The organism is Nocardioides zeae (assembly GCF_030818655.1).
GTDB classification, from domain to species: domain Bacteria; phylum Actinomycetota; class Actinomycetes; order Propionibacteriales; family Nocardioidaceae; genus Nocardioides; species Nocardioides zeae_A.
In genome coordinates this window covers 795,166-1,250,975 of sequence record NZ_JAUTAN010000001.1, presented here as the reverse complement: position 1 = coordinate 1,250,975, position 455,810 = coordinate 795,166, and the positions used below count along the sequence as shown (strand labels likewise).

Sequence of the window (455,810 nt, the reverse complement as noted above, 5' to 3'; positions counted from 1 at the left end):
GAGGGGCACCGCCCACACGTCCCCGAGCACCTGCTGCTCGACCGCGACCGCTGCGGCAGCGCGCTCGTCCGGGTCGGCCACCAGCTGCGCGTCGGCGAGCTCCGCGTCGAGCGCCGCGTCGCAGGACCGGCTGATGTTGTAGGTGCCGTCGCAGCCGAAGTCGGTCTGCAGGTAGCCCACCGGGTCGGCGGTGTCCTGACCGTAGGACCGGCTCATGATCACCAGGTCATAGGTGCCGTCGAGGTAGTCGGTCTCCATCTCGTCGTAGGGCCGCGCCACGACCTCCACCTCGAACCCGACCGCCCGCAGCGCGTCCGCGATCGCCGTCGCCATCTCCGGCAGCTCGGGCCGGTCGGTGAACGTCGCCAGGGTGATCGGCGTCGTGGACGCCGCGGCGGCCGCCGCCGGGTGTGTCGCCGCCTCGCGGTCGGCCGCCCACGCCGACACCGCGGCGTTGAACAGACCGCCCGCGGGCTCGGCACGTCCCGCGTAGATCGTGCCGGCCAGGTCGAGCTCCGCCACCGCCGCCCGCACCAGCTCGCGCTGCCCGGGGTCCGCGAGCACGTCCGACGTCTGGGTGAGGTGCAGGCTCACGGTCCGGGGCAGCGGTACGGCGAGGAGCTCGTCCTCGTCGATCTGGTCCAGCTGCGCGGCGGGGAGGGCCTGGGCGAGGTCGACCTGGTCGGACCGGAACGCCTGGAGCCGCGCGCCGGCATCCCCGACGAACGTGACGTCGACGCCGTCCATCGCGGGCGCACCGGCCCAGTAGTCGGGGTTCGCCTCGAGCGTCATCTGCGTCGTCAGGTCGGTGTCGGTGATCTCGTAGGGGCCGGTGCCGGTCCCGACAGGCGTCGGCCGGGCGGGGTCGGCGTAGGCGGAGGGGGCGAGCACCACGAGCTCCGGCGACGTCAGCCGCTGCACCAGCACCGGGTCGGGCTCGGCGGTGGTGACCACGACGACGTCACCGTTCGGACCCTCCTCCGCCGTGGCGTCGATGCTGCCGCCGGAGAGTGCACGGGGGGCGGGCTCGGCGGCCGCGGCGGCGTCGAGCGCGGCCGCGACGGTCTCGCCCGTCACGGGTGTGCCGTCGTGGAAGACGACGTCGGGACGGATCTCGAAGCGCCACGTCGTCAGGTCGACCTGCTCCCACGCGGTCGCCAGCGCGGGCTCGGGCAGTCCAGCCGGATCGAGGCGCACCAGCGTCTCGGTCGCGCCCGCGGCGTACGCCGTGGTGGCGTCGTCGGAGTACGGCGACAGCGCCGTGGTCGGGGTGAAGGCGTAGGCGAAGCGGAGACGGTCGTCGCCGCCGGGACCGGCGTCGGACGAGCCGCCCGGCGAGCAGGCGGTGAGGAGCGCGGCAGTGGCGACGAGCGCCGCTGCGGGCGCGGAGGAGTGACGGTTCACGATGGACCTTCGGCTCGGGTGCGGGTTGACCGCGGGCGCGCACCGGAGCGGACGGGACCGACGGGGCGCACGCACCCGGGCTCGCGGCCCACCCGGCCGCCAGCCACCGAACGTGTCGTGGAGCCCGCCCTCGAGGCATCCGACCACCGCGGACGTCGCACCCACGGGAGCTGGCAGGTCTTCGGACTCGCGGGCGACCGGCCGCTCCCGTCCGAGGACGGGACGCCGGACCTACTGGCCGTCGCTTCCCAGGCCCGCACGGACCCAGTGCTTCGTGACGGCGGTCGTTCCCGCTCACCGCTGCGGGGCAGTCCCGGACTCGCACCGGGTTCCCTCTTGCCTCGCCACCGACCGGCTGCCGGGGCGAACCAGCGGGACCAGCCTAAACGGGTCGGGCGCCGGCGCTGACGACGGCCACCCGTGACACGGATCCCACCGACGAAGGCGGCGGGGACGCATCGCGGCACCCCCGCCGTTCCCCCTCAGCCGTGCGTGAAGTCCGGGCGCCGCTTCTCGACGAACGCGGCCATGCCCTCGGCCCGGTCGGCGAGCGCGAAGGTCGCGTGGAACGTGCGGCGCTCGAACCGCACGCCGGCCGCCAGCGTCGTCTCGAAGGCCTCCGCGACGGCCTCCTTCGCCGCGTACGCCGCGGGGAGCGACATCGAGGCGATCTTCGCGGCGGTCTCCATCGCGACGTCGAGCAGCTCCGCGGTCGGCACGACCCGGGACACCAGGCCCGACCGCTCGGCCTCGGTCACGTCCATCATGCGGCCGGTGAGGACGAGGTCCATCGCCTTGGCCTTGCCGATGGCCCGCGTCAGGCGCTGGGAGCCACCGATGCCGGGGATGGTGCCGAGCGTGATCTCGGGTTGCCCGAACTTCGCGGACTCGGCGGCGATGAGGAGGTCGCACATCATGGCGACCTCGCAGCCGCCGCCCAGCGCGTAGCCGGACACGGCGGCGATCGTCGGGGTGCGCAGCGCGGCGAACCGGTCCCAGGTGGAGAAGAAGTCCTCCAGCGCGACGTCGGCGTAGCCACGGGACGCCATCTCCTTGATGTCGGCGCCGGCGGCGAACGCGCGCTCCGAGCCGGTCAGGACGATCGCGCCGATCCCGCGGTCGGCGTCCATCTCCTCGGCGGCCGCGACGACCTCCGCGCCGAGCGCGAGGTTGAGGGCGTTGAGCGCCTCGGGCCGGTCGAGGGTGATGACGCCGACGCGGCCCTCCCGGCGGACGGTGATGTTCTCGTACGTCGCGCTCACGATGCTGCTCCCTCGTTCTGGTCGTCCCGGACGGCGCCGATGATGGCGGAGAAGTCGAGTGCCGCTCCGTCGCCGGAGGCGAACTCACGGTAGATCTCCGCGGCGAGCTGGCCCATCCGCGTGCCGGTGTGGGTGGTGTCCGCGGCCGTCATCGCCAGGCCCAGGTCCTTCGCCATCAGCGGCGAGGCGAAGCCCGGTGCGTAGTCGCGGTTCGCCGGGCTCGTCGGCACCGGCCCCGGCACGGGACAGTTGGTGGTGAGCGACCAGCACTGGCCCGACGCGGTGGACGCGACGTCGAACAGGGCCTGGTGGGTCAGGCCCAGTCGCTCGCCGAGCACGAAGGCCTCCGAGACGGCGATCATGGAGATGCCGAGGATCATGTTGTTGCAGATCTTGGCGGCCTGGCCGGCTCCGCTGTCACCGCAGTGGACGACGCGGCCGGCCATCGGCTCGAGGACCGCGTTGACGGCCTCGAGGTCGTCGTCGGCGGCGCCGACCATGAACGTCAGCGTGCCGGCCGTCGCTCCGCCGACACCGCCGGAGACGGGGGCGTCCACGGCGCGGTGCCCCGCCGCGCGGGCGGCGTCGGCGGCGGCACGGGCGTCGTCCACGGCGATCGTCGAGCAGTCGACGAGCAGCGCACCCGGGGCCGCCGCGGCGAGCACCCCGTCACCGTTCGTGCCCTGGTAGACGTCGAGGACGTGCTTGCCGCTCGGGAGCATCGTGATGACGACCTGCGCGTCCCGCGCTGCCGCGGCGGCCGAGTCGGCGGGCGTGACCCCGGCCTCGCTCGCGGCGCTCGCGGCCGCCGGCGACGGGTCGAAGCCGGTCACGACGTACCCGGCCTCGACCAGGTTGGCGGCCATCGGGCCGCCCATGTTGCCGAGGCCGATGAAGGCGACCCGGGGCTTGTCGGTGCTGGACATGCGGTTCCTTTCCTCAGCCCTCGGCGCCCGCGGACGCGGGCGAGGGCGGGCGGGTGAGGCCGAGCTCGGCGTCGCCGAGCGGAGCGAAGTACGACGCGACGTCCGCGTCCTGCAGCAGCTCGAGCGAGGCGGGATCCCAGCGCGGGTTCCGGTCCTTGTCGATGACCTGGGCCCGGACGCCCTCGGGGAAGTCGTGGCCGCGCAGCATCCGCAGCGCGATGCGGTACTCCTGCGCCAGCGCCTCCTCCAGGCTGCCCAGGTCGCGGGCCGCGCGCAGGGCCCGCAGCGTCACGGCCACCGAGGTCGGCGACTTCGCCTCGACGGCGTCGGCCGCCGCGCGGGCCTCGGGCTCCGGCCGGGCCCGCAGTGCGGCCACGACGTCGCGGGCGTCGTCGTCGGCGAAGCCCGCGTCGATCCACTCCCGGGCCGCGGTCAGCGTGCTCGCGGGGGCGGGCACCGCGACGGCGTCCAGCACGGCGTCGACGTCCCCCGCCGACGGGTCGGCCAGCTGCTCCACCAGGCGGTCGAGGTCGCTCGAGGCGACCATGCGGTCCGCCAGGCCCAGCACCAGCGCGTCGGCCCCGTCGGCGTGACCGGCCGTCAGCGCGACGTACGTGCCCAGCTCGCCGGGCGAGCGCGACAGCAGCCACGTCCCGCCCACGTCGGGGACGAAGCCGATGCCGGTCTCCGGCATGCCGATCCGGGTGCGCTCGGTGACCACGCGGTGCGAGGCGTGCGCCGAGACGCCCACCCCACCGCCCAGCACGATGCCGTCCATGAAGGCGACGTACGGCTTGGGGTAGCGCGCGATGAGCGCGTTGAGGTGGTACTCGTCGCGCCAGAAGTCCTCCGACCCCGTGCCGCCCGTGGTGGCGTCGCGGTGGATGGCCACGATGTCGCCGCCCGCGCACAGGCCGCGCTCACCGGCGCCGCGCAGCACGACGACCTCGACGTCGGGGGCCTCCGCCCAGGCCTGCAGCGCCTCGTCGAGGAGCCCGACCATCTCGTGCGTCAGCGCATTGAGGGCGCGGGGGCGGTTGAGCGTCAGCACGCCGGCCCGACCGCGTCGCTCGACGAGGACGGGGGGCTCGGCCGGCTGCTCGACCGCCGGCGTCCCGGGGGCGGTCACGCCGCACCCTCCAGCGCCGCCCGGCTCACGATGAGTCGCATGATCTCGTTGGTCCCTTCCAGGATCTGGTGGACGCGCAGGTCCCGCACCACGCGCTCCACGCCGTACTCGGCAAGGTAGCCGTAGCCGCCGTGGAGCTGCAGTGCCGCGTTCGCGGCCTCGAAGCACTGGTCGGTGACGAACTGCTTCGCCATCGCGCACAGCTGCACCGCGTCGGGGCTGCCCTCGTCGAGCGCCGTCGCCGCCCGCTCGAGCAGGCAGCGGGAGGCCTCGATGCTCGTCGTCATGTCGGCGAGCCGGAACTGCAGCGCCTGCTGCGCGCTCAGCGGCTTGCCGAAGGCGATCCGCTCGCGCAGGTGCACCGCCGCTCGCTCCACCGCCCACGAGGCACCGCCCAGCGAGCACGCCGCGATGTTGATGCGGCCGCCGTTGAGGCCCCGCATGGCGATGGAGAAGCCCTCGCCCTCCTCTCCGAGCCGGTGGGAGGCCGGGACGCGGACGTCCTCGAGCACCACCTGACGGGTCGGCTGCGCGTTCCAGCCCATCTTGCGCTCGTTGGCCCCGAACGACAGGCCCTCGCTGTCGGCCGGGACCAGGAAGGCGGAGATGCCCCGCGCGTCCGGTCCGCCGGTGCGGGCCATCACCAGGTACGCGTCGGTCGAGCCCGCGCCGGAGATGAACTGCTTCACGCCGCGGAGCACGTACTCGTCACCGTCACGCCGCGCCGTCGTGCGGATGGCGGCGGCGTCGGACCCGGCGTCGGGCTCGGTCAGGCAGTAGGACGCGAGCTTCTGCATCGCGCTCAGCTCGGGCAGCCACGCCGCCCGTACCTCGTCGGTCGCGAAGGTGTCGACCATCCACGCCACCATGTTGTGGATGCTGATGTAGGCCGCGATCGCGGTGTCGCCGCGCGCCAGCTCGACGAACACCGCCGCGGCGGCGCGGCGCGGCAGGCCGATGCCCCCGTGCTCCTCGCCGGCGTAGAGGCCGCCGAGCCCCAGCTCGCCCGCCCGCTGCAGGACGTCGACGGGGAAGATCTTCTTCTCGTCGCGCTCCTGGGCGTGCGGCGCCAGCTCGGCCTCGGCGAACTTCCGCACGGCCGCGACCATCGCAGCGAGATCGTCCTCGTCGAGGTTCACACCATCTCCATTCACGTCGGGTCGGTCAGCAGTAGGACGTCCAAAAGTATGACGTCCTACTAATCAAGGCGACCGTCGCAGCCGCGAGCAGTGCGGGGCAATGGCCAGCCGCGCACGTCGGCTGTGCAGGAACGCACGGCCGAGCCGAGCGGTCGGACGAGGCCAGGAACGACAGAACCGCCCCCGACCTGCCTGCTGGCTGGTCGGGGGCGGTCCTCGTGCGGTGGGCGATACTGGGTTCGAACCAGTGACCTCTTCGGTGTGAACGAAGCGCGCTACCACTGCGCCAATCGCCCGCGTGGTGCGGTCGCATACGTTAGCGCACCTCCCCCACGAACTCACATCGGGGTCGTTCGGCCCTCACGGGTCGATGTCGGCGGCCTCCCGCTCACGCCAGACCCGCTGCGCCTCGGCCGTCACCGGACCGGGCGCCGGCAGCTCGCGGCCGTTCCAGCGCCGTACGGCCTGGACGTCCCGGGTCGTGCTCACCAGGAACACCTCGTCGGCCGCCTCGGCCACCTCGATCGGCTCGTCGACCTCCGCCCCCCCGCACCAGTCGAGGACGAGCGCCCGCGTCACGCCGGCGAGGCAGCCGCTGGCCAGCGTGGGCGTGCGCATCTCGCCGTCGACGACGTAGAAGACGTTCGACCCCGTGCCCTCGCAGAGGTGCCCCTGCGTGTTGGCGAAGACCGCCTCGCTCGCGCCCTGCTCGGTCGCGCGGGCGAGCGCGACGACGTTCTCGGCGTACGACGTCGTCTTCAGCCCCGCGACCGCACTGCGCTCGTTGCGGGTCCACGGCACGGTCACGACATCGGTGACGGTCGGCAGCGGCTGCATGGGGACGGCGGAGACGAGGAGCGAGTACGGCGCGTCCCCGCGCCCGGAGCCCAGCGGACCGGGGCCGCCCGTGACGGTGACCCGGAGCCGCCCGAACGCGAGGTGCTCCGCGGCGAGGGCGGCATCGATGCCCGCCCGCACGGCGCCGACGTCGACCCGGTCGAGGCCGATGCCCCGCGCGGACGAGACGAGCCGGTCGAGGTGGCGGGTCAGGGCGAACGCCCGGCCGTCCACGACCTTGATCGACTCGAAGACACCGTCCCCGACGGTCACCCCGTGGTCGGTCGCCGTCAGCACCGGCTGGTCGGGATCGTCGAGCATCCGGCCGTTCACCCAGGTCTTCATGGAGCGATCGTAGGGGGTCTGACCTGGCAGTTCAGGGGGTCACGGGCCCGTGATTCCACCTCCCCGACACACCACCGTGACCCGGATTTTGCACGCCCCCCGGCATCCGCTAATGTTCTCGACGCACGCCGAACCGGGCGAAAAACCCGGAGCGGAGCGCAAGCGGACGTAGCTCAGTTGGTAGAGCGCAACCTTGCCAAGGTTGAGGTCGCGAGTTCGAGCCTCGTCGTCCGCTCGGAGAGAAGTAGGTACCAGCCTCCACGGTGGAGTGGCCGAGAGGCGAGGCAACGGACTGCAAATCCGTCTACACGGGTTCAAATCCCGTCTCCACCTCGATTGCCTCCGGTCCCGCAAGGGATCGTTGGTCGTCTAGGGCGATTGGCGCAGTGGTAGCGCGCTTCCTTGACACGGAAGAGGTCACTGGTTCAAACCCAGTATCGCCCACCAGCATCACCGTAGGTCAGGCCCCGTTTCGACTCAGTCGAGACGGGGTCTTTTTCTATGCCCCACGCCGTCGTGCGGTTGTGGTGCGGTTGGCCTGGTGACCGTGGGCCCACGCGGGTCGAGCGGCGCATCGCCCCAGGCATCGAGGACCGACCCGAACTCCCCCGGCTTCAGGTGGGCGTACCGCAGGGTCGTCGCGTACTTCTCGTGCCCGAGAAGCTGCTGCACGTCGAGCAGCGGCACGCCGCGCTGCACCAGCCACGACGCCGCGGCGTGCCGCATGTCGTACGGCGTGCCCGCCGAGACGCCGGCGCGCTCGATCGCGGGCGTGAAGACGCGCCGTGCGAAGTTGCGGTCGTTCCACAGCCCGCCGCGCGGCGCAGGGAAGACGGTGTCGTCCGGGTCGAGGTAGGCGACGTGCGCCGCGAGCCGGGGACGTAGGTGCCGCGGGATCGGCACCGCCCGGTGCGACATCGTCGTCTTGGCGCAGGGGCGCCAGCCGTCGCGGGTGGCAACGCCGTGCACGTGCAGGAGCCCCATGCTCAGGTCGACGTACCGGCGTCGGAGCCCGAAAAACTCGCCCGAGCGTAGCCCGACGTAGAGGTCCAGCTCGACCGCGAGCGCGTCCGCGCCGCCCAGCTCGAGGAGCGACGCAGCCGCCTCGTCCTGCGTCCAGTAGAAGATCGGCTTCGGCGCTGCAGTGGGCAGGTTCAGGCCCGCCGCCGGGTTGGCCGGCAGCCGCCCGTCCTCGACTGCCGCGGAGAGCAGTCCCGAGAGGTGCGCGTGCCCGACCAACATCGGACGGTTGGCAGGGAGCGCGGGAGGGAACGCGGAGGCGTGCATCGGTCGACCGCTGAACGCCAACTCGCGGCGGTTCGGGTTGATGGCCCGCTGGTCGACGAGACGTGTCCCGTCGACCAGCAGCTTGCGGAGCAACGCCGCCGCCCCCATCGCTTCCTAGGCGTCATGCTGATCTCGCCGGCAGCGACGGGCCAAGTCGTCGACCGTGGACACGAAGAGGTCCCGGGCATGAGCTGCCCAACGCTCCTCAATGGTCGAGCCGCCACCACCCACCGGACCCTCGGACATGCTCGCTGAATCCGCCTCAGTAGTAGGCCGGCCCGCTGCCCAGCTCGCTGACGGAGAGACGCAACGACTTGCGGGCTTCCTCCTCGAGGGCGGTCAGCTCTTCGCCATCCACCCCCTGGTCGCTGGCGGTCTTCAGGGCGGACAGGGCGATGGCAAGGTCAGTCAAATTTCCCATGACCGCACCCTCTCAGCGCTGTCAACCCAGCCCGGCGCTTAGCGAACCGAACGAGCGGGCCTTCACGCCTACGCGGCCGCGAGCACGGCGCACACCGACCCCACGAGCAGCGCCGCCCACCCCATGGGGACGAACCAATCCAGGACGGACAGCACCACACGGCTCTCAACATCTCGCCCGCTTCGGTCCACCACCGAGACCGTCAGGTGCAGCGCAGTTCCCACGGTGAAGCAGACCGCTGAGGCCATTGCAACAGACATGGCCCGCAACCTAGCCCGCCCCGCGTCGGCGTGGCGGGCTTTCGCGTACCCCGGCACCAACCCACCCCGAGGAGGACCCCGTGTCCGAGCACGCCACCGAGAACACCGAGCCGGGCGGGGTCGACGTCGACCCGCTCGAGCTCGCGCATCAGGCCGACGAGCACGACCTGGCTGTCGCGCTCCCGTGCCCCTACACCGGCGACAGCGTGCAGGAGGACGGCTCGGACACCACCGACGCCGCCCCCGGCACCGACGCGCCCGACGACGACAGCGAGGAGGCGTGATGGCCCGCTCCACAGGCGACGCGATCGAGTGGGGCCGCAGCTGGGTCGACTCGACCCGCCGCGCCCCGACGAAGGACGGCACCTGGCTCGCCTGGTGCCTCGTCTTCGTCCGCTCCTGCTTCGGCATCGACGCGGCCTACACGTCGGCCATCAAGGCGTGGGCAGGCGCCGAGCGCCGGCACGTCACGTCCCGGGCCGAGAGCATCCCCGCGGGCGTACCCGTCTTCTGGCGGACGCCCGGGCCCCACGGCCACGTGGCGCTGTCGCTCGGCAACGGCTACGTGCTCTCCAACGACATCCTTCGCCGCGGCAAGATCGACGTCGTCCACAGCGACGTCATCACGAAGCGCTGGGGTGCGACGCTCCTCGGCTGGACCGAGGACCTCAACGGCAGGACGGTCTGGTCCCCGCCGAAGCCCACGCCGCCGGCCGTGCGCGTGAAGCCGACCTTCCGCCGGCTGCACGACAAGGAGCTCGACCTCATCGAGAAGCTCCAGCACCTCCAACCCGGCACCCCGCAGCACGCCCGCCGCGAGCGCGAGCTCGCCGAGGTCTACAAGTACCTGCGGACCTACCCGGCGTCGCAGTACGCCGCACGCCGGCGCGAGTGCTACGCCGCGAAGGACCAGGCGTACCGCGCGCGCCCGAAGAAGCCGAAGACCGTCGAGCGGTACGAGCGGCTCATCACTCGCATCGACTTCCTCGTGCGCCGCGGGATCCCGGCATGACCCGCCGGCTGCTCGACCTCATCGTCCACCTCGCGATCCGTCGCGCCGTCCGCCGGAGGTACGCATGAACCTGAAGACCACCGCCCGCACCGAACCAGTCGCCACCGCGGCCGGCACCGCGGTCTCCGCCACCGTCGTCGTCGCCGCCGGGCTTGCCCTGCTGCGCGCGTTCGGCGTGCCGATCGACGACACCCAGCACACCGCGATCGTCGGGTTTGTCGGCGTCGTCGCCCCGCTGGCCGCCGCGCTGTGGGCCCGTGCCCGCGTCACCCCGGTCCCGCCTCAGCACCGCCGCGAGTAGCCGCCCCAGCGCGCCACCCTCGCCGAAGCGCCCCCGTCACCCCACGTGGGTGGCGGGGGCGCTTTCGCTGCGTTCGGGGGTACCTCATCAGCACGGCGCCCTCGGTTCAGACCGCGAGCCGAGGGCGTCTTCGCCCATTCGGGGGACGCACATCGGCTCGGCGTGCCACGCTGCGCCCATGTATTCCACACCCCGGCGCCGTACCGTAATTCGTGCAGCCGCCTGGACGGCCCCCGCCGTCGCTGCGGTCACAGCCGCCCCTGCGTTCGCGGCGAGCAATCCGTCCGAGTCGGTCCGCTACACCTTGAACGTGCGCCGACTAGGCAACGGCCGGGCCGCATTCACCGTCACGAACACCTCGCTGACCGACACGCTGATCGTCGAGGTCAGGATGCCCCTCAGCACCACTGAGGCAACGAGGAACAGCGGCGGCTACCAACCCCCCGTCTGGACGTACTCGCCCGCGGGTACCGACTGGGTCTTCTCGGCCACGGTGCTGCCGCAGACCACGACTGATGCGATCCTGGATGTGGCGTGGAGCCTGATCAGCGGCGCCGGCACGTACATCGTGACCACCACCGCGGGGGGCCAGGCGCGACAGACCCCGATCCCTTGGGCCACCGGCTCCGCACAGCGCTCCGCCCGGCCTTCGGCGAGCCCGCGGCAGGCTGCGACAACACCGACTCCCATCACCCTCGACTGAGTCAGCTCGGGGCTGCCGGCGGCGCGTTCACCTCGCGGAACACGCCACGGTCCGTCTCCGGCGGCGGCGCGACCGCCTGGCGCACCCACCGCTCCTCAAGCAGCTCCGTCCGAAGCCGCACGTTCTGCCCGTGGGCCACGGCTCCGATCTCGAGGTACGACACCCACACCTGCAAGCCGTCCGGGCCGGGGTGCCAGTCGATGAGCAGCCCGGGCCGGTGCGCCACCAGGAAGCGTTCGGTTCGGTCGACCCACAGGCCGAAGGGTCGGTCGTGCCGCCACGACCGACCGTCCGCCATTCCCGGGACAGCGTCGAAAATCGATGGGATGGTGCTGACGTGCATTCGAAACCCCGCCGCCGTACCGTAATTTCCGCCGCAGCCTGGACCGCACCCGCGGTCGCCGTGGTCGCCGGCGCGCCTGCTTACGCGGCAAGCAACCCCGCCACCCCGATCCAGATCGGTGTCGTGCACCTCCGGAACGGCGCCGCGCTGTTCACCGTGACCGTCGATGCGCAGGCCACCAGCACCGTGGTGACGGCCCTGACCCTTGCCTTCAGGACGGCGTACGCAGAGTGGACATCCATCGGCACCTATGGCTGGGATTTCACCTCGACCGCCCACACCGACACCCTCACCCAGACCCTTGCCCCGGGCCAGACCGACCACATCGAGGTCACCTGGGACCTCCTCTCCGGCGACGGGCGCCTCGAGGTGTTCCCGACAGTCGACGGCACGCCCGTCACCCCGCTCGTCGTCCCCTGGGCGTCGACGGCGCCGGCAGGCCGTGCAGCGCGGCTCGCCCCGTACACGGGACCCGTGGTGCGGAGCACCGACAGGCCGAGCTGACCCCGGGTCACTGCGCCGGTGCTCGCTGCGGACGTGGCCGCGTCGCGGAGCGGCTCACCATCGACCTCGGCCGAGCGGCGTGAGCGTGCCCTCCGGGCACTGGCCCGTGACCCGAGAGGCAAGAAGGGTCACGGACGACAGCCAGATCTCACCGGTGCCTGTCGTCCGTGACCCTTTCTGCTGCGCCGTCCGTCGGTCCGCTGGCTCACATGGGACGCGACGGTCACCAACCCGACGCCTCATCACGACGAGCGCGGTCTACCGCGGGACCATCGAGGCTCCCGCCGTCAGCAGCTGATCGTGACGGTCTCGCTGACCGCGACGTACCGGTCCCCGGCGAACGCCTGCAGCTGCACGGTGTAGGTCCCGGACTGGTAGTACCGGTACTGCGTCTCGCCGAGGGCGTTCCGTCCCAGCACCTCGAACCCGCTCTCGTCGCGCACGACCCACGTCAGGTTGTCGTAGTCGTAGGGCTCGGTCTCGCCGCGCACCACCCCGCACCCGTCGTCGGCCACCTCGAGGCTGACCTGCTCCAGCCCGGCTCCCGGCGCGTCCGGTGCGGTCGCCGACGACTCCGGGGCGGCGGTCGCCGTGACCGTCACCGTGGCCGTCGCGGTGGCGGTCGCCGTCACCGTGACCTCGGCCGCGGGAGCCGACTCCGGGTCGGCTCCACACCCGACGCACGTCATCGCCACCAGGGAGAACCCCGCCCACACACCCGTCCTCACCGGGTCATCGTCCACCGCCCGTCGCGAACGTGCAGGCGTTTCCGTGTTCCCGAGGGCAGCTCCTGCCCTAGTCTCGAGCCCATCGATCTTCGAGCCGCAGGGGGACACGTGCATCCATGGTCGATCAGGGCGACAGCCGTGGTCGCGACGGTGGTCGGGACGGCGTTCACGGGCACGGCCCACGCCGCTGCCGAGCCGCTCCCGTCCGGTCTCTACCCCGAGCCCGCCGGCGACGTCCACATGGTCTACGTCGACAGCGCCGGCCCGGCGTTCACGCCGCCACCCCTGCCCGACAGCCGCGCGTTGCCGCGCAGTGTCGACATCCTCAGCGTCGGGGTGCAGCGCACGGAGGCGATCACCTACGTGCGTGTCAACATCGCGGACCTCTTCGGGTTCAGCAAGGCGAGCGACCGCCGGGCCTACCAGGACATGGACATCTCGGCCTACCCGCACTCGGCGTTCATCACCTGGGACACGCGGACGGGCAAGCCCGCCATGGGCTCGCGCTGCAACAGCTGGAACGGGAACACGGCCCGGTCGCTGCCGATCACCTGGTCGACGACGCAGGAGTACGTCCTCTTCCGCTTCGACAACAGCTGCGAGGGCGCCGAGCCCGACGTCCTCACGGGCATCGGGGTGGAAGCAGCCTGGTATGCGCAGAAGCTCGTGAACAACCGACCCTCGCTCGACGTCCGTCGGCAGTGGGAGGACACCGCTCAGATCACGGCGCCCGAGCGTGGCGACGCCCCCTGACCCGGGAACGCACCACGGCGACGGCGATCGCTGGGCGGTCGCGGTAGCCTCGATCCCGTAGCCAACCCCGCAAGGTCGGCGCACCCGGCCCCCGTCACCCTCGTGGTGGCGGGGGCCTCGCCGTCCTCCGGACGACGAGGCCCCCGCCCCGTCAGGACGCCGTCGACCGTGACCGGTCCGCGGGTGCGGCCGGGCGGCGTGCCGGTGCCGCAGGAGCGCCCGTCGGCATCCAGCAGCGCTGCCAGGACAGCTGCCGGTCCAGCTCGAGGAACCCTCCGTCGGCATCCATGACGACGAGCTGTGCCCAGCCGTTGCCCACCATCTCCCAGAGCTGGCGGTGCCGGGTGACGATGGAGCGCACGTGCGCAGGATCGGCGGCCAGCACGACCAGGTGCCGGGCCGGCACGTGGCGCAGGTCGGTGGCCGCGCCGTCCGGACCGGGATCACGCCCGGCGACCGCCTGCCACGGCAGACCGACCCGCAGGTCGCCGTGGGCCCCGGTCAGGACACCGACGTCGCCGACGACGTTGTGCGTCGTCTTGTCCCCCGCACCGAGCAGGTCGGGAGCCGCGGCGGAGAAGTAGTACTGCGCGCTGATCCAGTGCGTCACGACCAGCGGGCCGGTCATGATCTGCTCGAGGACCCGACCGTCGGGGTCGAGGCCCGCGTCGTACGAGTGCAGGAAGGTCGCACCCCCCAGGTCCCGTCCCGCGGTGAGGCGACGCGGACCGACCACCAGCGCCCGGGCTCCGGCGAGGCCCCACTCCGGCATCGACTCGGCCCAGTCGGCACCGCGGTCGACGATCCCGGACCGCCGCCGGCGCCGTCCCGCCGTCGGAAGTGCGGCGGCACGCTCGGTGCTCGTCGCGCCGCCTGCCCGAGCGAGGTCGTCGACGAGGGCGTCCAGCACCGCCGCGAGCTCGGGCGGCTCCTCCGCGCTGCGGCGCAGCAGGACGACGCGGTCGGTCGTGGTGTCGTGCACCGCCGCCACGGCGACCACCGAGTCCGGGACGACGAGCCCGCGCTCGGCCAGCGCGACCCGCACCAGCGGGTCGTTCAGCGCGGTCGCCGCCAGGACGGCGTTGACCCGTCCGCTGTTGCCGCCGCACGCCCCGCAGTCGTACGCCGAGGCGAACGCGTTGTTCTCCGTGCTCGACCCGTGGCCGACGACGACGAGGGGCTCGGGGCCCGAGGAACCGTCGCCGAGCCGCGCGACGAGACCCGTGGCGACGAGCAGCTGCGCGGCCGTCTCCACCGCGACCTCGTGCGGCAGCGGCCCGAGCTCCGGCGGCACGGCCGGACGGGCGGGCTCGGTGAGCGCACGCCACCGACCGGGAGCCAGCGTGGCGCCCACCGTGCCGAGGAGGGCCGGCACCCCGCTCATCTCGGCCCAGCCGAACGCGGCCGCGGGGTGCTGCCCGATGCGCCCGGCCAGCTGCCGGACCGCCGTCGACGTGCCCAGCAGGCTGGGGCGCTCCTCGGTCGTGACCGCAGGGCGCAGGATGCCGGGGCACAGGTCGACGACCGCGCCGGAGGCGTCGCGGTGCCGCGCGGCGACGCCGAAGAAGCCCGCGTAGCCGTAGGTCTCGTGCCCACCCCGGGCCTCGAGGTGCCGGCGGATCCGCTCGGAGCGCGCGTCGATGCACCAGACGGAGTGCACGCGCCCCGCCGTCGCGGCGGCCTCGGGCGCCGCCCCGCCCTGCGGGGCGGAGGACGGCGCCGCGGCCAGGTCGCGCAGGACCCCGTCACGGGTCGTGAGGTCGAGGGCACGCTGCCAGACACCGACGAGGTACGCCGTCGTGGCTGCGTCCTCGTCGCGGGCGCCGTCGCTCGGGACGGGCGCCGCCACGCGGCCACCGCGACCGTCGAGCGCGGCGCGGGCGATGACGACGTCGAGCGCCAGGGCCAGGGCGACGAGCTGCAGCAGCGCCCCCGCGTCCTCCGACGCCCGGTCCCGCCAGCACGCGTGGGCGGCCCAACCGCGACCGGCGGCGAAGGTGGCGGCGAGGTAGGTGTAGAGGTCGGTCTCCCCCACCAGCGTGCCGACCTGGGGCCACAGCGCGGCGATCGCCGCGGCAGGGTCGTCCGGCAGCGAGCGGGTCAGCACCGAGGTCCCGGGCATCCGCCACGCGACGTCGTAGGTGCGGTGCCGGGCCGACGCGAGCCACAACGACCAGGGGTCCTGCGGCGACGAACCGTCCACGCTCGCGGAGCCCCAGGCGCGCGCAGCCCAGGCGGCCACGTGCAGGTCGAGCACCTCCCCCGGACGGCGACCCCGGCGCACCGTGATCCGGTCGCAGGCCCGGACGGGCACCGGCGCGACCGCCGGACCCCCCGCCGGAACCCGGGCGGCGCAGGCCCGGGTGAAGGTGACGAGGTCGGTCGGGCTGGCGCCGGACAGCGACCCGCCGCCGGCCGGCTCCTGCTCGGCGAGCGAGCGCCGCACGGCCGAGTCGCTGACGAGGCCCTGCGCGTGCAGGTCGAGGAAGGTCGACAGCGCGGGTCGCGGGTCGCGTCCGTGCAGGATCCTCACCGTGGCGGCCGCGTCCTCCACCGCCAGCTTCTCGAGCGGGGCCAGCGGGTTGGCCGCGACGAGGGAGCGCAGCGGCCACGCCGGACCGACCGTCGTGGCCGCGATGGCGACGACCGTCCCGAGCTGGTGCGGCGGGAGGCCGCCCGGCAGCACCGACGGCTCCGTCGCGGCGGGGCGCACCCTGCCCGGCATCGACGCACCCGGGGGCAGCAGGGTCGCGGCCGCGGCCGTCGCGACGGGTCCGCTGCTCCCCGGGGTCAGCCGGGAGGCGGCGAGCCCGATGCCGACGACCAGGGCGGCCGCGGCCGCCGCGAGCACCGGGTGCGCTGCGGAGGCGGGGCCCCGGTCGAACGCGCCGTGCACGACGGGGTCGACGAGGGCGACCAGGCCGACGTACGCCGCCGGGACGCCCACAGCGAGGACACCCGCGAGCACGCGGGCGCCACGGCCGGTGCGACGGAGCCGCCGGACCTCGGCCAGCGCAACGACCGCCACTGCCGTCGTCAGCGCGGCGGGCAGTGCGAGCCCCGGTGCCGCCGTGCCGACCGCGAGACCGACGCCGACCACGGCACCGACCACCAGCGCCGGGTGGACGCGCGCCGGACCGTCCGAGCCGCCCGTCGCGGTGCGCGCACGATCGACCGCTCCGCCGGCGCGGAGGAACAGCCACGCCTTCCAGCATCCGTGCCCCAGCACGTGCAGGAGCGCCGCCGCCGGCAACCCCAGCCCGAGCTGGACGGCGACCAGCCCCATCTGGGCCGTCGTCGATCCCGCCAGCCGACCCTTCACGTCGGGCCGGAGGCGCAGGGCCGTGAGCCCGGCGGCGACGGACACGACCCCGGCGGCCACCAGCACGACCAGCGCCCCGGGGGACGCCGCCAGCACCGACCAGTGCACCAGGGCGAACATCGCACCGCCGTTGACGACACCGGCGTGCAGCAGCGCGGACACCGGGGACGGCGCCTCCGCCGTCTCGGGCAGCCACCGCTGGACGGGCACCGACGCCGACCGCACGAGCACCGCGATCGCCAGCAGGACGCTCGCCAGCGCCGTACCCACCTGCGACCCACCTCCGGCGAGCACGACGGCGACCGCGAGCCACAGGGCCGCGTCACCCCACGCCAACCGGCTGGCGACGACCCGGGCGGCGCGGCGGGCCGCCGCGTCGCCGCGGTGCGCCACGAGCGCCGCAGTCGCAGCGCCGCTCACGGTCCATCCGATCGCCGACAGGACCAGGTCGTCGGCCGACACCATCGTGAGCAGCCCACCCACGGCGACGACGAGCAGCACCGCGAAGCGGGTCGCACGCGCCTGGCCGCGGAGGTTCGTCGCGGCGTAACCGGCCACCAGCCAGCCGAGCACCCCGACGTACGCCGCGAGCGCGAGCCGCAGCCAGGTCGACGGTTCGTCGGGAGGCCGCACCACTCCCCCCACGACGAGGACGGCCAGAGCTCCGAGCATGACGGTGCAGAGGACCCGACGGGTCACGACGAGAGGGTTCATGTGAACCATGAAACCGGAATCTGAATACGTGTGTCCAGGTTCCTCTATCCGTGGTTTGCGTCACGTCCCCACTACAGTGCGGCCATGTCGTCGAGCGATGCGCCGGGGTGGACGTTCCTCAGCAACCACGGTCACGTCCTGGTCGCCCTGAGCAGGGATCCCGCGGCGCGCATCCGGGAGATCGCCGCCGTCGTGGGCATCACCGAGCGCGCGGCCCAGGCGATCCTCAAGGACCTCGAGGTCGCGGGCTACGTCACGAAGGAGAAGGTCGGGCGGCGCAACGCCTACAGCCTCAACACCGACCTCCGCCTGCGCCACCCCGCCGAGACCGAGACCTCCGTCCGGGACCTGCTCGACATCTTCGCCTGACCTGTCGGACCGGGTAGGGGCACGAGCCCCGCCGTGTGCGAGGCTTGTTGCATGTTGTTCGCGATAACCAGCCGCGGGCAGTCGTGAGCATCCTCGACCACGCCCCCACTCCGTCGGCCGCCGCGGCGGCACCGCTCGACGACCACGACGCCGACCTGCTGGGCCTGGGCGCCCAACGCCGCCGGACGGCCCTGTGGGTGCTCGGACTGACCGCCGCGCTCGTCGGGACGCTCGTGGTCGGCGTGGGCGCCGGGCCGGTCGCGGTCTCCCCCGGCGACTCGTTCCGCATCGTCCTGCACCACCTCACGGGGCTCGGCGACGTCACGTGGGAGTCCCGCCACGACGCGATCGTCTGGCAGATCCGCGCGCCGCGGGTCGTCCTCGGCGCGGCCGTCGGGGCCGGGCTCGCGATGGCGGGCGTCGTGCTCCAGGCGATGGTGCGCAACATCCTGGCCGACCCCTACGTGCTCGGCATCAACTCGGGCGCGAGCTGCGGGGCGGCGGGCGCCATCCTCTTCGGTGCGGGTGCCGCCTTCGGCGACTACGCCCTCCAGGGCAGCGCGTTCCTCGGGGCGCTGGTCGCCTCGGCCCTCGTGTTCCTCGTCGCCCGCTCCGCGGGGCGGATCACCTCGGTCCGGCTCCTCATGGCGGGGGTGGCCATCGGCTACGCGCTGTCCGCGGCCACCAGCTTCCTCATCTTCGCCTCCGACTCCGCCGAGGGCGCGCGGTCGGTGATGTTCTGGCTGCTCGGGTCGCTGGGCCTGGCCGGCTGGAACGGACCGCTGGCCGTGGTCGTCGCGGTGGTCGCGGCCGCCGCCGCCCTGCTCGTGCTCACCGGCCGCCGTCTCGACGCACTCGTCGTCGGCGACGAGACCGCCCTCACCCTCGGCATCCACCCCGAGCGGTTCCGGAGCCTCCTCCTCATCGGCGTCTCGCTGCTCGTGGGCGTGCTCGTCGCGATGGCCGGCAGCATCGGGTTCGTCGGTCTCGTCATCCCCCACCTCGCACGCCGCCTCGTCGGCGGCGCCCACCGCGCCGTCGTGCCCGTGGCCGCGCTCCTCGGCGCGATCCTCCTGGTCTGGGCGGACGTGCTGGCCCGCACGCTCCTGGCACCCCAGGAGATCCCGATCGGCATCATCACCGCGCTCGTCGGCGCCCCCTTCCTGCTGTTCCTCGTCCGCCGCTTCCAGGCCGTGCCCTCGTGAGCCGACCCCACCGCACCCCCAGGAGAACCGTGAGCCACCCGCCCAGCGCGACCGTCCGCCGTACCGCCACGACCGCCGCGGCGGTGCTCCTGCTCGCGCCGCTCGCCGCGTGCGGCACGGAGGGCGACGACGTCGCCATCTCCGTCGAGAACTGCGGCGACACGGTCGAGCTCGACGGCGCGCCCGAGCGGGTCGTGATGCTGAAGAGCGCCGCCGCCGTGACGCTCCACCGGCTCGACGTGCTCGACCGCGTGGTGGCGCGGGCGGGGGTCTACCCGGCGGACTACTACGACGCGGACACCCTCGCCGCCATCGAGGACGTCCCGCTGCTGACCGACCGCACCGACACCAGCGGTCACCTCCAGATCTCGCGGGAGGAGGTCGTCGCCCAGACGCCCGACCTCGTGCTGGGCCAGACGGACACCGTCACGCGGGACACGCTGGCCGCCAACGACGTCGCACTGGTCGAGGAGCCCGCGTTCTGCGGGTCGCTCGACGGCGACGCGACCTTCGACGACGTCTACGACCAGGTGCGGCTGTACGGCGAGGTGTTCGAGCGTGCCGACGAGGCGGACGCCTACGTGGCGGAGCTCGAGGAGCGGGTCGCGGCCATCGAGGCCCGCGTGCCGGCCGACGAGGACCGCAGCGTCGCCGTGCTCTACCCGACCGTCGGCGGCGGCGTGACCTACGCCTACGGACGCGGCTCGATGTCCGCCCCGCTCGTGGAGGCCGCTGGCCTCGAGAACGTCTTCGGCGACGTCGGCGACCGGGTGTTCGAGGTCAGCGCCGAGGAGATCGTCGCGCGCGACCCCGACGTCGTCATCCTGCTCCGCAGCGACGGCGACCCGGCCGAGGTCACCGAGGCCCTCACCTCCCTCCCGGGTGCGGACACCCTGCGGGCCGTGCAGACCGACGCCGTCCTGCCGCTGCTGCTCAACCACGCCGAGCCGCCGACCCCGCTGGCCGTCGACGGCCTCGAGCTGGTCGTCGACTTCCTGGAGCAGACCCGGTGATCGAGGCGCGGGGCGTCACCCACCGCTACGGCGACGTCGTCGTCGTGGACGGCGTCGACCTCCGGGTGCCGGCGGGCGCGACCGTGGGGCTCGTCGGCCCCAACGGCAGCGGCAAGACGACGCTGCTGCGGACGCTGTACGGCTCGCTCCAGCCCGCCGACGGGCGGGTCGAGCTCGACGGGGCCGACATCGGGGCCGTCTCCCGCACCGCCCTGGCCCGCCAGGTCGCGGTCGTCGTCCAGGAGCACAGCGGCGACCTGCCGATGCGGGTCGCCGACCTCGTGCTCCTCGGCCGGCTGCCCCACCAGGGCCTCTCGTCCCGGCCCACGGCGCACGACCGGGACGTCGCCGCGGCAGCGCTCCGCCGGGTGGGGGCGCTCCACCTCGCGACCCGGGAGTACGCCGGGCTGTCGGGCGGCGAGAAGCAGCGCGTGCTCATCGCGCGGGCCCTCACCCAGGAGGCCGAGCACCTCCTGCTCGACGAGCCCACCAACCACCTCGACATCCGCTACCAGCACGAGGTGCTCGACCTGGTCGCGACGCTGCCGGCCAGCGTGGTGGTCGTGCTCCACGACCTCAACCTCGCGGCGCGCTACTGCGACCACCTCGTGCTGCTCGAGGCGGGACGCGTCGTCGCCCAGGGCACCCCGGACGAGGTGCTGGTGCCCGAGGTCCTCGAACCCGTCTACGGGGTCGAGGTGCGCCGCGTCGACCTCGACGGCGAGCTCCACCTGCTGTTCCGCAAGGCCACCACCGGGATCGACGTGAGGAAGTCCGCATGAACCAGACGACGACCGCCCCGCACGGGGGCGCCCTCCAGCAGCGCCTCGACGACTACTGGACGAGCCGCGCCGCGGCGTACCACCGCCGCCAGGTCGAGGGCGACCGGGCGGCGCTCGACCGCGAGCTCTGGACGCGGGTGTGGCGCGACGCGCTCGGTCCGCGGCCGCTGCGGGTGCTCGACGTCGGCACCGGGTCGGGCTACGTCGCCCACGTGCTCGCCGAGCTCGGCCACGACGTCCTCGGCCTCGACAGCGCGGACGGCATGCTCGCCGAGGCCCGCCGCGATGCCGAGGGACGACGCCGCGAGGGCCGGCCGGCCGCGCGGTTCGTGCGCGGTGACGCCGTGCGCCCCGGGGACACCGACGAGGTCCGGGACGCGCCGTACGACGCGGTCACCAGCCGCTACCTGCTCTGGACGCTGCGGGAGCCGGTGGACGCGCTCCGCGCCTGGAGCGCCCTGGTGCGACCCGGCGGCACGATCGCCTGCGTCGACGCGAACTGGTACCCCGGCGGCATCGACCGCGGCGTCGCGGTCGAGTCGGCCGCCGGGCCGGACGCCTTCGGCCGCACCTACGACCTCGGCGCGGAGGCGGCGCTCCCCCTGGCGACCGCCGCCGACGTGGACGCCTTCGTCGCGACGTTCGAGGCCGCCGGCCTCGTCGACGTGCGCACCGAGCGGCTCGACGAGGTCGCCGAGCTCGACCGGCGCTTCGGCGTGTCCCCCGGCCACGAGTCGCGACCGCAGCACCTCGTGACGGGGCGGGTCCCCCTCACCCTCGCCTGACGGGTCGTGGCCTCAGCGCGCCGCTTTCCGCAGCGCTGGGGCCACGACTCCGGCGGCCAGCGTGTCGCCCGCGACCTCACCGTCCGCCAGCGTCACGACGCGGTCCGCCGCCGCGAGCACCGCGGGATCGTGGGAGACGCACACGACCGCGGCCCCTCGCGCCGCCTCCTCGGCCATCACGGCCCGGATGCGTCCGCCGCTGGTCGCGTCGAGTCCCGTGGTGGGCTCGTCGAGCAGCAGCAGGTCGGCCCGGGCCACGACCCCCTGGGCCAGCAGGGCCCGTTGGCGCTGCCCGCCGGACAGCGCGACGTACGGGCGACGCCGCAGGTCCGCGATCCCCAGCCGGTGCAGGGCCTCGTCCACGGCGGCCCGCGCCGCGGCGTCGGCGCGACGCCACGCCCCCAGCCGACCCCACGTGCCGACCGCCACGACGTCGTGGACGGTGATCGGGAGCAGGTCCGAGACGCCGGCTCGTTGCGGCACGAAGGCCGTCGTCCCCCGCGTCGAGCACGAGCCGCGCGTCGGCACCCGCGTGCCCGCGACGACCTCCAGGAGCGTCGACTTTCCGGCGCCGTTGGGACCCGCGACGACGGTGACCGCGCCGGCGTGGAGGTCGAGCGTCACGTCCCGGAGCGCGGCCCGGGCACCGAAGTCGACGCGGATGTCGCGCAGCTGGACGGCAGGAGGGGAAGCAGGCACGGCCCCACCCTAGCGCTTTTGATAATCATTCCCACTTGTGACTAGGGTCCCGGCCCGTGACCTTCCTCGTCGACGGGCTCCTCGAGCCGTTCACCCTCGCGTTCCTCCAGCGCGCGCTGCTGGGCGGCACCCTCGTCGCCGTGCTGTGCGGCGTGGTGGGCACGTGGGTGGTCGTGCGCGGGATGGCCTTCCTCGGCGAGGCGCTGGCCCACGGCATGCTGCCCGGCGTCGCGCTCGCGACCGTGCTGGGGGCCCCGGCGCTGGTCGGCGGCGCGCTCAGCGCCGTCGTGATGAGCCTGGGCATCGGCGTCCTGCAGCGGCGCGGCTCGCTGTCCTACGACACGAGCATCGGCCTGCTCTTCGTCTCGATGCTCGCGCTGGGCGTCATCGTGATCTCCCACTCGGGGAGCTTCGCCACCGATGCCACCGCGATCCTCTTCGGCGACATCCTCGCGATCGCCCCGGTCGACGTCGTGCTGCTCGCCGGCGCGGCCGCCGTCGGCCTGGCGGTCGCGATCCTCGCTCACCGCCCGCTCGTGGCGCTGGCCGTCGACCCGCGCATCGCCGCCGTCCTCGGCCTCCGGCCCCGTCTCGCCCAGGCCGCGCTCGTCGGACTGGTCACGCTCGCGGTGGTCGCGTCCTACCAGGCCGTCGGCTCGCTCCTCGTCGTCGGCCTGCTGCTCGCGCCCGCCGTCGCCGCGGGCCACTGGACGGTGCGTCTCCCCACCCGCATGGCGCTCGCCGCTGCGCTCGGGACCGTGGCCGTCGCGACGGGCCTCCTCGTGTCGTGGCACGCCGCCACCGCCGCGGGCGCGTCCGTCGCCGCCTCCGCGATCGCGATCGCCTGCCTGTCGTGGCTGCTGCGCCGCGGCGTCGCGGCGCTCCGACCTGCGCCGGTCCCGGCGCGCGCCGAGCGGTCTCCCGCAGCCGCCTGACCCGTCCACCCCGCCCCTCCCCACCGAGAGGAACCCGTGCTCCCCCGCTTCTCCCGCCTCACCCTCACCGCCGCGCTGGCGCTGACCGCGGCCGGCTGTGCCGCCGGCGACAGCGACGGGCCCGACACGGCCGACGGAGCCGCGCCGACCTCCGGCGACGGCCACGGCGCGGTCGCCGGTGCCGCCGAGGTCGCCGAGCCGCCGGTCGGCCTCACGACCGTCGACCCGACCGGGACCGTGACGCACCTCGACCTCCTCGACGAGAGCACCACCGAGATCGGCACCGTCGGCGCCCCGAGCGCGATGGTCAGCGACGGCCGCTACCTCTTCGTGCAGACCGACGCCGGGGTCGAGGTGGTCGACAGCGGGCGCTGGACCTGGGACCACGTCGACCACTTCCACTACTACCGCGCGGAGCCCCGCCTCGTCGGCGCCGTGAGCGGCGACGGCACGGCGACGGTCGCCACCACCAACTCCTCGACGACGTCGGGCACCGGCCTCTACTTCGCGGACTCCGGCGAGGCCGTCCTGCTCGACACCGAGGCGCTCTCCAAGGGCGACCTGGTCGAGCGGTTCCGTCTCGACACCGAGCCGCACGCCGGTCTGGTGGTGCCGGTCGGGTCGTTCGCGCTCGTGACCGCCCCCGGCGAGGGCGGCACGGCGGGCTCCGTGCGCGGCTACACCGCCGACGGCGAGCCGACCGGGCTGGAGGAGACCTGCGCCGGCGCCTCCGGCACCCTCACGACCCGCGTCGGCGCCGTCGTCGGCTGTGCGGACGGGGCGCTCCTCGCGACCGTCGTCGACGACGAGCTGACGGTGGAGCGGATCCCCTACCCGGCCGGTACGACGGCGGCCCCCGCCACCTCGTTCGCGAACCGCGAGGGTCGACCCACCGTCGCCGCGCTCGCCGGACCCGAGGGCGCCGACGGCGTGTGGCTCCTCGACACCCGCCAGCGCTCCTGGACCCTGCTCCCCGCTCCGGCTCCCCTCGCGCACGTCACCGCCGTGGACGACGAGGACGAGCACGTCGTGGCCCTCGCGTCCGACGGCCGCGTGCTCGTGCTCGACGGCGCCGACGGGACGCTCCTGGCGGAGACCGAGCCGCTCGTCGCGGCCTCGCTCGCGGCCGGCCGCACCCCGGCCCTCGTCGCCGACCAGCAGCGCACCTACCTGTCCGGCCCCGTCGAGCAGCAGCTGCACGAGATCGACGTCGCCGACGACGCCCGCGTCGCACGGTCCTTCACCACCGACACCGAGCCCCGCTTCACCGCCGAGACAGGACGCTGACGTGCGCCGTACCCGCCCCCTCGCCGCCCTCGCCGGCACCCTCCTGGCCGCCGGCGCCCTCATCGCCTGCGACGTCGGCTCCGGCGACGGGCCGCTCGTCGTCGTCTCCACCAACATCCTCGGCGACGTCGTCGAGAACGTCGTCGGCGACCAGGCCGAGGTGCTGACCCTGATGAAGCCCGACGCCGATCCGCACTCCTTCGAGATCTCCGCCCAGGAGGCCGCCCGCGTGCGGTCCGCCGACCTGGTCGTCTCCAACGGCCTCGGACTCGAGGAGGGGCTCCAGCAGCACCTCGACGCCGCGGCCGACGACGGGGTCGCCACGTTCGTGGCCGGCGACGCGATCGAGGTGCTGGAGTACGCCGAGGGCGACGCCGCCGGCACCCCCGATCCGCACTTCTGGACCGACCCCGCCCGCGTCCTCGACGTGCTCGACGCCCTCGAGCCCGTGCTCGCCGACATCGACGGTATCGACGCCGGTCGCCTCGCGGACGACGTCGCGGCGTACCGGGACTCGGTGGTCGGGATCGAGACGGAGATGACCGACGCCTTCGCGGCCGTCCCCGCCGATCGGCGCGCCCTGGTGACCAACCACCACGTGTTCGGGTACCTCGCCCAGCGCTTCGACTTCGACGTCGTCGGCGCGGTGATCCCGGGCGGGACGACGCTGGCCGCGCCCTCCGCCTCCGACCTGTCCGACCTCGTCGAGGCGATCGAGGAGACCGGCGTGCCGGCGATCTTCGCCGAGTCCTCCTCCCCCGATCGGCTCGTGCAGGCCCTCGCGAGCGAGGCGGACGTGCAGGTCGAGGTCGTCGAGCTCTACACCGAGTCGCTGACCGCCGCCGACGGCGGCGCCCCCGACTACCTGACGATGATGCGCGTCAACACGCAGCGCATCGGCGCGGCGCTCTCCTGAGCGCTGCTCCACCCGACCCACCACCAGATGAAGAGGAACCCGATGCGCACCTTCCACCCACCCCGCGCGGCGTCCGTCGCCCTCAGCGCCGCCAGCGCCCTGGCCCTGTCCACGCTGGCCGCCTGCTCGTCCGGCTCCGACGACGCCTCGCCGTCCGACGACGGGACGACCGCGTCGGCCGCGACCAGCTGGAGCGCCGGACCCCGCCTGGCCGTCGCCCACGAGGGCGGCATCCTCGTGCTCGACGGCACCACGCTGGAGACCGTGGCCGAGCTCGACTCCGAGGAGTTCACCCGCCTCAACCCGGCCGGCGACGGCCGGAACGTCATGGTCACCGTGGCCGACGGCTTCCAGGTGCTCGACACGGGCGCGGGCACGTCCGAGGGCGCGACCCTCACCGACCTCGTGTTCCCGGCCGACACGCCGGGCCACGTCGTGCGGCACGCGGACAAGACGGTGCTCTACGCCGACGGCACGAGCGACACGACGATCGTCGAGACCGCCGCCCTCGCGGACGCCGTCGCGGCCGGGGAGCTGCCGGAGGCGGAGACCGTGCCGGGTGTCGAGGCCCACCACGGCGTCTCGATCGTGCTCGAGGACGGCACGTTCCTCACGACGGTCGGCAACGCCGACGGCCGCACCGGCATCGAGGTCCGCGACGCCTCCGGCGAGGTCGTCGCCCGCAACGACGAGTGCCCGGGCGTGCACGGCGAGGGCACGGCCCAGGACGAGGCCGTCGTCTTCGGCTGCGAGGACGGGGCGCTGGTCTACCAGGACGGCGCCATCACCAAGCTCGACGCGCCCGACCAGCCCTACGGCCGCATGGGCAACGCCTTCACCACCGACTCGAGCCCGATCGTGCTCGGCGACTACAAGACCGACCCCGACGCGGAGGGCTACCTCCTCGACGCCGTCACGCTCGTCGACACCGCGGCCGGCACGCTCGACGTCGTCGCGCTGCCCGAGGGCGCGTCGTACACCTTCCGCGACCTCGCGCGCGGCCCCGGCGACCTCGGGTACGTCCTCGCCACCGACGGCGCGATCCACGTGATCGACCCGACCACCGGCGAGCTCACCGACACCTTCGACGTCATCGCCCCGTGGGAGGGCCCGGTCGAGTGGCAGGACCCGCACCCGGCCATCCAGGTCTCCGGCGACATCGCCTACGTGACCGAGCCCGCCGCCAACAGCGTCCACGCGGTCGACCTCACCACCGGCGAGGTCGTCGCGAGCACGGAGCTCGACGTCACGCCGAACGAGATCGCGCCCGCGGCCGGCTGAGCACCGCACCGGGCACCCGCAGCGGTCCCCGGCGTCACCGACGCCGGGGACCGCTGCCGCTAGGGTCGCGTGCCATGAAGCGGATCGCTCTCGGGACCCTCGCGCTCACCCTCGCCCTCTCCGCCTGCTCGGGATCGGACGACGCGGGCGGCGACGCCGCGGAGACCGCCACCTCCGACCCCGTCGCCGAGAACGCCGCCGAGGTGGGCGTGGGCGACGAGGTCGTGCTGCCGGACGGCCTCTCCGTCACCGTCACCGCGATGGAGGTCGGCGGCGACACCGGCGGTCCGTGGGTGTCCGCCGAGGTCGTGGTCGAGAACCCGACGGACGTGGAGGGCGCGGTGCCGACCTTCGGCCTCGTCTGTGCCGAGGGCCCCGCGATCGGCGACTACGCCGCGGGATCGACCATCGTCATCGGCGACCCCCTGCCGGCCGGCGAGACCGTCACCGGGACGCTGAACCTGCTCCTGCCGGGTGACACACGGTCCGGCACCCAGGTGCCGACGTGCACCGCCCCGGCCTACGTGCAGGCGGCCTCCGTGACCACGGCCGACCTCGAGGCGACGACCGGTCGCGTCGACGTACCGGCCGAGGTGCTCGCCCAGCTCGGCTGAACCGCGGCCGTCAGCCCTCGACGGCGTCGCGCGCGCCCGGCAGCACGACCTCGATCCGCGTGCCGCGGCCCGCGGGGTTGTCGCGCACGGCGATGGCCCCCTGGTGGCGGTCGACGATCCGCCGGCAGATGGCGAGGCCGAGCCCCGTGCCGGAGTACGCCGAGGCGTGGGCCCGGTAGAACTGCTGGAAGACGAGGTCCTTGCTGTCGTCCGGAATGCCGACCCCGTTGTCGGTGACCGCCAGGAGCACGGCGCCGTCCTCGGTGGCGTGCCCGTCGACGACGACCCGGGCGGGCTCCCCGGGCACCACGTACTTCAGGGCGTTGCCGACGAGGTTCTCGAACAGCTGGCGCAGCATGTTCTCGTCGCCGTGCACGACCGGCAGGGCCTCGACCCGGACCGCGCCGCCCGCCTCTCGGCCGGCCACGATGTCCTGCACCAGCGCCGTCATGTCGATGTCGACCGCGTGCAGCTCGGCGTCACGGCTGGTGGCGTGCTGGAGCAGGTGGCGGATCAGGCTCTGCATCCGCCCCGAGGCCGACTGCACCTTGTCCACGACCTGCCGCACGAGGGCGCCGTCGGCCGGGTCCCCGTCCTCGATCTCGTCGGCGAGCAGGGCGACCCAGCCGTCGATCGTGGCCAGGGGGTTCTTGAGGTCGTGGGCGACCACGCCGGCGAAGGCGGCGAGCTCGCGGCGCTGCAGCTCCTCCGCGGTGACGTCGCGGGCGACGACGACGGCGCGGGGCGGGAGGTCCTCGTCGCGGGGCAGCGGCGTGGCCGTCACCTCGACGAGCAGCTCCGTCGAGCCGTCCGCCATGCGCACGAGGATCCGCTCCACCACGTCCTCCCCCCGCAGGGCACGCGTCGAGGGCATCCGGTCGGGCGGCAAGGGCCGGCCCGCCAGGTCGTGGAGGGTGAAGGACCCCTCCTCGCCGATCACGGACGCCCCGGGGTTGCGCAGCAGCACCCGGTCCTCGCCCTCGAGGACGAGGACACCCTCCGGCATCGTGTCGACCATCGTGCGCATCAGGGAGAACTGGCGCTGCGCGTCGGCCTGGGCGTGGCGCACCTCCCGCAGCAGCTGGCGCCGCTCGTCACGACCGACCCCGAGCGTCAGGGCGGCGACGATGACGACGCACACGTAGAGCTGGGCGAGGACGGCCCCCATGCGCGGGTCGTCCGTGACGGCGAACGGGCCGCTGCCCTGGAGGGTGCACACGACGACCGTGATGCCGGCGAGCACGCCGTGCACCGCCGCGGTCGCGGTGGAGAAGCGGAGGGCGACCCACCCCGTCACGATGAGGAGGGGGAACGCGAGCGGGAGCGAGTCGGGGACGAAGGCGAGGCCGTAGAGCGCCACCGAGGCCACGACGAGGGCGGCCAGCTCCCAGGGACCGCCCTGGTCGGCGGGCTGGTCGGCGGCCCGGCCGTCGGCGCGGTCCCCGCGCCGGACGGCCCAGGCACGACCGACGACGAGCGCGGGCGGCACCACGAAGACGCCGCCGGCCACGGCGCGGCCCACCAGGAGCGCGCCGTCGAGCGGTCCCGGGGCGGCACCCTCGACCAGCAGCCCGAGCACGGCGACGAGCCCACCGGCGAGGCCGCCGGCCGCGACTGCACCGACCAGGTGGAGCAGGTCGCGCGAGCTGTCGACCGCCTCCCCGCCGCGGCCGACCCCCCAGACCTCCGGGCACCAGCGACGGAGCAGCGCCGCGGTGAGGGCGACCTGGGCGACGACGCCGAGCAGCAGCGCGACGCCCACGACGACCGACAGGCCGGAGAGCAGGACGACGGCCAGCAGGAGCGCGGTGAGGGCCAGCCCGTCGAGGCTGATGATCGAGACCCGGCGTGACAGGAGCCACAGCACGGCGACGCCCGCCGACGGCACCACGAGGGACGGGGCACCCGGCTCCGTCGCCGTGAGCCGGCCGAGCACCGTCAGGCCCGCCACCAGGACGGCCCACAGCGGCAGCCACCGCAGGCCCCGGCGATCGGCCGGGCGCACGAGCGGGCGAGCGACCTGCTCGCTGGTCACCACGGGCTCAGTCCTCCGCCGACGCGGACGCCTCGCCGTGGGTGCCGGGTCGCGGTGCCCACGCCAGCTCCTGGGCCGGGCGCACGACGATGAGGTGGTCGCCGCGCGCGAGCTGCGTGACGACGGGGTCGAAGTAGCGGTAGACGCGCTCGTCGCGGACGACCGCGATCACCTGGTCGGGCAGCGACTGGGGCGCCTTGCCGACCTCCGTCACGAGCAGGTCGCGCTCCGCGACCTCCAGCCCCTCGCCGTACGTGAGCAGGTCCTCCATGACGGAGCCCAGCGCCGGCGACAGCGACGACAGGCCGAGGAGGCGACCGACGGCGTCGGACGAGGTGATGACGGAGTCGGCGCCGCTCTGGCGCATCAGGGGCACGTTCTCCTGCTCGCGGACGGCCGTGACGATGGAGGCCTCCGGGTTGAGCTGGCGGACCGTGAGCGTGGCGAGCACGTTGGTGTCGTCGCGGTCGGTGGTGATGACGACCTGGGTGGCCTCCGCCACCCGGGCGCGGCGGAGCACGTCGCGGCGGGTGGCGTCGCCGATCACGATCGCCAGCCCGTCGGCGTGGGCGTCGTCCATCGCGGTCTGCCGGGGGTCGACGACCACCACGGCGTCGCGGTCCCAGCCGTTCTGCACCAGGGTGTCGACGGCGCGTCGGCCCTTCGTGCCGTAGCCGATGACGACGACGTGCTCGGCCATGCGCTTCCTCCACCTGTTGACCCGGAACATCTCGCGACCCTGCGAGGCGAGGACCTCCAGGGTGGTGCCGATGAGCAGCACCAGGAACCCGACGCGCGCGGGCGTGATGACGAACGCGTTGACGAGCCGCGCCTGCGTGCTGACCGGGGCTATGTCCCCGTACCCAGTCGTGCTCAGCGTGACCGTCGTGTAGTAGAGCGCGTCGACCAGGTCGACGGCCCGGGTGGGGTCGTTGTTGTCGGTGTAGCCCTCGCGGTCGACGTACACCAGCAGCACGGTGCCGACGAGGATGCCGATGGCGGCGCCCAGGCGCTTGAGGAGCTCGAACCACGGCGAGCGCTGCCGGTCGGGGAGGGCGACCCGACCGGCGGCCGCGGAGTCGTGGGAGGGGCGGTCGGGCACGGTGGAAATCTAGTCGACGAGGTCGCCGTAGATGAGGACGTTCGCCGAACCACGGTCCCCGCTCGGCGGGTCGTCGGTCAGCCGGACCGTCACCTCGAAGGCGTCGCCGGCGCGCGGGGTCGCCGCGTCCTCGGGGCGCATCCAGTAGCCGCACAGCTCGGCGTCGTCGCCCTCGCCCCGCACGTCCTCGCCCGCGGCGCCGGGGAGGTCGGCGAGGTCGCCGCCCCGCAGGCAGAGCTCGTTGGTGCCGGCGTCGAACGACGCCACCTCGGCACGGACGAGGTCGGTGGGCCCGGAGGTCACGACGACGCCCAGGAGGTAGCCGCCACCCACGCACACGAGCGCTCCGACGGCGACCACGGAACGGGGCAGGTGCACGTTCGACACGCGCGTCAGTCTCCCACGACGGCGTCCGCGCCGGCCCGGCGGGAGCGCAGCAGGCGGGCGAGCTCGCGGCGCGCCGTCGCCGTCACCGTCTGGGGGAAGACCTCGTCGAACGCGGCGTTCACCGCGGCGCCGATGAGCACGGCGATGGCCAGCAGGTAGAGCCAGATCAGCACGTAGATCGGCGCGGCCAGCGGACCGAAGATCGAGCTCGACTCGGCCGACGTCACCGTGAGCCCCCACCGCAGCGCGGCGGAGCCCAGGACCCAGCAGGCGAGCGCGAAGACGGCACCGGGCAGGTTGAAGGTCCACTTCGTCCGCACCGGTACGGCGACGTGGTAGAGCGTCGCGAGGAAGCAGATGCCGAGCAGCAGGACCGTCGGCCAGTAGAACTCCAGGAGGAAGGCCAGGCGCGGTGGGGCCAGTCGGGCGAGGAGGGTCGGGCCGGCCACCACGAGGGGCAGCGTCACCGCCCCGATGACCAGCCCGAGCAGGTAGAGCCCGAAGGAGAGGGCGCGGGTGGCCACGATCCCCCGCTTGCCGCCGAGACCGTGCATGATCGTGATGGTGTCGACGAAGACGTTGAGCGCCCGCGACCCCGACCACAGGGCCAGCACGAAGCCGATGGAGATCACGTCGAAGCGCCCGCCCTCCAGCACCTCGTCGATCGTCGGCACGACGATCCGGTCCACGGCCGCGTCCGTCAGCGCCCGTGACGAGAGCTCGACGACGAAGGAGCGCACCTCCTCGACCTCCGCCTGGGAGAAGTGCTCCGAGACGTAGCCGATCGCACCGGCCAGCGCGAAGACGAGGGGCGGCACCGACAGGATCGCGAAGAACGCCGCCTCCGCCGCCAGGCCGGTCACCCGGTTCCGCAGGCAGGCGCCCACCGTCGTCACGACGAGGCGCCACAGCAGGTGCCGCGCACGGGCGAGCCGCGCACGGCGGGTCGGGCCCGGTCGGCCCGGTCGGCCCGACCGGCCCGAGCCGTCCGCGGCGGGAGCGGTGGGCGCGGTCATGCAGGAAACCGTAAGGGGCCCGGGACCGATCGTGTCGGTCCCGGGCCCCGTGGGCCTGTCCCCGTGGGGTGGGGGGAGATCAGGCGCGGCTGAGCACCTTCTCCTGGGCGACGCGGGCGGCCTCGTCGTCCGGCGAGTCGGCCGGCTCGGTGGCGCCGTGGTCGTCGACCATCGTCGACTCGTCGAACGGGATGGCGCCCGAGATCGCGCCCTTGTACTGCTCGCGGTCGAGACCGCCGGTCCAGTGGCCGATGAGCACCGTGGCGACGGCGTTGCCGGCGAAGTTCGTGACCGCGCGGGCCTCCGACATGAAGCGGTCGATGCCGACGATGAGGCCGACGCCGTCGACCAGCTCGGGGCGGTGCGAGCTGAGGCCGCCGGCCAGCGTCGCCATGCCGGCGCCGGTGACGCCCGCGGCACCCTTCGAGGCGATCATCATGAAGACGAGGAGCGAGACCTGCTCGCCGATGCTCAGCGGGTCACCCATCGCGGAGGCGATGAACAGCGAGGCCATCGTGAGGTAGATGGCGGTGCCGTCGAGGTTGAAGGAGTAGCCCGTCGGGACGACCACGCCGACCGTGGACTTGTCGACGCCCGCGTGCTCCATCTTGGCGATGAGGCGGGGCAGGGCCGACTCGGACGACGACGTCGAGACGATGAGCAGGAACTCGCGGCCGAGGTACTTGAGCAGGGCGAAGATGTTGATGCCCGCGGCGACCTTGAGGAGCGTGCCGAGGACGACGAAGACGAAGAGCGCGCAGGTGATGTAGAAGCCGATCATCAGCACCGCGAGCGACTTGAGCGCACCGAGGCCGGTCGCGCCGACGACCGCCGCGATCGCGGCGAACGCGCCGACCGGCGCGGCCCACATGATCATCGCGAGGATGCGGAAGACCAGGCGCTGGATGTGGCCGACGCCCTTGATGATGGGCTCGCCCGCCTTGCCCATGGCCTGCAGGGCGAAGCCCACGAGCAGCGCCACGAACAGCGTCTGCAGCACCTCGCCGGAGGTCAGCGCCGAGACGAGCGACGTCGGGATGATGCCGACGAGGAACTCCATCGTGCTGCCGTGGGAGGCGTTGCTGGCGATCTCCGCGCCGGACGCCGCGACCTGGTCGTTGACGACGAGGCCCTCACCCGGGTGCAGGAAGTTGCCGACCGCCATGCCGATGGCCAGCGCGAAGGTGCTCATGCCGATGAAGTAGCCCAGGGCCAGGCCGCCGACCTTGCCCACCTTGGCGGCGCTGCGGATGGAGCCGACACCGAGGACGATCGTGCAGAAGATGATCGGCTGGATCATCATCTTGATGAGGGCGACGAACGCCTTGCCGATGGGCTCGAGCTCGACGGCGAAGTCGGGCACCACGGCGCCGACCAGGATGCCGAGCGCCACGGCCACGATGACCGCGATGTAGAGGTAGTGGGTGCGGGCGTTGCTCTTGCGCTTCTGCGCCGGCGCTGCCGAGGTGCTGCTGCTCATGGTGGAACTCCTGTCTGGGCCCGCTGCGTGAGGGGGACGTGGGTCACACCTTCGTTGCGTTCGTGACCGCGGTCACCGTTGTGGTCGTTGTGTTCGCGACCACATCCGGACGTCCCCGGACACGCACCCGTGCGGCACAATGCGCCGCATGACGCGGCGACGGGACCCAGGCTCGGGACGGGAGCTCTCGGTCGCCGGTCAGGTGCTGGCGCTGCAGGTCGTCGCCATGCTCGTGCTCGTGGCGGTCGCGGTGGGGCTCGCCGTCGTGGACGCCCGCTCCGACAACCGGGAGAACGCGGAGAACCGTGCCGTCGCGGTGGCGGAGTCGCTCGCCGACTCCCCCGCGGTCGCCGCTGCGGTGGTGGGCGACGACCCCAACGCGGCCCTCCAGCCCTGGACGTCCGAGGTGCAGGACGACGCGGCCGTCGACTTCGTGACGATCATGGGCCTCGACCGCATCCGCTTCACGCACCCCAACCCCGCCGAGGTGGGCCGCCGCTTCGTGGGCGACGTCGGGGACGCGCCCGAGGGCCGGGTCTTCGTGCAGGAGTACGTCGGCACGTTGGGCCCGTCCGTCCGCGCCGTCGTGCCCGTGTTCGCCGGGGGCGCGACGGGCGACGGCACCGAGGTGGTCGCCCTGGTCGCCGTGGGCGTGAGCATCGACCGGATCTCCCAGTCGGTCCAGGGGGACCTCCTGTGGATCGGGCTGGCCGCCGCCGCGGTGCTCGGTGTCGGCCTGGCCGGGGCCGGCCTGGTGGCCCGACGGCTGCGCCGCCAGACCCACGGCATGGGCGAGCGTGAGATGACGCGCATGTACGAGTACTACGCCGCGGTCCTCGGCGCCGTGCGCGAGGGCCTGCTCCTCGTCGACGGACAGGGCAGGGTCTCCCTCGTCAACGACGAGGCCCGCCGGTTGCTCGACCTCCCCCGCGACGGCGTCGTCGGTACGCCGCTGCGCGAGCTCGGCCTGCCGCCGGGCCTGGTCGCGGCCGTGTCCGAGGGGCGCGTCGCGAGTGACGACCTCTACGTCACGGGCGACAAGGTGCTGGTCGTCAGCTCCTCATCCGCGCGCTGGCGCGATGCGACGGTGGGCTCCGTGGTCACCCTCCGCGACCGGACCGACCTGCAGACCGTCACGGGCGAGCTCGACGTCGTGCGCGCGCTGTCGGAGTCGCTCCGGGCGCAGAACCACGAGGCGGCCAACCGGCTCCACACCGTGGTCTCCCTCGTCGAGATGGGGCGCCACGAGGAGGCCGTCGACTTCGCCACCGAGGAGCTGCAGGTGGCCCAGCTGCTCACGGACCGGGTCGTGGCCGCGACCGGCGACCCCGTGCTCGCCGCGCTGCTGCTCGGCAAGACCGCCGAGGCCGCCGAGCGCGGCGTCGACCTGCGCCTGGGGGGCGCCGTGCCGGCCGACCTCCCGGTGCCGCCCCGCGACATCGTCACAGTCGTGGGCAACCTCGTCGACAACGCCCTCGACGCGCTGGCCGAGGTGCCGCCGAGCGCGGACCGCGTCGTACGCGTCGTGTTCCACCCCGGCACCGCCGGCCCCGGCACCCTGCAGGTGGTCGTCGACGACTCGGGCCCCGGCCTCAGCGAGGAGGAGGCGGCGCACGCCTTCGAGCGGGGGTGGTCGACGAAGGCCTCGGCCGACGCGCAGGGTCCGGGACGCGGGCTCGGCCTCGCCCTGGTCGCGCAGGTGGCCCGGCGGCACGGCGGCGACGTGGCGGTCGGCGCCTCGCCGCTCGGCGGCGCCTCCTTCACGGTGGACCTGGCCCCGGCCGGCTCCCGCGTGACGGCGGTGACGGGGCCGTGACCGTCCGGGTGCTGGTCGTCGAGGACGAGGCGACGGCGGCGCAGGCGCACGCGGCGTACGTCGCCCGCGTCGACGGCTTCGAGGTGGCCGCCGTCGCCCGCTCCGCCGCGGAGGCGGCCCGGGCGTTGTCCCGCGAGCAGGTGGACCTCGTGCTCCTCGACATGCACCTGCCGGACGGGCACGGCCTGGGCCTGGTGCGGGGCATGCGCGCCGCAGGCCACCTGTGCGACGTCATCGCCGTGACCTCGGCGCGGGACGCCGACGTGGTGCGGCAGGCCGTCGCCCACGGGGTGGTGCTCTACCTGCTGAAGCCGTTCACGTTCCCGACGTTCCGGGCGAAGCTCGAGCAGTACGCCGCGTACCGCGCCTCGCTGGCCTCCGGGGGCGAGGTGGCGCAGGAGGAGGTGGACGGGCTGCTCGGCTCGTTGCGCTCGCCGAGCGCCGGCACCGTCCCGAAGGGGATGAGCGCGGAGACGCTGCGCGACGTCACGCAGGCGGTGCGCGCAGCGGACGCCGGGGTCTCGGCGACCGAGGTCGCCGAGCGGGTCGGCGCCTCCCGCGTCACGGTACGGCGCTACCTCGAGCACCTCGCCGACACGGGCCGGCTGGAGCGGGCGCCGCGGTACGGCGGGACCGGACGCCCGGAGGTCGAGTACCGCTGGCGGGGCTGAGCGACCGCCCCGCCAGCGGCACCGGTGGACCGGCTCAGGCGAGCTCGAGGCCCGGGTAGAGCGGGTGCTTGCCGAGCAGCTCGGCGGACGCGGCGTGGGTCCGCTCGGCGACGCCGTCGGCGAGGACGTAGGACGCCTTGGACGGGGCGCCGGCCTTCGTGGTGCCGGGCTCGGTGCTGCGCAGGACGTCGACGACGAGGTCCGCGACCCGGTCGAACTCGTCCTTGCCGAAGCCGCGCGTGGTGAGCGCCGGCGTGCCGAGGCGGATGCCGGAGGTGTACCAGGCACCGTTCGGGTCCGCCGGCACCGAGTTGCGGTTGGTGACGATGCCCGCGTCGAGCAGCGCCGACTCGGCCTGGCGGCCGGTCAGGCCGAAGGACGAGACGTCGACCAGCACGAGGTGGTTGTCGGTGCCGCCGGTGACGAGCGTGGCACCGCGGCTGAGGAAGCCCTCGGCGAGCGCCTGGGCGTTGTCGGCCACCTGCTGGGCGTAGGTCTTGAACTCCGGCCGGCGGGCCTCGGCCAGCGCCACGGCCTTCGCGGCCATCACGTGCGGCAGCGGGCCGCCGAGCACCATGGGGCAGCCGCGGTCGACGCTCGGGGCGTACTCCTCCGTGGCGAGGACCATGCCGCCGCGCGGGCCGCGCAGCGACTTGTGGGTGGTCGTGGTGACGACGTGGGCGTAGGGCACCGGGTTCTCCTCGCCGGTGAACACGCCACCGGCGACGAGGCCGGCGAAGTGCGCCATGTCGACCATGAGCGTGGCGCCGACCTCGTCGGCGATCTCGCGCATCTTCGCGAAGTTCACGCGGCGGGGGTACGCCGAGTAGCCGGCCACGAGGATGAGGGGCCGAAACTCCTTGGCCTTGGCACGCACGGCGTCGTAGTCGAGCAGGCCGGTCTCGGGGTCGGTGCCGTACTGCTGCTGGTGGAACATCTTGCCGCTGATGTTCGGGCGGAAGCCGTGGGTGAGGTGGCCGCCGGCATCGAGGTTCATGCCGAGGAGCCGCTGGTTGCCGAGCTCGTTGCGGAGCTCCTCCCAGTCGGCCTCGGTGAGGTCGTTGACGTTCTTGGCCCCGGCCTTCTCGAGCCACGGGCCCTCGACGCGGTGGGCGAGGATCGACCAGAAGGCGACGAGGTTGGCGTCGATGCCGGAGTGCGGCTGCGCGTAGGCGTACTCGGCACCGAACAGCTCGCGCGCGTGCTCGGCCGCGAGGGACTCGACGGTGTCGACGTTCTGGCAGCCCGCGTAGAAGCGGTGACCGACCGTGCCCTCGGCGTACTTGTCGCTGAGCCACGTTCCCATCGTCAGCAGCACGGCCGGCGAGGCGTAGTTCTCCGAGGCGATGAGCTTGAGCGACGCGCGCTGGTCCGCCAGCTCGGCGCGGGTGGCGTCGGCGACGCGCGGCTCCACCGAGGCGATGACCTCGAGAGCCTGGGAGTAGGTGCTGCTGATCAGGTCGGTCATGGGCGTCAGCGTAATGAGCCCGTGACCTACCGTCGATTCGTCGGACAAGGCGGGCCTCGGAGGTCACGGAGCTGTGACCTGGGCCTCAGGACGTCCGTGAAATCCCTGCTGGCGGCGCCTGTTGTCCGAATTGTGGACGCCGTTCTCACATCATGAGATCTGCGGTTGTGGGGAGGCCGTCCGCAGGATGAGACTCCTGCCCATGATCTCTGCTGCGACGCACGCGTACCTCGTGGTTCGACGCCACGTGGACCTCATGCGCACGCGCAGCTCCATGTGTTGGCCTTCCTGACTCTCCTCGTCCGCGCTGCTCCCGCCCCGTCGCCCGAGCGCGCACCGACCCCGAACCCGTTCGGGTCGTAGGCAGGCCACCATCCCCCGCGCCGTACCGGCGTGAGCGCTGCCCGCGGTCCGGCAACCCCCGCGAAGGACAGACTGCAGTGAACTCCCCGGCAACTCCCGCCCCCCGCGCCACCACCCGCCGCAAGCGCGGCGAGGGCCAGTGGGCGCTCGGCTACACGGAGCCGCTGAACAAGAACGAGCAGTCCAAGAAGGACGACAACCCGCTCAACGTGCGGGCGCGGATCATCAACATCTACTCCAAGCGCGGCTTCGACTCGATCGACCCGGCCGACCTGCGCGGCCGCTTCCGCTGGATGGGTCTCTACACGCAGCGCGCCCCCGGCTTCGACGGCGGCAAGACGGCCACCCTCGAGGAGGAGGAGCTCGACGACCGCTTCTTCATGATGCGGGTCCGCTCCGACGGCGCGCTGCTCTCGGCCGACGCGCTCCGCGCCCTGGGTCGGGTCGGCACCGAGTTCGCCCGCGACACCGCGGACGTCACGGACCGCGAGAACATCCAGTACCACTGGATCCGCGTCGAGGACGTCCCGACCATCTGGGAGATCCTCGACGAGGCGGGGCTCGACACGCTCGAGGCCTGCGGCGACTCGCCCCGCCCGTTCCTCGGCTCGCCGGTCGCCGGCGTCGCCGAGGAGGAGATCATCGACGGCACGAGCGCGCTCGAGGAGATCAAGCGGCGCTACCTCGGCGACCCGGCGTTCTCGAACTTCCCCCGCAAGTTCAAGACCGCGCTCACCGGCCACCCGGGCCACGACGTCTCCCCCGAGACCAACGACGTGTCCTTCGTCGGCACCGTGCACCCGGAGCACGGCCCCGGGTTCGACCTGTGGGTCGGCGGCGGCCTGTCGACCAACCCGATGCTCGCCCACAAGCTGGGTGTCTGGATCCCGCTCGACGAGGTGCCGGACGTCTGGGAGGGCGTCGCCAGCATCTTCCGTGACTACGGCTACCGCCGCCTGCGCTCCAAGGCCCGGCTGAAGTTCCTGCTGGCCGACTGGGGGAAGGAGAAGTTTCGCGAGGTGCTCGAGACCGAGTACCTGAAGCGCGAGCTGGTCTCCACGCCCTCCCCCGAGGTCCCGGTGCGGCCCGCCGACCACATCGGCGTGCACCGCCAGAAGGACGGCAAGTTCTACATCGGGCTCGCCCCGACGGTCGGTCGGGTCTCCGGCACCATCCTCACCGCCCTCGGCGACCTCGTCGAGGAGTACGGCGCGGCCGGAGCCCGGCTGACGGCGTACCAGAAGATCGTCGTGCTGGGTGTCGACGCCGACCAGGTCGAGGCGTTCCTGGACGCCGCCGCCGCGATCGGGCTCGACGGACGCCCGTCGAACTGGCGCCAGAACACGATGGCCTGCACCGGCATCGAGTTCTGCAAGCTGGCCATCGTCGACACGAAGGACCGCGGTCGCGACCTCATCGCCTCGCTCGAGCAGCGGGTCCCGGACCTCGACGTGCCGATCACCGTCAACATCAACGGCTGCCCGAACGCCTGCGCGCGCACCCAGGTCGCGGACTTCGGGCTCAAGGGCCAGCTGGTGCTCGACGAGCACGGCGAGCAGGTCGAGGGCTTCCAGGTGCACCTCGGCGGCGCGACCGGCCTCCACGCCAACTTCGGCCGCAAGCTGCGCGCCCACAAGGTGACCAGCGCGGGGCTCGACGACTACATCACGGCCGTCGTCACGGCGTACCTGGACGAGCGGGAGCCCGACGAGAGCTTCGCGACGTGGGTCGTGCGCGCCGACGAGGCCCGCCTGCGCGGCGAGGTGGCCGGTGCGGAGAAGGAGGTGGCCCGTGTCTGAGCGCGCCGCTCCCTACCACTGCCCCTACTGCGCCGACGAGGACCTGCGGCCGCACGAGGTGACCGACCCCGAGACGCGCCAGGTGTCCTCGCCCGCCGGAGCGTGGGAATGCCGCGCGTGCCTCCGCGCTTTCACCCTGCGCTACGTCGGCCAGCTCGCCCGCCCCGCGGGCGTCGGCTCGACCTCGTCGAAGGGAGCCTCCGCATGATCGCCACCAGCGCCGCTCGCGCCAACCGCGGCAGCGAGACCGCCGGCCGCACGTCCGAGGAGCTGCGCGAGATCGTGCAGAACGTCGGTGCCGAGCTCGAGCTGGCCCCCGCCGAGAACATCCTCGAGTGGGCGTTCGCGACCTTCGGGGAGCGGTTCTGCATCACGTCCTCGATGGGCGACGCGGTGGTCGCGCACCTGGCGGCCAAGGTCGCCCCCGGCGTCGACGTCGTCTTCCTCGACACGGGCTACCACTTCGCGGAGACCATCGGCACGCGCGACGCCGTCGCGGCGACGATGAACGTCAACGTCATCACGATCGAGCCGAAGCAGACCGTGGCCGAGCAGGACGCGGAGCATGGTCCCGAGCTGTTCAAGCGCGACCCCGACCTGTGCTGCGCGCTCCGCAAGGTGGAGCCGCTGCGCACGTCCCTGGACGGGTACGACGCGTGGGCCACCGGCCTGCGCCGTGCCGAGACGAAGAACCGTGTCATCGCCCCGGTCGTCGGCTGGGATGCGAAGAAGAAGAAGGTCAAGGTCTCCCCGATCGCACGGTGGAGCGACGAGGACGTCGACACCTACATCGCGGAGAACGGCGTGCTGGTGAACCCGCTCGTCTACGACAACTACCCGTCGATCGGCTGTTGGCCGTGTACGCGTCGTGTCGCACCCGGCGACGACCCCCGGAGCGGTCGCTGGGCCGGCACGAACAAGACGGAGTGCGGCATCCACATGTGATGCCGGCTCCGGCCGTCCCGCAGCACCTGCACGGCGCGCTCACCCGGATCGAGCGCGCCCCTCGACCTCAGCACCACCTCCACCGGGCCGTGTCGGCCCGGAGCCCCAGGAAGGAGGCCGTCATGGCCGCCCCTGCACTCATCGCTCTCGCCCACGGCAGCCGGGACCCCCGCTCGGCCGCCACCATCAACGCCCTCGTCGCCGAGGTGCGCGCCCAGCGTCCCGACCTGCGCATCGAGTCCGCGTTCCTCGAGCTCGCCAAGCCGGACTTCCACACCGTCGTGGACCGTCTGGTCCGCGCCGGCCACGAGGAGATCGTGGTCGTCCCGCTGCTGCTCTCGGACGCCTACCACGCCAAGGTCGACGTCCCGGCGGCGATCGCCGAGGCGACCGCCCGGCACGAGGGCCTCCGGATCCGCGCCGCCGGGATCCTCGGCCTCGAGACCGCGTTCCTGCAGATCCTCGACGAGCGCCTGCGCTCGGCGCTGCGCTCCGCCCGGGTGCGGGAGCTCGACGCCCTGGTGCTCGCCGCCGCGGGCTCGAGCGACGCGCTCGCCAACCAGGCCGTGGCCCGTCTGGCCCGCGTCTGGGGAGCCCGCCACAAGCTGCCGGTGACCGCCGCGTTCGCGTCCACCGCTCCCCCGGCCACGGGCGAGGCCGTGCGGGCGTTCCGCGCCGAGGGTCGCCGGCACATCGCCGTCGCCTCGCTGTTCCTCGCACCCGGCTTCCTCGCCGACCGGTCCGCGGAGCTCGCGCTCGAGGCCGGCGCCGTCGCGGTGTCCGACCCGCTCGGCGCCCACCCCGAGGTCGCCCGCACGATCCTCGCCCGGTACGCCGTCGGCGCCGTCGAGCTCGTCCCCGTCTGAGCCCTCGGCCCCTCCCGCGTCCACAACGACGAAGCGGCACTTTCCCCGGTCGACCGGGGAAAGTGCCGCTTCGCGTATCAATGTTGATGGTCTAAGTGGCGTGTTCCCCGGTCGACCGGGGAAAGTGACGTCGCCTCGTCCTCGGGCTGAGGTGGAGGGTCAGACGGCGTGGGCCAGCAGGCGGCGGAGGTCGGAGGCGGGGTCGGTCGTCGTACCGCCGTGCACCGGGCCCGGCTGCACGACCGTGCTCCGCGGGGCCTTGAGGAAGCCGAAGCGGGTGCCGATCGGATGGGCACCCGCGGAGCCGCCGCGGTCGTCGCCCGCGCACACGCCCGCCACGAACTCGAGCGAGCGGCACAGCGCCGCGAGGTCGAGCGACGGGAAGGCGGCGCCGAGCCGCGCCTCGTCCACCGCCCACGCGACGTCGAGGAACCGCGCCTCCTCGCAGTAGAGCACCACGCCGACGTTGAGGAACTCCTCGCGGTCGACCCGCGGGACGCAGCGCAGCACCACGTACTGGTAAGGCATCGCCGCGCTCATGCCGCTGCCCCCGGGAGCCAGGAGCGGGAGCCGAGCCGGGCGCCGAGGAAGCGCACGTACGCCGCACGCACCGCCTCCGCGTCGTCCGCACCGGGCACCGGCTCGAGCCACTCGTCGGGCACCTCGGCGGCGATCGCCGCGAGGGCGTCCTCGTCCAGTACGGCGCGGGCCGCGTCATCGACGGCCGGCAGGTCCCCGACGTGGTCGGCGAAGACGTGGTCGGCGATGCTCCACGGCTGGGCGGCGAACCGCGCCGGGTCGGTGATGCCGCCCGCCCAGGCGTGGTGGAAGTAGAGCGAGGCGCCGTGGTCGATGGCCCAGACGTCGCCGTGCCAGCGCAGCAGGTTGGGGTTGCGCCACGAGCGGTCCACGTTGGCCGTGAACGCGTCGAGCCACAGGATGCGCGCCGCGGCGGTCGCGTCCTGCGGCTCCGCGTGGTCGAACCCGAAGGCCCCTGGCAGGAAGTCCACCCCCAGGTTGAGCCCGACGCTCGCGCGCAGGAGGTCCTGCACCTCCTCGTCGGCCTCGTAGCGTGCGAGGTCGAGCGCGAGGTCGAGCGCCACGAGCCGCGGGGTGCGGATGTCGAGCCGGCGGGCCAGGCCGCTGACGAGGACCTCGGCGACGAGCACCCGCAGCCCCTGTCCCGCGCCGCGGAACTTGCACACGTAGGTGCCGAGGTCGTCGGCCTCGACGACGCCCGGGAGGCTGCCGCCCTCGCCGGAGGGGCGTGACGTAGCGCGTGACGTGCTGGACCGGGATCATGCCAGCGGGTCCTGCTCCGTGAGGCGGCGACGCTGCTCGTCGGGGTCGAACGACGCGGACGGCCAGTGCAGGTCGAGCGCGCGGAGCTCGTCACGGAGCAGCTGGGCGACGACGAGGTTGCGGTACCACTTCGAGCCGGCGGGCACGACGTACCACGGCGCGTCCTCGCTGTGGGTGCGCTCCAGGGCGATCTCGTAGGCCCGCTGGTAGTCCGCCCAGAGCGCGCGGTCGTCGATGTCGGCGGGCGAGAACTTCCAGTGCTTCGTCGGGTCGTCGAGGCGCGCCAGCAGACGCTCCTTCTGCTCGTCGGGCGAGATGTGGAGCAGCACCTTCACGATGCGCGTGCCACCGGCCCGCAGACCTGCCTCGAAGTCGTTGATCGCGCCGTACCGCCGCTCGACCTCCTCCGGCGACGCGAGCGACCGGACCCGCGCGACCAGCACGTCCTCGTAGTGCGACCGGTCGAAGACGCCCACCTGGCCCGGGCCGGGCACCTTCCGGGCCACGCGCCACAGGAAGTCCTGGGCGAGCTCCTCGGGCGTGGGGGCTCCGAAGGACGCCACCCGCACGCCCTGCGGGTCGAGCAGCCCGAACACCTTGCGCACCGTGCCGCCCTTGCCCGACGTGTCCATGCCCTGGAGGACGAGCAGCACGCTCGGCGCGTCGTCGCCCGCCGAGCGGCCGGTCGCGACGAGGCGCTCCTGGAGGTCGGCCAGCTCCTCGGCCACCGCGGCCAGGGCGTCCTTGCCCGCGGCCTTGCCGCCGTCGAACCCCGGCGATCCGGACGTGGGGTGGGACGTGAGGTCCACCGGACCCGGCTGCACGCGGAAGGAGGAGAGGTCCACCCGGCCACTATCCCATCCGCCACCCGGCGGCCGGGCAGCGCTCAGTCGGTCTCGCCGGCGCCGTCGAGCGCATCGACGTCGTCGCCGCGCGCGGCCAGCTCCTCGCGCACCACGCTGTAGGCCGTGCCCGGCGCGTATCCCTTGCGCGCGAGCATGCCGACCAGGCGACGCGTGGCCACGGGTGCCTCGAGGCCGCTCATCGAGCGCAGCTTCTTGCGCACCAGCACGCGCGCGGTCTCCGTCTCGTCGTCGGGCTCGACCTCGGCCAGGGCCTCCCGTGCCACCTCGTCGTCCACGCCCTTGCGGCGCAGCTCCTGTGCGAGCGCCCGTCGCGCCAGGCCCTTGGCGGAGCGACGGCCCTCGACCCAGGTGCGGGCGAAGGCCGCGTCGTCGACGAGCCCGACCTCCTCGAAGCGGTCGAGCAAGCGGTGGGCGACCTCCGCGGGGACGTTGCGTGACGCGAGCTTCGTCGCCAGCTCCTGCCGGCTCCGCGCACGACCCGTCAGCTGGTCGAGCAGGATGGTGCGCGCCACCTGCTCGACATCGGCGTCGGGGACCGCGGCCGCCTCGTCCTCCGGCGGCGGCGCCCAGGGGTCATCCCCCGGGGCGCCGGTGCCGGGTTCGTGCGATCCGGCCGCTCGGGCCGTCATCTCAGAAGTCGTCGACGCCGAGCGGCTCGGCCGGCTGGTCGACCTGCGGGCCGACGCCGAGCTTCTCGAGGATCTTCTTCTCGAGCTCGTCGGCCAGGTCGGGGTTGTCGCGCAGGAAGTTGCGCGCGTTCTCCTTGCCCTGGCCGAGCTGGTCGCCGTCGTAGGTGTACCACGCACCCGCCTTGCGGACGAGGCCTGCCTCGACACCGACGTCGATCAGGCCGCCCTCACGGCTGATGCCCTTGCCGTACATGATGTCGAACTCGGCCTGCTTGAACGGCGGGGCCACCTTGTTCTTCACGACCTTGACGCGGGTGCGGTTGCCGACCATGTCGGTGCCGTCCTTCAGCGTCTCGATGCGACGGACGTCGAGGCGGACCGACGAGTAGAACTTCAGCGCGCGACCACCGGTCGTGGTCTCGGGCGAGCCGAACATGACGCCGATCTTCTCGCGCAGCTGGTTGATGAAGATCGCGGTGGTGTTGGCGCCGTTGAGGGCACCGGTCATCTTGCGGAGCGCCTGGCTCATCAGGCGGGCCTGGAGACCGACGTGGCTGTCACCCATCTCGCCCTCGATCTCGGCCTTCGGCACGAGCGCCGCGACGGAGTCGATGACGATGAGGGACAGGGCACCGGAGCGCACCAGCATGTCGGCGATCTCGAGCGCCTGCTCACCCGAGTCGGGCTGGGAGACCAGCAGGGCGTCGGTGTCGACGCCGAGGTTCTTCGCGTATTCCGGGTCGAGCGCGTGCTCGGCGTCGATGAACGCCACGATGCCGCCGGCGCGCTGGGCGCTCGCGACCGCGTGGAGCGCCACCGTCGTCTTTCCGGACGACTCCGGACCGTAGATCTCCACGACGCGGCCGCGCGGGAGGCCGCCCAGACCGAGCGCGACGTCGAGCGCGATGGATCCCGTGGGGATGACCTCGAGCGGCGCGCGGGTGTCGTCGCCCAGCCGCATGATCGAGCCCTTGCCGAACTGCTTCTCGATGCTCGCGAGCGCCGTGTCGAGCGCCTTGCCGCGGTCTGCACCAGCCATGGTGTGTCCTTCCCTCCGGGCTCCGCCCGAGTCGTTCGATGGCCGGCGGCCACCACGTGAGTTCATGGGCACGACGTTAGGCCGAGCCACTGACAACCCTGAGCGCCGCGCGACGCCTGGGGAGAACTCGACCCGATCGTGTGCCTGTGGACAGCAAGCGTAGACGAACACGTGTTCGACGGACGACTCCGCCGCTCGGCGTGTCGCGACGCGCCTCAGGTCGGATCGTGCCCCTCGTCGGACCGCGCCGCTCCCGCCCGTACCGTCACCGCGGCCGCACCGAACAGCGCGAGCACCAGCACCGCGGCGCCCGCCGCCAGCCAGCCGAAGCCCCACGCCCCGACCACGACGCCCGCGAGCGCGCCGCCGACGGCGGCGGTCAGGCCCATGACCATGTCGGAGGCGCCCTGCACGTCCGTGCGCGCCTCGAGCGGCGTGCCGTCGGCGATCGCGGTCGACGCCGCCACCGTCGCGAACGACCAGCCGAGGCCGAGGAGGAACAGGCCGGTCGCGATGTGCCAGGAGTGACCCTCGGGCGACGTCCCGGCCAGGCCCAGCGCGACGAGCAGCACCGCCGCACCGATCCCCAGGGCGGGACCTCGTCCTCCGCGGTCGGCCACGAGGCCGACGAGCGGCGAGAAGGCGAACATGCCGAGCACGTGGATGCTGATGACCAGGCCGATCACGTCGAGCTCCGCGCCGCCGTGCTCCATGTGCAGCGGCGTCATCACCATCACGGCGACCATCACCGCGTGGGCGCACGCGAGGGCCACCACCGCGGCGGTCACCGCGGGCCGGGTCGCGAGCACCTCCCGCACGACCGCCCAGTCGATGCCACGGCGGCGGACCGGCGCGCTCCCCGCGGTGCCGGCCGCGAGCCGCCGCGCCGTCAGCAGCGGGTCGGGGCGGAGGCCCACCCCCACGACGAGCGCCGCCAGCAGCATCGCGACCGCGCCGATGACGAAGGGGCCGGTCAGCTCGGGCACACCGATGCGGCGGGCGATCCATCCCGAGACGCCCGTCAGGTTGGGGCCGGCGACCGCGCCGACGGTCGTCGCCCACACCACCAGCGACAGGGCCCGCCCGCGCCGCAGGGGCGCGGCCAGGTCGACCGCGGCGTACCGCGACCCGCTGTTCGCCGCCGTCATCGCGCCCAGGAGCGCCGAGCCCACGAGCAGGAGCGCCATCGACCCGATGACCCCCGCGACGACGGCGAGCGCCGCGCCCGCGGCCCCCGTCAGCATCCCCGCGAGCAGCCCCACGCGGCGTCCGCGGGAGGCCATGAGACCGGCGAGCACGTACGCCGCGGCCGCGGCCCCGACGACCTGGGCGGTCTGCGCGAGACCGGCCTGGGCGTCCGAGCCGGACAGGTCGCGGGCCAGCAGGCTCGCCGTCGCGATGCCGATGGTGATGCCCACGGCGCCGACGGCCTGGGCCAGCACCAGGACGACGACCGTGCGTCGCTGGATCCGCGCGGCGTCGTCAGGCCGGTCGGGGAACGGCGTGGTCGGGGCGACGGCGTCCGAGCCCGCGGTCACCGCTCGGACTCGGGCAGCTCGAGCGTGCGGTGCACGACGGCCCACACGGTCTTGGGGTCCTCGCCCGCCTCGAGCGCCTCGACCGCGGTGCGGTTGCCGAGCGCCGGCATCACGTGGCTGTTCGCCCAGGCCCGGGTCCGCCCGGGACCGATGGCGGACTCGAGGCGCGTCCAGAACTCGGTGTGCCTCACGCCGCGCCACCGCCCGGCACGGGCGCGCCGACGTCGTGGAGGTGGTGGAGCACGTCGTGCAGGTGGTAGCGCGCCAGCGTCGTCACCGTGAAGGCGGACCCGTTGCTGCGCAGCCCGCGACGTCCGGCGTCCTCGGGACGGACGCCGGCGTAGCGCTCCGCCACCCGCGCCGACGCGGCCGCGAGCTCCTGCGCCACGTCGCGGGGGTCCTCGAGGTCGTAGCGCCCCGACTCCGCGGCCGCGTCCTGGTCCCAGCTGGCGAAGGTCGCGCCCTCGTCGCCGGGCGCGGCCAGCACCAGGGCCAGGCGGTCGTCGAAGACCCGGTGCACGTCGCGGACGTGCGCGGCGTACTCCGTCGTGGACCACACCCCCGGCCGCGGGCGTCGCCGGAGCCGATCCGGGTCGGTCCCCGGCCCGTCGAGCACCGTGGTCCACGTCGCGGCCGCCGCGGCGAGCAGGTCGGGGACGGCAGTCAGGGGAACGGCTCCGGCGGCGACGCCGCAGTCGGGGCACGCGCGGTCCAGCACCCAGGTCCAGTCCTTGGTGTCGGCGTCGGCTGCGACGAAGGGCTCGTCGGTGGTCACCTCACTCACGCGGGCCATGATCGCAGGGGCGGACCACGCCGGGGAGCGCGGAGGCTGCCAACGAGCAGCGGGACACTGCCGACGCAGCCCCCTTGCGGGCCGCCGCGTCGGCTCGGGGGCAGAATGCCCGGATGGACGACTACGCGACGCGGTCCGCCCACGAGCACGACCTCCCCCGGATCTCGGCGATCTACAACCACGCCGTCGAGCACTCCCTCGCGACGTTCGACCTGGAGCCCCCCGACCGGGAGTACTGGCGGCAGCGCCTCGACGGCCAGCACCCGGGCGACCACCTCATCGTCGCCGTGGACGGCGCCGACGACGTCGTCGGCTACGCCTACTCGTGGTCGTTCCGACCGCGTCCCGCCTACGACCTGACCCGCGAGACGTCGATCTACCTCGACCACTCCGTCCGCGGGCGCGGCATCGGGCGGCTCCTCTACCCCGCCCTGCTGCAGACCATGGCCGTCTCGGGTGTGCACACCGCGATCGCGGCCGTCGCCCTGCCGAACCCCGCGAGCGAGCGGCTGCACGTCGCGTGCGGTTTCACCAAGGTCGGGGAGTTCAAGGAGGTCGGCAACAAGTTCGACCAGTGGATCGACATGGCGTTCTACCAGCGGATGCTCGTCAACATGCCCACCGGGGACGCGATCCTGGACTGATCCGCGCGGCCCTCCGGCCGGCCCCTCAGGGCTGTCGGTGCACGCTGCAAGGATGAACGGCATGTCGGCATCCGCGCTCGCTCGCTTCTCGGAGGTGACCCAGGCGTGGTTCACGGCTGCCTTCGCGACGCCGACCCCGGCGCAGGAGGGGGCCTGGGAGGCCATCGGCTCCGGCAGCCACGCGCTCGTGGTCGCGCCGACCGGGTCGGGCAAGACGCTCGCGGCGTTCCTGTCCGCGATCGACCGGCTCACCACGACGCCCCCGCCGGAGGAGGCGGCGCACCGCTGCCGGGTGCTCTACGTGTCGCCGCTGAAGGCCCTCGCGGTCGACGTCGAGCGCAACCTGCGCACCCCGCTGGTCGGGCTGCGCGCCACCGGTGAACGCCTCGGCGTCGAGGTGCCCCAGGTGCAGGTCGGCGTGCGCTCCGGGGACACCTCGGCGGCGGATCGCCGCCGTCTCGGCACCCGTCCGCCCGACATCCTCATCACGACGCCCGAGTCGCTCTTCCTCATGCTCACCTCGCAGGCGCGGGAGGCGCTGCGCGGGGTCGAGACGGTGATCATCGACGAGGTCCACGCCGTCGCGGGCAGCAAGCGGGGCGCTCACCTCGCCCTCACCCTCGAGCGCCTCGACGCCCTGCTCCCCCAGCCGGCGCAGCGGGTCGGGCTGTCGGCGACCGTGCGACCCATCGAGGAGGTGGCGCGGTTCCTCGCCGGCGGCCGTCCCGTCGAGATCGTCGCCCCGCCGTCTCAGAAGCAGTGGGACCTCGGGGTCGTCGTGCCGGTCGAGGACATGACCGCCCCGGGCGAGTACGACGAGGACGACCCCGACTCGGGGCGGGCGGCGACCTCGATCTGGCCGCACGTGGAGGAGCGCGTGCTCGACCTCGTGGAGTCCCACCGGTCGACGATCGTCTTCACCAACTCGCGTCGCGTCTCCGAGCGCCTCACGGCACGCCTCAACACGCTCGCCCAGGAGCGTGCGGAGGCGCGGGAGGGCGAGGGCGAGGAGGGGCCCGGCCCCGCGCTGCCCACCCGTCCCCCGGCCGAGCTGGCCGGCCAGTCCGGTTCCACGAGCGGCGCCGCGGCCCTCGTCGCCCGCGCCCACCACGGGTCGGTCTCCAAGGAGCAGCGGGAGATCATCGAGGACGACCTGAAGAGCGGGCGGCTCCCCTGCGTCGTCGCGACGAGCAGCCTCGAGCTCGGCATCGACATGGGCGCCGTGGACCTGGTGGTGCAGATCGGCTCGCCGCCCAGCGTCGCGAGCGCCCTCCAGCGCGTCGGCCGGGCCGGCCACCAGGTCGGCGAGGTGTCCCACGGCGTGCTGTTCCCCCAGTTCCGGGCCGACCTGGCGCCGACGGTCGTGGCCGTCGACTCCATGCGCACGGGAGCGATCGAGTCGCTCCGCGTGCCGTCCAACCCGCTCGACGTGCTGGCGCAGCAGGTGGTCGCGGCCGTCGCGCTCGAGCCCGCCCACGTCGACGAGCTCTTCGCCCTCGTGCGTCGCGCGGCGCCGTACGCGACGCTGCCGCGCAGCGCCTACGACGCGACCCTCGACCTGCTCAGCGGGCGCTACCCCTCCGACGAGTTCGCCGAGCTGCGCCCCCGCCTCGTCTGGGACCGCGTGACCGGCAACCTCACCGCCCGCCCGGGCGCGCAGCGCCTGGCCGTCACGAGCGGCGGCACCATCCCCGATCGCGGCTTGTTCGGCGTCTTCATCGTCGGTGGCGACGAGCGGGGCCGAGGGCCGGGCCGTCGCGTCGGCGAGCTCGACGAGGAGATGGTCTACGAGTCGCGGGTGGGCGACGTGTTCGCCCTCGGCGCGACGAGCTGGCGGATCGAGGACATCACCCACGACCAGGTGCTCGTCACCCCGGCGCCGGGCGTGCCGGGGCGGCTCCCGTTCTGGCACGGCGACTCCCCCGGTCGTCCCGCCGAGCTGGGAGCCGCCGTCGGCGCGCTGCACCGGGAGCTCGGCGCCCTGCCCGAGCCCCAGGCGGTCGCCCGCGCGATCGAGAGCGGGCTCGACGAGTGGGCCGCGGGCAACCTGGTGGCGTACGTCGCGGAGCAGCGCGAGACGACCTCGGTGCTGCCCAGCGACCGCACGCTCGTGCTGGAGCGCTTCCGCGACGAGCTCGGCGACTGGCGGTTGGTGCTGCACTCGCCGTACGGGATCCCCGTTCACGCGCCCTGGGCGCTGGCGATCAACGCCCGGGTGCGGGAGCGGTACGGCGTCGACGGCCAGGCGCACGCCTTCGACGACGGCATCGTGGTGCGGCTGCCCGACACGGGCGAGGACCCGCCCGGCGGCGACGTGCTCGTCTTCGAGCCCGAGGAGCTGGAGGCGATCGTCACCACCGAGGTGGGCGGGTCGTCGCTCTTCGCCCAGCGTTTCCGCGAGTGCGCGGCGCGCGCCCTGCTGCTCCCCCGGCGACAGCCGGGCCGCCGGTCGCCCCTGTGGCAGCAGCGGCAGCGCGCCTCGCAGCTGCTCGAGGTGGCGGCGAAGTACCCGTCGTTCCCCGTCGTGCTCGAGACCGTGCGGGAGTGCCTCCAGGACGTCTACGACCTGCCAGCGCTCCTCGACCTGCACCGTCGGGTCGACCGACGGGAGGTGCAGGTGGTCGACGTCGACACGGCCTCCCCCTCGCCGTTCGCCCGCTCGCTCCTCTTCGGGTACGTCGCGCAGTTCCTCTACGAGGGCGACTCGCCCCTGGCGGAACGGCGCGCAGCAGCGCTCTCCCTCGACCCGGCGCTGCTCGCCGAGCTGCTCGGGCGCACCGAGCTGCGGGACCTGCTCGACCCCGAGGTGATCGCCGAGGTCGAGCAGGAGCTGCAGCGCACGACGACCGATCGTGGCGCACGCGACGCCGAGGGCGTGGCCGACCTCCTGCGCGTGGTCGGCCCGTTGAGTGCGGCCGAGGTGGCCGCGCGCGTCACCGAGCCCGCGGCGGCCACGGACTGGCTGCGCAGCCTCGCCGACGCCCGCCGCGCGGTCGAGGTGCGGATGGCCGGCGACGAGCGGTGGGCGGTGGTCGAGGACGTGGGCCGCCTGCGGGACGCCCTCGGCGTCGCGGTGCCGCCCGGCGTCGCGCAGGTCTTCGCCGAGCCGGTGGCCGATCCGCTGGGCGACCTGGTGGCGCGGTACGCCCGCACGCACGGGCCCTTCACGACCGCCGACGTCGCCACGCGGCTGGGGCTGGGAACGGCGGTCGTGGACACGACCCTGCAGCGCCTCCGCACGGAGGGGCGCGTCACCGACGGCGAGTTCCGTCCGGGCGGCAGCGGGGCCGAGTGGTGCGACAACGAGGTGCTCCGGCGGATCCGGCGCCGTTCCCTGGCCCGGCTCCGCCAGGAGGTCGAGCCGGTCGAACCGGCCGCCCTCGCGCGGTTCCTGCCGGCCTGGCAGCAGGTCGCCGCGGCTCCGCCGCCCGAGCCGGACGACGCCCGCTCGCGCCCGGGTGCTCCCCGTCCGCGCGGTGCCGGCCGACGCGGCGGGCTGCACGGCGTCGACGGCGTGCTCACGGTCGTCGACCAGCTGGCCGGGTGTGCGCTCCCGGCCAGCGCGTGGGAGTCGCTCGTGCTGCCCGCCCGGGTGCGCGACTACGCCCCGGCGATGCTCGACGAGCTCACCGCCGGCGGTGAGGTCGTCTGGGCCGGCCAGGGTGCGCTGCCGGGGTCGGACGGGTGGGTGACCCTCCACCCGGTCGACGCGGCCGACCTGACCCTCCCGCTGCCCGCCCCCCACGACGCCTCGGAGCTGCACGACGCGGTGCTCGCCGCGCTCGCCCCGGGCGGCGCGTGGTTCTTCCGCCAGCTGGGCGACGCCGTGGGCACGACGGACGACGGCGCCCTCGCCGGTGCGCTGTGGGACCTCGTCTGGGCCGGACGCGTCACCAACGACACCTTCGCGCCCCTGCGCGGCCGGCTGGGCGGCACGGGAGCCCACCGGTCGGCGCGCCGCGCTCCCCGCGCCCGCGGTGGATCGGGCCGGTCCTTCCCGCCGCGCCCCGGCCGAGCGGGGGCAGGCTCGCGTGCGGCGGGCGTCGCCGGCCCCGCGACGAGCGGGCGGTGGGCGGCCCTGCCGCCCGTCGACGAGGACGCGACACGGCGGGGCCACGCGGCGGCGGAGGCCCTCCTCGCCCGCCACGGTGTCGTCACCCGCGGCGCGGTCGTCGCGGAGCGGCTGCCGGGCGGGTTCGCGGGGGCCTACCGCGTGCTCTCGGCGTTCGAGGAGTCGGGCCGCACCCGCCGGGGCTACTTCGTCGCCGGTCTCGGCGCGGCCCAGTTCGGCACCACCGGCGCGGTCGACCGGCTGCGCACCTTCGCCGAGCCCGCCGCGGGCGTGGACGGCGCGGCGGGCGAGCCGTCGACGTACGTGCTCGCCGCGACGGACCCCGCGAACCCGTACGGCGCGGCGCTGCCCTGGCCCGAGCGGCCCGGCTCGGTCGGCCGCGGCGGGGAGGAGGCCGGCGAGGCCGAGGCTCCGACCAGCACCCACCGGCCCGGGCGCAAGGCCGGGGCCCTGGTGGTGACGGTGGACGGCGAGCTGGTGCTCTACGTGGAGCGCGGGGGGCGCACCCTGCTGACGTTCACCGGGGAGGCCGACCCGCTCGGTCGTGCCGCGCACGCGCTGGCGGGCGCCGTCCAGCGGGGCGCCCTCGGCCGGCTGACCGTCGAGCAGGCCGACGGCGCCCAGCTCCTCGGCGGCGCCCGGGACACCCCGGTGCGGGCCGCCCTCGACGCCGCGGGCTTCGTGGCGACCCCGAAGGGGCTGCGGCTCCGTGCCTGAGGGCGACACCGTCTTCCAGGCCGCGCGACGTCTCGACCGCGCGTTGGCGGGGCGGGTGCTGGACCGCGTGGACCTGCGGGTGCCGCGCTACGCGACCGTCGACCTCGACGGTGCGCGCTACGCGGGCACGATCCCGCGCGGCAAGCACCTCCTCACACGTCTGGAGCACACGAGCGGCGCGTGGACGCTGCACACGCACCTCAAGATGGAGGGCATCTGGCAGACCACGACCGCCCGGGACGGCCGGTGGCGGCGCCCCGCCCACCAGGCGCGCGTCGTGCTCACCGCCGGCCCCGTGCAGGCGATCGGCTTCGCGCTGGGGGTGGTCGACCTCATGCCCACCAGCGACGAGCACGACGCGGTGGGCCACCTCGGGCCCGACCTCCTCGGCCCGGACTGGGACCCGGTCGAGGCCGAGCGTCGGCTCCGCGAGCGCCCGGACCGCCCTCTCGTCGAGGCGCTGCTCGACCAGCGCAACCTGGCCGGGATCGGCAACGTCTACGTCAACGAGATCTGCTTCGTCATGGGGCTGCACCCGAGCCGGCCGGTGGACGCCGTGCCGGACCTGCCGCGTCTGCTCACCCGCTCCCAGGCCATGCTCGATGCCAACCGGGAGCGGACGTCGCGCTGCACGACGGGCGTGCTGCGCCGCGGGCAGCAGCTGTGGGTCTACGGACGGGCCGGTGATCCGTGCCGGCGCTGCGGCACGACGGTGCAGGTGGTGATGCGCGCGGAGACGGACGCGCCCGAGCGGGGCGAGCGGTCGACGTACTGGTGCCCCCACTGCCAGCCCGAGGGCTGAGCGGGAGCGGGGACGGGAGCGTCAGGCCGCCGAGGCGACGACCGCGTCGGGCTCCGGACGCGGACGGGCGGGACGGGCCGACGCGGTGATCGGCACGGGCGCGGCGAGCGACTCCTCGCGCGCGACCTCGCTGCTCACCTCGAGCAGCACCGTCGAGAGAGGGACGTCGAGGGCGGCGCACAGCGACGCCAGCAGCTCGCTCGACGCCTCCTTCTGGCCGCGCTCGACCTCGGAGATGTAGCCGAGGCTGACCCGGGCCCCCGCCGAGACCTCGCGCAGGGTCATGCCCTGCTGCACGCGACGACGACGCAGGACGTCGCCCAGTGAGTGCCGGTAGAGCACCATGCGGCTGTCCTTTCTGATCGGGACCCTCAGGTGGTGTGCAACGCTACCCGATCCCTGTTTCATCCCGTCGGCACCATCCGCGAGTCAGTGCCGCGGGTCCTCCCGCGCGGCGGCGAGCAGCAGGCGCAGCGCGGCCTCCACGGTGGCCTCCTGGATGCCCGCCCGGTCGCCGGCGGCGGCGAGGTCCAGCCGCTCGCTGCGCACACCGGCGGGGGTCAGGAGACCGACGAACACGGTGCCCACGGGCTTGCCCTCCTGGCGGTCCGGACCCGCGACCCCCGTCGTGGCCACCGCGTGGGTGGCCCCGAGGAGGCGGGCCGCGCCGCGTGCCATCGCCTCGGCACAGGCCGCGGAGACGACGCCGTCGTGCTCGACCACCTCCGCCGGCACGCCGAGCACGTCGACCTTCACCTCGGTCGCATAGGACACGACGGCGCCCCGGACCACCCGGGAGGCGCCCGGCACGGCCGTGAGCGCCGCGGCGACCCGACCGCCGGTGAGGGACTCCGCGACAGCGAGCGAGGCCCCCGACGCGACGAGCGCGTCGAGGGCCTCGACGGCGGCGGGGTGCGGACCAGGGCTCATGGCCCCATCCTCCCCCGCCGCCGGTGGAACGCCGGGCGCGGCCGGGTCAGCCGACCCGGATGGAGAGCACGCCGAAGGCGGGCGACACCGTGCCGCTGCCCTCGTAGTAGACGCTCGCCCGGTGCGTGCCGGTGCGGCCCGGCTGCAGGGTGATCGTCGCGAGGCCCCGGACGGCGAAGACGCGGAACGCCTTGCCGCCGTAGACCACGTTGACCCACCCGGTCGCCGGGAAGCCCGACGAGTTGCCGATGCGGATCGTCAGCGTGCCGCTGCGCCCCGCCGGGAGGGGCTGGGTGGCGCTCAGCAGGAGGTTGGTGCGGGCCCGACCGACCGCGATGGTCACGCCACCGTCCGCCGCCTGCGTGGTCGCGTCGCCGCTGTAGCGCACGAGCACGCGGTAGGACTTCGGCAGGAGCGTGCGACGCGGCACCTCGACGACGGCCTGGCCGTCGACGACGTCGGCCGAGCCGATGATGCCGCCGTTCCAGTGGAGGTCGACCCGGCCACCGGCCGCGCCCTCGGTCTCGATCTCGACCGGGACGCGCACGACGTCGCCGTACGCGTTCTGCACGGTGCCGGGGGTGACGACCGTGGCCGGTGCCGGCTCGGCCTCGCCGACGGCGATGCCCACGACGTGCGGCTCGTGGTCGGAGGAGCGGTAGGCGTCCGGGGCGTAGAAGTCGGTCGCGTTGTAGTTCGACCGGCTGTACTCGTAGGCCACCGACTCGACCGCGTTGATCTCCCAGATGTCCGAGCCGGTCACCATCGCGGCGGCCGCCTCGTTGGCCAGCACGTGGTCGAGGGAGCCGGACATGCCGCTGAAGCTGTAGCTCCACTCGCCCTCGGACGCGATGTCGGTGAAGCCCTCGTCGTAGAGCACGTGCAGCGGGTCCTCCTGGGTGTAGGAGTTGAAGTCACCCGTGAGGAACACCGCCTCGGTGCCCGCCTCGGCCGCGAACTCCGCGGTGAAGTCGGCCAGCGACTCCGCCTGGCGGACCCGGTCGCCGTTCCACGCACCCTGCTCGCCGTTGGCGTTGTCGCCGCTGGACGGCGCCCCCGAGGTGCTCTTCGACTTGAAGTGGTTGACGATGACGGAGAACGCGTCGTCGTCGGCGCTGCCGGCCGGCTTGAACGCCTGGGCGAGCGGCTCACGGGCGTTGAAGAAGACCGCCTCGTCGTCGTGGATGACCGACGCGCCCACCGTCTCGACCGTGGCCGGCTGGTAGATGAACGCCGTGCGGATGACGTCCTCCGCCGCGGGGACCGCGGTGGGCGACGGCACGTAGGCCCAGTGCCCGGCACCGGCCTGCTCGTTGAGCGCGGTGACGAGGCTCGCGAGGGCGGCGTCGCGGTCGAGGCCGAAGACGGCCGAGTTCTCGATCTCCTCCAGCGAGATGACGTCGGCGTCGATCGCGTTGATGGCCGCGACGATCTTGGCCTCCTGGCGCTCCAGGTTGACCTGGTTCGCCGCACCGCGCGGACCGTTCGGCTCGCAGCGGTCGTTGGTGATGTTCGCACCCGCGCGGTCGGTGAAGTAGCTGCACGACCGCCCGCTCGCGGCGGCCGCCCACTCCTCACCGGTCGTCGAGAAGTAGTTGAGCACGTTGAAGGTCGCGAGCTCGAGGTCGCCGCCGACCGCCTCCGGAGCCGCGGTGCGCGTGTCCTCGAAGGTCGCCGGGGCGACGCCCTCGGCGGTGAGCTGCTGGGTCGGCTGGTACTTCCACGTGCTGTTGCGCCAGTCGATGACCACCGGCTCCGTGATCGTCGCCGACGCGTTGACGCGCACGACGTCGCCGCCGCTGATCCACGGCAGCGGGATCGCCTTGTTGGTGGCGTTGCCCAGGTAGTTCGTGCTCGAGCCGTCGTCGATGGCGATCGCCCGCGCGGCGTTGTCGGCCTTGACGTCGTCGAGCTCCGGCGAGTCCGGCGTCACCAGCTCGGTCGGCGCGATGAGCGGGGTGTCGCCCACCGCGAGGCCGATCTCGCCGAAGTTGTTGAGGTTGAAGTTGTTGGAGACCGTGTAGTCCTCCGACGGCAGGACCAGCTCGCCCTCGTACTGCTCGCGCAGGGCCGGCGCCGGGAGCACGAATGCGCGGGGCTTGACCATCTCGGCCGGCTCCGTGAGCACGGTCGTGCTGCCGTCCGAGGCGGCACGTGCGTCGAGCTGGGTCAATCCGTTGAACTCCGTCGGCAGGCCGACGACCTCGACGTGGTCACCGACCTCGGGGTAGGTCGCGCTCGGCGAGCCCAGCCACACGAAGACGGCGTCGGAGGCGCCGCCCTCGGCCGGCTTCGGGTCGCCGCCCGTGCCGGCGGTCTGCAGGTAGAACCCGTTGAACCCACCGGTCGGGTACGACGCGGTGACGATGCCCCGCGTGCGCACGAGCGCGGTGCGGTCGAGCGGCGTCTCGGCACCCGTGCCCTGGATCTCGGCGATCGTCACGTCGGTCGGCTCGACCGGCTCGGGCTCCGGCTCCGGCCCGGGCGTCGTGGAGCCCGAGTTCTGCGGGGTCGGCGCGACCACCGTGAAGTCGGCCGCATTGCTGTCCGTGTCCTTGCCGTTCGCCGCACGCTGCAGCGAGGTGGCGTTCGCCGGCGCCCTCGTGACGGCCGCACCCTCGAAGGACGGCGCGGTCGGCGAGGCTCCGAGGAAGTCGACGATCGGGGCGCCGGTGACGTTGCCGGTGGGCGGGTTGAGCGCCGTGGTCGTCGAGGCCAGCCAGACCTGTCCGCCGGTGGCCGACGCGGAGACGGTGCCGGTCGCGTCGGGGGTGGGCAGGGACGTGGTGCCGCCGGCACCCTGCGCCCACTGCACCAGGTAGTGGCCGCCGGCCGGGACCGAGCCCGTCAGCGGCGTGACCTGAACTGGGCTGGTGCCCGCGTTGTTCCGGTACTGCACCGACCAGCCCTCCAGCGAGATCGCGGCGGACGTCGGGTTGTAGAGCTCCACGAAGTCGTGGGTGTACTCGGCACCGCTGTTGCCGCCGCCCCCGTAGAACTCGGAGATGACGACACCGCTGCCGTCGACGGCGGCGGTGGCGGAACCGGGCAGTGCGGCCAGCGCGGAGACAGCGAGGCCGAGCCCGAGACCGGCGGCGAGGGCGCGGCGGGGCCGGGCCCCACCGGGTTGGCGGGACGGGGAGGGGCGGGGAGAAGGTTCGAGCACGAGCGACCTTTCACGGGAACCGTGCCGCCACGACGTCGGGGGTCGCGCGGCTGGACGACAACCGGTCCAGTCCACCCCGTGGCCGTGGATGAAAGCAACGATTCGCAGTGAACGATCGGTAACGGTTCGGTCGAGACGACCGTTGCAACGGACGACGTCCGGTCGTCGCCCGCTCTCTCAGCCGACGTCCAGCCTCGGCTCAGGAACGACCGCTCAGGCGTCCGCGGTCGCCCGCAGCGTGTGCCGCTGCTGGTAGAGGTCGCGGTAGAACTCGTAGCCCGACCAGAGCGTCATGGCGACGGCGGCGGCGAGCCCGACCTGCGCGACGTAGAACACGACGAGGCCCGGGACCTCGAGCCACCCGACGACGTCGCCGACCTGCAGCAGGGGCAGGCTCAGCGTGCCGAGCGCGACGCCCTGGAGCGCGGTCTTGATCTTGCCACTCTGCTTGGCGGCGATCACGACCTGCTTGGCCACGGAGAGACGCAGGAGCGTCACGCTCCACTCGCGCACGAGCACGACGATCGCGACCCACCACCACACGTCGCCCACGATGGCGAGACCGATGAAGGCCATCCCGGTGATCGCCTTGTCCGCGATCGGGTCCGCGATCTTGCCGAAGTCGGTGACGAGGTTGCGCGCCCGGGCGATGTCGCCGTCGACCTTGTCGGTGATCATCGCGACCGCGAAGATCACCCAGGCCACCGTGCGCCACAGCACCGAGTCGCCGCCGTCGACCAGCAGCGCCCAGCCGAAGAACGGCACGAGCACGATGCGCAGCGTCGTCAACGCGTTGGGCAGGTTCCAGTTGCTGGGCCGGGTCGGCTGGGCCGCACCCGTCGGCTCGTGGGTCATCGGTGCTCTCCTGCGATCTCGGCCACCAGGTCGACGCCCTCGCTCGCCACGACGACGGCCGGCACGAGGTCGCCGACGCGCACCCCCACCGGCAGGTCGCCGTCAGCGGTGACGAGGGTCGTCGTGCCGTCCACCTCGGGGCCCTGGTGGGCGGCGCGGCCCTCGGGACCCTCCTCGTCGTCGAGACGCTCCACGAGCACCTCCACGTGCTCGCCGATCCGTTCCTCGGCGCGCTGCGACGTGAGCTGCTCGACCAGGTCGGTGACGTGCTCCGTGCGGGCCCGCACCTCGTCCTCGCTGTGCTTGCCGTCGAACCCCGCGGCCTCCGTGCCGTCCTCGTCGGAGTAGCCGAACACGCCGGTCACGTCGAGGCGGGCGGCCTCGAGGAACGCGCAGAGGGTCTCCACGTCCTCCTCGGTCTCGCCCGGGAAGCCGACGATGACGTTGGAGCGGATGCCCGCCTCCGGGGCGAGCGCGCGGATGCGCTCGAGCAGCGACAGGAAGCTGTCGGGGTCGCCGAAGCGTCGCATGCGCCGGAGCACGGCGTTGCTGGCGTGCTGGAACGACAGGTCGAAGTACGGCGTGACGCCCGGCGTGGACGCGATCGCCCGGATGAGGCCGGGGCGGGTCTCCGCGGGCTGCAGGTAGGACACCCGCACGCGGGCAACGCCCTCGACGGCGGCGAGCTCGGGCAGGAGGGTCTCCAGCAGCTTCACGTCGCCCAGGTCCTTGCCGTACGACGTCGAGTTCTCGCTGACGAGGAACAGCTCGCGCACGCCCTGCTCACCGAGCCAGCGCGCCTCGCCCAGGACGTCGGCGGGGCGACGGCTCACGAAGGAGCCGCGGAAGCTGGGGATCGCGCAGAAGGTGCACCGCCGGTCGCAGCCGCTGGCCAGCTTCAGGGGCGCCGTCGGACCACCGTCGAGACGGCGGCGCACGGCCCGCGGGCCGCTGGCCGGCGCGGCGCCGAACGGCAGGTCGGGCGCGTGCCCCGGCACGCTCAGGCCGCTGGTGACCATCGCCTCCGCGCGCTCCACGGGGCTGATCGGGAGCAGCTTGCGGCGGTCGGTCGGCGTGTGGGGGTGGTGGGCCTCGCCCGCGACGATGGCGCGCAGGCGCGCGGCGATGTCCGGGTAGTCGTCGAAGCCCAGCACCGCGTCGGCCTCGGGGAGGGAGTCGGCGAGCTCCGCGCCGTACCGCTCCGCGAGGCAACCGACGGCCACGACGGCACGGGTCGTGCCGCCGTCCTTGAGGTCGGCGGCGGCCAGCAGCGTGTCGACGGAGTCCTTCTTCGCCGACTCGACGAAGCCGCAGGTGTTGACGACCACCGTGTCGGCCGCGTCCGGGTCGTCGACGAGGCGGAAGCCCCCGGCCTCGAGGCGTCCGGCCAGCTCCTCGGAGTCGACCTCGTTGCGGGCACAGCCGAGGGTCACCATCGCGACCGACAGCGGCTCGGCGCCGTCGACGGCGGTGGGGCGGGAGGGCGCGGTGGAGGCAGTCATGATCTCGTCGAGTATGCCCGCACCCGCGGGGCGGCGTCGAAACGGCGCGACGCCGACCGCGCGATGGTGGCGGGTGCGGAGGCCGTCAGGACAGCGACCGCTGGACGGGCTCCCCGGCCTCGCCCAGCGGGCTCGCGTCGCGCCCGTCGACGGACGCCGAGACCGCACCGTCGGAGCTGGAGATGCGCACGGGCGGCGTCGCCCGGACGGCCTGGGTGGCCCCGGGCTCGAGCCGGCCCTGCCAGACGACCTCGCCGGCCGCGTCCCGCACCGTGACGTCGGCCGCCTGCTCGCCGGCCACCAGCTCGACGTCGAGCGGCGTCGCCGCGCTGCCGGAGGTGAGACCGGCCTGCTCGGCGCCCGACCCCTCGTTGCCCGCCGGCCGCTCGAAGAGGAACTGCGCGACGGCCCAGAGCAGCACGACCGACATGACGGCCGCGACCAGCACGGACCAGTTCGGTCCGCCGCGCGTCGCCCGCAGCGACCCGCCCGGCACCGTCGCGAGCTCCGCCTCGAACACGCGGCGCGCGTCGACGGGAGCGGTCGCGTAGCGCTCGTCGTACTGCTCCACCAGCGGCTGCGGCTCCACGCCGAGCACGCGGCCGAGGGTGCGCAGGTGGCCCCGCGCGTAGAAGTCGCCGCCGCACGGGCCGAAGTCGTCGACCTCGATGGCCTCGATGACGTGCGGTCGGATCCGCGTGCGCTCCGCGACCTGGTCGACGCTGAGGCCGAGCCGTCGGCGCGCCTCGGTCAGCGCGGGGCCGACGACGGGCTCGACGACCGGCTCCGGCTCGGCCGCGACGACACCGAGGGGGCCGGTGGCCTCCTCGCGGGTCTCGTACGCCGCGAGCCCGGGCTCGTCGGGACGACGGAGGTACGCCGCGGCCTCGGGCAGCCCGGACGGCCCGGACGACTCCGGCTCCGGGTCCGTGACGCGGGCCGAGGCGGGCAGGTCGAGCACGGCCTCCTCGCGGCGCAGGACCTCGGCCCGGACGGCGGCACGCGGCTCGCGCAGCGGGGCCGGGGTGGGCGAGGCGGGTGCGGCAGCTGGATCGCCGGCGCGGTCGTCGTGGAGGTCGTGGAGATCGTCCTGCAGCTCGCTCGGCAGGTCGTCGGGCTCAGCGACCCTCTCGCGGCGGACCTCCCGGCGCTCGGCCAGGCGCGCCAGCACCGTCGCGGCCCAGGGCCGCACGCGCTGCGCCGCCGCCACGAGGGGCGAGGGTGCGTCGACCTCCTCGTGGTCGCGCGGCTCGTCGACCGCGGTCGGCGCGACCTCGTCGACGGGGGCGACCGGCTCCACCGCCGCCACCTCGGCGGCTGCCACGGCAGGCATCTCGTCCGGCGTCTCGTCCGACGTCTCACCCGACGCGTCGCCGGGTGCCTCCACGGGCGCCGCGAGGACCCTGCACGGGGACCTCGGGGTCGGCCAGCGTGCGGACGGCCTCGGCGAGGTCGTCCGCGCCGGTCACCGTGGTGGACAGGCCGACGGGGAGGGCGAACGAGCCGCCGTACCACTGCCGGGCGAGGAACGCGTGCCAGCGCGCGCTGCCGTCGAGCGCGCCGACGACCTCGTCGGCGTCGAACGGCACCACGACGAGGCGGCCGTCGCGCAGCAGGCCCTGGCGGGGGGCGAGCTCGACGCGGTCGACGCTCTCCCACGGCAGGCCCTGCCACGTGCGCCCGAGGCGCATGCGCACGCCCTGGGCGTCGACGACCGCGAGCGGGACGCGCGCGTCGACGAACGCGGTGAGGTAGGCGAGGGCGACGACCGCGAGGAACGCCGTGAGCGACCAGGCCAGCACCCCGCCGTCGGCCGCGGCGCGGCTGAGCCACGCGACGGCCAGGCCGGCCGAGGCGAGGCCGACGACACCGGCGACGAGGCCGCTGCGGCGGAGCTCGACGGCGGCGCCGGCCGCCACGTCCCGCTCGAGGTCGAGGTCGTCGGCCACGACCCCGAACAGCTCCCAGTCGGGCCGCCGCGGCAGGTTGAGCCCGAACGGGTCGCGCCGGGTGCCCTGGGCAGCGCCCTCGGCACCGCGCTGCGGGTTCTCGATCGTCTCGTGCTGGCTCACTGCTCCCCCTGCAACGTCAGGATCACGCCGTCGATCTCGTCGGGCTTGACGAGCACGTCCCGAGCCTTGGAGCCCTCGCTGGGTCCGACGACCCCGCGGCTCTCCAGGATGTCCATGAGGCGTCCGGCCTTCGCGAAGCCGACGCGCAGCTTGCGCTGCAGCATCGACGTCGAGCCGAACTGGGTCGACACGACGAGCTCGATGGCCTGGATCACCAGGTCCATGTCGTCGCCGATGTCGTCGTCGAGCTCCCGCTTGCTCTGCGCGGGCGCCGTGACGTCCTCGCGGTAGGTCGGCTCGAGCTGCGCGCGGCAGTGCTTGACGACCTGGGCGATCTCGCCCTCGCCCACCCACGAGCCCTGCACGCGGATCGGCTTGGACATGCCCATCGGCAGGAACAGGCCGTCACCCTGGCCGACCAGCTTCTCGGCGCCGGGCTGGTCGAGGATGACGCGGCTGTCGCCGAGCGACGATGTGGCGAACGCCAGGCGCGAGGGCACGTTGGCCTTGATGAGGCCCGTCACGACGTCCACCGACGGGCGCTGCGTCGCCAGCACCAGGTGGATGCCCGCGGCTCGGGCGAGCTGGGTGATGCGCACGACCGCGTCCTCGACGTCCCGCGGGGCCACCATCATCAGGTCGGCGAGCTCGTCGACGATGACGAGGAGGTAGGGGTACGGCGTGAGCACGCGCTCGCTGCCCGGGGGCACCTCGATCTTGCCCGCCCGCACGGCCTTGTTGAAGTCGTCGACGTGGCGGAAGCCGAAGTTCGCGAGGTCGTCGTAGCGCAGGTCCATCTCGCGCACGACCCACGCGAGGGCCTCGGCGGCCTTCTTCGGGTCCGTGATGATCGGCGTGATGAGGTGCGGGATGCCCTCGTAGGCGTTCAGCTCCACGCGCTTCGGGTCGACCATGATCATGCGCACCTCGTCGGGCGTGGAGCGCATGAGGATGGACGTGATCATCGAGTTGATGAAGCTCGACTTTCCGGAGCCGGTGGCGCCGGCGACGAGCAGGTGGGGCATCTTCGCCAGGTTGGCGACGACGAAGCCACCCTCGACGTCCTTGCCGAGGCCCGCGATCATCGGGTGCGGCTCGGAGCGCGCCGTGCTCGAGCGGAGGACGTCGCCGAGCGAGACGATCTCCTTGTCGAGGTTCGGGATCTCGACGCCGACCGCGGACTTGCCCGGGATGGGGCTGAGGATGCGCACGTCGGCCGAGGCGACGGCGTACGCGATGTTCTTCTGGACGTTGAGGATCTTCTCGACCTTCACGCCCGGGCCGAGCTCGACCTCGTAGCGCGTGACCGTCGGCCCCCGGGTGTAGCCCGTCACCTGCGCGTCGATGTTGAACTCGTCCATCACCTGCGTGAGCCGCTCGACGACCGCGTCGGACGCCTTGGACCGCGCCTTGTGGGGCGAGCCCTCCTTGAGCATCTCGCTGGCGGGCAGCGAGTACGCGATGTCGCCGGAGATCGAGAGCTGCTCGACCCGCGGCGGCAGCTCGGCGTGGGGCGGCGGCTCGAGGGCACCCTCCTCGTCGCGCGAGGAGGAGCGGGCCGCGCCGGCCGGGACGGCCGCGGCAGCAGCGCCGACGACCGTCGCAGCGGCCGGGGTCGGCGCGCCGTCGCCGGCACCCGTCGCCGGGGCCTCCGGGGTGTCCGGGGTGTCGCTGAAGACGCCCTGGGCGAAGTCGAGCGCGTCGGGACCCACGTCGGCGGTGAGGGCCGCCTCGGCCTCCTCCGCCGCGGCTCGCTCCTCGCGCTCCGCCTTGAGCCGGGCCCGCCGCTCCTTGCGGGTCTCCGCGTCGGTGACGAGCGGGGTGTCGTACGCCGGGTCGCCGGCGTCGAGGTCGATGTCCTCGTCGGCGGCGGTGCGCTCGGCGCGACCGTCGTGGCCCGGCGCACCGAGCAGGCGGTCGCGGGCCTCCCGCAGCCGGGCGGGGATCTGGTAGACGGGCGTCGCGGTGATGATGAGGACGCCGAAGAAGCCCAGCAGGGCGAGCAGCGGGACGACCACCCAGGCGCTGCGGAGCAGGTCGAGCAGCAGGCTCGAGACGACGAAGCCGACCGCGCCGCCGGCCTGCTGGAGGTCGTCGGTGTCGCCGAGGACCGGCTCGGGGTTGCCGTTGGCGATGTGCACGATGCCGAGCAGGCCGAACGACAGCGCCGTCCAGCCGATGACCTGGCGGCCCACGGGACCGTTGCGCTCGGGGTCGCGCATGTTGCGCCACCCGACGTAGACCAGCGCCAGCGGCACGAAGCCCGCCAGCTTGCCGACCGAGCCGGCGACCATGGTGCGCACCGTGTCGAGCGCCGCCCCGGAGAACTGCCACCAGACGGCGCCGGCGACGACGACCGCGAGGCCGAAGAAGGCGAGCCCGACGCCGTCACGGCGGTGCTCCGGCTCGACCTCCCGCGCCGCGTGTCCCACGCTCCGTGCAGCGCCGCCGACGGCGCCGGCGAGGCCGAGCCAGGCGGCGACGATCCCGCGACCGATCAGCGCGAAGAAGCGCAGGACCGGACCGGGACCGCTGCGCACGGCCCGGGGAGCGGGGCGCGCCGGGGCACGCTTCGCGCTGCCACCTCGGGCGTTGCCGGATCGGGTGGACTTGCCGGTACTCCGGGCGCGAGACCCCGAGCCGCCCTTGGACGCACCCGTGCGGGATGCGCCGTTGCGGGACGTGCTCGAGCTTCGCGACCCCGGCGGGGAAGACGTACGGGTCGCCATGCTCGTGACCCTAGGCGATCGTCACACCTGCACCACGCTTCACTCGAGGCGTGTCGCGCCCCGGTCCTGTGGAGCACCCCACGGCGTGGTACGGCAGCGACGGGACGGCGGCTCAGAGGCCGGCGTCGGCGACGGCTGCCAACCAGGGCGCGACGACCAGCCACGTCGGGAGCACGAGCACCGCGAGCGCGAGCACCACGAGGGCCGGTCCCTGCGTCCGCGGCGGGGCCGGGTCGCCGAGCACCTCGATGCGGGCGACCAGGTCGGAGGTCGGCCCGGACCCGGCGCCCATCGCGGCCGCCGGCGCCCGCGACTCGGCGAGCTGCACGAGCGCCTGGGCCAACGGGCGACGTCCGGCGGCGCGCGCCGCGGCCCGGTCCGCGCACATCTCGACGAGGAGCCGCACCTCCGCCAGCGCCCGCGCGCTCGAGACCCAGCGCGGGAACGCGCGGTGCAGCACGTCGAAGAACTCGACGACGAGATCGTGGCGGAACCGCAGGTGCGCCCACTCGTGCGCCAGCACCGCGCCCACCTCGTCGACGTCGAGCCGCTCGATGAACCCGGCCGACACGACGACGCGCGAGCGGTGGATGCCGGGCAGGCAGTAGGCCACCGGGGCGTCGTCGTCGAGCACGCGCACGCCGTCCGCCTGCACCCGCCCGAGGAGGTCGACCTGGTCGGCGTGCCGGCGGCGGATGCGCCGCAGGCTGGCCCCGACCCGGTGGGCGCTCAGCAGGAGCCGCCCGGCGACGAGGCCGGTGACGCCGAGCGCGACCGCGGCCACGGCGTACTCCGCCGCCCCGGGCATGCGCCCGCTGCCGTCCTCCACGAGGACGTGCTCGGTGACGAGGGCCAGCGTCGACCCGAAGGCCGCGAGCACCGCGGCGAGCGCGACGGCCTGCCAGGCCAGGAGCGCGGCGTACGGCGTGCGGCGCAGCACGTGGGCGCGCGCCAGCAGCGCCGGCACGGGGCCGGCGAGCACCACGGCGAGGACGCCGAGCACGAGCGGGGTCACGGGTCCAGCCTGCCTCAGGCTCCCGAGGAACCCGACGAGCCCGAGGAGCGGTCGTCGGGGATGCGCGCGAGGGCGTCGCGCAGCGCCTGGAGCTCCTCGGCGCTCGCGTCGCCGACGAAGGCGACGAGCGCGCCGGTCCGGTCGCCGGAACCGATGTCGTCGAGGGTGGTGCGCATGAGGGAGGCGGTCATCTCGCCGCGGGAGGCGCTGGCGCGGTAGCGGTAGGCACGCCCGTCGCGCTCCTGCACGACGAGCTCCTTGCGCGCGAGGCGGTCCATCACCGTCATGACGGTCGTGTAGGCGACCTCGCGCTGGGCGGACACCTCCTCGTGCACGTCGCGGACGGTGACGGTCTCGTCGGCGGAGCGGGACCAGAGGACGTCCATCACGGCGCGCTCGAGATCACCGAGCGCCGACCGTGAGGAGTTCTTGCGAGACGAGGGCACGGGAGGAGTGTACCGACGATCTCGGGTGGTACTACGATGTGTAGTAACTACTACGCAACGTCGTAGAAGTCGGACGGGGACAGGCCCCGCCCGTGCCCTGGCCCCCAGGAGGACCGAGCAATGGAGCTCGTCGACATCGCACGGTGGCAGTTCGGCATCGTCACCGTGTACCACTTCCTCTTCGTCCCGCTCACGATCGGCCTCACGCTGGTGGTCGCGATCTTCGAGACGTCCTGGTTGCGCACCAAGAACCCCGACTACCTGCGCCTCACGAAGTTCTTCGGGAAGCTCTTCCTCATCAACTTCGCGCTCGGCCTCGTGACCGGCATCGTGCAGGAGTTCCAGTTCGGCATGAACTGGTCGGACTACTCGCGCTTCGTCGGCGACGTCTTCGGGGCGCCGCTCGCGATCGAGGGCCTGCTGGCCTTCTTCCTCGAGTCCACGTTCCTGGGCCTGTGGATCTTCGGGTGGGACAAGCTCCCCCGCCTCGTGCACGCCGCCTGCATGTGGATCGTCCACCTCGGCGTGCTCGCCTCCTCGTGGTTCATCCTGGCGGCCAACTCCTGGATGCAGCACCCGGTCGGCTACGACTACAACCCCGAGACGGGGCGCGCCGAGCTGACGGACTTCGCCGCCGTGATGTTCAACGAGGTCCAGCTCGTCACGTTCCCGCACGTTGTGCTCGCGGCGTACATGACCGCCGCCGCCTTCGTGATCGGCGTGAGCGCGTGGCTCTACGTCTCGAAGCGCCACGGTGGCCGGGTGGCCACCGAGGAGGAGGTCGGGGCCGGCGAGGCGGAGGCGATCACGGCGACCGCGCGCTCCGAGCGTGAGATGTACCGCAAGGGCATGCGCATCGCCGCCGTCCTCATGGCCGTCGCCGGCATCGGCGTCGTCGTCTCCGGCGACGTGCAGGGCAAGGTGATGACCGAGGTGCAGCCGATGAAGATGGCGGCCGCCGAGGCGCTCTACGAGACCGAGGACTCCTGCGCCCCCTTCTCCGTCTTCACCATCGGCACCCCCGACGGCCAGCACGAGAAGTTCGCCGTGACCGTGCCCTGCCTCCTCTCCTTCCTCGGCACGGGCTCGTTCGACGGCGAGGTCAAGGGCATCAACGACCTCCGTGAGACCTACGCCCAGCAGTACGGCGAGGACCCGGGCGCGACGTACTACACGCCCGGCGACTACGTGCCCAACATCCCCGTCACGTACTGGACCTTCCGCTGGATGATGGGCTTCGGGGCGCTCGGTGCGGCCGGCTCGGTGCTGGTGCTCTGGCTGACCCGTCGCCGGCGCGACGAGGTCGTGAACGCCGCGTGGGTCGGCCGGGTCGGGATCGCGCTCCCCGTCGTCATGGTCGCCGCCAACTCGATGGGCTGGATCTTCACCGAGATGGGCCGGCAGCCGTGGGTCGTCTTCGGCCTCATGACGACCGAGCAGGGCGTCTCCCCCGGCGTGAGCGTCACCGAGGCCCTCATCTCGGTGGTCACGCTGACGAGCCTCTACGCGGTCCTCGCCGTCGTCGAGCTGAGGCTGCTCGCGACGACCGTCCGCAAGGGACCAGAGCCGTTCGTCGAGCCGCCGGACCCCGGTAGCGACGACCACGACGCCGACGCGCCCCTCACGTTCGCCTACTGAGCAGGATCGAGGAGACCCCCATGTTCGGACTCGAGCTCACCACCGTCTGGTTCGTGCTCATCGCCGTCCTCTGGATCGGCTACTTCGCCCTCGAGGGCTTCGACTTCGGCGTCGGCATGCTCGTGCCCGTGCTCGCCCGGGACGAGACCGAGCGGCGCGTCATGATCAACACCGTCGGCCCGGTCTGGGACGGCAACGAGGTGTGGCTGCTCGTCGCCGGCGGTGCGACGTTCGCGGCGTTCCCGGAGTGGTACGCCACGCTCTTCAGCGGCTTCTACCTGCCACTGCTGCTCATCATCGTGGCACTGATCCTGCGCAACCTGTCCTTCGAGTTCCGCCACAAGGGGGACACGGCCGCGTGGCGGGCCCGGTGGGACGCCGCGCTCATCGGCGGGTCCTTCGTCACCGCGTTCCTGTGGGGCGTGGCGTTCGCCAACATCGTGGCCGGCGTGCCGATCGACGCCGAGAAGGAGTTCACCGGCAACCTCGCCACGCTGCTCAACCCCTTCGGGCTGCTCGGCGGCGTCGTGCTCGTCCTGCTGTTCCTCACCCACGGGGCGATGTTCGTGGCGCTGAAGACCGACGGCGACATCCGGCACCGGGCCCGCGCCCTCGCCGTCCGGATCGGCCTGGCCGCCGCGGTCGCGGCCGTCGTCTTCCTCGTCTGGACGCAGGTGCAGACCGGGTCGGTCGCCTCGGCCGCCGCGTTCGTGCTCGCCGCCGCGTGCCTGCTCGCCGGCATCGGCGCCGCCGCCACCGGACGGGAGGGCTGGGCGTTCCTCGGCACCTTCGTCACGATCGCGCTGGCGGTGGGCGGGCTCTTCCTCGCGCTGTTCCCCGACGTCATGCCGTCCAGCACGAGCGCGGCCTTCTCGCTGACGACGACCAACGCGGCGGCGACGCCGTACACCCTGGAGATCATGACCTGGGTCGCGGTCGTCTTCACCCCGATCGTCATCGGCTACCAGACGTGGACCTACTGGGTGTTCCGCAAGCGCATCTCCACCCACCACATCCCGACCGCCGACCTCGCCGCCGCGCGCGGCTGACCCGGCAGCGGAGCAGGAGGCACCGATGAAGCCCCTCGACCCGCGGGTGCTCCCCCACCTCGCACCGGCACGCGCCCCCCTCGCGGTGGTGGTCGCCGGCAGCGTGCTCGGCGCGGCGCTGCTCGTCGGCCAGGCGCTGGCCCTGGCGACCACCGTGGCGCGGCTGGTGGCCGACCCGCTGGGCGCCGGCTGGCACCTCCCGGCGGCCCTGTTCGTGGCGGCGCTGCTCGGGCGCGCGGCGCTGGCGACGGTGACGGACGTCGCCGCCGCCCGCGCCGCCGCGCTCGTGGGGGTGCGTCTGCGCGACGTGGTGCTCGCCGCCGTGCTCGCGCGGCGCCCCGAGGACGGCGCGGCGCGCCGCGAGCTCGGCGCCGACGGCCTCCTCGCGACCCGCGGCGTGGCGGCGGTCGAGCCGTACCTGACGCGCTACCTCCCCGCGCTCGTGCTCGCCGTGGTGCTGCCCGTCATCACCCTCCTGGCGATCGCCTCGCTCGACTGGCTGTCGGGGCTGGTCGTGGCGCTCACCCTCCCCCTGCTGCCGGTCTTCGCGATCCTCATCGGGATGAGCACCCGCGAGCGGGCGGACCGGCAGTGGCGGGTGCTCGCCCAGCTCGCCGGCCACTTCGTCGACGTCGTGCGCGGCCTGCCGACGCTCGTCGTGCACCGCCGCGCCCGCGCCCAGGCGCCCCGGATCCGCGAGGCCACGGACCGCTACCGCCGCGCGAACACCGACGTGCTGAAGCTGGCGTTCGCCTCGTCGGCCGCGCTCGAGCTGATCGCCACCATCTCCGTCGCGCTCGTCGCCGTGGCGGTGGGGCTCCGGCTCGCGGGTGGCGGCCTCGAGCTGCAGACGGCGCTGGCCGTGCTGCTGCTGGCGCCCGAGGCCTACTGGCCCCTGCGCCGCGTCGGCGCCGAGTTCCACGCCGCGGCCGAGGGCACGGCCACCTTCGAGGCCATCCACGACCTCACCTCCGGCGGCCCGACCCCGGGCGGCCGCGCCGTGGACGTGGCCCTCAGCGGGGACCTCCGCATCGAGAGGCTGGGGGTACGCCGGGGCGAGCGCGCGGAGCCCGTGCTCGACGACCTGTCCGTCACGATCCCTCGCCGGGGCCTCACCGTGGTGACCGGCCCCTCGGGCTGCGGCAAGTCCACCCTGCTGGAGGCCCTGCGCGGTGAGCTCGACCACGACGGCACCGTGCTCGTCGGCGGCACCGACCTCGCCGGGGTCGACCCGGACGCGTGGCGACGGCACGTCGCCCTCGTCGGTCAGCGTCCGTGGCTGCTCGACGCCTCGGTCGGCGCCAACGTGCGCGTCGGGCGCCCCGGGGCCGACGACGCCGCGGTCTGGGACGCCCTGCGCCGGGTGCGGCTCGACGCCGTGGTGCGCGCGATGCCCGGCGGCCTCGACGCGCCGCTGGGCGAGGACGGCGATGGACTCTCCGCCGGCCAGCGCGCGCGGCTCGCCCTCGCCCGGGTCGTCCTGGCGGACCGTCCCTACGTGTTCCTCGACGAACCGACCGCCCACCTCGACGCGACGACCGAGGCGGTGCTCGTCGAGGTGGTGCGCGACCTGGCCAGGACCCGCTGCGTCGTCGCCGTCGCCCACCGGCCGGCGCTCGTGGCCGCGGCCGACCACCGCATCGCGCTCCCCGGCCGGCCGGGGGCGGGTGCGCCGCGGCGTACGGCCCCCGTCCCCGCCGCCCCCGCCGTCCCCGCTGCCCTCGCCGCCCCCGACGCACCGAAGACCCCGGAGGCCCCGGCGCCCGCGGCCGACCGGGTGGGTCTGCGCTGGGCCGGCGCCGTCGCCCTCGGTGTGCTCTCGTCGCTCTGCGGCGTCGCGCTCACGGCGACCGCTGGCTGGCTCATCGTGCGCGCCTCGGAGCATCCCCCGGTGCTCATGCTGATGGTGGCCATCGTGGGCGTGCGGGCGTTCGGGCTGGGCCGGCCGGCGTTCCGGTACGCCGAGCGTCTCGTGTCCCACGACGTCGGGCTCCGCGAGCTGGCCGAGCGCCGGGCGCGCGTCTACGACGTAGTGGTCCCGCTCGTGCCGGGGCGGCTCGGCGGACGGCGACGCGGCGACCTCCTGACGAGCGTCGTCGACGACGTCGACAGCCTGCTCGACGACCGGCTGCGGGTGCGGATGCCGGTGGTCACGGCCGTGGGCGTGCTCGCCGTGACGGTCCTCCTCGCCGCGCCCGTCCTCCCCACCGTCGCCCTCGTCACCGTCGGCGTCGCCGCGGTCGCCGGACTGGCGACCTGGGCGACCGCGCGGTGGGGCGTCGCCGCCGGCGCGGACCGGGTCGTCGCCGCCCGGGCCGCGGTGGCCCGGCACGCGCTCACCACGCTGGACGACGCACGCTCGCTCGTCGCCTGGCAGGCCGACGGCGACGCCCGTCGCGTCGTCCGCTCCGCCGGCGCGGAGCTGGGTCGCGCCACGACGCGAGCGGCGGCGTGGGCCGCGGTCGCCCGGGCGTGGCCCTTCGTCGGCGCGGCCGTCTCCGTCGTGCTCGTCGCCCGGCTCGGGGCCGACGCCCTCGCGACCGGTGCGGTCGGTGCGCCGGTGCTGGCGCTCTTCCTGCTCCTGCCGCTCGCGCTCGTCGACGTCGTGTCGCCGCTGGCCGACGCCGGGACGCTCGGCGTCACGACGCGGGCGGCCCGGCGGCGGCTCGACGCCCTCGAGGAGCTCGAGCCGCCGGTCGCCGTGCCCGCGGCACCCGCGCCGCTGCCCGTCGGGCCGGGGGCGACCGACGTCGTGCTCGACGGCGTCGCCGCCGCGTGGGAGCCGGGTCGCACCGCCGTCGCCGACCTCGACCTCGCCGTCCCGGCGGGCACCCACGTCGGCCTGGTCGGACCGTCGGGCTGCGGCAAGTCGACCGTCGCCGCCCTGCTCGTCCGCTTCCTCTCCCCCACCGCCGGCACCCACCGCCTCGGCGGCGTGGACGCCGTGGCGCTCGACCCCGACGACGTACGCCGCCGCGTCGGGCTCGTCGACGACGACCCCTACCTGTTCGCCTCCACCGTGGCCGAGAACGTGCGTCTCGCGCGTCCCTCGGCGACCGACGCCGAGGTGCGGGAGGCGCTCGTGGCGGCGCGGCTCGACCTGTGGCTCGCCGGGCTGCCCGAGGGCCTGGCGACCCGGATCGGCGACGGCGGGGCCGGCGTCTCCGGCGGCGAGCGGGCTCGGATCGGCCTCGCCCGCGCGCTGCTGGCGGACGCCGCCGTGCTCGTCCTCGACGAGCCGACGGCCCACCTCGACACCGCCACGGCGCGAGCGGTCACCGACGACCTCCTCACCGCGTGCGCGGGTCGCTCGGTCGTGTGGATCACGCACGACGAGATCGGGCTGGACCGCATGGACCGGGTCGTCACCCTGGGCGGCGCACCGGCACCGGCACCGGCCCGGGTCGGGTAGCGCGCGGGGCGCGGTCACCCGGGCCGACTGCCACTGGCATGCTGCGGCCGTGCCGCCGCTGCTCGTGCTCGTGACCGCCGCCCTGTTCGTCGTCATCGCCGTCACGAACTGGGTGGCCGTCGCCCAGGAGGACCGCCGCACCGAGGGCGTCGTCAAGCCCGCGGCCCTGCTGGCGCTCGCGACCGCGGCACTGGCGGGAGGCGCGCTCGACAGCACGGTGGGCGTGTGGCTGGTGGTCGCGCTCCTGCTCGGCACCGCGGGCGACGTGCTCCTCCTCGGTGACTCCGAGCGGCGCTTCCTCGGCGGACTGGGGGCCTTCCTCGTCGGCCACCTGGCGTACGTCGCGTGCTTCGCCACCCTGGGGATCTCGGTCTCGTGGTGGCTGGCGGGCGGGGCCGTGGCCCTCGCCGGGGCGCTGGTGGCCGGACGCGCCGTGCTCCCGGCGACGTTCCGGTCGGGCGGGATCGGCCTCGCGGCGCCGGTCGCGGCGTACATGCTCGTCATCGGCGCGATGCTGGTGACGGCATGGGGCACCGGACTGGCGCTGGTCGCCGCGGGGGCCGCGGTCTTCGTGGCCAGCGACACGGTGCTCGCGCTCGACCGCTTCGCCCGCCCGCGGGACTGGGTGGCGCCGTGGCCGCACGTGGCCGTGATGGTGACCTACCACCTGGGCCAGGCGCTCATCGTGGTCGGCGTCCTCGGGGCCGCGTGAACCGCGGGGTCCGCCCTCGGGGTGCTCGGGGAGCTCGGAGAGCTCGGACAGATCCGGCACGGGGACCGCACCTGTGCGGCGCAGGATCGCGGTGCTTCCGACTGCTCCTGGGCCGGGACGAGCACCTGAGGCCGTCGATCGCGGCGCACGCCCCCTGCAGCGGCCGCTGCGGACCCGGCGCGGGTGCCGGATGTGTCCACGCCCATTCTGGGCCTGCCGCACCGTCGGCACCGCGCTCTACCGTGAGCCCATGAGCATCGTCGTCGACCTCGCGGACCTCCCCGACGTGCTGGCGTCGTTCGGCACGGGCTACCTGCTGACGACCGACGGCACGGGCGTGAAGGCGGTGCACGTCGCGCCGGACCCGGCGGCCGGTCGGCTGCGGCTGCAGACCCCGGGGCGCGGCTCGCTCGCGAACGTCGCCGCGAACCCCCGGGTGACGCTGGTGTGGCCGCCCCGCTCCACGCCCGGCTTCTCGCTGATCGTCGACGCCGAGGCCGTCCTCGATCCGGCGGCACCGTCCGACCTCGTCGCGGTGCCGGTCTCCGCCGTGCTCCACCGTCCGGTGGCGGAGTCGGACGACACGGCCGGCCGGCCGTTCTGGGTGAGTGCCTTCCTCGACGTCGACGCGGCGCACCGCGAGACCGTGCCCGCGTTCTGGGCCGCCGTGTCGGGACACCGCCTGTCGCCGCCGCGGGGCGACGCCGACGAGTTCGCGACCCTCGTCCCGCCCACCGGCCACGACCACCTGCGCGTCCAGCGGGTCGACGACCCGGGGACGGGCGCGCCCACGCGGATCCACCTCGACCTGCACGTCCCCGACCCGGCGCGGGCAGCCGACCGGGCCGTGGCCCTCGGGGCGGAGGTGGTGCACCGGAGCCCGCACGGGTACGTCGTGCTCCGCTCCCCCGGCGGACTCGTCTTCTGCTGCGTCGCGCACGCCGCCTGCCTCCGCGCGCCGGCTGCCACCTGGTCGGACGGATCGAGCTCCGCCGTCGACCAGGTGTGCATCGACGCGCCGGCGCACCTCGTCGACGCGGAGCGCAGGTTCTGGGCCGACCTGACCGGCTGGGCACCGCAGGCCTCGAGCGTCAGCACGGCGTTCTCGTCGCTGCGCCGTCCGGAGGGCCAGCCGATCCGTCTGCTCCTCCAGCGCGTCGAGGACGACCGGCCGGCCGTCACCGCCCACCTCGACGTGGCCTGCAGCGACCGCGCGGCCGAGACCGCGCGCCACCGGGCGCTGGGCGCCGAGCTGGTCGCCGAGCGCGAGCGGTGGACCGTGCTCCGCGACCCCTCGGGCGCGGCGTACTGCCTCACGGACCGCGATCCCGTCACCGGCGTGCTCTGACGAGGCCTCCGATGCACGTCCACCGCGTGGGCGTCGCCCTGCTCAAGGGCGCCACCCATCCCTCCGTGCGCACGCTGCGGCTCGACGCCGACGGTCCGGTCGGCGACCGCCTGCTGTGCGCCCTCGACGCCGACCGGCGCACCGTGCTGCGCACGGTCGCGCACCCCCGCCTGCTCACCGTGCACGCCGACCTGCTCGACCAGCGCCTCGGGCTCGCCGGCGGGTGGACCCTGCGCACCGCCGCCGGAACGGCCACGGGCGCGGCCGAGCTCGACGGTACGACGCTGGACGTCGACTACTGGGGCCGGCGCGTGACGGTGCGGCCCCTCCGCGCGTCGGCGCACGCCGCCCTGCTGTCCGCGCACCTGGGCCGGGACGTCGTGCTGGCCGCGGCCCCGCCGGGCGGGATCGTCTACGGCGCGGCGGTCAGCGTCGTCACCCGTGCGACCGTGCGCGCGCTCGCCGACGCTGCGGGGCTGGCCGAGCCGGAGGAGACGACGGCGGCCCGGCTGCGGGCGACGGTCGTGCTCGACGACGGACCCGACGCCGCTCCCTTCACCGAGGAGTCGTGGGCCGGTCGAGAGCTCGTCGTCGGCGGAGCGAGGATCCGCCCGCTCGCGCCGATCGTCCGGTGCCGCGTCATCGACCACCACCCGGTGACCGGGGGTGCGGCGCCGACCGGGCGCGGGCTCCTCCGAGCGCTGGGCGCGCTCCGCGACCGCCCCGTGGCCGGCACGGACGCCGTCGTGACGCAGCCGGGCGCCGTCACCGTGGGTGACGACGCCCGGCTGGCGTGAGCTGTGCCGCTCCGACCGGGGCGGGCTGGGGCCGATCAGGCCTGGATGACGACCGGCACGATCATCGGGCGCCGGCGGAGCTTGCCGCCGACCCAGCGGCCGACGACGCGCCGCACGGTCTGCTGGAGCTGGTGGTTGTCCGTCGTGCCGTCCGCGATCGCCGCCTCGACGGCCTTGAGGATCGGGCCCCGCACCGTGTCGAAGGCCGAGTCGTCCTCGGCGAAGCCGCGGGCGTGGATGTCGGGACCGCTGAGCACCTTCCCGGTCACGGAGTCGACGACCACGATCACCGAGATGAAGCCCTCCTCGCCGAGGATCCGGCGGTCCTTGAGCGAGGACTCGGAGAGGCCGCCGATGCTGGAGCCGTCGACGAACACGTAGCCGCACTCGACCTTGCCGGTGATCGACGCGACGCCGTCGACGAGGTCGACCACCACACCGTCCTCGGCCAGGAGCACCCGGTCGGCGGGCACGCCGGTCGCCCGGGCGAGGTCGCCGTTGGCCCGCAGGTGCCGCACCTCGCCGTGCACGGGGAGCACGTTGCGGGGCTTGACGATGTTGTAGCAGTAGAGCAGCTCGCCGGCGCTGGCGTGACCGGAGACGTGCACCATCGCGTTGCCCTTGTGCACGACGTTCGCACCGAGCTTCGAGAGCCCGTTGATGACGCGGTAGACCGCGTTCTCGTTGCCCGGGATGAGCGAGCTGGCGAGGATGACGGTGTCGTTCTCCTCGAGGTGCACGAAGTTGTGGCTGCGCTGCGCGATGCGGCTCAGCGCGGAGAGCGGCTCGCCCTGCGAGCCCGTCGAGATGAGCACCTGCTGGTGGGGCGGCAGCTCGGTGAGCTGCTTGGCGTCGACGATGAGCCCCGGCGGCACGTTGAGGTAGCCCAGCTCGCGCGCGATGCCCATGTTGCGGACCATGGACCGGCCGACCCAGGCCACCTTGCGCCCGTGCTTGACCGCCATGTCGAGCACCTGCTGCACGCGGTGCACGTGGGAGGCGAAGCAGGCGACGATGATGCGCTGGTCGCTCGCGTAGAAGGTGCGGTCGAGAGCGGGCGTGATGTCCTTCTCGTGGGTGGTGAACCCGGGCACCTCGGCGTTGGTGGAGTCGGTGAGGAACAGGTCCACGCCCTCCTCGCCGAGCCGCGCGAACGAGACGAGGTCGGTGATGCGACCGTCCAGCGGCAGCTGGTCCATCTTGAAGTCGCCGGTGTGCAGCACGAGCCCGGCGCTGGTGCGGATGGCCACCGCGAGCGCGTCGGGGATCGAGTGGTTGACCGCCACCATCTCGAGCTCGAACGGGCCGAAGGTGATGACGTCGCCGGCCTTGACGACGTGCTGCACGGGGTTGCGCAGCCGGTGCTCGCGCAGCTTGCCCTCGAGCAGGGCGAGCGTCAGCTGCGAGCCGACGAGCGGGATGTCGTTGCGCTCGCGGAGCAGGTACGGCGTCGCGCCGATGTGGTCCTCGTGGCCGTGGGTCAGCACCAGCGCCTCGACGGCGTCGAGGCGGTCCCGGATGGCGGCGAAGTCGGGCAGGATCAGGTCGACGCCGGGGTGGTCGTCCTCGGGGAAGAGGACGCCGCAGTCGACGACGAGCAGCCGGCCCTCGTGCTCGAAGACGGTCATGTTGCGGCCGACCTCGCCGAGACCTCCGAGCGGGATGACCCTCAGGCCGCCCTTCGGCAGCTCCGGGGGGGCGGACAGCTCGGGGTGGGTGTGCGACAAGCGGACTCCTAGTGGATGAGCCCCGACTTCACGAGGCCGGCGCGCAGGGCGGCGACCTCCTCGTCGTCGAGGGGAACGAGCGGGCTGCGCACGTTCCGGTTATCGAGGACGCCGAGGAGCTGGAGTGCTGCCTTGGCGGTGGTGGCTCCGTAGTTGGGGACGCCCATCACGGCGTCGAACGCGGGGAGCAGCCGCGTGAAGATCTCGCGGGCACCGGCGGGGTCGCCGGCGAAGAAGGTGTCGAGCACGGAGCGGAGCTCGTTGCCCGCGACGTGGCCGCAGACCGAGACGAACCCGCTCGCGCCGTGGGCGAGCCAGCCGAGGTTGAGGGCGTCGTCGCCGGAGTAGACCGCGAAGCCGAGCTGGGTGATCCGCAGGCCCCGGACGAAGTCACCGACCGCGTCCTTCACGGCCACGACCGGCTCCCACGCGACCATCTCCTCGTAGGACTCGAGCGCGATCTGCGAGCCCGTCCGCCCCGGGATGTCGTAGAGCATCACCGGGAGCTCGGCCGCCTCGACGACCTGCCGGAAGTGGTTCAGGATGCCCTTCTGACCCGGCTTGTTGTAGTACGGCGTCACCAGCAGCACGCCGTCCGCGCCGTTCTTGTTCGCCTGGCGGGCCAGCTCGGTCGAGGTGCGCGTGTCGTTGGTGCCGACGCCGGCCACGAGGGTGACGTCCGGGCCGACCGCGTCGCGGACCGCGGCGAGGATCTCGCCGTCCTCGGCCTGCGTCGTGGTGGGCGACTCCCCCGTCGTACCGGACACCACGAGGCCGTCGTGGCCGTTCGCGACGAGGTGACGAGCGATCTTCTGCGTGCTCTCGAGGTCGAGCGAGCCGTCCGCGGTGAACGCGGTCGCCATGGCGGTCAGGACGCGGCCGAACGGCGCGGCGGGAGCAGCAGTGGTCACGAGGGACAGGCTATCCCTGCCGCGGCGCCCGGCTGCAGGCGGCGCACCGCAGGAGGCCGGCAGCCGGCGGGGTTTCACCAGCGTCGCGGGGCGGCACGGTGGTGCGCATGGCGGAGATCCCCGGATTCGGCACCTTCACGTTGGACGAACGGCTCGGCTGGCTGGTCGGCGACACCCGGCTCGAGGTGCCCGGCCTCGGCGTGCTGGGCACCGTCGTCGTCGACGACCCCGAGGCCGACCTCGCCGAGGTCGCGGCCGTGCTGCGTCGGCTCACCGGGCTGCCGCCGGAGTTCCGGGCGACGCTGACGCCGTTCCTGTGGGCCTACTACTCCGACGTGGCGGCCGAGTGGCGCTTCTCGGACCCGCTGAGCCGCCCCGAGGACGTGTGGTCGCAGGTGGAGATCGGCGACGAGCTGCACGTCGTGCGTCACGGCGACGATTGGTACGTCGACATCGAGTCGAGCTGCGACTGGGAGCCGGAGCACGGGCTGCAGGTGGTGCTGCGCGACGGGGACACCCTGACGAAGATCGGGCCCTACGACGGCCACCCACCGCCACCTCGGCACGGACGAGGTCTACCCCGACGCCGGGCGCGCGGACGGTCCGTCCGCGCGCCCGGGCTGGTGGCGTCGGCTCAGACGTGCGGGAGCACCTCGGCGGCGATGAGCCGCAGGTGGTCGAGGTCGCCCAGGTCCAGCATCTGCAGGTAGGCGCGCTGCGACCCGGCCTCCGCGAACTGGCCGAGCCGGTCCACGACCTCGCTCGGCGTGCCGGCCAGACCGTTGGCCCGCAGCTCGTCGACCTCGCGCCCGATCGCGGCGGCACGGCGCGCGATCTCCGCCTCGTCCACACCGACGCAGACGACGAGCGCGTTGGACCACGTCAGCGTGGCGGGGTCCCGGTCGATGGCCCCGCACGCCTCGCGCACCCGGGCGAACTGGGCCCGCGTCGTGTCGAGGTCGACGAAGGGGAGGTTGAACTCGTCGGCGTAGCGCGCGGCGAGCTCCGGCGTACGGCGCTTGCCCAGCCCCCCGACGAGCACCGGCGGCTTGGCCTGGGCCGGCTTCGGCAGGGCGGGCGAGTCCGTCAGCGTGTAGTGCTCGCCCGCGAACGAGTAGCGCTCCCCCTCCGGCGTCGCCCACAGGCCGGTGACGATCTCGAGCTGCTCGGCGTACCGGTCGAAGCGCTCGCGCGTGTCGAGGAAGGGGATGCCGTACGCCGCGTGCTCGCCCTCGAACCACCCGGCGCCCAGCCCGAGCTCGACCCGGCCGCCCGACATCTGGTCGACCTGCGCCACCTGGATCGCCAGCACGCCGGGGTGCCGGAAGGTCGCCGAGGTCATGAGGGTGCCGAGCCGGATGGTGCTGGTCTCACGGGCGAGACCCGCCAGCGTGGTCCACGCGTCGCTCGGACCAGGCAGGCCGTCGCCGCTCATGTGGAGGTAGTGGTCGGAGCGGAAGAACGCGTCGAACCCGAGGCGCTCGGTCTCCTGGGCGACGGCGAGGAGGTCGTCGTACGTCGCGCCCTGCTGGGGCTCGGTGAAGATGCGGAGGTCCATGACCGCCAGCCTGTCAGACGCCGCCCACGGCTCTCCGGGCCGCGCGGATGAGACCGGTCGAGCGGTCGAGGTGCTCCCGCACGGCGGCGCCGGCCCGCTCGGGCAACGCGTCGAGGTAGCAGCGGTGCTCCTCCGCCAGGGACCCTGCCGGGTAGTCGGGCCGGAGGTGGGCGAGCACGAGCAGGATCTCGGACTCCAGCTGTGCGTGGGCCGCGGCGATCCGCGGGCTGTCGGCCGCCTCGACCACCGCGCGGTGGACGGCGGCGTGGGCGTGGAGCGTGGCGCGCCAGTCGTCGGCCGCCTCCGCCGTGGCGAGCGCGTCGACGGCCGCGTCCATCGGCATCCGCACCTCTGCCGGCCACGGGCTGCCGTGCCGCTCGGTGACCAGGCGCACCGCCTCCGTCTCGAGCGCGGCCCGGAGCTCCTGCAGCGCGCCGAGCGCGGCGTCGTCGAGGGTCGCGACGCGGGCACCCGCGTAGGGCACCGCCACGACCAGGCGCTCGGCGCGCAGGAGCGCCAGCGCCGCGCGGGCGGTGTGGCGCGAGACGTCGTGGTCGCGGGCGAGGTCCTCCTCGCGCAGCGGGTCGCCCGGCGCGAGCGCGCCGCGCTCGAGGATCGCGTCCCGGAGGGTCGCCGCCAGGCGCTCGACCGCGGTCGGGCCGGGCGCGGCCTCACGCCGCCGGGGCGACATCGAGCCTCCTCCCCCGCCGCTGCGGCAAGCTGAGGATCGCGAGGCCGACGACGAGCACGACGAGGCCGAGCGACGCGAGCCCGGTGAGGCGTTCCTGCAGCACGAGCAGGCCCAGCAGCGTAGCCCCAAGGGGCTCGGCGAGCGTCAGGGTCGCCACGGTCGTGGGCTCGAGGCGGCGCAGGCCCCAGCCGAACAGGAGGTACGCCACCGCGGTCGTGACGACGCCGAGCCACAGCACCAGCGCGAGGCCCCGGGGCGTGGTCAGCCACGCGGTCGAGGTCAGCAGGAGCAGCGGGACGCTCGCGACCGCCGCCGTCCCGAACGTCGCCCCCATCGACGCGCTCGCGCTCCACCCGCGATCGAGGAGCAGCTTCCCGGCGAGGGCGTAGAGGGCGTACGACGCGCCCGCCGCCACCGAGGACGCGACGCCCGCGACGTGCAGCGCCCCGGGTCCCGCTCCGACGAGGCCCGACACGAGGACCACGCCGACGAGCGCCACGGCCGTCGCAGCGCACCACCGCAGCGAGGGCAGCTGCCGGCGGACGAGGGCGTCGAGCACGCCTGTCGCCACGGGCGCCGAACCGAGGGCCACGACGGTGCCGACGGCGACGCCGTTCTGCGCCGTACCGGCGAAGAAGAAGGGTTGGTAGGCCACGACGCCGGCAGCACCGACCGCGACGACGAGCCAGGTCGGGAGGCGGCTCGTGCTCGACGGGACGACCGGTCCGCTCGACCGCGCCGCGAGCAGGGCGACGAGGCCCAGGATCCCGCCACCGACGACGATCCGGGCCGCTCCGACCGACGTGGCGCTCGCGCCGACGTCGGCGAGCTCCTGCGCCGTGCCGGTCGTGGCGAAGCACGCCGCCGCCAGCAGCACGGCGAACACAGCGGGGGCGCGGGACACAGGGGCGATTGTTACACAATGCGCCGAGTTGTCACGTACGCCGCGGCAGCAGCGTCGAGATGGGAGGAACGCGCACGGCAGGAGTGCCGAGATGGGAGAAACGCGCACGGCAGCAGCGCCGAGATGACAGAAATGCGCGCTGGAAGACAGCGACGCCCGTCAGCCCAGCGCGGCGGCGAACCGCTCGAGCCGCTCGACGAGCACCCCGCCGACGAGGTCCGGCCGCCCGATCCCCGCGTAGTTCGCCGCCCACCCGGCGACCTGCGGGGCGGCGCGCTCCGCGGCCCACCGGTCCCAGGCGGCCACGTCGCCGAGCCGGGACCCGCTGGCCCGCTCGTAGGCCTCGAGGAAGATCCGGGCCGCCTCGACCGACCCGAGGAGCACCAGGTCCTGGCGCGCCCAGGCCACGTCGAGCTCGGCCGGGCCCCGGCACGCGCCGGTCCAGTCGACGACGCCGACCACGCGCGGACCGTCCTCCAGCCCGTCCCCCGGCCCGTCCCACAGCAGGTTGCCGCTCCAGAAGTCGCCGTGGACCAGGACGGTGCGCCCCGAGGTCGGCGTTGCGGTCGCCGTCGAGGCGCGCAGCCCGGCCGCGTCGTGCGCGTGCACCGCCGCCAGCGTCTCCGCCATCGCGGGGGCGAGGTCCTCCGGCGCGGCACCGGCCGGTGGCGGCCCGCCCGCGAGCCGGGTCGTGACGAGCACGGGCCCCCAGGGCGTGGCCCCGTCCGCGACGTGACCGGGCGCCAGGGGCGGAGCCGACGCCAGCACCGCCCGCTCCCGCTCGACCGCCGGGTCGCCCGGCGGGAACCACCGCGCCACGAGGTCGCGGTCCCCCTGCCGGACGGCGAGGGTCGTCGCATGGGTGCCGCCGTGCAGGAGCACCGGGCCGGCGACCGGGCCGCCCAGGAGCGCCGCCAGGGCCTCGAGCCGTTCCCCGCGCCAGCGCACCACCACGGTGAACCCCTCGCGCTCGTCGCGATCGACCACCGGCCAACCGGCCGCGTCGACCGCCGGGTAGCGCACGTCGCCCTCCACCTCGAGCGGGATCTCGGTCAGCACCTGCGCGTCGACCAGACCGGGGGCGGCCAGCGCCGCGGCGTACACCTGCGCCCCGCCCGCCACGCTGACCGGCCGACCCAGCTCGTCGGCGATCGCCACGGCCGCGTCGAGGTCACGGGCGACGTGGACCCCGTCGTGCCCCGGGCTCCACGAGGCGTCCCGCGTCAGCACGACCGTCGTGCGCCCGGGCAGCGGTCGGCCGATCGACGCGTAGGTCGCGCGGCCCATCAGCAGCGTCGTACCGAGGGTGCGGCGCTTGAACTCCGTCTGCTCCCCCGGGACCTTCCACGGGATGTCCGGCCCGTCCCCGATGACGCCGTTGCGCGCGACGGCGGCGACGCAGGTGACGGTGAGGCCGCCGGGGGTGGTCATACGGCGATCGGCGCCTTGATGACCGGGTGCGGGTCGTAGCCCCGCACCTCCACGTGCTCCAGGTCGAACCCGTCGATCTCCCGCACGGCCGGGTCCAGCCACAGCGTCGGCAGCGGACGCGGCTCCCGCGTGAGCTGCAGGCGCGCCTGGTCGAGGTGGTTGAGGTAGAGGTGCGCGTCGCCGAGCGTGTGCACGAAGTCCCCGACCTCGAGGTCGAGCACGTGAGCGACCATGTGGGTGAGCAGCGCGTAGGACGCGATGTTGAACGGCACGCCGAGGAAGACGTCGGCCGAGCGCTGGTAGAGCTGGCACGACAGCCGCGGCCGCCCGCCGTCCCGCGCCGGCGCGACGTAGAACTGGAACACCGTGTGGCACGGCATCAGCGCCATGTCGTCGACCTGCGCCACGTTCCAGGCGCTGACGACGTGCCGTCGCGAGTCGGGGTCGGTGCGGATCTGCTCGATGATCTTGGCGATCTGGTCGATGGAGCCGCCGTCGGGCGTGGGCCAGGAGCGCCACTGCGCGCCGTAGACGGGGCCGAGCTCGCCGTCCTCGTCCGCCCACTCGTCCCAGATCGTCACGCCGCGCTCCTGCAACCAGCGCACGTTGGTGTCGCCGCGCAGGAACCACAGCAGCTCGGCGAAGACCGAGCGCGTGTGCACCTTCTTCGTCGTGACGAGGGGGAAGCCGGCGGTCAGGTCGAAGCGCATCTGGTGGCCGAACACGCTGAGCGTGCCGGTGCCCGTGCGGTCGGGCTTCTCCACTCCCTCGTCGAGGATGTGGCGGACGAGGTCGAGGTAGGCCTGCACGGCCGTGAGACTACCGCCGCGGCCGGGCGCCCGACGGTAGTGTTCCGAGCCGTGTCCGGCACCCTCCCCCCGCTCCCCGACCTCCCCGACCTCCCCGACCTCGCCACGCCCGACGCCGAGGTGGCGGTGCCCGCCCCCGCGCCGGGCGCGGGCAACTGGGCCGGCGCGGCGACCGCGACGTGGGCCGACGGGGCCGTCCACCTGACCTACCGCGTACGACGCCCGCTCACCGAGGGCCGTGGCGTCACCACCGTGGTGGCCCGGTCGAGGGACGGGGTGCGGTTCGAGACGGTCGCCGAGGTGCACCGCGACGCGTTCGGGGCGGAGTCGTTCGAGCGCCCCGTGCTGCTGCAGCGCCCGGACGGCGGCTGGCGTCTCTACCTGTCGTGCGCCACCCCGGGCAGCAAGCACTGGTGGATCGAGGCGCTCGACGCCGACACCCTCGAGGGCCTGCCCGACGGGACGCGCACGGTCGTGCTGGACGGCGACGCCGCGACCGCGGTCAAGGACCCGGTCGTCGTGCTGGACACCGAGGGCCGCTGGCACGCCTGGATCTGCGAGCACCCCCTCGACGTGCCCGGCCACGAGGACCGGATGTCGACGAGCTACGCCACCAGTGCGGACGGCCTCGCCTGGGAGCGTCAGGGCACCGTCCTCGCGCCGGAGCCCGGGGGCTGGGACTCCCGCGGGACGCGGGTGACGGCGGTGCTGTCGCTCGACCCGCTGGTGGCGCTCTACGACGGCCGCGCCCGCGCCGAGGACAACTGGCACGAGACGACGGGGCTGGCCCGCGGCACCGACCCCGCGGCGGGCCCGGCCAGCCCGTTGGCGGCGGACCGCGACGTACCGGTGCAGCGGTCGGCGCACTCCGACGGCGCCCTGCGCTACGTCACGGCCGTGCCGCTGCCGGACGGGTCGACGCGGTTCTACGTCGAGCGCGCCCGTCCCGACGGCGCGCACGACCTCGTCACGGTGCTGCAGCCGGCCGGCTGAGCGGGGACCCGCTCAGCTCCCGCGCCGGCCGGCGAACGTGCTCCCGGCGCGCTGGGGGTCGAGCCAGTCGGCGAAGGACTCGCCGGTGACCTCCTCGAGCAGCGCGATGTCGTCGCGCAGCGGCTCCAGCAGGGTCGCGCGCTGCTCCGGCGTCAGCCGCGGCCGGTCGGCGCTGCCGCCGCGGTGCAGCTGGCCGACGAGGGGCGCGCTCAGCCGACGCCAGTGCTCGGGAGGCGCGAACTGCCCGGCCCAGGCCCCCGCCCGGATCACCCGCCCGAGCACGGCGTTGCGCACACCGGGCCCGACGTACCCCCGCGAGTTGTCCGGCGGGATCTCCGCCACCTCGATCGACGGCACCCCCAGGAACGCGAAGACCCGCGCGAGCGTCGCGGTCGGGGCGTCGACGATCTCGCGGTAGCGCAGCACGAGCACCTGCTCCCGCGGGACGTGGCGGTAGAGGTCCTGCAGCTGCTCGCCGTACCGCCCCAGGCCCCGGTAGTGCCAGAACGGCGCCCAGCCGTCGGCGATGCGCTGCTCCTCGAGCGCGGCCGCGGCGACGAGGTCCGGCACGGGCTCCAGGCCGTCCATCCACAGGTGCATCCAGTTGGAGTACGCCCGGTCGACCGGGTCGCGGAGCACCACGACGAGCTTCGCGGCGGGCGCGTCCTCGGCGATCCGACGACGGGCGTCGCGGTGGTAGAGGTAGAACGGCGTGCTCTCGCCGCGCAGCGCGCCCTCCGGCGCTCCGTCGAACAGCGCGAGGTAGTCGTCGCGGCGCCACACCCACTCCTGCTGGCTGTGGGCGTCGCCGGGGCCGCGGTACGCCGCCGGCGGCGCGTCGCCGCAGAGGTAGTACTTCGGCTCCTTCACGGGACTGAGGTAGAGGCCCGGGTGCTGCGTCAGCGCGGCGTGCAGCGCGGTCGTGCCGGCCTTGGGCACGCCGAGGAGGAAGAAGTCAGGCGGGCGGCGATCCGTCATGGCCGGAACTGTAGAGAACCGATCGACTTTGACGGCGGGATCAGGGCCGCGTCCGCATGCTGGGAAGGAGCCCGACCGTCAGGGGTGCAGCGACATCGGGCCGTAGACCCGGCGCTCCCCCTCGAACAGCACCACCGCGTCGACGCCCTGCTCGACCAGGTCGCCGAAGACCTCGCCCACCCACGACTCGGCGTCGGACTGGCTGGGGAACCGCTCGTCGGCGTGCTCGCCGGTCACGGTCACCTCGTTGCCGTCCCGGTCCTCCGCGCGCCACCACCAGAGCTGCTCCGGGGGCGTCGGGGAGCGGAAGGCGGACGGCGCGTCGGGGAGGTTCACGCCCCCGAGACTAGGGGCGGGTGCCCGCCCCCGACAACGGACCCGACAATGACCCGGTGAGCGTGCGACTCCTCGGCACCGGTGCCGCCGACGGCTGGCCCCAGGCGTTCTGCCGCTGCGCCTCCTGCGGTGCGGAGCGCGCGGCCGGCCGGGTGCGCGGCCAGACCGCCGCGCTCCTCGACGGCACCGTGCTCCTCGACTGCGGACCCAGCACGCCCGAGGCGGCCACCCGCGCGGGCGTCGACCTCGCCGGCGTCCGCCTCCTGCTCGTGACCCACCAGCACTCCGACCACCTCAGCCCCGCGGCCCTGATGCACCGGGGCTGGGTCACCGCCGCGCCGCTCACGGTCGCCGGTCCGCCCGACGCGATCGCCGCCGCGCGCGCGTGGCTGCCGGAGGACGCCCCGGTGACGTGGCTGCCGGTCGCGCCCGGCGAGCGCCACCACCTGGTGGGCTACGACGTGCGGGTGCTGGCCGCCGCGCACACCACCGGCCTCGGCGCGGCCGACGCCGCCGAGGCCGTCCTCTGGGACGTGACGACCCCCGACGGCACGCGCGTCCTGCACGCCACCGACACCGGTCCCCTGCCCGCGGCGACGGTGGCGGCGGCGGAGGGCGCGGCGTACGACGTCGTGCTCCTCGAGGAGACCTTCGGCGACCGCGGCGACCTCGCCGGGGAGCAGCACCTCGCCCTCGCCACGTTCGCCGAGCAGGTCCGGCGGCTCCGCGAGATCGGGGCCGTCACGGACGGCACGGACGTCGTCGCCGTCCACCTCTCCCACCACAACCCGCCGACACCGGAGCTCGCGCGCCGTCTCGCCGCCGTCGGCGCCCGCGTGGTCGACGACGGCACCGAGCTCGTGCCGGGCACCGTCACGCCGCGCCCCGGCGGCCGCACGCTGGTCCTCGGCGGCGCCCGCTCCGGCAAGTCCGTCGAGGCCGAGCGGCTGGTGGCGGGCGAGCCGCGGGTGGCGTACGTCGCGACCAGCGGCCGCCGCGACGGCGACGCCGAGTGGGCCGAGCGCGTGGCGCTCCACGTGGAGCGCCGCCCGGCGCACTGGCGCACGGTCGAGACCCTCGACCTCGTCGCGCTCCTCGCCGCCGACGTGCCCGACGAGGCGCTGCTCGTCGACTGCCTCACGCTGTGGCTCACGGGCGTCATCGACCGGTACGGCGCGTGGGAGCCCTCCGCCCCCGACCACGCCGCCGCCTGGTCCGCGGTCGAGACCGAGGTGGCCGCGCTGCTCGACGCCTGGCGGGGCACCTCCCGCCGGGTCGTCGCCGTCAGCAACGAGGTCGGCCAGGGCATCGTGCCGGCCACGGCCTCGGGACGCCTGTTCCGCGACGCGATGGGACGCCTCAACGCCGCCGTGGCGGCCGCGACGGAGGACGTGCGCTGGTGCGTCGCCGGCCGGGTGGTGACGCTGTGACCGGGACCGGCAGCCCGTTCGGCGACGGCGTGCGGCTCGCCGTGGGCACGCTCTCCGTGCTGCGCGTGCCGCCCCCGCGGCGCGTGGACCGCGACGTGGCCGGCGTCGCCATGGCGGTCGCGCCCGGTGTCGGCCTCGTGCTGGCGCTGCTGCTCGCCGTGCCTGCCGGCGTGCTGGCCCACCTCGGCTCCGCGCCGCTCCTGCTCGCGACGGTTGCCGTCGCCGGGGCCGCCGGGCTGACGCGGGCGCTGCACCTCGACGGTCTCGCCGACGTGGCCGACGGCCTCGGGTCGGGTCGCTCCGGCGAACCCGCGCTGGCCATCATGAAGAAGTCGGACATCGGGCCGTTCGGCGTCGCGACCCTCGTGCTCGCGCTGCTGGCCCAGGTCGCCGCGGCCGGCACGCTCCTCGGCCGGGACCCGGTGCTCGGCGCCGTCGCCGTCGGGCTGGCCCTCGTGGCCGGTCGCGTCACCCTGCCCTGGCTCTGCACCCCGTCCTGGCCGGCCGCACGCGGCGACGGCCTGGGAGCGACGGTGGCCGGTGCGGTGTCCCGCTCCCGGGCGGCCGTGGCGGTCGCGCTCGCGCTCGGGGCGCTGGCCGTGGCCACCGGCGTCGGGACCGCCGTGGCCGCCCCGTCCGATCCCGCCCGGTGGCTCCTCGCGCTCGGCCTCGGGGTCGTCGCGGGCCAGGGCGCGGCGTACCTGCTCGTCCGGCGCTGCCGCCGCCGCTTCGGCGGCGTCACGGGGGACGTGTACGGCGCGTGCGTCGAGTCCGCCGTCACCGTGACGCTCGTCGTGAGCGCGCTGGCGCTCGGCTGAGCGAGGCCCGGCGGCTCAGCGGGCCGAGGCCTCCACGAACGGCGGCCGCACGACGGTGAACGCCTCGGAGCGGCCCCGCACGTCGACGACGACCTCGTCGCCCTCGGCGACCGCCCGGTCGAGCAGGGCCAGCGCGATCCCGGTGCGCAAGGTCGGCGAGAAGGTCCCCGAGGTGACGAGGCCGAGCTCGCCGCCCTCCGCGTCGAGCACCCGCATCCCGGGCCGCGGGATCCCGCGGCGGACCGCCCTCAGCCCCCGCAGCACCCGCTGCGGACCGGCCGCGCGCTCGGCGAGCAGGGCGTCGCGGCCGGCGAAGGCGGGCTTGTCCCAGCCGACCGCCCAACCCAGCCGTGCCTGCACGGGCGTGATGGTCGGCGCGATGTCCTGGCCGTGGAGCGGGTAGCCCATCTCCGTCCGCAACGTGTCGCGCGCCCCGAGGCCCGCGGGCAGCAGGCCGTGCGGCTCCCCCGCGGCGACCAGCGCGTCCCAGAGGGGCTCGGCGAGCGCGACGGGGGCGACGACCTCGTAGCCGCGCTCCCCCGTGTAGCCGGTGCGGCACACGACGACGGACCCGCCGTCGAGCGCGGCGTCGCGGAACGACATGTAGGGGTGACCGGCCGGCAGCCCGACCGCCTCGAGGACCGCGTCGGAGGACGGCCCCTGGACGGCGAGCACGACGTGGTCGCGGTGCTCGTCGCGCACCTCGACGCCCGCCGGGGCGCCGTCGCGCAGGATCGCGACCACCGCGGCCGTGTTGGCGGCGTTGGGCACGAGGAACACGTCGTCGTCGGCGCGGAGGTAGGCGATGAGGTCGTCGACGACGCCGCCGTCCGCGGCGCAGCAGAGCGTGTACTGCGCCTGACCTGGCGCGATCCGCCCGAGGCTGTTGGTGAGGACGGAGTCGACGTACGCCGCCGCCCCCGGCCCCCGCACGCTCGCCTTGCCGAGGTGGCTGACGTCGAAGAGGCCCACCCGCTCGCGGACCGCGGTGTGCTCGGCGGCGGTGCCCGCGGCGTACTCCACCGGCATCGCCCACCCCCCGAACGGCGCCAGCTTCGCCCCGAGCGCGACGTGGCGCTCGTGCAACGGGGAGCGGAGGAGGTCGGTGGGCGCGGGGGTGACGGCCATGGGGGCGAAACTACGTCACCCCCGCGTCACCTAGCATCAGGGAGCGTGACGTCCTACACCCTCAGCAAGGCCAGCCCCGCCAAGACGCGTGCCGACGCCGTGGTCGTCGGCGTGGTGCGCACGGAGCAGGGGCCTCGCCTCGCGGCGGGCGCGGAGGACGTGGCGGCGGCCTACGGTCGCCGGCTCCACCCGCTCCTCACCACGCTCGGCGTGACCGGGGACGAGGGCGAGACGCGGCTGCTGCCCTCCGCGGACGGGATCACGTCGCCGCTGCTCGTGCTCGTGGGCCTCGGGGCAGAGGGCGCGGAGCGCGACCCCGCCGCCGTACGGCGTGCCGCCGGCGCCGCTGCCCGCGCGGCCACGAACGCCGCGACCGTGGCCCTGGCGCTGCCCGCCGACGACGCCGCCCTGGTGACGGCGGTCGTCGAGGGCTGGGCGCTCGGCGGCTACCGCTTCACCGCCTACCGGGAGGAGACCCGGAGCGAGGACACGCGCGCCCCCGAGGTGGTCGTGCTGTCCGCCGCCGCGCGCCGCGCCGACGTGCAGCAGGGCGCGACCGACGCGGAGGTCGTCGCCCGCGCGGTCGCCGCCACCCGCGACTGGGTGAACACGCCCCCGGTCGACCTCACCCCGCCCGCCTTCGCCGACGCCGTCGTCGCCGCCCACAAGGCGGCCACCAAGGGCCGTGGCGCCCCGAAGGTCGAGATCACCGTCCACGACGAGACGTCCCTGGCCGAGCTGGGCTGCGGCGGCATCCTCGGCGTCGGCGCCGGATCGAGCGCGCCCCCGCGGCTCGTCGAGCTGTCCTACGCGCCCGCCGACGCGGTCGCGCACCTCGCGCTCGTCGGCAAGGGCATCACCTTCGACTCCGGCGGTCTCTCCATCAAGCCCGGCGGCTCGATGACCACGATGAAGTGCGACATGGCCGGCGCGGCCGCCGTCGTGCAGGCCACCCTGGCGATCGCCGAGCTCGGGCTGCCCGTCGCGGTCTCGGCCTTCGCGCCGATGGCCGAGAACATGGTCTCCGGCAGCGCGACGCGCCCCGGCGACGTGCTGCGGATCTACGGCGGCACCACCGTCGAGGTGTCCAACACCGACGCCGAGGGCCGGCTCGTGCTGGCCGACGCCCTCGTACGCGCCACCGAGCGCGAGCCCGACGTCATCCTCGACGTCGCCACCCTCACCGGGGCGATGGTCGTCGCGCTGGGCGACCGGATCAGCGGGGTCATGGGCTCCGACGAGGTCGTCGCCGACGTCGTCGCCGCCGCGGCCGGCGCGGGCGAGGCCATGTGGCCGATGCCGCTGCCGCCCGAGATGAAGGAGCGCGTGCGCAGCAGCAAGGTCGCCGACCTCGCCCAGCACGACTGGGTGCGCTGGGGCGGCGGTCTGTTCGCCGGCGCGTTCCTCCGCGAGTTCACCGACGGCCGGCCCTGGGCCCACCTCGACATCGCCGGCCCGGCGTTCCACTCCGGCGGCGCGACCGGGCACCTGACGCCGGGCGGCACCGGCGCCGCGGTGCCGACGCTCGTGGCGTACGCGCGGCGCTTGGCTGCGGCGCGCGCTGCTGGCTGACCTCCGCCGTGTAACGCGGTGTCCGGGCAACTGTGGCAGTGGTCGACCACGGGTCAGGTAGCACTAACACCGCGTTACAAGTCGTCAGGCGTCGTGGGAGCGGTGGGATCTCCGCCCCACCCGCCCGCGGGGGACCGTCGTGTCGACGGGGGCGGCGTCCGTCCCCACCAGCCGACCCCTCGTCGTGTAACGCGGTGTCCAGGCCACTTCTGCGGTGGTCTACCCCTTCCACAGTTGCCCGGACACCGCGTTACACGACGTGAGCCCGACTGAGAGCCCGCGCGCCGTACCGCTCAGATGCCCTCGGCCTTCTTGCGCCGGTTGTACTCCCGCATCCGCTGCGGCACGCCCACGACGGCGGCGTCGTACGACGGGATCTGGTGCTTGTTGGCGAAGGCGTGCGCCCACGCGACGGACGGGACGCGACGCCGGGTCCACTCCCCGTCGTGCGCGACGAGCAGCAAAGTGACGTCGTTGACCGCGGTGCGCGGCTCGACGAAGCCCTCGATGCCGCGACGGGTCTGGATCCACTGCAGGAGGTGCTGCGCGTCGGCGGAGTCGGAGGCCCGCACGCGGGTCGAGCCCGTGCGCAGTCCGTCGCGGAGCGGAGCGCTGGTCCGGGGGCCCCGGCGGAAGCGGTCGAACAGTGCCATGCGCCCCATTCTGCCGCGCCCCACCCGTTCGTGGAGGCAGGACTCCGCGAACCGCACGACCGACCGAGCGTTCGCCTCCCGACCCCTACCCGGTGGTAGGGGAATCGCCGGGCCATCCGGGTGGGCCCGGCTGCGGTGGTAGTGCAAGGATGGTCGTCCGACAGCACAGCTCCGGATGCGTGGAGGCGCCTCGTGACGGACCCTCGATCGACCGGCCCCCACCGGGGCCGTGCCGATGCAGACCGTGCTCTCGCCCTGCGCTCGACGCCACCACCACACCCCGTCGACGTGCATCCCTGACGCGGAGCGCCCCCGCGGCGCCCCGGAACGAACCGGCACACCCCTCCGACAGACGTTCAGAACGAGACGAATAGGAAGCACATGGCGACCGAAGTAACCCTGCCGGCCCTCGGCGAGTCCGTCACCGAAGGCACCGTGACCCGCTGGCTGAAGCAGGTGGGAGACACGATCGCCGTCGACGAGCCGCTGCTCGAGGTCTCGACCGACAAGGTCGACACCGAGATCCCGTCCCCGGTCGCCGGCACGCTGCTGGAGATCAAGGCCGACGAGGACGACACGGTCGAGGTCGGCGCGGTGCTGGCCGTTGTGGGCGACGAGGACGAGGGCAGCGGCGACGCCGGCACGCCCGACGAGACCGTCGCTCCCGAGGCGCAGCCCGCCGACGAGGAGCAGGCCGCGAAGAAGGCCGAGCAGGAGCAGGAGATCGTCGAGGAGAAGGGCGAGCTGCCCCCCGGCGACGAGACCCCCGAGGCGGAGAAGACCGAGTCCAAGCCCGCCGCCTCCGGTGGCTCCGGCGGCGGTTCCGGCACCGCCGTGACGCTCCCCGCGCTGGGCGAGTCCGTCACCGAGGGCACCGTGACGCGCTGGCTCAAGCAGGTCGGCGACGAGGTCGCCGTCGACGAGCCGCTGCTCGAGGTCTCCACCGACAAGGTCGACACCGAGATCCCCTCGCCCGTCGCGGGCACGCTGCTGGAGATCAAGGCCGACGAGGACGAGACCGTCGAGGTCGGCGCCGAGCTCGCCATCATCGGTGACGGCTCCGCCGCCCCGGCGGCCGCCGAGCCCGAGCCCGAGCCGGAGCCGGAGCCCGAGCCGGAGCCCGAGCCGGAGCCCGAGCCGGAGCCGGCACCCGCCGCGGAGAGCAAGCCCGAGCCCACGCCGGCGCCGAAGGCCGACCCGGCCCCCGGCAAGTCGGCCGAGCCCGGCTCGGCTCCCGCCGGTGCCGCGCGCAGCCGTCGCAGACCGCCTCGTCGGAGCAGGACTCCTCCGCCGACGCGGGCACCTACGTCACGCCGCTGGTGCGCAAGCTCGCCGCGCAGCACGACGTGGACCTCGCCACCGTGACCGGCAGCGGTGTCGGCGGGCGCATCCGCAAGCAGGACGTGCTCGACGCCGCCGCCAAGGCCAAGGAGGCCGCCGCGGCTCCCGCCCCGGCCGCTCCGGCCGCCGCCGCTCCCGCGGCCGCCTCGTCCGCCGGCGCGCCGGCCACGCCGTCGCCGCTGCGGGGCACGACGGAGAAGCTGTCGCGCCTGCGCAAGATCATCGCCTCGCGCATGGTCGAGTCGCTCCACGGTGCCGCGCAGCTGACGCAGGTCGTCGAGGTCGACGTCACCAACATCGCGCGCCTCCGCGACGCGAAGAAGGCCGAGTTCCTCGCCCGCGAGGGCGTCAAGCTGTCCTACCTGCCCTTCTTCGCGAAGGCGGCCACGGACACGCTCAAGGAGCACCCCGTCCTCAACGCCTCGCTCGACACCGAGGCCGAGACGGTGACCTACCACGACGTGGAGCACGTCGCGTTCGCCGTCGACACCCCGAAGGGCCTCATCACGCCCGTCGTGAAGGACGCCGGCGACCTGTCGATCTCGGGCCTGGCCAAGAAGATCGCGGACGTCGCGGAGCGCACCCGCACCAACAAGATCGGGCCGGACGAGCTCTCGGGCGGCACGTTCACGATCACCAACCTGGGCAGCTTCGGCGCGCTGTTCGACACGCCGATCATCAACAGCCCGCAGGTCGCGATCCTCGGCCCCGGTGCCGTGGTGAAGCGTCCGGTCGTGATCGACGACCCCAACCTGGGCGAGACGATCGCGGTGCGCCACATGGTCTACCTGTCGCTGACCTACGACCACCGCATCGTCGACGGCGCCGACGCCGGTCGCTTCCTCCGCGACCTGAAGGCACGCCTCGAGGCGGGTCACTTCGAGGTCTGATCGACTCCTGATCAGCCGCTGATCCACACCGGCAGACGGCCCCGTCCTACTCTGGGCGGGGCCGTCCGTCATCTCCGCAGGAGGACCCCATGCACGTCGTCGTCGCCGGTTCGTCCGGTTTCCTCGGTCAGGCGCTCGTGCGCGCGCTGCGCGACCGCGACCACCGGGTGACCCGGCTCGTACGGCGCGACTCGGCCGCCGAGGACACCTCGCGCTGGGATCCCTACGCGGGCGAGGTCGACGTCGACCTCGTGGGCTCCGCGGACGTCGTGGTCAACCTGGCCGGGTCGCCCACCATGGGCAACCCGCACTCGACGAAGTGGTCCACCGAGCTGCGACGCAGCCGCATCGCGACGACGAGCCTGCTCGCGCGCACGATCGCGGACGCGCCGACGCCGCCCGCGTTCCTCGCCGGCAACGGCATTTCCTTCTACGGCGACCACAGCGACGTCGGCGACCCGGTGCTCACCGAGGACGCCGACTCCCGCGGCGACGCGCTCCTCACCGACGTGACCCGCGAGTGGCAGGCCGCGACCGCCCCGGCCGGCGAGGCCGGCGCGCGCGTCTGCATCCTCCGGACCGCTCCGGTGCTCGACCGCAGCAGTGCACCGCTCAACCTGATGCTGCCGCTGTTCCGGCTCGGTGGCGCCGCCCGCCTCGGGGACGGCAGCCAGCACTTCCCCGTCATCTCGCTGCGCGACTGGGTCGGTGGCGTCGTCCACGCGGCCGAGCACGACAGCCTCAGCGGCCCCGTCAACCTGTGCTGCCCCGAGGTGCCGACCAACGCCGAGTTCACCCGGACCCTGGCGGAGCTCGTGCACCGGCCGGCGTTCCTGCGGGTGCCGTCCGCGATCATCAAGCTGGGCGCCGGACGCATGGCCCCGGAGGTGCTGGGCTCGCTCCGCACGGTGCCCGCCGCCCTCCAGGACTCCGGCTACGCCTTCCACGACCACGACGTGCGGGACGTGCTCACGGCGGCGCTGGCTCCGACGGCGTGACGCCCGGGCCGCGGGGCCCGGACGACACCAGCGACCACGCGCCGTCCCGGCGCTCGAGCACCAGCCGACGCTGCGCCTCCCCGCGAGCGGGCAGCAGGGCCACCGGGGTGCCGTCACCGCGGCGTACCTCAGCCCGGGTCATCCGGTCCGTCACCACCACGACGACGCGGTCGGGCTCCGCCACCTCGACCGTCAGGTCGAGCACCGCGAACCGCAGGCCGTGGACGGTGAGCCCGCGCGCGACGTACGCCGCCAGCACGCCCACGTCCTCCTCCCCCAGCGCCGAGCCGGCCGGGTAGAGCCGACCGAGCGCCGCGACGTCACCTGCCGCGTACGCCGCCGCGCGACGCGCGTCCCAGCCCTCCACCACCGTTCGAGCCGCGGCCTGAGCTGCGGTCTGAGCCGCGGCCTCGGGACCGGCGGGGCGCACCCCCACCGTCGCCCCGCCCGTGCTCGCGAGGGCGAGCGCCACGCCCGCCACCACCGGCCCCACGACGAGCGCGAGCGCGGCGACCAGCAGACCGCGCGGGACCCCCGCACCCGCCCGACGGGTCGCCCGGTGGCACCCGCTCGCCGATGGTCGCCGCACTCGCACGACCCCCACGGTGCCGGAGATCGGCGACGGGCGTCGGCCGTCATCCACAGGCCCTGCTCAGGCCCTGCTCCGCGCGGAGGTGCGGAGCCGCGCGGGAGTAGGCTCGCCGGCATGGCGCTGGAGATGCGGACGCACGGTCTCGACGAGGGTGCGGCGGGGGTGGAGTACCGGGCGGCCTGGGACCTGCAGCGCGAGGTGCACGCCGCCGTGGTCGACGCCCCGGCGCCGGCCGACGGCACGCCGCACGGCACCGTCCTCCTGCTCCAGCACCCGCCGGTGTTCACCTGCGGCAAGCGCACGGACGACCACGAGAAGCCCCTCGACCCGGGTGGGGCCGACGTCATCGACGTCGACCGCGGCGGCAAGATCACCTTCCACGGTCCGGGCCAGCTGGTGGGATACCCGATCGTGCGCCTGCCCGACCACGTGCTGGTCGTCGACTACGTGCGGCGGGTCGAGGAGGCGCTCATCCGCGTCTGCCGCGACCTGGGCGTCACCACCGCCCGTGTGCCGGGACGCAGCGGCGTCTGGCTCCGGGCCGACGACCGCGGGCCCGAGCGCAAGATCGCGGCCATCGGCATCCGCGTCTCGCGCGGCGTGACGATGCACGGCTTCTCGCTCAACTGCGACGTGGACCTGGGGTGGTACGCCCGGTTCACCCCCTGCGGCATCGCCGACGCCGGCGTGACGTCGCTGTCCGCCGAGCTGGGCCGCGACGTCACCATCGCCGACGTGCTCCCCCTCGTCGAGCACCACCTCCGCGACCTGCTCGCCTGGGCGCCGTACGACGCGACCCCGGACTACGAGGCGCGTCCCGAGCCGCCGCGCATCGCCCTGGTCACGCCCGGCCGCTGACCCGTCTGGACCGCCTCACCCGTTCGGCGCGTCGCGCGCGTCGTACCGGCGGCCGTGCTCCATGCTGCGCGCATGGGGGACGACGATGAGTGACCTGGTGGTGGAGGCGCGCGGGCTGCGCAAGGACTTCGGCAGCCACGGCCGCACGGCGGTGGACGGGCTGGACCTGTCGGTGCCGCGGGGCGGCGTGCACGGGTTCCTGGGGCCCAACGGCTCGGGCAAGACGACGACGATCCGCATGCTCCTCGGGCTGGCCCGGGCGACCGGCGGCACGATGCGGCTGCTCGGTGAGCCGGTGCCCGAGCGGCTCCCGGAGGTGATGGGTCGCGTCGGCGCGGTGGTCGAGTCGCCGAAGTTCACCCCGACCTTCTCGGCCCGCACCAACCTCGAGCTGCTCGCCCGTGCCGGGGGCATCGACCGGAAGCGGGTCGACGCGGCGCTGCACCAGGTGGGGCTGTCGGGCCGCGAGGACGACCGCTACCGCACCTACTCGCTCGGCATGAAGCAGCGCCTGGCCATCGCGGCGACCCTGCTCAAGGACCCCGAGCTGCTCATCCTCGACGAGCCGACGAACGGCCTCGACCCGGCGGGCATCCGGGACATCCGCGAGATGATCCGCGCGCTCGGCGCCCAGGGCGTCACCGTGCTGGTCAGCTCCCACATCCTGGCCGAGGTGCAGCAGGTCTGCGACTCGGTGAGCATCATCGGCCGCGGCCGCCTGCTGGCCGAGGGCCGGGTGGACGAGCTGGTGGCCGGCGGCACGACGTACCGGCTCGTCGTCGCCCAGCCCGAGCGCGCCGCGGGCGTGCTCGAGGACGCCGGGATCGTCGTGCACCGCGAGGCCGACCACCTGACGCTCGACCTCGGCGACCGCGAGCCGGAGGAGGTGGCCCGTGCGCTCGCGGGCCACGACCTGTGGCCCCGGGAGCTGACGCCGGTACGCCGCGACCTCGAGTCCGTCTTCCTCCAGCTCACGTCGGCGGAGCCCACGGTGCCGGGCGGTGCGGCGTGATGCGGCTGGTGGGGGTCGAGCTGACCCGGCTGCGCAAGCGGCGTGCCGTGCTGGTGCTCGTGCTCGTCGGCCTCGTCGTGCCGGTGCTCGTCGCGGCGAGCCAGCTCTGGAGCACCCGGCCGGTCTCCGACAGCGAGCGGGCGTGGGCCGAGCAGCAGGCGGAGCGGGACTACGAGGCCGCGCTCGCATCGGTCGACGACTGCGCGGAGGCCCCGCAGGAGTACGGCTACGGCGGGGAGCCGGGCAGCGACGAGGCGCGGCAGCTCTGCGCCGAGGGCATGGCGGACCCGGAGTGGTACACGGCCGACAGCTACCTCTACCGCAGCGCCCTCGACGTCGAGACCACCCGCACCGACGCGGCGGTGGCCGTCGCGGTCGTCCTGCTGCTGGTCGTGGTGCTGCTCGGCACGACCTTCGTGGGCGCCGACTGGGCGTCGGGCTCGCTGTCGGTGCAGCTGCTGGTGGAGCCGCGGCGCACGCGCGTGTGGGTCGCCAAGGCGGTCGCCGGCGGCATCGTGGCCGCGGGGCTGGCGACGGTGGCGCTCGCGCTGTTCTGGACGATGGTCGCGGTGACCGCCGCGAGCCGGGACATCGCCACGTCGTCGGAGACGTGGGGCCGCGTGCTCGTCTCGTCGGTCTGGACCGTCGTGCTGCTCGTCGCGGCCACGCTGGCCGCGCACGCGCTGACGATGCTGCTCCGCTCCACGGTCGTCACGCTGGGCATCGTGTTCGCGGTGAGCGTGGGCTCGACGATCCTCCTCGCCGTGTTCGGGGCGTCGGCGATCCGTTGGACGCTGCCGACGAACGCGGTGGCGGTGGTCGCGGGCGAGATCGAGTACTACGTCGACGACTGCTCCTCCGACGGCGGTGCGGGCGAGCTGGTGTTCTCGGGCGACCCCTGTGCGCGGACCCTGGAGCGCCCCGAGGCGGTCCTCTACGTCGCGGTCCTCGTCGCCCTCCTCGTGGCCCTCTCGATCGCCTCGTTCCGCCGTCGTGACGTCCCGTGAGCAGGCTGGCCGCACGGGCGTAGAGTGGATCCGTGACCCAGATGCCAACAGCTGACGGCCGCAAGCTCCTCCGCCTGGAGATCCGCAACTCGGAGACCCCGATCGAGCGGAAGCCCGAGTGGATCAAGACCCGCGCGAAGATGGGCCCGGAGTACAAGGCGCTCCAGCACCTCGTGAAGTCCGAAGGTCTCCACACGGTCTGCCAGGAGGCGGGCTGTCCCAACATCTTCGAGTGCTGGGAGGACCGCGAGGCCACGTTCCTCATCGGCGGCGACCAGTGCACCCGCCGCTGCGACTTCTGCCAGATCGACACCGGCAAGCCCCAGCCGCTCGACCGTGACGAGCCCCGCCGGGTCGCCGAGTCCGTCGAGAAGATGCAGCTGCGCTACGCCACCATCACCGGCGTGGCCCGCGACGACCTCACCGACGGCGGTGCCTGGCTCTACGCCGAGACGGTCCGCGCCATCCACGAGCTCAACCCGGGCACCGGCGTGGAGAACCTCATCCCCGACTTCAACGGCAAGCCCGACCTGCTGGCCGAGGTCTTCGACTCCCGCCCCGAGGTGCTCGCCCACAACCTGGAGACGGTCCCGCGCATCTTCAAGCGCATACGCCCCGCGTTCCGCTACGAGCGCTCCCTCGACGTCCTCACCCAGGCCCGCGCGGCCGGGCTGGTCACCAAGTCCAACCTCATCCTCGGCATGGGCGAGACGCGCGAGGAGATCTCGGAGGCGCTGCGCGACCTCCACGAGGCCGGCTGCGACCTCATCACCATCACGCAGTACCTGCGTCCCTCCCTGCGCCACCACCCCGTCGAGCGCTGGGTCAAGCCGCAGGAGTTCGTCGAGCTGCAGGAGGAGGCCATGGAGATCGGTTTCGCCGGCGCCCTGTCCGGCCCCCTGGTCCGTTCGTCCTACCGCGCCGGTCGGCTGTACCGTCAGGCCGTCGAGGCCCGGGCCGCCCAGCCGGTCGGACCGGCCATCGCGACGGTCTGACCCGCTCCACGGACCAGTCCGTCACCCCCCGTCCTCAGCACCGGACCCCGGTCCGGCGAACGTGAAGAAGGCACCTGAGCGCATGTCGAGCAAGCAGCCCGCCCCGGCCCCGAAGAAGCGTCGGCAGCAGATCGCCGAGACCTACCGGATGGCCAAGAAGGGCGACCCGCGGATCGGCCTGATCCTCGTGGGCGTCTTCGTCGTCTTCGCGGCGCTCGGCTTCCTGGTCTTCACGCTCCTGCCGGGCGACGGCATCCTCTCGACCATCCTCAGCGTCGTCACCGCGCTGCTGGTCGGCACCCTGGCGACGCTCATCGTGTTCGGGCGCCGCGCCCAGACGTCGATGTACAACCAGCTCGAGGGCCAGCAGGGCGCCGCCGCGGCCGCGCTCCAGATGCTGCGCCGCGGCTGGGAGACGTCGCCCGTCGTCGCCTTCAACAAGCAGCAGGACGTCGTCCACCGCGCCGTGGGCAAGCCGGGCATCGTGCTCATCGGCGAGGGCAACGCCAACCGCCTCAAGCCGCTGCTGGCCGGCGAGCGCCGCAAGCACGAGCGCGTCGTCACCGACGTGCCCGTCACGGAGATCGTCGTCGGTCGCGGCGACGACCAGGTCCCGCTCCCGAAGCTGGTCCGCAAGGTCCAGAAGCTGCCCAAGAAGATCAAGGGCCCCGAGATCACCGACACCATCAACCGCCTCAAGGCGCTCGACGCGCAGCGCGGCAAGGTGCCGCTCCCCAAGGGCCCGCTGCCGACGAACATGAAGGGCATGCGCCAGAACATGCGCGGCCGCTGAGCCCCGCCCTCCCCCACGACCCCCGCGTACGACGACGCCCCCGGTTCCAGCGGAACCGGGGGCGTCGTCGTGGTGCAGGTCGTGGATCAGCTGTCCGTGGCGGCGCCGCCCATGGAGCTGACGAACTCCTCGTAGGGGATGGCGTCGGTGGGCGCCTCGATGGTGACGTCGCGGCCAAAGTCGGACCACGACTGCACCGTCTCCGTCTCGGGCGCCACCTCGGTGGCGGGGCTGAGCTGCGCGAGCTCGACGACCCGACCCTCGGCGTCGATGGCGACGGACTGGGTGATCTCCTCGGGCACCGCACCGGTGGCGCTGAGGTCGCCGTAGCCCAGGATGTCGAACATCACGGCCGGGTCGAGCACGACGTCGTACGTCTCCGTCGAGACACCGTCGACCTCCTCGACGCCGGTGTAGGTGACCGACGTCGACGCCTCGGCGAGGATCTGCTCGTTCTTGTCGGGCGAGCCGAGCAGCGCGAAGGCCTGGGCGAGCGGGTTGCTCGGGTCGTCGATGGGCAGGGAGACCTGCTGGCCGCCCTCGGCGATCGGCAGGTACATCGTGCCGTCGATGATGACGAGCTCGCCCTCCCCGGCGCCGAAGTCACCGGTGAGACGGAGCTCGGGGTTCTCGAGGTCGAGCACCTGCTCGCCGCTCATCGTCGTCGTCGCGCCGTCGATGGTGGTCGACTGCTCGATCGCCGCGGTCTCGCCGGCGGTGGAGGCGTCGAGGTAGAACGACGCGAACTCGGCCGGGTCGACCTCCTCGCCCTCCTCGACGTCGAACGACGAGCCCTCGACGGTGCCGTCGTCGGAGCCCTCGTCACCCGACCCCCCGTCGTCGGAGCTGTTCGAGCTCGACGAGCTGTCGTCGTTGCTGCTCGAGTCGTCGTCGGAGCCGCAGGCGGCGAGGCCGGTCACGGCCAGGACGCTCAGGGAGGTGGCGGCGATGGCGCGGCGTACGTTGAGGCGCGTCATGGTTCCTTCCGGGGTCGCTTCTCGGGGTGCTGCTCGGGGTGGGTGGCTCCGCGGAGCCGCCGGCACCCTGCCCCCGCGGCGACGCCTCAAACGGAGTGGTTCACGAAGTCGTGAATCCCGGGATGCCGTCGAGGAGCGTGACGTCCGCGGCGGGCGGCGCCTCGACGGTGGCGTCGGTGCCGTAGTCCCACAACCGCAGCGTGAGCGAGGCCGTCTCCCCCGTCGGGAGCGGGAGGTCCGTCGTGAGCTGGCGGAGGCGGTCGGCGTCGTCGAGCAGTGCCGTCAGCTCGACGGGCTCCGTCGGCAGCGCTGCGCCCGCGTCGGGCACGAGCTCTGCGAGCGCGCTGGGGTCGACCGTGACGGTGTAGCGCTCCAGGGTCTCGCCGTCGACCGTCTCCTCGCCGTCCCGCTCGACGTCGGCGGCGGAGCCGAGGGCCGCCACGAGCTGCTGCGGGTCGAACGCGCCCGCCAGCTGGCCGGGGTCGACGCCGAGGCTCGACAGGTCGACGGTGCTGAGGTCGAGACCGACCCAGGGACTGCCGCCACCGAGCATCGCCGCGAGCGGACCGCCGAGGTAGACGACGCCGTCCACGACCCGGAGCTCGATGCTCTGGCCCATCGCGTCGATGGTCAGGCCGACGGCCGGGCCGGTCCCGGCCTCGGCGTCGTAGGACACGACGCCCTCCCCGCCGACCTCGCCGCCGGCGACGCCCTCGACGTCGAAGGCGACCCGGGCGGAGGTGACGTCCGCGTACGCCGCCGTCATCGCCGACGCCAGCTCGGCCGCGTCGACGGGGCCGGTGGTGGCCGTCGGGCTCCCGCCAGGCGCTGCGGCCGGCTTCGGTGCGTCGTCGTTGCCGCACGCGACCAGGCCGGTCACCGCGGTGGCGGACAGGGCGAGGGCCGCGACGGTGCGGCGGAGGGTGGCGCTGCGACGGGTCATGACGTCGATGGTGGCACAACCTGCCGCCGTACGGCGCGGGTCAGGTGCCGCTCAGCCGCGCGGCTGGGGTGCGCCGCCGCCGCGGCGCGGGGCGAGCGGGACCGTCATGGTGCCGGCGACGATGTCGTGGAGGCCGCGGCCGTCGGGGCGGAACACCAGCGGCGGGATCACTAGGGCGACGAGGAACGACCGGCCGAAGGCACGGATGGGGTCGATGGGGCCGGGGTGGCCGTCGTACCGCACGACCCGCAGACGCGTGACCAGCTTGCCGAACGAGCCGCCCGCCAGGCAGGTCAGCACCGTCGACTCCAGCACGAGCAGGCCCAGGGTGAGCAGGGACGGGTTGACGCCGGCGGCGTCCTCGGCCGTGGCCGGGAAGTAGCGGGCCGGGCCCACGAAGGCGATGACGACGAGCATGCAGGCGAACCAGTCGACGAGCAGCGCGCCCATGCGGCGCGCCCAGGAGGCGGTCTGACGGTCGGTGCTGGCCACGGGCGCAGGCTATCGAGGCCGTGTCACCGGAGCGTCATCCGGGCGACCCACCGGCGTACGCCGCGTGCGGCACGCGCGCGATCGGCGGGGCTCTTCACCCCGCCCACCCCAACCTGTAACACGGCTGAAACAATCGGGATATCGGAGCGAAACTGCCCGTGCATACGTTGCGTCGCAATCGCCGGGTGCAAGGCTGCGCCTGTCGACTCACCCGTACCACGAGCGCCACGCCCACCGGCGTGCCGCGTAGGAGGACGAATGTTCGCCAACAGCGAAGAGCTGCTGAAGTACATCAAGGACGAGGGCGTCGAGATGGTCGACGTCCGCTTCTGTGACCTGCCCGGCATCATGCAGCACTTCACGGTTCCCGTGTCGTCGTTCGACCAGTCGGTCTTCGACGACGGCCTGGGCTTCGACGGCTCGTCGATCCGTGGCTTCCAGGCCATCAACGAGTCGGACATGTCCCTCTTCCCGGACCCGACGACGGCGTACATCGACCCGTTCCGCAAGGCCAAGACGCTCAACATCAACTTCTTCATCCACGACCCGATCACGGGCGAGGCCTACTCGCGCGACCCGCGCAACATCGCCAAGAAGGCGCTGGCCTACCTCGAGACCACGGGCATCGCCGACACGGCGTTCTTCGCCCCCGAGGCCGAGTTCTACATCTTCGACAACGTCCGCTACTCGACGGGCGTCAACGAGGGCTACTACCACATCGACTCCGTCGAGGGCTGGTGGAACTCCGGCAAGGACGGCGAGGACAACCTCGGCTACAAGACCCGCCTCAAGGGCGGCTACTTCCCCGTCGAGCCCTACGACCACTACAGCGACCTGCGCGCCGACATGGTCAAGAACCTCGAGGCCTGCGGCCTCCAGGTCGAGCGGGCCCACCACGAGGTCGGCACCGCCGGCCAGGCGGAGATCAACTACCGCTTCGACACGCTGCTCAAGGCCGCGGACGACGTGATGAAGTTCAAGTACCTCATCAAGAACACCGCGTGGCAGCAGGGCAAGTCCGTCACCTTCATGCCGAAGCCCATCTTCGGAGACAACGGCTCGGGCATGCACGTGCACCAGTCGCTGTGGAAGGACGGCTCGCCGCTGTTCTACGACGAGGCCGGGTACGGCGGCCTCTCGGACATGGCGCGCTGGTACATCGGCGGCATCCTGAAGCACGCCCCCTCGCTGCTGGCCTTCACGAACCCGACGGTGAACTCCTACCACCGCCTGGTCCCGGGCTACGAGGCGCCGATCTCGCTCGTCTACTCCTCGCGCAACCGCTCCGCCTCGGTCCGCATCCCGATCACGGGCTCGAACCCCAAGGCGAAGCGCATCGAGACCCGCTTCCCCGACCCGTCGGCGAACCCCTACCTGGCGTTCTCCGCGCTCATGCTCGCGGGCCTCGACGGCGTCAAGAACAAGATCGAGCCGGCTGCGCCGATCGACAAGGACATCTACGAGCTGCCGCCGGACGAGATGGCCGAGATCGACCAGGTCCCCACGTCCCTCGGTGCCGTGCTCGACGCGCTCGAGGCCGACAACGAGTACCTGACGCAGGGCGGCGTGTTCACCCCCGACCTCATCGAGACGTGGGTGTCCTACAAGCGCGAGAACGAGATCGCGCCCGTGCAGCTGCGGCCGCACCCGCACGAGTTCGAGCTGTACTACGACATCTGATCTATCTGCGCAGGTCAGCGGCGGATTTCGGTTCCGACTGAACCGTTACTGACCCACGCGGTTCGGACAGAACCACGAAGCGCCCCGATCGGGACCTCTGCGGAGGCTCCGGTCGGGGCGCTTCTGTCGTCGCTCAGGTGGCCTCGGCGGCCAGGCGCGCGGCACGCTCGCGAAGCACCCGTCCCCCCGCCGCGCGGATGGTGTCGTCGGCGTCCGGCCACAGGTGGCTGTAGGTGTCGAGCGTCGACTTGGCGCTTGCGTGCCGGAGCGCCGCCTGCACCTTCTTCACGTCGGACCCGTCGGCGATCAGCATGGACGCGAAGAAGTGCCGCAGGTAGCTGAACGCCTCGGGGAGCCCCGGCACCTTGGCCCGAGCCGCCCGGATAGCGCGCTGGATTGTCCAGGGCGCGAGTTGGCTCCCCCACTGGTCGCACAGCAGCCACTCCCCCTTGCGCTGGTCGGCGGTCGCCGCGATGTGCGCCGACAGCTCGAGCGCGAGCTCCTGTGAGAACGGGACCGGCGTTCGCGACGTCGCGGTCTTCAGCTCGTCGTCCGGGTACTGAGCGGACGGCGACCAGACGCCGCGCATGAGGTCGAGGTCCGCGATCATCAGACCACCAGCCTCGGCCAGTCGGGTGCCTAGGAAGGCGCCCGTCAGCACGGCGGTTCGGACAGGGGCCGGCACCGCCTCGTAGAGCGCCCAGACCTGGTCGGTGGTCGCGACGTAGGCCTTCTGCTTACCAGCCGGCGGAGCCGTCTTGCGCGAGCACGGCGACTTCGCCACCAGCCCGTCGTCGATGGCGTCGAAGTACAGCTGGGCGAGCCGGGCGTGCAGGGCGTAGACGTAGGAGTCCTCGCGGCCTTCCGTCTTGAGCCGAGCGCAGCGCCGAGGGCGTCGTGCGGGCCGCGATCTACGCCGCCGACGCCCAGGGCCGACCCCTCACGCTCGTGGCGGACCTCGGGACCAAGACGCCGGTGTACGGCGTCCTCAACTTCGACCCGGCGAACCCCATCACGCTGCCGCCCGGCCGCTACCACATGGCCGTCATCAGCCAGGGCGCACCGGCCACGCCGCCGTCGTTCCTCACCGCGACCGGCGCGGACCCGCTGGTCACGGGCGACAACTCCTGGACGGTGCCCGCGTCGAACGCCTACATCATCAACGGCATCGCCGACGGCGCAGCGCCCGCGACGATCGGGAACACGATCTACAACACCGCCGCGCCGTACATGCAGCTCCGCGCGGTCTGACGCCTCAGCGGCCGGCGGCCTGCCGCCACGGGCCGCCTCCCGAGCGCTGCCACCGCATGACGATGGTGCCGCGGCCGCCTTGCTGACGGTACAAGTCGACGCGCTCCACGGACGGCGACTCGTGCTGAAGGTGCCCCTCAACCCACGCGATGGCGTTGGCATCCGTCTCGAACGAGCCGTACCCCGTACCGAGTGTGGTCTCTGATCGGTAGTTGCCCATGCCGTGCTCGCTCTTCATCATGCGCTCGAACCTAGCCCCTGCCCCGGACACCCCTCCCGGGGCAACCGCCAGCGTGCGGCAGAAGCCTTGATCAGCAGTTCGGGCCCAGTAGCCTTCGCTCATGGGACGCCGACCGCTCAGCTCACACGAGCTGCGGGCGCACCTGCAGCGTCAGGTGAGGTTCATGCAGGCATCCGCGGTCGCTGTCGACCGCGGGAACGATGACGAGGCCATCCGCCTGGCGCAAGTGCTGCGTGTGTTGCTCCACCACCAGGGAAACTCGAGGGCGTTGCTCTCCCAGCTGGGTCTTCTTGAGACCCTCCCGTTCGTCGACACTTGCCGGTACCGCGACGCTATCAACGCCCGCGCTGAGGAGGCGGCCCGCTCGATGGAACCCAAGGGGATGACCGTCGTCTCGCAGACCCCCAGCGACGCGGGCCTCGTCTTGCCCGGCCTGCACCCGGTCACCGATGAGCCGGCCTGGATTGCACCGCTGGCCGCTGTCCAAGACGTCCCGCGGCCATTCCCCGAGTGGTGGACTGCGCCGGGCATCGAAACGTCAGCAGGGAGCACGTTCTCGCGCTTCGACCTCGTCCGGATCGCGGCCAACCAGGACGGCGGCAGCCACGTGGATCCCGCCATCGACGAGGACTACGACGCGTTCGGCCGCGACTTCCTCGGCATTGAGCACAGCGTCGTCGACGACAACGGCATGGAGTCATTCGTTCCCATGCGCGGCAACGTTGTTGCTGGCTGCATTCGGCAGATTGCGTACGAGGTACTCGAGACTCTGCGACGCGCCGAGCTCGATTACCTGGCCCCGATCGCGCCGATCGTAGTGGCGCCCAGGCTGCTCCCCTACGGCTTGATCTCGCCCACCGTATTCGGTATCCCTTTGCAGCCCGACGAACAACGGCCGCCGCCACCCGAAGACTGAGTAGCCCCCGATCACAAAGCGGCTCACTGAGATAGGCGCCGCGCTCGCCTGAGTCTCCACCGGCCGACTCACTCCGGGCCAGAATCGCGCAAGTTGATGACTCCGCTCGTGCTCGCGGGCCCCCGCCACGCCGGCCCGTTTGCCGCGGTATTGATCACGAGCTGAGGATCGACACCTCCGAGCGAGTGCCGCATCCGGGCGGTACGCGACACTTCACCGTGAACGGCAGCAAGCTGCTTCCTCAAATCAGCGATGTCCTTCGCAACGGCAGCGTCAGGGGACCCGCTCTCGATTGTGTTGAGGCGTTCCTCGATCGTTGCCACCGTCGCCGCAACCGCCTCTACGGAACGGTGTTCGGTAACGAGCCTCACCTCATCCGGCAGGAGCTCGCCCCAGTCGAGCACAGCGTCATCGAGGACCCGAGCGTGCTGAACGATGATCTCGCGGAGGCCCAGCAGCCTTTCGTCATCCGCCCCGCCCTCTTGGTCCGCCCGCCTGCGGTCGACAGCGGCGAGAATCTGGTCCACGGAGTCGCGCGCTGCGACGACGCGGCGGAGGGCAGGCCGAGCGAGCTGAGCGGACTGCTGATGGGCATCTCGACGCGAATAGAAGTGCGTGACGAGCCACGACAACCCGCCTCCAAGGACCACTGAGTACAAGCCGAAGAAGGTCTGCTCGAGCGTGGTCAACGGCTCTTCGCTGGCCGCCTTACCGATGAAGGTATCCATCACTCGGACACCGATGTAGGCGCCGGCGACGAGCAGCACGACCGGCCCCCACTTCGCGAACGTCCGCGCCGCTGCAGCGGTCTTTCCAGGACCACCCTCCCCAGACCCGGACTTGCCCTTGCCCGCGTTCTTGTCGGGCTGACCTGCTGGCTGACCTGCTGGCTGTTGCTCGCTCACGCTGCGAAACCTAGCCCGCCCCGCACCCCGCGCGGCGGGCTTTCACGTATCCCGGCACCAACCCACCCGAGGAGGACCCCGTGTCCGAGCACGCCACCGAGAACACCGAGCCGCGCGGGGTCGACGTCGACCCGCTCGGGCTCGCCCACCAGACCGACGAGCGCGACCTCGCCCTCGCGCTCCCGTGCCCCTACGACGACGAGACGGAGCAGGAGGACGGCTCGGACACCGCCGACGCCGCCCCCGGCACCGACGAGCCCGGCGACGTGGTCGAGGGAGGGGAGGCGTGATGTCCCGCTCCGCAGCCGACGCGATCGACTGGGGCCGCAGCTGGGTCGACTCGGACCGCCGCGCGCCCACCCTGTCCGGGGACTGGCTCGCCTGGTGCCTCGTCTTCGTCCGCTCCTGCTTCGGCGTCGACGCGCGCTTCCTGTCGGCGATCAAGGCGTGGAACGGTGCCGACCGCCGCCACGTCACGTCCCGGTCCGAGACCATCCCCGAGGGCGTGCCCGTCTTCTGGCGCACGCGCGGCCCGCACGGCCACGTCGCCCTGTCGCTCGGCAACGGGTACGTGCTCTCGAACGACATCCTCCGCAGGGGCCGCATCGACGTCGTGCACATCGACGTCATCACGAAGCGCTGGAACGCGACGCTCCTCGGCTGGACCGAGGACCTCAACGGCACGACGGTGTGGGAGCCGCCGAAGCCCGCGCCGCCGGCCGTGCGCGTGAAGCCGACCTTCCGCCGGCTGCACGACAAGGAGCTCGACCTCATCGAGAAGCTGCAGCACCTCAAGCCGGGCACCGCGCAGCACACCCGCCGCGAGCGTGAGCTGGCCGAGGTCTACAAGTACCTGCGGACCTACCCCGCGTCGCAGTACGCCGCGCGCCGGCGCGAGTGCTTCATCCGGAAGGACCAGGCGCACCGCGCCCGGCCGCGGAAGCCGAAGACCGTCGAGCGGTACCAGCGGCTCATCACCCGTCTCGACCTCCTCGTGCGCCGCGGGATCCCGGCGTGATCCGCCGGCTGCTCGACCTCGTCATCCACCTCGCGATCCGTCGCGCCGTCCGCCGGAGGTACACATGACCACGCCCACCCAGGTCCGCCGCCCCTGGCGGTCGACCGTCCGCACCGTCGTGCAGCTCGTGCTCGCCGTGGCCACCCTCGTTCCGCTCGTCGCGGCCGGCGTCTACGTCGACCTCGAGCAGGCGCCGGCCATCGTCGGCCAGGTGCTCGCCGCGGCCGCCGTCATCACCCGCGTGATGGCGCTCCCGGCCGTCGAGGCGTTCCTGAAGCAGTGGGCGCCGTGGCTCGCCGCCGAGCCGTCGCCGAAGGTCTACATCGACCGGAGCGACGAGCAGGAGCCGCCCGGCCAGCACCGCCTCGAGTAGCCGCCCCGTCGCGCTACCCTCGCTGCAGCGTCCCCGTCACCCCGCGTGGGTGGCGGGGGCGCTTCGCTGCGTCCGGGGTACCTCATCAGCACAGCGCCCCCGGTTCAGGCCGCGAGACGGGGGCGCCATGTCAGCATTCGGGAGACGCGCACCCGCTTGACGTGCCACGCTGCACCCATGCTTTCGACACCCCGGCGCCGTACCGTAATCCGCGCAACCGTTTGGACGGCGCCCGCCATCGTGGTTGTCGCTGCCGCGCCCGCCTACGCAGCATCTGCCGCAACGGTCGTGACCGGCACGCTCGCATCAACACGGAACTCGGGTAACGCGACAGCGACAGGGACGGTGACCAACAACGGGACCACGCCGGTCATGGTCACCCTGATCCTGACCGTCGAAGCTGACCCCACCACCTCGGAGAGGGCGATGGGCGGGTACGGCACCTCAAACGGGTGGGCGTACGTCGCCTTCCAATACACCGCCGGGACCAGCGGCCTTCGATACACCGGAACGAGAGAGATCGCAGGCGGGCAAACGGTTCCCGCTCCGACGATCACGGTGGGCTTCGCGCAGACAGCCTTCGGCGCCAGCACGATGACCCTCACGGTGCCATCTCCCGCGACGGCGACCAACCCCGCCCCCGCGCCGTTCACGGCCTATACCGGTCCGGCGCTGCGGTCAGCCAGGACGACCGGCCCGACATCACCCGACTTCACGATCGAGCCCTGAACCAGCCCGCCATGGAACTAGAACCTGGCTTCAGACTGGCGAAGTTCAGCCCTGCGCTTCACCCGGCGGCGGCGTGTTGGCCGGGTGAAAGACACCATGTCCGTGTCGGGCGCCGGCGCCACGGCCTGACGCACCCACCGCTCCTCGAGCAGCTCGGTCCGCAGCCGAACGTTCTGCCCGTGCGCCACGGCACCGATCTCGAGGTACGACACCCACGCCTGCCAACCCTCGGGCCCCGGCTGCCACTCGACCCCGTGCCCGTCACCCTCACCATCGCCCACGCCACCCCAGCCGGCGTCCCCCGCGGCCAGGAAACCGACCGCATCACGAAGACCGCCGACACCTACGACGAGGCGCTCGAGCAGGCCAAGGCCGAGATGCCCGAGGGGCACATCGTCTACTCCGTCGACCGCTACGCCGACCCCAGCTGGCCGGATTCCCTGCCGAGGCGCTGACGGCGCCGTACCGTGGTGCTCGTGAAGCGCACCCTCGTCGCCCTGGCCGTCGCGGTCGTCGCGCTCGGCGGCTGCTCGTCGAGCGACGAAGACGCCCCGGCGGCCGCCGAGCCCGCTGCGGAGACGAGCAGCAGCGCGCCGGCAGCCGAAGAGTCCGAAGAGCCCGAGTGCTCCGTGCCGGACCCGAGCGAGCAGGTCGTGTCGCTGCGTCTGTTGGCGTACGAATTCGCCTTCGCCAGGGGGCTCAGCATGGGGTCCGGCTCCGCCGCTGAGCAATACAACGTCGCGACCGAGGCTCTCGTCGACGCGGTACGCGGGCTCGACACCCCGTGCACGACGAGCGACGAATTCGAGCTATTCATGGCCAACTTCGAGAGCCTGGGCTACCGCGTGCACCTCGGCGAGCCGAACCTCGAGGGCGACTTCGCCCAGGTGAGCGAACGCATGGACACGTGGTTCGAGTCCATGGGCGTGGAACCGGCCGCCAACTCCTGACCCAGAACCGCCAGTCCTCGGCGGCAGCCTGCCGTCCATGAGCACGACGACCGAGACTCTCATCGAGCGGCACCGCGACATGCTCGAGTTCGAGCGCTCGTGGTGGAAGTATCAGGGCGTGAAGGATTAGGCCGTGCGTGACTGCGGCGTCTCTAGCACGCGCTACTACCAAGAGCTCAACGCCCTGATCGACGAGCCCGCCGCGCTCGCGGCCTACCCCTGACCGTGCGACGCCTCCGTCGTCTTCGAGCGGCCCGTCAGCGCCAGCGCTCGGCGCGACGTCTCGGCTTCGATGACTGACCCACTACTGACCCACCCAGGGCCACAAAGGCAACCAACGGCCACCCACAACGAACGGCGTCGTTGCAGGTCAGACGGCGGTTTCATCAACAGCCACCAATAGCCGTCACCCGTCAGATAGTTCGAGCTGCACTACGACATCTGAGCCCAGCTGGGTCGTCTGTCGCGACACCCCCGGTCACCGTTGGTGGCCGGGGTGTTTCGTCGTGCGGGGCTATTCGGATCGGATGTTGGCACGAGCGCACAAGCCGGGCAGGGGTCAACGAGCCCGTACGGCGCTGTGCGGTCCCCAGCGGGCAGCGGCACGTCGCCTACGCGGCCATCGCTCCATGCGCCCCGGTTGTCCCGCGCCGCTCGCCCAGGACGCTTCGCCGAGCCAGTCCTTGAACATCCGCTCGCCGATCTGCCAGATGATGCGGTGGCACGCGCCGGGCGAAGCCAGCTAGGCGTCGACGTGGTCATGGAGCGACGACGTGTGGCCACGTAGCGGACCGGTTAAATTCAGCTCTCCGCAGCACGTCGCCCCTCCGAGGCGAGCTGTCTGAACCGGTCCCTGCACCAGCGCCGTGGCGCCCCGGTCGCGGGCCGACCGGCACCAGGAGAGGCCGACCGCACCGCCCGCTCACCGACGCCTCGCTCACGCGCCATCCTGCTCCGAGGTCCACGCCAGCACGTCCCCTCGCGGTGGCGCAGGTGCTTGCCGACCTTGATCGCGGCGGACCAGTGCCCGGTCTGCCGCCACGTGCACCGTCTGCTTCGGCACCCCAAGAAACTCCGCGATCTCCTCGATCGACCAGAGCCGCTGGGTACGCCGACGCCTCGTACCAACCCCACCTCCAGCGACCACCTGCGCCGGGTCCTCACGATCCACAAGTGCAGGGGCTCGAGTTCGAGAAGGTCATCGTGCTCGAAGTTGAGCATGAGTTCTTCCGGAGCGAGGAGGAGGACAGCCGCGCTGAGTAATTTGTCTGCGTGTCCAGAGCAGAGAACGAGTTGCTCCTCATGACTGCGGGCCGATCGGGCGCCCGCCAGACGCCGCTCGTCGGTGGGACGAGATCAGGCACGTTTAGCGCGACTTCGTGGGCTTCGCATCTGAGCAGAGCCATAGCGTTCGAGTCATCGGCATCAACTGGTTGTCCGGCGGCCCAGAGACTTGTCTCCGAGACACCGACTGCATCGTCTCGAACTGCGATAGAACGGCGGCCATGAGCAGAAGCCTTCGTTGGGACATGGACGGGTTGGCGGTTGACACCTGGAATCGCGTTGCGAGAGGGGACGCTCGAGGCATCCGGCTCCGGGAGGACACCATCACTGAGTTGAACCTCCTCGAGCTTGACTTACGGCACCCCAAACTGTGGGTTCACCGGTTCAACCAAAATGCCGAGAAGGCGGTCGGGGGCGACTGGGAGTGGTACGTCGGGTTTGGCCAGCTTTGGTTTGCGCTGCGGATCCAGGCCAAGCGAATGGATAACGACGAGTACCGTCAACTGCAGCATGAGGGAGCAGCTGGTGACAACTACCAGTACGACACGCTAATCCGGGCAAGCCAGGACGAACCCATCCTCACGTTTCCACACTACGTTTTCTTCAACGGCTGGCGAACCTGGCCGTCAGGCGTTCAGTGGTACGGGTGCCCTAGCGGCGTCCCGCTCGGTCGGTGCGGGCACGCGAGTGAGCAAGAGATGGGCTGCTCCGCGATGCCTGCGAGGCTGGTTCGCGCCATTCATGCGGGTCGCGGCGTAGCGGGCCGCCGGGTCTCTGAGTACCTACCCCGGAGCGTCCCTTGGTCCTGGCTTTTCGGTCCACATTCGGTGAGATCGCTCACCGGTGCTGGGCGCACCGGCGTCCGAACTAACACTTCCAGGATCCGAAGCACCGCAGACTGGGGCACTCACCCAGAAGCCCCGAACAATCCGACGGTGCTCGACGTTCTGCGATGGCATCGCGCCATCGACGCTGTGGCGCGACGAGCCGAGTCCGACAAGGCCACCCTGAGCGATGAAGGCGGCTTCTGGGACGAGGTCCGTGCGGAGTTCAGTCAACTCGTTTCTGGCCGGTCGCAGGACGTCGCGGCGCAGACCGAGGGACTCGGACCGCTCCCACCCCACGCTGCACTTCTCATGCGCGCCGGGGCCGAACCGATCAGTGAGGGGCTCGTGGCCGAGCTTTTCAACCGGATCGGTCAACGTCGGCGCACGGTGATCGTGACAGAGCTTGACCCCGGCGAAGCCCTTGAACAGTTGAGGGGCGAGGATCCTGCGTTGTCGTGACCCAGCGGCCCGACGGTTGGAGATCACCGCTGGCCGCGCCTTTCCGCCGCGTAGGTAGCAGCTCGAGCGGTTCGGGTTCTTGGTTCTTCGTCGAGAAGCTTGAGTCGTTGGGCGTGTCATGCGGCACACTCTCAAGCACCGAGCGCACCATGGATGCTCCGTCAATGGAAGGAGGGCACGGTGTCCAATGACGATCAAAGTCAAGCTCAATCGCGAGGCTGTGTCTGTCGAGCGCGAGGTATTCGACGCGCTCTTTGAGCAGTCGGTCGTGAGCGATCGCGCCGGTGTTACCAATGCGCTCCGGGACGGCCACATCACCTACAGCAACCTGGTGAGCCTCTCCCGCATTGCGGAGATCCCTTATCCCCTGTTCTTCGCTCCTGTGGACGTGGTGCATGCACACCTCGAAGCCAAGAGGGATAAACTGATGGCAGGCTTCAATAGGAAGCATGAGTTTTCCATGAACTCCCGCAACCGCGTGCACCTGCCGGACGTCGAGCTCATCGTCAAGGATCTGCTCCGGAAGCAGCACTACATCAAGACGGACAAGACGCTTCCGAAGAACAGAATCGCGGGCCTGCTGCGAAAGCCGGGGGCATCAGTCGCTGAGGACGCCACCAAGCTTATGGATACCCTAGGGCTGTTGCCGACCGATCTCCGTGCAGTGACGAACAAGACGAAGGCCCTCGACCTGCTCGTGGCGAAGCTCGAGGCCCAGCATGTGCTCGTGGCGCAGAGTTCAAAGGGGTACATGCCGCAGCAGATGCCCAAGCGAGCCAAGTTCAGTGGCATGACGGTGAAGGACTCCAAGGTGCCCTACATCTTCATCGCGAGCGGCGAGGAGGGCGAGAAGATGGAGCCCGCGGGTCGCAAGGTATTCACCCTCATGCTCCTCGCAGTGCTCATTGCTCGTGGCCGCTTCGCCACGGTGACCTACAGCGGACACACGAGCGAAGAGGCAGCTCCCCGAGAGTACGAACTCACCGCCCAGATCCTCATGCCCAAGGCGGACTTTCACAGTGCTGACCTGACAACGCTGAATGCCGTGCGGGAACTCGCCGACAGCTTCAAGGTGACCCCAAGCGCCGTAGTCATGCGAGCGCGACGCCTCGGCCTGCTCGATCCGGACGAAGCTGACGCGTACCTGGAGGACCTTCGCCTCGCCTACGAGCAGGCAGACCACTACTTCAACCCCATCCTGCCCATCAATGCGCTCAAGCGGTACAACGGGCTGGAATGCTCACGGCGGATGCTGGCCATCCTGGATAGCGGAGGCATCTCCCGCGGTGACTTCTGCCGCATCATGTTCTCCAACACGCTGCGCACCAAGGCCCAGATCAATGACTATCGGGCGGCGGTCGGATGAACGAGACCAAGTACCTCATAGACAATAACGCGTGGGGATTCATCGGGGCTAAGCGCCGGTCCTCTGACTTCGTTCAGACCCAGTGCCGCGTTACCGAGGACGTGGTCTACGAGGCGCGCTACACCCCGGGCTCGCGCTCGCTGGCGAGCATCACGGAACCAGTAAGTCCCGCCATCCTTCGCAAGCTCGGCGAGGTGATGAGAACGGTTCCGGTGGGCGACTCCTCGCTGGTTGACCTCTATGCCAATAAGGGTGCGGCCGACCCAGTACTCGTTGCGACAGCACTTGTCCTCCAGGAGCAGCAGGAACCGTTTCTGTTCCCGGACGCGTGGGTCATCGTCACCCGCGACAAGGCGGTCCGTGCCAAGGCTCGGGAGTTCCGCATTGCAGTAATTTCGCCGGAGGAGTTCGCGCAGATCATCGACCAGTCGGAGTCCTAGGGCGGTGCGGGCAGGGTGCCATCATCGCGATCACGGCCACAGCCACGCGGGTGGAGAAGTGGTTTAGCGGTAGCCGTCGGATCACGGCGTAGCGGGTGGAGCGTTCGACCAGGTTGATCAACGCCGAACGGCCTGCGGCGGATGATCAGGTCGCCTTACCACTGCCCGGGTGTCAACGGCAGTCGATCTCGGTCGGGTGCGGCTTGCTCGTGGATCGCTCATCGCGCTCAAGTCTTCTTACCAATGGCACGACCGGACTCTAGTTGTGGTCGACGCCCTCGTCAGAAGAAGCCGCGCAACCTCTCCCGAAGCGCCTCGTCGCAGACATACACGTACGTCCCGCGCATGCCCCGGGTCAGCAGCACGGCGTATATGTTCCGGACGAAGCGCAGCACGTCCTCATCGGTGTAGGTGATGCCCAACAGCTTGTTGTTCGTCGTCCCGCGCGGATCGAAGTAGTGCTGCCGGTCGAAGACGATGCGGCCTGACTCACGGTCGTATCGAAGGTCCCGGCCGATGACGACCCCGGCGTAGTTGAGGTCGTATCCCTGGATCGTGTGGATGGACCCGACCTGCTCGAGCGAGCCGGGCGAGCTCACCCAGTCGACATCGGTGCCGTTCCACTGCAGGTCCAACCCTCCCAGGCGGATGTCGACGGCAGACCGGTCCTTCTTCGACGCGTACTTCCACGCGAACCCGGCCAGCACTCGAGCGAGCCCCACCTCGGCGTCCCGCTCGAAGATCTCCTCCCGCATCGCGGCGAAGTCGTCGTAAAAGCGCAGGTCGTAGCCGGGGAAGGAGCGGCGTTCCCTTACCGATTCATCGAGCACTCCCCTGACGTAGCCCACGTAGTCATCGCCAGCTCCAACGCGCATCTGGGAGGTCAGCGGGTAGAGCCGGCGTTCCCGACGGGCCGCGCCAACGAGCTGCTCCGTGGCCTCGGCAGGCAGGTCCGCCGGCCGGACCGACTGCGCCCCGTCGACGAGGTAGACCTGGTGCTGGCTTTGCGCCTCGATCCAGTCCACTTGGGTCCACCGCGGGTCGTCCGACCCGAACAAGCGGCGGTTGATGTCGGCGAACATCGAGTTCAGCGGACCCGCTGCTTGCGCCGCGCGCTGGTTCAACCGGTGCGTCTCGTCGACGATAAGGAGGTCGAAACGCTCAGTGGCGTTCCCGACCTCGAACGGGCTCAGCACCTGAGCTGGACGGAGCCCGGGCGTCTTGCGGAAGACCCCCCGGATGGACGACCGCAGCGACTGCTGGGGAACCACCAAGCCGACACGGAAGTCGCGCAGGAGCTCGGGATAGCCGGGCACGAAGAACTCGGACAGCAACGCGTCGCTCTCGGGCGGGGCGGTGGTGTCTGCGTTCCGGATGTCAGTCAGCAGCTTCATGAGAAAGACGCCGACGACCGTCTTGCCCGTGCCCGGGCCGCCCTGGATGACGATGCGACTCGATGCTCCGCTCTCGAGGTCCTCGAACAACCCCGACAGGATGTCCTCGACCGCGATCGCCTGCTCCTGCGTGAGCGCCTTGAACGGCGACAGCTTGAAGAGGTCCGAGTTCTCGATCTCGTGGATCGGGCGCGTGAAGGCGCCCTTCGCCCGGAGGGCCTCGAAGACCTCGCGGAAGGTCTCGCGATACTGCTCGCGGCCGTAGTAGTCGGCGTTCGTGATGCCGTGGTTGCCGTTTAGCACCTGGAACCGGCCGTCTCCTGCGAACAGGCGGATGAGGTAGGACTCGAGATCCAGGCAGACCGACTTGTTGAAGGTCCCGTCCAGCACCACCCGCGCGCCCCTCAGGTGCTGGCGACCGGGCGAGTCCAGGTGCTGCTTGAACCGACCTGCAACGTTGAGTGACTCGCCGACGTAGATGTCCCTGTCGTCGGAGAGCGTGTACACCACGGGCCAGTTGCGGAACCTGGGTTCGAGCTGGGCCCAGGCGGCGACGTCGGGCGCCCGGAAGGCGACCTCCTCAATCCGGAAGCTGGTCATGCTTCTCGCTCCGACCACGCGACCGGTCCACCGGGTACTTCCTGCCCGTCACCTCGAGCTTGTCCAGCACGATCTGCTCCGGATCGAGGCCGAGCTTGGACGCCAAGAGGTGGCAGTACGTCAGCACGTCGGCCAGCTCCCCGGCCACGCGATCCCGGTCAGCGTCCTCGCTCCACTGGAAGCACTCGAGCAGCTCGGCCGCCTCGATCACGATGCTCTTGGCCAGGTTGGCCGGGGAGTGGAACTGGTCCCACTCACGCTGCTCGACGAAGACGCGAAGTGTCTCCTCCACCCGACCCCCGCTCATGCGACCAACCTAGGCCACGCTGGCTGTCGGCTCGCGGCAAACGGCACGACACCGCAGCGCGCCTGACCGAGCCGCACGTCGTTCCGACAGGGCCGCACCCGGGACCACACCCCGACGTACGGTGTCCCACATCACAGTGGCACCTAGAGTGCTCCCGGGCGCCGCGCACACGCGGCCACCGCCCCCAAGCCGAGGAGGACGTCGTGCCGGACCGGGAAGTCTTCACCCACGTGGTGGTCGGAGCCGGCAGTGCCGGCGCCGCGCTCGCCGCCCGCCTCACCGAGGACCCGAAGGTCTCGGTCCTCCTCCTCGAAGCGGGTGGACCAGCCGACGCCGACGAGATCAACATCCCCGCCGCGTTCCCCAACCTCTTCAAGACGCGGTGGGACTGGAACTACCAGACCACCGAGCAGAAGCAGCTCGAGGGCCGCCGGGCGTACTGGCCCCGCATGAAGGCCCTCGGCGGCTGCTCGTCGATGAACGCGATGATCTACATCCGCGGCAACCGGGCGGACTTCGACACCTGGCGCGACGCCTACGGCGCGACCGGGTGGGGCTACGACGACGTGCTCCCCTACTTCGTCCGCTCCGAGGGCAACACCCGGCTCGGCGGGCCGTACCACGGCCAGGACGGACCGCTCCACGTCGAGGACCGGCGCTACACCCACCCGCTGACCACCGCCTGGGTCGAGTCGGCGGTCGCCGCCGGCTTCAAGCCGACCGACGACTTCAACGGTGCCGAGCAGGAGGGCGCGGGGCTCTACCAGGTCACCTGCCGCAAGGGGCGTCGTTGGTCGACCGCGAAGGCCTACCTCGAGCCCGCCGCCGGTCGACCCAACCTCACGATCCGCACCGGCGCGCTGGTCGAGCGCGTGGTCGTCGAGGGCGGTCGCGCGGTGGGCGTGGCGTACCAGCACGGCGCGGGGTCCCGCACGGCGTACGTCGACGGGGAGGTCGTGCTCGCCGGCGGTGCGATCAACTCGCCCCAGCTCCTCCTGCTCTCGGGCATCGGGCCGGGCACCCACCTCCGCGAGGTCGGGGTGGACGTCGTCGTCGACCTGCCCGGCGTCGGGCAGAACCTGCACGACCACCCGGCTGTGCCGCTCGTCTTCCGCACCCGTGACACCACCGACCTGCTCGACCACAACAACCTCGTGCAGTTCGCGCGCGCCAAGGCCACCGGCACCGGACCGCTCACCTCCAACGTCGGCGAGGGCGGCGGCTTCTGGCGCACCCGCGACAGCCTCGCCGCGCCCGACCTGCAGGTCCACGTCGCGCCGACCGGGTTCTACGACAACGGCTTCCACGAGGCCACTGCCCGCAGCGTCACCGTCGCGCCCACCCTGGTCTCGGTCGAGAGCCGCGGTGCGCTCCGGCTCCGCTCCACCGACCCGCGCTGGCACCCCGAGATCGACCCGGGCTACTTCGACGACCAGGCGGACATCGACGCGATGACCGCCGGCGTACGCCGCATGCTCGAGACCGTCGCCACCGGGCCCCTCGCCGAGCACATCACCGGGCCCGGTCTGCCCACGATGAAGTCGTGGGGAGCCGACCCCACCGATGCGCAGATCGTGGAGCACCTGCGCGCCTACACCCAGACCCTGTACCACCCCGTCGGTACCTGCGCGATGGGCGGCGACGAGCGCGCCGTCGTCGACCCGTCGCTGCGCGTGCGCGGCGTCGACGGCCTGCGCGTCGCCGACGCCAGCGTCATGCCGATGGTGACCCGCGGCAACACCAACGCCGCCTCGATCATGATCGGCGAGCGAGCCGCCGACCTCCTGCGCGGAAAGGCCTGAGCCATGACCACCACGAGCACGCCCCCGAGCGCGACCGAGCCCAGCGGGGCCGGCGACGAGCGGCGTACCTTCGCGTCCGTCAACCCCGCCACCGGCGACGTCGTCGGTGTCCACCCCGTCCACGACGAGGACGACGTGCGGGCCGCCGTCGCGCGAGCCCGCGCGTCCGCCAGCTGGTGGGCCGACCTCGGCTTCGCCGGCCGCCGCGAGGTGCTCACGCAGTGGCGCGGCGTGCTCACCCGGCGGCTCGCGCAGCTCTGCGACGTCGTGCACCAGGAGACCGGCAAGCCGCACGGCGACGCGCAGCTCGAGTGCACGCTCACCATCGACCACCTCGCCTGGGCCGGGTCGCACGCCGAGAAGGTCCTCGGCCGCAAGCGGGTCTCCCCCGGCCTGCTGCTGGCCAACCAGGCCGCGTCGGTCGAGTACCTGCCGCTCGGCGTCGTCGGCGTCATCGGCCCCTGGAACTACCCCGTCTTCACGCCGATGGGCTCCATCGGCTACGCGCTCGCGGCCGGCAACACGGTCGTGTTCAAGCCGAGCGAGCTGACCCCCGGGGTCGCGCACTGGCTGGCCGACAGCCTGCGCGAGGTCGTGCCCGACCACGACCTGCTGCAGGTCGTCACCGGGTTCGGCGACACCGGTGCCGCGCTGTGCCGGGCCGGTGTCGACAAGGTCGCCTTCACCGGCTCGACCGCGACCGGCAAGCGGGTGATGGCCGCCTGCGCCGAGACCCTGACCCCGGTGATCGTCGAGGCAGGCGGCAAGGACGCGCTGCTCGTCGACGAGGACGCCGACCTCGACGCCGCGGCCGACGCCGCCGCCTGGGGCGCCTTCGCCAACGCCGGGCAGACCTGCGCCGGCGTCGAGCGGATCTACGTGCACGAGCGGGTGCACGACCGGTTCGTCGAGCTGCTCGCCGAGCGCGCCCGGACCGTGCACGCCGGCGTGGACGTCGACGCCAAGATCGGGCCGATGACAATGCCCGGCCAGCTCGAGATCGTGCGCCGCCACGTCGACGACGCGCTCTCCCGCGGAGGCCGCGCCGTGGTCGGCGGGGCCGAGGCGGTCGGCGACCGGTTCGTGCAGCCGACGGTGCTCGTCGACGTGCCCGAGGACAGCGCGGCCGTCACCGAGGAGACCTTCGGCCCGACCGTGACGGTGCGCAAGGTGCGCGACATGGACGAGGCGGTCGAGCTGACCAACGCCGGCAAGTACGGACTGGGCTCCGCGATCTTCACCGGGAAGAGCGGCGAGGACCTCGCCCGGCGGCTGCGCACCGGCATGACGTCGATCAACTCGGTCATCTCGTTCGCGGGCGTGCCGTCGCTGCCGTTCGGCGGCGTCGGCGACTCCGGCTTCGGGCGCATCCACGGGCCCGACGGTCTCCGCGAGTTCACCTACGCCAAGTCCGTGACGCGCACGCGCTTCAAGGCGCCGATCAACCTCACCACCTTCGAGCGGACCCCCGAGCAGGAGACGACCGTTGCCACCCTGCTGCTCGCCCTGCACGGGCGGGCCTCGCAGCTGCCCAAGCTGCCGCGGCGCCCGCTCGAGACGATCCGCGGGCGCCGTCGGAACTGAGGGGCGCCGCCCGGCGACGTACCGGAACCGTTGCGTCCGGCGGTAGACAGGAACGATGCGAGCCATCGGAGTGAGCGAGTACGGCGGGCCGGAGGCCCTGCACGAGATCGACCTCCCGGCGGAGCCCCTGGGCCCGGGGCAGGTCCGTGTGCGCGTGCGGGCCGCTGCGGTGAACCCGACCGACACCTACGTCGTCAACGGGGCGCGCAACCGCTCGGGGGCACCGCACGACACGGCCGACGTGCCGGGGATGGACGTCGCCGGGGAGCTGCTCGAGGTCGGCCCCGAGGTCGCGACCGACCTGTCCCCCGGCGACGCCGTCATGGGCGTCGTCGTGCCGCGCGACCAGCACGGGGCGTACCGCGAGGACCTCGTGCTGCCCGCCGGCTCCGTCACGCGGGCGCCGGCGGGCACCTCGTACGCCGAGGCCGCGACCCTGCCGATGAACGGCCTCACCGCGATCCGCGCCCTGGACCAGCTGGCGCTCGCCCCCGGGCAGGTCCTCGCCGTGACGGGGGCCGCCGGTGCCCTCGGCGGCTACGTCATCCCCCTGGCCAAGCGTGCCGGGCTCGTCGTCGTCGCGGACGCCGCCGAGAAGGACGTCGAGCTCGTCCGCTCGTTCGGCGCCGACCACGTCGTCGCCCGCGGCGAGGACGTGGCCGACCGGATCCGCGAGGCCTTCCCCGACGGGGTCGACGGCCTCGTCGACGGCGCCGTGCAGGACGAGCAGGTGCTCCCCGCCGTCAAGGACGGCGGCGGGGTGGCGACCGTGCGGTTCTGGAAGGGCGACGGCAACGACCGGCTGCGCTTCCACCCCGTCGTCGTGGCCGAGGTCGCCGAGCGGCACGACTGGCTGGAGCAGCTGCGCGAGCTCGCCGAGGCCGGCGTGCTCGCGCTGCGCGTCGCCGACGTCGTACCGGCGGAGCGGGCGAGCGAGGCGCACGAGCGGCTGGCGGCCGGCGGGGTGCGCGGGCGGCTGGTGCTCGACCTCGGGTGAGCCGTCGGGCCGCCGTCACCCGCCGGGATGCGTCACGATGCACCCCATGGAGACCCTCCCCCTGACCGGGCTGTACCTCCTCGCGCTCGGCACCCTCCTCGGCTGGCCCGTCGCCCTGCAGCACGTCGCGCCGACGGCGCTGACCCGCGTCGGCGTCCGGCACCCGCGGCGGCTGCTGCAGATGCATCTCGACTACGTGCTGATGGGGATCCTCCTCGTCGCGGTGGGCGTCGCCCTCCCCGGTGCGCCCGTCTGGGTGGTGGTGCCGCTCGTCGCCGGAGCCGTCGTGAACCCCCTCCTCTTCCTCCCCCTCGCGTTCCGCGAGGACGCGGGCGCATCGCTCGCCTACCGCGTCGCCAGCACCGCGTCGTTCCTTGCGATGTCGATCGGCGCGGTCGGGGCCGCCGTGCACGCCACGGTGGGCTGAGCCCGGCGGCGTCAGTCCCGCTCCGCCAACCGCTCGCGGCGCAGCTCCTCCCGCTTCGAGTACGCCGCGGCGCGCACCGCCTCCTCCGACTCGAGCCCGCTGCCCAACGCCCCGCCGACGGTGGCCGCCGAGGCGACGAACCAGGCGAGCAGGAAGAAGTCGGCGTGGCTGATCGAGATCCGCAGGAAGCCGCCCATGACCGCCGGGTCGAGGACGAAGAAGGCCCAGACGAGGTTCACCAGGTAGAGCACGACGTAGCAGACGACGGCACCCGCGGTGAGGGTGAGCACTGTCGAGGTGTTGTAGAGCCGGGAGCGTTCCCGCGCCTCCCGGGAGTCGTCCTCGGGGCGGTCCCAGAGGTGGGCGTCGATGATGAGCCACCCGACCACGAGGGCGATCGCCGCGACGGTCGCGACGACGAGCCGCCAGGGGTGCAGGGAGTCGGCCAGGAGCCACACCGTCGAGTTGATCGTCGCGATCGCGCCGGTCGTCAGGGCCGCGACGAGCGCGGAGGACAGCCCGGGCACGAGCCGCCAGGGACGGTTGGCGATGACCATGCCGCGCAGGAGGCGGGCCCGGCCGCCCCGGGGCGGGAGCGGGACCCGCGCCTCGGCCGAGGGGTCGGGGTCCGTCAGGTCCGTGATCAGGTCGAGGAGCGCCGTACGCGCCCGCGCCTGGGGGCGGACGCCGCCCAGCGCCGGCAGGGAGAGCACCCCCACCCCGCGACGACGGTCCGCCTCGGCGAGCAGGTAGTGACCGTCGTCGTCGCGCAGCGGCAGCTCGGTCAGGCCCACGACGACCTCCCACCGGCGTTCGCCGGCGAAGTCCGCCAGGCGGTCGAGCGCGTCGTCGGGCCACTCGGAGGCCGAGGTGAACGGCTCGCTGACCAGCTCGACGTCCCACGCGGGGCCACCCTCCCGGTCCGCGGGCTGGAGGTCGTCCAGGCGGCGCGCGACCTGGGTCGGGTAGGCGGGGTCGGCCACGAGGCCGACGCGAAGGGGGTCCATGCGGGGTCGGTACCCGCGGGACCTCGACCGTCGGGCGGGGCGGACGGAAATGGGCAGGTCTGCCGATGGGCAGGACCGGGCCGCCACCGCCTCAATGGAGGGGCCGTCCCGACCGGGGCCGGCGTCCCGCCACCCAGGAGGAACCATGAAGGCAGTCGTGTACGAAGGTCCCCGCCAGGTCAGCGTCAAGGAGGTCCCCGACGCCCGCATCGAGCGGGCCACCGACATGCTGGTGCGCGTCACCTCCGCCAACATCTGCGGCTCCGACCTGCACATGTACGAGGGGCGCACCGACTTCGAGACAGGGCGCTGGTTCGGGCACGAGAACCTCGGCGAGGTGATCGAGGTCGGCGACGGCGTCGACAAGATCCAGGTCGGCGACTACGTCGTGCTGCCGTTCAACATCGCCTGCGGGCACTGCAAGAACTGCGAGCGCCAGCTCACCAACTACTGCCTCACCGCGCAGCCCGAGCCGTCGATGGCGGGCGCCGCCTACGGCTTCGCCGACATGGGTCCGTACGGCGGCGGGCAGGCCGAGCTGCTGCGCGTGCCGTGGGGCGACTTCAACTGCCTGCGCCTGGGCGAGGACGCGCAGGAGCGCCAGACCGACTACGTGATGCTCGCCGACATCTTCCCCACGGGCTACCACGCCACCGAGATGGCCGGGGTGAAGCCGGGTGACCAGACGGTGATCTACGGAGCCGGGCCCGTCGGGCTCATGGCGGCCCTGTCCGCCACCATCCGCGGCGCCAGCAAGGTGATGGTCGTCGACCGGAACCCCGACCGGCTGCGGCTCGCCGAGTCCATCGGCGCCATCGCCATCGACGACTCCGCCGTCGACCCGGTGCAGGCCGTGCTCGACCAGACGATGGGGCTCGGCGCCGACAACGGCTGCGAGTGCGTGGGCTACCAGGCGCACGAGCCGGACGGGCAGGAGTACGCCAACCTGACGATGAACCGGCTCGTCGCCTCCGTGCGCTTCACCGGCACCATCGGGTGCGTCGGCGTCTTCGTGCCCGAGGACCCGGGGGCCAGCGACGAGCTGGCGAAGCAGGGCAAGCTGGCCTTCGACTACGGCATGTTCTGGTTCAAGGGCCAGCACCTCGGCAGCGGCCAGGCGCCCGTCAAAAAGTACAACCGCGCGCTGCGGGACCTCATCGCCGCCGGGAAGGCCGAGCCGTCGTTCATCGTCAGCCACGAGCTGCCGCTCGACCAGGCGCCGGAGGCCTACGAGCACTTCGACCGCCGCGACGAGGGCTGGACGAAGGTCGTGCTCCACCCGAACGGGGTCGGCGCCTGAGGCGGGCTCCCCCACCCTCCGGACGTCATGCGTCGCGGTCGCCGGGGCCGCCGCCTCGCATGACGTCCCGGGAGGGGGATCGGCGTGGGAGGGGCTGGGTCAGCGGCGTACCGGTGTCGCGGGCGGGGCAGGGCGGGGCGGGGCGGCCGGGACGTAGCACCCCTCCCGCTCCGCCCGGAGCGCGGCCAGCGTCCGGGTCGGCACGTCCAGCTTGTGCAGCACGTGCTCGACGTGGGCGGCGACGGTGCGCTGCGCCACCACGAGGCGGTCGGCGATCTCGTGGTTGGACAGCCCCTCGACCAGCAGGCCGAGCACCTCGAGCTCGCGCGCGGTCAGGCCCTGGCAGTCGGCCTCGAGCGTCACGAGCACGGTCCCGACCACGAACGGCGGGGCGTCCGTGGCGGCCAGCACCGTCAGGCGCACGTACGACGAGGCACCGCCCCTGCTGCCGTCGGACGGCCAGAGGAACGACCGGAACACGTCGCCCCGCCCGAGGGCACGCCGCGCGAGCTGCACGACGGACGAGACGGGCTCCAGCAGCAGGTGGCCACCGAGCCCCGGCAACGCACAGACGGAGCCGTCGCGGAGCAGCACGACCCCCGCGGCCGCGCCGTGCGCGATGCGGGCCCCGACGGCGAGCGACAGCACGGGCGACAGGCCGCGGGCGATCGCCGGGGCGAGCGTCCCGAGCCGCTCCCGCGCCACCTCGGGGGGCGGCTCCCCGCTGCGGTAGAGCAGGGTCAGGTGCCCCACGTGGAGCCGGCCCGGCGCGAAGAGCGGGACGCCGAGGCACTCGTGGAAGCCCGCGGGCCCGAGGCACCGGTCCCAGGTCGGGAGGTCCCGTGGCGCCACCGGCAGCTCCGCGAGGCTCTGCGGGGGCCGGTCCCGGTCGAACCCCGCCACAGCCATGTCCCGCGTCGTCGCCGGGTCGTCGAGGAACGCGACGGCCTCGTCGTCGAGTCCCACGCTGGCCACGCCGGCGTACTCACGCGAGCGGGGGTCGCAGAGCGCGAGCCAGGCGGCGTCGAACGGCACCTCGCGCCCCAGCAGGTCGAGGAGCCCGCCGGCACGCCGGGCCAGGGGTGCCGCCGAGGCGAGCACCCCGAGCAGGTCCTCCTCCGGTGACGTCCGGTTGATCGGGTCGTTCGACATGAGGGTCTCCTCCGACCTGCCCGAACGGGCGAGCGTCCTCTGGTACCCATCCCCCCGGGCCGCACCACCGAGACCCGCGCCCTCAGCCGCGCCGCAGCTCCACCGGGATGTTGCCGGTCACCGCGCGCGAGTAGGGGCACTTCGCGTGAGCCGCGGCGAGCAGCTGCTCGGCCGCCTCGTCGCTCACGCCCGGCAGCGTCGCCACCAGCTCGACGGAGAGCCCGAAGCCGGCCTCCCCCGCCGCGATGGTGACGAGGGCCTCGACGTCCGCGCCGGGGATCTTGACCCGTTGGGCCCGCGCCACCGAGTGGAGCGCGGAGAGGAAGCACCCGGCGTAGCCCGCGGCGAAGAGCATCTCGGGGTTGCTGACCGCTCCCCCGGCGCCGCCGATCTCGCTGGGGATCCCCAGGTCGAGGTCCACCAGTCCGTCCGCGGTGCGGACGTGGCCGTTCCGACCGTCGCCCTCGGCGCGCGCCGTGGCGGTGTAGCTCATCGTGCTCATCGTCGGTCTCCCATCAGCTCCATCAGTTCCTGCACGGCACGGGGGGTCGCGCGGGCGAAGGGTCCGCCCCGCGACACGGGGGTCCCGAGCGCGCGGGCCAGCGACACGGCCACCTCGGCCTGTCGCACCGCCAGCAGCGTCGGGTTCGCGACCAGGGCGCCCGGCACCTCGATCACGTCGTGCGCGCTCAGCAGCGCGAAGAGGCCGCCGGCGGCCATGACGACATCGACCTCGCTCTCGGCGACCATCGCCTCGGCGAGCGCCACGAAGGTCCTCCGGATCGACGCGTACGCCGCGGGGTCGTCGTTGGCGGCCACCGCCGCGTCCGGGCTGAGCTGCAACGCGCGCACGTCGACCACCCGGTCCTGCAGCCCGTAGCGACGGACCTGCTCGCGGTGCCACGACAGGTAGACGGTGTCGAGCGTGATGATGCCGACCCGTCCGCCGAGCATGCAGGCCTGCATCATGCTCGCCTCGCCGTGGCCCACGACGGGGATGTCGACCGCGGTGCGCGCCTCGTAGAGGCAGGCGTCCTGGAAGTGGCCGACGAGGACGCCGTCGAAGCCCTCCCGCTCGGCCTGGACGATCCCCGCCACCGACTGCACGCCGCAGCGGAGCTCGCTGAGGCGGCCCAGCTGGGTGTCGGCCGGCGAGATGCCGCGCACCTCGTAGGTGACCCCGGGGCCGGCGATCTCGGCGAGGTGGTCCGCGAGGCGGCTCAGGTAGGGCTGGTGGTGGGCGGGGTCGGTGAAGCTCTGGTACATGATCCGGACGGGCCGGCTGTCGTTCATGCGGTTGCCTCTCGGAGGAGTGAGCAGGTCGGGTCGATCGGAGCGGTCGGCGTCACGGCACCAGCAGCACCTTGCCGAGGTGCTGTCCCCGCGCGACCAGGTCGAGCGCGCGGTCGGCGTCGTCGAGGGCGATCCGGGCGTGGGTGACCGGGCGGACCAGCCGCTGCTCCAGCAGCGGCCACACGTGCTCCCGCAGCTGGGCGAGGATGCGGGCCTTCTCCCCCTCGGACCGTGCGCGCAGACCGCTGCCCTCGACCGTCACGTCACCGCGGAGCAGGGTCCGCAGGTCGAGGTCGACCACGGGTCCGCTCTGGTGGGCGACGACGGCGAGCCGTCCGCCCCGCGCCAGCACGTCGAGGTTCCGCGCGAGGTAGGCGGCCCCGACGACGTCGAGGATCCGCACCGGCCGGATCCCGTGGGCGGCGAGCACCTCCCGGAAGTCCTCCCGGGTGTGGTCGACGACCAGCTCGGCCCCGAGCGCGAGGGCGAAGTCCGCCTTCACCGCCGACCCGACCGTCGTGACCACGCGCATCCCCAGGGCCGCAGCGAGCTGGACGGCCATGGAGCCCACGCCGCCGCTGCCGCCGTGCACGAGCACCCAGCTGCCGGTGGGCGGTACGTCGGGGACCAGCCCGGCCGCGGTGCGCGCCGTCAGCAGGTTCGACCAGACGGTCGCCGCCACCTCGACGAGGCCGGCCGCGTCCTCCAGCCCGACCCCGTCGGGCACGGGCAGCGTGTGGTCGGCGCGGACGGCGACCACCTCGGCGTACCCGCCCCCCGGCAGCAGCGCGCACACCTGCGCCCCGACGGCCGGGGCGTCGATGCCCGGGCCGGTCGCGACGACGGTGCCGGAGGCCTCGAGGCCCGGGACGTCGGTCGATCCCGGGGGCAGCGGGTAGGTGCCGGCCCGCTGCATCACGTCGGCCCGGTTGACGCCGATCGCCGCGGTGCGCACGAGCACCTGGCCGTGGCCCGGCACCGGCACGGACGCCGGCTCGCACCGCAGCGGTGCGTCCGTCCCCCCGGCAGGCACCCGTACGACGCGCATCGTCGTCGCCACGGAACCACGGCGCACGTCGGCCGTCACCGCGGGGCGTCCGTCCGCGCGCGGGGGCCGAGCCAGGCGAGCGCGTTCTCGCGCAGGAGCAGGCAGCGCGACGCGTCGTCGAGGAACGGCGCGCGCCGTACGACGGCCCCGGCGGGGCGCTCCCCCAGCGGGTAGGGGTAGTCGCTGCCCACCATGACCCGGTCCGCACCCAGCGTGTCGACGAGCAGCCGCAGCGGGGCCTCCTCGAACACGACGGAGTCGACCGAGAACCGGTCGACGTAGTGCGACGGGGGGTGCTCGCTGGTGCCGATGACGTCGTGGCGCTGGTGCCAGGCGTTGTCCATGCGGCCGAGCCAGTGCGCGAACGACCCCCCGCCGTGCGCGAAGCAGATGCGCAGGTCGGGCGACACCCGGTCGAAGACGCCGCCGAGCACCAGGGCCAGGATCGAGAGGTGGGTCTCGGCCGGCATGCCGGCGAGCCACTGTGCCATCCAGCGCTCCAGGCGCGGTCCTCCCGGCAGGTCCCACGGGTGCACGAAGACGGGCACGTCGAGCGCGGCGCAGTGCTCCAGGAAGGTGACGACCCCCGCGTCGTCGAGGTCGCGGTCCCCCACGTGGTTGCCGATCTCGACACCGACGTGGCCGGCCGCCAGGCTCCGCTCGAGCTCGGCGCACGCGGCGTCCGGGTCCTGCAGCGGCACCTGGCAGAACGGGACCAGCCGCGGCGAGGCCGCGGTGATCTCGAGGGCCAGGTCGTTGAAGACCCGGGCGATGGCGGCGGCCTCGTCGGGCGCCCGGTCGTAGGAGAAGAAGACCGGCGTCGGCGACACCACCTGGAGGTCGACGCCGTCGGCGTCCATGTCGGCGAGGCGCCGCTCGGCCGACCACGCGGTGGAGTCGACCTTCCGGAACTCGCGCGACCCGATCATCATCGTGGCCTCGTCGGCGGTCCGGACGTCCAGCCAGAGCCGGGGCTCCGGACCGGGCAGCGTCGGCCACCCGCGCGGCACGTAGTGGGAGTGGACGTCGACGGCGGGGAGCGTCGCAGCGTCAGCGGTCACGTCTCTCAGCCCTTGCCGGGGTGCAGGGTCCCGCAGGCGTCGCAGGTGCGGGCGGCCTCGTCCTCGTAGAAGGCCACGAAGACGGGCGGGAGGTCCTCGACGATGTCCCGCACCTGCAGCTCGACCTCGTGGACGAGGGCGGAGCATCCGGGGCAGTACCACTGGAACTTCTCGAGGGTGCCCTCCTCGCGGATCCGCTCGATGACGACGCCGATGGAGCCGGCCTCGGGGCGCTGCGGCGAGTGCGGCAGGAACCCGGGCAGCAGCCAGGTCTCGCCCTCGCGGATGTGCACGGTGACCTCGCCGTCGGGCGTCATCACGTTGACGTGCATGTCGCCCTTCACCTGGTGGAACCACTCCTCGTAGGGGTCGACGTGGAAGTCGGTGCGCTGGTTGGGGCCGCCCACGACCTGCACGATGAAGTCGTCGCCGGTGAAGATCGCCTGGTTGTTCACCGGCGGCTGGAGCAGGTGCTCGTGCTCGGCGATCCAGGCCTGGAAGTTCAGCGGCTGGGTCACTCCGGCGGGCAGGGTCGGGCTCATGCGTGCTCCTTCGTCGTGGGGGGCTCGGGCAGGTACGCCACGGCCTGGATCTCGATCAGCAGGTGGGGGTGCGGCAGCTGGTGCACCGCGACCGTCGTGCGGGTGGGGCCGGACTCGTCGAAGTAGCCGGCGTAGACCTCGTTGTAGCCACCGAAGTCGTTCATGTTGACCAGGTAGGCGGTCACCTGGACGAGGTCGGCGAGGCTGCCGCCGACGTCGGCGAGGATGTCGCCGATGTTGTCGAGCACGGCCGCGGTCTGGGCGCGGATGTCGAGCGCGGTGGTGCCGAGCTCGTCGACCTCGACGCCCACGAAGGTGTTGTCGGGCCGGCGGCTGCTCGTGCCCGAGACGTAGACGAGGTCACCGGCGCGCTTGGCGTGCGGGAACCGCCCGCGGGGGCGGGCCTTGCCGCTGACCATGAAGGACCGGGTCACGGGGCCACCTCCCCGCCGGCGATGCCGGTGAGGTGCGCCTCGCCGAGCCCGGCCACGCGGACGACGACGTCGCCGGTGAGCAGCGGCACCGCGGCCGTGGCGGCGCCCGCGAGCACCACCGAGCCCGCCGGGAGGGACAGCCCGAGCCGCCGGCCGAGCGCGAGCAGGTGCGGCAGCGTGGAGAGCGGGTGGCCGAGGATGGCCGCCGTGGTGCCCGCGGCCGCCACCTCGCCGGCGATGGTGAGGGTGACGGGCAGGTCGCCGAGCTCCACGCCGGCGGGGTCGACCCACGGACCGATGGTGAACGCGGCGGCGGAGGTGTTGTCGGCCACCACGCGCGGCAGGTCGAAGCTGAAGCCCTCGTAGCGGGAATCGATCAGCTCGATGCCGGCGGCCACGCCGGTCAGCGCGGCCCGCAGGTCGGCGACCTGCAGGGCGGGGTCGGCCAGGTCGAGGTCACGTCCGAACCGGAACGCCACCTCGGGCTCGACCCGGGGGTGGACGAACGCGGCGAGGTCGACCGATCCGCCGTCCGGCACCTGCATGCCGTCCGTGAGGACGCCGATGATGAGCTCGTCGATGCCCATCTGGCGCATCTTGGCCTCGCTGGTGAAGCCCAGCTTCAGCCCGACCTCCTGCTCCCCCCGCTCCCGCCGGCGCTCGACGAGGCGGGCCTGGGCGGCGTACGCCTGGTCGAGGGACAGGTGTGGCCAGTCCTCCTGCGGTCGCACGGGGGTCGCGCTGCGCTGGGCCTCGTCGAGGCGGGAGGCGACGAGCTCGACGGCCGTGTCGTGGGCGCTCACAGCGTCACGCACACGTTCGTGGTCTCGGTGTAGAAGTCGAGGGAGTGCCGTCCACCCTCGCGCCCGATGCCGGACAGGCCGGTGCCGCCGAAGGGCGACCGCAGCTCGCGCAGGAACCAGTTGTTGACCCAGGAGATGCCCACGTCCATCCGCCCCGCCACGCGGTGGGCGCGGCGCAGGTCGGTCGTCCACACCGCGGCGGCCAGGCCGTAGCTGGTGTCGTTGGCCAGCGCCACCGCCTCCTGCTCGGTGTCGAACGGGATGAGCGCGGCCGCGGGACCGAAGATCTCCTCCCGCACGACGCGGTCCTCGTTGGTGAGGCCGGTCCACAGCGTGGGCTCGACCCAGAAGCCGCCGGCGAGGTCGCCGGTCATGGTGGGCACGCCCCCGCCGGTGATGGCCTTCGCGCCGGCCTGCTCCGCCGCCGCGAAGTAGCGGAGGATCTTCTCCTGGTGTGCCCGCGAGATGACGGGCCCGGTCGTCGTGGCGGCGTCGGACGGTGCTCCCAGGCGCAGGGCCCTGGCGGACGCCGTGAGGCGCTCGGCGACCTCGTCGAAGATGCTGCGCTCGACGTACACGCGCTCGGTGCACAGGCACACCTGGCCGGTGTTGGCGAAGACGGACCGCGTCAGGCCGGCGACCGTCGCGTCGAGGTCGGCGTCGGCGAAGACCAGCGCCGCGTTCTTGCCGCCCAGCTCGAAGCTGACCGGGCGCACCCGCGGGGCGACCGCCTTCATGATGCCGGTGCCGGTGGCCGTCGAGCCGGTGAAGGTCACGCCGTCCACGTCGGGGTGGGTCACGAGGTGCTCCCCCGCCGAGCCCGAGCCGAAGCCGTGCACGACGTTGTAGACCCCCGGTGGCACGCCGACGGCGTCGAGGATCTCGGCGAGGACGGTGGCCGAGCCGGGCGTCTCCTCGGACGGCTTCACGACGACCGCGTTGCCGCAGGCGAGCGCCGGCGCGAGCTTCCACGTCAGGAGCAGCAGGGGCAGGTTCCACGGCACGATGGCCGCGACCACCCCGAGGGGCTTCCGCAGCGCGTAGTTGAGCGCCTGCCCGCCGTCGGGCAGCTCCTGCAGGAAGGACTCGGTGCCCTCGGCCGCCACCACATCGGCGAAGCAGCGGAAGTTCGCCGCCGCGCGGGCGACGTCGAGGGCGCGCGCCACGCTCGCGGGCTTGCCGGTGTCGGCGACCTCGGCGGCGAGCAGGTCGTCCGCACGGCGATCGATCTCGTCGGCGATCCGGCGCAGCAGCACGGCGCGCGACGCGACGGAGGTGCGGCCCCAGGGGCCCTCCACGGCGCGGCGGGCCGCCCGGACGGCCCGGTCGACGAGGGCGGCGTCGGCCTCGTGGACCCAGGCCACCTGCCGGCCGGTCGTGGGGTCGACGTCCGCGAACGCCTCGGGTCCGGCGACGAACGCGCCGTCGATGTAGTTCTGGTAGTCACGCATGGGAGCTCCCGGTTCGCTGGGGATCGGTGGTCACGAGGGGACGCCCTGGCCGCGGGCGGAGGCGACGCGCGCGTCGCGGTCGGCCTCCCGGTCCCACGCCCCGTCGGTCCCGAGCGCGCGGAGGGCCGGCTTGCGGACCTTCCCGTTCTCGGTCAAGGGCAGGTCGTCGACGACGCGGATGAAGCGGGGAATGGCGTAGCCCGCGAGGCGGGGGCGGCAGAACGCGACGAGGTCGTCGACGTCGAGGACGCGGCCGGGCTCGGTCACGAGCGCCGCCATCACCTCGTCCTCGCCGAGCTCGGAGTCGACCGCGTAGACGGCCGCGGCGGCGATGTCGGGGTGCTGCCCGAGCACGGACTCGACCTCCGAGGCGGAGATGTTCTCCCCGCGCCGGCGGATCACGTCCTTGATGCGGTCGACGAACCGCACCCACCCGTCGGCCTCCAGGACGACGCGGTCACCGGTGTGGAACCACAGGTCCTGCCAGGAGGCCGCCGTCGCCTCGGGCATGTGGAAGTACCCCGACGCGAAGGCGAAGGGCTGGTCGCTGCGCACGAGCAGCTCCCCCGGCTCGCCGGGCGGGACCGGTGCTCCGTCCTCGTCGACCACCCGGGCGGTGAACCCGGGCTGGACGGTCCCGACGTACCCGGGCCGCTGGGAGCCCGGCCGCGTGGCGAGGACCGCGTTCGTCTCCGTGGAGCCGTAGCCGTCGAGCAGCTCGACGCCGAACCGCTCCTGGAACGGGGTCACCAGCGCCGCCGGCGTCGCCGGCGACAGGGCCAGGCGCACCCGGTGGGCACGGTCGAGCGGGGAGGGCGGACGGCGGTCGAGGATGCTCACCATCGCGCCGAGCAGGTAGGTGACGGTCGCGCCGCTCTCGACCATCTGCGACCAGAACCGGGACGCCGAGAAGCGTCCGCCCAGCACGTACGTCGACCCGGCGACGACCGCCTGGCTGAAGGCGTTGAGCGCGTTGGTGTGGAAGAGCGGCAGGCATGTGTGGAGCACGTCGTCGCTCCGCAGGCCGAGCTGCGCGCTGACGTTGCGTCCCCACCACGAGAACTGGCCGTGGGGGCACACGACGCCCTTGGAGACGCCCGTGGTCCCCGAGGTGTAGAGGATCGCGGCCGGGTCGCCCGCCCGCACGTCGGCGGCGTCGACCGGCGCCCCCAGCACGGAGGTCTCGTCGTCGAGCACCCACCGCTCGCGCAGCGCGGGCAGCGGCGGGAGGTCGTCGACCGCCGCGAGGAGCTCCGGCTCGACGACGAGCAGCCGGGCCTCCGAGTTCGTCAGCACGTGGTGCAGCTGCTCCCCACGCGCCGCGGTGTTGATCGGCACGGCGACGGCGCCGATCCAGGCGGCGCCGAGCACCAGGTCGAGCAGCTCCACCCGGTTCGCCGCCATCAGCGCGACCCGGTCGCCACGGCCGATGCCCCGCTCGACGAGCGCACCGCCGGCCCGGGACACCGCGTCGAGCATCTCCCGCGCCGTACGGCGCAGGGGTCCGCAGCGCAGGAGCGGCGCGTCCGGCGTGAGGTCCGCCCGGGCGCGCAGCAGGCCGGGCACCGTCGCGGCGCGCAGCGACGGGTCCTCGGGCAGGCGGTGGTCGTCGGCCGGGGCCGCCGACCCGCTCGGCGCGGGGTCGCCGTCGGGCCGCGGCACGTACGCCGCGGGGCCCGGGTGGTCGTCGTGGGCGACGAGGGGCAGCACGTCGCCGCTCGCGACGGTGCCGGCGCCGAGGAGCCGGCCGATCACGCGGAGCCCGGTGTCGACCTCCAGCGTCAGCAGCACGAGTCCGTCGGAGGTGCGGGTGTGGTCGGTGACGGTGCCGACGTCGACGGTCTCGTGCGCCAGCTGGGCGCTGCCGCACTCCGGGCAGAGCACCCGGTCGGGGAAGAGGGTCCGGCCGCAGGTCGTGCAGCGCTGGATCACGAGGCTCATGCCGCCTCCAGCACCGCGACGTTGCCGCACGCACCGTGGCGGTAGAGCACCATGCCGTAGCCCGTCACCACGCCGATGCGACCACCGACCTGCCGGCCGTCGGCCTGGCCCCGGAGCTGGCGCACCACCTCGACGAGACCGTGCATGCCCCCGCCGGCGCCGGGCTGCCCGGCGGACAGCTGCCCGCCGGACGTGTTGACGGGCAGGTTCCGCTCGCCCACGAGCGCCAGCAGGCGCGGCAGGTCGTCCGCCCCGGGGAGCCCGAGGTCGGCGAGCTGGGCGACGACCATCGCCGGGTAGTCGTCGTAGACGCTCACGACGTCGACGTCCGCGGGCTCGACGCCGGCGCGCTCGAACGCGCGGGGCGCGCAGGACGCGACCCCCGTGGTGAGCCCGTCACCGGCCTGGTCGTCGGTGTTGTACGTCGTGGCGACCGCGAGCACGCGCGCGCAGCGGCCGCTCGCCCGGGTCTCGGCGGCCACCACCACGGCGTCCGCGCCCGTCACGGGCGGCACGCAGTCGTAGCGCCCCAGGGGCTCGGAAACGGTCGGCGCCGCGAGGTACTCCTCGAGGGCGAGGGGCGTGCGGTAGACCGCTCCCGGGTTGGCCACCGCCCACGCGCGCTGGGCCACGACGAGGCGGCCGTAGTCCTCCCGCGCCAGGCCGAACCGGTCCATCTGGCGACGGGTGAGCATCGCGAAGAGCGCGTTCGGACCCGTCATGGGCAGCGGGGCGAGGTGCTCCGCCGTCGCGCGGTTGTAGCGCCGCACCATCTCGACGTGCACCTCGCGGTCCATGAGGTCACCGGCCACGAGCACGACGACCGACGCGTCGCCGGCCTCGACGGCCCGGACCGCGTGCTGGAGCATCCCGCCCGCGCTCGCCCCGCCGTTCGTGTCCTGCATCAGCCAGTCGACCCGCAGGCCCAGCCGCCAGGCCAGGTCGACGGCGTGGTCGGGCTGCAGGGTGAAGCTGGACACCCCGAAGCCGTCGACGTCGGCGGTGGTCAACCCGGCGTCGGCCAGCGCGCGGCGGACCGCGTCGCCGAGCACGCCTGCCGTCGTCGTACCGGCCGCCGGGTGGCGGGTGTACGGCGACTCGCCGGCGCCGACGACGGCGACGCCTCCTGACGTGGTGCTGCTCATGGTTCCTCCTGTGGGAGCCGCCCCGAGGGCGGCCCCCGACGTGTCGCGGTGGGGTGCGGGACGTGGCTGTCCCGCGCGGGACGGGCGGTCGGTCAGCCGAGGTCCCGCCAGAGGTCGGAGGCGTCGAAGGCCTCCTCGATGAGGCCGACCTCGGCCATGAGGTCGATGACGTCCTGGACGCCGGCGGCGTCGTACTCCGTCTCGTAGGCCGGGAGCCCCATCGTCTCGGCGGTCGCGGCCGACATCTCCGTGTTGGCGGGCATCTGCGCGACGGCGACCGCCCGGGGGTCCTCCTCGAGGTCCTCGACGGCCCGCGCCATCGCCGCGCGGAAGCCCTCGACGACCTCCGGGTCGTCCTCGAGCGTCGACGTCGAGGTGGCGAAGAGCCCCTGCGGTCCCTCCTGGAAGCCGATGGCACGCACGTCGAGCTCGGCCTTCGTGGCGCTCAGCGTGGGCTCGGTCTGGAAGATGCCGTCGACGTCCCCCGCCTCCAGCGCGGCCGCCATGTTGGCCTGCGGGAGCTCGACGAACTCGACGTCGTCGTAGTCCAGGCCCTCGTCGAGCAGCACCCCGCGGAACCAGATGTCGCCGACCGAGCCGAGGCTGGGCGTGGCGAACTTCTTGCCCAGCATGTCGGCGGGCTCCTCGATGGAGGAGTCGGCGAGCACGTAGAGCCCGGCCTGGTAGTCCGCGGTGCCGGCGATCGCCGGGGCGGCGATGGTGACCGGGAGGTCGGAGGCGTAGGCCGTGATCAGCGACGGGTACGAGACCAGCGCGAGGTCGGTGCTCCCCGAGACGAGGGCGTTGATGGTGGTGGCGCCGTTCGCCGCCGGCGTCAGCTCGACGGACAGGCCCTCGTCCTCGAAGTAGCCCTCGCTGATCGCCTGGTAGACGGGCAGCGAGTCGCCGACGGGCGGGATCGACAGCGTCACGCGGGTCAGGCCGTCGGCCGTCTTGTCGTCGCCGTCACCGCCGCAGGCGGCGAGCGTGACCGTCGCGAGGACGACCGCGGCGCTCGACGCGGTCACGCGGCGCAGGATGGTGGAGGTGGTGGTCATGGGGTCTCTCCTGTGGGTTCTCCGAGACTCGGGGTCGGCACCTCGTCGGGCCGGGGGTGCGTCGGGGGACGCGGTTCAGGCAGCCAGGCCGCCGGGACCGGCCTGGCGGATCAGGCGGGCGACCTCGCCACGGGTGGTGACGAAGGCCCCCTCCTCGCGGGTGGTGATCTGGTCGCGCGGGAAGGCGAGCGGCACGGTGACGTCGGCCGTCTGGACGGTCGGCGCCTTGCTCAGGGAGAGCACCCGCGTGCTCAGGTAGACGCTCTCGTCGACGTCGTGGGTGACGAAGAGGATCGTCATGTCGAACTGCTCGCGCACCCGGAGCAGCAGGTCCTCGAGGTCGGAGCGCGTCTGCGCGTCGACCGACGCGAACGGCTCGTCCATGAGCAGGAGCTGCGGGCGCATCGCCAGGGCACGGGCGATCGCGACGCGCTGCTGCATGCCGCCCGAGAGCTGCCAGGGGTAGCGGTCGGCGGCGGCCGCGAGGCCGACCGCCTCGAGGGACTCGGCGGTGCGCTGGCGCCGCTCGGCCTTCGGCACGCTGCCCAGGAGCGGGAACTCGACGTTCTCCCCCACGCGTCGCCAGGGGAAGAGCGAGCCCCGGTAGTCCTGGAACACCATGGCCAGTCCCTGCGGCACGCCGTCGATCACGGTGCCGCCGAGGGCGACGGTGCCCCCGCTGGGGCGGAGCAGGCCGGAGAGCGAGCGGAGCAGCGTGGTCTTGCCGCAGCCCGACGGACCCACGATGGAGACGAACTCGCCGCGCTCCACGGAGAAGGTCAGGCCGTCGAGGACCGTGTGCTCGCCCTGGCGGGTCTGGTAGCTGTGCCGGAGGTCGGTGACCTCGAGGAGGGCAGGGCTCATGGAGATTCCGTCCTTCGGTTCGGTGGGTGCGAGGGGGGCGGGCCGCGGCGGGCGCCGCGGCGGGGTCGGTCAGTCCTGGACGGCGGCCATCAGGCGGTGCCAGCGCAGGAGCCGGGTCTCGACGCCCGAGAGGAGCAGGTTGGCGACGTAGCCCAGGAGCGAGAGCGCGACGATGAACGACCACATCGCGACGAACTGGAACGACCGCTGGGACTGCGTGAGGCCGAAGCCGATGCCGTCGGTGGCGGCCACCAGCTCCGAGGCGATGAGCAGGATGATCCCGAGCGACGTGGAGACGCGGAGCCCGGCGAAGATGCCGGTGCTCGCCGCCGGGAGGATGACGCGGAAGAGCAGGGCGGGCCGGGAGACCCGCGCCACCTTCGCGTTGTCGATGAAGCACTCGGGTACCTGGCGCACGGCGCTGTAGGTGTTGAACAGGATGGGCCAGACCGCGCCGAAGGCGATGAGCGAGACCCGCATGCTCGTGCCCGTGCCGACGAGCACGAGGGCCAGCGGCAGCAGCACGGGACCGGGCAGGGCACGCATGAAGTGGAGGAGCGGCTCGAGGTACTCCGCCACCGTGCGCACCCGGCCGAGGACGACGCCGAGGGAGATGCCGACGGCCCAGGCGAGCAGCAGCCCGAGGGCCAGGCGCTGGAGGCTCGGCGTGACGTCCTGGAAGAACGCGTCGGTGAGCACCCCGCCCGACAGACCGGCGGAGAACCAGCGCTCCCGGATGTCGTCGAGGATCTCGAGCGGCGTGGGGAAGAAGGCCGAGTCCGAGCGGACCGTGGCCAGCTGCCAGGCGGCCAGGAGCACGACGGCCCCGATCCAGCCGATGGCGAAGCGGGTGACGCGCACCCGGAGCCCGGAGGCGACGGCGGTGCTCATGCCTCCTCCCGTCGGGCCCAGGCCGCGAACCGCGTCTCGAGGGCGCTCACGGCGCCGTTGATGAGCAGTCCGAGGCTGCCGGCGATGAGCACGCCCGCACAGACGCTGTCGATGCCGCCGGGGAGCATGCTCTGCTGCAGCAGCCAGCTGCCGAGGCCGGCGGTGCTGCCGCCGATGAACTCGGCGCCGACGCAGAGGATGAGCGCCACCGACACGGTGATGCGCACGCCGGTGAGCACCGACGGGATCGCCGAGGGCCACACCACGCGCACCGCCACCTGGGTGGGCGACCACCCGAAGGAGCGCGCCGTGGCGCGGGCGGTGGAGTCGGTGGCGTGCACCCCGTGGATGGTGTTGATGAGCAGCGGCCACACGCAGCCGAGCGCCACCACGGCCGCCTTCATCTCCAGTCCCTGCCCGGCGACGAGCACCAGCAGGGGCACGAGGCCCACGGGGGGCAGGGGGCGGAGCAGCTCGATCACCGTCGAGCTCACCAGGTAGAGCCGGTCCGAGAGCCCCAGCAGCATGCCCAGGGGCAGGGCGATGACGAGCGCGAGGAGGTAGCCGACCAGGGAGGCCCAGAGGGTGGCGCCCACGTTCCCGAGGAAGGTGGGGTCGACGACGAGCTCGGCGGCCCGCGCGATGGTGGTCGACGCGGGGGGCAGCGCGTCCCGGGGCAGCAGGTCGAAGCGCGCGACGACCTCCCACAGCAGCAGCGTGCCGAGCACGCCCGTGGCGCCGCGGCGCAGCACCCGGCCACGGCCGGCCGTCGTACGGCGCGGTCGGCGCGCCGCGCGTCGCTCCGGTGGTCCGGCAGCGGCCGGATCGGTGGTCACGGGCGGTGGTGCCGCCGTGACGCTCGTCGTCGTCTCCACGTCGTCCTCCATCAGGGATCGGGCAGACCGGTCGGGCACGTCAGTGACCGAAGGCCTCGTGCAGCCACCAGGAGCCCTCGCGGGAGAGCACCTTGGCGTCGATGACCATGGGTCGGGTCGGTCCCGACGAGACCCAGTCCTTGACCGCGGCCAGGTCGGCGGTGTCGCGCACCGTGACCGCGTCGCAGCCGTGACCCCGGGCGATGGCGGCGAGGTCGCCGTCGGGGAAGGTCACGTGGTCCAGCGGCTCCCCCGCACCGAAGTGGTGCACCTCCGCGCCGTACATGGCGTCGTCGTAGACCACGACGAGCAGGGGCAGGCCCAGCCGCACCGCCGTCTCGAGCTCGGAGATGCCCATGAGGAACCCGCCGTCGCCGACCCCGACCACCGGGAGGCGGTCCGGCCGGGCGAGGGCCGCGCCGATGCCGGTCGCCAGGCCGAGGCCCACCGACTGGAACGCCTGGGTGAAGCAGAAGCCGTACTCGTCGGGGACGTCGAGGTACATGCTGGGGAACCCGAGGAAGTTGCCGGAGTCGACCGAGACGATGCGCTCGGTCGGCAGCAGGTTGTTCAGCTCCGTGGTCAGCGCGCGGGGGTCGACCAGGCCGTCGGCGGACTCGTCGACGATGTCCAGCTGGTTCCACCGCAGCCCGGAGCGGATCCGCTCGCCGATCTCGGGAGTGCGGTAGCCGGTGCGCACCGGCTCGTCGCGGTCCGCGAGGAGCCGCGTCGTGGCGGCGGCCGTGGGCGCGACGCCGCCCCAGAGGCCGAGGTCGACGTCGCGGTTGCGACCGATGGCCGACGGGTCGATGTCGACCTGCACGACGGTGGCGTCGGGGGCGATCAGCCGGCCGTGCCGCATCGTCCACATGTTCAGCGCGCAACCGAAGCCGACGACGAGGTCGGCGCCGGCCACCAGCTCCGCGGTGAGCGGCGAGCTGAAGCCGCCGGAGACGTCGATCCCCCAGCGGTCGTCGTTGAACATGCCGCGGGCCACCGCCGACGTCGCGAGCAGCGCCCCGGTGCGGGCGGCGAGCTCACGCAGCGCCTCCTTCGCGCCGGGCGAGCGGCTGCCGCGCCCCGCGACGAAGACCGGACGCTCGGCGGCGAGGAGCAGGTCCGCGAACCGCTCGAGCTCCTCGAGCGCCGGCTGCGGCGGGGCGACGGGCACGAACTGCCGCGTCGCGGCGTCGTCGGGGAGGAGCCGGTCCTGGACGTCGATGGGGACGTTGAGCACGACCGTGCGGCTCTGGTCCTGGCAGGCGGCGAACGCCCGGGCGACGTCGACGAGCGCGGTCTCGGGGGAACGCACCCGCATCGCGAGGGCGCCGGCACCGACGGCCATGGCGGCCTGGTCGATCGAGAAGTTCGACGTCGGCTCCGTCGCCTCCGCCGTCAGCACGAGCAGGCGCGTCGAGCTCTTGGCCGCCTCCGCGATGCCGGTGAGGGCGTTGGTGTAGCCGCAGCCCTGGTGCAGCGAGAGCACCGTGACCTCGTCGGACATGCGGGCGTGGGCGTCGGCCATGGTGGCCGCACCGCCCTCGTGCCGCGCCGCGACGAAGCGGGCGCCGCGGGCGGTCATCGCGTTGGTGTAGTGGAAGTTGCCGCTGCCCACCACGCCGAACACGGTGCGCACGCCGAGGTCGACCAGCAGGTTTCCGATGGCATCCCTGACCAGGGTCACAGGACTGCTCCGTTCGTTCGAGGGACGAGGGCCACGACCCGGGCGGGGCTGCCGGACCCGCCGACGATGGGCAGCGGGGCGACGATCACCGCCGCTCCGGTCGTGGGCAGCTGCGACATCTGCTGCAGCTGGGTGAGGCCGTACTTGCCGGCCCCGAGGAGGTGGTGGTGCACCGGGAAGGCCGGCTCGAAGCCGAACGCCTGGCCGGCATCGGTGCCGACCGTCTCGACACCGAGACCGAGCACCCCGCGTCTCCTCCGCGAGCCAGCGGGCGCACTCGGCGGTGAGGCCCGGCGTGTGGGGACCCTGCTCGTCGGCGTTGAGGAACAGGTCCTGGTCGTGCGACCGGGCGGCCCAGCCCGTGCGGTAGAAGAGCCAGCCGCGGGGCAGCGGGCCGTGCTCGGCCTGCCACTCCTCGAGGTCCTCGACCGTCAGGAGGTGGTCGGGGTCGGCGGCGACCTGCGCGGTCCGGTCGACGACCGCCACCGGCGCCACCAGGCGGGCCGGCGGCACCTGGGAGACGTCGCCGTGCTCGACGCCGGTCACCCAGTGGCACGGGGCGTCGAAGTGGGTGCCGACGTGCTCGCCCGTGTGAATGCCGTTCTGGTAGGAGGTCTCGCCGCGCTCGTCGTACCGGGCCAGCTCCTCGAGCGTGAACCGCGGGATCGGCGCCATGCCCTCGGGGAGGGGCAGGACGGGCGTCGCGGAGGACAGCGGCGCGGTCATGTCGACGACGTCGACGGCGCCGGAGGCCAGCGCCGAGAGGAGGTCGGCCACCGGCTCGGGGGTGGAGGAGGGGCGGTGCATGGCCACCATCCTTGGCGTGGCCCACGCCACGGCGCCAATACCGAAGGAGGGTTTGACATAACCTGCCGGGTATATCCAGACGCCGTGCTACAACCAGATTGCAACCGTCGCTCAGGGAGGTTTCGTGCAGGTCACAGAAGTGTTCGGCGGGAGGCTCAAGCTCCGCCAGCTCGTGCTGCTCGTCACGATCGCCGACGAGGGTTCGTTCGTCGGCGCCGCGACGGCGCTCTACATCTCGCAGCCGGCAGTGACGCGGGCGGTGCGCGAGCTGGAGGAGATCGTCGGCGTGGACCTCTTCGTGCGGCGACCGCGCGGGGTCTCCCCCACGGTCTACGGCGAGATCCTCATCGACCAGGCGCGCGCCGCCCTCGGCAACCTCCGGCGGGCCGCGCAGCAGATCGACGAGGTGAAGCAGGCCGGCACGCGCCCGCTCCGGGTCGGCACCAACCTGGCGGGCGCCTACTCGCTGCTCCCCCGGGCCCTGGTGGCGCTCAAGCGCCACGAGCCCGGGGTGCCCGTGAGCGTGCGGGAGGGGACGGCCGAGGAGCTCTCGACGGCGCTCGTGCGGAGCGAGATCGACCTCATGGTGGGGCGCCTGGACCCGAGCACCTACCGCGGGGCGCTGCACCACCTGCGGTTGTACGACGAGGCCGTGCGCATCGTCGTGCGCCGGGACCACCCGGCCCTCGCGGAGGAGGAGCCGACGCTGGAGGGGCTGCGGGCGTACCCGTGGATCCTGCCGCTGCGCCCCAGCCAGCTGCGCCGCGAGCTGGAGGAGGTCTTCGAGCGGCAGGGACTGCCGCTGCCAGCCGACGTCATCGAGTGCTCGACCATGCTGACGATGCGGTCGATCCTGGTCGAGACGGACTCGCTGGCGCCGCTGCCGACCTACGTGGGGCTGCGCGACGAGGAGCTCGACCTGCTGACGACGGAGCTCGACACGGTGCCGCGCGCGATCGGGGTGACGCTGCCGGCCGACCGCTCCGTCAGTGCCCACGCACGGCTGCTCGTCGACGCGCTCGCCGACGTGGCGCGGTCCATCGGGACCGAGCTGCAGGCCGAGGAGCGGCGCCTCCGGGGGCGGGGCTCGGGATCGGGGCCCGGGTCGGGGTCGGGGTCGGTCGAGCAGCCGTGAGGGGGGCGCGCGGCCTCAGGCGGCGTCGCGCGCCGCGACGAGGGTGAGCGCGACGTCGGTGATCATGTCCTCCTGGCCGCCGACGAGGCGACGGCGGCCGCACTCCATGAGGATGTCGCGGACGTCGAGGCCGAAGCGCTCCGCGGCCGCCTCGGCGTGCCGGAGGAAGCTGGAGTAGACGCCGGCGTAGCCGAGCGTGAGGGTCTCGCGGTCGACGCGGACCGGGCGGTCCTGGAGGGGACGCACGAGGTCGTCGGCGGCGTCCTGGAGCGCGAAGAGGTCGCACCCGTGCTCGAAGCCGGACAGGTCGGCGACCGCGACGAACGCCTCGATCGGGCAGTTGCCCGCCCCGGCCCCGTGGCCGGCGAGGGACGCGTCGACGCGGCGTACGCCGTTCTCGACCGCGACGACGGAGTTCGCGACGGACAGCGAGAGGTTCTCGTGGGCGTGGATGCCGATCTCGGTGTCCGCGTCGAGGACGTCGCGGTAGGCGCGCACCCGGGCGGCGACGTCGCTCATGGTGAGCCGGCCCCCGGAGTCCGTGACGTAGACGCAGTGCGCGCCGTACGACTCCATGAGGCGGGCCTGCTGCGCCAGCTCCTCGGGAGGTGCCATGTGGGACAGCATGAGGAAGCCGGAGACGTCCATCCCGAGCTCGCGGGCCGCGGCGATGTGCTGGGCGGAGACGTCGGCCTCGGTGCAGTGGGTCGCGACCCGCACGGACCGCACGCCGAGCTCGTAGGCCCGCTTCAGCTCGTGCAGGGTGCCGACGCCCGGCAGCAGCAGGGTGGTGAGCCGGGCCCGCTCCAGCACGGAGGCGGCGGCCTCGATCCACTCCCAGTCGGTGTGCGACCCGGGGCCGTAGTTGAGCGAGGAGCCCGCGAGGCCGTCGCCGTGGGCGACCTCGATGGCGTCGACCCCGGCCGCGTCGAGCGCGGCCACGATCGTGCGGACGTCGTCGGGGCTGATGCGGTGGCGCACGGCGTGCATGCCGTCGCGCAGCGTCACGTCCTGGACGAAGATCGAGGTGGCCATGTCAGATCCCTGCCGTCGAGGCCGCGATGCGCTCGGCCATGCGGAGCGCCGCGGACGTCATGATGTCGAGGTTGCCGGCGTACGCCGGGAGGTAGTGCGCGGCGCCCTCGACCTCGAGGAACACCGACACCTGGTGGGTCGGGCGGTCCGCCGTCGCGTCGACGAGGGTGTGGACCGGCTGGTCGGCGGGCAGCTCGGTGATCTGCACCTGCTGCTTGAGGCGGTAACCGGGCACGTACGCCGCCACGTCCGCCACCATCTTCTCGATGGACGCGCGGATCTCGTCCTGCACCCCCGGGTCGGGCGCGTGGACGAGCGCGAAGACGGTGTCGCGCATGATGAGTGGCGGCTCGGCGGGGTTGAGGACGATGATCGCCTTGCCGGCCGCGGCACCGCCGACCTCGACGATGGCAGCCGAGGTGGTCTCGGTGAACTCGTCGATGTTCGCCCGGGTGCCGGGCCCCGCGGAGCGGGACGCGATCGAGGCGACGATCTCGGCGTACGCCACGGGGACGATGCGCGAGACGGCCGCCACGATCGGGATCGTGGCCTGTCCCCCGCAGGTCACCATGTTCACGTTGGGCGCCGCGAGGTGGTCGTCGATGTTGACGGCCGGGATGACGTAGGGACCGACGGCGGCCGGGGTCAGGTCGATGAGCCGCTTGCCCAGCGGCTCCAGCAGCGCGGCGTTGTGGCGGTGGGCGCCGGCGGAGGTCGCGTCGAAGACGATCTCGATCTCGTCGAACCCGGGGAGCGCCAGCAGCCCCTCGACGCCCTCGTGGGTCGTGGGGACACCCATCCTCTGCGCACGCGCCAGCCCGTCGGAGTCGGGGTCGATGCCGACCATGGCGCCCATCTCGAGCAGGGAGCTGGTGCGCATCACCTTGATCATGAGGTCGGTCCCGATGTTGCCCGACCCGATGACGGCGACCTTGGTGGTGGGGGTGGTCATGGCTGTCTCCTCACTGCTCGCCGATGGTGACGCTGACAGCGCCGAGGTCCGAGAACGACGCGGTGACGCGGTCACCCGGCTGCACCGGTCGCATCGGGCCGAGCGCCCCGGAGAGGACGACCTGGCCGGCGCGCAGGGGCTCGCCGAGCTCCCGCGCCTGCCGGGCCAGCCAGAGGAGCGCGGCGACCGGGTCACCGAGGCACGCCTCGCCCGTCCCCGTCGCGACCACCTCGTCGTTGATGGTCATGCTCATGGCGACCCCGCGCGGCTCGACGTCGGCCAGCGTCAGGCGCTGCCGGCCGAGCACGAAGGCGCCCGCGGAGGCGTTGTCGGCGACGGTGTCGCCGAAGCTGATGTCCCAGTCGGCAATGCGGCTCCCGCAGATCTCCAGCGCGGGGACGACCTCCGCGACGGCGGCGCGGACCTCGTCGATGCCGAGGGGGCCGTCGGCGAGGTCGGACCCGAGCACGAAGGCGACCTCGGCCTCGACCCGGGGCTGCAGCACGCTGGTGGCGGGCAGGGTGCCGCCGTCGTCGTACGCCATGTCGTCGAGCAGCACGCCGAAGTCCGGCTGGTCGACGCCGAGCTGGGCCTGCACCGCCTCCGACGTCAGGCCGATCTTGCGGCCAACGACGCGGGCACCGGCCGCGGTCCGCTCGGCGACGAGGAGCTGCTGGACGGCGTACGCGGCGGGGACGTCGTCCCGCCCGATGAGGTCGCGCACCGGTCGGCCGGGCACGCCCGTGCGCTCGGCGTCGCGGAGGCGTCCCGCAGCAGCGGCCAGGGCGTCGGCGTCGACGCCGGTCGTGGTCTCGGTCATGGCGCCACCCTCCCGTGCGTCGCGGCACGACGCCCAGGCGGGCGTTCCACTCACCGGTACGCTGTCGCGGGTGACCGCCCCCGACCCCGCCCCGGACCTCGACACGGTGCTGGGGAAGGCCGTCGCCCTGCTCCGCGCGTTCCGCGTCGACGACACGGTGCTGCCGCTCGCGGAGCTGGTGCGCCGCACAGGACTGTCGAAGGGGACGGCGCACCGCGTCGCCGGTGACCTCGTCGCGCACCGGTTGCTCGACAAGACGCCGCACGGCTACCGCCTCTCCGGCGGGCTCTTCGAGCTCGGGATGCGGGCGGCCCCGGAACGCACCCTGCTGGAGCTGGCCATGCCGTTCCTCCAGGACCTCTACGAGCGCACCCACGAGACCGTGCACCTGGGGGTGCGGGACGGCACGGAGGTCGTGTACGTCGCGAAGATCGGCGGCCACCGCCAGGCCCGGTCGCCCTCGCGCACGGGCGGGCGGATGCCCATGCACTGCACGGCCATCGGGAAGGTGCTGCTGGCGCACGCCGACGACGAGGTGCGGGCCGGCGTGCTCGGCGCGGTTCTCGAGCGGCGGACGCCGCACACCGTGGTCGCCCCGGGGCTGCTGCGGGGACAGCTCGCCCGGGTGCTGGAGACGGGGGTGGGGTTCGAGCGTGAGGAGTCGACGCCCGGTCTCCTCTGCGTGGCGGCGCCCGTCCTCGAGCCGGACGGGCACGGGGCCGTGGCCGCGATCAGCGTGACCGGCCCGGTCGGCCGCTTCCGGCCGGAGTCGCACCAGACGGCGGTGCGTGCCGCGGCGACCGCGCTGGCGAGCACGCTCGCCCGCCGTGGCGGGGCCGACCGGCAGCGCTAGCGGCGGCGGTCGCCCGCGTGGCCGGGACCTACGATGGTCCTCCGATGACCCCGCCCGACGAGACCCCGCGCAAGCTGCTGCTCGTCGTCGACGCCCCCTCGCTGCTGCACCGCAACCACCACGCCCGCGCCCACACCCGGGCGCTCGACCGGGCGGGCCGGCCCGTCTGGGCGCTGCACGGGATGCTCCGCCAGATCATCGAGTCGATCGACCGCTTCGCGCCCGACGCCGTGCTGTTCGGGCTCGACGACCGCACGGGCTCCGTACGGCGCGACCGCTACCCCGACTACAAGGCGGGCCGCGCGGAGAAGCACCCCGAGCTCATCGACCAGCTGGAACGGGCCGGCGCGCTGCTCGACGCGCTCGGGCTGGCGACCCTGACGCCGCCGGGACTCGAGGCGGACGACGTCAGCGCCTCCGGTGCGGCCTGGGCACGGCGGCACGGCTGGGACTGCATCATCGTGACGTCCGACCGGGACACGTTCGCCCACATCAGCGACAGCACGAAGGTGCTGCGCCTCATCGACGGCGGCATCCACGGCTCGCCGCTGCTCGACCCCCGCCGCCTCCACACCATGTACGGCGTCGCCGCCGCCAACTACCTGGCCTACGCCGCCCTGCGCGGCGACGCGAGCGACAACCTGCCGGGCGTACCCGGCCTCGGCGAGAAGACCGCCGCCGCCCTCCTCGACGCCGCCGGATCCATGCAGGCCGTGTGGGCCGACATCGAGCACGACGAGGGGCGCAACGTCGCCGCGGCCCTCGACTCGTGGTCGCTCGACCAGGGCGGCCGCCGCCTCGGTGCACGCGTCGTCAAGCACCTGGCCGCGCCGGGCGCCCGCGAGCGCTACGACTTCAACGTCGCGATGATGCGCGGCCACGACGACCTCGACCTGGGGCTCACCCCCGACGTACCGGGCACCCCCGGGCTCCTCCCCCTCGACATCGACCGCGTGAGCCGGGTCGTGGGGTTCCTCAACGTCCAGGCGACGACCGACCTCGCCGTACGGGTGCTCACCGGCACGCCCGCGTCCGCGGCGGCGCGGTGGGCGTGATCAGCCGGCTCGTTCCTTCATCTCCTGCCCCTCCCTGCGAGCCTCCCGGGCGAGCAGGAACGGAGTCGCGACGAACGTGCTCACCAGGAGGATGGCGATCGCGGTGGCGATCACGTGGGCGGGGCGAGCGTGCTCCAGCGCCTGTCCGGCAATCAGGAATCCGACGGGCATCGTGCCGATCGTGACGAGCATGTTCACCGAGAGAACGCGCGAGACCAGGTCGCTCGGGGCTCGCTCCGCGATGTAGGAATGCGTCCACAGGGACGTGGTCTCCGTGGTGACGCCGGCCAACGCTGCGGCGACGATCAGCCCGGGCAACGGCAGATCCAGCAACACTCCCGCCAGCGGAAGCCCGATCCCGCAACCGCTCCACGCCGCGGCGGTGAGCAGGCGTCGCGGGCCCCACGCCCGCGCGAGGACCACGCCGAGGAAGGCGCCAGCGCCGAACGACGCGATGATCCAGCCTTGTTGTGCCTCGTCGATCCCCAGGATGTGCGGCGACTGCACGAGGATCAACCACACCGACACGGGAACAAGCACGTGCACGACGTCGACGACGAAGAGCGCGAGGAGGGCTCGGTCTCGCCGAACGAAGGAGAGCCCAGCAGTTGCCTCTCGCCACAGCTGTTCCCGTGACGCGCGACGGTCGACCGTGGCGTAGGCGTCCACACCGGCGGCCGAAGCGCATACCCCGGCCAGCAGAGCGAGGATCCAGCCGCCACCCAGCACTGGGACGAGGAGCGCTGCAGCGGCGGGCCCAGCGACGCGCGCACAGGTAGCCACCACCCGCCACGATGCGAGCGTGCTCTTCGGGGGCTGGTCGCTGGGTGCATGCGCAAGCAGCTGCGCCGGGACGACGCTCATGGGGGTCGTCGAACCGACGGCCACCAGCACGCAGAGAGCAGCCACGGTCGTCACGTTGCCGTCAGTAGCGCCCTGCGTGAACGCCACGGCTGCGAGGCCTGCGAAACCAACTGCCCTGAGCAGATCCGAGACCACCAAGACCCGGCGCTCGGAGAACTGCGCGAGTATGAAGCCCGACGCCAGCAGCACCGCGGTCCTGCTGGCCGTGTCGAGCGCGTAAATAAGCCCGAAGGCACCGACGCCCCAGGTCGGCACAACGAGAGTCGCGAGCACGATGAGGTAGCTCTGGCTTGCGACGGCAGCAACGCCTTGCACGACGAGCAGCGCGCGGCCGCGCGGGATGAGCGCGTTAGATGCTGCCGACACGGAACTTCAAGCCCACAGGGACAAGCGTTGCGCGGTCATCGATCGAGCCGTACACCGCAGCGCCCGCCGGAAAGATGCGCTTGTCACGCAGAACGCCGAGGAACGCGTCGATCTGTCCGTTTGCGAAATTGGCCCCCATGCAGAACCGCTTTCCTGCTCCGTAGGGAATGTAGGCGTTCGGCGGTGGCATTTCGGCCCACCGTTCGGGCGCGAACGCCATTGCGTCATCCCAAGCGGTCGTACGGTGAAGCACCCAACTGCTGATGAGAATGTGGGATCCACGCGGCAGCCTGTGTCCAGCGACGTCGATTTGAACGAGAGCGTCGCGGGCGAAGAGCCAGCTCGGCGGCCACAGGCGAAGAATTTCCTTCCGCACCTCGGAGACCTCGATGGAAGCGTTCTGAAGATTGCGTTGGATGTCCGGTCGGTTCGCGAGTTCCACCAACCCCCACGCCATGGCGGCTGCAGGGACTCCGCCTCCCTTCGTCGTCAATACGTGGATTGATCACCGAGTAGCGATCGATAGGAGTTCTAACACGCTTTCGCCAAATTGTTAACCATCCAGAAGCACCGCTGCGGAGAACGCGCCGAGACTGGCCGTGCGCACGGCGTGGACCGACCGCCGCCCGGTCGACCCAGCCACACCCGGCTGGGAATGCTTGTGACCGCAGCGACCGCCCCGCCGACTTGAGCGAGAGCGCGCCGCCTCCACACCATGTACGGCGTCGCCGCCGCCAACTACCTGGCCTACGCCGCCCTGCGCGGCGACGCGATCGACAACCTCCCGGGCGTGCCCGGCCTCGGCGAAAAGACCGCCGCCGCCCTCCTCGATGCCGCCGGATCCATGCAGGCCGTGTGGGCCGACATCGAGCACGACGAGGGGCGCAACGTCGCCGAGGCCCTCGACTCGTGGTCGCTCGACCAGGGCGGACGCCGCCTCGGTGCACGCGTCGTCAAGCACCTGGCCGCGCCGGGCGCCCGCGAGCGCTACGACTTCAACGTCGCGATGATGCGCGGCCACGACGACCTCGACCTCGGGCTCACCCCCGACGTACCAGGCACCCCCGGGCTCCTCCCCCTCGACATCGACCGCGTGAGCCGCGTCGTGGGGTTCCTCAACGTCCAGGCGACGACCGACCTCGCCGTACGGGTGCTCACCGGCACGCCCGCGTCAGCGGCGACGCGGTGGGCGTGACCCCTTGGCAATCGGTCGACACCGCTCTACGATTGTCCGTACATATGCCGTACGCGTAGGGAGCGACGTGGTGACAGCGACCAGGACGAAGCGATTCGAGACCCGTCTCGACGAGGCAACGGACCAGTTGATCACGCGCGCGGCCGAGCTCACCCAGATGAGCAAGTCTGCTTTCGTCACCGGTGCGGCGCGGGCCGAGGCAGAGAAGATCGTCGCTCGCGCCGAGATCACCCTGCTGGATCCGCAGGTCTTCGACGCGCTCGTCATGTCTCTCGACATCGCTGACGACGCGCCCGCGTTGCGGGACAAGCTGGCCTCGCTCCCCCGGATCTCGTAGGTGCCGCAGCCCCACCACCGTTTCGAGCCAGCGGGTCCCCACCACGACCTGACCACGTTCGATTGCGGCGACGAGCGCTACGACCGCTGGCTCCGGGCCTCCGCCCTGTCGGCAGTCCGAAGCGGCACGGCCGCCGTCACCGTGCTGGTCCGCGATGCGCCATCCGGGGCGCGAGTGGTGGGCTACTTCGCGCTTGCTCCGACAGGCGTGGTGCGCGGTGCCGTACCGGGCAGCGCACGGTCGGGCGGGCTCGATCCGATCCCCGGATACCTCCTGGCCAAGCTCGCGCTCGATCACACCTACCGGGGCGACCAGGTGAACCTGTGGGGCACCCAGCTGGTGCTGGGCGCCTTCCGCCAAGTCCTGGCGGCCAGTGCCACCGGGGGCGGTCGACTGCTCGTGGTCGACGCGGACAACGAAGGTCTCGTGCCGTGGTACCGGGGCCACGGGTTCCTCCCCACCGGCGTCGACCCGCTACGGCTCTACCTGAAGATCGCGACGATCCGTCGGTACGTCGACGACTACGACTCCCGTGGCACGGCGGCCTCTGAGTGACGCCACGCGCTCGGCGATGAAAGTCCGCAGAGCGGCGATGGTCGCTTGCACGGCCATGACCCGCACCCTGGCTCCGCGCATCAGCGGCGCGCTGCCGAGCCTGGGCCGTCACTCACTGAATCTGCCCACGTGCTGACCTCCGATCCGAAACAATCCGGATGACCGAGCACGACGACGGGGGTAGCGGCTGATGCAGATGTTCGACCTGTGGGGCCAAGTGGGCGCGTACGTCCCGCTGGAACCACCCGCCGACAAGACCGCGGTCCGGGCACTCGTCGGCTCCACGAGCGCGGGCCGTGACGAGCTGCGCAGCACTGCCACCCTGTCCGTCGACGGTTCGAAGCTCCGCGCCGAGGTGAGCGGAGTCGCCGTGGGATGGGTCCCGGTCGAGGTGGCGTCTTCGTACCTGCCCGTTCTCGCTGCCTTGACCGCGCAGGGACGCCTCCCGCGCGTGACGGCCCGCGTCAACGTCTACGACAGCTACCAGCCGGAGGACGCGGGCGACGGCGTGTGGGTGAGCTCGTACATCGCCCTTGCCGAGCCCCACCTGCTGCAGCCCCTCAACGCGCCACCCACCGCGGCGCACGTCGAGCTCCCGGAGGGGCGCAAGCAGAAGGTCGCCGTGACGGTTGACCCCAGCAGCGTTGAGGCACGTCCGTGGATCCAGCCAGAGGGAGCAGGTTGGGTCTACTGCAGCCTGCACGCCCATGAGGAGCAGCTCGCTCGGACCACTCGTGAGGTCGTGCAGGTCGAGGTCGATTCCGTGGTGGTGGGCACGCTGACGCCAGCGATGAGCAAGAACTTCTTGCCACTCGTCAACCTGGTCGCCGCAACGGACCGGGTGCCTGTCGCCAGAGGCCTCATCAAGGGCAACCACCTGCAGCTCGAGATGACGGTCGCCGCGTTGAAGTCATCGGAAGTGACCCAGGCGTGGCTGCGCGACCACGGCTTGACCGGTGACAACGGAGCCGGGCGATTGCCGGCACCCGATGCCACGGAGGACCCGATCGAAGCCGCCACCGACCCGGCGGGCGACGATCTCGGACCCGACGGCTCAGGGCCGGATGCCCGGGAGCCGGGCTTCTACGCCGACCCCCAGGGCATGGCCGACGAGCGGTTCTGGGACGGCTTCGACTGGACCTCGCGCATCCGCATGCGTCCGAAGCCGGCCCGCTGAAGGCTAGGCGATGCTGACCTCCACCTCGTTCGGGTAGAACGCGACGTGGCCGGCGATGGGCGCGACGGCGTCGTACGGCGCGTCGTAGGTCCACACCGCGTTCTCGGCGCGCGCGTCGCCGTCGACGAGGGAGTAGTAGCCGGCGTCGCCCTTGTAGGGGCAGTACGTCGCGTGGTCGGTCCGCTCCAGCACGGCGGCGTCGACGTCGGCGAGGGGGACGTACTGCACCGGCGGGTAGGACGCCTCCTGCAGCGTCAGCGCGCGGTCGGTCTCCGCGATGACGCGGCCGTTGCGGGCGACGACGACGTGGCCGTCCGTCGGGGTGACGGTGATGGGGTGGGTCTCGTCCGGGATGAGGTGCGGTCGGTTGCTCATGACGGGAGCAACACCCTCGAGACGCCGACGCATCCCGGGACCGGCGATCACAGGTTGATCATGTGGCCCTCGAGCCCGTGGAAGGCCTCCTGCAGCGCCTCCCCGAGGGTGGGGTGCACGTGCACGTTGCGGGACAGCTCGAACGACCCGAGGTCCCACTTCTGCGCCAGCGTCAGCTCGGGCAGCAGCTCGGCGACGTCCGGGCCGACGAGGTGCCCGCCGAGGAGCGCGCCGTTCGCGTCGGCGAGCACCTTGACGAAGCCGACGGGCTCGCCGAGACCGTGCGCCTTGCCGTTCGCCGTGAAGGGGAACTTGGCCACGCGGATCTCGCCGTGCTCGGCGCGCGCCTGGGCCTCGGTGAGGCCGAAGCTCGCCACCTGGGGCTGGCAGAAGGTGGCGCGCGGCATCATCCGCAGGTCGCCCAGCTCCATCGTGACCGCCCCGGCCAGCGTCTCCGCCGCCACGACCGCCATGGCCTCCGCAACGTGAGCGAGCTGCAGCTGCAGCGTCACGTCGCCGATGGCGTAGATGCCGGGCACATTCGTCCGCATCCGCGCGTCGACGGTGATGGCGCCGCGGTCGTCGACGGCCACGCCGGCAACGTCGAGGCCGAGGTCCTCGGAGTTGGGGACGAACCCGGTGGCGACGAGCACGCGGTCGAAGGGCTCCCGGGCCGGTACGTCGTCCGCGCCGGTCCACGCGACCTCCACCTCGTCGCCGCGGTCCGTCACCGATCCCACGCGCACACCGGTGCGCACGGTGACCCCGAGCCCGCGGTAGGCCTTGGCCATCGCGCTCGAGACGTCGGCGTCCTCGGCGGGCAGCACGCGGTCGGCGTACTCCAGGAGGGTCACCTCGACGCCGTACGCCTGCAGCACGTAGGCCATCTCCATCCCGATCGCGCCGGCGCCCACGATGCCGATGCTGCGCGGGAGGGTCGCGTCGAGCACGACCTCCTCGTAGGTGACCACGTTGGCCGAGGCGGTGACGCCGGGGAGCATCCGCGGGCGCGCGCCGGTCGCGACGATGGCGTCGGTGAAGGAGACCGTGCGCGTGCTCCCGTCGGCGGCCGTGACCTCGATGGAGCGGGGGCCCGTGAACCGCCCACGCCCGTCGATCTCGACGACCTTGTTCTTGCGCATCAGGTAGTGGATCCCGGCCGCCCGACCGTCCGCGACCTCGCGGCTGCGGGCGTGCGCCCGTCCGTAGTCGAACCGCGCCTCGCCGACGATCCCGAAGTCCTCGGCGCGGTCGCGCCACAGGCTGGCGAGCTCCGCGTTGCGCAGGAGCGCCTTCGACGGGATGCAGCCGACGTTGAGGCAGACGCCGCCCCAGAACCGCTCCTCGACGACCGCGACGCTGCGGCCGAGCTGGGCGGCACGGACCGCGGCGACGTAGCCGCCCGGCCCGGCACCGATGACGACGACGTCGTAGTGCTCGCTCACAGGAACGCCTCCGTGGGGTCGCGCAGGATCGCCGCGGTGTCGGCGAGCACGCGGGATCCCTCGGCGCCGTCGAGCACCCGGTGGTCGAACGACAGCGCGAGCTGCAGCACCGAGCGGGGCTCGATGCGCTCGTCGGCGCCCTCACCGACGACCCACGGGGTACGGCGGATGGCACCGACCGCGAGGATCGCCGTCTCCCCCGGGTTGAGGATGGGCGTGCCGGTGTCGACGCCGAAGACGCCGACGTTGGTGATGGTGGTCGTGCCGTGGGCCATCGACTCGGGCGTCGTCCGCCCGGCGCGCGCCGTCTGCGCGAGGTCGTCGATGGCGACCGCCAGGTCGCGGAGATCCATGCGGTCGGCGGCCTTCACGTTGGGCACGACGAGCCCCCGCGGGGTGGCCGCGGCGATGCCGAGGTTGACCTGCCCGGGCACCACGATCTCCTGCGCGGCCTCGTCCCAGCGGGCGGTCGCCATCGGCGTACGCCGCAGCGCGTGCAGGTAGGCCCGCGCCACGAACGCCAGCGGCGTCGCGCGCACGTCGCGGAACTCGCGCCGGGCGAGCACCCGATCGCGCAGCTCGAGCGTGGCCGTGACGTCGACCGTCACGAACTCGGTCACGTGCGGCGCGGTGAACGCCGAGGACACCATCGCCGCCGCCGTCTGCTTCCGCACGCCCTTGACGGGGATGCGGGTCTCGAGGCCGTACGGCGCGGGCTCGGCCGGCGTCGGCTCCGGAACCGAGGTCGGTGCGGGAACGGGCGGCGGCTCCTGAGCGGGGGACGGGCGGCGGCCCGGCCTGCTGGGCAGCAGCCAGCACGTCGGTGCGCACGACGATCCCGTCGGGACCACTCGGCGTGAGGGACGCCAGGTCCACGCCCAGCACCTGGGCGAGCTTGCGGACGGGCGGCTTGGCGCGGGGCTTGTCGGCCACCGCCGTCGCTCCGGCCCCGGCCGGGCGCGCTCCCCCGCGGCGGCGACGGCTCGTGGTGGCCTCGCGCGCGCCGTACCCGACGAGGAGCTGGGGCTCGTCCTCCGTCGGCTCGGGCTCTGGGCTGGGCGCTGCCTGCGGCGTACCGATCTCGATGATCGGCGTGCCGACGTCGACGGTCTGCCCCTCGGGCACGAGGAGGGCGAGCACCTGGCCGGCGAAGGGCGACGGCAGCTCGACGACGGACTTCGCGGTCTCGATGTCGACGAGCGTCTGGTTGACCTCGACGGTGTCGCCGACGGCGACGTGCCAGGTCACGATCTCGGCCTCGGTGAGGCCCTCGCCGACGTCGGGGAGGAGGAACTGCTGGGGGGTGCTCACGGGGGTCGTCACTCCGGTCAGTAGGCGAGGCTGGCGTCGCAGGCGTCGAGCAGGCGGTCGAGGCCCGGGAGCCACTCCTCCTCGAGGCGGCTGGCGGGGTACGGCGTGTCGTAGCCCGTGACGCGGAGCACCGGCGCCTCGAGCTCGAAGAAGGCGTCGCGCTGGACGCGGGCGGCGAGCTCGCCGCCGATGCCGCCGGACTGGGAGGCCTCGTGGGCGATGACGAGGCGGCCGGTACGGCGCACGGAGGCCACGACCGTCTCGTGGTCGAGCGGTGCGATGGTGCGGAGGTCGATGACCTCCACCTCGGTGCCCTCGGCGGCGAGCTCGTCGGCGGCCTTCAGCGCGGTGGCCGTGAGGGCGCCGTACGTCGCGATCGTCAGCGCGTCGCCCTCGCGGGCCACACGGGCGCGGTCGAGGGCCTCGCGGGGAGCGGCGCCCGCGGCGTGGTCGACGGGACCCTTGCTCCAGTACGCCTTCTTGGGCTCGAGAAAGATGACGGGGTCCTCGCAGCGGATGGCCGCGCGCATGAGGGCGTACGCCTCCTGCGGCGTCGACGGGCACACGACGCGAAGCCCGGGCGTGTGCGCGAAGTAGGCCTCGGGTGACTCGCTGTGGTGCTCGATGGCGCCGATGCCGCCACCGACGGGGATGCGGACGACGACGGGGAGGCTGACACGGCCCTCGGAGCGGTGGCGGTACTTGGCGAGCTGCGTGACGATCTGGTTCATCGCCGGGAAGACGAAGCCGTCGAACTGGATCTCGACGACGGGGCGGTAGCCGGCCATCGCGAGACCGATCGCGCTGCCGACGATGCCCGCCTCGCCCAGGGGTGAGGTCACGACGCGGGTGCCGCCGAAGTCCTTGGCGAGCCCGTCGGTGACGCGGAAGACGCCGCCGAGCTCACCGATGTCCTCGCCGACGAGGAGCACCTTCGGGTCGGTGTCGAGCTCGTCGCGCAGGGCCTGGTTGAGGGCGTGGGCCATGGCCTGGTTCTTCGTCTCGGTGCTCATGCCGGGCCCTCCTCACCGGCCGCCACGAACGCGAGGTGCTCGTCGCGCTGCCGGGCGAGCTCGGGCGTCATCGTGTGGAGCGTGTGGAGGAACGGGTCGTCGTGGGACGGGACCGGGAGCGCGCGGCAGCCCGTGCGCAGGCGCTCGGCGAGCTCTTGCTCCTCGGCGGCGACGGCCGCGAGGAAGGCGTCGTCGATCGCGCCGCTCTCGAGGAGCGTGGTGCGCAGCCGGTCGACGGGGTCGAGGTCGCGCCAGTGGTCGTTCTCGGCGGCGTCGCGGTAGCGCAGGTCGTCGTCCGACGTGGTGTGCGGGTTGCGCCGGTAGGTGACGGCCTCGATGAGGGTCGGTCCCCCGCCCGCGCGGGCCTGGGCGAGGGCCTGCTCGGTGGCGGCGTGGCAGGCGGCGACGTCGTTGCCGTCCACCTGCACGCCGGGGAAGCCGAAGCCGGAGGCGCGCTGGGCGGCCGGTACGCGGCTCTGCACGCTGAACGGCGCCGAGATGGCCCACTGGTTGTTCTGGCAGAAGAAGACGACCGGCAGGTTCTGGGCGGCGGCCCACACGAACGCCTCGTTCGTCTCCCCCTCGCTGAGGGCGCCGTCGCCGAGGAACACCAGTACGGCGCGGTCCCGGTCCGGGTCGCCCGTGCCGACGTCCCCGTCGCGCACGATGCCCATGGCGTAGCCGACCGCGTGCAACGTCTGCGCGCCGATGACGAGCGTGTAGAGCTGGAAGCCGCGCTCGGCCGGGTCCCACCCGCCCATCGTCGTGCCGCGGAAGAGGCCGAGCAGCTGCACCGGGTCCACGCCGAAGCACCAGGCGACGGCGTGCTCGCGGTACGTCGGGAAGACGACGTCCCGCGGCCGGAGCGCCGAGCCGGCACCGACCTGGGCGCCCTCCTGTCCGAGCATCGACGGCCACAGGCCGAGCTCCCCCTGCCGCTGCAGGGCGATCGCCTCGGTGTCGACGCGTCGCGCCAGGATCATGTCGCGCAGTGCGGCGCGCAGGTCCAGGGTCGGCTCCACGGGGTCTCCTTCATCTCCGGGTGTGCGCAGGAGCCTGGCGGGTGACGTGAACCACGCGCAACGAAAGCGCTCTAGTCGTGCGAGGATCGCTTTTGTTCTTTGCTTATGCGTCCTTTTTGCGCCTGTTCCGCGCGCTCGACGCAACTACTGGGAAGCGAGCTGCTGCCATGGACGACCTCGACCGCCAGATCCTCGACCTGCTCCGCGCCAATGCGCGGATGCCCACCAGCGAGATCGCGCAGCGGGTGGGACTGTCCGCTGCCCCGGTCGCGCGGCGGATCGCACGGATGGAGGCGAGCGGCGTCATCAAGGGCTACACGGCGATCGTGGCCGACGGCGCGGTCGGCGAGATCGACGCCTTCACCGAGATCCGGCTGACGGGTCAGACCGACACGCGGGAGATCGAGGAGATCGCGCGGCAGGTGCCCGAGGTGCAGCAGTTCTTCACGATCTCCGGTGATCCCGATGGGTTGCTGCGGTTCCGGGTGAGGAGCGTGGAGCATCTGCAAAGCGTCGTGAATGCCATCCGGAGGACGGGGTTGGTGGCGGGGACGAAGACCTTGATCGTGATGTCGACGTGGGATCGGGCGACGGACGCACAGAAAGCAGGGACGTCGCGCAGCGAGCCCGCCGGCAGTCTCGCTCGTCCCCCAGGGACCGGGGTTCGCGACTGAGCAGAGCACCGCGTCGCGCGGACTGCAGACAACACGGGCCCGAGGCCGCCTGTCCGGCAAGTGGCCGGTCGGGCTCGTTCCTGCGGCATCCACCTGGCGCCCGACCTCCTCCGCGTCTGCACCGGGAAGCGTCCACTTACCTCAAATTCGTGCTGGAGACCGAGTGTGCCGCTCCGCCAGAAAGACGTGGCCGCTACTCACTCTTCAAGGTCGTACCTGGCGACATCCGGAAGCGCTTCAGACCAGCAACTCGTCCCCCGACGCCTCCGCTCTAAAGAGGACAAGCGGCTCCAGCGGGGAATACTCAACTCTGAGGGCTCTGCCGGCCCCCGACAGACGTGAGGGGTCGCAGCTAAGGGCTGCCGAGCCTTGTCATGTCGCTGCGGCAGAACTGTCGGGAGCGGTCGCTAAGGTGCAATCCCAGCCCCAGAACCCCCAGGACTCATCCATGGCGAAGACCGTCTTCTACAGCTTCCATTACACCCGCGACGTTCATCGAGTGCAGCTCGTGAAGCACATCAACGCCCTCGAAGGGCAGCCGATCCTGAACTCCCAGCAGTGGGAGACGGTCCAGCGGGGAGGAACACCCGCGATCCAGAAGTGGATCGACGGAGAGATGGCATACAAGCGTGCAGTCGTGGTTCTCATTGGCAAGGAGACGGCCGGCCGCCCCTGGGTCAAGTACGAGATCCAGAAGGCGTGGTCGATCAAGAAGCCTCTCGTTGGGATCAGGATTCATGGCCTGTCATCGATGGGGACGGTCGACACCATCGGCGGAGACCCATTCGCCAACGCCGGGGTGCGCGGCGTGCCTATCTACGATCCCACCGTCAAGAACTGGCAAGGGAGCATCGACTCCCAGGCCACCTACCGAGCCCTCGCCGCCAACATCGAGCAGTGGGTTTCGCAGGGTGTGGCTCAACGATGAGCAACGATCCGTGCCCCTTCTGCATCATCGTAAAGGGCGAAGATTCAAGCGCCCGCGTCCTGTACCGAGACCAGGATGTCACCGCGTTCTTCCCGCTCATGCCGGCGACACGGGGCCACACCTTGGTCATCCCGAATCGGCATGTCGCCGAACACGTTGACCTCACTGACGCAGAGAGCCGGCAGCTCGGATCTGCCGTCAGGCGTACGGCCATAGGCGTACGGTCGGCTGTTTCTCCTGACGGAATCAACATCATCCAGTCGACGGGCTCGGCCGCGACGCAAACCATCCCGCATGTGCACTTCCACGTTGTGCCTCGGTGGAGCGACGACGACGTCTCGCTCGTCTGGCCCGACAGGGCGGCGGAGGACCCCGACGCGCAGGATCAGACTCTTGCTCTCGTCCGCTCGGTTCTTCCTTTCGGAAGCTCCGACGTCTCACCGGAGGATAGGCGACAGCACCTCTCCTTCATCCAGGCTGTAGTCACCCGCATGTCCCAGGCCTCTTCCTCTGCGAAAACCTGGCTGCTGCCGATCGTCACGCTCACCTACGGGTACGCAGTAACGAAGCAACAGTGGGTGGTAGCCGTCATGGGCCTCATCGCTGTAATCATCTTCGGCGTCTTGGACGCCAACTACCTCAAGCAAGAGCGCGCCTTCCGCAAGCTCTACGACAGGGTGGCCGTCGGGAGTGCCATCCCAGCTTTCTCCATGAATCCGGCTCTCGCCGGGCCCGCAGGAGCGAAGGTCAACTACTGGCCCGACTGGGAAGATCTTCGGTCATGGGCGGTGGCCCCCGTCTACGGTCCGCTGCTGCTTGGGGGGATTGCGATAGCCGTGTGGGCGCACTGCCAATGAGCCCTGAAGTCTGCGGAACAATTCAGCACGGCCTCGTCTACGACAGCCCGACGAACAAGCCTTTACCCGCCGCGAAGGACCCCAGGCGCTCTGCCTGCCGACGTGACGGACGAACGACGAACGGGCGAAACACGCCAGCGTCGCGGACTTTCTCCAGTGTCTTGTAGAGGCCCAGGTACTCCTCGCCGGTGTAGCGGCCTGTCCCTGTGGCGATTGGGCAGATGGCCACCCGGTCGGGACCGTTGACTCCGTCGAAGAATCCAAGTTCCCATGGCATCCACCGGGACGTGGATGCGTTCTGAGAGGTGGCGTAGACAAGCGACCGGCACCTTTTCATCCGCTCGCGAAGGTGGGCGGCGGTGGTCGCATTGACCTTGGTCCTGTCCAGTTGAGGGTCCTCGATCCAGTCCACGTAGACGCTGAGGCCATCGGCTTCAAGTACCCGCTTCAGGCCGACGATCAGCATCGCGTCGCGGAAGCTGTGGCTCAGGAAGACGTCGAAGTTGCCCGCGGCGGCCTTCGAGAGCCGGGAAAGTTCCCACTGTGCCGCGCTCGCCGTCAGTCCACCGGCGCGTTGCCGGAGCTCACTTGCGGAAAAATAGGTCATTGGTTGCCTCCTGGTTGCGGCGACGAAGATGATCGGTGAGCCAAGTGCCAGTCGCACCGAGGCATGAAGTGATCACCGACTGTTGAGCTGGGACCAAGCCGACCATCGTCCCGGCGAAGACGGACCGGCTGGCGTCAGGACTCGAGCGAGCGCTAGGGCCTCGACTCGAACCCTAGGCCGCAAGCCCTCCCCGACGGGTTGAGACCGGCGAAACTAGGGGGCGGGTAGCCCGTGACTGGCGAGAGGATGAGCCATGACGACGCGAACATTGAATCACCACTGTCACCGCATACACCGAACAACGAGCGCGTACCTGCGGTGTAGATTCGGCAGAGACCTGACCGACTTCCGTGGTACCGGTCCGTACGTCGTATTGCACCTGTTCCGCATCGGCTACGAGCGTTCCGACCGTGTCCACGCGGAGGCGTTCACCAACGGAGACGAAGCTGTAGAGCGCTTGGCGGGGATTGCGGCACTGCACAACGCGCAGGGGAAGTGTTCGGGCACCTGCACCGGCAAGGCGTATCTGGTGACGACGCGGAACACTGCGTGAAGTGTTTGGTTGGCCGACTCAGGGCGTTGTTCCGACGAATTGTCGTTAGTTGTTGGAACAATCTGGATATGAGTCGTAACCGTGACGCGTGCGGCCAGGACGTGCCCGCGAAGGGCGGTGAAGGCTGTTCCTCCCTCCACACCCGCAGCGGCAACGCCGAGGTACCTTTCGGTCAGCGCCGCATCCCGGATGCGGTGCTCTGCTGCATGCCGCTTGACCATCAGTCGGGTCAGTCCAATTCACAAGACCTCCAGCGGGCTCCCGGACTCGGCGAGCGCCGATGACGTTAAGCTGCGCGATTGCCCGCAGACCGTGAAAGACCGGTACCTGCTCTCGGCGGACGTGTACAAGTACTGGCAGATCGACTTCCAGAATGGGACGATACGGATCGTTACGCAGGATGGTCGGGACGTCGAAGAGGAACTAGAAGCGAAGTACCGACCGCAGCAATCCCCGATTGCGCGCACCATCTTCGACTGGGAGCAGTGGTGGATTTGGTCGATCACCACACGGGACGACGTGATCATCACGGAGGGGTTCAACCCGAACTCTTCGCCACCGTTCAGCGGGCGACCGTCTGTCTACCTTAACCGAAATCACTGGCGAACCGTCTCGGACGCTTTGCACGACCCGACCCGGGTGGAGAATGCTGACGAGCGCCGTGCCGCACTCGACCTGATCCGGCTGGCCCGGGACGCTGGCGTCGTCATGCCGTTGTCGATGGGACACCTGCTAGAGACGGCCGGCCTGCACGGCGACCGCCGTTATGAGGTCGGGGTGACGATGGCCCGTCTCTCGGCTGGGTGGCAGATCCGGAACCCGGTCGACCTTCGGAAACAAGAGGCAGAGTTGACGATCCGGGCTCACCTCGGACTGACGGCGGGTGCCCCCGTTGTCCACCCGATCGTGACCGAACCGGGGGCCTTGTACGGGAGCGACACGACGTTGGGCATCTCCGACGAAACCTCCGACGCGGACAAGTTTCTGGCGATGTTGACGATGCCGAACGTCCTCTTGTCGATGCTGCTAGATCCCGAGCAGACGCCGAAACATCCGCTGACCGCATGGGTTGATCACCACGCCCGGATCACGTCCCAAATTCGCCAGGAGAACTTGCCGAAGGAGAAACGTAGGGCAACGGCTCGACGCCGCTACTGGAACGAGAACATCGGCTTCTACGCGGCTGCTTACCGACGGTTAACGAATAGCGCAGACTTCCCGTCGTTCAGCGATCGCGAGTTGGCCACATTGCTATCGGGTTCACCGATGGCGGGGCTGGTGTCGGAACTCTTCGTGCGACGGTTCGTCGATCACATGAGCAAGTGGCGTCGAAACGACCTGATCGACATGTTCCACCTGTCCAGCGCTGCCGCATACGCCGACTACGTGTGCGCCGAGGCGCACACCGGGCGTCAACTCCGCGACGCCCAGAATGCGCTGCGCCGACCGGCCACCGTGTTCACTTCCTTGAACGATCTGGTGACGGCTGTTCGTGGGGGTGGGGCGCGTGCGGAGGCCGAGTGCCAGCCGGATGGGTCGGGTTCCTAGTGATTCTGCTGCGGACTCGCATCGTGCCGCCGCCTATGACGCCCCCACCTTCGCGACCCACGGCCGCAAGTGCTGCACCACATCGGCGTAGAACGTCGTCGTCGCGCCCTTCACGCTCCCGATCAAGGTCCCGGTCCCGGCCGCCCGCTTGCTCCCCAGCGGCACCTCGAGCGAGATGGTGAACGCCTTGATCTCGCGCTGCTCCTCCGGCACGAGGCACGACGGGTCCTGCCGTGCCTTCCCCAGCAACGCTGCGGTCGAGACCGCTCGCGGTCCTGCCATGTGCGCCTCGATCCGGATGGAGTCCTTGGCCTCCTCCGGCAGCTGACGCAGCAGCCAGTTCACCCGCGTCAGCGGCCGGGTGTCGCCCCGTGGCGCCCCGATCGTGATGGCCGCACTCGCCTTGTCCGCGCGTAAGTCAGCACCGACCACCAGTACGTCCACCGCCCCCGGCACCTTCAGCCGACCGAACATCAGTCCCGAGTCGGCAAGCTGCTGCCGGCGGCTCGCGTGATCCGGCGCCTCGCGAGGCGCCAGCGACTGCACCTCGACCCCGAGCAGCCCCGTCATGTGGTGGCCCAGGTGCTGGATCAGCTCGTCGAACCGAGCGCTGATCTCCCCCGTCGCCTTGTCCGAGGCGCGCGCCGTCTTCGACTTCACGGCGTCCCGCAGCTTCACCCAGCTCGGCCCCATGTCCCCCAGACCGCCCATCCCGGACCGCGCGTGGGACATGTACCGGACGAACTCCTCCAGCACCTTCCCCTGAGTGGCATCGGCGACGCCGCGGTGCCGCGCGGCGAGGACGGCCTCGGCACGGATCTGGTCCCACGACAGGTGGTGCAGCGACACCTTCCGCAGCTTGCGTCGGTCGACCGCCACCGGGTGGTCGGCATCGCCGCCGGCCAGCTCGTTGCTGATGGTGATCACGGCGTCGTACCCGCGCGCCCGCGCGATCTCGACGTACTTCTCGATCTGCTCCGCGTTGAGACGCCCCGTGGAGGTCTTCACCTCGACCAGCGCGGTCCACTCGCGGGCGCCGCGGCGTACCTGGATGACGCCGTCGGGGCGGTACGCCTCCTCGTCCTGGCCGAACGGCACCTCGATGTACGTCGTGATGGTGCCGCGCGGCGCACCGCAGCGGCCGGTGAGCGCGGCACCGAACTCCCGCACCATGCTCATGACAGCGAGCAACGCCGACGTGGCGCGACGCTCCTGCTCCTCCCCGCTGCCGATCCCCGCCACGGGGAAGAGACGCGCGGCCTGCCAGTCGTTGCCGTCGTCGGCCGGGATCGACGCGTTCCAGTCGGCCGGGAGGCGCGGCGCCCGCGTCGGACGGCGTACCGAGACCGAGCGCTTGGCAGGCGTGGCGGGTGTCGCCGCACCCGGGTCCTCCTCGACGACCTCCGGCATCGGCGGCGCCGGAGGGGCGACCACGTCCGCGGCCGGCGCCGGTTTGGCACCCGCCTCCTCGACGACGGCGGGGGCCTCGCTCTCCTCCGACTCCTCGGCCTCCTCCGAGACGTCGACGCCGTGCTCGGTGACGAGCGCGGCGAGGCCCTCCTGGTAGCCACGCCCCACCGCGCGGATCTTCCAGTCCTCGTCGCGGCGGTAGAACTCGCCGAACACGAGCGCACTCTCGGTCGTGACGTCCTCGATGACGAAGACGAGGAGATCGGCAGCATCCGAGCTGCGCTGCAGCCGCAGGCGCACGCCGGCGGCGTCGCCGAAGGTACGGCCGGTCGACGCGTCCAGGCTCGCGGCGACGACGATGCGCTCGATCTCCTGGGGTACGTCGTCGAGCTCGAGCGTCACGACGTCGGACGACCATCCGACCGCGGCTTCGTCCGAGTCGGGCTCCGACACGAGCTTGTCCCGCAGGTGCACGGCGCCGTTCAGCGCGATCGGCTGGTTGTAGAAGACGAAGTCGGCACTCGACCGCACCTTGCCGGACGCGTCGAGCAGCAGGACGCTCACGTCGGCGTCGATCGTCTCGCCATCGTGCCCGCGGCTGTCGAGGAACACGGTGAGACCGCCCAGCTCGCCGCCGAGGTCCCTGATGGCGACGTTGGCGCCCTTGCGCAGCTCGCGCGGTTGGGGTGTGACGTCGGTCATGGGGCGACGATCGCACGCGGCGCTGCTGCTGCGGAGTCGTTTCCGAAATTCGACGAGACCACGACACACCCGTATCTCGCGGGGGCTGTCGACCCCTCGCAAGCAGTTGCGGCAAGCGACAACCAAGCCGTCCAGCACGTCCCTAGAGTTCAGCGCGACAAGCTTGCGACGCCTGGGGGCACGATGAACAACAACCTGCGCTACGAGTCAAAGACGGTGCAGGCGATTCGCGGCACCGAGTCGAAGGTCGCGGCGAAGTGGGCAGGCGATGGCTGGGAGCTCATCGCCGAGGATCGCGGCGTCGTTCGCACCTCCCTGACTTTTAGACGCGCCCGGCCGCCGGTGCCATGGCGACTCGTGGCGACCGGCGGCGCGGGCTTGGTTGCGCTGGCACTGGTCATCGGAGTCATCGTCGCGTTCACAGCCGGCGGTGGAACGACCAACCCGTCGTCGTCGGCATCGCCTGCCTCCACTACTGACAACGGCCAGGACAATCAGAGCGGGACGACCTCGCCTCCCAGCACGCCGACCTCCCTACCCAGCGCAGCTGGTCCGCTCACAGCCGCCACCAGCCCCGAGTTCGCGGCACTGCTGGTGGTGAATGACTATTGCGATCCCAGCATCGGCGCGTTCGCCGCTCAAAATGCCGGCGCCATTCTCGAGTTTGACGCCTCGATCAACTCCATGACGAAACACGGTTCGTACGACACCCGCTACGACATCCTGGTCGCGGCCGGTGATGCTGGGACCAGCGCCAGTGCCGGCCCGGCGTTCAAGTTCGAGGACGTCGGGTTGGCGGACCTGAACCTCGCCGGTGACTACCCCGAGGCCATCGGGGAGGGAGACCTTCTCCGAGTCACCGCCACCGTTGGGCCGTTGGACCAGGCCCAGTGCCTCTTCTACCTCGACCCCGTCGAGACGCTGGTGCGTTGAGCCCCCTCGGAGATCCCCTCGGCACCCCCGTGAATCCATGCACTGCACGAGGGGCCGCAGGCGCTACTGAGTTCGAAGCAGTATCGCCACCCCTCAAGCATCATCAGACCGACCCGGGACGTCTCCTGCGGACTCCGGTTCGATGGGTGGGGGCTCCCTCAGAGAGCGCGTGAGATCACTGAGCACACGTCGGCTCAGCGATCCACCGCGCTAATTTCCGGCCGCGAAACGCGACATCACGAGCCCGCGACACTCTTCTCACCCAGCAGCGCCAGGTCGCGCCGTACGTAGCGCAGGTGCGCCCACTCCTCCTCCAGGATCACGCGCACGCAGTCCCCCACCGTCGGCTTCCAGTCGTCGCCGCCCCACGGGTTCCGGCGCTCCTCGGCCAGCAGCTCCGGCGTCGCGGTCGCCAGGAGCTCCGTCACCATCGCCTGGCGCTCGGCGCGCACGGCAACGACCTCCTCAAAACCAGGCGTGTCCGTCCGGAAGATCGACATGTCGAAGCCCATTTCCCCCGCGCCGGTGAAGATCAGCCCGAGCTCGTGGAACGGCTGCTCGACCCCGAGCACCCCGCCCCGCAGCCACGCGTCGGTGGCCAGCACGAGGTGGCGCAGGGTCTCGACCAGCGACCACTCGTCCTCGACGTGCGCATCCAGCAACGAGGGAGGCGTCGACGCCACCGTCTCCGCCCACGCCGCCTGCACCGCCTCCCACCCGCGGTGCGCAGCCCCTCGGGGTCCTTCGCGTTCTGCAGCTCCCGCCCCGGGAACCGGCAGTTGAGCTCGGCCTCCACGAGCGGTACGACGTCCACCCCGTTCACGAGCAGCCTGCCGAACATCAGGTCGTGGCTGTCGATGTCGAGCCCGTCCAGGTCGACCCCGCGCATGGTCATGCCGCTGACGTCCGAGAAGCGGATGGTCGCCCCCTTGAGGCTCGACCGCACGAACCGCGCGCCCTCGAACTCCTTCGTGCCGGAATAGGTCGTCATCGCACCCCACCGCCTCGAGACTGTGCCGACGGCCAGCATCCGAGCCACCTCGACCACCGTCAAGGGCCCCCACCCCCGGCGTACTGTCGCCCCATGGTCACCGCCGCTGAGCTCGCAGCCGAGGTACGTCGCGCAACGGCGAACACGCCGTACATGGTCGCCGACGAGACCCCCACCGGATTCACGGTGCAGATCGACATCGTCGACCAGCAGTGGTCGACGCTGATGAAGCGGAAGTCGCTCGAGTCGTCCTTCCAGCACCTCGTGACGGTGGACGCCGCGTCCGACACCTACACCGTGACCGACCGCCAGACCACGGTCACGTGGGAGGCCGGGCTCGATGCCGGCGGCGTGCCCCGCCCCGTGCTGCGCGCCTCGAAGTCCGTCCAGCAGGGCATGGTCGTGTCGAAGTCCTTCCGCAAGGAGGTCGGCATGGACGACGACGGCAACGTCGGCGCCGTCGTCGGCTACTCCTTCGACTCCAGCGAGGGCAAGCGGCTCATCGACGGCCCGGCCCAGCACCTCGGGCTCACCAAGAAGATGAACAGCACGGCGAAGGTCGGCCTGACCGTCGCGGCGGTCGCCGTCGGCGGCCTTCTCATCGGCCTGGTCGTGCTGCTGATCGTGCTCGCGGTCGTCCTCTAGACCGGTACGAGGCCGCCCGCCAGCACGCCACTCCGCCGTAGCTCGGTGGGCGCCACGCCGAACCGTTGGCGCACCAGCCGGCTGAAGTGCGCGGGATCGTCGAAGCCGCAGGCGCGGCCGATCGCCGCGATCGACTCGCCCCGGTTCCCCGGGTCGACGAGACGCTCGTGGGCCAGGAGCAGCCGCTCCTCCCGGATGAAGGCGGCCACCGTCGCCGGCTCCGGCTCGAACAGGCGGTGGAGGTAGCTCACCGAGATCCCGCAGGCGGCGGCGACCGACGCCGGCGAGAGCCGAGGATCCGTGAGGTGGTGGAGCACGAGTGCTCGGGCGACGTCGACGAGGACCTCCCGCGGGCTGGGGGGCTCGCCCAACGGGGCCAGCGCCGAGACCAGCGCGACCAGCGCCCGCTCGAGACCGGCGGCTCGACGGTCGCCCACCGACGTCGTGTCCCACGACGACAGCGAGGTCACGAGCCGCCACACCAGGGCCTCCACCCCGCGGCCGCCCGGCCGCGGTCGCACGGTGAGGTCGCGGTAGTCGTCGGCGCCGAACGCCAGCAGGTCCTTGGGCAGCATCGCGATCGAGTAGTCGAACGGGCCGTGGCTGCAGAAGTCGAACGGCCGCTCGCTGTCGTAGAGCAGGAAGTCCCCCGGCAGGAGGGTCGCCACGCGGCCGTCCTGCTCGACGGTCGTCGCACCCCGGTGGAGGAACACGATGCTGAGCACGTCGCGGTCACCGCTCCGGCTGATGTCGCACTCCCGCCGCTCGAAGCGGTGCTCGGTGCCGGCGATCCGTCGGACGCCGACGTCGGCGACCTGCGCGCTTCGGATCCGCCCCTGCAGGCCCTCGCGGGACGGCACGGTCGTGCGCAGCGGCACGAAGCGGTCGGAGACGCTCGCGACCCAGTAGTCGTAGCGCTCCCGTGCCGGAACGGTTCGGGTGTCGACGTCCACCCGAGGAGTGAAGCACAGCGGCGGCGTCGCGTGGTTACCGTCACATGACAGGACTTGTCGATCCGTCGACAGTTGTTGACGCATTTGTTCCGTCACTTTCATCGTCGGACCCATGACCGACACCACCGCCACCCCCGAAGCCACCACGCCGGCCGACGACGCCAGCCTGTACGACCGCCTCGGCGGCCTCCCGACCGTGAAGTTCCTCGCCGCGATCCTCGTCCAGCGCGCGATGCTCAACCCGACCATCGGCCACATCTGGAACCACAAGACCCAGGCCGAGGTGCAGGAGGAGATCAGCGGGTTCGTCGAGTTCCTCGGGGAGCACTGGGGCGGGCCGCACACCTACACCGGCCCCGACATGGCCACCGCGCACCGCGGCATGGGCATCACCGAGGAGTACTGGGACGCGCTGTTCAACGACATCGTTACCCCGGCCTACGAGGAGTTCGGGCTGCCCGAGCGCGAGGCGAAGGAGATCGACGACTTCCTGCGCTCCTTCAAGCCCGTCGTCGTCGGCAGCCCCACCTTCAAGGAGGTGCTGCAGGCCAACCCGGGCATGGACATCATGGCGGGGATGGAGAGCGTCGGCGTGCAGTGGCCCGCCCCCCGCTCTGCCGCGAGCTGACCCGCGCGGCCGCGCCCGGCGCCCTCAGGGAGCGTCGGGCGCGGCCGGCAGCACCAGGATGGCCTCCACCGGGCAGGCCTCGACGGCCTCCTGCAGTGCCGATCGCGCCTCGGGCGAGTCCGCCAGCGGGAGGCGCGGCCTGGCCCGCACGCCCACGAGCTCGAACGACTCCGGCGCGATCTCGACGCAGATGCCCGACGAGATGCAGCCCCGTTCGACCCGCACCTCCACCGCCGACCCTTGCTCGTTCGCCATGTCCTGACCTCCGTCCACGCTGCGGCCCCCGTCGGCCCCACCCTCGGAGGGGGTCAGGGACGCGTCAACGACCGTGGACGGATCGTCAAGCGCGACCCCGGGCCCACCGGACCGGCGAGCCGCAGGGCCACCACCCCCAGCGCCGCACCGAGGGCGACCCCGATGGTGTTGGAGAGCCAGTCGTTCGTCGAGCAGGACCGCCCGAGGGCCGGCGCCAGGGCCTGCACGGTCTCGATCAGTGCACTCAGCGCGCTACCGGCGACCGCCACCAGCAGCGGGCGCCGGGTCGCCACCGCGGCGAGGAGCACGGGCGCCACGAACAGCACGACGTTGGCCGCGAGCTCGACGCGTCCCGGGGTCGGCATGGTCCACGCGACCTCGCACCGCTCGAAGGCTCTCCGGTCGGTCGGGAGCATCGTGAGGACCACGACCGGCACCGTCGCGAGGCCGGTCAGCACCCAGGCGGCACCCGGCCGGTGCGCCACCAGCCGTCCCACGAGCGGGCCGACGACGAGGAGGAGGGCGAGCGCCGTCGGCGACAGCCAGGGATGCTCGATGAGGAAGGTCGTGATCACGCGAGGACGCTACGGCCGATCGACGGGGCAACGGCTCCACCTCAGGTGCCGATCGAGCGTCCGGGAGTACCACATCCCGCCCGCCCACAGCGCTCCCCCACCCGCGCGAACGCCTCGCGCAGCGCGTCGGGCCCGACGACCTCGATCTCCGCGTCGTACCGCAGCACCGCGGCGACGACCCCCACCCACGACCACGACCCGACCGTCAGCCGCGTGCGCCCCTCGTCGAGCGCGACGGCGACGCCGTCCCCGACGTACGGCAGCACCTCGGCCAGCGGCAGCCCCACCACCACCTCGCCCGTGCACGGCCAGCCGACCCCGTCGGCGCTGCCCCGGAACACCCCGGTCAGGTACGTCGCGACGTCGCCGCCCGGCAGCTCCCGCGGCGTGAAGCGCGGGCCGTTCGGGGTGCGCGGCGCGATCCGGTCGACGCGGAAGGTGCGCCAGTCGTCGCGGTCGAGGTCGAAGGCGACGAGGTACCAGCGCCCCCGCCACGTCACCACGTGGTGCGGCTCGGCCCGACGGCGCTCGGCGTCGGCACCGTAGTCGAAGCGCAGCACCTCCCGCGCCCGCACGGCAGCCCCGACGGCGACGAGCACCGCCGGGTCCGCGTCGTCGGACGACCCCGGCGGCCGCACCGCCTCGACGCTCAGCGCGTCGATCCGGTGACGCAGCCGCGTCGGCATCACCTGGCGCAGGGTCCCGAGCGCGCGTAGCGCGTCGTCCCCGATCCCGGCCCCCGCCGTCGTCGCCACCTGCAGGGCCACGGTGAGCGCGACGGCCTGGTCGTCGTCGAACAGCAGCGGAGGCAGGTCGGCGCCCGCGTCGAGCCGGTAGCCGCCGTCCGGCCCCTTCACCGTGGCGATCCGGTAGCCGAGGTCCCGGAGGCGGTCGACGTCGCGCCGCACGGTCCGCGTGCTCACGTCGAGACGCTCCGCCAGCACCCCGCCCGGCCAGTCGCGCCGCGACTGCAGGAGGGAGAGCAGCGTCAGCATCCGGGACGACGTCGTGGGCATGCCCCGATGATCGCAGGAGAAGAGGACACAACCTGTCCTCATGGCGGTGGAGTGTGGTCCTCGTCCCCCGCACCACCACCGAGGAGAGACCCATGTCCGTCACCACCGTCACCCACGTCAACCTCCGCGGCACCGCCCGCGCCGCCCTCGAGCACTACCGCTCCGTCTTCGGCGGGGAGCTCGCCATCGCGACGTACGCCGACGCCCACGCCGTCGGCGACCCCGCCGAGGCCGACCACGTCATGTGGGGCCAGGTCGTCTCCCCGGCCGGCTTCCACGTCATGGCCTTCGACGTGCCGTCGGACCGCCCGTACGACGCCGGCACCGCGTCGTACTTCGTCTCCGTGCGCGGCGACGACACCGACGAGCTCACGCGCTACTGGGAGGGGCTGGCCGGCGAGGGCGCGACGGTGATCGTGCCCCTCGCACCGTCGGGCTGGTCGCCGCTCTACGGGATGGTCACCGACCCGTACGGCGTGACCTGGGTCCTCGACATCGCCGCGGCTCCCGCGGGGTGAGGGGCGGGGCCTCCGGCCCCTGTGGATGACGCCCGCCGGCGTCGGCCGATCCGGTGCACGCTTGCTGCTCCCGATCCGGGCCCGTCACGGCCCGCCCGAAGGAGGAGCGATGGCACCACGGGACACCCCACCGCGGGGACCCCGATCAGCCGGCGCCCGGCGGTGCGACTGCCACGCCTGTCGCCCGGCGGAGCACTACGACGAGCTCGACCGCCACGTCCTGGCCGGCGTGCGCGAGCACGGCTGGTCGGTGATGAGCGTCGGGGGCGGCGGGCCGTGCGACTGTGGGGACGGCGACTGCGGCCAGGACGACGAACCCGGCCCGGCGTTCGCCTACACGATCGGGCTGGGCCACAGCGCCGACCACCCCGAGCTGCTGATGTCGGGATTGGACCACGGGCTGATGAAGCGCTCCCTCGATCGCATCGCCTCCCGCGTCGTCGCGGGACACCGGCTCGCTCCCGGCGACCTGCTCGAGGACGTGCTCGCGGGGGTCCCCGTGGTCGTCGAGCAGGTCGCCGCGCACGCCCTCGGCGACACGGTGAGCTGGTCGGGGTGGTTCCACCGCCGCGCGCCCGCCGCCCTCGCCGTGGTGTGGCCCGACCGGCGCGGGGTGTTCGCCTGGCAGCCCGGCGCGCCCGCCGTCCTCGACGAGGAGCAACCGCCGACCTGGCGGGTCCCGTCGCCCCGCACGGGCGCCACGGCCGCCGAGCCGCCGTGGCCGTTCGACCTCCCGCCCGAGCACGAGGTCGTCACCTGCACCCACGTCGCCGAGCGCGGCGATGCCGTGCTCCGGGTGTGGCGCGGCACCATGGTCGGCTCCGGCGACCACTGGATCTTCGACTGCGGCGACCCCGACCACCAGCTCGACGAGATGGCGCTCGTGCACCTCGCCCACCTCGTGCGGGGCGCCCCGGGCATCCGCCAGCTGGGCGACCTGGCGACGGGGACGGAGGCGCGGCGTACCGATGCGGCCAGCCGGTGGGTGCGACGGCGCCACCGACGGTGACCTAGCGCCGGCGACGCACCTCGAACGCCCCCTTCGCCGTCGACGGGTCGACGACCTTCCCGCGCTGCACGATCTCGGCCTCTCCCCGTGCGACCAGGCGGCGGGCCGCGCGGCGAGCGGGCTCGGCGAGCTCCGCCGCTGCCGCCTCGTCGCCGTCGGCCACGGCGAGCGCGACGTCGGCGGGGTCGGCCGTGGACCCACCCCGCGAGATCCGCTGGAGCATCAGCGCCTCGAGCCGCTCGTCGACCGCGGTGATGCCGCGACGTCGGCATGCGGTGGAGCAGTACTGCACCTGGTCCCAGTCGCGCTCCCACTTCTTGCGCCACTCGATGCGGCGTCCGCAGGAGCGGCAGGTCTTGGGCTCCGGCGGCATGACGTCAGTGTCGCGCCCGCCCCCAACCGCCGGGTCGTGGTGCCAGGCCTGCGGAAAGTGGTGGGCTCACACCACGACCGGAGAAAGGCGGCGCTCAGCCCACCAGCAGCGGCACGAGCGTGCGCACCTCGGCGCGCAGGGCCTCGAGCGCCGCGTCGGGAGCGTCCGAGCCCAGGTAGGCCAGCAGTGCCTGCTGGAACACGCCGTCGAGGATCCCGTACGCCGCGTGCTGCGGCACCGTCACGGACCGTCCGCCGAGCTCGGCGTAGCGGGTCACGACCCGCCAGATCATGTCCTCGAGCGTGCGGTCGATCTGCGTGACGGCCTCGCGCAGGCTCTCCTCGAACATGCTCTGGGCGCGCAGGTCGTACCAGAGCCGGTGCATCGGCGCCTCGTCGACGATCGTCTCGCAGAGCTTCGCGGCGAAGGCGTCGAGCAGCTCGTCGGCCGACTGCGACGTGCTGACGACCCCGTCGTACCGGGTCACGCACGTCTCCTTGTAGTAGCGCACGCAGTAGACGATCAGCTCGAGCTTGTCGGCGAAGTAGTAGTGCACCATCCCGTGGCTGAACGCGGAGTTGGTGGCGATCTCGCGGAGCGACGCCTTGGCGTAGCCGAGCTCGCCGAGGGTGCGCAGCGCCGACTCGGCGAGGGCGCGCCGACGCACGTCGTGCTTGTCGACGGGGTTCACGCGGGTCGTGGCCATGGGTCCCTCCTGGTGCTCGACGGCCCAGCCTAGACCACTCCGGACAGACGTCCAGGATTCCTTGGACAGTCGTCAAGAAAAATCTTGACAACTGTCCAGAAGTGCCGTCAGTGTGATCGCCATCACCCCATCGACGAAGGAGTCGCACCCATGACCAACCAGGACCTCATCGGGCGCGTGGCGCTCGTGACCGGCGGCGCGCAGGGACTCGGCGAGGGCATGGCCCGTGCGCTGGCCGCGGCGGGCGCGACGGTCGTCGTCGCCGACCTGCAGGACGAGGCCGGCCAGGCGGTCGCGGCGAGCATCGGCGGGGTGTTCGTGCACGTCGACGTCACCGACGACGCCTCGTGGGAGGCCGGCATCGCCACCGCCGTCGAGCAGGCCGGCGGCCTCGACATCGTCGTCAACAACGCGGGCGTCGAGATCACCAGCCTCCTGGTCGACCTCGACCCCGCGCAGGCCCGCACCATGCTCGACGTCAACGTGCTCGGCACGGCCCTCGGCCTCAAGCACGCCTTCCGCGCCATGCGTCCCGAGGGCGTGGCGGGCAAGGGCGGCGTGGTCGTCAACATCGCCTCGGTCGCCGCGACCATCGCGTTCCCCGCGATCGCGGTCTACTCCGCGACCAAGTCCGCCGTGGACCGCCTCACCCGCGTCGCTGCGATGGAGAGCGGCGCCCTGGGCTACGGGGTGCGGGTCAACACCGTCTACCCGGGCCTCGTGCCGAACCAGATGGGCGCGAACCTCGCTGCCGACGTCGCCCGGATCGGGCTCTTCGGCTCCACCGACGAGGCCGTCGGCGCCGTCGTCGCGCAGACCCCCTCGGGCCGGCTCGCGAGCACCGAGGACATCGCCGCCGCCGTCGTCTTCCTCGCCTCCGACCAGGCGTCCTTCGTCAACGGTGCCGGGCTGCCCGTCGACGGCGGCATGGGCATGTGACCCGCGCCGTACCCGTCCCCCCTCGTCCTTCCACGCTTCCCTCCGACCACAGGAGCACCCCATGAGCAGCAAGCCCGTCGTCGTCTACGGCGCCTCCGGCTACACCGGTCGTCTCGTCTGCGAGTACCTGCGCGAGTACGGCATCCCCTTCACCGCCGCCGGCCGCGACGCCGACAAGATCCAGGCCTCCATGGACGCCAACGTCGCCGGCATCGAGACCGCCGACTACGAGGTCGTCGAGGTGACCCACGACGTCGAGTCCCTCACCGAGCTGTTCCGCGGCTCCAGCGTCGTGTGCAACATGGTCGGCCCCTTCAGCAAGTACGGCCCCGAGGTCGTCGAGGCCAGCCTCGCCGCCGGCGTGCACTACCTCGACACCACCGGCGAGCAGGACTGGCTCATCACCTGCGACGAGACGTACGGCGCGGACTTCGCCGCCGCCGGCCTGCTGCTGTCCCCCGGCGTGGCGCACATGTACACGACCGGCGAGATCGCCGCCGAGCTCTGCCTCGAGCAGCCCGGCCTCGACACGCTCGACATCGCCGTCTTCTGGGGCGGCTCGCCGACCATCGCCTCGACCCTCACCATCCTCATCAACGCGGCGACGTCGAAGGCGTTCCACCTGCAGCAGAACTCCTACGTCGAGTTCGAGCCCGGCCAGGGCCTCATGCCGCTCGTCGTGCCCGGTCAGCACGAGCTCGCGCAGTCGCTCCCGTGGGGCGGCACGTCGCACCCGGTCTGGTACAAGCGCGACCCCCGCGTCGCGAGCTGCAAGGCACAGGGCGGCGTCTTCAACCCGGCCCTCATGACGGGCGTCCCGCAGATCGTCGCCCAGGCGCTCGAGGCCACGAAGGACATGTCGCCCGCCGACCGCGACGCCGCCCTGACGGAGGTGGCCGCCCAGGTCATGAACGTGATGCCGCCCCGCGAGAACCCGCGCCTCAACAAGTCGCTCGACTCGGTGCACGCCTCCGGCCCGCTCGGGCGCGCGCACTGCGTCATCCACGGCAACCAGAACTACAAGCAGACCGGGCTCCTGCAGGCGTTCGTCGCGTCGTCGCTGCTGCAGCAGGCACCGAAGCGGGTCGGCTTCGCGTCGGCCTCCAAGGCCATCGGCCACCGGGAGCTGCTCGGCCAGCTGCGGGCGTTCGGCCTCGTCGCCGAGCCGGTCATCACCCGCCAGGGCCACTGATGCGGCTGGTCGACTTCCTCGACAAGGGGGCGTCGCTCGACCGCGACGCCCCCTGCCTCGAGTGCGACGGCGTCACCGCGACGTACGCCGACGTGCAGGCCCTCACCGGCCGCATCGCCGCCGCGCTGGTGGCGGGCGGCGTCGCGCCGGGCGACCGCGTCGCGGTGCTGTCGGCCAACGACCCGACGGCCTTCACCTGCGTCTTCGGCATCAGCCGGGCCGGCGCCGTCTGGTGCCCGGTCAACCCGCGCAACGAGGCGGCGGAGAACCGGGAGCTGCTGGCGCTCTACGGCTGCTCCGTGCTCGTGTTCCAGGCGGCGTTCGCACCGCTCGTCGACGCGATCCGCGGCGACCTGCCCGACCTGCGGACCCTCGTGTGCCTCGACGACGACCTCGCCTGGGCCCTGGGATGGGACGCGTTCCTGGCGTCCGGGGACGCGGTCACCGAGGCCGTCGACCGGGCGGCGCGCGACGACCTGGCGATGATCGTCGGCACGGGCGGCACGACGGGACGTCCCAAGGGCGTCGAGCTGACCGGCACCAACCTGGAGACGATGACGGCCATCACCCTGATGAGCTATCCGTGGCCCGAGGACCGACCGCCGACGTACCTCGCCCTGGCTCCGCTCACCCACGCCGCCGGGGTGCTCTGCTTCCCCGTGCTGTGCCGCGGCGGGTCGATCGTCGTCATGCGCTCCCCCGACGTCGGTGGGTTCCTCGACCGCGTCGAGCAGCACGCGGTGACCCACACCTTCCTGCCGCCGACGCTGATCTACATGGTGCTCGACCACCCGAGCCTCGACGCGCGGGACCTCTCCAGCCTTCGGTGCTTCTGGTACGGCGCGGCACCCATGTCGACCAGCCGGCTGGAGGAGGCGCTGAGGCGGATCGGGCCCGTGATGGCCCAGCTCTTCGGGCAGACCGAGGCGCCGATGATGGTCTCGACGATGGCACCGGCCGACCACTTCCTCCCGTCCGGCGAGGTCGCCCGGGAGCGGCTCGGCTCGGCGGGACGAGCCTCGGCACTGACGACCGTGGCGATCATGGGCGAGGACGGCACGCTGCTGCCGCGGGGCGAGCGCGGCGAGATCGTCGTGCGGGGCTCGCTGGTGATGCGGGGCTACCACCGGAATCCCGAAGCGACGGCCGAGGCGTCCGCGCACGGCTGGCACCACACGGGCGACGTCGGCTACCTCGACGACGACGGCTTCCTCTTCATCGTCGACCGGGCGAAGGACATGGTGATCACGGGCGGGTTCAACGTGTACTCGACCGAGGTCGAGCAGGCGGTCATGACCCACCCCGCCGTGGCGGACTGTGCGGTGGTCGGCCTGCCGGACGAGAAGTGGGGCGAGCGGGTGACCGCGGTGGTGCAGCTGCGGCCCGGCGCCTCGCTCGAGGCGGGCGAGCTCCAGCGGCTCGTGAAGGAGCGCCTGGGCAGCGTGAAGGCGCCGAAGCAGGTCGAGGTCTGGGCCGACCTGCCGCGGTCGAAGGTCGGGAAGGTGCTCAAGGCGGACATCAAGGCGCGGCTCGTGTCGTAGCCCGCCCGCCGCCCACCCCGGTGCCACGATGACCGGGTGCACCGACTCGTGGGCCTGCTCCTGACCGTGACCGTCGGTCTCGTGCTGGCCGACTCGGCCATTGTCACGCTGGCCCTGCCCGAGATGCTCCAGGAGCTCGACGCGTCCGTGGCCCAGGTCGCGTGGGTGCTGATCTCCTACAACCTCGTGCTCGGCGCCCTCGCCGTACCGGCCGCGCTGCGGCGCGTCCGCGCCCACCCCCGGGCCCTGGCGGCCGTCGGCATCGCCGTCTTCGCCGGCGCGTCGGCGTGGTGCGCAGCGGCGCCCACGATCGAGGTGCTCATCGCGGCGCGCTGCGTCCAGGCCCTGGGCGGGGCGTTCGCGCTCGTCGGCGCGCTCGAGCTGCTCGTGGCGCGGATGGGCGAGCAGCGCGGCGTGGCGGCGTGGGTGACGGCGGGCGTCGTGGGTACGGCGGCCGGCCCGGTCGCGGGCGGGCTCCTCACCGAGGCGATCTCGTGGCAGGCGATCTTCATCGCGCAGGTGCCGTTCGCGGCGTTGGCCGTCCCGGCCGCGCTCGCGGTGCGGGAGCCGGTGCCGGCGGACGGGCCCGCGGAGGATCCGGACACAGCGCACCGACCGGTGGTCGGGCACAACGTGACGCTCGGGCTGCTCTCGGCTGCCCTGACGGCGGCGCTGTTCCTGCTCGTGCTCCTCCTGGTGGAGGGGTGGCGGCACTCCCCGGCCATGGCCGCGCTGACCGTCTCGGTGATCCCCGTGGCGGCGCTGGTCGCGCAGCCGTTGGCGCGGTGGCTGCAGCCGCCCCCCGACGTGGAGGTGGCGGTCGGGTGCCTGCTGGTGGCCGGTGGGCTGGTCGGGCTCGCCCTGCCGCCCTCGGCGGACCTGATCTGGACCGTGGCGCCGCAGGCGCTCGTCGGCCTCGGTCTGGGGCTGAGCGTCGACCAGCTGACCTACCGGGCCATGGAGGGCCGGCGACCCCGCGCGCGGCACGCCGCCTGGACGATCAGCTCGCGCCACCTCGGCGTCGTGGTCGGCCTCGCCATCCTCACCCCGGTGTTCACCGCCGACCTGCTGGACGCCGAGGAGCCCGCCACCGAGGCGATCGCCTCCCTCGTGCTCGACGCGCCGCTGCAGCCGCAGGACAAGATCGAGCTCGCCCAGGCGCTCGGCGCCGAGCTCACCGGGCAGCGCGGGCAGGTACCGGAGCTGAGCGGCGCGTTCGCGTCGCTCGAGGTCGCTCCCGAGGACCGGGCAGCGGTGGACGACCTCGAGCGCGACCTCGACGACCAGCTCGACCGGGCCGTGTCGCTCGCCTTCCGCGACTCCTACCTCGTGGGCGCCGGCCTGGCGCTGGCGGCGATGCTGACGGTGGGTGCGGGTGCGGTGGTGCGGACGGTCCGGGACCGGCCGCGGACGGGAGTCGCGCGATGAACGCCGCGCTGCGGCTGACGGCGCTGCCCGCGGTCGCGTTCGCCCTCGTGGTGGGCGTGGCCGGCGTGCAGGTCGCCGCCGGGGGCGGGGACTTCCGGCCGCTGCAACCGGCGGACGCCTGCGACGAGCGGCCGGGGACCACCTCGCAGGCCGAGGGGATCGAGGGGCTGACGGAGCAGCTGGTGCTGCGCGGCGTCGACGCCGCGGCCTGCACGCTGGGGGTCAGCCGCGAGGCGCTCACCCTGGAGCTGGCGCAGCAGGACGAGCCCACCGACGCCCAGGTCGACGCGCTCCGCGACGGCCTCCGCACGGCGGTCGGCGAGATGGCCGACGACGGCGTCCTGCCGCCCTCGTCGTCGTTGGTGGACGAGGTCCTCGACGGTGCCGCCATCAACCGGTTCCTCGCGGCGGGCATCCGGGCGCTGCCGGACTCGGTGGTCGACGACGCGCTGCCGACGGAGGACGTGCTGCTGCGGGCGATCGACGAGCTCGACGTGCGCGCGGTGCTGTCGGACCTCGACGACGCGGACGCGCTCCGCGAGGAGGTCGAGCCCGCCGTCAAGCAGGCCGTCCGCGACGAGCTCCTCGACCGCCTGCGCAACCTGGTCTGACCGCGCGTCGAGTTGGGTTGTACGGCGCGGCGTGCGCGTCGAGTTGGGTCGTACGGCGCGGCGTAGGCGTCGAGTTGTCACGTACGCCGCGGCGTAGGCGTCGAGTTGGGTCGAACGGCGCGGCGTAGGCGTCGAGTTGTCACGTACGCCGCGGCATACGCGTCGAGCTGGGTGAACCGCGCAGAAAAGGCGCTGCGCCGCGGACCCGCGGAACCTAGCCTGCAGTGGTGATCGAGCTCGCGCACCGGGCCAAGAGGCTGCCATCGCCACCCCACGTCGTCTTCGAGTCGCTGACCGAACCGCGCCGTACCGGTGCTCGGCCGTGGTTGTTCCTCGAGCCCGACGAGGTGGACCCCCGTGTGCTCGTCGCCGACGCCCCCGAGCGCGTCGTGTGGTCATCGCTGTGGCCGAGTCGGCCCGACGACGAGATCCGCTTCTCCGTGCTCCCGCACGAGAACGAGACCCGCCTCGTCTTCACCCACCTGAGCCCGCTGCCGATACCCGACGAGCCCGAGCTGCGCCGGCTGCGCCGTCGGATCAACGTGCTGCTGTGGGCCGACCTGCGGGAGTCGTACGACGCGTGAGGGGCGTCCGCGGCGTACGTGACAGCTCGGCGAGCAGAACTCCGCGCGTTCGAGCCAACTCGACGCTAACGCCGCGGCGTACGTGACAACTCGACGCCCACGCCGCGCTCTACAACCCAACTCGACGCCTGCGCCGCGCTCTACAACCCAACTCGACGCACTCAGCGCACCGAACAGCCCAGCTCGTCGCCCTCGCGGCGGCGGGCGCGGGCGGTGAGGGTGCGGTCGAGGACGACGCCGACAGTCAGGCCGATCCCCATGCCCAGCAGCATCGCCAGCAGGGGCTGGTCGCTGAGGCCGAAGCCCGCGACGCCGCCGATCACGACGGTGAACGACGCCCACAGCAGGCAGGCGAGCGCGGCGAGCGGGACCCAGTCCCGGTAGCGCAGCGTCCCGCCCGCGACGAGGTTGACGCCGATCCGCACGACGGGGACGAAGCGCGCCGTCACGATGATGCGTGCGCCGCGGCGCTCGAGCTGGCGGTCCGCGGCGTCGAGGAACCGCACGAGCCACCGGCGCCGTCGTAGTCGCTCCCGCGGGAGGCGGCTGCCGATGAGGAAGCCGGCGCTGTCGCCGGCCAGGGCGCCGGCGGTCGCCGCCGCGAACAGCCCGAGCAGCACCCCGGGATGGTCCGCGGTCACGGCCAGGGCACCGACGGCGATGATCACCTCGTCGCTCGGCACCGCCGGCACGAAGCAGTCGACGACGACCAGCGCGAGCACCGCGGCGTACAGCCACGGCGAGCCGAGCAGGGACCGGGCGAGGTCGAGGAAGCTGTCCACGGATCCGCCCTCCCGGGCGTCCAGTGGCCCTCCCCCACGGTAGGTCGCGTGCGCAAGGACGCGCAGCGAGTTGGCCGCGTGGCGACACTGGAGGGATGACCGCCGACGACCTCCGCACGACCGTCGACTGGCGGGGCACCTCCGTGCTCACGCTCGCCGACCTGTGGCCCGAGCGTCCGCGGGCGATGGTCGTGGGGCTGCACCCCGTGCCGTGCAGCGTCGAGGCGGGCCACTACTTCCAGGGCCAGGTCGGGCAGCGCCAGCTGCGCCGTCTCGCGTCGACCGGTCTCCTCCCGGCGCCCGACGACGGGACGTTCTTCGAGCCCGGCGCCCTCGCCGCCGGGGTCGGGTTCGCCAACGTCGTGCGCCGACCCGCGAGCGGAGCGGCCGTCTCGCCCGACGAGGTCGCGCACGGCCGCGAGGTGCTGCTGGCGCGGCTCGCCGAACGTGCTGTGCCCCTCGTCGTCTGCCTGACCCGGCTCCCCGTCAAGGCGTTGCTCGGTCGCGAGGGTCGGCCGGGCTACCAGGCCGAGGAGCTGCCCGGCGGCACCCGCGTCTTCCGCATGCCCGGACCGTTCGCCCCGCAGGTCGAGGTCGCGGACGTGCTGGCCGGGCTCGAGGTGCCCGACTGAGCCTCAGGCCGCCGCCACCAGCTCGTCCGGCGGCACGATCCCGACGCCGGCGTCGGTTGCGAAGAACAGCGGGTACGACGCGAACGGAGCGTCGAGCAGGGCCCGCTGCAGCCCTCGGCACCACGCCCGGTCCGCCGGCGTGAACGAGGGCCCTCCCGGGCGCGCCTTGAGCACCGCCAACGAGCCTCCCGGGAAGGCGGTCGCGAGCACCTCGGCGTGGAGCTGCACGAACCCGTCGAGCAGCTCGGGCGGCGGCGCGGCGGCATGGTCCTCGTCGTACACCTGCAGGAGCGCCGGGCTCACCGAGCCGTCGACGGCGATGTGGGCCGCCCACAGCTGGGGCGCGCTCCAGCCGAGGCCGCCCTCGATGTCGCGCCAGAAGGCCGCGAGGTCGTCGGTGCTGCGGATGAAGGTCTCGTCGATGCTGCGCATGCGCGCCAGTCTGGACCGAGCGCGCCGGTCCCCGCTGGCGTCATCCACAGCCCCGACGGGCCACGGCGGAGGGACCGACGAGCGTCAGCCCGCCGCCTCCGCCACGGTGCGCAGCCGCGCGACGTACCGCTCCCACCACTCCTCGTCCTCGTCGGGCAGGTTGGGGTTCCCGTCGACGAGACCCCGACCCCCGTCGAGGGTCTCGCGCACGATGTCGGCGTGGCCGGCGTGCCGGGCGACCTCGGCGATCAGGTGGACGAGCACCCGCTGCAGGGTCGTGTCCCCGGACGGTCCCCACCAGGGCACGTGCCCGACCGTCTCCAGGTCGAGCGCCGCGATGGTCGCGTCGGCGTGCGCGTTGACCCGCTCGTAGAGCGCGACGATCTCCTCGGGCGACTCCTCGGACGAGGCCCACATGTCGAGGTTGGCCTCGGAGTCGTCCGCGTCCGCCTCGATCATCCAGCCCGGCTTGTCCGGCAGCGGCCGCCCGAACACGTCGCCCAGGTAGCCCGCCTGCGTGAACGCGACGTGCTTCACCAGCCCGAGCAGGTTGGTGCCGGTGCTCGTGGCCGGCCAGCGTTGGTCGCGCTCGCTCAGCCCGTCGAGCTTCCACAGCAGTGCGCGACGCTCACGGTCGAGGTAGCGCTTCAGCACGTCCTTGAGGTCTTCCACTCCTCGAACCTAGACCGGAGGAGGGGTGCGCGAACACCCCCGCACGACCCTCAGGCACGCCACCAGAGCCGCCGGGCGTTCTCGGACTCCACGCGGTTCCGCGCCGACTCCGGCAGGCGCTCGGTCAGCCGCCGCCACCGACCGAGGGCGTCGGCGTGACCGTCCAGCGCACCGAACACGTCGCTGCCCAGCACGAAGCGGTCGGGCCGCCGTGTCACCAGGTCGATCCAGGCGCCCTCGGGTCCGTCGTCGCCGACGACCGCGTCGTACAGCTCCCACGACAGGTCGACGTGCAGCCGCGGGTGCTCGCCGAGGAGGTCGTCGAGCAGGTCGGGGAGGCCCGCGGGCCGCACGCGGCGGCCGACGCCGGCATGCGCCCAGACGAGGTCGACGTCGGGGTGGCGGTCGAGCATGGTCCGCACCTCGCCGAGGTACTCGTAGCGGCCGCTGCGCCCCGCCGAGCTGGCGTCCTGGTGGAAGGTCAGCGGCCAGTCGCGGTCCCGACACAGCTCGAGCACGGGGTCCAGGGCGGGGTGGCCCGCGCGGGCGTTCTCGCCGTACGTCAGCTCCGTCAGGTCGTCGTGCCGCAGGAGCACCTCACCGATCCCCCGCCAGACGTCGTGCCGCTCGCTCATCGTGACGACGTGCTCCACCCCGAGCCGGTCCGTCGGGTCGAAGCCGCAGACGAGCGGTGCGACGTGCGGACGCACCGATGCGGGGAGGCTCGCGACGACGGTGGCGACGAGCTCGTCGGTGAGGCTGTGGGTGGCGCACGGGGCGTTGTCGTCGAGGTAGTAGGTCGGTCGCTCCGGCTCGGAGAGCGCCCACTTCTTCTTGACCGGCAGGCCGAACACGACGGCGCCGTCGGCGAGCGCCGCCGCGTTGGCCGGGTCGACGGCCGCCGCCAGCTCGCCCGCGTCGACCGGGTGCTGCAGGAAGTCGACCACGTGCAGATGGGCGTCGATCACGCGCGTCAGCGTAGGCAGTCAGCCCAACCCGCGCGGGTGCGCGCCCGCCGCAGGGCACCGGCTGAACGCCTCGGCCAGCATCCGGTTGAGCCGGGCGAACGACGCCGCCTCGTCGGGCGCGTGGTCGGGGTTCACCTCGCAGACCGTGAGCGCCCGCCAGGCGGGCGCGGCCACGAGCCGCCCCAGCACCGCGCCGAGCTCCTCGACCGTGAGCCCGTCCGCACGGCGACTGTTCTCGGCGATCGGGAAGTCGACCCACCGGAGCACGTCGACGTCGACGTGGACGAGCAAGCGGTCGTGGCGCGAGGCCCACGCGGCGGCGCGGTCCGCCGCGGCCTCGGGGTCGGCGTGCACCTCCGCGAGCGGGACCACCTCGATGCCGCGCTCCCGCACGATCTCCGCCTCGGAGTCGGTGATGTTGCCCTGCGCGAGCAGCAGCACGTCGCTGCCCGCCAGGAGGGGCCGCCGCGGCCCCAGCCCGGCCACGGCGGGATCCGCGCCCGGCACGTCGAGGAGGTGCGCCACGCCCATCCAGTCCAGCGCCCCCTCGCCCGTTGCGGGCACCTTGAGGTCGGCGTCGAGGTCGATGTAGACGACCCCGACCGACGCGCCCGACGCCAGCGCACCGGCCACCACCCCGACCTCGATCGAGCAGTCGCCGCCCAGCACCAGCACGTGCTCCCCCGCGTCGAGCAGCTGGCCGACCCGCCGCGCGGCGGACCGGGCGACCTCGACGACGTCCGGCACGTTCATGGCGTCCGGACGATCCGGGTCCGGCCGCCACCGCACCCCGTGGACGTCGCCGCGGTCCCGCACCCACCACCCCGTGGAGGCCAGGGCCTCGACGAGCCCGTGGGTGCGGAACGCGCTGGGCGCCCGCTCCTGGCCCGGGGCGTAGGCGCCCGCGCTCGTCGGCACCCCGAGGACGTTCAACACCTCGACCATGTCTGCATCCTCCGCTCTCGCGCCCCGTTCGACGACCTACCTCCGGGTGACGTCCGGCCGGCCCCGCCCTCAGGGCGCGAAGACCGCCCGTACGCAGCCGTCCGTCTTCTCCTTGAACATCGCGTAGCCCTCCGGCCCCTTCTCGAGCGGCATCACGTGCGTCGCCAGGAGGTCGGTGCGCAGGTCACCAGACGCCACGTGCTCGAGCAGCGTCGGCACGTAGGCCTGCCCGTGCTGCTGCGCCGACCGCACCGTCAGTCCCTTGTTCATGACCGCGCCCATCGGGAACTTGTCGAGCAGTCCCCAGACGCCGATGACCGCCACCGTGCCGCCCTTGCGGCAGGCCAGCACCGCCTCGCGCAACGGTGTCGCGCGGTCGGTCTCGAGCCGCACCGCCTGCTTCACCTTGTCGTAGGCGCCCTGGAGCCCGCGACCCTGCGCCTCCATGCCGACGGCCTCGATGCAGGAGTCCGGCCCGCGGCCACCGGTGAGGTCGCGCAGCGTCTCCTGCAGCGAATCCATCGCGCGCAGGTCGACCGTCTCGGACCCGATCTCACGGGCCAGGGCGAGCCGCTCCGGCAGCAGGTCGATGCCGATCACCCGCCCGGCCCCCATGAGGCGGGCGGCGTTCTGGGCCATCAGGCCGACCCCTCCGCATCCCCACACCGCCACGGTGTCGCCGGGTTGGATGTCCGCGAAGTCGGCGCCCATCCACCCCGTCGGCGCGGCGTCGGAGACGAACACGGCCTGGTCGTCCGTGATGCCCTCGGGAACGACGAAGCAGTTGGTCGCGCCGTACGGGACCCGCACGTACTCCGCGCTGGAGCCGGCGTACCCGCCGAACGCGTGCGTGTAGCCGTAGATCCCGCCCGTCGGGTAGCCCAGCGCCACCTCCGACAGCTCGGGCTTCGGGTGCGAGTTGTCGCAGAGCGACCACTGGTCGTGGGTGCAGTGCCAGCAGGCGCCGCAGCCGATGAACGACGGTACGACGACGCGGTCGCCCACCCCGACGCCGGTGACCTCCGGTCCGACCTCGACGACGTCGCCCACGAACTCGTGCCCGATGACGTCGCCCGCCCGCATGGTCGGGATGTAGCCGCCGAGGAAGTGGAGGTCGGAGCCGCAGACCGCGCTGCGCCGGACGCGCAGGACCACGTCGTGCGGGTTGACGATCCGCGGGTCGGGGACCGTCTCGACGCTCAGCTGGTTGACGCCCTGCCAGGTCAGCGCGCGCATCAGCCCTCCCCTCCCTCGGGATGCTGCCGCGCGGACGGGTTGTGCGCGAGGGTCGGCACCTCGCCGGTCTCCGCCAACGCCTTCGCGCGCCGGAGCGCCTTGTGCGCCGCCGCGCCGGCCGCCAGGTCGGGACCGTCGAGCCGAAGCGCCAGCGTCACCTCGGTGCCGAGGTCCTGCGGCGCGGGTCGGAAGGTCACCTCGCCGCTCGCCTCGAGCGGGGGCTCCTGCCCCGAGTGCGCCCGGAAGCGCACCACGCCGTCGATGACCGTCACCTCGTCGACCGTCCAGGTCGACGGGTCGCCGGTGTAGGGCTCCGCGAGCACCCGCGCGAGACGCACCGGGTCGCCCCACAGGTCGCGCAGCGTGTCGGCGTCGCGCCCGACGGTGAGCACACGGCGGGCGTCGGCGTCTCCCCCGGCGTGGTCCCCCGGCCGCACCTTGTCGACGAGCGCCTGTCCCGTCCGTAGCGCCGCATCCACGGCGCGGCGTGCTGGTGATCCGTCTCCACCCAGTGGTGATGCCATGACCCCTCCTCGGTTGCCGTGGAGGGCCGGTACCCCACTGCTCGTCACCGCGCACGGGGGGCTGCCACCTCAGCCGGCCAGTACCTCCAGCACGGGCCACGCGCCCTCCGCCGTCGTCGCCACGACCGTCACGACCACGTCACCGTCGGGGTCGTGGCTGGTGCGGGCGGAGACACCCGCGTCGTACCCCTCCAGCACCGCGGTGCCGGAGTCCGCGGCGAGCCAGAAGCCCCGTCCGTAGCGCATCTGCTCGTCGGGCACGTCCGCCGTCGGCTCGAGGAGGTGTCGCACCGACGGCTCGGTGACGATGCGGTGGGCGCGCAGGGCGCGCCAGAAACGGGTGAGGTCGGCCGTGGTCGTGACGAGCCCGCCGTCGCCGCTCCCCCGCACCGGCAGGTGGAGCACGTTGGTGCGGAGGCCGTCGGCGGCGAGGTAGCCGCGGGCGACGTCGCCCGGCAGCTCGTCGCTGCGCGGGTAACCGCTCCGGCGCATGCCGGCGGGCTCGAGCACGCGCTCGCGCACCAGGTCCGTGAACGCCGTGCCGGCGACGCGCTGGGCCACGAGGGCGAGGAGGACAAAGCCGGAGTTGTTGTAGACGAACGTCGCCCCCGGGGTCGACACCTGCGGCCGCCCGTCGAGCTCCGGCAGGAACGCCTCGGTGTCGTCCAGCTCGTGCACGGGGCGGGTGAGCACGTGGTCGGTGACGTCGCCGCCGGCCGCCTCGTCGAGGTAGTCGCCGATCCCCGACCGGTGGCTCAGCAGGTCGTCGACGGTGACGGCGTCGTCGACGAGCGGCAGGTCGTCCCCCAGCACCGGCCGCACCGGGTCGTCCCACCCGAGCCGGCCCTCCTCGACGAGACTGGCCACCGCGAGGGCCGTCATCCCCTTCGCCACGCTCGCCACGCCGTACCGGTGCTCCGTCGTCGCCGGCACCCCGTGCGCCCGGTCGGCGAGGCCGTAGGCCCGGTCGAGGAGCACCTCGTCACCGCGGTCCACGCGGACGGCGCCGGTGAACCCGGAGTCCAGCGCGGCGGCGTGCAGGGCGGCGGTGTCGAGGGCCATGCCCGGACCGTACGGCGCGGTGACCGGCCCGTCACCTGATTTGCGAGACGGTCGAACCAGCCATTCGGCTCGGGTCAGCCGTAGTGGCAGACGTACCCGAGCGTCTCGAGCACCTCGATCGAGAACGACGCGTCGCCGGGCACCGCGAACGAGTCGCCTGCCCCGTGCTCGACCCACTCCTCGGCGCCCGGCAGGAGCACCCGGCAGCGTCCCGCGTTGAGGTCCATGACCTCCGGCTCGCCCGTCCCGAACTCGAACGAGCCCGGGAAGACGACGCCGGCGGACTTCCGCGTCCCGTCGGCCAGGTGGAAGGTGTGGCTCACGCAGCCGCCGTCGAAGTAGACGTTGGCGCGCGGGTCGAGGGTCACGTTCGCGTAGGTCGCGTCGTAGCTGGTCACGGGCCGTGAGCCTAGAGGGGCCCCGCTCACCACATCAGGTCGCCCCACAGCACCTCCCCGTGGACGTAGACGACCTGCGCTCCCGGGTCGTCGACCGGGCTCCAGAGGTCGATCCAGCCCGGGTGGGTCTTGGCGCGGACCCGCGGCACGACCTCCGCGGCGCGACGGCGCTCGTCCGCGTAGTACCAGGTCGGGGCGCAGCCCGGTCCCCCACCGCAGCCGCAGCCCTCGAACGCGAGGAGCGCGCCGGCGGCGACGAGCTCACGTGCCTCCGCGGGGTCGATCGCCGCGTGCAGCGCGACGAGCCGGCGCCCGTCCGGCATCCGCGGCGCCGCCGGGTCCTCGACCTCGGGCGCCGGCGGTTCGGCCAGCGTGCGCGCGAGGATCTGCGCGAACGTCTCCCCGCGGTCTCGTCCCATGTCCGGGCCAGCCTGCACCGAACGTGTCGCTTCGACCATCAAATTTGATGGTCGAAGTGACACGTTCCCCGGTCGACCGGGGAAAGTGTCAGCTGTCCAGCTCCTCCTCCGCCGCGAGCAGCGCGCCCTCGACGAGCTCGGTGGGCGCGGGGTGGATCCAGTACTGCCCCCGCGCCAGCCCCCGCACCGGTACGTCGCTGCTGATGGCCTGGATGAGCGGCTGGATCAGCGACGCGGCCATGGGGCCCACGACGTGCGCGCCGACGAGCAGCCCGGTCGCGCGGTCGACGAGCACCTTCGCGAAGCCGCCGGGGCCGGCCGGGTCGTCGTCGTCCGGGCCGCTCTGGAGCGCCCAGCCGTAGGCGGTGTCCGCCACGTCCTTCCGCCCTACCGCGAGGTCGATCCCCTGCTCGCGGGCGGCTGCCTCGGTGAGCCCGACCGAGGCGACCTGCGGCTCGGTGAACACGGCCTGGGGCACGTGCCGGTGGTCGCTGACGGCCAGGTCGTCGGGGTGGAGCAGGTTGTGCTGCACGACCCGCGCGTCCTGGTTGGCGACGTGCTTGAGCGGCACCGGGCTGCTGGCGTCGCCGAGCGCCCAGACGCCGTCGGCAGCACGCTGGTGCTCGTCGACGACGACGCGGCCCTCGTCGTCGACCGGCACCCCCGCGCGGTCGAGGTCGAGCAGGTCGGCGTTGGTGCGGCGTCCGACGGCGACGAGCACCAGGTCGGTCTCCAGCCTCGAGCCGTCGTCGAGCACGAGAGCGGCCGACCCGTCGTCCAGCAGCTCCGCGCGCTCGAGCCGCACCCCGGTGCGCACGTCCCACCGGTCGCGGGCCGCGCGCGTCACCAGCTCGGCGACGTCGGCGTCCTGGCTGGAGAGCAGGAGGTCCTCGCTCTCGACCTGCACGACCTCCACCCCGAGCGCGGCGAAGACGTGGGCGAGCTCGCAGCCGACGTACCCGCCCCCCAGCACCACCATCCGCCGCGGCAGCTCCTCGATCCGCATCACGGAGTCGCTCGTGACGTGGGGGACGTCGTGCAGGCCCGGCAGGTCGGGCACCACGGGGCGGCTCCCCGTGGCGATCACGACCTGGTCGGCCGTGATGGCGGTGACGCCGCCCTCGGCGTCCTCGACCTCCAGCGCGCCCGGCCCCGTGAACCGTCCCGTCCCGCGGAGCACGTCGACGAAGTCGAGACCCCGCCGGTAGTCCTCCCCGCTCTCCGCCACCGCGTCGATCCGGGAGGTGATGCGGTCGCGCAGCCGCTCCCAGGAGGCCTGGTCGGCGGCCTCCGCCGCGGTGCGTACGCCGAGGGCGGGCCCCCGCACGGCGCCGGTCAGCAGGTCGGCGGCGTGCACGTACATCTTCGACGGGATGCAGCCCCGGTTGACGCAGGTGCCGCCGAAGGGCCCGCGCTCGACGATGGCGACGCGCAGGTGCGCGAAGCGGTCGTCGACGACGGTGTTGCCGGAGCCGGCGCCGAGGACGACGACGTCGTAGTGCCGGGTCACTCGGGCAGGGCCTGCGTCGGCAGCGGGCCGAGCCCCGCGAAGTCGTCGAGGAAGGGGGCCACGTCGCCGACACTGACGTAGGAGCGCAGCTGCTCCTCGGTGCGGCGCGAGGTGAGCGCCCGGGCGAGGTCGTAGCCCGGCGCCTGCAGCACGACGGCGGGGTCGCCGTCCGCCGACTGCCACGTCCAGTCGCCGTCGGTCGCCTCGAGACGCACCGGGCCCCGCTCCTCCAGGCCCTCGGCGAAGGTGTCGGCCATCTGCTCACGCACCATCGCCAGACCGCCCGACTCGCGTCCGCCCGGCGCGCCCAGCGCACCGCGCAGGTCCTGCTCGTGGATGACGATGTCGCCGAGCGGGCCCGGGTCGGTGGTCGCGACGTGCTCCTCGAGGCGCGGGGCGAGGTCGCTCCACTCCTCGAGCAGCTCCGGCACGGTGCGGTCGCGGCGCGCCTCGACGTGCCGCTGCGTCCAGTCCTCGCCCTGCTCCTCGTCGACGGCGTCCCCGAGGGTGTCGCTGCCGACGCCGATCATGTGCGCCACGAGGTCCCGTGCCCGCCAGTCGGGCGTCGCCGGCACCGCCTGCTCCAGCGCTCCGGGATCGCGCAGCTGGGTCGTGGCGACCAGCCCGCTCACCCGCTCGTAGGCCTCGCGCCACTCCCGTGCCGCGTCCGCGTCTCCTGCCATGTCGCACCGTCCTGCCTGGTCGTGGGCCGTCTGCTCGACCCGTCCCGACATTGGAGCAGGGGCACCGAAACGCGCCCCCGACCCGGACCCGAACGGGTGAGGCCACCGACATCGGCCGCATCTTCCGGGTGTAGTCCCGAGGCCGCCGGGTAGAGACCCGCGATTCGCCGGCACGGCTCTCGTGCCGGGTCGTAGCAGGACGGCCGGAAGGAACGCTGCGTGGACGACTTCATCGCGGAGCGGCGACGACAGATCGCCTTCGACATGCTCCAACACGCCAACCTGGTCTTCCAGTGCGTGCTCGTCGCGACCATCGTCGCGATCGCGCTGGCGGTCCTCATCAACCGGGTCAAGGCGCTGGAGCCCGTCGCCAACGCCGTCTCGGCGGTCGGCCTGACGCTGCCGTCGTTCGCCCTGGTGGGGCTGTTGCTGCCGCTGTCGGGACTGGGCACCACGACGGCCTTCCTCTGCGTCGTGTTCTACGCCGTGCTCCCGGTCCTGCGGAACGCGGTGGTCGGGCTGGCGGGCGTCGACCAGACCCTGCTGGAGTCGGCGCGCGGCATGGGCATGGGCCCCGTCGGCGTGCTGCTGAAGGTGCAGATCCCGCTCGCGTGGCCGGTGATCCTGGCCGGGGTCCGCACCTCGATGCAGATGTCGATGGGCATCGCCGCCATCGCGGCCTACGTGCTCGGCCCCGGCCTCGGCGCCTACATCTGGACCGGGCTCGTGCAGACCGGCGGCGCCAACGCCCTCAACTACGCCGTCGTCGGCACGGTCGGCATCGTCATCGTCGCCCTCGTCGCCGACCTCCTGCTCCTCGCGCTCGGGCGCCTCACCATCTCGAAGGGAGTCCGCGTCGCATGACGACCCAGGACACGACCACCGGCCACCAGCCCCACGACGGGCACCGCGAGCACCGCGAGCACGGGGACGACCGCTCGGGGCGTCGCATCAGCGGCGTCGAGATCGAGCTGAGGGACGTCGTCAAGAAGTACCCCGGCCAGAAGGCCCCCGCCGTCCAGAGCCTGTCGCTGACGGTGCCCGCGGGCGAGGTCGTCATGTTCATCGGCCCCTCGGGCTGCGGCAAGACGACGTCGCTCAAGATGATCAACCGGCTCATCGAGCCGACCTCCGGGACGATCACGATCGGCGGCGAGGACGTCCGCGGCCGCGACGCCGACGAGCTGCGCCGCACGATCGGCTACGTCATCCAGGGCGGCAGCCTCTTCCCCCACATGACGGTCGCGGACAACATCGCGGTCGTCCCCAAGCTGCTGAAGTGGTCGAAGCAGCAGATCGCCGACCGCACCGAGGAGCTGCTCGACCTCGTCGGGCTCGACCCGGCCAAGTACCGCGACCGCTACCCCCGCGAGCTCTCCGGCGGCCAGCAGCAGCGCGTCGGCGTGGCCCGCGGTCTCGCCGCCGACCCGCCGGTCGTGCTCATGGACGAGCCCTTCGGCGCCGTCGACCCGATCACGCGCCAGCGCCTCCAGGACGAGATGCTCAGCATCCAGCGCGAGCTCGGCAAGACGATCGTCTGCGTCACCCACGACATCGACGAGGCCATCAAGCTCGGCGACCGCATCCTGATCTTCTCCGAGGGCGCGCACATCGAGCAGTACGACACCCCCGAGAACATCCTCGCCGCCCCCGCCAACGACTTCGTGGCCGACTTCGTCGGTGCCGGCTCGACGTTGAAGCAGCTCAGCCTGTCCCGCGTCAACGAGCTGCGGCTCGGCGAGTGGACGACAGCCCGGCAGGGCGAGGACGCCGCCGACGCCGTACGGCGCGCCGAGGCCGCCCGCCACGACTGCGTGGTCGTGCTGGACGAGCGCGGCCGGCCGGTCGCGTGGCCGTGGCTACGCACCCTGCGGCGCCAGACCCGCATCGACGTGCCACGTCGCGACGAGTTCGTCACGCTGGACCGCCGCGCGACCCTCAACGACGCGCTCGACACGATGCTGAGCTCCTCCCACGCGGCCGCGATCGTGACGGGCGACAAGGACGAGTACCTCGGCGTCGTCGACTTCGAGTCGGTCACGCAGCACATCCGGGCCCAGGAGGCGTCCGCGGTCGAGGCCGCGGAGGCGGCCGGGGCCACGGGAACCACCGGAACCACCGGAACCACCGAGGCGCAGGAGCCGCGTCCGTGAGCGCCGAGACGCTCGAGACGACGGCGGGGCCGCCGGACGAGGAGCAGCGGCGCGCGCCCGACCCGGAGGGCCCGGCGCCCGACCGCGGCGCGCGCGGCTGGCTGGCGCGCAAGAGCGTCGGCCGCGAGACGGTGGCCATGCTCGTCGTGCCGCCCCTGCTCGTCGTGCTCGCCTTCGTGGGCTTCCTCATCTGGCGGCAGACCGCCGACCTCGACTCGGTCGAGGCGAACCAGCTGAAGTGGAGCACGCTGTCGCGGCTGCTCGTCGACCACCTGCAGCTCACGGTCGCCGCCGCTGTCATCGTCGTCGCGGTGTCCCTCCCCCTCGGCATCGCCCTCACCCGCGGCCGGGTCAAGCGCGCCGCGCCGCTGGTCGTCGGCATCGCCAACGCCGGTCAGGCCGCACCCTCGGTCGGCCTCATCGTGCTGCTGTTCCTGTGGCTCGGCGGAGGGTTCTGGACGGCGATCATCGGCCTGAGCCTCTACGGGATCCTCCCGGTGCTGCGCAACACCATCACGGGCATCCAGGCCGTCGACCCCACGCTGGTCGAGGCCGCGCGGGGCGTCGGGATGACCTCGACGGAGACCCTCCGCAAGATTGAGCTGCCCCTCGCCGTACCGGTGATCATGGCCGGCATCCGCACGTCCCTCGTGCTCATCGCGGGCACCGCGTCACTGGCCTGCTTCATCGACGCCGGCGGCCTCGGCGAGGTGCTCCAGACCGGCATCTCGCTGTTCCGGTTCTCGCTGATGATCACCGGTGCGCTGCTCATCGCGCTGCTCGCGCTGCTCATCGAGTGGATCGGGCGCCTGCTCGAGCTCGCCTACCGACCGAAGGGGGTCTGACGTGGCCCGCACGCGCACCCGCACCTCCCGCCGGCTCGCCGCCGGCACCGCTGCGCTCGTGGCCACCGGAGCGCTGCTCTCCGGCTGCGCCCTCGGCACGGCAGGCGGCTACGTGCCGACCGGCGACCTCGCCGGCGACCTCGCCGACTTCGACGGCGCGCTGGACGGCGCCGAGCTCACGGTGGGGTCGAAGAACTTCAACGAGAACGTGATCCTCGGGAAGATGGCCATCATCCTCCTGCGCTCGGCCGGGGCGGAGGTCACCGACCTCACCAACATCCCGGGCAGCGCCGCCGCCCGGCAGGCCCAGACCGACGGCCAGATCGACGCGATGTGGGAGTACACCGGCACGGGCTGGATCACCTACCTCGGCGAGGCGGAGCCGATCCCGGACGAGCAGGAGCAGTACGAGGCGGTGCGGGACGCCGACCTCGAGCAGAACGGGCTCGTGTGGCTGCCGCCCGCGCCCATGAACAACACCTACGCGTTCGCGATGAACCCCGAGGTGACGGACCGGCTCGGCATCGAGTCGATGTCGCAGATCGCCGACCTCCCGGTCGAGGAGCGCACGTTCTGCGTCGAGTCGGAGTTCACCAACCGCCCCGACGGCCTCCCGGGGATGCTGGAGACCTACGGCATCCCGCTCGGCCAGGCCGACGGCACGCCCGAGTCGAACCTGCGCACCTACCAGACGGGGGCGATCTACGACGCGACCGCGCGCGGGGAGTGCAACTTCGGCGAGGTCTTCACGACGGACGGCCGCATCCTGGCGCTCGACCTCACCGTGCTGGAGGACGACGAGGAGTACTTCCCGAAGTACAACGTCTCCCTCGTGCTGCGGGAGGAGACCGCCGAGGAGCACCCCGAGATCGAGGACCTGATGGCCCCCGTGACGGAGGAGCTCACCGACGAGGTGCTGCTCGAGCTCAACGCGCGGGTCGACGTCGACGGCGAGGAGCCCGCCGAGGTCGCCTACGACTGGCTCGAGGAGCAGGGGTTCGTCGAGAGCCCGTGACGCCGAGCGCCCCCGACGCGGTGGGGGCACGGCGCATGACCGCCCCCGCCGCGGGTACCAGCACCCCTCCCGAGCGAAGGGCTCTCCCGCTGTGCAACCCCGTCTGATCAGCGTCCGCGAGCCGGACCGTCCGACCGCCGCCGTGCTCGTGCTGCACGGCGGCGGCTCCCGTCCCGGCAGCCCCATGGTCAGCCCCACCCAGCTGTCGGTGCTGCGCATGAAGCCCGTGGCCCGACGGGTGGCCCGACGGGTGCCGGCGGCCGCGACGTACCGGCTCCTCAACACCCACCGTGGCTGGGACCCCAGCCGTACGCCGGTCGAGGACGTCCGGTGGGCACTGGGCCAGCTGCGGGAGCGGTGGGGCGACCTCCCGGTCGCACTGGTCGGGCACTCGCTGGGCGGGCGCGCCGCCCTGCTCGCCGGCTCCGCGCCCGAGGTGCGCTGCGTGGTCGCGCTCAACCCGTGGGTGCTGGCGGAGGACCGGACCGACCTGCGCGGACGGCGGGTGCTCGTGGTGCACGGCGACGAGGACCGCATCGCCCCGCTCGCTCGCGCGCGGGCCCTGGCGGACCGGATCGCACGGACGACCGACGTCTCGTTCGAGGTGGTGGAGGGCGGCAAGCACGCGATGCTGCGGCACGGGCGCCGGTTCGAGCAGCGTGCGGCGGAGTTCGTGGCCGACTGCCTGTCGGGACGTCACGGCTAGCCGCGACCACTGCAGGGGAGAGGGAGCGGCCGAAAGCGACGCCGCCCCGTCTCCCCCGCAGTCGGGGACCTCCACGAGCTCGCTGCGTGAGGAGCACCAGGACCGACGGCCCCGACGGAGACCTCAACAAACATAGCCGCCGCGTGTGCAGGTTCTCAACAGGACTCGCCCGTGGAGGTGACGTTCTCAGACGGATGCGGCCTCGTGGGCCGGGTAGGTGACGTAGCCCTGGTCCCCACCGGTGTAGTACGTCGCCGGGTCGTCAGCCGCCAGCGGCAGGTCGTGGCGCAGCCGCTCGACGAGGTCGGGGTTGGCGATGTAGGCGCGGCCGAAGCTGACGAGGTCCGCCCCCAGCCCCAGCCAGCGGTCGGCCGCGGCCCGCTCGGCGCGCTGCGGGCTGGCCGGCGACACCGGGTTGACGACGAGCGAGTCCGGCCAGGCCCGCCGCAGCCCGAGGAGCACGTCGTCGTCGGCGGTCGCCTCGAGGTGGAGGTAGGCGAGACCGAGCGGTGCGAGCGCGGCGAGCAGCGCGCCGTACAGCTCCTCGACCTCGGTCTCCCGCACGTTCCAGATGCCCGCGTCGGGCGAGATCCGGATACCGACGCGGTCGGCCCCGACGGCGTCCACCGTGGCCTCGACGGCCTCCACGGCGAAGCGGATCCGGTTCGCGACCGAGCCGCCGTAGGCGTCCGTGCGCACGTTGGCGTTGGAGGACAGGAACTGGGCGATGAGGTAGCCGTTGGCGCCGTGCAGCTCGACCCCGTCGAACCCCGCGTCGACGGCACGGGACGCCGCCTCGGCGTACGAGCGTGCCTGCTCGGGCACCTCGGCCGTGGTGAGCGCTCGCGGCACCGGGGCCGGCGCCGGGCCGTTCGGGGTGAACACGTCGGCGCCGAGCGCGACCGCCGAGGGACCGACGGGCTGCAGGCCGGTGGTGGCGTGGTGGGAGACCCGGCCGCCGTGCATGATCTGCGCGAAGATGCGGCCGCCCGCGGCGTGCACGGCCGCGGTGACGGGGCGCCAGGAGGCGACCTGCTCGTCGGTGTGGAGCCCCGGGGTGCCGGGGTTGGACTGGCCCACGACGTTGGGCTGCACGCCCTCGCTCACGATGAGGCCGGCGCTGGCGCGCTGCGCGTAGTACGTCGCCATGGAGGGCGTCGCCAGGCCACCGGCGGCGGCACGGACACGGGTCATGGGCGCCATCACGACGCGGTTGGGCAGGGTGAGGCCACCGATCCGGTGGCTGTCGAACAAGGAGGTCATGCGACTACGCTAGAACCTGACACTGACGTCAGGGGCAAGGGTCCAGGGGCGGTCGAGAGGGAGGTCACACCGGTGCGGATCGGGGAGCTGGCGGCGCAGGCGGACGTGAGCGTGCGCTCCCTGCGCTACTACGAGGAGCAGGGGCTGCTGACCAGCAGCCGGAGCGCGAGCGGGCAGCGGCACTACACCGAGGACGACGTGGAGCGGGTGCGCTTCCTCCAGCGCATGTACGCCGCGGGCCTGTCCAGCCGCGCGATCGCCGAGGTGCTCCCCTGCGTGGAGACGCCGACGACGCAGACCGCGGCGACGGCCTTCGAGCGCCTCGTGGCGGAACGCGACCGGATCGACGCCCACATCGCCGAGCTGGCCGCCACCCGCGACGCGCTCGAGCGGCTGATCGCCGCCAACCTCGAGCACCGCGCGACGCTCGACGCCGGGGCCGGGTCCGTCGCTGCACCCTGACGGGCGATCAGCGCGAGGCCCGGAGTCGACGAGGGTCACGGGACGGGATCCTTCGACCTGAACTAAGGTTCAGGTCACATGAGTGCCGCACCCCTGACGCCCGGCGAGGTGGCGACCCGCTCGGGGGTCGCCGTCTCCGCCCTGCACTTCTACGAGCGCAACGGGCTCATCACGAGCGAGCGCACCTCCGGCGGCCAGCGCCGCTACGCCCGCGACGTGCTGCGGCGGCTCGCGTTCATCCGGGTGTCGCAGCGGGTGGGCATCCCCCTCGCCGACATCGGGCGCGCCCTGGCGACGCTGCCCGAGGGCCGCACCCCGACACGGCGCGACTGGACACGCCTGTCCCGCACGTGGCGGGGCGAGCTGGAGGCCCGCATCGCGCAGCTGGAGGCGCTGCGCGACACCCTCGACGAGTGCATCGGCTGCGGCTGCCTGTCGCTGCGGTCCTGCGCGCTGGCCAACCCCGGCGACGAGCTCGCCGACCGTGGCCCCGGGGCGCCGCGGCTGGAGCGCTGACCTCCCCGCCGCCCCTGCGCGTCAGCGCGAGCGGAAGGTGACGCCCGGGCCCTCGTACGTCGTGAGCGCGGCCCGCACGTCGTCGGAGATCGGCCACGCCGTGCCGGCCTCGTGGTCCCACAGGACCAGCGACAGCTCCGCCACGAGGGCCGGCGGGTGGTCCGCCGCGACGCGCAGCTCGACGCCGAGGCCGAACGAGGTGCGGCCGATGCGGTGCACCCAGAGGCGCACCAGGAACGGCTGGAACGCGACGAAGCGCATCTCGGCGTGGTACTCGATGCGCTGGGCGCCCATGAGCTCCGTGACGTGCTCCGGCGCCGTGCCGAGCAGGCCCGGCCGCTCCGCCCCCGACAGCACGTCGGGGGCGAAGTGGAGGAACAGCAGCCGTGCCTCGTCGACGATCCGCAGCGCCTCGACGTTGTCGACGTGGCCCGCGAGGTTGATGTCGCGCAGCCGCGCCTGGATCTGGCAGTCGAAGACCGTGCCGGTCACGTCGTCGGACATCGCAGGGACCGCGCTCAGCGGGCCCGCGAGCTGAACGACGCCGCGCTGTGCGAGCTCGAGCCCGCACCGCTGGACGCCGCGCCCGAGCGCTGCCCACCGGAACGCTGGCCGCCGGAACGACCGCCGCCGGAGCGCGCACCGCCCGAGCGGGTCCCCCCGGAGCGACCGCCACCCGACCGCTGACCACTCGTGGCGGAGCCACCGGCACCCGGACCGCCACCCGAGGCGGGGCCGGAGCCGGAGCCGGAGCCGCCGCCCCGGCGGCGGTTGCGCCGACGGCCGCCGCCGGAGCCCGGCTCGTCCGAGGAGCGGGTCGAGGTGCGCGCCGGAGCGGGCGCCGCGACGACCGGCTCGAACGCGCCGGGGAGGCTGCGCTCGCCGGGGGCGAGCTCGACCAGCACGGGGTGGTCGGTCCCGGTGACCCGCGTCGTCGTCGGGTTGATGCCCGCGGCGCGCGTGAGGTCGCGGACGTCCCGCTTCTGCTCGGTGGTCATCAGCGTCACGACCGTGCCCGCGTTGCCGGCCCGGGCGGTGCGGCCAGAGCGGTGCAGGTAGGCCTTGTGCTCGGTCGGCGGGTCCGCGTGGACGACGAGGGCCACGTCGTCGACGTGGATGCCGCGCGCGGCGATGTCGGTCGCCACGAGCGCCGTGGCGCGGCCGTCGTGGAAGGCCTCCATGTTGCGCGTGCGCGCGTTCTGGCCGAGGTTGCCGTGGAGCTCGACGGCCGGGACGCCGCTGCGGTTGAGCTGGCGGGCGAGGGCCTTGGCGCCGTGCTTCGTGCGCGTGAAGACCACCGTGCGCCCGGGGGCGCTGGTGAGGTCGACGAGCACCGGCAGGCGGTGGTCGCGCTCGACGTGCAGCACGTGGTGGGTCATGGCCGCGACGGGCGACTGCGCCGAGTCGGCCTCGTGGGTGACGGGCTTCGTGAGGAACTGCTTGACCAGCGCGTCGATCGCCTTGTCGAGCGTGGCGGAGAACAGCAGGCGCTGGCTCTGCTTCGGGGTCTGCCCCAGGAGGCGTCGGACGGCGGGCAGGAAGCCGAGGTCGGCCATGTGGTCGGCCTCGTCCAGCACCGTCACCTCGACGGAACCGAGCGAGCAGTGGCCCTGACCGATGAGGTCCTCGAGCCGGCCGGGGCAGGCGACGACGATGTCGACGCCACGGCGCAGCGCGGTGACCTGGGGGTTCTGGCCGACGCCACCGAAGACGGTGCGCGTCGTGAGGCCGGCGGCCTCGGCGAGCGGGGCGAGGGAGGCCTCGATCTGGCCGACCAGCTCACGGGTGGGCGCCAGGACCAGGGCCCGCGGCGCGCCGGGACGGGCGCTCGCGCCGCCGGACAGCCGGGCCACGAGCGGGAGGAGGAACGCGTAGGTCTTGCCGGAGCCGGTGCGGCCGCGGCCCAGCACGTCGCGACCCGCGAGGGAGTCGCCCAGGGTCGCCGCCTGGATCGGGGTGGGGGTGTCGATGCCGAGACCGGAGAGGACGTCGGCCAGGCGTGCGGGGACGCCGAGATCGATGAAGGAAGACAAGGAGGAACCACTATCTGTGCAACGTGTCCCGCCGACAGCCGGGGCTCCGAGGTCTCGGGCCGGCCACGCACGGAGTCACCGACAGGTGCTCGACGTGCAGACAGCCCGCGGCGGGAGCCGGACGAGCTGGCAGGTACGAGCGTAACCGCCGGACCCGCACGTCACCGCTTCGACGCGGGTACGACGCGTGTGGGACACGCCACGCGTCGTACCGCCGCCGGGTCCGGGAGCGCGTGGTGGGATCGGTCGCGCCGCGGTGGACCGCCACCGCGCGTCGCGTCGTCGGGAGGCGTCATGTGGGGCTGGTTGCTGGCCGCGGTGCTGAGCGAGGTCGTCGCGACCACGTCGTTGCGCGCCTCCGAGGGCTTCACCCGGCTGGGGTGGTCCGCGCTGGTGGTCGTGGGCTACTGCTCGGCGTTCTACGCCCTGTCGCAGGCGCTGGTGCGCGGGATGCCGCTGGGGCAGGCGTACGCGGTGTGGTGCGCCCTGGGGATCGCCGCGATCGCCGTCCTCGGGATCGTGCTGTTCGGCGAGTCGCTCTCCCCCGTCCAGGTCGGCGGCCTGCTCCTCGTCGTGGTCGGGGTCGTGATGATCGAGCTCGGCGCGACGCACCCCTGAGTGCCCGCGGGGTGAGACGGGCCCGACCGGACGCTCTCGGTCGATAATCTTGATCGGTCTTGTCGACTAACCGAGGAGGACCCGTGACGCTCACCGCCGACCGCCCCGCCGCCGCCGGGGCTCCCGGGGTTGCCGCCCCCGCGGTCCACCAGCTCGGCGGGCAGCTGGGCGCCCGCATCGACGGGGTCCACCTCGGCGACGACCTCACCGCGGAGCAGGTCGCGACGATCCGGGCCGCCCTGCTCACGCACAAGGTGGTCTTCCTCCGCGACCAGCACGACCTCGACGACGACGCCCACGCGCGGTTCGCCGAGCGCCTCGGCCCCCTCACGACGGCCCACCCGACGGTCAACACCGGCAGCGCCCGCGTGCTGCGCGTGACCGCGAACCGCGGCATGGCCGCGAACAGCTGGCACACCGACGTCACGTTCGTCGACCGCGTGCCCGCCATCAGCGTGCTGCGGGCGGTCACGCTCCCGCCCTACGGCGGCACCACCGTCTGGGCCAACACCGCGGCGGCCTACGCGTCCCTCCCCGCGCCGCTGCGGGCCCTCGCGGACGGGCTGTGGGCGGTCCACACCAACTCCTACGACTACGCGCAGCTGGACGAGGAGCACGACCAGCCCGACGCGAACTACAGCCGCGACGACTTCACCTCGACGGTCTTCGAGACGCGCCACCCCGTCGTGCGGGTGCACCCGGAGACCGGCGAGCGGTCGCTGGTGCTCGGCAACTTCGTCAAGCGGATCGAGGGCCTGACCTCCGCCGAGTCCCACCAGGTCTTCCACCTGTTCCAGAACCGCATCACGCGGCTCGAGAACACGCTCCGCTGGTCGTGGCAGCCCGGTGACGTCGCCATCTGGGACAACCGCGCGACGCAGCACTACGCCGTCGCCGACTTCGACGAGCACCCCCGCGAGATGCGGCGCATCACGGTCGCCGGCGACGTACCGGTCTCCGTCGACGGCGAGCGCTCCGTGGTGCTCCAGGGCGACGCGCGGGCCTACGCGCGGCTGGACGAGCTGATCTCCTGACGGGGGAACGAGAAAGCCGGGATCGGATCGATGGAGGTCACGGCGGCGACGCCGGGCGCTGTCAGTCCAGCGTGACGCGGAGGGTGCGCATCTTCGCGTAGAGCGTCGTGCGCGAGATGCCCAGCGCCCGCGCCGCCTGCACCTTGTTGCCGGCGGCCTCGCGCAGCGCGGCGACGACGGCGTCGCGCTCCGCCCGCTCCATGGGCGAGAGCGTGCGGCTCGCTCCCGGCACCCGGTGGCTCTCGGGCAGGTCGTCCACGGTGATCGCCCCGCGGCGACGTCGGCGCACCGCGTGCTCCACCACCGCGCGCAGCTCGCGCAGGTTGCCGGGCCAGTCGTGGGCCGAGAGCACCCGCAGCACGCCCGGACCGAGGTGCACCGACTCCCCCGGCTCCCGCCCGGCGCCGGCCCCGAGGTCGTCGATCATCGCGGCCACCAGCTCGGGCAGCTCGGCGGTCCGCGCCGCCAGCGGGGCGAGCTCGCGGCGGTCGATGCAGGTCGCGGCCAGTGCGGCCACCGGGCCGTCGAGGGTCTCGGCCGGACCGCTCGTCAGCACGAGCTGCGGAGCGTGGCCGGACGCGGCGTGCGCCGCCACGAGGGCGACGAGGTCGGCCGCGAGGAGGTCGACGCCCTCGACGCACACCACGCCCTGGCGGGCCCGCACGAGCGCGTCGAGGCGGCGCGCCCACTCCGCGGGCCCGTCGAGGAGGGCGGAGGTCGCCGTGAGGACGGTGATCGGGGTCGAGCGGGCCGCCGCGCGGGCCTGCGTCGTGCGACCGCTGCCGGGCGGACCGGAGACCAGCACCGGCGCCACGCTCGGCGGGGCGTCGAGACGCGCGCCGCCCGTCGCGGACCCGGCCGCGCCGTCGGCACGCCCCCCGCCGCGTACCCGCTCGATCTGGAGCACCACCCCGTCGCGCACCGCGTCCACGGGGAGCCCGTGCACCTCGACACGCTCCCCCGACTCCAGCGTCAGCGGGAGCCGCGGCGTGCCCGTGGAGGGCAGGTCCGCCGCGAGGATGCGGAGCAGCGCGATGTCGGTCGCGCTCAGCAGGTCGGTCGCGGCCTGGTTGCAGATCAGCGTGTCGCCGTGCAGGGCCACGACCGCACGACGCCGGTGGGCCGCGGCCTGGAAGGCCCCGAGGAGCCGGCGCTCGGAGACGCGGCTGCCGTCGAGCAGCCGTTGCTCGATCTCGGTGACGACGCCCGCCACCAGCGGCGGCACGAGGGGGTTGACCGCGCTCATCAGCGCGGAGACGTCGAGCACGCCCTCGATGCGGCGGGTCACGGGATGGACGATCGGGTGCCCGTAGCAGCTCACCGCCCGCAACGGCTCCGCGAAGTGCTCGTCGCTGTTCACCAGCACGCTGCCCCGGGTCTCGAGCACGGTCCCCGGGGCGTTCGTGCCGATGCGGTCCTCGAGCAGGCTGGCGCCGGTGTGCACGCCGAGCGCGTCGAACGCGCGGCCCGCCTGGTCGTCGCTGCTCCAGCGTCGCGCGACCCGACCGTCGCGGTCGACCAGCAGCGTGGTGAACCCGGTGCCGGTCAGCCGCTCGTTGAGGTTGTCGAGCACGGGCGCCGCGGCCACCACGAGGGCGCTGGCGGAGTCGACCGCGTCGTACCGGAGACCGTCGAAGGCCGTCGCCGGCGTGAGACCGGCGAGCTCGGCGCGGCGCCACGAGTCCGCGATCGTCCGCCGCATGGACGGGTCGTCCCGCCGCTCGGCGAGTCCGCTCGGGCGCATCCGTTGCCTCCGTTCCCCTGTGAGGAGGACCACAGGGTACGCCGCGGGGAGCGGCGCCCCCTGTCCAGTTTCTGCACAGCGGGGACAGCGAGGCATGCTGGACTGTGACCTGGCACACGCCCGTCTGATCCGATCTCGAGGAGCCGTGCACGTGAGCGAGTCCTACGCCCGGGGAGAGACCACCCCGGGCCTGCTGGAGGAGACCATCGGCGCCGCCCTGGCGCGCACCGTGGCGGAGCGCGGCGACCGCGAGGCCCTCGTCGAGGTGGCCAGCGGACGCCGCTGGACCTGGCGGGAGCTCGACGCCGAGGTCGACCGCACCGCGCGGGCGCTGCTCGCGATCGGCATCGCGGCCGGCGACCGCGTCGGCATCTGGTCGCCCAACTGCGCCGAGTGGACGATCGTCCAGCTCGCCACCGCGCGGGTCGGTGCGGTGCTCGTGACGATCAACCCGGCGTACCGGAGCCACGAGTTCGCCTACGCCGTGAACCAGTCCGGGCTGCGGCTGCTGTTCGCGGCGTCGCGGTTCAAGACCAGCGACTACGCGGCGATCGTGGCCTCCACGGCGGCCGAGTGCCCGGGGCTCGAGCGCACCGTCCTCCTCGACACCGACGACCTCGAGGAGCTGCGCGGGGAGGGCGACGCCCGTGCGGACGAGCTCGCGGGGGCCGTCGCCGAGCGGGCCGCGACGCTGCGGCCCGAGGACCCGATCAACATCCAGTACACGTCCGGCACGACGGGGCGTCCCAAGGGCGCCACGCTCAGCCACCGCAACATCCTCAACAACGGGTTCTTCACGACCGAGCTGATCAACCTCACGGCGGAGGACCGGCTCTGCATCCCGGTGCCCTTCTACCACTGCTTCGGGATGGTGATGGCCAACCTCGGCTGCGTCACCCACGGCGCGACCATGGTCATCCCGGGGCCCGCGTTCGACCCCGTGACGACGCTGGAGGCGGTCGCGAGCGAGCGCTGCACTGCGCTCTACGGGGTGCCCACCATGTTCATCGCGATGCAGAACCACCCCGACTTCGCCTCCCACGACCTCAGCAGCCTGCGCACCGGCGTCATGGCCGGCTCCGTGTGCCCCATCGAGGTGATGAAGCGGTGCGTCGAGGAGATGCACATGGCCGAGGTGGCGATCGCCTACGGGATGACCGAGACCTCGCCCGTCTCCTGCCAGACGCGGGTGGACGACGACCTGGAGCGCCGCACCGCCACCATCGGCCGCGTCCACCCCCACGTGGAGGTCAAGATCGTCGACCCCGTCACCGGGGAGACGCTGCCGCGTGGCGAGGCCGGCGAGTTCTGCACGCGGGGCTACTCGGTGATGCTCGGCTACCACGAGGACCCGGAGAAGACCGCCGAGGCGATCGACGCCGACGGCTGGATGCACACCGGCGACCTCGCCGTCATGCGGGAGGACGGCTACTGCGTCGTCGTCGGCCGCATCAAGGACATGGTCATCCGGGGCGGCGAGAACATCTACCCGCGCGAGGTGGAGGACTTCCTCTACACCCACCCCGACGTCGAGGACGTCCAGGTGGTGGGGGTCCCCGACGAGAAGTACGGCGAGGAGCTGTGCGCCTGGATCCGCGTGCGACCCGGACGACCGCCCCTCGACGCGGCCGCCGTGAAGGCCTTCTGCGACGGACGGCTCGCGCACTACAAGGTGCCGCGCTACGTGCTCGTCGTGGACGAGTTCCCCATGACCGTGACCGGCAAGGTCCGCAAGGTCGAGATGCGCGAGCGGTCGACGGCGGAGCTCGGGCTGGGCTGAGACAGGCCCGATCCCGTCGGGACGGCCTAGGATGGGCCGCATGTCCACCGCGCGCAGCCCCCGGCAGGGCACCGTCCTGCCCGCGCTGCTCGCGCTCCTGCTGCCGGTCGTGCTGCTGGCGGGCCTGGTCGCCGGTTCCAGCCCCGGCGACTCGGGGTCGTCGCTCGTCGCCCCGCTCGCGGCGGCACTCCTCACGGCGACGCTCTCCCTGCTCGCGCACGCCCGGGCCGCCGCCGTACCGCGGGCCCGTGCATCCGCGCTCAGCCCCACCACGGCGGGTCCCCCGGCCCCGTCGCGCCGTGGCGACGCCACCGACACCCCGCACCACCCGCTCCAGCCGCGTGCACCGGAAGCGGTCTGACGCGCGCACCCGCGCGCTCCGACCGCCTGTCCGTCACGTCCCCAGGAGCTCTCCGTGTCCGTGCTCGACCCCATCACCCATGCCCTCGCGGCCGTCGTCGCCACCGCCCACTCCGCCGCCACCGATCTCGGCGCCGCGCCTGACGGCGTCGGCGCCTGGCTCGTCGCCCTCGTCTCCGTCGTCGTCACCGTGCGCCTCCTGCTGCTGCCCCTCGTGGTCCGCGGCGTCAAGCAGGCCCACGCCGGCGCCCGCGCCCGGCCCCACCTCGCCGAGGTGCAGAAGAAGTTCCGCGAGGCCCAGGAGAAGGCGCGGAAGAAGGGGGGCGCCGGCGCGCGCCCCGACCCGGAGGCGATGCGCGAGCTGATGGAGGAGCGCCGCCGCATCTCCGCCGAGCACGGCGTCTCCCGCCTCGGCTGCCTGCCGATGCTGCTCCAGATGCCGATCTGGATCGGCCTCTACCACCTCATCGGCGGCGCGGCCCGCGGCCGGGCCATCGGCGCGCTCGACGCCGGACTGGTGGCCTCGCTGGGCGCTGCCACCCTCGCCGGCGTACCGCTCGCGGACCACGGCTACCTCGGCGCCGGCGCCGGACACCTCGCCGTCGTCGCGCTGCTGGCCGGCGTGGCCGCCCTGCTGTCGTTCGTCACGCAGCACTTCCTGGTGCTGCCGAACATGGCGCTCGCCGACGCGCCCGAGGCCGTCGTCAGCGCCCAGCGGATGATGCCGCTGCTCTCGGCCGGCGGGATGCTCGTCGCGGCGTCCGTCGTCCCCGTCGCCCTGCTCGTCTACTGGGTCGTCAACGCCGCCTGGACCTGCGCCCAGTCGGCCGTCGTGTGGCGCTGGTTCCCGACGCCGGGGTCGCCGGCCGCGCTGCGGCACGAGTCCCGGGCCACGGCCCTGCCCGACGCGGCCTGACCGGCGGGCGCAGGCCACCCCGGGACGTCATGCGTCGTGGTGCTCGGGGCGACCGGGATGCATGACGTCCCGGGGAGGGTGAGCAGCGCAGGGCGTCCCACCTCAGGAAAGGGTCACGTACGACGGCGGATGGCGACACTCGACTGTCGTTCGTGACCCTTCGCGGGCCGTTGGTCGCGACGCGTGAGCCGCGCCGTACGACCCACCTCGACGCGTGAGCCGCGCCGTACGACCCACCTCGACGCGTGAGCCGCGCCGTACGACCCACCTCGACGCGTGAGCCGCGCCGTACGTGACAACTCGGCGCGCGACTACGCCAGCGGGCCACCGACGCCGAAGGCGGCCGCGGCGAAGCGCTCGCCGATGAGGCGGTGGGTCGCGGCGTCGGGGTGCAGGCCGTCGGGCAGGGGCAGGGCCTCGGCGTCGGCGGCGCCGTAGAGGACCGTCCCGTCGAGGTACGCCAGGTGCGGGTCGTCGACCGACCGCTGCGCCACGACTGCGGCGAGCTGCTCGCGGACGACCTCGAGCGTGAGCCGCCCCTGCGCCACCTCGGCCGGGTCGCCCGCCGCGACGAACCGCAGCCGGCCCTCCCGTGCCGCCTCGACGTCCGGCACCGACGGTCCGGGCGTCTCCTCGTGGATCCCGCAGTAGATCGACGAGACCACGAGCAGCGGCGTCGTGGGATGACCGTCGCGCAGCACGTCGAGGAACCCGTGGACCGCCGGACCGAGCGCGCGCAGCCGCATGAGGTCGAGGTTGACCAGGTTGATGCCGAGCTTGACGCTGATGACGTCGGCGGGGAGGTCCCGCATGGTCCGCGCCGTCGACGGGTCGAGCAGCGCGCTGCCGCCGAACCCCAGGTTGAGCAGGTCGACGTCGGCGAGCGCCGCGGCCACCGCCGGCCACGTGCCCGTCGGGGTCGCCGCGTTGGACCCGTGGCTGATCGAGCTGCCGTGGTGCAGCCACCGGCGCCGCCCGTCCGGCGGGGCAGCCTCCACCGGCGCGTCCGCCCGCAGCGCCACCAGCTCGGTCTGCTCGTCGTGCGGCAGCCAGACCTCGAGGTCCCGCACCCCACCGGTCCCGCCCGGACCACCCGGCAGCCCCGCGAACCGCACGAGCCCGGTGCCGCCGTCGCTCGGGGTCATCGTGCCGGCGCCCAGGTCGACGGTGAGCACGTCGCCGCCGCCGACCGAGCCCGACGCGACGACCTCGCCCCCGACCGCGACCTCGTAGACACCGTCGGGCCGCGGGGGCATCCCCACGTAGACCCGCTTCGTCGCCCGCGTCTCCAGCTCGAGCACGGTGGCCGCCGTGCGCAGCGCGAGCCGCACCCCCGACGGCTGTGCCTCGACCATGAGCAGCTGGGGGTCGGGCAGGCGGGTCCGCGCCCACGCGGGCAGGCGGTGCGGCAGCAGGCCGCCCCGCGGGGTGCGCTCCACCTCGACCGCTCCGCGCAGGTGCGCAGGCGTCAGGGGTACGTCGAGCAAGCCGGTCATGCGTCCTCCGGGGCGTTCCACGTCGTGAGGAGGGTGTCGAGCGCGGCCACGGCACGGTGCCAGGACTGCTCCGCCGGCGGCTCGCTGTGGTCGAACGACCCGCCCAGCTCGAGGCTGACGAACCCGTGGAGCAACGCCCCGACCAGCCGTACGGCGTGGTTCGCGTCCTCCTCGGGCACCGCGTACCCGCGGAGCAGCGCCCGCGTGGTCGCGGCGTACCGCGGCCCCGCACTGCTCGCGGCCTCGGTCGGCTCGAGCGGCATCCGCATCGCGGCGTACCGCCCCGGGTGTGCACGCACATAGGCGCGGAACGCGGCGGCGTACGCCGTCAGCGCCGCACCGGCGGACCGCCCGGCCACGGCCTCGGCCGTCGCGTCGGCCAGCTCGGCCAGCGCGAGGTGCGCGATGCGCACCTGCAGGTCCCGCACGCCGCCGACGTGCGCGTAGACGCTCGCCTGCTGGACACCGAGGCGCTGGGCGACCGCCGTGACGGTCAGCGACGCGAAGCCCACCTCGTCGGCGAGCTCGGCACCGGCGACGGTGACACGGTCAGGGGTCAGTCCGACCCGGGGCACGACGCACTCCTCCCCGCCCGGCACGGTGCCGGACGGGGAGGATCATGCAATTTCCTATGAGGCATAGGCAAGTTCCTATGCCGCGTGAAACCAGCGGTCAGGGGCCGAGGACCTCCGCGGCCTTCACCTCGCCGTGGGCGTCCTGGATGGCGTCGGCCAGGCGGGCCTGGTCGTCGGCGGGCACCCCGATGCCGGCCTCGTTGAAGCCCTTGGCCAGCTCGTCCGCCACGGTGCCCTCGGTCGCTCCGTCCTGCCAGGAGCTCACGCGGTCCACGACGGCCTGGATGGTCTCGATCTGCTCGTCCGTGTAGTCGCTCATGCCGCGACGGTACCCACGCCCCGTTCACGCACCGGGCGGCTTGTGGCCCCGTGGGTACCGTCGCCGCATGGACGCCGACATCGCCCTCACCGTGGACGGGGAGCGGTGCGCCGTCACCGTCGACACCCGCACGACCCTGCTCGACGCGCTGCGTGAGCGGCTCGGCGTGACGCAGCCGAAGAAGGGTTGCGACCACGGCCAGTGCGGGTCCTGCACCGTGCTCCTCGACGGTCGCCGCCACCTCACGTGCCTCGCCCTCGCCGTGGCCCACGACGGCGCCGAGATCGTCACCGCGGGCGGCCTCGCCTCCCCGGACGGCGACCTCCACCCGGTGCAGCAGGCGTTCCTCGACCACGACGGCTACCAGTGCGGCTACTGCACCCCGGGGCAGGTGTGCTCCGCCGTCGGCGTGCTCGACGAGCTGCGCGCCGGGCACCCGAGCCTGGTGACGGACGACCTCGCGGCCGAGGACCCCGACGGCGACGACGAGATCCGCGAGCGCATGAGCGGCAACCTCTGCCGCTGCGGTGCCTACGCCGGCATCCTCGCGGCGGTCCGCCAGGCGGGCCAGCAGACGACCGACCGGGAGGTGCGGGCATGAAGGAGCTGACCTACCACCGCGCGACCGACGCGGCCGCGGCCGTCGCGCTCGTCGCGGACGACCCCGACGCCCGCTTCCTCGGGGGCGGGACCAACCTGGTCGACCACCTCAAGCTCGGCGTCGCACGCCCGGGCACGCTCGTCGACGTCTCCCGCCTCCCCCTCGACACCGTCGAGGAGCTCCCGGGCGGCGGGCTCCGCGTCGGCGCCGCCGTCCGCAACAGCGACCTGGCCGCCCACCCCGCGGTCCGTCGCGGGTTCCCCGCCGTCGCGCGGGCCCTGCTGGCGGGAGCGTCGGGCCAGATCCGCCACCAGGCGACCACCGCCGGCAACCTGCTCCAGCGCACGCGCTGCGTCTACTTCCAGGACGTCACCACGGCCTGCAACAAGCGCGAGCCGGGCACCGGGTGCTCGGCCCTCGAGGGCTACGGCCGCTACAACGCGATCCTCGGCGCGAGCGAGGCGTGCGTGACCACCCACCCGTCCGACCTCGCCGTCGCGCTGACCGCGCTCGACGCGGCCGTCGTGGTGCTCGGTCCCGACGGCGAGCGCCGTGTGCCGATGACGGAGCTGCACCGCCTGCCGGGCCACCATCCCGAGCACGACACGGTCCTCCGGCACGGCGACCTCATCACGGCCGTCGAGCTGCCCGGCAGCGCGGTGGCCCCGGCCTCGACGTACGCCAAGGCGCGGGACCGCGCGTCCTACGCCTTCGCGCTCGTCTCCGTCGCCGCAGCCCTCGACCTCGACGGCGACGTGGTGCGGGACGTCCGGCTCGCGTGGGGCGGCGTGGCCCACCGCCCCTGGCGGGCGTACGTCGCGGAGGAGGCCCTCCGCGGCGCCGTGCTCACCGAGGACAGCGCCCGGGCGGCGGCCTCCGCGGAGCTGGCGGCGGCCGTGACGACCGACCAGACCGCCTACAAGGTGGCGATGGTGCGCAACCTGACGGCCCACACGCTCCTCCGGCTCGCGGGCGGTGCGCGATGAGCAGCCCTGACAGCACGGCAGCCGTCACGCAGATCGTCCCCGAGCAGGTGCCGGCCCGGGCGATGGGACGGCACCTCGACCGGCAGGACGGCGTCGCGAAGGTGACCGGCGCGGCGACGTACGCGGTCGAGCACCCGGTGGACGGCGACGTGCTGCACGCCTGGCTCGTCACCTCGACCACCGCCCGCGGACGGGTGCTGCGGGTGGACGCGAGCGACGCGCTCGCGCACCGGGGCGTGCGGCGCGTGCTCGACCACACCAGCGCCCCCCGGCTCGCCGACACCGAGGACCGCGAGCTCGCCGTGCTCCAGGACGAGCACATCGGTTTCCGCGGGCAGATCGTCGCGCTCGTCGTCGCGACCTCGTCGGAGGCCGCCCGCGAGGGCGCCCTCCTCGTGCGGGTGCACCAGGACGAGGAGGCGGCCGAGGTCGTCTTCGACGAGCACAGCGCGACCTACGCCCCCGAGGAGGTCAACGCGGGCGCGGAGACGGACACCGTCGACGGTGACCCCGACGCGGCGCTCGCCGCCGCCCCCGTGAACGTCGACGCGACCTACACCACGCCCCACGAGTTCAACAGCCCGATGGAGCCGCACGCCGCCACTGCCACCTGGGACGGCGCGCTGCTCACCCTCCACGACTCCACCCAGGCCGTGCACGCGGTGCGCGCCACGCTCGCGCCGGTGCTGGGCCTCGAGCCGGAGCAGGTGCGCGTGCTCGCGCCGTACGTCGGTGGCGGCTTCGGCAGCAAGGGCCTCCCCCACGCCCCCGAGGTCGCGGCGGCCCTCGCCGCCCTGGCGTTCCCCGGCCACCCGGTGCGCCTCGCCGTGACGCGGCAGCAGATGTTCGCGCTCACCGGCTACCGCACCGCCACCCGCTCGCGCGTGCGCCTCGGCGCCGAGCCCGACGGCACCCTCGTCGTGCTCCGCCACGACACGACGTCGCAGACGTCGCGCATCAAGGAGTTCGCCGAGCAGTCCGCCACCGCGGCCCGCATGATGTACGCCGCGCCCCACCGCGCCACGACCCACCGCGTGGCCGCGCTCGACGTGCCCGTGCCGTCCTGGATGCGCGCGCCCGGGGAGATGCCGGGCATGCACGCCCACGAGGTGGCACTGGACGAGCTCGCCGTGGCCACGGACGTCGACCCGATCGACCTGCGGGAGCGGAACGAGCCGGAGGTCGACCCCGAGAGCGGCAAGCCGTTCAACGGGCGCCGTCTCGTCGAGTGCCTGCGTCTCGGCGCCGAGCGGTTCGGCTGGTCGGAGCGACCGGCCCGGCCCCGCTCCCGGGCCGAGGGCGACTGGTGGGTCGGCACGGGGGTCTCGTCGGCGACGTACCCCATGCTGTTCTCGCCGGGCAACACCGCGCGGATCCGGTCGCTCGGCGAGGGTCGGTACGGGGTCGACGTCGGCGCGGTCGACCTCGGCACCGGCGCCCGCACCGTCCTGGTGCAGATCGCCGCCGACGCGCTGCGGGTCGCGCCGGACTGCATTGACCTCGCGATCGGCGACACCGACCTCCCGTTCGCGACGGTGGCCGGCGGCTCGTCCGGCACCTCGTCGTGGGGCAGCGCCATCGCCGCGGCCGCGCAGCAGTTCCGCCACGACCACGGCGCCACCCCCGACCCCGGGCTCCACACCACCGCCGCGAGCGGCGCCTACACCGACACCGACGGCCACGCGATGCACTCCTTCGGCGCGGTGTTCGCCGAGGCCCGCGTGCACCGCTGGACCGGCGAGGTGCGGGTCTCCCGGTTGCACGGCGTCTACTCGGTCGGCCGCGTCATCAACCCCATGACCGCGCGGTCCCAGCTGCTGGGGGCCCTGACGATGGGCCTGTCCGCCGCGCTGCACGAGGAGGGCTGGCGCGACCCGCGCACCGGTCACGTCGTCACCCAGGACCTCGCGACCTACCACGTCGCGGCCCACGCCGACGTGCTCGACCTGCAGGCGGAGTGGCTGGAGGAGGAGGACCACCTCGCCACCCCGATGGGCTCGCGCGGCATCGGGGAGATCGGGATCGTCGGCACCTCGGCCGCGGTCGCCAACGCTACGTTCCACGCCACCGGGGGTGCGGGTGCGGTCGCTGCCGATCACGGCAGACCACTTCCTCGACATCTGAGCCGACACCCGCCCGACGCCCGACCCCGCTACCCTGCGGGCCATGTCCCCGACCCGCGACCTGGTGCTCCTGCGCCACGGGAAGTCGGACTGGTCCACGGGGACGACCGACCGGGAACGGCCCATCGGAGGCCGTGGACGACGGCAGGCGGCCGAGGCGGGCGCCTGGCTCGCCGCCCACGGCCCGCGACTCGACCTCGCGCTGGTCTCGCCCGCCGTGCGGGCGAGCACGACGTGGGACCTGGCGGCGGCACATCTCGCCGCGCCCCCGCCGCCGGTGCCGCACGAGCGCGTCTACACGTTCGACGCGGGCCACCTGGCCGCGCTGGTGGCGGACCTGGCCGACGAGCACCACGCCGTGGTCGTCGTCGGCCACGACCCGGGTCTCACCGACCTGGCCTCCACCCTCGCGGGGACCGACGTCGAGATGCCCACGTCGGCGCTGGCCTGGCTGAGCTGGGAGGGCGGGTGGGACGACGTGCACGTCCACGCCCGCTTCGGCTCGGCGACCCTCCGCGCGGCCGGGCGACCGCCCGGGGCGCCCGACCTCAGGGCCTGAGCACCCGCTCCCGTCCGGGCTCGGCCCGCGCGACGCCGCGCAGGTGCACCTCGTCGGGACCGTCGAAGATCCGCATGGCGCGGTGCCAGCCATACATCATCGCGAGCGGCACGTCGTCGCTGATCCCCGCGCCGCCGTGCACCTGGATGGCGCGGTCGATGACCTCGAGCGCCGCCCGCGGCACGGCCACCTTCGCCATCGAGACCAGCGAGGCGGCGGCCTTGTTGCCGTGGGCGTCGATCACCGCCGCCGCATGCTGGCACAGCAGCCGGGCCTGGTCGATGGCGATCCGCGACTCGGCGATGTCGCGCTGCACCATGCCCTGCTCGGCGAGGGGCTTGCCGAAGGCGACACGGTCGTGGGCGCGCCGTACCAGCAGGTCGAGCGCCCGCTCCGCCGCGCCCAGGGCGCGCATGCAGTGGTGGATGCGGCCCGGACCGAGGCGGGCCTGCGCCAGCGCGAACCCCGCCCCCTCCTCCCCCAGCACGGACGTCACCGGCACCCGTACGTCGCGGAGCAGCACCTCGCAGTGGCCGTGCTGATCGTGACGACCGAACACGGGGAGGTCCCGCACGATCTCGACGCCGGGGGTGTCGGTCGGCACGAGCACCATCGACTGCTGACGGTGCTTCGGCGCCTCGGGGTCGGTCTTGCCCATCACGATGAGCAGGGCGCAGCGCGGGTCGGCCGCGCCGGAGGTCCACCACTTGCGGCCGTTGATGACGTACTCGTCGCCGTCGCGCTCGATGCGCGTCTCGATGTTGGTCGCGTCGCTGCTCGCGACCGCCTTCTCCGTCATCGCGAAGCCGGAGCGGATGGTGCCCTCGAGCAGCGGCCGGAGCCACCGCGCCTGCTGCTCGGGCGTGCCGAACATGTGGAGCAGCTCCATGTTGCCGGTGTCGGGTGCCGCGCCGTTCGTGGCCTCCGGGGCCAGCTCGAGGCTCCAGCCGGTGATCTCCGCGAGGCCCGCGTAGTCGAGCTGGCTGATCCCCGCGACGTCGGGCAGGAACAGGTTCCACAGGCCGCGGCGGCGCGCCTCCGACTTGAGGGTCTCCAGCACGGGCGCCGGGGTGTGGTCCTGGGGCCCGACCGAGTGGCGGAACGCGTGGTAGTCCGCCTCCGCGGGGAACACGTGCTCGTTCATGAACTCGACGAGCGACGCGCGCAGCTCCTGCGCCCGCGGCGAGGGGGTCAGGTCGAGACCGGCGACGTCGAACGGGTCGTCGCCCGGTGCGAACGTGGTCATGCCGCCCCCTCCTCGCGGTCGGCGGGCCGCCGGTCCACGACGGTGACCGCCTCCGCCACCGCTGCCCGTTCGGTGCGGAACCCGTTGGCCGGGTGGTCGAGGTCGGCGCGGCCGAGGGAGACGCCGCAGACGATCACGCGGTCCTCCGGGAGGCCGAGGAACGACCGCACGGCGTCGGAGTACATCGCCAGCGCCGCCTGGGCGCACGTGGCGAGGCCCAGCGCGGTGGCCGCGTGGGTCAGGGTCGCGACGTACCCCCCACAGTCGATCGCGCCGTAGGTGCCCTGCAGGCGGTCGCTCGTCACGATCGCGACGTGGGGGGCGCCGAAGAACTCGAAGTTGCGGAGCATCTGCGCGCCGCGGGCCGCCGTGTCCTCCCGCGCGATGCCGAGGCTCTCGTAGAGCGCGAAGCCGGACGCGCGGCGCCGCTCCCGGTAGACGCCCTCGTAGCGCTCCGGGGTCGGCAGGTCCGAGGATCCGGGGGCGCTCGTGACGGCGGCAGCCAGGTGGGCCGCGAAGTCGTCGCGCGCCGCGCCCGTGACGAGGTGGACCTGCCAGGGCTGCGTGTTGCACCAGGACGGCGTGCGCTGCGCCAGGCGGAACAGCTGGTCGAGCAGCTCCGGCTCGACCGGCTCGGGCAGGAACGCGCGGCAGCTGAAGCGCTCGTCGAGCACCCGCGCGAAGGTGGGATCGGTGGCGTGGGTCACGAGGACACCTTGCCCCACCGGGGCCCGCCGCGACAGCACCCCTCCCGGATCGCGCCGGTTCAGCCCGCGGCGCTGGGCAGGTGGTCGGCGCGCAGCTCGGCCGGCACCAGGCGCTCGAGACCCCAGAGGTCCTCGAGGTCGGGCCGCTCGTCGGGCGTGGCCACCATCGCCGCGAGCTCGTCGTAGGCCGACCCGCCCAGCTCCGGACCGATGAGCACCAGCTCGGTGCCCGCGCGGCGCCCCGGGGCGCCCGGCGCCCCGGGGGTGACGCGGACGTGTCGACCGACGCGGTGCACCGTCCAGCGCGACGTCGCCCCGGGCACGTCGATGGTCACGAACCCCTTGATGCGGAACGCCTCGGGCACCCCCTCGCCCAGGAACGCCGCGAGACGGCGCGGGTGGAGGGGCGCGGCGCTGGTCCAGCTCACGGACCGGTACGCCGCGTGCAGGTGCTCGTTCTCCCCGGCGCGGATGTCGCCCAGCGTGAGCTGCCGGGCGGGGTCGTGCCGGAGGTCGAAGAGCAGGGTCGGGTCGAGCGCCCCCTGCACGGCGGTCGTCACCGGGCGCCCGGGCAGGAGCACGCGCAGACGGGCCCGCAGGCGGGCGAGGTGCCCGGCGTCGACGCGGTCGGTCTTGGTGAGGACGACGAGGTCGGCGTGGGCCAGCTGGGCGTGGCGCTCGCCGCCCGCGGCGAGGTCGGCGAGGTCGGGGGCGACGTGCTCGGCGTCGAGCAGCACGACGAGGCCGCCGAAGCGTGCGCGGCGGGACAGGCTGGTGGTCACCCGGTGCACGAGGGCGACGGGGTCGGCGACGCCGCTGGCCTCGACGACCACGACGTCGATCCCGGCCCGCGGAGCGGTCAACCGGGCCACGAAGTCCGCGACGGCTCCGTCGTCGGTGGCGCAGCAGAGACACCCGCCGCTCGCCGAGAAGAGCATGTCGGCCTGGCCGGCCACGAGGAGACCGTCGACGTCGATGTCACCGAAGTCGTTGACGATGACACCCACGCGCGTGTCGGCGCTGTGGCTGAGCAGGTGGTTGACCAGGGTCGTCTTGCCCGCACCCAACGGGCCGGCGACGACCAGGACGGGGACGAGGTCGGTCACGGCCGACCCCCTTCCCCGTTCAGACGACGGCGCGCTTCTTCAGCTTGCGCCGCTCGCGCTCGGACAAACCGCCCCAGATCCCGAAGCGCTCGTCGTTCATCAGCGCGTACTCCAGGCACTCGTCCCGCACCTCACACGTGAGACAGACCTTCTTGGCCTCGCGCGTGGACCCGCCCTTCTCCGGGAAGAACGCCTCCGGGTCGGTCTGCGCGCAGAGCGCACGCTCCTGCCAGCCCGGTTCCCCGGCGTCCCCGTCAACGAGATTGAGCTCGATCAACGCCACCCGCCCCTTCCCCGGTTCCTCGACCCATTCGGCACACCTCGGCGACGTCCACACGCCACCGTCCGCCGCACCCCGGCTCCTGCTCGCCCTCCCCTTCGGCCGACGCCGTCGCGTCTGAAGGGGAAGACACTGTGGGAATTACATGCCTGTCGTACCCGTAAGTCAAGCCCACCGTGTGTTACAAGCAGTCTGCTAGAGAGCCCGATGGACGGGCCTGCCGACCCGTCCGGCAGGGTGGTCCCATGAGCACGACGCCCCCCACCCTGCAGCGCATCACCGTCCTCTCCGGAGGCATGGGCGGCGCCCGCTTCCTCCAGGGTCTGCTGCACGGCCTCGCCACCGGCCAGGTGCCCGGCGGGTCCGCCGCCACGGAGGTGACCGTGGTGGCCAACACTGCGGACGACATCTGGGTCCACGGCCTCAAGGTCTGCCCCGACCTCGACACCGTCATGTACACCCTCGGCGACGGCATCGACCCCGACCGCGGGTGGGGTCGGCGCGACGAGACGTGGAGCGTCAAGACCGAGCTCGCGGCGTACGGCGTCGAGCCGACCTGGTTCGGCCTCGGCGACCGCGACGTCGCCACCCACCTGGTGCGCACGCAGATGCTGGCCGCCGGCTACCCGCTCTCCGACGTGACGCGGGCCCTGTGCCGTCGCTGGCTCGAGCCCCTCGGCGCCCGGCTGCGCCTGCTGCCCATGACGGACGACCGGGTCGAGACCCACGTGGCGATCGCCGACGAGGACGCGCCCAGCGGCCGCCGCGTCGTCCACTTCCAGGAGTACTGGGTGCGCCTGCGCGCCGAGGTGCCGGCCGAGACGGTCGTCGTCGTGGGCCTCGAGGGGTCCACGCCGGCCCCGGGCGTCCTCGAGGCCATCGCGGACGCCGACCTCGTCGTGCTGCCCCCGTCGAACCCCGTCGTCTCGGTCGGCACGATCCTCGGCGTACCGGGGGTGCGCGACGCGGTCGCCACCACCGACGCGCGCGTCGTGGGCCTCTCCCCCATCGTCGGCGACGGGCCGGTGCGCGGGATGGCGCGGCAGGTGCTCGAGGCGATCGGCGTCGAGGTGTCGGCGGGGGCGGTCGGTCGGCACTACGGCGCCCGCGGCCCCGGGAGCACCGGCGTGCTGGACGCGTGGCTCGTCGACGAGCGCGACGCCGCGCAGCTGCCGGAGCTGGAGTCCGCCGGGCTCACCAGCCGCGCGGTGCCGCTCATGATGACCGACCACGACGCGACCGCCCGGATGGCGGCCGCCGCGGTCGAGGCGGCGTTCGCCGGGCGCCCGTCGTGAGCGGGCTCGAGGTCCACGCCCCGGACGGCATCGGCGAGGTCGCGGCCGGCACCGACCTGGCCGCGCTCGTCGTCACCCACCTCGCCCCCCGCGACGGGGACGTCGTCGTCGTCACCAGCAAGGCGGTCGCGAAGGCCGAGGGACGGGTCGTCGCCTCCGACCGCGAGTCGGTCATCGACGAGGAGACCGTGCGGGTGGTGGCCCGCCGCGGCCCGACCCGCATCGCGCGCACGCGCCACGGCCTCACCCTCGCCGCCGCCGGCGTCGACAACTCCAACGTGGTCGCGGGCAGTGTCGTGCCGCTCCCCCTCGACCCGGACGCCTCGGCCCGGGCGCTGCGCGCCGAGGTACGCCGCCGCACCGGCGCCGTCGTCGGCGTGGTGGTCACGGACACGGCCGGGCGCGCGTGGCGCGAGGGCCAGACGGACATCGCCGTGGGGGCCGCCGGCCTCCGGGTGCTCGACGACCACGCCGGCCGCGTCGACTCCTACGGCAACCCCCTCGCCGTGACGGCACCGGCCGTCGCGGACGAGATCGCGTCCGCCGCCGAGCTCGCCCAGGGCAAGCTCGGCGGGCGCCCCCTCGCGCTCCTGCGCGGACGCGCCGACCTCGTGCTGCCCGCCGACGAGGACGGGCCCGGCGCCGCCGGGCTGGTGCGGGCGCCCGAGCGCGACATGTTCGGGTACGGCGCGCGCGAGGCCGTCGTCGCCGCCCTCGCCGCCCGCGTCAACGAGGCCGAGCTGCGGGACGGGTTCGGCGGACCCGCCGCGGCCGCCGACGTCGCCGACGCGCTCACCCGCGTGTTCGCCGTACCGGTGCTCGTGGACGACGCGGGGGTCACCACGCCCGTCGCCGACCTCCACGCGGCGCGGGTCTCGCTCGACGCGCTGACCCGGGTGCTGGGGTGGTCCTGGGAACCCGCGGGGACCTCGGAGGTCCGCTTCGTCCCGGGTAGTCCGTAAACTCCCCTCTCGTGCGCCCAGCGCGGCGCACGTCGACCTGCCCTCGTCCCGACCCCGTGAGGATTGCCAGACCGTGGCGAAGACCCCGAGCAACGACCGTGCTGCCAAGGCCAAGAAGCAGCTCAAGGCGCACCAGCGCGCCGAGCGGCGCGGCAGCTTCATGATCGTCGGCGTGTGCGCCGTGGTCGCCCTGCTCATCGTCGGCGCCGCGGCCTACCGGCCCGTCGCGAACTGGTGGGACCTGCGCAAGTTCGACGACATCGACCTCGCCAGCATCGGTGCGCCGGCCACGGTGTGCGGCCCCGAGATGGTCATCCCGGCGACGGGCGAGCAGGACCACCGCGACTCCGGCTCGATCGAGTACACGACGTCGCCCCCGATCTTCGGTCCCCACCGGTCGGTCCCCGCGGCGATGGAGCGCAAGTTCTACGGCTGGGACGACCGCTCGGAGCTCGAGCAGCTCGTGCACAACTCCGAGCACGGCTACACGTTCCTCTGGTACGACCAGACCGTCGAGGACAACAGCGACGAGGTCGACGAGATCGAGGGCATCGGCAAGAAGCTCCAGGGCACCGACAACTTCCGCCTCAAGTTCAAGGCCGTGCCGTGGTACGGCGCGGAGGAGGCCGAGGGCGACCAGACCGAGTGGGCGACCGACATGCAGGCCGGCATGGAGCAGATCGCCGAGCTGACCGGCAACGAGGCGCCCGAGCTCGAGGGCGGCGTGCACGTGGCCCTCACCCACTGGGCGATCGACCCCGAGCCCGCGGTCGGCGACGCGCCGGAGCTCGTCGCGCCGACGGCCGAGGGCGAGGAGGAGCCCACGAGCTACGGCGTCATCCAGTACTGCAGCGCCCCCAGCGGCGAGGCGCTCAAGGAGTTCATGCTCCGCTGGCCCTACACCAACTCGACCGAGCCCAACGCCATGTGATCCCCCCGGTCACCGCGTGACCCGAGAGCCCCGGCCCCACGGCCGGGGCTCTCGGCGTTCCGGACCGGCTGCGAGGATGACGGGGTGACCGCCTCCCCGCGCCGCCCCGCCGTCTTCCCCGACCTGCTGGCCGGCCTCGTCGCCGCCGACGCCGGTCGCCCCCTCGTGACGTGGTACGCCCACGACGCCTCCGGTGCCGTCACCGAGCGCGTCGAGCTCTCCGTCGTGACCTACGCCAACTGGGTCGCCAAGACCGCCGGCCTGCTCACGGACGCGCTCGACCTCGAGCGGGGCGACACCCTGCTCGTGGACCTGCCGACGCACTGGCTGACGCCGGTGGCCTGGGGGGCGGCCTGGTCCGCCGGCCTCGTGGTCGTCCAGCCGGGCGACCCGGCGGCCGCGGCACCCGACGCGGTGCTGTGCGGCCCCGCCACCCTGGACCGCTGGGCGCCCGAGGCCGACGACCGGGTCGTCGTCGCCGCCGCCCTGACGCCCCTTGCCCGACCGTTCGCGGACGGCGTGCCCGGGGGCGTCCACGACCTCGGCGTCGAGGTGTGGGGGCAGCCGGACGGGTACGTCGCGCTCGACCCCCCGACCGCCGACGACGCCGCCCTGCCGGACGTGAGCCAGGCCGAGCTCCTCGGCGACGCGCCCGCTCCCGCCGCCGCGCCCGGTGGCCGGGTGCTGCTCGCCGGGCTGGCGGAGCGGGCCGCGTTGCGGCGTACCGTCGCGGTCCTGGCGGCCGGCGGGTCCGTCGTGCTCGCGGACGACGACGCGCCGCCCGCCCCGTGGTGGGACGAGCGGCGCGCGGTCATCGAGCGTGACGAGCGGATCAGCCCAGCGACGTGATGCCCTTCGACGGCTCGGCGATGGTGCGGTTGGTGATGACGCGTCCGGAGGCGTCGTACTGCAGCAGCCGCAGGATGCCCGTCGCCTTGTGCCGCAGCACGATGTCGGTCGTTGTCTTGCCGGTCAGCGACGCCGTGGCGGTCACCAGGTCGTAGGCGCTCAGGTCGGTCCCGCGGAAGTACCAGAACTCGTCCATCGCCTTGCTGGCCGTCAGCGACGTCTTGAAGCCCGTCGCCCCGTTGCCCGGGAAGATGGTCGGCTTCCCGGCCGCGTTCCGCCCGTAGAAGTCCGGCAGGCCGTCACCGGTGACGTCGCCGACGAAGCGGAGCTTGGTCACCGAGCCGAAGCCGGACCCGAGCGCGACGCCCGCGGCGAACTGGCCCTGGCCGTCGCCCCGCCACAGCGTGAGGGCGCCGTCGGAGGCCCGGGTGACGATGTCGCCCTTGCCGTCCTTGTTCCAGTCGCCGACGTTGAAGACCGCGGTGCCGCTGGGCACGACGATGTTGGTGGCCTTCGCGGCGTAGTGGTCGACCGTGCCGGCGTGGGGGACGATGTAGACGGTGTCGCCGATCCGGCCCAGGAGGTCGCTCGCGCTGCTCCCCTTGAGGTTGCCCGCGCTGGTGATCTCGCGGAACTTGCCCCCACCGGAGAGTGGACCGCGGGTGGGCCCGAACCGGGCGTTGCCGCCGTTGTAGGGCATCAGGTAGAGCGAGCCGCTGGTCAGGCGGAGCAGCAGGTCGGGCTTGCCGTCGGCGTTGACGTCACCCCAGCCGCCCATGGCGGCGACCGCGGAGAAGTCACCGGGGATCGACTTGCGGGTGCCGACCACGAACTGGCGCTCGGTGCCGTTGCGGCGCACCCCGGTGGGGAGCACCCACATCTTGCCCGAGGTGTCCTTCGCGATGAGGTCGCGCACGCCGTCGCCGGTGACGTCGCCGATGACCGTGAAGAGCGCGTAGGCCCTCCAGTCGCGGGCGATGGAGACGGCGGAGAACTTTCCCTTGCCGTCACCCCGGTAGAGGAGCGTCTGGCCGGTCGCGGACTTCCGGGCGATGAGGTCGTTCTTGCCGTCGCCGTCGAGGTCGCCGACCCCGATGAGGTTCTCGGTGTCCTTGAACATGCTGGCGCTGATGCTGCGCGGCGAGCCGAACTTCCCCGCCTGCGCCGTGCCCGGGTAGAGCAGGGCGTGGCCGCGGCTGTCCACCACCACGAGGTCCTGCCGACCGTCGCCGGTGAGGTCCGGGGAGATCGTCACGCCCTGCGCACCGGGGAAGGTGCCGACCGCGATGCGGCTGCCGTAGGCGTTGAGGCCGCCCGTGGGCAGGATCCAGACCCGGCCGTCGGACTGGCGGAACACCAGGTCGGGGCGGTCGTTACCGATGAGGTTGGCCTTGGCGATCGCCGGGCGGGACGCGTTGCTGCCCGGGGTGGGCGCCGGCGTCGGGCTGGTGGAGCCGCCCGAGCTCTGGATGCTCTTGGCCTCCGTGCGGATCCAGCCGAGCTTGGCGTAGAGGTACTTGCCGGGGCACGCCGTCTGGCCGCCGTCGCGGTGGCCGATGATCGCCGGGTAGCGGTCGCCGCCGAAGCTCTGCGTCGAGGTCGCGTCGATGCCGTGGATCTTCAGCTTCCACGCGATCAGGTGCGCGATCGAGTTCAGCATCGCCTGCGTCGGCTGGGCGGTCTCGTAGTTGCCGATCGCGCTGATGCCGAAGGTGTAGTCGTTGTAGGCCGAGATGTGCGCCCCGCGGACGGCCTTCGTGATCCCGCCGTAGCGGCCCTCCCACAGGCGGCCGAACTTGTCGACGAGGAAGTTGTAGCCGATGTCGGACCAGCCCTGGGACTTCACGTGGTAGGCGTAGATGCCCCGGATGATCCCCGGCACCTGGTCGGCCGTGTAGTTGTTCGCGTTCACCGTGTGGTGGATGACGGCGCCCTTGACGGCGGCGTAGCGGGGCGACCCGTCACGCATGCCCTCGTCGGCCCCCCACTGGGCGCGGGAGTAGATCGACGGCTGCGACACGCCGCTCGCGGCGGCCTGCAACGCGATGGCGTCGTCGGCGGGCGCGCTCGTGTCGGCACTGTCGCCGGTGGTCGCGTCGGCCGGGTCGGTGGTGGCGGCCGGGTCGGCGGTAGCAGCCGGGTCGGCGGCGGGCGCGGCGTACTCCGGCGCCTCCTCGACGACCTGCGACGTGCCGGGGTCGATCACGGCGACCGTGAGGTCGGCCGGCAGCCCCTCCGGGGCCGTCACCTGCACCTGGGCCTCGTCGACCTCGCCCACGAAGACGAGCTCCGTCCCGGGCCGCGCGTCGGCCTCCTCGCCGCTGCCGGCGTCCGCGTTCTCCGCGGCGGTCGTGGCCTCCTCCTGCTCGGCCTCGTAGGGCATCGTCTCCCAGTCGCTCCACACGCCGTCGGTGGCCGTGCGCACCAGGAACGTGATCGCGTCGCCCGCGACGGGGGTCGCGGGGTCCCACGTCACGCCCACGGCGCCGAAGCCGGTGACGGGCTGGGGGTCGCTGAGCAGCTCGGTCGTGACGCCCGGGAGGGCCAGGCCGTCGGCGTCGGTGGTGGCCGGCGCGGCGGGCTCCTCGCTCGGCGTCCCCGTCGGCTCCTCGGTCGGCGTCTCCGTCGGCTCCTCGGTCGGCTCCGCGCTCGGCTCTTCGGTCGGCTCCTCGGTCGGCTCCTCCGTCGGCTCCTCGCTCGGCTCCTCGGTCACGCCGTCGGTCGCGTCCTCCGGCGCCGGGGCCCGCTGCGCCTCGGGAGCCGTCGGCTCGGCGGGCACGGCGTCCTCGGTCGCCGTCAGCGCCACCTCCTCGACGGTCGACTCGACCGGGGCCGACTCGACGGGGGCCTCGTCGCCGGGTCCGGCAGCGATGGGCACCGTCGGCGCGACCTCGGGCGAGTGCGAGATGTCGAGGGAGACGACGTTGGCCGCGGGAGCGAGCACGGCGGCCACCGCGAGGAGCGTCAGCGCCTGTTGGCAGACGCTGACGTATCGAGACTTGCTGGCTGACATCGAGAGGGCTCCTGCGCGCGACGGGGGAAGTTGTTCACACGAGACGTCGGACATCACACACGTCACATGAGTAACAGGCAAGCCGAACGCGAGAACTACAACGGTGTGATTATCAAGCCGCCACGCCGTGCACTTCCGAGATGATTCGTCAAACCGAGCCGTTTCGGAGCATGACACGCCGACGGGGCCCGGTTTTCCGTACCTCTCCCCCGTCGGCAGGCCTCGCCGCGATCCGAGGCGAACGTGTCACGCGCCACCCGTCGAGGTGGCTGCTGGGCGCAGGTCCTGGCGGGGCCGCGGCCGCCGGGGCAGGAACAGTGCGGCTGGGGCAGGACCGTCACGCTCGGGACCGCACCAGCCGCACACTTCCGCGACAGGCCCAGGCGCCCCCCGGCACGGCCGATCCCGCGCCGTACGGGCGATCCCGCGCCGTACGGGCGTAGTCCCTGACGTTCCGCAGCGTGCCGTGCCCGGAGGACGGCGTGTCGCGTGCAGAACGTCAGGGACTACGCCCCTCGGGGGTCGGGGGGCCGGTCGACCGGTCGAGCTCGTCGGATCAGCAGGCCGAGCCGAGGTCGCTGGTCTCGTTGGCGGAGTAGCCCTCGTCGCGGGAGCCGATCGAGCCGCCGGTCACGGTGTCGGGAGCAGCGGCCTCGCCGCCGCCCGAGCCACTCGCGCCGGAGCCCGACCCCGCCGCAGCCTCCGTCGAGGGTGCCTCGGTCGCCGGGGCCTCGTCGGCCTCGCCCGTGTCGCCGGCGATCCCGGCGGCGATCATCTGGTGCACGACGTCCATGTCCGGGTCGGCCGTGTTCACGGCGGGCGGCACGATCGACACGGTCGAGATGGGCTCGTTGCGCGCCTTGAGCGCCAGGTCGACGAACCGGTCGACCTCGCCGGGCGGGATGCTCGTCTCCAGCATGTTCGCGCCGGCGTCGGCGATCTGGCCGAAGCTGGTGAGCACCGTCGTGGGGTCCATCTGCTGGAGCATGGCGCTCATGACGCACTTCTGCCGCGCCATCCGCGAATAGTCGTCGGAGTCCGCGCGGGACCGTGCGAACCACAGGGCCCGGTAGCCGTCGAGCTGCTGCACGCCGGGCTCGATGTAGCCCGAGATGGGGGCGCCGACCCCGCCGATCGGGATGCGCCCGCGGACGTTCAGCTCGACGCCGCCGACGGCGTCGACCAGGTCCTCGAAGCCCCGCATGTCCACCATGGCCCAGTAGTTCACGTCGAGGTCGGTGACGCCCTCGATCGCGGAGATGGTCGCGTCCATGCCGGCGTCGAAGAGCTGGTCGTGGCTGGCGTCCGCCGGGAGGCCGAAGAGGTCGGGGTGGTCGGTCGCCCACGTGGTGACACCGTTGAGGTAGCACCCCTCGCAGTCGAACCCGTCGGGGAACTGCTCGTCCATGACGGAGCCCTCGCGGAACGGGAAGCGCTGCATGTTGCGCGGCAGCGAGATGAGCACGGTGCGGCCCGACTCCTGGTCGATGCTCGCCACGGTCATGGAGTCCGCGCGCAGCCCGATGCGGCCCTCGCCCGCGTCCGCGCCGATGAGGAGCACGTTGTAGCGGCCGGCGGTCGGCTCCGTGACCTCCTCGCCGGTGAAGACGCTGGTGACGAAGCCACGGCCGACCTCGATCGCGTGGGCGGAGAAGAGGAGGCCGCCCACCACGGAGAAGCAGAGGACGCCGTTGAGCGTGACCAGGGCGACCCGCTGCCGACGCTGCAGGGCACCCGGGGCCGCGATCCGCCACGCGTCCACGAACAGCGCAGCCCAGGCGACGGCCAGCACGACGAGCGCCAACCGGATGACGCCGAGGAGGGCCATGTTGGCGCCGAGCTTGAGCAGCAGGCCGTTCCAGACGGACGCCACGAGCGCGACGAGGACCACGAGGGCCAGCAGGCCGAGCCAGATCCGCAGGGCCACGCGCCCGACGCTCTTGTTGCCGGCGACCAGCTGGGCCGATCCCGGCAGGACGAGCGTCATCAGCAGCAGCGTCAGCGCCCGTCGGAGGTGCACGCCCTGGGCGCGCTCGCGCGTGGTCCTGCCGGCCCGTACGGCGCGGGGAGCGCGCGCACCGCGGGACCGCGCGTCGTCGGCCGGGGTCGCCGCTGCGCGCGCGGGGTGCGAACGCGACGGTGCCGAGGGGTCCGTGGGGGACATGGCAGACCTTTCTCGCCGGGGAAGAGACGTTGGCTGCGTGCTGCATCCCACCAGCCACACCGGTCCCAGCGGTGACGCCACGCCGGACGACGGCGCGGTAGCGTCCCCCTCATGGCAGACGGTCAGTCCGGCGGCCGCCCTCGCGAGGGCACGCCCGAGTACGAGTGGCTCTACGGCTCCGGCGGCAACCGCGGTCCGCAGCCGACGGAGCCGCGGCGCCGGGCTTCCGGGCACGAGGACGAGGCCACCCGGCTCATGGCCACGGGAGGCGACGACGCGGGGCTCTACCCCGCTCCCCCGCCCCAGCAGCCCCCGCAGGGTCGCCGCCGCGCCGCACCCCCGCCCCGTACGCCGCAGGGCCCGCCCGTCCCGCCCCCGGGGCCTCCGCCGGGTCGCGCCCCCGGGCGACCGGCGGCCGGTGCTCCCCGCCGGCGGCGTCGGTTCCCCGTCCTGCGGGTGCTCCTGCTGCTGCTCGTGCTGTGGCTGGTCTTCCTCGTCGCCGTGCCGATCTGGGCGTGGAACAACGTGGAGCGGATCGACGCGATGCCGACGGGCGACCGCCCGGGTGACCAGCCCGGCACCACCTACCTCGTCGTCGGCAGCGACTCGCGCGCCGGCCTCAGCGAGGAGGAGCGCCGCACGCTCGGCACGGGCGACGTCGGGGGCGACCGCACCGACACGATCATCATGATCCACACCGGCGGCGGCCAGCCGGTCGTCGTGTCGTTCCCCCGCGACACCGTCGTCGACCTCCCCGACGGCGGCTCCAGCAAGATCAACGCGGTCTTCGCCGAGGGCGGCGGGGGTGACGCGGGCGCGCAGTACCTCGTGCAGACGATCGAGCAGAACACCGGCATCCGCATCGACCACTACGCCGAGATCGGCATGGGCGGCGTCGCGCAGGTCGTCGACGCCATCGGTGGCATCGAGATCTGCCCGGAGGACGCGATCAAGGACGACGGGGCGCACCTCGACATCCCGGCGGGCTGCCAGGAGGTCGACGGCACCACGGCCCTCAACTACTCCCGCGCCCGCTGCTCCAAGAACGGTCCGCCGGAGTGCCCCCTGGTGCGATCCGACCTCGACCGCGTGCAGAACCAGCGCGAGGTCGTATCGGCGGTCGGCAGCACGGCCGCGGACCCGCTCAACGTGCTGCTGCCGTGGCGCTACGTGGCGCTCAACAAGGCCGCGACCTCCTTCATCGCCGTCGACGAGCAGACGAACGTCGTCGAGGCGGCCCGCATGGGGCTCGCGCTGCGGGCCATCGGGGGCGGCGCGCGCAACTGCACGGTGCCGCTCGCCGACTCGTCCGCCGAGTCGTGGGACGAGACCCGCTCCACCGCCCTCTTCGAGGCCATCGCCTCCGACGAGACCGACAGCATCACCGACGACCTCTGCACCGCGACCGGACTGGAGCCCTGATCCCGTGACCACCCCCGACGCCCCCCGCTACGAGACCCTCGCCTGGTCCGTCGACGAGGACGGCATCCTCACGCTGACGCTCGACCGACCCGACGCGCTGAACTCGTTCACCGTGACGATGGCGGACGAGCTGGAGGACGCGTTCCGCCGCGTCAACGACCACGACGAGGTGCGTGCCGTCGTCGTGACGGGCGCGGGCCGCGCCTTCTGCGCCGGCATGGACCTGACCCGCGAGGGCAACGTCTTCGGCCTCGACGAGTCCCTCGCGCCGACGCCGCAGGACCTCGTCGACCGCTTCGACGCCCCCGAGATCAAGGACGGCGTCCGCGACACCGGCGGCCGGGTCTCGCTCGCGATCTTCGACTGCCGCAAGCCGGTGATCGCGGCCATCAACGGCGCGGCCGTGGGCATCGGCGCCACGATGACGCTGCCGATGGACGTGCGGCTGGTCTCCACGAAGGCCCGGGTCGGCTTCGTCTTCGGCCGCATCGGCATCGTGCCCGAGGCCTGCTCGTCGTGGTTCCTCCCCCGCCTCGTCGGCCTGCCCCGCGCGCTGGAGTGGGTCTACACCGCCGACATCCTCGAGCCCGCCGAGCTCCTCGAGGGCGGTCTCGTGCGGTCGGTGCACGAGCCGGAGGACCTGCTCCCCGCGGCGTACGAGCTGGCGCGGCGCTTCACCCGCCACCGCTCCCCGTACGGCGTGGCGCTCGCCCGGCAGCTGCTCTACCGCGGCGCCGGGGCCCCGCACCCGGTGGACGCCCACCGGGCCGACTCGCTGGCGATGTTCTACGCCTCCGTCGCGGACGGCAAGGAAGGCGTGGCCGCCTTCCTCGAGAAGCGCGACCCGGCGTTCGAGGCCCCCGCCTCGCGCATCCCCGACGTCTTCGGGGACGCCCGATGAGCGACCCCGGCAAGGACCCCGGCCCCCAGGACCCCGCCGCCGTCGCGCTGATGCTCGACGAGCTCGAGACGTGGGCGGTCGTGGGACTCTCCGACGACCCGAGCCGCACGGCGTGGCGCATCGCGCAGCTGCTCCAGCAGCGCGGCAAGCGGATCGTGCCCGTGCACCCGAAGGCGCCCACGGTGCACGGCGAGCAGGGCTACGCGAGCCTCGCCGACGTGCCGTTCCCGATCGACGTGGTCGACGTGTTCCGGCGCTCGGAGTTCGCCGGCGCCGTCGTCGACGAGGCGATCGCCGTGGGCGCGAAGGGCGTGTGGCTGCAGCTCGGCGTCGTCGACCAGGAGGCGATCGACCGGGCCCGGGCCGCAGGGTTGGTGGCCGTCATGGACACCTGCCCCGCGATCGAGTGGAACCGCCGGGGCTGACGCCCCGGTCGGGGACCCGGCTCCGTCAGAAGCCGGCGCGCGGCGCGCCGGCGGCGGACGCCGAGCGCACGACCTCGCCCTTCGCGTGGGCGGCGTCGCGCAGGGAGGCCTGGAAGGCGACCATCCGCTCGGCGAGCGCCGGGTCGGTCGCCGCCAGGATCCGCACGGCCAACAGGCCCGCGTTGCGGGCGTTGCCGACCGCCACCGTCGCCACGGGCACACCCGCGGGCATCTGCACGATGGACAGCAGCGAGTCCATGCCGTCGAGGTAGCGCAGCGGCACCGGCACGCCGATCACCGGCAGCGGCGTCACGGCCGCGAGCATGCCCGGGAGGTGGGCGGCCCCGCCGGCGCCGGCGATGATCGCCGCCAGCCCGCGGCCGTGCGCCTCGCGGCCGTAGGCCAGCATCTCGTCGGGCATCCGGTGCGCCGAGACGACGTCGGCCTCGAAGGGCACGTCGAACTCGGCCAGCGCGGTGGCCGCGGCCTCCATGACGGGCCAGTCGGAGTCCGACCCCATCACGATGCCGACGCGGGGGGCCGGACGCCCGGTGGACTCGCTCATCTCACTCGCTCTCGTTGCCGAGGTCGCCGGCGAACCAGGCCGCCGCGTGGCGGGCCCGCTCGCGGCACTCCTCGAGGTCGTCGCCGTAGACGTTGACGTGGCCGACCTTGCGGCCGGGCCGCAGGTCCTTGCCGTACAGGTGCACCCGCAGCCCCGGGTCGCGCGCCAACGCGTGGGGGTAGCCGTCGTAGAGCCGGCCCGCGGTCGCCGGTTCGACGCTCGCCGAGCCGAGGATGTTGACCATGACGCTCCACCGCGCGCGGGTCGCGGGCGAGCCCAGGGGCAGGTCGAGCACGGCGCGCAGGTGGTTCTCGAACTGCGACGTCACCGCCCCGTCCTGCGTCCAGTGGCCCGTGTTGTGGGGCCGCATCGCCAGCTCGTTGACCAGCACGCGCCCGTCGGCGGTCTCGAACAGCTCGACCGCGAGGATGCCGACGACGCCGAGCTCGCCGGCCACCCGCAGCGCGATCTCCTGCGCGTGCGTGGCCAGTCCCTCGGCGAGGTCAGGAGCGGGGGCGGTCACCTCGTGGCAGATCCCGTCGCGCTGGACGGTCTCGACGACGGGGTACGCCGCGGCCTGGCCGCTCGGCGACCGCGCCACCAGCGCGGAGAGCTCGCGCACGAAGTCGACGAGCTCCTCGGCGAGCACCTCGACGCCCGCCTCGTCGGCCGCCGCGAAGGCGGCGTCGGCGTCCGCCAGCGCGCGGACCACCCAGACGCCCTTGCCGTCGTAGCCGCCGCGCGTGGTCTTGAGCACGCACGGCAACCCGAACTCTGCCACCTCGGCGGGCGAGGCCACCACCGCGTTGCGCGGGCAGGGCACGCCCAGCTCCGCGAGCCGGCGTCGCATGACGGACTTGTCCTGGGCGTGGACGAGCGCGTCGGGACCGGGCCGTACGGCGACGCCGTCGGCCGCGAGGGCCCGCAGGTGCTCGGTGGGCACGTGCTCGTGGTCGAACGTGACGGCCACGCACCCGGCGGTCACCGCCCGCAGGTCGTCGAGGTCGCGGTGGTCGCCCACGAGCTGGTCGGGGACGACCTGCGCCGCGGAGACGTCGGGGCCCTCGGCGAGCAGGCGGAGCGGCACGCCGAGGGCGGCGGCCGGCTCGGCCATCATGCGGGCGAGCTGGCCGCCGCCGATGACGGCGAGCCGGGGTGCGCGCTCAGACATCGAGACCAGCGACGAGCGAGGCGAACTGCCGGCCCATGCGCTCCGGGGAGCGCTCGGCGGCGAGGGCCGCGGCCGCGGCCCGGGCCTCCTGCGTGGCGGTCGGGTCGGCGAGGATCTCGTCGAGGGCCGCCTTGATCGAAGTCGCCAGCGAGCCGTCGTCCTTCGGCTCGAAGAGCCGCACCTGGGGACGTCCGTCGAAGGCCGCGATCGCTCCGGCGCGGGGGGCCACGACGGGCAGGCCGAACGTCTGCGAGAGCAGGAACGAGCCCGAGTTGAGGATGTTGCGGTAGGCCAGGACGGCGAGGTCGGCGGCCTTCATCCACACCTGCAGCTGGTCGTCGGGCACGAACTCGAACTTGGCGACGATCCGCGGGTCGGCGAGGCACTGCGCCTCGAACCGCGCGGAACGCGCCAGGCGGCCCGGCCGGCCGGCGATGAGCAGGCGCAGCGACGGGTCGTCCCGGTGCAGCTCGTCGAAGACGGAGACGAGGCGGTCGAGCCCCTTGTAGGGACGCACGCCGCCGAGCGCGATGATCGCCCGCTCCCCCGGCTGGATGCCGAGCCGGGCACGCGCGCCCTCCCGGGACACCCACGTCGGGTAGATCCCGTCATAGCTGGAGTGCTCGATGACGACGGCCTTCGACGGCTCGATCCGGTAGAACGGCGCCGCCTGCTCGATCGTCTCCTCCGACAGGAGGTGGACCGCGTCCGCCTCGTCGGCGAGCAGCTGGGCCAGCTCGATCTCACCCCACTGGAACTTGCCCTCGTGCGGCAGCACGTTGTGGACGGTCCAGATCAGGTGACCGCCCCGGGCCTTGAACTCCCGCAGGGTCGCGGCGAAGTCGTCGAGCACCAGCCGGGCCGAGAAGGGGCCCCGGGACGGCTGGAGGATCGGGTCGGTCCAGTGGATGTTGAGGATGCCGGGGGCGCCCGGCGCCGCGAGGCGGGTCTTGAGGTGCCCGAGCGCGTCGGTCACGGGCACCGGGTAGCCACCGTCGGCCTCCAGCCCCGAGAACAGCATCCGCTGGTACGGGTTGTTGGAGTAGTCCGGGAAGAAGTGCACGGCCCGCGGCGCCGGGGGCGCGTCGTACCGGGCCGCGCCCTCGGCGAGTGCCGCCGTGAGCTGCCGTGCCCGCGTCGTCCAGGTGTGGCGCTCGAGGACCACGTTGCGGGTCTGCTCCGCGAGGAGTGCCGTGCGGGCGGGATCGGCGCGCAGCGCGGTGAGCACCTCCGACAGCTCGCGGGCGTCCCGGTAGGTCGGCAGGTGGCCGAAGCCCTGCTCCTCGAGACCCAGCCGCGTGTTGACGATGGGCAGCGCGCCCGACGCGGCGCTCTCGTAGAGCCGCGAGTTGAGCGCGCCGAAACCGACGTTGGAGCGGTTGACGTCGTCGATGACGTAGGCGTGCTCGCCGTAGACCGCGGGCAGGTCGAAGTAGGAACGCACGCCGCCGTGCCAGCGACGCAGCCGGGCGGGGGCGCGGCGGGCCTCGCCGTACATGAGGACGTCCGCGTCCGAGGGGAGGGAGACGAGCACCTTGTGCACGTCGCGCAGGGAGCCCCAGAAGTTCGCGGTGGTGACCGCGGTGGCCCGGCGGGTCGTCCCGGGCTCGGGGAGCACGAAGAGCTGCTCGTCGGCAGCGATCGGCAGCGGCTCGGGCCAGACGCGGTCGGTCACCTGCGCGAGGCGCTCCACGGCCATCGAGGACGACGCGAAGACCTGGTGGTAGCCGGGCAGGGAGCCCATCCGGCACCACCGCTCGACCTCGTTGCGCACCCACGCCACGCGGCGCACGCCGGCACGCAGCACCGAGGGGTCCAGGTCGGGCAGCATCGCGACGACCACGTCGGCGTCGTCGATCGTCGACCATTCCCACTTGGGGACGAGGCGCACGCCGTGGCCGAGCCGCACCAGCTCGAGGCCCATGCCGGCGGCCACGTAGATGTCGCCGCGACCCTCGTCGAGGTCGTCGGTGTAGACGCAGAACGCGATGGTGGGCAGCTTGCCCGTGGCGTGCTCGCCGGCGACGAGGGCGTCGTAGGCCGCTCGCCGGGCGGGCGTCAGCGTGCGGGCGGACATCAGCGGCTCCGGACGCGGTCCAGCACCCGCCGCGCCGCCCGCTCGAGGCGCGGGTCGGAGCGCACGACGTCCGCGGCGCGGCGCCGGGCGCGCCGGTAGGCGACCTTGACCGCCAGCGGCTTGCCGTCGACGCTGACGAGCCGCTCGTACTCGCGCTGCCACTTGTCGAGCTGCTTCTGGATCGCGACGCGGCTCTCGAGGTGCCGCTCGATCTCGCTCTGCATGCCCGAGACCTCGGCGGCGCCGAGGCGCAGCTCGGACTGGAAGTGGGCGCGCTCGGCGACCAGCAGCGACCGCACGGTCTCCAGCTCCCGCTCGAGCTGGGCGACCTGGGCGCGGAGGCGCTCGCGCGAGTCGAAGAGCTGCTGCCACTCCTCGTCCCGACCGGCACCCCCCGCGGCTGCCGGGGTCGCGGACACGACGGTCTCGGCGGTGTTCTCGTCGTCGGACAGCTCAGGCATGGCGCCTCGGATCCTCTCCTGGTCGGTCTCTGGCTCGTGGTGGTGCTGGTCGAGGTCGGCGCCGTCGCCGGTCGTGGCGACCCGCCGTCGGCCCGTCACCGCGAACCCGTGCCGCTCCAGCAGGCGCCGGAGCTGGTGGAGGGTGCGGCGGTGGACACCGTCCGCGCCGATGGTGACGGTCTCCGCGTACGTCGCGGTGCCGGCCAGCAGCTCCGCGTGCACGTCGGGCCCGCGCACCGGGTCGACACAGACGAGGAGCGTACCGTCCGGCGGGAGCGCTCCGGCGCGCAGGCGGCCGAGGGCACGCGGGAGGTCGACGCCCGCTCCGCCCGGTCCCGCGAGGGCCAGCACGACGACGTCGGAGGGCTCCTCCGACGGGGCGTCGGCCACCACCGTCACGGCGGGGTCGGCGGCGTGGAGCAGCGTCGCGAGGGCGTGCGCGACGTCCCGGTCGCCGAGCACGCGCACGCGGTCGGCCGTCGCCGGCAGCAGCCGGCGCACGGCCTCGGCCCTGGCCTCGGCGAGCGCAGCGGCGTGCGTCCCGGGAGCGGAGCCCGCCCCGTCGTCAGCCAGCGGCAAGCGTCGACTCCGCGGTCGGGAAGCTCGTCACGGTGTCGTTGCGGCCGAAGCGGCCCGCCACGGCGTCCGCGCGTCCCATCTCGACGAGCTCGTCGAAGCGGTCCAGCCACGCGGGCGCCTTGTCGGCGACCTTGGCCCGCCACGGGTCGAGGAACGTCGTCTGGTGGTGCGCCATGGCCGCCTCGGGGTCGATGCGGAGGGCGTCGCGCGCGAACCCGTAGCGGTTCCGCGTCATGTAGTAGACGTAGTAGGGCTGCGGGAGCACGCCGCTGGAGCGCTTGAGGTGCACCATCTCGGCGTCGCGGTTGACCATCGTGCGCCAGCCGGCCTCCTGCACCGTGACGCACCAGTGCGTCTCCTCGAAGTAGAGGAAGTAGTGCTCCGGGAGCAGGCCGACCCGCTCCAGCGTCGTGCGCCGGATGAGCGGCGCGGCACCGGTGACGTAGCCGACGTCGAGGATCTTCCGGCCGCCGACCGCGTCCGTGCTCTTGCCGTTGTTCATGTGCGACGTCGCGCCGGTCGCGCGGTCGATCGTCGCGCCGTCGAACCAGATGCGGTTGCCGGGCGGGCCGTAGAGGATGCGGGCGCTGACGACACCGCAGTCCGGGTAGGCCGCCATGTGCTCCTTGAGCGTCGGGAGCGTGCGCCGCTTGACCCGCGTGTCGGGGTTGAGGATCCAGACGAGGTCGACGTCGGTCTCGAGCGCCCGCCGGACCCCCACGTTGTTGCCGCCCGCGTAGCCGAGGTTCTCGCCCGTGGCGATCACCTGGCCGCGGTCGCCGATGGCGTCCCGCAGCGCGTCGTGCCGGGCGTCGGCCGGGCCGTTGTCCACCACGTAGAGATCGATGTCGAGGTCGTCGGAGAGCTCGAGGCTCTCCACGCACTCCAGGGTGTCGCTGGGGTCTCCGTAGTTGAGCACCACGGCGGCTGTGCGCATCGGCTCCCTCTCCAGCTCGGCGACGCGGCCCGGTCTCGCCCGGGCGGGCCCGTCCGACGGACGGCCGCGCCTAACCTGCCACAGCGGTCCATCCGGGCCCAAACAGGGCGCGCTAGGAGGGCACGCGCTCCTCGGCCCGCACGGGCGGTGCCAGCTCGAACCGCAGGCCCTTGCCCCGCACCGTCGTGATCAGGTGGGGCGCGCGGCTGTCGTCGCCCAGCTTGCGCCGCAGCCAGCCCAGGTGGACGTCGATGGTCTTCGACGACGTCCAGAAGGTGGTCTGCCACACGGTGTGCATGAGCTCCTCGCGCGAGACCACCTCGCCCGCGCGCGCGATGAGCGCGTGCAGCAGGTCGAACTCCTTGCGCGACAGGGTCACCTCCACGTCACCGGACCACGCACGGCGCGTGTCGGGGTCGAGGCGCACACCCTGGACGACGAACACGGGCTCACGGTAGGAACGCCCGCGCGTCGAGGTGAGCCGAACGATCGAAATTTTGCCTTCGCGGTGACCGCTCTCACGTGCGGCGCACGGTGACCGGTTCCAGGAGGCCGAAGCCGCGCACGGGACGCGCCGGCAGGCGGCGGCTCTCGAACTCCCGCGCCGGCAGCAGGTCGGCCGTCGCCTGGTCGAGGATGATCCGGTTGCGGCGGGCGATGTTGGTGAGCCGCGAGGCGAGGTTGACCGGCGGTCCGAAGACGTCGCCCATGCGCGTCACCACGTGGCCCGTCGCCATCCCGACGTGGACGTCGGGCATCCGGGCGTCACGACCGATCACCTTGATGATGCCCTCGGCCGTCTCGTAGGCCCGGAGCGGATCGTCGTTGACGAAGAGCACGGAGTCGCCGAGGGACTTGATGATGCGCCCGTGGTGGCCCTGCACGACGTCGTGGCACCGCGACTCGAAGAGCTCGACCAGGTCGCCGATCCGCGCCTCGTCCAGCTCGTTGGACAGGGCGGTGAAGCTCACGAGGTCGGCGAAGCCCACGGTGATCTGCCAGGTGTCCGCCTCCTCGTCGAGCTCGTCGACGCCCTCCATCCGGCTCGCGGCCGCGGCGAGGTGGCGGCGCCAGGCGTTGACCATCACGCGCTCGAAGACGTCGCTCAGCTCCTCGACGAGCTGGGTGGCGGCACCCAGCCGGCCGTTCGAGGCCCCCGGTCCGGCGTCGATGGCCTCGACCAGCGGGACGAGCACGGAGATCTCCCAGTCGGCGAGCCGGGCCATGGTCTGGCCGATCGCCCGGGTGAGGTTGACGGCCGCGTCCATGGGGATGCCTCCCCGGTCCACCGCGTCGAGCAGCGCGCCCATCGTGGTCGCGTCGGCCCCCGTGAAGGTCACCGACTCCTCGTTGAGCGGGAGGCCGAGGGCCCGCCACAAGCGGCGGACGTCGGCGATCGGGATGCCGCCCTCGTCGAGGTCGTGGGCGGTGAAGACGGGCACCTCGCCGAGGATCGCCCGCTCGAGGTCGAAGACGGTCGGGCGCTCGGTCCCGTCCGGGTCCTGGGGTCCGGGGGCCGGGGCCCCCTGCGGATCAGGTGCCATTCAGGTGCCATCGTCGTGGGAGACGCCGGAGATGCGGTGCAGCTCCTCGGAGACCAGCAGCTGCACCTTCTCCACGCGGGGGATGTCGGTGAGCTCGACCCGGCCCTGCTCGCTGGCGTCCGAGACCACGAGCGTGCCGCAGCCGAAGATCCGGTCGACGACGCCGATCTCGAAGTCGACGCCGCTGATGCGGTTGAGCGGGATCGTGCGGCCCTCCTTCGCGATGAAGCCCGAGCGCGCGATGAACCGGCGGTTGGTGAACGTGTAGGTGGTCGTCAGCCACCCGACCAGCGGACGGAGCACGAACCAGACGAGCGTGGCGACCACGGCCACCCAGACGAGGATCTCGAGCACGTTCGCGGCGGTCTGCTCGGGCAGCGAGACCGTGGCCACCACACCCAGCGCGATCGCGAGCAGCAGCACGGTGGCGGGCCCGAAGAGCTCCTTGACGTGCGTGCGCGTGCTCACGACGACGTGCTCGCCGGGGTTGAGGAGCCTCTGGGGGAACGACACGGTGGTGATCCTCTCACCCCCTCAGGCCGGTCGCACGTGGATGACGTCCCCCGCACCGACGGTGTGGCGTCGTCCCCCGGCCTCCACCACGAGGCAGCCGCTGCCGTCGACGTCGACGGCGTCGCCGACGAGGGCGTCGCCCTGGGGCAGCTCGACGCGGACGCGTCGGCCCACCGTGGCGCAGGCCGCGCCGTACGAGGCCCGCAGGCTCGCCAGGTCGCCGCGCTCCCAGCGCACCAGCAGCGCGGAGAGGTCGGTGAGCAGCTCACGCAGGAGGAGCGTGCGGTCGATCGCGGCCGCGGGGACGCCCACGGTGCGCAGCGAGGCGGCCGTGGGCACGGGGAGCTCCTCGCGGGTGGTGGCGGCGTTGATGCCGATGCCGAGGACCGCGGCCGGGCCGGCCGGCGTGTCGACCCGCTCCGCGAGGATTCCCGCGACCTTGCCCGGCTCGTCGGGGTGCGCGGCCGGCGCGACGAGCACGTCGTTGGGCCACTTCAGCGACACGTCGACCGCGGGGTGCAGCCGGGCCAGCGCGCTGCGGGCGGCCAGTCCGGTCACGAGCGGGAGCCACGGCCACTGCTGGGCCGGCGCGGACGGGCGCAGCAGCACCGAGAACGTGAGCGCCGCCCGGGCCGGCGTGTGGAACGTGCGGTCGATGCGTCCCCGCCCCGCGGTCTGGTGCTCGGCGACCAGCACGAGCCCGCCCGGCGCGCCGTCGCGGGCGCGGGCGGCGAGCTCGGCGTTCGTCGACGGGGAGGACTCCACGACCTCGACCCGCCAGCCGACCGCGCCCGGGACGTCCGCCAGCTCCTCGACGCGCAGCGGCGCGCGTCCCTCCTGCTCCGTCACGGCTCTCCCCTTCCCGCGGTGCTGCCCGGACGCCGGCGCGGCGTCGGGCACGACGACCGGCGCGAGAACCCTAGACTCGCCCACCATGGCCGAGATCCGCGTGCCCGTCCTGCTCGCCACCAGCAACGGCGTGGGCATGGGCCACCTCACGCGGCAGGTGACGGTCGCCCTCGCCGGCGCGGACCGGCTGGACGTCACCCTCCTCTCGCTCTCCGCCGCCCTGCCGACGGTCGCGCGCGCCGCGGGCGACGGCCGGTTGCCGGGGGCCGACCGCCTGCGGTTCGAGTACTGCCCCAGCCGCACCAGCCCGTGGCAGGGCGCCGGCGCCGCCAAGGTCGCCTGGCGCACCCACTGGGACCCCTACCTCGCCGACCGCCTCGTCGCCCTCGTCGCCGAGACCGGCGCCCGCGTCGTGGCGTTCGACGGCGTCGTCCCCTACGCGGGCCTCCTGCGCGCCCGGCAGGCCCTCCCCCGCACCGCCTTTGTGTGGGTACGACGCGGCATGTGGCGACCCGGCGTCGGCGCGGCGTGGCTCGCGCGCGCCGCGCACTTCGACGCGGTCGTGGAACCGGGCGACGTCGGGGGCGCCGCCGACACCGGGCCGACGGCGGGGCTGCCGGGCGTGGTGCGCACCGCCCCGATCTCGCTGACCTCCGTGCTCCCCGCGCTCCCCCGCGCCGAGGCGCGCGAGCGGCTCGGCCTCGACCCCGCGCGGCCGGCCCTCCTCCTGGCGCCGGGCTCGGGGGCGTACGCCGACGTCTCGACCCTCCTGCGCACCGTCGTGCGGGACGTGCGCGACGCCGCACCGGACTGGCAGGTCGCCGTGACCCGGCAGGCGATCGCCCGGCACGCGGCGGACGTGACGGACGGGCCAGACGGGACAGACGGGTCGCTGGTCGTGCTCCGCGACGTCTACCCCCTCGCGCCGCTCCTCGGGGCGTTCGACGCCGCGGTCGGGGCGGCGGGCTACAACGCGGTGCACGAGCACGTCTCCGTCGGGCTCCCCACCCTGCTCGTGCCGAGCACCGGGCACGAGACCGACGACCAGGTGGCCCGCAGCCACGGGGTGGCCGACCTCGGTGCGGCGCTGGTCGCGACCGACGGGGCCGGCCTGCGGTCCGGCCTCGACCGGCTCCTCGACCCGGGGGTGCGCGCGGAGGTCCGGGCCGCCTGTGCCGACCTGCCCCCCGCCGACGGGGCGCGCGAGGTCGCGGACCTCCTCGCCCGGCTCGGCGCGGACCGGCCGGCCGTGGATCGCCCGGCACCCGCCGGTCCCCCCGCCTGGCGCCGACCGGCGCTCGCGGCGGCGGGGGCGCGCCGCGGCGTACCGCTCGTGACGGAGGAGCACGACCCCGTCGGGCCGGAGCAGCCGGTGGAGCACCTGCTTGCGGGTGCGAGCCCCGAGTACCGCGCCCGGCGCCGCGCCGCCGCGCGGTGGCTCTACCGCTGACCGCACGGGAGTGGGACGCAGTTCCTACCGTCCGGTACGCGGGACCCCCTGCACCGACCGACCGATCGCCCGCTACATTGCGGCCCATGAGCGCACAGGTGGGCGAGGGCACCGAGGTGCCGGCCGACATCGACGTCAGCACGACCGCGGGCAAGCTGGCGGACCTCGAGCGACGGCTGGACGAGGCCGTCCACTCCGGGTCGGCCAAGGCGGTCGAGAAGCAGCACGCGCGTGGTCGCCAGACCGCGCGCGAGCGCATCGAGCAGCTCTTCGACGAGGGCAGCTTCGTGGAGCTCGACGAGCTCGCCCGCCACCGGTCGACGGCGTTCGGCCTCGAGAAGAAGCGTCCCTACGGCGACGGCGTCGTGACCGGCTACGGCACGATCGACGGCCGTCAGGTCTGCGTCTTCAGCCAGGACTTCACCGTCTTCGGCGGCTCCCTGGGCGAGGTCTACGGCGAGAAGATCACCAAGGTCATGGACCTCGCGATCAAGACCGGCTGCCCCATCATCGGCATCAACGAGGGCGCCGGCGCGCGCATCCAGGAGGGCGTCGTCTCCCTGGGCCTCTACGGCGAGATCTTCCGCCGCAACGTCCACGCGTCGGGCGTCATCCCGCAGATCAGCCTCATCATGGGCAACTGCGCCGGCGGGCACGTCTACTCCCCCGCGGTCACCGACTTCACCGTGATGGTCGACAAGACCTCGGCCATGTTCATCACCGGCCCCGACGTCATCAAGACGGTCACCGGCGAGGACGTCACCATCGAGGAGCTCGGCGGCGCCCGCACCCACAACACCAAGTCGGGCAACGCGCACTACATGGGTGCCGACGAGGACGACGCGCTCGAGTTCGTCAAGAACCTGCTGAGCTACCTGCCGCAGAACAACCTGGACGAGCCGCCGGTCTTCGACGAGGTCGCGGACCTCGAGGTCAACGACCTCGACCGCACGCTCGACACGATCATCCCGGACAGCCCGAACCAGCCCTACGACATGCGCGAGGTCATCGAGGCCATCGTGGACGACGAGGACTTCCTCGAGGTCCAGCCGCTGTTCGCGCCCAACATCGTCGTCGGCTACGGCCGCGTCGAGGGCCGCAGCGTCGGCATCGTGGCCAACCAGCCCATGCAGTTCGCGGGCACGCTCGACATCGACGCCTCCGAGAAGGCCGCCCGCTTCGTCCGCACCTGCGACGCCTTCAACATCCCGGTCCTGACCTTCGTCGACGTTCCCGGGTTCCTGCCGGGCACCGACCAGGAGTACAACGGCATCATCCGCCGCGGCGCGAAGCTCATCTACGCGTACGCCGAGGCGACCGTCCCGCTCGTCACGATCATCACCCGCAAGGCCTACGGCGGCGCCTACGACGTCATGGGCTCCAAGCACCTCGGCGCCGACATCAACATCGCCTGGCCGACGGCGCAGATCGCGGTCATGGGCGCGCAGGGCGCGATCAACATCCTCTACCGCAAGGAGATCAAGGACGCGACCGCCGACGGCACCGTCGACGCGAAGCGCGCCGAGCTCGTCGAGGAGTACGACAAGCACCTGGCCAACCCGTACCTCGCCGCGGAGCGGGGCTACATCGACGCCGTCATCGCGCCGCACGAGACGCGGGCCGAGGTCGTGCGGGCCCTGCGCCTCCTCCGCAGCAAGCGGGAGACGCTGCCGCCCAAGAAGCACGGGAACATCCCGCTGTGAGCGGCGAGGAGACCCCCGCGGCGGCGGAGACGACCGCGCGGCCCCTGCTGCGCGTCGTCAACGGCGACGCGACGCCGGAGGAGGTCGCGGCCGTCGTCGCGGTGTTCGCCGCGCTCGGCAGCGCCGCTCCCGCCCCCGCCGCGCGGCGCACGCCGGAGTGGGCGGCGCCGCGTCGCGCCCTCCGGGGTCCCCACCACGCCGGCGCCGGCGCGTGGCGGGCGTCGGGGCTCCCCCGCTGAGGGGAGCCGCTGAGCAGGCGTTTGACGGAAAACTGAGGAGAAGTTCGCGTCAACTCCGGCGCAACGAGCAGGTCGCGGGGAAGGATGCTCCCGTGACCCTCCCTCCCGACGTGCCCGGTGGCCCCGTGACGGGCAACGTGACGCCGAACCAGTACGTCCGCGTGCCGGACCCGACGATGGCTGCCTACGCGGACGAGTTCCTCGCCGGCGTGGAGGACCTGCCGACCTACCGTCCGACGATCGGGTGCGTGATCCCGGCCTACAACGAGGCCGAGACGATCGCGGGCGTGCTCGACTCGCTGCTCGCGCAGACGCGCCTGCCGGACGTCATCCACGTCATCGTCAACAACACGACGGACGACACGGTCGAGGTCGCGGGCTACTACGCCGGCGAGCACGTGCGGATGACCCGCAACGGCGAGCAGATGACCGAGATCTTCGTCCACGACATCGGCAAGAACCCGGACAAGAAGGTCGGCGCGCTCAACTACGGCTACTCGCTCGTGGAGGGCTACGACTACCTCCTCGGCGTCGACGGCGACACCACGCCCGAGCCCGACGCCGTCGAGGAGCTCGTCAACGAGATCGCGAGCGACGACCGCATCGGCGGCATCTCGGCGATCTACAGCATCGACGACTCGGCGCTCGACGGCCCGATGGCCAAGTTCCTCATCGCCGGCCAGCGGGCGCAGTTCTCGGCGTTCAACATGCAGAACCTCCTGCGCGGCCGCAACATGGCGGTGCTGGGCGGCCAGTTCTCGATCTTCGCGACCCGCGCCCTGCGCGACGTGCTCGAGGACAGCCACCAGCGCACCCCCTGGGTGAAGGACTCCGAGGTCGAGGACTCCCTGCTGTCGCTGCAGATCAAGAGCGCCGGCTACCTGACGAAGATCTCCGCCGCGGCCCGCGCGCACGTGGGCGGCATGACCACCCTGCGGTCCCTCGACGCGCAGCAGGTGAAGTGGAACTTCGGCGCCATCGACCTGATGTGGCCGGGCCAGCGGGGCGACACCCCGGGCCAGCCGCTGCACCCGAACCTGCGCCTGCGCTGGTTCGAGCACATCTCGATGGTCATCAACATCACGACCCGGCTCATGTTCCTGACGCTGCTGCTCGGGTCGCTGTCCATCAACGCCTTCGTCTTCTCGCCCTGGTGGCTCCTCCCGCCGGCGGCGGCGATCCTGCTGAACTTCCGCGTCGCGCGGTCCATGTACTACGGGAACCGGCGTGACTACCTGTTCGCCCTGCTGCTCGCACCGGCCGAGGTCTACATGTGGATCCGGATCGGGCACTTCCTCCGCTCCTGGACGAAGTTCGCCTCGCGTGCGCAGACCGACAACTGGGCCGCCCAGGCCAAGGCGGAGCGCGGCGCCGGCCAGGGCTACCTGGCCCCGCTCGCGGTGCTGCTCGTCATCCTCGCGGTGCTCGCCGCCATCTGGCTGCAGATCCCCATCGACGCCAAGTCCGACATCCTGGCCGTCGGCTGGCCCATCCTGGGCGTCATCACCATCCTGCAGACGGGCTGGATGATGACGAAGGTGCTGCGCCGCTACAAGGGGTTCAAGGCGTGAGGCCCGCCGTCCCCGTCCTGCCCGCCCCCACCTCGGAAGAGAGCATGTCCACCACGACCCGCCGGCCCCGTCGCCGCAGCCGTCTCCTCGTCCTGCCCGCCGTGCTGCTGCTCAGCGTCGTGCTGTCCTCGTGCTCAGTCGTCGAGGACCTCACGAACGGCAACGACGAGGCGGAGCCCACCGCCACCCCGACCACCACCGCGACGACGGAGTACTACCAGTCGCAGTTCACGCGCGACGGCACGTTCCAGTCGCACATCGACGTCGCGGGACTGGACTTCGTCTACACGCTCTACCCGACGAAGTCGACGCCCCGCACGAACGAGTGGTACCCCCTCGGCAACAAGTACTTCTCCTTCACCTTCCAGGCCTACGACCTCAACCAGGAGCTGCGCGCGCCCTTCAACACGAAGCGCAAGGTCTTCCTCGGCCGCATCCAGGTGACCTCGACGACGACCCGGTCGGACGGGGGGCCGTCGGAGTCGCCGTACACGCTCGACGCCGACGCGCGCACCATCACGCTCGACCCCGAGCCCCTCGGCAACTCCTACGGCATGCTCATCACGTCGCCCAAGGGCTCGTTCGAGCTGCGCAACCAGCAGATCAACCCGACCGACCCGGCGACGATCGGCATCGACCTGACCTTCACGGCGACCGTGCAGATGGAGTCGAGCGCCGGCTCCAACCGCTACGTCGAGCAGACCATCACCCAGAAGGTGCCGATCGCGATCTTCCCCTCCGACGACCCCACCGTCGCGCAGGAGATCCCGGTCAACGCCAACTGACCGCCCCGCGGGCACAGCACGAGACCCCTCCGACCACCGGTCGGAGGGGCCTCGTCACGTCGGGGCGGTGCCCGGACGGCACCGGGATCAGATGGTCGCCGCCATGCGGTAGCCGACACCGCGGACGGGCTCGATGAGCCGGGGCACGGCACCGACGTCGCCGAGCTTGCGTCGCAGGTCCTCCAGGTGGGCCTCCACGGTGCGCTTGTCGGCCTCGTTGACGAAGTACGCCGTCACGTAGTCCTGGCCGCGCATGGTGAGCACCAGGTCGGCCTTGGAGCGCACCCGACGGCCCGTGCTGACCAGCGACGCGAGGAGGTCGAACTCCACCGTCGTCAGGTCCACGCCCCGCCCGTCGACGAGCACGACGCGCGAGGTCGGGTTGAGCGCCAGGTTGTTGTGGCGGACCCAGCCGTCGCTCGCGACGACCTGCTGCGCCGCGCCCGCCGCCATCGCGGACGCCGGGGTCGTGCCGATGGCCGGCGCGGCCGCGACGGGCTGCTGGACGGGCGGGGGCACCTGCTGCTGGTAGGGAGGCTGCTGCACCGGCGGGGTCACCTGCTGCTGCGCCGGCTGCTCGTACGCCGCGGGCAGGGGCTCGGCGTACGTCGGCGCCGTCGGCGGGACCGGCGGCAGCGGCGGGATCGGGGGGAGCTGCGGCTCGGGCTGCTCGGCCGGGGGCGGCGTCACGTGGCGCGGGGCCTGCTGGGGCTCCGGCTCCGTCGGCACGGGCCCGATCGTCGCCCGGTTGCCCTCGCTGAACTGGCGCCGCGTGTCGACGGCCCAGCCGGTGGCCTCGCGCTCGGGCACCGCCGGCGTGGCGTCGTGCTGCGGCTGCGGGTCGTTCTCGGGACCGTCGCCACGACCGGTCTCGCCCCGGTCGCGCGGGCGCCGCAGCATCGACTCGGCGCGGGCGCGCAGCTCGCGGGGGCGGAACGGCTTCGTCAGGTAGTCGTCGGCGCCGGCCTCGAGGCCCATCACGACGTCGATCTCGTCGCTCAGCGCCGTGATCATGATGAGGTACGTCGAGCTGAAGTCGCGGATGCGTCGCGCCACGGCGAACCCGTCCATGCCCGGCATCGACACGTCGAGCGTCGTCAGCACCGGGTCGTGCTCACGCACCGCGGCGAGGCCGTCGACCCCGTTGCGGGTCACGTGGGTGACGTACCCGCTCTGGGTGAGCACGAGGTCGAGGAGGTCGGCGACGTCCGGGTCGTCCTCGATGATGACGGCGACGCGGCGGGCGGGAGGCTGTTCCACCCGCTCAGGCTAGCAACGGGGCCGCATGACCCGAGGCTTCGTTCCGCAAGATTGCCGTGGCGTTGCACTCAGGTCGTGCCATGGACGCCCGTGGGCGCGTCACCAGCCGCTGGCGAAGGCCATCTCGAGCGCCCGGTCCACCCAGAAGGTGCCGGCGTCCGGCCCCCCGTTGCAGGTGCCGTCGCTCTCCCCCGGCGGCTTGATCCAGAGCCGCGCGTCCTGGCGGCTCCCGTCCGTCACCGCGGCAGGGTCCTGGCCGAGGAGGCGGGCCGACGGGTTGCACCAGTCGCCCGACGCCGGCGAGGGCGCGCCGTTGCGTCCGCTGTCGATCACGTAGTGGGTGCCGCCCAGCGCCGAGCTGAGCGCCTCGGCGTACGCGCGCTCGTCGGCGTCGGACTGGTAGGCCGCGACGTTGGTGGAGAACCCACGCACCCGGGAGACGTCGACGCGACGCAGGAGGTCGGCCATCTCGTCGACCGAGCGCCAGTTGGAGTGCCCGGCGTCGACGTACGTCGGCACGTCCGCGTCGACGAGGCTGCCGAGCGCCCCCGCCAGCTGGCCGACCCGCTGGTCGGTGTTGCCGCAGTCGAACGTGGAGGCCAGGCCGTCCGGCTCGAGCACGACGGCGACGTGCCCCTCCGCGACCCCGGCGGCGGACGCGATCTCCCCCACCCACGCGGCGTAGTCGTCCGGCGGCAGGCCGCCCGCGGACAAGTCGCCCGAGCAGTCGCGGTCGGTGATGCCGTAGACGACGAGCACGGCCGCGTCGTCGGCCTCCAGCGCCGCCTGGGCGATCCCTCGCACGAAGGTCCCGACCTGCCCGCGCGGGAGCGCCTCGGGGGTCAACCAGGTCGCGGTCGGCACGTCGGCGAGCCGGTCCAGCACCTCGGCGTCCCGCGTCCGGCCCGCCGACCGTGCCGCGTCGGCGGCGCCGGCCGCCTGGGTGCCGCTCGCGACGTACAGGTCACGCCCCTCGAAGGGGTTCGTCTCCTGGGGGTCGGCCGCGCCGGGGAGGTTGCGGGCCAGGGGGCCGTGCCGGAGCGAGAGCCCGATGACGACGGCCGCCAGGAGCACGACGACGGCGCCGACGAGCCACGTCCGGCGTCGCCGGCGTCGCTGCTGGCGGCGAGCCTCGGCCACCTCGGACGGCGACGGCCCCGAGCGCTGCTGCCGACCGGTCCGGTTCGCCGCGGCCACGGCGGCGGGGTCGGCGCGCCGCACGTGCTCGGGCCGACGCACGTGGCCGGGGAGGTCGCCGGAGGGACGACGGGGGTTGCCGGGACGGGCCGGAGCCTCGTCGTCGCCCGAGCCGCTGTTCATGAGGGGTGAGGGTAGTCGGCGGTTCCTCCTAGGGTGGAGGACATGAGCAGAAGCGTTGACGAACGGTCCGAGCGCTACGTGGCGGACCACGCGGCGGCCGACCCCGTGACCGCCACCGGCATCGGGGTGGCCGGCCACGAGCACGAGCTGACCGACTACTCCCCCGAGGGGTTCGACGAGCGGCTCCGGCTGGCGCGCGCGGCGCTGGCCGACGTGCGGGCGGCCACGCCGGTCGACGACCGGGAGGCCGTGGCCCGCGCGGCGTTCCTGGAGCGGGTCGGCCTCCGGGTCGAGCACGACGAGGCGGGCTTCACCCGCAGCGAGGTGAACGTCATCGCCTCGCCGATCCACGAGCTGCGGCAGGTGTTCGACCTGATGCCGACCGCGACCGCCGAGGACTGGGAGGCGGTGGACGCCCGGCTCGCGGGCGTGCCGGGTGCCCTCGCGGGCCTGCGGGTGACGCTGGCCGAGGAGGCGGCGCACGGGCGGGTGAGCGCGGCGCGGCAGTACGCCGAGGTGGCCGCCCAGCTGGAGCGGTGGACCGGCCAGACGGGCGGCGGCAGCGTGTTCGCCGACCTGGTCGGACGCGGCGTGGCGGCGGGCACGGTGCCCGCGGGGCTGCGGTCGTCGCTCGAGCGCGGGGCGCGCGAGGCAACGGCGGCCTTCGCCTCCCTCGGCCTCTTCCTCTCCGACGAGATGGAGCCCCGGGGTCGCGCGGTCGAGGCCGTCGGCCGCGACCACTACGCGCTGGCCTCGCGCCTCTTCCTCGGCGCGACCATCGACCTGGAAGAGACTTACGCCTGGGGCTGGGAGGAGCTGGCCCGCATCGAGGCGGACATGCGGGCGACGGCCGCGCGGATCACGCCGGACGCGACCGGCCCCGACGCGATCGACGTGGCCGTGGCCCACCTCGAGGGCGACCCGGCGCGACGCATCGAGGGCCGTGAGCCGTTCCGCGCCTGGATGCAGGAGCTCGCCGACCGGGTGGTCGGCGAGCTGGCGGACGTCCACTTCGACATCCCCGAGCCGGTCCGCCGCATCGAGTGCTGCCTGGCGCCGACGAACGACGGCGGCATCTACTACACGGGCCCCAGCGAGGACTTCTCCCGACCGGGCCGCATGTGGTGGTCGGTGCCGGACGGCATCGAGCAGTTCCACCCGTGGCGCGAGACCACGACGGTGTTCCACGAGGGCGTGCCGGGGCACCACCTGCAGATCGGCCAGACGGCCTACCGGTCCTCGCTGCTCAACCGCTGGCAGCGCACCATGTGCTGGGTGTCGGGTCACGGCGAGGGGTGGGCGCTCTACGCGGAGCGGCTCATGGACGAGCTGGGCTACCTCGACGACCCGGCCGACCGGCTCGGCATGCTGGACGCCCAGGGGTTCCGCGCGGCACGGGTCATCGTCGACATCGGGATGCACCTGCAGCTCGAGATCCCCGCCGACAACCCGTTCGGGTTCCACCCGGGCGAGCGGTGGACGCCGGACCTCGGCCTCGCGTTCATGCGCCAGCACTCGCGCGACGACGACGCGACGATCCGGTTCGAGGTCAACCGCTACCTCGGCTGGCCCGGGCAGGCGCCGTCCTACAAGGTGGGTGAGCGCATCTGGCTCGAGGCCCGGGAGGCGGCCCGTGCCCGCCACGGGGACGCGTTCGACCTGAAGGCGTTCCACCGGTCTGCGCTCGACCTGGGCTCGCTCGGCCTCGACCCGCTCGTCGCCGCGCTCGCCCGGATCTGACGCCGTGAACGCCGCCGGTCCGACCGGGCCCACCAACTCGGTCCTCGACGTGCCGGGCATCCGCGTGGGCCACGCCCAGCGCACCGACCCCGGCTGGCTCACCGGCACGACGGTGGTGCTGCCGCCGCCGTACGGCGCGGTCGCCGGCGTCGACGTCCGCGGGGGTGGTCCCGGCACGCGGGAGACCGACCTGCTGGACCCGCGCAACCTGGTCGAGCGGGTCCACGCGGTGGTGCTCGGCGGCGGTTCGGCGCTCGGCCTGGCGGCGGTGGACGGGGTCGTGCAGCGGCTCCTCGACGCCCGCGTGGGGTTCCCGATGGGCGCCGACCCGGCCGATGTCGTGCCCATCGTGCCGGCGGCGATCCTGTTCGACCTCGGCCGCGGCGGGGTGTTCCGGCACCACCCGGACGCGGCGCTGGGGGCGGCGGCGCACGACGCGGCACGCGCCGACGCACCGACCGCGCTCGTCGGGCCGGTCGGCGCGGGCACGGGCGCCCGGGCCGGTGGCCTGCGCGGCGGTGTCGGCTCCGCGTCGACCGTGCTGCCCGGTGGCGGGACCGTCGGGGCGCTGGTGGCGGTCAACGCGGTCGGCTCCTGCGTCGACCCGACGACGGGCGAGCTGTGGGGTCTCCCCCACTGCCTCCCCGCCGACCTGCCGGCCGCGGGGCTCCGTCGGCCCGACGCCGCTGACCTGCGGGCGGCGCACGACCTGGCGGCCGGGCTCGACCCGTCGCGCCGGGCGCCCCTCGCGACCACCATCGGCGTCGTCGCCACCGACGTCCCCCTCACGAAGGCGGCCTGCGCGAAGGTCGCGGGGGTGGCGCACGACGGCCTCGCGCGCGCCATCCGTCCGGTGCACTCGATGTTCGACGGCGACACCCTGTTCGCGCTGTCGACGGCGCCGCCGGACGCGCCGGCGCCCGATCCCGCGACCCATCCCCTCCGGTTCCACGAGCTCCTCGACGCCGCCGCCACGACGGTCGCGCGGGCGGTGGTGCGCGCGATGCTCGCCGCCACGTCGGTGACGACGCCGTGGGGCACGATGCGCAGCTACCGCGAGGCGTTCCCCAGCGCCTTCGCGGCCGCCGCCACCGGTCCGCGCGGCACGGGCACGTAGGGTCGGGACGTGTCGACCTTCCCCACCTTCGCGCGCGCCGAGCGCTCCGCCCTCGCCGACCTCGCCGTCGAGGTCGGCCCCGACGCCCCGACGCTGTGCGGCGGCTGGACGGTGAAGGACCTCGTCGTCCACCTCCTGGTGCGGGAGCGGAACCCGCTGGCCCAGGCCGGTGAGCTCGTCCCGCCCCTGTCGCCGCTGACCAAGCGCGCCACGGAGCGGTGGGGGCGCGCCGACCTGCCGCTGCTCGCCGACCAGCTGCGGCGCCCGTTCCTCACGTGGGCGGCGATCGGTCCCGTCGACCGCCTCGTCAACACGGTCGAGCTCTTCGTGCACCACGAGGACGTGCGGCGCGCCCAGCCCGGCTGGACGCCCCGCGACCTCCCCGACGAGGCCGAGGACGAGCTGTGGCGGCTGTTCAAGCCGGTCGCCGTGATGGCCACGCGCAAGGTGGGCGCCCCCCTCGTGGCCGTCGACGCCCGCAACGGCCGCCGCACCGTGCTCCGCCGCGGCGACGGCCCCGCGGTGGTCACGGGCCGCCCGCAGGAGCTGGTGCTGCGCCTGCTGGGCCGCGAGCAGGCCCACGACGTCGACGTCTCCGGCCCCGACCTCGCCGTGCGCCGCTTCCAGATCGCCACCCTCGGCTTCTGAGCGTCGTCGAGTTGGGTCGTACGCCGCGGCTCGCGCGTCGAGATGGGTCGTACGCCGCGGCTCGCGCGTCGAGATGGGTCGTACGCCGCGGCTCGCGCGTCGAGTTGTCACGTACGCCGCGGTGCGAGCGTCGAGCTGGGTGACCGCCGCAGCCCTGACAGCGATCGGCTGGGTCCGACGCAGCCACCGCCCGAACTGTTCAGCTGGGGCACGTCTCGGGCCCCTCTGACAGGTCGTTGCCGCACATTTCCGGCCCGCGTCAGCAGCTCTCCATGACGAGGAGCGCGACGCCGCGGTCGTCGTCCCGCAGCTCGACCGCCTCGAGGGCAGCGCCGCCCACGGGCACGCGGCCCGCAGCCCGTCCGGCCGTCTCGAGCAGCTCGACGCGCCCGGCCCCCACGTGCTCGTGCACCGCCCCCGCGTCGGCGTGGAAGACCCGCGGCCGTCCCCGGCGCACGGGGCGTCCCAGCGCCACCTCCGGGCACCAGCAGTCGATGCCGGCCACCGGCGTCATCGCACCGGGTAGCCGGCCCCGGCGATGGCGTCCTTGACCTGACCGACGCGCAGCGTGCCGAAGTGGAAGACCGTCGCGGCGAGCACCGCATCCGCTCCGGCCTCGACCGCGGGGGCGAAGTGCTCCACGGCGCCGGCGCCGCCGGAGGCGATGACCGGCACGGAGACCTCGCGGCGCACCGCCCGGAGCAGCTCGAGGTCGAAGCCGTCCTGGGTGCCGTCGGCGTCCATGGCGTTGAGCAGGATCTCGCCCGCGCCCAGCGCCGCGGCGCGCGCGGCCCACTCGATCGCGTCGAGCCCGGCGGAGCGCCGGCCGCCGTGGGTGGTCACCTCGAAGCCCGACGCGGTGCCCTCGCCGCCGGCCGGCACCCGGCGGGCGTCGACGGAGAGCACGAGCACCTGGTTGCCGAAGCGGTCGGCGATCTCGGCCACCAGCTCCGGGCGCCGGATCGCGGCCGTGTTGACGGCGATCTTGTCGGCCCCGGCCCGCAGCAGCCGGTCGACGTCCTCGACGCTCGAGATGCCACCGCCCACGGTCAGCGGGATGAACACCTGCTCGGCCGTGCGCGCGACGATCTCGAGCGTCGTCGCGCGGCCCTCGTGCGAGGCGGAGATGTCGAGGAACGTCAGCTCGTCGGCGCCCTCCGCGTCGTAGGTGCGGGCCAGCTCCACCGGGTCGCCGGCGTCGCGCAGCTCGCGGAAGTTGATGCCCTTGACCACCCGGCCACCGTCGACGTCGAGGCACGGGATGACCCGTACGGCGAGGCTCACGCGCCCGCGCCCTTCGTCAGCACCAGCGCGTCCTCGAGCGTGAAGCGACCCTCGTACAGCGCCGTGCCGGCGATCGCACCCTCCACGCCCAGCGGCACGAGCTCCATGAGCGCCCGGATGTCGTCGAGCGTGGTCACCCCTCCCGACGCGACGACGGGACGCGACGTCGCGGCGCACACGTCGCGCAGCAGCTCCAGGTTGGGCCCGGCGAGCATGCCGTCCTTGTTGACGTCGGTGACGACGTAGCGCGCGCACCCCTCGGCGTCGAGCCGGGCCAGCGTCTCGTAGAGGTCGCCGCCCTCGCTCGTCCAGCCCCGGGCGGCGAGCGTGCGGCCGCGCACGTCGAGGCCGATCGCGATCCGGTCGCCGTGCGTCGCGATCGCGCGGGCGCACCACGCGGGGTTCTCGATGGCAGCCGTGCCGATGTTCACCCGACGGCAGCCGGTGGCCAGCGCCGCCTCGAGGGACTCGTCGTCGCGGATGCCACCGCTCATCTCGACGGCGATGTCGAGGCGGCCCACGATCTCGGCCTGCAGCGCCCGGTTGGTCCCGACGCCGAAGGCGCCGTCGAGGTCGACAAGGTGCAGCCACTCGGCGCCGGCGTCCTGCCAGCGCAGGGCGGCCTCGATCGGGTCGCCGAAGCGCTTCTCGGACCCGTCGATGCCCTGCACGAGCTGGACGGCCTGTCCCCCCTTGATGTCGACGGCGGGGAGGAGCTCGAGGTACGTCGCGGGCACGGCGGCCTGCCTTTCTTGCGGTCTTTCCCGCGGTTCCGTGTCGATCGGCCGAGCGACGGCCGGGAGGTCAGAGCGTGGCGACCCAGTTGCGCAGCAGGGCCGCGCCGGCGTCGCCCGACTTCTCGGGGTGGAACTGGGTGGCCCACAGGGGACCGTTCTCGACGGCGGCGACGAACCGGTCGCCCCCGTGCTCGGCCCACGTGACGAGGGGCGCGCGGGTGCGGTCGTTGGTCACGAGCTCCCAGCGGCGGGCCGCGTAGGAGTGCACGAAGTAGAACCGCTCCGACTCGACGCCGGCGAACAGCGCCGAGCCCTCCGGCACCTGCACCGTGTTCCAGCCCATGTGCGGCACCACCGGCGCCTCGAGGCGCTCGACCGTGCCCGGCCACTCGTCGCACCCGACGGTCTCGACCCCGTGCTCGATGCCCCGGCCGAAGAGGATCTGCATGCCCACGCAGATGCCCAGGACCGGGCGCCCGCCCGCGAGGCGCCGCCCGATGATCTCGTCGCCCTTCACGGCGCGCAGGCCGGCCATGCACGCGGCGTACGCCCCCACGCCCGGCACCAGCAGGCCGTCGGCGTCGAGCGCCGCCTGCTTGTCGGCGGTCAGCACGACCTCGGCCCCGGCGCGCTCGACGGCGCGCACGGCCGAGCGGAGGTTGCCCGAGCCGTAGTCGAGGACGACGACGGTGGGCCGCTCGCCCTCGGGGCGTGCGGGTGCCGTCACAGCGTGCCCTTGGTCGAGGGCACGCCGGTCTCGCGCGGGTCGAGCGCGACCGCGTCGCGGAAGGCCCGGGCGAACGCCTTGAACTGCGTCTCGACGATGTGGTGCGGCTCCCGGCCGGCCAGCACGCGCACGTGGAGCGCCAGGTGGCCGTGGAAGGCGATGGTCTCGAAGACGTGCTTGGTCAGCGAGCCGAGGTAGGACACGCCCGAGCCGCCCAGCTGCACGTACTGCTGCCCCTCCGGCTCCCCGGTGTGCACGCAGTAGGGCCGCCCGGAGATGTCGACGACGGCCTGCACGAGCGCCTCGTCGAGCGGCACGGTCGCGTCGCCGAAGCGCCGCGTGCCCTTCTTGTCCCCGAGCGCCTCCCGGATCGCCTGCCCCAGCACGATCGCCGAGTCCTCCACCGTGTGGTGGGCGTCGATCCAGGTGTCGCCCTCGGCCCGGACCGTGAGGTCGACGAGCGCGTGCCGGGCGAAGGCCGTGAGCATGTGGTCATAGAACCCGACGCCGGTCGAGATGTCGTGCGTGCCCGAGCCGTCGACGTCGATCTCGACGAGGATCTTCGACTCGCTCGTGGTGCGCTCGAGGCGTGCGGTGCGGGGGGTGCTCACTGGTTCTCCTTGGTGACGATCGTGAGGGCGTCGCGGAAGGCCGCCATCTCGGCCGGGGTGCCGACCGAGACGCGCAGCCAGCCGTCGGGGCCGGTCTCGCGGATGAGGACGCCGTGGTCGAGCAGGCCACGCCACACGGCGTGCCGGTCGGCGAACCGGCCGAAGAGCACGAAGTTGGCGTCGGACTCCGCCACGTCGTGGCCCTGCTCCCGCAGCCAGTCGACGAGCAGGTCGCGCTCGCCACGGAGCGCGTCGACCTGGCCGAGCAGCTCGTCGGTGTGGCGCAGGGCGGCGAGCGCCGTGGCCTGCGTGGTCGCCGACAGGTGGTAGGGCAGCCGTACGACGCGGATCGCGTCGGTCACGGCCGGGGCGGCGGCCAGGTAGCCCAGCCGCAGCCCGGCACCGGCGAACGCCTTGCTCATGGTGCGCGACACGACGAGGTTGCGGTGGGTCGGCAGCAGCTCGATGGCGCTCGGGGTGCCGGCGCGCCGGAACTCGCCGTACGCCTCGTCGACCACCACGAGACCGCCGCGACCGTCGTTGCCGTGCTCGGCCGCGGCGGCGCACAGGGCGTCGACCGCGGCGGGCGGCAGCGCCGTGCCCGTCGGGTTGTTGGGGCTCGGCAGGAGCACGACGCTGGGCCGGTGCTCCGCGATGAGCCCCGTCGCCGCGTCGAGGTCGAGCGCGAAGTCCTCGCGGCGGCGCCCGGCCACCCACGCGGTGTTGCTGTCGCGCGCGTACTCCGGGTACATCGAGTAGGTCGGCGCGAAGCTCAGCGCCGTGCGTCCCGGTCCGCCGAAGGCCTGCAGGAGCTGCAGCATCACCTCGTTGGAGCCGTTCGCGGCCCACACCTGCTCGGGCGTGATCGGCGCCTGGCCGGCCGCCACGTCCCGGGAGAGGTACGCCGCGAGCGCGGTCCGCAACGCCACGAACTCCCGGTCGGGGTAGCGGTTGAGCGTGCGCGCCGCCTCCGCCACCGCCTCGGCGATGTCGGCGACGCAGGCCTCGGACGGGCCGTACGGGTTCTCGTTGACGTTGAGCTGCACCGGCACGTCGAGCTGGGGCGCGCCGTACGGGGCGATGCCCGCGAGCTCCTCGCGGAGCGGGAGCCAGCTCGTGTCGTCGGCCGCCGTGTCCCCCGCGGTCACGAGAACCGCACCTTCACCGCGGCGCCGTGACCGGGCAGGTCCTCGGCCTCGGCGAGGGTGACGACGTGGTCGGCGACGTCGTCGAGACCCTGGCGGTCGTACTCGACCACGTGCACCGACTTGGTGAACGCGCGCACCGACAGGCCCGAGGAGTGGCAGGCACAGCCGCCCGTGGGCAGCACGTGGTTGGACCCGGCGCAGTAGTCGCCGAGGCTCACCGGGGCGAAGCCGCCGACGAAGATCGCGCCCGCGTTGCGCACGCGCGCCGCCCACGCCGCCGCGTCCACGGTCTGGATCTCGAGGTGCTCCGCCGCGTAGGCGTCCACCACGGCGACACCCTGCTCGAGGTCGTCGACCAGCACGACGCCGGACTGCTCCCCCGTCAGCGCCGTGCGGATCCGCTCGGTGTGCTTCGTGGCCCCGATCTGCCTCTCCAGCTCGGCCTCCACGTCGTCGGCCAGCGTCGTGCTCGGCGTGACGAGCACCGCCGCGGCCAGCGGGTCGTGCTCCGCCTGGCTGATGAGGTCGGCGGCGACGAACGCCGGGTCCGCCGAGTCGTCGGCCAGGATGGCGATCTCCGTGGGGCCCGCCTCGGAGTCGATGCCGACGAGGCCCTTGAGCAGGCGCTTCGCCGTCACGACGTAGATGTTGCCCGGCCCCGTCACCAGGTCGACCTTGCGGCACGGGCCCGTGCCGTAGGCGAACATGGCGACCGCCTGGGCCCCGCCCACCGCGTACACCTCGTCGACGCCCAGCAGCGCGCAGGCCGCGAGGATCGTCGGGTGCACCGAGCCGCCGAACTCCTTCTGCGGCGGGCTGGCCAGCGCGATGGAGCCGACGCCCGCGACCTGCGCCGGCACGACGTTCATGAGCACGCTCGAGACCAGCGGCGCGAGGCCGCCGGGCACGTAGAGGCCGACCCGGTCGACCGCGACCTTGCGGTGGGTCACCCGCGCTCCGGGGCCGAGGTCGGTGACGACGTCGGCCTCCAGCTCCGCGGCGGACGTCTTCCGCAGCCGCGCGATCGACTCGTCGAGCCCCGCGCGGATGGCCGGGTCGAGCTCGGCGAGCGCGCGCTGCGTCGCACCCTCCGGCACGCGGATGTCGTCGAGCTCCACGCCGTCGAACCGGGCACCCAGCTCGAGGATGGCCTCGACGCCGCGCTCGCGCACCGCCTCCGTGATCGCATGCACCGCCGGCACGGCCGCCTCGACGTCGAAGTCGGCGCGCGGCACCACGGCCCGGTAGTCGAGGGAACCGGGGGTCGCTCCACGCAGGTCGATGCGGCGCAGCAGCGCGCCGGATGCGGATGAGGACATGGCCCCGATTCTAGGCCGCGGGGCCCGTCGGAGCCGCACCGCGGCCTCCGGGTGGGACGCATCACCTAGGGTCGGGACGTGACCGAGAGCGCAGGCGGGGCCGGCGGGGCCGAGGGCGACGCCACCGAACGCCTGCCCATGTTCCCCCTCGGGTCCGTCCTCTTCCCGGGCCTGACGGTGCCGCTGCGCGTCTTCGAGGACCGGTACGTCGCGCTCGTCCGCCACCTCGAGACGATCCCCGACCCGGCGCAGCGCCTCTTCGGCTCGGTCGCGATCCGCGACGGCTACGAGGTCGGCAGCCGGGGCAACCAGTCGCTGCACCGCGTCGGGTGCCGCCTGCAGCTGACCGAGGTCGAGGACTCCGGCGACGGGACCTACGAGGTCGTCGCCGTCTGCCGCGACCGGATCCGGCTCGACGCCCTCGACGTCTCCGGGCCCTTCCCCGTCGGGGACGTCGCGGTGCTGCCCGAACGGCTGGCGCCGCCCACGGAGGGCGCCGTCGAGCACACCGGGGCCTTGTTCGCGGCGTACCAGGCGGTCATCGCCGACCTCGGCGGCACGGTGGTGGAGGGCTCGCTGCCCGCCGACCCCGTCTACCGCTCCTGGGCGATGTCGGCCGTCGCGCCGCTCCCCCTGTCCGACCGCCAGCGGCTGCTGGAGACGTCCGACCCGGAGGAGCGCTACGCGCTGCTGGCCGAGATGTTCTCGTCCGAGCTGCGGGCGATCAACGTGATCCCCTCCCTGCCCGCCACCCACCTCAACCGCACCGGCTGGTCCCCCAACTAGTCGACCGCCGCCTCCGGGCCTACGCTCGGGCCCGTGGCCAGGAAGCGCGGCACCGGGAGCGGTGGCACCCCCGCAACCGCCGCGCTCACCGCGGCGGGCACGTGGTTCGAGCTGCACCCCTACGAGCACGACCCCCGCGCGCAGTCCTACGGCGACGAGGCCGCCACGGCGCTCGGCGTCGACCCGTCCCGCGTGCTCAAGACGATCGTCGTCGACGCCGACGGCGAGCTCTGCGTCGGCGTCGTGCCGGTCGCGGGCACGCTCGACCTCAAGGCGGTCGCCGCCGCGCTCGGAGCCCGCAGGGCACGGCTCGCCGAGGTGGCGGCCGCCGAGCGGACCACCGGGTACGTCGTCGGCGGCATCTCCCCCGTGGGGCAGAAGCGCGCGCTGCGGACGGTCGTCGACGCCTCCGGCCCTCGACCACGCCACCGTGCTCGTCTCCGGGGGCCGCCGCGGGCTCGACATCGAGCTGCGACCGGCCGACCTCGTCGCGGCGACCGGCGCAGTGGTCGCGCCGGTCGCGCGCGACTGAGGCGCCCGGCCGCTGCCGGCCGCGTCAGTCCGTCGTCGTCACCCGCAGGAGCGTGTGGGCGACGTCGCCGTCGACCCGCACCGACAGGCCCAGCGCGGCCAGCGGCTCCACGTTGTCGGCGAGCTCGTCGTCGCCGTCCTCACGCAGCAGGTCGGCCAGCCACCCGCCGTCCGCGGTGACGTCGACGAACAGCAGGGCGTGCACGTCGTCGGTCTCCGGCACCACGTCGCGGAAGAGGTCGGAGCCGTCCAGGCCCCCGGACGTCGCGAGGTCGTCGGCGTAGCCCGAGGAGGGGCTCCCCACCGTCGTGCCGTCCTCGCCCTCGGTCACGTTGAGGTCGAGGTCGCTCGGCGCGTCCGTGGCGTCGAGGAGCTCGTCCACCAGGTCGGCGATGGCGTCCGCGTCACCGGAGCGCACGGTCGCACCGACCTCGGCGCCCTCGATGTCGCCGTCCTCGAGCGCGTCGAGGTCGACGCCCCCGCCGACGGACAGCGCGACGCCCTGCCCGAGCAGCGTCTCGACGTCCTCCGGCAGGCTCCAACCGGTCTCGTCCTCGAGGTCGGCGACCGCGTCGTCGATCTCGCTCCGGTCGACGCCGCTCGCCTCGACCTGGTCGAGCAGCGCGTCGTACCACCCGTCCGCCAGGCCCACCGCCGCCACCGCCGCCGTGTCCGCGGGCAGGTCGCCCGCCAGCTCGCCGGCCGTGCCGTCGGTCAGCCGCGGCGCGTCGCCGTCCGTCGTGGCCTGCGTCGCCGTCTCGAGCTCGAGCCCGCCGTCGGCGAAGCGGAGCGTCAGCGCCGCACCCTGGAAGTCCTCCGCGCTCTCGAGGGCCTCGTCCTCGTACGCCGCGTCGATGACCCCGTCGTCGACGAGGCCCTGGACGACGCGCGTGGCGCTCTCGGGCGCCGCGTAGGCGCTGAGGATGCCGGCATCGCCGGCCTCGTCGATCCACCGCTGGTAGGTGTCGTCGGACGTCAGCGGGTCGTCGGCCGCGTCCGCCAGCACGTCCTCGGCCAGGTCGTCGGAGTCGGTGACGACCATCCAGCCGCCGTCGATCGCCCAGCCGAGCTCGTCGCCCGCGCCCGAGCAGTCGGCGAGGTCGTCCATCGCCGCCTCCGCGCCGTCGGCGTCGTCGACCTGCACCACGACGACGACGTCGCCGCCGAGCTCCGGCACCTGCGGCCGGTCCCCGCTCGCCGGCACGACGGCGACGCCGAAGCGGTCGCCCAGCCAGGGCGCCACGTCGTCGTCGAAGTCGAGGTCGTCGCAGGGCGAGCCGCCGATGATGCCGTCGAAGATCTCCCGGCGGACGTCGTCGTCCCGGTCGAGGCCGACCTCCTGGTCGAACGCCGGGAACTTCTCGAGGAAGTCGAGCGCCGCGAGCTTCTGCTGACCGCTCGGGTCGAGGTCGAGCCCGACGTAGAACAACGTGTCCGCCGGCAACGCCTCGGCCGCCTGCGGGCCGGTCGCGAAGTACGCCTGCCACGCCCAGACGCCCCCACCGATCAGCGACAGGCCGAGCACGCCCGCGACGCCGCCGGCGATCCACCGGCCGCGGCGACGCGGCGCCGGGTGCTGGCCCGGGTGCTGGCCCGGGTGCTGTCTAGGGTGCTGTCCGGGGTGCTGGCCGTACTCCCCCGGACCGATCCACGGCGGGGGCGGCGGGCCCTGCGGGTAGCCGGGCCGCTGGGGATAGCCCGGCTGCTGCGGGTAGCCCTGCTGCGGGTGCGGGGGCCAGCCCGACGGGCTCGACGGCTGCGTCGGTCCGTCCTCGGGTCGGCCGGTGCCGTCCGGTGGCTGCGTGCTCATCGTGCTTCCCCCTCGTCGCCGTGCGGTCGCGACCCCGGTCAGCCACGACGCACGGGGCCTACCCCTGCTGGGGTCGCTCTACGCGTGGACCCGTCGGCCCGCGTCCATGGGGTCCGTGGGGTCCCTCGGGCCCGTGGGCTCCTCGGCGACCGCCCGGTCGCTGCTCCTCCCCAGGAGGAGGAACGCCAGCGCCAGGATCGTCACCGCACCGGCGGGCATCGCGGCGTAGGGCCCCCAGCCCTCGACGACCAGCTCGTAGGGGACCCTCGTGCCGTCGGCGCTGCGGGCCGCGACCGTCGCCGGGTCCTCCGGACCGAGCAGGTGACCGAGCCAGGCCAGCACGACGCCGCCCACGGCGGCCGCGACGACGGCGCCCACCAGGCCCATCCACGGACGGTCGCGGTGCCACCAGGCGGCGACGGCGCCGACCACGCCACCGGCGGCCCCGGCCACCACGAGGTAGGCCGCCGTGCCCGTGATCGTGCCCTCGATGCTCGTCACCCGCGGGTAGAACTCGCCTCCGGACGCGACACCCGACCCCGGGTGCCACCACCAGACCCACAGCAGGGCGCCGACGACGCCCACCTGCACCCCGACGTGCACGAGCCGCAGGACCCCCACCGCGTCGGCGCGCAGCCCCACGGTCCGGCCGGCCCGGTGGTCGGCCGGGCGCGCGGCCCCGTGCTCAGCCACGGGAGTCGGCGACCGCGAGGCAGCCCGGCCCCAGCAGCTGCTTGAGGTCGGCGAAGAGCTCCGGGCTCGGGGTCACCCGCAGGCGGTCGTCGATCCGCAGCAGGGTCGTCGTGCCCCGCGTCAGCAGGCGCAGGTGCACCTCCGTCATCCCGGGGTGGTCGCCCAGCACGCTCTTGAGCTGCGCCACGACCGGGGCCGTGCACCGCGTCGAGGGCATCGAGACGACCACGGGACCGCTCGGGCCGTCGCTCAGGTCGGGGACGCTGACCTCCTGCCCGCGGATCTCCGGCTGCTCCTTGTCGCGCGACAGCGTGCCCGTGACGCGGATGATCGAGTCGGGGGCGAGGTGCTGCGCCACGAGCTGGTAGGAGCTCGGGAAGAACAGCACCTCGATGCCGCCCTCCAGGTCCTCCAGCGTGATCGTGGCCCAGGCGTCGCCCTTCTTCGTGATCTTGCGCTGCACGGACGTCACCAGCCCGCTCACCGTCACGCGGGAGCCGTGGGACCGGTCCTCCCCGAGCAGCAGCTGCCCCACCGTCGTGTCGGTGCCCTGCGCGAGCACGTGCTCGAGACCCATCAGCGGGTGGTCGGAGACGTAGAGGCCGAGCATGTCGCGCTCGTGGGCCAGCAGCGTCATCTTGTCCCACTCGTCGATGTCCGGCAGCGTCACCGTCACGCCGAAGGCGCCGCCGTCGCTGTCGGCGTCGTCCAGCCCCCCGAACAGCGAGTCCTGGCCGATGGCCTCGTTCTTCTTGATGTCGACGTACTGGTCCACCGCCATCTCGTGGACCGCCACGAGGGCCCGACGACGGTGCTTCATGTCGTCGAAGGCGCCGGCCTTGATGAGGGACTCGATGACGCGCTTGTTGCACGCCTGCAGCGGCACCTTCGACATGAAGTCGTTGAAGTCCGTGTACCGCCCCTTCTCCTCCCGCGCCCGCACGACCTGCTCGACGACGTTGGCGCCGACGTTGCGCACCGCGGTGAGACCGAAGCGCACGTCGGTGCCGACCGGGGTGAAGTTGTGGGACGACTCGTTGACGTCGGGCGGCAGCACCTGGATCTTCATGCGGCGGCACTCGTTGAGGTAGATGGCCGACTTGTCCTTGTCGTCCTTCACCGAGGTGAGCAGCGCGGCCATGTACTCCGCCGGGTAGTTCGCCTTGAGGTACGCCGTCCAGTAGGACACCACGCCGTACGCCGCCGAGTGCGCCTTGTTGAAGGCGTAGTCGGAGAAGGGGAGCAGGATCTCCCACAGCGCGGTGATCGCCGCCTGCGAGTAGCCCCGCTCGAGCATGCCGCCCTGGAACCCGGCGTACTGCTTGTCGAGCTCCTCCTTCTTCTTCTTGCCCATGGCGCGACGGAGGTTGTCGGCCTGTCCCAGGCTGAAGCCGGCCAGCACCTGGGCGATCTCCATGACCTGCTCCTGGTAGACGATCAGGCCGTAGGTCTCGCCCAGCACCGACTCGAGGGGCTTCTCGAGCTCGGGGTGGATCGGCTCGATCGGCTCCCGGCCGTTCTTGCGCCGCGCGTACTTGTTGTGGGAGTCCGCGCCCATCGGGCCCGGGCGGTAGAGCGCGCCGACCGCGGAGATGTCGGCGAACTTGTCGGGACGCATGCTGCGCAGCAGCGACCGCATCGGGCCGCCGTCGAGCTGGAACACACCCAACGTGTCGCCGCGGGAGAGCAGGTCGTAGGTCGCCGGGTCGTCGAAGGTCAGCTCCTCCAGCACGACCTTCTCGCCGCGGTTCATCTCGATGTTGCGCACCGCGTCGTCGAGGACGGTGAGGTTGCGCAGACCGAGGAAGTCCATCTTGACCAGCCCGAGCGACTCGCACATCGGGTAGTCGAACTGCGTGATGATCGCGCCGTCCTGCTCGCGCTTCATGATCGGCACGACGTCGATCAGCGGCGCGCTCGACATGATGACGCCGGCCGCGTGCACGCCCCACTGGCGGATCTGGCCCTCGAGGCCGACCGCCGTCTCGTAGATCGTGCGCACGTCGTGGTCGGAGGCGTGCAGCTCGCGGAACTCGCCACCGTCGTTGTAGCGCTTGTGGCCCTCGTTGAAGAGCTCCTTGAGCGGCACGCCCTTGCCCATGATGTCGGCGGGCAGCGCCTTGGTGATCTTGTCGCTGACGGCGAAGCCGTAGTCGAGGACGCGGGCCGCGTCCTTGATGGCCTGCTTGGCCTTGATCCGGCCGAACGTCGCGATGTACGCCACGTACTCCGAGCCGTACTTGTTGACGACGTACTGGATGACCTCGGTGCGCCGGCGCTCGTCGAAGTCGATGTCGAAGTCGGGCATCGAGGGGCGCTCGGGGTTGAGGAAGCGCTCGAAGATCAGGCCGTGCTCGAGGGGGCAGAGGTCGGTGATCCGCAGCGCGTACGCCGCGATCGAGCCCGCGCCCGAGCCACGACCCGGTCCGACCCGGATGCCGTTGTCCTTCGACCACTGGATGAAGTCGGCGACCACCAGGAAGTAGCCGCAGTAGCCCTTCGCGGCCACGACGCCGAGCTCCATCTCGACGCGGGCGCGGACCTCGTCCGTGAGCTTGTCGCCGGGGTAGCGCGACTCGATGCCGCGCCACACCTCCTTGCGGAACCAGGAGTCCTCGGTCTCGCCCGCGGGGATGTCGGCGCGCGCCATGTAGCCGCCGGTGGACTCCGTGAACTCCACGGAGCAGCGCTCGGCGATGGCCAGCGTGTTGTCGCAGGCCTCCTTCATGTCGTACTTGTCGACCCAGAGCTCCCGCATCTCGGCGGCCGACTTGATGTAGTAGCCGCCGCCGTCGAACTTCAGCCGGTTGGGGTCGGCCAGCCGGCGGCCCGACGCCACGCAGATGAGCGCGTCCTGCGCGTCCGCGTCCTCGGGGTTGTTGTAGTGCGAGTCGTTGGTCGCCACGGGCGGGGATGCCGAGGTCCTTGCCCAGCCGCAGCAGGTCGTCGCGGACCCGCTTCTCGATGTCGAGCCCGTGGTCCATCAGCTCCAGGTAGAAGTTCTCCTTGCCGAAGATGTCCTGGAACTCGGCGGCCGAGCGCCGCGCCTCCTCGTACTGCCCCAGGCGCAGCCGCGTCTGGACCTCGCCCGACGGGCAGCCCGTGGTCGCGATCAGGCCCTGGCCGTAGGTCTGCAGGAGCTCCCGGTCGGCGCGGGGCTTGTAGTAGTAGCCCTCCAGGCTCGACTTCGAGGACAGCCGGAAGAGGTTGTGCATGCCCTCCGTGCTCTGCGCCCACATCGTCATGTGGGTGTAGGCGCCGCCGCCGGCGACGTCGTCGCCGCTCTCCTCCTTGGTGTCGCCCTTGCCCCACCGCACCCGCCGCCGCTCGCTGCGGTGCGTCTGCGGCGTCAGGTAGGCCTCGATCCCGATGAGCGGGTTGACCCCGTGCTTGCGGGCCTTCGACCAGAAGTCGTAGGCCCCGTGGAGGTTGCCGTGGTCGGTCATCGCGATCGCGGGCATGCCGAGGTCGACGACGCGCGAGAACAGGCCGTCGAGCAGGGACGCCCCGTCGAGCATCGAGTACTCGGTGTGGACGTGCAGGTGGACGAACGAGTCGGATCCGGCGGCCATGAGGGTCAGCGCGCTCCTAGGCGGACGAGGGCGGACGGGGACGAGCGGGAGCCACGGGGAAGGACGTCAGACTACGTGACCACCGACGCCGAGGATGGCACCCTCCGCCGACAGTCCTGACGTGACGACGCCACCCCTGGGGACGAGGCCTCAGTGGGCGTCGCGGACGACCTCGAGGGCGTTCGCGAGGTCGTCGGGGTACGGGGACTCGTACGACACCGGCTCGCCCGTGCCCGGGTGCACGAACCCCAGCCGCACGGCGTGCAGCCACTGGCGCTCCAGGCCGACGCGGCGCGCGAGGGTCGGGTCCGCGCCGTACGTCAGGTCGCCGACGCAGGGGTGCTTGAGGGCCGACATGTGCACGCGGATCTGGTGGGTGCGCCCCGTCTCGAGGTGGATCTCCAGCAGGCTGGCGAACCGGTGCGCCTCGAGCGTCGCGTAGTGCGTGACGCTCGCACGACCGTCCGACATCACGGCGAACTTCCAGTCGGAGCGCGGGTGGCGCCCGATCGGGGCGTCGACCGTGCCCGTGTGCGGGTCGGGGTGGCCCTGCACGAGCGCGTGGTAGACCTTCTCGATCTCGCGCCGCCGGAAGGCGTTCTTGAGGATCGAGTAGGCCGACTCCGACTTGCAGATCACCATGACGCCGGAGGTGCCCACGTCGAGCCGCTGCACGATGCCCTGGCGCTCCGAGGCGCCGGACGTGGCGATGCGGAAGCCGGCACCCGCGAGGTGGCCGACGACCGTCGGACCGCGCCAGCCCGGCGACGGGTGCACCGCGACGCCGACCGGCTTGTCGATCACGACGATGTCGTCGTCGTCGTGGATGATCCCGATCCCCTCGACGATCTCGGGGACGACCGCGAGCGGGTCGACGACCACGGGGATCTCGACCTCGAGCATCGCCCCGGCCCGCACGCGCTCGGACTTGGCGACGGGCGTGCCGTCGAGCACCACGTGCCCCTCGGCGATCAGCTCGGCGGACCGGCTGCGGCTGAAGCCGAACATCCGCGCCATGGCGGCGTCGACCCGCTCGCCGGCCATGCCCTCGGGCACGAGGACGACGCGGCGGTCGCCGCTCACGCGTCGCGCTCCGCGGCCTGCTCCTGCTCCTCGACGCGGCTGCCGTCCACGCGTACGCCGCGGAACGCCTGCACGACGATGAGCACCGCCGCGATGTTGATGCACATGTCGGCGACGTTGAAGATCGGGAAGTTCGGCAGCTCGACCATGTCGACCACGTGGCCGTGGAACGGGCCCGGGTCGCGGAACAACCGGTCGGTCAGGTTGCCGGTGATGCCGGCGAGCAGGATGCCGAGCGCGACCGCCCACAGCGGGCTCCGCAGCCGGACGCTGACGGCGAGCACCGCCACCGTCGCCACGATGGCGACGCAGGAGATCACGACCGTGAAGTCCTCGCCGAGGCTGAACGCCGCGCCGGGGTTGAAGGCGAGCTGCAGGCCGAGCAGGTCCCCGACCAGGTCGACCCGCGGGCGGGAGCCGTCCGCCTCCTGCAGGTGCGTGAGCGCGAGCTGCTTGGTGGTGAGGTCGACCAGGTACGCCGCCAGCGCGACCACCGCGAACACGGGCCACACCCGCCGTCGGGAGCGTCGGACAGCGCCTCCGGAGGGGGCGTCGTCGGGACCGGGACGGCTCTCGTGGTCGCCCGAGCCGGAGCTCAGCGACGTTCCTCGCGCTGCTTGCATGACACGCACAGTGTGGCACGCGGGAAGGCGACCACGCGCATCTTGGGGATGGCCTGGCCGCAGCCCTCGCAGAGCCCCAGCTTGCCGTCGCGGGCCCGGGCCAGCGCCCGTCCGATCTGGGCCAGGGCGTCGCGCTCGCCCGACACGAGGGTCAGCTCGTGGTCGCGCTCGAACGTCGCCGTACCGAGGTCCGCGGCGTCCGGACCGGCACCGTCGCCGCCGTCGCGGAAGAGCCCGGCCAGCTCCCGCTCCTGGGCCGCCACCTGGGAGGCCAGCTCGGACTGCTGGGCCTCCAGCTCGGCGATCACCTGGTCGACCTCCGCCGGCGTCCAGGGCTCCTCGCCCACGACCGCTTCCGCCATCACGAACCCTCTCGTTCGTCGCGGGCGCACCGCCCCCGAGGTGTGGGGACCCTAGCCGTCGGTCGCGGCCCGCTCAAGGAGCTGTCCGGGCAGGAAAACGCGGACAGGCCCCGGGGCCTCCGAAAGAGAACGCGGACCCGAGCCCGCGACACGCCGGTGCTCGCCCCGGGCCGGTCCGCGTTTTCTTGCCCGCCCTCCCCCACCGGTCCGCGTTTTCCGCCGAGGGGCCGCCCACCAGCGGCCCGGCGAACGACTCGGCCGCAGACACGACGACGCCCCGCGACCGGTCGGTCGCGGGGCGTCGTGCGCGCGTGTGCGGGACTCAGGCCTCGTCGTCGCCGAGGATCGAGCGGAGGCGCTTCGGCGCGGCCGCCGACGAGGGCACGTCGGAGACGGGCTGCGACTCCTGCGCACCACCGAGGGCCTCGAGCTGCTGCGTGAAGTAGGTCTTGAGGCGCGACCGGTACTCCCGCTCGAACGACCGGAGCCGGTCGACCTCGCCGTTGAGCTTGTCGCGCTCGCGCTCGAGCTCGCCGAACATCTGCTGGCGGCGCTCGGCCGTCTCGACGTCGAGCATCTCGGAGCGCTTGCGGGCGTCGGCCTCGAGGCGGTCGGACTTGCCCTTGGCCTCGGACTCGAGGCGCTCCGCCTTCGTGCGGGCCTCGCCGATGATCCGGTCGGCCTCGTTCTTGGCGTCGTCGACGAGCTCGTCGGCGTTGCGCGTCGCGATCTCGAGGAGGCGCGCCGCGGCGTTGGACGCCTGCGGCACGGTCTCGACGCGGATCGTCTCGACGCCACCCGCGGGGGCGGCGGCGGGCACGGCCGGAGCGGCCTGCACGACCGGCGCGGGGGCCGGGGTCGGCGCGGCGACCGGAGCGGGCTCCGGCGCCTTCTCGAAGACCGGCGCCGGCGCGGACGAGGCGCTCGACTGGGCCGCCGCGAGCTTCGCGCGGAGGTCCTCGTTCTCCCTCGTCAGGCGGGCGAGCTCGGCCTCCACCTCGTCGAGGAACTGGTCGACCTCACCCATGTCGTAGCCCTCGCGGAGCCGGACAGGAGTGAAGCGCTTGTTGCTCACGTCCTCAGGCGTCAGTGGCATGACCACACCCATTCATCTCGTCGGCTAGCAGAAACAGAGTCAGTTGCATCAGTCAGGTTCGTGAAGTCGCCGCAACACTAGCGCCTCACGCGGCTCTCGGGACCCACGGTACCCGCCGGACCCGTCGGCGCTCACGCCGCGAGCAGGGTCTGCCGGTTGACCTCGAGGAGCAGGAAGCACCCCACCAGCACGATGAGGAAGCTGAGGTCGAGCGAGACGCTGCCCAGGCGCAGCGGCGGGATCACCTTGCGCAGGGCCTTGATCGGCGGGTCCGTCGTCGAGTACACGACCTCGAGGACCACCAGCAGCGGACCGCGGGGCTCCCACGAGCGGGCGAAGACCTGGACCCAGTCCACCACGAACCGGATCCACATCATCGCGATGAAGACGAACAGGACCGCGTGCACGACCTGCCCGATGACGTTGAGTGCCAAGACGACCCGTCAGCTCTGGTTGAAGAAGCCGTTCGTGGCGATCCGCTGCTTCTCCTCGGCGGCGACCGTCACGTTGGGCGGGGACAGGAGGAAGACCTTGCTGGTGACGCGCTCGATGTCGCCGCGCGTGGCGAAGATGAGGCCGGCGGCGAAGTCGACGAGACGCTTGGCGTCGGCGTCGTCCATGTCGCCCAGGTTCATGATGACCGGGACGCCCTCGCGGTAGTTCTCCCCCACCGCGCGCGCCTCGTTGTAGGTGCGCGGGTGGAGCGTCACGATCTTCGACAGCTCGACCGCGGACGGCGCCGGGGCCGGCACGGGCGCGACCTGCACGCGCCGACGCTCGGCCAGGTCGGCGACGGGCGCGGCCGGCTGCGCGACGGGTTCGGGGGTCCGCCGGCGCACGGGGCGCTCCTCGCGCACCTCCTCGCGGTCGTCGGCCCGGTCGTCGAGCTCGTCGTACTCGTCGTACCCGGGGTCCTCGACCAGACCGAGGTACTCACCGATCTTGCGCATGGCGCCGCTCATACTGACTTCCTCAGGTGTTCTGGGTGTCGCCACGGGTGACACCGGTCGATTCGGACATTACTGGACACGAGGCCGCGCCCCGAGGACCGCGCTACCGACACGCACGTGTGTCGCTCCTGCTGCGACGGCCTCCTCGAGGTCGCCGCTCATCCCGGCCGACAGCGTCGTCGCGTCCGGGTGGTCGGCCCGCACGCGGGCGGCGTACGCGGCCAGGCGGTCGAAGGCCGCCGCCGGCTCCTCGCCGAGCGGCGCGACCGCCATCAGCCCCGCGAGGCGGAGGTGCTCCTCGACCGCCACGCGCTCGCACAGCGCCGCCAGGCCCTCGGGCGGGCACCCCGCCCGGTGGTCGGCCCCGGGGTCGTCGAGGCTCACCTGCACGAGGCAGTCGAGCGGCCCCTCGGCGTCGCCCCGGTCGAGCCGCGCGGCCCGGCCGCGGGCCAGCGGCCCGACGACCTTGGGACGGTCGAGCGACTCCACGACGTCGGCGTACGCCGCGACCGCGGCCGCCTTGTTGCTCTGGAGCCCGCCGATGAAGTGCCAGCGCAGGTCCAGGTCGGCGCACTCGGCGGCCTTGGCCTCGGCCTCCTGGTGGCGGTTCTCGCCGACGTCGCGGACCCCGAGGCCGGCGAGGTCGCGCACGTCGGAGGCCGGGAAGAACTTGGTCACGACGACGAGGCCCACGGTGTCCGCGTCGCGCCCGGCCGCCGTCGCCGCGTCGGCGACCCGGCGACGCACCGCGTCGAGACCGGCCGCGAGCTCCGCACGCCGGGCACTCACGCGACCACCTGCACGATCCCGGCCAGCCGGCCGGCGGCCGCACCGTCGCGGCGGTGGGACCACAGGTCGTCGTGCTCCATCGTGCACAGGCCCAGGTGCTCGACCTCGGTGACCCCCGCGTCGGCCAGCTGCACCCGCACGGCGGCACCCAGGTCGAGGGACGGCGTGCCCCAGGCGGTCGTCGCGCCCGCCGCCGGGATCCGCTCGGCGAGCTCGTCCCGCATCGCGGCGGGCACCTCGTAGCAACGACCGCAGACGTGCGGCCCGATCCAGGCACGGACGTCCTGCGCCCCCTCCGCGCGGAGCGCTGCGACGGCGGCCGGCACGACACCGGCCCGCACACCCTCCCGACCCGCGTGGGCGCCACCGACCACGCCCGCGTCGACGTCGGCCAGCAGCACCGGCACGCAGTCGGCGACGCGGACGACGAGCGCGACGCCCGGGGTGGCGGTGACGAGCGCATCGACCCGGGGGGCCGGACCGTCGGGCGTCGTGTCCTCGACCCGCGCCACGTCGGCCCCGTGCACCTGGTGCATGCCCTGGACCCGGCTGGCGCCGAGCGCGCGTCGTACGGACTCGAGGTCCGCCTCGACGTCCCCCACCGCCGCCGGGGGCGTGCCCGGGAGCGCCAGGTTCAGCGGACGCGCGCCCGAGCGGGCCGAGGTGAACGCCACCTCGACCCGCTCGACACGGGTGCGTGCCACGAACACGGGGGTACCTCCGTCGACCTCGCGCACGACCTCACTTGAGGAAGTCGGGCACGTCCAGGTCGTCCTCGAAGTCGACCTGCGGCGCGGGCTGCGCCGGGCGCTGCGCACCCACGGGGACGCTGGGGCGCTCCTGCGGCTGCGGGGGCAGGGGGCGGGGCTGCTGCTGCGGGGCCGGCGCGTACGTCGCCTGCTGCGGCACCGGCGGGGCCTGGCGCTGCTCGGCGCGGGCCGGGGCCTGCGGCGCCTGCGGGGCCGCCTCCGCGCGGGACCGGCCGAGGGCGGCGCCCTCTTCGCGCTTCTTCGGCTGGCCGCCGTCGAACCCGGCGGCGATGACCGTCACGCGGACCTCGTCGCCGAGCGCGTCGTCGATCGTCGCACCGAAGATGATGTTGGCCTCGGGGTGCACCGCGTCGGCGACGAGCGCCGCCGCCTCGTTGATCTCGAACAGACCGAGGTCGGAGCCACCGGAGATCGACAGCAGCACGCCGTGCGCACCATCGATGGAGGCCTCGAGCAGCGGCGACGAGACGGCCATCTCGGCCGCCTCCACGGAGCGGTTGTCGCCCCGCGCCGAGCCGATGCCCATGAGGGCGGAGCCGGCGTTGGCCATCACGGACTTCACGTCGGCGAAGTCGAGGTTGATGAGGCCGGGGGTCGTGATGAGGTCCGTGATGCCGGAGACACCCTGGAGCAGCACCTGGTCGGCCTGCTTGAAGGCGTCGAGCACGCTGACGTTGCGGTCGCTGATCGACAGCAGCCGGTCGTTGGGGATGACGATGAGGGTGTCGACCTCCTCCCGCAGCGCGGCGATGCCCTCCTCGGCCGAGCCCGCTCGGCGGCGGCCCTCGAACATGAAGGGGCGGGTCACGACACCGATCGTCAGCGCGCCGAGCGAGCGGGCGATGCGGGCCACCACGGGCGCGCCGCCCGTGCCGGTGCCGCCGCCCTCACCCGCGGTCACGAAGACCATGTCGGCGCCCTTGAGGACCTCCTCGATCTCGTCGGAGTGGTCCTCGGCCGCCTGCTGGCCGACGTCGGGGTTGGCCCCCGCGCCGAGGCCGCGGGTGAGCTCGCGGCCGATGTCGAGCTTCACGTCGGCGTCGCTCATGAGCAGCGCCTGGGCATCGGTGTTGATCGCGATGAACTCGACGCCCTTGAGGCCGACCTCGATCATCCGGTTGACGGCGTTGACGCCGCCGCCGCCGATGCCGACGACCTTGATCACGGCCAGGTAGTTCTGCGCAGCTGCCACGGCGGCTCGCCTCTCACGTTCTCGGGGGTGGTGGGTCAGGGATCGAGGTCTCAACCTTCACCCTCAGGCTGAGGGTTAGAGTTATGTCAACCTCGTCGTGCCGACGACAGTAGGTTCTCGTCGGGTCCCGTTCGGGGAGGCACGCCGCGTGTCGCCGGCGTGGCGTGTCGCGATCGTGCGTCAGCGCGTGGTGGGACGTGCCGGGACGCTGACGTCGTACTCCTCGACGTCCAGGTCGTCCTGGGCGAGCAGCACGGACAGCACCTCGCCCTTCGCGTCGGAGTCCTCGGCGCTCCCCCACACCACGCGCGACCCGTCGCGCAGGCTCAGGTCGATCTGGTCGACCGAGGTGACCGCGATGCTGGCCACCTGGGCCGCGGTGGCGGCCGGCATCGCCGCGACGACACGCGCCGCCTCGACGACGGCCTCGGTGTCGGCGTCCTCGCCGAGCTCGACGAGCGGGAGGTCGGTCGGGGCCTCCTCGTAGGTGCGGAAGGCGACGCCGTCGGCGTCGATGCCCTGCACGGTCGTGCCCCGCACCACCACCGCGATGGCGACCCGCTCCACGACGTCGATCCGGATCCCGTCCGGCCAGGCACGCGTCACCGTCGCGTCCCGCACCGCGGCGAGCGCCTCGACGCGGCGCTCGATCCCGGCGACGTCGACGCGCGCCAGGGGGCGGCCCTCCGGCACCCGGGCGGCCGCGCGGACGTCGGCGGCCTCGAGCACGTCGGCGCCCCGGACCTCGACCTCGTCGACCGCGAGCACCGACGAGAAGAAGACGAGCCACAGGGCGGCGGCGACGACCCCGAGGGCGACGACGACGCCCGCGACCCAGCGCCACGGCGACCAGCGCGCGCGACGGCGCCGCTCGAGGAAGAGCTGCCGGGTGTCGTCGTCCGCCCCCCGGGGGCGGGTGGGGGCGGGGCTCATGAAGGGCCGGCGTCCCCGGCAGCCAGGCCCGCCAGGCCCGCCAGCACGAGCGGGCCGACGGTGGTGATGTCGCCCGCCCCCAGCGTCAGCACGAGGTCGCCCGGCCGCGCGCGACGGACGAGCTCGGCGGCGACGTCGTCGAGGCCGGGCACGAAGGCCACGGCGTCCCCGGGCAGCGGCACCGCGTCCGCGACCAGCGCGCCGGTGACCGCGGGGTCGGCCTCCTCGCGGGCGAGGTAGACGTCGGCGACGACGACCTGGTCCGCCGCCCCGAGCGCGGCGCCCATGGCCGTGCCGAAGATGCGGGTGCGGGAGACGAGGTGGGGCTGGAAGGCGACCAGCAGCCGGCCCTCGCCGGCCACGGAACGCGCGGCCTGGAGGTCGCCGACGATCTCCTGGGGGTGGTGGGCGTAGCTGTCGTAGACACGCACCCCTCCCACCTCGCCCTTCGCCTCCATGCGCCGACGGGTGCCCGTGAACGACTCGAGCCCGGCCCGTAGCGCGTCCGCGGGATGACCCAGGAGCAGGCCGGCCGTCAGGGCGAGGGCCGCGTCGACGACGTAGTGGCGGCCGGGGATCTGCAGGGTCACCGGGCCGACGTCGACGCCGTCGGGACCGGTCAGCGCGAACGTCGAGCGCGTGCCCGCGAAGGACACGTCGTGGATGCGCCAGGCGGCCTCGGGCGACTCCCCCACGCCGACGGCGCGGATCCCGCGCCCCTCCGCCGTGGCCAGGAGGGCGGCCGCCCCGGCGTCGTCGGCCGACGCGACGAGCGTGCCGCCCGGCTCGATCCGGTCGAGGAACCGCTCGAAGGCCGCCCGGTAGGCCTCCTCGCTCCCCCAGACGTCGAGGTGGTCGGCGTCGACGTTGGTGACGACCGCGAGGTGCGGGCTGTAGACCAGGAACGCCCCGTCGCTCTCGTCGGCCTCGGCCACGAACTCCTGCCCGGCACCGTCGTGGGCGTTGGTGCCCAGCTGCGCGAGCTCCCCGCCGACGGCGTACGACGGGTCCGCACCCGTCGCGACGAGCGCGGTGGTCAGGAGCGAGGTGGTGGTGGTCTTGCCGTGCGTGCCGGCGACGGCCACGACCCGCCGTCCGGCCATCACCGCCGCGAGACCCGCCGAGCGGGGCAGCACCCGCAGGCCCCGCGCGTAGGCGGCGACGACCTCGGGGTTGTCCTCGCGCACCGCCGTGGAGACGACCAGCGTGTCCGCGTCGGCGACCTGCTCGGCTGCGTGGCCGACGTGGACCCGCGCGCCGGCCGCCGCGAGGGCGTCGAGGGTCGACGAGGCCGCCCCGTCGCTGCCCGACACGGTGATCCCGCGCGCGAGCATGATGCGGGCGATCGCCGAGAGGCCGGCACCGCCGATGCCGACGAAGTGGACGCGGCCGAGCTCCTCGGCCGGGAGGATCTGCTCCGGCACCGGGACCCTCATCGGGCGCGCCCCCGTCCGGCGGCCTCGGCGACCAGGGCGGCCAGCCGCTCGTCGGCGTCCCGCGGGATCAGCGCCGCCGCGGCGGCGCCCATCCCGGCCAGCCGGTGCGGGTCGGTGGCGAGGTCGGGCACGGTGGCCGCGATCCACTCGGCGCTGAGGGCGGCGTCGGACACGAGCAGCCCGCCGCCGGCGTCCACGACGGGACGTGCGTTGAGCTCCTGCTCGCCGTTGCCGATCGGCAGCGGCACGAAGACGGCGGGCAGGCCCACCGCCGCCGCCTCGGTCACGCTCGACGCGCCGGAGCGGCACAGCACCAGGTCAGCGCTGGCGTAGGCGAGGTCCATGCGCTCCACGAAGTGCTCGACGACGTAGGGGACGCCCGGGACGGGCTCCGGCTGCGCCTCACCCTTCGGTCCGACGACGTGCAGCACCTGCACGCCGGCCTCCCCGAGGGCCCGCGACGAGGCGGCGACCGCCTGGTTGAGCCGGCGGGCGCCCTGGGAGCCGCCGGTCACCAGCAGGGTGGGCAGCGACGGGTCGAGGCCGAAGCTCGCCCGCGCCTCGTCGCGCAGGGCGGCCCGGTCGAGGGTGGAGATCATCTGCCGGATGGGCAGGCCGACGTACGTCGCGCCCTTCAGCGGGGTGTCGGGGAAGCTGACCGCGACGTGGTCCGCGACGCGGGCGCCGACCTTGTTGGCGATGCCCGGCAGCGCGTTCTGCTCGTGGACGACGAGGGGCAGCTTGCGGCGCCGCGCGGCGACGTACACGGGCATCGAGACGTAGCCGCCGTAGCCGACCACCACGTCGGGGCGGAAGCGGTTGATGACGGCACCGGCCTCGCGCACCGCCGCCCGGAGGCGACCCGGGACGCGCAGCAGCTCCATGCCGGGCCGGCGCGGGAGCGGGACCGGCGGGATGAGGGCCAGCTCGTGCCCGGCCGCGGGCACGACCCGGGTCTCCAGGCCACGGGCGGTGCCCACGCACAGCACCTCGGTCGCGGGGTCGCGGCGCAGCAGCGCGTCGGCGGTCGCGAGCAGGGGCGAGGTGTGGCCGGCGGTTCCTCCGCCGGCGAGCAGCACGCGCATGATCGGCCTTCCTCGGTCACGGTCCGGGCAGGCGCCGGACCTCGTCGTCGGTGTCTCGGGTCGCGGGTCAGTCTCGCGGGTGCTCACCGGGGACCGGGGTGCGCCCCCTCGCGGTCAGCGACCGCGGCGTCGTGCGGCGAGCGCCGCGGCGGCCTCCGGCTCGCGCCGGGCGAAGGAGATGAGCAGGCCGAGGGCCACGATGGACGGCACGAGCGCCGAACCGCCGTAGGACACCAGCGGCAGCGGGATGCCGATGACCGGCAGCAGCGTCAGCACCATGCCGACGTTGATGAGCGCCTGCCCCAGCAGCCAGACCACGATGCCGAAGCTGGCGTAGCGCACGAAGGGGTCCGCGGTCGTCGACGCCAACCGGATGGCCGCGACCGCGATCGTGAGGAACAGCGCGAGGACGAGCATGGTGCCGAACAGGCCCAGCTCCTCGCCCAGCACCGCGAAGATGAAGTCGGTGTGGGCCTCGGGGAGGTCGCCCCACTTCTGCTGGCTGGCCCCGATCCCCTGGCCGAACACCCCGCCCGAGGAGAGGGCGAACAGGCCGTGCGCGGGCTGCCAGCCCGCGTCGTGGAAGTCCTTGAAGGGGTCGAGGAAGTTGGTGATGCGCTTGACGCGCTCCTTGCTCGTCCACGCGAGGACCAGCGCGAGGACCCCGATGCCCGCGAGCGTGATCGCGAAGTAGCGGGCCGGGAACCCCACGACCCACAGCATCGCCAGCAGGATCGCCATGACGACGAGCGCCGTGCCGAGGTCGTGCTGGAGGAGCACCAGCACCATGATCACGAGCATGACGGGCACGACGGGCACGACCATGTGCCGCAGCTGGTCGAGGCGCCGCTCCTTGTTGGCGTAGACGTCCGCCGCCCAGAGCACCAGCGTCAGCTTCGCGACCTCCGACGGCTGCACCTGCACCGGGCCGAGCGCGACCCAGTTCGTGTTGCCGTTGACGGTGACGCCGAGGGGCGTCTGGGTGGCCAGCAGCAGGGCGACCACGACGAACAGGCCCGGGAACCACATGAGCCGACGCACGACCCGGGGTGGCATCCGCGCGACGACGGCCGCCACGACGATGCCGATCACCGCCCACATCAGCTGGCGCTTCACCACCAGGTAGGAGTCGCCCGTCGCCTTGAAGGCGTAGACGCTCGAGGCGCTCAGCACCATGACGAGGCCGATGGTGAGCAGGAGCGCCGAGGCACCCAGGAGCAGGTAGTACGACGTGAGGGGACGCCCGAGGGCGCTCCGCACGACCTGGACCCATCCCAGGCCGCGGCGCAGGTCCGGGCGGCCCTTGCGCGGGTCCGGCACCGCGGTCCCGCGGACGGAGGTGCGGCCGGTCGAGACGGGGGGCTCCTGCGTGGTGGTCACCGGTGTCCTTCCCGTCCCTCCAGGTCGAGCCGCTCCGCGAGCGGCTAGTCGAGCCCCTGCTGTCCGTCCTGTCGCTGCTGCCCGCCCCGCCGCCGCACGGCGGCGGCGAAGGCGTCGCCGCGGGCGCCGTAGTTCGCGAACATGTCCATGGACGCGCACCCCGGGGCCAGCAGCACCGTGTCCCCCCGCTCGGCGAGCCGGGCGGCGGCGTCGACGACCACCGCCATGGGGTCGCCGACGGAGGAAGTCTCCTGCTCGTCGAGCACGATGAGCGGGACGTCGGGGGCGTGTCGCGTCAACGCGTCCACGATCACCGCGCGGTCCTGGCCGTAGACGACCGCCCCGCGCAGCCGCGGCCGGGCCGACTGGACGAGCTCGTCGAACCGGGCCCCCTTGGCCAGCCCGCCCGCGATCCACACCACGGGGTCGTAGGCCTGCAGGGACGACTGCGCCGCATGGGGGTTGGTGGCCTTGGAGTCGTCGACCCACCGCACCCCGTCGAGCACCGCGACCTCCGCGATGCGGTGGCCGTCGGGACGGAAGGCCCGCAGGCCGTCGCGCACCGCCTGCTGCGAGACCCCGTGGCCCCGGGCCAGCGCGGCCGCGGCGAGGGCGTTGGCCACGAAGTGCGGGGCGGGCGACGCCAGGTCGGCGACCGTGCAGAGCTCGGCCGCGCTCGTGCTGCGCTGCTCGACGAACGCGCGGTCGGCCAGGATGTCCTCCACCAGGCCGACCATCCCCACGGCCGGCATGCCGAGCGTGAAGCCGATCGCCCGGGCGCCCTCCACCACGTCGGCGTCCCGCACCATCTGCTCGGTGGCGGGGTCCGCGACGTTGTAGACGCAGGCCCGCTGCACGTTCTCGTAGATCCGGGCCTTGTCGGCGGCGTACCCGCGCATGTCGGCGTACCAGTCGAGGTGGTCCTCGGCGAGGTTGAGCACCGCCGCCGACTCCGCGCTCATCGACCGCGTGTAGTGCAGCTGGAAGCTGGAGAGCTCGACGGCCAGCACGTCGTAGCCGGCCGGGTCCATGACCGCCTCGACGACCGGGCGGCCGACGTTGCCGACCGCGGCGCTGCGCAGACCGGCGGCGGTGAGGATCGCGTCCAGCATCTGCACGGTGGTGGTCTTGCCGTTGGTGCCGGTCACCGCGAGCCACGGCGCCGGGCGCTCCGGGTCGCGGAGCCGCCAGGCGAGCTCCACCTCCCCCCACACCGGTACGCCGCGGGCGGCCGCCTGCGCCAGCAGGGGCGCGTCGGGACGCCAGCCCGGCGAGGTCACGACGACGTCGACGTCCTCGGGCAGCTCCGCCGTCGTGCCGGGCCCGAGGCGCACGGTGGCCCCGAGCACCTCGAGGAGCTCCGCCTTCTCGGGCCGGTCCCCCGCCGTCGACTCGTCGAGGGCGGTCACGTCGGCGCCGAGGTGGTTGAGGTTGTCGGCGGCGGCGAAGCCGGAGACACCGAACCCGGCGACGACGGCGCGCACGCCCTCCCATGAGTCGGTGCGGCCGAGGGCGGCGGGGTCGCGGCGGGCGCCGCTCACAGGTTCGCCACCCACTCGGCGTAGAAGATGCCCATGCCGGCCGCGACGAAGGTGCCCGTGATGATCCAGAAGCGGATCACCACGGTGACCTGCTCCCAGCCGAGCATCTCGAAGTGGTGGTGCAACGGGGCCATGCGGAACAACCGTCGACCCTTCGTCGCCTTGAAGAAGCCGACCTGCAGCATCACCGAGAGCGTCTCGAGGAGGAACAGGCCGCCGAGGATGACGAGCAGCAACTCGGTGCGGGTGAGGATCGCCAGACCGGCGAGCGCGCCGCCGAGCGCGAGGGAGCCGGTGTCGCCCATGAAGATGCGGGCCGGCGAGGCGTTCCACCAGAGGAAGCCGAAGCAGGCGCCGGTGATGGCCGCCGCCACGATGCCGAGGTCGAGGGGGTCGCGCACCTCGTAGCAGTACTCGTTGACCTGGCCCGGCCCGCACAGCTGGTTGAACTGCCAGATGCAGACCAGCGTGTAGGCGCCGAAGACCATCGTCGACGCGCCCGCGGCGAGGCCGTCGAGCCCGTCGGTGAGGTTCATGCCGTTGCTCGTGCCCGCGATGATGAACCAGATGAGCAGCACCGCGACGACGGCGGGCAGGCCCAGCCAGGCGATGTCGCGGAGGAACGAGACGTGGTTGGACGCCGGCGTGCGCCCGTTGGCCGCCGACTCCAGCCACGGGGAGAGCGCCAGCGCGCCGAAGGTCAGCGCGATGACGGTCTGGCCGATCATCTTCGCCTTGCTCCGCAGTCCGAGGCTGCGCTGCTTGTAGATCTTGATGAAGTCGTCGAGGAACCCGACCATGCCGAGCCCGACGAAGAGGAAGAGCAGCAGCCAGGCCGACGCCGACGGCGGCGTCCACGTCACGAGCTTGGCGAACAGGTAGCCGAGCACCGCGGCGGCGATGATGACGATGCCGCCCATGGTCGGCGTGCCGCGCTTGGTGTGGTGGGAGGTCGGTCCGTCGTCGCGGATCTCCTGCCCGTAGCCCTTCGCGGACAGCACCCGGATCGCCACCCGGGTGCCGAGCAGGGACAGCACCAGCGCGAGTCCACCCCCGAGCAGGATCGCCCTCACGTCGTCGGTCCTTCCTGTTGGTCCGGGTCGCCCGCGCCCTCGGCACGGTCGCCCCCTGTTGCCAGCAGCCCCTCGGCCACCACCTCGAGCCCGCCGCCCCGCGATGCCTTGAGGAGCACCACGTCGCGAGCCGAGACATTGTGTCGCAGCCAGGCGAGCGCCTCGTGCCGGGTCGGCGTGAGGTGCGCCTCGGCGCCGGCCGCCCGCGCCGCGTCGGCGATCCAGCCGCCGACGCCGTCCGCCGCCCCCACCGCGACCACGACGTCGACGCCGAGCTCGCCGGCCGTGTGCCCGAGGGCCACGTGCTCGTCGTGGGAGGTCTCCCCCAGCTCGAGCATCTCGCCCAGCACGGCGATGCTCCGCCCCACCGAACGCCGGTCGGCGATCGAGACCAGGGTGCGCAGCGCCGCGGCCATGGACCCGGGGTTCGCGTTGTAGGCGTCGTTGACGACGAGGAGCCCGTCGTGGCGCTCCGTCACCTCCATCCGCCACCGGGAGCGGAGCGACGACGCGGCCAGCCCGGCCACGACGACCTCGAGGTCCACCCCCGCGCCGATCGCCAGTGCGGCGGCCGCGGCGGCGTTGGCCACCTGGTGGGCTCCCGAGGCGGTGAGCTGCAGCGGCAGCCAGGTGCCGTCGTGCCCCACCTCGACCTCGGGCCGGCCCAGCTCGTCGAGCGTCAACCCCCGCCACGCCACGCCGTCGGGGCCGGCGCCCTCGCCGAAGTGGAGGACGCGGGCCGGGGTGCGTCCGACCATCGCGGCGACGCGGGCGTCGTCGGCGTTGAGGACCGCCACCCCGTCGGCGGAGAGCGCCTCGACGATCTCGCCCTTGCCGCGTGCGATCGCGTCGACGGAGCCGAACTCGCCGAGGTGGGCCGTGCCGACGTTGAGCACCGCGGCGACGTCGGGCGGGGCGATGCTGCAGAGGTAGGCGATGTGGCCGATCCCCCGCGCCCCCATCTCGACGACGAGGTAGCGCGTCGCGGCGTCGGCCCGCAGCACGGTCAGCGGCACACCCAGCTCGTTGTTGAAGTTGCCGGACGTCGCCACCGTGGGCCCCGCCGCGGCGAGCACCTGGCTCAGGTAGTCCTTGACGCCCGTCTTGCCCTGGCTGCCCGTCATGGCCAGCACCGTGAGCTCGCCCTCGGCACGCAGCCGGTCGAGGACGAAGCGGGCCAGGCGACCGAGCGCGACGGCCGGGTCGGGCACGACGACCGCCGGGACGCCGACCTCGCGCGCGCCCAGCACCGCCGCGGCGCCTCCGGTCACGGCGGCGGCCGCGAAGTCGTGGCCGTCGACCCGCTCGCCGGCGAGCGCGACGAACAGCCCGCCCTCGGGCACGTCGCGCGAGTCCAGGGAGGCCGGGGCGGTGACCCGCACGTCGGCGGCCTCGGGCGGATCGACGCGGCCACCGGTCGCGGCGGCGATCTCCGCCAGGGTGAGCGGCAGCATCAGGGACGGTCCTCCTGCACGGGATCGGCTGCGGGACGGAGCCGCTCGAGCTCCTCGGCGGCGACGACGCGGTCGTCGAACGGGTGCACGACGCCGTGCACCTCCTGGCCGGTCTCGTGGCCCTTGCCGGCGAGCACGACGATGTCGCCCGCCGCGGCGAGCTCCACGGCGGCCCGGACGGCGAGGCGACGGTCCCCGATCTCGCGCACCTCGGCGCGCGCGTCGGCGGGCACCTCGGCGGCGCCCGCCAGCACCGCTGCGCGGATGGCCGCCGGGTCCTCGGTGCGCGGGTTGTCGTCGGTCACGACGAGCACGTCCGCCAGCTCCGCGCCGATGCGGCCCATGAGGGGACGCTTGCCCGGGTCGCGGTCACCTCCCGCGCCGAGCACGAGGACGAGACGACCGGTGCTGAGCGGGCGCAGCGTGCCGAGGGCCGCGGCGACCGCGTCCGGCTTGTGGGCGTAGTCGACGACGACCGTGAACGGCTGCGTCGTCGGCACCCGCTCCAGCCGGCCGGGCACGCCGGCCGACGCGGCCAGCCCCGCCGCGACCTCGGCCGCGTCCTCCCCCGCCTCCACGCACGCGGCGACGGCGGCCAGCGCGTTGGCCACGTTGAAGTCGCCGGGCAACGGCACGGCGGTCTCGACGCGGAGGCCGCCCGGGCCCACCAGCGTGAACCGCGACCCCTCGGGCTCCGCGACCACGTCGACCGCGCGCCAGTCGGCGGCCGGGTCGTGGAGCGCGAACGTCACCACGGGCACGCCGGCGTCCGTGGCGAGCCCGACCAGCCGTCGCCCGAAGGGGTCGTCGACGTTGACGAGGGCCCGGCGCGTGCGCCGCGGCGTGAAGAGGGAGGCCTTCGCGGCGAAGTACTCCTCCACGTCGGCGTGGAAGTCGAGGTGGTCCCGCCCCAGGTTGGTGAAGACGGCGACGTCGAACACGACGCCGTCGACACGACCCAGCACCAGCGCGTGGCTCGAGACCTCCATGGCGCACACGCGCACGCCGTCCTCGACCATGCGGGCGAACAGGCCGTGCAGGTCGGGCGCCTCGGGGGTGGTCAGCACCGTCGGCACGTCCCGGCCCAGCACCCGGGTGCCGACCGTCCCGATGACGGCGGCGGGGACGCCGGCGCCGGTGAGCGCCTGCTCCGCGAGCCGCGTGGTCGTGGTCTTGCCTTGGGTCCCGGTCACCGCGATGGTCGCCATCCGGGCCGCCGGGGCACCGTGCACCGCCGCGGCCAGCACCCCGAGCACCGCGCGCGGCTGCTCGACGACGAGCACCGGCACGGCCCGCACGTCGTCGGACCCGGCGGTACCGGCGGCCATCCGCGCCGCCCCGTCCGCGTCGGTCAGCACCGCGACGGCGCCGGACGCGACGGCGGCGGACGCGAAGTCGGCACCGTGGGCGCGGGCGCCAGGCAGCGCGACGTACAGGTCGCCGGGCAGGACGCGGGCCGAGCTGAGCGTCACGCCCGTGACGGCGAGTCCCGTCACGACCGGGTCGTCCCCGGCGGCGAGGGCGGCGCCCAGGTCGGCGACGAGACCGGCGAGCGGCACCGGCGCGGGGTCGCGGGGCCGGGCCGCACGGAGCGCGGCCCGGTCGTCCGACGCCGACGTGGGAGGTGTCGAGGTCATCGGAGCAGCCTAGGACGTGTGCGGCCCGAGCACGGCGTCACCACTCCACGGGGAGGTCGGAGGCCGGCGTGCCGGTCGGCGCCACCGCGTAGGTGCGCAGCACGTGGGACATGATCCGGCTGAACGCCGGGCCCGCCACCGAGCCACCGCCACCGCTGGCGGGGTCGTGCACGACGACGTACACGGTGAAGCGCGGGTCGTCCGCCGGCGCGAAGCCGGCGAAAGAGACGGACGTGCCGTCGTAGCCGCCGTCGACGGCCCGCTGCGCCGTGCCGGTCTTGCCGGCGACGCGGTAGCCCTCGACGCGCGCACCCGGCGCGACGCCGGCATCGGGGTCGACCACCCGCTCCATCATCTCCGCCGTCTCGGCGGCCGCCTCCTCGCTCACCACGCGCCGCGTCGTCGTCGTGTCGGTGCCGACCGTCAGGCCGTCCGCGGTGGTCGCCTCGCCCTCGACGAGGCTCGGCGAGACGTAGACCCCGCCGTTGGCGATCGTGTTGACCGCGCTGATCATCTGCAGCGCGTTGACCGACAGCGACTGCCCGAAGGCGATGCGGTCGTGCTCCATCTGCGTCCAGTCGTCCGCCGGCGGCAGGATGCCGGACGCCTCGCCCCGCACGCCCACGTTGGTCGGCTGCCCCAGCCCGAAGGCGGTCAGGTAGTCGTGCAGCTCCGCCGAGGAGAAGGCGTCGTTGGCCAGCACCGTGCCGATGTTCGACGACTTGGCGAGCACGCCCGCCAGCGTCAGCCGCAGGGTGTCGTGCTCCCAGTAGTCGCCGATCCGTCGGCCCTGGCGCTCCAGGTGGGACGGCACGGTGATCCGCGTCTCCGGCGTGACCTTGCCCGCGTCGATCAGCGCCGCCATCGTCAGCGCCTTCTCCACCGAGCCCGGCTCGTAGACGTCGCTGAGGGCGCGCGACCCGAGGTCCGACTCGTCGGCGGCGAGGGGCTCGCTGGCGTCGTACGTCGGGTAGTCGGCCAGCGCCAGGACCTCGCCCGTGCGCGTGTCCTCCACGATCGCGACGCCCGACTCGCCGCCCGAGCCCTCGACGGTCTCGCGCAGCACCTGCTGCACGTACCACTGCACGTCGCGGTCGATCGTCAGCGTCAGGTCGGACCCGTCGGTCGGCTCCACCGTCGAGCTCTCGCCGCGGGGCAGGCGGTTCCCCCCGCTGACCTGGTACGTCGCGGAGCCGTCCTCGCCGGCGAGCAGGGGGTCGAAGGTGCGCTCGAGGCCGTAGAGCGCCTCGTCGGTGCCCATGAAGCCCACGAGGTTCGCGGCCACCTCGCCCGCCGGGTAGTCGCGGACGGGGTCCTGCTCGGTGTAGACGCCGCCGAGGCCCTCCTCCTTGACCGCCGCCACCGCGTCGAGGGCGGTGGTGGCGGGAACGCGGCGGGCGATGTACTCGTAGCGGCTGCCGTCGGTGCGGAGCCGGTCGAGGGTGGAGAAGTAGTCGACGCCCAGGCTGTCCGCCAGGATGCGGGCGATCTCCGGGGCCTTGTCCGAGGTCAGGGACGGGTCGGCGATCACCATGAGCCCCGTGACCGACACGGCGATCGGGTCGCCGTCCCGGTCGAGGATGTCGCCCCGGGCCGCGGGGAGCGTCACGGTGCGCGTGCCCCGCTCGGCCGCCATCGCGGCGTACTGGCCCGGGTCGATGCCCTGCAGCTGCACCAGGCGCGCCGCGAACAGCGAGACGACCATCGCGATGAGCACCAGGCCGATCCGCAGCCGGAGCTGCACCGAGCCGCGGGCGCCGTTCCGTCGCAGGGTGGGGCCGGTGGGGGCGGGTCGGGGTGCCACGGGACGCTCCGTCTCGGTCGATCGGGGAAGGGACGGGACCGGCCGGAGCCGGTGGGTGCATGTCTACTCGGCGTGCTCGGTGCTGCGCGGGAGGTCGCGAGCGTGTCGGGCCACCGGGCTCGCCACCAGGCTCGCCACCGGGCTCACGGCTGGGCCGGCGCGTCGTCCGTCGGCAGGTCCTGCTCGCCGCCGGTGGGAGCCTGCTCCCCCTGGGCCGTGCCCTGGGCCGTTCCCCCGGCCGTCCCCTCGGCCGTCCCCTGGGCCGTCCCCGTGGCGGGCGTGGCGGGCGGGGTCACGTCGCGGTAGATCGGCGCCGGGTTGAGCACGGCCGGCTTCACGGGCTCCGGCGGCGCCACGTCGAGCGCGTCGTCGGGGCTCGCGGGCACGCCCGGGACCGTGATGCGCCCCTCGCGCAGGTCGATCACCGCCGGCGCGGTGGCCGGGACCATCCCCATCGCGGAGGCCTGCTCGGCCAGGCGCTGCGGGTCGCGCAGCTCCTCGGCCTGGCGGGCGAGCGTCTGCTCCTTCGCGTCGAGCAGGTCGACCCGCGACTGCAGCTCCGCACCGGTGAAGGCCGCCTGCTGCATCGACGTGTTGAACAGCAGCAGCCCGACGGTGCCGGCCAGCAGCACCGCGCCGACCAGGATGACGAAGGGGACGCGCGGAGCGCGGGCCCGCACGCGCGGGACCACCTGGAGCCGGGCGCGCTCGACCGCCTCCTCCGCGATGCGGGGGACGCCACGCCACCGGGGTGCGGGTGCACTGCTCATCGTCGAGCTCCTCCGTCCTGCTTGCGGTTGCGGTCACTGCTGCTGGGGTTGCTGCCGGCGGGACGGACCCGTTCGACGGCCCGGAGCCGCACGGAGGCGGCCCGGGGGTTGTGCTCCATCTCGTCCCGGTCGGCCTTCTCGGCGCCGCGGGTGACGAGCCGGAGCTCGGGCTCCGACCCCTCGGGCACGAAGGGGAGGTCGGCCGGCACCTCGCTGCGGCTGCCCGCGGTGAAGGCCCGCTTGACGAGCCGGTCCTCGAGCGAGTGGTAGGACTCGACGACGACCCGTCCGCCCACGCCGGTGGCCTCCAACGAGGCCGGCAGCGCCCGGCGCAGCACGGCGAGCTCGTCGTTGACCTCCATGCGCAGCGCCTGGAAGGTGCGCTTCGCCGGGTGGCCCCCGGTGCGGCGCGCGGGGGCGGGGATGACGTCGTACAGCAGCTCGACGAGCGGTCCCGACGTCGTGAACGGCACGCGGGCGCGGCGCTCGACGATCGCGTCGGCGATGCGACGGGCGAACTTCTCCTCGCCGAAGTCCCGCAGCACGCGGGTGAGCTCGGCGGCCTCGTAGGTGTTGAGGAGGTCGGCGGCGGTGCGCCCGCGGGTGGGGTCCATCCGCATGTCGAGGGGGGCGTCCTCGCGGTAGGCGAACCCCCGGTCGCGCTCGTCCAGCTGCAGGGAGGAGACGCCCAGGTCGAAGAGGACGGCGTCCGCCCCGCCCACCGACGGGCGGCCGAGGTCGGCGAGCACGTCGGGGATCTCGTCGTACACCGCGTGCACGCCCGTGAAGCGGTCGCCGAAGGGAGCGAGCCGGCGGCCCGCCCGGGCGAGGGCCTCGGGGTCCCGGTCGATCCCGACGACGTGGGCGGTGGGGATGCGCTGCAGGACGGCCTCGCTGTGGCCACCCATGCCGAGCGTGCAGTCGACGAGCACGGCGCCGTCGGTCGCGAGGGCCGGCTCGAGGAGCGCGACGACCCGGTCGAGGAGGACCGGGACGTGTGCGTGGGACTGCTCGGGGGACTGCTCGTCGGCGCTCACGGCTGCAGTCCCGCCGTGAGGAGCGCGAGCAGGACGACGAGCGCGGCGGAGACGGCGACCGAGAAGGCCATGCGGCCCAGCGCGTCGCGGGCGAGGTCGCGGACCCGCGGCAGGGGCGTCTCGCCACCTGCCGCTCCGTCGACCCTGACCTCGGCCATGGATGTGATCCCTCGCTGCTCGACCCCGCACCTGCCCACCCGCCGGCCCGTCGGCCGGCTCTCCCCGACGGCGCCCGCCGGGGAACGAGAACGACGTACGACCAGGTCCCTGCCCGCCTCCTGGGGAAGTGCGCGTCTGGAACCGGGGAAGGGACCCCAGACGCGCGTAGGAGGCGGGCCCGAGACCTCGCCGTACGTCGCTGTTGAGTTGCTGCCCTGCTGTCGTGCCGTCCCGGTCAGACGCCCGGGAACACCTCGTCGCTGAGCGCCGAGTACCGAGGCTCCTGCTCCTCGGTGTACGCCGCCCACCGCTCGGGGTTCCAGACCTCCAGCCGGTTCATCGCACCCACCACCACCACCTCGCGCTCGAGCGAGGCGTAACGCCGCAGGATCGGCGGGATCGTGATCCGGCCCTGCTTGTCGGGGACCTCGTCGGACGCGGCGGCGAAGAGCATGCGGACGAAGTCGCGCGCTCCCTTGTCGGTGAGCGACGCGTCCTGGATCCGCTCCGTGAGCCGTTGGAAACCCGCGGCGGACCAGATCGACAGGGCGTTCTCCTGCCCCCTGGTCACCACGAGGCCGTCCTTCATCGCCTCCCGGAACTTCGCCGGCAGGAAGATCCGCCCCTTGTCGTCGAGCTTGGGCGTGAAAGTGCCGAAGAACATCGGTCACCTCCACCTCGACGGGCGCGGACACCTCCTGCCCCCTGCGCTCCACATTACTCCACAATCCTCCCTCGTCAACCATTCTGCTCCACCAGAGCCTTCTTTCGCTCCCCCTCCGCGCCCCAACGGCCCGACCCGGCCCGGTCCGGTCCGATGCCCGCCGGGGAGCCGCGGGGAGCGCCAGGGCCCACAACCACGCGGTACGGCGCGCCTCCGCGGCCCCGCCGGCCGGTCGTGGGGCGCCGTGGTGGAGCGAGGTGGAGCGCCAGTGGAGGTCGGGGAGCGCCGGTGGGGCGCCGGGGAGGGCCCACGCCCCGGCGGAGCGGGGTGGAGCACCGGGGTGGAGGAGCGACGGTTGCCGCCACGCGTCGGGGGAACGGTGTCCGCCGCTCCCCCGATATGCCTACGGTGGTGGCGGGTCGCTCCGCCGCGGCCGCCCGCACGAGAACGAGGTCCCCACGCCGATGACGAGCAGCACCGAGCCGACGCCCCACCCGGCGCCGCCCGCTCCCGCCGACCTGCAGACGCTCACCCGCACGACCACGCGCCTGCGCCGCAACATCGAGAAGGTGATCGAGGGCAAGAGCGACGTGGTGCGCTCGGCCGTCGTCGTGATGCTGGCCGAGGGACACCTGCTCCTCGAGGACGTGCCCGGCGTGGGCAAGACCATGCTGAGCAAGGCGCTGGCCCGCAGCATCGACTGCACCGTGCGCCGCATCCAGTTCACGCCGGACCTGCTGCCCTCCGACGTCACCGGCGTCTCGGTGTTCAACCAGCAGACGCGCGAGTTCGAGTTCCGCCCCGGCGGCGTGTTCGCCAACGTCGTCATCGGTGACGAGATCAACCGCGCCTCCCCCAAGACGCAGTCCGCCCTGCTCGAGTGCATGGAGGAGCGGCAGGTCACGGTCGACGGCACGTCCTACGAGCTCGACAGCCCGTTCCTCGTCGTCGCGACCCAGAACCCGGTGGAGATGGAGGGCACCTACGCGCTGCCCGAGGCCCAGCGCGACCGCTTCATGATGCGCGTCTCGATGGGCTACCCCGTCGAGACGGCCGAGGTGCAGATGCTCGCCCACCACGCGGGCCGCGACCCGCTCGGCGACCTCGAGCCGGTCACCGACGCCAGCGAGATCCGCAAGCTGGTCTCCATCGTGGCGCAGACGTACGTCGCGGAGCAGGTCCAGCGCTACGCCGTCGCCATCGTGCGGGCCACCCGCACCTCCCCCGAGCTGGTGCTCGGCGCCTCGCCGCGGGCCACGCTCCACCTCGTGCGGGCGGCGAAGGCGGTGGCGGCGATGAGCGGGCGGGAGTTCGTGGTGCCCGACGACGTCCTCGCGCTGGCCGTGCCCGTGCTCGCGCACCGCGTGGTGCTGCGGACCGACACCCTCGGCGCCCCGCGCTCGGCCGCCGACGTCGTCGGGCGCCTCGCCGCCTCCGTGCCCTCGCCGGGCGGGCCCCAGCCCCGGTGAGGGCCCCACGACGCACCCGACGCGGGCTCGGCGGCCTGACCGTGCGGGGGCGCGCCTTCGTCGCCGCCGGCGCGACGGCCGTCGTCTGCGCGGTCGTCCTCGGCCAGGCGACGCTCGCCAGTGCGGGCGTGCTCGCGGTCGCGCTCCCCCTGGTCAGCCTCGTCGCCACCCGTGCGAGCCGGTTCGAGGTGCACCTGCGCCGCGGCCTGTCCCCGACCCACGTGGAGGTCGGCGGGACGAGCACCGTCCACCTCGGGCTCGCGGTCACCGGGCGGGTCCCGCGCGGCACCCTCCTCCTGGAGGACCAGCTGCCCTACGTGCTGGGCGCCCGCCCCCGGATGGTGGTGCGAGGCGTGCGGGGGGCCTGGACGGGCGACGTCGCCTACCCGGTGCGCGCCGAGGTGCGGGGCCGCTACGAGACCGGGCCCCTCGTCGTACGCGTCCGCGACCTGTTCGGCACCGTCGAGCTCGTGCGCGAGTTCCACCACACCGGTGCGCTCACCGTCCGCCCCCAGACCCACGCGCTCCCCCGACGCACCCTCGGCGAGGGCTCGGGCACGAGCGGTGACGAGCAGCTGCGGGCCGCCGCTGTCGGCAGCGCGGAGGACGCATCGGTGCGCGACTACCGGATCGGCGACGACCTGCGCCGCGTCCACTGGCGCACGACGGCCCGCACGGGCGAGCTGATGGTGCGCCGTGAGGAGGAACGGCGCGAGACCCATGCCGTGGTGCTGCTCGACAACCGGACGTCCTCGCACGAGGGCGTCGGGCACGGCTCGTCGTTCGAGGCCGCGGTGGTGCTCGCCGCCTCCCTCTGCGCCCACCTCGCCCGACTGGGCAACGTCGTCCACCTCCACGACGCGGGCGGGCTGCTCGTCAGCGCACCGGCCGGTGGGGCCGGCGCCACGCAGGCGCTCGACGCGCTCGCCGTCACCGCGCTCACCGACCGCACCGACCTCGCGCCCCTCGGCCCCCGCGGCGGCGTGGGTCGGCGCGACATCCACCTCGCCCTGCTCGGTCGTCTGGCCCCGGCGGACGACGCGGTCCTCGCTGCGGCCCGCGCACGGGCCGTCGCCGCGCACGCCGTCGTCCTCGACGTCGCCCGGTGGCACCCCGACCAGCTGCGCGCGGCCACCGTCGCCGCGCCCCTGCGCGAGGTCCTCCACCTGGCCGCGCGCGGGTGGCACGCGGTCCCGGTCGGCCCCGAGGACACCGTGACCGGGGTCTGGTCGGCGCTGTCGGCCGCTCGCCGTCCCGCGGGGGTGGTCCGGTGAGTCCCGGCCCGGCCCGCTTCGTGCGTCAGCTCCTCCTCGGGCTGCTGGCCGCGGCCGCGACGATCGTCACGCTGCAGTCCTGGCGGGACTTCACCGTCCGCCCGGACGACCTCGTCGGCCCCGCCCTCGTCGCGGCGGCGGCCCTGCTCGCGACCGGCACCGCGCTGCGTCTCCTCCCGCTCCCGGCGGTCGTGGTGGCCGCGCTGCAGCTCGTCGTCGCGGGACTGCTCGTCGTCGTGCTCGTCGGCGGTTCCTTCCCCGTCCCCCGGAGCAGCCGAGGAGACCGTCGACCGCATCCGGGCCGCCCTCGAGGTCGCCCAGGTGCAACCACCGCCCGTCCCCCTCGACGGGGGCGGCATCCGCGCACTGCTCGTCGTCGGCGCCGTGCTCTTCCTCTGGATCGCCGACACCGTGGCCGCGACCTTCCGCACCGGTCCGGCCCTCGGCCTGCCGTTGCTCGCCGCCTTCAGCCTGCCGGTCACCATCCTCCGCACCGGGGCGCCGTGGTGGGTCTTCGCCGTGGCGGCGCTCCTGTACGTCGCCGTACTCGCCCTCCACGAGGCCGACGACCTCGGGCGGTGGGGCCGCCGGGTCGTCGCCCGCCGTCCGGGAGGACCGGACGGGGCCGCCGACACCCTGCCCGGGCCGCCCGTGGCCGGGACGGCCGTCGCGGTGACCGCCGTCGGCCTGGCGCTCGTCGCCCCCCTCGCGGTCCCGGTGCTCGACCTGGGCCTCCTCGACCGCGCCGGCCTCCGCGGCGGGGCGGGCTCGGCCGTGGTCCTGCGGGACCCCACGGCCGACCTCCAGGGCGACCTCACCCGTGGCGACGACGTGGAGCTGCTCGCGATCACGACCGACGACCCCGGGGCCGCACCCCCGTCGTACCTCCGCATCGGCGGCCTCAACGAGTTCGACGTGGACGAGCAGCAGTGGCGCCCGGGAGGCGGCGACGAGCGCGCCCTCGACGAGGCCCGCCTGCAGCTCCCCGAGGGGGCCCGGAACGGCGACCCGCGGGTGACGTGGAACATCCGGGCGACCGACGCCTTCAGCTCGTCGTGGCTGCCCACGCCGACCAACCTGACCGACATCTACGCGGACTCCGGCTGGCGCTACCGCCCCGCCGGCGACGACTTCACGCGCGACGACGGCCGCACCACCGCGGGCCAGAGCTGGGAGACGACCGAGGTCCTGCCCTCGTTCACCCGCCAGGACCTCGATGCGGCGGGCCAGGACTACCCCGCGCGCCTCGCCCCCTTCCTCGAGGCGCCGGGCGTCGACCCGCGCATCGCCGAGCTGGCCGCGTCCATCGTCGCCGGCGCGACCACGCCCGCCGACCAGGCCGCCGAGCTGCAGGCCTTCTTCCGCGACCGCGACGAGTTCCGCTACGACCTCCAGGTCTCCTCGAGCTCCGACGACTCGCTCACGGAGTTCCTCTTCGACACCCGGGCCGGCTACTGCCAGCACTTCGCCTCGGCCATGGCCGTGATGGCCCGGGAGCTGGGGATCCCCGCCCGCGTCGCCGTCGGCTTCCTCACGCCCGAGCTCATCGCGCCCGGTCGCTGGGAGCTGAGCGCCCACGACCTGCACGCCTGGCCGGAGCTCTACTTCCCGGGCATCGGCTGGGTGCGCTACGAGCCGACGCCCGGCCAGCGGGCCAGCGCGACGCCCGGCTACTCGGCCCCCGACCCCAGCGGCCCCGGCGCCACCTCCGGGACGGACCGGCCGACCCCCACCTCCCGACCGACGACGAACGCGCCCACCAGCGGCCCGACCAGCGCGCCCCCGAGCAGCGCCGCGCCGGCCGACGGCGACCAGGGCGCCGACGACGGCCGAGGTGGCGCGGACGGGTTCCGGCCCGCGGTGGTCCTGTCGGTGGTCGGCGCGACCGTGGGCGTGCTGGGCCTGCTCGTCCTCCTCCTGGCCCCCCGCCGCATCCGGGAACGCCAACGCCGCCGTCGACGGGCGCTGGGGGTCGAGGGCGCGTGGGACGAGCTGCGAGCGACGCTCATCGACCACCGGGTCCCGTGGCCGCCGCACCGCTCCCCCGCCGACACCGCCCGGACCCTCGTGGAGGACTGGGAGACCGAGCGCGCGGAGCGGGCGGAGCGGGCGGAGGCAGGGACACCCGCCGGCATCGACGGCACGGCGCTCGCGCCCCTCGAGCGTCTCGTCACCCGCCTCGAGCTCGCACGCTACGCACCGCCCGCAGCCGGCCCCGGTGCGGACGCCGACGAGGCGTGGAGCGACGCGCAGGCGGTGGCGGACGCCCGCACCGCCGGACGGGGCGGCACGCGCCGCGCCCGCTGGCTGCCCGCGTCGGTCGTCGTCGACAGCCGGGAACGACGACGTACCGGCGACGCGGGGCTCGGCCCCGACGGACACGCGACGACGGCGCCCGCGGTGGACGGCGGCTCCGACGAGGAGGAGCTGGCGCGCCGCTGAGCCGTCTCCCTCCCCACCCGGGGTCGTGGTGCCAGGCCGTCGGTTTCCGCAGGTCTGGCACCACGACCCGGGGAGGGGGCGGGTTCGCGGAGGAGCGGGCCGGGCAACGGAAACGCCCCCGGTCGGAGGACCGGGGGCGTCGGGTGTTGCCGGGGGGTGGATGGCGGAGCCGCGCGGCTCAGTAACCGCCCTCGCGGCGGCGGCGCCACCGCTGCTCCATGCGCTCCATGAAGGAGCCGGAGCCGCGCGGGGAGCGCTGGCGGCGCGGACGACGTCCACCGTCGATGACGGTGAGGCCCTGGCCGGCCTGGAGCGCCTGCTCGGGGGTGTCGGGCACGGCGTGCCGCGCCCGCAGCGCGGTGAGGCCGAAGACCGCGGCGCCCAGCATGACGAGGAAGCCGACGATGCCCACGATCTCCTGGCGGGCGACGACGCCCGTCATCAGCAGTGCGATGCCGGCGACGAAGCCGGTCGACGACAGGATGATCCGGCGGCGGACGCTGCCGGCCATGCGCGAACCCCGCAGGGTCGACGCGAACTTCGGATCCTCGGCCAGGAGGGCGCGCTCCATCTGCTCGAGCATCCGCAGCTCTTCCTCGGAGAGCGGCACGTTTCCTCCCATGGCTGTCGACCACGACGCCGGACGTCCTTCTGCTTCACCCGCCCCGTCGCGATAGCTCGGCGAGGGAGGTGACGCCTACCCAAGATTCTAGGCAGGCGCTGGTGACGACGGTAGACGGACATGGAAATTGCCCGTGCGCCGCCCCCGATCACCACGACCACCAGCCGGCCGGGTCGGTGTCCGGCTCCTCCGCCGATGCTGCTGGGCGGGCCTCCGCGGGGTGCGCCTCGAGGAGCGTGGCGCGGGCCAGGGCACCGCTCCCGAACCGCTGGCGCACCCGGTCGGCCGCCTCGTCCGTGTGGCGCCAGCCCCGCTCGGGGTCGCCGAGGGCCAGCTGCTCCGCGTGCCCAGCGGAGTCCCGCAACCCCGACAGCCGCACCCCGACGAGCCGTACGGCGCGGCCCGGGTCCCGCAGGTCGTCGAGGAGGCGCACGGCGAGCGCGTGGACGTCCGTCGTGGTCGCGGTCGGCTCCGCCAGGGTGCGCGCCCGGGACACCGTCGTGAAGTCCGGGTACCGGACCCGGACCGTGACCACGGAGGCGACCAGGTTCGCGCGCCGCGCGCGGGCCGTCACGCCGAGGGTCAGCCCGAGCAGGACGCCGTGGAGCTCCTCGGCGTCCCCCACGTCGCGGGCCAGCGTGCGGTCGGAGCCGATGGAGCGTTGCCGCTCCCGGGGTCGGAAGGCCGCGTGCAGCCGCCCTCCCTCCGCGCCGCGCAGCAACGCGTGCACCTGGGCGCCACCGGCCCTGCCGAGCGTCGCCTGCAGGAGCTCGAGCGGGAGGCGGCGGGCGTCGGCGACCGTGGTGACGCCCATGCGCTCCAGCCGGGCGCGGGTGGAGGGGCCGACCCCCCACAGCTCCCCCACGTCGAGCGGATCGAGGAAGTCGCGCACCTCAGCAGGCGGCACGACGACGAGACCGTCCGGCTTGGCGCGACGGGACGCGAGCTTGGCGACGCTGCGGGTCGCGGCCACGCCCACGGAGCACGTGATCCCGACCCGCTCGACCACCCGGGCGCGCACCGTCTCCCCGAGAGCCCGGGGGGTCGCCGTGCGGCGCGCGCCCCCCACGTGGAGGAAGGCCTCCTCCTGCGAGAGCGGCTCCACCTCGGGCGTCACGGTCGCGAACGCCTCGAACACGGCGGCCGACGCCTCGGCGAAGGCCGCGAAGTCCGGAGGCACCACCACCAGGTCCGGGCAGCGCCGCCGGGCCTGGGCCGTCGGGGTGCCGGACGCGACGCCCCGTCGACGCGCGGGATAGGTGGCGCAGAGGATCACGCCGCGGTCACCGCCCCCGGCGACGACCACGGGGAGCCCCGCGAGCTCGGGACGCCCGCGCAGCACCACCGACGCGTAGAACGCGTCCATGTCGACGTGCAGGACCGGGCAGTCCTCGCTGCCGTCGCTCACCGGGCCGCACCCGGCGGGCGGGCGTCAGCGCTGGGCGACCACGTGCAGCTGGCTCGCCAGGGGCTGGAGCTCGGGCCGCTGCGCCGCGGCCCGCTCGAGCTCGACGAGCGCCTGGGACGACCCCGGCTCGGCGTCGAGGAGCGCGCCGGGCACGAGGTCGGCGAACACGCGCACGCCGTGGACCGAGACGGTGCGCAGGCCGGCGGCTCCGAGGAGCTCCTCGAGCTCGGCACGGGCGAACCGACGCCCCGTGCGACCCGAGGGCGCGACGGTGGTGTCGTCGAGCAGCTCACGGGCCGCGACGAACTGGCCGGCCATCGCGCGGGCGAGCACCGCGGCGTACCGCTGCGCCACGACGAGGCTGAGGTGACCCCCCGGACGGAGCACGCCGGCGAGGGCACCGAGCGCCTCCCTGGCGTCGGCGACGATCTCGAGGACCCCGTGGCACAGCAGGAGATCGACCGAGCCGGCGGGGACGACGTCGCCCAGGTCGCCGAGGTCACCCTGGACGCCCTCGATGCGGTCACCCACCCCCGCCTCGACGGCCCGGCGGTGGAGCGAGGCAAGTGCGTCGGGACTCGGGTCGACGACCACCACCCGGTGGCCCAGGCCGGCGAGCCGCACCGCGTGACCGCCCGTGCCCCCGCCGACGTCCACGACGGACATCTGAGGATCGACGAGCAGCGGATCGATGGCGTCGCGCACGACCGCACCTCGCGCGGCCTCGCGACGCTCACCCGGACGCTCTGCTGGACGCGCTGCACCGCGCGGCTCTGGCGACATGCGGCCCACCCTAGTGACCCACCCGCCACGGGACCGACCTCCCCTCCGGACACCTCGACCCCGATCGAACACATGTTCGATCGGGGTCGAGGCTACGTCACGAGGGGCCTGGGGACCAGCCGCGCCGCGCGGGCCTGGGGACGACGGGTGCGATCAGCCCCAGATGTCGTCGGCCCAGGCGGGGTTGTCGATGAACGGGTTGCGGTTGCCCTGGAACTGCGACTGGATCAGGTCGTTGCGGCGCTCCTCGAACGCGTCCGGCGGGTCCTCGGCGTTCCACTGCAGCAGCACGGAGACGCGGCCGATGTTGGGCGCGGAGCCGTTGCCGACCCGGTCGTTGACCTCGAGGTCGGCGAACCCGTCACCGCCCTCGTAGCGCACCGACATGTAGAAGATCATGCGCGCGACGTCGCCCTTGACCTCGTCGCGCGGCTCCCACGAGTCGCCGTCGGAGTAGTTGCCCGGCGCCTCGTCGTTCTCCGTGCCCCCCTCGTCGAAGTCGAGGTTGCCGCGGTCGGAGTTCACCGTGACGTCCTCCGGACGCAGGTGGTGCAGGTCGGTGCCAGGACCGGTCGCCGTGCCGAAGTCACCGTGGGACTTCGCCCAGACGTGCTCCCGGTTCCACTGGTCGACGCCGCCGCCGTTGTCGCTCTTCGGCAGGGACAGCCCGCTGTAGAGCGTCAGCACGCGCGCGGAGTTGGACGGGTCCTCGTCGGTGACCTTGAGCGCGTTCCAGACCTGGGAGTAGGAGAGCGCCTGGACGTCGGTCGAGATGATGTCGTGCAGGGCGGACTCGAGGGCCGAGCCGGTGAGCCCGGAGGCATCGTCGTAGTAGCCGGCGGGTGCGCTGGCAACCGTCGAGCCACCGACGGCGGTCGAGCCGCTGACGGCGGTGGTGGTCGCGGACGTCGGCGAGGTGTCGGCGGTCGCCGACGGCGCCGCCTGTGTCGCACCGAGCCCGAGGGCGAGGGACAGGGAGAGCACGAGCGTCGTCGATCGACGACGCTTCCCGAGAACGTGCTGCATGGATCCAGAGCTCCGAATGGTCGGGGAGCCGTGACGGCTCCGTTGAGGCGACCCCGGGCGGACCCCGGAGTCCAACCGGCACCCTAGGCGCTCGGAGCGCCGACCCGCCGGGCGCGCAACGACACGTTTCGGCGACGGCCTCGCGACGATCCGGGGAAGGTCAGGCGACGCCCGCGCCGCCGTCGGCGGCGGCGATGCCCTCGACGATCTCCGACCACGAGTGCGGGATCAGCCCGAGCTCGGCCTCGACGACGGCGAGGAAGCGGTCGGCCTCTCCGACGAGCTCGTCGGCCTCCTCCTGCGTCGTCGCCCGCGCCGAACCGGCCTGCGCCGCCGCATAGGTGCCGGCACCCGACGCGAAGAACGCCGCCCAGTCGGACAGGCCCGGCACCGCCTCCCGGAGCAGGACCCACGCGTTGCGCGACCGTCGTCGCGCACCGGGCGCGGGGACCGTCCGCGCGGCCAGGAGCGCCGCGGCGGCCCTCAGGGCGGCCACGTGGGCACACGCGTACCGCGTCGTCGCGTCGGGCGCGAGCAGCGCCTCGCGGAGCGACGTCGCCGATCGCGTGAGGTAGGCATGGGTGGCCGCGGGCAGGACCAGCCCGTCGGGGCGGGCGCCGGGGACCGCGCTGCGTCGCGGGTCGCCGTGCTGCGTCATGGAGGTCTCCTCGGTGGGGGACGTGCTGTCCCCACGGACCCTAGGTAGACCCACTGACAGTTCTGGTCGGCCGCGTGCTCCGGGCTCAGTCCTCGTCGACGACGCGGGCCCAGTGGCCGCTGTGGGCGTTCTGGAAGTACCGCCGGTTGGCGGGGTGCCACAGGAGCAGGAGGGTCAGTCCGTGTAGCGCCACGGAGACCGCCGCGAGGAGCATGAGCAGCACCGGCGTGCCCGGCGTGGTGCCCAGCACCAGCTGGACGACGGCGCTCATGCCCACCAGGGCCGTGAGGGTGTAGAGCGCCCAGCGCGCCCCGACCCGCACCATCGCGACGAGCACCAGCGCCAGGGGCACGTACGTCGCGAGCATCGTCAGCGCCACGCGGAAGAACCCGAACGGCGCGAACGAGGACTCACGCACCGCGGCGATCGTCTGGCCCGTCGCGGCGGCGTGGGCCGTGATCGAGGCGTCGCGCAACGTGTCCTGCAGGACGTAGGTGACCGCGGTCGCCACCGCCATCACGAGCATCTGGGCCAGCGCGGCCCGCAGCGCGAGACCGACCATCGGCGGCACCGGCGCAGCCGTGGTGGCCCGCTCGTCGGTCGCCGACGCTCCCCCATCGATCGCCATGCTCGTCACCGTTCTCCCCGTCCTCAGCGCGCGCCGCCTCTGCGGCACCGCTGGTGCTTACCATTTCGTTACCCGACGTAAACGTCGATGCTACCGAGAAGTCGCGCGGCTCCCGGCCGCGGCGACGGTGGCCCCCGCCACACTGAGCGTCCGCTCGCCCTGGCCGTCGGGTGCGCAGACGCCCGATCGGCTCGTCACCGCTCGGTCCCGTCGTCGAGCAGGTGCAGGTCCAGCGCGACGAACACGGTGAGCCGCCGGTCGGGGTCCGCGAGGAACGGGCCGATGAGCGTCTCGATGCGGTGGACCCGCTGGCGCAGCGTGTTGGGGTGGATGAACAGCCGCCGCGCCGACTCGCTGATGTTGCCGTGGGTGGCGCGCAGCGCATGGATGACGCTGCGGAGCATCGCCGCGTCGGGGAGCTCGGCGGTGGCGAGGGGCCCGAGGGTCTCCTGGACGAAGGCGCGTCGCTCGTGCTCGGGCAGCTGGTAGAGCAGGCGCAGCACCCCCAGCTGGTCGTAGTCGGTGACCTGGTTGGCACGCCCGAGACGTCGGCCGATGGTCGCCGCCCGCTGCGCCTGCCGGTAGGCGCCCGGGAAGCTCCGGCTGTCGTCCACGGCGCCGGACGTGCCCGCCACGAGCGGCAGCGCGGCTCGGCGACGCATGGTGCGCAGGAGCCGCGCCATGATGACGTCCGCCCCCACCAGGAGCACGATCGAGCCCTCGTGCACGGCCATGACGGCGCGGTCGTCCTCGGCGTGCACGGCGAGCTCGAACTGACGGGCGAGCCGCGTCATCCCGGCACGCGAGAGCGGCGCGTCGAAGGGCTCCACGGCCACCACCACCGCGCTCCGCTGGGGGAACGCCTGGAGCCGTCGGGACCGGCGCAGCGCCGCCTCGCGAGCGACGAGGTCGTCGCCGAGGATCGCCGTCAGCAGGTCGGGGGCCAGCGCGTCCTCGACCGCGTCGACCGCGTGGACACGCACGGCGAGCGCGACGACGTGTCCCAGCGCGGTGAGGGCGGCCGCCTCGCCAGGATCCAGCGGCTCGTCGCGGGCGATCCGGAGGGTGCCGACGTGGCGGCGGGCGTGCTCGAGCGGGAGCGCCAGCACCTCCGGCAGGGTGGGATCGGGTTCGGGGGGCTCGGCGGCCACGACGCGGCGTCCGTCGACCACCGACACGTGGGCACCGAGGAGTCCCGCGATCCGCGCGACGAGCCCGGGCAGGTCCGCGCCGTCGACGAGCGTCTCGAGCAGGCGGGCGTGCGCGGGGGCCGGTTCGGCGGCGCCCTCGCTCTCGCCCTCGCCCCGCAGCCCGGCGAGCCGCGCCCGGACGGCGTCCGACTGGACGTCCGGGCCGCCCCACAGCAGGGGGACGTCCTGTCGCGCCGCGGCCGCCACGACGGCCTCCGGCGGGTTGACCCGACGTCCGGGGCACAGGACCACCACGACGGCCGGCTCGTCGGCTAGTGCCGCGGCCACCGGCCGGACGAGGTCGGGAAGTGGCCCGTCGCGCCGTTCCGGGCGCCACTCGACGACCGTCACGGTGTCGTGCGGCTCGATCCGGAGGTCGCCGCGGCCCGTCACCTGCTCCAGGTCCAGCCCCAGCACGAGCGCCCCGAGCGGGACCGGTCGGACGGGCATCAGCAGGACCGGCCAGTCACGACGAGGCCATACTGCTCCATGTGCAGATCTTGCCAGTGGTCGACCTCGCGGCGCTCGACGCGCCCGCGGCCCGGGTGGCTGCCGAGGCGGCCCGGCTCGACCGGGCCTGCCGCGAGGTCGGTGTCGTCGAGGTCGTCGGCCACGGGGTCCCGATCGAGCTGTGCCACGAGATCTTCGCCGTGACCCGCGCCTTCTTCGCCCTCCCGCCCGAGGAGAAGGCGCGCGTGGCGCAGCCCGAGCCCGACCAGGTGCGGGGCTGGGCGGGGGTGGGCAGCGAGGGGATCGCCTACTCCCTCGACGAGGAGTCCCCGGCCGACCTCAAGGAGAAGATGGACATGGGTCCGCCGCACGGCCGGGACCCCCTGCCACCGCCGCCCGACGCCGGCCCGCACCTCGCCGGCAACATCTGGCCGGAGCGGCCCGCCGGGATGGCGGAGACGTGGAACGCGTACTACCGCCACATGGCGCGGGTGGCGTCCGCGCTGATGGAGCTGACGGCGCGCTCCTTCGGGCTCCCCCCGGACTTCTTCGCCGCGACCTACGACCGGTCGATCAGCATGCTGCGGGCCCTCCACTACCCCGACCAGCCCGAGGCCCCGCTCCGCGGGCAGATGCGCGCGGGGGCGCACACCGACTACGGGACCTTCACGCTCGTCACGGCGGAGGACCGGCCGGGCGGGCTCGAGGTGCTCGATGCGAGCGGCACCTGGTCGGCGGTGCCGCTCGCGCCGGGACGGATCGTCGCGCTGGTGGGCGACCTGTTCGCCGAGTGGACCGCGGATGCGTGGACCTCGACGCTGCACCGTGTCGTCAACCCCCCGCGCACCCTCGCCCTGGACAGCTCGCGCCTGGCCTTCTACGACCATCCCAACTACGACGCCCGCGTCGACGTGCTGGAGCCCTTCCGCGACGAGGCCTGGCCCAGCCCGGGCCAGCCCCTCACCTCGGGCGAGCACCTGCGGCAGAAGTACCTGCGGCAGACGACGTTCGGCCGACGCGACGCCGACCGGTGATCGCCGCGCCCGCGCCCCGCGCCGTACGTCACGGCCGCGCCAGCGGCAGGTGGTTGACCCGGAACGCGTGGCCCTCCGGGTCGAGGAGCACCGCCTGCCACGCCCCGTAGTAGGTGTCGTGCGGTGGCTGCACCAGGGTCCCGCCCAGGGCCACCGCCCGGTCGACGTACGTCGCGACCTCGGCGCTCGACGCGGCCTCGAAGGTCAGGAAGGTCCGTACGCCGGGGTCGTCGCCGACCGGAGCGGGCAGCTCGAGCAGGTCGTAGGCCGACGGCGCACTGAACCCGAGCACCGTCTCCCCGATCCAGAGGCCGCGGAAGTGCGGCGACGTCAGCTCGTGGACCTCGGTCAGCGCGAACACCTCCTCGTAGAAGGCGGAGAGGCGTGCGACGTCGTGCGCGAGGATGCTGGCGAAGGAGAGCGCGACCGCCACCTCAGATCGTCGCCTTCTCCGCGAACTGGGCGTAGCGGTAGGGGTTGCGCGCGATGACGTCCGCGGCGTTGTCGCTCGTCACCATCTCCTGCTCGACCACACCCTCGAACTCGGGCTCCCCGCCCTCGATCACCGCCCGCACCGCACGGGCCGCCAGCACCCCCGTCTGGGCCGCCGAGTAGTAGCGCGTCGCAGCGAGGTAGGGCGTCTCCAGCCACTCGAACATCTCGTCGTCGGCATCGCTGGAGACGTGGGTGATGCCGTCGAGCTGGTTGGCCTCGAGGTAGGCGGCGATGCCGTTGCTCATCGAGGCCGAGTAGGCGACGATCGCCGTCACGTCGGGGTTGGCCTGCAGGCCGCTCTCGACGATCTCCGTCGCGGTGTCGCGGGCGAAGAAGCCCTGCTCGCGCACGACGACCTCGAAGCCGCTGCCAGCCAGTGCCTCGTCGAGCCCCTCGTCGATGAGCTCGGAGAAGCCCTGGCCCACGATGCCCTGCACCACGATGACCGGACCCGGCTCGGCGTTCGCCTTCAACCACTCGCCGATCATCCGACCGCCCTCGACGGAGTCGAGGGACGCGACGCCGGCGAAGTACCGGTCGGCCTCGCCCTCGCCCGGCCACAGGGCGTTCCCCACGGCCACCCCCTGCGCGTCCGCGAGCTGCGCCGCCCGGGCGATCGTCGTCGAGTCCGCCGGCAGGACGACGAGGCCGGCGATGCCCTGGCTGAGCAGGTTCTGGATGTTCCCGAGCTCGGTGCTGGAGTCGAAGTTGTTCTGCACGCCCGCAAACTCGTACGACGTGCCCTCGAGCTCCTTCAGCACCCCCTCGGCGACGTACCCGGAGTAGGCGTTGACGCCGTTCAGCGAGATGGCGATGGTCTTGCCGGAGCCGACGTCCCCGCCGCCCTCCGCCGAGCTCGCGTCGTCGCCGCAGGCGCTGAGGAGTCCCCCGGCGGCGACGGCGCCGACGGCGAGGCCCGAGTAGCGCAGGAAGGCTCGGCGGTCGAGGGCGACGGGCGAGGCGAGGACGGCGTGGGGACGGGGACGAAGACGCATGGCTGCTCCCTGGGGGTGGGGTGGGTGACGGGCTCCGAGACGAGGGGGATGAGGCTCCGGGTGCGGCAGCGCTGGCGGGCCCGGCCGTGCGGTCGGTGGCAGGTTCTAGGAGCCGCGGCGCCGCGACAGCACCGCGGTCACGGCGGAGGCGAGGGAGGTCCCGTGACCCCCGCGGCCGACGGTCCGACCGGCGCGCAGGTCGGCCGCGGCCGTCACCGTGACGGCGAAGACGAGGATGCCGCCGGTGACGAGGCTCTGGTAGGCACCGGGCACCTGGAGGAAGGTCAGCGAGGCATTGATGACGCCGAAGAGCAGCACGGCGAGCAGCGTGCCGATCATCGTGCCCCGGCCCCCGGCGAGCGCGGCGCCGCCCAGGACGGTGACCGCGACGACCGAGAGCTCGAGCCCGGCGCCCGAGCGCGGGTCGCCGGCGGCCAGACGGGCCATCATCACGAGCCCCGCCGCGGCGGCCAGGGTGCTGTTGAGGACGAAGAGCGTGACGATGAGCCGTCGGGTGGGCACACCTGCGAGGTAGGCCGCCCGCGGGGCAGAGCCCAGTGCGTACGTGTTGCGCCCGAAGCGGGTGAAGTGCAGCAGGAGCCCCAGCAGGACGACGGTGACGACGAGGACCACCGCGGGCGCGCGCACGCCGAACCACTCACCGAAGCCGAGCTCGATCAGTCCGCCCTCGAGCACGGGCACCGGTCGGTTGTCCGAGAGCACGAGGGCCAGCGACGCGAAGACGCTCAGGCCGCCGAGGGTGAGCACGAACGGCGGCACCTGGAGGAACGCGACGGCGAGCCCCCAGACCAGTCCGACGACGATCCCGATCCCGAGGGCGAGCGCCACCACGGCGGCGGTCGACCAACCGTCGGCGATCCGCTGCGCGGCGAGCACCCCGACGAAGGACACGAAGCTGCCCACCGAGAGGTCCATCTGGCCACCGATGACGAGGAAGGTCTGGCCGGCGGCGAGGATGCCCAGGACGCACACCTGGCTGAGGATGTTCTGCCAGTTGGCCGACGTCATGAAGGCCGGGTTCTCGGAGTTCGAGTACGCCGAGAGCACCACGATCGCCAGCACCAACGGCACCATCGTGCGCACGAACGTGCGTGCGGACGACGACCGCGTGGCGGGGGGCGCCGCGGGTGCTGCGGGCGCGGCGATCGGGGTCGGGGCGAGGCTGAGGTCGTTCATCCGCGGGCTCCTGGGGTCGGCAGCAGGTCCATCTCGAGCTGGTAGAGGCGGTCGGGGGTGGCGTCGGCGCCCTGCACCTCGCCGACGACGGCACCGCCACGCATGACCACCACCCGGTCGGCGAGGGCGCAGATCTCCTCGTAGTCGCTGGAGACGACGACGACGGCGATCCCCTCGGCGGTCAGGTCGAGCAGCTGGTGGTAGAGCTCGAACTTGGCGGCGACGTCGACGCCAGCGGTCGGTTGGTCGAGCACGAGGACCTCGCAGTCGGCGAGCAGCCAGCGCGCGATGATCACGCGCTGCTGGTTGCCGCCGGAGAGCGTCGACACCCGCCCGCGCGGATCGCTCGCCCGCACGCCGGCGCGGTCGAGCGCGCGTCGGGCGGTGCGGGTCACGCGCGCGGGCCAGGACGTCCAGTGCGCCGGTCCGCGCAGCTGTCCCAGGACGGCGTTCTCGGCGATGGAGCGCTCGAGCAGCAGTCCGGCCGCCTTGCGGTCCGCGGGCACGAAGCCGATGCCCCCGGCAGCGGCCCCGGTGCGCCGGCCGACCCGACGGCCGTCGGCGCGCCGCGCGGCGCCGGTGGTCGCCGGGCGCACGCCCGCGAGCAGCTCGGCGACCTCGGAGGTGCCCGAGTCGGCCGTCCCGCACAGCGCGAGCACCTCCCCGCGGCGTACGTCGAGATCGATCTCACGGATCCGGGGAGGGATCGAGACCCCCTGCAGCCGCAGGGCGACGCCGCCGTCCGCCCGCCGGGGTCGGGGCATCCTGACGTGGTCGACGTCGCGGTCGAACATCAGGCGGACGATCTCCGCCTGCGTCGTCTCGGCCACGACCAGCTCGCCGACCCGCTCGCCGTTGCGCAGCACCGTCGCGGTGTCGGCGATCTCGAAGACCTCGTGCAGGTGGTGGGAGATGTACAGCACGGCGGTGCCCGTGGAGCGCAGCTGCTCGACGACGCGGAAGAGGGTGGTGACCTCGTCGCGCCTGAGGGACGCCGTGGGCTCGTCCATGACCACGAGGGCGGCCCGGCGGGACAGCGCCCGCGCGAGCTCCACCAGCTGCTGGTCCGCGGCCGACAGGGACGACGCGGGGGCACGGGGATCGAGGTCCAGCCCGAGCCGGTCGATGACCTCCCGGGCGCGGGCGACGATGCCGCGCTGGGTGACCAGGGCGCCGGGGAGGTTGTCCAGCAGCACGTTGTGCGCCACCGAGAGGTCGCCGGCGACCTGCCGCTCCTGGTGCACCACCCGCACGCCGAGCCGACGGGCGGAGCGGGGCGTGAAGGGGTGCAGCGACGTACCGCCCACGGTCACCGTCCCGGTGTCGGGCCGCTCCGCACCGGTCACGATCTTGATCAGCGTCGACTTGCCGGCACCGTTCTCGCCGAGGAGGGCGCGCACCTCACCGGGCCGCACGGCCAGGCTCACGTCGCGCAGCGCCTGGACCCCGGGATACGCCTTGGCGACTCCGGCCACCTCGAGTGCGAACGGGCCGCTCACAGGTCCAGCACCAGGGTGTCGGTGCGCGATCGGCTCACGCAGATGGTGATCCGCTTGCCGGCCTGCTTCGCGCGCGGGCTCAGGACCGTGTCGCGGTGGTCCGGCACCCCGTCCAGGATCGTCTGCGTGCAGGTGCCGCAGACACCGTCGAGGCAGTTCCAGCTCAGTCCCGTGACGAGCGGGCGCAGCGTCTCCAGGATCGTGCTCCCCGCCGGCACCTCCACCTCCAGGCCGCTGCGACGCAGCTCGACGGTGAACGCCCGGTCGTCCACGTCAGGCATGGGCGACCGTCGAGCCGAGGCCGACCGAGGCGGTGGTCTTCTCGAACTTGCTCATCAGGTGGTCGCCCGACGTGACGGCCGCGTAGCGCGGCTGCTCGCCCTCCTCCAGCACCGTGGGGATGCACTCGATGACCGCGTCGTAGTTCGGCTGGTGGAAGAAGACGAGCGACATCCGGCGGCTGTCACCGCTGTCCGGCGGCGGCGGGGCGACGCGGTGCCGGGTGGAGATCCAGCGGTCGTTGGTCCACTGCGCCATGAGGTCGCCGATGTTCACCACGAACGCGCCGGGGAACACCGGTACCGGCATCCAGTCGCCGTCCTGGGTGAAGACCTGCAGCCCCCCGGGTGCCTCCTCCTGGCGCACGATGGTGACGCTGCCGTAGTCGGTGTGCGCCCCGGCGCGCATCTGGCCCGGCAGTGGCGGCTCGTCGCGGTGCGGATAGTTGATCGCCCGCAGCATGCTGATGTCCTTGTCGACCACGGGGGCGAAGTAGTCGGCCGGCAGCTCCAACGCCAGGGCGAACAGGCTCATGATCTCCCGGCAGAGGTCGTTCATCGCCCGGAAGTACTCGGTCCAGGTCTCCTCCATCCCCGCCGGCGTGCTGGGCCACTGGTTCGGCAGGAAGTGGGCGCCGGCCCGCTCGGGCGAGTAGTAGGCGTCGCCCGTGGGGACGTCGACCGGGCCGACGTCGTACTTCTCGTGGAGGTCGGAGGGGGTGTCGATGCCGTCGGAGTAGGCGAACGACTGCTGCCCGACCGCGCAGTAGCCGCGGATCGTCTGGGGGTTGGGCTGCGCGACGGCGGACTTCACCGCCTCGGGCTGGTCGAAGAACGACCGGGAGACGTCGTACATGCGTCGGACCAGGTCGGGGTCGACCCCGTGTCCGGTGATCTGGAAGAAGCCGATCTCGCGGCAGGCCTCGTCGATCTGCGCGACGAGGCGCTCGAGATCCTCCGGCGACCCCCCGCGCAGCGCGGACAGGTCGATGACGGGGACGACGTCGTTGGACATTGCTTCGGTCTCCTCACGAGGCGGCGATGAGCTGTGTGAGGAGTCTCGGGAGCGCGACACGACCCGGACAATGTCCAACCTGCACGCAGATGGCCCTGCTCGCGCAGCAGGGTGGACACCCACAACACGGCAGACATCGACCGGTGACGTGGGGCGCGCACGGGGTGTCGGCGGGCGCGGCGCGGGCCCGGTCGACGGGGTCGTCCCACCGGGTCGGCCAACGACCCGACCGCCCCCTCTACGATGACGCGCGTGCCCGCGCCCGCCCCGACCGCTCCGTCCACCGGAGCCCGCTGATGGCGGACGTCGTGGTCGTCGGGGGCGGCTACGGGGGGCTGGCCAGTGCCGCGCGGCTCGCCAAGCAGGGCCACGCGGTCACCCTCGTGGAGGCGGGCGATCGGCTCGGCGGGGCACTCGAACGCGTCGTACGGGGCGACTTCGCGTGGGACGCAGGTCCGAGCAGCACCCTGCTCCCGGCGGTCGTGCGCGACCTCTTCCGCAAGACCGGCCGGCCGCTGGAGCGCGAGCTCACCCTGGAGCACCGCGACCTGGTGCGGGAGCACCGCTTCGCCGACGGCACCGCGCTCCGACTGCCCGGGAGCTCGCGCGAGGCCCAGCAGGTGGCCGTGGACGCCCTCTCCCCCGGCCTCGGCGCGGCCTGGCTCGACCACGTCGCGGCCTACGCGGAGACCTGGGAGGTGCTCCGCCGCGAGCACCTCGAGCGGCCCTGGCTGCCCGACCTCGCCGACCGCGCCACCCGCGCCGTGCTGTTCCCGCGCGAGTCGCTGGACCGTCGCGCCCGCCGCTCCTTCCGCGACCGCCGTCTGCGGCAGGTGGCGACCTGGGCCGCCGTGGCCGAGGGCCACGACCCCCGTCAGGTACCCGCCTGGGTGGGGGTGACGGCGTACCTCGAGCAGCGCTTCGGGATCTGGACCGTCGGGGCGGGCGATGGCGGGATGGCGGCGCTCGGCGATGCCCTCGAGCGTCGTCTCGCCACCCGTCGGGTGGACGTCGTCCGGAACACCCCCGTGCTCGACCTGGAGCTGCGCGGCGGTCGCGTGGCCGGGGTGCGCACCGCAGCGGGCACGATCGACGCCGACGTCGTCGTCTGCGCGATCGACCCGCGGCGCCTCCCGACCCTCGCCCCCCACGTGGCCCGCACGCTGCCCGCGCTGCCCGCGCCCGTCGCGCACCTCGGGCTCGAGGCCGACGGCCTCCCCGACCTCGCCCCGGAGACGGTGGTGCACGGCAAGGACGTGGCCTTCTCGATCACGACCGGCGGCACTGCTCCCGACGGCACCCGCGCCTGGACCGTGCGCGGTCGTGGCCGGCTCCACGAGGACGTGGTCGAGGCCCTCGCGCGCCTGGGCAGCGACCTCGACCTGCGCCGCAGGATCGTGCGCCGCGTGGACCGCAGCCCCCGGGAGCAGGTCGAGGCCTGGGGCGGCACGCCGTGGGGCGTGCAGTGGCAGGGGCGGGGCACCGTGACCGCACGGCTCGGGCCGACGACGCCCGTCCCGGGGGTGTACGCCGCGGGGGCGCACGCCGCCCCCGGCGCCGGCCTGCCGTTCGTGGGCCTCTCGGCCGCCCTCGTGGCGCAGGCCGTCGGCCCCGCCGAGCGGACGCGCTGACCCTCGCGCGAACCCTCGCGCTGACCCTCGCGGAGCGGCTCCGTCAGGCCGCGATGCGCAGCGCCGCGAAGATGTCGCGCGTCGCCCGCGAGCGGTTGAGCGTGTAGAAGTGCAGGCCCGGGGCCCCGCCCGCGAGCAGGGCGTCGCACAGCTCGGTCGCCAGCTCGACACCGACGCGCCGCACCTCGGCGGGCTCCGTGACGCCGTCGAAGCGGGCCATGACCTCCGTCGGCACCTCGCAGCCCGACAGCTCCGCCATCCGGCGCACGGAGGCGAGGTTGGTGATCGGCATGATGCCCGGGAGGATCGGGATGTCGGCGCCCGCGGCCCGGGTGCGCTCGACCAGCGCGAAGTAGTCGCCCGGCCGGAAGAACAGCTGGCTGACGGCGAAGTCGGCCCCCGCGGCGGCCTTCGCGGCCAGCACGCGCGCGTCGTGCTCGACGCTCTCGGAGCCCGGGTGGCGCTCCGGGAAGGCGGCCACGCCGATGCCGAAGGGCGTGCCGAGCGCCCCGTCCAGGGACCGGGCCAGCTCGACGAGCTCGACGGCGTGGTGCAGCCCGCCCTCGGTGGGCGTCCACGGCGCCGAGGGCCCCTCGGCCGGGTCGCCCCGCAGCGCCAGCACGTCGTGGACGCCGGCCGCGGCGTACGCGCGGAGCACGTCGACGAGCTCGTCGCGCGTGTGGCCGACGCACGTGAGGTGGCCCATGGCCCGCAGCGTGGTCTCCCGGGCGATCCGACCCGTCATGCCGATCGTGCGGTCGCGGGTGGAGCCGCCGGCGCCGTACGTCACGGAGACGAACGTCGGCTGGTAGGGCTGCAGCTCGTGCAGCGCCGTCCACAACTGCTCCTCGCCGGCGGCGTCCTTGGGCGGGAAGAACTCGAAGGAGAAGGAGCGGTCGCCGCGGCGCAGCAGCTCACCGATGCTGGGCCGGCCGGGCTCGCTGGGCTGGCGGGGGCCGGGCGTCGGGGTGCCGGGCAGGTCGTCGCTCACGATCACCGATCCTAGGTCGCGCCGCACGTCCCGGCCGGAGGCGTCCACCAGCCGGTGCTCCCACCCCCATGACCTAGGGTCGACGTGTGCCACCCGAGACCCTCGACGTCGCCCGGTTCGACCTCGCGGGAGCCATCGCCGACGCGCTCGCGGAGTTCCTCGACGAGCAGGCCGAGCGCCTCGCGCCGCTCGGCCCCGACGCCGCCGCGCTGCTCGCGGAGGCGCGGGTCACCGTGAGCGGCGGCAAGCGGCTGCGCGGCCGGTTCTGCTTCTGGGGCTTCCTCGCGGTGCGCCCCGACCCCACGCCGGAGGAGGTCCGCGCGGTCGTCCGGGCCGCCGCCGCCCTCGAGGTGCTGCAGGCGAGCGCGCTCGTGCACGACGACCTCATGGACGCCTCCGACACCCGCCGCGGCCGGCCGGCGACGCACCGCGCGTTCGAGGCCCGGCACCGGGAGGCGGGGTGGACCGGCGACCCGGAGCAGTACGGCGCGGCCGCGGCCGTCCTGCTCGGCGACCTCCTGCTGAGCTGGGCCGACGAGCTCCTGCGGCGGTGCGGGCTGCCGCTGCCGGCGGTCGCGCCGGCCCTCGAGGTGTTCGACCACTGCCGCAGCGAGGTCGTGACCGGCCAGTTCCTCGACGTCTCGGTGCAGGCCCGCGGCCGGGCCGACGTCGCGGAGGCGATGCGGGTGCTGCGCTACAAGTCGGCGAAGTACTCCGTCGAGCGTCCGCTCCACGTCGGGGCCGCGCTGGCCGGGGGCGACGCCGCGCAGCTGCGGGCACTGACCGACTTCGGCCTGCCCCTCGGCGAGGCCTTCCAGCTGCGCGACGACCAGCTCGGCGTCTTCGGCGAGCCCGCGACGACGGGCAAGCCCGCCGGCGACGACCTCGTGGAGGGCAAGCGGACCGTGCTCGTCGCGCTGGCCCTCGAGGCCCTGCCGGCGGACGACGCGGCCGTGCTCGACGCCGCGCTCGGCACGCCGCTCGACGCCGCCGCGGTGGACCGGCTGCGCGGGCTCTTCCGCAGCAGCGGAGCCGAGGCGGCCGTCGAGGACCTCATCGCGGGGCTGACGACCACGGCGCTCGAGGCGCTGGCCGCCGCCCGCTTCCCCGCCCCGGCCACCGCGGCGCTCGAGGCACTGGCGGTGGCGGCCACGCGGCGTACGTCGTGAGGGTCAGTGCATCGCCTGCGCGCGCCGCTTGACCTCGGCGCCGCGGTTCTCGACGAGCGCGTCGACCGGGCGGCCCGGCAGGTCGGCGTCGGTGTAGAGCCACTCGATGATCTCGCGGTGGTCGAACCCGTGGTCCGACATCATCACCGTCAGGCCGGGGAGGCCCTTGAGGAGCTCGCCGTCCTGCACGAACAGCGCCGGGACCTGCTGACCGGCCCCCGGGGACGGCACGGCCGCCGGCAGCTGGTTCTCCCGGATGAGCGTCCGCACGCGGGACACGCTCACGCCCAGGCGTCGCCCGGTCTCGGCCCAGTCGATCCAGTCACCCACCAGCGCCCCGAGGTCCGGCGCTCCCGTCGTCTCGCTCATGCGCGCCATCGTCTCAGGTCACCCGGCCGCGACGAACACGCCGGTCGTCCGCCACGGCACCGGGCGGGGGCGTGGCGTTCCGTATCCTGACCCGCAGGGCCCGCCGGACGCGGCGTCGGCCACGACGACGACGAGGACCATCGTGCTGCCCGACGAGCCACCCGCCTCCCGGGGTCCCGGCGGCCCCGCAGGGGTCGGTCCGGACCTAGCCGGCCGCGTGCTCGAGGACCGCTACCGCATCGGCGAGCTCGTGGCCCGGGGCGGCATGGCGAGCGTGCACGTCGCCACCGACCTCCGCCTCGACCGCACGGTGGCGGTCAAGGTCATGCACCCGTCCCTCGGCGACCCCGTCACCGGCAACGCGAGCTTCGCGCAGCGGTTCGTGCGAGAGGCCCAGGCCGCGGCGCGCCTCTCCCACCCCAACGTCGTGGCGGTCCACGACCAGGGCAGCGACGCCGGGCTGACCTACCTGGTCATGGAGTACGTGCCCGGCAGCACGCTGCGCGACGTCATCCGCGACCGGGCGCCCCTCAGCCCGGCCCGGGCCCTGGCCCTGCTGGAGCCGATCGTCGCCGCCGTCAGCGCCGCGCACCGCGCCGGCATCGTGCACCGGGACGTGAAGCCGGAGAACGTCCTCATCGCCGACGACGGGCGGGTCAAGGTCGCCGACTTCGGCCTGGCGCGCGCCGTCGACGCGGACTCGCACCACACGACCACCGGCGGCGTGCTCATCGGCACGGTGTCCTACCTGGCGCCCGAGCTCGTCGTGGACGGCACGTCCGACGCCCGTGCCGACGTCTACGCGCTGGGCGTGGTGCTCCACGAGCTGCTGACCGGCCAGAAGCCGCACCAGGGCGAGACGCCGATCCAGATCGCCTACAAGCACGTGCACGCCGACGTGCCGCCGCCGTCGCGGCTGGTGCCGGGGCTCCCGGCGTACGTCGACGCCCTCGTCGCGCGGGCCACCGCGCGCGACCGCTCGCAGCGGCCCGCGGACGCCGGCGTCCTGCTCCACCACGTCCGTCGGGTGCAGCAGGCGCTCAACGAGGGCGTGGCGCGCGACGACGACCTCGTGGCGGACCTGCTCCCCCGGCCCGCCGCCCCCGACGACACCGACACCTCGCCGGAGCCCTTCGACGCGGCCGACCTGGCGTCCCTGCGCGGCGACGGCTTCGCGGAGGCCGAGCTCTACCCCGCGCTGGCCCAGGCCTCCTCCCCCGTGCCCGACGACGGCGCGACCGCGGTGCGCCGCCGCCCGCCCGGCACGCTCCCGCCGCCGGCGCCGCCGGTGGCACCGCCGCCGGGCTCGGAGCGGGGCGAGGTGACCAGCCGCCTGTTCCTGGGCGAGCAGGACGCGGACGACGCCGACGAGGACGCCGACGAGGACGCCGACGAGGACGCCGCCCTCGCCGCCCGCCGGGCCTCGCGCCGCCGCGCCCGGCTGCTGGGCTCCCTGGTCATCGTGCTCGCGCTCGTGGGCGGCCTGGCCTTCTACTTCCTGTCGTGGCGCTACGTGCCGGCCCCCCGCCTGCTCGACCTCACGCAGGCCGAGGCGACCGAGCGGGCGCAGGCCGACGGCTTCGACGTCGAGATCGGACCGGCCGGGTACTCGGAGACCGTCGCCGCCGGCCTCGTCATGGCGACGGACCCCGAGGGCGGCGAGGAGCTCGTGCGCGGCGGCACCATCACGCTCACCATCTCGCGCGGGCCCGAGCGGTACGCCGTGCCGTCGCTCCGCGGCCGCACCGCCGACGAGGCCCGGGAGGCGCTGGAGAGCACGAACCTCGCGTACGCCGAGGCCGAGCCGCAGTACGACGAGGAGGTGCCCGAGGGTGCGGTGATCGCGACCGACCCCGCCCAGGGCACGGTGGTCCGTCCGGACGAGACCGTGACCGTCGTGCTCAGCCTGGGCCGGCGGCCCATCCCCGTGGAGGACTTCACCGGCCGCTCCCGCGGGGAGGCCGAGGCGGCCCTGACCACCGGCGACCCGGAGATCCAGGGCGACGAGCTGCAGGTGAGCGTCTCCGAGGAGTTCTCCGACACGGTCCCGGCGGGCACGGTGATCAGCCAGGACCCCAGCGGCGGCACCCTCAACCTCGGGGACACGGTCACGCTCGTCGTGTCCAAGGGACCCGAGCTCGTGACCATCCCCGACGGGCTCGTCGGAGCCCGCGTGGAGGACGTCCGCGGGCAGCTCGAGGGCCTCGGCCTCGTCGTCGACGAGCAGGGCCTGATCGGCGGCGACGGACCCCGGATCGGCTACGTGACCGGGGTCAGCCCGGGCACCGGCGAGCAGGTGCGACGCGGCACCACCGTGACGCTGACCGTGCTCTGAGGCGGGCCACGCCCTAGACTCGCGCCCCATGCGCAACCCGGTCGGAACCCATGTGCCCGTGGGCAGGAACCTCCGCGACGGCGCCCTCCGCACCGCCCTGGAGCTCGGCTGCGAGGCCGTCCAGGTGTTCGTCGGCAACCCGCGGGGCTGGTCCCTCACCCCGGGCGACCCCCGCGTCGACGCCGGCTTCGCCGAGGGCGCCCGCGACGCGGGCCTCCGCACGTTCGTCCACACGCCCTACCTCGTGAACCTCGGTTCGCCCACCCCCGCGACGTACGAGCGCTCGGTGGCCGTCGTCGCCCACAACCTCGAGCGGGCGGCCCGGATCCGCGCCGAGGGCGTCGTCGTGCACACCGGGTCGTTCGTGGAGGTCGACCCGGAGCGCGCCGAGGAGCGGTACGCCGCGGCCCTGCGCCAGGTGCGCGAGGGACTCCTGCCCGTGCTCGACGCGCTCGGCGACGACGGCCCGTGGCTGCTGCTCGAGCCGACCGCCGGCCAGGGTCGCTCCCTCTGTGCGGGCGTCGACGACCTGCCGGCCTACCTCGACGCCGTCGACCGGCACCCGCGCGTCGGGGTCTGCCTCGACACCTGCCACGTCTTCGCCGCCGGTGCCCCGCTGGACGAGCCGGGCGGCACGACGGCGACCCTCGACCGGCTCGTGGAGGTCGCGGGCGAGGGCCGCCTGCGCCTCGTGCACGCCAACGACTCCCTCGACGTGCGCGGCTCGCTGCGCGACCGCCACGAGAAGATCGGGCAGGGCCACATCGGGCTCGGCGCGTTCGAGGAGCTCTTCCGCCACCCCGCGACCGACGGGGTGCCGTTCGTGCTGGAGACCCCCGGCTCCCGGGACGCCGACGACCCCGACCTCCCCCTCCTGAAGAAGCTGCGGGAGGCCGCCGGGTCGGAGGTCGACGGGTGAGCGTCTGCGCCGGGTGCGGCAGGGCCGTGAGCGGCGGCCGGTTCTGCGGGCACTGCGGGCGTCCGCTCGACGCCGGCACCGGGTCCGGCACGGGCACCAACGCCCGCATCCCTCGTGTCGAGGCGCCCCTGGCGGTGTCGGACCCCCCGTCCGCCACGGCGACGGACGCGACGCCCACCGCCCCGGGGACCGAGGTGCCGCCCGTCGCCTGGACACCGGGCGGGCACGGCGACGGGCCGCGCTTCCCGCTGTACGCCGACGAGGTGGCCGCCGCCCCGCCCGCCACGGGGCCCGACCCGCTCCCGGAGCCACCGCGGCGGCGTCCCTCGCGTGCCCTGCCCGTCCTCGTCGTGCTGCTCGCCGTGCTCCTCGTCGGCGTCGTCGTCGGCGGCAGCATCCTGCTGGCCCGCGACACCGATCCGACCCGGACTCAAGAGGCCGAGGGAGCCCAAGGAGCCCAGGGGTCCGCGGGGGCCGACGACCCCGCGGACACCGCCGCGCCCGACGCGACGGACGCGGAGCCCGACCTCGACGTGCCCGAGCCGCGCGCGCTGAGCGACCTGGCGACCGCCTCGGCGTCGCGCACCGCCCCGGCCGGCACGAGCCTCGACGGCAGCCGGGTCGAGTACGGCGCGGAGAACCTGGTCGACGGCGACACCAGCACCACGTGGCGGGTCGAGGGCGACGGCACCGGCGAGGTGCTGACGTTCTCGTTCGGCGAGGAGGTGGCGGTGACCACGGTCGGCCTCGTCAACGGCTACGACAAGGTCGACACGGACCCCGACGGTGGCGAGGTCGACTGGTACGTCCGCAACCGGCACGTCACGCAGGTGCGGTGGACGTTCGACGACGGCCGGGTGCTCGAGCAGGACCTCGTCGACGACCGGGCGATGCAGACGGTCACCATCCCGGCCGCGCGCACCTCGACGGTCGAGCTGGAGATCGTCGCGGTCTCGGGCCACGGCGGGGCCGACCGCACCCCGATCAGCGAGGTCGAGCTCGACGGCGCGCCGGTGGCCGAGCTCGACTGACGGCCCCGGCGGAGCCGCGTCAGCGCGGCAGGGAGGCGAGCACCCCTGCGGCCCGCTCGGCGTCGTCGCGCGTCACGTCGAGGTGCGTCACGAGCCGCACCGTGGTCCGGCCCAGCGCCGACACCCGCACGCCCTCGGCGGCCGCGGCCGCGACGTACGCCGCCGCGTCGCCCACCTCCCGCACCACGATGTTGGTCTCGACCCCGGCGGGGTCGACGTCCCACGCCTCGGCGAGCAACCGTGCGTGGGCGTGGTCGTCCGCCAGCCGCTCGACGTGGTGCTCGAGCGCGTGCAGGCCGGCCGCGGCCAGCACGCCCACCTGGCGCATGCCCCCACCCATGCGCTTGCGCCACACGCGGCTCTCGGCCACCGCGTCGGCGCTGCCGACGACGAGGGAGCCGATCGGCGCCCCCAGGCCCTTGGACAGGCAGACGGCGGCGACGTCGACGAGCCCGCCGTACGTCGCGAGCGGCACCCCGGTCGCCACGTGGGCGTTCCAGATGCGCGCACCGTCGAGGTGGATCCCGACGCCGTGGGCGTCGGCGAACGAGCGCAGGGCCTCCAGGTCGGCCAGTGGCGCCACGGTGCCGCCCGCGAAGTTGTGGGTGTTCTCGATCGCGACGGCCCGCGTGGCCACGAAGAACGGGCCGAGGTCGGGCGCGAAGAGGTCCTCGACCGCCGCCAGGTCGACGCCCCCGCGGGGGTCGCTCCACGTGCGCATCGTCAGGCCGGTGTAGGCCGCGTGCGCCCCGAGCTCCGCCCGCGCGATGTGGGCCCGCGACTCGCAGAGCACCTCCTCGCCGACGCCGACGAGCGTGCGGAGCGCCAGCACGTTGGCCATCGACCCGGTGGGGCAGAAGAGGGCGGCCTCGTGACCCAGCAGCGCGGCGACGCGCTCCTCGAGCGCCCGGACCGTGGGGTCCTCGCCGTACACGTCGTCGCCGACCTCCGCGTCCGCCATGGCGCGGCGCATCGCGGGGGTCGGCGACGTCAGGGTGTCGGAGCGGAGGTCGACCGGTCGTGCGGTCGCCTCCGTCATGCCCCGGTGGGAGCCGCGGTCGGGGTGGCGCGCAGCATCTCGGCGACGTGGAACGCCAGCTCGAGCGACTGGACGCGGTTGAGCCGCGGGTCGACGACCGACTCGTAGCGGTGCGCGAGACCGTGCTCGTCGATCTCCTCGCCACCGCCGACGATCTCGGTCACGTCGTCACCGGTCATCTCGACCATCATGCCGCCGGGCACGGTGCCGAGCGCACGGTGCACCTCGAAGAAGCCGCGGATCTCGTCGAGCACGTCGTCGAAGCGGCGCGTCTTGTAGCCCGTCGACGCCTCGAAGGTGTTGCCGTGCATCGGGTCGCTGACCCACGCCACCTGCACGCCCTCGGCGGTGACCTTCTCGACCAGCGGCGGCAGGCCGTCGCGCACCTTCGCCGCACCGAAGCGCGTGATGAAGGTGAGGCGCCCGGGCTCGTTCGACGGGTTGAGCTTCGCCGCCAGGGCGAGCGCGTCGTCGGCGGTCGCCGACGGGCCGAGCTTGCAGCCGATGGGGTTGCGGATGTGGCTGAAGTACTCCACGTGCGCGCCGTCGAGCTGCCGGGTGCGCTCGCCGATCCAGACCATGTGGCCCGACACGTTGTAGGGCAGCTCCGTGCGGGAGTCGATGCGGGTCAGCGCGTGCTCGTACTCGAGGACCAGTGCCTCGTGGGACGAGTGGAAGTCGACCTTGTGGAACTCGACCGGGTCGGCACCGATGGCCGCCATGAAGTCGAGCGCGCTCTGGATCTCGCCCGCGAGCGCCTCGTAGCGCTGCCCGACCGGCGAGCTGCGCACGAAGTCGGTGTTCCACTCGCTGACCTGGCGGAGGTCGGCGTAGCCACCCGTCGTGAACGCCCGGACCAGGTTGAGGGTCGCCGCCGACGCGTTGTAGACGTCGACGAGGCGCTGCGGGTTCGGGATGCGCGACTCGGGCGTGAACTCGTAGCCGTTGACGGCGTCACCGCGGTACGCCGGCAGCGTCACCCCGTCGCGGGTCTCCAGGTCGGAGGAGCGCGGCTTGGCGTACTGCCCCGCCAGGCGCCCGATCTTCACCACGGGCACCTTCGCGGCGTACGTCAGCACGACGGCCATCTGGAGCAGGACGCGCAGCTTGTTGCGCACGTTCTCCGCCGTCACGCCCGCGAAGGTCTCCGCGCAGTCGCCGCCCTGGAGGAGGAACGCCTCGCCGCGCGCGACCGCGGCGATCTTCGCCGTCAGGTCGTCGCACTCGCCGGCAAACACCAGCGGCGGAGCGGTCCGCAGGGTCGTCACGGCGTCCTCGAGGCGCGCGCGGTCGGGATAGGTCGGCTGCTGCGCGGCGCCGAGGGCGTGCAGGGAAGCCAGGTCGGGAATGCTCACCGGCCCAGGGTACGACGCGGGGTCCCTCCCCTCCGAACCCGTTTCACCAGGTGCGCGACGCGCGGCTCCGGCCGGAGCGGTCAGCCCTCCAGGTCCTCGACGTCCCGGAAGCCCGTGCGCTCCGAGCGCAGCGCGCGGTTGGCGAACCAGGTCACGGCCCACAGCACGACGCCGATGACGAGGAGCGCACCGCCGATCCGGTACTGGATGTACTGCTCCGGGAGGCGGGCCCAGGGCCCGACGAGGTAGAGGCAGGCGACCGTGCCGACCACGGGGAGCACGGTCGGCACGCGGAAGGCGCCCTCGGGCGTCGGGTCGCGGCGCAGGATGAGCACGCAGACGTTGACGACGGCGAACACCGCCAGGAGCAGGAGGGCCGTCGTGCCGCCGAGGGCGGGCACCACGGTGCCCTCGCCGTCGGGGTCGGAGAGGCGCACGTAGCAGATGAGGCCGATGGCGAGCGCCGTGGTGAAGGCGATGGCCACCCACGGGGTGCGGCGGCTCGGCAGCACGTGGCCGAGCGAGCGCGGCAGCACGCCCTGCTTCGCCATGCCGTAGACGAGGCGGCTCGCCATCAGCATGTTGATGAGCGCGGTGTTGACCACCGCGAAGACGGTGAGGAACGGGAAGATCGTGTCCACCGGGATGCCCGGGGCGCCGACCTTGACCACGTCGAGCAGGATGCCGGCCTCGCTGGTCGGCGTGGAGATGTCGTCGAGCGGGATGACGAGCACCACGGTGATCGCGACCAGCACGTAGAGCAGCGCGCAGAAGCCGAGGCCGGTGAGCATGACGCGCGGGAAGACCTTGAGCGGGTTCTTGGTCTCCTCGACCATGTTGACCGAGTCCTCGAACCCGACCATCGCGAAGAACGCGATGGCCGTCGCGACGGTGACGGCCGCGAAGAGGTTGCGGTCGTCGCTGGACTCGAAGACCGTGATGCGACCGACGTCGCCCTCGCCCGAGGCGGCGGTCCAGATGCCGATCGTGATGACGATGGCGAGCGCCAGGATGGTCACGACGGTCATGACCACGTTGAGCTTCACGCTCTCGCTGACGCCCCGGATGTTGACGAGGGCCAGCAGCACCACGATGGCCAGGGCCGTGAGCAGCGTCGCGATGTTGCCGGTGGGCACGCCTCCGACGACGCGGTCGAACCCGACGAGCAGGTTGCCCGCGACGAGGTTCGACGAGGTCGCCGCGCTGGTGATGCCCGAGCACATCACGGTGAACGCGACGATGAAGGTCACGAAGTGCATGCCGAAGGCCTTGTGCACGTAGAGCGCCGCGCCGGAGGCCTCCGGGTACTTCGTCACCATCTCCAGGTAGGAGCACGCCGTCACCGTCGCGATCGCGAACGCGACGAGGAACGGGAGCCAGGCGACGCCGCCGACCTGTCCGGCCACGCTGCCGGTGATCGCGAAGATGCCCGCGCCGACGATGTCGCCGATGATGAACAGCAGCAGCAGTCCCGGGCCCATCACCCGCTTCAGCTCGGGCTCTCCCGTCGCGTGCCCCGTCTGCCCTGTCTGTCCCGCCTGCCCCGTCGGTGCGTTCGTGCTTGGTTCCGCCATCGCCTGGTCCTCCGTCCGGCTCACCTGAGCGCCCGGCGGACCGACGACGTCGTCGGCCCCGTGGCGCTCCACTCTGCCCTCGCGTGGAGGTCACGTCCACCGACGCGCCGCCGAGCAGCGCCCTTCCCCACCCGCGGGCGTTTCACGCGCGTGGGCGTCGTCGACCTGGACGAGACGCTCCGGCTCGACGCCTCAGGTCCAGCGGCTGAGCCGCTGGCGGGCCTCGTCGCGCTCGGCGCGAGCGGCGTCGACGGCCTCGCGCTGCTCGTCCCGCGACTCCTCGGCGTCGGCCAGCTGGTCCTCGACGCGGGCCTGCCGGGTCTCGGCCTCCGCGAGGCGGGTCCGCAGCTCCTCGACCCGTGCCTCGGCCTGGAGCGAGCGGGCCTCGAGGTCCTCGACCTCCTCCTCGACCTCCTCCAGCTCCGCCTCGGCGGCACCGAGCGCCTCCTCCGCGGCCGCGAGCGCGTCCTCCGCCTCCTGGCGGCGCCGGTCGTCCGCGCCCGGGTCGTCGGGCACGACCCGCAGGGCCGGGCCGGCCGTCTCCTCGGTGTCCCCGGACCCGTCGACCGGTACGGCGACGTGCCCGGCCGCTCCCGGGACCGCGAGGGCCGCGTCGACGTCCACCGGGTCGACGCCGGCCGGTCGCAGCGCCGTGACGAGCAGGCCCGTGCGGACCGCCTCCCCCGCCCCGGCGTCGAGCACGGCCGCCGTGAGCGTCGCCTCGACCTGCTCGGCGACCGACTCGCTCACCTTCGTGCCGAGCTGGCGGCCGAGCGCACGGGCACGGGTGGTGACCGACGCCGTCAGCTGGCGGCGCTGCTTGGTGAAGGCGCGGAGGTCGTCGGCGGAGAGGGCGTCCTGGGCCTCCCGGAGGGCCGCACCCACCTGGAGCAGCTCGTCGACCCGGTCGGGGTCGTGGCGGACCAGCTGGTCCACCAACCAGGCGGCGACCGACGGCCGCCGCAGCCCCTTGACCGCGGCGGCGAGCTCCGGGGCCTCCCGCTTCAGCTCCCTGGCGCGGGCGTCACGCGCCGGGGTGAAGTCACCGGGCGCGAGCGCGTAGAGGGCGTCCGCCTCCGCGAGGAGGCGCTCGTCCGGCCCGGCGGCGTCGAGACCCGCGTCGTCCGCCACCGGCTCAGGCGCTCTCGCGGTCGTCGTCCGGACCGTCGAGGTCGTCGAGCCCCTGCGCGATCGCCCACCGCGTCAGCTCGACGCGGTTGTGCAGCTGGAGCTTGCGCAGCGTGTTCTGGACGTGGTTCTGCACCGTGCGGTGCGACAGCACGAGCCGCTCGGCGATCTGCTTGTAGGACATGCCCTTCGCGACGTACCGCAGGATCTCCGTCTCCCGCTCCGTCAGCCGCGGCGTGCCGTCGTCCTCGGTCGCGCCGCTCGACATCCGCCGGAACTCCCCCAGGACGAGACCGGCGAGACCCGGCGTGAACACCGTGTCCCCGGCGGCGACCCGCCGCACGGCGGCGATGAGCTCCTCGCGCGAGGCCGACTTCACGAGGTAGCCGGTCGCGCCCGCCTTCACCGCGGCCAGCACGTCGCCCTGCTCCCCCGACGCCGACAGGATGAGCACGCGCGACGAGGGGTCGTGGGCGAGCACCTCGGCCGTCACCGCGTCCCCCGCGGGCGCGGGGATCTGCAGGTCCAGCACCACGACCTGCGGCCGGGCGGCCTTGAACCGGTTGATCGCGTCGGTGCCGTTGGCGGCCACCGCCACCACGTCGAAGCCGGCCGCGACCAGGTCGCGCTCGACGGCGTCGCGCCACATGGGGTGGTCGTCGACCACCATCACCCGGATGCCGGTGCTCTCGCTGCTCACGTCGTACTCCCCCGCGCTCGATCGGTCGGCCACAGCCTGCCACGGGCGCGACCGCGCCGGCGCGGGTCAGTCGCCCGCGGGCCCGTCCACCCCGTGCGCCCAGAACGCGCCGGCCATGTCCACCGGGCGGCTGCCGTCGCGGCGTCGTGGCCGCAGCGGGGTGCCCTCCGCGACGTACGCCGCCAGCGCCTCCTCGTGCAGGTGCGCCGGGAGCGTGCCGTCGGCGCGGACGCAGCGCCACCAGCACACCCCGGCCCCGTCGCGCGACAGCACGCGGGCGACCCGCCGCGGCCCACCGCCGCCGACGTGGTCGGCGATCGCGCCGTACGTCGTCACGCGGCCCCGCGGGACCGCCTCGACCGCGCGCAGCACGAGCTCGGTGTGGTCGGGCGCGGGCTCCTGCTCCTCGGCGTGGGGGTCGGCCATGGGCCCATCATGCAGCGGGCCGCGGCCGACGGGGCCGGCGCGAGGAAAGTGCGCGCGGGGGAAAGAGAACGCGGACCGGACGGTGCTGCCGGTCGGCGTGTCGCGACCTCCGGTCCGCGTTTCTTTTCTCCCAGCCCGGAGCCGGTCCGCGTTTTCCTCTACGGACCGACCCGGCCGTCCTGTCAGGCGACCCGGGTCAGAGCCCGAGGCCGCCGTTGAACTCCTCGGTGCCCGGCACGAGCTGCAGGCCGTCGATGCCCGCGTGCTCCTGCGCGTAGGCCAGCTCGCTCGCCAGGTCGCCCACGCCGTTCGACAGCGGCAGCGGGGCGAGCGCCAGCGTGGAGAGCGTGCCCAGCGCGTTGCCGTCGGCGTCGAGGAAGCCGGAGCCCGAGTCGCCGGGGACGCCCGGCGTGAGGGTGTAGACGGAGTGCGACCAGCCGTTGCCCGTCTCCCCCAGGCTGAGGCCGAACTTGGGCGAGAGCACCTCGATGCCGCCCCGCAGGCTCGAGTTGCCGAAGGAGAAGACCTGGGAGCCCGGCGAGGTGCCCGTCGTGGAGAGCGCCACGGGGCCGCCGAAGAAGGGCACCGACGGGTTGACGTCACCGGCGTCCGCGGCGTCGACCTCCACGAGGGCGAAGTCGTTGTAGGCGCAGGTGTCCGCGTCCGTCTCGCCGACGGCGTCCATGGCGAGCCAGCTCGAGTAGACGAGCGTGCCGCCGCCCACGCGGGTCCCCTCGGCCAGCAGCGAACCGCCCTCGACGAAGTCGACGCGGGTGCCGAGCGGGAGGGACCCGGCCTCGCAGCCGTCGGTGTCGGTGGCCTCGCCGGTGCCGGCGCAGTGCGCGGCGTACCCGACGTAGGTCGAGCCCGCGGCGTCCGTGAACACGAAGTTGCTCGTGCACTGGGCGCCCTCGGTGTACATCTGCACGCCGGGGTGGATGCTCGCCGTGGCGGCATCCGCCCAGGTCGTGCGCGGGGCGGCCGAGGCCGGCGCGGAGGACGCGGCGACGACGAGCGAGGCGGCGAGGGCGCCGGAGAGGAGTCCGGCGGCGGTCTGGCGACCGGTGGGGAGGGAGGTCCGAGAGAGGGTCATGTCGTGACGAACGACACACCCCCCGGACGGGTTACGCGCGGGTAGCCCCGGAGGGCCACCCGCGCGTGCCGGGACCGTGCGGCGTCAGTACGCCGGCTGGCTCGGGTCGATCTGGTTGACCCAGGCCACGACGCCGCCGCCGACGTGCACCGAGTCGTCGTAGCCGGCGCCCTTGAGCACGGCCAGCGCCTCGGCCGAGCGCACGCCCGACTTGCAGTGGAGGACGACCTGCGTGCCCGAGTCCACCGACGGCAGCTGCTCGAGCGCCGAGCCGTTGAGGAAGTCGCCCTTGGGGATCAGCACGGAGCCGGGGATGCGGTTGATCTCGAACTCGTTGGGCTCGCGCACGTCGACGAGCACGAAGTCGCGGCTGCCCTCCTCGCGCTCCTTGAGCATGTGCTCCAGCTGGACGACCGAGATCGTCGAGCCGGCGGCCGCGTCGGCCGCCTCCTCGGACACCGCACCGCAGAACGCGTCGTAGTCGATGAGGCCCGTGACGGTCGGGTTCTCGCCGCACAGCGCGCACTTCGGGTCCTTGCGGACGCGGAGCTTGCGGTACTCCATCTCCAGCGCGTCGTAGATCATCAGCTTGCCGACGATGGGCTCGCCGGCCCCGGTCAGCACCTTGATCGCCTCGTTGACCTGGATGGAGCCGATGGAGGCGCAGAGCACGCCGAGCACGCCGCCCTCGGCGCACGACGGCACCATGCCCGGCGGCGGGGGCTCCGGGTAGAGGCAGCGGTAGCAGGGCGCGTCCGCCGACTCGCCGTTCTCGTCGACCGCGTGGGGCCAGAACACCGAGGCCTGGCCGTCGAAGCGGTAGATCGAGCCCCACACGTAGGGGATCTTCAGGAAGTACGCCGCGTCGTTGACCATGTAGCGCGTCGCGAAGTTGTCCGTGCCGTCGACGATCAGGTCCCAGCCCTCGAAGACCGAGAGGACGTTGTCGTTGTCGAGGCGCTCCTCGTAGACGACCACGTTGACGAGCGGGTTGATCTCCTGCACCGACTCCTTGGCCGAGAGCGCCTTGGGGCGACCGACGTCGGACTGGCCGTGGATGATCTGGCGCTGCAGATTGGACTCGTCGACCTCGTCGAACTCGACGATGCCCAGCGTGCCGACGCCGGCCGCGGCGAGGTACATGAGCGCCGGGCTGCCGAGGCCGCCGGCACCGATGACCAGGACCTTCGCGTTCTTGAGGCGCTTCTGCCCCGTCATCCCGACGTCCGGGATGATCAGGTGGCGGCTGTAGCGGCGGACCTCGTCGACGGTCAGCTCGTCGGCCGGCTCCACGAGTGCTGGGAAGGACACGGGTTCTCCTCGTCCGGGTGGTGCTTCTGGGTGGGGAACCGACCGGAGGCTGGGCGACCGGTCGGACATCGGGCGTCGATCGGGCAACACCGGGTGCGTCGCCCATGTTCCCGCGCGGCCCCCGCCGCGCCGTACCGCTGTCCGTCATCCGGACCGCACCGACCGGCGCGGCGCGCCGCGGCCCGGCGCGGCCGGCAGGTGACCGGGCGGTAGGCTCGGCGCCCGCAGCGCAGCGCAGGACGACGAGGAGACACGCACGTGGGCATCGGAGACTTCGCACTCGGGGGCGGGAGCGCCCGGCCTCGGGGCAATCGGCTGCCCCGCAAGGAACGCCGTGCCCAGCTCCTGGAGTCGGCGCTCGAGGTGTTCGTCGCGCAGGGCTACCACGCGGCCGCCATGGACGACATCGCCGAGCGTGCGGGCGTCTCCAAGCCGGTGCTCTACCAGCACTTCCCGGGCAAGCTGGACCTCTACCTGGCGCTCCTCGACCAGTCCTGCTCGACGGTCATCGCGAGCTGTCGCGAGGCGCTCGCCTCGACGCCCGACAACAAGCTGCGCGTCGCGGCGACGGTGAAGGCGTTCTACGACTACGTCGCGCACGACACGGGCGCGTTCCGCCTCGTGTTCGAGTCCGACCTCACCAGCGAGCCCGCCGTGCGCGCCCAGATCGAGCGCGTCACCGCGGAGACCGCCGACCTCGTCGCCGAGGTGATCGCGGACGACACCGGGCTGCCGACCGAGGCCGCCAAGCTGCTCGCGGTCTCGCTCGTGGGAATGGCGCAGGTCAGCGCGCGGTTCTGGCTCGCGGAGGCGCAGGGCATCTCGCTCGACGACGCGGTCGCCCTCGTCTCCGGCCTGGCCTGGCGCGGCATCCGGGGCTACCCGAAGTCCGACGAGGCACACGCCGCCGAGGCCGGCTCCGCCGGCTGAGGCAGCACCCGGTAGAACGGTTGCAGAACCACGGGATCCGCACGGACCCACCCGAGCCCCAGGAGGAACCTCGCATGGAGATCAAGATCGGCATCCAGCACGCGCCCCGCGAGCTCGTCCTCGACACGGACCTGGACGCGGAGGGCGTGACGGCGCTCGTCACCGGCGGAGCCGACGTCCTCACGTTCACGGACACGAAGGGCCGCACGGTCCTCGTCCCGTCGGCCAAGCTGGCCTACGTCGAGATCGGCACCCCGAGCGTCGGGCACGTCGGCTTCCGCGGCTGACCCGCCCCGGCCCCCCCGCACGGAGAACGCCCGGCCTCCCGCTCACGCGGGGGCCGGGCGTTCGTCGTACGGCGGGGGTCGGGCGCTAGTGCGCCAGGCCGAGGGTGGTCATGCGGGCCGCGTGCCGCTCGGTCATGCGCGAGAACATCTTGCCGATCGCCACGAGGTCCAGCCCGGGCCGGTCGACCCCGCCCGCGATGAGCGCGGCGAGGGCGTCGCGCTCGGCGGCGACGCGCTGCGCCTGGGTGAGGGCCTCCCCCATGAGCCGGCGGCCCCAGAGGGCGAGGCGGCCCGACAGCTGCCGGTCGACCGCGAAGGCGGCGCGCAGGCGCTCGACCACGAAGTCCGCGTGCCCCGTGTCGCCGAGGGTGGCGATGACGAGGTCCCGGGTCTCCGGGTCGAGGAAGGCGGCGACCTCCCGGTAGAAGTCGTTCGCGATGCCGTCGCCGACGTAGGCCTTCACGAGCCCCTCCCACCAGTCGGCGGGCGCCGTGTGGCGGTGGAAGTCCTCGATCGGCTTGCGGAAGGGCGCCATCGCCTCGAACGGGTCGGCGCCGAGCTCCTCCAGCCGCATGCGGAGCGCCGCGACCTGGTCGAGCTGGCCCGCCGCCAGCGTCGCGAGCGCCACCTTGTCCTCGAGGTCGGGCGCGAGCTTCGCGTCCTCCGCGAGCCGCTCGAAGGCCGAGATCTCGCCGTAGGCGATGGCGCCGAGGAGGTCCACCACGGCCGCCCGGTAGGCGGGGTCGTCCAGCTCGCTCGACGCCTCGGAGAGGTCCGCCGTGGCGCTTCCCGTCGGGGAGTCGGTCATGGTCCGCAGCCTAGGGGATACACTGGCGTGCGCCGAGCGCAGCCCGCGCTCGCCTCTGCGGCGGAGGAACGACTCCGCCGGTATGTGCGTGGCAGACCTCCTCGCCTCCCGCCCGACCGACCGCGGCCCGCAGGGCCCGACCGCGCCGGAGCGTCTCGAACGGGTCGGCCACACCGATCGACCACGAAAGCGACGAGACACTGACCACCACGTTCCGCACCCTCGGGGTGCACCCCCAGATCTGCGACGCGCTCGAGCGCGCCGGCATCACCACCCCGTTCGCCATCCAGGAGATGACCCTCTCGGTCGCCCTGGCCGGCACCGACCTCATCGGCCAGGCCCGCACCGGCACCGGCAAGACGCTCGCCTTCGGCATCCCGGTGCTGCAGCGCTCCGTCGGCCCGCAGGACGAGGGCTACGACGCCCTCCCCGCCGGCAAGCCCCAGGCCCTCGTCGTCGCCCCGACCCGCGAGCTCGCGCTGCAGGTCTCGAACGACCTCAAGCTCGCGGGCTCCGACCGCGGCATCCGCGTGCTGACCGTCTACGGCGGCGTCGGCTACGAGCCGCAGCTCGAGGCCCTCGAGGCCGGCGTCGAGGTCGTCGTCGGCACGCCCGGCCGCCTCCTCGACCTCGCCAACAAGCGGGCGCTCGACCTCTCCCACGTGCGCAGCCTCGTGCTCGACGAGGCCGACGAGATGCTCGACCTCGGCTTCCTGCCCGACGTGGAGAAGCTGCTGTCGAAGACGCCGGCGTCGCGCCAGACCATGCTCTTCTCGGCCACGATGCCGTCGGCCATCGTCGCGCTGGCGCGGATGCACATGCGCTCGCCGATGAACATCCGCGCGGAGTCGTCCTACGAGAACGCGACGGTGCCGGCGACGGCGCAGCACGTCTACCAGGCGCACGACCTCGACAAGCCGGAGATCATCGGTCGCATCCTGCAGGCCGACGACGCCGACAAGGTCATCGTCTTCACCCGCACGAAGCGCCAGGCGCAGCGCGTCGCCGACGACCTGGAGGAGCGCGGGTTCGCCGCCTCCGCCCTGCACGGCGACATGGCGCAGGCGGCCCGCGAGAAGGCCCTCGCCAAGTTCCGCGAGAACAAGCTGCGCGTGCTGGTGGCCACCGACGTCGCCGCGCGCGGCATCGACGTGGCCGGCGTCAGCCACGTCGTCAACCACACGTGCCCCGAGGACGACAAGACCTACGTGCACCGCATCGGCCGCACCGGCCGGGCCGGCGCCTCCGGCGTCGCCGTCACGTTCGTCGACTGGGCCGACGTGACGCGGTGGAAGGTCATCAACAAGACCCTCGACCTGCCGTTCGACGAGCCGGTCGAGACCTACTCGACCTCGCCGCACCTCTACACCGAGCTGTCGATCCCCGAGGGCACCAAGGGTCGCATCGCACCCGAGAAGCCCCGCGAGCCGCGCGAGTCGTCGCGGTCGTCGCGCGAGCCCCGCGAGAAGCGCGACGGCGACCGCACCTCGCGCAACCGCACCCGCACGCGGACCCGCAGCGGCGAGCGCCTCGACGGTGCCGCCTCCCCGACCGCCGCCGCGGTCGAGACGACCGCGGTCGTCGAGGGCGACGGCCCGGCCGAGGGCGAGCCCCGCACCGACGGCCCGTCGCGCAACCGCCGCCGTCGTCGCCGCTCGCGCGGTGGCGCGGGTCGCTCCACCGAGGGCGGCAGCGGCGCCGAGACCACGGCCGACGCCCCGGCGGCGTCCGCCGGCGCCGAGGGCTGAGCCCGCGGCGTACTCCTGCAGTCGAACCCCGTCCGGTGTCGCGCCGGGCGGGGTTCGTGCGTTCGGGCTGTGGCGATAGTCCCTGACGTTCCGCACGCGACACGCCGGTCCCGGGCCGCGGCCCGGTGCCGAACGTCAGGGAGTACGCCGCGGCGGGATCAGCGCCGGGCAGCTCGCTCCACGAGCGCGGCCGCGACCTCCCGGTACGCCGCGGCGCCCTTCGTCGAGTTCGCGGTCGCGAGGATCGAGCGGCCCTTGGCCGGGGCCTCGGCGAACCGGATGGTCTTCGGGATCGGCGGCGAGAACACCTCGAGCTCGAACGTGCCGGGGATCGACTCGAGCACGGCCCGGGCGTGGGAGGAGCGGCCGTCGTAGAGCGTCGGCAGCACGCCCCACACCGCCAGGCGGCGGTTGGTGAACCGCTTGACGTCGTGGACGGTGTCGAGCAGCTGCGAGACCCCGCGGTGCGACAGCGTCTCGCACTGGAGCGGGATGACGACGCCGTCGGCCGCCGTCAGCGCCGCGACGGTGAGCACCCCCAGGGACGGCGGGCAGTCGAGGAGGACCCAGTCGTGCTCCACCTCGTCGTCGGCGAGCTGCTCGAGCGCGGCCTTCAGCACGTGCTCGCGGCCCGTGCGGGTGAGGAGCTCGGCCTCGGCCCGCGCCAGCTCGATGGTCGCCGGGAGCAGGTCGACGTCGTCCTCGGTGCGGATGATCACCTCACGGGCGTCCAGCCCCTGGGTGAGCACCTGGTGCACCGAGAGCTCGAGGTCCTCGGGGTCGACCCCGAGCGAGAACGTCAGCGAGCCCTGCGGGTCGAGGTCGACGACGAGGACGCGCTGACCCAGCTCGGCGAGCGCCGCGCCGAGGGAGGCGACGGACGTGGTCTTCGCGACGCCGCCCTTCTGGTTCGCGATCGCGAGAACGGTGCCCATGGCGCCCCATCATGCACGAGGAGCACGCCGGCGCGGAGGTGACCGGCATCATGACCCCATGAACGCTCCCGCCTCCGACCCCCGTCCCGTCGCCCTCGTCACGGGTGGCACCGCCGGCATCGGCGCCGGCTACGCCGAGCGGCTCGCCGCCCGCGGGTTCGACCTGGTGCTCGTCGCCCGCGACGCGGACCGGCTCGCCGAGGTCGCGGGGAGCATCCGGGAGCGCCACGGGGTCGCGGTCGAGACGATCGCCGCCGACCTCGTCGACCGAGCCGACCTCGACCGCGTGGCGGCGCGGCTGGCCGATCCCGGCCGTCCCGTGGAGTGGCTGGTCAACAACGCCGGGTTCGGGCTGAAGGGGCGGTTCCTCGACAACGACGTCGAGGCGGAGCAGGCGATGCTCGACGTGCTCGTCACCGCCGTGCTCCGGTTGACCCACGCGGCCCTCGGTCCCATGGCGGAGCGTGGTTCGGGCACGGTCGTCAACGTCTCGAGCGTCGCCGCGTTCCTCCCCCGGGGCACGTACGGCGCGGCGAAGGCCTGGGTGAACCGGTTCGGTCTCTGGGCGGCGCAGGAGTACGGGCCGTCCGGCGTCCGCATCACCACCGTCTGCCCGGGCTTCGTGCGCACCGAGTTCCACGGGCGCATGGGGGTCGAGCGCGCGTCGGCCCCGAAGGCGCTGTGGCTGGAGGTGGACGACGTCGTCGACGCCACGTTCGACGCGGTGGAGGCCGGGAGGGCGCTGGTCGTGCCCTCGCGGCGCTACCGGGTGCTCGTCGGCGCGGCGCGCCTCGTGCCGTCCGGCCTCCTGCAGCGCGCGCAGCGGCTGGGCCGGCAGTAGCCCCCTCCTCGTGTAACGCGGTGTTAGTGCTACTCCACACGTGGTCGACCACGTGTGGAGTAGCCCGGACACCGCGTTACACCTGCGGGTGGGGCCAGACCCTCACCCCGCCGCGCGGGGCCAGATCATCGCGGGCACGTCGCGCCCGGCGGCCCGGGCCGAGGCAGCGGCGGCCTCGAGGAGGCGCTCGAGCTCCTCGGGCGCCGTCAGGTTGCAGCCCAGGTCGTGGTCGACCTTGCCGTGGCCGTGGTAGTCGCTGGACCCCGTCACGACCAGCCCGAGGGACCGGGCGATCTCGCGCAGCTCGGCGCGGGAGGCGCGGTCGTGGTCCTGGTGGTCGACCTCGATGCCCACGAGCCCGAGGTCCGCGAGGTGGGCCAGGCCGTCGTGGTCGAGCACCCCGGGGTCGTGCCGCCCCCACGGGTGGGCGACGACACCGACCCCGCCGGCGGCCCGGAGCGCGGCGAGCATCGTCTCCAGGTCCCCGGCGGCACGGCTGGCGTAGGCGACGCGGCCGGGGCTCAGGTAGCGGTCGAAGGCCTCCCCCCGGGACGCGACGTAGCCCTTCGCCACGAGGGCGTCCGCCACGTGGGGACGCCCGACGGCGGCGGTGGGGCCGGCCAGGCGCCGTACCCCCTCGACGGTCACGTCGAGACCGAGGCCCCGGAGCCGCTGGATCATCGCCGGGACGCGCGCGTCGCGGCCGTCGAGCACCGCGCGCAGCTCCGCGAGGAGCCCGGGGTGGGTCGGATCGGGCAGGTAGCCCAGCAGGTGCACGCCGCGACCGCGGAACCGCGTGCTGATCTCCATGCCCCGGACCAGCCCGATGCCCGCCGCCTCGGCGGCGACCACGGCCTCGTCCCAGCCCACGCTCGTGTCGTGGTCGGTGATGGCCACGACGTCGAGACCGGCGGCGACGGCCGCGTGCACGAGCTCCGACGGCGTGTCGGTGCCGTCGCTCATGCAGGTGTGGGCGTGCAGGTCGATGCGCACGGGGGCGACTCTAGGCCGCCGCGTCACCAGACCGGGCGCTCGCCCCCGAAGGGCAGCTCCACGAGCGGCGGCCCCACCCCGGAGAGGTCCTGGAGGATCCAGTCGTCACGGAGCAGCAGGATCGCCGAGGCGGGTCGCAGCACCAGCCAGAGCCAGCGCCCCTCGGCCTCCCCCGCCACGACGGAGCGGTCGAAGCGGTCGTCGGCCCCGCTCGTCGAGACGGTCCACAACGGCACGGTCTGCTGCCCGATCCGCACGCGCACGTCCGGGGCGCCGCGGCCGACGTCGTCACCCGGGTCGGGACCGCTCGTGCCGGCGCACCGGGCGCCGAGCCCGATGCCCGGCTCCTCGGCGACCACCATCACCTCGACGGGCCCGTCGAGCGCGCTGACCCCGCTCGCGCAGGTCAGCGACGCCCCGGGCCGCGGCGCCTCCCCCTCCCCCGCGATCTCGACGAGCGCGAAGTCGCTGACGTGCCAGGCGGGTCCGAGGGGCCAGGGGAGGTAGGTGGGGAACCCCGGGGTACGCCGCAGGTGGTCGGCGAACGCGTCGTACGAGACCTCCGGCGGGCGCAGCAGCGGCGGCGTCGGCCCGTGGACGTCACACGCCCACGTGCCCTCCCACTCGGTGACCGGCGACGTGCACCGGGGGCATCCCGCGACGAGCATGGGGCCTACCGTGCGGGTCCGGCCCGCGGGGCGTCAAGCGTTCCAGCGGCGCAGCACGCGCTGCTCGCGCTCGTGGCCCAGCTCGGTGAGGCGGGCGGTGTCGAGCCGGAAGAGACGGCCGTCGGCGACGTCCAGCCCGAGCCACCGTGCGGTCAGGGCGCGGAGCAGGTGGCCGTGGGCCACGAGCAGCACCTCGGGTCCCAGCCCCTCGCCCGGCACGTCGCCGCCCCGCTCGTCGGCGACCCGCTCGAGCGTCGCGACGGCGTCGGCGATGACCGCGTCGCACCGCGCGCTCACCTCGCCGGCGCTCTCGCCGCCCGGCACGGGCCCGTCCCAGACCGTCCAGCCCGGCTGCTCCTCGCGGATCTCGACGGTGCGGCGGCCCTCGAGGTCGCCGTACCCCCACTCCACGAGCCGCTCGTCGACCTCCGCGTCGGCGAACCCGATCAGCTCGGCGGTGCGACGCGCCCGCAGGCGCGGGCTCACCCGGGCGGCGACGATGTCGAGCGACGCGAGTCGGGGCGCCAGGCTGCGGGCCTGTTCCTCCCCGGTCGCGGTCAGCGGGAGGTCCGTCACCGAGGTGTGCTTGCCCTCCCGGCTCCACGCGGTCTCACCGTGACGCACCAGAACGAGGCCCATGGGGAGCAGTCAACACCCCCGCCCCCCGGCCCCGTGCCGCTGGGCCCGTCAGGGTCACGGGGCAGGATGGACCCCATGCTCTCGGGAGACACGACCACGCCCCGCCGGATCGCGGACACCTACGTGACGGAGCTGGCGGTCCTCGACCCCCTCGTCAGCAGCAGCCTGGGGCTGCGCGAGCACGAGGACGGGTTGCCCGACCTCTCCCCCGACGGCGCGGCGGCCCAGGCCGACCTGGCCCGCCGCACGCTGGGGCTCCTCGACCGGTACGACGCGGGTGGCGCCGTCGTGCTCGACGACCCCGTGGAGCGTCGGTGCGCCGCCCTCCTGCGCGATCGGCTGGGCGTGGTGGTGGAGGCCCACGACCGCGGCGAGCACCTGCGTACGGTGCGCAACATCTTCGGACCGCCGCAGGCCGTGCGGAGCTCCTTCTCGCTGATGCCGACCGCCACCGACGACGACTGGGCGGCGATCGCGCGGCGGCTGGCGCGCGTGCCCGCGGCGTACGAGGGGTGGGCCGCGGCGCTCGACGAGGGCCGGCGGCGTGGTCTCCTCGCCGCCGAGCGGCAGGTGACGACCGTGGTGGGCCAGCTCGACTCGTGGCTCGACGTCGGGGGGCGCTCCTGGTTCCACGACCTCGTGGCGGGCGGGCCGACGACGCTGCGGGCGGACCTCGAGCGAGGTGCCGACGCCGCGGCCGCGGGGGTCGCCGCGCTGCGGGGGTTCCTCGTCGACACCTACCTGCCGGCGACGGTCGGCGTGCCCGACGCGGTCGGCGAGGACCGCTACCTCTTCGCCACCCGCCAGGTCGCGGGCGCGGCGATCGACCCGGCGGAGACCTACGCCTGGGGCTGGGAGGAGTTCCGACGCATCGACGCCGAGATCCGCGCGCTCGCCGACGACCTCGTGCCCGGCGCCGGTCCGGTCGCCGCGATGCGCCACCTCGACGAGCACGGGGCCGCCGTCGAGGGCGTCGACGAGGTGCGCGCCTGGCTGCAGCAGATGATGGACCGGGCCATCGACGACCTCGACGGCACCCACTTCGACATCGCGCCCCCGCTGCGGCGCGTCGAGGCGATGATCGCGCCGCCGGGCAGCGCCGCCGCGCCGTACTACACGCGGCCGTCCCTGGGCTTCGCCCGCCCGGGCCGCACGTGGCTGCCGACGCTGGGGCGCACCCGCTTCCCGGTGTACGACCTCGTGAGCACCTGGTACCACGAGGGCGTCCCGGGCCACCACCTCCAGCTGGCCCAGTGGGTGCACCGCGCGGAGGAGCTGTCGACGTTCCAGGTCTCCGTGGGGTCCACCAGCGGGGCCACCGAGGGGTGGGCGCTCTACGCGGAGCGCCTCATGGACGAGCTCGGCTTCCTCGGCCCCGAGGAGCGGATCGGCTACCTCGACGCCCAGCTCATGCGCGCCGTCCGGGTCGTCATCGACCTCGGCATGCACCTCGGGCTCCGCGCGCCCGCCGACTCCCCCGTCGCGCCCGGCGAGGTGTGGACGCCGGACACCGCCCGGGCGTTCTTCAACGCCCACACCGGCCGGTCGAGCGACTTCGTCGACTCCGAGATCGTGCGCTACCTGGGCTGGCCCGGACAGGCCATCAGCTACAAGCTGGGCGAGCGCTCGTGGCTCGCGGGCCGGGCCACCGCGCGGGCCCGCCACGGCGAGGCGTTCGACCTCAAGGCGTGGCACATGGCGGCGCTGAGCCTCGGCGCGCTCGGGCTTGACGACCTCGAGACGGAGCTCGGCGCGCTCTGAGGGGCCCGGCCCCGGTCCCAGGAGGTCACGAATTTCCCCGGTCGACCGGGGAAAGTGTCGCTTTGACCATCAAATTTGATGGTCAAAGCGGCGTGTTCCCCGGTCGACCGGGGAAAGTGCCACCCCGCCCTCACCCCCAGCGCACGGGTACGCCGTGGGGCGCGGCGGTGCCGAGGTCGCGGTGGTCGCGGCCGGCGCCCCAGGCTGCGCGCAGCGTCACCGTGAGGGGCCGGTCGTCCCCCCGGCGTCGCGGCTCGAGGGCCAGGTGCACGAACGGGGCGTCCGGCGTCGCGGCCTCGAGCAGCTCCGCGACCCTGCGCTCGACGCGCGCGGCCGTCTGCGCCGGCAGGTACTGCTCCACGACCGCGTGCCACAGCACCGTGGTCGTCCCGTCGACCAGCTCGATGTCGTCGGCGAGGTCGGCGGCGTCCGCCGCCTCGACCGTCGCGGGCACGGCAGCCGCGAGGGCGAGGGCCGCACGGAGACGTTCCCAGCGCTCCGGCTGGTCGGGCCAGGTGTACGCCGCGAGCGTGGTGCGTCCCGCCGTGGTGGTCGGGTCCACCGGGGCGAGGTCGCAGCCCCGGCGCTCCACGACCTCGAGATCCGGCCAGGGACGCAGTCCGGCGAGCCGACCCGTCCAGGCGTCCGCGAGCACGAGGGCGGCGTCCGCCGGTCCCGCGGCGAACCCGTCCGGGCTCGTGCACCGCACGTGGTCGGGCCGCAGCAGCAGCCCGCCGCTCGCCCCGATCTCGTGCAGTCGCAGCGGCCGACGGCACGCGTCGGGCAGGTGCAGCAGCCCACCGAGGAGCGCGGCGACGCGGCCGACCTCGTTGGTCTGCGGCAGGTCGAGCCCGGCCGCCACCGTGTCCGGCTCCGCCTCGAGGAGGTCCCGGAACGCCGCCCACCCGGCCTCGTCCTCCCAGGTCCCGCCGACGGACGGGTAGAACACGGCGAGCCCGCCGGCCCGTCGCTCGAGCACGAGTCGGTGGACGGCCCCCAGCAGCCGCAGCGCGAGCGCGTCCGGCCCCCGCAGGTGCCCGTGGCCCGCGACCACGGCGGCCACGGGCCCGCCCGCGTCCAGGTCGTCGGCGATGCGGGCGCAGAGCGCGGCGTACATCGGCGAGTCGAGCGCGGCGCAGGCCGCCCCCTGCTGCCGGACGGCCTCCGACGGCGTCATCGGTGGGAGGTCGCGCGTCAGCGGGGGACGAACGCCCAGTAGTCGAGGTCGAGCAGCACGCCGGCCGCGTGCTTGCCGTCCTCGCCGCGGAGCGTCATCGACTCGTCACGCCCCTTGGTCGCCACCAGCCGCAGGCGCAGCGCGCCGACGCCGGGCGCGGAGGTCTCCGCCTTGTCGAGCACCTCCGACCAGGCGTAGACGGTGTCGCCGGCGAACGCCGGCGCCGTGTGCGCGCCCGCGTTGATCGCCGCGACCAGCTGCGCGTTGGCGAGGCCGTTGAAGGAGAGCGCCCGGGCGAGCGAGATGACGTGCCCGCCGTAGACGAGCCGTCGGCCGTCGGGGCGCGCCTCCGTGTTGAAGTGCACCTTCGCAGTGTTCTGCCACAGGCGCGTCGCCATCATGTGCTCGGCCTCGGTGAGCGTGACGCCGTCGACGTGGTCGATGCGCTCGCCCACCTCGTAGTCGTCCCAGCGGTGCGGCTCGCCCGCGGCCGTCGTGTCGTAGTCGGTGAAGTCCAGGCCGGCGGGCACGACGAGGTCGGCGGCCGCGACGTACGGCGCCAGCTCGGGCACCACGGTCTCCGGCGCCGGCGACTCGGGGTCGCGCTTGTGCACCATCACCCAGCGCGCCCAGTCGAGGGCGACCTCGCCGTCCTGGTCGGTGGCGGTGGAGCGCACGTAGACGACGCCGCTGCGGCCGTTGGAGTTCTGCTTGAGGCCGATCACCTCCGAGCGCGTGCGGAGGGTGTCGCCGGGGTGCACGGGCCGGTGGAAGCGGCATTCCGCGTACCCCAGGTTGGCGACCGCGTTGAGCGAGACGTCGGGAACGGTCTTGCCGAAGGCCACGTGGAAGGCGACGAGCTCCTCGACGGGGTGGCGCTCGAGACCGACCGACGCGGCGAAGGCGGCCGAGGACGGCACGGCGAAGCGGGTGGGGTAGATCGCGCCGTACAGCGCACGATCGCCCTCGGTGATCGTGCGGGGCGTGGCGTGCTCGAGCACCTGCCCGACGTGGAAGTCCTCGAAGAAGTTGCCAGGGTTGGTCTTCGCCATGCGGGTCATCATGACGGACCGTGCGCCCTGTGGACCACGAGGGCCGGGACCGTCCGTCCCGTGGTCCATGATGGGGCGACGGCCCGGACGTGGGCGGGCCGGGGAGGAGCAGGGAGAGCGTGGCGAGGTATCCGCAGGTCGGCGAGGCCTTCGGCCCCTACGAGGTCACCGGCGTGATCGGCCGGGGCGGGATGGGGGTCGTCTTCGCCGCGCGCCAGCGCGGGCTCGACCGCACGGTCGCCCTCAAGGTGCTCGCCCCCCACCTGGCCCGGCAGGCGGACTACCGCGGACGCTTCATCCGGGAGGCCGGTGCGCTCGCGCGCCTCGACTCCCCCCACGTCATCCACGTCTACGACCACGGCGAGATCGAGGGCTGCCTCTACCTGGCGACGCAGCACGTCGCGGGGGGCGACCTCGGTCGTCTCCTCGGCAGCCACGGCGCGCTGCCGACGCGCGCGGCGCTCACGATCGCCGCCCAGGTCGCGGAGGCGCTCGACGACGCGCACCGGGTGGGCATCGTGCACCGTGACGTGAAGCCGTCGAACATCCTGCTGCGCGCCGGCGGGTCCGAGCCGTTCTCCTACCTCTGCGACTTCGGCATCGCCCAGGAGGAGCGCGCCGAGCTGACCGCCACGGGGGCGGTCGCCGGCACGGTGGCCTACCTGGCGCCCGAGCGCTGCCGGGGCGAGGACGCGACCCCGGCCACGGACGTCTACGCCCTGGGCTGCGTGCTCGTCGCGGCGTTGACGGGCCACGCGCCCTACCGGGGCAGCGACATCGAGGTCGGCGTGCAGCACCTGCAGGCGCCCGTGCCCCAGCTGCCCGGGAACGACCCGGGCACCGCGGCGCTCAACCGGCTGCTGCGCCGAGCCCTCGCGAAGGACCCGACCGAGCGCCACGCGAGCGCCGCGGAGCTCCGCGACGAGCTCCGGCACGCGCTCGACGTCACCAGCCACCGCGACGCGAGCCTGAGCGTCCCCGCCCGGCCGGTGCCGGGGCCCGCCGGCGCGGGCCCGGGGACAGGCCCGGGGACAGGCCCGGGGACAGGCACAGGGACGGGCACGGGGAGGGGCACGGGCACGGGCCTCCCGCCCGGCGGGTGGCAGCCGCCGGCCCGCCGCTCGCGGGCGCTCCCCTGGGTCGCCGCCGGGCTGGTCGGCGTCGTGCTGCTGGCGGCCACCGTCGTCGGCGCCCTCGTGATGACCCGCGACGACCCGACGGACGAGAGCACCGGGGACCGCTCGTCGGAGTCCGGCGACCCGACCTCCGACCCGACCTCCGACCCGACCTCCGAACCGACCTCCGACGAGGCGTCCGACGAGGCGTCCGACGAGGCGTCCGACGAGCCCGCCGGCGGTGGGGCGGCGTCGGGCACGACGTTCCCCGCCGCAGCGACGGCGACCCCGGCGAGCGGCGAGGTCGTCACGACGGACGCCTTCACCTACCAGGCCCCGGAGGGCTGGGAGCCCTACGACCACCGGTCCACCTCCATCACGTCCGCCATGGTCGCGACGGTGCCGACGCGGGGGTTCAGCCACAACGTGAACACGGTCGAGGAGGCCGTGCCCGAGAGCACGACGCTCAACCAGGTCGGCATCGGCATGATGACGAGCCTCCAGCAGCTGGGGGCCGAGGACATCGAGGCGCACGGCATCTACGCGCTGGACGGTGTCGACGCCGTCTACCAGTCGGCGACGCTGCTGGCGGCCGGGGACGTGCCCTACCGCGTGCACCAGTTCGTGGCCCTGAAGGACGGGATGGCGCACACCCTGACCTTCAGCCAGTCGGTCGACACGCCGGAGGACGAGGGCGCCGCCGAGATCGGGTCCGTCCTCGCCACGTTCGCCTGGCGCTGACCGGGCGCCACGGCCGATCCCGCGGGTCCCGACGCGTTTCTGGGCGTGTCCCGCGTGGGATAGGTTCGTTCGGCACTGCAAGGATCTGCGGGCCGCGGAGCAGGATCGGGTCGGTGAGGAGGCCGCATGGCGAAGTTCCCCCAGGTGGGTGACGATTTCGGCCCCTACCGGATCACCGACCAGATCGGCCACGGCGGCATGGGCGTGGTGTACGCCGCGGAGCAGGCCGGCCTCGGCCGCACCGTGGCCCTCAAGGTGCTGTCGCCGCAGTACGCCGCGCAGGACGACTACCACGAGCGCTTCGTGCGCGAGGCGTCGACGCTGGCGCGCCTCGACTCGGTGCACGTCATCCACATCTACGACCACGGCGAGCAGGACGGCTGCCTCTACATCGCCATGCAGAACGTCCGCGGGGGCGACCTGGGCCAGGCCATCAAGGCGCAGGGCGGCCTCCCGGTGCGCGACGGCGCGACGGTGGTCGCCCAGACGGCGGGCGCGCTCCACGACGCCCACGCGGCCGGGGTCATCCACCGCGACGTCAAGCCGAGCAACGTGCTGCTCCGGGACTCGAGCGACGACCTCCACGCCTACCTCTGCGACTTCGGCATCGCCCAGGGCGACCAGCCCGGGCTGACCGTGGCCGGCTCGGTCGCGGGGACGATGGGCTACATGGCCCCGGAGCGGTGCCGTGGCGAGGCCGCCTCGCCGGCGAGCGACATCTACGCCCTGGGGTGCGTGCTCTGGACGACCCTCGCCGGCCGTTCCCCCTTCGCGGGCACCGACGTCGAGGTCGGGCTCGCGCACCTCAACGAGCCGGTCCCGCAGTTCCGGGAGACCGACCCGCTGGCCCGCATGGTCAACGCCGTCCTGCGCCGCTCGATGGCGAAGGACCCCGCCGCGCGCTACCCCGACGCCGCCGCGATGCGCCGCGACCTGCGTGCCGTCGCGGACCGGGCCCGCACGCGGGACGACCTCCGCCTCGTCCCCGACCGCGGCGAGCGCGGCGGGGTCGCCGGCTCCCCGGCCACCGGCGGGTCCCACCCCTCGTCGCCCTCGTCCCCCTCGTCCGCCTCGTCGTCGGGCCACAGCGCCAGCTCCAGCCCGAACCGCCGCACGCCCCCGCCCTACCGCGGCGACGCCGCCTCGGCGGGCTCCAGCGCCGGCCTCCCTGTCCGCCCCGGAGCACCGCGACCGGGAGGTGCCCGGAAGGCGCCCCCGCCGTACGCGCCCCCCGGTGGTGGGCACAGCCGGGGGTCCAGTCCCTCGAACCCGGCGTACCCGCACCCCGGCGGCGGGCCGTCGCGCGGGTCCAGCGCGTCCAACCCCGCCACGCCGCTGCCGCGGCCCGCGCCGCGGCCGGGTGCCTCGAGCCCCTCGAACCCGTCCCACCCGTCCCGCCCGGTCGGCCCGCCGCCCCTGGTGGGGGCGGGCCAGCGCCCGGACCGGCCCGCGTCATCGGGCGGGCCCTCGGGGCAGGCCATCGCGGCCCTGGCGGTCGCGGCGGCCGCGGTGCTCGTGCTGCTGATCGTCGTGCTGCTGACCGTCTGACCGTTGGCGTCCGAGGCCGCCGCGGGGCGGTAGCGTTGGCGCGTGAGCTCCCCGACCCCGCGCGTGTACGCCGCCCGCCTGCTCGGACTGCCGGTCTTCGACCCGCAGGGCGAACAGGTGGGCAAGGTGCGCGACGTCGTGGTGGTGCTCCGCAGCGACGGGGGTGCGCCCCGGGTGGTGGGGCTCGTCACCGAGGTCTTCGGCCGCCGCCGGGTGTTCCTCCCGATGACCCGGGTGCTGGCCATCGAGACCGACCACGTCGCCACCACCGGGCTGCTCAACGTGCGCCGCTTCGAGCAGCGCCCCACCGAGATCCTGGTGATCGCGCAGATGCTGGACAGCCGCGTGACCCTGCGCCACACCGACGTCGCGGGCGTCGTGTTCGACATCGCCGTCGAGCAGGGTCGCACCCGCGACTGGTTCGTCAGCCGGGTGGCGGTGCAGGAGGCCGCCCGCGGGTTCCGCCGCCGGGGCCAGACCCACGTGGTGGAGTGGGGCGAGGTCGAGGGGCTCGGCCGGAAGGACGAGGCCCAGGGCGCCACCCAGCTGCTGGCGGCCCTCTCCGAGATGCGCCCCGCCGACGCCGCCCGCATGGTGCACGAGCTCCCGGAGGAGCGGCGCCGCTCGGTCGTCCTCGCCCTCGACGACGAGCGGCTGGCCGAGCTCCTCGAGGAGATGCCCGAGGAGGACCAGGTCGAGATCGTCGAGCAGCTCGGCTCCGAGCGGGCCGCCGACGTGCTCGAGGAGATGTCGCCGGACGACGCCGCCGACCTCATCGCGGACCTCCCGGCCGACACCGCCGCGCAGCTCCTGTCCCTCATGGAGCCGGAGGAGGCCGCCGACGTGCGGCGCATGATGGCCTACGCCGAGGAGACGGCCGGCGGCATGATGACGCCCGAGCCGGTGATCCTCTCCCCCGACGCCACGGTGGCCGACGCGTTGGCGCACGTGCGCAACGAGGACATCACGCCGTCCCTGGCGGCGCTGGTGTTCGTGTGCCGCCCCCCGCTGGAGACCCCCACGGGCCGGCTGCTCGGCGCGGCCCACATCCAGCGACTCCTCCGCGAGCCGCCCTCGAGCCTCGCGGCGACCGCGATCGACAAGTCGCTCGATCCCCTGCGCCCGGACGCCACCATGGACGAGGTGGCGGCGCACCTCGCGACGTACAACCTCGTGGCAGCGCCGGTGACGGACGACCAGGGCCGTCTGCTCGGTGCCGTCACCGTCGACGACCTCCTCGACCACCTGCTGCCCGAAGACTGGCGCGAGCGCGCCGCCGAGCGCGCCGAGCGACGGGAGGCCGGAGCATGAGCCAGCGCGACCGGGCCCGCCTCGACACCCCGCGCGACCCGCGACGCTCCTTCGTGCGTCAGCGCCGCGTCGACTCCGACTCGTTCGGCAGCTTCGCCGAGGACTTCGCCCGCTTCATGGGCACCGCGAAGTTCCTCGCCTACATGACGCTGTTCGTCGCGGTGTGGGTCCTGTGGAACGTCGTGACGCCCGAGAGCTGGCGCTTCGACCCGTTCCCCTACATCTTCCTGACGCTCATGCTCAGCCTGCAGGCCTCGTACGCCGCGCCCCTGATCCTGCTCGCCCAGAACCGCCAGGAGAACCGGGACAAGGTGGTGGCCGAGCAGGACCGGCGCGCGAACGCTCGGGCCCACGCCGACATGGAGTTCCTGGCCCGCGAGGTCGCGTCGCTGCGGATGGCCGTCGGCGAGGTCGCGACGCGGGACTTCCTGCGCAGCGAGCTCCGCGGCCTCCTCGCCGAGCTGGAGGAGGCGCGCGAGGACCGGGAGGGCGGCAGCGGCCGGGATCCGCGGGGCGAGCGGGACGGCCGGGACGACCACGCCGCTCGGCGTGCACCCGGCGACGGTTAGGCTGGCGTCCATGAGTGGCACCCCCACGGGCACGCCGAGCGTCGAGCAGGTCACGGCCGCGCTCGCCCGCGTGAACGACCCCGAGATCAAGCGACCGATCACCGAGCTCGGCATGGTGGACGACGTCGCGGTGTCCCCGGAGGGGGCCGTGCACGTCAAGGTCCTCCTGACGGTCGCCGGCTGCCCGCTCAAGGACACGATCAACCGCGACGTGACGGCGGCCGTCGGCGAGCTCGCCGGTGTCTCCTCGGTCGAGATCGAGCTCGGCGTGATGAACGCCGAGCAGCGCCAGGGCCTGCAGGAGACCCTCCGCGGGGGTCAGGCGCAGCGTGAGATCCCCTTCGCCCAGCCCGGCTCCCTCACGCGCGTCTTCGCGATCGCCAGCGGCAAGGGCGGCGTCGGCAAGTCGTCGGTGACCGTGAACCTGGCGCTCGCGATGGCGCAGCAGGGCCTCAAGGTGGGCATCGTCGACGCCGACATCTACGGCCACTCCGTGCCGGCGATGCTGGGCGTGGCGGATGCGCGCCCGACCCAGGTCGACGACCTCATCATGCCGGTCCCGACCCCGACGGGCGTCTCGGTGATCTCGATCGGGATGCTCAAGCCGCGCCGCGACCAGGTGGTCGCGTGGCGCGGGCCCATGCTCGACCGGGCGCTCGTGCAGATGCTCTCCGACGTCTACTGGGGCGACCTCGACGCGCTCCTCCTCGACCTGCCCCCGGGCACGGGCGACATCGCGATCTCGCTGGGCCAGCACCTCCCGAACGCCGAGGTCGTCGTCGTCACGACCCCGCAGGAGGCGGCCGCGGAGGTCGCCGAGCGCGCCGGCACGATGGCCTCGATGATGCACCAGCGGGTCGTCGGCGTCGTCGAGAACATGAGCTACTTCGTCAGCCCCGACTCGGGCGAGAAGCTCGAGATCTTCGGCAGCGGCGGCGGCGACCGCGTGGCCGCGACGCTCTCGCAGCGGTTCGGGTACGACGTGCGCGTGCTGGGCCGGATCCCGCTCGACCCGTCGCTGCGCGAGGGCGGGGACGCGGGCAAGCCCATCGTCGAGTCGGACCCGACGACGCCCGCCGCGCAGCAGCTCCTCGCGATCGCCCAGGGACTCACGGGCCGCGGCCGCGGGCTCGCGGGCATGCAGCTCGGACTGACGCCCACCGCGAAGTTCTGACGTGTTCGGCATCGGCCTGCCCGAGCTCGCGGTCATCGGGCTCGTCGCGATGATGGTGCTCGGTCCCGACCGCCTCCCCCAGGTGGCGAAGCAGGCCGGTCAGATGGTGCGCCAGCTGCGCGGGTTCGCGCGCACCGCCCGGGACGACCTCCGCTCGGAGCTCGGGCCCGAGTACGCCGACCTCGAGCTGCGCGACCTCGACCCCCGCACCATCGTGCGCAAGCACATCATGGAGGCGCTCGCCGAGGACGAGATGGACAAGCCGGTGCGCGACGGCCAGCGGCCGCTGGCCGCCGGCGAGGTCCCGCCGTACGACGCGGACGCGACCTGACCCACGGCTGACCCACGGCTGACCCACGGCTGACCCACGGCTGACCGGCCCCTAGACGACCGCGGAGACGCCGCTCCGGACGGCGGCGACCGCCGCCAGCGCGACCAGGACGGTCCGCCGTCCGCGTCCGGAGCGCACGGCGACCTCGACGAAGTCGGCGCCCACCCGCCGCACGACGCACTCGTGCCGCGCGCCGCCACGCTGGTGCAGCACGCACTCGGTCTCGGCGTCCGCGAGCCGCCGCAGCGCGGCGCCCAGCCCGAGCCGCTGGACCGGTGACCAGGTGATCTCGGGGCGCGAGCGCTCGGAGGCGCCGTGGACCGCCTCGACCGCGGCGAGGGCGACGACCCAGTCCGCGGCCGTCGCCCGGACCAGGCACCACCCGTCGCCCGTGCGTCCGACGACGCCCCGCACCGTGCCGACCCCCTCGACGTCGAACGACACCTCGGTGTCGACGGACGCGACGATCCGGCTGGCCAGCGTCACCGCGCGGTACTCCGCACGGCTCCGGTCCCCCACCTCCAGGGTGCGTTCCCGGTCGTAGGCGGCCGTCGCCTCCTGCTCGAGCTCGTCGAACAGGGCGAAGAGGCGCGCATCCGAGGTCACGGGGACGAGCCTGCCAGCGCCCACCGGCTGTGGACAACCCTTTGACGATGCAGTCGAGCAGGCGTTGAATGATGCAAACGCACGCAAACGCAAAGGTCTCGGGATGTCCTCTTCCGTCGGCGTGGCGCGATGGCGGGTGGCCGTCGTCGCGCTCCTCGCCTCCCTGCTCCTCCTCGGCGCGGTCGCGCTCGCCCTCCCGGGCGTCGTCCCCGTCGCCGACCCGCTCCTGTCCGGGGGCGACCCGCACGCGACGTACGACGCGCTCCTCGTCGCCCTGGCGTCGACGGCGCTCCTCGTGGCGGCCCCCTGGTGCTGGGTGCTCGTGGCGCTCGTCTGCGTCGACGCCCTGCGTGGCGCGGAACGGCAGCGCCGCGGCTGCCCGGCCGTGCTCCGCCGCAGCGTGCTGCTGGCCCTGGGCGTGACGACCGCCGTGGCCCTCGCCCAGCCGGCGACGGCGGTCACCGCTCCGGCGGCGGACCCGTCCACGACCGGCGAGACCGCCGTCGGGGCGACGGGGGCCACCGGTGCCCTCGCCGGCGGTCGCGCCTCCTCGCCGACGGCCGAGCTGCTCGACGGCCTCCCGCTGCCCGACCGCCCCGACGGCCCCGACGGCCTCGTCCCCGCCGCCGGTGCGGCCACGGCCGCCACCGCGGGCAGGGGTTCGGCGGCGAGCGGTGCGCCCCGGCCCCACCACGTGGTCGTCGCCGGTGACGACCTGTGGTCCATCGCGGCGGCCCACCTCCCGGCCGGCGCGGACGACGCGGCGGTGCTCGACGCGACGCTCGCGCTGCACCGCGCGAACGCCGACGTCGTCGGGCCCGACCCCGACCTGATCCATCCCGGCCAGCGCCTCGACCTGGGCGCCCTGTCCCGTCCGAGCGAGTGAGGAGCACCCGATGACCACCACCGACCGCCAGCCGACCCCGTCGACGGGCCCGACCAGCGCGAGCGGGCCCGACGGGCCGGGCACCCACCGCGGGAGCGTCGTGCCGTTCACCGGCCGCCGCCCCACCAGCCCCGTCCGCGACGCCGTCCAGGGCACCCTCGCGCTCGACCTCGTCCCCGCGCTCGACCCACCCCCGCCGGCGCCGCAGCGCACGGGCCCCGCCGTCGCGGGCCCGGGGGCGGACGTGGTGCGGGTCGACCTCCGCCGCCGTCGTCGGCTCGAGAGCTGGGCGCACCGCTACGTGCAGGCCGCGGTGGAGATCGCGGGCGGGGACCGCCCGGCCAGCCAGCTCCTGCGCTGGACGGCCGCACCGGTCCACACCGACCTCGCCCGACGCGGCCACCTCGTGGCCCGGGCCAGCGTGCGTGGCGGCGGTCGGTCCCGCGACGTGGTGCGGCCCCAGGTGCGCAGCGTCCACGCCGGCTTCGTGGCGGACGACGTCGCCGAGATCAGCGCCCACGTGCGCTACGGCCAGCGTTCCCGCGCGGTCGCGGCCCGCTTCGAGGAGCGGGCCGAGCGGTGGATCTGCACGGCCCTGGAGTTCGCCTGAGCGACACCGGGCGCGCTCCCGGTCGGACGACGACGGCCGCTCCCCCGGCAGGGGGAGCGGCCGTCGTGGCGTGCGGAGCGGTCAGCCGTTGACGCGGGCCGTCAGCCCGGTCGGGCCGCCGGGCGCGCCGTGGCAACGCTTGTACTTCTTGCCGGAGCCACAGGGGCACAGGTCGTTCCGGCCGGTGTCGGCGTAGGGGTCGTCGGCCTTCGTCACCGCGTCGCGACGGGCGACGACCTCGCCGTCCTCCGACGGACCGGCGTAGGTCAGGCCCTGCGGCTGCCGCACCGGGTCGAGACCCTTGGCCCGGATGACCGGCTTCTTCTCGAGGTCGACGGCCTCCTCGGACGCGTCCTCCTCGAGCGCGACGTCGCCCTCGACGACCTCGCCCACCGGCTCCTCGTCGACCTGCACCTCGAGGTTGAAGAGGTAGCCGACGGCCTCCTCCTTGATGGCGTCCATCATCGTGCCGAACATGTCGAAGCCCTCGCGCTGGTACTCGACCAGCGGGTCGCGCTGCGAGTACGAGCGCAGGCCGATGCCCTCGCGCAGGTAGTCCATCTCGTAGAGGTGCTCGCGCCACTTGCGGTCGAGCACCGTCAGCACCACCCGGCGCTCGAGCTCCCGCAGCACCTCCGAGCCCACCTCGGCCTCGCGGCGGTCGTACGCCGCGAGGGCGTCCTTCGCGAGGTCGGCGGCCAGCTCGTTGCGGGACAGGCCCGCCTTCGAGCCGCCGGCCTTCTCGATCTGGTCGTCGATCTCGAGGCTCACCGGGTAGAGCTGGCGCAGCGCGCCCCACAGGGCGTGCAGGTCCCAGTCCTCCGGGTACTCCTGCGTCGCCGACAGCACGTAGGACGTCACGACGTCCTCGATGAAGCCCCGCACCTGGGTCGAGAGGTCCTCCCCCTCGAGCACCTGGCGCCGCTCGCGGTAGATGACCTCGCGCTGGCGGCTCATCACGTCGTCGTACTTGAGGACGTTCTTGCGGGACTCGAAGTTCTGCGCCTCGACCTGGCCCTGCGCGTTCGCGATCGTCTTGGTGACCCGCTTGGCCTCGATCGGCACGTCGTCGGGGACCCGCATGACGGTCATGACGCGGTCGACCCACTCGGCCTTGAAGAGCCGCATGAGCTCGTCCTCGAGCGAGAGGTAGAACCGCGACTCGCCCGGGTCGCCCTGACGGCCGGACCGACCGCGGAGCTGGTTGTCGATGCGGCGGGACTCGTGGCGCTCCGTGCCGATCACGTAGAGGCCGCCGAGCTCGCGGACCTCGTCGTGCTCGTCCTCGACCTGCTTCTTGATGCGCTCGAGGGTCGAGGGCCACGCGGCCTCGTACTCCTCCGGCGTGTCGACCGGGTCGAGCCCCTTCTTGCGGAGCTCCGCGTCGGCGAGGAACTCGACGGAGCCACCGAGCATGATGTCGGTGCCGCGGCCCGCCATGTTGGTCGCCACGGTGACGGCGCCCTTGTGACCGGCCTGCGCGACGATCTTGGCCTCGTCGCTGTGGTACTTCGCGTTGAGCACCGTGTGCGGGATGTTCTTCTTCTTGAGCAGGCTCGAGAGCAGCTCGGACTTCTCGACCGAGACGGTGCCCACGAGGATGGGCTGGCCCTTGCGGTGCCGCTCCTCGATGTCGTCGACGACGGCCTCGTACTTCGCCTTCTCCGTGCGGTAGACGAGGTCGGGCTGGTCGACGCGCTGCGGCGGCTTGTTGGTGCGGATGGGCACGACGCCGAGCTCGTAGATCTTGTCGAACTCCGCGGCCTCGGTCATGGCCGTGCCGGTCATGCCCGAGAGCTTGTCGTACTGGCGGAAGTAGTTCTGCAGCGTGATGGTGGCGAGCGTCTGGTACTCCTCGCGGACCTTCACGCCCTCCTTCGCCTCGATCGACTGGTGCAGGCCGTCGTTGTAGCGACGCCCGGACAGCATGCGGCCCGTGTGCTCGTCGACGATGAGGACCTCGTCGTTCTGCACGACGTACTCCTTGTCGCGGCGGAACAGCTCCTTGGCCTTGATCGAGTTGTTGAGGAAGGAGATGAGCGGCGTGTTCGCCGACTCGTAGAGGTTCTCGATGCCGAGGTGGTCCTCGACCTTCGTGATGCCCGGCTCGAGCACCGAGATCGTGCGCTTCTTCTCGTCGACCTCGTAGTCCACGTCGCGCTCGAGCTTCTTCACGATGCGCGCGAACTCGCCGTACCAGCGCACCTCCTCCTGCGTGGGGCCGGAGATGATGAGCGGCGTGCGGGCCTCGTCGACCAGGATCGAGTCGACCTCGTCGACGATCGCGAAGTTGTGGCCGCGCTGCACGCAGTCGGACACCGACGTCGCCATGTTGTCGCGGAGGTAGTCGAACCCGAGCTCGTTGTTGGTCGCGTAGGTGATGTCGCAGTTGTAGGCCGCCCGCCGGGCCTCGGGCCGCATCGACGGGAGGATCACGCCGGTCGTCAGGCCGAGGAAGTGGTGGACGCGTCCCATCCACTCCGCGTGGTACTTCGCCAGGTAGTCGTTGACGGTGACGACGTGGACGCCCTTGCCGGACAGCGCGTTGAGGTAGGTCGGGAGGGTCGCGACGAGGGTCTTGCCCTCACCGGTCTTCATCTCCGCGATGTTGCCCATGTGGAGCGCCGCGCCGCCCATGATCTGCACGTCGTAGTGACGCTGCCCGATCACGCGGTTGGCCGCCTCGCGGACGACGGCGAACGCCTCCGGCAGCAGGTCGTCGAGGGTCTCGCCCTCCTCGAGCCGCTTCTTGAACTCGGCCGTCTGGCCCTGCAGCTCCTCGTCGGTCATCGCGACGTAGTCGTCCTCGATGGCGTTGACGGCGGACGCGATCGCCTCGAGCTGGCGGATGATCTTGCCCTCGCCGGCTCGGAGCAGCTTGTCGATGATCCCCACGGATCGAACTCCTGGCTAGTTCAGTGTGCGCTGGTCGCAATGCAGGCGTCGCAGGGGCGCGACGGACGCGCCCGCCATGCTACCCACGCGACAAGGTCGCCGCGCGCACCCCTCCCCGGAGGTCAGCGGTGCGCCGCAGTCTCGCCCGCGAGCGCGGGCGCGAGGTCGCCGCGGGGGGACACGACGACCGTGTCCAGGTCGAGCCAGCCCGCCAACCGGCGCAGCTCCGCGGCCAGCCCGGCCGCCGTCGCGGGCGGCGCGTCGGCCTCCGCGAACGCTCCCAGCACCTCGAGACGGCCGCCCCGCCGGTCGGCCCGCAGGTCGACGCGGCCAACCAGTCGGTCGCCCAGCAGGAAGGGCAGCACGTAGTACCCGTGCACCCGCTTGTGGGCCGGCGTGTAGATCTCGATGCGGTAGTGGAAGCCGAACAGCGCCTCCGCGCGCGGCCGGAACCAGACGACCGGGTCGAACGGGCTGAGCAGCGCACGGGCGTCGACGCGCCGGGGCCGCGCCGCGTCGCGGTGCAGGTACGTCGCGGCCGGCCACCCCCGCACCACGACCGGCTCCAGCTCGCCCGCCTCGACGAGCTCCTGCACGGCGACGGCCGCCGCCCGCTGGCCGATCCGGTAGTAGTCCGCCAGGCAGGCGACCGTCGCGACGCCGTGGCTGCGGGCCGCCATCGCGACCAGCGCGCGGACCGCGTCGGCCCGCTCCGGCACCGGCGCGGCGAGCACCTCGGGCGGCAGCACGCGCTCGGGCAGGTCGTAGCGACGCTCGAAGGCCGCGTTGCGCCCGGCGACCGCCAGGTCGCCGGTCCGCATCATCATCTCGAGCGCCTGCTTGGCCGCGGACCAGTTCCAGCCCCAGTGGTCCCGCCGGCGGGGGCGGCCGTCGTCGAGCTCGCGGGCCGTGACCGGGCCCTCCACCGCGACGCGCTGCCGGACCTCCTCGACGAGGCCCGGGTCCTCGACGCCGATGCCGCTCGCGGCGTACCGCTCCCGCCAGGAGTCGCGCCGCAGCTGCTGCAGCGGCCAGTGCTCGACCGGCAGGTACGCCGCCTCGTGCGCCCACGACTCCACGATGCGCCGCGGGCGCCCGGTCGTCGCACGCTCGAGCAACCCGGTGTCGTAGGGGCCCATGCGGGAGTAGAGCGGCATGTAGTGCGCCCGCTGCAGGACGCTCACCGAGTCGATCTGCAGCACGCGGGTGCGCCGCAGCGTGCGGTCGAAGGTGCGCAACGTCGGGGTGGCGTGGGGAGGGTCGGCGAACCCCTGCGCGGCGAGCGCGATGCGGCGCGCCTGGGCCAGGGTGATCGTGGGACCGGCCGGGGCCGTGCGGCTCACGGCACGTCGAGGAGCTTCTCGCGCACCGCGTACATGACGGCCTCCATGCGCGAGTGCAGCTGGAGCTTCTCGAGGATGTTGCGCATGTGGTTCTTCACCGTGTTGTCGGTGATGCCGAGCCGGTGCCCGACCTCACGGTTGTTGATGCCCGTCGCGACGAGGCGCAGCACCTGCAGCTCGCGCTCGGTGAGCTTCAGCGAGGGGCCGGGCGTCTTCTCCGCCCGCGACATGTGCTTGAACTCGTCGATGAGCTTCACCGCCATCGACGGGCTGATGAGGGACTGGCCGTCGGAGACCACCCGCACGGCCTGCGCGACCTCGTCGATCGAGGAGTCCTTCAGCAGGTAGCCCGACGCGCCGCTCTTCACCGCCTCGTAGAGGTCGCCCTCCTCGTCGGAGACGGTGAGCATGATGATCTTCGTCGCGGGGACCGCGTCCTTGATCGCCTTGCAGGCGGCGATGCCGGAACCCTTCGGCATCCGGACGTCGAGGAGCACGACGTCGGGGGCGGTCGTCGTGGCGAGCCGCAGGCCCGCCTCGCCGTCGCCCGCCTCGCCGACGACCTCGATGCCCTCCTCGATGCCGAGGAGCATGGTGAGGCCGCGACGGAACAGCTCCTGGTCGTCGACGACGATCACACGGACCGGCTCGGTGCCCGAGGTGTCGTCCGAGGTGCCGTCCGAGGTGGCGGGAGGGGGCGTCACGGGGGCCATCATGACACGCCGCGACGCCTCCCCCGCCGGTCTCTCGGGTCGCTCAGCCCTCGGCGCGCCCCGCCAGCACGGCGGCGCCGGCGCCGGCGACCTCGCGGTCGACCTCACCGGCGACGCCGCCCACGCCGTCCAGGCCCCCGTCGAGGTCGAGCGCGATCACGCCGTAGTCGTAGCCACGTCGTCGGTAGACGACCGACGGACGGTCGTTCGCCTTGTCGACGAAGAGGTAGAAGTCGTGGCCGACCAGCTCCATCTCGTAGAGCGCCTGGTCGAGCGTCATGGGCTCCGCGGGGTGCACCTTCTCCCGCACGACGAGCGGACCGTCCCCCTCCACCTCGATGCCCCCGACCTGGCGGCGCTGGGGCGCGCCGTCCGCGGGAGCGTCACCGGGGCCGTCCGCCGTCCGCTCCTCGACCACCCCGGTGCCCGCCAGCGCCTGCGCGACGGAGGTGGGCACGTGGCGGCCGCGGTGGATGCGGCGGCGGTCGGCGGCGCGGCGCATCTGCGCGGCCATCCGGTCCAGCGCGACGTCGAGCGCACCCATCTTGTGGTCGGCGCACGCCTCCGCACGGACCACCGGCCCCTTGGAGAACGCGGTGAGCTGCACCTTCATGCAGCGGTCGGCCTGGCGGGGGTTCTTCTCCTCCGAGACCTCCACCTGCACCCTGATGATGCGGTGATCGTGCTTCTCCAGTCGGGCGAGCTTCTCCTCGACGTGGGACCTGAAGCTCTCCGACACCTCGACATGCCGTCCGGTGACCACGATCTCCATGCGAACCTCCCTGGTGGTTGGTGGATCAGGTGCGGGGGCGACCTCCGTGCGGTCGCGTGCACGAGCCACCCACGGTGGCTCGCGTCCCGCCGGTGGATGGAGCCCGCCCGGCCGACCTGGTCTTCGTCCCCACAGTCGCCTGCTGAGGTGTTCGCAGCTTCTCCGCCACTACCGACCTTCTCCCGCCGGACGTCGCATCTGACGACGAGGGCGAGGCAGGACTTACGTCTAAGCCGCACCGTGATCGTCCGGCACCGGCGGACCGGGACGGACTTACGTGGGCCGTTTCGCCTGCGACTGGCATCGGCTTGCCGCACCGCCGTGACCGCACCCCTGACGGGGCTCGGCGCGTCGGGGCGACGCAACCACGGACCCGGGCGGACTCCATGCGACGACGTTAGTCGTCCCTTCCCGCCCGGGGAAGGGAACGCGCCTGGGAATCGTCTGAAGTCCTCGTCCCCCGTCCACCGCGCCGTGGGGTGGAGGTCACCGTCGCGGCGAGCAGCGGTGGTACGCCGCTGCTCCCCAGCGCCCGCGCCGCCTCGACGAGCGTCGCCCCGGTCGTGACCACGTCGTCGCACAGCACCACCGACCCTCGCCCGTGGCGCGCCGCCGCCGCCCGCAGAAGGTGGGCCGGGCAGCGCATGGTGCCGACCAGGTTCACCGCCCGGCCGGCCGCGTCGAGGTCCCCCTGGTCGAGCGCCCGTCCCGACCGGAGCAGGTCGACGCGGACCGCGTCGTACCCCTGCGCCCGCAGGGTGCGGGCCGCCCGCGCGACCACGGCCCCGGTCGCGTCGTGCCCGCGGCTCCGCACCGTGCCGGGGCGCGACGGCACCGCGCAGAGCAGGAGCCGACCCCGTCCGGGCGGCGCTCCGACGCCGGCGGCCACCGCGGCGGCCAGGAGCCGCCCGAGCGGGGCGCGCAGGCCCCAGCGGCCGCGCTCCTTGTGGCCGATCACCAGGTCACGGGCCAGGTCGGCGTGGGGTGCGCCCGCCCAGGTCGGCACGAGGCCGGCCCGGCCACGGGTCGACGACGGCGGGCGCGCCCCGGGCCGGGAGCGTGGCCGCGCACGCCGCACAGAGCAGGCGTCCGGGGCGGGCACAGCCGACGCACGCGCTGCCGGTCACGAGGTCGCACGCCGCGTCCACGAACCACCCGGTGCCCACGCCCCGATCCCACCGCACCGGGGCGCACGGCGTCCCGCTCGGCGGGGTGCCCGTGGAGACGCGCGGCCCGGCACGGTCCTGGGGAGGACGAGCGGGTCGGCCGGGCCCCGGTCGGCCTCAGCCGGGGTAGGTGAGCCCGGCGGCGCTCGCCTCGGAGGCCACGAGGCGCGACCCGTCGTACTCCTCCACGAGCAGGGGACCGACGAGCAGCAGCGGCGTGCCCGGGGAGGTCGAGGTCACGAGCCGGTCCGCGTCGCTCATGAGGAGGGTCGTGCCGTCGCCGTCCCCCGGGGACCCGTCGACGGGGACGCGCTGCACCTGCACCAGGGTGTCGTCGATCCGGGCGAGCACGACGACCTCCGTGGCCGAGCGCCAGCCGACGTCGAGCACCGCGAGGCCCGCGGCGTCGACCGCGAGGTCCTGCGCCGGCTCGACGACGTCGGCGACGCCGCCACGCTCGTCGTAGCGGACCCGGGACACGACCACCCGCTGCGTCCCGGGCAGACCGACGACGGCGACCAGGCGGGACCCGTCGTGGGACACCGTCATCGAGGTGACGCGCTGCCCGCTCAGGTCCGGCGCGTCGAGCGGCGTGACGGTGCCCGAGCTGACGACGCGCAGGCGCGCCCGCTCGCCGCCGTCCACGATCCACAGCCGGCCCGCGAAGTCCCACGACAGGCGAGCGGTGCCCTCGGCCGGGATGCGGGTCGTCGGGGCGGCGGGGTCGTCGAGGGGCAGGACGACCACCGAACCGTCCGCCACCTGCGCGGCGACCCGTGTCCCGAAGAGGTCCACCGCGATGCGCTGCACCCCGGCGCCCAGGAGCTCCTCGGTGCCGGCCACCGGCGTGGTGGCGGCGCCGTCCACCTCGACGACCTGGTCGCCCTCCACCCCGTAGAGGGCCGCGTCGGCACCGGCCACGTCGGGGGTGTAGCGCTGCCCCGCACCGACCGCGAAGTCGGTGCCGCCGTCCGGCACCCGGAGCGCGACGTCGTCGACCAGCACGCGGATGCGCACGACGGAGGGGACCTGGCGCAGCGTCCAGGCGAGCTGGGCGACCATCGGCTCGGTCAGCGCCTCGGGGGCGCCGTCGGCGCCGGTCGTGCGGATCGAGGCGAGCCCGGAGGACGACACCTCGACCGTCGTGCCGGGTCCCGTCCCGCCGAGCGCGGTGGTCACCACGCCGGTCAGCGAGTCCGGCGGCCCCTCGAGCAGCGCGTCGACGAGCCGTGAGGCGAGCTGCTCGCCGCTCGGCACGAACACCGGGGTGGGGACGAGGATCCGCGACGAGGGATCGAGGAAGTAGAGGTCGGCACGCTGGTAGCGCGCCTCGAGCCACGTCAGGGGCACGATGAGGGCGTTGGGGAGGGTGGCGATGCGCCACTCCCCGTCCTCCTGCGTCATGCCGAACGTGATGGTGCGGTCCGCCCCGCTCGGCTCCCCGACCCACTGCCCCCGGTCGTCGAGGCTCGCGCTGCCCTGGAGGTCGACGCTCACCGTCGTCCCGCTCGTGGGACGGGACGCGTCCTCGTAGACGATGGTGCGCTGCTCCGGCGACCACGCGTCGGCCGTCGCGTCGGTGAGGAACGACCGCGCCACGCTGGTCTGCAGCGAGGTCGCCCGCATGGCGCCGAGGAAGTGCTGCACGATCTCGTCCGGCGTCTCCCCCGGCGTCGGGCCCGGCGGCACGTAGTCGACCCCCGCGTCGCCGACGCCGTCCGGCACGTCGTCGGGCACCGTCACGTCCCCGGAGTCGGGCAGGCGCACGCACCCGGCGAGCACGAGCGCCGCCAGCACTCCGGCCAGCACCGCGGCCAGCACCGCGCGCAGCGCGGGACCCTGCACGCCAACCCCGGCGCGTACGGCGCGCGTCCGCCCTCACCGGACCGGCTCCGCGTCCGCCGGGAGGAGCGGGATCGGGCTGTGCCGCACCTGGTCGCCGGAGTGGCGGGGCAGCGTCAGCCGGAACTGGGCTCCCCCGCCGGGGGTGCCCCACGCCTGGAGCCAGCCGCCGTGGAGGTGGGCGTCCTCGAGCGCGATCGACAGGCCGAGGCCCGTGCCGCCCGAGGTGCGGGCGCGGGCCGGGTCGGCCCTCCAGAACCGGTTGAACACCATGGCCGACTCCCCCGGCGCGAGCCCCACGCCGTAGTCGCGCACGGCGATGGCCGCGCTGTGCTCGTCCGCGTCGACGGTGATGACGACGTCGCGCGACTCCGCGTGGTCGATCGCGTTGGTCACGAGGTTGCGCACGATCCGCTCGATGCGCCGCCCGTCCGCCGCGCACACGCAGGGCCGCCCGGGCTCGCGCACGTCGACCTCGACGCCCGAGCCCGCGGCCACGGTCGCGGTCTGGCGGACGACCCGCTCGACCACGTCGCGCAGGTCGACGTCCTCGACCTCGAGGGCGACCGCGCCCGCGTCGTACCGGCTGATCTCGAGGAGCTCGCCGAGGAGCCGCTCGAAGCGGTCGAGCTCGACCTGCAGCAGCTCGGCGGCGCGGGCGGTGGGCGCGTCGAAGTCGGTGCGGGCGTCGTGGAGCATGTCGCCGGCCATGCGCACCGTCGTCAGCGGGGTGCGGAGCTCGTGGGAGACGTCCGCGACGAAGCGGCGCTGCACCCGGCTGAGCTCCTCGAGCTGCTGGATCTGGCGCTGGAGGTTGGAGGCCATCTGGTTGAAGGACGACGCGAGGCGGGCGAGGTCGTCCTGCCCGGACACCCGCAGCCGCTCCTGGAGGCGTCCCGCGGCGAGGCGCTCGGCCACCTTGCGGGCGAGCCGGATCGGGGTGACGACCTGACGGGCGACGAGGTAGGTGACACCGCCGATGAGCACCACGAGGAGCGCGTCGGCGACGAGCACCGACCGGGTCACCAGGGCGAGGGTCTCCTGCTCCTGCTCCATGGGGAACAGCAGGTAGAGCGTGTAGGGGCGGCCGTCGGCCGGGAGCTGCACCTGCGTGCCGACCACGATGCCCGGCACCTCGGAGGTGGTCCCGTCGCCCGTCGTGCGCAGGCTGGTCCAGGCCCAGGCGAGCTGGGTGCTGCTCGTGAAGTGCTCGCGGAGCGAGCGCGGCACGCTCGTCAGGTCGAGGTCGGGCGAGGAGATGGAGCCGCTGGTCGTCAGGTCGCTGGCCGGGTCGGCATCGGAGCGGGCCACGAGCACCTCGTAGCCGCGCACGGCGCCACGCTGGCTGAGCGGTGCGGCCACCAGCTCGAGCTGGCTGGCGACGTCGAAGTCCGAGCCGCCGACGAGCCGGTCCACCGCCTGCACGGTCTCGGTCTCGGCCTCGGCGGTCGCGGAGCGCACCCGGTCGTCGAGCAGGCCGTCACGCACCTGCACCACGAGCAGCCAGCTCACGGCTCCCACCACCACCGTCGAGAGCAGCACGGTCGAGACGACGACGCGGGCGGACACCGAGCGTCGCCACACCGTCAGCGCGCGACCGACCGCCGCGCCGATCCCGACCCCGGAGGCCGAGGCCTGGGGTCGACGCGTCAGCCGGTGCGTCAGCCGGTGCGTCAGCGGGGCCAGGTGGGGCGTCAGCACGGGGTCAGGACGGCCCTGCCTTGTAGCCCACGCCGCGCACCGTCAGGACGATCTCGGGACGCTCGGGGTCGTGCTCGACCTTGGAGCGCAGCCGCTGCACGTGCACGTTGACGAGGCGGGTGTCGGCCGCGTGCCGGTAGCCCCACACCTCCTCGAGGAGGACCTCGCGGCTGAACGCCTGCCACGGCTTGCGGGCGAGGCACACGAGGAGGTCGAACTCCAGCGGCGTCAGGCTGATGACCTCGTCGCGCCGCGTCACCTGGTGCCCGGCGACGTCGATGGTGAGGTCGCCGATGGCGAGGGTCTCCTGCACCGGGGCGTCGAGGCGGCGGACGCGCGCCCGGATGCGGGCCACGAGCTCCTTGGGCTTGAAGGGCTTCACGACGTAGTCGTCCGCGCCCGACTCGAGACCGACGACGACGTCGACGGTGTCGCCCTTCGCGGTCAGCATCACGATGGGCACGCCCGACTCGGCGCGCACCTCGCGGCAGACCTCGATGCCGTCCTTGCCGGGCAGCATGACGTCGAGGAGGAGCACGTCGGGACGGAACTCCCGCACCGCGGCGAGCGCCTCGTCACCCCGCAGGCAGACGGCCGGCTCGAACCCCTCCTGGCGCAGCACGATGGTGAGCATCTCCGCCAGCGACGCGTCGTCGTCGACGACGAGCACCCGCCCACGGCTGTCGGGGTCGGCGGTGCCGGAGGCAGCGCGCTCGTTGCTGGTCACCGGTCAAGTATGACAACCGCCGTCCCCGCAGGTGCGGGGACGGCGGTCGTGGGGGTGGAGCGGGGGTGGAGCAGAGGTGGACCAGCCGGGGTCCGGGGCCTCAGTAGCGGTAGTGGTCCGACTTGTAGGGGCCGGCCACGTCGACGCCCAGGTAGGCCGCCTGCTCCTTGGTCAGCTCGGTGAGCTCGACGCCGAGGGCGTCGAGGTGCAGCCGGGCGACCTCCTCGTCGAGGTGCTTGGGGAGCACGTGGACGCCGAGCTCGTACTCGTCCGCCTTGCTGAACAGCTCGATCTGCGCCAGCACCTGGTTGGTGAAGGAGTTGCTCATCACGAACGACGGGTGGCCGGTCGCGTTGCCCAGGTTGAGCAGCCGGCCCTCGGACAGCACGATGATCTTCTTGCCGTCGGCGAAGATCCACTGGTGGACCTGCGGCTTGATCTCGTCCTTGACGATGCCGGGGATCTTCGCCAGGCCGGCCATGTCGATCTCGTTGTCGAAGTGACCGATGTTGCCGACGATGGCCTGGTGCTTCATCCGCTCGAAGTGCTCGGTGCGGATGATGTTGAAGTTGCCCGTCGTCGTCACGAAGATGTCGGCGATCTCGACGACGGACTCGAGGCGCTTGACCTCGTAGCCGTCCATCGCCGCCTGCAGGGCGCAGATCGGGTCGATCTCGGTGACGATGACGCGCGCGCCCTGGCCGCGGAGCGACTCCGCGGAGCCCTTGCCGACGTCGCCGTAGCCGCACACGACCGCGACCTTGCCGCCGATCATCACGTCGGTGGCGCGGTTGATGCCGTCGATGAGGGAGTGGCGGCAGCCGTACTTGTTGTCGAACTTGCTCTTGGTGACCGAGTCGTTGACGTTGATCGCCGGGAAGAGCAGCGAGCCCTCCTTGAAGCGCTCGTAGAGCCGGAGCACGCCCGTCGTGGTCTCCTCGGAGACGCCCTTGACCATCGGGGCGCGCTTCGTCCAGCGCTGCGGGTCGGCCTCGAGGGAGCGCGCGAGGACCCGGAGGACCTCCTTGTACTCCTCGTTGTCGGTCGAGTCGAGCGGCGGCACGACGCCGGCCTTCTCGAACTCCACGCCCTTGTGCAGCAGCAGCGTGATGTCGCCGCCGTCGTCGAGCAGCATGTTGGGGCCGCCCTCGGCGAAGTCGAAGACCTTCTCGGCCTCGTCCCAGTACTCCGCCAGGGACTCGCCCTTCCACGCGAAGACGGGGACGCCCTGCGGGTCCTCCGGCGTGCCGCCCTTGGCGGGGGGCCCGACGACGACCGCGGCCGCGGCGTGGTCCTGGGTGGAGAAGATGTTGCAGGTGGCCCAGCGGATGTCGGCACCGAGCGCGGCGAGCGTCTCGATCAGCACCGCCGTCTGGACGGTCATGTGCAGCGACCCGGCGATCCGGGCGCCCTGGAGCGGCTGCGCGTCGCCGAAGCGCTCGCGCATCGCCATCAGGCCGGGCATCTCGTGCTCGGCGAGCTCGATCTCCTTGCGGCCGAAGGCGGCCAGGGAGAGGTCGGCGACCTTGAAGTCCATCGGTGTGTCTCCTCGAACGGGTGGAGCCAGAGCCACGCGCCTGCGCATCTGCGCATCTCCGGGATCTCCCGACGCGGACCCGACCAGCGTAGGCCGCCGTCCGCGCGATTCAGGAATCCGCGTGACGCACGCGACCCACGAGGTGGACGACGACCACGACGAGCGCGCCGACGACGAGACCGACCACGGCGGACAGCGCGGTGTTGACGATCCAGCCGGCGACCGCGCCGACGGCGCCGAGCGCGTCGTGGACGGCCACCTCGAGGTGGTGCACGACCTCGTACGGCGCGTGCCAGCCCAAGTCGTCCGCGCCGACGAGCAGGATGTGGCCGCCGACCCAGAGCATCGCGGCGGTGCCGACGACGCCGATGGCGGCCAGCAGGCCCGGCATGGCACGGACGAGACCGGTGCCGACCTTCTGCGCCACCGCCGAGGAGCGCTGCGCGAGGGCCAGGCCCACGTCGTCCATCTTCACGATGAGGGCCACGACGCCGTAGACGAGCACGGTGATGCCGACCGCGACCACCAGCAGGATGGCGAGGCGGGCCAGGAAGGGCTCGTCCGCCACCTCGTTGAGGGAGATGACCATGATCTCGGCGGAGAGGATGAGGTCGGTGCGGATGGCGCCGGCGACCAGGGTCTTCTCGGCGTCCGGGCCGGCCTCGACCGTCTTCTCGGCGTGGTGGTCGTGGCCCGCGACCTTGCCCCAGATCTTCTCGGCGCCCTCGAAGCAGAGGAAGGCCCCGCCGGCCATCAGGATGGGGGTGAGCAGCCACGGCAGGAACTGGCTCAGCAGCAGGGCCAGCGGCAGGATGACGAGGATCTTGTTGCGCAGCGAGCCGATGGCGATGCGCTTGACGATCGGCAGCTCGCGCTCGGCCGCGACGCCCTGGACGTACTGCGGCGTCACCGCCGTGTCGTCCACGACCACCCCGGCCGCCTTGACGCTCGCGCGGCCGGCGGCGGCACCGACGTCGTCCACCGAGGCCGCCGCGAGGCGCGCCAGCGCCGCCACGTCGTCGAGCAGGGCGAACAGACCGCCGCTCATCGGTCACCGGCGGGGATCGAGAGCGTCCGCGAGATCGTCACGGGAGGACTCTAGAGCGTTCCCGGTCAGTCGGGGACCAGCCCGAGGCCCAGGTACGCCGCCACGTAGCGTCCCTGCAGGATGAGCGAGGCGTGACGGGCGACGTCGCTGCGGGCGTCGCTCCCGATCTCCACGACGCGCACGTCGTGGGCGGCGGCCGCCGCACGGAGCCGGCCCGCCTGCTCCCGCACGACCGCCGCCTCGTCGCCGTCGTCGAGCACCACGAGCGTCGGGCGGGCCACCGCTCCCCCGTCGGTGAACGGGTCGGCGAAGACGTCGCGGGGCCGGGCGGCCTCGACGACGGGCAGCACCTCCTCGGCGTCGTCCGCCAGGACGGAGCGACCGGTGACGCGCCGCAGCTCCTCGGCCACGCGACGCGCCGCCCGCGCGGCCAGGGCGCTGCCGCCCCAGAGCACCGGCTGGGCGTCCGCCAGCCCGAGCGCGACCTCCTTGGCCGGGTTGGCCGCGATGTCGCGGTGGGGCGAGCAGCGCACGGCCACGTCGTCGAGCGCCGCGGCGACGTCGTCGGCGTCGGCGGCCCGGCCCAGGCCCGCGGAGGCCAGGAGGTCGAGCACCACGACCGCCACCGCCAGGGGGTCGCCCGTGCCCACCGGGAGCACGAGCACGTCGCGTCCGACCGCGTGCTCGGCCACGAGCGAGGCGGGCGGGCAGGCGACGAGCACGTCGGCGCCGCGCCGTACCGCCTCGGCCACCGCGGCGGCCGCCGGCACGTCGGAGCCCGCCGGGGCGAGCATCACGACGAGGTCGAGGGAGCCCACCCAGCCGGGCAGGCCGGGGCCGGGCCACGCGACGAACGGCACGGGGCAGCTGCCCTCGAGCACGTCCCGCAGGAGCCGGGATCCCGTGCCGGCGACCACCACCGCCCGCGGGCGCGGGCGGGACCGTGCCTCGTGCACCTTCTCCGGCGCGAGGTCGAGCGCGGCCTGCGCCTCGCGGCGCACGCGGGACCCGGCCTCGGCGAGCGACCGCAGGAGGGGGTCGATCCCGGCCAGCGCGCGCTCGTCGTCGAGGCGGGACTCGTCGAACCACACGGCGGGACCCGCCTCAGGCCCGGCGCGCCTCGTCGACGAGCAGCACCGGGATGCCGTCGCGGACGGGGTAGCCGTAGCCGCAGTCCACGCAGACCAGCTCGTCGCCGTCGGTGCCGGTGGGGCCATCGGTGGGGCCGTCGACCAGCTCGCCGCGGCAGTTGGGGCAGACGATGATGCGGCGCAGCGTCGGGTCGATGGAGGCGCTCATCCGCGGATCACCGCCAGCACGCGGTCGCGCACGTCGATCATCGTGGCCTCGTCCTTGCCCTCCACGTTGAGGCGCAGCAGCGGCTCGGTGTTGGAGGCGCGGACGTTGAACCACCAGTCGCCGCCGTCGACGGTGAGACCGTCGAGCTTGTCGATCGTGACGCCGTCCTGCGCGCCGTACGTCTCCTCCAGCTGCGTGAGCACCGCCTGCTGGTCGGCCACGGTGGAGTTGATCTCGCCGCTCATGGGGTAGCGGTCGTAGTCGGCCAGCAGCTGCGACAGCGGCACGTCGGTGCCCGCGAGCGCGGACAGCGCGTGGAGCGCGGCGAGCATGCCGGAGTCGGCGCGCCAGAAGTCGCGGAAGTAGAAGTGGCCCGAGTGCTCGCCGCCGAAGACCGCGTCGGTCTCGGCCATGGTGGCCTTGATGTAGGAGTGGCCCACGCGGGTGCGCACCGGGGTGCCACCCTTCTCGGACACGATCTCGGGCACGGCCTTCGACGTGATGAGGTTGTGGATGACGTTGGACCCCGGGACGCGGGCGAGCTCGCGGTCGGCGATGAGCGCCGTCAGCGTCGAGGGCGAGATCGCGCGGCCCTGCTCGTCGACCAGGAAGCAGCGGTCGGCGTCGCCGTCGAAGGCGAGACCGATGTCCGCCCGCTCCTCGAGCACGCGGGCCTGGAGGTCCACCAGGGTCTCCGGGTCGATGGGGTTGGCCTCGTGGTTGGGGAAGGACCCGTCGAGCTCGAAGTACATCGGGACCAGGTCCACGACGTCCTCGAGGCGCTCGAAGACGGCCGGCGCCGTGAGGCCCGCCATGCCGTTGCCGGCATCGACGACGACCTTGAGCTTCCGACCGCCGACGGGGGCCAGGGAGAGCACGTGCGCGGCGTACGCCGCGAGCACGTCGTGCTCGGAGATGCTGCCGGTGCGGGCGGCGGGGGCGGGCTCGTCCCCGGCGACGAGGTCGCGGATCTCGGAGAGGCCGGTCTCGGTGCCGATCGGCACGGCGTTGGCCCGGCACATCTTGATGCCGTTGTACTGCGCCGGGTTGTGGCTCGCGGTGAACATCGCGCCCGCGTGGCCCAGGTGGCCCGAGGCGAAGTAGAGCTGGTCGGTCGAGGCCAGGCCGATGAGGACGACGTCGGCGCCCTGGTCGGCCGCGCCCTGCGCGAAGGCGCCGGCCATGCCGGGCGAGGAGGGCCGCATGTCGTGGCCGACGACGACGGTGGGCGCACCGGTGACCTGCACGAACGCGGCGCCCACCCGGCGGGCGAACTCCTCGTCGAGCTGGTCGGGGACGGTGCCCCGGACGTCGTAGGCCTTGAAGACGGCGGCGAGGTTGGACGGGGAGAGCGATCCGCTGGGCGCCATGGCGAGGAGCCTAGGGCATGCACCGCGGCACCGGGGGCCGACCGGGGCAGCTCCCGGCCGGGTCGTCGCTCAGCGCGGTGTGGGGTCCGTCTCCAGCACGCGGAGGTGACCGCGGCGCTCGCCGCGCTCGGGGCGTCCGGGCGGACCGGGACGGCTCCCGCGGGGGTCCTCCTCGGCGTACGTCGGACGGTCGTGCGGCACGACGTGCGGGGGCCGCGACGTCGGGGAGGCCGGGCGCACCGCGGCCTCGCGCACCGCGTCGGCGAGCGCGAGCAGGTCGTCGTCGGTGTGGACCGGCGCCGACGGCACGCTGGCGAGCCGGAGCACCTCCCACCCGCGCGGGGCCGAGAGCCGCTCGGAGTGCTGCTCGCACAGGTCGTAGGCGTGCGGTTCCGCCGTCGTCGACAGCGGCCCGAGCACGGCGGTCTGGTCGGAGTAGACGTACGTCAGCGTCATGGCCGCGGGACGACCGCAGGCGGTGCGCGAACAACGACGGGCTGACCTCACGGGGAGCACCGTACGCCGTCGTCGGTCGCCACCGGACTAGGCTCGCGGCCGACGAGAGGAGATGTCGGTGACGCAGCACGGGGACGTCCCGGGGGCGGTGCCCGCGACGGGACCGGGACCCGGGCCGGAGGACACGCCCGCGGCGTACCGACCCCGGCGGCGCGACCGGCACGGGCGCGGCGGACGCGGCCCCGGCCTCGCCCCCTCCCCCGGCCTGCGCGACCCGCGGCCCACGCGCAGCCAGCGCTTCGACCGCATCGTGCTGGGGGTCGTGGGGCACGTCGACGCGCCCTGGCGGGCGGAGCTCGGCGAGCTGGAGTACGTCGTCGAGGAGATGCCGCTCCTCCCCGACGGGTGGACGGACGAGGCGCCCCTCGCCTCCGTCGTGCCGGCGACCGCCGACCACCCGCCGCGGGTCGTGTTCTTCCGCCGCCCCCTGGAGCGGCGCAGCGAGACCCGGCTCGACCTCGAGGAGCTCGTGCGGCGGGTCGCCACCGAGCAGCTCGCCGAGCTGCTGGGCGTCAGCCCCGAGACCGTCGACCCGGACTACGACCCCGACGCCTGAGCCCCGCCGGTCTCACTGCCAGGCGCGCCGGGCGGTGGGCACGAGGTCGGTGGTGATGGTCGGCACCAGGGCCAGCACGGAGGCCCGCGAACCGGCCCCCGTGACGAGCGCGGCGCGCACGTCGACGCGCGGGTCGGTGGGCGCGACGTCGACGCGGGCCGTGCCCTCCGGCAGGTCGAGGGCGGTCGCAGCCCCGGCCCCGAGCGTCACGTCCTGCTCGAGCAGCACGTCGCCGGACGCACTGCGTGCCACCACGGGCACGGCGACCTCGCCCGGCGCCCGGGAGTCGAGCACCAGGCGCCGCGCGCCCGCCCCGTCGGGCAGCACGCCGGTGAGCGCGCCGGACGCGACGTCGGTCGGGACCGGCGCGGTCGTGACGGAGCCGACCTCGGCGGCACCGGCGCCGGAGCGCAGGCTCGCGACCACCGCGGTGCCGGAGGTGACGCGCACGCCGGAGGCTCCTCCGCCGCCCTCGGCGAGGGCCTCGCCCAGCACGTCCGTCAGGTCGAGCGTGGCGACCGCGCCCGGCGCGACGACGAGCCCGTCGGCGAGGCTGGTCGGGCGGACCGGGCCGGACGTCCCCAGGACGTCCACGTCGATCCGGGTCGGGGCGTCGCCGGGGTTGGCCACGAGCAGGGTGCGCGCCGTCGCCCCGTCACCGGGCAGGCCCAGGATCGTCGCCTCGGTGGTGGGCTCGGCGACCAGCGGGGCCCAGGTCGTGCCGCCGCGCGACCCGTCGAGCGGCTGCATGGTCTGCAGGGCGGCGATGCCGAGACGACCGCGGGCCACGTCCACGTGCACGGCGAGGTCGCCGAGGGTCGGCACGAGCTCCGCCAGGTCGAGGCGGCGGGTCTCGCCCGTCCCGACGACCAGCGAGCGGATCTCCGGGGCGTCGACGGGTCCCGACTCGTCGTAGAGCGACAGGCGGGCGACGGCCGAGCCCGGGTCGGGGTTGGTCAGCTCGAGCACGCTCGAACGCTCCCCACCGGCGCCGAGGCCGACGAACCAGCCGCCGACATCGGGGGTGCGGCAGGTCGTGCCGATCCCGCCCGAGGCGTCGAACCGGGCGGCGGCGAGACCCGGCGCGGCCCCGCCGGAGCCGCGCACCACCACGGCGGCGCCGCTGTCGACCGCGGCTGCGCCACCGGCGTCGAGCGCCACGTCGGCGGCGTCCTCGAGGTCCTCGGCGGCCGCGGGCGTGTCGAGCGGGCTCGCGGTCACGTCCCCGTCGGCGTCCGGGCCCGTGCCCACGCGCACGACGCCGTCGGTGGGGACGACCGTGTCGGGCTCGTCCGTGCCGGCCAGCACCCCGGCCGACGGGCAGACGAGGGTCGAGGCCGTGCGCGCCTCCGCGGTGGGCGCGGTCGCCGGCGGCTGCGGGGCACCGACCCGCACGGCGGCGACGGCGAGCGCGACCAGCAGGGGCAGCACGACGGCGGCGACGATCGCGGGGTCGATGCGCCGGCGGCCGGGCTGGGCCGGAGCGGCTCGACGCCGACCGGTCGGGCGGACCTGCTCCTCGCTCACGCGACGCTCCCCTCGGGATCACGGGACGGCGCCGCGGACGCGGCGCCGGGGGTGCGGCCGCGACCCGGCCGCGACGGCAGGCTCGGGCCCGCCATCACGAGCACGACGACGACCGCGACGCCCTGCACGAGCAGGAGCAGGGCGCGCCCGACGCCCGTCGAGCCGTCGTCGACCGCGTCGGCGGCGGGCTGCTCGACGAGCTCCCAGGCCCGGGTGTCGGGGTCGGCCGCCGAGGCGGGCTGCAGACCGGCGACCGAGTCGAGCACGGCGCGGATCGCCGGGTCGGCCGGCGCGGGCAGCACGATGTAGGAGATGCCCGCCGCCCGCAGCCGGTCGAGCTGCTCGGCGCTCGGCGTCGAGACGAGGGTCCGCACGTCCTCCCGCATGGTCTCGTCGACCGGGGTGAGGCCCGCGATCTCCTCCTCGCCCAGGCGGAGGCCGTCCTCCCGCCGGACCTCGAACGTGAGGCCGGTGCGCACCGAGCCGTCGAGCACGAGCACGCCGTAGGAGGGTGAGGTCTCCGAGCGCTGCGCCATGTAGGCCGGGATGGCCTGGTCCCGGTCGTCGTCCGCCACCGCGGCGCCGGGGCCGACGAACCACGCCAGGCCCGCGAGGGGCACGAGCGCCAGCACGAGGACGGGGACGACGCCGAGGGCGGTGCGCACGCGGCGTACCCGGTCGGGCCGGTCGGGCCGGTCGGGCCGGTCGGGCCGGTCGCGACGGCCGGCGGCGAGCAGGCCGACGCCCTGGGCGCCGAGCACGACCGCCACCACCGCGGCCCCCTGCAGCGCGACGACCACGAAGCCGACGGCCGCGGGGGTCTCGCCGGCGGCGAGCTCGAAGACCGGGAGCGCGAGGAGGCTGGCGGGGCCGGCGACGGCCAGGGCGATGGCCCAGCAGCCGACGACGGCGAGGCGCGTCGCGGGGACCAGCAGCGCGAGCAGGGCGAGGGCGGCGAGCAGCAGGCCGGTCCAGGCCGGGGCGGCGTGGTCGGCGAGGTGCCCCGTGAGCACGTCGGTGGGGCTGAGCACGTCGTAGGGCAGGCGTCCCGCCTCGCCCACGAGCGCGACCAGGTCACCCTGCAGGAGGGTCGGCACGAGCCAGGGCGACAGCAGCACCGCGGGCGTCGCGAGCATGACGGCGACGGGGGCCACGACCCCGCCGAGCACCGAGCGCTCGAGCAGGCGGCCGCGGGCGACGGCCACGGCGAACACCGCGACGAGGGCGACCACGCCGAGCACCAGCCACCAGGCGGCGGCCACGAACGCGACGACGACCGTGAGCAGCAGGCCCGAGCGCCAGCCCGCCCGCCAGCGCCGGTCGCGCTCCGGGTCGGCGAAGCCGAGGGCGGCGTGCACGAACCACGGCAGCACCGCGGCGGCCACGACCACGCCGAACCGCCCCGCGCCCCAGGCGCCGCTGGTGACGGGGACGAGGGCGTACGTCGTCGCGCCGACCCCCAGCAGCCACGGGGACGCACCCCGCGGGTCGACGAGCCGGGCCGCCACGCCGAGCAGGCGCCAGGCGCCCCAGAGCGCGACGGGGACGGCGAGCACGAGGACCACGGAGACGGCGACCGCGGGTCCACCCGGCAGGAGCCAGGCGAGCAGGGCGAGGAGCGCGACGTAGGCCGGGGCGGGCACGTCGCTGCCGGTGCCGAGGGGGTGGGTCGAGGAGAGGTGCAGGTCCCACCACGCGCCCGTCGTCGCGGGCGCCGGCGCGAGCGCGCCGCCCGAGACGGCACCGAACGCCTCCCGCGCGCCCACCAGGCAGAGCAGCACCACGGCGGTGAGCACGAGGGCGACAGGACTGGTCAGGTAGCGCACGAGCCAGCCGGTCTCGGCCCCCAGCTCGTCGTCGTCGCTGCCGCTCGCGGGGCGGTCGGGGCGGTCGCCGGGGTAGGCGGCCCGCGTGCCCGCGCGACTCGCGTCGGCACGCTCGCGCTCGGCCCGGGCGCGGGCGTCGCGGCGCCGGTCCGCGACGTCGGTGGCGTGGGTGGTGAGCGAGCCGAGCAGCTCCCCCGCCCCGTCGAGACCGTGGCGGAAGGGCAGCCACCAGGGCGCGAGCAGCGGGCGCACCTGGGCGTCGGGGGCCGTGCGGCTCGCCCTGCGCGCGGCACGGAGGCGGCGCAGCTCGCCCGGCCGGGCACACACCGCGGCCATCGCGACGACCTCGTCGACGGCGACGCCCGGTCGGCGGGTGAGCAGGAAGCCGAGCGCGCGCAGGAGGCTGCCGACCACGACACGGAGGTAGGAGTTGAGGAACCGCCGGCTCGAGGAGTTCGCGAGCAGCACGAGGAGGTGGGCGCGGCGCTCGGCCTCGTGCGGGTGCCGGCCCACGAGCGTCGAGCTGCGGAGGCCGCGGTGGGAGGCCTCGGCGTGGAAGACCACCGCGTCGGGCGCGACCACGACGCGCCGACCGGCGGAGGCGGCGCGCCAGCCGAGGTCGAGGTCCGTGCCGAGCACGGGCAGGGCGGGCTCGAAGCCCCCGAGGTCGCGCAGCAGGCCGGGCCGCACGAGCATCCCGGCGGTGTTGACGGCCAGGACGTGGCGGGTCGCGGCGTACTGGCCCTGGTCGTACTCACCCCGCTCCAGGCCCGTCTCCCGACGGCCGGTGCCGTTGATGGTCACGCCCACCTCGAGGAGCCGCTTCAGGGAGGGCCACTCGCGGAGCTTCGGGCCGACGACGTCGACGGGGGTGCCGGCCAGGGCCTCCTGCTCGGCGCACTCCAGCAGCCGTTGGAGCGCGTCGGGCGCGGGGGCGGCGTCGTCGTGGACGATCCAGAGCCAGCCGTCCGCGCGCCCGTCCTGCTCGAGGCGGCCGAGCGCGGCGTCGACGGCCTCGGCGAACGGGGTCGACGCTGGCAGGTCGAGGACGTTGTCGTGACCGAGGGCGGCGTCGAGCAGGTCACCGCTGCCGTCGGTGCTGCCCGTGTCGACGGCCAGCACCGCGCCCGCCGCCACGGTCTGCCGCGCCAGCGCGTCGAGCACCGTCGGCAACCAGGTGGCACCGTCGTGAGCGACGAGGAGGACGGTGACGGCCGAGGCGTCGACGGGGACGGCCGCGGTCGCGGGCCCGTGCCCCTCGCGCAGGTCGGCCCAGTGGTCCTCGCCCTCGTCGGGCGGCGGCACGGCCACCGGCACGGCGCCCGTGGCGAGGCTGGGGTGGCTCGGCTGCGGCGGGCCGTCGGGGGGAAGCACGGCGTCGGTCACGATCGGCCACCCTACGATCCGCGCCTGAGAGGGGGCCAACCCGCTGGGGGGCCCGCTGTCACTTTCCCCGGTCGACCGGGGAACTAGCCGCTTTGACCATCAAATTCGATGGTCGAAGTGACACTTTCCCCGGTCGACCGGGGAAAGTGTCGGATCCGAACGGCCCCTCAGGCGTGGGCGGCGAGCACGCCGGCGCCCTCGGGGGTCGTGGTGGCGACGGCCACGTCGCGGCCGCCGGTCCAGCGCGCCCAGCAGGCGGCGTACGTCGCGGCGCGGTCCGCGTCGTCCCCGATCACCGAGGGGACCGCGAACCAGGCCTCGTCGTCGTGCGTCACCTCGCCCCGTCGGGCGGCGCGCCGCACCGACCGGGGGTCGCCGCGCTCGGACGGCGGCGACAGCAGCGGCACGGAGACGAGGAAGCGGGCATCCTCCAGCGGGCCGATCGCCTCGGCCAGGGCGGCCGAGAAGACGTCCTGCTCCCACGGTCCCGCGCCGCGGAGGACCGCGTGGTAGGAGCCGTCCGCGCCGATCGCCAGCTCCGCGTCGTCGGCGGGGACGTGGGTCAGGCCGAGCTCCAGCAGCCCGTCCGCGACGGCGCCGGCGACGTGCTGCAGGCCGGGCCCGCGGCGGGCGTGGTCGAGCACGTCCTCGCCGTAGAGCCGCAGGTCGACCCGCCGCAGGGCGACGGCCCGCAGGGTCTCGATGGTCTCCGAGACGACGCCGGAGACCGATTCCCCGCGCATCGACAGGTGGATCGAGGGCCGCTCGGGCGGCCTCCGCGGCTCCACCACCGTCCCCGGCGGCGGGAGCTCGACGGTGCGGTGGGTGACGAACCCCCGCAGGGCGCCCTCCGACGCACGGCGCCGTCCCACCCCGGTGGGCTCCCCCGTCGCCCACGCGTCCCGGATGCCCTCCAGGTCCGCCGCGCGCCGCATCGCGGTGGCGTTGAGCTCGGCGAAGCGGCTGGCCGGCGGCGCCGCGCCGTCGAACGGCTGCGGCCACCACAGCGACCCGGCGCCCACGTCGAGCCCGCCCGCGGGGTGGGGCGCGACGTACCCCTCCAGCTTCGCCACCAGGCGCTCCCAGTCCTGCGCCCCGCTCGGGTGGCCCTCGGCGACGCAGACGGGGGTCCAGTTGACCGCCACCTTCTCGGGCCACGTCGGGTCGGTGCGCAGCGACCGGCCGCGCACCTGCACGGCCGACTGGTGGGTGGTGGGGGTCGTGAGGTCGACGACGCCGGTCACGCACCGCGCGTCCCAGCCCTCGCCGAGCACGCTGCGGGTGCCGACGAGCACCTGCGTGCGGCCCGCGGTGAGGAAGGCGGTCACCTCGCCGATCCAGCGGTGCGCCTGCCACGGCAGCGACCCGTCGGGCCGGCGCTCCCCGACCAGCCGCGCGAGCGGCACCCGCCCCGCCTCGGCGCTCGCCAGCGGCACGGGCACGACCCGGAGCGTCGCCCCCAGGCCGGGGTCCCGCTCCGCCACGAACGCAGCGAGGTCGGCCATGGCCGCGGGCGTTCCCGCGACGGTGCGGCCGGTGACGAGCACCGGGTGGAGCAGGTCGGTCGCGTGGTCGTGGGTGAGCTCGTCGAGCACCGCCCAGGCGGAGCCCGCCTTGCCGTCGACGACCCCGCGCACGGTCATCGGCACGGTCGACGACGCGCTCTCGTGGTCGGTGAGCACGAGCATCCGCATCCGTGGCCCGAGCACGCCGAGCGTGTGGTGGAGGATCTCGACGCAGGCCACCGACTTCGCCTCCGACCGTGCGAGCACCCGGTCGGCCATCTCCCGGCCGCGCCGCACGCCGTGGCGGGTCCACACCCAGCCGACCGCCGGCAGGGTACGGCGCAGGACCGCCAGCACCTCCGCGTCCCGCGGGTCGTCGCTCGGCGCGATGCAGCGGCGCAGCCAGTCGTCGACGAGCAGCATCCGGTCCTCGATCGTCGGGGGCCGACGGTGCTCGCGCCGGAGGCGTGCCCCGCCCGGCAGTTCCACCTCACGGGCGTGGGCGTGGCGCAGCAGGGCGTCGGCGACGGCCGGGTCCGCGGCGGCGAGCGACGACCACGACACCCGGCGCCGCCACGACCGCGTCGGCGTGACGAAGCGCTTCCGCAGCCACTCGCGCAGCGACGTGGTCCCGAACCCCGGGGCCTCGAGGAGCGCCAGGAGCTCGGCCAGGCGCAGCGGCGCCTCCCCCATCCACGTGACCTCCGCCGCCGTGGGCTCCGTGAACCAGGCCAGCTCGGCGTAGGGCGCCAGGTCGCCCTTCCGCACCAGGTCCACGGTGCTCGCCTGGTAGGCCGTCGACCCGAAGTACGTCGTCAGCGCGAGCCGCTGCTCCCCGCCGACCCCGCCGCGGGGCGTGCCCGTCAGTGCCACCACGCTGGCGTTGCCCAGGTGGGCGAGGGTCTCGACCAGCAGGGATCCCCAGGCCTCGAGCAGGTGGTGCGCCTCGTCGAGGATCACCAGCAACGGGCTGAGCTCGGTGAGGCGCGCGACGAGGTCGCTGCCGTTCTCGTGCAGGCGCGCGCCGATCTCGGCGTCGGCGATCCCGTCGATCTCCTCCGGCAGCTCGAGCGGGTCCCCCTCGGGGTCGACGGCCGGGTCGGGGTCGGGCTCCTCCGTCGGCGGCACGAGGTGGGCCACCGCCTGGAACGTCAGCACCGTCACCGCGGCGGCGACGGAACGGTGGGCCGAGGCCTCCAGGCCCAGGTCGGCGGCGGCGGCGATCCACTGCCCCTGCACGGCGGTCGTCGGCACGAGCACGACGACCGTCGCCCCGGTCGCCTCACGGGCCAGCTGGGCGAGCCCCAGGCCCACGTAGGTCTTGCCCGAGCCCGGCGGCATGACGACCCACGAGCGCAGGGGCACCCCGTCGATCCGCTTGCGGCGCTGGTCGGCCTGCACCGCGGCGAACGCCGCGCGCTGGTGCTGACGCCACGTCAGGCCGGCCGGGCGCGCCTCACTCCCAGAAGACACGGTCGACGACGGCGCGTGCGTGGCGCGTGGTGCGGAGGTGGTCGTTGACGAGCGCGTCCGCCTCACCCGGTCCGTAGCCCAGCACCGACGCCACCGCGGCGCGCTCCCGCGGGTCGCGGGGCAGCTGGTCGCCGGGCTTGCCCCGCACCAGCGTCACGGCGTTGCGCATGCGGCTCACCAGGCGCCACGCCTGGGCGAGCGTCTCCGCGTCCTCCGCGGCCAGGAGGTCGGCCTCCTCGGCCGCGGCGAGGGCCTCGATCGTGCGGGGGGTGCGCAGCGCCGGCACCTGTCCCGCGTGCCGCATCTGGAGCAGCTGCACCGTCCACTCGATGTCGGCGAGACCGCCGCGCCCGAGCTTGAGGTGGGTGGCGGGGTCGGCCCCCCGCGGCAGGCGCTCGGTGTCGACGCGGGCCTTGATGCGGCGTACCTCCGCCACGGCGTCGTCGTCGATGCCCTCCGCCGGGAACCGCAGCGGGTCGACGAGCTCGTGGAACCGTCGCCGCAGGTCCTCGTCGCCGACGACCGCGTCGGCGCGCAGCAGCGCCTGGAACTCCCAGACGTGCGACCAGCGGGAGTAGTACGCCGCGTAGGAGTCCAACGTGCGCACCAGGGCGCCCTGCCGGCCCTCGGGCCGCAGGTCGGCGTCGACCTCCAGCGCCGGGTCGGGGCCTGCGACGCCGAGCTGGGTGCGGAGCTCGCTGACGACGGCCTTGGCGAAGCCGCCGGCCTCGTCCTCGCGGCCCGGCACCGGGTCGTGCACGAACATGACGTCGGCGTCCGAGCCGTAGGACAGCTCGAAGCCGCCGTACCGCCCCATCGCCACCACCGCCATGCGCGTCGGCGCACCGTCCAGCCGCCGCTGCGCGACGAGGCGCGCGACGACGGACTGGAGGGTCGCCTCGAGCGTCGCGTCGGTCAGTCGCGACAGCGCGGCCCCGACGGTGTCGACGTCGTTGACCTCGAGCAGCTCGCCGGCGGAGATGCGGAACAGCTCCCGACGCCGTACGCCGCGGATCGCGCGCACCGCGCCCGCGAGGTCGTCGTGGCGGCCGGCGCTCGCGAGCATCTCGGTGGTGAGCGTCTCGGCCGAGAGGGGCGCCAGGTCCTGGGCGAGGATGCGGACGCCCTCGGGCTCCCGCTGGAGGAGGTCGGTCGCGTAGCGCGAGGTCGCCAGCAACCGCGCCAGCCGGTGGGCGACCTCGCCCTCGTCGCGCAGCGTGCGCAGGTACCACGGTGTGGTGCCGAGGCTCTCCGAGATGCGGCGGAAGCCGAGCAGGCCCGCGTCGGGGTCGGGCGCGTCCGCGAACCAGTCGAGCAGCGCGGGCAGCAGCGCGCGCTGGATGGCCGCCGTGCGGGACACGCCGGCGGTCAGCGCCTCGAGGTGACGCAGGGCCGCCGCCGGGTCGAGGTAGCCCAACGCGGCGAGCCGACGCTCCGCGGCCTCCGGCGAGAGGCGGCTCGCCTCGCCCGGGATGCGGGCGACCGCCTCCAGCAGGGGCCGGTAGAACAGCTTCTCGTGGAGCCGGCGCACCTCGCGGCGGTGGTGGCGCCACTCCTTCTCCAGCCCGGTCACCGGCTCGCGCAGGTGGTGCATCGACCGGCCGAGACGGCGCACGTCGGCCTCGTCGTCGGGCACGACGTGGATGCGGCGCATCTGCCACAGCTGCATCCGGTGCTCCAGCGTGCGCAGGAACGCGTAGGCCTCGTGGAGCGCCGTGCCGTCCTCGAGGCCCACGTAGCCCCGGCTGGTCAGCGCCGCGAGCGCACTGAGCGTCGTCGGCATCCGCACGTGCTCGTCGGAGCGGCCGTGCACGAGCTGGAGCAGCTGCACCGCGAACTCCACGTCGCGCAGCCCCCCGGAGCCGAGCTTGAGCTGGCGCTCCGCCTCTCGGGCGGGGATGTGGTCGAGCACCCGGCGGCGCATGGCCTGCACGTCGGTGACGAAGTTCTCCCGCTCCGCGGCCCGCCAGACGAAGCCCTGGGCCATCTCCAGGTACGCCGCACCCAGCGCCGCGTCGCCCGCCACCGGGCGGGCCTTGAGGAGGGCCTGGAACTCCCACGTGCTGGCCCACCGGTCGTAGTAGGCCTCGTGGCTCGCGAGCGTGCGCGACAGGGTGCCGCGGCGGCCCTCCGGGCGGAGGTTGGCGTCGACCGGCCAGATCGTGCCCTCGCCCGTGTGGTCGGAGCAGACCTGCATGAGCTGCGACGCGAGGCGGCTCGCCGTGCGGAGCGCCGCGTCCGCACCGACGACGGGCTCACCCGCCGCGTCGCGGGCCGGCTCGTGCACGAAGACGACGTCGACGTCGGAGACGTAGTTGAGCTCGTGCCCGCCGCACTTGCCGAGCGCGACGACGGCCAACCGCACGGTCGCGGCCTGCTCCCCCACGCGGCCCCGGGCGACCGCGAGGGCCGCCTCGAGGGTGCCCGAGGCCAGGTCGGAGAGCTCGGCCGCGACGTCGTCGACCCCGAGGTGGTGGGCCAGGTCGCGGGCGGCGAGGCGGAGCAGCCACCGCCGGTACTCCACCCGCAGCCCGTCCAGCGCGGCCCGGTCCAGGTCGGGGGTGCTGACGTCCGCCACCGGGTCGGCCGCGGCCGGGTCGGCCCCGACCGCGCGCAGCAGGCCCTCGCGGATCGCCCAGGCCGCGGGACGGGTCGAGCCCAGCGTCGGGTCGGTCAGCTCCCGCCAGTGCCCCGGGTGCTTCGCGAGGTGGTCGCCGAGCGCGGTGCTCGCGCCCAGCACGGACAGCAGCCGCATGGCCGTGCCCTCGTCGTCGGCCACGGCGCCGAGGAGCGCCTCGGCGCCTCCGGCGACCCCCTCCGCGTCCACCTGCTCGGCGAGGCGGACCAGCCCGGCGAGGGCCACGTCGGGATCGGCGGTGCGGCCGAGGATCCCCAGCACGGCTCCGGCCCGCTCGCCCAGGCCCGCGAGCCGCTGGCCGGCGGTGTCCACGTCGGCGAAGCCGGCACGCAGGAGGACGCCCCGGCTCGGCGGTCGCCCCGTCACGGCACCGGCCACGTCAGGACGCCTCCGACAGCGAGGCCCCCCGCCCGTCGCCGGGGAGGGCTGCGGAGCGGGCGAGCCCGGCGAAGCCCTGGGCGAGCACCCGCCAGGTCGCGGCGAGGGCGGCGTGCGCCTCCTCGACGGCGTCGAGCAGGGCGGCCTGGTCGAGCCCCCGGGCAGCGTGGACCTCCGCGTCGGAGGCGGCCCACGCCGCGACGACCGGACGGTCGGCCTCGGGGTGGAGCTGCACGCCCCAGACGGTCGGCGCGAGGCGGGCGGCCTGCACCTCGCCACCCGGCGTGCGGGCCAGCACGACGGCACCGGCGGGCAGTGCGGTCACGACGTCGTTGTTCCAGTGCACGGCGACCGGCTCCGGGCGGGCGGCGACCACGGCGGCGAACAGCGGGTCGGACGCCGCCGCATCGGTCCAGCCCACGGGGGTGACGCCGACCGTCTGCCCGTTCACGTTGCGGTCGACCGCGCCACCCAGCGCGACGGCGGCCAGCTGGTGGCCCAGGCAGATGCCGAGCGTCGGCAGGCCCCGCTCCGCCGCCTCCCGCACGAGCGCCCGCACCGCGGGCAGCCACGGGGCGACCTCGTCGTCCGTCGCGCCCGGCGAGCCGCCGAGCACGAGCACCCCGGCGTACCCCTCCAGCGTCGGCAGCACGACGGCCGGGTCGTCGACGCGTCGCACGTCGAGCTCCACCCCGCCCTCGCGGAGCCACGGCCCGAACAGCGCGGCCGGGCAGTCGGCCTGGTGCTGGACGACGAGGAGGGTCGGCACTCAGATCACCGGGAGCATGAGGTCGCGCTCGAAGGCGGAGACCTGCGTGCGGTACTCCTCCCACTCCGCGCGCTTGTTGCGCAGGAAGAAGTCGTAGACGTGCTCACCGAGCGCCTCGGCCAGCAGCTCGGAGGAGTCGGCGACCTCGATCGCCTCGGACAGCGTCGTCGGGAGCGGGTCGATGCCGAGGCTCTTGCGCTCGCGCTCGGTCAACGACCACACGTCGTCCTCCGCCTCGCGGGGCAGCTCGTACTCGTTCTCGATGCCCTTCATCCCGGCCGCGAGCACCACCGCGTAGGCCAGGTAGGGGTTGCAGGCGGGGTCGAGCGTGCGCAGCTCGACGCGCGTCGACTGGCTCTTGGTCGGCTTGTACATCGGCACGCGCACCATCGCGGAGCGGTTGTTGTGGCCCCAGCAGATGTAGGACGGCGCCTCGCCGCCCCAGAGCAGCCGCTTGTAGGAGTTCACCCACTGGTTGGTGACCACCGAGATCTCGCCGGCGTGGCGCATGATCCCGGCGATGAAGTGCCGGCCCGTGCGCGAGAGCTGGTATTCCGCGCCCGCCTCGAAGAACGCGTTGCGGTCCCCCTCGAACAGCGACAGGTGGGTGTGCATGCCGGAGCCCGGGTGGGTCGTGAACGGCTTCGGCATGAAGGTCGCCCAGATGCCCTGGCTCAGCGCGACCTCGCGGATGACGGTGCGGAACGTCATGATGTTGTCGGCGGTGCTCAGCGCGTCGGCGTACCGCAGGTCGATCTCCTGCTGACCGGGCCCGCCCTCGTGGTGGCTGAACTCGACCGAGATGCCCATGGCCTCGAGCATCGTGATCGCCTCGCGGCGGAAGTCGGAGCCCATCGACTGCGGCGTGTGGTCGAAGAAACCCGTGCGGTCGACCGGCACCGGGTCGACGCCCACCTCGGGGATGTTCTTGAGGAGGTAGAACTCGATCTCGGGGTGCGTGTAGAAGGTGAAGCCCTTCTCCGCCGCCGCCGCGAGGTTGCGCTTGAGCACGAACCGGGGGTCCGCGAACGACGGGCTGCCGTCCGGCATCACGACGTCGCAGAACATGCGCGCCGTCGACGGCCCCGTCGCCCGCCACGGGAGGATCTGGAACGTCGACGCGTCGGGCAGCAGCAGCATGTCGGACTCGTAGACCCGCGCGAAGCCCTCGATCGCCGAGCCGTCGAAGCCGATGCCCTCGGAGAAGGCCCCCTCGAGCTCCGCGGGAGCGACCGCGACCGACTTCAGGTGACCGAGCACGTCGGTGAACCAGAGCCGGACGAAGCGGACGTCACGCTCCTCGAGAGAACGGAGAACGAAGTCTTCCTGCTTGCCCATGGCGTCACCCTAGTGGTCGGCGCCGGGCACCCGCTCCAGGTCCGCCAACCACGCCGCCGCCGTCGCGTCCGAGGGCATGCGCCAGTCGCCCCGGGGGCTGAGCGTGCCGCCCGCGACGACCTTCGGCCCGTTGGGGAGCGCGGACCGCTTGAACTGGTTGGCGAAGAAGCGGCGGACGAACACGTCGAGCCACCGACGGATCTCGGCGAGGTCGTACTCGGCGCGCCGGTCGTCCGGGAAGTTCGGCGGCCACTCGCCCGCCTCGCGGTCCGACCAGGCGTGGCGGGCCAGGAGCGCGATCCGGCTCGGCGCCATGCCGTAGCGCAGCACGTGGAAGAGGGTGAAGTCCTGCAGGGCGTAGGGCCCCACGCTGTCCTCGGTGCGCTGCGGCAGCCCGTCCTCGCGGGTCGGGATCAGCTCGGGCGTGATCTCCTGCTCGAGGATCTCGCCGAGCACGGCGTTGGTGTCGTCCCCGAACTGCCCGCTGCCGATCACCCACCGGATGAGGTGCTGGATGAGCGTCTTCGGCACGCCGCCGTTGACGTTGTAGTGCGACATCTGGTCGCCCACGCCGTAGGTGCACCAGCCGAGCGCCAGCTCCGAGAGGTCGCCCGTGCCCAGCACGATCCCGCCGCGGTGGTTGGCGAGCCGGAAGAGGTAGTCGGTGCGGAGCCCGGCCTGGACGTTCTCGAAGGTGACGTCGTAGACCTCCTCGCCCCCGGCGTAGGGGTGCTGCAGGTCGACGAGCATCTGCCGCGCCGCGCCGGTGATGTCGATCTCCTCGAAGGTGACCCCGAGCGACTGCGACAGGCGCGTCGCGTAGGACTTCGTCGTGTCCCCCGTCGCGAAGCCCGGCAGCGTGAAGGCGTGGATGTCGCTGCGCGGCCGACCGAGGCGGTCCATGGCCTTCGCCGCCACGATGAGGGCGTGGGTGGAGTCGAGACCGCCGCTCACGCCGATGACGACCTTGGGGTGCCAGGTGGCGCCGCCGATCGCCTCGAGGCGGCGCTCGAGCCCGGAGACCTGGATGTTGTAGGCCTCGTAGCAGTCCTGTGCCAGGCGCTCCGCGTCGTCGGGCACGAAGGGGAACCGGTCGACCTTGCGCCGCAGCCCGACGTCGCCGGTGGGCGGGTCGAGCTCGAGCTCGACGACCCGGAAGTCGGTGTCCCCGAGCACCGCGCGACGGTTGTCGTCGAAGGTGCCCGTGCGGAGCCGCTCGAGCCGGGTGCGGTCGAGGTCGGTGTCGACGATCGTGCGGCGCGGGCCGTCGGGGAAGCGCTCCGACTCCCCCAGCAGCTCGCCGTGCTCGTAGACCATCGTCTGCCCGTCCCACGACAGGTCCGTGGTCGACTCGCCCTGGCCCGCGGCGGCGTAGACGTACGTCGCGAGGCAGCGCGACGAGGCCGAGCGCGCCAGCAGGTGCCGGTCCTCGGCGCGGCCCACCGTGATCGGGCTGCCCGAGAGGTTCGCCAGCACCGTCGCGCCGGCGAGCGCGGCGAGCGCGCTGGGCGGGACCGGCACCCACATGTCCTCGCAGACCTCGACGTGGAGCACGAGGCCGCGCACGTCGGTCGCGGCGAACAGCAGGTCGTCGCCGATCGGCACCTCGTGGCCGGCCAGCTCGATGGTGCCCCCGAGGTCGTCGCCCGGGGCGAACCAGCGGCGCTCGTAGAACTCACGGTAGGTCGGAAGGTAGGACTTCGGGGCGACACCGAGCACGCGACCGCGGTGCACGACGACGGCGGCGTTGAGCACCCGGTTGCCGTGCCGAACGGGGGCCCCGACGACGAGGATCGGCAGCAGGTCCGTCGATCCGTCGACGACCTCCTCGATCGCCTCCAGCGTGGCGTCGAGGAGCACGTCCTGGAGGAAGAGGTCCTCGGCGGAGTACCCGGTCAGGCAGAGCTCCGGGAACACGGCGACCGCGACCGCCTCGTCGTGGCAGGCGCGGGCCTGCTCGAGGACGGCCCGGGCGTTGGCCGCGGGGTCGCCCACGGCGACGGGGAGCGTCACCGCCGCCACGCGGGCGAAGCCCTGCCCGTAGATCGAGGCCCAGTCCTGGTCGTCACGCGTCGCCGAGGTCACGAGGTCGAGTCTGCCGCACCGGCGGGCGGTCGGGACGGGGGCGGGGGCCTCAGGAGCGCACGAGCCGCGCGATCGCCGCCGACGCCTCCTTGAGCTTCGCGTCGGCCTCGTCGCCGCCCGCGTGGGCCGCGTGCGCGACGCAGTGCTCGAGGTGGTCGTCGAGCAGGGCCAGCGCCACGCCGCGCAGCGCGCTCGTCACGGCGCTGATCTGCGTGAGGACGTCGATGCAGTACTGGTCCTCCTCCACCATCCGGTGGATGCCCCGGGCCTGCCCCTCGATGCGCTTCAACCGCGCGAGGTACTTCTTCTTGTCCTCGCTGTAGCCGTGCGGCCCGGCATGCTGCTCGTGCCCCTCGTGCTCCGTCATGCGGTCGTCCTCCCGGGACTGGTGGTGCGGGCCGCGAACGTGCGGAGCCGCAGGCTGTTGCCGACGACGAAGACGCTGGAGAACGCCATCGCCGCGCCGGCGAGCATGGGGTTGAGCAGCCCGAGGGCCGCGAGCGGGATGGCGGCGACGTTGTAGCCGAACGCCCAGAACAGGTTGCCCTTGATCGTGCCGAGCGTGCGCCGCGCGAGCCGCACGGCGTCGGCCGCCGACCGCAGGTCGCCGCGCACCAGCGTGATGTCGGCCGCCTCGATGGCGACGTCGGTGCCGGTGCCCATCGCGAGCCCGAGGTCGGCCTGCGCGAGGGCGGCCGCGTCGTTCACGCCGTCCCCGACCATCGCGACCACCCGACCCTCGGCCTGGAGCCGGCGGACCACGGCGACCTTGTCGGCGGGCAGCACCTCGGCGACGACCTCGTCCCCCGTCTGGTCGATGCCGACCTCGGCCGCGACGCGCTCGGCCACGGCCCGGTGGTCGCCGGTCAGGAGCACGGGCCGGAGCCCGAGGGCGCGGAGCGCGGCGATCGCCTCGGCGCTCGTCGGCTTCACCTCGTCGGCCACGGCGAGCACGCCGCGCACCCGACCGTCCCAGCCCACGACCACCGCGGTGCGTCCCGCCGCACCGGCCGTGGCGATCGCGTCGGACAGCTCGTCCGGTACGGCGAGGCCCGCGTCCGCGACGTACCCGGGGCGCCCGACGAGCACGGTGCGCCCCTCGACCTCGCCCTGCACGCCGCGGCCCTCGACGGAGCGGAAGCCCGTGACGGCCGGGAGCGGACCCGCCTGCTCGGCACCGGCCACGACGGCGCGGGCGATGGGGTGCTCGGAGCCCGCCTCGAGGGCTCCGGCGACCCGCAGCAGCTCGTCGCGGTCCTCGCCGGCGGCGGGCAGCACGTCGACGAGGGTCATCGTGCCGGTGGTGACGGTGCCGGTCTTGTCGAGCACGACGGTGTCGACGCGACGCGTGGACTCCAGCACCTCGGGGCCCTTGATGAGGATGCCGAGCTGTGCGCCGCGGCCGGTGCCGACGAGGAGCGCGGTCGGCGTCGCCAGCCCGAGGGCGCAGGGGCAGGCGATGATGAGCACGGCCACGGCGGCCGTGAAGGCGGCCTCGATCGGGAAGCCCGCGCCCCACCAGACGCCGAGCGTCGCCACGGCGATCGCCATGACCACGGGCACGAAGACGGAGGAGACCCGGTCGGCGAGTCGCTGCACCTCGGCCTTGCCGGACTGGGCGTCCTCCACGAGCCGCGCCATCTGCGCGAGGCGCGAGTCGGCGCCGACCCGGGCGACCCGCACGACGAGGCGGCCGCTGGTGTTGACGCAGCCGCCGGTGACCGCGTCGCCGACGGTGACGTCGACGGGCAGCGACTCACCGGTCAGCATCGAGGCGTCGACGGCCGAGCCGCCCTCGACGACCTCGCCGTCGGCGGCGATCTTCTCGCCGGGGCGCATGACGAAGAGGTCCCCCACCGCGAGGTCCCCGACGGGCACCCGCTCCTCGCGGCCGTCCCGCAGCCGTGCCACGTCCTTCGCACCGAGCTCGAGCAGGGCGCGCAGGGCGGCGCCCGCGCGACGCTTCGAGCGCTTCTCGGCGTAGCGGCCGGCCAGCACGAAGGCGGTGACGCCGGCGGCGACCTCGAGGTAGACGTTCGCGGTGCCGTCCGTCGGCGCCACGGTCAGCTCGAAGCCGTGGGTCATGCCGACCTCGCCGGCCGACCCCCAGAAGAGCGCGTAGACCGACCACGCGAGCGCCGCCAGCGTGCCGACGGAGATGAGGGTGTCCATGGTGGCGGCGCCGTGCCGGGCGTTGGCGAACGCGGCGCGGTGGAACGGCCAGGCGCCCCAGACCACGACGGGCCAGGCCAGCGCGAGGGAGAGCCACTGCCAGTAGTCGAACTGCCACGCGGGCACCATCGCGAGCGCGATGACGGGCACCGCGAGCACGGTCGACCCGACCAGCCGGTCGCGCAGGGCGTGCAGCTCGGCGTCGGCGCGCGTCGTACCGGGGTCCTCGGTCGCGCCGTCTCCGCCGGAGGCGGTGGGTGCCGCGGGGGGCGGGGGCAGCTCGGCCGTGTAGCCGGTGCGCTCGACCTCGGCGACGAGGAGGGCGGGGTCGTAGCCCTCCGGCACGCGCACGCGCGCCTTCTCGGTGGCGTAATTGACGCTCGCCTCGACGCCGTCGAGCTTGTTGAGCTTCTTCTCGACGCGCATCGCGCACGAGGCGCAGGTCATGCCGCCGATGAGCAGTTCGACGTCCTCCAGCGGCGCGTCCGTGCGCGGCTCAGTGCTGGTGGTCATGTCCGTGCTCCTCTCCCCCGTGGTCGGTGCCGTGGTCGCTCGCTCCGGCGTCGAGCACGAACGGTGCGGTGTGGACCTGCCCGTCGACGACGACGTCGAGGTAGAGCAGGTAGCGGCCGGACGTCGGTGCGCTCGCGTGGAACGCGATGTCCGGCCCGGCGCGGTCGTCCGGCGCCGGCGCGTCGCCCTCCGGGTGCACGTGGAGGTAGCCGAGGTCCGACTGCCGCAGCGCCACGAGGTGCCCGAAGGCACCGAGGTAGGGCTCCAGCGTCGTCACCGGCTCGCCGTCCCGCTCGACGTGGGCGACGAGCTCGCCGCCGGACCCGCCGACGGACAGCTCGCCCTCGAGCCGTACGACGAGGCTGCCGACCCGCGCCGTCCGCACCTCCCCGAGGGGTCGGGAGGGCACGACCTCGCCACCGACCTCGACGGTCGCGCCGAGGGTGGTGGTCTCCCCGCCGGCGGGCACGAAGTCGGCGATGACGCGGTAGCTGCCGGCCGTGTCCCAGGTCCAGGGCAGCGACCAGGTGCCGTCGGCGTCGAGGGTGGGGTGCACGTGGCGGAACCCCTGGCCGTCCGTGCGCACCACGACCAGGTGGAGGTCGCGCTCGTGGCTCTCGTCGTAGTCGGTCAGCGGCGCGCCGTCGGCGTCGACCAGGCGGAACGCCAGCGTCCCCGGCGTGCCCGGCGCGGTGGGCGCCGCGAGGTCGACGAGCTCGTAGCCGTTCGCGGCGACGGCGAGGCCGCCGACAGCGGTCTCCTCGCCGTGGTCGCCGTGGCCGTGGTCGCCGTGGCCGTCGGCGCCGTGCTCGTCACCGTGCCCGGCGGGGGCGCGCTCGCCCCACGCCTCGACGACCGACGACGGCACCACGGCGGCCCCCACGGCGTAGGAGCCGCCGAGCACGACGAGCAACCCGGCGCCGAACGCGGCGAGACGCGGGGCGGTGCGCATCAGGCGCGGGCCGCGACGTACCCGGCCTCGTCGACGGCCGCCACCACGGCGGCCTCGTCGACGGGCGTGGACGAGGTCACGACCAGGCGGCCGGTCGCGGCACTCACCTCGAGGGACTCGACGCCGGCCACCTGGCCGACCTCCTCGCGCACCGCGGCCTCGCAGTGGCCGCACGTCATGCCCGTCACCTGGAACTCGGTGGTCGTCATGGGAACTCCTCCGTCGCGTCTGGATACCCCCTGGGGGTATGTCGTGGACGCAACGGTACGTCGCGGGCGGCTATTCCGCGAACGCAGGACCGCGGGTCAGCGCTCGAGGTCCCGCAGGCGCTGGCGCGCGCCCTCCTGGTCGTAGCCGCGGCGGAACTCGCGCCGCAGCACGACCGCGAGCGGGAGCCAGAAGAACAGCACGACGAACAGGAGCACGCCGACCTGCACGGGCGTCGACAGCGGCAGCAGCGCCACGGTGACGACGAAGACGACGAGCAACCACGTGGGCGCGGACTGCACGCGAGCGAGCGTGCGTCCGTAGCGGGCCAGGACCGAGGTCACGGAGCCATCGTGTCACGCTCCCGGTGTGCCGTTCCTCGCCGCGACCCCGCCGCCGCCCTACACCGCCGTCGTCTTCACGAGCGTCCGCGCCGCGGGCGGGCCCCGCGACGACGACGAGGCGTACGCCGCGACCGCGGCCCGCATGGAGGAGCTCGCTCGGCAGCAGCCCGGGTACCTCGGCATCGAGTCGGCCCGGTCCGGCGACGAGGGCATCACCGTGTCGTACTGGCGGGACGCGGAGGCGGCCCGCGCCTGGAAGCAGGTCACCGAGCACCTGGTGGCCCAGGGGCGCGGGCGGCGCGAGTGGTACGCGACGTACCGGGTGCGGGTCGCGACGGTCGAGCGCGACTACGGTCCGTGACCGGCGCCACAGCGCCAGGGCCGGGGGTCCGTCCTACGCTGGACGCGGTCCGGGGACTCCACCAGGGAGCCGCGAGAGCACACAGCAAGGAACTCGACGATGAGTGAGCAGCCCAGCCCCTACGGGTCGGGGCCGCAGGCCGGCAGCACGCCCGCCGCGGCACCCAGGAGGATCCGCACCCACCACCTGCGCGAGATGAAGGAGCGCGGCGAGCGGTGGACGATGCTGACGTCCTACGACATGTACACCGCGCAGGTCTTCGACGAGGCCGGCGTCGAGGTGCTCCTCGTCGGCGACAGCGCCTCCAACAACGTGCTGGGCAACGAGACCTCGCTGCCGGTGACGGTCGACGAGCTGATCCCGCTGACGCGGGCCGTCGCCCGCTCGGCGCGCCGCGCGCTGGTGCTCGGTGACCTGCCGTTCGGCTCCTACCAGGCGAGCCCGGAGCAGGCCTACCTCACGGCCGTCCGCTTCATGAAGGAGGGCGGCGCCCACGCGGTGAAGCTCGAGGGCGGCGCCGAGATGGCCGCGACCATCGAGAAGCTGACACTCGGCGGCATCCCCGTGTGCGCGCACATCGGGTTCACCCCCCAGTCCGAGCACACCCTCGGCGGCTACCGCGTGCAGGGCCGCGGGGACGCCGCCGAGCGGGTCCTGCGCGACGCCCACGCGGTCGCCGACGCCGGCGCGTTCGCCGTCGTGATGGAGATGGTGCCGGGCGACGTCGCCGCCCAGGTCACGAAGGAGCTGTCCATCCCGACGGTCGGGATCGGCGCGGGTCCGGAGTGCGACGCCCAGGTGCTCGTCTGGCAGGACGCCTTCGGCCTGCGCACCGGGCGCATGCCGCGCTTCGTCAAGCAGTTCGCCGACGTGCGGTCCGTGCTCGCCGAGGGCGCGCGGGCCTACGTCGACGAGGTGCGCGGCGGGAGCTTCCCCGGGCCTGAGCACACGTTCTGACGTGGAACGTCCCCAAGGGCCGCCGGTAGACCACATCCACATCGTCGAGACCGGGCTCGCGGTGCACGGTTGGCTGGAGGCCGGCGCCGACCCCGATGACGTCCCGCCGGGGGTGGACATCGTGGTCGCCGGGTGGTCGGACGGGCCGTTCGACATGCCCCGTCGCACCGGCCGTCGGCTGCCGGGTCTCCCTCCCCCAGCCGCCGCGACCCGCGTCTACGCCGCCGTGTTCGAGATGCAGGTGGAGGGCGGCCTCCTCCGTGTGTCCATGACGGCGGAGGACGAGCGCGTTGCATCCGGGTACGGGACACCGGGCGACACGTCACTGCTCGACGCGACGACCCGCCCCGCCGGCACTGCGCGACCCCTGCTGCAGCCGGCCGGGGGCGGGGCCGCATCCGGGTGGCAGGTCGACGCCCTGCTCCTGCGGGACGACGTCGTCTCGGCGACCTTCGGTGGCGACCCTCTCGAGATCACGCCCCACGGGGTCGTGCTCCTCATCAGCGGCGACCGCACCCCGCCGACGCTCGAGCTGTTCGACGCCGCGGGGGACCTGCTGGCCTCGGGGACGACGATCGACCTGGTGCGCGAGGTCGTCGACAGCGGCGCGTGGCCGGCCTGACCACGCGTCAGGACTGTGCGGCTGGGGCAGCTCCAGCTCGATCCAGGCCGCTCTATCCGCACATTTGCAGTCCCCGGGCGGGCCGCCCCCACCACGAGCGCGACGTCGTGGCCCCAGCGCCCTGAAAAGCGCGGCGCTGGGGCCACGACTCACGACGAGCTCTCGCCCTCCCACTCCTCGTTGCGCTCCTCGACCTTCTCCAGGGCGTGGGACGCCTCCTCGCGGGTCGCGTAGGGTCCGAGCCGGTCCTTGTTCTTGCACCCGCTGCGCGGCTCGACCGTGTGGTGCTTGAGGCAGAACCACCAGTCGTCGGGCGTGTTGTCGGAGAGTCGGCTCGTCATGACGACACGCTACTCCCGCGATCGACCGACCACCCGTCAGCCACCGGCCAGCCACCCGAGGAGCACCCGTGGAGACCACCGCCAGGACCGTCGTCGACAAGCCGATCGGGGTCGTCTGGGCCGCGCTCGCGGACCACACCGCCATCGAGCAGTGGGGCCCGGGGCTGCGCGTCACGGTCGACGACTCCGCCGCCGAGGAGCCCGGGGGCGTCGGTGCCGTCCGGCGGATCAAGAGCGGCCCGACGCCCGCGATCGTCGAGCGCGTCACCGTTGTCGAGCCCGGCCGCTCCCTGTCCTACGTCGCCCTCGGTGGCGTGCCGTTCCGCGACTACGGCGGCACCGTGCGACTGACCGAACGCAGCGCCACCAGCACCGAGGTGGCCTGGACGCTCCACGCGCAGCGCCGGCTCCCGGTGGTCGAGGGCGTCGCCCTGGCCGGTGTGGCCCGGGTGCTCCTCACGCTGTTCACCCGCGCCGTACGCCGCGGCTGAGCCACGCGCGGTCCCTCGGCCGGGCGTCCCTAGAGTGGGCGCCATGTCCCGCGCCCCGCTCACCCCCGGCACCGTCTCCCCCGTCCGCCCGGTGCCCCGCTCGATCCCGCGGCCGGAGTACGTCGGGCGCCCGGCCCCCGAGCGCTTCGAGGGCGACGAGGTGAAGGACGCGGACACCATCGAGCGCATGCGCGCGGCCGGTCGGCTGGCGGCGCAGGCCCTCGCTGAGGTGGGGCGCGCCGTACGTCCCGGGATCACCACCGACGAGCTCGACCGCATCGGGCACGAGTTCCTCTGCGACCACGGCGCCTACCCGTCGACGCTGGGCTACCGCGAGTTCCCCAAGTCGCTGTGCAGCAGCATCAACGAGGTGATCTGCCACGGCATCCCCGACAGCACCGTGGTCGAGGACGGCGACATCGTGAACATCGACATCACGGCCTACCTCGACGGCGTGCACGGCGACACCAACGCGACGTTCCTGGCGGGTGACGTCGACGAGGAGTCGACGCTGCTCGTGGAGCGCACGCGGGAGGCGCTCAACCGGGGCATCAAGGCCGTCAAGCCGGGCCGGCGCGTCAACGTGATCGGGCGGGTGATCGAGGCCTACGCGGCGAGGTTCGGCTACGGCGTGGTCAAGGACTTCACGGGCCACGGCATCGGCACGCACTTCCACTCGGGCCTGGTGATCCCGCACTACGACAGCGACTACTACGACGACGTGATCCGCGTCGGCATGACGTTCACCATCGAGCCCATGCTCACCCTCGGCACGCCCGACCACGACATGTGGGACGACGGCTGGACGGCGGTCACGAAGGACCGCCGCCGCACGGCCCAGTTCGAGCACACCCTGCTGGTCACGCCGACCGGCGCCGAGGTGCTGACGCTCCCCTGAGCGCACGCCGCGGAGCGTTCCCGGGTGCGTCCTGCAACACCCGTGTTACAGGTCCTGGGTAACGTCCGCTCCATGACGGCCATGTTCGAGGGATACACCGGCGCCGCGGGCCCAGCGTTCGACGAGATGTTCGCCGACGAGGGTCTTCGCACGCCGTACGCGCAGCTGTCCGCCTCGCTCGTCGACATGACGGAGCCGGAGCTCCGCAGTCGCGTCGACGCGCTCGCGACGGCGTACCTCGACCAGGGCGTCACCTTCGACATCGGGGGCGAGGAGCGCGCCTTCCCGCTCGACATCCTGCCGCGCGTCATCGAGATGGAGTCGTGGTCGCGCATCGAGAAGGGCGTCCAGCAGCGCGTCAAGGTGCTCGAGATGTTCCTCGAGGACGTGTACGACGCGGGACGCGTCTTCGAGGACGGCGTCATCCCCCGCTCGGTCGTCACGACGTCGTCGCACTACCACCGGGCCGCTGCCGGCCTCACGCCGCCGAACGGCGTGCGGATCCAGGTGTCGGGCATCGACCTGGTGCGGGACAACGCGGGCGAGTTCCGCGTCCTCGAGGACAACGTGCGGGTGCCCTCCGGCGTGTCCTACGTGATGACGAACCGCCGGGCGATCTCCTCGGCGCTCCCCGAGACCTTCGCGCAGCACCGGATCCGGCCGGTCGCGTCCTACCCGCAGCGCCTCCTGTCCGCGCTCCGCGCCGCGGCCCCGGCCGGCGTGACGGACCCGACGGTCGTCGTGCTGACGCCGGGCGTCTACAACGGGGCTTACTTCGAGCACGCCCTCCTGGCGCGCACCATGGGCGTCGAGCTCGTGGAGGGCCGTGACCTCGTCTGCCGCCGCGGCCGCGTCATGATGCGCACCACCAAGGGCCTCGAGCAGGTGCACGTGATCTACCGCCGGGTGGACGACGAGTTCCTCGACCCGGTGCAGTTCCGGGCCGACTCGCTCCTGGGCTGCCCCGGGCTGATCAACGCGGCGCGGGCCGGCAACGTGACGCTCGCGAACGCCGTGGGCAACGGCGTCGCGGACGACAAGCTCGTCTACACCTACATGCCCGACCTCATCCGCTACTACATCGGCGAGGAGCCGGTGCTGCGCAACGTCGACACCTGGCGCTGCGGCGAGCCGGACCACCGCGAGGAGGTCATGGACCGGCTCGACGAGCTCGTGCTCAAGCCGGTCGACGGCTCGGGCGGCAAGGGCATCGTGATCGGCCCCCGGGCCTCCGCCGCCGAGCTCGACGAGCTGCGCGGCAAGGTGCTCGAGGACCCCCGCGCGTGGATCGCGCAGCCGGTGGTGCAGCTGTCGACGGTGCCGACGTACGTCGGCGGGAAGATGGCGCCGCGCCACGTCGACCTCCGCCCGTTCGCCGTCAACGACGGCCAGCGGGTCTGGGTGCTCCCCGGTGGACTGACGCGGGTGGCGCTCGCCGAGGGCGAGCTCATCGTCAACTCGTCCCGTGGCGGTGGGTCGAAGGACACCTGGGTGCTCGCCGGTCCCGGCGGCGGCCGCGGCCAGCGCCAGTCGCAGCGCCAGGTCGAGATCACGGGCGGCACGACACCGTCGGCCGGTCCGGTCGCGGAGCCCGTGGCGGTCCTCGTGGAGCAGGAGCAACAACAGCAGCAGCAGGCGGACGCCGCTGCCCCGTCCCCGTCGTCCACCACCGAGGGAGTCGCCCCGTGCTGAGCCGCATCGCGGAGTCGATGTTCTGGATCGGTCGCTACGTCGAGCGCGCGGAGGACACCGCGCGCATCCTCGACGTGCAGACCCAGCTGATGCTGGAGGACCCGACCGTCGACGAGGCCGCGGCCTGCCGCACCCTGCTGTCGATCATGGGCGTGCCCTACGACGACGACACCGACATGACCCGGCAGACGATCCTCGAGCTGCTGGCGTACGACGCGAACGCGCCCGGGTCGATCGCCGCCGCCCTCGGTGCGGCGCGGGAGTCGGCCCGCCGCGCCCGCGAGACGTTGTCGGAGCCGCTGTGGGAGGCCGTCAACACGACGTGGCGTGCCCTGCCCTCGGGCCGCTTCCGCACGCTGCGCCCGCCTGCCGTCTTCGGCTGGGTGCGCGACCGGGCGGCCCTGGTGAACGGCACGGCCGAGGCGACGATGACCCGCGACGAGGGCTACCAGTTCCTCGTGCTGGGCCGCAGCATCGAGCGCGCCGACATGACGGCGCGGCTCGTCGCGACCGCGGCGCTGACGAGCTCCAGCGCGGCCTCCGCCTGGACCTCGACGTTGCGGGCCTGCGGCGCCTACGAGGCGTTCCTCCGGACGTACCGCGGTCTGGAGACCGACCGCGGCGCCGCGGAGTTCCTGCTGCTCGACCGCCTGTTCCCCCGCTCGATCGTCCACTCGATCAGCCGGGCCGAGCAGTGCCTCGACAACCTCGAGTCGGGCGGCGCGCGCGCCGGCTTCGGCAACGACGCCCAGCGGCTGCTGGGCCGCACGCGGGCGGACCTGGAGTACCGGTCGCTGTCCGACGTCGTCGCCAACCTGCCGGCGGAGATGGAGCGGCTGCAGTACACCTGCGCGGCCGCCACCGACGCCGTCACCCGTCGTTACTTCGCCGGCTCCGAGGCGACCGAGTGGCACGGAGGTGCCCTGTGAGCATGCAGCTGCGCATCATCCACACGACCGGCTACGAGTACGACGGCAAGGCGGTGACCTCCTACAACGAGGCCCGGCTGACGCCGCAGACCTCCCCCGAGCAGATCGTGGCCCACACCCGTCTCGACATCACGCCGACGCCGTGGACGCACACCTACCGCGACTACTGGGGCACGCAGGTCACGTCCTTCGAGGTGCTCGACCCGCACGACGCCCTCACCGTGCAGGCCCAGGCGACGGTCCACACGAACCGGGCGCCGCTGCCGCCCCCGACGCTGGCGTGGGAGGACCTGACGGAGCCCGGCGTCGCCGACGTGCACACCGAGTTCCTCATGCTCCCCGACCTCGTGGCGCCGCCGGAGGACCTCGTCACCCGGGTGGACGCCATCCGCGCGGAGGCCGCCACCCCCGGCGACGCCGCCCGGGCGGTGTGCGCGCTGGTGCACGCGGAGGTCGAGTACATCCGGGGCGCCACCGAGGTGACGAGCCGCGCCGCCGAGGCCTGGGAGCAGCGGGGCGGGGTCTGCCAGGACATGGCCCACCTCGCCATCGGCGGCCTCCGCCACCTGGGGATCCCCGCGCGCTACGTCTCCGGCTACCTCCACCCCTCGGCGGAGCCCGAGGTCGGGGTCACTGTCGCCGGCGAGTCCCACGCGTGGATCGAGTGGTGGGACGAGGGCTGGCACGCCTTCGACCTCACCAACGCCCAGGCGATCAGCGACCGGCACGTCGTCATCGCGGCGGGGCGGGACTACGGCGACGTGCGACCCCTGAGCGGCATCTTCGCCGGGGCGCGCACGTCGCGCATGTTCGTCGAGGTCGAGGTCACGCGGCTGGCGTGACGACGGCGGGGGTACGGCGCGGGGCGAACCCGCGCCGTACCCCGTCGGCTCAGACCAGGTCCTCCAACGTGCCGCGCCGCTCGGCGAGGCGCCGCTCGATGCGGAGCGCCGTCGACTCGTGCTCGGGATCGCCCGTCATCGCGGCGGAGAGCCGGGCGTGCGGGAGCGCGTCCTCGAAGCGCGACTGCCTCTCCAGGCTCCGCGCGAGCGCGTGACGCGCCCAGTCGTCGCTCGGGTTCTCGTCCACGAGACCCTGCAGCTCGGACTCGGCGCGCTGCAGCTGCGCGCGCATGAGGAACGCCCAGGCCCGCAGGCTGCGCAGGCCGTAGTTCTCGGGGTCGAGCTCGAGCGCCGGCTCGATGAGCGCGAGCGCCTCCGCCGGGGCCCGGCGGGCGAGGAGGTCGAACGCCGCGCGGTGGGCGGACGTCGCGTCCTGCGCCTGGCCCGGGAACACGATCGCCGGCGCGCTGATCTGCTCGACCTGCTCGGTCCAGTCGGTGTGCTCGGTCATGGTGTCCCCTCTCGTCGTGGCTGACGGCCCCAACGTCCACCGCAGGGGCGTTGTTCCCCTATCCTGCTGCGTGCGGATGGGCTGGCCGGGCGGCCGCGGCGACACCCTCGGGTGTCGTCGAGGAAGGTCCGGGCTCCACAGGGCGAGGTGGTGGGTAACGCCCACCCGGGGTGACCCGCGGGACAGTGCCACAGAGAACAGACCGCCTCCTCCGGCTCCGGCCGGCGGCGGCAAGGGTGAAACGGTGGTGCAAGAGACCACCAGCGCTCCGGGCGACCGGAGCGGCTCGGTAAACCCCACCTGGAGCAAGGTCGAGAAGTCCGCCTCCGCGAGGAGGCGGACGCGCGTGCGTTCGAGGGCTGCCCGCCCGAGCACGCGGGTGGACTGCACGAGGTCGTCGGCAACGGCGGCCCTAGATGGATGGCCGCACATCGGTGCCCGGCAACGGGCCCGAGGACAGAACCCGGCCTACAGGCCAGCCCGTCCGCACCTAGCCGTCTCGCCGCGCCACCAGTCCCGTGGTGGTGGCACCGAGCTCGCGCCGGGCGTCGAGCAGCGCGCTGAGGCAGCGGGTCACGTGTGGCGACACCGGCAAGGTCTCGGCCATGAGGTCGGCCACCATGGCGTACGACGCAGCGAGATCCCGTTCCGGCCCCTCGGACAGGTGGTGGTAGTCGAACCGCCGGAGGAGCGTCTCGTCGTGGGAGGGTCTGATCTGGTCGTGCACGGCAGATCCTTTGCGGCGGGTGGGCGACTGGCACGCGGCCTTTGCCCCAGCGTGCGCGGGGGACGCCCGGCCCCCAAGCGGTCCCGGGAGAGTTGTCGATCCCTTGCGGAAAACCGCTGGTTGGCGCAGTAGGTATTTGCGCGTCCGCTCCTCGCGGTCGGCATCATGGGGCCGTGGCCCCCACCCAGCCGTCCGCTCCCCCGGTCGCCGACGAGAAGTACGTCGTGCTCACCACCTTCACCAAGGACGGCCGACCGAAGCCCACCCCCGTCTGGATCGTGCCGTTCGAGGGTGCGGCCGCGGTCTGGACGGTCCGCGACTCGTGGAAGGTCAAGCGGGTCCGCGCCAGCGGGCGGGTGCAGGTGCAGGGCTCCGCCGTGCGCGGCAAGCGCACGCACGGCGCGACGTACGCCGGGGTGGGGCGACTGCTGGACGACGAGGCCTCGGCGCGCGTGGCGCGGGCGGTGGTGCGCAAGTACGGGGTGGTCGGGCGGCTGACCGTCCTCGGTAGCCGGCTACGACGCGGCGGTGCCGGCACGGTGGGGATCCTGCTCGACGTGGAGCGGGCGAGGGGCTGATCGCGGCGTGGACGAGCTGGACGGCTCGTACTGCCTGCTGACCTCGCATGAGACGGAGCAGGCCGCGGCCTTCCGGGTGCGCTGGGGGGCGAGGTGGGGCGGCATCGATCCCTCGAAGTTCCCCGCCGTCGACGGCATGTCCCACGGGCACGCCCACGCCTGGCCCGAGTTCCGAAGTCCCCTCCCACGGAGCTCGCGGTCACCCGTCGAGCGTGAGTTCGTCCGCGCAGCGCTGGCGAGGCTGGCGCCCGCTCAGTCGATCGACGTGGTGGTCGCCGCGTGGAGCGTGGGCGACGAACCCGTTCCGGTGGTGCCCGCCGATCTGGGACCGCTGGACCACTGGCTGACCATCCTCGCGGCGGGCCCTTCCGATGATCCCGAGCTCCGCGCGACGTTCTTCGTCGCGTCGGCGCGGTCCGACGACGACGCCCTGCTCGATGCCCTGTCGAGTGACGCCTCCTGGCTGGCCGACTACTCGATCGAAGCCGTCGTGGATGCAGCCGACCGCTGGCTCGCGCGACCGCGGGACGACTGCTTCCACCTCGTCACCGACGACCCTCACCTCCTCGACGCACTGTCCGCCGTCGAGGCCGAGACATGGGCCAGGTACCGCGTTCCAGACCCCCGTCCCGTGCTGCTCGACCTGGCCGCAGTCACGCGCCTGGTCGAGCAGCGTCTCCCCGGCTGGGCGGAGCAGGGTGTCGTGCTCGACGCCGCGCAGTACCGGATGTGGGCCGACGGCGCCCAGTACGACTCACTCGCCGACGAGGATGAAGTCATCTCGATCGTCCACGACCTGCCGGCGTCGCTCGACCGGACCGACTGGTACCGCTTCGAGCTGGCACGCGGGGACGAACGGGCCACGGTGGACGTGCACGACGGAGGAGCGCTCCGGATCGACCTCGAGCTCGACGACTGCTCGTGCGACCCGAGCTGTGCCGCCTGCTTCGGTGACGACGATGTCGAAGCGGGTCCGGACATCGTGTGTTCATGCCTCGACGACGACGCGCCGTACGTCGATCTCGACCCCGGCGCCGTCACCGATGTCGAGACGGTCCGCGCGCACCTCGATCGCGCTGTGCGGGCGCTCGTGGCCGGCCCCCTTCGGAGGCGTGACGGCTGACGCCCGCCCCGTACGGTCGGGAGCAGACAAGACGGCCGTACCGAGGGAGAAGCCCGTGACCGACACCCACCTCACCGACTCCGCCCGCGAGATGCTGCGCAAGCCCAACCCCGCGGTGATCGCGACCGTCCGCAAGGACGGGCAGCCCGTCACGGCCGCGACGTGGTACCTCCTCCGCGACGACGACCGCGTCCTCGTCAACATGGACGAGGGCCGGGTACGCCTGAAGCACCTCCACCGTGACCCCCGGGTCAGCCTGACGGTCACCGACAAGGAGAACTGGTACACCCACGTCACCCTCATCGGACGCGTCGTCGAGATCTACGACGACCCCGAGCTCGTCGACATCGACGCCCTCTCGACGCACTACAGCGGCCAGCCCTACCCCCGCCGCGACCGTCCCCGCGTCAGCGCGCTGATCGAGGTCGACCGGGTGCACGGGTGGGGCGAGCAGAAGAACAACGACCAGGCCTGACTCATCCACAGCTCACCACGCACAGGTGGTCATCGAACGTTTGTTCGACTAGAGTGGGGTCCATGGATCGGGGGACCCACACCACAGCGACCGCGTTGATCGACGCGGTCCGCGAGCGCACGACGGCGGCTCGCATCGCGGAAGCGGCTGCCTTCGTCGCGGTCGGTGACTGGGCCGCGGCGCACACCTCCGACGAGGTCGTGGGTGACCCGATCACGGTGCAGGGTGAATGGCACTACGAACGAGACGCCGAGGCCCTGGCTGGTGACCACTTCCTCGAGCTCGGCGGCCCCGGGGCGCCGGTGGTGGCGGAGTTCTGCATCGGCGAGGTGGCCGCCGCCCGAGGGTGCTCGTTCGACGCCGCACGGCGACTGGTCGGTGACGCGATCGAGCTGCGCTACCGCCTGCCCCGTGTCCAGGCCCGGATCGCCGCGGGTGAGGTCGACGTGTGGCGCGGACGCCGCATCGCGCAGAGCACCCGCACCCTGACGTTCGAGGCGGCGGGGTTCGTCGATCGGCACGTGGCGTACGTCGCGGGCAAGGCCACCGGTCCCGAGGTCGATCGGCTGGTGGCGGAGGCCGCGGCGCGGTTCGACCCCGAGACCACCGAGGCCGAGCGGGCCGAGGCTGACGGCGGCCGGCACCTGACGATCGAGCTGGGCGACGTCGCCTACGCGGACCCGCTCAGCGGCACCCTGCGCGGCACCGTCGACATCCACGGGACGCTGGACCTGGCTGATGCGCTCGACCTGGAACGCACCGTCGCGCACGTCGCCCGGCAACTGACTGACCTGGGCTGCGACCAGGACCTCGACGTCCGCCGCTCCATCGCCCTCGGTGAGATCGCGCGGCGCTGCGACGGCATCGCGACGCTGGAGTACGACGCGGCCAGCGGGCCTGCTGGCGACGAAACCCGGCCGGTCCAGCGGGCGCGGCGCGAGGTGGTGCTCTTCGTGCACCTCGACCACGCCGCGATCACCGGCGCCCTCAACGGGTTCGGTCCCGGGATCGACGCCTGCACCGGCACGACCGGCATCGACCTCGCCCGCCTCGACACCCCCGGCGCGCCCCGCGGTGCCGTCACCGTCGAGCAGGTCCAGGCCTGGTGCGCCGCACCGGACACCACCGTCGTCGTCAAGCCGGTCATCGACCTCAACGAGCCCGATGCAGTCAACAGCTACACCCCACCGGACCGGATCGCCGACCACGTCAAAGCCCGCTGGCCCAGATGCGTCTTCCCCTACTGCACCCGCAGCTCACGCACCGCTGACCTCGACCACTGCCGCGCCTACGACGACAACGGCCCACGAGGCCAGACCTCGACGAGCAACCTCTTCCCGCTCTGCCGACGCCACCACCGCATGAAGACCCACCGCGAGATGACCACCGGGAACAAGTGGACCTACCGCCCCACCCACCCAGACAACGGCGAACCACCGAACGCCCTCATCTGGACCAGCCCCCACGGTCAGACCTACCTCGTCGACCGCGACGGCACCCGATCCTGGCCACCACCACGACCAGCACCAGACCCAGGACCAGACGAGACCTGACCCCGGCCAGCACCACCCGCCGCCCGTCCACATCCGTGGCCGGGGCGGCGCAGCATGCCCGGACCCCCGCGGGATGAGAGCCTGGGCCGGTGCCCACCCGTCCCGAGATCGTCTGCATCTGCGGCTCCGCGCGCTTCGCGGACGAGATGCGCCGGACCAACCGCGACCTGACCCTCGCGGGCTCGATCGTCCTCGCTCCCGCCGAGGTGGACGGGCCGGTCGACGCCGAGCAGAAGGCCCTGCTCGACGAACTCCACCTCCACAAGGTCGACCTCGCGGACCGTGTGGTCGTGGTGAACCCAGGCGGGTACGTCGGCGACTCGACCCGCCGCGAGATCGCCCGTGCGCGGAGCACCGGCACCCCGGTCACCTTCACGCACCCGGGCTGAGCCCGGACACCGGGGCGAGGCCGGACACCGAGCCAAGCCCCGACGTCAGGTCGTGACCCCCCGCCAGCCGCCGCAGCACGACCCCGGCCGGCTCGTCGGTCGCCGACCGGAACCCGGTGCCCGCCCAGATGTTGATGGCCTCCTCGTCGCCGGCTGCCGCGGCCGCCGTGCGGATCGGGCTCGTCAGGTGGTGCAGGGCGGGGTAGCCGGAGGGCGCCACCGCGTCGTACGCCTCGACGAACCCGTTCCGCAACGCTCGCGCGGGCCGACCGGAGAACGCCCGCGTGAGCCCGGTCGAGGTGCGCGTCGGGTCGGCGAGGGCGCGGCGGTACGTCGCGGACGTGCCCGCCTCGGGCGTGCGGAGCAGCGCCGTGCCCACGACCGCGGCCTCCGCTCCCGCCGCCAGCACCGCGGCGACGTCCTCCGCCGTCGCCAGACCGCCGGCGGCCCACAACGGCAGGTCGGTCACGGCGCGCACCTCCCGCAGCAGTGTGGTGAGCGGCACCTCGGGCGGGAGGTCGTCGGGATCGAGGGTGCCGGAGTGCCCGCCGGCGACGTGGGACTGCACGACCAGGCGGTCGGCCCCGAGCGCCGCGGCAGCCTCGGCCTCGCTCGGACGCACGACGGTCTGCACGGTCACGGTCCCGACGTCGCGCAGCGCCCGCACGACCGACGGGGCGGGCAGCCCGAACGTGAAGCTCACGAACGGCACCGGGTCGGCGAGCAGGAGCTCGACCTTGGCCTCCCACGCGTCGTCGTCCTCCCGCGGCTCGGCCGGCAGGTCCGTGACGCCGTGCCGGAGGGCGAGGGGGGCCAGGCGCTGCGCGTACGCCGCGTAGGCGTCCCGGTCCACCGGCACCGGGGTCGGCACGAACAGGTTGACCCCGAACCGGTCGGTCCGCTGCCGCACGGCGCCGACCTCCGCCGCCAGCGCCTCCGGCGTCTTGTAGCCCGCCGCCAGGAAGCCGAGCGCGCCGGCGTCGGCGGCCGCGACGACGAGGTCGGGCGTGCTGGGCCCACCGGCCATGGGGGCGACCACGAGCGGCAGTCGTGTCATGACGCCATCGTGCACCGCCGGTCCTATCCTCCGGACCAGCAACCCCCCGGCGAGCGCCCGGGCGTCCGGCGAGGAGGAGGCACCGACGTGGTCGAACCCGGCTGGCCCCTCGCCTTCCTCGTCACGGGACTGGCGGCCGCTGCCGCGCTGGTGGTCCGGCTGTCCGCCCTGGGTCCGTGGCGCGCGCCTGCGTGGGCGGCGACCCGGGCGGTGGTGCAGCTGACGCTGGTGAGCCTGCTGATCGGGCTCGTCCTCCGGTCGATGGCCGCCACCCTGGCGTTCGTCCTGCTGATGGTCGCCGTCGCGACCCTCACGGCCGGCCGGCGGATCACGGACCGCCGCGCGCCGAGCCCCTGGCTCGTCGTGCCGATCACCGCGGGGATGGTGCCCACCGTCGTCGCGGCCGTGGCGGTCGGGGCGGTGCCGTTCGAGCCGGTGGCGGTGCTCCCGGTCGCCGGCATCCTCGTCGGTGGCGCCATGACGGCGACGACGCTCGCGGGGCGGCGCATCACGGACGAGCTCCGCGACCACCGCGACCTCTACGAGGGGGTGCTCGCGCTCGGCGGCACGCGGCGGCAGGCGGTCGGTGTCGTCGGCCGACCGGCTGCGGCCCTCGGCCTCGTCCCGGGGCTCGACCAGACACGCACGGTCGGCCTCGTCACCCTGCCGGGCGCGTTCGTCGGCGTGCTGCTCGCCGGGGCCTCCCCCGTCCAGGCGGGGGCCGCGCAGGTCCTCGTGCTCGTCGGGCTGCTGCTCGTGCAGTCGGTCGCCGCGGCGGTGCTCGTCGAGCTCGTCGCCGCCGGTCGCCTCCCGGTCGACGGCGCACCCCTCGCCCGCTGAGCTCCCGCACCCGCTTCCGCACCCGGCTCGGGGCGGACCGCTGCTCGGACCCGACCCCCGCGGGTACCGGGTGCGATGCCTCTCACCCTCGCCCCGTCCATCGTCGTCGACCGGGTCGCCGACGGCCTGCACCGCGTCGCCCACGGCCCGGTCAACCTCTACGTGGCCCACGAGGCCACCTCGGTCGGGCTCGTCGATGCGGGCCTGCCCGCGACGTACCCCGTCGTCGAGGAGGCACTCCGCCTCCTCGGGTTCCGCACCGCCGACCTCACCGCCGTCCTCGTCACCCACGGGCACTTCGACCACCTCGGCTTCGCGCGCCGCCTCCAGCGGGAGCACGACACGCCCGTCCTGGTGCACCCGGACGACGGCCACCTGGCGGCGCACCCCTACGGCTACCGGCCCCGCCGCAACCGCTTCGCGTTCGCCGCGACGCACCCGGGCGGTTGGCCGCACCTCGCGTCGATGACCCGCCTGGGTGCCCTGACGGTGCGCCCTCCGCTGCGGACCGACCCCCTCGTCGAGGGCGTCGTCGCCGACTTCCCCGGCCGACCGGAGGTGCTGCTGACGCCCGGGCACACCGACGGCGAGGTGGTGCTGCACTTCCCGGACGCGGACGCCGTCGTGACCGGCGACGCCCTCGTGACGCTGGACCCCTACACGGGGCGGCGCGGACCCCGCGCCGTCGCCACCGGGGCCACGAACGACCCGGCGACCGCCGTCGCCTCCCTCGCGCGGATCGGCGCCACGGGCGCGCGGGTGGTGCTGCCGGGGCACGGGGACCCCTGGTACGGCGGGGCCGCGGCCGCCGCCGAGCGTGCGGCCGTGGCGGGTGCGGCATGAGCGCCCGGTCGATCGCCGAGCAGAGCGAGGCCGAGCTCGGCGGCCGCTGGAGCATCCTGGTGCGGCAGCAGCGGGACCACGTGGAGCTGGACCGCCTGCTCCGGGCGCTCGAGGCCGCGCCACCCGCCGGTCCCGTCCAGGAGGAGGTGCTCCACCAGGTCGCCCGGCTCGTCTTCCCCCACGCGTTCGCGGAGGAGTCCGTGATCTGGCCCGCCGCCCGGCGGGTGCTGCCCGACGGCGAGGCGCTGACGCTGACCGTCGAGGAGGAGCACCAGGAGGTCAACGAGCTGTGGACCGCGCTCGAGCGGGACCGCGCGGCGACCTCGACCCGGCGCGACACCGTCGCCCGCCTCGTGACGGTGCTGCGGGAGGACGTCCGCGACGAGGAGGACGTCCTGCTCCCCCGCCTGCAGGCGGCCCTCCCGCCGCGCAGCCTGCGGGCCCTGGGGCTGGCGTGGGAGGCCGTGCGCCGGACGGCGCCCACCCGACCCCACCCGGTCGTCGCCCGGCGCCCGCCGGGCAACGCGCTGGCCGCCCTACCTTTGACGGTGCTCGACCGCACCCGCGACGTGCTGGACACGCGGGCCCGGCGCGGAGGGCCCGACCTCGCGCCCCACCTGCGGCGCGCGAGCGAGGTGCTCGCCGGAGCGGCCGGCTGGGTCGAGACGAGCCCGGTCCTGCGGTACGGCGACCGTCCCCCCACCCACCGCTGACGCGGCGCACGGCGTACGGCGCCACGCGGGACGCACGTGGCGCCGTACGCGCAGGAAGAGGGCGCCGAGGACGAGCAGGTACGACGCGGTCAGGAGCTGGACGAGGTCCATGGGGGTGTCCTTCCGGGGGATGCAGCCGGGTCAGGTGAGGAGCAGCAGGAGACCGCCGACGAGCAGGGCGGGAGCGGTCGTGATGGCGCCGGCCAGCAGCGCGGAGCGGGGCTGGAGCGCGAGCATCGGGATGAGGGCGTCGCCGTCCTGGCTGACCATGTTGGCCACGAGCGTGGGCAACGGCATGCCGCCGGCGACGAAGACGCCGCAGAAGACGATCTGGAGGGCGCAGCCCGGCACCAGCCCGACGAGCGCTGCCACGACGACGCCGGTCACGCCGACCAGGGGCAGGTCCTGCGGGTGGAGCCCGGTCACCGCCTCGAGCACGGCCCAGCCGACGAAGGCGACCGCCACCCACGCCGTCACCGTGGCGACGTCGTGCGCCCCCGACCGGAACACGTCCCGCAGGCCCGTGGGCTCGCCGGTGCAGTCGCGGCCGCGGTGGAGCCAGAGGTAGCCGACCGCCGCCAGCGTGCCGGTGCAGCCGAGGAGCAGCGCGGGGTCGGGCAGCCCGACCGACGAGCCGACCGCGGCCGGGTCGAGCAGCCGGAAGGTCGCCGGGAGACTGAGCGCGGCGCCGGCCCCGAGGAGCCCCCACAGCACCGCGAGCGGCGCCAGGGCCAGGGCCCCGACCCGCTGCGGAGCGTCCAGCCGGGCGAGCACCGCGGGCAGAGCGGGCTGAGCGGGCTGAGCGGGTAGCGCGGGTTGGGCGGGCTGGGCGGGAGGGGCGGGAGCCCGGTCCCGCCGCGGGTCGATGCCGAGCGCGTCCACGACGTACCCCGTCGTGGTGCCCACGACCACCAGCAACAGCTTCAGCTGCAGCGTCAACCAGGGGTCGGCGGCCAGGAGCACCCAGGAGGCGTCGCCCATGGTGGCGACGAGCGCCGCGACGGCCGTCCCGTAGGTCACCCCGCCGCGGCCGTAGAGGGTCGCCACGAGGATGGCGCCTCCGCAGCCGGGCGGCAGCGTGAGGGCCGCCCCCGCGAGCGGGGCCAGACGACGGTGACGCACGAGTGCGTCGTCGATCGCCCGGCCCCACCGCAGGCGGGCCCAGCCGAAGGGCGCCACCAGGAGCGCGACGAAGACGCCGACCCCCAGGAACGCGTCCGACAGCGGACGCCAGAGGACCTCGGTCACGATCAGCCTTCGCCGGTGAGCTTCTCCTTGGCCTTGTGCAGGAGGTTCTCGGCCCCCTGCACCATGGCCCCGGTGCCGTCCCCGGGCTTGCCGGGACCCTTGCTGCCGTCGTAGGTGGCGAAGAGCAGCGGGTCCGGTGCCGGCACCTCCTGCACGTCGTCGGAGAGCGGACGGCCCTCCTCGAACGCGATCTCGTGGTTGCCGATCATCGTCGTGCCCTGCGCCCACCGTCCCTCGTGGGCGGTGCTGCCCTCGTGGAAGCTGTAGAAGGTGCGTCCCGGCTCCGTCTTCTCCTCGTCGGCCAGGGAGTCCTCGATGCCGTCGGTGAAGCCGTCCTCGATGAGCTGCTCGATGCCGAGGAGCCACTGCTGCTGGTGGAACGTGTCGCGCGCCAGGTTGAAGCGCAGCGTCTCCTTCACCCCGGGGTCGTCGGTCATCTGGAAGACGCGGGCGGTCTGCAGCCGGCTCTGCGCCTCGGCGGCCACGTTGCTGCGGAAGTCGGCCAGGAGGTTGCCGCTCGCCACGATGTAGCCGCCGTTCCACGGCACGCCCTGGCTGTTGGTCGGCATCGCGGCACCGCCGGTGACGATGGCGTGCTGCACGTTCTGCCCGCCGAGCACCGCGGCGAGGGCGGGGTTGGCGGCGGCGGCCTGCGCCTGCGTCTCCGACGGCGCGCCCTCGAGGAGCCGGGCCATCATCGTCACGAGCATCTCGACGTGGCCGATCTCCTCGGTGCCGATGTCGAGGATCATGTCCTTGTACTTGCCGGGGACCCGGCAGTTCCAGCCCTGCCAGAGGTACTGCATCATCACGGTCATCTCACCGAACTGACCGCCGACGAGCTCCTGGAGCTTCGCGGCGAACAGGGCGTCGGGGCGCTCGGGGCGCACCTCGAACTGGAGCTCCTTGCTGTGACGGAACACGTGCGTCTCCTTCTCGCTGGACGGGAGCGGGGATCGCTCCCGGACGAGCCCGACGCTCCACCCCGCCCGTGTCCCCGGGCGTGGTCCCGGCCGTGGTCCTTCCCGTGGTCCCGCCCGTGGTCCCGCCGTCTCCGTGGCGTCACCCCCGCATGGCACGGCCCGTCGCGGGCACCGGGATCGCGGAGCCGGGGAGGGTCGATGAGCGTCGTACGTGTGTGCCTGTTGGGCGACTTCGCCGTGACCTTCGGCGACGAGCCGCAGCGGGTGTCCCGAGCCGGGCAGCGCCTGCTCGCGCTCCTGGCGGTCGACTCCCCCGGCGGGCGCGCCCGACGGGCCGGAGTGGCCGAGCGGCTCTGGCCCGACCTCCCCGCGGGCCGGGCCGCGTCCAACCTGCGCTCGACGCTGTGGCGCCTGCCGCGGCCCCGCGGCCGGGTCGTGGTGCGCTCCGACCAGACGTCGCTCTGCCTGACCGAGGACGTGCAGGTGGACCTGGCGGTCGCCCACCGTCTCGCCGCGGAGGTGGTGGACGACGCGCCCGCACCGGACCTCAGCCTGCTCCACCTCGACCTGCTGCCCGACTGGGACGAGCCCTGGCTCGACCCCGTGCGCGAGAGCCACCGCCAGCGCCGGCTGCACGCCCTCGAGCGGTACGCCCAGGCCCTGCGGCAGGAGGGCCGCTTCAGCGAGGCGCTCGCCGCGGCGCTCGCCGCCGTCAGCGGGGAACCGCTCCGCGAGACCGCGCACCGCCAGGTCATCGCCGTCCACCTGGCGGAGGGCAACCACGGCGAGGCACTGCGCCAGTACGACGCCTACCGGCGGCTGCTCGCCACGGAGCTCGGGCTGCGTCCGTCACCCGCGATCCGTGACGTCGTGGCGCCGCTCCTCGGCCGCCCGATCGACCGCTGACCGGGAGGCCGCTTGCCCGGCCCCGGCCGCACCGGCAGGCTGGCCGCATGAGCCACGACCACGAGCACGGGCAGGACGCGACCCCACCGCCCCCGGACTACTTCGAGCCCGAGGGCTGGGAGGACCGCTACGCCGGCGCCGCGAACCGCACGTGGAGCGGCAACCCCAACGTGCAGCTCGTCGCCGAGGTCGCGGGCCTCACGCCGGGCACGGCGCTCGACGTCGGCTGCGGCGAGGGCGGCGACGTGGTGTGGCTGGCCCGGCAGGGATGGCGCGTCACCGGCGCGGACTTCTCCGCGGCGGGCCTCGCGCGCGCCGCGCACCACGCGGCGGAGGCCGGCGTGGCCGACCGCGTCGAGTGGTGGCAGGTCGACGCACGCACCTTCGCCGCCGGAGGGCGGCAGTTCGACCTGGTGACGACCCACTTCCTCCACCCGCCGGACGGCGGCATGGTGGCGGTGACCCGCCGGCTCGCGGAGGCGGTGGCCCCGGGCGGGCACCTCCTCGTCGTGGGCCACGCCCCGTCGGACTCGCTCCAGATCAGCGACGCGCACCGCCGGGCGATGTGGGTGGCGACGGACCTCGTCGAGAGCCTGCCGGACGACGTCGAGGTCGTGGTCGCCGAGCAGCGGCACCGGCCCACCGTGCACGACGGCGTGACCCTGCACGTCGACGACTCGACGTTGCTCGCCCGCCGTCGCGGCTGACGGTCCCGCGCGCGCCGCTCAGCCCGCGGCGGCGGCCCTGGCGTGCGCGACGAACGCCCGCACCAGGTCGGGGTCCTTGACGCCCCGGGCCGCCTCGACGCCGCTGGACACGTCGACGCCCCCGGGACGCACCTCGCGCACGGCCGCGGCCACGTTCGCCGGCGACAGCCCGCCGGCGAGCAGCCAGGGGCCGTCCAGCCCGAGCGCGGCCAGCCCGGTCGTGTCCCACCGCTCGCCCGACCCGGGCACCGGTGCGTCGAGCAGGAGCACCTCCTCGCCGCGGGCGCCGACGCGGGGGGACGGCTCGTCCCGCAGCGAGGTGGCGCGCCAGACCCGCGGCCCGACGGCGCGGGCGGCGGCGACGTCGTCCGCGTCGTACCGCCCGTGCAGCTGCACCACCGACGCCCCGACCGCGACGGCGGTGCGGGCCGCCTCGGCGGCCGGCATGGTGCTGACGACGAGCACGGTGTCGACGGTGCGTCCCGCCTCGGCGGCGGCCTCGGTGGCGGCCGCCAGCAGCGCGGTCGCCTCCGCGGCCGTGCGGTCGCGGGGGCTGCCCGGGCTCATCACCACGCCGACGGCGTCGGCCCCGGCAGCGACGGCGGCACGGACGTTGGCGACGGTGTCGAGACCGCAGATCTTCACGAGCACACGGCGACGGTAGTCGCTCTGCGACCCCGGTTCATCCTCGCGGCCAGCAGGTCGGCACCTCAGGCGGAAGCCCCCGACCGCGCGGACGGCCAGCATCGTCGTCGTGATCATCCTGCTCAGCGACCCCCGCGTCGCCGCCGTGGCCCGCGGCTGTCGCAGCGCGGCGCGCGTCGACCTCGTCCTGACCGCGGACGGACCGGTCCTCCACGAGGTGGACACGGTGCCGGGCCCCACGGCCACCTCGCAGGTCCCGGCGGCGCTCGCCGGCCCGGGGATCCTCGCCGTGGTTCCATTGCGGGGTCACGCGCTCACCTACCTGGCAGGAGGCCCCGCCATCGCCGCGCTCTCCGCCGTGCTGCTCCTCGCGTGGCGGGCCGGGACCCCGCCGGCGCCACGGGCGCTCCCGCCCCTCGTGTGGCTGGGCACGGTGTCCCACGGCTCCTCCCTGCGGAACGACCCCCTGACCCGCGGGCGCCGCCCGGCCTGGTGGCGCGCCCGGGAGCGGTCGGCTGCGCCCACGCCCGTGGGGGGCCCGACATGACCACGACCCCGCCGCTCCCGCGCACCTGGCGCGGGTGGGCACCCGACCTCGTGCTCGGCCTCGTCGTCGTCCTCGTGGGCACGGTGGAGGTGCTGCGCCTCCCGTGGCGGGTGGACGGCGACCTGGGCCCGCTCGCGCTGGTCGTCGCCGCGACCGGCCTGTCCACCGGCCTCGCCCGCCGGCTGCCCGGCGCCGCGCTCGCGCTCGTGTGGCTCACCTGCCTCGCCCAGGGGACGCTCGGGATCCCCGTGCTCCTCGTGCAGGCGGCGGTCGTCGTCGTGGCCTTCGGCACGGCCCGCTGGGGCAGTCGCGTCACCGTGGTCGCCGGGTTGGCGTCGATGCCCCTGGCCGGGTTCGTCTTCCTCACGCTCGCGGAGCTCGGTCAGCTCGACAGCGTCCTCCACCGCGGGCAGCGCGGCGGCGAGATCATCTCGGTCCTCCACGACCAGCTCGGCGGCTCCTGGCCCGTCGTGCTGCTCGGTCTCTTCGTCTCCCTCCTGCTCGCCCCCTGGCTCGTCGGCGTCTCGCTCCGTCTCGCGGAGCGCGCCCGTGCCTCGCGGGTCTCGCAGGTCGCCGCAGAGGAGGACGCAGAGCGGGCGCACCGCGAGACCCAGCAGGTGCAGGAGATCGCCCGCCTGCAGGAGGAGCAGGCGCGGATGGCCCGCGACGTCCACGACGTCGTCGGGCACTCGCTCGCGGTGATCCTCGCCCAGGCCGAGTCGGCCCAGTTCCTGACGGGCGAGGAGCGGCTCAAGGAGACGCTGGCGACCATTGCGACCTCCGCCCGCTCGTCGTTGCAGGACGTGCGGCACGTGCTGTCCGGACCGCAGGCGCCGACGGCGGCCGCGGCCGGGTCGGTGGGCGACGCCGACGCCCTCGTCGCCGGCGTGCGCGGCAGCGGGTTCACCGTGGAGCACCACGAGGTCGGACGCCCGCGGCCACTTCCTCCCGAGCTCGCGACCGTGGCCCACCGCGTGCTCCAGGAGATGCTCACCAACGCGATGCGGCACGGCCGCCGCGACACCCCGGTGCGGGTCGAGCGACACTGGCCCGACGGGGCCGGGGAGCAGGAGCTGAGGATCGAGGTGCGCAACGTGGTGGCGGAGACGGCGGACGAGCAGACGGTGCCGCTCGGCGCGGCGACCGGCGACCCCGGCGACGGGTCGGGTCGCGGGGTCGAGGGCATGCGGCGACGGCTCGAGGCCGTCGGGGGCCGTCTCGACGTCCGGCGCCGGCAGGAGGCCGAGGGCCCGACCTACACCGCGACCGCCTGGGTGCCCGTGCGCGCCGGGAGCACCACATGACGATCCGGGTCGTGCTCGTCGACGACCAGGAGCTCTTCCGGGCCGGCGTCTCCGTCATCGTCGACGCCGCCGACGACATGGAGGTGGTCGGTCAGGCGGGCGACGGCCTCCGGGCCGTGCAGGTCGTCGACGAGGTGCAGCCCGACGTCGTGCTCATGGACGTGCGGATGCCCGAGATGGACGGCGTCGAGGCCACACGGCAGATCTTCTCGCCGGAGCGGGTGGCGCGCCGCGAGCGGCCCGTGCGGGTCGTCGTGCTCACGACGTTCAACCTCGACGACCGGGCGGCGACGGCGATCCGGTACGGCGCGAGCGGGTTCCTGCTGAAGGACACCACGCCGCTGCTGCTGCGCGACGCCGTCCGCACCGTCCACCACGGCAACGCGGTGCTCGCCCCGCAGGACCTCGCGACCCTGCTCGACGGGCAGCTGCGGGCGCAGGCGCCACCGCCCGCGACGTACGTCTCCCTCACGGACAAGGAGCGCGAGGTGTTCGCGGCGGTGGCCCGCGGACGGTCCAACGCCGAGATCGCGGAGAGCGTGTTCGTCAGCGAGTCGACGGTGAAGACCCACGTCGGCGCCATCCTGCGCAAGCTCGGGCTCCGCGACCGCGTGCAGATCGTCGTCTTCGCCCACGAGCACGGTCTCGTGGGCTGAGCCGGCCCGGCGGGCGCCGAGCGGCTCAGCGGTCGCGCAGCGCCTTGACCAGCTCGTCCTTCTTCATCGACGAGCGACCCTCGACGTCGAGCTCGGCGGCGCGCTTGCGCAGGTCCTCGACGGTCCAGTCCTCGTAGGACCCCGCCTTCCCGCCGCGCCGCCCGACGGTGTCGGACCCCTCCTTGGCCGAGGCGTTCGCGATGCGTGCCGCCTTCTCCTTGCTCGCGCCCTCGCGGCGCAGCGCCTCGTAGGTCTCGTCGTCCTTGACGCTCGGGCCGGGGCCCTTCTTCTCCGCCACGGGGGCACCTCCTGGTGATCGCTGTCGGTCGGGTCCCACCGACGTTACGTCGGGACCCGTCACCGCGGCTCCCGCGAGCGGACAGCCGCCACCATGGCCGCCAGCAGGAGGGATACGGCGGACGTGCCGACCAGCACCATGACGGCGCCGATCATCCACAGGCCGGTCTCCTCGTCGTCCATCGTCGTCGCCGTCACCGACCAGGCGACGGTGAAGGAGACGGACAGCACGATCGCCGTGGCGAAGGGGCGCCACCACCGCGCGGCGACCACCCCGAGAACGAGCAGCGTCAGGACGCAGCCGACGACCTGCCACGCCTCGTAGGGCCCGCTGATCTCGTTCGTCGCGGCATCGACCTGGTACTCGTCGTCCCAGCCCATCCACCCGCACCACGCGGCGGCGGCGAGGACGGCGACGGCGATCCCCCAGGCGAGGTCGCGGAGGGACGGGCGGTGGGCGACGACGGGCTCGTTCGTGGACATGGGGTCCTTCCTACGCCGCGCCGACCCCGGCGGGACTGAGCACGGGGGCTCAACCGGGCGACGCGGCGTACCCGGCCGGGCCCTAGAGTGGCACGTCGTGCTCCTCCTCCTGCCGCCCAGCGAGGGCAAGTCCGCGCCGACCCGCGGGAAGCCGCTCGACCTCGGGTCGCTGTCCTTCCCCGTGCTCACCCCGGGCCGCGAGGAGGTGCTGGACGCGCTCGTCGGGCTGTGCTCCGCCGACGCCGGAGCGGACGCCGCCGCCGCGGCCGCGGTGCTCGGCCTGGGGCCGACGCAGACCGAGCTCGTGGCCCGCAACGCCGGCCTCCGCACGGCGCCGACCGCTCGCGCCGAGCAGATCTACACCGGCGTGGTCTACGACGCGCTCGACGCCGCCTCCCTCGACGCCGCGGCGCGCCGCCGCCTGCGCCGGGTGGCCGTGACGTCGTCCGTGTTCGGGCTCGTCCGCCTCGCGGACCGGATCCCGTCGTACCGCCTCTCCGGCGACACCACCCTCCCGGGCCTCGGCCCCGTCGCCGCCCACTGGCGCCGGCACCTCGGCGAGGCCGTGGCCGAGGGCGTCGGCTCGGGGGTGCTCGTCGACCTCCGGTCGGGCACGTACGCCGCGTTCTGGCGCCCCGAGGGCGACGTGGCCCGGCGGACCGTCACCGTGCGGGTGCTCCACGAGCACCAGGGCGCCCGCAAGGTCGTCAGCCACTTCAACAAGGCGACGAAGGGCCGCATCGTGCGGGCCGTCCTCACCGACGGCGGCACCCCGCGCACCCCGCAGGCGTTCGCGGCGCAGCTGCGCGACCTGGGCTGGTACGTCGAGGAGGGCGCCCCCACGCCCCGGGGCACCCAGCTCGACGTGGTGGTCGCCGAGCTCTGAGCGCTGCTCGGGTGCTCAGGCCCCGAACGGACCGTCCCCGGGCCGGGCGTTGAAGAGCCGCAGGCTGGCCGTGTCCTCGCCGTCGCGCCCGCCCGCGTAGTGGCTGACGACGGTCACCGAGGCGGGCGCGAGCTCCATCCGGAACAGGGCCGTCAGCGGCGCCCCGAGCGCGTGCGCGACGAGGGTCTTGATGGGCGTCACGTGGGAGACGACGACGACCGTGCGACCGCGGTAGGTGTCCAGCACCCGGCGCAGACCGGCGAGGACGCGCTCCTCCACGCCGCGGAAGGACTCGCCGCGGGGACCGCCCGCGCGGGCGTCCAGCGACCCGAGCCAGGCGTCGAGGTCGGCCTGGTGCCGCGCCCGCACCTCGCCGAAGGTGAGGCCGTCCCACGCCCCGAACTCCATCTCCGCGAAGCCCGGCTCCTCCACGAGCGGCACCTCGAGCGCCGCGGCGAGGATCTCCGCAGACTCGCGCGTCCGGCGCACGGGCGACGTCACCACGGCGGCGACCTCCTCCCCGAGCGGTCGGAGCCAGGCGGCGGTGGCGCGCACCTGGGCACGCCCCTCCTCGACCAGCGGGGGGTTCGCCGACGCGAGGCCGCCCGAGAAGCGCTTCTCGGCGGTGTGGGCCGTGACGCCGTGCCGCACGATCACCAGGGTCGTCGGCGCCGCAGGGGCGACCTGCTGCTCGGCGACGTCCACCTGCTCGGTGACCTCGGGCTCGTCGGCCGCGGTCCCGGCGCTGCTCGCCAGCACCTCGACGCCCGACCGCACACCGTCCAGGGCCTGGTTGGCCAGCCGGTCGGCCGCGGCGTTCTCGGCCCGCGGCACCCACGTCCAGACCGTGCCGGGCGGGGCGATCTCGCCCGCCCGTGCCGCCAGCGGCTTCATGTCCGGGTGCTTGATCTTCCAGCGCCCCGCCATCTGCTCGACGACGAGCTTGGAGTCCATGCGCACCTCGACCCGGGCGCCGGGCGCGTACGCCGCGGCCAGCTCCAGACCGGCGATGAGGCCCGAGTACTCCGCCACGTTGTTCGTCGCCCGGCCGATCGTCGCGCCGTCCTGGGCGATGACCTCGCCGGTGGCGGCGTCGCGCAGGACCGCGCCGTACGCCGCGGGGCCGGGGTTGCCCCGGGACCCGCCGTCCGCCTCGACGACGACGGCGGCGGGGCCCTCGGCGGGGCCCTCGGCGGGGCCCGCGGACGTCACAGGCCGGACTCGCCCGTGCGGACGAGGATCCGCGAGCACTCCTCGCAGCGCACGACCGTGTCCACGCTGGCGGCCTTGATGACCGCGAGCTCGGCGTTGTCGAGGGTCAGGCGGCAGCCACCGCACTCCCGGCGGCGCAGCTCGGCGGCACCGATGCCGCCCTGCTTCTGGCGGATCTTGTCGTAGAGCGCGAGCAGGTCGGCCGGGAGGTCCTCGACGAGCGGGCTGCGCTCGGCGGCGGCCGCCTCGAGCTCGGCGTCGAGCTCGGCCCAGGCCGCGTCGCGCTCGGCCGACAGCGCCTGCGTCTCGGCGTCGATCTCGGCGAGCCGGGCCTCGGCCGCGGTGAGGCGACCCTGGGCCTCCTCCAGGCGCTCCATGATCTCGAGCTCGGTGTCCTCCAGGGACCCGATGCGGCGCTCGAGCGAGACGAGCTCGTTCTGCATCCGCTCGAGGTCCTTGGGGTTGGTGACGAGACCGGCGTCCATGCGCTGCTGGTCGCGGGCACGGCGCGCCTTGACCTGCTCCACGTCGGCGTCGGCCTTGCGCTGCTCGAGCGACAGGTCGTCGACGGCGATCCGCGCGTCCCGCGCCTGGTCGTCGACGCCGCGGCGGCTCGCGGCGAGCTCCTCGAGCCGGGCGAGCTGCGGCAGGTGGGTGCGGCGGTGCTTCAGCTGGTCGAGACGGGAGTCCAGGGCCTGGACGTCGAGCAGCTTGCGCTGCGCGAAGGGATCGGCTTTGATCACGCGCTCCTCTCAGGGCGGTCGGACGGGTCGGAGGGGTCCACGCGGAACTGCCACGGGTCGGTGCGCAGCGTGCTGACGCGCGTCTCCACACTATCGCCGAGCGCGTCCGTCACGCGCGCCGCCACCACGGGCAGCCAGGTCCACTCCGCGGCCCAGTGCGCGACGTCGACGAGCGCCGGCCCGTCGTCCGCGACGAACTCGGCCGCCCGGTGGTGGCGCAGGTCGCTCGTCACGTAGACGTCCACGTCCGAGCCGACAAGACCGTCGAGCAGGCCGTCGCCCGCGCCGCCGCAGACGGCGATGCGTCGGACGGACCGGTCCGGGTCCCCCGCGACGCGCACCCCGCCCGCGGTGCCGGGCAGGGCGTCGGCGACGGTCTGGGCGAACGCGCGCAGCGTGGTGCGCTCCACGACACCGACGCGACCCGTGCCGCTCGTGAGGGCGTGGGGGTCGGCGAGCTCGACCACGTCGTACGCGGGCTCCTCGTAGGGGTGCGCCGCGAGGAGCGCGGCCACGACCCGCCGGCGGAGCCGCCGCGGCAGGATCGCCTCGACCCGCTCCTCCTCCACCAGCTCGATGTCGCCGACCGTCCCGATCGTGGGCTGCGCGCCCTCGAGGGGCCGGAACCGACCCTGGCCGGCGACCGAGAACGTGCAGTGGTCGTAGTGCCCGATGGCCCCGGCACCCGCCTCCGCGATCGCCGCCCGCACGGGCGCGGCCGCGTCGGTGGGCACGAGCACCGTCACCTTGTCGTAGGGCTCGCTGGGGCCGGGCACGATCGGCTCCAGCTCGGTGATGCCGAGCGCGACGGCCATCGCCTCCGACACGCCCCCGACCGCCTGGTCGGCGTTGGTGTGGGCGACCAGCAGCCCGCAGCCCGCCGCGGCGAGGCGGCTCAGGGTGCGGCCCTTCGGCGTCGTCGCGGCGAAACCGTGCACCGGGCGCAGGAACAGCGGGTGGTGCACGACGAGCAGGTCGGCGCCCCAGGTGGCGGCCTCCTCGGCCACCGCCTCGTCGATGTCGACCGCGAACATCACCTTGCGCACCGTGCGCGCAGGATCGCCGTACACGAGACCCACCGCGTCCCAGTCCTCCGCCGTCGCCGGCGGGAACCACGCGTGCAGCAGGTCGACCACATCGCCCAAGGTCGTCATGGGCGTACCGTAGCCGTCAGTTCACCTGGCGGGTCTGCCCCTCCCAGTACGGCGCGCGCAGCTTGAACTTCTGCAGCTTGCCGGTCGCGGTGCGCGCCAGCTCGTCGCGGATCTCGACCGACGTCGGGGCCTTGTAGCCCGCCAGCCGCTGCTTGCACCATGCGATCAGCTCCGGCTCGTCGGCGGACGTGTCCGGCGCCAGCACGACGAGGGCCTTGATCGTCTCGCCCCACTTCTCGCTCGGCACGCCGATGACGGCGACCTCGGCGACCGCGGGGTGGGAGAACAGGGCGTCCTCCACCTCGATCGACGACACGTTCTCACCACCCGTGATGATGACGTCCTTCTTGCGGTCGTTGATCGTGAGGTAGCCGTCCTCGAGCGTGCCGCCGTCGCCCGTGTGGAACCAGCCGCCGGCGAGCGCCTTCTCCGTCTCCTCCGGCTGCTGCCAGTAGCCCTCCAGCACCTGGTTGCCGCGCGCGAGCACCTCGCCGTGCTCGTCGACGGAGAGCCGCACCCCCAGCGCCGGGGCCCCGGCGCGCACGAGGCGGGCGGCCCGCTCCTCGGGCTCGAGGTCGTCCCACTCGGCGCGCGAACGGTTCACCGTGAGCAGCGGCGAGGTCTCGGTGAGGCCGTAGATCTGGATGAACTCCCACCCCAGCTCCTCCTCGACGCGCGCGACCGTGCGCGTCGGCGGCGGGGCACCCGCCACGATGACGCGGACGCGGTCGCGACCGGGCACCGGCCCGTCCCAGGTCTGTGCCGCCTCGAGGACCGCCGCGACGACCGCGGGGGCCGCGCACAGGAACGTGACGCCGTGCCGCTCGATGCGGCGCAGGATCTCGGCCCCGTCGACCTTGCGCAGCACGACCTGCGGCACGCCCAGGCCCGTGGTGGCGAACGGCATGCCCCAGCCGTTGGCGTGGAACATCGGCAGCGTGTGCAGGTAGACGTCCCGGTCGGTCACCCCCGCGTGCAGGGCGAACGTGGTCGCGTTGACCCAGATGTTGCGGTGCGTGATCTGCACGCCCTTGGGGCGCGCGGTGGTGCCCGACGTGTAGTTGATGCACGCCGTCGCGGACTCGTCGGGCTCCCACGGCCGCGGCTCGGCCCCCTCCGGGGCGTACAGGTGCTCGTCCTGGCCCAGGACGTAGCGGTGCTCGCACGCGACGTCGGCCAGCGCCTCGTCGATCTCGGGGTCGACGTAGAGCACCCGCGCCCCCGAGTGCTCCACGATGTAGCGCACCTCGTCGGGGCGCAGCCGGAAGTTCACCGGCACGAACACGCGGCCCGACCCGGCGACCCCGAAGAACGAGGTGAGCAGGCGGGCACTGTTGTGGGACACCACGGCGACGCGCTCCCCCACCGCGATGCCCAGGGCGTCGAGGTGCGCGGCCTGACGGGCCGCGAGGTCCCCGAGCTCGCCGTACGTCAGCGTGCCGAGGGACGGAGCCGGCTGGTCGGGCTCGTCGACCACGCCCGTCCGGTCGGGGTAGACGGTCGTCGCGCGATCCATGAAGTCGCGCACGCTCAGGGGGACGATCACCGGTGGGCCTCCTCGTCGTGGTGGGGCATCGTGATGTGACGCCGACCACCCTAGGCCCGCCGGGTTGCGACGGCGTTGCCGCCTACGTGTCCCTGCAGCGGGGGTGCGCCATGAGAGTCCTCTCATGGTGCTGGGCTCCTCCCCCGTCCTGCGGCAGGATCGGGCTCACCATGTCCTCCCTCCTCAAGATCCTGCTCGGCGTGACCGTGGGCCTCCTCGTCGGCGGGTTCGGCGTCAGCGTCCTGGCCGCCGAGAGCCCCGACCCCCAGGTCGGGCCCGTGGTCGCACCCCCGTCACCGGGGGCGGGGTCTCCGACCGCGACCGGCACGGGGTCGCCCTCCTCCCCCACGGCCCCGCCCGCCGCGACGGGCACCGCCGCCCCGACCGACCCGACCTCGGCACCGCAGTACGTCGCGCCGGCACCGCAGCCCGTCGACGACGACGGCGATGACAGCGACGACGACGGGGACGACGACGTGGATGACGGCGATGACGGGGACGACGACGGGGACGACGACTGAGCTCCTCGCCCGCCCCCGCCCCGGCCCGCGCCGTGCGCCCGGGGCTCTCCGTCCGCCTGCGGATCACGACGACCGTGGCGGTGCTCGTCGCCCTGGCCCTCGCCGGGGCGGGGTTCAGCTTCTACGTCATCGAGGACCGCCGGATCGACACGGTCCACGTGCAGGCGGTGGAGCAGGAGCTCGACGAGTTCCGCCGGCTCGCGACGACCGCGGGGCCCTACCAGCTGCCCGGCGCCGAGGACCCGCTCACCGGCGTCGCGCCGGTGGGGGTCGCCGACCTGCTCTACGGCTTCGTGCAGCGCAACGTGCCCACGGAGGAGGAGAAGCTCGTCGGCTGGTGGGAGGACGGCGCGCGCATCGACCAGGCCGAGCGGAGCTCTCCGGAGGACGTCGCCGGCACCCCCGCCTTCGCCGCGGCCGTCCGGCCCCTCGTGGCCGACGGTGGCTCGGTGCGCACGACCATCGACGGCCAGTCCCTCCTCCTGACGGTGCAACCCGCCTCGGTCGAGGAGGGGGGGACGACGTCGCAGGGAGCACTCGTCGTCGTGACCTACACCGACGTCGCCCACCAGCAGCTGACCGACACCGTGCGCACCTACACGCTCGTGGCGATGGCGGCGCTCCTGCTCGTGGTGGCGGTGGCCTCCTGGCAGTCCGGGCGGCTCCTGCGTCCGCTCCGCGTGCTCCGCCGCAGCGCCGAGGAGATCAGCGGCACCGACCTGTCGCGACGCGTGCCCGAGACGGGCAACGACGACATCACCGACCTCACCCGCACCGTGAACGGCATGCTCGCCCGGCTCGAGTCCGCCTTCACGGGGCAGCGACAGTTCCTCGACGACGCCGGGCACGAGCTGCGGACGCCGCTGACGATCCTCCGCGGCCACCTCGAGCTGCTCGAGACCGACTCCCCGGAGGCCCGCGAGACCCGCGACCTGCTGCTCGACGAGGTGGACCGGATGGCCCGGCTCGTGGGCGACCTGCTGCTGCTCGCCAAGAGCGACCGCCCGGACTTCCTCACGACGGCGCCGGTGGACGTCGCCGACCTGGCGGCCACCGTCCTGTCGAAGGCGCGGGGGCTCGGGCCGCGGGACTGGACCCTCGACGTACCGGCCGGCGCGGTCGCACCCCCCGTCCTGGAGGCCGACGAGCAACGCCTCACCCAGGCACTGCTGCAGCTCTGCGACAACGCCGTCAAGCACACCGCCCCGGGCGACGTGGTCGCCGTCGGATGGGACGTGGTGCGGGACGGGGCGCGGGACGGGGCCGTGCGGCTCTGGGTGCGCGACAGCGGTCCCGGCGTCCCCGAGGCCGACCGCGAGCGCATCTTCGAGCGGTTCGGCCGCAGCCACGTGCCCGACGACGACGAGGGCTTCGGCCTCGGGCTGTCCATCGTCGCCGCGATCGCCGCGGCCCACGGCGGCTCCGTCGCCGTCACGCCGGCCTCGCCCACCGGCGCGCTCTTCGTGCTCACCGTCCCGACCCGAGAGGAACCCCCGTGGCCAGCATCCTGATCGTCGAGGACGAGAGCCGGATCGCGTCCTTCGTCGCCAAGGGCCTGCGTGCCGAGGGCCACAGCGTCACCGTGGTCGGGGACGGCGTCGACGGGCTCGACCACGCCCTCAGCGGCACGTTCGACCTCATGGTGCTCGACATCGGGCTCCCGCGCATGGACGGCTTCGAGGTGCTCGACCAGCTGCGGTCCCAGGGCTCCCGCATGCCGGTGATCGTGCTGACCGCGCGTGACTCCGCGACGGACACCGTCTCGGCCCTCGACGGCGGCGCGGACGACTACATGCCCAAGCCGTTCCGGTTCAGCGAGCTGCAGGCACGGGTGCGCGTGCGCCTGCGCAACGCCGGTGCCGGCGGTGACGACGCGCGGGGCTCCGTGCTGAGCGCGGGCGGGGTCACCCTCGACCTCCGCACCCGGCGCGCCTCCGTCGGGGGGCGCACCCTCGAGCTGTCGGCGCGCGAGTTCACCCTCGCCGAGATGTTCCTGCGCAACCCCGGCCAGGTGCTGTCGCGCGAGCAGCTGCTCGACACGGTCTGGGGCCTCGACTTCGACCCGAGCTCGAACGTCGTCGACGTCTACGTGGGCTACCTGCGGAAGAAGTTCGGCGCCGGGGCCATCGGGACCGTGCGCGGCATGGGCTACCGCTTCAACGGCTGACGACCTGCCCCCACAGGTCGTGGCCCCAGCGCACCGATTTCCGCTGCGCTGGGGCCACGACTCGGGGCGGGGTCAGTCGTCGTCCCCGTCGTCCCCGTCGTCATCCCCGTCGTCGTCACGGTCGTCGTCGTCATCGCGGTCGTCGTCGTCATCGCGGTCGTCGTCGTGGTCGTCTCGGGGCGGTACGGCGGCGGGCGGCGGGCCCACCGGACGCGGCGACGACGTCGCGCGCGGTGCCGGTGTCGCGGGCGGTGCCGGTGTCGCGGGCGGTGCCGACGGGCGCGCCTCGGCCCCGTCGTCGCCCCGGGCCTCGGCGCTCGCGGTCGCGGTCGGCGTCGCCGTCGGCTCCGTCGACGCGCGGGGCTCCGGGGACGGCGAGGCCGTCACCCCCGCCGTACCGGTCGAGGTGCTCGCCGCGGAGCCGACCACGTCCGTGCGGGACGTCTCCGGACCGCCCACCGACGGCAGCGCGAGCATCGCCGCCCCGATCACGCCCATGAGGGCGACGAACCCGGGGAGGATGACCTTCATGAGCATGCGGGGCTCCTTCGTCGAGGCCCGCAGGGGCGGGCCGGCTGGTGGAGCAACCGTGGCCGCCGGCGGTGAGCGCTGCGTGAGGCGTCGATGAGAGGGCTCTCATGCGCTGCGGTGGTGGGCGAAGAGGGGCTCGAACCCCCGACCTTCCGGGTGTAAACCGGACGCTCTGACCAGCTGAGCTATTCGCCCGAAGCGGCGCTCAGCCTACGGGACCGCGACCGGTGGGCGGACACGGCCCGGAAATGCAAGAGTCGCGCCGCCGGAGTCTCGGGTCTCCGGCGGCGCGACATGACGATCATGCATCGCGCGGGCAACGAATTCACGTCGGGGCCACCCTTCGTCTCACGATGCGACACGTGGGGGTCTGCTGGTCCAGACCTGTCGAACGGATCGGCCCGGCCCGTCAGACCGGCTCGCCGACCGCCTGCTGCAGGGCCGCGAGGTGGGCGTCGAGGTCGCGTCCCTGGCGGAGGTCGTTGTGCACGGCCCAGCTGATGGTGCCCCGGGGGTCGACCACGAAGGACGACCGGCGCGGGGCGCCCCGGGAGGCGTCGAACACCCCGTACGCCGCGGAGACCGCCCCGTGCGGCCAGAAGTCCGAGAGGAGCGTCATGTCCAGGCCGTCCCGCTCGGCGAACGCACGCAAGGAGTAGACCGGGTCGCAGGAGACGACCACGACCTCCGTGTCGAAGGTGAGGAACGAGGCGAGGCGGGCCTGCACGGCTCCGAGCTCGCCGGTGCACACGCCGGAGAACGCGAACGGGATGAACAGCACCGCCACCGCCTTGCGGTCACGGAAGTCGGAGAGCCGCACCGTCTGGCCGAACTGGTCGCGCAGCGCGAAGTCCGGCGCCGGGGCGCCGACCGGGAGAGCCGAGACGTCGTCGCACGCACCGCCCGCACCGCCGCACGGCGTCGTCGCGCGCGCGTCGTCACTCATCGGGAACATGGCACCCATCCTCCCACCGCTCCGCGTCGGGATCGACCGCCCCCGGACGCCCGCACCCAGCGCCGTGCGGGACCGCCCGCTCAGTCGGCGTCGAGCTCGCGCTTCAGCACCTTGCCGGTCGCGTTCCGCGGCAGCTCGTCGAGCAGCACGATCTCGCGCGGCACCTTGTAGCGCGCGAGGTTCTGCTTGACCCAGCCCTTCAACGACTCCTCGTCGGCGTCGGCGCCGTCGACGAGCACCACGAAGGCGCGCAGCCGCTTGCCGAAGTCGTCGTCCTCCACCCCGATGGCCGCCACCTCGGCGACGGCCTCGTGGCGGGCGAGGCAGTCCTCGACCTCCTTCGGGAAGACGTTCTCGCCGCCGGAGACGATCATCTCGTCGTCGCGGCCCTCGACGTAGAGCCGACCGTCGGGACCGAAGCGCCCGACGTCGCCCGACGACATCAGCCCGTCGACGACCTCCTTCGCCCCTCCGCCCGTGTAGCCCTCGATCTGCAGGTCGTTGCCGACGAAGATGCGGCCCGGCTCGCCCGGCGGCACCTCCGCGCCCGTCTCGTCGAGGATCTTGACGACGGTGGCGTGCGGCAGACGGCCCGCCGACGACGGCGCCTCGCGGAGGTCCTGGGGATCGGCGATGCTCGCCCAGGCGACCTCGGTCGAGCCGTAGGTGCTGTAGAGGTTGTCGCCGAAGCGGTCCATCCAGGTGAGCGCGAGGTCGCCCGGCAGGGCCGACCCCGAGGACGCCACGACGGTCAGGCGGGGCAGCCGGTGCGCGTCCAGCACGCTCGACGGGAGCGCGAGGATCCGCTGGAGCATGACGGGGATGACCACGAACGAGTCGCAGCGCTCCTCCGCGAGCACCACGAGCGCCTCCTCCGGGTCGAACCGTCGACGCAGCACCAACGTCGTGCCGAGCAGCATGGCGAGCTGGTAGTGGGCGAAGCCCCAGGTGTGGAAGAGCGGCGCCGCCACGAAGCACCGCCACCGGGAGCGCAGCGGCATCCGCGACAGCAGGGAGACCGCGGCCGGGACGCCCCCTTGTGGCCGCGGCGCGCCCTTGGGCGTGCCGGTCGTGCCCGAGGTGAGGATGATCGTGCGGCCCTCGCGCTCCGGCGGCTCGAGCTCGGCCTCGTCACCCCGGGCGATGAGCTCCTCGAGCGTGCGCACGCCGTCCGACCGGCCGGCCGTGTCGCCGGCGGTCCCGGCAGGCTCGTCGTCGACCCAGGCCAGCACCCGGTGCTCGACGTCCGCCGCGGCGAGCATCTCGGTGAACTCCTCGTCGTGCACGACGATCCGCGGCGCCTCGCGCTCGAGCACGTCGACCAGCTGCGGCCCGGCGAAGGCGGTGTTGAGGTAGAGGACGTCCGCACCGAGCTTGCTGGCCGCGACGGACGCCTCGATGAAACCGCGGTGGTTGCGACACATGACGGCCACGCCGTCACCGGCCCGCACGCCCTCCTGCCGCAGCGAGGCGGCGAGGGCGTTCGTGCGGCGGTGCAGCTGGCCCCAGGTGAGCTCGCCGCGCTCGTCGACGACACCGACCTCGTCGGGCCAACGGAGCGCGGCCGTGCGGAACCCCCCGGCGGGGCTGGTCCCCCACGACCGCAGGGTGCCGAGCATCCCGGCGAGGACCCGCGGGGAGTACGGCCGGACTATCCCGGCCCCGGCCAGGACCCGCAGGCTCGTGCCCGCATCTGCCACCTTCGTCCGCACTGCGCCCACGCCGCGCTCCTTCCGATCGCCTGCGCGTCACAGTAGCGAGACGTTCCCCAGATGTGAACAGAAAGTGTCACTCTGAGTTACAGAACACGCACGCGTGACCGCGGCGACACCGGGCGTGGCGTCAGGCCTGCTTGGGCGCCTCGAGGCGCACGGCGCTCCACTCGCGGCTCACGGCCGCGGTGGTGGTCTGGGAGAGCCCCGCCGTGTCCGCCGCCTCGGCGATGTCGGCGGGCTCGACGGACCCCGGCCGGCCGACCTTCGGGGTCAGGAGCCAGATCACGCCGCCCGCGGCGAGATCGGCGAGGGAGTCCACGAGCCCGTCGGTGAGGTCGCCGTCGTCGGCGCGCCACCACAGCACGACGGCGTCCACGACCGTTCCGTCGTCGCCGTCGACCATGTCGCCGTCGATCGCGTCCTCGATCGCCTGCCGCAGCTCGTCATCGGTGTCCTCGTCCCACCCGAGCTCCTGGACGACCGTGCCGACCGTCAGTCCCAGCCGGCTCGCCACGTTGCCCGCGGCTCCGGCGGTCTGGGTGGAACCTCCACCCGACGTCGCGCTCACTCGACCCTCCACTTCCCTGCTGTCTCGACCTGTCGGTCCTGCCTGTCGCCGCGCGCCTGCACGCGGCGTGCCCCGTAGTCCAGCCGGTTTCCGCAGCCCGCGCAACCCATTCGTCCCCAACGGGCGGCGCGAGTTGCCGCCGAGCCTCCCGCTACGACGCGCGCCGCCCGCGTCCGCGCGCGAGCGCGCCCACGTACCCACGGGTAGATTTCTTGTGGCTGCGCCACGTGCGACGATGGCCGACGTGACCGCTGACCCGACACCCCGACCCAGCCAGTCGCGTCCCACTTCACCGTCCGTGATCCATGAGGGCCTGCCGACCCAGTTGCCCGACATCGACCCCGACGAGACGCACGAGTGGCTCGACTCCTTCGACTCCCTGATCGAGGACCGTGGGCGCGACCGCGCCCGCTACCTGATGCTGAGACTCCTCGAGCGGGCCCGGGAGAAGCAGGTCGGCGTGCCGGCCCTGCGCTCCACGGACTACATCAACACGATCCCGCCCGAGCGCGAACCGTGGTTCCCCGGCGACGAGGAGATCGAGCGCCGCATCCGGGCCTACATCCGGTGGAACGCCGCGATGATGGTGTCGAGCGCGAACCGCAAGGGCCTGGAGGTCGGCGGCCACATCGCGACCTACCAGTCCTCCGCCAGCCTCTACGAGGTCGGCTTCAACCACTTCTTCCGCGGCAAGGACGCCCCCGGCGGCGGCGACCAGGTCTACATCCAGGGCCACGCCTCCCCCGGTGTCTACGCCCGCGCGTTCCTCGAGGGCCGTCTCTCCGAGGAGCAGCTGTACCGCTTCCGCCAGGAGGTGCAGCACGGTGTCGGGCAGGGTCTCTCGTCGTACCCCCACCCCCGGCTCATGCCCGGGTTCTGGGAGTTCCCGACCGTGTCGATGGGTCTCACGGCCATCGGGTCGATCTACCAGGCGCGCTTCAACCGCTACCTGCAGAACCGCGGCATCAAGGACACCTCGCAGCAGCACGTGTGGGCCTTCCTCGGCGACGGCGAGATGGCCGAGCCCGAGTCGCTCGGCGCCATCCGGGTCGCGGCCCGCGAGGAGCTCGACAACCTCACCTGGGTCATCAACTGCAACCTGCAGCAGCTCGACGGCCCGGTGACGGGCAACGGCAAGATCATCCAGGAGCTCGAGTCCAACTTCCGGGGCGCGGGCTGGAACGTCATCAAGGTCGTCTGGGGCCGTGAGTGGGACCAGCTGCTGGCCCGCGACGTCGACGGCGTGCTCGTCAACAAGATGAACAGCACCCCCGACGGCGCCTTCCAGACCTACTCGGTCGAGTCCGGCGACTACATCCGCGAGAGCTTCTTCGGCGGCGACCCGCGCCTGCGCGCCATGGTCGAGCACATGTCGGACGAGCAGATCCGCAAGCTCCCGCGCGGTGGTCACGACTACCGCAAGGTCTACTCGGCCTTCGACGCCGCGACCAAGCACACGGGTCAGCCGACGGTGATCCTGGCGCAGACCATCAAGGGCTGGACGATCGACGCCCTCGAGGGCAAGAACGCCACGCACCAGATGAAGAAGCTGACGAAGGACGACGTCAAGCGCTTCCGCGACCGGCTCTACCTGCCGATCTCGGACCGGGACCTCGACCTCGCCTACGAGGAGACGGGCGCCGCGCCCTTCTTCCACCCGGGCGAGAAGTCCCCCGAGATGGAGTACATGATGGAGCGGCGCAAGCAGCTCGGCGGCTCGCTGCCGAAGCGCGTCAACCGCTCGACCATGCTCAAGCTCCCGGGCGACAAGGTCTACGCGGAGCTCAAGAAGGGCGCCGGCAAGAACAAGGTCGCCACGACCATGGCCGCCGTCCGCCTGCTGCGCGACTGGATGCGCGACCCGGAGATCGGCGCCCGCATCGTGCCGATCGCCCCGGACGAGTACCGCACGTTCGGCATGGACTCGATGTTCCCGAGCGCCAAGGTCTACAACCCGATGGGGCAGACCTACGAGTCGGTCGACCGCAACATGCTGCTGGCCTACAAGGAGTCGACCTCGGGGCAGCTGCTCCACGAGGGCATCTCCGAGGCGGGCGCCATGGCGTCGGCGACGGCCGCGGGCTCGGCGTACGCCACCCACGGCGAGACGATGATCCCGTTCTACATCTTCTACTCGATGTTCGGGTTCCAGCGCACGGGCGACTCGATCTGGGCCATGGCCGACCAGCTCTCCCGGGGCTTCCTCGTGGGTGCGACCGCCGGACGCACGACGCTGACCGGTGAGGGCCTGCAGCACGCCGACGGGCACTCCCCGCTGCTGGCGTCGACGAACCCCGCGGTCGTGCACTACGACCCGGCGTTCTCCTACGAGGTGGCGCACGTGATGCGGTCCGGCCTCGAGCGCATGTACGGCGCGACCGAGCAGCACCCGCAGGGCGAGGACGTCATCTTCTACCTCACGGTCTACAACGAGCCGGTGGCGCAGCCGGCCGAGCCGGAGGACGTGGACGTCGAGGGCATCCTCAAGGGCATCCACAAGGTCTCCACGTCGGAGGCCCAGGGCCCGCGCGTGCAGCTGCTCGCGTCGGGCGTCGGCTTCCCGTGGATCGCCGAGGCGCAGCGCCTGCTGGCCGAGGAGTGGGGCGTCGCCGCGGACACGTGGTCGGTGACCTCGTGGAACGAGCTGGCCCGGGACGGCGTCGCCGCCGAGGAGTGGAACCTCCTGCACCCGAGCGAGACCCCGCGCACGGCGTACGTGGCCGACAAGCTCGCCGGCTCCGACGGCCCGGTCATCGCGGTGTCGGACTACATGGCCGCGGTGCCCCTCCAGATCGCCCGCTGGGTGCCGGAGGACTACCGGGTGCTCGGTGCGGACGGGTTCGGCTTCGCCGACACCCGCCCGTCGGCGCGGCGCTTCTTCCACATCGACGCCCAGTCGGTCGTGGTCGCGGCGCTGCAGTCGCTGGCCGAGGCCGGCGAGATCGACCCGTCGGTCGTGCAGAAGGCGTTCGACGCCTACCGCGTGGACGACCCGACGGCCGTGAAGGACGTCAAGCAGGAGGGCGGCGACGCCTGACGCGTCACCACCCGACGAGGGGCCGCGGAGCCCGGACCGAGAAAAAGTCGATCGGTCCGGGAACATCCGCGGCCCCTCGTGCATCCCACCGACGTGAGCACCCCTCCGAGCGCACCCGTGGCGCGGGCCGAGCCCCGTGAGTACCCCATCCGGGTGCGCCTGCAGCCGAGCCAGAAGAAGGCGCTCGGCGGGGCCGTCGGCCTGCTGACGAAGCTGGGCATGACGGAGGACGTCGCCCTCGCCATGACGCCGGTGAGCGCCGTCCCGCCCCCGCCGTCGGTGGTCGTGGTCGGCGAGGTCAAGCGCGGCAAGAGCACGCTGGTCAACGCTCTCACCGGCGCCGAGGTCTCCCCCACCGCGGCCGAGGTGGTCACGACGGGCGTCATCGCGGTGGTGCCGCCGTCCGACGACCTGCCGGAGGGTACGGCGCGGGGACGAATGTTCCCCGGACCGCGAGAGCTTTCTCCTGGGCCGCCCGAGTGCCCCGAGGGCCCGCGGAAAGGAAAACGCGGACGCGGTCCAGCCCGGCGGAAAGAGAACGCGGACTCTCGGCCGCGACACGCCGGGCGGCTTCAGGTGGTCGGTGCAACGTTGAGTAGTTGTTGGAGCCTATCGGCGGGGGTGTCCCAGTTGAGGGTTTGGCGGGGGCGGATGTTGAGGAGGCGTTCGGTCTCGGTGATGTCGGCGTCGCTGACGTGGTTGAAGTCGGTGCCCTTGGGGTGGATGTCGCGCACGAGTCCGTTGGTGTTCTCGTTGGTGCCGCGTTGCCAGGGGCTGTGGGGGTCGGCGAAGTAGACGGGGCATCCGGTGGCCAGGGTGAAGGTGGTGTGCGCGGCCATCTCGCTGCCCTGGTCCCAGGTCAGCGAGCGGCGCAACGACTCGGGCAGGTTGGTCATCATCGTGACCAGGGCAGCTGCGACGGTGGTGGCGTCGTGGGTCAGCGGCAGCCGTCGGATCAGGGCGTAGCGGGTCGAGCGTTCGACCAGGGTGATCAACGCCGAACGCCCGCCGGCGCCGATGACGAGGTCGCCCTCCCAGTGCCCGGGTACGGCGCGGTCGGCGGCTTCGGGTGGGCGGTGGCTGATGTGGGCCTCGGCACCGATCCAGGACCGGTTGGACCGTGGGGGCAGCGCCGAGCGGGGCCGACGGCTGGTGCGGCCGCTGCGCAACGCTTTCTCGACCTTCAGCTCCTCACGCAGCGATCCCTTGCCCTGCACGTAGAGCGCTTGGTAGATCGTCTCGTGGCTCACCTGCATATCGTCGCGCCCCGGATAGCACCGCCGCAGATCCTGGCTGACCTGCACGGGTGAGAACCGGTTGTTCAACCGGACCAGCACCGCTGCGCGCAGCACCTCACCGGCACCCCCATCCACACCCGCATCCACACCCGCATCCACGCCGGTGTCTGCACGAACTGCGAGCTTGGACGGGCGGGGCCGGGGCCGGCGCTGCTCGGTCATCACCTGCGCTGCAGCAGCGTGGTAGCGACCCAGGCGGGTGTTGCGGGCCAGTTCGCGTCCCACCGTGCTGCGGTGCACCCCGAGCTCGGCAGCGATCCGTGCTGGACACCGTCCCTCGCTGCGACGGATCTGGATCAAGGCCCGCCCGGCCTGGCTCAACCGGCCGTGCTCATCGACCCAGTCACCGTCCAGCGGGGGTGGATGGGCACCGACAACACCGCCGTGGCGGCCCTTGCGCAGTCGCATGCCAGCGACTGTGGCCCATGAAGCCACCGTGTCTCGATCCCACCCCAGCAACTCGGACACCTGCTTCGCCGGGACCCCGGCCGCCAACAGCCCCAGACCCCGCGCACGCGCCGCTTCTTGATCCCGCAACACAACCCCCACAGCCGTGTTGCACCGACCACTAGAAACCGCCCCGAGGGCCCCGACCTTCCGGTCCGCGTTTTCTTCCGCCAGGTCGGACGCCGCGCGCACTTTCCTCAGCCGGGCGCGGCCCCCGGCCCCGGGCCCGAGGGCCCGGCGTGGCGCTCAGGCGCCCCGGCCCGACGTGACGGCCCGGGGACCGCGGGGCAGCGGCGTCGGCCGCACGGGACGGCTGCCGGCCTCGGCCTGCGCCACCGACGCGGCCGGCCCCTGGGTCAGGTAGCGGCGCCAGCGGGCGCGGCTGTACGTCGCGGGTCGGGTCGTCGCGACGAAGTCCTCGAGGATCGCGACGAACCGCTCGGGGTGGTTCTTGTGGGGGAAGTGACCGGCGTCGGGCACGAGCTCGATGCGGGCCCGCGGGGCGAGCACGGCCGCGTTGGCGGCGTGGGAGGCGGGGATCACGCGGTCCTCGGTGCCCCAGACCACGAGCATCGGCATGGCCTCGGTCAGGTAGGCGCGGTCCGCCATGGTCACGACCTGGCCGTGCCAGTCGACCACGTGGCGCACCACGTGGCGGACCGCCGCCCGCGCCCGCGGGTCGCGGAACGTCTCGAGGATCTCCGCGATCTCCGCCAGGTCGCGCGTGTGGCTCGTCGGCACCTGCCCGAGCGCGCGGAGGGACCCGACCACGGCGTGCCGCACGCCGGGCAGCATGAGCGCACCGACCGCCTGGTGGAACCCGGGCGTCGTGATGGCCCGGATGAACGGCGTCACCTCGGGACCGAGCCCGCCGCTGGCGACGAGCACGAGCCGCTCGGTGCGCTCGGGGAACTGGTAGGCGAACTGCATCGCGACGCCACCGCCGAAGCTGTGGCCGACCACGGTCACCTTGTCCACCCCGAGCACCGTCAGCAGGTCCCGCATGCCGTTGGCGTAGCCGCCCACGCTGTAGTCGGCGCGCGGCTTGGCCGAGGCACCGTGCCCCAGCAGGTCCGGAGCGATGACCGTGTGGGTCCGGGCGAGGGCCTGCACCACCGGGGCCCACGTGGTGTGGTCGCAGCCGAGACCGTGGAGGAGGAGCAGCACGGGGCCCTCGCCGGCGACGACGTAGGCCCGTCGGTGGCCGTGCACCTCGACGTACCGGACCTCGGGGGGAGCGGACGAGATCGTGCCCACGGGTCCTCCTCATGCGCGACGACCGGACGAGAGGCATCCAACCAGGCCCACCACCGGGAGCGGGCGGCCGTGACGCAGACGTCACGCAGCCGTGACCGGCCACTATCCTCGGACGGTGGTCACCCCTCCGCCCCCGCCCCCCTCGGCGGCGGACGACGCCGAGCACCGGGCCCGCACGGCCGACGCGCTGCAGCGGGCCCTCGGCAGCCTGAGCACCGCCGCGACGCAGCGGATGGAGTCGGACGTCGCGTGGTTCCGCGACCTGTCCGCGGAGGACCGCTCGTGGGTGGGCTTCGTGATCCAGGCGGGCATCCGCAGCTTCGTCGAGTGGTGGCGCCACGGCGGTGAGGACCAGCCCGCCGACACCCTCATCGCGGGCACCGTCTTCGGCGCCGCCCCCCGGGCCCTCGCCGGGGTCATCACGCTCCAGCAGACCGTCGACCTCGTGCGACTCGCGATCGACGTCGTCGAGGCCAACGTCGAGCCCCTCCTCGAGCCGGTCGACCGCGCGGCGGTCCACGCCGGGGTGCTGCACTACGGGCGCGAGCTCGCCTTCGCGACCGCCCGCGTCTACGCCCGGGCGGCCGAGCTGCGCGGGGCGTGGGACGCCCGCCTCGAGGCGCTCGTCGTCGACAGCGTCGTGCGGGGCGACGCCGACGCCGAGGTGCTGTCGCGCGCCAGCGCGCTGGGTTGGGGGCAGGGCCGCGGCGTGTGCGTCGTCGTGGGTGACGTCGCGACGAGCCGGCCGGCCCCCGACCTCGTGGGAGAAGTACGTCGCCGTGCCCTCGCCCGCGTCTCCGACGTGCTGTGCGCGATCCAGGGGCACCGCCTCGTGGTGGTGCTCGGCGGGGTCCGACGGGAGGGGCGCCCGGGGACGGACGACGACGGCGCCCAGCCGGGCGTGCTGGACGCCGCCGCGGCGGTGCTCGACCAGTTCGACGACGGGACGGTCGTGGTCGGACCGTGGGTCGAGGACCTCGCGGCCGCCCACGTCTCGGCACGGGAGGCCGTCGCCGCACACGCGGTCGCGGTCGCGTGGCCCGACGCGCCCCGGCCGGTGCATGCGCTCGACCTCCTGCCGGAGCGGTTGCTCGCCGGTGAGCGCGGGGCCGGCGCCCAGCTGCTCGACCACGTGCACCGGCCGCTGGCGGAGCACCGGTCGGCGCTCGTCGAGACGCTGACGACCTTCTTCGCGCAGCGGTCCTCCATCGAGGCCACCGCGCGGGCGCTCTTCGTGCACCCCAACACGGTGCGCTACCGCCTGGCGCAGGTCGCCGAGGTCACGGGGTGCACCCCGGCCGACCCCCGGGACGGCTTCACGCTGCAGATCGCCCTGGCCCTGGGCCGGCAGGTCGTGCGGGACGGCGCGCGGGACGGTGGGCGCGAGGGTGCACGGGAGGAACTCGGACCGACGTCGGCCTGAACCCTCGACGACGAGCCGGCGGTCGGGACCGAGCGGTAACCCGCTTTTGGAGGGTCTCCACAACGACAGGGCCCTCAACTTCGTTCGCGGCGCGGGCGAGTGGTGGGAACGCCACAAGGCACAGTAGGGGGGTGCTCGTCGTACTCGCGCCCGGACAGGGCGCCCAGACCCCCGGCTTCCTCCGCCCCTGGCTCGAGGACTCGACGTTCGCGACGCGGTTCGCCTACCTCTCGAGCGTCGCCGACCTCGACCTCGCCCACTACGGCACCGAGGCGGACGCGGAGACGATCCGCGACACGCAGATCGCCCAGCCGCTCCTCGTCGCGGCCGGCCTCGTCACCGCCCTCGAGCTCTTCCCGCACCCGGCGGACGGCTTCGACAGGGTCGGCGCCGTCGCGGGCCACAGCGTCGGCGAGCTCGCCGCCGCTGCGGGCGCCCGGGCCATCACCGCCGAGCAGGCGATGGTGCTCGTCCGCGAGCGCGGCCGCGCCATGGCCGCCGCCGCGAAGGTCACCCCGACCGGGATGACCGCCGTGCTCGGCGGCGACCGCGACGAGGTGCTGGCCGCGATCGCGAAGCACGGGCTGGTGCCCGCCAACGACAACGGCCCCGGCCAGGTCGTGGCCGCCGGCACGATGGAGCAGCTCGCCGCGTTCGCCGACGACGCGCCCGCGCGGGCGCGCCTCCGCCCCCTGAGCGTCGCCGGCGCCTTCCACACGCACCACATGGCCCCGGCCGTCGACCACCTCGGCGGTCTCGCCGCGGCCGTGTCGACCCACGACGCCCGCATCCCCGTCATCTCGAACCGCGACGGGCGCGTCGTGCACGAGGGCAAGGACGTGCTGCGCCGGATCGTGTCCCAGATCGCCAACCCGGTCCGCTGGGACCTCTGCATGGAGACCATGCTCGACCTGGGTGTCACCGGCGTGCTGGAGATGCCCCCGGCGGGCACCCTCACCGGCATCGCCAAGCGGGCGATGAAGGGCGTCGAGACGTTCGCGCTCAACACCCCCGACCAGCTGGACGACGCCCGGGACTTCGTGCGCAAGCACGGCGAGCGCTCGCTCATGACCACCAGCCCGACGTGGCGCATGGTGGTGTCACCGGCGAAGGGCACCTTCGAGCGCGACGAGGAGGCGGGCGCCAGCGAGGTGCTCTCCCCCGACGCGACCATCGGCTCCGTCGTCAGCCTCCGCGACCGCACGCCGGTCAAGGCGCTGCACGGTGGCCACGTCGTCGAGTGGCTCGTCGAGGACGGCGACCTGGTGTCCCCGGGCCAGCCCCTGCTGCGTCTCCACCCGTCGGGCGCCGCCTGATGGCCGCCGGCGTGACCCTCGGGGCGGGCACCGGGGCGGCGTACGCGCGGATCATGGGCGTCGGCGCCTACCGGCCGCGTCGGGTCGTCCCCAACAGCGAGGTCGTCGAGGCCATCGACTCGAGCGACGAGTGGATCCAGCAGCGCTCCGGCATCAAGGAGCGCCGCTGGGCGGCCGACGACGAGACCGTCGAGATGATGTCCGTCGAGGCGGCGCGCGAGGCGCTGGCCGCGGCCGACATCGACCCGCGCCAGGTGGACTGCGTGGTCGTCGCGACCGTCAGCCACATGCTCAACCTGCCGTCGGCGGCGACGGCGATCGCCCACCAGCTGGGCACGGAGCAGGCCGCCGCGTTCGACATCTCGGCCGCCTGCGCCGGCTTCTGCCACGGCGTGGCCCTCGCCTCCGACATGGTGCGCGGCGGCTCCGCCCGCCACGTGCTGGTCATCGGGGTCGAGCGGCTCAGCGACATGACCGACCCGACCGACCGCGGCACCGCGTTCATCTTCGCGGACGGCGCGGGCGCCGTCGTGGTCGGACCCTCCGAGACCCCGGCCATCGGTCCGGTGGTCTGGGGGTCGGACGGCGAGCAGTACGACCTGATCCGCCAGAAGGCGGACTGGCGTGACGTCGTCGCCTCCGACTCCCCCACGTTCCCGTTCATGGCGATGCAGGGCGCGGCGGTCTTCCGCTGGGCCTCCTTCGCCATGGCGAAGACCGCGCAGCAGGCGGTCGACCGTGCCGGCATCCGCGTCGAGGACCTCGACGTGTTCGTGCCGCACCAGGCGAACATGCGCATCACCGACGCGATGGCCCGGGCGATGAAGCTCCCCGCCCACGTGCGGATCGCGCGTGACATCGCCGAGCAGGGGAACACGTCGGCGGCATCGATCCCCATGGCGCTCGCGCGCATGGTCGCCGACGGAGAGGCACGCTCGGGCGATCTCGCCCTGCTCGTCGCCTTCGGCGCCGGCCTGTCCTACGCGGCACAGGTCGTCGTCGTCCCCTGAGCGCACCACCGAACAGCTCGACCCGCAGCACCCGGCTGCACCTCACTGCACCACCCACCCGGAAGGAACCCAGCATGGCCACCACCGAAGAGATCCGCACCGACCTCGCCGACATCGTCAACGAGGTCGCGGGCATCCCGGTCGAGGACGTCCAGCTCGACAAGTCGTTCGTCGACGACCTGGACGTCGACTCGCTGTCGATGGTCGAGGTCGTCGTGGCCTGCGAGGAGAAGTTCGGCGTCACCATCCCCGACGACGAGGTCAAGAACCTCAAGACCGTCGGCGACGCCGTGAGCTTCATCGAGAAGCACCAGGCCTGACCCAGGGCCCGACCGCCCCGCCCGCCGTACCCCAGCCAGCGAAGGATCCACATGAGCAGCACCCGTGTCGTCGTCACCGGTCTCGGAGCCACCTCCCCCGTGGGCGGTGACGTCGCGAGCACCTGGAACGCGCTCCTCGAGGGAACCTCGGGTGTCCGCGTGCTCACCGAGGACTGGGCCGAGACCCTGGGCTCGCGCATCGCCGCCCGGGTGGCGGTCGAGCCCACCGAGGTGCTGGAGCGGGTCAAGGCCCGCCGTCTCGACCGCTCCGGCCAGCTCGCGCTGGTCGCGGCGCTCGAGGCGTGGGCCGACGCCGGCTTCACGGGTCCGGCGGGCGAGGTCGACGTCGACCCGGAGCGGCTCGCCGTGGCGGTCGCCTCCGGGATCGGCGGCGTCACCACGCTGCTGTCCAACTACGACAACCTGCTGGCCTCGGGTCCGCGCCGGGTCTCGCCCCTCGCGATCCCGATGCTCATGCCCAACGGCCCCGCCGCGGCGGTCGGCCTGCGGGTGAACGCCAAGGCCGGCGTGCACACGCCCGTCTCCGCGTGCGCCAGCGGCAACGAGTCGATCGCCCTCGGCGTCGACCTCATCCGCCTCGGCCGCGCCGACGTCGTCGTCGTCGGCGGCACCGAGGCCGCGGTGCACCCGCTGCCCATGGCCGCCTTCGGCCAGATGATGGCGCTCTCCAAGCGCAACGACGACCCGGCGGCCGCCTCGCGGCCGTGGGACAAGGGCCGCGACGGCTTCGTGCTCGGCGAGGGCGCGGCCGTCCTGGTGCTCGAGTCGGAGGCGCACGCCAAGGCGCGCGGCGCCCGGGTGTACGCCGAGGTCGCGGGCGCCGCCGTCACCGCGGACTCCCACGACATCGCGCAGCCCGACCCCGCCGGGCTCGGCGCCACCCGCGCCATGAAGCGCGCGCTCGTCGAGGGTGACCTCGCGGCGAGCGACGTCGTGCACATCAACGCCCACGCGACCTCGACCCCGCAGGGCGACGTCGCGGAGGCGCTCGCCATCCGCAACGCGCTCGGCGACGCCGCCGGCTCCGCGGTGGTCACGTCCACCAAGTCGATGACGGGTCACCTGCTCGGCGCCGCCGGCGCCCTGGAGTCCGTCGCGACCATCCTGGCGCTGCACCACCGCACGGTCCCCGCGACCATCAACCTCGAGGACCCGGAGGACGTCGGCCTCGACCTGGCCGACAAGGTGCGCGACCTCCCCCAGGGCGACATCGCCGCCCTCAACAACTCGTTCGGCTTCGGCGGCCACAACGTCGCCATCGCCTTCCGGAGCGCCTGATGACCCAGACCGCCCAGCCGGCCCCCGCGGCCTCCCCCAACGCGAACCGCACGGTGAAGCCGAAGCTGCCGCGCGAGGAGGATCCCCGCAACCCGCTGACGCGGCTGACGGCCCTCTTCGACGCGGGCAGCCTCGAGCTGCTGACGCCCGACGACCTGTCGGGCATGCTGGCCGCCACCGGCACCGTGAACGGCGCCCGGGCCGTGGCCTTCTGCTCCGACGCCACCGTCATGGGTGGCGCCATGGGCGTCGACGGCTGCCAGGTGGTCGTGACGGCCTACCAGCGCGCCCTCACCGACGGCGTGCCGATCATCGGGCTCTGGCACTCGGGCGGTGCCCGGCTGGCGGAGGGCGTCGCGTCCCTGCACGCCGTCGGCCGCATCTTCGCCATCATGACGCAGGCCTCCGGTCGCATCCCCCAGATCTCCGTCGTGCTCGGCCCGGCGGCCGGCGGCGCGGCGTACGGCCCCGCGCTGACCGATGTCGTCGTGCTCGGCCCCGAGGGCCGCATCTTCGTGACCGGCCCCGACGTCGTGCGGTCCGTGACGGGCGAGGACGTCGACATGCTGCGGCTCGGTGGTCCCGAGCCGCACGGCCGACGCTCCGGCGTGGTCCACCTGCTCGCCGACAGCGAGGCGGACGCGCTCGCGCAGGCCCGCACCACGGCCTCGCTCCTCGGCGACCAGGGCACCCTGCGCGTCGAGACCGTCGAGGACACCGACCTCGAGGACCTGCTGCCCGAGTCGCGCAAGCGCGCCTACGACGTGCACCCCCTCATCGACGGCGTGCTCGACGAGGGCTCGAGCCTCGAGCTGCACGCCCGCTGGGCGCCCAACGTCGTCACGTCGCTGGGACGGCTCGGCGGACGGACCGTCGGCGTCGTCGCCAACAACCCGCTCCGGCTCGGCGGCTGCCTCGACTCGCTCTCTGCCGAGAAGGCCTCCCGCTTCGTGCGGCTGTGCGACGCCTTCGGCGTGCCGCTGGTCGTGCTCGTCGACGTGCCGGGCTACCTGCCGGGCGTCGGCCAGGAGTGGGACGGCGTGGTGCGCCGCGGCGCGAAGCTCCTCCACGCGTTCGCCGAGTGCGTGGTGCCGCGCGTGACCCTGGTGACCCGCAAGACCTACGGCGGCGCGTACATCGCGATGAACTCGCGCTCCCTGGGCGCCACGAAGGTGCTGGCCTGGCCCGGCGCCGAGGTGGCGGTCATGGGCGCGGTCGCGGCCATCCGCATCCTCCACCGCCGCAAGCTGGCCGAGGTCGCTCCCGACCTGCGCGAGCAGGTCGAGGCCGAGCTGGCCGCCGAGCACGAGCGCATCGCCGGCGGCGTCGAGAAGGCCGTCGAGATCGGTGTCGTCGACGAGATCGTCGAGCCGACCCGCACGCGCACGGCCATCGCCGCGGCCATCGACGCCGAGACCCAGGCGCAGGGCGTGCGTCGCGGGGCGCACGGCAACATCCCGCTCTGACGTCCCGTCCCCGACCGGGACGGACCAGACGCACGTACGCCGGAGGGCGGGCTCCCCGCGGGGGCCCGCCCTCCGGCGTACGTCAGGAGGAGGTCGGGGGGCGCCTCAGACGACCTGGTGCAGCCAGCGGACCGGGGCGCCGTCGCCCGCGTGCCGGAAGGTCTCGAGCTCGTCGTCCCACGGCTTGCCGAGCAGCCGGTCGACCTCGTCGAGCAGGTCCGTCTCCCCCAGCGCGGCCTTGAGCACGGCGGCCTTGAGCCGGTCCTCGGGGATGAGGATGTCGCCGTGCACGCCGGTGACGGCGTGGAAGATGCCGAGCTCGGGCGTGGAGGAGAAGCGCGCGCCCTCGGATCCGGCCGTGGGCTCCTCGGTGATCTCGAAGCGCAGGTGCTCCCAGCCGCGGAGCGCGGACACGACCTGGGCGGCCGATCCGACGGCACCGGTCCAGGACAGCTCGGCGCGGTAGGTCCCGACCTGGGCGCCCTGCGGGGTCCAGTCCAGGTTCACGGGCACGCCGAGGACGCCCGCGACGGCCCACTCGATGTGGGGGCACAGCGCAGACGGGGCGGAGTGCACGTAGAGGACACCCCGCGTGGTGACGCGAGCAGAGTTGTGCGCGGTCATCAGACCTCCTTCGTCCCGACGTCGAGCGACGCCTTCCCCAGCGATCTCGAGCCCGGGACGAGCAGACCGGATGACACGTGTGTGGTTTCCGCTGGCCATTGTGACGCACGGCCCCAGGTTGCGCCACCCCGAGCCGCGACTGCGGCCGCGTCGTGGCCTGGATCACTCCCGTTTGACATCGGCGTGGACGCGTCTGCTTAGGTGAGCCTTGCCTTATCCCCCACCAGGAGGTCAGAGTGAGCTCGGCACTCCCCTTCGTGCCCACCGGCACGCCGCGCGGATCCTCCGGATCCGCCGACTCCCCCGCATCCCCCGCGTCCCCCGTTCCCGCGCTGCTCGACGCGTCGTCCGTCGACGCCCTGCGGCACGACCTCGACGCTGCGCGCGACCTGCTCGTCGAGGCCTTCTCCACGGCGCGCCGGCCGCTGTCGGGCATCACGCCGGACGCGGCCGCCGCTCTCGTCGCCGAGGTCGACCTCGACCGGCCCCTGCCGTCGACCCGGGCCGTGCTCGACGAGGTCCGCGACGTCTACCTCGACCACGCCGTCTGGTTCCACCACCCGCACTACCAGGCGCACCTCAACTGCCCGGTCGCCCTGCCCGCCGTCGTCGGCGACGTCGTCTCGGCCGCGGTGAACTCCTCGCTCGACACGTGGGACCAGAGCGGTCCCGCGACCTTCATGGAGCGCCACCTGATCGCCTGGACCGCCCAGCGGGTCGGCCTCGACGACACCGCCGACGGCATCTTCACCACGGGCGGCACGCAGTCCAACCTCCACGCGCTCCTCCTGGCACGCGGGGAGGCGCTGGCGGCCGGCGCGGAGCTCTCCGACCTCCGCGTCGTCACGTCGGCCAACGCCCACTTCTCGAGCCGCAAGGCCGCCATGGTGCTCGGCATGGGCGAGGACGCCGTCCTCGCGACACGGGTCGACGAGCGGGGTCGGCTCGACGTCGACCACCTCGACGAGGTGCTGCGACGCCAGCGCGCGGAGGGCCGCACCGTGATGGCCGTCGTCGCGACCGCCGGCACGACCGACCTCGGCTGCATCGACCCGCTCGCGTCCGTCGCCCGCGCCTGCCGGCGCCACGACGTCTGGCTGCACGTCGACGCGGCGTACGGCGGTGGCCTGCTCACCTCGCGCCGCCGGCGCCACCTCCTCACCGGCATCGAGCGGGCGGACTCCGTCACCGTCGACTTCCACAAGACGTTCTTCCAGCCGGTCGCCTGCAGCGCGCTCGTCGTCGCCGACCGCCGCACGCTGCGCCACGCGACGCACCACGCGGCCTACCTCAACCCCGTCGACGACGTGGCCGAGGAGATCCCCAACCAGGTCGACAAGAGCCTCCAGACGACCCGGCGCTTCGACGCGCTCAAGCTCTGGACGACGCTCCGCACGCTCGGCCCCGACCGCATCGGCGAGCTGCTCGACACGGTCGTCGACCTCGCCGCGCAGGTCCGCGAGGACCTCGTGGGCGACCCCGACTTCGCGGTCGTGCCCCACGGTGACCTCTCCACGGTGCTCTTCCGCTTCGTCGAGTCCGACGTCGCCCCCGCCATGCTCGACGCGGTGAACGAGGCCGCCCGCAAGCGGCTCTACGCCACCGGGCTGGGCGCGGTGGCCCGCACCCGCCACGGCGGGCGCACCTGGCTGAAGCTGACGCTGCTCAACCCCGCGACCACGCTCGGCGACGTGCAGCACGTGCTCGACCTGGTCCGCGGCCACGCCCGGGAGGCGCTCGCGGCGACCGACCGGCCCCAGCACACCGGGGAGGTCGCGTGATGCGCGTGCACGACCTCCTCGGCATCGGTCTCGGACCGTTCAACCTCGGTCTCGCCTGCCTCGCCGAGCCGCTGCCCGACCTCGACTGCGTCTTCCTCGACGCGCGGGAGGAGCTGCGCTGGCACCCCGGGATGATGCTGCCCGACGCCACGCTGCAGGTGCCGTTCCTGGCCGACCTCGTGTCGCTGGCCGACCCGACCTCCCCGTTCTCGTTCCTCGCGTGGCTCAAGGAGACCGGGCGCCTCTACCCCTTCTACGTCCGCGAGTCCTTCTACCCGATGCGGGCCGAGTACGACGCGTACTGCCGCTGGGCGGCGTCCCGCCTCGGCGACACCGTCGTGCTCGGTCGCGAGGTCACCTCGGTGGAGTGGGACGCCGCGGCCGACGACGGCTCCGGTGCCTACCGCGTGCACGCCCGCGACGTCCGCACGGGTGCGACGGAGACCCGGCTCGCCCGGCGGCTCGTGCTCGGTGTCGGCACCCGCCCGCACCGTCCCGCACCCCTGCAGGACCTGCCCGGCCCCGCGTGGCACTCGGCGGACTACCTCGCCGTGCGCGACGCCCTCCTCGACCACGACGACGTCACCGTCGTGGGCTCGGGCCAGAGCGCCGCCGAGATCGTCAGCGACCTGCTGGCCTCCGCGCGGCCCGACGTGCGGCTGCGCTGGGTCACCCGGTCGCCGCGCTTCTTCCCGCTCGAGTACACGAAGCTGACGCTCGAGCTGACCTCCCCGGAATACAGCCGCCACTTCCAGTCCCTCGACCCCGCGCGCCGTGAGCGGCTCCTCGCCTCGCAGGCCGGGCTCTACAAGGGCATCAGCTCCGACCTCGTCGACCAGATCCACGAGCAGCTCTACCGCCGCAGCCTCACCGACGCCGTCCCGCCGCAGCTCGTCACCTCCGCGGAGGTCGTCGACGCGACGTACGACGGGGCGCGGTTCCGGCTCGGCCTGCGGCACCGCGACACCGACGAGGACTTCGCCCTCACCACCGGGGCGGTCGTGACCGCGACGGGCTACCGCTCCGAGGTGCCCGCCTTCCTCGCGCCCGTCGCGGACCGCATCCGGTGGGACGAGCAGGGCCGTTTCCTGGCCACGCCCGACTTCACCGTGGACGTCGCGGACGGCGGCATCTTCGTGCAGAACGCCGAGCTGCACACCCACGGGTTCGTCGCCCCCGACCTCGGCATGGGCGCCTGGCGCAGCTCGGTCATCCTCGCGAAGGTGCTGGGCCACGAGCCCTACCCGGTCGAGCGTCGCGTCGCCTTCCAGGAGTTCGGCGTGCCCGCCGAGCTCGCCCGACCAGCCGACGTCCCGGCGGGGGTGGCGCGATGACCACGACCACCGCTCGACCCGAGCTCACCACGCGCCCGTTCGACCTCGACCGCGACGTGCCGCTGCTCCACCGGTGGGTCACCAACCACCGCGCCCGGTTCTGGGGCATGGAGCACGCGACCGTCGAGGACGTCCGGCGCGAGTACGCCGCGATCGCCGCCAGCGACCACCACGAGGCCCGCCTCGGCCTGGAGGGCGGCGAGCCGGTCTTCCTCATGGAGACCTACGACCCCCGGCACCACGAGCTCGCCGCCCACCTCCGCCTGCTCCCGGGCGACCGCGGCATGCACTTCCTCGTGGCGCCGACCGACCGCCCCCGGCACGGCTTCACGCGCGCCGTCATCACCGCGGTGCTCGCCGAGTGCTTCACCGACCCGGCGGTCGGCCGGGTCGTCGTGGAGCCCGACGCCCGCAACACGGCCGTGCACGCCCTCAACGCCGCCGTCGGCTTCGTCGTCGAGGCCGAGGTGCGGCTCAGCGACAAGACGGCCCTGCTCAGCACCTGCACCCGCGCGGCCTTCGAACGGAGCAGCCGATGACCTCCACCACCAGCAGGCCCACCAGCAGCCCCACCCACCACCTCTCCCCCGAGCGCATGGCCCGCGCCCAGCGGGACCAGGCCGCGAAGATGCTGGGCGAGCTCAGCCACGAGTGCCTCCTGCGGCCGGAACCGCTGCCCGCCACCGACGGTCCGCCGCGCTGGCGCGTCAGCGGCGACGACCCCGCGGTGGCCTGGGAGTTCACCGCCCGCCGTCTCCCGCTCGACCACTGGTCGGTCGCCCCGGGCTCCGTCCGGCGCACCGTCGACGGCGACGACCGTCCGGTCGACGCCCAGCAGCTCGTGCTCGACCTCCGGACGACCCTCGGCATCAGCGCGACGGTGCTGCCGACGTACCTCGAGGAGATCGCCTCGACCCTCGCCGGACGCGCCTGGAAGCTGCGTCCGGAGGCGCCGACCGCCGCGGAGCTCGCCGACGCCGACTTCCAGACGATCGAGGCGGCCATGACGGAGGGGCACCCCTGCTTCGTCGCCAACAACGGGCGGATCGGCTTCGGGGTCGACGACTACCTCGACTACGCGCCGGAGGTCGGTCCCCGCGTGCGCCTGGAGTGGGTCGCCGTGCGGGCCGAGCACGCGGTGTACGCCGCGGAGCCGGGCCTCATCGACCAGCGCACGCTGCTCGCCGAGCAGCTCGACCCCGACGAGCTCGACGCGTTCGAGAAGGTGCTGCGCGAGCGGGGCCTGGACCCCGACGGCTACCTGCTGGTGCCCGTGCACCCCTGGCAGTGGCGCAACAAGCTCGCGATCACGTTCGCGCCGCAGGTCGCGACGCAGGACCTCGTGCACCTCGGCACGGGCCGGCACGCGATGCAGCCCCAGCAGTCGCTGCGCACCTTCTTCGACGTGGACGAGCCGGGGCGGCACTACGTGAAGACGGCGCTGTCGGTGCTCAACATGGGGTTCATGCGGGGGCTGTCGGCGGCCTACATGGAGGTCACCCCGGCCATCAACACCTGGGTCGACGAGCTCGTCACCGGTGACCCCACGCTGCAGGACGTGGGGTTCTCGGTGCTCCGCGAGGTGGCGGCGGTCGGCTACCGGCATCCGATCCACGACCAGCACGCGACCTCGCCGTACCAGAAGATGCTCGCCGCGCTCTGGCGCGAGAGCCCGGTGCACCGGGTCGGCGAGGACGAGGGCCTGGCGACGATGGCGGCGCTGCTGCACGTCGACGCCGACGGCCGCTCGCTGGCCGCCGAGCTGGTGGCCCGGTCGGGTCTCCCCGCCGACGAGTGGGTACGGCGCTACCTCCGCGCCTACCTGACCCCGGTGCTGCACTGCTTCTACGCCCACGAGCTCGTCTTCATGCCGCACGGCGAGAACGTGATCCTCGTGCTGCGCGACCACGTGCCGGTGCGCGCGATCATGAAGGACATCGGCGAGGAGGTCGGGCTCTTCGACACCGCACGGGAGCTGCCGGAGCCGGTGCGCCGGATCCAGGGCGAGTTCCCCGTCGAGCGCCAGGTGCTCGCCATCGCCTCGGACGTGCTCGACTGCTACCTGCGCTTCCTCGCCGCCCGGCTCGACGAGGCGGGGACGCTGCCGGCCGAGGAGTTCTGGGCCGTGGTGGCCGGGTCGGTCGCGGACTACCAGGCGGCGCACCCCGATCTGGCGGAGCGGTTCGCGCTCCACGACCTGTTCGCGCCCACCTTCGAGCGGATGTGCATGAACCGCCTGCAGCTGCGCGACAACCAGCAGATGGTGGACCTGACGGACCCGGACAGCGCGGTGATGCTCGCCGACGTGCTGCCCAACCCGTTGAGCGCCCACCGGCCCCGGACCAGGTAGGCGTACTCAGGCGCGCCCGGCGGCGGCGCGGGAGGCTCGGGGTCATGTCCACGACGACCCGCACCCCCCTCTCGCCCGCCGCCCTGGCCGACGCGACGCCCGCCTCGCGCAACCGCGTCGTCGACCTCCTGCGCGGCGCCGCCATCCTCGTCGTCTGCCTCGGCCACTGGCTGATGGCGGCCGTCTACGTCGACGGCGACGGCGCCCTGCACCGCGCCGGCCTGCTCGGCCAGGCCACCTGGATCCACCCCGTCACCTGGGCGCTGCAGGTGATGCCGGTCTTCTTCCTGGTGGGCGGCTACGCCAACGCGATCTCGTGGCGGGCGGCGCGGGAGCGCGGCACGACGTACGGCGGGTGGCTCCGCGCCCGGCTCCGTCGCCTCGTGCTCCCCCTGCTGCCACTCATGCTCTTCTGGGCCGTCGTGGCCCCGGCGGCCCACGCCCTGGGGGTGAGCGCCTCCACGCTCCGGATCGCCAGCATGGCGTCGCTCGTGCCGACCTGGTTCCTCGCCGTCTACGTGCTCGTCGTCGCCATCGCCCCGGCCACGCTCGCCCTGTGGGAGCGCTGGGGCTGGTGGACCGTCCTCGGCGGCACGGTGCTCGCCGGGACCGTCGACGCCGTCAGCATCAGCCAGGACCTGCTGCTCGTCGGCTTCCTCAACTACGTGCTGGTCTGGGGCACGGTGCACCAGCTCGGCTACGCGTGGCGGGACGGCGCCCTCGGCTCGACCGCCCTGCGCCTGTCGATGGCGGCGGTCGGCCTCGTGGGTCTGCTCCTGCTCGTCGGCGTGGGGCCCTACGCGGTGAGCATGGTGGGCGTGAACGGCCACGGCGTCGACAACTCCTACCCGGCGCGCGTCACCCTGCTCTTCCTCGGCTTCCTCCAGGCCGGCGTCGTCATGGCGCTCGAGCCGCGCCTGCAGCGGCTGGTCGCCCACCGCCGCGTGTGGATGGCGACGATCCTCGTCAACGCACGGATCATGACCATCTACCTGTGGCACCTCACGGCGCTGACCTTCGTCGTCGCCGGGTCGCTGGCGCTCGACGGGTTCGGCCTCGGCCTGACCCCGGACACCGGCACGTGGTGGGCGACGCGACCGCTGTGGTTCGCCGCTCTCGCGCTGGTGACGACCGCGCTCGTGGCACTGCTCGGCCGCTTCGAGCAGCCCCCGGCCGACGACCGTCCGGCCCCGCACGCCGTCCTGCCCGTCCTGGCCGTGGTCGCCGTCTGCGCGCCGCTGGCGGTGATGGCCGACCTGGGCATCGCCGGCACCGACGGCACCGTCAACTGGTGGTTGCCGTGGCTGCCGGTCGTCGCCGCCGCCGCGACGGGTCTGCTGCGTCGCCCACGGGCGCTGCGCTGATCGGGGCTTCGGCCGCGCCGCGGCAGGTCCGCGTCGTAGGCTCCCCGCGGGTGCTCACACGCGCGGGTGCTCGCGGAGGAGGACAGCGTGGAGCTCGGTGATCTGTACCGTCAGGTCGTCCGGTCCCTCAGCGACGGCATCCTGGTCCTCGACCTCGACGGCACGATCCGCTACGCGAACCAGTCCTGCGCCGCCCTCGTGCGCGTGGCGCCCGACGAGCTGGCCGGTCGGCACATGCACGACTTCCTCGACGCGGACGGGCGGGTGCACTCGCAGGCGTTCCTCGACCAGGCCGCCCGGGGCCAGCTCCTCGCGGACGAGGTCGACACGCTTCTCATCGCGGCCGACGGCACGCCCGTGTGGGTGCGGCTCAAGCAGACCGGGCTGTTCGAGGGCGATCGCGTCGTCGGGGTCATCCTCCGGCTCACCGACAACATCGAGACCAAGCTCCTCCTCGACGAGCTGACCGCCAGCCGCGGCACGCTCGAGCAGGCGGAGCAGATCGCGCGGCTGGGCAGCTGGAGGTGGGACCTGCGCACGGGCGACGTGCACGGATCGGAGGGACTGGTCGAGCTCTTCGGCGAGTTCACGAGCTCGCTGCTCTCCCGCGACATCGCGAAGCTGCAGTCCATCACCCACCCCGAGGACCACGACCGCCTCGTCGACGCGATCACCACGCTGGTGGACGGCACCAAGCCCCGGGTCGACATCGAGCTGCGCCAGCGTGGCGAGTCGGGCTGGATGTGGATGCGGATGCGCGCGCTGGCGGCCTACGACCGCGACGGCGAGACGATCGCGATCTCCGGCACCCACCAGGACATCACCCGCGCGCGGGCGACCGAGGACGAACTGCAGGACCAGGTCACCCAGAACTCCCTCATGCAGGCCATCGCGAGTGCCGCCAACGAGGCGACGACGCTCGACGAGGTGCTGGTGCACGCCCAGACGATGGTGGTCCTCCACGACGACTGGGAGCGCGGTCGGGCGTTCCTGCCGGTCGCGGACGGCACCGACGTCGAGCCGCGGTACTACTCCGACGAGGACGAGCAGGCCGACCGCGAGCGTCCCGACGTGGCCGCCCGGGAGCTGGCCACCGCCCGACGCTGCCTGGAGCTGCGCGAGGCCGTCTGGGACGACGACGTCCGCCTCACCATCGCCGCACCCATCATGCTCGGCGACGAGGTGGTCGCCGTCGTCACCATCACCTCGTTCCCCCCGCTCTACCGCCACGACATGATCCGGGGCCTCGTCGAGCAGGCCGCCGTGCAGCTGGCGCGGGTGGCGGAGCGGGAGCGCACGGCACGCGAGCTCGCGGAGGCGCGCGACCGTGCACTGGAGGCGTCGCGCCACAAGTCCGAGTTCCTCGCCACGATGAGCCACGAGATCCGCACCCCGCTGAACGGCGTGCTGGGGCTCACCGAGCTCCTGGCCCGCACGCCGCTCGACGCCCAGCAGCGCCACCTCGCGTCCGGCATCGCCGTCTCCGGTCGCTCGCTGCTCGGGATCATCAACGACATCCTCGACTTCTCGAAGATCGAGGCCGGTCGGCTCGATGTCGAGAGCGTCGACCTCGAGGTGCGGGACGTGCTGGAGCAGGTGACGGGCGTGCTCGCGGAGTCGGCCCGCGCGAAGGGCCTCGACCTCCAGGTCTCGTGCAGCCCCGAGGTGCCGGAGATGCTCTCCGGCGACCCCACCCGGCTGGCGCAGGTGATCACCAACCTCGGCTCCAACGCCGTGAAGTTCACGTCGCGGGGCTCGGTCTCGATCCGGGCCACCTCCACCCCCGGCGACGACGGCACGACGCTGCTGCGGGTCGAGGTGCGCGACACCGGCGTCGGCATCCCGGAGCAGCAGCGCCTCCACATCTTCAAGCCGTTCGCCCAGGCGGACACCTCGACCACCCGGCGCTTCGGCGGCACCGGGCTCGGTCTCGCGATCTCCGCCGAGATCGTCGAGGCCTTCCACGGCGAGATCGGCGTCGACAGCACCCTCGGCGAGGGCAGCACCTTCTGGTTCACGGCACGGCTGGGCCGCCCGACCGGCGCGCGCCGCGACGCCCGCCTGCGCCGCACGCGGGAGCAGCTCGGGCGCACCCGGGTGCTCGTGGTCGACAACGACCTGCAGAACCGGCTGATCCTCCGGGAGCAGCTCGGCTGGTGGCACGTCACGTCGACCGGCGTGGCCAGCGCGGTCGAGGCGCGCACCGCATTGGTGGCCGCGCGCGAGGCCGGCGATCCCTACGACGTCGTGCTCCTCGATCTCGCGATGCCCGACGAGGACGGGATCGACATCGCCCGCTCGCTCCACCTCGACCCGCGGTTCGTCCACGTCCCGCTGCTGCTCCTGTCGTCGGCGTACCTGCCGCTCACCGACGACCTCCGCGGGATCGGCATCACCGCCTGCCTGACCAAGCCCGTCCAGGCCGCCCAGCTGCGCGAGGCGCTGGTGCGCACGGTCGTGGGCGAGGAGGCCGGCGCGATCGAGCCGCTCCCCGCCGCGGCCAGCGACGCCGCCCGGGGCAAGCTCGTCCTGGTCGTCGAGGACAACCCGGTCAACCAGGTGGTGGCGCGCGGCCTCCTGTCCTCGATGGGCTACGACGTCGACACCGCCGACGACGGCGCCGAGGCCGTGGAGCTGACGGAGGTCACGGCGTACGACGCCGTCCTCATGGACCTGCAGATGCCCCGCCTCGACGGGTACGCCGCGACCCGCGCCATCCGGGAGCGCGAGGCCGCCACGGGGACACGCCGCACCCCCGTCCTCGCGATGACCGCTGCCGCGATCGCCGGTGAGCGCGAGAAGTGCCTCGCCGCGGGGATGGACGACTTCATCACCAAGCCCGTCGCCCCGGCGACCCTTGCGGCGGCCCTGGCACGCTGGACCGGGAGCACGGACGGCGACGGCGAGGGGGGTGGGACGGTGCAGGAGACGAGCGCGCCGGACGACGTTCCCGACCCGGCCGACGGCAACCTCGACATCGAGCGCCTCGAGCTGCTGCGGGAGCTCTCGCCGGAGGACACGGCGTACCTCGACCGCGTCATCGGGGGGTTCCTCGGACGCCGCGCCGACGCGCTCGACCGCATCCGAGCCGCCGTGGACGACGACGACCCGGCACGGCTGGCCGCCGAGGCCCACGGCGTGAAGGGCTCGGCCCTCAACATCGGGCTGCCCGTCGTCGGGGGGCTCGCGGGCGATCTCGAGCACCTCGGTCGGGCCGGCGGCACCGCGGGCGCCGACGACCTCCTCCTGCGGTTCGAGGCCGCGCTCCAGGACGCTGAGGAGGGACTGCTGGCCTACCAGGAGTGGTACCGGTCGCTGACCGGCGGCGCCTGAGGCCCGGCCCGCGGCGTCGCCAACGACCCTCGCTTGGACCCGGGGGCTAGGTTCTCCGCATGGAATCGAACACGCATGCGAACGAGGGTGAAGTGCTCGGCGCCGAGAAGGCCGACCCGACCGCCACGGAGAAGGACCCGCAGGACTGGGTGACCGGCGACGACCCGGCGACCGGTGCGCAGAAGAGCTACCTCGACACGCTGGCCCGCGAAGCCGGGGAGACCATCCCCGCCGACGGCCTGACGAAGGCCGAGGCCTCCGAGCACATCGAGCGGCTGCAGGAGGAGCGCGACTCCTGAGACGGGGCGCCCGAACTGTGCGGATGGGACGGGTTCGACCGGGTCGGACCCGCACCGTCGTCACAGTTCGGGCACGCCCCGGGCGAGGTCGAACGAGTAGGGCGGGTGGGGCTCGAACCCACGACCCAAGGATTATGAGTCCTCTGCTCTGACCGACTGAGCTACCGCCCCTCGACGGGCGAGCCTAGTGGTCCCGGCTCACCTGTCGACACGCGCCTCGATCATGTGTGCGCGATCGACGAGCACGAACCCGAAGGCCCGGTTCACGGCCTGCATCGCGGCGTTGTCGGTGGACACCCACGTGTGCACCGACGTGCGCTCCGGGTAGTCGTCGGCGAGCAGCTCGAGCGTCGTCACCTTGAGCAGCGTGCCGAGCCGTCGGCCGCGGTGCTCGGGCATGACGAGGGTGTCGCCCTGGTAGACCGCGGTGTCGTCGGGCTGCAGCACGAGCACGGTGTAGCCGGCCATCTCGCCGTCCTCCACGCGCCGTACCGCCGCCGTGATCACCGTGTAGTCCGCCGCCCGACGGCGCTCCTCGTCGCGCCGGAGGCGCTCCGGGGTGACGACCGCGGGCTCGACGTCGGCCTCGCCGCGCGGGACGTCCTGGTTCATGCGGGTGCGCATCGCGCAGAAGGCCTCGACGTGCTCGTCGGGGCAGCGGTCGACCCAGGTCACGACCTCGTAGCCCGACGACGCCGCCAGCGCCTGCTCGGCCAGGCGCGCGAGGTGGTCGGCGTCGACCGGGACGGGCAGCTGGAGGTGCTCCTCGACGTGCACCGTCGGGATGCCCATGCCGTTGACGAAGGCGAGGCCGGGCGCCGCACCGTCGACCGGCACGATGATCTCGAGCGCGACGGTCGTGCGTCCCAGGGCGCGGGTGCGCTCGACGACCGCCTCCCACAGCAGGCGGCCCACGCCCTCGCGGCGGTGCCGCGGCAGCACGTGGATGTCCGCCTCGACGAGGTGCTCGTTGTCGTCCAGCGGCCAGCACATCTCCGCGACCCCCGCGACGTCCCCGCGGTCGTCGCGCGCGATCAGGTGGACACCGTCCTCCCCCGCGCCCCAGGCGTCGCGCGTGGCGCGCAGCGCCTCGAAGGTGCGGTGGGGCGCGTCGGGGTCGGTGTCCGTGACCGAGGCGCGCTCGATCTCCCAGAACGTGCGCAGCCCGGCGTCGTCGCCGGCCTCCACGACGTGCACGTGCACACGGGTCGGACGAGTCATCCCCCCAGCCAACCATCTCGCCGGTAGCCACGGGGGGAGGTTGGCCGCGGACCTCCCGAGTGCCGAGACGGCCGGCCCGAGGCAGCGCCGGAGACGCACGAGGGCCCGGTCGGCGTGCCGACCGGGCCCTCGTCGTGCTGGCTCCCCCAATTGGACTCGAACCAATAACCTGCCGATTAACAGTCGGCTGCTCTGCCAGTTGAGCTATGGGGGATCGCTCTCGACAGCGGGCAGAGCCTAGCAAGGCGGCACCCCCGGTGCGAATCGGGGTGGTGCGGACGCGCGAGCTGGAAAGAAAACGCGGACCGGTGCGCGCCAGGGGCCGGGTTGGATCGTTCCAGACGCGCCGACCGTCCGCGTTTTCTTTTCCGCGTCCGCGTTTTCTTCCCCCGGCGCGCCGATGCCGCGGACCCCTCGCGTCAGGCGCCCACGTCGTCGCGCGCGCGGGCGAGGGCGTCGGCGGCGACGCGGCGTACGGCGGGGTCGTTCGGGTCGATCCCCACGTCGAAGCGGAAGCCCCAGGCGAGCGCTCCCCCACCCGGCGGCCGGCGCGCGACGACGTGCAGGCCGGCCCGGCCCACGACCCGCACGTGACGCTGCAGCACGACGGAGGCGGTGACGCGCTCCCGCACCACCTGCAGCAGGCGGTCCCGGGCGCGCGGATCGGCCTCGTCGACCACGACGACGTGCCGTGGCGCGGCCGCGACGTCGGGGGCCACCTCGGTGACGGTCAGCGTGCCGGCGTCCGCGTCCCACTCGGCGGCGTCGACGCGCTCCCACGGCACCCGCGCGGGCGTCGCGTGCTCCCCCGGCAGGTGCAGCGCGTCCCGGTCGGCCACGACGCCGCCGGCCGCGGCGAGCACGCGGCCGCCGCTGGGTGACCGGCGCGAGCGGGACAGTCCGACCACGCCCGCGTCACCCGCCGATGGCGCGCTCGCGCAGGGTGCGGCGCTGCTGCTCCAGGACCATGAGGTCACCGAACATCCGGTTGTAGTCGTCGGCCGCGTCCACGGGGTTCGTGCGCTGCAGCCTCGACTTCAGGTCCGCGATGCGCCGCTGCACCGTCAGCTCCTGCAGGCGGTAGACGTGGGCGTTGACGTACGCCGGGTCGGGGCTCGCATTGCCGACGAGCGGCTCCGTCGCCAGCTCCCCCAGGGCCCGGCCGACGACCTCGTCCGTCGTCGCGTCCCGCAGCCGCGCCACCCACGCCGGGTCGGCGCTCCCGGCGGTCACCCCGCCGGCGTCGGCGGTGAGCTGCCAGACGCTCCGGTACGTCGGGTGCGTGAAGTCGTCCGCGTCCACGTCGTCGATCGTGCGACCGACCGAGCCCGGGTGCTGCACGACGAGCTTCAGCGTCTCGCGCTCGATGGCGAACCGGGGGTCGCGCAGCGGGGGCAGCTGCCGCTTCGGGGCCTGCGGCGGCGCCGCCTCCTCGGTGCGGTGCTGGGGAGCGGCACGCTCGGGCGCCTTCTGGGGGCCGCGGGCGAGGGCGCGGCGCACCTCGGCGCGGGCCTCGTCGACCTCGACCCCGATCATCTGGGCGAGCTCCCGCGTGAACGCCTCCACCTTCGACCGGTCGCGCACGCTCGTGACCAGCTTGGCCGCCTCGCGCAGCGCGTCGATCCGGCTGTCGGCGCGGTCGAGGTCGAAGCGCGCCAGGATGCGCGCCAGCACGAAGCGGTAGAGCGGCACGCGCCGGGCGATGAGCTCCCGCACGGCCTCGTCGCCCTGGGCCAGCCGGAGGTCGCACGGGTCCATGCCGCTCGGCTCCACCGCGACGTACGTCTGCGACGCGAAGTTCTGGTCGCCCGCGAAGGCGCGCTCGGCGGCCTTCTGGCCCGCCTCGTCGCCGTCGAAGGTGAACACCACCTCGCCGCGGAACTCGTCGTGGTCGAGCATGAAGCGCCGCAGCACCCGCGCGTGGTCGTCGCCGAAGGCGGTGCCGCAGGTCGCGACGGCGGTGGTGATGCCGGCGAGGTGGCAGGCCATCACGTCGGTGTAGCCCTCGACGATGACCGCCTGCGAGAGGCGCCCGATGTCGCGGCGGGCGAGGTCGATGCCGTAGAGCACCTGGCTCTTCTTGTAGAGCGTCGTCTCGGGGGTGTTGAGGTACTTCGCCTCGATCCGGTCGTCGTCGAACAGTCGCCGCGCACCGAAGCCGATCGTGCTGTTCGAGGAGTCGCGGATGGGCCAGAGCAGGCGACCGCGGAAGCGGTCGTAGGCCGAGCGGCCCACCGCGGTCACCCCGGCCGCCACGGCCTCGTCGGTGGTGAAGCCCCGCCCCTGCAGGTGCCGGGTCGCCGCCTCGCCGTCCCGCGGTGCGAAGCCGAGGCCGAAGTGCGCGGCCGCCGCCTGGTCGAAGCCGCGCTCCGCGAGGAACCGCCGCGCCTCGACGGCCGCGGGCGTGGCGAGCTGCTCGGCGTAGAACTCCTGCGCCACCCGGTTGACCTCGACGAGGCGGCTGCGCTGGGGGCCCCGGGAGCCCGGCTGGTCACGCTCGCCGCCCTCCTCGCGCTCGAGCCGCACCCCGAACCGCTCGGCCAGCCGCTCGACCGCCTCGACGAAGCCGAGCCCGTCGTGCTCCTGGAGGAACCAGATGACGTCACCGCCCTTGCCGCAGCCGAAGCAGTGGCAGAACTGGCGGGCGGGCGTGACGTTGAACGACGGCGACTTCTCGTCGTGGAAGGGGCAGAGCCCCTTCATGGAGCCCCCGCCCGCGTTGCGCAGCATGACGTAGTCGCCCACGACCTCGTCGATGCGAGCCCTCTCGCGGACCTCCTGGATGCTGGAGTCCTTGATCTTGCCCGCCACGTCGCGGAGTCTACGCGGACGTGCCGTGCCCGCCGGCCAGTCGTCCCCACCAGGCGACGGCGCTGCCGTCGGTGAGCGACGCCACCTGGTCGACGACCACGCGGAGCCGCGCGGCGTCGTCGGCCGCGGCCTTCCAGTCCTCCGCGAAGGCGGGCTCCAGCGCGTCCGGCCCGCGGCGCAGCAGCTCCGCCATGAGCTCGGCCAGCAGCTCGCGCTGGCGCCCCATGAGCGCGATCCGGTCGTCGGTGCGCATGACGAGGTGCGCAGCGATGCCCTTGAGCACCGTGATCTCCAGACCGGTGCGCTCGGGCACCACGAGGTCCGCCGAGTGCCGCACGGGCACGTCGCCGTCGAGCGCCGCGAACGTCGCCGTCTGCACGGCCCCGCAGAAGCGCCCCACGAGGTCGCTGGTGAGGTTCTTGAGCGCGGCCTGCGAGCGGCGCGTGCCGTCGTACGGCGCGGTCGGCCACGAGCCGACCGCCCGGAGCCCGGCGAGCACCGCGTCGAGCGTGTCGTCGTCGACGCCGGGCGCGTACCACTCCCGCACCGTCTGCCACACGCCCTCGCGGTGCCGGTCGAGCGCGGTGAGGTCGATGCGACCCGCGGCGACCCCGTCCTCGACGTCGTGCACCGAGTAGGCCACGTCGTCGGCGAGGTCCATCACCTGTGCCTCGACGCACTGCCGGCGGGGCGCCGTCGCCGGCACGCCACGACGCAGCCAGTCGAAGGTGGGACGGTCGTCGTCGTACACCCCGAACTTCACGACCAACCGCGGCGAGCCGTCGCCGTGCACGCCCCGGGGGGCGGGCGCGGAGGCGCGGTCCCACGGGTACTTCGTGCAGGCGTCGAGCGTGGCCCGGGTCAGGTTGAGCCCGACCGACGTGCCGTCGGGCGCGAACGTCTTCGCCTCGAGCCGTGTGAGCAGGCGCAGGGTCTGCGCATTGCCCTCGAAGCCGCCGCACGGCGCCGCCAGCTCGGCGAGCACCGCCTCGCCGTTGTGCCCGAAGGGCGGGTGGCCGAGGTCGTGGGCGAGCGCGGCGGTCTCCGCGACGTCGGGGTGGGTGCCGATCGCCCGTGCCAGGTCCCGGGCCACCTGCGCCACCTCGAGGCTGTGGGTGAGCCGGTTCCGCACGAAGTCGTCGGTCTGCGGACCCATCACCTGCGTCTTCGCCGCGAGGCGCCGCGTCGAGGCCGCGTGCACCACACGCGCCCGGTCACGCTCGAACGGCGCCCGCTGTGGGGCGTCGACCCGCTTGGGCGGCTCCGGCAGGTAGCGCTCGCGGTCCGCGTCGTCGTACGCCGCGGCGGCGTGCGCGTCGGCCGTGGGGGCGGGGTCGGGTCGGGTCGTCATGACCCGCCCGACCCTACGACGCCCGCGGGGCTCGGCGCCGACCGACGTGGGTCAGCGTCGGTCAGTAGACGCTGACGTGCACATGGTCGTAGTGGTTCGCCGTGTCGGAGCCGCGGTCCTCCATCGGCCGCCAGCCCTCGCTCGAGCGGTCCACCGACCAGATCTTCTGCTCGTAGATCACGTAGTTGACGTCCCACTGGGTGTAGTTCGCGCGGACGTACTCCGCGATCTCCCAGCCGAGGTCGCCCCGCACCATGATGTCGAGGGCGAGGCCGCGACCGTGGTCGCCGTCGCCACGCCAACCGCCGTAGGACGTCACCTCGGGGTAGGCCGCGCACACGGACTCGTGGAGCGCGGCGATGTTGGCCGAGACGCTCGACGGGGTCGAGCTGGTGGTGCACTCGCCGCCGGTGGCCCGAGCGGCGGCGGACCCGCCGGGACCTGCCGCGGCGGGCTCCTCGCTGTCGAGGTAGCCGGCCGTGACCCAGCGCGAGGCGCCGTCCTGGACGACCTCCTCACGACCGTTGGCGGTGCGGCCGGTGACGAGCACCTCCGCGCCCTCCTCGAGGAGCCCGACGACCTCGGCGGACGGCGACGCCGTCGTGTGCAGGTTGAGGTCCGTCGTCGCCCAGCGGGTCGTGTCCGCGGCGGCCACGGCCTCCGCGGTGGCGGCCTCCTCGGCCGCGCGCTGCTCGGCCGCGGCCTGGGCCGCCGCCCGCTGCGTGGCGAGGGTGTCGACGGAGGCGCGCCACGCGTCGTACTGCTCCTGGACGGAGGCGGCGGCCTGCTGCTGGGCCAGCGCGGCGCGGTCGACCGAGCGGCTCGTCGCCGCCTCCCGCTCCTCGAGGGCGGTGGCGACGTCGGAGATCTCGGTCAGGGCCGACGCGGTCGTGGCGGGCGCGGGGTCGGCGTCGGTGAAGCCGACGCCCACGGCGACGACGCCGACGGTCGCGAGCGTGGCGAGGGGTCCGGCGACGACGACACGGCGGGGGGCGCCCCGCACGGCGCCGCGGGCCTCGCGCACCAGGGCGCGCACGCGGCCGGGGACCGAGGCCGCACGGACGGCGCGGCGGCCCGAGGCAGGCTCGCGCTCGGCGGCGACGGGGGTCGGATCGGTGGACTCGGGGAGGTCGTTCGTCGGGGCGAGACGGTCGTCCCGCTGGTGGCTGGGTTCGGCCACTGCGCTGATTCCTTCGGTTGCCGGCAGGGGGATGTGGCCCCGCAGGTCGTGCCGAGCCGCCGACGAGTAGAGCACACCCACCCCGGGGGTGGGCAAGAGCGCGTCCCCAGGTCGGGCCCGGCCCCCGGAGCGGCGGGGCGGTGCCAGGACGGGCCGTGACCTGCGCGGACCGACGCCGGGCGCGTCAGCCCCCGGAGGTCTCCCCCGCGTCCTCGGCGAGGCACAGGTCACGTCCGTCGGTGTCGTCGAGCCAGCCCTCCGGCAGCACGACGCGCTCCCGGGGCGAGCCCTGGCGGCCGCGCGGGGCGCCGAGCTCGGAGACGGGGTACGGCGCGGCGGGGTCGAGCTGCGCGAGCAGCTCGTCGAGCTCGGCGAGGGAGGCGGCGAGGGCCAGGGCGCGGCGCAGCTCGCCCCCGGCCGGGAAGCCCTTCAGGTACCACGAGACGTGCTTGCGGAACTCCTTGCAGCCGTGCAGCTCGTCGCCGACGTGCTCGACGAGCAGCTCGGCGTGGCGGCGCATGATGGCCGCGACCTCGCCGAGCGTCGGGAGGACCTGCACGTGCTCGCCGGAGAAGACGGCGGCCAGGTCCCGGAACAGCCAGGGGCGCCCGAGGCAGCCGCGGCCCACGACGACCCCCGCGGCGCCGGTGTGCTCGACCATCCGCACCGCGTCCCCGGCCTCCCAGATGTCGCCGTTGCCGAGCACCGGGATGTCCACGGCGTCGACCAGGGCGGCGATCGCGTCCCAGTCCGCGACGCCCGAGTAGGCCTGGGCGACGGTGCGCCCGTGCAGCGCGATCGCGGCGCAGCCGGCCTCCTGGGCGATCCGGCCGGCATCGAGGTAGGTCAGCCGGTCCGCGTCGATGCCCTTGCGGGTCTTCATCGTCACGGGCACGCCGAACGGCTCCGCCGCGCGCACCGCGGCGGTGAGGATCTCCTCGAGCAGCCCGCGCTTCCACGGCAACGCGCCGCCGCCACCCTTGCGCGTCACCTTGGGCACGGGGCACCCGAAGTTGAGGTCGACGTGGGCGACGCCGTACTCCTCGCAGAGGATCCTGGTCGCCTGCCCGACGTAGGTGGGGTCGGTGCCGTAGAGCTGCACCGAGCGCGTCGACTCCAGCTCGTCGAAGACCAGCATGCGCCGGGTCGTCGCGTCGCCCTCGACGAGGCCGCGGCTGGTGATCATCTCGCAGACGTAGAGGCCCGCGCCCTGCTCGGCGCAGAGCCGCCGGTACGCCGCGTTCGTGATGCCCGCCATCGGCGCCAGCACGACGGGGACGTCGACGACGAGCGGACCGAGGTGCAGCGGGCCGGGGAGGCTCACCGTGCCGGCCGGGATCGTCGCAGTGCTCATCCCGCCATTGTCCTCGTGACCTGGCGCGGCACGGAATCGTCGTGTCGAGATGGGTCGGGCGGCCGCGGCGTACGCGTCGAGTTGGGTCGAACGGCCGCGGCGTACGCGTCGAGTTGGGTCGGACGGCCGCGGTCAGCGCGGCGCGACGGCGCCCCAGGTCACCGGCGCCACGTCGCCGGTGGCCTGGAAGGCGACAGCCGTGACCGGCTGGTCGCTGGGAGCCAGGTACACCAGGCACCCCTCCGTGGCGGCACCCGGCTCGAACGGGATCGGCAGCGGGGTGCTGGGGCACGGCTCGAACGTCGCGGCGAAGCCCGAAGCGGCGACGAGGGCGCCCTCCGCGCCGTACCCGAGGAACAGTGGCATCGCCGCCGCCGCGAGGTCGTCGTCGCCGACGTTCTCCACGGCATAGGTGACGAAGTACGGCGCGACCTCGTCCGCCACGCCGTTGAGCAGCCAGCCGTCGAAGAGCTCGAGGGGCGCGGGCTGCACGCCCACCACCGTCAGGTCGACCACCGCCTGTCGGTCGGCGCCGACCTGCCACGCGACGGTGGCCTGCTCCCCCAGCCCGAGCTCGGTGCCCGCGGCGGTGGTCGTCACGCCGTCCGGCAGCGCGGGCGCAGCGGAGGTCGGTGCCGAGGGCGGCGGTACGGCGACGGTGGACCCACCGTCGCCGCCCGCGCCCTCCGGTCCGTCGGCACCGTCCGACCCGTCCGAGCCGCCGCAGCCCGCCAGTGCCAGCGCCGGGCCCGCGGTGAGGACGGCGGCGAGGAGCGCGGGCCGAGAGCGCATCATGCGGTCATTGTGCACGCGCCGTTCGACCCACCTCGACGCCTACGCCGCGCCGTTCGACCCACCTCGACGCCTACGCCGCGCCGTTCGACCCACCTCGACGCAGGTCCGCGGGTCAGGCGCCGGCGAGGCGCTCCGCGAAGTAGGACACGACGCCGTCGAGGCTGACGCGCTCCTGCGACATCGTGTCGCGCTCGCGCACCGTCACCGCGTTGTCCTCGGGGGTGTCGAAGTCGACCGTCACGCAGTACGGCGTGCCGATCTCGTCCTGGCGGCGGTAGCGGCGACCGATGGCGCCGGCGTCGTCGAACTCGACGTTCCAGTTGCGCCGCAGGTCGGCCGCGAGGGCCTTGGCCTTCGGGGACAGGTCGGCGTTGCGGCTGAGCGGCAGCACCGCGACCTTGACCGGCGCGAGACGCGGGTCGAGGCGCAGCACGACCCTCTTGTCGACGCCGCCCTTCGTGTTGGGCGCCTCGTCCTCGGTGTAGGCGTCCACGAGGAACGTCATGAGGCTGCGCGACAGGCCCGCTGCCGGCTCGATGACGTACGGCGTGTAGCGCTCGTTGGCGGCCTGGTCGAAGTACGACAGGTCCTGGCCCGAGTGCTGCGCGTGGGTCGAGAGGTCGAAGTCGGTGCGGTTGGCCACACCCTCGAGCTCACCCCACTCCGAGCCCGCGAAACCGAAGCGGTACTCGATGTCGACGGTGCGCTTCGAGTAGTGCGACAGCTTCTCCTTCGCGTGCTCGTAGTGGCGCAGGTTCGCCGGGTCGATGCCGAGGTCCGTGTACCACCGCGTGCGCTCGTCGATCCAGTACTGGTGCCACTCCTCGTCCTCGCCCGGCTTGACGAAGAACTCCATCTCCATCTGCTCGAACTCGCGCGTGCGGAAGATGAAGTTGCCGGGCGTGATCTCGTTGCGGAAGCTCTTGCCGATCTGGGCGATGCCGAAGGGCGGCTTCTTGCGGCTCGAGGTCACCACGTTGGCGAAGTTGAGGAAGATGCCCTGGGCCGTCTCGGGGCGGAGGTAGTGCAGGCCGGACTCGTCCTCGACCACACCGAGGTGGGTCTTCATCAGGCCGGAGAACTGCTTCGGCTCGGTCCAGGCGCCGCGCGTGCCGCAGTTGGCGCAGACGACGTCCGACATCGGGACCGCGTCGGGGTCGTCGAGGCCCTTCTTCTCGGCGTACGCCTCCTGCAGGTGGTCGGCCCGGTAGCGCTTGTGGCACGACTGGCACTCCGTCAGCGGGTCGCTGAACGTGGCGACGTGGCCCGAGGCCTCCCAGGTCTGGCGCGGGAGGATGACGCTCGAGTCGAGACCGACGACGTCCTCGCGGCCCTGCACCATCGCCTTCCACCACTGGCGCTTGATGTTGTCCTTGAGCTCCACGCCCAGCGGGCCGTAGTCCCAGGCCGAGCGGGTGCCGCCGTAGATCTCCCCGCAGGGGTAGACGAAACCTCGGCGCTTCGCGAGGGAGACGACGTGGTCGACGGTGGTTGCGGGCGGCTTGGCCACGAGTGCTGCTCCTGCTGTGGGGACGGGACGCCGGCTGGCTGCCGGCTGCTCGGAGCAGGCTATCGAGGAGCGGACGTCGACGGTCGGGCCCCCCGGGGTCCGACGTCACAGGGACGGCGAGTTGACAAGCATTCTCATCGCTCTTGAGAATCGCTCTCATGGCCACTCGACGCTCCCCCCTCGTCCGCCGCTCCCTCGGAGCGGCCGTCGCCCTCCCGCTGCTGCTCAGCGGGTGCGGCGCCCTCGGGATGGGTGACGGCGACGGGGGCGACGGGGGCAGCGGGGCCAGCGCCTCGGGCGACGTCGGCACGGTCGTGACGGCGTTCTACCCGCTGACCTGGATCACGGAGCAGGTCGCCGGCGACGGCGTCGAGGTGGTCAACCTCGTCGAGCCGGGCGGCGAGCCGCACGACCTCGAGCTGAGCGTGGCCCAGACCGGCGAGGTGGCCGACGCGGGCCTCGTCGTCTACCTCTCCCAGTTCCAGCCGTCGGTCGACGCGGCCGTGGAGCAGTCCGCGGGCGACCGCAGCCTCGACCTCGCCTCGGCCGTCGACCTGCTGACGCCCGCCGAGGAGGACGAGCACGACCACGCGGACGAGGGCCACTCCGAGGACGAGCACGCGGACGAGCACGGGGACGAGCACGCGGACGAGGGCCACTCCGAGGACGAGCACGCCGAGGAGGGCCACTCCGAGGACGAGCACGCGGACGAGGAGGGCCACGACCACGGCGACGAGCACGACCACGGCGACCTCGACCCCCACTTCTGGCTCGACCCGCTGCGCCTGGCCGACGCGGGCGACGCCGTCGCGGAGCGGCTCGCCGAGGTCGACCCCGACAACGCGGCGGCCTACGAGGACAACGCGGCCGCCGTGCGCGCCGAGCTCGAGGCCCTCGACCAGGAGTACGTCGCGGGCCTGGCCTCCTGCGAGCGCGACGTCGTCGTCGTGAACCATGACGCGTTCGGCTACCTGGACCGCTACGGCCTCGACTTCCACTCGATCACCGGCATCACGCCCGACGCCGAGCCCACGCCGGCGGTGCTGGCCGAGCTGCAGGAGCTCATCGCGTCCGACGGCATCACGACCGTCTTCGCGGAGCGCCTCGCGTCGAGCCACGACGCCGACGCGCTGGCGGCCGACACCGGGCTGGAGGTGAAGGTGCTCGACCCGATCGAGGGCCTCACGGACCAGACGGCCGACGAGGACTACCTTTCCCTCATGCGCAGCAACCTCGAGGCACTGGTGGAGGCGAACGGCTGTTGAGCCAGGCTCCGCCCGTCGTGGCCACCGACTCGATCACGGTCGAGCTCGGTGGCCGCGCCGTTCTCCGCGACGTCTCCGTCAGCGTCGACGCCGGCGAGTTCGTCGCCCTGATGGGCCCGAACGGGTCCGGCAAGTCGACGCTCGTGCGGACCATGACGGGCCTCCTGCCCGCCGCCTCCGGCACCGTCCGGCTGTTCGGCACCGAGGTCGAGCGCTTCCGGGACCGGAGCCGGCTGGGCTACGTGCCGCAGCGCGCGGGCGCCTCCAGCGGCGTACCTGCGTCGGTGGCCGAGGTCGTCACCTCCGGGCGCATCTCGCGGCGCGGCCTGCTGCGGCCGGCGCGGCAGGCCGACCGGCGGGCCGTGCAGGAGGCGCTGGAGGTCGTCGGGCTGTCCGACCGGGCCCGTGACACCGTGACCGCCCTCTCCGGCGGCCAGCAGCAGCGCGTGCTCATCGCGCGGGCGCTCGCTGCGCAGCCCGATGTCTTCTTCCTCGACGAGCCGATGGCCGGCGTGGACCTCCCCAACCAGCAGGCGCTGGCCGACGCCCTCGGCCTGCTGGCGCAGCGCGGCGCGACGATCGTGCTCGTCGTGCACGAGATCGGCGCCGTCGGCGACCTCATCGACCGCTGCATCGTCATGCGCGACGGCCGCGTGGCCTACGACGGGCTGCCGCTGACCGAGCTGCAGGTGCACGCGGCCCACCTGCCGGGCATCCCGTTGACCGTCGAGGACCACCTGCCCCACGGCGCCGACCACCCCGACCACCTCGACCACCTGGACCACCTGGACCACCCCGAACCGCACGCCCAGCAGCACGCGCACCACCCCGGCGACGAGCACGCGCACGAGCGCGCGCCCCACGACTGCCCGCCCGGGCACTCGGACGTCGCACCGGGGGTCGTCGGCCCCCTCGACGGCGCCGACGGCGACGCGGGAGGACGTCGATGATCGAGCTCCTCGGCTACGAGTTCATGCAGCGTGCCCTCATCGCGGCCATCGCCACCGGGATCGCCGCGCCGGTGATCGGCACCTACCTCGTGCAGCGCCGGCTCTCCCTCATGGGCGACGGCATCGGGCACGTCGCCGTCACCGGCGTCGCGATCGGGCTCCTCACCGGCTGGTCGCCGACCTGGACCGCCGTGCTCGTCGCCGCACTCGGCGCGCTGCTGCTGGAGGTGATCCGCGAACGCGGGCACACCTCCGGCGACCTCGCCCTGGCCCTCCTGTTCTACGGCGGCCTCGCGGCCGGCGTCATGATCACCGGCATCGCGGGGCAGAACGCGGCGCGGCTGCAGCAGTACCTGTTCGGCTCGCTCACGACCATCTCCGTCGCCGACGTGTGGTTCACGATGGCCCTGGCGGCGGCCGTCGTGCTGCTCGGCCTCGGACTGAGCCCGCAGCTGTTCGCCGTCGCCCAGGACCGCGACTTCGCCGTGGTGGCCGGTCTGCGCGTGCGGGTCTACAACATGCTCATCGCTGTGCTGGCGGCCGTCACGGTGACGGTCGCGATGCGCACCGTCGGCCTCCTGCTCGTCTCCGCGCTGATGGTGGTGCCGGTCGCGGCGAGCCAGCAGGTGGCCCGCTCCTTCCGGGGCACGCTGCTCCTCGCGATGCTCGTGGGACTCGTGGCCGGCGTGGGCGGCCTGCTGGTCTCGGCGGAGCTCTCGTTCCACGCCACGGTGGCGCCCGGGCCGGCGATCGTGCTCCTCGCGCTCGCGATGTTCGTGCTGGCGTGGCCGCTCGGGGCCTGGCTGCGACGCCGGGAGCGCGGGCGTAGGTTGTCCGCATGACCGACTCGACCGCCCGCGTGTCACCGGGGGTGCCCGGCACCCGCCCGACCCGCCAGCGCCGCGCCGTCAGCGAGGTGCTCTCCTCGTTCGAGGACTTCCGCTCCGCCCAGGAGATCCACACGCTCCTCGGCCAGCGGGGCGAGTCCGTCGGTCTCGCGACGGTCTACCGCACGCTCCAGCTCCTCGCCGACGCGGGCGAGGTGGACGTGCTGCGCAGCGAGGACGGCGAGTCGATCTACCGCCGCTGCTCGACCACGCACCACCACCACCTCGTGTGCCGCTCCTGCGGCGCCACGGTGGAGGTCGAGGGTCCCGCGGTCGAGCGCTGGACGGCGGGCATCGCCGCCGAGCACGGCTTCACCGACATCAGCCACACGCTCGAGATCTTCGGCACCTGCCCCGCCTGCTCCTGACGGGGCTCAGGCGCTCCCGAACCGGCGGTCGCGCCGCGCGTAGACCTCGATGGCCTCCCACAGGTGGCGCCGGTCGACGTCGGGCCAGAGCACGTCGGTGAAGACCATCTCGGCGTACGCCGCCTGCCACAGCACGAAGTTCGAGAGCCGCTGCTCCCCCGAGCTGCGCCACACGAGGTCGGCGTCGGGCAGCTCGGGCACGTAGAGGTGCCGGGCCAGCGTGCGCTCGTCGACCTTGTCGGCCTTGAGACGCCCCGCGGCGACCTCCTGCGCGATGGAGCGGGCCGCGTCGGCGAGCTCGGCCCGGCCGCCGTAGTTGACGCACATCGTCAGCGTCAGCACGTCGTTGTCGCGGGTCAGCTCCTCGGCGACCTGCAGCTCCTTGATGACCGACCGCCACAGGCGCGGGGCGCGACCGGCCCAGCGCACCCGCACCCCCAGCTCGTGCATCTCGTCCCGCCGCCGCCGGATGACGTCGCGGTTGAAGCCCATGAGGAAGCGCACCTCGTCGGCGGAGCGCGACCAGTTCTCGGTGGAGAACGCGTAGGCCGAGATCGCCTTCACGCCGATCTCGATGGCGCCCTCGACGACGTCGAAGAGCGAGGACTCCCCCGCCTCGTGGCCGGCCGTGCGCGGGAGCCCGCGCTCCTGCGCCCACCGTCCGTTGCCGTCCATCACCACCGCGACGTGGTGGGGCACGAGCTCCGCCGGGATCGCGGGGGGCCGGGCTCCCGACGGGTGCGGCCGAGGGGCCCTCACGGGCGGGCGCGCGGACGGGCGGGCAGACGATCGGGCAGACGATCGGACGGGGCGGCTCACGGGGATGCAGCCTATGCTGAGCCCGGACCACGCCAGGGACGACGGAGGTGACGTGACGACCGAGGACCAGGCCCCCTCGAGCCAGCGGGTGATCGAGCAGCAGCTGCTCACGCTCTACCGGCGCACCAACTCGGTGCACGTGGAGACCTCGCACGGTGACACCGAGCTCGACCGGTCGACGTACGGCATCCTCTGCCTCCTCGACGACATCGGCCCGATGCGCCTGGGGGCGATCGCCGCGACGTACCACCTCAACCCCTCGACCGTCACCCGCCAGGCCCAGGCCGCGGTGCGCCTCGGTCTCGCGGAGAAGCGCCCCGACCCCGACGACGGCCGCGCCGCCCTGCTGGCGCTGACGCCGGAGGGCGAGACCGCGATCCGGCAGGCGCGGGAGCACCGGCGCACGATGCTGGAGCAGATGATGTCCGACTGGTCCGCCGAGGAGCGGGACGAGCTGGCCCGGTCGCTCCAGCGCTTCAACGCCGCCGTCGACCGCTGGGTGGAGTGAGGCTCAGACCTGCACGCCGCGCGGGCGCCCGCGCTCGACGTACGGCAGGGAGCGCAGGTCGCGCTCGAGGTGCCAGGAGAGGTACGCCGCGACCAGACCGCTGGCCTCCCGCTCGCAGCGCGGCTCCGTGGTGGTGAGGCGCTCGACCTCGGGCCAGTCGCCGGTGAGCAGCGCACCGAGGAGCAGGAGCGTCGCGGGGGCCGGGGTGGCGCAGCCCGGGATCCGGCAGGTCACGCACAGCACGCCGCCGGAGGCGTTGCTGAAGTAGCGGTGGGGGCCCTCGATGCCGCAGCCGGCGCAGTGCTCGAACGTCGGCGCGTAGCCGGCCACCGCGAGCGAGCGCAGCAGGTAGGAGTCCAGCACGTGCCCGGGCGCCCGCTGGCCCGTCGCCATCGCGCGGAGGCCACCGACGAGCAGCAGGAACTGCTGGACGGCCGGCTCCTTCTCCTCCATCACGAAGCGCTCGGCCGTCTCGAGCATGACCGTGCCGGCGGTGTAGCGGTCGTAGTCGAGGCCCATGCCGGCGCCGAACGGCGTCAGCGTCTCCGCCTGCGTGATCGTGTCGAGGTTGCGACCGTCGGCCAGCTGGAGGTCGACGTGGGTGAACGGCTCGAGGCGCGAGCCCCAGCGCGACGTCGTGCGCCGCACACCCCGCGCCACGGCGCGGACCCGGCCGTGGTGGCGGGTCAGGAGGGTGACGATGCGGTCGGCCTCGCCCAGCTTGTGGGTGCGGAGCACGACGGCCTCGTCGCGGTAGAGGGGCACCCGACCATTGTGCCTCGCACGCCCCCGTGGACCGTGCAGGACACTGGTGCCATGTCGTCGCCCACGCCACCGCTGAGCGCCTACCCCACCAAGCCGCCGCGGCGGTTCGTCGAGTGGACGATGCTGCTCCTCGCGATCGTCTCGGTGGTGCTCCTGCTGTGGGTCACGATCTGGGACGTCGACGACAGCACCGAGATGTGGGTCTTCCGCATCGACACCGCCATCTGCGGCATCTTCGCGATCGAGTTCGGCATCCGCTGGTACCGCGACCGCGGCGGCTGGAAGTACCCCTTCCGCTACTGGTACGAGGTGCTCGGCATGATCCCGCTCGCCCACCCGGAGCTGCGTGCGTTCCGGCTCATCCGCATCGTCGTCATCCTCGCCCGGCTCGGACGCGCCACCGACCGCGCCCTGGGCGACCGGATCACCGCGGCGATCCTCGAGCACTTCATCGACACGATCGTGCGCATCGTGAAGCGTCCGCTGACCATCGCGGTGGTCGACGAGGTCATCGCCGTGCTGAAGACGGGCCACTACACGGCCAACATCGCGCGCGCCGTCGGCGAGCGCGAGGACGAGCTGAAGGCGACGATCCTCGAGAAGGTCAAGCAGGACCCCGTGACGGGCCGGCTGCGCTACTTGCCCTTCCACGACGACGTCGTCGACCTCGTCGCCGACACGACGTTCCGGATCATCTTCGAGGTGCTGGCCGATCCCCGCACCGACGCCATGGTGACCGGCATCATCGAGGAGAACACCGACCAGATCCGCGCGGCCGTCGCGGCCCGCGACCACGAGCGCCACACCTGAGCCGACCCGATCCCCCACCGACGGGTGGTCGTCGGGGAGTATGTCCCGCGTGAACGCAGCACGGGGGCTCGGCGACACGAGCGTGAACGCACGCCGCACGACGCTCGTGGTGGTCGCGCTCGCGCTGCTCGGGGTCGCGCTCCGGCTGCCGTTCCTCGGCGTGCCGCCCGGTCCGGACGAGTCCGGCTTCTTCATCATCGGGCAGCAGTGGCGCGACGGCACGTCGCTCTACGGCGACTACTGGGTCGACCGTCCCCCGCTCCTCGTGACCATCTTCTGGCTCGTCCCCTCGATCACGGGGCTGCGCATCGTGGGCTGCCTGGCCGTCGCGGCGGTCGTGCTCCTCGTCGGCCTCGCGGCGTACGCGGCCCGCGGCCACCGCGCGGCCGTGGCGGCCGCCGCCACCGCGGCGCTGCTGAGCGCCGCTCCCTGGTTGGGCGTCGTGCGCGTCAACGGCGAGCTGCTCGCGTCGCCGTTCGTGGCCGGCGCGATGGTCCTCACCGTGCTCATGCTCCGCGACTCCGCGCGTCGACCGCACCTCCTGGCCCTCGGCGCCGGCGCGGCCAGCGCGGCGGCCTTCGGCGTCAAGCAGTCGAGCGTCGACGGGTTCGTCTTCGGCACCGTGGCGCTCGCCGTGCTCGCGCTGACGCGCCGCGAGAGGCGCACGCAGGCGCTGACGCTCCTCCTCGCCGCCGCGGGCGGCGCCCTCGCGTTCGCGGCGCTGCTCGTCGCCTGGGGCGCCACGCGCGGCACGGACCCGGTCGGGCTGTTCCACGCGGTGGTCACCTTCCGGGCGGACGCCGGCGAGGTCATCCGGGAGTCGGCGTCGTCGGCGACGACCGACCGGCTGCGCGAGATGGTGCTGGCCTGGCTCGTCAGCGGCCTGTCGCTCCTCACCGTCGTCGCGCTCGCCCTCGGCGTCCGGCACCGGCGCGACCCGGTCGTGGTCGCGACGCTCGCCACGCTCCTCGCGGGCTCGGCGGTCGCCCTGCTCGGCGGCAGCTACTGGCTGCACTACCTGGCCCAGCTGATCCCGGCGGCAGCGCTCACCACGGCCTGGCTCGTGGGTGGACCCGGTGACGGGTCCGGTGACGGATCCGGTGCAGCGCCCGAGACCGACCGTGGCCCGGGCCGCACCCGGCGCCTGGCCGTGCTCCTCGTGGCGGTGTGGCTGCCCGTCGCCACCGTCGTCACGTTGTCCGACGAGCTCTCCCACCCGATCGATGACGGGCCTGCGGAGGCGACCGGGGCCTTCATCCGCGAGGCCTCCGCGCCGGGCGACACGATCGTGGTGGCCTACGGCCAGCCCAACGTCGTGCTCGACTCGGGGCTCACCGCGCCGTACGAGCACCTCTGGAGCCTGCCGATCCGCGTGCTCGACCCCGACCTCGCGGACCTGACGGCGCTCGTGGAGAGCCCCGAGCGCCCGACCTGGGTCGTGCAGTGGGGCAGGGACGGCTTCGCCACCTGGGCGGTACGCACGGACGCGTTCTCCGAGGCCGTGCACGAGCACTACCGGGAGGCGGCCACGGTCTGCGGCCGCACGGTCTGGCTCCGCGACGACGCCGACCGCTCCCTCCCCGCCCCCGAGGCCTGCTGATGACCGCGGGGGCGGAGACCAGCGCCGAGCGCGACGGCTCCACCGACGCGGTCGGGGAGGCGGTCACCTCCCTCTCCCGGATCCCCCGGTGGTGGCGACCCGCCGCGATGGGGGCGTACGGCATCGCCGTCGTCGTCTGGATCGTCGAGGCGGGCATGCCCAAGGACCCGTTCGTGATGTTCGCGATGCTGTGGCTGGCGAGCGTCGCCTGGTACGCCGGGCACCCGTGGCGCCAGCACGCCCAGTTCTTCAAGGACTGGTGGCCGGCGTTCGCCGCGCTGGTGCTCTACATGTACAGCCGCGGGCTCTCCGACGAGCTCATCGGCATGCCGGTGCACTGGGTGATGCCGATCGAGGTCGACCGGTGGATGTTCGGCGGCCACCTGCCCACGGAGGTGCTGCAGGAGCGCCTGTGCGGAGATCCCTGCCTGTCCTCGAGCGCGCCGCGGTGGTACGACCTGCTCCTCACGAGCGTCTACAACACCCACTTCGTCCTCGGCCTGGGCCTGGCGCTCGTGCTCTACCTGCGCAACCGCCGGGAGTGGATCAGCTGGCTGACGAGGTACGTCGCGATCAACGTCGCCGGCCTCGTCGTCTACGTCTTCTACCCGATGGCCCCGCCGTGGCTGGCCGCGCAGGAGGGTCACCTCGACCCGGTCGCGCGGCTCACCGGTCGCGGCTGGCGTGACATCGGCCTGGGCGGCTTCCACCACGCGCTCGCCGCCGTCGGCAACCCCGTCGCCGCGATGCCGTCCCTGCACGCCGGCGTGGCGATGCTCGTGACCATCTACGCCGTGAGCCGGCTCCGCGGCCGGGGCTGGCGCTGGGCGCTCGTGCTCTACCCCCTGACCATGGCGTTCGCCCTCGTCTACTACGGCGAGCACTACGTCATCGACGCGATCGCCGGGTGGGCGCTGGCGCTCGTGGTGCACGTCGGCGTGACGGTCTGGGAGCGGCGCTACTTCGCGGAGCACCCCGTGACGACCCGGTCCGGAGCCCTGCTGTCGCTGCCCCCGCCGGGTCTCGGGGACCCGACGGGGACAGCGGGGACGGCGGACGAGCTGCCCGGCCCGGTCAGGCGCGGTTGACCGCGGAGACGATCGCCTTCATCGAGGCGCGCACGATGTTGGGGTCGATCCCGACGCCCCACAGCACCTGCCCGCCGACGGCGCACTCGACGTACGCCGCGGCCTGCGCGTCGCCGCCGGACGAGAGGGCGTGCTCGGCGTAGTCGAGGACGCGCACGTCGTGGCCCAGGCTGTTGACCGCATCGACGAACGCGGCGATCGGCCCGTTGCCCCGGCCCTCGATCGTGCGCTGCTCGTCCTCGACGTACACGTTGACCGTGAGCACGTCCTGGTCGCCGGACGTCGACGAGGAGTGCACCGAGTTGAGCTGCAGCGGGGCGGTGCGGTTGAGGTACTCGCCCGAGAAGATCTCCCAGATCGCCTCGGGGGTGGCCTCGCCGCCCTCGGCGTCCGTGCGCTCCTGGATGACGCGGCTGAACTCGATCTGCGCGCGGCGCGGCAGGTCCAGCTTGTGCTCGGCCTTGAGGATGTAGGCCACGCCGCCCTTGCCGGACTGGCTGTTGACGCGGATGACCGCCTCGTAGCTGCGACCGACGTCCTTCGGGTCGATCGGCAGGTAGGGCGCCTCCCACGGCATCTCGCCGACGGGCTTGCCGGCCTCCTCCGCCTGGCGCTCCAGGTCCTCCAGGCCCTTCTTGATGGCGTCCTGGTGGGAGCCGGAGAAGGCCGTGTAGACCAGGTCGCCGGCGTAGGGGTGGCGCGGGTGGACGGGCAGCTGGGTGCAGTACTCGACCGTGCGGCGCACCTCGTCGATGTCGGAGAAGTCGATCATCGGGTCGATGCCCTGGCTGAACAGGTTCATCCCCAGCGTCACCAGGTCGACGTTGCCGGTGCGCTCGCCGTGGCCGAACAGGCAGCCCTCGACGCGGTCCGCGCCGGCCATGACGCCCAGCTCGGAGGCCGCCACGGCGGTGCCGCGGTCGTTGTGCGGGTGCAGGCTGATCGCGGAGTGCTCGCGACGCGACAGGTTGCGGATGAAGTACTCGATCTGGTCGGCGTAGGTGTTCGGCGTCGACATCTCGACGGTGGCCGGCAGGTTGAGGATGATCTCCCGGCCCGCCTCGGGCTGCCACACGTCGGAGACGCGCTCGCAGACCTCCAGGGCGTAGTCCGTGGGCGTCTGCGTGAAGATCTCCGGCGAGTACTGGTAGCCGAAGTCCGTGCCGTCCAGCAGCGCCTCGGCGTGCTTCATGACCCACTCCGTGCCCCGCGTCGCGATGGCGATGCACTCGGCCTCGCTGACACCCGAAGACCACGCGGCGGAACAGCGGCGCCGTGGCGTTGTAGAGGTGGACGGTCGCCTTGTCCGCACCGACCAGGGACGCCACCGTGCGCTCGATGAGGTCCTCGCGCGCCTGGGTCAGCACCGAGATCCGCACGTCGTCGGGGACCAGGTCCTCCTCGATCAGCTGGCGCACGAAGTCGAAGTCGGTCTGGCTCGCCGCCGGGAAGCCGACCTCGATCTCCTTGAAGCCCATGCGGACCAGCAGGTCGAACATCGAACGCTTGCGCGCCGGGGTCATCGGGTCGATCAGGGCCTGGTTGCCGTCACGCAGGTCGGTGGAGAGCCACCGGGGCGCCTGGGTGATCTTCCGGTCGGGCCACGTGCGGTCGGGCACGGTCACGGGCTCGAAGGCTCGGTAGCGGTGCACCGGCATGCCGCTGGGCTGCTGGCTGGGGATGGTGGTCATGAGGGTCCTCGCTGTCGCGTCGTGGGGCGGTGCGAGCCGGGCGCAGCACGATCTCCGCAGCGAGGGGGTCCGGCGTCCGCGTCTCCCTGTGGGAGCGGGTCAGACCTCGCTGCGGCAGCGAAGAAGAAGCTGGCGCATCATGACGGTCGGTGACTCTACCACCGGTCGCGGGAGCCCCCGGCCCCGGAGGTGCGCGGGGAGGTACGCCGGAGGGCCCGGCCTGCGCCGTACGCCCCCGTCAGGGCCACGACCACCGCGAGCGGCACGACGGCCCACCACCAGCCGCCGGTCGCGCCGGCACGGAGGGCCAGCGCGACCATGAGCAGGACGAGCACGAGCCCCGCGACGACATCGGTGAAGCGGCTCATGGGGCGAGGGTAGG

At 73.6% G+C, this 455,810-nt stretch carries 433 protein-coding genes, 7 tRNA genes, 1 other RNA gene, 9 pseudogenes and 1 riboswitch (1 of these 451 running past the window's edge); of the genes and pseudogenes, 196 read left to right on the top strand and 254 right to left on the bottom strand.

Features of this window, described 5'->3' with window-relative positions:
- The 7 genes from QE405_RS06000 to QE405_RS05970 all read right to left on the bottom strand — a co-directional run.
- Positions 1–1,404 carry the 5' portion of an ABC transporter substrate-binding protein gene (locus tag QE405_RS06000; protein WP_307199299.1) on the bottom strand. It extends 102 nt beyond the left edge of the window, so only the first 1,404 of its 1,506 coding nucleotides appear in the window; it begins with the start codon at positions 1,402–1,404; its stop codon lies beyond the left edge, outside the window.
- Between the two features lie 155 nt (positions 1,405–1,559).
- Positions 1,560–1,775, bottom strand: a riboswitch (cobalamin riboswitch).
- Positions 1,776–1,886: 111 nt separating this feature from the next.
- Positions 1,887–2,666, bottom strand: a complete 780-nt coding sequence (locus tag QE405_RS05995) for an enoyl-CoA hydratase (RefSeq protein ID WP_307199298.1) — start codon at positions 2,664–2,666, stop codon at positions 1,887–1,889.
- Positions 2,663–3,592 carry a 3-hydroxyisobutyrate dehydrogenase gene (mmsB, locus tag QE405_RS05990; protein ID WP_307199297.1) on the bottom strand — a complete coding sequence of 310 codons (930 nt, stop codon included), beginning with the start codon at positions 3,590–3,592 and terminating at the stop codon, positions 2,663–2,665. Before mmsB ends, QE405_RS05995 begins: the two co-directional genes overlap by 4 nt.
- 13 nt (positions 3,593–3,605) lie before the next feature.
- Positions 3,606–4,721 (bottom strand): enoyl-CoA hydratase/isomerase family protein, encoded by a 1,116-nt coding sequence (locus QE405_RS05985; RefSeq protein ID WP_307199296.1) that lies wholly within the window; start codon positions 4,719–4,721, stop codon positions 3,606–3,608.
- Complete coding sequence (locus QE405_RS05980) at positions 4,718–5,860, bottom strand: acyl-CoA dehydrogenase family protein (protein ID WP_307199295.1); 1,143 nt, start codon at positions 5,858–5,860, stop codon at positions 4,718–4,720. The genes QE405_RS05985 and QE405_RS05980 overlap by 4 nt, the downstream gene beginning before the upstream one ends.
- Positions 5,861–6,084: 224 nt before the next feature.
- Positions 6,085–6,156: transfer RNA gene (locus tag QE405_RS05975), tRNA-Val, on the bottom strand.
- A gap of 64 nt (positions 6,157–6,220) precedes the next feature.
- Positions 6,221–7,042, bottom strand: a complete 822-nt coding sequence (locus QE405_RS05970; protein WP_307199294.1) for an aminotransferase class IV — start codon at positions 7,040–7,042, stop codon at positions 6,221–6,223.
- A 162-nt stretch (positions 7,043–7,204) separates the two neighbouring features.
- Here QE405_RS05970 and QE405_RS05965 point away from each other — a divergent pair.
- The 3 genes from QE405_RS05965 (at position 7,205) to QE405_RS05955 (ending at position 7,489) form a co-directional block, all read left to right on the top strand.
- Positions 7,205–7,277 (top strand) — tRNA-Gly (locus QE405_RS05965).
- A gap of 27 nt (positions 7,278–7,304) precedes the next feature.
- A tRNA-Cys gene (locus tag QE405_RS05960) sits at positions 7,305–7,375 on the top strand.
- A gap of 39 nt (positions 7,376–7,414) precedes the next feature.
- Positions 7,415–7,489: transfer RNA gene (locus QE405_RS05955), tRNA-Val, on the top strand.
- Between the two features lie 30 nt (positions 7,490–7,519).
- Here the strand turns inward: QE405_RS05955 and QE405_RS05950 are convergent.
- Positions 7,520–8,437, bottom strand: coding sequence for a tyrosine-type recombinase/integrase (locus tag QE405_RS05950; RefSeq protein WP_307199293.1), 918 nt, complete (start codon positions 8,435–8,437; stop codon positions 7,520–7,522).
- Between the two features lie 154 nt (positions 8,438–8,591).
- Entirely contained in the window at positions 8,592–8,750 is a 159-nt protein-coding gene (locus QE405_RS05945; protein WP_307199292.1) for a hypothetical protein, read from the bottom strand.
- 340 nt (positions 8,751–9,090) lie between these two features.
- Between QE405_RS05945 and QE405_RS05940 the strand changes: the two genes are divergently transcribed.
- From QE405_RS05940 to QE405_RS05925, 4 genes are all read left to right on the top strand, one after another.
- Positions 9,091–9,294 carry a hypothetical protein gene (locus QE405_RS05940; protein WP_307199291.1) on the top strand — a complete coding sequence of 68 codons (204 nt, stop codon included), beginning with the start codon at positions 9,091–9,093 and terminating at the stop codon, positions 9,292–9,294.
- Positions 9,294–10,022: a hypothetical protein gene (locus QE405_RS05935; RefSeq protein ID WP_307199290.1), complete on the top strand. Its 729-nt coding sequence runs from the start codon at positions 9,294–9,296 to the stop codon at positions 10,020–10,022. Before QE405_RS05940 ends, QE405_RS05935 begins: the two co-directional genes overlap by 1 nt.
- Positions 10,023–10,086: 64 nt before the next feature.
- A complete protein-coding gene (locus QE405_RS05930) occupies positions 10,087–10,323 on the top strand; it encodes a hypothetical protein (protein ID WP_307199289.1) in 237 nt (78 codons plus the stop codon).
- Between the two features lie 178 nt (positions 10,324–10,501).
- Positions 10,502–11,026, top strand: a complete 525-nt coding sequence (locus tag QE405_RS05925) for a hypothetical protein (RefSeq protein WP_307199288.1) — start codon at positions 10,502–10,504, stop codon at positions 11,024–11,026.
- A gap of 1 nt (position 11,027) precedes the next feature.
- On the opposite strand, the gene QE405_RS05920 is transcribed toward QE405_RS05925, so the two are convergent.
- The gene (locus QE405_RS05920; RefSeq protein WP_307199287.1) at positions 11,028–11,252 is read right to left on the bottom strand and encodes a hypothetical protein; all 225 of its coding nucleotides are present in this window, start codon (positions 11,250–11,252) and stop codon (positions 11,028–11,030) included.
- On the opposite strand from QE405_RS05920, the gene QE405_RS05915 reads away from it, so the two are divergent.
- On the top strand, positions 11,244–11,873 hold the full coding sequence (locus QE405_RS05915) for a hypothetical protein (RefSeq protein WP_307199286.1): 630 nt from the start codon (positions 11,244–11,246) through the stop codon (positions 11,871–11,873). The genes QE405_RS05920 and QE405_RS05915 overlap by 9 nt on opposite strands.
- A gap of 287 nt (positions 11,874–12,160) precedes the next feature.
- Here QE405_RS05915 and QE405_RS05910 read toward each other — a convergent pair whose 3' ends face one another.
- Positions 12,161–12,601, bottom strand: coding sequence for a hypothetical protein (locus QE405_RS05910; RefSeq protein WP_307199285.1), 441 nt, complete (start codon positions 12,599–12,601; stop codon positions 12,161–12,163).
- A gap of 138 nt (positions 12,602–12,739) precedes the next feature.
- Here QE405_RS05910 and QE405_RS05905 point away from each other — a divergent pair, with 138 nt between their 5' ends.
- A complete protein-coding gene (locus QE405_RS05905) occupies positions 12,740–13,354 on the top strand; it encodes a hypothetical protein (RefSeq protein WP_307199284.1) in 615 nt (204 codons plus the stop codon).
- Positions 13,355–13,505: 151 nt separating this feature from the next.
- On the opposite strand, the gene QE405_RS05900 is transcribed toward QE405_RS05905, so the two are convergent.
- Positions 13,506–17,390: a putative inorganic carbon transporter subunit DabA gene (locus tag QE405_RS05900; protein WP_307199283.1), complete on the bottom strand. Its 3,885-nt coding sequence runs from the start codon at positions 17,388–17,390 to the stop codon at positions 13,506–13,508.
- An 84-nt stretch (positions 17,391–17,474) separates the two neighbouring features.
- Between QE405_RS05900 and QE405_RS05895 the strand changes: the two genes are divergently transcribed.
- The 5 genes from QE405_RS05895 to QE405_RS05875 all read left to right on the top strand — a co-directional run bounded on the left by QE405_RS05895 (position 17,475) and on the right by QE405_RS05875 (position 21,544).
- Entirely contained in the window at positions 17,475–17,759 is a 285-nt protein-coding gene (locus QE405_RS05895) for a helix-turn-helix transcriptional regulator (RefSeq protein WP_307199282.1), read from the top strand.
- Positions 17,760–17,842: 83 nt separating this feature from the next.
- A complete protein-coding gene (locus QE405_RS05890) occupies positions 17,843–18,964 on the top strand; it encodes a FecCD family ABC transporter permease (protein WP_307199281.1) in 1,122 nt (373 codons plus the stop codon).
- Between the two features lie 29 nt (positions 18,965–18,993).
- On the top strand, positions 18,994–19,977 hold the full coding sequence (locus QE405_RS05885) for an ABC transporter substrate-binding protein (RefSeq protein WP_307199280.1): 984 nt from the start codon (positions 18,994–18,996) through the stop codon (positions 19,975–19,977).
- Positions 19,974–20,759 carry an ABC transporter ATP-binding protein gene (locus QE405_RS05880; protein ID WP_307199279.1) on the top strand — a complete coding sequence of 262 codons (786 nt, stop codon included), beginning with the start codon at positions 19,974–19,976 and terminating at the stop codon, positions 20,757–20,759. Before QE405_RS05885 ends, QE405_RS05880 begins: the two co-directional genes overlap by 4 nt.
- Positions 20,756–21,544 (top strand): class I SAM-dependent methyltransferase, encoded by a 789-nt coding sequence (locus QE405_RS05875; RefSeq protein ID WP_307199278.1) that lies wholly within the window; start codon positions 20,756–20,758, stop codon positions 21,542–21,544. The genes QE405_RS05880 and QE405_RS05875 overlap by 4 nt, the downstream gene beginning before the upstream one ends.
- Positions 21,545–21,556: 12 nt before the next feature.
- Here the strand turns inward: QE405_RS05875 and aztA are convergent, their stop codons facing one another.
- Positions 21,557–22,243, bottom strand: coding sequence for a zinc ABC transporter ATP-binding protein AztA (aztA, locus tag QE405_RS05870; protein WP_307199277.1), 687 nt, complete (start codon positions 22,241–22,243; stop codon positions 21,557–21,559).
- A gap of 56 nt (positions 22,244–22,299) precedes the next feature.
- On the opposite strand from aztA, the gene aztB reads away from it, so the two are divergent.
- The 5 genes from aztB (at position 22,300) to QE405_RS05845 (ending at position 27,276) form a co-directional block, all read left to right on the top strand.
- Positions 22,300–23,178, top strand: a complete 879-nt coding sequence (gene aztB / locus QE405_RS05865) for a zinc ABC transporter permease AztB (RefSeq protein WP_307199276.1) — start codon at positions 22,300–22,302, stop codon at positions 23,176–23,178.
- Positions 23,179–23,214: 36 nt separating this feature from the next.
- Complete coding sequence (locus QE405_RS05860) at positions 23,215–24,465, top strand: ABC transporter (RefSeq protein WP_307199275.1); 1,251 nt, start codon at positions 23,215–23,217, stop codon at positions 24,463–24,465.
- Between the two features lies 1 nt (position 24,466).
- Positions 24,467–25,381 carry a zinc ABC transporter substrate-binding protein AztC gene (gene aztC, locus QE405_RS05855; protein ID WP_307199274.1) on the top strand — a complete coding sequence of 305 codons (915 nt, stop codon included), beginning with the start codon at positions 24,467–24,469 and terminating at the stop codon, positions 25,379–25,381.
- Positions 25,382–25,423: 42 nt separating this feature from the next.
- Positions 25,424–26,662, top strand: a complete 1,239-nt coding sequence (aztD, locus tag QE405_RS05850; protein WP_307199273.1) for a zinc metallochaperone AztD — start codon at positions 25,424–25,426, stop codon at positions 26,660–26,662.
- A 74-nt stretch (positions 26,663–26,736) separates the two neighbouring features.
- Positions 26,737–27,276, top strand: coding sequence for a hypothetical protein (locus QE405_RS05845; RefSeq protein ID WP_307199272.1), 540 nt, complete (start codon positions 26,737–26,739; stop codon positions 27,274–27,276).
- A gap of 10 nt (positions 27,277–27,286) precedes the next feature.
- Here the strand turns inward: QE405_RS05845 and QE405_RS05840 are convergent, their stop codons facing one another.
- The 5 genes from QE405_RS05840 to QE405_RS05820 form a co-directional block, all read right to left on the bottom strand.
- A complete protein-coding gene (locus QE405_RS05840; RefSeq protein ID WP_307199271.1) occupies positions 27,287–29,314 on the bottom strand; it encodes a sensor histidine kinase in 2,028 nt (675 codons plus the stop codon).
- 4 nt (positions 29,315–29,318) lie between these two features.
- Entirely contained in the window at positions 29,319–30,422 is a 1,104-nt protein-coding gene (locus QE405_RS05835) for a potassium channel family protein (protein ID WP_373459482.1), read from the bottom strand.
- Entirely contained in the window at positions 30,423–30,800 is a 378-nt protein-coding gene (locus tag QE405_RS05830; protein WP_307199269.1) for a hypothetical protein, read from the bottom strand.
- A 5-nt stretch (positions 30,801–30,805) separates the two neighbouring features.
- Positions 30,806–31,816 (bottom strand): YihY/virulence factor BrkB family protein, encoded by a 1,011-nt coding sequence (locus QE405_RS05825; protein WP_307199268.1) that lies wholly within the window; start codon positions 31,814–31,816, stop codon positions 30,806–30,808.
- Positions 31,817–31,895: 79 nt separating this feature from the next.
- On the bottom strand, positions 31,896–33,296 hold the full coding sequence (locus tag QE405_RS05820) for a cation:dicarboxylate symporter family transporter (RefSeq protein WP_307199267.1): 1,401 nt from the start codon (positions 33,294–33,296) through the stop codon (positions 31,896–31,898).
- Between the two features lie 148 nt (positions 33,297–33,444).
- Between QE405_RS05820 and QE405_RS05815 the strand changes: the two genes are divergently transcribed.
- On the top strand, positions 33,445–35,112 hold the full coding sequence (locus tag QE405_RS05815; protein ID WP_307199266.1) for a sensor histidine kinase: 1,668 nt from the start codon (positions 33,445–33,447) through the stop codon (positions 35,110–35,112).
- Positions 35,109–35,783 (top strand): response regulator, encoded by a 675-nt coding sequence (locus tag QE405_RS05810; protein ID WP_307199265.1) that lies wholly within the window; start codon positions 35,109–35,111, stop codon positions 35,781–35,783. The genes QE405_RS05815 and QE405_RS05810 overlap by 4 nt, the downstream gene beginning before the upstream one ends.
- Before the next feature lie 34 nt (positions 35,784–35,817).
- Here the strand turns inward: QE405_RS05810 and QE405_RS05805 are convergent, their stop codons facing one another.
- Positions 35,818–37,251, bottom strand: a complete 1,434-nt coding sequence (locus QE405_RS05805; RefSeq protein WP_307199264.1) for a glycine hydroxymethyltransferase — start codon at positions 37,249–37,251, stop codon at positions 35,818–35,820.
- Positions 37,252–37,691: 440 nt separating this feature from the next.
- On the opposite strand from QE405_RS05805, the gene QE405_RS05800 reads away from it, so the two are divergent.
- The 4 genes from QE405_RS05800 (at position 37,692) to QE405_RS05785 (ending at position 41,224) form a co-directional block, all read left to right on the top strand.
- On the top strand, positions 37,692–39,413 hold the full coding sequence (locus QE405_RS05800) for a nitrite/sulfite reductase (RefSeq protein ID WP_307199263.1): 1,722 nt from the start codon (positions 37,692–37,694) through the stop codon (positions 39,411–39,413).
- On the top strand, positions 39,406–39,621 hold the full coding sequence (locus QE405_RS05795; RefSeq protein ID WP_307199262.1) for a hypothetical protein: 216 nt from the start codon (positions 39,406–39,408) through the stop codon (positions 39,619–39,621). The genes QE405_RS05800 and QE405_RS05795 overlap by 8 nt, the downstream gene beginning before the upstream one ends.
- Entirely contained in the window at positions 39,618–40,358 is a 741-nt protein-coding gene (locus QE405_RS05790) for a phosphoadenylyl-sulfate reductase (RefSeq protein ID WP_307199261.1), read from the top strand. Before QE405_RS05795 ends, QE405_RS05790 begins: the two co-directional genes overlap by 4 nt.
- A gap of 122 nt (positions 40,359–40,480) precedes the next feature.
- On the top strand, positions 40,481–41,224 hold the full coding sequence (locus QE405_RS05785) for a sirohydrochlorin chelatase (RefSeq protein WP_307199260.1): 744 nt from the start codon (positions 40,481–40,483) through the stop codon (positions 41,222–41,224).
- 159 nt (positions 41,225–41,383) lie between these two features.
- Here the strand turns inward: QE405_RS05785 and QE405_RS05780 are convergent, their stop codons facing one another.
- The 8 genes from QE405_RS05780 to QE405_RS05745 form a co-directional block, all read right to left on the bottom strand.
- The gene (locus QE405_RS05780; protein WP_307199259.1) at positions 41,384–41,752 is read right to left on the bottom strand and encodes a DUF3037 domain-containing protein; all 369 of its coding nucleotides are present in this window, start codon (positions 41,750–41,752) and stop codon (positions 41,384–41,386) included.
- Between the two features lie 8 nt (positions 41,753–41,760).
- A complete protein-coding gene (locus QE405_RS05775) occupies positions 41,761–42,429 on the bottom strand; it encodes a hypothetical protein (protein WP_307199258.1) in 669 nt (222 codons plus the stop codon).
- Between the two features lie 93 nt (positions 42,430–42,522).
- Entirely contained in the window at positions 42,523–43,371 is an 849-nt protein-coding gene (locus tag QE405_RS05770; RefSeq protein ID WP_307199257.1) for a PPK2 family polyphosphate kinase, read from the bottom strand.
- A gap of 41 nt (positions 43,372–43,412) precedes the next feature.
- Positions 43,413–44,021 (bottom strand): regulatory protein RecX, encoded by a 609-nt coding sequence (locus QE405_RS05765; RefSeq protein WP_307199256.1) that lies wholly within the window; start codon positions 44,019–44,021, stop codon positions 43,413–43,415.
- 1 nt (position 44,022) lies between these two features.
- Positions 44,023–45,060 (bottom strand): recombinase RecA, encoded by a 1,038-nt coding sequence (gene recA, locus QE405_RS05760; RefSeq protein ID WP_163770529.1) that lies wholly within the window; start codon positions 45,058–45,060, stop codon positions 44,023–44,025.
- A 215-nt stretch (positions 45,061–45,275) separates the two neighbouring features.
- Positions 45,276–46,598: an MFS transporter gene (locus QE405_RS05755; RefSeq protein WP_307199255.1), complete on the bottom strand. Its 1,323-nt coding sequence runs from the start codon at positions 46,596–46,598 to the stop codon at positions 45,276–45,278.
- Positions 46,595–46,789, bottom strand: coding sequence for a DUF3046 domain-containing protein (locus tag QE405_RS05750; RefSeq protein WP_307199254.1), 195 nt, complete (start codon positions 46,787–46,789; stop codon positions 46,595–46,597). The genes QE405_RS05755 and QE405_RS05750 overlap by 4 nt, the downstream gene beginning before the upstream one ends.
- Positions 46,786–47,382, bottom strand: coding sequence for a DinB family protein (locus tag QE405_RS05745; RefSeq protein WP_307199253.1), 597 nt, complete (start codon positions 47,380–47,382; stop codon positions 46,786–46,788). Before QE405_RS05745 ends, QE405_RS05750 begins: the two co-directional genes overlap by 4 nt.
- A 122-nt stretch (positions 47,383–47,504) precedes the next feature.
- Here QE405_RS05745 and QE405_RS05740 point away from each other — a divergent pair, with 122 nt between their 5' ends.
- The 3 genes from QE405_RS05740 (at position 47,505) to QE405_RS05730 (ending at position 53,626) form a co-directional block, all read left to right on the top strand.
- The gene (locus tag QE405_RS05740; RefSeq protein WP_307199252.1) at positions 47,505–48,035 is read left to right on the top strand and encodes a GNAT family N-acetyltransferase; all 531 of its coding nucleotides are present in this window, start codon (positions 47,505–47,507) and stop codon (positions 48,033–48,035) included.
- Positions 48,036–48,096: 61 nt separating this feature from the next.
- Positions 48,097–52,824, top strand: a complete 4,728-nt coding sequence (locus QE405_RS05735; protein WP_307199251.1) for an ATP-dependent helicase — start codon at positions 48,097–48,099, stop codon at positions 52,822–52,824.
- Positions 52,817–53,626 (top strand): DNA-formamidopyrimidine glycosylase family protein, encoded by an 810-nt coding sequence (locus QE405_RS05730; protein WP_307199250.1) that lies wholly within the window; start codon positions 52,817–52,819, stop codon positions 53,624–53,626. The genes QE405_RS05735 and QE405_RS05730 overlap by 8 nt, the downstream gene beginning before the upstream one ends.
- A 21-nt stretch (positions 53,627–53,647) precedes the next feature.
- On the opposite strand, the gene QE405_RS05725 is transcribed toward QE405_RS05730, so the two are convergent.
- From QE405_RS05725 to QE405_RS05680, 10 genes are all read right to left on the bottom strand, one after another.
- A complete protein-coding gene (locus QE405_RS05725) occupies positions 53,648–53,971 on the bottom strand; it encodes a helix-turn-helix domain-containing protein (RefSeq protein ID WP_307199249.1) in 324 nt (107 codons plus the stop codon).
- A gap of 84 nt (positions 53,972–54,055) precedes the next feature.
- Positions 54,056–54,556, bottom strand: a complete 501-nt coding sequence (locus QE405_RS05720; RefSeq protein WP_307199248.1) for a CinA family protein — start codon at positions 54,554–54,556, stop codon at positions 54,056–54,058.
- Between the two features lie 46 nt (positions 54,557–54,602).
- Complete coding sequence (locus QE405_RS05715; protein WP_307199247.1) at positions 54,603–57,722, bottom strand: ExeM/NucH family extracellular endonuclease; 3,120 nt, start codon at positions 57,720–57,722, stop codon at positions 54,603–54,605.
- A gap of 213 nt (positions 57,723–57,935) precedes the next feature.
- On the bottom strand, positions 57,936–58,577 hold the full coding sequence (pgsA, locus tag QE405_RS05710) for a CDP-diacylglycerol--glycerol-3-phosphate 3-phosphatidyltransferase (RefSeq protein WP_307199246.1): 642 nt from the start codon (positions 58,575–58,577) through the stop codon (positions 57,936–57,938).
- Positions 58,574–60,025, bottom strand: coding sequence for a 30S ribosomal protein S12 methylthiotransferase RimO (gene rimO, locus QE405_RS05705; RefSeq protein ID WP_307205591.1), 1,452 nt, complete (start codon positions 60,023–60,025; stop codon positions 58,574–58,576). Before rimO ends, pgsA begins: the two co-directional genes overlap by 4 nt.
- A 139-nt stretch (positions 60,026–60,164) precedes the next feature.
- Positions 60,165–61,412: a helix-turn-helix domain-containing protein gene (locus tag QE405_RS05700; protein WP_307199245.1), complete on the bottom strand. Its 1,248-nt coding sequence runs from the start codon at positions 61,410–61,412 to the stop codon at positions 60,165–60,167.
- Positions 61,413–61,437: 25 nt separating this feature from the next.
- Positions 61,438–62,151 carry a hypothetical protein gene (locus QE405_RS05695; protein ID WP_307199244.1) on the bottom strand — a complete coding sequence of 238 codons (714 nt, stop codon included), beginning with the start codon at positions 62,149–62,151 and terminating at the stop codon, positions 61,438–61,440.
- Positions 62,148–64,880 carry an FtsK/SpoIIIE family DNA translocase gene (locus tag QE405_RS05690; protein ID WP_307199243.1) on the bottom strand — a complete coding sequence of 911 codons (2,733 nt, stop codon included), beginning with the start codon at positions 64,878–64,880 and terminating at the stop codon, positions 62,148–62,150. Before QE405_RS05690 ends, QE405_RS05695 begins: the two co-directional genes overlap by 4 nt.
- 112 nt (positions 64,881–64,992) lie before the next feature.
- Entirely contained in the window at positions 64,993–65,895 is a 903-nt protein-coding gene (locus tag QE405_RS05685) for a M56 family metallopeptidase (protein WP_307199242.1), read from the bottom strand.
- A 14-nt stretch (positions 65,896–65,909) separates the two neighbouring features.
- Complete coding sequence (locus tag QE405_RS05680) at positions 65,910–66,341, bottom strand: BlaI/MecI/CopY family transcriptional regulator (protein WP_307199241.1); 432 nt, start codon at positions 66,339–66,341, stop codon at positions 65,910–65,912.
- Positions 66,342–66,461: 120 nt separating this feature from the next.
- Here QE405_RS05680 and QE405_RS05675 point away from each other — a divergent pair, with 120 nt between their 5' ends.
- From QE405_RS05675 to QE405_RS05650, 6 genes are all read left to right on the top strand, one after another.
- Positions 66,462–67,979, top strand: coding sequence for a cytochrome ubiquinol oxidase subunit I (locus tag QE405_RS05675; RefSeq protein ID WP_307199240.1), 1,518 nt, complete (start codon positions 66,462–66,464; stop codon positions 67,977–67,979).
- Positions 67,980–67,999: 20 nt separating this feature from the next.
- On the top strand, positions 68,000–69,028 hold the full coding sequence (cydB, locus tag QE405_RS05670; RefSeq protein WP_307199239.1) for a cytochrome d ubiquinol oxidase subunit II: 1,029 nt from the start codon (positions 68,000–68,002) through the stop codon (positions 69,026–69,028).
- A 25-nt stretch (positions 69,029–69,053) separates the two neighbouring features.
- Positions 69,054–72,440 carry a thiol reductant ABC exporter subunit CydD gene (gene cydD / locus QE405_RS05665; RefSeq protein ID WP_307199238.1) on the top strand — a complete coding sequence of 1,129 codons (3,387 nt, stop codon included), beginning with the start codon at positions 69,054–69,056 and terminating at the stop codon, positions 72,438–72,440.
- Between the two features lie 49 nt (positions 72,441–72,489).
- Complete coding sequence (locus tag QE405_RS05660; RefSeq protein WP_307199237.1) at positions 72,490–73,152, top strand: lysoplasmalogenase; 663 nt, start codon at positions 72,490–72,492, stop codon at positions 73,150–73,152.
- Between the two features lie 250 nt (positions 73,153–73,402).
- A complete protein-coding gene (locus QE405_RS05655; RefSeq protein ID WP_307199236.1) occupies positions 73,403–74,500 on the top strand; it encodes a VOC family protein in 1,098 nt (365 codons plus the stop codon).
- 11 nt (positions 74,501–74,511) lie between these two features.
- On the top strand, positions 74,512–75,297 hold the full coding sequence (locus tag QE405_RS05650; protein ID WP_307199235.1) for an MOSC domain-containing protein: 786 nt from the start codon (positions 74,512–74,514) through the stop codon (positions 75,295–75,297).
- Between the two features lie 35 nt (positions 75,298–75,332).
- On the opposite strand, the gene QE405_RS05645 is transcribed toward QE405_RS05650, so the two are convergent.
- Positions 75,333–77,024, bottom strand: a complete 1,692-nt coding sequence (locus tag QE405_RS05645; protein ID WP_307199234.1) for a ribonuclease J — start codon at positions 77,022–77,024, stop codon at positions 75,333–75,335.
- Between the two features lie 8 nt (positions 77,025–77,032).
- A complete protein-coding gene (gene dapA, locus QE405_RS05640; protein ID WP_307199233.1) occupies positions 77,033–77,935 on the bottom strand; it encodes a 4-hydroxy-tetrahydrodipicolinate synthase in 903 nt (300 codons plus the stop codon).
- Between the two features lie 107 nt (positions 77,936–78,042).
- On the opposite strand from dapA, the gene QE405_RS05635 reads away from it, so the two are divergent.
- Positions 78,043–78,645, top strand: a complete 603-nt coding sequence (locus QE405_RS05635; RefSeq protein ID WP_307199232.1) for a DUF6985 domain-containing protein — start codon at positions 78,043–78,045, stop codon at positions 78,643–78,645.
- Here the strand turns inward: QE405_RS05635 and QE405_RS05630 are convergent.
- The 5 genes from QE405_RS05630 to QE405_RS05610 all read right to left on the bottom strand — a co-directional run bounded on the left by QE405_RS05630 (position 78,570) and on the right by QE405_RS05610 (position 83,328).
- Positions 78,570–79,493 (bottom strand): LLM class F420-dependent oxidoreductase, encoded by a 924-nt coding sequence (locus tag QE405_RS05630; RefSeq protein WP_307199231.1) that lies wholly within the window; start codon positions 79,491–79,493, stop codon positions 78,570–78,572. The two genes, QE405_RS05635 and QE405_RS05630, sit on opposite strands and share 76 nt — an antisense overlap.
- 13 nt (positions 79,494–79,506) lie before the next feature.
- Positions 79,507–80,184 carry a GntR family transcriptional regulator gene (locus QE405_RS05625; RefSeq protein WP_307199230.1) on the bottom strand — a complete coding sequence of 226 codons (678 nt, stop codon included), beginning with the start codon at positions 80,182–80,184 and terminating at the stop codon, positions 79,507–79,509.
- Entirely contained in the window at positions 80,165–81,088 is a 924-nt protein-coding gene (locus QE405_RS05620) for a DMT family transporter (RefSeq protein ID WP_307199229.1), read from the bottom strand. Before QE405_RS05620 ends, QE405_RS05625 begins: the two co-directional genes overlap by 20 nt.
- 159 nt (positions 81,089–81,247) lie before the next feature.
- Complete coding sequence (locus QE405_RS05615; RefSeq protein ID WP_307199228.1) at positions 81,248–82,519, bottom strand: dihydrofolate reductase; 1,272 nt, start codon at positions 82,517–82,519, stop codon at positions 81,248–81,250.
- Positions 82,516–83,328: a thymidylate synthase gene (locus QE405_RS05610; protein WP_307199227.1), complete on the bottom strand. Its 813-nt coding sequence runs from the start codon at positions 83,326–83,328 to the stop codon at positions 82,516–82,518. Before QE405_RS05610 ends, QE405_RS05615 begins: the two co-directional genes overlap by 4 nt.
- Positions 83,329–83,379: 51 nt before the next feature.
- On the opposite strand from QE405_RS05610, the gene QE405_RS05605 reads away from it, so the two are divergent.
- The gene (locus tag QE405_RS05605) at positions 83,380–84,321 is read left to right on the top strand and encodes a hypothetical protein (protein ID WP_307199226.1); all 942 of its coding nucleotides are present in this window, start codon (positions 83,380–83,382) and stop codon (positions 84,319–84,321) included.
- 12 nt (positions 84,322–84,333) lie between these two features.
- Here QE405_RS05605 and QE405_RS05600 read toward each other — a convergent pair whose 3' ends face one another.
- Positions 84,334–85,299, bottom strand: coding sequence for a sulfotransferase family protein (locus QE405_RS05600; protein ID WP_307199225.1), 966 nt, complete (start codon positions 85,297–85,299; stop codon positions 84,334–84,336).
- 78 nt (positions 85,300–85,377) lie between these two features.
- A complete protein-coding gene (locus QE405_RS05595) occupies positions 85,378–85,635 on the bottom strand; it encodes a hypothetical protein (RefSeq protein ID WP_307199224.1) in 258 nt (85 codons plus the stop codon).
- A 56-nt stretch (positions 85,636–85,691) separates the two neighbouring features.
- On the opposite strand from QE405_RS05595, the gene QE405_RS05590 reads away from it, so the two are divergent.
- Together QE405_RS05590 and QE405_RS05585 are read left to right on the top strand one after the other, a co-directional pair.
- Positions 85,692–87,065: a bifunctional adenosylcobinamide kinase/adenosylcobinamide-phosphate guanylyltransferase gene (locus tag QE405_RS05590; RefSeq protein WP_307199223.1), complete on the top strand. Its 1,374-nt coding sequence runs from the start codon at positions 85,692–85,694 to the stop codon at positions 87,063–87,065.
- On the top strand, positions 87,062–87,883 hold the full coding sequence (locus tag QE405_RS05585; RefSeq protein ID WP_307199222.1) for an adenosylcobinamide-GDP ribazoletransferase: 822 nt from the start codon (positions 87,062–87,064) through the stop codon (positions 87,881–87,883). The genes QE405_RS05590 and QE405_RS05585 overlap by 4 nt, the downstream gene beginning before the upstream one ends.
- Positions 87,884–87,898: 15 nt before the next feature.
- Here QE405_RS05585 and gcvT read toward each other — a convergent pair whose 3' ends face one another.
- A complete protein-coding gene (gene gcvT / locus QE405_RS05580) occupies positions 87,899–89,011 on the bottom strand; it encodes a glycine cleavage system aminomethyltransferase GcvT (RefSeq protein WP_307199221.1) in 1,113 nt (370 codons plus the stop codon).
- A 45-nt stretch (positions 89,012–89,056) separates the two neighbouring features.
- On the opposite strand from gcvT, the gene QE405_RS05575 reads away from it, so the two are divergent.
- Positions 89,057–90,583 (top strand): leucyl aminopeptidase, encoded by a 1,527-nt coding sequence (locus QE405_RS05575; RefSeq protein ID WP_307199220.1) that lies wholly within the window; start codon positions 89,057–89,059, stop codon positions 90,581–90,583.
- Positions 90,584–90,876: 293 nt separating this feature from the next.
- Here QE405_RS05575 and QE405_RS05570 read toward each other — a convergent pair whose 3' ends face one another.
- Positions 90,877–91,236 carry a hypothetical protein gene (locus tag QE405_RS05570; protein WP_307199219.1) on the bottom strand — a complete coding sequence of 120 codons (360 nt, stop codon included), beginning with the start codon at positions 91,234–91,236 and terminating at the stop codon, positions 90,877–90,879.
- A 381-nt stretch (positions 91,237–91,617) separates the two neighbouring features.
- Here QE405_RS05570 and QE405_RS05565 point away from each other — a divergent pair.
- From QE405_RS05565 to QE405_RS05555, 3 genes and pseudogenes are all read left to right on the top strand, one after another.
- Positions 91,618–92,226 (top strand): annotated as a pseudogene (locus QE405_RS05565) (biotin/lipoyl-containing protein); the annotation flags it as partial.
- Between the two features lie 233 nt (positions 92,227–92,459).
- Positions 92,460–93,467 (top strand): annotated as a pseudogene (sucB, locus tag QE405_RS05560) (2-oxoglutarate dehydrogenase, E2 component, dihydrolipoamide succinyltransferase); the annotation flags it as partial.
- Between the two features lie 89 nt (positions 93,468–93,556).
- Positions 93,557–94,465, top strand: a complete 909-nt coding sequence (locus tag QE405_RS05555) for a TIGR01777 family oxidoreductase (protein WP_307199218.1) — start codon at positions 93,557–93,559, stop codon at positions 94,463–94,465.
- Here the strand turns inward: QE405_RS05555 and QE405_RS05550 are convergent.
- Positions 94,437–95,060: a hypothetical protein gene (locus QE405_RS05550; protein ID WP_307199217.1), complete on the bottom strand. Its 624-nt coding sequence runs from the start codon at positions 95,058–95,060 to the stop codon at positions 94,437–94,439. The two genes, QE405_RS05555 and QE405_RS05550, sit on opposite strands and share 29 nt — an antisense overlap.
- 111 nt (positions 95,061–95,171) lie before the next feature.
- Here QE405_RS05550 and lipB point away from each other — a divergent pair, with 111 nt between their 5' ends.
- The 5 genes from lipB (at position 95,172) to QE405_RS05525 (ending at position 99,722) form a co-directional block, all read left to right on the top strand.
- The gene (gene lipB, locus QE405_RS05545) at positions 95,172–95,915 is read left to right on the top strand and encodes a lipoyl(octanoyl) transferase LipB (RefSeq protein WP_307199216.1); all 744 of its coding nucleotides are present in this window, start codon (positions 95,172–95,174) and stop codon (positions 95,913–95,915) included.
- A gap of 85 nt (positions 95,916–96,000) precedes the next feature.
- On the top strand, positions 96,001–96,927 hold the full coding sequence (locus tag QE405_RS05540) for an ABC transporter ATP-binding protein (RefSeq protein ID WP_307199215.1): 927 nt from the start codon (positions 96,001–96,003) through the stop codon (positions 96,925–96,927).
- Entirely contained in the window at positions 96,927–97,934 is a 1,008-nt protein-coding gene (locus QE405_RS05535; protein ID WP_307199214.1) for an ABC transporter permease subunit, read from the top strand. The genes QE405_RS05540 and QE405_RS05535 overlap by 1 nt, the downstream gene beginning before the upstream one ends.
- A 41-nt stretch (positions 97,935–97,975) precedes the next feature.
- Positions 97,976–98,929: a lipoyl synthase gene (lipA, locus tag QE405_RS05530; RefSeq protein WP_307205583.1), complete on the top strand. Its 954-nt coding sequence runs from the start codon at positions 97,976–97,978 to the stop codon at positions 98,927–98,929.
- Positions 98,930–99,011: 82 nt separating this feature from the next.
- Positions 99,012–99,722, top strand: coding sequence for a DUF4191 domain-containing protein (locus QE405_RS05525; RefSeq protein WP_307199213.1), 711 nt, complete (start codon positions 99,012–99,014; stop codon positions 99,720–99,722).
- 86 nt (positions 99,723–99,808) lie between these two features.
- Here the strand turns inward: QE405_RS05525 and QE405_RS05520 are convergent, their stop codons facing one another.
- From QE405_RS05520 to QE405_RS05510, 3 genes are all read right to left on the bottom strand, one after another.
- Positions 99,809–100,699, bottom strand: coding sequence for a hypothetical protein (locus QE405_RS05520; RefSeq protein ID WP_307199212.1), 891 nt, complete (start codon positions 100,697–100,699; stop codon positions 99,809–99,811).
- 100 nt (positions 100,700–100,799) lie between these two features.
- Positions 100,800–101,642: an LppX_LprAFG lipoprotein gene (locus QE405_RS05515; protein WP_307199211.1), complete on the bottom strand. Its 843-nt coding sequence runs from the start codon at positions 101,640–101,642 to the stop codon at positions 100,800–100,802.
- A 51-nt stretch (positions 101,643–101,693) separates the two neighbouring features.
- The gene (locus QE405_RS05510; RefSeq protein WP_307199210.1) at positions 101,694–102,134 is read right to left on the bottom strand and encodes an RDD family protein; all 441 of its coding nucleotides are present in this window, start codon (positions 102,132–102,134) and stop codon (positions 101,694–101,696) included.
- Positions 102,135–102,392: 258 nt separating this feature from the next.
- Here QE405_RS05510 and glnA point away from each other — a divergent pair, with 258 nt between their 5' ends.
- Entirely contained in the window at positions 102,393–103,814 is a 1,422-nt protein-coding gene (gene glnA, locus QE405_RS05505) for a type I glutamate--ammonia ligase (RefSeq protein ID WP_307199209.1), read from the top strand.
- 133 nt (positions 103,815–103,947) lie between these two features.
- On the opposite strand, the gene QE405_RS05500 is transcribed toward glnA, so the two are convergent.
- Positions 103,948–104,598 (bottom strand): tyrosine-type recombinase/integrase, encoded by a 651-nt coding sequence (locus QE405_RS05500; protein ID WP_307199208.1) that lies wholly within the window; start codon positions 104,596–104,598, stop codon positions 103,948–103,950.
- Positions 104,599–104,711: 113 nt separating this feature from the next.
- Here QE405_RS05500 and QE405_RS05495 point away from each other — a divergent pair, with 113 nt between their 5' ends.
- On the top strand, positions 104,712–105,065 hold the full coding sequence (locus tag QE405_RS05495; RefSeq protein WP_307199207.1) for a hypothetical protein: 354 nt from the start codon (positions 104,712–104,714) through the stop codon (positions 105,063–105,065).
- 4 nt (positions 105,066–105,069) lie between these two features.
- Here the strand turns inward: QE405_RS05495 and QE405_RS05490 are convergent, their stop codons facing one another.
- Positions 105,070–105,306 carry a hypothetical protein gene (locus QE405_RS05490; protein WP_307199206.1) on the bottom strand — a complete coding sequence of 79 codons (237 nt, stop codon included), beginning with the start codon at positions 105,304–105,306 and terminating at the stop codon, positions 105,070–105,072.
- A gap of 100 nt (positions 105,307–105,406) precedes the next feature.
- Between QE405_RS05490 and QE405_RS05485 the strand changes: the two genes are divergently transcribed.
- On the top strand, positions 105,407–106,222 hold the full coding sequence (locus QE405_RS05485; protein WP_307199205.1) for a hypothetical protein: 816 nt from the start codon (positions 105,407–105,409) through the stop codon (positions 106,220–106,222).
- A gap of 68 nt (positions 106,223–106,290) precedes the next feature.
- Here the strand turns inward: QE405_RS05485 and QE405_RS05480 are convergent, their stop codons facing one another.
- The gene (locus tag QE405_RS05480; protein WP_307199204.1) at positions 106,291–107,127 is read right to left on the bottom strand and encodes a hypothetical protein; all 837 of its coding nucleotides are present in this window, start codon (positions 107,125–107,127) and stop codon (positions 106,291–106,293) included.
- An 80-nt stretch (positions 107,128–107,207) separates the two neighbouring features.
- On the opposite strand from QE405_RS05480, the gene QE405_RS05475 reads away from it, so the two are divergent.
- From QE405_RS05475 to QE405_RS05430, 12 genes and pseudogenes are all read left to right on the top strand, one after another.
- Positions 107,208–107,417, top strand: a complete 210-nt coding sequence (locus QE405_RS05475) for a hypothetical protein (RefSeq protein ID WP_307199203.1) — start codon at positions 107,208–107,210, stop codon at positions 107,415–107,417.
- A complete protein-coding gene (locus QE405_RS05470; RefSeq protein WP_307199202.1) occupies positions 107,417–108,145 on the top strand; it encodes a hypothetical protein in 729 nt (242 codons plus the stop codon). Before QE405_RS05475 ends, QE405_RS05470 begins: the two co-directional genes overlap by 1 nt.
- Positions 108,146–108,209: 64 nt before the next feature.
- Positions 108,210–108,518: a hypothetical protein gene (locus tag QE405_RS05465; RefSeq protein ID WP_307199201.1), complete on the top strand. Its 309-nt coding sequence runs from the start codon at positions 108,210–108,212 to the stop codon at positions 108,516–108,518.
- Positions 108,519–108,806: 288 nt separating this feature from the next.
- Positions 108,807–109,247, top strand: coding sequence for a hypothetical protein (locus QE405_RS05460; RefSeq protein WP_307199200.1), 441 nt, complete (start codon positions 108,807–108,809; stop codon positions 109,245–109,247).
- Positions 109,248–109,501: 254 nt separating this feature from the next.
- A complete protein-coding gene (locus QE405_RS05455; RefSeq protein WP_307199199.1) occupies positions 109,502–109,702 on the top strand; it encodes a hypothetical protein in 201 nt (66 codons plus the stop codon).
- A gap of 21 nt (positions 109,703–109,723) precedes the next feature.
- Positions 109,724–110,197 carry a hypothetical protein gene (locus QE405_RS05450; protein WP_307199198.1) on the top strand — a complete coding sequence of 158 codons (474 nt, stop codon included), beginning with the start codon at positions 109,724–109,726 and terminating at the stop codon, positions 110,195–110,197.
- A gap of 37 nt (positions 110,198–110,234) precedes the next feature.
- Positions 110,235–110,327, top strand: coding sequence for a DUF3263 domain-containing protein (locus QE405_RS20895; RefSeq protein ID WP_373459444.1), 93 nt, complete (start codon positions 110,235–110,237; stop codon positions 110,325–110,327).
- A 3-nt stretch (positions 110,328–110,330) separates the two neighbouring features.
- Positions 110,331–110,420 (top strand): DUF3263 domain-containing protein, encoded by a 90-nt coding sequence (locus tag QE405_RS20890; RefSeq protein ID WP_373459443.1) that lies wholly within the window; start codon positions 110,331–110,333, stop codon positions 110,418–110,420.
- Positions 110,421–111,702: 1,282 nt separating this feature from the next.
- Positions 111,703–112,080: pseudogene (locus QE405_RS20885) on the top strand (DUF6615 family protein); the annotation flags it as partial.
- Positions 112,081–112,416: 336 nt separating this feature from the next.
- The gene (locus tag QE405_RS05440; protein ID WP_307199197.1) at positions 112,417–112,767 is read left to right on the top strand and encodes a hypothetical protein; all 351 of its coding nucleotides are present in this window, start codon (positions 112,417–112,419) and stop codon (positions 112,765–112,767) included.
- A 187-nt stretch (positions 112,768–112,954) separates the two neighbouring features.
- Positions 112,955–114,133, top strand: coding sequence for a hypothetical protein (locus tag QE405_RS05435; protein ID WP_307199196.1), 1,179 nt, complete (start codon positions 112,955–112,957; stop codon positions 114,131–114,133).
- A complete protein-coding gene (locus tag QE405_RS05430; protein ID WP_307199195.1) occupies positions 114,130–114,573 on the top strand; it encodes a hypothetical protein in 444 nt (147 codons plus the stop codon). The genes QE405_RS05435 and QE405_RS05430 overlap by 4 nt, the downstream gene beginning before the upstream one ends.
- A gap of 281 nt (positions 114,574–114,854) precedes the next feature.
- Here QE405_RS05430 and QE405_RS05425 read toward each other — a convergent pair whose 3' ends face one another.
- Both QE405_RS05425 and QE405_RS05420 read right to left on the bottom strand, forming a co-directional pair.
- On the bottom strand, positions 114,855–116,567 hold the full coding sequence (locus QE405_RS05425) for a DNA/RNA helicase domain-containing protein (RefSeq protein WP_307199194.1): 1,713 nt from the start codon (positions 116,565–116,567) through the stop codon (positions 114,855–114,857).
- The gene (locus QE405_RS05420) at positions 116,548–116,874 is read right to left on the bottom strand and encodes a nucleotide pyrophosphohydrolase (RefSeq protein WP_307199193.1); all 327 of its coding nucleotides are present in this window, start codon (positions 116,872–116,874) and stop codon (positions 116,548–116,550) included. The genes QE405_RS05425 and QE405_RS05420 overlap by 20 nt, the downstream gene beginning before the upstream one ends.
- A 203-nt stretch (positions 116,875–117,077) precedes the next feature.
- Between QE405_RS05420 and QE405_RS05415 the strand changes: the two genes are divergently transcribed.
- Genes QE405_RS05415 through QE405_RS05400 form a run of 4 tightly spaced genes read left to right on the top strand, consistent with a single transcriptional unit; the run spans position 117,078 to position 121,684 of the window.
- Positions 117,078–118,676, top strand: coding sequence for a GMC family oxidoreductase (locus QE405_RS05415; protein ID WP_307199192.1), 1,599 nt, complete (start codon positions 117,078–117,080; stop codon positions 118,674–118,676).
- Positions 118,677–118,679: 3 nt separating this feature from the next.
- The gene (locus QE405_RS05410; protein ID WP_307199191.1) at positions 118,680–120,260 is read left to right on the top strand and encodes an aldehyde dehydrogenase family protein; all 1,581 of its coding nucleotides are present in this window, start codon (positions 118,680–118,682) and stop codon (positions 120,258–120,260) included.
- A gap of 55 nt (positions 120,261–120,315) precedes the next feature.
- Positions 120,316–121,257 (top strand): NADP-dependent oxidoreductase, encoded by a 942-nt coding sequence (locus tag QE405_RS05405; protein ID WP_307199190.1) that lies wholly within the window; start codon positions 120,316–120,318, stop codon positions 121,255–121,257.
- A 46-nt stretch (positions 121,258–121,303) separates the two neighbouring features.
- A complete protein-coding gene (locus QE405_RS05400; protein WP_307199189.1) occupies positions 121,304–121,684 on the top strand; it encodes a hypothetical protein in 381 nt (126 codons plus the stop codon).
- A gap of 11 nt (positions 121,685–121,695) precedes the next feature.
- Here the strand turns inward: QE405_RS05400 and QE405_RS05395 are convergent, their stop codons facing one another.
- Positions 121,696–122,691 (bottom strand): hypothetical protein, encoded by a 996-nt coding sequence (locus tag QE405_RS05395; protein WP_307199188.1) that lies wholly within the window; start codon positions 122,689–122,691, stop codon positions 121,696–121,698.
- Between the two features lie 145 nt (positions 122,692–122,836).
- On the opposite strand from QE405_RS05395, the gene QE405_RS05390 reads away from it, so the two are divergent.
- Complete coding sequence (locus QE405_RS05390) at positions 122,837–123,991, top strand: glutathione-independent formaldehyde dehydrogenase (RefSeq protein WP_307199187.1); 1,155 nt, start codon at positions 122,837–122,839, stop codon at positions 123,989–123,991.
- Positions 123,992–124,090: 99 nt separating this feature from the next.
- Here the strand turns inward: QE405_RS05390 and QE405_RS05385 are convergent, their stop codons facing one another.
- The 16 genes from QE405_RS05385 to QE405_RS05310 form a co-directional block, all read right to left on the bottom strand.
- Entirely contained in the window at positions 124,091–125,143 is a 1,053-nt protein-coding gene (locus QE405_RS05385; protein ID WP_307199186.1) for a helix-turn-helix transcriptional regulator, read from the bottom strand.
- A gap of 82 nt (positions 125,144–125,225) precedes the next feature.
- Entirely contained in the window at positions 125,226–125,645 is a 420-nt protein-coding gene (locus QE405_RS05380; protein ID WP_307199185.1) for an Ohr family peroxiredoxin, read from the bottom strand.
- Positions 125,642–126,436 carry an aspartate/glutamate racemase family protein gene (locus tag QE405_RS05375; RefSeq protein WP_307199184.1) on the bottom strand — a complete coding sequence of 265 codons (795 nt, stop codon included), beginning with the start codon at positions 126,434–126,436 and terminating at the stop codon, positions 125,642–125,644. Before QE405_RS05375 ends, QE405_RS05380 begins: the two co-directional genes overlap by 4 nt.
- Before the next feature lie 52 nt (positions 126,437–126,488).
- A complete protein-coding gene (locus QE405_RS05370) occupies positions 126,489–127,523 on the bottom strand; it encodes an NAD(P)H-quinone oxidoreductase (RefSeq protein ID WP_307199183.1) in 1,035 nt (344 codons plus the stop codon).
- Complete coding sequence (locus tag QE405_RS05365; protein WP_307199182.1) at positions 127,520–128,545, bottom strand: amidohydrolase family protein; 1,026 nt, start codon at positions 128,543–128,545, stop codon at positions 127,520–127,522. Before QE405_RS05365 ends, QE405_RS05370 begins: the two co-directional genes overlap by 4 nt.
- A 5-nt stretch (positions 128,546–128,550) precedes the next feature.
- Positions 128,551–129,087 carry a 3-hydroxyanthranilate 3,4-dioxygenase gene (locus tag QE405_RS05360; RefSeq protein WP_307199181.1) on the bottom strand — a complete coding sequence of 179 codons (537 nt, stop codon included), beginning with the start codon at positions 129,085–129,087 and terminating at the stop codon, positions 128,551–128,553.
- Positions 129,084–129,521 carry a RidA family protein gene (locus QE405_RS05355; RefSeq protein ID WP_307199180.1) on the bottom strand — a complete coding sequence of 146 codons (438 nt, stop codon included), beginning with the start codon at positions 129,519–129,521 and terminating at the stop codon, positions 129,084–129,086. Before QE405_RS05355 ends, QE405_RS05360 begins: the two co-directional genes overlap by 4 nt.
- On the bottom strand, positions 129,518–130,324 hold the full coding sequence (locus tag QE405_RS05350) for a 2-keto-4-pentenoate hydratase (protein ID WP_307199179.1): 807 nt from the start codon (positions 130,322–130,324) through the stop codon (positions 129,518–129,520). The genes QE405_RS05355 and QE405_RS05350 overlap by 4 nt, the downstream gene beginning before the upstream one ends.
- Entirely contained in the window at positions 130,321–131,775 is a 1,455-nt protein-coding gene (locus QE405_RS05345) for a 2-hydroxymuconic semialdehyde dehydrogenase (protein WP_307199178.1), read from the bottom strand. Before QE405_RS05345 ends, QE405_RS05350 begins: the two co-directional genes overlap by 4 nt.
- A 30-nt stretch (positions 131,776–131,805) precedes the next feature.
- Positions 131,806–133,716 (bottom strand): ATP-dependent acyl-CoA ligase, encoded by a 1,911-nt coding sequence (locus tag QE405_RS05340; RefSeq protein ID WP_307199177.1) that lies wholly within the window; start codon positions 133,714–133,716, stop codon positions 131,806–131,808.
- Entirely contained in the window at positions 133,713–134,861 is a 1,149-nt protein-coding gene (locus tag QE405_RS05335) for a thiolase family protein (RefSeq protein WP_307199176.1), read from the bottom strand. Before QE405_RS05335 ends, QE405_RS05340 begins: the two co-directional genes overlap by 4 nt.
- A gap of 92 nt (positions 134,862–134,953) precedes the next feature.
- Positions 134,954–135,919: an ABC transporter substrate-binding protein gene (locus QE405_RS05330; protein ID WP_307199175.1), complete on the bottom strand. Its 966-nt coding sequence runs from the start codon at positions 135,917–135,919 to the stop codon at positions 134,954–134,956.
- 75 nt (positions 135,920–135,994) lie between these two features.
- Positions 135,995–136,783, bottom strand: coding sequence for an ABC transporter ATP-binding protein (locus tag QE405_RS05325; protein WP_307199174.1), 789 nt, complete (start codon positions 136,781–136,783; stop codon positions 135,995–135,997).
- A gap of 69 nt (positions 136,784–136,852) precedes the next feature.
- Entirely contained in the window at positions 136,853–137,674 is an 822-nt protein-coding gene (locus QE405_RS05320) for an ABC transporter permease (protein WP_307199173.1), read from the bottom strand.
- Entirely contained in the window at positions 137,671–138,588 is a 918-nt protein-coding gene (locus QE405_RS05315) for an ABC transporter permease (RefSeq protein ID WP_307199172.1), read from the bottom strand. Before QE405_RS05315 ends, QE405_RS05320 begins: the two co-directional genes overlap by 4 nt.
- A gap of 1 nt (position 138,589) precedes the next feature.
- The gene (locus QE405_RS05310; RefSeq protein ID WP_307199171.1) at positions 138,590–141,040 is read right to left on the bottom strand and encodes a cyclase family protein; all 2,451 of its coding nucleotides are present in this window, start codon (positions 141,038–141,040) and stop codon (positions 138,590–138,592) included.
- A 124-nt stretch (positions 141,041–141,164) separates the two neighbouring features.
- On the opposite strand from QE405_RS05310, the gene QE405_RS05305 reads away from it, so the two are divergent.
- Positions 141,165–142,175: a LysR family transcriptional regulator gene (locus tag QE405_RS05305; RefSeq protein WP_307199170.1), complete on the top strand. Its 1,011-nt coding sequence runs from the start codon at positions 141,165–141,167 to the stop codon at positions 142,173–142,175.
- A 15-nt stretch (positions 142,176–142,190) separates the two neighbouring features.
- Here QE405_RS05305 and dmpG read toward each other — a convergent pair whose 3' ends face one another.
- The 3 genes from dmpG to QE405_RS05290 are packed head-to-tail and all read right to left on the bottom strand — an operon-like array spanning position 142,191 to position 144,982.
- On the bottom strand, positions 142,191–143,210 hold the full coding sequence (dmpG, locus tag QE405_RS05300) for a 4-hydroxy-2-oxovalerate aldolase (protein WP_307199169.1): 1,020 nt from the start codon (positions 143,208–143,210) through the stop codon (positions 142,191–142,193).
- Position 143,211: 1 nt separating this feature from the next.
- Positions 143,212–144,162 carry an acetaldehyde dehydrogenase (acetylating) gene (locus tag QE405_RS05295; RefSeq protein WP_307199168.1) on the bottom strand — a complete coding sequence of 317 codons (951 nt, stop codon included), beginning with the start codon at positions 144,160–144,162 and terminating at the stop codon, positions 143,212–143,214.
- A gap of 10 nt (positions 144,163–144,172) precedes the next feature.
- Positions 144,173–144,982, bottom strand: a complete 810-nt coding sequence (locus QE405_RS05290) for a 2-keto-4-pentenoate hydratase (RefSeq protein ID WP_307199167.1) — start codon at positions 144,980–144,982, stop codon at positions 144,173–144,175.
- A 70-nt stretch (positions 144,983–145,052) separates the two neighbouring features.
- Between QE405_RS05290 and QE405_RS05285 the strand changes: the two genes are divergently transcribed.
- Both QE405_RS05285 and QE405_RS05280 read left to right on the top strand, forming a co-directional pair.
- Positions 145,053–145,835: an IclR family transcriptional regulator gene (locus QE405_RS05285; RefSeq protein WP_307199166.1), complete on the top strand. Its 783-nt coding sequence runs from the start codon at positions 145,053–145,055 to the stop codon at positions 145,833–145,835.
- 44 nt (positions 145,836–145,879) lie between these two features.
- The gene (locus tag QE405_RS05280; RefSeq protein WP_307199165.1) at positions 145,880–146,890 is read left to right on the top strand and encodes a 5'-3' exonuclease H3TH domain-containing protein; all 1,011 of its coding nucleotides are present in this window, start codon (positions 145,880–145,882) and stop codon (positions 146,888–146,890) included.
- On the opposite strand, the gene QE405_RS05275 is transcribed toward QE405_RS05280, so the two are convergent.
- A complete protein-coding gene (locus QE405_RS05275; RefSeq protein ID WP_307199164.1) occupies positions 146,891–148,120 on the bottom strand; it encodes a hypothetical protein in 1,230 nt (409 codons plus the stop codon).
- A complete protein-coding gene (locus tag QE405_RS05270) occupies positions 148,104–148,577 on the bottom strand; it encodes a cytochrome P450 (RefSeq protein ID WP_373459442.1) in 474 nt (157 codons plus the stop codon). Before QE405_RS05270 ends, QE405_RS05275 begins: the two co-directional genes overlap by 17 nt.
- Positions 148,578–148,835: 258 nt before the next feature.
- On the opposite strand from QE405_RS05270, the gene QE405_RS05265 reads away from it, so the two are divergent.
- The 4 genes from QE405_RS05265 to QE405_RS05250 all read left to right on the top strand — a co-directional run bounded on the left by QE405_RS05265 (position 148,836) and on the right by QE405_RS05250 (position 151,384).
- Positions 148,836–149,315 carry a 5'-3' exonuclease H3TH domain-containing protein gene (locus tag QE405_RS05265; RefSeq protein ID WP_307199162.1) on the top strand — a complete coding sequence of 160 codons (480 nt, stop codon included), beginning with the start codon at positions 148,836–148,838 and terminating at the stop codon, positions 149,313–149,315.
- Positions 149,316–149,382: 67 nt separating this feature from the next.
- Positions 149,383–149,652, top strand: coding sequence for a type II toxin-antitoxin system TacA family antitoxin (locus QE405_RS05260; RefSeq protein ID WP_307199161.1), 270 nt, complete (start codon positions 149,383–149,385; stop codon positions 149,650–149,652).
- Entirely contained in the window at positions 149,653–150,207 is a 555-nt protein-coding gene (locus tag QE405_RS05255; protein ID WP_307199160.1) for a hypothetical protein, read from the top strand. It abuts the gene before it with no gap.
- A gap of 190 nt (positions 150,208–150,397) precedes the next feature.
- Positions 150,398–151,384 carry a DUF2510 domain-containing protein gene (locus QE405_RS05250; RefSeq protein ID WP_307199159.1) on the top strand — a complete coding sequence of 329 codons (987 nt, stop codon included), beginning with the start codon at positions 150,398–150,400 and terminating at the stop codon, positions 151,382–151,384.
- Positions 151,385–151,387: 3 nt separating this feature from the next.
- Here QE405_RS05250 and QE405_RS05245 read toward each other — a convergent pair whose 3' ends face one another.
- From QE405_RS05245 to QE405_RS05225, 6 genes and pseudogenes are all read right to left on the bottom strand, one after another.
- On the bottom strand, positions 151,388–151,759 hold the full coding sequence (locus tag QE405_RS05245) for a DUF427 domain-containing protein (protein WP_307199158.1): 372 nt from the start codon (positions 151,757–151,759) through the stop codon (positions 151,388–151,390).
- A gap of 47 nt (positions 151,760–151,806) precedes the next feature.
- Positions 151,807–153,204 carry a dihydrolipoyl dehydrogenase gene (gene lpdA / locus QE405_RS05240; RefSeq protein WP_307199157.1) on the bottom strand — a complete coding sequence of 466 codons (1,398 nt, stop codon included), beginning with the start codon at positions 153,202–153,204 and terminating at the stop codon, positions 151,807–151,809.
- Positions 153,201–153,878 (bottom strand): 2-oxo acid dehydrogenase subunit E2, encoded by a 678-nt coding sequence (locus QE405_RS21060; protein ID WP_444939678.1) that lies wholly within the window; start codon positions 153,876–153,878, stop codon positions 153,201–153,203. Before QE405_RS21060 ends, lpdA begins: the two co-directional genes overlap by 4 nt.
- Positions 153,879–154,068: 190 nt before the next feature.
- Positions 154,069–154,452, bottom strand: a pseudogene (locus QE405_RS21055) (biotin/lipoyl-containing protein); the annotation flags it as partial.
- A gap of 80 nt (positions 154,453–154,532) precedes the next feature.
- Complete coding sequence (locus QE405_RS05230) at positions 154,533–155,528, bottom strand: alpha-ketoacid dehydrogenase subunit beta (protein WP_307199156.1); 996 nt, start codon at positions 155,526–155,528, stop codon at positions 154,533–154,535.
- On the bottom strand, positions 155,525–156,550 hold the full coding sequence (locus QE405_RS05225; protein ID WP_307199155.1) for a thiamine pyrophosphate-dependent enzyme: 1,026 nt from the start codon (positions 156,548–156,550) through the stop codon (positions 155,525–155,527). Before QE405_RS05225 ends, QE405_RS05230 begins: the two co-directional genes overlap by 4 nt.
- Positions 156,551–156,717: 167 nt before the next feature.
- Here QE405_RS05225 and QE405_RS05220 point away from each other — a divergent pair, with 167 nt between their 5' ends.
- From QE405_RS05220 to QE405_RS05210, 3 genes are all read left to right on the top strand, one after another.
- On the top strand, positions 156,718–157,224 hold the full coding sequence (locus tag QE405_RS05220; protein WP_307199154.1) for an Lrp/AsnC family transcriptional regulator: 507 nt from the start codon (positions 156,718–156,720) through the stop codon (positions 157,222–157,224).
- A 448-nt stretch (positions 157,225–157,672) separates the two neighbouring features.
- The gene (locus QE405_RS05215; RefSeq protein ID WP_307199153.1) at positions 157,673–158,152 is read left to right on the top strand and encodes a TIR domain-containing protein; all 480 of its coding nucleotides are present in this window, start codon (positions 157,673–157,675) and stop codon (positions 158,150–158,152) included.
- A complete protein-coding gene (locus QE405_RS05210; RefSeq protein WP_307199152.1) occupies positions 158,149–159,009 on the top strand; it encodes an HIT family protein in 861 nt (286 codons plus the stop codon). The genes QE405_RS05215 and QE405_RS05210 overlap by 4 nt, the downstream gene beginning before the upstream one ends.
- Before the next feature lie 37 nt (positions 159,010–159,046).
- Here QE405_RS05210 and QE405_RS05205 read toward each other — a convergent pair whose 3' ends face one another.
- Positions 159,047–159,673, bottom strand: a complete 627-nt coding sequence (locus QE405_RS05205; protein WP_307199151.1) for a hypothetical protein — start codon at positions 159,671–159,673, stop codon at positions 159,047–159,049.
- Positions 159,674–159,869: 196 nt separating this feature from the next.
- Here QE405_RS05205 and QE405_RS05200 point away from each other — a divergent pair, with 196 nt between their 5' ends.
- Together QE405_RS05200 and QE405_RS05195 are read left to right on the top strand one after the other, a co-directional pair.
- Positions 159,870–160,169: a hypothetical protein gene (locus QE405_RS05200; RefSeq protein ID WP_307199150.1), complete on the top strand. Its 300-nt coding sequence runs from the start codon at positions 159,870–159,872 to the stop codon at positions 160,167–160,169.
- A gap of 213 nt (positions 160,170–160,382) precedes the next feature.
- Positions 160,383–161,717, top strand: coding sequence for a hypothetical protein (locus QE405_RS05195; protein ID WP_307199149.1), 1,335 nt, complete (start codon positions 160,383–160,385; stop codon positions 161,715–161,717).
- 33 nt (positions 161,718–161,750) lie between these two features.
- Here QE405_RS05195 and QE405_RS05190 read toward each other — a convergent pair whose 3' ends face one another.
- Positions 161,751–163,829 carry a TerD family protein gene (locus QE405_RS05190; protein WP_307199148.1) on the bottom strand — a complete coding sequence of 693 codons (2,079 nt, stop codon included), beginning with the start codon at positions 163,827–163,829 and terminating at the stop codon, positions 161,751–161,753.
- 183 nt (positions 163,830–164,012) lie between these two features.
- Here QE405_RS05190 and QE405_RS05185 point away from each other — a divergent pair, with 183 nt between their 5' ends.
- Entirely contained in the window at positions 164,013–164,762 is a 750-nt protein-coding gene (locus tag QE405_RS05185) for a DUF4839 domain-containing protein (RefSeq protein WP_307199147.1), read from the top strand.
- A 236-nt stretch (positions 164,763–164,998) separates the two neighbouring features.
- On the opposite strand, the gene QE405_RS05180 is transcribed toward QE405_RS05185, so the two are convergent.
- The gene (locus tag QE405_RS05180) at positions 164,999–165,445 is read right to left on the bottom strand and encodes a DinB family protein (RefSeq protein WP_307199146.1); all 447 of its coding nucleotides are present in this window, start codon (positions 165,443–165,445) and stop codon (positions 164,999–165,001) included.
- A gap of 401 nt (positions 165,446–165,846) precedes the next feature.
- Between QE405_RS05180 and QE405_RS05175 the strand changes: the two genes are divergently transcribed.
- Positions 165,847–166,398, top strand: a complete 552-nt coding sequence (locus QE405_RS05175) for a hypothetical protein (RefSeq protein ID WP_307199145.1) — start codon at positions 165,847–165,849, stop codon at positions 166,396–166,398.
- On the opposite strand, the gene QE405_RS05170 is transcribed toward QE405_RS05175, so the two are convergent.
- A complete protein-coding gene (locus tag QE405_RS05170; protein ID WP_307199144.1) occupies positions 166,395–167,351 on the bottom strand; it encodes a helix-turn-helix domain-containing protein in 957 nt (318 codons plus the stop codon). The genes QE405_RS05175 and QE405_RS05170 overlap by 4 nt on opposite strands.
- Positions 167,352–167,463: 112 nt before the next feature.
- On the opposite strand from QE405_RS05170, the gene QE405_RS05165 reads away from it, so the two are divergent.
- Complete coding sequence (locus tag QE405_RS05165) at positions 167,464–167,979, top strand: group I truncated hemoglobin (RefSeq protein ID WP_307199143.1); 516 nt, start codon at positions 167,464–167,466, stop codon at positions 167,977–167,979.
- Positions 167,980–168,003: 24 nt separating this feature from the next.
- Here QE405_RS05165 and QE405_RS05160 read toward each other — a convergent pair whose 3' ends face one another.
- The 3 genes from QE405_RS05160 to QE405_RS05150 are packed head-to-tail and all read right to left on the bottom strand — an operon-like array spanning position 168,004 to position 169,825.
- A complete protein-coding gene (locus QE405_RS05160; RefSeq protein WP_307199142.1) occupies positions 168,004–168,234 on the bottom strand; it encodes a ferredoxin in 231 nt (76 codons plus the stop codon).
- 53 nt (positions 168,235–168,287) lie between these two features.
- The gene (locus QE405_RS05155; RefSeq protein ID WP_307199141.1) at positions 168,288–168,809 is read right to left on the bottom strand and encodes a VanZ family protein; all 522 of its coding nucleotides are present in this window, start codon (positions 168,807–168,809) and stop codon (positions 168,288–168,290) included.
- Positions 168,810–168,850: 41 nt separating this feature from the next.
- Complete coding sequence (locus QE405_RS05150) at positions 168,851–169,825, bottom strand: helix-turn-helix transcriptional regulator (protein WP_307199140.1); 975 nt, start codon at positions 169,823–169,825, stop codon at positions 168,851–168,853.
- 92 nt (positions 169,826–169,917) lie between these two features.
- On the opposite strand from QE405_RS05150, the gene QE405_RS05145 reads away from it, so the two are divergent.
- Together QE405_RS05145 and QE405_RS05140 are read left to right on the top strand one after the other, a co-directional pair.
- The gene (locus QE405_RS05145) at positions 169,918–170,343 is read left to right on the top strand and encodes a VOC family protein (protein WP_307199139.1); all 426 of its coding nucleotides are present in this window, start codon (positions 169,918–169,920) and stop codon (positions 170,341–170,343) included.
- 109 nt (positions 170,344–170,452) lie between these two features.
- Positions 170,453–171,352: a DUF4262 domain-containing protein gene (locus QE405_RS05140; RefSeq protein WP_307199138.1), complete on the top strand. Its 900-nt coding sequence runs from the start codon at positions 170,453–170,455 to the stop codon at positions 171,350–171,352.
- A gap of 1 nt (position 171,353) precedes the next feature.
- Here the strand turns inward: QE405_RS05140 and QE405_RS05135 are convergent, their stop codons facing one another.
- Both QE405_RS05135 and QE405_RS05130 read right to left on the bottom strand, forming a co-directional pair.
- Positions 171,354–171,725 carry a DUF2256 and DUF3253 domain-containing protein gene (locus QE405_RS05135; RefSeq protein ID WP_307199137.1) on the bottom strand — a complete coding sequence of 124 codons (372 nt, stop codon included), beginning with the start codon at positions 171,723–171,725 and terminating at the stop codon, positions 171,354–171,356.
- A gap of 94 nt (positions 171,726–171,819) precedes the next feature.
- Complete coding sequence (locus QE405_RS05130; protein WP_307199136.1) at positions 171,820–172,431, bottom strand: TetR/AcrR family transcriptional regulator; 612 nt, start codon at positions 172,429–172,431, stop codon at positions 171,820–171,822.
- Between the two features lie 150 nt (positions 172,432–172,581).
- On the opposite strand from QE405_RS05130, the gene QE405_RS05125 reads away from it, so the two are divergent.
- The 6 genes from QE405_RS05125 to QE405_RS05100 all read left to right on the top strand — a co-directional run bounded on the left by QE405_RS05125 (position 172,582) and on the right by QE405_RS05100 (position 178,726).
- Positions 172,582–173,370, top strand: a complete 789-nt coding sequence (locus QE405_RS05125; RefSeq protein WP_307199135.1) for an SDR family NAD(P)-dependent oxidoreductase — start codon at positions 172,582–172,584, stop codon at positions 173,368–173,370.
- Between the two features lie 61 nt (positions 173,371–173,431).
- Entirely contained in the window at positions 173,432–174,562 is a 1,131-nt protein-coding gene (locus QE405_RS05120; protein WP_307199134.1) for a DUF5938 domain-containing protein, read from the top strand.
- Positions 174,562–176,103 (top strand): AMP-binding protein, encoded by a 1,542-nt coding sequence (locus QE405_RS05115; RefSeq protein ID WP_307199133.1) that lies wholly within the window; start codon positions 174,562–174,564, stop codon positions 176,101–176,103. The genes QE405_RS05120 and QE405_RS05115 overlap by 1 nt, the downstream gene beginning before the upstream one ends.
- A 36-nt stretch (positions 176,104–176,139) precedes the next feature.
- On the top strand, positions 176,140–177,531 hold the full coding sequence (locus tag QE405_RS05110; protein ID WP_307199132.1) for an MFS transporter: 1,392 nt from the start codon (positions 176,140–176,142) through the stop codon (positions 177,529–177,531).
- Positions 177,528–178,142 (top strand): hypothetical protein, encoded by a 615-nt coding sequence (locus QE405_RS05105; RefSeq protein WP_307199131.1) that lies wholly within the window; start codon positions 177,528–177,530, stop codon positions 178,140–178,142. Before QE405_RS05110 ends, QE405_RS05105 begins: the two co-directional genes overlap by 4 nt.
- 227 nt (positions 178,143–178,369) lie before the next feature.
- Positions 178,370–178,726 carry a hypothetical protein gene (locus tag QE405_RS05100; protein WP_307199130.1) on the top strand — a complete coding sequence of 119 codons (357 nt, stop codon included), beginning with the start codon at positions 178,370–178,372 and terminating at the stop codon, positions 178,724–178,726.
- A 161-nt stretch (positions 178,727–178,887) separates the two neighbouring features.
- On the opposite strand, the gene QE405_RS05095 is transcribed toward QE405_RS05100, so the two are convergent.
- Positions 178,888–179,508: a DedA family protein gene (locus tag QE405_RS05095; protein WP_307199129.1), complete on the bottom strand. Its 621-nt coding sequence runs from the start codon at positions 179,506–179,508 to the stop codon at positions 178,888–178,890.
- A gap of 95 nt (positions 179,509–179,603) precedes the next feature.
- Here QE405_RS05095 and QE405_RS05090 point away from each other — a divergent pair, with 95 nt between their 5' ends.
- Positions 179,604–180,140 (top strand): uracil-DNA glycosylase family protein, encoded by a 537-nt coding sequence (locus QE405_RS05090; RefSeq protein ID WP_307199128.1) that lies wholly within the window; start codon positions 179,604–179,606, stop codon positions 180,138–180,140.
- A gap of 3 nt (positions 180,141–180,143) precedes the next feature.
- On the opposite strand, the gene QE405_RS05085 is transcribed toward QE405_RS05090, so the two are convergent.
- The 11 genes from QE405_RS05085 to QE405_RS05035 form a co-directional block, all read right to left on the bottom strand.
- Positions 180,144–180,572 (bottom strand): hypothetical protein, encoded by a 429-nt coding sequence (locus QE405_RS05085; protein ID WP_307199127.1) that lies wholly within the window; start codon positions 180,570–180,572, stop codon positions 180,144–180,146.
- A gap of 84 nt (positions 180,573–180,656) precedes the next feature.
- Positions 180,657–181,244, bottom strand: a complete 588-nt coding sequence (locus QE405_RS05080; protein WP_307199126.1) for a DinB family protein — start codon at positions 181,242–181,244, stop codon at positions 180,657–180,659.
- A 50-nt stretch (positions 181,245–181,294) separates the two neighbouring features.
- Entirely contained in the window at positions 181,295–182,212 is a 918-nt protein-coding gene (locus tag QE405_RS05075) for an amidohydrolase family protein (RefSeq protein ID WP_307199125.1), read from the bottom strand.
- A gap of 18 nt (positions 182,213–182,230) precedes the next feature.
- A complete protein-coding gene (locus tag QE405_RS05070; protein ID WP_307199124.1) occupies positions 182,231–183,157 on the bottom strand; it encodes an arginase family protein in 927 nt (308 codons plus the stop codon).
- 69 nt (positions 183,158–183,226) lie between these two features.
- On the bottom strand, positions 183,227–184,393 hold the full coding sequence (locus QE405_RS05065) for a zinc-dependent alcohol dehydrogenase (RefSeq protein WP_307199123.1): 1,167 nt from the start codon (positions 184,391–184,393) through the stop codon (positions 183,227–183,229).
- Positions 184,393–184,917: a hypothetical protein gene (locus QE405_RS05060; RefSeq protein ID WP_307199122.1), complete on the bottom strand. Its 525-nt coding sequence runs from the start codon at positions 184,915–184,917 to the stop codon at positions 184,393–184,395. Before QE405_RS05060 ends, QE405_RS05065 begins: the two co-directional genes overlap by 1 nt.
- A gap of 69 nt (positions 184,918–184,986) precedes the next feature.
- Positions 184,987–185,979, bottom strand: coding sequence for a serine hydrolase domain-containing protein (locus QE405_RS05055; RefSeq protein WP_307199121.1), 993 nt, complete (start codon positions 185,977–185,979; stop codon positions 184,987–184,989).
- A gap of 74 nt (positions 185,980–186,053) precedes the next feature.
- Positions 186,054–186,377 (bottom strand): pyrimidine/purine nucleoside phosphorylase, encoded by a 324-nt coding sequence (gene ppnP / locus QE405_RS05050; RefSeq protein WP_307199120.1) that lies wholly within the window; start codon positions 186,375–186,377, stop codon positions 186,054–186,056.
- 26 nt (positions 186,378–186,403) lie between these two features.
- Positions 186,404–186,796 (bottom strand): hypothetical protein, encoded by a 393-nt coding sequence (locus tag QE405_RS05045; protein WP_307199119.1) that lies wholly within the window; start codon positions 186,794–186,796, stop codon positions 186,404–186,406.
- A gap of 88 nt (positions 186,797–186,884) precedes the next feature.
- Positions 186,885–188,306 (bottom strand): mycothione reductase, encoded by a 1,422-nt coding sequence (locus QE405_RS05040; RefSeq protein WP_307199118.1) that lies wholly within the window; start codon positions 188,304–188,306, stop codon positions 186,885–186,887.
- On the bottom strand, positions 188,303–188,989 hold the full coding sequence (locus tag QE405_RS05035) for a maleylpyruvate isomerase family mycothiol-dependent enzyme (RefSeq protein WP_307199117.1): 687 nt from the start codon (positions 188,987–188,989) through the stop codon (positions 188,303–188,305). The genes QE405_RS05040 and QE405_RS05035 overlap by 4 nt, the downstream gene beginning before the upstream one ends.
- A 219-nt stretch (positions 188,990–189,208) precedes the next feature.
- Here QE405_RS05035 and QE405_RS05030 point away from each other — a divergent pair, with 219 nt between their 5' ends.
- The 5 genes from QE405_RS05030 to QE405_RS05010 all read left to right on the top strand — a co-directional run bounded on the left by QE405_RS05030 (position 189,209) and on the right by QE405_RS05010 (position 193,708).
- The gene (locus QE405_RS05030; RefSeq protein WP_307199116.1) at positions 189,209–189,853 is read left to right on the top strand and encodes an ABC transporter permease; all 645 of its coding nucleotides are present in this window, start codon (positions 189,209–189,211) and stop codon (positions 189,851–189,853) included.
- Positions 189,850–191,142, top strand: a complete 1,293-nt coding sequence (locus tag QE405_RS05025; RefSeq protein WP_307199115.1) for an ABC transporter ATP-binding protein — start codon at positions 189,850–189,852, stop codon at positions 191,140–191,142. Before QE405_RS05030 ends, QE405_RS05025 begins: the two co-directional genes overlap by 4 nt.
- The gene (locus tag QE405_RS05020) at positions 191,139–191,987 is read left to right on the top strand and encodes an ABC transporter permease (RefSeq protein WP_307199114.1); all 849 of its coding nucleotides are present in this window, start codon (positions 191,139–191,141) and stop codon (positions 191,985–191,987) included. Before QE405_RS05025 ends, QE405_RS05020 begins: the two co-directional genes overlap by 4 nt.
- A gap of 1 nt (position 191,988) precedes the next feature.
- Positions 191,989–193,002 carry a glycine betaine ABC transporter substrate-binding protein gene (locus tag QE405_RS05015; protein ID WP_307199113.1) on the top strand — a complete coding sequence of 338 codons (1,014 nt, stop codon included), beginning with the start codon at positions 191,989–191,991 and terminating at the stop codon, positions 193,000–193,002.
- A gap of 91 nt (positions 193,003–193,093) precedes the next feature.
- Positions 193,094–193,708 carry a dienelactone hydrolase family protein gene (locus QE405_RS05010; RefSeq protein WP_307199112.1) on the top strand — a complete coding sequence of 205 codons (615 nt, stop codon included), beginning with the start codon at positions 193,094–193,096 and terminating at the stop codon, positions 193,706–193,708.
- Positions 193,709–193,894: 186 nt separating this feature from the next.
- On the opposite strand, the gene QE405_RS05005 is transcribed toward QE405_RS05010, so the two are convergent.
- A complete protein-coding gene (locus QE405_RS05005; RefSeq protein WP_307199111.1) occupies positions 193,895–194,971 on the bottom strand; it encodes an alkene reductase in 1,077 nt (358 codons plus the stop codon).
- Between the two features lie 72 nt (positions 194,972–195,043).
- Between QE405_RS05005 and QE405_RS05000 the strand changes: the two genes are divergently transcribed.
- Both QE405_RS05000 and soxR read left to right on the top strand, forming a co-directional pair.
- On the top strand, positions 195,044–195,433 hold the full coding sequence (locus QE405_RS05000) for a MerR family transcriptional regulator (RefSeq protein ID WP_307199110.1): 390 nt from the start codon (positions 195,044–195,046) through the stop codon (positions 195,431–195,433).
- A 78-nt stretch (positions 195,434–195,511) separates the two neighbouring features.
- On the top strand, positions 195,512–195,949 hold the full coding sequence (gene soxR, locus QE405_RS04995) for a redox-sensitive transcriptional activator SoxR (protein ID WP_307199109.1): 438 nt from the start codon (positions 195,512–195,514) through the stop codon (positions 195,947–195,949).
- A gap of 21 nt (positions 195,950–195,970) precedes the next feature.
- On the opposite strand, the gene QE405_RS04990 is transcribed toward soxR, so the two are convergent.
- Both QE405_RS04990 and QE405_RS04985 read right to left on the bottom strand, forming a co-directional pair.
- Positions 195,971–196,453 (bottom strand): acyl-CoA thioesterase, encoded by a 483-nt coding sequence (locus QE405_RS04990; protein WP_307199108.1) that lies wholly within the window; start codon positions 196,451–196,453, stop codon positions 195,971–195,973.
- Between the two features lie 14 nt (positions 196,454–196,467).
- Complete coding sequence (locus QE405_RS04985; RefSeq protein ID WP_307199107.1) at positions 196,468–197,982, bottom strand: DEAD/DEAH box helicase; 1,515 nt, start codon at positions 197,980–197,982, stop codon at positions 196,468–196,470.
- 294 nt (positions 197,983–198,276) lie between these two features.
- Here QE405_RS04985 and QE405_RS04980 point away from each other — a divergent pair, with 294 nt between their 5' ends.
- Positions 198,277–198,600 (top strand): DMT family transporter, encoded by a 324-nt coding sequence (locus QE405_RS04980; protein ID WP_307199106.1) that lies wholly within the window; start codon positions 198,277–198,279, stop codon positions 198,598–198,600.
- 83 nt (positions 198,601–198,683) lie between these two features.
- Entirely contained in the window at positions 198,684–199,634 is a 951-nt protein-coding gene (locus QE405_RS04975; protein ID WP_307199105.1) for a TauD/TfdA dioxygenase family protein, read from the top strand.
- Between the two features lie 61 nt (positions 199,635–199,695).
- Here the strand turns inward: QE405_RS04975 and QE405_RS04970 are convergent, their stop codons facing one another.
- The gene (locus QE405_RS04970) at positions 199,696–201,378 is read right to left on the bottom strand and encodes a sigma-54-dependent Fis family transcriptional regulator (RefSeq protein WP_307199104.1); all 1,683 of its coding nucleotides are present in this window, start codon (positions 201,376–201,378) and stop codon (positions 199,696–199,698) included.
- Between the two features lie 151 nt (positions 201,379–201,529).
- On the opposite strand from QE405_RS04970, the gene QE405_RS04965 reads away from it, so the two are divergent.
- The 3 genes from QE405_RS04965 to yidC are packed head-to-tail and all read left to right on the top strand — an operon-like array spanning position 201,530 to position 204,434.
- Positions 201,530–203,158: an AMP-binding protein gene (locus QE405_RS04965; protein WP_307199103.1), complete on the top strand. Its 1,629-nt coding sequence runs from the start codon at positions 201,530–201,532 to the stop codon at positions 203,156–203,158.
- A 40-nt stretch (positions 203,159–203,198) separates the two neighbouring features.
- Positions 203,199–203,519 carry a hypothetical protein gene (locus QE405_RS04960; RefSeq protein WP_307199102.1) on the top strand — a complete coding sequence of 107 codons (321 nt, stop codon included), beginning with the start codon at positions 203,199–203,201 and terminating at the stop codon, positions 203,517–203,519.
- Positions 203,520–203,573: 54 nt separating this feature from the next.
- Positions 203,574–204,434 carry a membrane protein insertase YidC gene (gene yidC, locus QE405_RS04955; RefSeq protein WP_307199101.1) on the top strand — a complete coding sequence of 287 codons (861 nt, stop codon included), beginning with the start codon at positions 203,574–203,576 and terminating at the stop codon, positions 204,432–204,434.
- Positions 204,435–204,745: 311 nt separating this feature from the next.
- Here the strand turns inward: yidC and QE405_RS04950 are convergent, their stop codons facing one another.
- From QE405_RS04950 to QE405_RS04940, 3 genes are all read right to left on the bottom strand, one after another.
- A complete protein-coding gene (locus tag QE405_RS04950) occupies positions 204,746–205,930 on the bottom strand; it encodes an SGNH/GDSL hydrolase family protein (RefSeq protein WP_307199100.1) in 1,185 nt (394 codons plus the stop codon).
- Positions 205,927–206,505 carry a TetR/AcrR family transcriptional regulator gene (locus tag QE405_RS04945; protein ID WP_307199099.1) on the bottom strand — a complete coding sequence of 193 codons (579 nt, stop codon included), beginning with the start codon at positions 206,503–206,505 and terminating at the stop codon, positions 205,927–205,929. The genes QE405_RS04950 and QE405_RS04945 overlap by 4 nt, the downstream gene beginning before the upstream one ends.
- Before the next feature lie 97 nt (positions 206,506–206,602).
- Positions 206,603–206,824, bottom strand: coding sequence for a hypothetical protein (locus QE405_RS04940; protein ID WP_307199098.1), 222 nt, complete (start codon positions 206,822–206,824; stop codon positions 206,603–206,605).
- Between the two features lie 67 nt (positions 206,825–206,891).
- On the opposite strand from QE405_RS04940, the gene QE405_RS04935 reads away from it, so the two are divergent.
- The 4 genes and pseudogenes from QE405_RS04935 (at position 206,892) to QE405_RS04920 (ending at position 211,093) form a co-directional block, all read left to right on the top strand.
- The gene (locus QE405_RS04935; protein WP_307199097.1) at positions 206,892–207,425 is read left to right on the top strand and encodes a 2Fe-2S iron-sulfur cluster-binding protein; all 534 of its coding nucleotides are present in this window, start codon (positions 206,892–206,894) and stop codon (positions 207,423–207,425) included.
- Positions 207,422–208,411 carry an FAD binding domain-containing protein gene (locus tag QE405_RS04930; RefSeq protein ID WP_307199096.1) on the top strand — a complete coding sequence of 330 codons (990 nt, stop codon included), beginning with the start codon at positions 207,422–207,424 and terminating at the stop codon, positions 208,409–208,411. Before QE405_RS04935 ends, QE405_RS04930 begins: the two co-directional genes overlap by 4 nt.
- Positions 208,408–210,291 (top strand): annotated as a pseudogene (locus tag QE405_RS04925) (xanthine dehydrogenase family protein molybdopterin-binding subunit); the annotation flags it as partial. The gene QE405_RS04930 and the pseudogene QE405_RS04925, both read left to right, overlap by 4 nt.
- Before the next feature lie 286 nt (positions 210,292–210,577).
- Positions 210,578–211,093: a SixA phosphatase family protein gene (locus tag QE405_RS04920; protein ID WP_307199095.1), complete on the top strand. Its 516-nt coding sequence runs from the start codon at positions 210,578–210,580 to the stop codon at positions 211,091–211,093.
- Here the strand turns inward: QE405_RS04920 and QE405_RS04915 are convergent.
- The 4 genes from QE405_RS04915 to QE405_RS04900 are packed head-to-tail and all read right to left on the bottom strand — an operon-like array spanning position 211,083 to position 214,435.
- Complete coding sequence (locus QE405_RS04915; RefSeq protein ID WP_307199094.1) at positions 211,083–212,339, bottom strand: acyl-CoA dehydrogenase family protein; 1,257 nt, start codon at positions 212,337–212,339, stop codon at positions 211,083–211,085. The genes QE405_RS04920 and QE405_RS04915 overlap by 11 nt on opposite strands.
- A complete protein-coding gene (locus QE405_RS04910) occupies positions 212,336–213,046 on the bottom strand; it encodes a nitroreductase (RefSeq protein WP_307199093.1) in 711 nt (236 codons plus the stop codon). Before QE405_RS04910 ends, QE405_RS04915 begins: the two co-directional genes overlap by 4 nt.
- Positions 213,047–213,105: 59 nt before the next feature.
- Positions 213,106–214,152: a CobW family GTP-binding protein gene (locus tag QE405_RS04905; RefSeq protein ID WP_307199092.1), complete on the bottom strand. Its 1,047-nt coding sequence runs from the start codon at positions 214,150–214,152 to the stop codon at positions 213,106–213,108.
- A 19-nt stretch (positions 214,153–214,171) separates the two neighbouring features.
- Positions 214,172–214,435: a WhiB family transcriptional regulator gene (locus tag QE405_RS04900; protein ID WP_373459441.1), complete on the bottom strand. Its 264-nt coding sequence runs from the start codon at positions 214,433–214,435 to the stop codon at positions 214,172–214,174.
- Between the two features lie 242 nt (positions 214,436–214,677).
- Here QE405_RS04900 and cofD point away from each other — a divergent pair, with 242 nt between their 5' ends.
- The 4 genes from cofD to QE405_RS04880 all read left to right on the top strand — a co-directional run bounded on the left by cofD (position 214,678) and on the right by QE405_RS04880 (position 218,469).
- Positions 214,678–215,727, top strand: a complete 1,050-nt coding sequence (cofD, locus tag QE405_RS04895; protein ID WP_307199091.1) for a 2-phospho-L-lactate transferase — start codon at positions 214,678–214,680, stop codon at positions 215,725–215,727.
- Complete coding sequence (locus tag QE405_RS04890) at positions 215,724–216,689, top strand: coenzyme F420-0:L-glutamate ligase (protein ID WP_307199090.1); 966 nt, start codon at positions 215,724–215,726, stop codon at positions 216,687–216,689. The genes cofD and QE405_RS04890 overlap by 4 nt, the downstream gene beginning before the upstream one ends.
- Positions 216,690–216,762: 73 nt before the next feature.
- Positions 216,763–217,620, top strand: coding sequence for a DUF3105 domain-containing protein (locus QE405_RS04885; protein ID WP_307199089.1), 858 nt, complete (start codon positions 216,763–216,765; stop codon positions 217,618–217,620).
- Between the two features lie 84 nt (positions 217,621–217,704).
- Positions 217,705–218,469 (top strand): TIGR03089 family protein, encoded by a 765-nt coding sequence (locus QE405_RS04880; protein ID WP_307199088.1) that lies wholly within the window; start codon positions 217,705–217,707, stop codon positions 218,467–218,469.
- Here QE405_RS04880 and QE405_RS04875 read toward each other — a convergent pair.
- Complete coding sequence (locus QE405_RS04875) at positions 218,453–221,482, bottom strand: FG-GAP-like repeat-containing protein (RefSeq protein ID WP_307199087.1); 3,030 nt, start codon at positions 221,480–221,482, stop codon at positions 218,453–218,455. The genes QE405_RS04880 and QE405_RS04875 overlap by 17 nt on opposite strands.
- 556 nt (positions 221,483–222,038) lie before the next feature.
- The gene (locus tag QE405_RS04870; RefSeq protein WP_307199086.1) at positions 222,039–223,646 is read right to left on the bottom strand and encodes an LCP family protein; all 1,608 of its coding nucleotides are present in this window, start codon (positions 223,644–223,646) and stop codon (positions 222,039–222,041) included.
- 111 nt (positions 223,647–223,757) lie between these two features.
- Between QE405_RS04870 and QE405_RS04865 the strand changes: the two genes are divergently transcribed.
- Genes QE405_RS04865 through QE405_RS04855 form a run of 3 tightly spaced genes read left to right on the top strand, consistent with a single transcriptional unit; the run spans position 223,758 to position 226,394 of the window.
- Positions 223,758–225,068 (top strand): LCP family protein, encoded by a 1,311-nt coding sequence (locus QE405_RS04865; protein ID WP_307199085.1) that lies wholly within the window; start codon positions 223,758–223,760, stop codon positions 225,066–225,068.
- A gap of 4 nt (positions 225,069–225,072) precedes the next feature.
- Positions 225,073–225,969, top strand: a complete 897-nt coding sequence (locus QE405_RS04860; protein WP_307199084.1) for a crotonase/enoyl-CoA hydratase family protein — start codon at positions 225,073–225,075, stop codon at positions 225,967–225,969.
- A complete protein-coding gene (locus QE405_RS04855; protein ID WP_307199083.1) occupies positions 225,966–226,394 on the top strand; it encodes a CoA-binding protein in 429 nt (142 codons plus the stop codon). Before QE405_RS04860 ends, QE405_RS04855 begins: the two co-directional genes overlap by 4 nt.
- A gap of 25 nt (positions 226,395–226,419) precedes the next feature.
- Here the strand turns inward: QE405_RS04855 and purE are convergent, their stop codons facing one another.
- The 9 genes from purE to QE405_RS04810 form a co-directional block, all read right to left on the bottom strand.
- The gene (purE, locus tag QE405_RS04850) at positions 226,420–226,959 is read right to left on the bottom strand and encodes a 5-(carboxyamino)imidazole ribonucleotide mutase (protein ID WP_307199082.1); all 540 of its coding nucleotides are present in this window, start codon (positions 226,957–226,959) and stop codon (positions 226,420–226,422) included.
- 1 nt (position 226,960) lies between these two features.
- Positions 226,961–228,130, bottom strand: coding sequence for a 5-(carboxyamino)imidazole ribonucleotide synthase (locus QE405_RS04845; RefSeq protein ID WP_307199081.1), 1,170 nt, complete (start codon positions 228,128–228,130; stop codon positions 226,961–226,963).
- Entirely contained in the window at positions 228,123–230,207 is a 2,085-nt protein-coding gene (locus QE405_RS04840; protein WP_307199080.1) for a glycosyltransferase family protein, read from the bottom strand. Before QE405_RS04840 ends, QE405_RS04845 begins: the two co-directional genes overlap by 8 nt.
- The gene (locus QE405_RS04835) at positions 230,207–231,247 is read right to left on the bottom strand and encodes a hypothetical protein (protein WP_307199079.1); all 1,041 of its coding nucleotides are present in this window, start codon (positions 231,245–231,247) and stop codon (positions 230,207–230,209) included. Before QE405_RS04835 ends, QE405_RS04840 begins: the two co-directional genes overlap by 1 nt.
- Positions 231,234–232,184, bottom strand: a complete 951-nt coding sequence (locus tag QE405_RS04830; RefSeq protein ID WP_307199078.1) for a glycosyltransferase family 2 protein — start codon at positions 232,182–232,184, stop codon at positions 231,234–231,236. The genes QE405_RS04835 and QE405_RS04830 overlap by 14 nt, the downstream gene beginning before the upstream one ends.
- 112 nt (positions 232,185–232,296) lie before the next feature.
- Positions 232,297–232,629: a winged helix-turn-helix domain-containing protein gene (locus tag QE405_RS04825; RefSeq protein ID WP_307199077.1), complete on the bottom strand. Its 333-nt coding sequence runs from the start codon at positions 232,627–232,629 to the stop codon at positions 232,297–232,299.
- 73 nt (positions 232,630–232,702) lie between these two features.
- Positions 232,703–233,728, bottom strand: coding sequence for an adenylate/guanylate cyclase domain-containing protein (locus tag QE405_RS04820; protein WP_307199076.1), 1,026 nt, complete (start codon positions 233,726–233,728; stop codon positions 232,703–232,705).
- Positions 233,729–234,241 carry a PH domain-containing protein gene (locus tag QE405_RS04815; RefSeq protein ID WP_307199075.1) on the bottom strand — a complete coding sequence of 171 codons (513 nt, stop codon included), beginning with the start codon at positions 234,239–234,241 and terminating at the stop codon, positions 233,729–233,731.
- A 21-nt stretch (positions 234,242–234,262) separates the two neighbouring features.
- On the bottom strand, positions 234,263–235,090 hold the full coding sequence (locus tag QE405_RS04810) for a biotin--[acetyl-CoA-carboxylase] ligase (protein WP_307199074.1): 828 nt from the start codon (positions 235,088–235,090) through the stop codon (positions 234,263–234,265).
- Positions 235,091–235,175: 85 nt separating this feature from the next.
- On the opposite strand from QE405_RS04810, the gene QE405_RS04805 reads away from it, so the two are divergent.
- The 5 genes from QE405_RS04805 to QE405_RS04785 all read left to right on the top strand — a co-directional run bounded on the left by QE405_RS04805 (position 235,176) and on the right by QE405_RS04785 (position 240,838).
- The gene (locus QE405_RS04805) at positions 235,176–236,540 is read left to right on the top strand and encodes a hypothetical protein (protein ID WP_307199073.1); all 1,365 of its coding nucleotides are present in this window, start codon (positions 235,176–235,178) and stop codon (positions 236,538–236,540) included.
- An 86-nt stretch (positions 236,541–236,626) separates the two neighbouring features.
- Positions 236,627–238,243: an acyl-CoA carboxylase subunit beta gene (locus QE405_RS04800; RefSeq protein ID WP_307199072.1), complete on the top strand. Its 1,617-nt coding sequence runs from the start codon at positions 236,627–236,629 to the stop codon at positions 238,241–238,243.
- Positions 238,240–238,482, top strand: coding sequence for an acyl-CoA carboxylase epsilon subunit (locus tag QE405_RS04795; RefSeq protein ID WP_307199071.1), 243 nt, complete (start codon positions 238,240–238,242; stop codon positions 238,480–238,482). Before QE405_RS04800 ends, QE405_RS04795 begins: the two co-directional genes overlap by 4 nt.
- 92 nt (positions 238,483–238,574) lie before the next feature.
- On the top strand, positions 238,575–240,053 hold the full coding sequence (locus tag QE405_RS04790) for a glycosyltransferase family 2 protein (RefSeq protein ID WP_307199070.1): 1,479 nt from the start codon (positions 238,575–238,577) through the stop codon (positions 240,051–240,053).
- Positions 240,054–240,097: 44 nt separating this feature from the next.
- A complete protein-coding gene (locus tag QE405_RS04785) occupies positions 240,098–240,838 on the top strand; it encodes a hypothetical protein (protein ID WP_307199069.1) in 741 nt (246 codons plus the stop codon).
- A gap of 87 nt (positions 240,839–240,925) precedes the next feature.
- Here the strand turns inward: QE405_RS04785 and QE405_RS04780 are convergent, their stop codons facing one another.
- Both QE405_RS04780 and QE405_RS04775 read right to left on the bottom strand, forming a co-directional pair.
- Complete coding sequence (locus tag QE405_RS04780) at positions 240,926–242,098, bottom strand: winged helix-turn-helix transcriptional regulator (RefSeq protein WP_307199068.1); 1,173 nt, start codon at positions 242,096–242,098, stop codon at positions 240,926–240,928.
- A gap of 99 nt (positions 242,099–242,197) precedes the next feature.
- On the bottom strand, positions 242,198–243,418 hold the full coding sequence (locus QE405_RS04775) for a glycoside hydrolase family 6 protein (protein WP_307199067.1): 1,221 nt from the start codon (positions 243,416–243,418) through the stop codon (positions 242,198–242,200).
- A 42-nt stretch (positions 243,419–243,460) separates the two neighbouring features.
- On the opposite strand from QE405_RS04775, the gene QE405_RS04770 reads away from it, so the two are divergent.
- From QE405_RS04770 to QE405_RS04760, 3 genes are read left to right on the top strand one after another with little or no spacing between them, the layout of a single operon-like run.
- Positions 243,461–245,158 carry a DUF885 domain-containing protein gene (locus tag QE405_RS04770; protein WP_307199066.1) on the top strand — a complete coding sequence of 566 codons (1,698 nt, stop codon included), beginning with the start codon at positions 243,461–243,463 and terminating at the stop codon, positions 245,156–245,158.
- A 4-nt stretch (positions 245,159–245,162) separates the two neighbouring features.
- On the top strand, positions 245,163–246,275 hold the full coding sequence (locus QE405_RS04765; protein WP_307199065.1) for a P1 family peptidase: 1,113 nt from the start codon (positions 245,163–245,165) through the stop codon (positions 246,273–246,275).
- Between the two features lie 9 nt (positions 246,276–246,284).
- Positions 246,285–246,923: a TIGR03085 family metal-binding protein gene (locus tag QE405_RS04760; RefSeq protein WP_307199064.1), complete on the top strand. Its 639-nt coding sequence runs from the start codon at positions 246,285–246,287 to the stop codon at positions 246,921–246,923.
- Positions 246,924–247,182: 259 nt separating this feature from the next.
- On the opposite strand, the gene QE405_RS04755 is transcribed toward QE405_RS04760, so the two are convergent.
- From QE405_RS04755 to hisD, 7 genes are all read right to left on the bottom strand, one after another.
- Entirely contained in the window at positions 247,183–247,428 is a 246-nt protein-coding gene (locus QE405_RS04755; protein WP_307199063.1) for a hypothetical protein, read from the bottom strand.
- A 5-nt stretch (positions 247,429–247,433) separates the two neighbouring features.
- On the bottom strand, positions 247,434–248,207 hold the full coding sequence (gene hisF, locus QE405_RS04750; protein WP_307199062.1) for an imidazole glycerol phosphate synthase subunit HisF: 774 nt from the start codon (positions 248,205–248,207) through the stop codon (positions 247,434–247,436).
- On the bottom strand, positions 248,204–248,944 hold the full coding sequence (gene priA, locus QE405_RS04745; RefSeq protein ID WP_307199061.1) for a bifunctional 1-(5-phosphoribosyl)-5-((5-phosphoribosylamino)methylideneamino)imidazole-4-carboxamide isomerase/phosphoribosylanthranilate isomerase PriA: 741 nt from the start codon (positions 248,942–248,944) through the stop codon (positions 248,204–248,206). The genes hisF and priA overlap by 4 nt, the downstream gene beginning before the upstream one ends.
- Before the next feature lie 67 nt (positions 248,945–249,011).
- Positions 249,012–249,671 (bottom strand): imidazole glycerol phosphate synthase subunit HisH, encoded by a 660-nt coding sequence (hisH, locus tag QE405_RS04740; RefSeq protein WP_307199060.1) that lies wholly within the window; start codon positions 249,669–249,671, stop codon positions 249,012–249,014.
- Positions 249,668–250,282: an imidazoleglycerol-phosphate dehydratase HisB gene (gene hisB / locus QE405_RS04735; protein WP_307199059.1), complete on the bottom strand. Its 615-nt coding sequence runs from the start codon at positions 250,280–250,282 to the stop codon at positions 249,668–249,670. Before hisB ends, hisH begins: the two co-directional genes overlap by 4 nt.
- Positions 250,279–251,430 (bottom strand): histidinol-phosphate transaminase, encoded by a 1,152-nt coding sequence (locus QE405_RS04730; protein ID WP_307199058.1) that lies wholly within the window; start codon positions 251,428–251,430, stop codon positions 250,279–250,281. The genes hisB and QE405_RS04730 overlap by 4 nt, the downstream gene beginning before the upstream one ends.
- Positions 251,427–252,725, bottom strand: a complete 1,299-nt coding sequence (gene hisD / locus QE405_RS04725) for a histidinol dehydrogenase (RefSeq protein WP_307205557.1) — start codon at positions 252,723–252,725, stop codon at positions 251,427–251,429. The genes QE405_RS04730 and hisD overlap by 4 nt, the downstream gene beginning before the upstream one ends.
- Before the next feature lie 102 nt (positions 252,726–252,827).
- On the opposite strand from hisD, the gene QE405_RS04720 reads away from it, so the two are divergent.
- The gene (locus QE405_RS04720) at positions 252,828–253,535 is read left to right on the top strand and encodes an LON peptidase substrate-binding domain-containing protein (protein ID WP_307199057.1); all 708 of its coding nucleotides are present in this window, start codon (positions 252,828–252,830) and stop codon (positions 253,533–253,535) included.
- Positions 253,536–253,568: 33 nt separating this feature from the next.
- Positions 253,569–254,067: pseudogene (gene ybaK / locus QE405_RS04715) on the top strand (Cys-tRNA(Pro) deacylase).
- A gap of 24 nt (positions 254,068–254,091) precedes the next feature.
- Here ybaK and QE405_RS04710 read toward each other — a convergent pair.
- The 25 genes and pseudogenes from QE405_RS04710 to mraZ all read right to left on the bottom strand — a co-directional run bounded on the left by QE405_RS04710 (position 254,092) and on the right by mraZ (position 281,979).
- Positions 254,092–255,876, bottom strand: coding sequence for a DUF3352 domain-containing protein (locus QE405_RS04710; protein ID WP_307199056.1), 1,785 nt, complete (start codon positions 255,874–255,876; stop codon positions 254,092–254,094).
- A 78-nt stretch (positions 255,877–255,954) separates the two neighbouring features.
- Positions 255,955–256,569 (bottom strand): hypothetical protein, encoded by a 615-nt coding sequence (locus tag QE405_RS04705; protein ID WP_307199055.1) that lies wholly within the window; start codon positions 256,567–256,569, stop codon positions 255,955–255,957.
- Positions 256,562–260,141, bottom strand: a pseudogene (dnaE, locus tag QE405_RS04700) (DNA polymerase III subunit alpha). Before dnaE ends, QE405_RS04705 begins: the two are co-directional and overlap by 8 nt.
- 150 nt (positions 260,142–260,291) lie before the next feature.
- Positions 260,292–261,185 carry an RluA family pseudouridine synthase gene (locus tag QE405_RS04695; RefSeq protein WP_307205553.1) on the bottom strand — a complete coding sequence of 298 codons (894 nt, stop codon included), beginning with the start codon at positions 261,183–261,185 and terminating at the stop codon, positions 260,292–260,294.
- Between the two features lie 35 nt (positions 261,186–261,220).
- Positions 261,221–261,727: a signal peptidase II gene (locus QE405_RS04690; RefSeq protein WP_307199054.1), complete on the bottom strand. Its 507-nt coding sequence runs from the start codon at positions 261,725–261,727 to the stop codon at positions 261,221–261,223.
- A gap of 92 nt (positions 261,728–261,819) precedes the next feature.
- Positions 261,820–262,209, bottom strand: a complete 390-nt coding sequence (locus QE405_RS04685; protein WP_307199053.1) for a TraR/DksA family transcriptional regulator — start codon at positions 262,207–262,209, stop codon at positions 261,820–261,822.
- 322 nt (positions 262,210–262,531) lie between these two features.
- Positions 262,532–263,305, bottom strand: a complete 774-nt coding sequence (locus tag QE405_RS04680) for a DivIVA domain-containing protein (RefSeq protein WP_307199052.1) — start codon at positions 263,303–263,305, stop codon at positions 262,532–262,534.
- A 131-nt stretch (positions 263,306–263,436) separates the two neighbouring features.
- Positions 263,437–263,739 carry a YggT family protein gene (locus tag QE405_RS04675; RefSeq protein WP_307199051.1) on the bottom strand — a complete coding sequence of 101 codons (303 nt, stop codon included), beginning with the start codon at positions 263,737–263,739 and terminating at the stop codon, positions 263,437–263,439.
- Positions 263,740–263,748: 9 nt separating this feature from the next.
- Complete coding sequence (locus QE405_RS04670; protein WP_307199050.1) at positions 263,749–264,267, bottom strand: cell division protein SepF; 519 nt, start codon at positions 264,265–264,267, stop codon at positions 263,749–263,751.
- Between the two features lie 57 nt (positions 264,268–264,324).
- Complete coding sequence (locus tag QE405_RS04665; RefSeq protein ID WP_307199049.1) at positions 264,325–265,044, bottom strand: YggS family pyridoxal phosphate-dependent enzyme; 720 nt, start codon at positions 265,042–265,044, stop codon at positions 264,325–264,327.
- A complete protein-coding gene (locus QE405_RS04660; RefSeq protein ID WP_307199048.1) occupies positions 265,041–265,748 on the bottom strand; it encodes a polyphenol oxidase family protein in 708 nt (235 codons plus the stop codon). The genes QE405_RS04665 and QE405_RS04660 overlap by 4 nt, the downstream gene beginning before the upstream one ends.
- A gap of 37 nt (positions 265,749–265,785) precedes the next feature.
- Positions 265,786–267,006, bottom strand: coding sequence for a cell division protein FtsZ (gene ftsZ, locus QE405_RS04655; RefSeq protein ID WP_307199047.1), 1,221 nt, complete (start codon positions 267,004–267,006; stop codon positions 265,786–265,788).
- Between the two features lie 180 nt (positions 267,007–267,186).
- The gene (locus tag QE405_RS04650) at positions 267,187–267,939 is read right to left on the bottom strand and encodes a cell division protein FtsQ/DivIB (RefSeq protein ID WP_307199046.1); all 753 of its coding nucleotides are present in this window, start codon (positions 267,937–267,939) and stop codon (positions 267,187–267,189) included.
- Positions 267,936–269,375, bottom strand: coding sequence for a UDP-N-acetylmuramate--L-alanine ligase (gene murC, locus QE405_RS04645; RefSeq protein ID WP_307199045.1), 1,440 nt, complete (start codon positions 269,373–269,375; stop codon positions 267,936–267,938). Before murC ends, QE405_RS04650 begins: the two co-directional genes overlap by 4 nt.
- Entirely contained in the window at positions 269,372–270,460 is a 1,089-nt protein-coding gene (gene murG, locus QE405_RS04640; RefSeq protein ID WP_307199044.1) for an undecaprenyldiphospho-muramoylpentapeptide beta-N-acetylglucosaminyltransferase, read from the bottom strand. Before murG ends, murC begins: the two co-directional genes overlap by 4 nt.
- Positions 270,461–270,574: 114 nt before the next feature.
- Positions 270,575–271,840, bottom strand: a complete 1,266-nt coding sequence (ftsW, locus tag QE405_RS04635) for a putative lipid II flippase FtsW (protein WP_307199043.1) — start codon at positions 271,838–271,840, stop codon at positions 270,575–270,577.
- A 44-nt stretch (positions 271,841–271,884) separates the two neighbouring features.
- Positions 271,885–273,396: a UDP-N-acetylmuramoyl-L-alanine--D-glutamate ligase gene (gene murD / locus QE405_RS04630; RefSeq protein ID WP_373459440.1), complete on the bottom strand. Its 1,512-nt coding sequence runs from the start codon at positions 273,394–273,396 to the stop codon at positions 271,885–271,887.
- Positions 273,378–274,454 carry a phospho-N-acetylmuramoyl-pentapeptide-transferase gene (mraY, locus tag QE405_RS04625; RefSeq protein ID WP_163770355.1) on the bottom strand — a complete coding sequence of 359 codons (1,077 nt, stop codon included), beginning with the start codon at positions 274,452–274,454 and terminating at the stop codon, positions 273,378–273,380. The genes murD and mraY overlap by 19 nt, the downstream gene beginning before the upstream one ends.
- On the bottom strand, positions 274,451–275,908 hold the full coding sequence (locus QE405_RS04620) for a UDP-N-acetylmuramoyl-tripeptide--D-alanyl-D-alanine ligase (protein ID WP_307199041.1): 1,458 nt from the start codon (positions 275,906–275,908) through the stop codon (positions 274,451–274,453). The genes mraY and QE405_RS04620 overlap by 4 nt, the downstream gene beginning before the upstream one ends.
- Complete coding sequence (locus QE405_RS04615; RefSeq protein WP_307199040.1) at positions 275,908–277,545, bottom strand: UDP-N-acetylmuramoyl-L-alanyl-D-glutamate--2,6-diaminopimelate ligase; 1,638 nt, start codon at positions 277,543–277,545, stop codon at positions 275,908–275,910. The genes QE405_RS04620 and QE405_RS04615 overlap by 1 nt, the downstream gene beginning before the upstream one ends.
- Before the next feature lie 37 nt (positions 277,546–277,582).
- A complete protein-coding gene (locus QE405_RS04610; protein WP_307199039.1) occupies positions 277,583–279,349 on the bottom strand; it encodes a peptidoglycan D,D-transpeptidase FtsI family protein in 1,767 nt (588 codons plus the stop codon).
- 143 nt (positions 279,350–279,492) lie between these two features.
- On the bottom strand, positions 279,493–280,119 hold the full coding sequence (locus QE405_RS04605) for a hypothetical protein (RefSeq protein WP_307199038.1): 627 nt from the start codon (positions 280,117–280,119) through the stop codon (positions 279,493–279,495).
- Positions 280,116–281,156, bottom strand: a complete 1,041-nt coding sequence (rsmH, locus tag QE405_RS04600; protein WP_307199037.1) for a 16S rRNA (cytosine(1402)-N(4))-methyltransferase RsmH — start codon at positions 281,154–281,156, stop codon at positions 280,116–280,118. Before rsmH ends, QE405_RS04605 begins: the two co-directional genes overlap by 4 nt.
- The gene (locus QE405_RS04595; protein WP_307199036.1) at positions 281,153–281,314 is read right to left on the bottom strand and encodes a hypothetical protein; all 162 of its coding nucleotides are present in this window, start codon (positions 281,312–281,314) and stop codon (positions 281,153–281,155) included. Before QE405_RS04595 ends, rsmH begins: the two co-directional genes overlap by 4 nt.
- Before the next feature lie 236 nt (positions 281,315–281,550).
- Positions 281,551–281,979 (bottom strand): division/cell wall cluster transcriptional repressor MraZ, encoded by a 429-nt coding sequence (mraZ, locus tag QE405_RS04590; protein ID WP_307199035.1) that lies wholly within the window; start codon positions 281,977–281,979, stop codon positions 281,551–281,553.
- 464 nt (positions 281,980–282,443) lie between these two features.
- Between mraZ and QE405_RS04585 the strand changes: the two genes are divergently transcribed.
- From QE405_RS04585 to QE405_RS04575, 3 genes are all read left to right on the top strand, one after another.
- Positions 282,444–283,448 (top strand): AAA family ATPase, encoded by a 1,005-nt coding sequence (locus tag QE405_RS04585; RefSeq protein ID WP_307199034.1) that lies wholly within the window; start codon positions 282,444–282,446, stop codon positions 283,446–283,448.
- Positions 283,445–284,722 carry a DUF58 domain-containing protein gene (locus tag QE405_RS04580; protein ID WP_307199033.1) on the top strand — a complete coding sequence of 426 codons (1,278 nt, stop codon included), beginning with the start codon at positions 283,445–283,447 and terminating at the stop codon, positions 284,720–284,722. Before QE405_RS04585 ends, QE405_RS04580 begins: the two co-directional genes overlap by 4 nt.
- 321 nt (positions 284,723–285,043) lie before the next feature.
- Entirely contained in the window at positions 285,044–287,164 is a 2,121-nt protein-coding gene (locus QE405_RS04575) for a transglutaminase family protein (protein ID WP_307199032.1), read from the top strand.
- Positions 287,165–287,342: 178 nt separating this feature from the next.
- Here QE405_RS04575 and QE405_RS04570 read toward each other — a convergent pair whose 3' ends face one another.
- From QE405_RS04570 to QE405_RS04540, 7 genes are all read right to left on the bottom strand, one after another.
- Complete coding sequence (locus QE405_RS04570; RefSeq protein WP_307199031.1) at positions 287,343–287,774, bottom strand: DUF3040 domain-containing protein; 432 nt, start codon at positions 287,772–287,774, stop codon at positions 287,343–287,345.
- 160 nt (positions 287,775–287,934) lie between these two features.
- The gene (gene dinB / locus QE405_RS04565) at positions 287,935–289,194 is read right to left on the bottom strand and encodes a DNA polymerase IV (protein ID WP_307199030.1); all 1,260 of its coding nucleotides are present in this window, start codon (positions 289,192–289,194) and stop codon (positions 287,935–287,937) included.
- A 24-nt stretch (positions 289,195–289,218) separates the two neighbouring features.
- On the bottom strand, positions 289,219–289,899 hold the full coding sequence (locus QE405_RS04560; RefSeq protein WP_307199029.1) for a methyltransferase domain-containing protein: 681 nt from the start codon (positions 289,897–289,899) through the stop codon (positions 289,219–289,221).
- Positions 289,900–290,130: 231 nt separating this feature from the next.
- Positions 290,131–291,003, bottom strand: a complete 873-nt coding sequence (locus QE405_RS04555) for an endonuclease I family protein (protein ID WP_307199028.1) — start codon at positions 291,001–291,003, stop codon at positions 290,131–290,133.
- Between the two features lie 160 nt (positions 291,004–291,163).
- Complete coding sequence (locus tag QE405_RS04550; protein WP_307199027.1) at positions 291,164–291,661, bottom strand: SAV_6107 family HEPN domain-containing protein; 498 nt, start codon at positions 291,659–291,661, stop codon at positions 291,164–291,166.
- Positions 291,662–291,746: 85 nt separating this feature from the next.
- Positions 291,747–292,289 carry a hypothetical protein gene (locus QE405_RS04545; RefSeq protein ID WP_307199026.1) on the bottom strand — a complete coding sequence of 181 codons (543 nt, stop codon included), beginning with the start codon at positions 292,287–292,289 and terminating at the stop codon, positions 291,747–291,749.
- 194 nt (positions 292,290–292,483) lie between these two features.
- Entirely contained in the window at positions 292,484–293,929 is a 1,446-nt protein-coding gene (locus QE405_RS04540; protein WP_307199025.1) for a PucR family transcriptional regulator, read from the bottom strand.
- Between the two features lie 41 nt (positions 293,930–293,970).
- Here QE405_RS04540 and QE405_RS04535 point away from each other — a divergent pair, with 41 nt between their 5' ends.
- Positions 293,971–294,963, top strand: a complete 993-nt coding sequence (locus QE405_RS04535) for an isopenicillin N synthase family dioxygenase (RefSeq protein WP_307199024.1) — start codon at positions 293,971–293,973, stop codon at positions 294,961–294,963.
- A 28-nt stretch (positions 294,964–294,991) separates the two neighbouring features.
- Here QE405_RS04535 and QE405_RS04530 read toward each other — a convergent pair whose 3' ends face one another.
- The 6 genes from QE405_RS04530 to QE405_RS04505 all read right to left on the bottom strand — a co-directional run bounded on the left by QE405_RS04530 (position 294,992) and on the right by QE405_RS04505 (position 300,442).
- Positions 294,992–295,396, bottom strand: a complete 405-nt coding sequence (locus QE405_RS04530; protein ID WP_307199023.1) for a VOC family protein — start codon at positions 295,394–295,396, stop codon at positions 294,992–294,994.
- A 1-nt stretch (position 295,397) separates the two neighbouring features.
- Positions 295,398–296,453 (bottom strand): sugar ABC transporter substrate-binding protein, encoded by a 1,056-nt coding sequence (locus tag QE405_RS04525; protein ID WP_307199022.1) that lies wholly within the window; start codon positions 296,451–296,453, stop codon positions 295,398–295,400.
- A 105-nt stretch (positions 296,454–296,558) separates the two neighbouring features.
- On the bottom strand, positions 296,559–297,650 hold the full coding sequence (locus QE405_RS04520) for an ABC transporter permease (RefSeq protein WP_307199021.1): 1,092 nt from the start codon (positions 297,648–297,650) through the stop codon (positions 296,559–296,561).
- Complete coding sequence (locus tag QE405_RS04515; protein ID WP_307199020.1) at positions 297,647–299,149, bottom strand: sugar ABC transporter ATP-binding protein; 1,503 nt, start codon at positions 299,147–299,149, stop codon at positions 297,647–297,649. Before QE405_RS04515 ends, QE405_RS04520 begins: the two co-directional genes overlap by 4 nt.
- Positions 299,146–299,430 carry a 2Fe-2S iron-sulfur cluster-binding protein gene (locus tag QE405_RS04510; protein ID WP_307199019.1) on the bottom strand — a complete coding sequence of 95 codons (285 nt, stop codon included), beginning with the start codon at positions 299,428–299,430 and terminating at the stop codon, positions 299,146–299,148. The genes QE405_RS04515 and QE405_RS04510 overlap by 4 nt, the downstream gene beginning before the upstream one ends.
- Positions 299,423–300,442 carry an isopenicillin N synthase family dioxygenase gene (locus QE405_RS04505; protein WP_307199018.1) on the bottom strand — a complete coding sequence of 340 codons (1,020 nt, stop codon included), beginning with the start codon at positions 300,440–300,442 and terminating at the stop codon, positions 299,423–299,425. The genes QE405_RS04510 and QE405_RS04505 overlap by 8 nt, the downstream gene beginning before the upstream one ends.
- Before the next feature lie 296 nt (positions 300,443–300,738).
- On the opposite strand from QE405_RS04505, the gene QE405_RS04500 reads away from it, so the two are divergent.
- A complete protein-coding gene (locus tag QE405_RS04500; RefSeq protein WP_307199017.1) occupies positions 300,739–302,073 on the top strand; it encodes a phytoene desaturase family protein in 1,335 nt (444 codons plus the stop codon).
- A gap of 43 nt (positions 302,074–302,116) precedes the next feature.
- On the opposite strand, the gene metF is transcribed toward QE405_RS04500, so the two are convergent.
- Complete coding sequence (gene metF / locus QE405_RS04495; protein WP_307199016.1) at positions 302,117–303,064, bottom strand: methylenetetrahydrofolate reductase [NAD(P)H]; 948 nt, start codon at positions 303,062–303,064, stop codon at positions 302,117–302,119.
- Positions 303,065–303,150: 86 nt separating this feature from the next.
- Here metF and QE405_RS04490 point away from each other — a divergent pair, with 86 nt between their 5' ends.
- Positions 303,151–304,233, top strand: coding sequence for a polyprenyl synthetase family protein (locus QE405_RS04490; protein ID WP_307199015.1), 1,083 nt, complete (start codon positions 303,151–303,153; stop codon positions 304,231–304,233).
- A gap of 3 nt (positions 304,234–304,236) precedes the next feature.
- Here QE405_RS04490 and QE405_RS04485 read toward each other — a convergent pair whose 3' ends face one another.
- Positions 304,237–304,602: an Rv2175c family DNA-binding protein gene (locus QE405_RS04485; protein WP_307199014.1), complete on the bottom strand. Its 366-nt coding sequence runs from the start codon at positions 304,600–304,602 to the stop codon at positions 304,237–304,239.
- A gap of 142 nt (positions 304,603–304,744) precedes the next feature.
- Here QE405_RS04485 and pknB point away from each other — a divergent pair, with 142 nt between their 5' ends.
- From pknB to QE405_RS04470, 3 genes are read left to right on the top strand one after another with little or no spacing between them, the layout of a single operon-like run.
- Complete coding sequence (pknB, locus tag QE405_RS04480; RefSeq protein ID WP_307199013.1) at positions 304,745–306,937, top strand: Stk1 family PASTA domain-containing Ser/Thr kinase; 2,193 nt, start codon at positions 304,745–304,747, stop codon at positions 306,935–306,937.
- A gap of 28 nt (positions 306,938–306,965) precedes the next feature.
- Positions 306,966–307,856, top strand: a complete 891-nt coding sequence (locus QE405_RS04475; protein WP_307199012.1) for a deoxyribonuclease IV — start codon at positions 306,966–306,968, stop codon at positions 307,854–307,856.
- Positions 307,853–308,887, top strand: coding sequence for a discoidin domain-containing protein (locus QE405_RS04470; protein ID WP_307199011.1), 1,035 nt, complete (start codon positions 307,853–307,855; stop codon positions 308,885–308,887). The genes QE405_RS04475 and QE405_RS04470 overlap by 4 nt, the downstream gene beginning before the upstream one ends.
- A gap of 19 nt (positions 308,888–308,906) precedes the next feature.
- On the opposite strand, the gene QE405_RS04465 is transcribed toward QE405_RS04470, so the two are convergent.
- The 8 genes from QE405_RS04465 to moeZ all read right to left on the bottom strand — a co-directional run bounded on the left by QE405_RS04465 (position 308,907) and on the right by moeZ (position 317,513).
- Positions 308,907–309,926 carry a threonine aldolase family protein gene (locus tag QE405_RS04465; RefSeq protein WP_307199010.1) on the bottom strand — a complete coding sequence of 340 codons (1,020 nt, stop codon included), beginning with the start codon at positions 309,924–309,926 and terminating at the stop codon, positions 308,907–308,909.
- The gene (locus tag QE405_RS04460; RefSeq protein ID WP_307199009.1) at positions 309,923–311,281 is read right to left on the bottom strand and encodes a class II 3-deoxy-7-phosphoheptulonate synthase; all 1,359 of its coding nucleotides are present in this window, start codon (positions 311,279–311,281) and stop codon (positions 309,923–309,925) included. Before QE405_RS04460 ends, QE405_RS04465 begins: the two co-directional genes overlap by 4 nt.
- An 80-nt stretch (positions 311,282–311,361) precedes the next feature.
- Positions 311,362–312,855 (bottom strand): APC family permease, encoded by a 1,494-nt coding sequence (locus QE405_RS04455; protein WP_307199008.1) that lies wholly within the window; start codon positions 312,853–312,855, stop codon positions 311,362–311,364.
- 192 nt (positions 312,856–313,047) lie between these two features.
- Positions 313,048–313,986, bottom strand: coding sequence for a hypothetical protein (locus QE405_RS04450; RefSeq protein ID WP_307199007.1), 939 nt, complete (start codon positions 313,984–313,986; stop codon positions 313,048–313,050).
- Between the two features lie 4 nt (positions 313,987–313,990).
- Entirely contained in the window at positions 313,991–314,653 is a 663-nt protein-coding gene (locus tag QE405_RS04445) for a response regulator (protein WP_307205546.1), read from the bottom strand.
- A 96-nt stretch (positions 314,654–314,749) separates the two neighbouring features.
- On the bottom strand, positions 314,750–315,109 hold the full coding sequence (locus QE405_RS04440; protein WP_307199006.1) for an MGMT family protein: 360 nt from the start codon (positions 315,107–315,109) through the stop codon (positions 314,750–314,752).
- A 196-nt stretch (positions 315,110–315,305) separates the two neighbouring features.
- A complete protein-coding gene (locus QE405_RS04435) occupies positions 315,306–316,202 on the bottom strand; it encodes a hypothetical protein (protein WP_307199005.1) in 897 nt (298 codons plus the stop codon).
- An 84-nt stretch (positions 316,203–316,286) separates the two neighbouring features.
- On the bottom strand, positions 316,287–317,513 hold the full coding sequence (moeZ, locus tag QE405_RS04430) for an adenylyltransferase/sulfurtransferase MoeZ (protein WP_307199004.1): 1,227 nt from the start codon (positions 317,511–317,513) through the stop codon (positions 316,287–316,289).
- Between the two features lie 258 nt (positions 317,514–317,771).
- Between moeZ and QE405_RS04425 the strand changes: the two genes are divergently transcribed.
- Positions 317,772–318,443 (top strand): TetR/AcrR family transcriptional regulator, encoded by a 672-nt coding sequence (locus QE405_RS04425; RefSeq protein WP_307199003.1) that lies wholly within the window; start codon positions 317,772–317,774, stop codon positions 318,441–318,443.
- 74 nt (positions 318,444–318,517) lie between these two features.
- Positions 318,518–318,730, top strand: a complete 213-nt coding sequence (locus tag QE405_RS04420) for a DUF3107 domain-containing protein (protein WP_307199002.1) — start codon at positions 318,518–318,520, stop codon at positions 318,728–318,730.
- An 85-nt stretch (positions 318,731–318,815) separates the two neighbouring features.
- Here QE405_RS04420 and QE405_RS04415 read toward each other — a convergent pair whose 3' ends face one another.
- Complete coding sequence (locus tag QE405_RS04415) at positions 318,816–319,538, bottom strand: ferritin-like fold-containing protein (RefSeq protein ID WP_307199001.1); 723 nt, start codon at positions 319,536–319,538, stop codon at positions 318,816–318,818.
- Positions 319,539–319,765: 227 nt separating this feature from the next.
- Here QE405_RS04415 and QE405_RS04410 point away from each other — a divergent pair, with 227 nt between their 5' ends.
- On the top strand, positions 319,766–321,286 hold the full coding sequence (locus QE405_RS04410) for a DEAD/DEAH box helicase (protein WP_307199000.1): 1,521 nt from the start codon (positions 319,766–319,768) through the stop codon (positions 321,284–321,286).
- A 158-nt stretch (positions 321,287–321,444) separates the two neighbouring features.
- Here QE405_RS04410 and QE405_RS04405 read toward each other — a convergent pair whose 3' ends face one another.
- On the bottom strand, positions 321,445–322,221 hold the full coding sequence (locus QE405_RS04405) for a ParA family protein (RefSeq protein WP_307198999.1): 777 nt from the start codon (positions 322,219–322,221) through the stop codon (positions 321,445–321,447).
- A 58-nt stretch (positions 322,222–322,279) separates the two neighbouring features.
- On the opposite strand from QE405_RS04405, the gene QE405_RS04400 reads away from it, so the two are divergent.
- Positions 322,280–323,062, top strand: coding sequence for an SDR family NAD(P)-dependent oxidoreductase (locus QE405_RS04400; protein ID WP_307198998.1), 783 nt, complete (start codon positions 322,280–322,282; stop codon positions 323,060–323,062).
- Between the two features lie 102 nt (positions 323,063–323,164).
- Here QE405_RS04400 and QE405_RS04395 read toward each other — a convergent pair whose 3' ends face one another.
- The 3 genes from QE405_RS04395 to QE405_RS04385 are packed head-to-tail and all read right to left on the bottom strand — an operon-like array spanning position 323,165 to position 325,362.
- Positions 323,165–324,055 carry a PHP domain-containing protein gene (locus QE405_RS04395; RefSeq protein ID WP_307198997.1) on the bottom strand — a complete coding sequence of 297 codons (891 nt, stop codon included), beginning with the start codon at positions 324,053–324,055 and terminating at the stop codon, positions 323,165–323,167.
- A gap of 23 nt (positions 324,056–324,078) precedes the next feature.
- Positions 324,079–324,723: a DUF6758 family protein gene (locus QE405_RS04390; protein WP_307198996.1), complete on the bottom strand. Its 645-nt coding sequence runs from the start codon at positions 324,721–324,723 to the stop codon at positions 324,079–324,081.
- Positions 324,724–324,756: 33 nt separating this feature from the next.
- Positions 324,757–325,362 carry a histidine phosphatase family protein gene (locus QE405_RS04385; protein WP_307198995.1) on the bottom strand — a complete coding sequence of 202 codons (606 nt, stop codon included), beginning with the start codon at positions 325,360–325,362 and terminating at the stop codon, positions 324,757–324,759.
- A 75-nt stretch (positions 325,363–325,437) separates the two neighbouring features.
- Between QE405_RS04385 and QE405_RS04380 the strand changes: the two genes are divergently transcribed.
- On the top strand, positions 325,438–327,123 hold the full coding sequence (locus tag QE405_RS04380) for a DUF885 domain-containing protein (RefSeq protein WP_307198994.1): 1,686 nt from the start codon (positions 325,438–325,440) through the stop codon (positions 327,121–327,123).
- Positions 327,124–327,253: 130 nt separating this feature from the next.
- Here QE405_RS04380 and QE405_RS04375 read toward each other — a convergent pair whose 3' ends face one another.
- Complete coding sequence (locus QE405_RS04375; protein ID WP_307198993.1) at positions 327,254–328,300, bottom strand: DUF2332 domain-containing protein; 1,047 nt, start codon at positions 328,298–328,300, stop codon at positions 327,254–327,256.
- A 17-nt stretch (positions 328,301–328,317) separates the two neighbouring features.
- On the bottom strand, positions 328,318–329,352 hold the full coding sequence (locus QE405_RS04370; RefSeq protein ID WP_307198992.1) for a MaoC family dehydratase: 1,035 nt from the start codon (positions 329,350–329,352) through the stop codon (positions 328,318–328,320).
- Between the two features lie 119 nt (positions 329,353–329,471).
- On the opposite strand from QE405_RS04370, the gene QE405_RS04365 reads away from it, so the two are divergent.
- The 6 genes from QE405_RS04365 (at position 329,472) to QE405_RS04340 (ending at position 336,141) form a co-directional block, all read left to right on the top strand.
- Positions 329,472–331,208, top strand: a complete 1,737-nt coding sequence (locus QE405_RS04365; protein WP_307198991.1) for a serine/threonine-protein kinase — start codon at positions 329,472–329,474, stop codon at positions 331,206–331,208.
- A 126-nt stretch (positions 331,209–331,334) separates the two neighbouring features.
- The gene (locus QE405_RS04360) at positions 331,335–332,756 is read left to right on the top strand and encodes a serine/threonine-protein kinase (RefSeq protein ID WP_307198990.1); all 1,422 of its coding nucleotides are present in this window, start codon (positions 331,335–331,337) and stop codon (positions 332,754–332,756) included.
- A gap of 42 nt (positions 332,757–332,798) precedes the next feature.
- Positions 332,799–334,067: a magnesium transporter MgtE N-terminal domain-containing protein gene (locus QE405_RS04355; RefSeq protein ID WP_307198989.1), complete on the top strand. Its 1,269-nt coding sequence runs from the start codon at positions 332,799–332,801 to the stop codon at positions 334,065–334,067.
- Positions 334,064–334,636, top strand: coding sequence for a DUF1003 domain-containing protein (locus tag QE405_RS04350; RefSeq protein WP_307198988.1), 573 nt, complete (start codon positions 334,064–334,066; stop codon positions 334,634–334,636). The genes QE405_RS04355 and QE405_RS04350 overlap by 4 nt, the downstream gene beginning before the upstream one ends.
- Positions 334,637–334,646: 10 nt before the next feature.
- The gene (locus QE405_RS04345) at positions 334,647–335,810 is read left to right on the top strand and encodes an Mrp/NBP35 family ATP-binding protein (protein ID WP_307198987.1); all 1,164 of its coding nucleotides are present in this window, start codon (positions 334,647–334,649) and stop codon (positions 335,808–335,810) included.
- Position 335,811: 1 nt separating this feature from the next.
- On the top strand, positions 335,812–336,141 hold the full coding sequence (locus QE405_RS04340) for a sec-independent translocase (protein ID WP_307198986.1): 330 nt from the start codon (positions 335,812–335,814) through the stop codon (positions 336,139–336,141).
- 51 nt (positions 336,142–336,192) lie between these two features.
- On the opposite strand, the gene QE405_RS04335 is transcribed toward QE405_RS04340, so the two are convergent.
- Entirely contained in the window at positions 336,193–336,747 is a 555-nt protein-coding gene (locus tag QE405_RS04335; RefSeq protein WP_307198985.1) for a hypothetical protein, read from the bottom strand.
- 103 nt (positions 336,748–336,850) lie between these two features.
- On the opposite strand from QE405_RS04335, the gene QE405_RS04330 reads away from it, so the two are divergent.
- Complete coding sequence (locus QE405_RS04330; protein ID WP_307198984.1) at positions 336,851–337,633, top strand: LysM peptidoglycan-binding domain-containing protein; 783 nt, start codon at positions 336,851–336,853, stop codon at positions 337,631–337,633.
- A 10-nt stretch (positions 337,634–337,643) separates the two neighbouring features.
- Positions 337,644–338,243 carry an Rv3235 family protein gene (locus QE405_RS04325; protein ID WP_307198983.1) on the top strand — a complete coding sequence of 200 codons (600 nt, stop codon included), beginning with the start codon at positions 337,644–337,646 and terminating at the stop codon, positions 338,241–338,243.
- Positions 338,244–338,324: 81 nt separating this feature from the next.
- Here the strand turns inward: QE405_RS04325 and secA are convergent, their stop codons facing one another.
- The 14 genes from secA to QE405_RS04255 all read right to left on the bottom strand — a co-directional run bounded on the left by secA (position 338,325) and on the right by QE405_RS04255 (position 355,112).
- The gene (gene secA / locus QE405_RS04320; RefSeq protein ID WP_307198982.1) at positions 338,325–341,138 is read right to left on the bottom strand and encodes a preprotein translocase subunit SecA; all 2,814 of its coding nucleotides are present in this window, start codon (positions 341,136–341,138) and stop codon (positions 338,325–338,327) included.
- Positions 341,139–341,260: 122 nt separating this feature from the next.
- Positions 341,261–342,481, bottom strand: a complete 1,221-nt coding sequence (locus QE405_RS04315) for a winged helix-turn-helix domain-containing protein (RefSeq protein WP_307198981.1) — start codon at positions 342,479–342,481, stop codon at positions 341,261–341,263.
- Complete coding sequence (locus QE405_RS04310; RefSeq protein ID WP_307198980.1) at positions 342,478–343,185, bottom strand: response regulator; 708 nt, start codon at positions 343,183–343,185, stop codon at positions 342,478–342,480. The genes QE405_RS04315 and QE405_RS04310 overlap by 4 nt, the downstream gene beginning before the upstream one ends.
- 52 nt (positions 343,186–343,237) lie before the next feature.
- Entirely contained in the window at positions 343,238–343,966 is a 729-nt protein-coding gene (hpf, locus tag QE405_RS04305; RefSeq protein WP_307198979.1) for a ribosome hibernation-promoting factor, HPF/YfiA family, read from the bottom strand.
- A gap of 397 nt (positions 343,967–344,363) precedes the next feature.
- Complete coding sequence (locus QE405_RS04300; RefSeq protein ID WP_307198978.1) at positions 344,364–344,972, bottom strand: ComF family protein; 609 nt, start codon at positions 344,970–344,972, stop codon at positions 344,364–344,366.
- Between the two features lie 277 nt (positions 344,973–345,249).
- Positions 345,250–346,977, bottom strand: coding sequence for a GerMN domain-containing protein (locus QE405_RS04295; RefSeq protein ID WP_307198977.1), 1,728 nt, complete (start codon positions 346,975–346,977; stop codon positions 345,250–345,252).
- A gap of 33 nt (positions 346,978–347,010) precedes the next feature.
- A complete protein-coding gene (mtrB, locus tag QE405_RS04290) occupies positions 347,011–348,675 on the bottom strand; it encodes an MtrAB system histidine kinase MtrB (RefSeq protein ID WP_307198976.1) in 1,665 nt (554 codons plus the stop codon).
- Positions 348,676–348,679: 4 nt separating this feature from the next.
- Positions 348,680–349,402, bottom strand: coding sequence for an MtrAB system response regulator MtrA (gene mtrA, locus QE405_RS04285; protein ID WP_307198975.1), 723 nt, complete (start codon positions 349,400–349,402; stop codon positions 348,680–348,682).
- Between the two features lie 100 nt (positions 349,403–349,502).
- The gene (ahcY, locus tag QE405_RS04280) at positions 349,503–350,939 is read right to left on the bottom strand and encodes an adenosylhomocysteinase (protein WP_307198974.1); all 1,437 of its coding nucleotides are present in this window, start codon (positions 350,937–350,939) and stop codon (positions 349,503–349,505) included.
- Positions 350,940–351,048: 109 nt separating this feature from the next.
- Positions 351,049–351,987 (bottom strand): DUF808 domain-containing protein, encoded by a 939-nt coding sequence (locus QE405_RS04275; protein WP_307198973.1) that lies wholly within the window; start codon positions 351,985–351,987, stop codon positions 351,049–351,051.
- Positions 351,988–352,052: 65 nt separating this feature from the next.
- Positions 352,053–353,078, bottom strand: coding sequence for an SIS domain-containing protein (locus QE405_RS04270; protein ID WP_307198972.1), 1,026 nt, complete (start codon positions 353,076–353,078; stop codon positions 352,053–352,055).
- Between the two features lie 13 nt (positions 353,079–353,091).
- Complete coding sequence (locus tag QE405_RS04265; protein WP_307198971.1) at positions 353,092–353,286, bottom strand: Trm112 family protein; 195 nt, start codon at positions 353,284–353,286, stop codon at positions 353,092–353,094.
- Positions 353,283–354,656, bottom strand: a complete 1,374-nt coding sequence (locus tag QE405_RS04260) for a phosphomannomutase/phosphoglucomutase (protein ID WP_307198970.1) — start codon at positions 354,654–354,656, stop codon at positions 353,283–353,285. Before QE405_RS04260 ends, QE405_RS04265 begins: the two co-directional genes overlap by 4 nt.
- 69 nt (positions 354,657–354,725) lie before the next feature.
- The gene (locus QE405_RS04255; RefSeq protein ID WP_373459480.1) at positions 354,726–355,112 is read right to left on the bottom strand and encodes a DUF3499 family protein; all 387 of its coding nucleotides are present in this window, start codon (positions 355,110–355,112) and stop codon (positions 354,726–354,728) included.
- A 118-nt stretch (positions 355,113–355,230) separates the two neighbouring features.
- On the opposite strand from QE405_RS04255, the gene QE405_RS04250 reads away from it, so the two are divergent.
- A complete protein-coding gene (locus QE405_RS04250; protein ID WP_307198968.1) occupies positions 355,231–355,728 on the top strand; it encodes a metallopeptidase family protein in 498 nt (165 codons plus the stop codon).
- Positions 355,729–355,740: 12 nt separating this feature from the next.
- Here the strand turns inward: QE405_RS04250 and QE405_RS04245 are convergent, their stop codons facing one another.
- The 12 genes from QE405_RS04245 to QE405_RS04190 form a co-directional block, all read right to left on the bottom strand.
- Positions 355,741–357,255, bottom strand: coding sequence for a DUF5719 family protein (locus QE405_RS04245; RefSeq protein WP_307198967.1), 1,515 nt, complete (start codon positions 357,253–357,255; stop codon positions 355,741–355,743).
- The gene (locus QE405_RS04240) at positions 357,252–360,467 is read right to left on the bottom strand and encodes a glycosyltransferase family 2 protein (RefSeq protein WP_307198966.1); all 3,216 of its coding nucleotides are present in this window, start codon (positions 360,465–360,467) and stop codon (positions 357,252–357,254) included. The genes QE405_RS04245 and QE405_RS04240 overlap by 4 nt, the downstream gene beginning before the upstream one ends.
- Positions 360,468–360,634: 167 nt before the next feature.
- The gene (locus tag QE405_RS04235; protein ID WP_307198965.1) at positions 360,635–363,445 is read right to left on the bottom strand and encodes a DEAD/DEAH box helicase family protein; all 2,811 of its coding nucleotides are present in this window, start codon (positions 363,443–363,445) and stop codon (positions 360,635–360,637) included.
- Positions 363,429–366,461, bottom strand: a complete 3,033-nt coding sequence (locus tag QE405_RS04230) for a bifunctional [glutamine synthetase] adenylyltransferase/[glutamine synthetase]-adenylyl-L-tyrosine phosphorylase (RefSeq protein WP_307198964.1) — start codon at positions 366,459–366,461, stop codon at positions 363,429–363,431. Before QE405_RS04230 ends, QE405_RS04235 begins: the two co-directional genes overlap by 17 nt.
- 1 nt (position 366,462) lies before the next feature.
- Positions 366,463–367,230 carry a type 1 glutamine amidotransferase gene (locus tag QE405_RS04225; RefSeq protein WP_307198963.1) on the bottom strand — a complete coding sequence of 256 codons (768 nt, stop codon included), beginning with the start codon at positions 367,228–367,230 and terminating at the stop codon, positions 366,463–366,465.
- Positions 367,231–368,568, bottom strand: coding sequence for a glutamine synthetase family protein (locus tag QE405_RS04220; protein WP_307198962.1), 1,338 nt, complete (start codon positions 368,566–368,568; stop codon positions 367,231–367,233).
- Between the two features lie 9 nt (positions 368,569–368,577).
- A complete protein-coding gene (locus QE405_RS04215) occupies positions 368,578–370,653 on the bottom strand; it encodes an NAD(+) synthase (RefSeq protein ID WP_307198961.1) in 2,076 nt (691 codons plus the stop codon).
- A 49-nt stretch (positions 370,654–370,702) separates the two neighbouring features.
- Positions 370,703–371,020: a metal-sensitive transcriptional regulator gene (locus QE405_RS04210; protein ID WP_307198960.1), complete on the bottom strand. Its 318-nt coding sequence runs from the start codon at positions 371,018–371,020 to the stop codon at positions 370,703–370,705.
- The gene (locus QE405_RS04205; protein WP_307198959.1) at positions 371,017–373,338 is read right to left on the bottom strand and encodes a heavy metal translocating P-type ATPase; all 2,322 of its coding nucleotides are present in this window, start codon (positions 373,336–373,338) and stop codon (positions 371,017–371,019) included. The genes QE405_RS04210 and QE405_RS04205 overlap by 4 nt, the downstream gene beginning before the upstream one ends.
- A complete protein-coding gene (locus QE405_RS04200; protein ID WP_307198958.1) occupies positions 373,322–374,290 on the bottom strand; it encodes a heavy-metal-associated domain-containing protein in 969 nt (322 codons plus the stop codon). Before QE405_RS04200 ends, QE405_RS04205 begins: the two co-directional genes overlap by 17 nt.
- Positions 374,290–374,499, bottom strand: a complete 210-nt coding sequence (locus QE405_RS04195; RefSeq protein WP_307198957.1) for a heavy-metal-associated domain-containing protein — start codon at positions 374,497–374,499, stop codon at positions 374,290–374,292. Before QE405_RS04195 ends, QE405_RS04200 begins: the two co-directional genes overlap by 1 nt.
- Positions 374,500–374,595: 96 nt before the next feature.
- The gene (locus QE405_RS04190; RefSeq protein ID WP_307198956.1) at positions 374,596–374,841 is read right to left on the bottom strand and encodes a hypothetical protein; all 246 of its coding nucleotides are present in this window, start codon (positions 374,839–374,841) and stop codon (positions 374,596–374,598) included.
- A gap of 25 nt (positions 374,842–374,866) precedes the next feature.
- On the opposite strand from QE405_RS04190, the gene QE405_RS04185 reads away from it, so the two are divergent.
- The 3 genes from QE405_RS04185 to QE405_RS04175 all read left to right on the top strand — a co-directional run bounded on the left by QE405_RS04185 (position 374,867) and on the right by QE405_RS04175 (position 376,781).
- On the top strand, positions 374,867–375,202 hold the full coding sequence (locus QE405_RS04185) for an antibiotic biosynthesis monooxygenase family protein (RefSeq protein WP_307198955.1): 336 nt from the start codon (positions 374,867–374,869) through the stop codon (positions 375,200–375,202).
- Positions 375,203–375,301: 99 nt separating this feature from the next.
- Positions 375,302–376,159, top strand: a complete 858-nt coding sequence (gene panB / locus QE405_RS04180; RefSeq protein WP_307198954.1) for a 3-methyl-2-oxobutanoate hydroxymethyltransferase — start codon at positions 375,302–375,304, stop codon at positions 376,157–376,159.
- A 1-nt stretch (position 376,160) separates the two neighbouring features.
- Positions 376,161–376,781: a hypothetical protein gene (locus tag QE405_RS04175; RefSeq protein WP_307198953.1), complete on the top strand. Its 621-nt coding sequence runs from the start codon at positions 376,161–376,163 to the stop codon at positions 376,779–376,781.
- A 149-nt stretch (positions 376,782–376,930) separates the two neighbouring features.
- Here QE405_RS04175 and QE405_RS04170 read toward each other — a convergent pair whose 3' ends face one another.
- Positions 376,931–377,122: a hypothetical protein gene (locus QE405_RS04170; RefSeq protein WP_307198952.1), complete on the bottom strand. Its 192-nt coding sequence runs from the start codon at positions 377,120–377,122 to the stop codon at positions 376,931–376,933.
- Between the two features lie 68 nt (positions 377,123–377,190).
- Between QE405_RS04170 and QE405_RS04165 the strand changes: the two genes are divergently transcribed.
- The 5 genes from QE405_RS04165 (at position 377,191) to QE405_RS04145 (ending at position 381,974) form a co-directional block, all read left to right on the top strand.
- The gene (locus QE405_RS04165) at positions 377,191–377,613 is read left to right on the top strand and encodes an SRPBCC family protein (RefSeq protein WP_307198951.1); all 423 of its coding nucleotides are present in this window, start codon (positions 377,191–377,193) and stop codon (positions 377,611–377,613) included.
- Positions 377,614–377,656: 43 nt separating this feature from the next.
- Positions 377,657–378,511: a type I methionyl aminopeptidase gene (gene map / locus QE405_RS04160; protein WP_307198950.1), complete on the top strand. Its 855-nt coding sequence runs from the start codon at positions 377,657–377,659 to the stop codon at positions 378,509–378,511.
- A gap of 72 nt (positions 378,512–378,583) precedes the next feature.
- Positions 378,584–380,203, top strand: a complete 1,620-nt coding sequence (locus QE405_RS04155) for a circularly permuted type 2 ATP-grasp protein (RefSeq protein WP_307198949.1) — start codon at positions 378,584–378,586, stop codon at positions 380,201–380,203.
- Positions 380,197–381,132, top strand: a complete 936-nt coding sequence (locus tag QE405_RS04150; protein WP_307198948.1) for an alpha-E domain-containing protein — start codon at positions 380,197–380,199, stop codon at positions 381,130–381,132. The genes QE405_RS04155 and QE405_RS04150 overlap by 7 nt, the downstream gene beginning before the upstream one ends.
- A 2-nt stretch (positions 381,133–381,134) precedes the next feature.
- Positions 381,135–381,974: a transglutaminase family protein gene (locus QE405_RS04145; protein WP_307205539.1), complete on the top strand. Its 840-nt coding sequence runs from the start codon at positions 381,135–381,137 to the stop codon at positions 381,972–381,974.
- A gap of 49 nt (positions 381,975–382,023) precedes the next feature.
- Here the strand turns inward: QE405_RS04145 and QE405_RS04140 are convergent, their stop codons facing one another.
- Positions 382,024–382,485 carry a tetratricopeptide repeat protein gene (locus QE405_RS04140; RefSeq protein ID WP_307198947.1) on the bottom strand — a complete coding sequence of 154 codons (462 nt, stop codon included), beginning with the start codon at positions 382,483–382,485 and terminating at the stop codon, positions 382,024–382,026.
- 77 nt (positions 382,486–382,562) lie between these two features.
- On the opposite strand from QE405_RS04140, the gene rnpB reads away from it, so the two are divergent.
- An RNA gene (rnpB, locus tag QE405_RS04135) (RNase P RNA component class A) lies at positions 382,563–382,972 on the top strand.
- Positions 382,973–382,975: 3 nt separating this feature from the next.
- Here rnpB and QE405_RS04130 read toward each other — a convergent pair.
- Entirely contained in the window at positions 382,976–383,212 is a 237-nt protein-coding gene (locus tag QE405_RS04130; RefSeq protein WP_307198946.1) for a hypothetical protein, read from the bottom strand.
- Positions 383,213–383,385: 173 nt separating this feature from the next.
- Here QE405_RS04130 and QE405_RS04125 point away from each other — a divergent pair, with 173 nt between their 5' ends.
- From QE405_RS04125 to QE405_RS04105, 5 genes are all read left to right on the top strand, one after another.
- Complete coding sequence (locus QE405_RS04125) at positions 383,386–383,790, top strand: PPOX class F420-dependent oxidoreductase (protein WP_307198945.1); 405 nt, start codon at positions 383,386–383,388, stop codon at positions 383,788–383,790.
- A gap of 7 nt (positions 383,791–383,797) precedes the next feature.
- Entirely contained in the window at positions 383,798–384,913 is a 1,116-nt protein-coding gene (locus QE405_RS04120; protein WP_307198944.1) for a hypothetical protein, read from the top strand.
- Positions 384,914–384,968: 55 nt separating this feature from the next.
- The gene (locus QE405_RS04115; RefSeq protein WP_307198943.1) at positions 384,969–385,388 is read left to right on the top strand and encodes a PPOX class F420-dependent oxidoreductase; all 420 of its coding nucleotides are present in this window, start codon (positions 384,969–384,971) and stop codon (positions 385,386–385,388) included.
- Positions 385,389–385,450: 62 nt separating this feature from the next.
- Positions 385,451–386,941, top strand: coding sequence for an HNH endonuclease signature motif containing protein (locus tag QE405_RS04110; RefSeq protein WP_307198942.1), 1,491 nt, complete (start codon positions 385,451–385,453; stop codon positions 386,939–386,941).
- 89 nt (positions 386,942–387,030) lie between these two features.
- Positions 387,031–387,330, top strand: a complete 300-nt coding sequence (locus QE405_RS04105; protein ID WP_307198941.1) for a hypothetical protein — start codon at positions 387,031–387,033, stop codon at positions 387,328–387,330.
- Here QE405_RS04105 and QE405_RS04100 read toward each other — a convergent pair.
- Positions 387,314–388,387: a nitronate monooxygenase gene (locus tag QE405_RS04100; RefSeq protein WP_307198940.1), complete on the bottom strand. Its 1,074-nt coding sequence runs from the start codon at positions 388,385–388,387 to the stop codon at positions 387,314–387,316. The genes QE405_RS04105 and QE405_RS04100 overlap by 17 nt on opposite strands.
- Positions 388,388–388,474: 87 nt before the next feature.
- Here QE405_RS04100 and QE405_RS04095 point away from each other — a divergent pair, with 87 nt between their 5' ends.
- The 3 genes from QE405_RS04095 (at position 388,475) to QE405_RS04085 (ending at position 390,783) form a co-directional block, all read left to right on the top strand.
- A complete protein-coding gene (locus QE405_RS04095) occupies positions 388,475–389,227 on the top strand; it encodes an ABC transporter permease (RefSeq protein ID WP_307198939.1) in 753 nt (250 codons plus the stop codon).
- A gap of 75 nt (positions 389,228–389,302) precedes the next feature.
- Positions 389,303–390,070 carry an MBL fold metallo-hydrolase gene (locus tag QE405_RS04090; protein ID WP_307198938.1) on the top strand — a complete coding sequence of 256 codons (768 nt, stop codon included), beginning with the start codon at positions 389,303–389,305 and terminating at the stop codon, positions 390,068–390,070.
- Complete coding sequence (locus tag QE405_RS04085; protein ID WP_307198937.1) at positions 390,067–390,783, top strand: hemerythrin domain-containing protein; 717 nt, start codon at positions 390,067–390,069, stop codon at positions 390,781–390,783. Before QE405_RS04090 ends, QE405_RS04085 begins: the two co-directional genes overlap by 4 nt.
- Positions 390,784–390,924: 141 nt before the next feature.
- Here the strand turns inward: QE405_RS04085 and QE405_RS04080 are convergent, their stop codons facing one another.
- Together QE405_RS04080 and QE405_RS04075 are read right to left on the bottom strand one after the other, a co-directional pair.
- Entirely contained in the window at positions 390,925–392,031 is a 1,107-nt protein-coding gene (locus QE405_RS04080; RefSeq protein ID WP_307198936.1) for a putative manganese transporter, read from the bottom strand.
- A gap of 2 nt (positions 392,032–392,033) precedes the next feature.
- Positions 392,034–392,954 carry a manganese catalase family protein gene (locus QE405_RS04075; RefSeq protein ID WP_307198935.1) on the bottom strand — a complete coding sequence of 307 codons (921 nt, stop codon included), beginning with the start codon at positions 392,952–392,954 and terminating at the stop codon, positions 392,034–392,036.
- A gap of 198 nt (positions 392,955–393,152) precedes the next feature.
- Here QE405_RS04075 and QE405_RS04070 point away from each other — a divergent pair, with 198 nt between their 5' ends.
- The gene (locus QE405_RS04070) at positions 393,153–393,860 is read left to right on the top strand and encodes an AfsR/SARP family transcriptional regulator (protein WP_307198934.1); all 708 of its coding nucleotides are present in this window, start codon (positions 393,153–393,155) and stop codon (positions 393,858–393,860) included.
- Positions 393,861–393,907: 47 nt separating this feature from the next.
- Positions 393,908–394,567: a class I SAM-dependent methyltransferase gene (locus tag QE405_RS04065; protein WP_307198933.1), complete on the top strand. Its 660-nt coding sequence runs from the start codon at positions 393,908–393,910 to the stop codon at positions 394,565–394,567.
- 18 nt (positions 394,568–394,585) lie between these two features.
- Here the strand turns inward: QE405_RS04065 and QE405_RS04060 are convergent, their stop codons facing one another.
- Positions 394,586–395,218: a phosphoribosylanthranilate isomerase gene (locus QE405_RS04060; protein ID WP_307198932.1), complete on the bottom strand. Its 633-nt coding sequence runs from the start codon at positions 395,216–395,218 to the stop codon at positions 394,586–394,588.
- Positions 395,219–395,321: 103 nt separating this feature from the next.
- On the opposite strand from QE405_RS04060, the gene QE405_RS04055 reads away from it, so the two are divergent.
- From QE405_RS04055 to QE405_RS04045, 3 genes are read left to right on the top strand one after another with little or no spacing between them, the layout of a single operon-like run.
- On the top strand, positions 395,322–395,759 hold the full coding sequence (locus QE405_RS04055; RefSeq protein ID WP_307198931.1) for a hypothetical protein: 438 nt from the start codon (positions 395,322–395,324) through the stop codon (positions 395,757–395,759).
- Entirely contained in the window at positions 395,756–397,063 is a 1,308-nt protein-coding gene (locus QE405_RS04050) for a sensor histidine kinase (RefSeq protein WP_307198930.1), read from the top strand. The genes QE405_RS04055 and QE405_RS04050 overlap by 4 nt, the downstream gene beginning before the upstream one ends.
- Positions 397,060–397,719 carry a response regulator transcription factor gene (locus QE405_RS04045; protein WP_307198929.1) on the top strand — a complete coding sequence of 220 codons (660 nt, stop codon included), beginning with the start codon at positions 397,060–397,062 and terminating at the stop codon, positions 397,717–397,719. Before QE405_RS04050 ends, QE405_RS04045 begins: the two co-directional genes overlap by 4 nt.
- A 25-nt stretch (positions 397,720–397,744) precedes the next feature.
- Here the strand turns inward: QE405_RS04045 and QE405_RS04040 are convergent, their stop codons facing one another.
- Together QE405_RS04040 and QE405_RS04035 are read right to left on the bottom strand one after the other, a co-directional pair.
- Positions 397,745–398,017, bottom strand: a complete 273-nt coding sequence (locus tag QE405_RS04040) for a DUF7218 family protein (RefSeq protein ID WP_307198928.1) — start codon at positions 398,015–398,017, stop codon at positions 397,745–397,747.
- A 59-nt stretch (positions 398,018–398,076) separates the two neighbouring features.
- The gene (locus tag QE405_RS04035; protein ID WP_307198927.1) at positions 398,077–398,499 is read right to left on the bottom strand and encodes a hypothetical protein; all 423 of its coding nucleotides are present in this window, start codon (positions 398,497–398,499) and stop codon (positions 398,077–398,079) included.
- A gap of 97 nt (positions 398,500–398,596) precedes the next feature.
- On the opposite strand from QE405_RS04035, the gene yaaA reads away from it, so the two are divergent.
- The gene (yaaA, locus tag QE405_RS04030; RefSeq protein WP_307198926.1) at positions 398,597–399,385 is read left to right on the top strand and encodes a peroxide stress protein YaaA; all 789 of its coding nucleotides are present in this window, start codon (positions 398,597–398,599) and stop codon (positions 399,383–399,385) included.
- 15 nt (positions 399,386–399,400) lie between these two features.
- Here yaaA and QE405_RS04025 read toward each other — a convergent pair whose 3' ends face one another.
- The 4 genes from QE405_RS04025 to QE405_RS04010 are packed head-to-tail and all read right to left on the bottom strand — an operon-like array spanning position 399,401 to position 404,040.
- On the bottom strand, positions 399,401–400,597 hold the full coding sequence (locus QE405_RS04025; RefSeq protein ID WP_307198925.1) for a bifunctional RNase H/acid phosphatase: 1,197 nt from the start codon (positions 400,595–400,597) through the stop codon (positions 399,401–399,403).
- A complete protein-coding gene (locus QE405_RS04020) occupies positions 400,594–401,340 on the bottom strand; it encodes a zinc ribbon domain-containing protein (RefSeq protein WP_307198924.1) in 747 nt (248 codons plus the stop codon). The genes QE405_RS04025 and QE405_RS04020 overlap by 4 nt, the downstream gene beginning before the upstream one ends.
- Positions 401,337–402,494, bottom strand: coding sequence for a Nif3-like dinuclear metal center hexameric protein (locus QE405_RS04015; protein ID WP_307198923.1), 1,158 nt, complete (start codon positions 402,492–402,494; stop codon positions 401,337–401,339). Before QE405_RS04015 ends, QE405_RS04020 begins: the two co-directional genes overlap by 4 nt.
- 16 nt (positions 402,495–402,510) lie before the next feature.
- Positions 402,511–404,040 (bottom strand): AMP-binding protein, encoded by a 1,530-nt coding sequence (locus QE405_RS04010; protein ID WP_307198922.1) that lies wholly within the window; start codon positions 404,038–404,040, stop codon positions 402,511–402,513.
- Positions 404,041–404,210: 170 nt separating this feature from the next.
- Here QE405_RS04010 and QE405_RS04005 point away from each other — a divergent pair, with 170 nt between their 5' ends.
- The 3 genes from QE405_RS04005 to QE405_RS03995 are packed head-to-tail and all read left to right on the top strand — an operon-like array spanning position 404,211 to position 406,728.
- Entirely contained in the window at positions 404,211–404,561 is a 351-nt protein-coding gene (locus tag QE405_RS04005; protein ID WP_307198921.1) for a hypothetical protein, read from the top strand.
- Between the two features lie 32 nt (positions 404,562–404,593).
- Entirely contained in the window at positions 404,594–406,072 is a 1,479-nt protein-coding gene (locus tag QE405_RS04000) for a HAMP domain-containing sensor histidine kinase (RefSeq protein WP_307198920.1), read from the top strand.
- Positions 406,057–406,728, top strand: coding sequence for a response regulator transcription factor (locus QE405_RS03995; protein WP_307198919.1), 672 nt, complete (start codon positions 406,057–406,059; stop codon positions 406,726–406,728). Before QE405_RS04000 ends, QE405_RS03995 begins: the two co-directional genes overlap by 16 nt.
- A 72-nt stretch (positions 406,729–406,800) precedes the next feature.
- Here QE405_RS03995 and QE405_RS03990 read toward each other — a convergent pair whose 3' ends face one another.
- From QE405_RS03990 to QE405_RS03970, 5 genes are all read right to left on the bottom strand, one after another.
- Entirely contained in the window at positions 406,801–407,265 is a 465-nt protein-coding gene (locus QE405_RS03990; protein WP_307198918.1) for a hypothetical protein, read from the bottom strand.
- Positions 407,266–407,377: 112 nt separating this feature from the next.
- Positions 407,378–407,454: transfer RNA gene (locus QE405_RS03985), tRNA-Val, on the bottom strand.
- 214 nt (positions 407,455–407,668) lie between these two features.
- Entirely contained in the window at positions 407,669–408,214 is a 546-nt protein-coding gene (locus QE405_RS03980; protein ID WP_307198917.1) for a peroxiredoxin, read from the bottom strand.
- A gap of 80 nt (positions 408,215–408,294) precedes the next feature.
- Entirely contained in the window at positions 408,295–409,935 is a 1,641-nt protein-coding gene (locus tag QE405_RS03975) for an AMP-binding protein (protein WP_307198916.1), read from the bottom strand.
- A gap of 121 nt (positions 409,936–410,056) precedes the next feature.
- Positions 410,057–410,497, bottom strand: a complete 441-nt coding sequence (locus QE405_RS03970) for a DUF3052 domain-containing protein (protein ID WP_307198915.1) — start codon at positions 410,495–410,497, stop codon at positions 410,057–410,059.
- A gap of 235 nt (positions 410,498–410,732) precedes the next feature.
- On the opposite strand from QE405_RS03970, the gene aceE reads away from it, so the two are divergent.
- Together aceE and QE405_RS20880 are read left to right on the top strand one after the other, a co-directional pair.
- The gene (gene aceE / locus QE405_RS03965) at positions 410,733–413,534 is read left to right on the top strand and encodes a pyruvate dehydrogenase (acetyl-transferring), homodimeric type (RefSeq protein ID WP_307198914.1); all 2,802 of its coding nucleotides are present in this window, start codon (positions 410,733–410,735) and stop codon (positions 413,532–413,534) included.
- A 219-nt stretch (positions 413,535–413,753) separates the two neighbouring features.
- A pseudogene (locus QE405_RS20880) lies at positions 413,754–413,915 on the top strand (dynamin family protein); the annotation flags it as partial.
- Between the two features lie 191 nt (positions 413,916–414,106).
- On the opposite strand, the gene QE405_RS03960 reads toward QE405_RS20880, so the two are convergent.
- Both QE405_RS03960 and QE405_RS03955 read right to left on the bottom strand, forming a co-directional pair.
- Positions 414,107–415,240 (bottom strand): IS30 family transposase, encoded by a 1,134-nt coding sequence (locus QE405_RS03960; protein ID WP_307198779.1) that lies wholly within the window; start codon positions 415,238–415,240, stop codon positions 414,107–414,109.
- Between the two features lie 285 nt (positions 415,241–415,525).
- Entirely contained in the window at positions 415,526–416,536 is a 1,011-nt protein-coding gene (locus QE405_RS03955) for an alpha/beta fold hydrolase (RefSeq protein ID WP_307198913.1), read from the bottom strand.
- Positions 416,537–416,651: 115 nt separating this feature from the next.
- On the opposite strand from QE405_RS03955, the gene QE405_RS03950 reads away from it, so the two are divergent.
- The 6 genes from QE405_RS03950 to QE405_RS03925 all read left to right on the top strand — a co-directional run bounded on the left by QE405_RS03950 (position 416,652) and on the right by QE405_RS03925 (position 423,370).
- The gene (locus QE405_RS03950) at positions 416,652–417,959 is read left to right on the top strand and encodes a PucR family transcriptional regulator (protein ID WP_307198912.1); all 1,308 of its coding nucleotides are present in this window, start codon (positions 416,652–416,654) and stop codon (positions 417,957–417,959) included.
- Positions 417,960–418,090: 131 nt separating this feature from the next.
- On the top strand, positions 418,091–419,275 hold the full coding sequence (locus QE405_RS03945) for an acyltransferase domain-containing protein (RefSeq protein ID WP_307198911.1): 1,185 nt from the start codon (positions 418,091–418,093) through the stop codon (positions 419,273–419,275).
- Positions 419,275–420,285, top strand: a complete 1,011-nt coding sequence (locus QE405_RS03940; RefSeq protein ID WP_307198910.1) for a beta-ketoacyl-ACP synthase III — start codon at positions 419,275–419,277, stop codon at positions 420,283–420,285. Before QE405_RS03945 ends, QE405_RS03940 begins: the two co-directional genes overlap by 1 nt.
- Before the next feature lie 74 nt (positions 420,286–420,359).
- Entirely contained in the window at positions 420,360–420,605 is a 246-nt protein-coding gene (locus tag QE405_RS03935) for an acyl carrier protein (RefSeq protein ID WP_307198909.1), read from the top strand.
- Positions 420,606–420,656: 51 nt separating this feature from the next.
- Complete coding sequence (locus tag QE405_RS03930) at positions 420,657–421,904, top strand: beta-ketoacyl-[acyl-carrier-protein] synthase family protein (protein WP_307198908.1); 1,248 nt, start codon at positions 420,657–420,659, stop codon at positions 421,902–421,904.
- Positions 421,904–423,370, top strand: coding sequence for an acyl-CoA carboxylase subunit beta (locus QE405_RS03925; protein ID WP_307198907.1), 1,467 nt, complete (start codon positions 421,904–421,906; stop codon positions 423,368–423,370). Before QE405_RS03930 ends, QE405_RS03925 begins: the two co-directional genes overlap by 1 nt.
- Before the next feature lie 105 nt (positions 423,371–423,475).
- On the opposite strand, the gene QE405_RS03920 is transcribed toward QE405_RS03925, so the two are convergent.
- Positions 423,476–423,994, bottom strand: a complete 519-nt coding sequence (locus tag QE405_RS03920) for a DUF3145 domain-containing protein (RefSeq protein WP_307198906.1) — start codon at positions 423,992–423,994, stop codon at positions 423,476–423,478.
- 236 nt (positions 423,995–424,230) lie between these two features.
- Here QE405_RS03920 and QE405_RS03915 point away from each other — a divergent pair, with 236 nt between their 5' ends.
- The 7 genes from QE405_RS03915 (at position 424,231) to QE405_RS03885 (ending at position 434,455) form a co-directional block, all read left to right on the top strand.
- Positions 424,231–425,775 (top strand): pyridoxal phosphate-dependent decarboxylase family protein, encoded by a 1,545-nt coding sequence (locus QE405_RS03915; RefSeq protein WP_307198905.1) that lies wholly within the window; start codon positions 424,231–424,233, stop codon positions 425,773–425,775.
- A complete protein-coding gene (locus tag QE405_RS03910) occupies positions 425,775–427,109 on the top strand; it encodes a lysine N(6)-hydroxylase/L-ornithine N(5)-oxygenase family protein (protein ID WP_307198904.1) in 1,335 nt (444 codons plus the stop codon). Before QE405_RS03915 ends, QE405_RS03910 begins: the two co-directional genes overlap by 1 nt.
- Entirely contained in the window at positions 427,106–427,648 is a 543-nt protein-coding gene (locus QE405_RS03905) for a GNAT family N-acetyltransferase (RefSeq protein ID WP_307198903.1), read from the top strand. The genes QE405_RS03910 and QE405_RS03905 overlap by 4 nt, the downstream gene beginning before the upstream one ends.
- Entirely contained in the window at positions 427,645–429,459 is a 1,815-nt protein-coding gene (locus QE405_RS03900; protein ID WP_307198902.1) for an IucA/IucC family protein, read from the top strand. The genes QE405_RS03905 and QE405_RS03900 overlap by 4 nt, the downstream gene beginning before the upstream one ends.
- 44 nt (positions 429,460–429,503) lie before the next feature.
- The gene (locus QE405_RS03895; RefSeq protein WP_307198901.1) at positions 429,504–430,823 is read left to right on the top strand and encodes an acyltransferase family protein; all 1,320 of its coding nucleotides are present in this window, start codon (positions 429,504–429,506) and stop codon (positions 430,821–430,823) included.
- A gap of 87 nt (positions 430,824–430,910) precedes the next feature.
- Complete coding sequence (locus QE405_RS03890) at positions 430,911–434,156, top strand: PAS domain-containing hybrid sensor histidine kinase/response regulator (RefSeq protein WP_307198900.1); 3,246 nt, start codon at positions 430,911–430,913, stop codon at positions 434,154–434,156.
- A gap of 59 nt (positions 434,157–434,215) precedes the next feature.
- Positions 434,216–434,455 carry a DUF3072 domain-containing protein gene (locus tag QE405_RS03885; RefSeq protein ID WP_307198899.1) on the top strand — a complete coding sequence of 80 codons (240 nt, stop codon included), beginning with the start codon at positions 434,216–434,218 and terminating at the stop codon, positions 434,453–434,455.
- A gap of 97 nt (positions 434,456–434,552) precedes the next feature.
- Here QE405_RS03885 and QE405_RS03880 read toward each other — a convergent pair.
- The 10 genes from QE405_RS03880 to QE405_RS03835 form a co-directional block, all read right to left on the bottom strand.
- Positions 434,553–434,626, bottom strand: a tRNA-Ile gene (locus QE405_RS03880).
- Positions 434,627–434,653: 27 nt separating this feature from the next.
- Positions 434,654–435,676: a GNAT family N-acetyltransferase gene (locus tag QE405_RS03875; protein WP_307198898.1), complete on the bottom strand. Its 1,023-nt coding sequence runs from the start codon at positions 435,674–435,676 to the stop codon at positions 434,654–434,656.
- Between the two features lie 138 nt (positions 435,677–435,814).
- Positions 435,815–435,890 (bottom strand) — tRNA-Asn (locus tag QE405_RS03870).
- 205 nt (positions 435,891–436,095) lie between these two features.
- Entirely contained in the window at positions 436,096–436,584 is a 489-nt protein-coding gene (locus QE405_RS03865) for a hypothetical protein (protein WP_307198897.1), read from the bottom strand.
- 7 nt (positions 436,585–436,591) lie between these two features.
- Positions 436,592–438,487, bottom strand: coding sequence for a DNA primase (gene dnaG, locus QE405_RS03860; RefSeq protein WP_307198896.1), 1,896 nt, complete (start codon positions 438,485–438,487; stop codon positions 436,592–436,594).
- Positions 438,488–438,497: 10 nt separating this feature from the next.
- Complete coding sequence (locus QE405_RS03855) at positions 438,498–439,838, bottom strand: deoxyguanosinetriphosphate triphosphohydrolase (protein WP_307198895.1); 1,341 nt, start codon at positions 439,836–439,838, stop codon at positions 438,498–438,500.
- A gap of 61 nt (positions 439,839–439,899) precedes the next feature.
- The gene (locus tag QE405_RS03850; protein WP_307198894.1) at positions 439,900–441,018 is read right to left on the bottom strand and encodes a hypothetical protein; all 1,119 of its coding nucleotides are present in this window, start codon (positions 441,016–441,018) and stop codon (positions 439,900–439,902) included.
- A 184-nt stretch (positions 441,019–441,202) separates the two neighbouring features.
- Complete coding sequence (gene dusB / locus QE405_RS03845) at positions 441,203–442,372, bottom strand: tRNA dihydrouridine synthase DusB (protein WP_307198893.1); 1,170 nt, start codon at positions 442,370–442,372, stop codon at positions 441,203–441,205.
- A 132-nt stretch (positions 442,373–442,504) separates the two neighbouring features.
- Positions 442,505–443,167: a hypothetical protein gene (locus tag QE405_RS03840; RefSeq protein WP_307198892.1), complete on the bottom strand. Its 663-nt coding sequence runs from the start codon at positions 443,165–443,167 to the stop codon at positions 442,505–442,507.
- Positions 443,168–443,279: 112 nt separating this feature from the next.
- Positions 443,280–444,677: a glycine--tRNA ligase gene (locus QE405_RS03835; protein WP_307198891.1), complete on the bottom strand. Its 1,398-nt coding sequence runs from the start codon at positions 444,675–444,677 to the stop codon at positions 443,280–443,282.
- A gap of 158 nt (positions 444,678–444,835) precedes the next feature.
- Here QE405_RS03835 and QE405_RS03830 point away from each other — a divergent pair, with 158 nt between their 5' ends.
- The 4 genes from QE405_RS03830 to QE405_RS03815 are packed head-to-tail and all read left to right on the top strand — an operon-like array spanning position 444,836 to position 448,147.
- Positions 444,836–445,942, top strand: coding sequence for a metal ABC transporter substrate-binding protein (locus tag QE405_RS03830; RefSeq protein ID WP_307198890.1), 1,107 nt, complete (start codon positions 444,836–444,838; stop codon positions 445,940–445,942).
- Entirely contained in the window at positions 445,939–446,892 is a 954-nt protein-coding gene (locus QE405_RS03825) for a metal ABC transporter ATP-binding protein (RefSeq protein ID WP_307198889.1), read from the top strand. The genes QE405_RS03830 and QE405_RS03825 overlap by 4 nt, the downstream gene beginning before the upstream one ends.
- On the top strand, positions 446,889–447,734 hold the full coding sequence (locus QE405_RS03820; protein ID WP_307198888.1) for a metal ABC transporter permease: 846 nt from the start codon (positions 446,889–446,891) through the stop codon (positions 447,732–447,734). Before QE405_RS03825 ends, QE405_RS03820 begins: the two co-directional genes overlap by 4 nt.
- A complete protein-coding gene (locus tag QE405_RS03815) occupies positions 447,731–448,147 on the top strand; it encodes a Fur family transcriptional regulator (protein ID WP_307198887.1) in 417 nt (138 codons plus the stop codon). The genes QE405_RS03820 and QE405_RS03815 overlap by 4 nt, the downstream gene beginning before the upstream one ends.
- Positions 448,148–448,153: 6 nt before the next feature.
- Here QE405_RS03815 and QE405_RS03810 read toward each other — a convergent pair whose 3' ends face one another.
- The gene (locus QE405_RS03810; protein ID WP_307198886.1) at positions 448,154–448,906 is read right to left on the bottom strand and encodes an isoprenyl transferase; all 753 of its coding nucleotides are present in this window, start codon (positions 448,904–448,906) and stop codon (positions 448,154–448,156) included.
- Between the two features lie 112 nt (positions 448,907–449,018).
- Here QE405_RS03810 and QE405_RS03805 point away from each other — a divergent pair, with 112 nt between their 5' ends.
- Positions 449,019–449,474 carry a MarR family winged helix-turn-helix transcriptional regulator gene (locus QE405_RS03805; RefSeq protein WP_307198885.1) on the top strand — a complete coding sequence of 152 codons (456 nt, stop codon included), beginning with the start codon at positions 449,019–449,021 and terminating at the stop codon, positions 449,472–449,474.
- Positions 449,475–449,477: 3 nt separating this feature from the next.
- On the opposite strand, the gene recO is transcribed toward QE405_RS03805, so the two are convergent.
- A complete protein-coding gene (gene recO / locus QE405_RS03800) occupies positions 449,478–450,239 on the bottom strand; it encodes a DNA repair protein RecO (RefSeq protein WP_307198884.1) in 762 nt (253 codons plus the stop codon).
- Between the two features lie 51 nt (positions 450,240–450,290).
- Between recO and QE405_RS03795 the strand changes: the two genes are divergently transcribed.
- Genes QE405_RS03795 through QE405_RS03785 form a run of 3 tightly spaced genes read left to right on the top strand, consistent with a single transcriptional unit; the run spans position 450,291 to position 453,737 of the window.
- Entirely contained in the window at positions 450,291–451,049 is a 759-nt protein-coding gene (locus QE405_RS03795; RefSeq protein WP_307198883.1) for an ion transporter, read from the top strand.
- 49 nt (positions 451,050–451,098) lie between these two features.
- Positions 451,099–452,649, top strand: a complete 1,551-nt coding sequence (locus QE405_RS03790; protein WP_307198882.1) for a hypothetical protein — start codon at positions 451,099–451,101, stop codon at positions 452,647–452,649.
- Positions 452,649–453,737 (top strand): phosphatase PAP2 family protein, encoded by a 1,089-nt coding sequence (locus QE405_RS03785; RefSeq protein WP_307198881.1) that lies wholly within the window; start codon positions 452,649–452,651, stop codon positions 453,735–453,737. Before QE405_RS03790 ends, QE405_RS03785 begins: the two co-directional genes overlap by 1 nt.
- Here QE405_RS03785 and leuA read toward each other — a convergent pair.
- Positions 453,724–455,428, bottom strand: a pseudogene (leuA, locus tag QE405_RS03780) (2-isopropylmalate synthase). The gene QE405_RS03785 and the pseudogene leuA sit on opposite strands and share 14 nt — an antisense overlap.
- Before the next feature lie 155 nt (positions 455,429–455,583).
- On the bottom strand, positions 455,584–455,796 hold the full coding sequence (locus tag QE405_RS03775) for a hypothetical protein (RefSeq protein ID WP_307198880.1): 213 nt from the start codon (positions 455,794–455,796) through the stop codon (positions 455,584–455,586).
- Positions 455,797–455,810 lie beyond the last annotated feature (14 nt).

Coding starts and splice junctions, on each gene's coding strand:
- mmsB (WP_307199297.1), bottom strand. CDS start 3,592: ATGTCCAGCACCGACAAGCCCCGGGTCGCCTTCATCGGCCTCGGCAAC.
- QE405_RS05970 (WP_307199294.1), bottom strand. CDS start 7,042: ATGAAGACCTGGGTGAACGGCCGGATGCTCGACGATCCCGACCAGCCG.
- QE405_RS05950 (WP_307199293.1), bottom strand. CDS start 8,437: ATGGGGGCGGCGGCGTTGCTCCGCAAGCTGCTGGTCGACGGGACACGT.
- QE405_RS05945 (WP_307199292.1), bottom strand. CDS start 8,750: ATGGGAAATTTGACTGACCTTGCCATCGCCCTGTCCGCCCTGAAGACC.
- QE405_RS05935 (WP_307199290.1), top strand. CDS start 9,294: ATGGCCCGCTCCACAGGCGACGCGATCGAGTGGGGCCGCAGCTGGGTC.
- QE405_RS05930 (WP_307199289.1), top strand. CDS start 10,087: ATGAACCTGAAGACCACCGCCCGCACCGAACCAGTCGCCACCGCGGCC.
- QE405_RS05925 (WP_307199288.1), top strand. CDS start 10,502: ATGTATTCCACACCCCGGCGCCGTACCGTAATTCGTGCAGCCGCCTGG.
- QE405_RS05900 (WP_307199283.1), bottom strand. CDS start 17,390: ATGAACCCTCTCGTCGTGACCCGTCGGGTCCTCTGCACCGTCATGCTC.
- QE405_RS05895 (WP_307199282.1), top strand. CDS start 17,475: ATGTCGTCGAGCGATGCGCCGGGGTGGACGTTCCTCAGCAACCACGGT.
- QE405_RS05875 (WP_307199278.1), top strand. CDS start 20,756: ATGAACCAGACGACGACCGCCCCGCACGGGGGCGCCCTCCAGCAGCGC.
- aztD (WP_307199273.1), top strand. CDS start 25,424: ATGCGCACCTTCCACCCACCCCGCGCGGCGTCCGTCGCCCTCAGCGCC.
- QE405_RS05845 (WP_307199272.1), top strand. CDS start 26,737: ATGAAGCGGATCGCTCTCGGGACCCTCGCGCTCACCCTCGCCCTCTCC.
- QE405_RS05825 (WP_307199268.1), bottom strand. CDS start 31,816: ATGACCGCGCCCACCGCTCCCGCCGCGGACGGCTCGGGCCGGTCGGGC.
- QE405_RS05820 (WP_307199267.1), bottom strand. CDS start 33,296: ATGAGCAGCAGCACCTCGGCAGCGCCGGCGCAGAAGCGCAAGAGCAAC.
- QE405_RS05815 (WP_307199266.1), top strand. CDS start 33,445: ATGACGCGGCGACGGGACCCAGGCTCGGGACGGGAGCTCTCGGTCGCC.
- QE405_RS05805 (WP_307199264.1), bottom strand. CDS start 37,251: ATGACCGACCTGATCAGCAGCACCTACTCCCAGGCTCTCGAGGTCATC.
- QE405_RS05790 (WP_307199261.1), top strand. CDS start 39,618: ATGATCGCCACCAGCGCCGCTCGCGCCAACCGCGGCAGCGAGACCGCC.
- QE405_RS05785 (WP_307199260.1), top strand. CDS start 40,481: ATGGCCGCCCCTGCACTCATCGCTCTCGCCCACGGCAGCCGGGACCCC.
- QE405_RS05780 (WP_307199259.1), bottom strand. CDS start 41,752: ATGCCTTACCAGTACGTGGTGCTGCGCTGCGTCCCGCGGGTCGACCGC.
- QE405_RS05765 (WP_307199256.1), bottom strand. CDS start 44,021: ATGACGGCCCGAGCGGCCGGATCGCACGAACCCGGCACCGGCGCCCCG.
- recA (WP_163770529.1), bottom strand. CDS start 45,060: ATGGCTGGTGCAGACCGCGGCAAGGCGCTCGACACGGCGCTCGCGAGC.
- QE405_RS05740 (WP_307199252.1), top strand. CDS start 47,505: ATGGACGACTACGCGACGCGGTCCGCCCACGAGCACGACCTCCCCCGG.
- QE405_RS05735 (WP_307199251.1), top strand. CDS start 48,097: ATGTCGGCATCCGCGCTCGCTCGCTTCTCGGAGGTGACCCAGGCGTGG.
- QE405_RS05725 (WP_307199249.1), bottom strand. CDS start 53,971: ATGGTGCTCTACCGGCACTCACTGGGCGACGTCCTGCGTCGTCGTCGC.
- QE405_RS05720 (WP_307199248.1), bottom strand. CDS start 54,556: ATGAGCCCTGGTCCGCACCCCGCCGCCGTCGAGGCCCTCGACGCGCTC.
- pgsA (WP_307199246.1), bottom strand. CDS start 58,577: ATGACCCACGAGCCGACGGGTGCGGCCCAGCCGACCCGGCCCAGCAAC.
- QE405_RS05700 (WP_307199245.1), bottom strand. CDS start 61,412: ATGCCTGCCGTGGCAGCCGCCGAGGTGGCGGCGGTGGAGCCGGTCGCC.
- QE405_RS05690 (WP_307199243.1), bottom strand. CDS start 64,880: ATGGCGACCCGTACGTCTTCCCCGCCGGGGTCGCGAAGCTCGAGCACG.
- QE405_RS05675 (WP_307199240.1), top strand. CDS start 66,462: ATGGAGCTCGTCGACATCGCACGGTGGCAGTTCGGCATCGTCACCGTG.
- cydB (WP_307199239.1), top strand. CDS start 68,000: ATGTTCGGACTCGAGCTCACCACCGTCTGGTTCGTGCTCATCGCCGTC.
- cydD (WP_307199238.1), top strand. CDS start 69,054: ATGAAGCCCCTCGACCCGCGGGTGCTCCCCCACCTCGCACCGGCACGC.
- QE405_RS05655 (WP_307199236.1), top strand. CDS start 73,403: ATGAGCATCGTCGTCGACCTCGCGGACCTCCCCGACGTGCTGGCGTCG.
- QE405_RS05650 (WP_307199235.1), top strand. CDS start 74,512: ATGCACGTCCACCGCGTGGGCGTCGCCCTGCTCAAGGGCGCCACCCAT.
- QE405_RS05635 (WP_307199232.1), top strand. CDS start 78,043: ATGGCGGAGATCCCCGGATTCGGCACCTTCACGTTGGACGAACGGCTC.
- QE405_RS05630 (WP_307199231.1), bottom strand. CDS start 79,493: ATGGACCTCCGCATCTTCACCGAGCCCCAGCAGGGCGCGACGTACGAC.
- QE405_RS05625 (WP_307199230.1), bottom strand. CDS start 80,184: ATGTCGCCCCGGCGGCGTGAGGCCGCGCCCGGCCCGACCGCGGTCGAG.
- QE405_RS05615 (WP_307199228.1), bottom strand. CDS start 82,519: ATGACCACCCCCGGCGGCCTCACCGTCACCTGCGTCGCCGCCGTCGCG.
- QE405_RS05600 (WP_307199225.1), bottom strand. CDS start 85,299: ATGACGGATCGCCGCCCGCCTGACTTCTTCCTCCTCGGCGTGCCCAAG.
- gcvT (WP_307199221.1), bottom strand. CDS start 89,011: ATGGCCGTCACCCCCGCGCCCACCGACCTCCTCCGCTCCCCGTTGCAC.
- QE405_RS05570 (WP_307199219.1), bottom strand. CDS start 91,236: ATGGCACTGTTCGACCGCTTCCGCCGGGGCCCCCGGACCAGCGCTCCG.
- QE405_RS05555 (WP_307199218.1), top strand. CDS start 93,557: ATGCACGTCGTCGTCGCCGGTTCGTCCGGTTTCCTCGGTCAGGCGCTC.
- lipB (WP_307199216.1), top strand. CDS start 95,172: ATGGCGCTGGAGATGCGGACGCACGGTCTCGACGAGGGTGCGGCGGGG.
- QE405_RS05540 (WP_307199215.1), top strand. CDS start 96,001: ATGAGTGACCTGGTGGTGGAGGCGCGCGGGCTGCGCAAGGACTTCGGC.
- QE405_RS05535 (WP_307199214.1), top strand. CDS start 96,927: ATGCGGCTGGTGGGGGTCGAGCTGACCCGGCTGCGCAAGCGGCGTGCC.
- lipA (WP_307205583.1), top strand. CDS start 97,976: ATGCCAACAGCTGACGGCCGCAAGCTCCTCCGCCTGGAGATCCGCAAC.
- QE405_RS05525 (WP_307199213.1), top strand. CDS start 99,012: ATGTCGAGCAAGCAGCCCGCCCCGGCCCCGAAGAAGCGTCGGCAGCAG.
- QE405_RS05520 (WP_307199212.1), bottom strand. CDS start 100,699: ATGACGCGCCTCAACGTACGCCGCGCCATCGCCGCCACCTCCCTGAGC.
- QE405_RS05515 (WP_307199211.1), bottom strand. CDS start 101,642: ATGACCCGTCGCAGCGCCACCCTCCGCCGCACCGTCGCGGCCCTCGCC.
- glnA (WP_307199209.1), top strand. CDS start 102,393: ATGTTCGCCAACAGCGAAGAGCTGCTGAAGTACATCAAGGACGAGGGC.
- QE405_RS05490 (WP_307199206.1), bottom strand. CDS start 105,306: ATGATGAAGAGCGAGCACGGCATGGGCAACTACCGATCAGAGACCACA.
- QE405_RS05485 (WP_307199205.1), top strand. CDS start 105,407: ATGGGACGCCGACCGCTCAGCTCACACGAGCTGCGGGCGCACCTGCAG.
- QE405_RS05470 (WP_307199202.1), top strand. CDS start 107,417: ATGTCCCGCTCCGCAGCCGACGCGATCGACTGGGGCCGCAGCTGGGTC.
- QE405_RS05465 (WP_307199201.1), top strand. CDS start 108,210: ATGACCACGCCCACCCAGGTCCGCCGCCCCTGGCGGTCGACCGTCCGC.
- QE405_RS20895 (WP_373459444.1), top strand. CDS start 110,235: ATGAGCACGACGACCGAGACTCTCATCGAGCGGCACCGCGACATGCTC.
- QE405_RS05435 (WP_307199196.1), top strand. CDS start 112,955: ATGACGATCAAAGTCAAGCTCAATCGCGAGGCTGTGTCTGTCGAGCGC.
- QE405_RS05430 (WP_307199195.1), top strand. CDS start 114,130: ATGAACGAGACCAAGTACCTCATAGACAATAACGCGTGGGGATTCATC.
- QE405_RS05425 (WP_307199194.1), bottom strand. CDS start 116,567: ATGACCAGCTTCCGGATTGAGGAGGTCGCCTTCCGGGCGCCCGACGTC.
- QE405_RS05420 (WP_307199193.1), bottom strand. CDS start 116,874: ATGAGCGGGGGTCGGGTGGAGGAGACACTTCGCGTCTTCGTCGAGCAG.
- QE405_RS05410 (WP_307199191.1), top strand. CDS start 118,680: ATGACCACCACGAGCACGCCCCCGAGCGCGACCGAGCCCAGCGGGGCC.
- QE405_RS05405 (WP_307199190.1), top strand. CDS start 120,316: ATGCGAGCCATCGGAGTGAGCGAGTACGGCGGGCCGGAGGCCCTGCAC.
- QE405_RS05400 (WP_307199189.1), top strand. CDS start 121,304: ATGGAGACCCTCCCCCTGACCGGGCTGTACCTCCTCGCGCTCGGCACC.
- QE405_RS05395 (WP_307199188.1), bottom strand. CDS start 122,691: ATGGACCCCCTTCGCGTCGGCCTCGTGGCCGACCCCGCCTACCCGACC.
- QE405_RS05390 (WP_307199187.1), top strand. CDS start 122,837: ATGAAGGCAGTCGTGTACGAAGGTCCCCGCCAGGTCAGCGTCAAGGAG.
- QE405_RS05385 (WP_307199186.1), bottom strand. CDS start 125,143: ATGTCGAACGACCCGATCAACCGGACGTCACCGGAGGAGGACCTGCTC.
- QE405_RS05380 (WP_307199185.1), bottom strand. CDS start 125,645: ATGAGCACGATGAGCTACACCGCCACGGCGCGCGCCGAGGGCGACGGT.
- QE405_RS05375 (WP_307199184.1), bottom strand. CDS start 126,436: ATGAACGACAGCCGGCCCGTCCGGATCATGTACCAGAGCTTCACCGAC.
- QE405_RS05360 (WP_307199181.1), bottom strand. CDS start 129,087: ATGAGCCCGACCCTGCCCGCCGGAGTGACCCAGCCGCTGAACTTCCAG.
- QE405_RS05345 (WP_307199178.1), bottom strand. CDS start 131,775: ATGCGTGACTACCAGAACTACATCGACGGCGCGTTCGTCGCCGGACCC.
- QE405_RS05340 (WP_307199177.1), bottom strand. CDS start 133,716: ATGAGCCTCGTGATCCAGCGCTGCACGACCTGCGGCCGGACCCTCTTC.
- QE405_RS05335 (WP_307199176.1), bottom strand. CDS start 134,861: ATGAGCAGCACCACGTCAGGAGGCGTCGCCGTCGTCGGCGCCGGCGAG.
- QE405_RS05330 (WP_307199175.1), bottom strand. CDS start 135,919: ATGACCACCACCTCCACCATCCTGCGCCGCGTGACCGCGTCGAGCGCC.
- QE405_RS05325 (WP_307199174.1), bottom strand. CDS start 136,783: ATGAGCCCTGCCCTCCTCGAGGTCACCGACCTCCGGCACAGCTACCAG.
- QE405_RS05320 (WP_307199173.1), bottom strand. CDS start 137,674: ATGAGCACCGCCGTCGCCTCCGGGCTCCGGGTGCGCGTCACCCGCTTC.
- QE405_RS05310 (WP_307199171.1), bottom strand. CDS start 141,040: ATGCACCGCCCCTCCTCCACCCCCGAGCCGGTGGCCGACCTCCTCTCG.
- dmpG (WP_307199169.1), bottom strand. CDS start 143,210: ATGGCCACCTCGATCTTCGTCCAGGACGTGACGCTGCGCGACGGCATG.
- QE405_RS05295 (WP_307199168.1), bottom strand. CDS start 144,162: ATGACCACCCCCACCACCAAGGTCGCCGTCATCGGGTCGGGCAACATC.
- QE405_RS05290 (WP_307199167.1), bottom strand. CDS start 144,982: ATGACCGAGACCACGACCGGCGTCGACGCCGACGCCCTGGCCGCTGCT.
- QE405_RS05280 (WP_307199165.1), top strand. CDS start 145,880: ATGACCCCGCCCGACGAGACCCCGCGCAAGCTGCTGCTCGTCGTCGAC.
- QE405_RS05270 (WP_373459442.1), bottom strand. CDS start 148,577: ATGGCGTGGGGGTTGGTGGAACTCGCGAACCGACCGGACATCCAACGC.
- QE405_RS05265 (WP_307199162.1), top strand. CDS start 148,836: ATGTACGGCGTCGCCGCCGCCAACTACCTGGCCTACGCCGCCCTGCGC.
- QE405_RS05250 (WP_307199159.1), top strand. CDS start 150,398: ATGCAGATGTTCGACCTGTGGGGCCAAGTGGGCGCGTACGTCCCGCTG.
- QE405_RS05245 (WP_307199158.1), bottom strand. CDS start 151,759: ATGAGCAACCGACCGCACCTCATCCCGGACGAGACCCACCCCATCACC.
- QE405_RS05230 (WP_307199156.1), bottom strand. CDS start 155,528: ATGAGCACCGAGACGAAGAACCAGGCCATGGCCCACGCCCTCAACCAG.
- QE405_RS05220 (WP_307199154.1), top strand. CDS start 156,718: ATGGACGACCTCGACCGCCAGATCCTCGACCTGCTCCGCGCCAATGCG.
- QE405_RS05215 (WP_307199153.1), top strand. CDS start 157,673: ATGGCGAAGACCGTCTTCTACAGCTTCCATTACACCCGCGACGTTCAT.
- QE405_RS05210 (WP_307199152.1), top strand. CDS start 158,149: ATGAGCAACGATCCGTGCCCCTTCTGCATCATCGTAAAGGGCGAAGAT.
- QE405_RS05200 (WP_307199150.1), top strand. CDS start 159,870: ATGACGACGCGAACATTGAATCACCACTGTCACCGCATACACCGAACA.
- QE405_RS05190 (WP_307199148.1), bottom strand. CDS start 163,829: ATGACCGACGTCACACCCCAACCGCGCGAGCTGCGCAAGGGCGCCAAC.
- QE405_RS05185 (WP_307199147.1), top strand. CDS start 164,013: ATGAACAACAACCTGCGCTACGAGTCAAAGACGGTGCAGGCGATTCGC.
- QE405_RS05175 (WP_307199145.1), top strand. CDS start 165,847: ATGGTCACCGCCGCTGAGCTCGCAGCCGAGGTACGTCGCGCAACGGCG.
- QE405_RS05165 (WP_307199143.1), top strand. CDS start 167,464: ATGACCGACACCACCGCCACCCCCGAAGCCACCACGCCGGCCGACGAC.
- QE405_RS05160 (WP_307199142.1), bottom strand. CDS start 168,234: ATGGCGAACGAGCAAGGGTCGGCGGTGGAGGTGCGGGTCGAACGGGGC.
- QE405_RS05150 (WP_307199140.1), bottom strand. CDS start 169,825: ATGCCCACGACGTCGTCCCGGATGCTGACGCTGCTCTCCCTCCTGCAG.
- QE405_RS05145 (WP_307199139.1), top strand. CDS start 169,918: ATGTCCGTCACCACCGTCACCCACGTCAACCTCCGCGGCACCGCCCGC.
- QE405_RS05140 (WP_307199138.1), top strand. CDS start 170,453: ATGGCACCACGGGACACCCCACCGCGGGGACCCCGATCAGCCGGCGCC.
- QE405_RS05135 (WP_307199137.1), bottom strand. CDS start 171,725: ATGCCGCCGGAGCCCAAGACCTGCCGCTCCTGCGGACGCCGCATCGAG.
- QE405_RS05130 (WP_307199136.1), bottom strand. CDS start 172,431: ATGGCCACGACCCGCGTGAACCCCGTCGACAAGCACGACGTGCGTCGG.
- QE405_RS05125 (WP_307199135.1), top strand. CDS start 172,582: ATGACCAACCAGGACCTCATCGGGCGCGTGGCGCTCGTGACCGGCGGC.
- QE405_RS05120 (WP_307199134.1), top strand. CDS start 173,432: ATGAGCAGCAAGCCCGTCGTCGTCTACGGCGCCTCCGGCTACACCGGT.
- QE405_RS05115 (WP_307199133.1), top strand. CDS start 174,562: ATGCGGCTGGTCGACTTCCTCGACAAGGGGGCGTCGCTCGACCGCGAC.
- QE405_RS05105 (WP_307199131.1), top strand. CDS start 177,528: ATGAACGCCGCGCTGCGGCTGACGGCGCTGCCCGCGGTCGCGTTCGCC.
- QE405_RS05090 (WP_307199128.1), top strand. CDS start 179,604: ATGACCGCCGACGACCTCCGCACGACCGTCGACTGGCGGGGCACCTCC.
- QE405_RS05085 (WP_307199127.1), bottom strand. CDS start 180,572: ATGCGCAGCATCGACGAGACCTTCATCCGCAGCACCGACGACCTCGCG.
- QE405_RS05070 (WP_307199124.1), bottom strand. CDS start 183,157: ATGGTCGAGGTGTTGAACGTCCTCGGGGTGCCGACGAGCGCGGGCGCC.
- QE405_RS05065 (WP_307199123.1), bottom strand. CDS start 184,393: ATGCGCGCGCTGACCTGGCAGGGCGTCAACCAGCTGAGCGTCGAGACG.
- QE405_RS05060 (WP_307199122.1), bottom strand. CDS start 184,917: ATGGCATCACCACTGGGTGGAGACGGATCACCAGCACGCCGCGCCGTG.
- QE405_RS05055 (WP_307199121.1), bottom strand. CDS start 185,979: ATGGCCCTCGACACCGCCGCCCTGCACGCCGCCGCGCTGGACTCCGGG.
- QE405_RS05045 (WP_307199119.1), bottom strand. CDS start 186,796: ATGGGACGAGACCGCGGGGAGACGTTCGCGCAGATCCTCGCGCGCACG.
- QE405_RS05035 (WP_307199117.1), bottom strand. CDS start 188,989: ATGGCAGGAGACGCGGACGCGGCACGGGAGTGGCGCGAGGCCTACGAG.
- QE405_RS05025 (WP_307199115.1), top strand. CDS start 189,850: ATGACGACCCAGGACACGACCACCGGCCACCAGCCCCACGACGGGCAC.
- QE405_RS05005 (WP_307199111.1), bottom strand. CDS start 194,971: ATGACCTCCTTGTTCGACAGCCACCGGATCGGTGGCCTCACCCTGCCC.
- soxR (WP_307199109.1), top strand. CDS start 195,512: ATGAGTGCCGCACCCCTGACGCCCGGCGAGGTGGCGACCCGCTCGGGG.
- QE405_RS04990 (WP_307199108.1), bottom strand. CDS start 196,453: ATGTCCGACGACGTGACCGGCACGGTCTTCGACTGCCAGATCCAGGCG.
- QE405_RS04980 (WP_307199106.1), top strand. CDS start 198,277: ATGTGGGGCTGGTTGCTGGCCGCGGTGCTGAGCGAGGTCGTCGCGACC.
- QE405_RS04970 (WP_307199104.1), bottom strand. CDS start 201,378: ATGCGCCCGAGCGGACTCGCCGAGCGGCGGGACGACCCGTCCATGCGG.
- QE405_RS04960 (WP_307199102.1), top strand. CDS start 203,199: ATGTCCACCGCGCGCAGCCCCCGGCAGGGCACCGTCCTGCCCGCGCTG.
- QE405_RS04950 (WP_307199100.1), bottom strand. CDS start 205,930: ATGACCGGCTTGCTCGACGTACCCCTGACGCCTGCGCACCTGCGCGGA.
- QE405_RS04940 (WP_307199098.1), bottom strand. CDS start 206,824: ATGAGCGACTACACGGACGAGCAGATCGAGACCATCCAGGCCGTCGTG.
- QE405_RS04935 (WP_307199097.1), top strand. CDS start 206,892: ATGGACGCCGACATCGCCCTCACCGTGGACGGGGAGCGGTGCGCCGTC.
- QE405_RS04930 (WP_307199096.1), top strand. CDS start 207,422: ATGAAGGAGCTGACCTACCACCGCGCGACCGACGCGGCCGCGGCCGTC.
- QE405_RS04920 (WP_307199095.1), top strand. CDS start 210,578: ATGTCCCCGACCCGCGACCTGGTGCTCCTGCGCCACGGGAAGTCGGAC.
- QE405_RS04915 (WP_307199094.1), bottom strand. CDS start 212,339: ATGACCACGTTCGCACCGGGCGACGACCCGTTCGACGTCGCCGGTCTC.
- cofD (WP_307199091.1), top strand. CDS start 214,678: ATGAGCACGACGCCCCCCACCCTGCAGCGCATCACCGTCCTCTCCGGA.
- QE405_RS04875 (WP_307199087.1), bottom strand. CDS start 221,482: ATGTCAGCCAGCAAGTCTCGATACGTCAGCGTCTGCCAACAGGCGCTG.
- QE405_RS04870 (WP_307199086.1), bottom strand. CDS start 223,646: ATGTCCCCCACGGACCCCTCGGCACCGTCGCGTTCGCACCCCGCGCGC.
- QE405_RS04865 (WP_307199085.1), top strand. CDS start 223,758: ATGGCAGACGGTCAGTCCGGCGGCCGCCCTCGCGAGGGCACGCCCGAG.
- QE405_RS04855 (WP_307199083.1), top strand. CDS start 225,966: ATGAGCGACCCCGGCAAGGACCCCGGCCCCCAGGACCCCGCCGCCGTC.
- purE (WP_307199082.1), bottom strand. CDS start 226,959: ATGAGCGAGTCCACCGGGCGTCCGGCCCCCCGCGTCGGCATCGTGATG.
- QE405_RS04845 (WP_307199081.1), bottom strand. CDS start 228,130: ATGTCTGAGCGCGCACCCCGGCTCGCCGTCATCGGCGGCGGCCAGCTC.
- QE405_RS04840 (WP_307199080.1), bottom strand. CDS start 230,207: ATGTCCGCCCGCACGCTGACGCCCGCCCGGCGAGCGGCCTACGACGCC.
- QE405_RS04830 (WP_307199078.1), bottom strand. CDS start 232,184: ATGCGCACAGCCGCCGTGGTGCTCAACTACGGAGACCCCAGCGACACC.
- QE405_RS04820 (WP_307199076.1), bottom strand. CDS start 233,728: ATGGCACCTGATCCGCAGGGGGCCCCGGCCCCCGGACCCCAGGACCCG.
- QE405_RS04805 (WP_307199073.1), top strand. CDS start 235,176: ATGGCCGAGATCCGCGTGCCCGTCCTGCTCGCCACCAGCAACGGCGTG.
- QE405_RS04800 (WP_307199072.1), top strand. CDS start 236,627: ATGAGCGCACAGGTGGGCGAGGGCACCGAGGTGCCGGCCGACATCGAC.
- QE405_RS04785 (WP_307199069.1), top strand. CDS start 240,098: ATGTCCACCACGACCCGCCGGCCCCGTCGCCGCAGCCGTCTCCTCGTC.
- QE405_RS04775 (WP_307199067.1), bottom strand. CDS start 243,418: ATGAACAGCGGCTCGGGCGACGACGAGGCTCCGGCCCGTCCCGGCAAC.
- QE405_RS04770 (WP_307199066.1), top strand. CDS start 243,461: ATGAGCAGAAGCGTTGACGAACGGTCCGAGCGCTACGTGGCGGACCAC.
- QE405_RS04710 (WP_307199056.1), bottom strand. CDS start 255,876: ATGAGCACGCAGCCACCGGACGGCACCGGCCGACCCGAGGACGGACCG.
- QE405_RS04695 (WP_307205553.1), bottom strand. CDS start 261,185: ATGGCCGGCGAGCGGGTCGACGCCGCCATGGCGCGGATGTTCGGCTTC.
- QE405_RS04685 (WP_307199053.1), bottom strand. CDS start 262,209: ATGGCGGAAGCGGTCGTGGGCGAGGAGCCCTGGACGCCGGCGGAGGTC.
- QE405_RS04680 (WP_307199052.1), bottom strand. CDS start 263,305: ATGCCACTGACGCCTGAGGACGTGAGCAACAAGCGCTTCACTCCTGTC.
- QE405_RS04670 (WP_307199050.1), bottom strand. CDS start 264,267: ATGAGCGGCGCCATGCGCAAGATCGGTGAGTACCTCGGTCTGGTCGAG.
- QE405_RS04650 (WP_307199046.1), bottom strand. CDS start 267,939: ATGAGCCCCGCCCCCACCCGCCCCCGGGGGGCGGACGACGACACCCGG.
- murC (WP_307199045.1), bottom strand. CDS start 269,375: ATGAGGGTCCCGGTGCCGGAGCAGATCCTCCCGGCCGAGGAGCTCGGC.
- murG (WP_307199044.1), bottom strand. CDS start 270,460: ATGCGCGTGCTGCTCGCCGGCGGAGGAACCGCCGGCCACACCTCGCCC.
- QE405_RS04620 (WP_307199041.1), bottom strand. CDS start 275,908: ATGCTGCCGCTCACCCTGGCGGAGATCGCCGCCGCGACCGGTGGCCGC.
- QE405_RS04615 (WP_307199040.1), bottom strand. CDS start 277,545: ATGACCTCGACACCTCCCACGTCGGCGTCGGACGACCGGGCCGCGCTC.
- QE405_RS04605 (WP_307199038.1), bottom strand. CDS start 280,119: ATGAGCAGTGCACCCGCACCCCGGTGGCGTGGCGTCCCCCGCATCGCG.
- QE405_RS04595 (WP_307199036.1), bottom strand. CDS start 281,314: ATGGCCGAGGTCAGGGTCGACGGAGCGGCAGGTGGCGAGACGCCCCTG.
- mraZ (WP_307199035.1), bottom strand. CDS start 281,979: ATGTTCTTCGGCACTTTCACGCCCAAGCTCGACGACAAGGGGCGGATC.
- QE405_RS04585 (WP_307199034.1), top strand. CDS start 282,444: ATGACGAGCAGCACCGAGCCGACGCCCCACCCGGCGCCGCCCGCTCCC.
- QE405_RS04555 (WP_307199028.1), bottom strand. CDS start 291,003: ATGCAGCACGTTCTCGGGAAGCGTCGTCGATCGACGACGCTCGTGCTC.
- QE405_RS04550 (WP_307199027.1), bottom strand. CDS start 291,661: ATGACGCAGCACGGCGACCCGCGACGCAGCGCGGTCCCCGGCGCCCGC.
- QE405_RS04545 (WP_307199026.1), bottom strand. CDS start 292,289: ATGGCGATCGATGGGGGAGCGTCGGCGACCGACGAGCGGGCCACCACG.
- QE405_RS04540 (WP_307199025.1), bottom strand. CDS start 293,929: ATGCCCGTCCGACCGGTCCCGCTCGGGGCGCTCGTGCTGGGGCTGGAC.
- QE405_RS04525 (WP_307199022.1), bottom strand. CDS start 296,453: ATGCGTCTTCGTCCCCGTCCCCACGCCGTCCTCGCCTCGCCCGTCGCC.
- QE405_RS04520 (WP_307199021.1), bottom strand. CDS start 297,650: ATGAACGACCTCAGCCTCGCCCCGACCCCGATCGCCGCGCCCGCAGCA.
- QE405_RS04510 (WP_307199019.1), bottom strand. CDS start 299,430: ATGCCTGACGTGGACGACCGGGCGTTCACCGTCGAGCTGCGTCGCAGC.
- QE405_RS04505 (WP_307199018.1), bottom strand. CDS start 300,442: ATGTCCAACGACGTCGTCCCCGTCATCGACCTGTCCGCGCTGCGCGGG.
- QE405_RS04500 (WP_307199017.1), top strand. CDS start 300,739: ATGGCGGACGTCGTGGTCGTCGGGGGCGGCTACGGGGGGCTGGCCAGT.
- QE405_RS04485 (WP_307199014.1), bottom strand. CDS start 304,602: ATGAGCGAGACGACGGGAGCGCCGGACCTCGGGGCGCTGGTGGGTGAC.
- QE405_RS04475 (WP_307199012.1), top strand. CDS start 306,966: ATGCGCAACCCGGTCGGAACCCATGTGCCCGTGGGCAGGAACCTCCGC.
- QE405_RS04465 (WP_307199010.1), bottom strand. CDS start 309,926: ATGACGGAGGCGACCGCACGACCGGTCGACCTCCGCTCCGACACCCTG.
- QE405_RS04455 (WP_307199008.1), bottom strand. CDS start 312,855: ATGGCGGAACCAAGCACGAACGCACCGACGGGGCAGGCGGGACAGACA.
- QE405_RS04445 (WP_307205546.1), bottom strand. CDS start 314,653: ATGGTGGTCGACGACCACCCCATGTGGCGCGACGCCGTCGAGCGCGAC.
- QE405_RS04440 (WP_307199006.1), bottom strand. CDS start 315,109: ATGGCCGACCCCCACGCCGAGGAGCAGGAGCCCGCGCCCGACCACACC.
- QE405_RS04435 (WP_307199005.1), bottom strand. CDS start 316,202: ATGACCCTCTCTCGGACCTCCCTCCCCACCGGTCGCCAGACCGCCGCC.
- QE405_RS04420 (WP_307199002.1), top strand. CDS start 318,518: ATGGAGATCAAGATCGGCATCCAGCACGCGCCCCGCGAGCTCGTCCTC.
- QE405_RS04415 (WP_307199001.1), bottom strand. CDS start 319,538: ATGACCGACTCCCCGACGGGAAGCGCCACGGCGGACCTCTCCGAGGCG.
- QE405_RS04405 (WP_307198999.1), bottom strand. CDS start 322,221: ATGGGCACCGTTCTCGCGATCGCGAACCAGAAGGGCGGCGTCGCGAAG.
- QE405_RS04400 (WP_307198998.1), top strand. CDS start 322,280: ATGAACGCTCCCGCCTCCGACCCCCGTCCCGTCGCCCTCGTCACGGGT.
- QE405_RS04390 (WP_307198996.1), bottom strand. CDS start 324,723: ATGCTCGTCGCGGGATGCCCCCGGTGCACGTCGCCGGTCACCGAGTGG.
- QE405_RS04385 (WP_307198995.1), bottom strand. CDS start 325,362: ATGGGCCTCGTTCTGGTGCGTCACGGTGAGACCGCGTGGAGCCGGGAG.
- QE405_RS04380 (WP_307198994.1), top strand. CDS start 325,438: ATGCTCTCGGGAGACACGACCACGCCCCGCCGGATCGCGGACACCTAC.
- QE405_RS04375 (WP_307198993.1), bottom strand. CDS start 328,300: ATGACGCCGTCGGAGGCCGTCCGGCAGCAGGGGGCGGCCTGCGCCGCG.
- QE405_RS04370 (WP_307198992.1), bottom strand. CDS start 329,352: ATGGCGAAGACCAACCCTGGCAACTTCTTCGAGGACTTCCACGTCGGG.
- QE405_RS04360 (WP_307198990.1), top strand. CDS start 331,335: ATGGCGAAGTTCCCCCAGGTGGGTGACGATTTCGGCCCCTACCGGATC.
- QE405_RS04350 (WP_307198988.1), top strand. CDS start 334,064: ATGAGCCAGCGCGACCGGGCCCGCCTCGACACCCCGCGCGACCCGCGA.
- QE405_RS04345 (WP_307198987.1), top strand. CDS start 334,647: ATGAGTGGCACCCCCACGGGCACGCCGAGCGTCGAGCAGGTCACGGCC.
- QE405_RS04330 (WP_307198984.1), top strand. CDS start 336,851: ATGTCCTCTTCCGTCGGCGTGGCGCGATGGCGGGTGGCCGTCGTCGCG.
- QE405_RS04325 (WP_307198983.1), top strand. CDS start 337,644: ATGACCACCACCGACCGCCAGCCGACCCCGTCGACGGGCCCGACCAGC.
- hpf (WP_307198979.1), bottom strand. CDS start 343,966: ATGGAGATCGTGGTCACCGGACGGCATGTCGAGGTGTCGGAGAGCTTC.
- ahcY (WP_307198974.1), bottom strand. CDS start 350,939: ATGGACTTCAAGGTCGCCGACCTCTCCCTGGCCGCCTTCGGCCGCAAG.
- QE405_RS04275 (WP_307198973.1), bottom strand. CDS start 351,987: ATGAGCGGCGGTCTGTTCGCCCTGCTCGACGACGTGGCGGCGCTGGCG.
- QE405_RS04265 (WP_307198971.1), bottom strand. CDS start 353,286: ATGAGCGCCTCCATCGACCCGACGCTGCGCCGCATCATCGTCTGCCCC.
- QE405_RS04260 (WP_307198970.1), bottom strand. CDS start 354,656: ATGGCGCCCAGCGGATCGCTCTCCCCGTCCAACCTCGCCGCCGTCTTC.
- QE405_RS04255 (WP_373459480.1), bottom strand. CDS start 355,112: ATGACGCTGACGTACGTCTACTCCGACCAGACCGCCGTGCTCGGGCCG.
- QE405_RS04220 (WP_307198962.1), bottom strand. CDS start 368,568: ATGGGCAAGCAGGAAGACTTCGTTCTCCGTTCTCTCGAGGAGCGTGAC.
- QE405_RS04210 (WP_307198960.1), bottom strand. CDS start 371,020: ATGACGGAGCACGAGGGGCACGAGCAGCATGCCGGGCCGCACGGCTAC.
- QE405_RS04205 (WP_307198959.1), bottom strand. CDS start 373,338: ATGACCACCAGCACTGAGCCGCGCACGGACGCGCCGCTGGAGGACGTC.
- QE405_RS04200 (WP_307198958.1), bottom strand. CDS start 374,290: ATGCGCACCGCCCCGCGTCTCGCCGCGTTCGGCGCCGGGTTGCTCGTC.
- QE405_RS04195 (WP_307198957.1), bottom strand. CDS start 374,499: ATGACGACCACCGAGTTCCAGGTGACGGGCATGACGTGCGGCCACTGC.
- panB (WP_307198954.1), top strand. CDS start 375,302: ATGAGTGAGCAGCCCAGCCCCTACGGGTCGGGGCCGCAGGCCGGCAGC.
- QE405_RS04170 (WP_307198952.1), bottom strand. CDS start 377,122: ATGACGAGCCGACTCTCCGACAACACGCCCGACGACTGGTGGTTCTGC.
- map (WP_307198950.1), top strand. CDS start 377,657: ATGTCCCGCGCCCCGCTCACCCCCGGCACCGTCTCCCCCGTCCGCCCG.
- QE405_RS04155 (WP_307198949.1), top strand. CDS start 378,584: ATGACGGCCATGTTCGAGGGATACACCGGCGCCGCGGGCCCAGCGTTC.
- QE405_RS04145 (WP_307205539.1), top strand. CDS start 381,135: ATGCAGCTGCGCATCATCCACACGACCGGCTACGAGTACGACGGCAAG.
- QE405_RS04140 (WP_307198947.1), bottom strand. CDS start 382,485: ATGACCGAGCACACCGACTGGACCGAGCAGGTCGAGCAGATCAGCGCG.
- QE405_RS04110 (WP_307198942.1), top strand. CDS start 385,451: ATGGATCGGGGGACCCACACCACAGCGACCGCGTTGATCGACGCGGTC.
- QE405_RS04100 (WP_307198940.1), bottom strand. CDS start 388,387: ATGACACGACTGCCGCTCGTGGTCGCCCCCATGGCCGGTGGGCCCAGC.
- QE405_RS04090 (WP_307198938.1), top strand. CDS start 389,303: ATGCCTCTCACCCTCGCCCCGTCCATCGTCGTCGACCGGGTCGCCGAC.
- QE405_RS04085 (WP_307198937.1), top strand. CDS start 390,067: ATGAGCGCCCGGTCGATCGCCGAGCAGAGCGAGGCCGAGCTCGGCGGC.
- QE405_RS04070 (WP_307198934.1), top strand. CDS start 393,153: ATGAGCGTCGTACGTGTGTGCCTGTTGGGCGACTTCGCCGTGACCTTC.
- QE405_RS04065 (WP_307198933.1), top strand. CDS start 393,908: ATGAGCCACGACCACGAGCACGGGCAGGACGCGACCCCACCGCCCCCG.
- QE405_RS04050 (WP_307198930.1), top strand. CDS start 395,756: ATGACCACGACCCCGCCGCTCCCGCGCACCTGGCGCGGGTGGGCACCC.
- QE405_RS04045 (WP_307198929.1), top strand. CDS start 397,060: ATGACGATCCGGGTCGTGCTCGTCGACGACCAGGAGCTCTTCCGGGCC.
- QE405_RS04035 (WP_307198927.1), bottom strand. CDS start 398,499: ATGTCCACGAACGAGCCCGTCGTCGCCCACCGCCCGTCCCTCCGCGAC.
- QE405_RS04015 (WP_307198923.1), bottom strand. CDS start 402,494: ATGACGACCTTGGGCGATGTGGTCGACCTGCTGCACGCGTGGTTCCCG.
- QE405_RS04005 (WP_307198921.1), top strand. CDS start 404,211: ATGTCCTCCCTCCTCAAGATCCTGCTCGGCGTGACCGTGGGCCTCCTC.
- QE405_RS03990 (WP_307198918.1), bottom strand. CDS start 407,265: ATGCTCATGAAGGTCATCCTCCCCGGGTTCGTCGCCCTCATGGGCGTG.
- QE405_RS03980 (WP_307198917.1), bottom strand. CDS start 408,214: ATGTTCCCGATGAGTGACGACGCGCGCGCGACGACGCCGTGCGGCGGT.
- aceE (WP_307198914.1), top strand. CDS start 410,733: ATGGCCGACGTGACCGCTGACCCGACACCCCGACCCAGCCAGTCGCGT.
- QE405_RS03960 (WP_307198779.1), bottom strand. CDS start 415,240: ATGCGACTGCGCAAGGGCCGCCACGGCGGTGTTGTCGGTGCCCATCCA.
- QE405_RS03940 (WP_307198910.1), top strand. CDS start 419,275: ATGGCCGCCGGCGTGACCCTCGGGGCGGGCACCGGGGCGGCGTACGCG.
- QE405_RS03935 (WP_307198909.1), top strand. CDS start 420,360: ATGGCCACCACCGAAGAGATCCGCACCGACCTCGCCGACATCGTCAAC.
- QE405_RS03930 (WP_307198908.1), top strand. CDS start 420,657: ATGAGCAGCACCCGTGTCGTCGTCACCGGTCTCGGAGCCACCTCCCCC.
- QE405_RS03925 (WP_307198907.1), top strand. CDS start 421,904: ATGACCCAGACCGCCCAGCCGGCCCCCGCGGCCTCCCCCAACGCGAAC.
- QE405_RS03920 (WP_307198906.1), bottom strand. CDS start 423,994: ATGACCGCGCACAACTCTGCTCGCGTCACCACGCGGGGTGTCCTCTAC.
- QE405_RS03910 (WP_307198904.1), top strand. CDS start 425,775: ATGCGCGTGCACGACCTCCTCGGCATCGGTCTCGGACCGTTCAACCTC.
- QE405_RS03905 (WP_307198903.1), top strand. CDS start 427,106: ATGACCACGACCACCGCTCGACCCGAGCTCACCACGCGCCCGTTCGAC.
- QE405_RS03900 (WP_307198902.1), top strand. CDS start 427,645: ATGACCTCCACCACCAGCAGGCCCACCAGCAGCCCCACCCACCACCTC.
- QE405_RS03895 (WP_307198901.1), top strand. CDS start 429,504: ATGTCCACGACGACCCGCACCCCCCTCTCGCCCGCCGCCCTGGCCGAC.
- QE405_RS03885 (WP_307198899.1), top strand. CDS start 434,216: ATGGAATCGAACACGCATGCGAACGAGGGTGAAGTGCTCGGCGCCGAG.
- QE405_RS03875 (WP_307198898.1), bottom strand. CDS start 435,676: ATGACTCGTCCGACCCGTGTGCACGTGCACGTCGTGGAGGCCGGCGAC.
- QE405_RS03855 (WP_307198895.1), bottom strand. CDS start 439,838: ATGACGACCCGACCCGACCCCGCCCCCACGGCCGACGCGCACGCCGCC.
- dusB (WP_307198893.1), bottom strand. CDS start 442,372: ATGAGCACTGCGACGATCCCGGCCGGCACGGTGAGCCTCCCCGGCCCG.
- QE405_RS03840 (WP_307198892.1), bottom strand. CDS start 443,167: ATGATGCGCTCTCGGCCCGCGCTCCTCGCCGCCGTCCTCACCGCGGGC.
- QE405_RS03830 (WP_307198890.1), top strand. CDS start 444,836: ATGGCCACTCGACGCTCCCCCCTCGTCCGCCGCTCCCTCGGAGCGGCC.
- QE405_RS03820 (WP_307198888.1), top strand. CDS start 446,889: ATGATCGAGCTCCTCGGCTACGAGTTCATGCAGCGTGCCCTCATCGCG.
- QE405_RS03815 (WP_307198887.1), top strand. CDS start 447,731: ATGACCGACTCGACCGCCCGCGTGTCACCGGGGGTGCCCGGCACCCGC.
- QE405_RS03795 (WP_307198883.1), top strand. CDS start 450,291: ATGTCGTCGCCCACGCCACCGCTGAGCGCCTACCCCACCAAGCCGCCG.
- QE405_RS03785 (WP_307198881.1), top strand. CDS start 452,649: ATGACCGCGGGGGCGGAGACCAGCGCCGAGCGCGACGGCTCCACCGAC.
- QE405_RS03775 (WP_307198880.1), bottom strand. CDS start 455,796: ATGAGCCGCTTCACCGATGTCGTCGCGGGGCTCGTGCTCGTCCTGCTC.